This is a genomic window from Sulfurospirillum multivorans DSM 12446, assembly GCF_000568815.1.
Lineage (GTDB): Bacteria > Campylobacterota > Campylobacteria > Campylobacterales > Sulfurospirillaceae > Sulfurospirillum > Sulfurospirillum multivorans.
Genome location: NZ_CP007201.1, coordinates 2,804,297 through 3,175,729 on the forward strand (window position 1 = coordinate 2,804,297; position 371,433 = coordinate 3,175,729).

Consider the following 371,433-nt stretch of genomic DNA (forward strand, 5'->3'; position numbering starts at 1 on the left):
ACGCCTTACCACCAACAATCTTAAGTTGATTTTCACACCGGTTCACGAGCGCAGTTCCCTTGAAAAATCTGTGATTATTTACAACGAAACATCCAAAGTCAAAACCGATGCAGATAAGATCAAAATCTTGAAAAAATACTACGATGAAAACGTCAAATATGAGCAAAAAATCAGCGATGCAGATGTCGCGCATATTGATGCACTTAAACTAAAATACTTTGGTGCTGGCATCAAAGGAGTACCGTTTATCGTGAAAGAGAAAGAGCTTTTAAAATAACGCTCCCTGCCTTTGTATCCCGCTTTTCATAAGGCGGGATAAACTCCATTTCAAAGAGGTTGGTATGTCCCAGATCGTCCTTTTTGCCATCATTGCTTTTTTAGGGGTTATCGCCTTAACCCTCTACTTTCGCCTTCAAAAACTCCAATCAAGCGCTCAAACACCCAAGCAACATCCCATGCAAGAAGCGGAGACGTTTCAAGCCATGCCTCTGCCCATTCTTTACAAAAAAAATGCGCAATGGTTCACCAATAAAGCCTTTACACATGCTTTTGGCACGATGAGCAAAGAGAATGCCGAGCTTTTAAGCACCCTTCCAAAAAACGGCGAACACGCGATGGAGCTTCAATTTGACAATGGCATCACCAAGCAAACGCTGATCTACACAGCACCTCTCTTAGGCGCAACGGGTGATTTTGTTGCGATGATCGTTGACATTGCGCATTTGCATAAAAGCAAAGCCTTGTTGATGCAGCAAAAAGAGCGTTTAGAACTCGCCCTTGAGGGAAGTGATGAGGCATTGTGGGACTGGGATATGAAAAATGAGACCATCTTCTACTCTTCAAAATGGAAACAGTTGATGGGCTATGAAACCAAAGATCACCCCTCTACCCTCTCCTCGTGGCTCAATTTAGTCCATTCCAAAGATATGGCATTGGTAAATGAACGCTTAAAAGCGCATCTGGATGGCAAGAGCGATCTGTTTGTGGTCGATCATCGCGTACGCGGGAGTGAGCCTTTGCGCTGGGTCAATGTGCGAGGCAAGGTCATTGTGGGTAAAAACGAACAGCCTATTCGTATGGTTGGCACCATTCGCGATATCAGCAACCGTAAAGGTGAAGAGGTTCGAGAACACGCGGAACACGAACGTTTTATCGCTTTTGTGGAGCATATCCCAGCGCTTTGTTTTATTAAAAATGCGCAGGGGCATTATCTGTATATGAATCAAGCTTATCAAAAATTCTTGGGCTTCAAAACATGGAAAGACAAAACAGCGATGAGCCTTTTCAATGAAAGAACAGCGGCAGAGATTGCTGAGACGGATCGTTTGAGCCTTTATGAAGGGATACAGGAGCACAATATTACACTCCCCACAGCAGAAGGGTTTAACACCTATTTTCATCTGTATAAATTTGTCATTGATGAAGAAAATGAAAAATTACTCTGTGGATTTTGCATTAACAAACCGTTCAAAGAGTAGGTGTATGATTGTTTAAGACCAATTTTCAGGATAAAACAATGCAACCGAACCTCATAATGATCGAGGATGATGTCGAACTTGCCGAAATCTTATGCAATTTTTTAAAACGCTATAACATCACCGTCACCAACTACGACGACCCCTATCTTGGCATCAGTGCACTAAGCCTTATCAAATATGACCTGCTCATTTTAGACCTCTCTTTGCCTGGTATGGACGGGCTAGAGATCTGCAAAGAGGTACGCGCCAAAAGCGATATTCCCATCATCATCTCCTCCGCACGAAGCGACTTGGAAGATAAAATCGTAGGCTTGGAACTTGGAGCAGACGACTACTTACCCAAACCCTATGAGCCCAAAGAGCTTTACGCGCGCATCATCAGTGTGCTCAGACGCTACAAAAAAAGTAACTCAGTCAGTGAAGAGAGCAGTAGTTCCACGTTGATTCTCAAAGAAGAGAGTCACACCATCTTTTTTCAAGGTACACCACTCACACTCACCCCTGCGGAATACGACGTGCTCACCCATCTCATCAAAAAAAACAACTGCGTGGTCTCACGAACAGAGCTGCTTAACAGCGCACTGAGTCTCAATGAAGAGAATGAGAGCAGAAGCCTTGACGTGCTCATCAGCCGTATTCGTACCAAACTAGGCGAGAGCTCCAAAGAGCCTAAGCTGATTCATTCCGTCAGAGGTATCGGGTATAGGCTTCAAGCATGAGGTGGTACCACTCCATCATCACGCGTATTTCGCTCATTTTTGCCCTCTCGTTGTTTGGCATCACAGCGATCTTTGTCTCCATCGCACAGTATGAAACGGATAGAGAACTGCAAACAATGTTTGACTACTCGCGCGTTGCCTTACGCTCTTCGTTTGATCGCACCACGAAAGCTATCGACTTTGACAAGATGGAAGAGATCGGGTTTAAACTCGTTACCGATGAAGCGCTCAAACAAAAAATTCTCGAACGCCCTCGTCCTCCCAAACCGTTTCCGATGAAACGCATGGAAGAGCGGTTTCATTTTCTAATTGATTCGGTGCCGTATCGTATGCACATTTACACCATTTTGTTGGCACGCGACGCACCGCCTATCGTCTTTGAAACGCCTTTAAAAAAAGAGATGATGCCCCGCCTCATTTTGCCACTGTTGAGCCTTGCATTTGTCATTTTTTTATACATTGGCATTATTCGAAGCATTCTGCCGCTTAAAACACTCAGAGAGAAGATCAAACACTTTGCCAACGGGGATTATGACATTACATGTAAAAGCAGTAAAAAAGATGAAATCGCCGCCCTTGCCAATGAATTTGACAGTGCCGTTTTCAAAATCAAATCACTTCGAGACTCCAGACAGCTCTTTTTGCGCAACATCATGCACGAGCTCAAAACGCCCATTACCAAGGGAAAACTCGCCGCTGAAATGATTGAAGATGCCGCATATGCAAGGATCTTGCAAAACGTTTTCAACCGCCAAGAAGCACTTTTGGAAGAGTTCTCGCGCATTGAAAAACTGAGTGCTGATGAGCTAAAATTGGAGATCAATCGTTATCATATTGAAGACGTGGTGGATTTTGCCCTTGACATTTTAGATGACAAACGAGAAAGCATTACATGTAAACTGGTACCGATGGAACTAGAGGTAGACTTTGAGCTGTTTGGCGTGGCGCTGAAAAACCTTTTGGACAATGGCATCAACTACTCCGACGACCACCACGTCAGCCTTCGCAATGATCTTAAAACCATCACCATTTCCAACCACGCCCCCGCGTTGGAGTTCACCATTGAACGCTACGCTGAGCCTTATTTTCTAGAGGGCAAAAAACAAAAAAGCTCACGCGGTCTTGGCTTTGGACTGTTTATCACATGGCACGTGATTCGCCTACACGGGATGCGACTTGACTACAAACACGAAGCAGGCATGAACTGTTTTACGATTTACATGTAAAGGAAAATTTATGGCATATTCGGTGGGTATTTATATTTTTGACAAGGTGGAAGTGCTTGATTTTGCAGGTCCGTATGAAGTCTTTACAACCGCGTCACGCGTCTTTAACAAAACGGCTTCATCCCTCGCCCATCCTCCTTTTGAGGTCTTTACCATCGGCAAAACGAAACAATCCATTTACGCCAGAGCGGGGCTCAAACTGCATCCTGATTATTCGATGACGACACATCCCACACCCGATCTTTTGCTCATTCCTGGTGGCGTGGTCACCAAAGAGATGGAAGATGACGATGTGATCGCGTGGATCAAAAGCACCGCATCTTCCACTCCCATCACCGCTTCCATCTGCACGGGTGCTTTTTTGCTCGCAAAAGCAGGACTATTGGAAGGCAAATCTTCGACAACCCATTGGGAAGATATTGACGATCTTCGCACTATGTTTCCAACCTTACATGTAAAAGAAAACATGCGCTGGGTCGATGAAGGTTCCATCGTCACTTCCGCAGGCATTTCGGCTGGCATTGACATGAGTCTGCACCTTGTGGAACGCCTGATGGGGAAAGAGTTAGCCCTTAACACCGCTAAACAAATGGAGTTTGACTGGACGCAAAACGGTTAGGCTTTTTGATCTTAAGTAAGGTTATTTTATATTTTTTGTGTCTAAAATTCTTTACATGTAAAGATAAACGATGAAATGAGAATAAATAAAAAAACCCGTTCCCCATTTTTATGTCATAAGTAGGCTAATATGGATCAAGCAATAATGGTAAGAGAAAAATCTGTTTACATATTCATGTATGATGATGGCAAACGTGTTCTTAGTGCACTCGCATTTCTAACAATGATCATATTAGGGTTAGGATGTATGTGTTTAAATCAATGGGTTACTTTAATCTTTGGTGGATTAGTAGTTGTTGCAGGGATATGTAAATTCGTAGATGCTTGCTTTTTCAAACGTATAATAATAAGTAAAACTCATATTACAAAAGAATGGTTTTACCTTGGCAAACGAAGTATCAAGCTTTCCAATCTGCAAGCTGGCGTTGTAAAAGGATTGTGGAGTGGCACAATTTTTTTTCAGCAAAAAGACCACATTGGGTTGAATCGAATTCCTATGCAACTTGAAATATTTCCAATTGGAAACACAGGGTTTAATCTCATTAGAAAGATACTCATTCAAAAAAGAATAATTAACGGCGATGAGCTCTCATGGAACAATTCATAGGAAATAAAGCGGGCAAGCTACTTTTATCGCTCTTTTGGCTCCATATTTTGTTCGTTATCACCCTCTTTTGATCTGAATAATACTCTGACAAACCCCTAAATGATCACTTATTGCTTCGACTTTTAGCCCCGCCATTTCGACTAACTTGATAAAATCTTTGGAATGGTACATTTTACTGCATCCGTTTGCCATTGCGGTGAAATAAGGCGAGGTGTTGATGATGCAAAACGCCGATGTTTCAAAGCGTTGCCTGTCCCAAAAGGGCTCCATAATGCACAGCCTGCTTGTATCGCTCATCGCTTCTTTGGCTTTGCTCAAAATGGAGACGATGTCGTCTTCGCTAAAGCAGTCTAAAAATTGACTCATCCAGATGATGTCAAACCCTTTTGGAAACGTATGCGAAGCCTCCAAAACATTGGCAGGCAAAAGAGAAATCTGCTCACTCAATCCCTCCTTTTCGATGTTTTCGCGCGCCAATGCAAGCTGTTCTGGCAAATCCATAATGCTTACATGTAAAGCAGTATCGCGCTTTGCGATGAGCATTGAAAACTTGCCCGTATTGCCTCCTACATCGAGAATTTTAGTAGGTTTGAGGCTCAAAAGGTGTTCAACTGCCTCAGGAAAGGCGCTGTCGGAATAGAAATGATCAAAGGTAAACCAACTCTGTTTCGCCTTTTCAGGCAAGATGGAGAGTGCGGGGTAGATGGTCTCCCACTCGCCAAAAACTTTCAGCCCTGTTGGCTTGCCACTTTTGATCGCCTCGTCGAGCGAAAAAAGCCCTTGGTAATTGACATGATGATTGTAGTCCATATTGGCAATGCTCATCGGGTCGTTGAGTAAAAAGTAGCCCGTTTTCGTGATGAAATAAAGTTCTCCCTTTTGCTTGACAATGTCTGCACTCAGGCTCGTTTCGATGAGTGTCGTTATGCCATACTCGCTTAAATTCGTCTCTTTTGCCAGCGCTTCGATGCTCATGCCCTCTTTATGTTCATAGAGTGCTTTTAAAACACCAAGATCGCGCATAGAGCGTGCGACTTGAAACACAATCGGCGCAAAAGCGATGCGTTGGGCATTGTACTGCGCCTCTAAGGCAGAGACACTGTCGTTATCTTCAAAAAACGGATTCATTCAAATGTTCCTTATTTTCTAAAAAAGTAAACGAAACCTTAACAGAAAAAGCAATTTTAAGCTCTTATTTTAGCTAGATTTATATAATACACCTGTTTATTTAAGAATTTTTGTAAGGATTGTATGATTTTAAATGATTTTTATACGCTTATATATAAAGAGGAAACGCGCTTTTGTGTTAGGCTAAGTGACGCAACCCATCCTATTTTTCAAGCGCATTTTCCGACAAATCCTATTGTTGCTGGGTTTGTTTTACTGGATATGAGTGCTGAGATTTTAGGTATCGAGATAGTAAAGATCACAAAAGCAAAATTCTTGAAACATATCGCCCCTTTGAGTGTACTGTGGTTTGATCTCCAAACGACGGGCAACACACTCAAAATCCGTGTCAGTCAAAATGAGCAGAAAGTAGCAGAACTCACCTATGAAAAAAGATGAAATGATCGTTGTCGTTCCGACCTATAACAATCCACTTACGATTCATGCAGTTGCCAATGATGTCTTGAGTCATGGGTACAGGCTGATTATCGTCGATGATGGCTCTGACACGCCTGTAGCGGATATTATCCCAGCACAAAGTGAAAACCTTACCATTCTAAGGCACACGGTCAATCAAGGCAAAGGCGAAGCGATCATCACGGGTGCTAAAGAAGTGCAAAGACTGGGCTTTTCCTATTTTATCAGCCTTGATGGTGATGGACAGCATCTGGCTTCTCAAATTGAAACAATCACTAACGCCTGTGATGGAGCCGATCAAATCATTATCGGTGCGCGCAATTTTGACATTAACAACGTTCCCAATGGTTCCAAATTTGGACGCTGGTTTAGCAACTTTTGGGCCTGTTGGGACACAGAGCAAACCATCACCGATTCACTCTCTGGCTTTAGACTGTATCCTACTTCCATACTCGACCTTATCATCAAAACCAAACGCTTTGACTGGGAGATGGAAGTGCTTGTTAAACACGCGTGGAAAGGTCGACTCATTAAAGAAGTGAGTATCGAATGCTACTACCCAACCCCCGAAGAGCGCGTCAGTCACTTTAAAAAATTTTGGGATACCGCCGCCATCGTTATGGTACATGTCAAGCTCCTACCGTGGAAATTTTTTCTCAAAAAAAGGTACCAATGAGCACGAAACAGCGGGGCAGCGGTTGGAGCATCAAACTCGTTTACACCTTTTACACGCTCTTTGGCTATACCTTTATCTACTACCTGATGTATCCCGTGACCTTTTTCTATTTTTTAGTCGCAGGCAATGTCAAAGAAGCCCTACGTGATTACTACGCCCATATCAACAAACCGTTTAACAACTGGGTCTATTATGAGCATTTGCGACACTTCGCAATCACGATGTGCGACCGTTTTGTCTCCAAAGTCAGCCCTAAAGATTATACGTTTGAGATCAAAAACGAAGCAGAACTTATGCGTTATCTTCACAGTGGTGGCATCTTGCTTTTATCACATTTTGGGGGCTGGGCGAGTGCTGGAAACTGTTTTAGCGATCTTAAAATCAACATTGTGATGCAAGAATCTCTCATCGCGCCCATTAAATGTATCGAAGAGAACATTGAAACAAAAAATCAGCATTTATCCATCATCGATCTTTCCAAAGGCGGTGTTGATGTCACAATGAAAATCGCCTCAGCACTTCTTAACAACGAGATTGTAGCGATGATGGCAGACCGCGCTACTGAAGCTAAACACAAAGAAATTGTAACCTTTTTTGGCAAAGAGGTAGAGTTTAATAAGAACCCTTTTAGCATTGCGTATAAAACCGAAAAACCACTTATGGGAATTGCTTTTATCTATCAAAAGCCCCAGCATTACCGCATTGAATTTACCGAAATTACGATGGATAAAAACAACCACGCTCGTGAAGAGATCCACAAAGCGATGCAAAATTACGCTGATTTTTTTGCAACGCATGTCGCTTCGCATCCTGAACAATGGTTCAATTTATACCCTTTTTGGAAAGAAAAAGCATGAAATTAACGATAGATGACCGCTACATCCGCCTAGAAGAGATATGCAACGCCAGCACTGTTCAGGTCTCAAACGATGCTCACTTTGAAGCGAATTTTTTGCTTGGTCACACCTTTTTGATGAATGAAATCAAAAAAGGCAAACCCATTTACGGCGTCACCACCGGTTATGGCGCAAGTGGCAAGAATTACCTCACGTACGAGCAAAGTGCCATTTTGCAACAAAATCTTTACCGATTTCATGGCTGTGGAGTAGGCGAACCACTCAGTTCTAAAACATCGCGTTACGCGCTGATTTGCAGACTGATTTCACTTTCCAAAGGCAAATCGGGCATCTCGTATGCACTTTTGCAACGACTTGAACTCTTGCTTGAAAAAGAGATCATTCCTGTTATTCCCTCCTTAGGTTCTGTAGGAGCCAGTGGCGATTTGACACCGCTTTCATACATTGCCGCGGTCATCGCGGGAGAGAGAGAAGTGTGGTATGAAGGCGCTATTGTGCCAACCAGCGAAGTGTATGCCAAACTGGGTATTGCGCCGTATGTGTTTAAGCCTAAAGAGGCGCTTGCCATCATGAATGGTACGACCATTATGAGTGCGATTGCTCTTTCTTCTTTGGAAAGCTTTGAAGTCATACTCTCAAGCATGGAATCCTTTGTAGCTGGCATGTTTGAAGTGCTTTTGGGTGACACCACACCTTTAGATTCGTTTGTGCATGAGGCGAAACCTTTTACAGGACAAATTCAAAGTGCTTTCAACATCAAAGCTAAAATCGAAGGCTCCAAACTCACCCATGGACGCGATGACCGCTATGATAAGTTCTTTGCAGACAATGATCTGAACATTCAAGACACCTACTCAATGCGTTGCGCGCCCCAAGTTTTAGGCGTGATTCGCGATAATTTAGAAATTTCTAAAAAATGGGTCGAACAAGAGATCAATTCGGTCAATGACAATCCGCTCATTGATGGCAAAAACCAAAAAATCTACACCTCAGGCAATTTTTACGGTGGTTACGTCGCTCACGCAATGGACACACTGAAAATCTGTGCGGCAAACCTTGCTGACTTGCTCGATAAAGAGTTTGCCCTTCTGGTCGATCACAAATTTAACCGAGGGCTTGGCGAAAACCTCAAGCTCAGCCGCGAGCACTATTTCCACGGCTTTAAAGCGATGCAAATCACACTCAGTTCCCTGAGTGCTGATGTCATTAAAAACACCACCGCCGCGTCCATTCACTCTCGCCCCACCGAATCGCTCAATCAAGACAAAGTGAGCATGGGAACGACCGCGGCACTGGACTTTAAAAAGATGATGGAACCCCTTGAACTGATGCTGAGCATCGCATTTATGGGCATGGCTCAAGCCGTGGACATCAGGGGCAAAGAGAGCGTTTCTCCAACACTTCTTAACTATTATGAGGCTATCAGAGAACACGCCAAACCACTGTTGGAAGACAGACGCATGGACATCGACATTAAAGAAATACATAAAATTATACGCAAAGGAGCTCTTGCATGAAAAAAGTGCTGGTCACGGGAGCGACGGGGAGCATTGGAGAGGCGATTGTGCGCTACTTTGCCAAAGAGGGCTACTTTGTGTATATCCACTACAAAAGACAAAAAGACAAAGCGTTAGCACTTTTGGAAGAGATTCAACAAGGCGAGATGATTCAGTGTGATTTGACCCAAAAAGAAGAGGTGAAAAAAGCATTTGAATCTTTACATGTAAACGTTTTAGTCAACAATGCGGGCATCACCAAAGACAAACTTTTTTTCTTTATGGAAGAGGAAGAGTGGAGTGATGTGATGGACGCTAACCTTAACAGCCTTTTTTATGTCACCAAGCAAATCCTTCCAAATATGATCAAAGAAAAAGCAGGCTCCATCGTGAATGTCTCCTCCATCTCAGGACTTGTGGGCAATGGTGGGCAAGTCAACTACTCAACGACCAAAGGCGGTATCATCGCTTTTACAAAAGCACTTTGTGTGGAAGTAGCACGCTATAATATCAGAGTCAATGCGGTAGCCCCCGGTGTCATTGAGTCAGAGATGATCCATAATGTGGATAAAAATATCACCAACATGATTCCATGTAAACGTCTTGGCCGTCCCGAAGAGGTCGCTGAAGTTGTCTTCTTTTTAGGCGACAAAGCAACCTACGTGAACGGTGAAGTGATCAATATTAGTGGTGGAATGGTAAGATAATGCACATACTTTTTTCGTTTTTATACGCACCCGTTGTTGTGGTGTTACTCAGCTATTTTGACATTAAAACCGTCTCAATGGGGCTTTTTATCTTTGGACTACTGTGGAGTTTGAGTTTGAAAAAAAGAGAGATAAAAACCACACTCTTCCCTCTTTTTTACATCGTAGTCGCTATCAGCGCTTTTGTTTTAGATGACTTTTTAGTGCTCAAATTTTTACCACTTTTGATCTCTTTGGCATTTATCTTTTTCTTGATGGCGAGCTATTTTGACAACGACTCCATCATTGTGCACTTTGCACGTAAAATCCATAAACGACCTCTCTTAGAAAAAGAAGAGATGTACATCAACCGTTCCACCCTCTTTTGGATAGCACTTGCGTGCGTCAACATTCTTTTACATGTAACCGTTTTACTGCTCAAAAATGACCACTATTGGATTATTTACTCTTCGTTTGGCTGGTATTTGGTCTTTATCTTCGGTGGAGTGATGCAGTTTTTGCACCGTCGCTTTATCTTCTTAAAACGGATGTAACATATGAAAGTTATCGTTTTGTGTTTGGTTTTTATGCTCTCTCTTTTTGCCAACGATGCTTCCACCTTTAAAGAGACGCGCTACCTCTACGCGCTTGATAAAAACATCACATTAGAGGGATTCATCACGTTTGGAGAGCAAAACATCGTCATCGAATATGTCAAACCCGAATCCAAAGTTTTGACCTATTTTGAAGAAAAACTCACCATTCAAGACCAAAATGGCTATAAAGTCATCGATGCGCAAAGTATGCCTTCCATGAACTATTTTTTTCTGATTATCAAAGCGGTGCATGATGAAAACAGTGTCTTGTTGGACTCTTTTTTTGAGACAACCACCAAGGGCGATGAGACACTGCTAAGCCCCAAAGGTGTGGCGGCGGAAGTGCTTGAGGAAGTGCGTATCTCACGGCAAGGAAAGAAGCTAAAATCTTTACATGTAAAGATTAAAAACGGCGATAGGATCACCATTGAAATTTTGGACTAAATCCCTCAATATCGTTCTTTTTTCCCTTGTCGGCACCCTCTTTTTCGTCTACCAAAACTCCGTGCATGTCTCCACCAACCTGCTCTCTTTTTTGCCTGAGGGAAAGAGCAAAGAGGCGTTTGAGATCTATTCACAGTTCAAAAATTCCAAAGAAGTGCTTATCGCTACCGAAGGGTTTGATAAAGCCTCTCTTGCTAAAATCAAAACCATCGAAAACAAACTGCTTTCTTCCGATCTTTTAACGTTGGAAAGTAACATAACACCCAATGCAAAGCTGATCGAATACACCAAAAACAACGCTTTTTATCTGAAAAACCTCAATAAAAATGACTCAGTTGGCATCCCTGAAAAGTTAAAATCGCTTTATGAAACAATGACACAGAATCCCTACTATACGACCATAGACGCCTCTGATCCGCTGGGTTACTTTAGCCCTAAAGAGCAAAAAATTCCTATTAACATTCGAGATGGTCACTTAGCACTAGGCGATTTTGGTTACCTCTCTGTTTTGAGCATCAAAGGCACTTCTAATACCATTGAGAGTTATGAAACCATCTATAATCTGGTGCATCAAGAGCTTCAGGACATGCAAAATGTCCGCGTCTTTAGCCCGACATTTTACTTTGTGGAAAACGCGCAAAAGATTCAAGATGATGTCACCTTTTTGATTGTCCTCTCGACCATTTTGTTACTTGTGCTTTATATTTTTATTATCAAAAATATCTACCTTCTTATCAACACCATTGCCACACTTGCCACCTCTGCTCTGCTTTCATTTTTGCTGATTGGCATGATTTGGAGTGAAGTCTCCGTCTTTGTATTGGCTTTTGGAAATGCCATAGGAACGTTGGCGATTGACTACATGTTTCATTACTACTTTTACGGGCATTATGAGAATAAAAAGAAGTTTAATACCTCTGTATTTTACGGCTTTCTCACCACCTTTGGCGGCTTTTTGATCTTCGCTTGGGTTGATTTCCCCCTCATCCAACAAGTGTGTGTCTTTGCGATGATCTCGCTCGTGCTCTCGTACCTCCAATTCGTTTTCCTCTTCCCGCTCATCGGGTTCAAAAAAGCACAACCTTATACCAAATTTTACATCTGCATCCCGTTACCCTACCGTGCCATCGCCCTCCTTTCGTTGTTAGCCATTGTTCTAAGTGTGCCTTTTTTAAAGCTTGATACCAATATCAAAAACCTTGACTACCAGAATGTCTCCTTAATGAAAGAGGAAAAATTCTTCAAAGATGCGATTAAAAAAGAGGGTTATATGCCTCTTTTACTCGAAGCAGACTCCATTGATGGGCTTATAGGACACAGCAATACCATCCAAAAGAACTTTAAAAATGCCACGGCTCCGCTCTCCTACTTTTTTGACAAAGCATTTTACGAGCAAAGAAAACAAGAGATTGAGTCTTTACATGTAAACGAGAAAAAAGCACTCATCGAAGAAGAAGCAACCAAGCTGGGCTTTCGTGAAGGGTTCTTTAAAAACGCCTACAACGAAGCACTTTTACACCCAAGCTATCAAGAACTCTCTTTAGACACGCTGCGCGAGATGGGCTTTGATGTTGTCTTGCATGAGGGGAAATATTACACCTACGCTTTGGTGAAAAACAGTGACCGAAACTTAGTGTCAAATTTTACATTTGCCTCTTGCATCGATGCTAAAGAGATGTTCTTTACTGCGTTAGAAAAAATTGCACATCAACTTCTCCTTGGCGGCATTGTAGCGATGGCGTTTATCTTTTTTATGCTTTGGATGGTGTGTCGCAAAACCATCGCACTCAGTTCTAGTTTTGTCCTGTTGCCAACCGCGCTTATTTTACTCTTTGCACTGATGGGGACATTTACCATTGCGCATATTTTTATGCTGTTTATCATGATGCTTTTTGGCATCGACTATGGCATCTATATGAGCAGTGAGGAGAGCTTCAAGGATGGAACCAGAAGTGCGATTTTCTTCTCCATCATTGACACGTTTGCGGGCTTTGGGGTGCTCATTTTCAGCGACATTGGTGCCCTTCATGCGATGGGTCTGGTTTCATGCGTTGCCACGGCGGCTATTTTAGTTTTATTGATGGGAAGGAAGCCACAATGAGAGTTATGATACAAAACGATGATGGCAGTGAAAACGTTTACGAAAGTAAGAGCCTCGTCGATACAACACTCAAAAACCGCGTCATTCTTATTCCCTCAAAAACCAAAGAAGAGAATGCCATTGAGATTTTACGAGCCTATCTTTCAAGCGCAAAACCCATTTTATACGATCAAGAGAACCTCTCTTTAAAAGCAAAAATTGAATCACTGGGCGCCGAAACCTTTAACGACATTGACTTTGCTGCCATGTTTTTTACCTCGGGAAGTACAGGCTTTCCAACGGGTGCCTTTAAAAGCAGAGAAAACATCGAAACCGATATGGAAGCCCTGCTGTTAGAATTTGGCAATTTTCAGATCGAGAAAGTCGTTGCAACTGTTCCATTCATCCATATCTACGGCTTTTTAGCCGCACTTTTACTACCACTCAAATTGGATGTTGATTTACTCTTTAAAGAGCATTTTTTACCCCACGATCTGCTGGAATCTGCGAAGCCTCATCACCTTGTCGTCACCACGCCGCTTTACATCAAGTCACTTTTGAGGTTGGATGAAGTAAAAGACCTGAGTCAAACGATTTTTATCAGCTCCACAGGTCCTTTGCCTGTCGAAACTGCCAAAGAATTTACCGACACATTTAACACGACACTCATTCAACTCTTTGGCTCGACCGAGTGTGGAAGTATCGCCTTTAAAAAACAAGATGATACTTTTTTGACACCGTTTCATAGCGTGGAAGCCTCACTGAATACCGAAGGACTTTTACATGTAAAGTCACCCTTTATCTCGCAAACCTTGTGGCAAGAGGGTTTGGTGCAAACAAATGGAGCAATTCAGAGTTTTGATTATGCTTTGATAGAAAATGGGAAATTTCAACTTATAGGACGAAGCAGTAATATCGTGAAAATCGCAGGTAAACGCTACGCTACGGCGCAAATCGAAGAGATACTTGAAGCGATGGAGGGCATCGAAAAAGCGCTCGTGCATGTCAAACACAACAATGCCGAGCTAAAAGACGAAGTCTTGCAAATTTTTCTCGAAGCCACGCGCCCCATCACCGTAAAAGAGATCAAAAGTGCCATCAAACACACATTGGGGAAAATCAATCTACCGATTGAGCTCAAAGTGGTCGATAAAATCTCCACCACTTTGATGGGTAAAAAGTGTATGCCTATAAATTAACAGTATTTAGTTGAACTTGAATAGCTCTATTTAAATTTTGAATCCACCCATTGTAATTACTATGAATCGTATCTGGACCAGGTTTATAGTTAAGATTATTGCTATTAACAAAAAAATATTATGATATTGCTATATCGCTTCAAGCACGATCATCACCGTTCCACTCGCATACATCACGCCACCTTCTTTTTCAAACACTTCAAAGTAAAACTCTGAGGAGTTTCCAAGCGATAAACGCGCTTCAATCACAACGTTACATGTAAGACTTTTTGGCTTTACATGTAAAGAGACATCTTTGATCAAAACCAAAAAACCATTTCGATGTGTGTCGGACTTTGCAAAGGCTGACGAGGCTTGAGCCGCCGCTTCTGTGAGCATCGGAAGGGTTGGTAAACTTGGAAATTCACACAGCACGGAAGAGCGTTTATCGTTACATGTAAGCATTTCTTTGGCAAAACGAATCGGTGGAAGATGCGGTAAATTCATAGGTTCACTTCGACAATCGCATGCTCTAACGTGGGTGCATTCTGCGCTACATGTAACATCTCGCTGATCGAGTTTGGAACACCTGCAAGCTCACTTTTTTGAAGACTTAACGTCGCTTCTTCTTCGGTAACTCTTACCACCAACGCCACACCACTTTCAAGATAATCAATGCAGTGATTGACCTGCTCAATGTTTGGGATATCCAATGTTTCAAAACACAAAAGAAGCAGTATATCGCCATCCAACGCTTTAAGTGCTCCTGCTTTAAGAACACTTCGCGCCGTTTTGTCGCCACACGAGAGCGTTAAAATCTCATTGTGATTGTGGTACAAAATAGAGAGGTACGAAACAGCGGTGTTGTAAACCGAATTTTGAAAATCGGTGGGGCTTAAAGGTTGTTCATCGTGAATCGCATTCAAGATATTCGCCGTCGTTTCAAGCTCACCAAAAGCGCTCCCACAAAGGATGCGTCCACCTTTAAAATGCTCGACACGGCTCAGAAGCTCTACGCAAATTTTAGCCGCTTTGGTCAGCCTTCGACGCACCATCATTTGAGGCACGAGTTCTTTGATACGAGGCAACTCCAAACTTTTCTCGCCCAATAAATAAGCACTGCTTAAAATCTCTAAATTGACCTTCATTGGGGCAGTCCAAAAAGAAGTGCGGTGTTATTTCCACCAAACGCGAGTGAATTGCTCAGCGCGTAACGAAAAGATTGCGCCTTAGCTTCATTGACGAAACGCAGTGTTTTATTTTCGGGTTCAACGAGATTCGTATTAGGCGGAATGATCTGCTTTTGAAGCGCCATAACACAGATGATCGCTTCAAGCGCTCCTGCGACGCCCAACATATGTCCCGTAATCGATTTGGTCGAACTAACAAGCACAGCGTCTCCAAAAAGTGCCTCAATCGCACTGGCTTCACTTGCATCATTGGCGGTTGTTCCCGTACCGTGTGCGTTGACGTACCCTACTTCTGAGGGCTGAACATTGGCACATTTCAGTGCTTTTTGCATCGCGCAAAGCGCACCTGCTCCATCGGGACTTGGATGCGCCATCTGATATGCGTCGGAACTGTAACCAACGCCTAAAAGTTCAATGCTCTTTTCATGAGGCTTGTGTTGAAGCAACAAAACGGCGATGCCCTCTGCGACATTCATACCATCGCGATTCACGTCAAACGGCTGGCACGGACGCGAACTCAGCACACCAAGCGCATCAAAACCTCGTATAGTCGTCAGCGACAAGGTATCAAATCCGACTACCAAAACGTTTTCATACACGCCTTTAGCGATCATCTCATACGCATAGCCTAGAGCATTCGCACTGGACGTACAGGCGGTTGAAAAGGAGATGTCATCTTTAAATGTAAAATGGTGAGAAAGTGTGTGTGCGATGGCGTCAATCGCATGCAGTTTAGGGTCAATATTGGCGTAGTGATGGTCTCTTAAAAAAATTGCTTCGGTTGTTTGCATTCCACCCACGGAAGAGCCGACTACAAGGAGCGTGTTGTCGAAATTTTCAAGAGAGCTTTTGGCTAAAACCTTTTTACATGTAAGCTCTAAAATCTCATCAATGGAAAAAGATGGTGCGATTTTTCCTAAAGCGATCTGCTTGTTAGGAATGAATTCACTGAACGTTTTAATGCCACTTTGATGCGCACAAATTGCGTCAAATAGCACTTCGCTCGTATCGCCCGCACAACACACCGACTCAAAAGCGTTGATAAAAACACTATTTTTGGGCATTGATAAAGTCTAATAAACTTTGAACCGTAGCAAATATTTTTTCGTACTCTTTAGAATCTGTTATCTTCACGCCAAACTCTTTATCGACTGTCAATACAAGCTCGATCGAATCGACCGAATCAAGCCCCAAGCCATTCTCGCCAAAAAGAGGCATGGTGTCGTCTATATCTTCAGGGGTCATATCTTCTAGCTTCAAATTTTTAATCAAGATCTCTTTTAATGTTTGCATCTGCACCATAACACTCTAGCCTTTGCCCGTATGATTTTATTTTATGTTTTAGTGTACTTTAACCTATCTTGGACTTTTATAAAAAAGGGTGAAATAGCCCGTTTTTAGGTAGATTTTCACGCAAATACTTTACATGTAAACACCAAACCACTTTCAAACCTTAATATTGTTTTAAACTAATTACACTATAATGACCACAATTTCAGAGCTTCATTAAAAAAGAACTTCACCTAAAACCTACCAGATTTGAGAAATCCTCAGTGAGTATGTAGGTTTTTGCATACGATATTGACGGGTTTATTCCCCATTAAAATTTTTATGTACATGAGTTTTGTGCCATTGCCGCACGTTAGTATTGTTTTGGAAAAATCAAAAACATGGAAAATACATGGAAAACAACACACCCGCAACACCCTCTACCGTCACATTTGAGTCATTTGGCTTACACGCAGACATCCTTAAAGCCGTCGTAGATGCTGGCTTTACAGAGCCAAGTCCCGTCCAAGCAGAATCAATCCCGTTAGTCTTAGCAGGTAACGACATCGTTGCACAAGCACAAACAGGTACAGGTAAAACAGCTGCATTTGGTCTTTCTACTATGAGTATGCTTGACCCACATCTTAATAAAGTTCAACTTTTAGTCATCACACCAACACGTGAGCTTGCAACACAAGTCAGCGATGAGCTTTACTCACTCGGACGTTTTCGTGGTGTTAAAACCGTAACGATTTACGGTGGTAGCTCTTACTCACGTCAAATTGGTTTGATCGAAAAAGGTGCAAGCGTTATCGTAGCAACTCCAGGTCGTATGTTAGACCTTCTCAAAAACGGTAGACTCCCAGGCTTTTCACCTAAAATGGTTGTTTTGGATGAAGCGGATGAGATGCTTGATATGGGCTTCTTAGAGGACATCGAAGAGATCTTTACCTACCTTCCAAAAGAGCGTCAAACACTACTTTTTTCTGCAACAATGCCTGATCCTATCAAACGTCTTGCGAGCAAAATTTTAAATGACCCAAAATTTGTCAGTGTCACACCAAAAGATCACACAACCAACGAAGATATCGAACAACTTTACTACGTCATTAACGAGTACGAGAGAGACGATGCGATGATTCGTCTTTTAGATGCTCTTGAGCCTGAGAAATCCATCGTCTTCTGCCGTACTAAAAAAGAGGTTGATAGACTTTCTACTCAATTGATGGCAGTCGGACACGCGGCAAAAGGTTTGCATGGCGATATGGAGCAAAATCAACGTGAGAGCGTTATTAAAGCATTCCGTAGTTCACAAATCGAAATCCTTGTAGCAACCGATGTTGCGGCGCGTGGTCTTAACGTTGCTGACATCAGCCACGTATTTAACTACCATATGCCATTTGATCCAGAGAGTTATGTTCACCGTATCGGTAGAACCGGACGTGCAGGTAAAAAAGGTACAGCGATTACATTGGTAACGCCTATTGAGTTTCACTCAATGCAGAGAATTGGTAAAAAAGTAGGCTCTAAAATCGAGCACAGAATTGTTCCAAGTTTACGAGACGTCAAAGAGAACAAACTGATCAAAATTGCAGAAGATATTAAAAATGCAGAACTCAATGAAAATGCTGTCAAACTTCTTGCTATTTTGGAAGAAGAGATGGATATGTCGCAAATCGCGCTTAAACTTCTCTCAAACCTTCTCAAAGAGAACACACCAATAGGTCCAGATAAAATCGGTCTAGATAAAAAGACCTTAGAGTCTGTGGTTAAAAACATCGAAGAGCGTGATGGTGGTCGTGGCGGCAGAAGTGGCGGTTACAGAGGAAACTCTGGCGGTGGCTACAGAGGCAATTCAGGCGGATCACGTGATGGTGGCGGCTATAGAGGAAACTCTGGCGGATCACGCGAAGGTGGCGGTTACAGAGGCACATCATCCACAGGTTCACGTGATGGTGGTGGATACAAAGGTTCAAACCCACGTAGTGATAGCGGAAGCAGAGATGCAGCTCGTCCTCCAAGAGGCGATGGCGTTCCTAGAAGTGATAGCAGAGGCGAGAGCCGTAACCCATTTGCAAAAGAGGGAAGCAGTTCAGCTCCACGCGAAGGCGGCGGATACAAAGGCACACGTGATAGCAGCGATAGCAGACCACCACGCGCGCCAAGAGCCGATAGACCAGCCGCACCACGCAGTGACGCAGGTCGCGCTCCAAAAGCCGCTCCTCGTAACGCTTACAAAAAAGACTAATTTTCAATAAGATGGCGTGAAGTAATCACGCCATCTTTTACCTCTCTATAATTGCCTTCAGCGCTTCAACACTTTCCACATACTCCACTTTTTCCACGCGTTTATTTGCCAATGTCACCACCGTAATGCCATCGACTTTTGCCCCTTTTTTCAAAGACGTAGCGATTGCTTCATCCAAAATGAGATTGACACTGTAGGGTTGTGTTTTAAGATCAGGAAGAGCAAACGTATTGCGTATTACCACTGGCATAGGACTGATGTCCGCTACAAATGCCACATGATGAACACTCAGATAATCCGCACTTTGCGTTCCCAAATACGCCTTAACCGTATGACCCGTATCTTTCGCAAAAACCAAAATGAGCGTATGAATCGAATCATCCAGCGTGTGCAATTTTCCAAATTGATCCGGAAGCGTATAGGTGATCATTGAACCAACATTAAGCCCATCGCTCAGCGACGCAGAGGAGATATTGCTCTCATACGTATCTTTACCTTTCAAAAAAAACAGCACTCCCGCCGCAGCAACCAGAATAACCAGTAAGCCCAGTAATATCTTCTTCATATAAAGCCTTGTATGGTAAATTTACGGAGTATTGTACCGTAACCTACCTACGCCCTATCCAACGCTAACTTAAGACCTAAAGCGCCTAGTACACTTCCTGCAATTCTGTCGATGTACTTTTTAGAACGCAAATAAACCTTTTGTGCTTTTTGCATTGATAAAAGTCCTACAACGCACGAGTACCATGAAACATCGATGATAAACGCGATGAGACAGACAAAAAGCGTTCCAAAAGGAGGTATCTCTTGGGGAAGCAAAGCGGCAAAAATACTTCCGATGATGATGGCGGTTTTGGGGTTGCTCATCTGTGTTGCAAACCCAAATAAAATGGCTTTGAAAAAACTCTTTGGTTTTTGCTCCAAACTGAGCTTGGTCTCTAAAGGTGTATCGGCATATTTCCACATTTTATAGGCTAAATAGACAAGGTACATGCCTCCTACGATTTTTAAAGCGCCATACAAAAAAGGTACCGTTTTCAAAATAGCATAGAGCCCAAAGATGGCTAAAAGCGAAAAGACAACAGCCCCCATTCCTAAACCAATCGCCACACCAAACCCCTCTTTGCGAGACTTTGAAACAGCCGTTTTGGCGATTAAGATAAAACTAGGTCCCGGACTCATCGTCCCCAATATAAACACCGTTGCGATCGCTAAAAGAAAAGAGTATTCACCCATGATTTGCCTTTACATGTAAAGATTTTTACCAGTACACTTGATTACTTTTGGATAATGTAAGTTTAGCATGCAAACGTGAACAGTCACCTAAGAGAGGTTGTTTAAATGGTTTTTTTGATAGGATTTCTTTGGAAAATATTTACATGTAAAAAAAGGGAAAAGCCCCTTAACTACTTTACAATAGATTCTTTAGCTTTCTAAACAATATGAGGGTTGTACTTCTGATTAACTTCGTTACAACCATCTTCATGAAATAAATCTGTTGTCATAATTATTGAATAAGGATCAAAATTGTAGACAAATTTTTCTGCATTAATCAAAATATCATCTTCAGGTGAAAAAAATTTCTTATCTTCTTGTCCAGCAATAAATCCAAGATCTGTTCTTGTAATGGTTTGATCAACTAGATAGCCAGCTACTGCTTTTTCTTGTGTAATTTCAAGCCAAACCCGTTCTTTAGGCTGCACTATACGAATAGCAACAATATCAGATTTAAGCCAATTTAAGTACTTAGCCCTCAATTTTTCCGTTATATCAATAGCTGAATATAAATCTTCTTTTGATACTTCGCTATTTTTCTGTAGTAAAGATATAGCTTTATCAATAGGAAATTTGAAAAACTCTCGATTATTATTTACTCTAAAATCAGCCAGTTTTTCATGAATTTTTTTCTCAACCAATTCATAATCATCACAAAAAATCTCAAATGCAACTTGAAAAGGTGTTGGTATTCCAGTACTATACAGTTCACGAGCACGACTTCTACTATCCCGTTTTGTTTTACCAACTTTAATTAACCCTGGCATAGATTGATTAATAAGAATATAGACATATCCTGAGTCCAATTATTGTTTCCTTTATACTTAACTATTTAGTGAAAAATTATATATTGAAAACTCTTAAATAAAAAAGTATAGCAAGGGACAAGCTATTTTTAATTTACTCTTTCAAATACTTACGAGACACAACCACACCCTCATACCCCGTCGTTTTTACCGCTTCTAAAAACGTCTTATCTTCAACGCCATCTTTGGCAATGACTACTGCCAATTTTGTCTCTAACGTCACTTTAGAGGACTCAACTCCCTCGACACTTTTGAGTGCTTTTTTAACTGCGGTTGTGCACAAAGGACAGTGCATTTCAGCCACTTTTATGACCACTTCTTCTTTGGCAGAGAGCATCAACGGTAAAAGGAGTATCAACCACTTTTTCATTCTGCATCCTCAATAAAAAGATTTGCCCATTCGGGATAGAGCAATATCACGACAATCAACCCTAAAACAATCATATAAAACCACACATAACGCTTTCTCTTTTGAGGATTACATGTAAAGGTATGATGCGCGTAAGAGCGCCATGAAAGCCACAAAACAAAGAGCGATAAAAGGGAGAGTGGTATGCGAAACGGGGTGAGGACTTCTAAGAAGCTTAAAAATCCAAAAGAGATTCCAAAGAGTAAAAACAGCAGTGGAGGCAGACAGCATGCCGTTGCGGCAAAGGCTGAAAGCAGTGCTGTAAGTAAACTTAGAATCTCTTTTTTCATACGTTAGAGTTTTTCTTGTGAGTTAAAGCTATACGCAAACGCCGCTGGAGCGTAGTAGTCTAAGACTTCATCTTCGACTTCGCCGTATGGGTAACCGAACATATTAAGTGGTTTTTGCGCTGGCATTGGCGTTAAGACAAAATCACGCGCTGTGTTGTAGCCCATCCAGTTCATCTCCCAGTTTCCAAAGAAATACTCACGTACTTCTTTCACAAGTGGATCGTTCAACGTCATTTTTTCGGTCAAGATAACTTTAGCCACATCGGCAGGATCGCAAGGAATCCAACCTGCGCCATCTAGGTAAAATTCCGCTCTACAATGCTCGCCTCCCGTGATTTTTGCCAACCCTTTTTCATCACTGCTTCCACACGCTTTGGAGTAACGAGAACTACCTAAACGAATACCAAAGATCTCACGTGCAGGCACGCCAACACTTCTAAGAAGCGCTACAAAAACAGAACTAATGTCGGTGCATTTTCCACCCATGATGTTTTGCTCAATCGCCTTGCCTGCATCACCCAATCCACAACCGACGACGGCATTGTCGCGGTACATATTTTCAGTGACCCACGCGTAAATTGCTTTGGCTTTATCAAGCGGTGTTGTGCTGTTCGCTGTGATTTTAAGCGCCAACTCTTTGACTTTTCCACTGGTGGGGATGTGTGCCGTTGGTTTGAGATAGTGTGCAACATCTTTGGGATATTTGGTTGAAGCGGTTGCTTTGCTAAGATCAGAATTTCGCTCATACGTCGTAATCGTATAGGTCACTTCGAGGAGTTTTTCGCCACCATTTTTCCACTCAGCATAGAGTGTTCTGGCTTTGTAACTGTTTTTGTCGGTCACATACGCGTTGGTTGCATTGGAGCTAAATTTAAAATCGCTCACCTTTTGGAAGAGAGTTTCTTGTGGAAGAGGAACCCACAGTTTGGTCAAGCCATTTTTGTTTTCATGTTTGAGGTTGTAACTGTTTGTGACGAAAAAAATACGTGTTTTACTCTTTGGCTCACTCGCCTCCAAAATCGAAACCTGAGGAAGAATAACCGAACTTGCACCAAGGGCTAAACACCCTTTCATAAACGCTCTTCTTTGCATAAAAATCCTTACATGTAAAGTGGCACGAAGAGGAGAAAAAACATAAAAGCAGTCAAAAAAGGAGGTTACAATTATGTTTGTCTAAGCCTTAGACGTCGTGCATTAGGGAGATTGTACCGTGAGTTTGCTTAAGAAAGTCTCTAAAAACCCTTATAATATAGGGGCTTTTAGAGCTTTTAATCTCGCTAGGCGATGGTCGTACTTTTAGTGCTTTTTTTACCTTTTTTCTTTGCCGCTTCTGCCGCTGCTTTTGAAGGTTTTGCGGCTATTTTTTGGGTAGCTGATGCCTTTTTAGAGGCTACTTTTGTAGATGTAGTCGCTGCATTTTTGACGTTTTTTTGTGCCGTTGTATTGGCTTTTGCTTTAAACGCTTGATCCGTATGTTTTTTCTTTGTTTGAACCGTATCACTCGTGACACTACTGCTTGCAAACACACTTGAATTCAGCAGTATAAGACCTGCTGAAACCATTAAGAAACGTTTGAACATCTCTTCTCCTTGAAAAATAAAACGCATTGTAGCTTGATTTGATAAATGAAGTTTCTAAAACTTTTCAAGAATATAAAGATATTCGCTTAACGCTTTTTTATTTTCCTGATTGCGATACCCTTTAAAGCGTTGATGGGGCATCTGAAACGACGCGCACGTGCCATAGCGTTCCAACATGCTGGATAACACTGCAAGGTCGATAATTCCCTCATCATTATAGCTAAGAACGATCCATGGAAAATTGGCCTTTTGGATAATATCTTCCAGTGCCAAAAGCGCTGTGCCACTTTTGCAGTACGCCGAACTTTCATATGCCCTCACTCCCGTTTTGCCCTTTGGCGTAAACGCATCGTACCGCGCTATCGTGTTTAAGATGTGGTAATTCGCCCCGTATTGACGACGATTGTACGGAGGATCGAGGTAGAGAATATCGCCTTTAAGCGTGGAGATAAGCACATTGGCATCTTCACAAAAAACCTGATGGTGCGCAGACGTTGACAGCGAGGGAAAAGCATGCAGATGCAGTTTTTCGCACGCCAAAGGCTTGAGATGTTTGAGATACGCACTGTAAATGGAAGCCGTGTTGGCAACCTTGTCAGCGCTGTGCAGCAGTGAGGCTAGGAGGTAAATATAAAGCGGCTCATCACGCTTATACGCTTCAATGCCTTGGCGCACCGCATCGATTTTTTGCGCATTTTCATCGCTAAAATAGTTCCGCCCACTGCCACTTTCCAAGCAGTAGTGCTCATACATCAGCCCTTTGCGTAAAGGGAGTGCATTTAAGGAGGTGATGATGGCATCCATGGCGGATAATGTAGGGGTTTTTAGCATGGCGCGGTTGAGCACATAGCTGTAAAATTCAAGGTCATTGCTGAGGAGGATGCACCCTTTTTGGGCAAAATAGCTCCCGACCGAACCACTTCCAGCAAAAAGATCGCAAAAAATTTTCGGCGGAACGTTTTCTTTCAAAAGAGACGACGTGTGTGCATCGATAAAAGAGAGAAGTTTTACTTTCGAGCCGATGTAGTTCACCTGCATTCCCCAAAATTTTCAATATAATATCAAAACAAGAACACTTTTTGCTTAAGCATTAGATACGAATTTTAAAAGGACGAGACATGCATTTTTTAGTTGTTGACGATAGCTCAACAATGCGCAGAATTCTGTGCAACACCATCAACAGTATAGGCTACACAACCACGGCAGCCGAAGACGGGTTAGATGCACTTGAAAAGATCAAAGAACAAAAGTTTGACGTGATTATGACGGACTGGAATATGCCACGAATGGACGGACTGCATTTGGTAAGAGCGCTTCGCGCGATGGAAGCGTATAAAAAAACACCCATTATTATGGTCACAACCGAGGGTGGCAAACAAGAGGTGATTACGGCGATTAAAGAGGGGGTCACCAACTACATCGTCAAGCCTTTTACCGCGTTTCTTTTACGAGAAAAACTCAAAGAGATCGTTAGCTAACATTCGTTCTCTTTTGCCCCTAAAAGCAAAAGAGAACTCTCACTATCAATCTTTACATGTAAGATAGTTTCGCCATCCACCAAGCTCACTGATCTCCTTCGCACCTTTCAGCGCATCACCTTCACACAAAAAGCCATACACCAAACTTCCATCTTCTAACACAACCGTTCCAATGCACAGAGGTGAAGCAATCTGCACCATAAACGCTCCAAAATTCTCCAACGGCATCTGCCACACTTCAAGCTCCAACGCATAAGGACTCGAAGCGTCTTTGAGCATCCCTGGGCGTGGAGGATTTTTTTCAGGAACATTAAACAGACGATACCCCACAGCAGTTTTGCACGCTTTGAGAAACGTCGCCTCTAAGTTGACGAGCTGATGATTCAGCGGTAAGCCTTGCATGTGCGCTCCGCAGACGCCAATTTCGATCATTTTTGACATGCTAACTCCTTTATGTAAATTTCTCCCATCGCAAGGAGTTTTTCATCTTCAAACGCATCGGCAAAGATCGTTATGCCAAAGGGAAGCCCATTGTTGCGCGTCCCTGCTGGCAGTGCAAGGGCGGAAAGATCAAGTAGGTTCATAAAATTGGTGTAGTAGCCAAGATTGGTATTGAGTTCAATCGGATTGGCTTCCACTTCGGCAATCGTATAAATTGTCCCCGTAGTCGGTGTCAGCATAAAATCTACCCATTTTAAACACTGTTCGGCTTCTCGCCTGTACGCTTTTAAGGCATACTCCGCTTCAAAGTAGTCACTCGCACTTTTATGTTTACCTTGCGCGATGATGGTGCGTGTCACATCTAAGAAACTCTCAGGTGATTTTTGAAGAAGCGCCTTCGTTGCCACGTAACGCTCTGCCACCCAAGGGCCACTGTAAAGAAGATTGGCAGCGTTTAAAAAAGGGGTAAAATCAATCTCTTCAACAACCGCACCCAAGGCAACAAACCGTGCTACCGCCGCTTCAAAAAGCGTTTGCGCCTCAGCATCGCCAAAAAATTGAAGATCGCTTTTTCGTGGAATCCCAATTCTAAGAGGCTTTTCTAACGTTTTGGTCTGTGTCGGCATCGTTCTTGCATACACATCTTCACTATCGTAAGACGCCATAATGGCAAAGAGCGTTTGCGCATCCGCACACGTTTGGGTAAAGAGCGACACACAGTCCAAACTACGGCACGCAGGCACAACACCAGAGGTGCTAAAAACCCCTTTGGTGGGTTTGACACCGATGAGATTATTAAACGCCGCCGGAACTCTGCCAGAACCTGCTGTATCCGTTCCGAGGGAAAACGTAACAAGCTCCAAAGCAACACTCACCGCACTTCCTGCACTCGAACCTCCCGAAATGTACTCAGGATGGATGCTATTTTGGCAGATGCCATAAGGGGAACGCGTTCCCACAAGACCTGTAGCAAATTGATCGAGATTGGTCTTGCCCATGGGAATTGCTCCTGCTTCGATTAAGCGCTCCACCACATACGCTGAACGCTCTGGCAGATAGCGAAAATCAGGGCACGCCGCCGTGGTGGGAACGCCTGCAAGATCGATGTTATCTTTAATCGCAAAAGGAATGCCATAAAGCGGTAACTCCTCGATTTTAGCCCCTTCAAGCCGTTTCAAATAAGGCTCTAGCTCCGCATCATTGAGTGTGTAAATCCAAATGGGATTGTTTACATGTAAAGCCATTTTAGCTTTAAGCTCTGCCACAAGAGCACGAGGGGTGAGTGTTCCCTTTTGGTACGCTTGGCGTAAGGTTTGAATGTTCATCGTTACTCCTTTATCGTAATGGCAAATAGCAGTTTGCCTGCATAAATATTCTCACCTTCATGGCAGAGCACTTTTGAAATCACACCACTTTCAGGTGCTTCGATGCAGACTTCCATCTTCATCGACTCCGCGATGGCAAGCACATCGCCCTCTTTCACGGTATCGCCCTCGTTGACCAGCACTTTCCAAAGATTGCCCTGAACGGGCGCATCGACTGCTTCGGCACCTTCAATATCCACGCGCTCCTCTTCATCGCTCTCTTCACTGTTGGAGCTAGAGTTAAAATTCGCCAACCCCGTGCGCTCCCACATCAAACGCTCCTCTTCAAAAGCGCTTCGTTGCGTGGTGGTGAAACGATCAATACTCTCTTGATTTTCGGCTAAAAACTCCTTGTAGGCTTTGAGACTAAACGTCGTCTCTTCAACCTTGAGTTTGAGTTTGCCTTTGGGGAAATCTTCGCGCATCTGCGTGAGTTCTTCATGGCTCACTTCGTAAAAGCGAATCTGGTCGAAAAAGCGCAACAACCACGGTTTTCCCTCACAAAAATCCTCGCTTTGGCGGTATTTATTCCACATCTGTACCGTTCGCCCCACGAATTGATAGCCCCCCGGCCCTTCCATGCCATACACACACATATACGCCCCACCGATGCCGACGGCATTTTCAGGCGTCCATGTCCGCGCCGGGTTGTATTTGGTCGTAACTAAGCGGTGCCTTGGATCAAGCGGTGTCGCTACAGGAGCGCCCAAATAAACGTCACCCAGTCCCATCACAAGGTAGCTTGCATCAAAGACGATTTTTTTCACCGCTTCGATGGACTCAAGACCATTGATACGACGGATAAACTCGATATTGCTCGGACACCACGGCGCGTCGGGTCGGACGATTTTCATGTATTTTTCGATTGCCACCCGAGTCTGTTCATCGTCCCACGAAAGCGGTAAATGCACGATGCGCGCAGGCACCTCAATGTCATCAATCAAAGGCAATGTCAGCTCAATCCTTTTGATCTGCTCCATCAACACCTCACGCTTACAGACGCGAGGATCAAAATGCAGCTGCAACGAACGAATCCCCGGTGTTACATCGATCATCCCTGCAATCGCCGCCTTTTTAATCGCTTCCATAAGCACATGTACCCGAAAACGAAGCGCGATGTCCAGTTGCATGATGCCGTATTCGATGAGAAGATAGCTATCGCCTGATTGGCGAAACGTGATGCTTGGAAGATCATTTTTGCCCTCATCGTGGTACAAAATCGCTTCACCTAACACCTCTTTGGTTTCTAAATAATGACGCTCATCAAAAGGCTCTAATGAAGCGATAGCGCTCTCTTGTGCTTCAAGCATTTGCATCGCACGTTCATGACTCAGTGGCACAAAACGAACCCGATCACCCGCTTTAAGTTGCCCTACTTTCCACAACTCACTGCTCACAATCGTAACAGGGCAGACAAACCCGCCAAGACTCGGGCCATCGGGGCCTAGGATGACGGGCATATCGCCCGTAAAGTCAATCGCACCGATGGCATACGCGTTGTCGTGAATGTTGGAAGGATGCAATCCTGCCTCACCGCCATCCGTGCGCGCCCACTCAGGCTTAGGGCCAATGAGTCGCACGCCCGTTCGATTGGAGTTGTAGTGCACTTCCCACGACGCTTCCATAAACGTCTTGATGTCCTCTGGCGTAAAAAATTCAGGCGCACCATGAGGGCCATAGAGTACACCAATGTGCCACTCATGGCTTGGAAATGCTTTAGGAGTAAATGCTTTGGAAGGCACGGTGTTGTCGCACATTTGGCTTACATGTAAAACATCGCCACTGATCAGCATACGCCCTGCATGTCCTCCAAACTTCCCCAATGTAAAGGTTGAACGACTCCCCAAATACTCTGGCACATCAAGCCCTCCACGCACCGCCAAGTAGGTGCGAAAACCCTCGTGATGCACTTTTTTGAGTTTTAAGATGCTGCCTGCTGGAATCGTAACAGCTTCATTCATCGCAACTTTTTTACCATCTAAAAATGCTTCGATGCTCGCACCACACAGCGCAATCACACTCTCTTGATTAAATTTCAGCGTTGGCCCTGTAATGGCGATTTCCAACCCTGAAGCACGGCTATCATTTCCGACCAACGCATTGGCGTAGCGAAAACTGAGGCTATCAAACGGCCCACTCGGAGGCACGCCCACATCCCAATACCCAACACGTCCAGGGTAATCTTGAATGCTCGTCTGCGTTCCAGGTCGAAGCACATCGATACTTTGGGGCACAAAGGAGAAACGGGAGAGTGATTTGGTCGTATGCGTCGCATTTTTGAAAAAATCGCTTTTGACAATCGCGCCCAAATAGCGCAGATTGGTCTCGATGCCATCAATGCGTGTCTTCTCAATCGCCTCGTCCATCTTGATGAGCGCTTCTTCTCTTGAGTCTGCTTTGACAATCAATTTAGCGATCATCGGATCATAAAACGAAGAGACATGAAGCCCGGTTTCGATAAAACTATCCACACGAATGTTGGGTGCAAAACGGACATGATGCAACACGCCAGAGCTGGGTTGAAAGTTTTTAAGCGGATCTTCGGCATACACACGCACTTGCATCGCATGCCCTTTTGGAGAATGTTTGTAGTCGTAAAGTGCTTCATGACTCCCATACGCTTGGCGAATCATCCACTCCACCAAATCCACGCCACTGACCTCTTCGGTCACGCCATGCTCTACTTGCAAACGGGTATTCACCTCTAAGAAATAAAACGCATCGCTCATCGTGTCATAGACAAACTCCACCGTTCCTGCGGAGAGATAGTTCACACATGAAGCGAGTTTTTTGGAAGCCTCAAACAGTGCTTCTCGTGTGCTGTCACTCAAATGCGCTGCGGGCGTCTCTTCGATCACTTTTTGGTTACGGCGCTGAATGGAGCAGTCACGCTCGCCAAGTGTCGCCACATACCCTTTACCATCGCCAAAAATCTGCACTTCAATGTGACGCGCATGTTCAACGTATTTTTCTAAAAAGAGTCCACTGTTGGAGAAGTTGTTTTCGCTCAAACGTTTCACCGAAGCGTACGCTCCCTCAAGAGAGTGCGCATCATAGCAGAGTTGCATCCCGATGCCGCCACCTCCTGCCGTACTTTTCAGCATCACAGGATACCCGATGCTCTGCACTTTTTCCAACGCCTCTTCCAAACTTGCCAATAATCCCGAGCCGGGAAGCAGAGGCACGTGGTTAACTTCTGCCAAAGCGCGCGCCGTGTGTTTGAGACCAAAAGCCTCGATATGCTCAGCCCTAGGCCCTATAAACACAATGCCTTTGGTCTCACACGCCCTCGCGAACGCGGCATTTTCGCTTAAAAATCCATATCCTGGATGGATCGCTTCGGCTTTACATGTAAACGCGATTTCCAAAATTTTCGCTGCATCCAAATAGCTCTCACTCGCCACACCTTCGCCTATCCAATACGCCTCATCGGCAAGGCTTACATGTAAAGAATCTCTATCTGCTGTTGTGTAAAGTGCCACAGAGCGGATGCCCATTTTTGTGAGGGTTTTGATGATGCGACATGCGATTTCGCCACGATTGGCGATCAAAATTTTCATAAACATAAGGCTTCCTTCATCCGAATAATCTGTGGGCCGTCCCACATGCGATACTCTTTAAAGTCGTCTCTAAAGAGGCAAAATACGCTAATTATCCCAGATAAGAATCTGAATCGGTGTGGGGTTAAACCCATTGCACGGATTGTTGAGTTGCGGACAGTTTGAGATGAGTACCAGTGTGTCCATATGCGCTTTCATCTGCACAAAATCGCCCTCATGCGAGATGCCATCCACGATCGCCAAATGCCCATCTTCTTCCACCGGAACGTTCATAAAAAAGTTGATGTTGTTGGTCAAATCCCTTGGGCTCATTTCCAACTCACCGACCGCGTAGAGATAGTTGTCACGGCAACTGTGCATGTACTTTTTATCGTGCCCAAAACGAACGGTGTTACTCTCAGCGCTGCAGTGACCGCCAAGGGTGTCGTGATTGCCGCAGGTATCGTGTGTCACTTCAAGCATGACGTTATCATCACTCGAAAGTAGTTTCGTTCCCGTTGTAATGAATATACTGCCTTGTTCGCGAATCGTATCGCTCGCACTGTAACGCTCTTCGTGGTTGTCGGCGTTGTAAAAAAGGGTATCGACCGCTTGGCATCCTTTTAAATCCACGATGCGAATACTTTGCCCTTTTTTGACCACATGGTACCACGGTACACCCGCACTGACACGCTCATTGTAAATTGCTGTTGTCTCTTCCATCTTCTTCTCCTTAGGCAAAATAACGCGCGTTGTTTTCAAAACCGCGCTTGGCTTCTTCGCTAAACGCGACATCCTCATTCGCTGAACGCTCAAAAATTGTGACCTCAACATCGCTTGGGTTATACTCCCCTTTTTCCATCACATGCGGTGTATTGGAAAGTATGAGAAGAATGTTCATCTCCGCTCGAAGCTCGATAAAATCGCCTTTTTTGGGTCGTTTCTCACTCAAAAGCAGTTTGCTTCCTTCCGCCACATCGACTTTACGAAAAAGATTGAGGCACTGCACGATGTCACGTTTTCCCATGCCGTATTTGCCAAGTTCCACCAAAAAGTTTTCACGATCACTTTTAAAGTAACGGTTGCGAATCTGCTCGTAACTGCCACTACCAAAGTTTTGCTCGACGATGCGAGGATTGCTCATACCTGCAAGCGTATCGATGAGCCCATCTGTGGTATCTTCCGTAATGGAAAACAGAATATGCCCCAGCTCGGAGAAGAGCACTTTACCTTTGCCTAAAAAGGCGTTCCATTGAATTTTGACCGTATCGGCGGAGTTGTAACGCTCTGCGGTGTTGTCGGCATTGTAAAACAGAGCGCTTAGGCTTGCTTTACTGTCCAGTGCGCTCAGGCGAATGGTTTGCCCTCGTTTGATGAGCTTTGAGTATTTACCGCCACCTGTTATCACTTCATTCAGTACCATCGTTTCGTGTATCATTCTTCATCCTTTACTTTCTCACGTATTAACGGAATATCATACGTGATCTTTGCCCCAAACGCATTGGGCGCTTGTGGGTCATTGCGAACTTTATCAAACACCAATAATCTGGTGCCGAGGTAAAATCCCTCGTGCAAATCATGTGTCACCATCACAACGGTGAGGTTGTTTTTCTTCCACAAATCTAAAATAAGCGCGTGCATATCGGCACGAATGCCTGGATCGAGCGCGCCAAAAGGCTCATCTAAAAGCAGTAGTTTTGGTTTTTTCACCAACGACTGCGCGATGGAGAGACGTTGTTGCATCCCTCCCGATAACGCTGAGGGGTAATGGTGCAACACATCGCCCAAGCCCACAGCTTCAAGCATAGCAATGGCTTCTTCCTTGGCTCGTTTTTGAGCGCTTCCAAACAATTTGCCTAAAAAGCGCGATTCGCCGAGTTCTATGCCCAGCATCACATTGTCCAACACCGTGAGGTGTGAAAAAAGCGAATAGCGTTGAAACACGATGCCTCTCTCAACGCTTGGCTCTTTGGGAAAGGGTTTGCCTTCAAATAAAAAGACCCCTTTGCTTGGGCTCTCTTCGCCCAGTAACATGCGCAAAAAGGTACTTTTGCCACAACCAGAAGGTCCTACCAACGTGCAAAATTCACCCGCTTCGATGCTGAGGGAAAGGTTTTCAAGCACCACATTAGCACCGTAAGTTTTCCAGAGGTGTTTAATCTCAATCAAACTCATGCTCTCTCCTTTGTTTCATACCACGGAAAGAGTTTACATGTAAACTTTTTGAGCAAGAAATCTGCCAAAAAAGCAAGCAAGGTTATCCAAACCACATAAGGCAAAATAAGATCCATCGCCAAATAACGGCGTACCAAAAAGATGCGATACCCCAACCCTTCGGTTGCGGCAATCGCTTCGGCGGAGATGAGAAAAATCCACGCAGTTCCCAGTGTCAATCGCACAGAGTCAAGAAGCCTTGGTAACATCTGAGGCAATATGATGCGAATCACCAACGTCCACGTACTCGCTCCCAATGTTTGGGCTTTGATGAGCTGTTCGCGTGAAAACTCCTCAACTCTCTGTTGCAAATCACGCACGATCAAGGGCGTAACACCAATGACAATGAGCGCCACTTTTGCCACTTCGCCCATACCAAAGACGATAAAGAGTATGGGCAAAATAGCGATGGGTGGCACCATCGAAAAGGCGGCAACAAACGGTGAAAGCCCTGAGCGAACCAAGGGAATCAAGCCAAGCGGTATGCCAAGCGCAAGCCCTAAAAGCGCACTGATAAGCACACCAAGCCCCAAACGACTCAGCGAGGCGAGCGTATCTTGGATAAAGAGTATCTCTCCTGAGCGTTTACTAGGAGTGAGTGCCGATTTTTCCATCGTTTGAACGATCTGCGTAAACGATGGTAAAAGTTTATCATCAGGATTTTCCGCTAGCCTCGCATGAGAGGCAAACAGGTACACAATCCCGATCAGTATAAAAGGAAGCACTCCCATCCAAAGCGCATTCGCTCGTGAGGGTCGGTGGTTTATCAATCGCTTCATAGTATCCTCTTTGTTTTACAATGTACCGTCACTTGCCATTTTCATGTACGTATCGATAAAGCGTAATTTGACATTGCTTTGATTGCCGTAGGTTTTGCCGTTTGGAAACTGCATACCTACATAGGCTGCATTTTTAGCGCTATCGCCTAAGATGCCATGATCAAATGAAAATTGACTCACTTTTTGCATTGTTTTTGGAAGTGCGTCACTGGTGGTAAATTTCACCGCTTCGCTTGCATCGTGGAAAAGCATCGTTGTTTTGAGTTGTGCGTTAAACCCTGCGAGGTCTGTTCCAGAAGCTGTTGCCATTGCTTTAAGTGCGCTTTCGTCGCCTTTTTTCATCAATGCCATTACTTCATACCACGCCCCTGTGAGCGCTTTTGCTAGTTTAGGGTTCTCTTCAATCGTTTTGGTGTTCATGACCAACATATCGATGATTTCACCGGGGATTTTGCTAGAGTCAAAGACCAACGAGGCATTTTTCATCCCTGCAATTTCGCTGAGTTGTGGGTTCCATGTGACAAGAGACGTCACGTCTTTAGAACTAAAAGCAGCGACAATGTCTGCATCAGACGTGTTAATGACTTTGATGTCTTTTTCTTTAAGCCCTACACTTTCAAGTCCACGCGCCAAAAGGTAGTGAGAGACGGAGAGTTCGACAAGGTTGACACTTTGTCCTTTGATGTCGGAGAGTTTTTTCTTATTTTTGAGGATGATGCCATCATTTCCGTTGGAAAAGTCACCCACGATGAGTGCGGTTGAGTCCACACCACCTGCTGCGGGAATGGTAAGCGCGTCCATGTTGGTCATCACACAGCCATCAAATTTACCTGCGGTGTATTGGTTGATGGACTCAACATAGTCATTGACTTGAACCATCTCGATTTGGATGCCGTATTTTTTGGCCCATTTGTCGATGATACCTGTTTGCTGCGCATAATCCCAAGGCATCCAGCCGACATAAATCGTCCATGCCACTTGAAACTTCTCTTTGGTATCCGCCAATAAAGAGGTCGCCATGACAGTAGAAGCCAGCGTAGTGGCAACAAAAAGCTTGAGGGTTGAGTGTAAAAAAGACTTCATGGAAGACTCCTGAGTAGATGGGATAAACATGCCAGGAGGTGAAAACCTCCCGGGCTTTTATCCCTCCGTGAACCTCTACTCAAGAGGCGATAGCTCTCGGACCAGTCACAGAATCAATCTGTCGGAACCCTAGCTATCTTTGTTGTTTTTTGCGTCGAGGCTTTCGCCCCATGACATGTTTTCTAGCATAAGTATAACCAAGCCAGCATAAAAGAGAAGAGAAGAAATGATTAAAAAATAAGCAATATGCTGAGTCTATTTTAGTTTACATGTAAAGCATGGGAAGAGAAATGAATCGTAAAGTAGTTTTGTTCTTCTACATGTAAATAACTCAAACGAAAGCCGTGCTTCTCGACAATGGCATTAGCGATGTAAAGTCCGAGCCCTAAACCACTGCTTGAACCCTCTACCGTTCGGTTAAAGGCACGTGAAAAGTCGAGTCGTTCTTGGGGGATTTTATCGCCAAAACTACTAATGCTGATGCTGTCACTGCACATATCGACTTCAACCCCATCGGCGGAGTGTTTCAGCGCATTGTCTAGCACGTTTTTAAGGGCGGTGGCAAACAGTTCAAAATCGACAATCACCAGTGGCGCCATCTCTTGAGGAGCGATGTGAATGCGTTTGGTATCGCCTAAAAGGAGCAGATCCATCGCATGATCTAGTACATCGACGAGGCGGTACTCTTTGGCTTCGAGTATCCACTCGTTGGAGCTCAGTTTTTCGACTTTGACCATCTCGCCGAGTAAGGTTTCAAGGCGCTCAAAAATGCGCTCTAATTGAGGTTGTTGTTTGGCATTTTCAAGAGAATTGGAGAGGATTTTTCCTTTCATAATTGGCGTTTTAAGCTCATGCAAAATGTTGCGCAAAAAGAGCGTTCGAGCCTCTTTAAGCAGGTGAATCTTCTGCATCGCCACGTTAAACTCTGAAGCGATTTCTCCCAGTTCATCTTCGCTATCTACCTCGATCACTTGAAATTTTTTGGTCTCGCCGAAGGTTCGAATCGCGCTTTTGAGGCTACGAAGCCGCAACAGTTTACGAAGGACTATGCCAAAAAAAAGCAGTAAAAGCACGTTAATGACGCCACCTAAAATCCAAAGGCGATACAGAGAAGTCTCTTCACTGTTTTCTAAAACCGTAGGTAACTCTCCCATTGCACCATTATAAAAAGGTGGTGGAAAACGCTCCTCGCCACCCATCATCATCGGCGGTATCAGCATAGATGGAGGTGGAGGGGATTCTCTATGAACAAAATAGAGTTTATCGTGATAGAGAATCATATCAGAGAAAGGATCTTCAAGAAGTTTTTCACCCTCTTTGAGCAGTGTCTCTTTGTCTTGATTGCTGATGCGAATACCCAGTTTTAAAAATGTTGCTTCTTGGTCGGCGTCGTTATGCAGCATCATTTTTGTCGCCATGATAAAACGCTGAAACGTAAAAAAGTGTAGATCACTAACTTGTCTTTTATATTCAAAGGCAAACGCAATATTAATCACCACCAACGTGAAGGCAAAAAAGATGGAAACCAGTGTAACGATCGATGTTTTACGCATTAACAAATTTATACCCAACCCCTCGCACTGAGAGAATAAACCGAGGCTTTTTAGGATCATCACTGATTTTTTGGCGAATGCGTCCCATAATCACATCGATACTTTTAAGACTGCTTTCGTACTTGATAGAGCCGATATTCATCAAAAGCTCTTCGCGTGAGATCACAAAACCCTCTTTTTTCAGCATATACGAGACGATGTCATACTCTGCCATCGTAAGTCTCAGTTCATTTTTACCACGCTTGATGATGTGTCGCTCTTCATCAATGCTAAACGTAAAAGCAGTGGGTTCATTGATTGTATTGCCACGTCTTAAAATCGCCCGAAGCCTGTAAGCAAGTTCTCTTGGATCATAAGGTTTGGGTAAAAAATCATCCGCACCACGCTCAAATCCCATCACTTTATCGCCCATGTCAGAACGTGCGGAGGAGATAATAATCGGAAGGGTTGGAATGGAAGCATGCACAATGCGGCAAATCTCTAAGCCGTCAATTTGAGGCAAGGAGAGATCTAAAACAAGGGCATCAAAGGTGTCATGTTGGAGTGCTGTTAAGCCGTCCAAAGGGGTAAACGCCAATGTGGTTTCAATGTTCTCGTTTAAAAGAGATTCTTGAAGCAGTTGCGCGAGTTCAACGTCATCTTCGATCATTAAAATTTTAATCATGGTTTGATTATAACGAAGATAAAGTAAACGGAAAGTAACATAAAACCACGCCTTGCTTAGAGCGTGGTTTGAGGCTTAGGCACTAAAGCTGACAGAGGTTCCAGCAAGAGTATTTTGAGAAGCATAGTTTGCGATGATTTGCGCTAAAAGCGTTTGCATCAACTCTTCACTACTGGTTGTACTCTCTTCTGTTGTATCCGTTGTTGTACCAGAACTTTCTGCTTGCGCAGAGTCCTGGTAGGCTCGTGCTTCAGTGGCGCTTACTGTACCATCTTCGTTGGTATCAGCGGCATCAAAATTCTCAGCCAATGCTTCATAGAGCGATGAAAGGGCACTATCCGTTGATGAAGTCTCACTCGCCATAGCGGTAAGCTCATCCACAGTGTAACCCGTATCGTCCTCATCCTCATCTGTTGAAGAAGAAGATGATGGCGGTGGTGGCGGGGGCGTGCCTCCAGCCGCAGATACTGTACTCATCTCTGTTGCATCGGTTGTCTCTAATGATGATTGTTGATAAGCCATTGCTTCAGCTGAAGTCACTTTACCATCACCATCGGTATCAGCTGCCTCGAAATTCTCCGAAATAGCTGAAAGTAAAGTCGAAAGGTTCGTATCGGTTGAAGCACTCTCTTCCGCCATAGCGGTAAGTTCTTCAGCGGTATAACCCGTATCTTCTTCACTGGATGATGATGTAGGTGGCGGAGGTGGGGGCATACCTGACGCTACCGTCTCAGATTCTTCAGTCGTAAACAATGAACTTAGTTCATCCTCACTGATCGTTCCATCTCCATCACTGTCTAACGATGAAAAAGCACTACTAATAGTACTTTCGTCACTGTTTGACAATGCTAAAGCTGCACTGCTAAACTCAGCACTGTCAATAGCACCACTCGAATCAGAATCCATAGATGTAAGCAACGCATCTACGAAATCTGAAGTACTCGAACTGGTACTACTGCTGGTACTGCTGCCATACGAACCGTACAAAGACGTTTCGTAGAGAGAATTTGAACTTATCGTCATCATCTCCTCCTTTGTTGGCTTGGGAATTTCCCAGTAGCAATCCTATCACCCATGTGGTAAACAGTGGGTAACAATGAAAAAAGTTTTACATGTAAAGAGGCAACCTATTCGTAATCGTCTGGAAACTCTTTCGTTATAAGATTTTCCAAAACAAAAAAGGGTTCTCATGAAAACAGGAATTCAAGGTGTTATTTGCGATTGGGCAGGGACAATGGTCGATTTTGGTTCGCTCTCTCCGGTCACTGCATTTAGTGAAGCGTTTGAACGTTTTGGGTTTAGCGTGAGTTTTGATGAAATTCGAACGTTTATGGGAATGCTCAAATATGACCATGCCAAAGCCATTTTAAATCTAACCAAAGAGCGCTTTTTGGAGCAATTTGGGCGCTACCCAACCGAAGAGGACGTGCAGACAATTTACTGCTCTTTTGAACCTGCTCTTTTTGATGTATTGGCACACCATAGCATTCCTATCGAAGGGGCAGTTGCTTTTGCTGAAGCACTCAAAGCGCGTTCCATAAAACTGGGCTCCACGACGGGTTATACCGCTTCCATGATGGAAGTTGTTACGCGTGAAGCGGCAAAACAGGGCTACAAACCTGAGTGCTACATCACACCCTCAGCATTTTTACCCGGGCGACCGCACCCTTTTATGATCTACAAAAATGCCATCGAATTGGAAATCTATCCGCTCAGTGCTATCGTTAAAATTGGCGATACGATCAGCGATATTCATGAAGGGCTAAATGCAGGATGTTGGAGTATTGGCGTCGCCCTTAGCGGTAATGAGCTAGGTCTCTCTTACGATTCTTATAAAGAACTCCCCGCCTCTCTTTTAGAAGAAAAACGCCTTCATGCCCATCAAAAACTAGGAGCCGCAGGAGCACATTGCGTGATTGATGGCATTTGGGACGCTTTACCTCTTCTTGACATTATTCATGAAAAAATAAAAAATGGGGAAAAACCATGCCACATTCATCTCTAAACACCCTAGATCTAACCCATATTCCACAAAATGCCTACCTCCTGTTAACACCAGGTCCGCTAAGTACCAGTAAGCGCGTTCGTGCTGGGTTATTAAAAGATTGGTGTACGTGGGATAAAGAGTATAACGACATGGTACAAGAGATTCGCTCTCGCCTGGTTGCCTTAGCGTCTAAAAGCGATGCGTATACCGCTGTACTGATGCAAGGAAGTGGTACCTTTTGTGTCGAATCGGCGATCACCACACTCTTGCCCAAAGAAGGAGCCAAACTGCTCGTTTTAACCAACGGCGCTTATGGCGAACGTATCGCGGAGATTGCTGCGTACGCTTCCATTCCTTGCGTTACATGTAACGTCGAAGAGACAACAACATTTTCTTTAGAAGCCGTCGAATACCTTTTGCAAAATGATCCGTCTATTACCGCTATTGCTGTGGTGCATTGTGAAACGACGACGGGTATTTTAAACCCTATCTTTGAAGTGGCTAAGCTTTCAAAAGCGTATCATAAACTCTTGATCGTTGATGCTATGAGCAGTTTTGGAGGTATTCCAATCGACCTTGACGCACTGGATGCTGACGTGCTGATCTCCAGTGCCAATAAGTGTATTCAAGGTGTTCCAGGCTTTGGCTTTATGCTCTTTAAAAAAAAGATTTTAAAGCGTTGTTTCGGCAATGCGCGTTCCTTAAGCCTTGATGCGTATGCCCAATATAAAACCATGGAAGAAGGTGGTGGTAAATGGCGTTTTACCTCACCAACGCATGTTGTGCACGCCTTTATCGAAGCCTTGTATGAACTGGAAGAAGAAGGTGGCGTAGAGGCACGTTATACGCGTTATTGTACCAATCAGCGTTTGTTAATTGAAGGCATGGAAGCTTTGAATTTTGAATGCGTCATCGACCAAACCTTGCAAAGTCCTATCATCACGAGTTTTTATAGTCCAAACCATACTTCGTACGATTTTAAAGAATTTTATTTACGCCTCAAACACAAAGGGTTTGTCATCTACCCTGGTAAAGTTTCCAATATCGAGAGCTTTCGCATCGGTACGATCGGGCATGTTTTTCCTGAGGATATTGCCCGCTTACTCAAAGCCGTGCAAGAGGCAATTTTTTGGTAATACCTTACGCTTTAGAGATCGGCTTTTCGTTAGTCTCTCTGGCTTATGTTGCACAACTGTATAAAATCTTTCGCACCAAACGAAGCGATGGGATAGCCTTAAACGGTTATCTTGTCACGTTTATCACACTTTTGAGCTATATCTTTTGGAGTAAAGGCACGATCGGCACAGCAAAAATTTTAGAGCTCATTTTGCATACGTTGACCTTTGCGTACATTTATAAACACGCTACCAAAGCCACCTTTTCCAAAAAAGATTTGGGTATTTTTATCGTAGCGTTAATAGGCTCGTTCAATCTCATCGGCGGTATTGCCCAAGCGTATAAAAGTTACCGAGACGTAGCCCCTGAGGATGTGAGTTTTTTACACTATACCCTCATTTTTATCGCCAATCTTTTTTTCTTACATGTAGCGTTTCTAGAGCATGAACGTCTTTTGGTTTTTAGTGGATTGATCGTTACAAACATCGTTTACAGCTACATTCTTTTTAAAACGGGCATGCGAATTACAAAATGGTTACCGTAACCAAATTGTGGTGATCTCGCGTTAGCATATCGTTTATCTAATTCATCATTAAGGAGCAATTATGGTACTAAAAAAAAGCATCTGTGCACTTGCAGGTTTACTACTTGCAAGCCATGTCTTAGCGGCTAAAGAGAGCATCACGGTTTACACCGCGCTGGAGTCTGATCAAGTGAAGCCTTATTTGGAGTCTTTCAAAAAAGCACAACCTGACATTGAAGTCAAAATCGTGCGTGATTCTACAGGCATCATTACCGCAAAATTACTTGCTGAAAAAGAGAATCCTCAAGCAGATGTCGTGTGGGGAACGGCTGCAACCAGTTTGGTACTTTTAGAGCAAAATGGTATGTTAGAACCTTACGCACCTGCTTCCATCAAACACATCGAAGCCAAATTCAAAGATACCAAAAATCCTCCAACATGGGTTGGAAACGATGTGTGGGGCAGTGCCATCTGTTTTAATGAAATCGAAGCTAAAAAACAAAATATTCCTTTGCCAACCAGTTGGGAAGATTTGACTAAACCGATCTACAAAGGCAAAATCGTTATGCCAAACCCTGCAAGTTCAGGTACGGGCTTTTTGGACGTGACCGCATGGCTTAAAATCTTCGGCGAACAAAAAGGGTGGGAGTACATGGATAAGCTTCATGAAAACATCGGACAATACACCCATTCTGGCTCCAAACCATGCAAAATGGCAGCTGCGGGTGAATTTCCAATCGGTATCAGCTTTGAGTACCGTGCCGCTAAGTCTAAAAAAGAGGGTGCACCCATCGCTATCGTTTTTCCTAAAGAGGGCTTAGGTTGGGATTTAGAAGCAACTGCGATCATGAAAGGAACTAAAAACCTTAAAACTGCTAAAACCTTTGTCGACTGGGCAACGGGAGAAGAAGCCAACAAACTCTACGCTGAAAATTTTGCCGTCGTTGCGTACAAAGGACTCTCTAAACCTATTGAACATATTCCTTCAAACTACGCTTCTATGCTCATTGAAAACGACTTTGCATGGTCAGCAAAAAACAGAGAAAGAATCCTAAAAGAGTGGTCTAAACGCTACGAATCCAAGTCTGAAGCTAAAAAATAACTCACTGACGAGGAGATCTTCTCCTCGCCTCCAAGGAAAAATGTGTCCGATACAACGGCGATTGCCATTTGCAATGTTTCAAAACGCTTTGAGGATTTTACAGCACTAAAGTCCATTAATCTTGAGGTCAAAAAAGGGGAATTGGTCTGTTTCTTAGGGCCTTCAGGATGCGGTAAAACCACGCTTCTTCGCATTATCGCTGGGCTTGAAAGCTGTGATGAAGGCGAGATCGTACAATATGGCAAAACCATTACCCACCTTCCTCCTTCCAAGCGTGATTACGGCATTGTGTTTCAAAGCTACGCCCTCTTCCCCAATCTGACGGTCGCTAAAAATATCGGTTACGGGTTAAAAGAGAAAGGCTTTGAAAAAAAAGAGGCAAAAAAGCGTGTCAAAGAGCTTTTGGCATTGGTTGGACTCAGTGGGAGTGAAGGAAAATACCCAAGTGAACTGAGCGGTGGACAACAACAACGCGTCGCATTTGCCAGAGCCATCGCCACCAAACCCTCTTTACTACTGCTTGATGAGCCACTTTCTGCTTTAGATGCAAGGGTGCGCGAGCACTTACGCCAAGAGATTCGCGAGCTTCAAAAGAGCCTTGGTATCACGACAATTATGGTCACACATGACCAAGAAGAAGCGTTAAGCATCGCCGATAAAATTGTCGTTATGAACCACGGGGTCATCGAACAGGTCGGAACGCCTTTGGAGATTTACCGCCATCCTAAAAGCCTTTTTGTCGCTGATTTTATTGGGAAAATCAATCTACTAGAAGCACTCTATCAAGGCAAAAATCTTTTTAGTGTCGGTATGCTTTCGCTGAATGTTTGGATTGAAGAAGCGGACATGCCCAGTGAATACCAAAGCGCAAAACTGCTGATTCGTCCTGAGGATATTAAACTCTACGATGCTGAAGCTGAAAATATCATCGAAGGCACTGTTTTAAAAATGACGTTTCTAGGAAGCTTCTGTCGACTTTTGGTTGCGATCAACGGCTTGTTAGACGATACGTTATTGCTTGATTTACCGCATAAACTCCTGATGCGTGACACCATTGATGAGGGAAGTTTGATTAAATTAGCGATTGCACCTAAAGATATTCGTTATTTTTTAGGCGAAACGCATGCCTAGCTTCTGGCAAGACTCCAATCGCCTCGTTTTAGGCACGATCACCCTTTTATTAGTCCTCTTGCTGAGTACGATCATTTTAGTGCCACTGTTTCAAATCTTACGCCAAAGTTTTTTCGATACGGCGCATCACTTTATCTTTCTTCATAATTTCATTGATTACCTAAGCCAAACAAAATCGTTACGCTTGATTCAAAATTCTCTTTTTGTCTCGATTGTCAGCACGCTGATCGTCGTACCGATAGCATTTTGGTTTGCTTACGCGCTGATGCGTTCATGTATGCCCCTAAAACCGCTCTTTCGTTATGCCTCGTTTATGCCCTTACTTGCCCCTTCCCTGCTTCCAGCCATCTCGTTTGTCTATCTTTTTGGGCATCAAGGTTTTTTAAAACCGTGGATGGGAGGCAGTACGATTTATGGAGCATGGGGCATTATTTTTGGCGAATGCTTTTACGTTTTCCCGCATATTTTGATGATTTTTTTAAGTGCGCTGTCGCTCTCCGATGCAAGGCTTTACGAAGCGGCACAAAGCATGGGCGCCAACAGTGTGCGAAAATTTTTTACGATCACGCTTCCTACCCTCAAATACGCGCTCGTTTCGGCGATTTTAGTCAGTTTTACTCTCGTCATTACCGACTTTGGCGTCCCTAAAGTCATCGGTGGCGATTTTCCCGTTTTAGCAACGGAGATTTACAAACATGTCATTGGTCAGCAAAATTTCTCTCTTGGCGCGACAGTAGGTGTTTTACTCTTGATCCCTTCGGTGATCACGTTTCTTGTCGACAGTCTTGTACAACGAAAACAAAAAGCGGTTTTAGGCTCGAAATTTGTCCTCTATACCTCCAAAAAAGCTCCGATTTTCGATGCCATGATGTTTGCGTTTGCCCTCTTCGTTGCAACCCTTTTACTGATCATTTTAGGCGTCTCTTTTTTTGCCTCATTTGTCAAATTTTGGCCCTACGATTTAAGCCTTGTGCTCAAACATTATGATTTTGATAGCATGGACGGCGGAGGCTGGAACTCTTACTTCAATAGCCTGACCTTAGCCTTTTGGAGTGCTTTGTTGGGAACGATCTTGGTGTTTATAACCGCCTATGTCGTGGAACGTGGGAAAATCTTTTCATTCTTACGCTCTTTTCTCAAACTCTTAGCCCTGCTTCCGATGGCGGTTCCGGGTCTTGTTTTAGGGCTTGGATACATCTTCTTTTTCAACCATCCTAGCAACCCTCTTAATGGGATCTATCAAACAATGGGTATTTTGGTCGTCTGTACGGTCGCGCACTTTTTTACGACCAGTTACATTACGGCAACCACCACGATCAAACAGATTGACGACGAGTTTGAAGATGTCGCCGAGTCTATGGGCGTTGCGTGCTATGCGACCTTTTTCAAAGTCATCGTACCCATTGCAACCCCTTCTATTTTACAAATCGCGCGTTACTTTTTTGTGAATGCCATGACCACCGTCTCCGCTGTTGTCTTTCTCTACTCGCCTTCCACAACACTCGCATCCGTAGCCGTTTTAAATATGGACGATGCAGGAGACATCAGCGCTGCAGCCGCGATGGCAACGCTCATTGTCGTAACTTCCCTTAGTGTGACACTTCTGTTTAACGCACTCTCTCACTTCATCTTCAAACAAAGCCAACAGTGGCGAAAATCGCGCTAGCGTTATTATCCAAATCGATACCCAACACCCGAAATAGTAATGAGCAATGTGGGTCGATTGGGGTCGATTTCGATCTTTTTACGCAGTTGATTGACAAACACACGCAGTATTTTGGTATCGTTTTGGTAGCCAACACCCCAGACATTTTTGAGGATTTGCGCATGGGTTAGAGCCTTCCCACTGTTTTGCATGAAAAATTTTAAAAGGCTAAACTCTAACGGGGTGAGATGCAATGCAACATCATCTTGTTTAAATTCTCGTTTTTCAAGGTCAAGTTCTAATGTACCAACTTTAAATACGGGAGTGCTCTCTTTTTTGAGCGCATGCCTAAGTGCGGAGTTGATGCGAGCAACGAGCTCTCCTGTAAAAAAGGGTTTCACCACATAATCATCCGCTCCAAGATTGAGTGAATCCACGATCTCTTGTTCGCTATTTCGTGCCGAAACAATAATAATGGGAATGTTGCTAAACTCACGAATTTTCCCTACAAAAAGCTTTCCATCACCATCGGGAAGCCCTAAATCTAACAAAATCAGATCAGGATTAAACGCAATCATATGCGACATGCCCTCTTTTTGACTGCCACACACTTTGAGTAAAAAAGCGTGCTCTTCAAGACTCACTTCAAGAAGCTTTTGGATCTGTTTATCATCTTCAATGATTAAAATTTTATATTTAGGCTGAGACAACTTTACTCCTCTATGGGAATGTTAAACTCAAAAATGACACTGTTTTCCACATTTCTCGCCCAAATCGTTCCCTCATGCGCTTCAACGATTTTTTTGCAGATAAAAAGCCCTAAACCACTGCCATTGATGTCATCGCTAATGCCTTTGATTCGGAAAAACTTTTCAAATACCATTTTGAGGTCTTCTTCACTGATGTGACTGTCTTCATTTAAAACAAAGATGTTACACCTTGCACCCTCTTTTTGAAACCCTAAGGTGATGGCACTTCCGTGTTGCGAATATTTAATCGCATTTTCCAGAAGATTGACGACCACGCGTTCTATCAAAACACAATCGGCTTTAAAAATACCCGACTCTTCTTCAATTTTGATACTGAAATTGCGCTCTTTTAAAATATCTTCAAACTCCCTCGCCGCTTGCGAGAAGATGTCTGCAATATCGCACCAATCTTTTTTAAGAACCACTTGATGGCTTTCAAACCGTGCAGAATCGAGCAGATTATTCATCAGACGTTCCATCTTTTTCGCGCTAAAAATAACTTGGGAGATGATAACGCGTTTTTTCTCATCCAGCCACGTCTCATCCGTCTTAAGCATCGAAACCATCCCCAAGATGGAAGCAAGCGGTGTTCGTAAATCATGCGAGATGGAACCATACAGCGCATTTTTAAGCTCTTCACGTGCTAGAGTAATCGCATTTTTACTGTTTTTCTCAGAAAGTGAAATACGCTCAAAAGAGACCGCCATGACACTGGTGACAGAGTCTAAAAACATCTTAAACTCTGTGCTCATCTCATCTTGTTTGATTTTAAGCCCAAGTGCCCCATAAACGACCTCGCGGCTTTTAATCGGAATGTAGAGCATATCCGAAGCCAAAAAGGTGTCCGTGCCAGCCCCTGCTATTTTGCCATTGTCCAAACACCAATCAAGGACGGCTTTTTCACTTGAAGAGATAAAAATAGCCTCTAATTTTTCAAACATCGCATCGTATTTTTTACTCGAAAGTGGACTTTTAGGATCATAATGCGCATAGAGTTTTGGCATCTCATCCACATGCTTACGTAGGAAAAAGAAGGTCTCTTTGCCGAGCGATTCAGCGATTAAGGGCATGGCTATTTTAATCACCTGCTTTATCTCAGAAACAGCCGTCACCCGACGGCTTAGTTTATACAGTCGTCTCACCCTCTTCTCTCGTTCGCGTATCGCTTCGCCAATGAGTTTGAGCTTTTTCGCTTGCGATGAGATCAGATAAGCAACGATGAAAAAGATGAAAAAGCTCCACAGATGCGAGATGTCACTCACGACAAAGGTATAAACAGGAGGCACAAAAAAGTAGTTAAAAAGTCCGACACCAACAAAGGTAATCACCATCGAGGTTTTCATATCACCTCTGGAAGCAACGATCAGCACAGGAATGAGAATAAGCAGTGCGACATTCAAAAGTTCTAAATGATTTCTAAAAACGATACACCCAAAGGTAATCACACCCAGCAAGCCCAGTCCAAAGAGAGAGTGCCACAAAGGAGCTTCCTCTTTTGTCTCTTCATCAAGGGTGTACGCTTCTAATTTTTGCTCTTGGGTTTTGTTAATGTACGAAATAATGCAAAATTCATTGCCCGCATTAAGGAGCTCATCGGCAATATCCATACGCCAAAACTTGCCTATAAAATTCTTTTTGCGTTTCGCCACAACGATGTGCGTTACAAACCGCGCCCTCGCATGTTTTAAAATCTCTTCGCCTACATCTTGCCCTGAGACGGTGTTGACCTCAGCGCCTAATTCCTCCGCTAAGCGGATATTTTTAGCCAGTTTTTCACGATTATTCGTTGAAAAATCATCAACATAAAGCGCGATCCACTCTGCATTCATCTGCGAAGAGAGCCGTTTGGCATAGCGGATCAAATTGGCGGAAAATTCACTGCCATCGATGCACACCATCACCTTTTCAACCGCTTCCCAACGCTCCAGTCTGTTCTCTTTATACAGATCGTAAACGTCTTTGCTCACGCGCCCTGCGGCTTGTTTTAGCGCAATTTCTCTCAGAGCATTGATGTTGCCAAGCTTGAAAAAGTTCATGAGTGCTTTTTCAACGCTTTGGAGTTTGTAGATTTTCCCTTCTTTAAGCCGCTCAACCAATTTTTCAGGAGGGATGTCGATGATTTGGATTTTATCGACGCGTTCTAAAATGCTATCAGGAACGGTTTCAGTGACCTTCACACCCGTAATTTGCAATACCAAATCGTTAAGGCTCTCAAGGTGTTGGACATTCATCGTGCTGTAAACATCAATGCCATTGTCTAAGATCTCTAAAACATCTTGATACCGTTTTTGATGCCTTGAAGTAGGAGCATTACTGTGGGCTAACTCATCAATGAGCACGACATCGGGTTTAGCTTCCAAAATGGCATCGATATCGAGTTCATAAAGCATACTTCCACGGTACACGATCTTTTTAGGTGCAATGGAAGGGATACCTTGGGTTAAACGCTCTGTTTCAGCCCTGCCGTGCATCTCAACATAACCGATGCAAACGTGTGTACCACTTTTAAGCAATTCTTTGGCGTTGCGAAGCATGGTGTAGGTTTTACCCACACCTGCAAGGGCTCCAAAGAAGAGCGTTAGCTCACCCGTTTCGCGTTTGTTTTTGATCTCTTGAAGAACCAGATCACTCGTTTCTAAGACATCTTCATTCATGTTAAGGATTTAAAACTCCAAAGTTTTTATCTAACGCACGATTTAAAAGAAGGACATTGACCCTCTCCTCGCCTATAAAACCCAAAAATTTTCGCTCAATATACTGATTCACAAGTTCTAGCATCTGAACTTCATCCACTTGGCGCTCTTTGGCGATAGCCTGAACTTGATAGAGTGCTGCTAATTTAGAGATATGCGGATCAAGTCCACTACCCGATGTCATGACCAAATCGCTTGGAATGACACCATCGCCAAATCTTACATGTAAAGCTTCTTTACTGGCATCTATTCTATCCAACAAAAGCTTGTTTGTCGGTGCTAAATTGCTCCCGCTTGAGGAGAGTGCATCGTAGCCATCTTCCCCTGCACTCGAGGGTCGAGCGATAAAATAGCCCGCTTTTGAAAAATTTTGCCCGATGTTTTGAGCGCCTATAACCGTTCCGTTAACTTCCAGTAAAAGTCCTGAACTCTGGGAGGGAAAAACCCACGCGCCGAGATTGGTAATCACAAGAGGATAGACACCTCCGAGTAAAAATGTCATGACTAAAAGTAATTTAATCGATTGAAGTAGTGTTTTCATACGCTTCCTTTTACAAAAGATGCAATGTTGCAAGCAACATATCAAGCAGTTTTATACCCGCAAACGGCACGATAATACCGCCAAGTCCATAGATGACCAAGTTTTTTCCTAGCACCACATCTGCACTCAAAGCTTTATACCCAACGCCAGAAATGGCCAGAGGAATCAGTGCGATGATGATCAATGCGTTAAAAATAACCGCCGATAAAATGGCACTCTCGGGCGATGAAAGGTGCATGATGTTGAGCACTTCCATCTGAGGAAACGCCACAACAAAGAGTGCAGGAATGATCGCAAAGTATTTGGCAATGTCATTGGCTAAACTAAAGGTTGTCAGCGCACCTCTCGTCATCAAAAGCTCTTTACCCGTCTCAACCACTTCAATGAGTTTGGTAGGAGAACTGTCCATATCCACCATATTAGCGGCTTCTTTCGCCGCTTGGGTTCCGCTATTCATTGCAAGACCCACATCGGCTTGTGCAAGGGCAGGGGCATCGTTGGTGCCATCCCCCGTCATCGCAACAGTAAAGCCCTCTTTTTGGTAGTTGCGAATAAGCGCTATTTTGGTATCAGGTGTTGCTTCGGCGACAAAATCATCCACGCCTGCTTCTGCGGCAATAGCAGCAGCCGTGATAGGATTGTCACCCGTAATCATCACCGTTTTAATACCCATACCTCTAAACTCAGCAAATTTCTCTTTGATGGAAGGCTTGATGATGTCTTTGAGATGAATCACGCCCAACACTTTACTGCCCTCGCATACAACCAAAGGCGTGCCACCTTTTTTACCGATTTGCATACAAATATCGTGTGCCTCTTTGGGGAATTTTCCACCCGACGCGGTGACAAATTTTTCAATGGCATCCACCGCCCCTTTGCGATACTCCTTACCATCAAGATCAAGCCCACTCATTCTTGTATAGGCACTAAAAGGGATAAACTGGGCACTTTGCAGATTGGCTGGCTCTTTTACGCCATAGGTATTTTGCGCAAACGTAACGGTACTTTTCCCCTCAGGTGTGTCATCGGAAAGTGATGTTAACAATGCAGCATACGCCAAGTTATCAAGTTCTTTGATGTCAAGAGGCGTAAAAACACTTGCCATACGGTTACCAAAGGTGATCGTGCCTGTTTTATCGAGCAATAACACATTAACATCACCCGCAGCTTCTATCGCTTTACCGCTCATTGCAAGCACATTCTTTTTGAGCAGTCTGTCCATCCCCGCAATACCGATGGCACTTAAAAGCCCGCCAATCGTCGTAGGAATCAAACACACCAGAAGCGCAATCAGCGAGACAACGGAGATATCTGCATTTACATGTAAAGCCATCGGTTTGAGTGTCAACGTCACGACAAGAAAAATTGCAGTCAAGCCCATCAGCAAAATAGAGAGCGCAATTTCATTCGGACTTTTTTGCCTTTTAGCCCCTTCAATGAGGCTAATCATACGATCCAAAAAGGTCTCGCCCGGATTTTTCGTGATCTTAATCGTAATTTCATCACTTAAGACAAGCGTACCTCCCGTAACGGAGTTGCGATCTCCTCCTGATTCACGAATGACGGGAGCTGACTCGCCTGTAATGGCACTCTCATCGATGCTTGCAATGCCTTTGATGACCTCACCGTCGCTTGGAATCACCTCACCTGCAACCACTACGACGACATCGCCTACTCTAAGGCTCTCTGAGCTGACCTTTCTTAGGCTGCCATCTTCACTTAACTTATTGGCACTACTGCTTTTTTTACCGGAACGTAACGCACTCGCTTGGGCTTTTCCTCTGCCTTCGGCTAATGCTTCTGCAAAATTGGCAAAAAGGACTGTAAAAAAGAGCCAGACAAAGACCCAAAATTCAAATCCAAAAAGAGGAATAGTGCCACGACTGCTCTCATAAAGCCATATAAAGCCGGTAATAAAGGTACCCAAATAGACCACAAAAATGATCGGATTTTTAAGCTGCTCTCTCGGGGTTAATTTGCCAATACACCCTTTGAGTGCATCTTGGATAATCGCTTGGTTATAGCTAGAATTATTTTGTTTTTTCATACTCATTCCTTAAAAAGAGATGCGTTCAAGCATCATCAAATGCTCAATCACAGGGCTAAGTGCCAGCGAAGGGAAAAACGTAAGCGCCCCTGTTAACACAATGGTTGCTACCAAAAGGGTGATAAAAAGCGCGCTTTGGGTATTGAGGGTACCTTTGCCAAAAGGAACGACTTTCTTTCGTGCCAAGCTTCCCGCAATGGCAAGCATGGGAATAATCACACCAAAACGTCCCACAAACATACAGATAGCCAGCGCATAGTTGTAATAAAGCGTATTGCCACTGAGTCCCGCAAAAGCACTGCCATTGTTCGCACTGGCTGAGCTAAAAGCATAAAGAACTTGAGAAAGACCATGCGGTCCAGGGTTGGAGATGGAGCTAGTGGCATCTGGGATTAAAAGTGATAAACCCGTAAAAAGAAGGATGCACAGACCCGGAAGCAACACGGCTATGACAGTATAGGTCATCTCCTTGGCTTCAATCTTTTTGCCCATATATTCAGGTGTACGACCTATCATCAAACCTGCGATAAAAACACTCAAAATGACATACGCCATCATGCCGTAAAACCCTGCTCCCACACCGCCAATGACAATCTCACCGAGCATCATCTGCACCAAGTTGACCATACCTGCAAGCGGCGTAAGACTGTCGTGCATACCATTGACCGCACCACACGATGCCGCCGTTGTGGCTACCGAAAAAAGAGAGGTTGAAGCGATGCCAAAGCGCACCTCTTTGCCTTCCATCGCACTCTCACCTACAATACCCGAAATTTCAGGATTGCCAAATTTTTCTGAGACATAATGCGAGCCTAACATCAGCACAAAAAGAACGACCATCGCGATTAAGATGGAACGACCCTCACCGCTTTTTTGGCTCATTTTTCCATAGACGAAAAGCAGTGAAATGGGCAAGAAGAGGATGGAAAAGACCTGCACAAAGTTAGAAAGTGGGGTCGGATTTTCAAAAGGATGCGCGGAGTTGGCATTGAAAAAACCTCCACCATTGGTTCCTAACATCTTAATCGCCTCTTGCGAAGCCACAGGACCCATCGGAATGCTCTGATTTGCCCCTTCGAGGCTCACGGCACTGATATAAGGAGCAAAGTTTTGAATGACACCTTGAGAAATCAAAAAGAGCGCATACACCAAAGAAAGCGGAAGCAAAACATACAGCGTTATACGAACCATATCTGCCCAGAAATTGCCGATGGACTCGCTCTCTTTATAAACGATACCTCGCATAAAAGCCACTGCTACGGCAATGCCTGTTGAAGCAGAGAGAAAGTTTTGCACACTGAGCACAAACATCTGAGAAAAATAACTCATCGTACTCTCACCACTGTAATTTTGCCAATTGGTATTGGTCACAAAACTCACCGCCGTATTGAACGCTAGCTCAAAGGGAAGTGCGGGTAAACCTTGCGGATTGAGAGGCAAAAGATGTTGGCTCAAAAGTACGGCTAACACCAGCACAATTCCCGCACCGTTAAAGAGCATCAGTGCTAAAGCGTATTTTTTCCAATTCATTTCCAGTTGTGGGTTAATGCCACACAAACGATAAAGACTCTTTTCTACCGGTGAAAGAAGTGGTGTTAAAACGTTTTTCTCACCCACCAATACTTTGGTAAAAAACCCACTGTATGCTTTTGCTGCTCCTATGAGCAAGATCAAAAAGCTGATAAAAAGGGTTATATCTGCAACCATTGTTTTCCTTTTTCGTAATTTAGGAAAATTATAGGACAGATAGAAGTGGGAAAATATCTTAATTTGGGGTTAAAAGATAAGGATTTTGTTAGGATCAAGCTACCAAAGAGCTTGCATCCTTGCACGTAGCCTTATTTTAGTACGGTGAAGAGAGGTAGCATTTATCCAAATCTTTTCCAATATAAACCAAAAATGTTTCATGTCTTTGTTCACGTTGCTGTTCAACAAACTCATAGTGTCCACGCACATACTGTACAACATATTGAGAAAGTTCGTTTTCAAAACCAACGATGCCTTTAAGGCGATAAATATTCTGAGGGAGAGTATCCAAATAAATTTCAAACTGCTCTTTGTTAAGCGCTTTTGGAAGTGCAACTTTTATACTTGAGAGATGATCATGTGTATGCGTATACTTTACCTCATCCTCTTCGGCAATCAAAGAAGCAATTTGAGCCGTACTCGCATTTAAAGAGAGCCTTAACGCATTAGGATGTATATCACATTGCACCGTTTGGATTACTTTAGCGCAACGGTTGTTTTCATACAAAAATTGCTCTACTTTTTCTATTTCTGTTGCACTCATAAGATCTGTTTTATTGAGCAAGATAATATCAGCAGAACGGATTTGATCAATAAAAATACGATATTCCTTCGCTAAAAAAAGTGCATTTGTCCCATCGACAACGGTGACAATCGCTTCTAAATCTACCAAATCCTCTAATTCATGCAATTCACTTAGAAGATTAAAAGGATTTGCAACCCCTGTAGTTTCAAGTAAAATTGTATCGGGAGTGGTTTTTTTCATAAGCGTATTAACGCCCATACGTAATTGCCCCGAAAGCGAGCAACAAACACACCCCTCATCAATTTCGACCAATGAATAATCATAATCTACGAGCTTCCCATCTAAACCTGTTTTGCCTATCTCGTTTTGAATAATGCCGATAAAATGATTTTTTTCAGTCTCGTATTCGATATAATTTTGTAAAAAATTGGTTTTCCCAGAACCTAAAAACCCAGTGACAACGACTAAGGTTGGTTTTATCTTGCGTTGCGATATGGAGGGCTTAAGAAATGCCATGCTTTCATTTTGATCATACCATGGTGCTTTTTGTAAAAAACTATTTAAACTCATATGCGCAAGAATAACCTGTGCTTCTGCCTTCTCTACAATAGGCTTTATCAACGCATCACTCACACCATCTCCATACCCTAAAGCTATGAAAAGCTTTGTTGCAGGAGAATCTAACATCTTTTCACATCTGCCTTGCGCATTATATGCCACAGTGTAATCACGTGCTTTAAAAAGTTGAAAATAAGAAGGTGCGTTACATGTAAGCCTTGTAATAGCGGTATTGAAGAAATTCATAAAAGGCAATACCAAACGAAATGAAGGCAAATCTTTATCCAATCCACCCGCCTCGATAATACATTCATCCTTCTTCCAAGGAGAAAAAACACCCTCTTTAGCGTAAACTCTTTGGCGTAAACACGTCTCATAACAAAGGAACATTGTTTGTGATTCAATGTTTACATGTAAACGCAAACTTCCAATATAAAACTGCGTCGAAAGCTCCGAGTCTGATGCAAATGAACGCACTTTGTCAATAAAATTTTCCTCTTGAGCTAAGAGTCCTTCCAAAACCGAAAACCGCTCTATTAGATTCTCATTAGGAGAGGGAAAATAATAAAGCGCAAAAGTGCCAAATCCATCATAAATTTCTGAAAACACAACACCAAATATACCTTCAAATTGATCAAATTTAAGCGTCCAACACTCTTTTGGATGCTGGCATACATACATTCCTTTATAGCCTGTCATCTTTTTTAACACGCTGTCATAAGAACCTTTAATCAAAATAGAACGCATAAAAGCTGTGTAATTCTCAGCCGTACCATCAAATGTTGCAGGATAAAGTGCTTGAATATTCATCATGAACCCTTTTTTAAAAGCCGAAGGTTTCCCATCGGCTTTAGATAGACATACTAACCAAACACCATTGTGTCGCCATTACCCAGATACACCTTACTTTTAGAGCGATGCTGCGCTGTTCCTTGAACGACGGGATAACCTGCCGCTACAAATTTTCGAGCCGTCAACAACCCCGTACAATGGTTACAGCCAATGGCTTTAAAATCCCATTTTGCAAGCCCAATAACCAAGTCATCATACTTTGGATCCCAATCATCAAAAGGCGAAATGTGCAAACCTCCGTATATACCGTACATTTGGTCATTATCGTACTTTAACTCTTTTTTAGCCATTGAGATAAACTGGATAATCCCTTGATGACAACACCCAGAAATGCTCACCAACCCTTTACCTTGAACATTGGCAAAGATAGATTGCTCACCAAAAACTCTATTGATAATAGGCACATCAAACACAATCGCACATAATCCTGGTTCAATATCATTGATACCTGTTTTATGCACCATTAATTCACCTTTGTGTCCAGAGTCTTTGATATACTGAAATCCTTCTGGGTAAAATCCCTCAGGAACGATAATCTTAATATTAGGCGCATACTTCATCGTAACAGGCAATCCCCAAAAATGGTCCCAATGCTCATGCGAAATAATCAACGCCTCAATTTCTCCATTGGCGAGCATCTTATCAATGCCCTCTCTCTTAAACGATTCATCCATCCACGCATACGACCATCCCGTATCAAGAAGGTATTTCTTTTTGACGCCATCAAGTCGCTCTATCTCAATCAAGGCAGCAAAGCCTCCTGCATTTTGAGGATTAACACTGTTTTCTTCAGCAATTTTCCATGCTTCTTCCAGCTTATTGGGCAAAAGATGTTTAATTTTAGCTATCCCTTTTTCGTAACTCCCTTTGGCAAGGCCTGTACCATCGCCAAAAGGTGGCCAGTTAAAAAGGTATTGATTGACAAGCAATCCACCCGCTCCTTTAATATCGCCCATCAAGGTGGCATTGTCAAACCAACTTGTCTCCGAAATATTGGTAATTTTGATACTTTTACACGCACCAAAATCTTTCATTTTTCGCACCATTTGAGGCAAGAAAAATTCACGCATTGGCGAATAGGAAAAAATGCCCATTGTTGCAAATGTCCCTAATCCAAGCCCTGTTAAAGCGCCTTTGAGAAAATCTCGCCTTTTTGTATCTTCATTTTGTACTGACATCGTTTCCTCCTCTGGTTAAAAAATTGTTAATGCTTTGCCCATATAAGGCAAAAGATAAATGATGGCAAAGTAAACGGCTACACCACCAACGATTCCACCGACAGCTCCTTTGTAAAAAGAGGCAGTTAGGACACCATTTTCTTCCACTGAACGCACTTTGATCACTTCACCCACCTTTGCCAAACGCCATCCTGGCCAGCCATCCATAAACCAATAATTGATCAGCATGACATTAATAAACCAGATGAGAGGTATCATGGGGAATTGTTGAGGATGTGAAAATCCTTTTTGTGTTCCTAAAAAAAGATGCGCTGTTTTATAATAAACATAGTAAAGCGCAATTGCGGCTAAAACTGTTGCAATCGTACGTAGAAAAATATTAACAACTTTGCTATAACCATTGAATCCATTTTTAAGATAAAAATGCATATATAAAGTAGGAAGTAGCCAAAAGATTGCCATCTCGCCTACATGTAACCATCTCCAATCAGGTGCGGCATCTCTTCTTGTTCCCCTAATCGCCTCACCCCAAATCAGCTCTTGTGCATAATACAGAAAGAAACTAAGCGCCACGGCGATGGCGATAATGCCAAAAAATGAGGCTGTACGGCGAATCCAAGGTGTTTGAATCATTGAAAAAGGATAACGCTCCCAAATCGTTTCATGCATCCAAACAATGACGGTACAGCACATAACCCAAGCGATATTAAAGTTACCATGAACCGTTCCTGCAAAATCCTCCCACCACGGTGGCGTAACCGCCGCAAATTTTTGCCAAGGATCAAACAAAATACCCATATTTGAATGATAAACCACAAAATAAACGATAAAACTAAGCAGAAAAGTGACTATAAAGATAGAAAAACCTTTGATAGGTTGTTTAAGATTTCCCCACGGTGCGCCCTCAGCCGCAACAACCCAAGCAGGACTTAACCATGAAGCGATGGCAGCAAACATCAAAATAGCTTGTGCTGAATACTCCAAAGCATAAAATTCGACAAGCCCCTCTTTTGTCAATCGTTCAGGACTAAAATAGGTAATCGCATACTCGCCTAAAAGAGTCTCAAAAAACAGTTTAAGCATAACCGCAAAGATAACCGCAGTCAGTGTCGTTAAAATAACACCTTTTAAGACAGGATGTGTGTTATTGAGCCATGACCTACTAAAAGGCCAAAAGTCGAAAATATAGGCGATCCAAATCATAACAACCAATAACCATCGACACCACATGTACCCGACAAATGGCGTATACATACGCATAATACCCCTTGGGTCTTGAAATATCCACCAACTTACATAAAACAACACCATAATAAAAAGGGTGTTGAGTAAAATGGATAAAGGACTACTAAATCGTTTCACCAAACTTCTCTCTTCGAGATAAAGGGGTGTTTCCATCATAAACCTCCTTGCACTAAATTTTAAAATGCTAGTGTCATTATAGGAGGAGAGTGTCTGGGGATTGTCTCAGAAAAAAAAAGAGGGAAAGAAGAGTGTCTCGCAAATGTCTCATTTGGGTAAAGCAATGGTAAAAACGGCACCTCCTGCTTCATTGTGAACGCTTAATGTGCCTTTACAGTGCTCTTCAACGATGGTTTTAGACATACACAAACCTACACCCGTACCATCTTTATTAAATTTGGTCGAAAAATACGGCTCAAAAATCTTCTCAAACAAAGCCTCATCTATGCCACCAGCATTATCTTTGATCTCCAAATAAAGCATACGGACATCATCATATGTTCGAATCCAAATCGTCGGCTCACGAACCGCATTGTCTAAAAGGGCATCTTCGGCATTTTTGATAATATTTAAAATCACTTGCGCTAGTTCATTGCTGTAGGTTTCAATTTTTTGCTTACATGTAAAGTCTGTGATGACCGTAATATTTTTAGTCACCAAAAGCGGTTTGACGATGTTAAGTGTTTTTTCCACGACCACATCAAGGCTCACCCGTTCTTGTTGTTTGACCGCTTTAAAAAAGCTTCTAAAGTCATCTATCGTTTTGGAAAGATGCGAAACATAGGTTTCAATACGCCCAATTTCTTCTTCAAATTCTTCTTTATTGACCTCTTCAAGCATCAATTTTGCCGATAAAAAACTAGTCGTTGCCGCAATCGCCGCCAAAGGTTGACGCCACTGATGGGCTATCATGCTGAGCATCTCGCCCATTTGAATCAGGCGGGATTGGTATTGAAGCTGTTTATCTTTTTCACGCAATTTTTCCAGTTGTAACTGCACTTCCAAATGGAGCGTCTCGTTGAGTTGTTGAATTTTGCGTTCATTTTCCTTTTGATTAGTAACATCCAGCGATGTCCCTACCAATCGAAGCGGAAAACCATTATCATCATAAATGGCTTTGCGATGGGTATTGATAAACGCTTTTCGCCTATCTTTACGGTAAATCACATAATCAAGCTCCTCATTCATCCCACTCATTAACGCTTTTTGGTTGACCTCTTTGACTCTTTGCGCATCCACTGCACTCAAATACCGATTGAATCGCTCTATTGTGGGGGTAAATTCGTGGGGCTCTTCTCCATAAATGAGGTACATCTCTTTCGACCACTTCATGCTTCGCTGCTCATCCATCACAATTTCCCAACTACCAAAATGGGCTATCTCCTCAGCATTTTGCAGTAACGCTTCACTCTCTTTGAGCTTCTCTTGTGCCTCTATACGACTGGTAATATCCGTAATCGTCCACAACACCTCTTCATTGGAGGGAATCGAATCCCCCGCAATCCTAAGCCAAAGGGTTGTTCCATCTTTGTGCTTAAAGGGATACTCAAGATTGAGGGCCTCATCTAACCTTACTTTGTTAAACGCAATCTCCGCAAAATTGACATACGTGGCATACGAAAGATGCATCACAAAAGCGGATTGCCCCACTAATTGGTCATAACTAAATCCAAAAATTTTGCAACACGCCTCATTGGCTTCAATGATAAGGCGGTCTTTATCCACAATAAAAATCCCCACGCCACTGTTGTTGAACAGTTGTTCAAAACGCTCTGCTTTTTGTTTGAGCGTTGAAGTTTGCTTTAGTGGTATTGCCATTTTAATTTATATCCTTGTGCGTAAACGCTTTGAACAAGATCACACCCTACTTTATGGCGCAAACGCGAAAGTAAATTACGCACACGTTTGTTATTGCTAATATCATCATCAAATACAGTATTTTCAATCTCTTCACTGCAAAAAATACGCTGTTTTGATGACGTCAAAAGCTCAAACAACGCTATCTCATGTTTGCTGAGCTTGACAACGGATTGATGATGGCACAATGTTTGCGTTTTTGTATCCCAATAAAATCCATCGATTAAAGCGTTTTTATGAACAGCGTGTGCACTAAAGTGTGTTTGCATAATCTTTTGAAGAATTTCAATAATATCATTAAAAACAAATGGCTTTAAAATATACCCAGAGACACCTTGTTGAATTGTTTTGAGAAAATACTCCGTATTATCATAAGCAGAAAAAATAACAATAGGAATTGTTGGATTAATTTTACGTATCTTTTGAATCATGATAAGCCCATCCATCTTTGGCATATTAATGTCCGTAAAAATCAAATCAAAAGGCTCATGCTCAAAACGAAAAAAACCATCTAACCCATTCTCAACAACGACGATTTCTTTAAAATAGAGTTCAAGCATTTTACAGGTTTGCATACGTACATCCATGTCATCTTCAGCATAGAGTATTTTTTTATTTTGACAAATCTCAATCAAGGATGAAAGTGCTTGTGCATCCATCTTTTACCTTTTACATGTAAAGATTTAGTGTGACTTTTAGTAGTTTATAACTTAAATTCTTAAAGTATTATCCTAAAGTTATACATTAAGTATTCATGATAACTATTTGAAAAGAGATGTTGGCACGAAAGAAGAGTCTCTAGCGCTTGCGAAATGCAACCGCTAGAGAGATGTTTTGAAGGTTGATTTCTTAAACGAAAAAGCGCATAGCCACCATAGCGATACAGCTATTGATAATACTGATAAGCATCAACAACGGCCAGTATTTTTTAGGAACATCCGCAACGCCAAGGAGTCGTCCCATGTATTGTAACTGCGACGCCATCAAAAAGAGTGCTGGCATCAGAATTGTGATATGGGTGGTATCGAGCATGCCTTTGGCAAACAGACTAATCGCAATACCCACACCCGCAGAACACGATAACCACGTGGTAAGAAGCACCGTGATCGCTTCACCAGGTAGTCCAAACAGTCCCATTGCAGGAGCAAAAAACGCGCCAATGGCTTGCATAGCACCCGTGATATTTAAAATTTCAGCCATAACATACGCCATCAAAACATTGGGCATCAAGTTATTAATAGCGATATGAAACCCTTTACGCGCACCAATGACAAAAATATCAAACGGGTTATTGCTTGTTGGAGTTGTGTTATTGTTCATTGGCAAAATCCTTCCTATAGAGCGTATTTAACGTAAAGCGTGCGATCATTGCACCCACAAATTTCAAGACAAACATCAAAACCAATGGCACTAAAACGGGTGCCGTTAACGAAGCAAAAAGGGCTGAGCCGATCGCAAAATAGTTGTTGATCAGACCCGCACCTGAGTACTGCCATGCCACCATAATGACAAGCTCTTTTTTGGTAATTTGTTTCTCATCGTACAATTCTTTCGTCAGTGCCGCACCCGCATCGGTACTTTGCAAATCCGTAATCATCGCCAAACCTGTACGCCCTGGAATGTCAAGTAACGGTCTTAAAAGCGGTGTCAATAATTTGTGCGCTGCGCGAATGGCTCCATAATGCGTAAAAATTTCAAGCACACCCAGTGCTAACATAACCGTAGGAACTAACGATAAAGCAAATAAAAATCCACCCTTCGCACTCGTACCTCCCGATCCTACAAACGTACTTTTGGCATCTTGCAGTGTGCCAAATTTCCCTGCCAATGTCGTAAAATCAAGCGCACCGAGCCATGCCATTCCTTCTACTTTCATAAAAAGACCTGAAAAAAACAGTACCGCAAAAATGAGTGCGATGTACGCCCCAATTCCTACTTTCCATTCCTGTGTTGGTTCATTGTTTTCTAATGCCACCACTTCCTCCCTAAACTAAAATTGATCGAAATTGTATAATTTTCGTCAGCATAATAACCAAGTTTCATAAAAGTACGCGTAAAATGGTGCTTAAAATATAGTCGTGCCCTGCTTTAATCTTATATCTAAAAACAGAAACGTGCGTATCAAATAAGTCAATAATAAGCAAAACTTAGACATTCTTTGCACGAAACTTACCCGTTTCATTTGGAATTAGCCTACAAGGAATAAACATGTCAAGAGTCATTGAGTTATACGATTATCTGCACACCATCCCAGAATTGGGTTACCAAGAACATAAAACCGCTGCCTTTTTGGCAGATGAACTTAAAAAAGCAGGCTTTAGTGTCACAACGAACATCGGAGGAACCACGGGCGTTGTTGGCGTTTATGACAGTGGCGTCAAAGGGCCTGTTATAGCACTCAGGGGCGATATTGACGCGCTTGGACACATCGTTGAGGGCAAACTCTGCGCGATGCACACGTGTGGTCATGACGCGCACTCCTCGATGGTACTTGCGGCGGCAGAAGAGCTCGTGAAAACAGGCGCCATTACCAAAGGGAAATTAAAAATTATTTTCCAACCCGCTGAAGAGATCGGAACGGGCGCACTTGCTATGGTTAAAGGCGGAGCGATTGAGGATGTCGATATGATCTTTGGTCTGCATTTGCGCCCCATTGAAGAGACCACGATGGGCAAAGCAACGCCTGCGTTATACCACGCTGCTTCCGAGAGACTCAAAGCGGTTTTTCACGGTGTTGCGGCACACGGAGCACGTCCACATTTAGGCGTCAATGCGATTGATGCCGCGGTTGCGGCAATCACAGCTGTCAATGCTATTCACCTCAACCCAACCGAATCGTACAGCATTAAAGCCACGCAAATCATCGCAGACGCGGGCGTCACCAATGCCATTCCCAACGAAGCAACCGTCATCTGGGATGTTCGATCCGAATTTAACCCTACGATGGAAAAATTGCTTGAAAAAGCAAAATCTGCAATCATCGCAGGTGCGGCAACAGTAGGAGCAACAGTCGATGTGAGCAATTATTTCGCCATTCCTGCGGCAGAATACGCTGATGAAGCGATTGATATTTTAACCAAAGCCATCATCGAAGTTTATGGAAATGAAGGATTATGCCCACCAATTAAAACCGCAGGTGGCGAAGATTTTCATTACTACATCAAAGAAAAACCCTCCATCAAAGCGGGCTATTTCGGTCTAGGTTGCGACTTAACCCCAGGGCTTCACAACCCAGCAATGAAGTTCAATAAAGAGGCGTTAGAGCAAGGTAAAAATGTTTTAATCGCGGCAACGAAGATCGCAATGGATCGTTAATATTTGCGCATCAAAGAAGCTGCGAGTATCAATCAGCTTCTTTTACAAGTAAAGCTCTTTTAATTCCGCCTTTTATATTCATCATACCCAAACTGGCTCGTCACTTCGTAGCGTCCATCTTTGTGAAGTACCGCTAAATCAGGCAATTTTACACCGTTAAACGTTGTATTTTTAACAATCGTATAGTGGATCATATCTTCAAAAATCAGCTTATCGCCGATCTTTAGTGGTGCATCAAAACTATAGTCACCCATGATGTCGCCTGCTAAACAGGTTGGGCCTCCAAGGCGGTACAGGTAAGGTTTTTCGCCCACCTCTCCCGCTCCACGAATCGCGGCGCGGTAGGGCATTGCAAGGGTGTCAGGCATATGCGCTTCTGCGGAGATGTCGAGAATGGCGATGTCCATGCCATTGTGAACGATGTCAAGCACACTTGCTACCAATGGCCCCGTTTGCCAACCTACCGCTTCGCCCGGTTCCAAATAAACGTTGATACCGTTATATTTCGCACGAAAATCTTTAATGAGCTGAATGAGTTTTTCCACATCATACCCCTCGCGCGTGATGTGATGCCCTCCTCCAAAATTAACCCATTTCATTTGGGGTATCAAATCACCAAAGCGCTCTTCAAACCCTTGCAAAACCGCTTCAAGCGCACTCGCATCTTGTTCGCAAAGAGCATGGAAATGAAGCCCTTCAATGCCTTCTAACTGATCGTACTGCATATTTTCTTTCGTGATGCCAAGGCGGCTGTAAAGCCCGCATGGATTGTAAAGATCAACGGGACTGGAAGAGACTTCAGGGTTGAGACGCAGTCCACAACTGGTTTTGCCGACTGCTTTGGCTTTGTATTTTTCCCATTGGTTAAACGAGTTAAAAATAAGATGATCGCTTAGCGCAATGACTTCATCAATATCCTCTTCTTTGTACGCAGGCGAATAGGTGTGAATCGTGCCTTTAAAATACTCTTTCGCAAATTTCGCTTCATGCAAACCACTGCACGTACAACCACTCAGATAAGTGTCTACAAGTGGAGCGAGCGCTTTAAACGCAAAGCCTTTGAGTGCCAACAGAACGGTTGCGCCTGAGCGCTCACTGACTTCTTTAAGAAGCTTCAAATTTGCCTCTAAAAGTGCCTCTTCGCAGACATACGCAGGGGTTTGAATCTGTTCGATGATTGTCTCTATTTTACTGACTTTGACCATGTTTTTCTCCCAAAATGACAGATGAAATGTAGCATTTTTCCTCTTAATAATCTCAATACCACCCGACCATGAATCAATTAGCCAAAAGTTACGATAATATTAGGAATTAGCGCAAAAAACAAGGAGAATCTATGCGGGCTTTGAGTATTAAAATTAAGGCTTTGATTGTCTTTATGGTGTCCATTGTCTTCGTGGCATCCATCTCTTTGGGGGTGGTGGTTTACAAATCACAGCAACTCGGGCAAATCCAAACCAAAGATGAGGGCGAACTCATTTTAGAGATCAATAAAAATGAGCTCAAAGCCTTTACAACGATGGCGGAAAAGGCGATTGGTTCCTTTTATGAAGCCTCTTCTTCAGAAACAAATATCGCGCAAAAGATCAAAGCCGATGCGATGATTCTCAAAAAAACATTGGACGACATCTACACGAACAACAAAGATAAGCTCTCCAAAGATGAACTGCAAACGATGCTTTTAGCGCTGATTAATGGCTACCGCTACAACAACGATGTGGGGTATTTTTATGCATATAATATGGAAGGTATCAACGTCGTTCATCCCATCAACAAAGCGCTTGTCGGCAAAAATTTGACTGAGATGAAAGACAAAGAGGGAAACTTCGTTATTAAAGATCTCCTCAAAGCAGCCAAAGAGGGAACAGGGGTTACCAAGTTCATTTGGCCCCACCCCATTACCAAACAAGATGAACCCAAACTCTCGTATAATTTCTACTATGAACCTTTAAACATCGTTATCGGCACGGGCGATTATGCTTCGAGCATCAAAGAACATTTTCAAAATGAGGCGATTAAAATTCTCAATACCCTGCGCTACACGGATGACAACGAGGGCTACTTCTTTGGTTTCAAAAAAGGAACTGCGAACAACTATGTTTACGCGTTTCATGCCACAAAGCAAGATCGCCAAGGAAGCGAGATCAAACTTGACAGTACCGATTCACAAGGGAAACCATTTCGCAAAGAGCTGATTGAGGGGGCAGCGAAAAACCCTAAAGAGGGTGTCTTTGTCATTTATAATTCGGAGCACCCGATCACGAAAAAAGATGCTCCAAAACTCGCCTACGCCAAATACTTCAAAGAGTGGGATTGGACGATTGTCTCAGGCGTTTACATCGACAATATTGAAGAACACACTGCCAAACAAGGTGAAAAAATTTCTGCTAATATCAACGCCATGCTGATCGAAACCGTTACCACAGGATCGATTGTCGCGCTTATTGCGATTATCGCGATCTATTTTCTCATCACCAATCTGATTGCAATGCCTCTTTTAAACCTGCAAGCAACCGCGCACAATCTAGCCGTTGGTGATGGCGATCTGACCAAACAGCTCGAAATCAAAAACCAAGATGAAATCGGTGGAGCTTCCAAAGAGATCAATAATTTCATCGAAAAAGTGCGTGCAACGATCATTCTTGCGAAAGAGACGAGCAGTGAAAATGCCTCCATTGCGCATGAACTTTCAACAACGACTTTGCAAGTGGGAAAACGTGTGGAGGATTCGACCACGATCATCCATCAAACGACAACCATGTCCAACGCGATCCAACAAGAGATTAACGCGTCAGTGGTTAAAGCCAAAGAGAGTAAAGAAGAGGTGATCAAAGCCAATCAAGAACTCAAATCCGCCCGTAAATTTGTCCAACAACTTGGAGAGCGCGTTCAAAACAGTGCACACACCGAGCTTGAGCTAGCGCATAAAATCCAACAGCTTAGTTCAGATGCCGACCAAGTGAAAAATGTTCTCACGGTCATCAGCGATATCGCCGATCAGACCAATCTTCTAGCGCTCAACGCCGCTATAGAAGCAGCACGCGCAGGTGAACACGGAAGGGGATTTGCCGTAGTTGCCGATGAAGTACGCACCTTGGCGGAGCGCACCCAAAAAAGTTTAGTGGAGATCAATGCCACCATCAATGTGATCGTTCAAGCGATTGTGGACAGCAGTGAGCAGATGAATCATAACTCCAAAGAGGTTCAAGAACTCTCCCTCATCGCGGAAGATGTGGGCAAAAAAATCAATACCACCGTTGATATTATGGATATTGCGACCATGTTAAACGACAAAACGGTTACGGATTATATTAACACGGGCTCAAAGATCGAAGCCATTGTCGCAAAAATCGAAGAGATCAACACGCTTTCAACACAAAATACGAGAAGTGTCGAAGAGATAGCAGGAGCAAGCGAGCATCTCAATGCGCTCACTGAAAAACTCAACGCGATTTTGAATAAGTTTAGAACCTAAGAGAAAGCCCTATTTTAGGGCTTTCTAATCTCCCGCTTTGCGCGCTATCGTATCCATCCAGCAGGTGGGGAAAAACCGTTTTAGCCAGACAAAAAGCTTGGTTGGGAAGGTCACAGGGTAGCGAAATTTTGGCTTTTTGGCTTCAATCGCGTGAATCAAAACCTCTAAAACCGCCTCAGCACCCAAGGTAAAAGCGCTGTCGCCACTCTTTTGAAGGCGTTCTAATGTTTTGGTATAAACATCTTTGTGTGCGGAGCGCTCTTGGTCGATATTGGCGCGAAACTTTGCAAGGGCATTTTTGCGAAATTTGCTTCGAATGGGGCCAGGCTCTATCAAAACAACCTCAATGCCACTGCCATGAAGCTCCAACCTCAGCGTATCGGCAAGTCCTTCAATGGCAAATTTGGACGCATTGTATGCCCCTCGATACCCCATCGCCACCAAACCCAAAATAGAGCTGTTGTAGATGATGCGCCCGTGCCCTTGTTTTCGCATGTAGGGAAGCACAAGGTTTGTCAGCTCTAAGGTGCCAAAAACATTGGTTTCAAACTGTTCACGAAGCACGTCACGCTTTAGATCTTCCACGGCTCCTGGTTGTCCGTACGCGGCGTTGTTAAAGAGCACATCAATGCGACCACCCGTTTGGGAAATCATCCACGCAAGCGCTACATGTAAACTGCTAGAGTCGCACAGATCGAGTTTATATGCATTGAGCCCTTCGGCTTGCAAGCGCTTGACATCTTCGTCCTTGCGACACGTTGCAAAAACGGTGTAACCCAGTTTTGAGAGCCCATGCGCGCAGGTATAGCCAATGCCTGAAGAACAGCCTGTGATAAGAATTGTTTGAGCCATCAGACACTCACAATGGTTTCGCCAGAGTTGATCCACGAGCTCAAAAGTTCTCCCGTGTAAAAAACATCGATACCGCAGCTTTGTAACGGCGCGGTGATCTCCATCGTGTCGGCGCATTTGAGACACGCTACCACTTTGACACCATCCTTTACCATCGCTTCCACTTTGGCTCGCACTTCCGCATCTTCGCTGATCAAACGTTGTGAAGCACCCCAAACGAGCACTTCGACTTCATCCATCCAACCCTTTAAAATGGCGTTGTGTGCATAGAGGCAGACCATCAGCAAGGCGGTTTCTTTGTTACCCGTTGTCCATAAGATTTTTGCTTTTTTTGACATGGTGATCCTTTACATGTAAAGTGTCAAAGAGGCGGCTCAAAACTTTACATGTAAAGCTTTGAGCGAGAGAGATTATTTGATTTCGAACGTTTCGTCAGGTTTCATTTCGATGGTTTTCCAAGGAAGCCCTTGAACATTGAGCTCATCCATAAAGGGTTTTGCATCGAATTGTTCCATGTTGAAAACACCTTTCCCTGCCCATTTTCCCTCTAACATCATCTTCGCCCCGATCATCGCAGGCACGCCCGTGGTGTAACTGACCGCTTGAGCGCCCGTCTCACGGTAACACTCTTGGTGATCGCACACGTTGTAGATGTACACTTTGCGTTTTTGACCATCTTTAAGTCCTTCAAAAACACACCCAATGTTCGTAAAACCAACGGTTCTAGGTCCCAAACTTGCAGGATCTGGAAGGAGCGCTTTTAGCAGTTGAATCGGCACAATTTTCACGCCATCAACATCGACCTCATCGATGCGAAGCATGCCGACATTTTCCAAACATTTCATGTGCGTCAGATAGCTTTGACCAAAGGTCATAAAGAAACGAATACGCTTCAATCCTTTGATGTTTTGAACGAGTGACTCTAACTCTTCATGGTAAAGCAAGTAACTGTCTTTTGGCCCAACTTCGGGGTAATCCCACACCATTTTAACCGAAACGGGCTCTGTCTCGATCCACTCTCCATTTTCCCAGTAACGCCCTTTGGAGCTTACTTCGCGAAGGTTGATTTCTGGGTTAAAATTCGTTGCAAACGCATAACCGTGATCGCCTGCGTTACAGTCTAAAATATCGATAGAGTTGATCTCATCAAAGAGGTATTGTTGTGCGTAGGCACAAAAAACATTCGTCACACCTGGGTCAAATCCACTGCCCAAAAGCGCCATAATGCCGGCATCTTTAAACGCTTTATCTCTAGCCCATTGCTCTTTGTACTCAAATTTTGCGAGGTCTGGATGCTCATAGTTAGCGGTATCGAGGTAAGGAACATTGGTTTTAATGCACGCATCCATGATGGTAAGGTCTTGGTACGGAAGAGCGATGTTCATCACCAAAGCTGGGTTTACTTTTTTGATTAAAGCAACGAGTGCTTCAACATCATCCGCATCAATCGCAGCGGTTTCAATGGTTACATGTAAAGATTCTTTGATTTCATTGGCGATTTGGTCGCACTTTGATTTGGTTCTACTTGCCAAGACGATGTGTGAAAACACCGCGCTGTTCATCGCACATTTTTTGGTGACCACACGACTAACACCACCCGCACCAATAATTAATACTGTTGCCATTTCTATCCTTTGAGGTTTCATTATGAGGCTTCTTTAATAAGCGCTATGATTTAGAGCCATTATCAAAAAAGCCTAGTCTATTTTACGATTTTTTGGTTACGTTTTTATTTCAAACTTTTAAGTACGATGTACGCGAGTTCAAGCGCACGTGCTCGGTGGGAAAAGGCTTTTTTCACGCTCTCATCCAGTTCACCCAGTGTTTGAGTGTAACCGCAGGGAATGAACATTGGGTCGTATCCAAAGCCGTTGTTTCCACGAGCCTCAGCAATGGCATCTCCATGCATCCAGCCATGCACACAAAATTCGCCTTTGGCACAGACAAGCGCAATCGCCGCGGTGTAAAATGCAGGTGTTTTTGCAATACCTTTGTCTTTAAGCGTCTGAATGAGTTTATTTAAATTATCTTTAGCGTTTGCATGCACACCTGCATAACGCGCACTGTAAATGCCCGGCTCTCCACCTAAAACTGGCACGCTGATGCCGCTATCATCGCTTAAAACGATGTCGTTTTTATCTTCCAATTTTTCATACACGGCGCGCGCTTTAATCAGCGCATTGTCTTTAAACGTTGTACCTGTTTCGTCGATCTCAAAAGAAGGCATAATGTCGCTGTACGCGACGACTTCATATTCGCTGATCCATGATTGAAACTCTTTGACTTTACCGTGATTGGATGTGGCTAAAATAATTCTCAAACGCTTCTCCATTACCTTACATGTAAAAGGTTTTAGAAATAGCCCGCACGCAACACTTTGAGCCGATGGGACGAAAAAGCGTAAGCGTTTCGGGGTTCCCATCGTGCCTCAACTGTGTGGAAAAAGGGTTATTTCTATACCTTGATTTTATCCATTCTTTGTTTAAAACTTGGGTTGCATGATCCACAGTTCAAGCGGCGCTTTGAGCTCGCCTGCTATCCACTGTGCCCGCTCTCCATAGCCCATAAACATATCGGCTCGATTTGGCCCTTTGATCGCACCTCCTGTGTCTTGGGCAAAGACAAACTTCTCGACGTTATAGTTAGGCGATTCACTCTTCACGACCAAAAGTGATCCTAAAGGAATATGAGCACGATCGACCGCAACGGAGCGCTCAGGGGTTAGCACCAGTCCCAAACTCCCCGTAGCACGCTGATCCATTCTACGAAAGAAGACATAGCTGGGGTTGGTGTTGAGCAATGTGTCGATCTGGCTTGGGTGCGCAATAAGCCACGCTCGGATACTCTGCAAAGAGACCTCTTCCACGGAGTTAAAAATCCCACGGTTGATCATCTCACGCCCCAAGGATTTGTACGCATGCCCGTTTGAATCGGCATAACCTATAAAAATGACGTTGCCATTTTCCAGCTCAACCCTTCCAGAGCCTTGCACTTCCATAAAGAAAAGATCGATCTTATCGTCCACATAACAAAGTACTTCGGCGTTGAGTTTACGCTTTCCGATCTCTTCGCGCGTAAAATAAGGCATCATTTTGCCTTTTACGGAACGTCCTCGCATCTTTTTGTCATTCTCACCCACGATCATCACAAGGTCTTTGGGTTTGCCGTAAACGGGGTATTTGAACCGTTCTGTTTTTTTCAAACTGCCGTGCAATAAAGGCTCATAATAGCCTGTCAGCATCGAGCGTTGTTCGTTGGGTTGGATTTTTTTAAGCTCAAAAGAGTTTTTAAAAAAGGCTTTCGCATCGTTTACATGTAAAGCTTGTTCGCAGACATTGGCATACACTTTTTGGGTTAAAGGTGCCGCACAATTCTGGAGAAACAAGACAAGGAGTTCATCAAAATTCTCAGTGTGACTCAGCATTTCAAAGCGTTCATTTTGCTCTTGAAGCGAGAGTACTAAAGCTTCATCTTGAAGCGTTGGAGCAGTTGTTTTAAAGCTACAACCGCTCACCAAAACCATTAAACAACCACAAAAATAGAGACTCTTTCGCATTACCATCCATTAAGAAGAGACACAGAAGTGTCTCGCATTTACTTTTTAAGCGTCGCTAACTCCGCTTTTATCGCATCAAACTCAGCATAGATTTTATTGTGTTCCATGACAATCCAGTGGTTCAATCCCACATAATACAGCGAAACAAAATACGCAACCACACACCCTACAAAACCTAAAATATGTGTAATTTCCATGGCCTATCCTTTTCATTTGATTTAAGTTCTTACAGAACTCTTTGACACGCTTTTCAAGCAAAGCTTTAAAAGCTACGTTAACACTAGGTAAACTTGGGCAGAGTGCCCGCGCACCGTTGGTGCTTTTCTGTGTGCAAAGTAAGTTTTGGACGAACTTTAATGCAAAAAGTATAACATAAATATACCTTGCACGATGTGATGCTTACAAAACCCATAGAATTTTCAAAGTTTAACAAGGGTAGAATTTGTCCTGATTAAATTTCGAGGAATTCCTATTTATGTTTAAAACTATTTTTCCCCTTAGCCTTATTATTTCCCTCCGTTTTTTAGGTCTCTTTATCGTCCTACCCGTCCTCTCCGTTTATGCGCTTCATCTGGAAGGCTCTAACGAATTTTTAGTGGGCATCACCATCGGTGGATACGCGCTGACGCAGATGCTCCTCCAAATCCCTTTTGGCATTATATCCGACAAGATTGGACGCAAAATTACCATTTTTATTGGACTGGTGATTTTTCTTGTAGGCTCACTGGTGTGTGCGTACAGTGAAACCATTTACGGTCTGATGATCGGACGCTTTTTACAAGGTGCCGCTGCCATTGGCGCTGTGGGAACCGCGATGATCAGTGATATGGTCAAAGAAGAGGTTCGTGGTCATGCGATGGCGATTATGGGTGGCTTTATTGCCGCGAGTTTTGCCATTTCGATGATGCTAGGCTCTGTCATTGGTGGGTATTATGGAGTTGACAAACTCTTTTTTATCACCGCAGGACTCTCGCTTTTTGCGATCCTTGTGCTTTACACCAAAGTGCCCAATCCTCCTAAAATCGTTCACCATTACGGTGCCGATGAGACGGAACTTAAGCACATTTTAAAAGACCGCAACCTTATGAACATGAACATCACCAACATGCTGCAAAAAGGGATGATGACACTCGCTTTTATGGTCATTCCTATCATTATGGTTCAAGAGTTTGGGTTTGCCAAAAAAGAGCTCTGGATGGTTTACTTACCTGCCATGCTCTTTGGTGTCCTTGCGATGGGGCCGTCTGCGATTTTAGGTGAGAAAAAACACCGCTCTAAAGAGATGCTGATGATAGGCGTTGCGCTCTTTGCGATCAGCTACGTTATGATGGGCTACGCAAAAAGTGCACCATGGTTTATCGTGGGTGTGGTGATCTTTTTCATCGGCTTTAACATGCACGAACCACTTATGCAATCCATGGCAAGCAAATATGCCAAAGTTCACCAAAAAGGTGCGGCTCTTGGTGTCTTTAACACCTTTGGTTACGCAGGAACCTTTGTGGGTGGCGTTTTTGGTGGGTATTTCTTGCAACATTTTGGCATTATGGAGATCGCTTGGGTTGTTTTTATCGCCTGTATCGGCTGGCTATTTTTAATAGCCGCCCTCAAAAATCCAAGCCTCAATAAAAATCTCTATTTACCATTTTCCACCATCGACATGACACGCACCTTGCATCTCAGCCACGTCAAAGGCGTCGTCGAATGGTACAAAAATGAAAGTGAAGCGCTTCTTGTTATCAAGTACGACTCACAAGCCACCGACAAAGAGACCATCTTAGCGGTTTTAGAATAGGTGAACTACCTCGGCCTTTTTCTCGCAAGCTTCGCCTCCGCCACGCTATTGCCCGGTGGAAGCGAAGCGCTTTTTGTCTATCTTCTAAGCGAACAATTAAACCCTTTTGTACTCCTACTCATCGCCACACTGGGCAACACCTTAGGCTCGTTTGTGAACTATGTGCTTGGAAAATACGCCACCACCTTCGCCCTCTCCAAAGGCTACATGAGCGAAAAACAGCTCCAAAAAGCCTCCACCCTTTTTGAAAAATACGGCGCAATAAGCCTACTCTTCTCATGGCTCCCGATCATCGGCGACCCGCTCACCTTTGTCGCTGGTATCGTGCGCTATTCATGGTGGAAGTTTCTCATCATCGTAGGTCTTGCCAAGTTGGCGCGGTATAGTTTTGTCTATCTTGGATTTTTGGCGGTAACACAATGAACACACCCATCTCCTGCGAATTTTACGACCAACTCATGGTCGTCATTCAGCGCAAAATTCCTTCCACGATTGTCTATCTGGAAAATGAGCAAACTGCCACCGTTAAAGGCGTTGTTACGGAATTAATGATGATCGAGTATGAAGAGTTTTTGGTTTTAGAAGGTGGGAAAAAGATCAATCTTCAGACGATTTTTTTGTTTAATGGGAAGAGGCATAAAGAGATTTGAGCACGTTACATGTAAAGAAAAATCTTTACATGTAAGCCATTTTTTCACTAAAAATTAATGTTTTTAAACGCTGGATCTACCAAATTTTTAGCAACCATTGGTGGTTTAGCAACACTCACACCTTCAAGTAATGCTGTAGCATCTTTACCTGCTGTAGGGAGGAAAAGAGGACACACTTGTACGATTGCACCTGCTTTGATTAAACCTTGTAGTGCACTTTTAGGATTGACATTTTGTCCATCCGCACGTTTGACAGAACCAGATTCAAACTCTTTAAGTGCTAAGTTTCCTGCAGGGCCGCATAAAGTGATGTTCACAATCTTATTGTGGTCTTTGATTACGCTGGTTGAGAGCACCATACCCATCATTTGAGTTTGCGTATCTGCTGAAACCATCAACACATTGAGACCTTTTACCTCTTGCGCACTTAAAGGCAACACTAAAGCACCTGCTACAACCATCGATAAAAAAACTTTTTTCATACATACTCCTCATTATGATTTAAGATGAATACTATTATAACAAAATCTTAAATAGTTATGGAAATGTAATAGGAAAAAGTGAAACCCTTTCTATTAAACCTCATTGCCTTCAATAGAGTTGATGCGAATCTCCACGCTCTCATCACTCTTTGCTGCAATGTAAATTTCAATAGGTCGACAGCAGACATAGCAGTCTTCCACATAGCACTCTCCCACTTCGCTGCTTGGTTCAATGAAAATAGAAAAATTTTCCCAACAATAAGGACAGCTTATGGTCTTCTCAAACAGTTCGTTATTCATAAAAACCTTTCTAAAAGTAGCGGGTATGTGTTTACATGTAAAGGCAAAAAAGTATTGCCAGACCTTTACAAGTCTAGCAATACCACGTCAACCATCTCACCTTTTTCAATTTTTTGCACCTCTTTTTCAACGCGTAGAAGCACGGGATTGCCTAAGAGATTATTGAGTATGGCGCTACTGCCCTCTTTTTTGCCTTGCAAGTCAACGACAAGCTGACCTTCGACAAAGCGAAGATTGCAAGCAGTAAATTCCACAAATTTGGAGCGTTTTTTATAGAGTTCTCCCATGAACGCTTTAATCGTTGGTAAGGCAAAGGTTTGAGCGCGCAGTTTGCGAAGCAGTGGAGCGATGAATAAAAAGGTACAGACCGAAGCACTGTAGGGAAAGCCTGGAAGCGCATAAATGTATTTGTGTCCTGTTTTGACGACACGAATGTGGCGCCCTGGTTTCATGTAGGAGCCGTCGATGATATTTTCGATCTTCATATCGGTCAGAATGCTTTGCAAATAGTCAAAATCCCCGACACTGCCGCCACCCGTGGTGATGACGATGTCGCTCCACATGAGCGCTTGTCTGAGTTGCTGTTCGATCACATCACGATCATCTCGGATGAGTTTAAAACGCATTGTTTCACAACTGAGTTGGCGTAAAATCGCTTCAACGGTGACGTGGTTTGAACTGCGAATTTGTGCAAAAGAGGTTTTTGGCTCACCAAAATCTAAGATTTCATTGCCGGTTGAAAGAATGGCGATGCGCGGTTTCATAAAGACTTCGACTTGCACCATACTCACTTCCGCCATCACACCGATCTCAGCAAAACCGATCTTTGTACCTTTTTTGATGAGCACTTCACCCGCCTTGTAGTTTTCGCCAATCGGTCGAACCGCAAAACCTTTGGAGACTGCGGAAGTGATGTGAATCTTGCCCTCTTTTACTTCGACATTTTCGATGGGAATCAGCGTGTCGCTACCTTCGCTCATCAGTGTGCCCGTAAAGGTTTTCACACATTCGCCTTTATTTACGACACCGTGTGTTTCAGTTCCAGCAGGGATAAAATCGCTGATGGTGAGTGAGCCTAGTTGTTGATCTTCAAAACGAATGGCATACCCATCCATCGAAGAGGTTGCGTGTGTTGGGTTATTTTCAAGGGCTACGATGTCAACGGCAAGAAAGCGACCAAGGGCATCGCCGATGAAAATATTTTCAATGCCAATTTCTGTTTTTATGGAGTTTTCAAGTGCTCTGAGGGTTTCATCAAAGGGTAGGAAATTCTTGCTCATGCATCCGCCTTTAACAGTCCAGAACCACTAAGAAGATGAGAACGCTCTTTGGCGTAGACGCGTTTTCCATCCACCAGGTCATACTTCCAAATCGGTGCATTGGCTTTAAAATCTTCAACAAAATCGTTGATCATTGAAAGTGCCACTTTGCGTTTGGGAGAAACCACAGCGGCGATGTAACTTGAAGTGTGATTGAGCACGTCACCACGAGAGTGCGCCATGAGAAGGTAAGCGTTTTGCGCTTTGGCTTTTTCTTGCCATGCGTTAAACCAGTTATTTAAGATAGGCTCATAAATATCAAAACTAAGACCCTCTATGCCATCTTCATCTCGAACGATGCCGACAAAAGGGATAAATGCGCCGTAATTTTGCTCGCTGATTTGATCGTACCAAGCAGCCAAAATACTCTTTACATGTAAAGATCCATCGTGAAGTTCTAACATAAGATCAACCTCCACAAACGGGAGGGAGAAGTGAGATTTTATCTTCTTTTTTAAGGGGAATATTGAGGTCGCAAACGAGGGTATCGTTTATGGCAACCGCGCAGATGGCAAGCCAATCTTGAAGTTCTTTATCGTCTTTGAAAAAGGTTTTAAGTTCGTTTAAATTCGCAATATCCACTTCAATACTAGGACGCCCAAGGGGGCCTAAAAATTCGACTTTTGCCACATCTTTTCCTTATTACATGTAAGAAATTTCAAGGAAGTGCGGGGGTGCAACTTCCTTGAAGTCTTTTCAGACAGGTAATATTCGTATATTTTTACTTAATTTCTCTTGTAGGACAGCTTCGATCGCAAAAAGTGTGCCTGTTGAGCTACTCGCACAACCACTGCACGCGCCAAGATAACGGATGTAAACATCGCTCATACCATCACCACCCTCTTTAATGTCAAGGATTTCGAGGTTACCGCCATCCATGACCAGCATCGGACGAATGTTTTCGTCGATCACCGCTTCAATTTGTTGGAATTTTTTAACCACGGTCAGATCATCAAAGTTCACGGTATTGCTACCTTCGATTTTTGAATCAGAGATCGCAAGCAGATGATCATGGTCCATCTCAGCTCTCGTGTCTCTTAGAATGTCAACAAGGTAATGCTCACGTGCCTCATGTCCACCAGGCTTGATACAGGATTTACAAAACGCACCTGCTTTGGTGTAGTTGGTGATCTCTTCAATGGTTTTGAGGTTGTTGATCTTGATGACCTCTTTGATCGTTCCAAGACTCACACGCGCACATTCACACACGATAACGTCGTCTTCAAAGGAAGCGGCATCCACGCCTTTATACGAAGCTGCTGCTGCTTTAATAACATCGTATGCCATAACAGAACAGTGCATTTTTTGAGGCGGAACCGCTGGAACATCGGGTGTATCGCGCATCGCTTTTTCAACGTCAATATTGGTAATTTTGACCGCTTCAGAAACCGTTTTGCCTTTACAAAGCTCTGCCATGGTATCGGAACTTGCGATCGCTGTACCGCAGCCAAAACTTTTAAATTTAGCTTGTTTAATCACTTCTGTTGCTTCATCAACGATCCAGTAAAGTCTGACGGCGTCGCCACAGCTCTCTGCGCCAAAGTCCGCAATAATGAGCTTTCCGCCCTCATTTTTTGCATCATCTTCCGTCAACTCACCCATATTTTGGGGATGGTTCATCAAATCTTGTACTTTTTGGCTGTATTCTTCCCAGATGGAACCGCCAATTAAACTATTTTTTGCCATTTTTTTATCCTTTATAATTCTTTACATGTAAACGTAAAAGCACCAAAGGTGCGCGGGCGCTCTGCCAAAGAGAACCCAGTGTTAACGTAGCTTTTAAAGCTTTGCTTTAAAAGCGTGTCTAGATCGCTTATAACTTACTAACGTGCCACTCTGGCGCGTACGCATACGTGCTTGAAATGGCACGAAGTCTGATCACCGCTTTTTGAATCACATCAATCGCAAAATCAATCTCTTCTTCTGTGGTGAACCGTGAAAGCGAAAGACGAAGTGCCGTGTGGGCTAAATCAGCTTCGGCGCCAATCGCTTCCATAACAGGGTTTGACTCTAACGCTTCACTTGCGCAGGCACTTCCGGTACTCGCACCGATGCCACTTTGGTTGAGATCCCACAGCATCGCTTCGCCTTCAATGCCTTTTACACTGACCAAAATGGTATTAGGAACTCTCTGTTCTTTCGTTCCAATAACCATCATTTCAGGGATTTCCAAAAGAGCATCTTCTAGTTTGTCACGAAGACGTCTTACATTGCTTTTTTCAAAATCAAGCGCTTCCACAGCCAGTTCCATTGCTCTACCCATACCTACGATGCTTGCAACATTAAGGGTTCCACTGCGACGTCCACCCATATGCTCACCACCATGAAAAAACGGTGACAAGGGTTGTCCATTGCGGATGTAAAGCGCACCAATCCCTTTAGGACCGTGGAATTTATGTGCTGAGAAACTGAGAAAATCCACATAGACTTTTTTGACATCGACAGGAACTTTACCAATGGCTTGAACGGCATCGGTATGAAAAAGGACACCTCTTTCTTTGCAAATTGCACCGATTTCTTCAATAGGGAAAAGCATACCGGTTTCGTTATTCGCCCACATGATGGAAACAAGCGCTGTTGTATCCGTAATAGCATTTTTAAGATCTTCTACATCAATGACACCATCGCTATTGACAGGAAGATACGTCACTTTAACACCTAAGCTTTCTAAAAATTTACACGAAGCCCCAACCGCAGGATGCTCAACTTCACTGGTAATAATGTGATCTTTGTCGCCATTTAAAATGTAGTCATTATAGATACTTTTAATCACCCAGTTATTACTCTCAGTCGCACAGGACGTAATGACAATGTCATCCTCATCGCTAGCGTTAATGCCCGCATAAAGTTGATCCATCGCTTTGCGAAGTGCGGGGTGGCTCTCACTGCCAAATTCATGCAAAGAATTTGGATTGCCATACATTTGGCAAAAATAAGGAACCATCTCTGCAAACACTTTAGGGTCAACGATGGTTGTCGCGTTATTATCTAAATAGACTCTCATTGGCTTCACTCTCCGTTTCTATATAGGATAAAGTTTATCCTAATTAATTTTTGAATACTAGTATTTTCTATATTAAAAAATACTAAAGAAATTTAGGCAATAATCTGTTTTAACTCAGCAACGGTTGCTTCAAACTCAAAAACCTCTTCGGGCGCTTGCTGTAAAAAGCCATTCATCTTCTCTTTTTTATTGATCGCCATATCGAGTTCTTTATCGTTGCCCTTTTCGTATGCACCGATGCGGACGAGAACTTCGTTCTCTTTCAAAATGGAATTGAGCCGTTTAAAACGCATCGCCGCTTTTTTATGCTCGGCATCGATGACATCCCCCATAACCCTTGAAGCACTGTTTTGAATGCTAATGGGAGGATAAATACCATAATCGGTAAGCTCACGACTCAGCACGATGTGACCATCCAAAATACTCCGAGACTGATCGGCAATCGGATCGCTTAGATCATCACCTTCAACAAGTACCGTAAAGAACGCTGTAATCGAGCCTTTGCCCTCTTCTTTTCCCGCTCGCTCCATGAGTTGAGGCAAAAGAGCCAAAACAGAAGGCGGGTAGCCTTTAGAGGTGGGTGGCTCACCCAAAGACAGACCAATTTCACGTTGTGCCATTGCAAAACGTGTCACAGAATCCATCATAAACAGAACATCGCGTCCTTGGTCTTTAAAATACTCGGCAATGCTCATCGCTGAAAAGGCACCGTATTTGCGCATCAAAGGCGAATCATCGCTGGTTGCAACCACAATTACAGTATTTTCAAGGTTACCGCCTAAGTTTTTTTCAATAAACTCAGGCACCTCACGTCCACGTTCCCCTATGAGCGCTACGACTTTAATGGAAGCTTCAGCCCCTTTAACGATCATGCCCATCAGCGTGGACTTACCCACACCACTTCCTGCGAAAATGCCCATTTTCTGACCTTTGCCACAGGTTAAAAGTCCATCAATGGTCTTGACACCGACACGAAATGGCTCGTTAATAAGCCCTCGTTTCATCGGATCAAGTGGCGCTTTCATGATCGGTGCTTGTGAACTTGCACCTATCGTTCCTTTGCCATCTTTGGGGCGAATAAACGGATCAACCACGCGTCCAAGAAGCTCTTCGCCCACAGGAATCATCATGCCCTGCTCGCTGATAAACACTTTATCGCCTGTTTTGAAGCCTTCAATAAAACCAAAAGGAGAGATAAAAAAGGAGTTGCGATCCACTTCCGTGATCATGCCAAGCTCACTTTTATGACCATCCAAAGAGACGATTTTGACAATATCGCCAATACTGGGTCTTAGTCCACACGCCTCAATGGTCGTGGAGCTGATTTTGGTGATCGTGCCAAACATGGGAGAGAGGCTTTTACCGTTAAGTTGTTTTTTGAGGCGTTCGAGTGGCATTAGTAGCGATTAGCCTGTGGTGCATTAATGATGTCAAAAAACTCTTTTCGCGTATCTGCTTTGAGAAAAAGTCCTCGAAGGGCTGATGTAGTGGTGTTGGAGTGTGTTTTTTCAACGCCTCGCATTTCCATGCACATATGGCGCGCTTGAATGACAACACCCACGCCTTTAGGAGCAATGACATCATCAATCGCTTTAGCGATCTGTTCAGTGAGTTGTTCTTGAATTTGAAGACGACGGGCAAAAATGTCAACCATACGAGGAATTTTAGAAAGTCCAACGACTTTTCCATTCGGAATGTAGGCAACATGCGCGCGTCCAATAATCGGTAAAAGGTGATGTTCACACATCGAATAAAATTCTATATCTTTAATCAGTACCATTTGGTTATTATCGCTCTCAAAAAGTGCCTCACCTAAAACTTCATTGGGACTTTGATGATAGCCTTGTGTCATATGTTCATACGCTTTAAACACACGTGTTGGTGTCTTTAAAAGCCCCTCACGCTCGGTATTTTCACCGATGATTTCTAACATCGTTTTAACGGCTTGTTCGAACTCTTCTCTTCGTTGCATTGTGATTCACTTCTGTTAAAATTAAGACGAGATATTTTATCTGCTTTTTGCTTTTTAATGGATAAAAAGCGACTTAAAAGCAAATTTTTGCTATATTTGAGCAAAATTTTATATCGAAAAGGGATTTTATGCAAATTAAAGTTAACCGTACTAATAGTGCTAATGCTGCAGTTGAAGCGACTATTTCACCTGCACTTTTACAAAAGAAAGAAGAGAAGATGATTGCATCGGCTGCTTCAAATATGAAAGTGGATGGGTTTAGAAAAGGAAAGGTTCCTGCACACATCGTTAAAGCACGTTACGGCAAACAACTTAAAGAAGACGCACAAACCGAAGTTCTCAGAGAACTTTACACGAAAGCTTTGGCTGAACTTGATGTTAAAGCAGACCTTGTTGTTGGAGAGCCAAGTTTCTCAAAATTTGAAGAGAAAGAGGGCGGGTTAGAACTTGTGATGAAACTTTCATTTAAACCAACCGTAGTTGTTGAAGGCTACAAAGAGTGCGTACCTGAATACAAAGCGCCAAAAGTAACGAAAAAAGAGATCAGTGAGCGACTTGAGAAAACGTTAGCACTGGTTGCTGAGCTTAAAACCGTTGAAGAAAAACGTGCTGTTAAATCAGGCGACTTTGTTGTGATCGATTTTGAAGGTTTTGTCGATGGTGTCGCGTTTGAAGGTGGAAAAGCGGAGAGCTATACCCTTGAAATCGGAAGTGGATCATTTATCCCAGGTTTTGAAGATGGCATTATCGGACTCAAAGTCAGTAGCAAAAGCAAAGATATTGCAGTAACGTTCCCAGAGACTTACGGAAACAAAGACCTTGCAGGTAAACCAACGGTGTTTAAAGTCACCATTAAAGAGATCAAAGTCAAAGATGTTCCTGAAACACCAAGTGAAGAGATGATCAAAAAATTACTTCCAGGGGTTGAAACTCCAACGTTAGCCGTACTTGAAGAGCAAATTGAGACCGAAATCCGCAATGAAAAACTTGCAAAACTTTTCAACGATGAAGTCAAACCTAAATTTGTTGAAAATATTTTAGAAAAACTCGCTCTTGACTTACCAGAAAACATCGTTGACCAAGAGATTGATCTTCAAATGCGTGGCGTGTTTGGAAAGCTCAGTGAAGACGAAATCAAAGAATATGCAGGCAATCCTGAGAAAATCAAAGAAAAACGAGAAGAGTTTAGAACAGAGTCAGAAAAAAGTGTTAAACTTACCTTTATTGTTGACGAACTAGCCAAACAAGAAGGGATTAATGTCAGTGACCAAGAAGTCCTTCAAATGATCTACTTTGAAGCGATGCAACAAGGTGCAAATCCAAAAGAGTACCTAGAGTATTATGAGAAACAAGGTGTTCTTCCAGCGATTAAAATGTCCATCATTGAAGAGAGACTCTTCACAAAGCTTTTTACTAAAGGTAAATAATGAGCTATTATGTTCCAGTCGTTATCGAAAAAACGGGTCGAGGGGAAAGAAGTTATGACATCTATTCTCGCCTTTTAAAAGATCGTATCATCATGCTTAGCGGTGAGATTAATGATGTTGTTGCTTCTTCCATTGTTGCACAGCTACTTTTCCTTGAAGCGGAAGATCCTGAAAAAGACATCTATCTTTACATCAACTCTCCGGGTGGTGTTATTACCAGTGGTTTTAGCATCTATGACACGATGAATTATGTCAGACCCGATATCAGCACTATTTGTATCGGTCAAGCGGCATCCATGGGAGCATTTTTACTTAGCTCTGGCGCCAAAGGTAAACGTTACGCGCTTCCAAATGCACGCATTATGATTCACCAACCCTTAGGTGGTGCTCAAGGACAAGCAACCGACATTGAGATTCAAGCGAAAGAAATTTTGAGAATGAAACAAGTGCTCAATGAAATTTTGGCAAAAAACTGTTCACAAAAACTCCCTAAAATCATCAAAGATACAGAGAGAGACTTTTTCATGAGTGCGGAAGAGTCAAGTGCATACGGTTTAATTGATAAAGTATTAGATAAAAGTTTTAAATAACATAAAGAAGGCAAACAATGGTTCGTTTTAACAAAGAAAAAGGGAAGACGGGTGTTTATAATATCGATGTCAAGGATGATTCGATTGAGCAAGCTCCACCCCCCGCCCATTCCTAAAGAGCCTATTGTTCCTCAAGCTTCTAATGTGGAGCTTGAAAAATTTGCCGCGTTGGTACTCAAGGTGTTGGGAGATGAAAATATCCCTCCCACCCCTACCAATTTTCAGATCTATTTTGACAAACTTTTAGAGAGTAAACCCGTTGCGTTTAGAAAACGCATTAATGACTTTTTGGATCTAGAAAATACAAACAATGATGAAAATCATGCACGCATTGAGCGCGAAGTGAAAGAGGGTTTTGCGCAGATTAAAAACATTATGCAAGTGGTTTCTACGGTCTATCGCAACCTTAATGTCATGCAAGAGATTATCAAAAAACGCTCAACCCAGCTAGAGATAAACTCTAACCCACTTTCGATTCAAAATATTATCTCAACGCTGAGTGAAGATCTTAATAAAATGTTTGCGTTGACCACCAAGCAAATTGATCTTTTAAAAGATTATTACCAAAAAACAACAACGATCCTGCAAGAGGTCGATAACCAATCTATTTTTGATGTCAAATACGGTGTTTACAATCGCAGATACCTGCTTAAATCGCTCCAAGATGAGATCAAATTGATTAAAAATTATGCGCATTCAAGCTCTTTGGTGTTAGCGCGCGTTAAAGAAGATACGTTGGAGAAGATTGTCAATAAAAAAGACAAAGACACCGTTGTGCGCAACATTGCTAAATTGCTTCTGAAAACGTCTCGCAGAAGCGATATTGTAGCGCATTTTGGCGATGGCATTTTTGCGATGATTCTCAAACATACTGATATTACGAGTGCGAAAAAAGCGTGCGATCGTATCAGTGAACTGGTCTATCAAACCAGCTTTTTTGTGGGAACAGGCGAAGTTGAAACAGACATCGAGCTTTCCATCGTTGCCCTCGATACCGAGCATAATTCCGAGGAGTTTATTTCTGCAACGCTTGAAGAACTCCCGCACACAGGTAAAAAATTTGTTCCTTACATTGTGTGCACGCCTTCCCTCCCAAGCGAGGAGCTATGATTAGAGAGATTCTTGTTTATCCCAATAAGCTTTTAAGAGAGACCTCCAAAGAGGTGACGCATTTTGATGTGCATTTGCACACGCTTTTACACGATATGTACGAAACAATGGTTGCCAAAGAGGGTATTGGGCTTGCGGCGATTCAAGTGGGTGTGCCTTTGAACGTACTCATCATCAATCTTGTCGATGAAGAAGGGTACCAAACAGCTGAAACTCTCTATGAAATGATCAATCCCGTCATTCTTGAAAAAGATGGTATTACGATTTATCAAGAGGGATGTTTAAGTGTCCCTGGATATTACGATGAAATCGAGCGTGCTGCGCATATTAAAGTTGTTTATTGTGATCGAGATGGCAACCGATGCGAAGAAGAGTTTACCGATCTGATGGCAATTGCCGTACAACACGAGATGGACCACCTCAAAGGTCGTCTTTTTATCGAAAAACTCTCTTATTTAAAACGTAAAAAATTTGACAAAGAGTGGAAAAAAAAGCAAAAAGCGGGTAAATAATCGTGGAAGAAGCTGTTGCACTCTCCAAGGTCAAACATGCAAAGTGCGCCACGCTATTTGGGAACAAAGCTTATGAGGTTGATGTAGAATCAACCCTTGTTCGAGCCCTTCCTGGATTTAATATTGTCGGCCTTACCGATGTTTCCATCCAAGAGTCACGCGAGCGCGTAAAATCAGCCCTTTCGAGCATCGATTTCCAATTTCCTTCCCAAAAGATTACGATTAATCTCTCCCCTTCTGATCTTAAAAAAGAGGGAAGCCACTTTGATTTGGTCACGGCCCTGCTTATTGCCATTCAAAAAGAACGCTTTACATGTAAAGATTTTTTCATCTTCGGAGAGCTAGGACTTGATGGCAAAATCAAGAAAACAAACTCCATGTTTCCGATTATCCTTTCCTTAGCTTCGCACACACCTAACCTTCGCGTCTTGGTTCCCAATGAACTCCTCGCCAAAGTGCACCAAATCCCTAATATTGAGGCATTTGGTGTTGAAACCCTGCGTGATGCCCTGCTTTTTTTCAAAGAAAAACGCTTTGAGACTGAAGTGCCTACTCCACACCAAAATTTTTGCGAGAATGCTTTGGACATTGAAAATAAACGCTACTTTTACAGCACGCAGTTTCCACTCGATTTTAGCGATGTTTTAGGACAACACCGTGCCAAACGCGCCATGCTCATCGCCGCAGCGGGCATGCACAACCTTCTCATGGAAGGAAGCCCGGGATGCGGCAAAAGTATGAGCATCAAACGCCTTCGCTACATTTTACCCCCTCAAAGCATCGAAGAAATTTTAGAGTCAAACGCCTATCAATCACTCCAAGAAGAGGACGTGGAGCTAAGCCCCTTGCGCCCTTTTAGGTCGCCACATCACACCTCTTCGCGTCCTTCCATCTTTGGTGGTGGAAGCACCCAAAGCCGCGCAGGTGAAATCGCGCTCGCTCACAATGGCATTTTGTTTTTTGACGAATTTCCCAACTTTTCCAAAACCGTTTTGGAGAGCCTTCGAGAACCTTTAGAAGATCATCGCGTCCTCATCTCTCGGGTCAATACCAAAGTAAGTTACGCGACCAAATTTCTGTTTGCCGCGGCTCAAAATCCTTGCCCATGTGGCAATCTTTTTAGCCAAACACACGAGTGTCGTTGTTCTGAAGTCGAGATCAATCGCTATAAAAACCGCATCTCTGAACCCATTATGGATAGAATCGATCTGTACATTCAGATGAGCGAAGAGAGTTCTAAAGAGCAAGGTCTCAGCTCAAAAGAGATGTTTGAACAGGTGCTAAAAGCCTTTGTCATGCAAAAAAGTCGTGGGCAAAATGAGCTCAATGGCAAACTAGATGAGCACAACACGATGCGTTTTTGCACCCTCGAAGCAAAAGCAAATGAGAGTTTAGAAATGGCACAAAGTCGCTTAGGGCTGAGTCAGCGAAGTATCCACAAAGTGCTTCGCATTGCGCGCTCCATCGCCGATTTGGCACAGAGTGAATTGATCTTACAAGAGCATCTTTTAGAAGCTTTGAGCTTCCGTAAGCGTTAGGAGAAACCGATGCAGTACGTCTATGAAGAAACAAACCGTTTAGATGAGCGTTGTTATAAAAATTTTGATTTAACTCCTGAAATTTTGATGGAACATGCAGGGCTTGCGCTCGCTCGCGCTGTGAAAAAAAAGCTTACATGTAAAAAGAGTGCGCTCTTTGTCTGTGGCATGGGGAACAATGGAGCGGATGGCATTGTTGCGGCACGGTTGCTTCATGGCATGTATCATGTGAGCCTTTATCTCCCCTATGAGCTTAAATCTGAGCTTGCCAAACGCCAACTAGAACGTGCCAAAAAAGTGGGTGTTGTCGTGGTCAATGAACTCGTCGATGCTGATATCTACATCGATGCACTCTTTGGCGCGGGGCTCAATCGTCCTTTAGATGATCTTACATGTAAACTGCTCGAAACACTCAACGCGAAGCAAGGCTACAAAATTGCCTGCGACATTCCCAGTGGCATTTTGAATGATTTAACGCTGAGTCCTGTCATTTTCAAAGCCAATGAAACCGTGACGATGGGCGCTTTGAAGCTAGCTCTTTTGAATGACACGGTTAAAGACGCCATAGGTGATATCAAAGTCGCCAATCTGGGCATCGCGCGAAATCAGTATGAAACACCTAGCTCCAACTTTCTGCTTCGTAAAAGCGATCTCAAACTCCCACTTCGCATCAAAAAAAACAGCAACAAAGGCACTTTTGGACACGTTGCCATTGTGCAAGGCGCCAAAGAGGGCGCGGCACGACTTGCAGGAATGGGCGCATTTCATTTTGGCGCTGGGCTTGTGACACTTCTTGGCGAAAAGCCAAAAAAATTGCCTATTTATCTGATGCACAGCGATACACTGCCCAAAAATGCCAATGTGATTGTCGCAGGCATGGGGCTTGAAATGCCATTTGATGATGCAGCGCTTAAAACGCTTTTGCTCTCCAACACACTACCCCTAGTTATCGATGCTTCATTATCACATCATCCGCTGATAAACGACATCATCGCATCCAAAAAACCCGTCGTTTTAACCCCACACCCCAAAGAATTTAGCGCGATTTTAGAGCTTACATGTAAAGAAAAAATCAGTGTCGAAATGATCCAAGCTAACCGCTTTAAACACGCCAAACATTTCAGCCTTGCCTTTCCCCATGTCGTACTCGTTCTCAAAGGTGCAAACACCATCATCGCGCACAAGGGCGAGCTTTTCATCAACACCTATGGCACGCCTTCCCTTGCCAAAGGCGGCAGTGGCGATGTCATGTCTGGCATGATAGGAGCACTTTTAGCCCAAGGCTACACCCCAAAAGATGCGGCAATCAGTGCCTCTTTGGCGCATGCACTCGTCTCACGTAAGTTTACATGTAATAATTTTGCGCTCACCCCGATGGATATTTGTAAAGGTCTTAAATGGTTATAAAGAAAATTGCTATTTTATTCAGTGGAGAAGGAAGTAATTTGGAAAAATTGCTCGCGTGCCTTCACAATCAAGTATTTGAACACTGTAAAATCAAAGTTGCAATCGCCATTTGCAACCGCCCCAACGCCGCAGGAATCGAAAAGTCACGCAGTTACGGCATAGAACCTCTCATCATCGATCATGCGCGCTATGAGAGCCGTGAAGCCTTTGATGAAGCCCTTGTCGAGGCTATCCATCACAGTGGTGCCGAACTGACCGTGCTGGCTGGCTTTATGCGTTTTCTCACCCCGTATTTCACACAACAGGTTAAAGCGATCAATTTACATCCCTCACTCCTTCCACTTTTTAAGGGAGGCAATGCTATAAAAGAGAGCTTTGATTCACCGATGAAGGTCGCTGGCATCAGCGTTCACTACGTCAGTGAAGAGCTCGATGGTGGTGAAATCATCGCGCAACGCTGTTTTGAGAAAAGTGAAGGCATGAGCTTAGAAGATTTTGAAGCTAAAATCCACACACTTGAACACGAACTCCTTCCCGAAACCGTGAAAAATTTACTCAATAGGAACTAAAATGAACGACATTCTTAAAGTTGGAAATATCGAATTTGCAAGCCGTTTGATCGTCGGAAGCGGTAAATACCCTGACTTTCAAACCACCAAAGATGCAACACTTGCCAGTGGCTCAAAACTCATCACCGTCGCAGTACGTCGTGTCAACATTACCAATCCGAACGAAGAAAATCTCATGGACTACTTCAAAGGGACTGACATTAAACTGCTCCCAAACTCCGCAGGCTGCACCACGGCAGAAGATGCCATTACGCTTTTCAGAATGGTGAGAGAAGCAACAGGGCTTGATCTGATCAAACTCGAAGTTATCGGCGATACCGCAAAAACCCTCTACCCCGATGTCATGGAAACCCTTAAAGCGTGTGAAGTTTTGGCACGAGATGGTTTTACCATCATGACCTACACCAATGATGACCCGATTATGGCAAAGCGTCTTGAGAACGCTGGAAGTGCCGCAGTGATGCCTTTGGCTTCTCCGATTGGCAGTGGGCTAGGCATTCAAAATCGTTACAACGTTCTGTTTATTAAAGAAGCGGTCAATATTCCTGTTATCGTTGATGCAGGTATCGGCTGTGCGAGTGACGCGGCGATTGCGATGGAAATAGGTGCCGATGGCGTACTAACCAACACGGCGATTGCGCAAGCGAAGAACCCTATTGTGATGGCTGAAGCGATGAAATATGCTGTCCTTGCGGGACGTGCGAGTTACCTTGCGGGAAGAATCGCCAAAAAGCCTTTTGCCACCGCAAGTTCACCCACAGAAGGACTGATCGAATTCCAGCCAAAAGCTTAAAAAACTTTTCCTTGACAAAAGGCTGGATTTTGGCTAGAATTTCAGCCTTAAAAAGACCATCTTAGGTTTTTTTAAATGTCGGGGCGTAGCGCAGTCTGGTCAGCGCACCTGGTTTGGGACCAGGGGGTCGAAGGTTCGAATCCTTTCGCCCCGACCATGTCATAATTTTAAAATGATGGTGGGTGTAGCTCAGTCGGTTAGAGCATCAGGTTGTGGTTCTGAGGGTCGTGGGTTCGATCCCCATCACTCACCCCATTGTTTAGAGCGGTTTATGCGCTCGTAGCTCAATTGGATAGAGCAACGGACTTCGGATCCGTAGGTTGTAGGTTCGACTCCTTTCGAGCGCACCACCTAAACCGAGAAGATGCGCTCTTAGCTCAGCTGGATAGAGCAACGCCCTTCTAAGGCGTAGGTCACACGTTCGAATCGTGTAGGGCGTACCACCCTTAAGACGAAGCTTCAGCTTCGCAAAATTTACTACTGTTGTGTGCGGATATGGTGAAATTGGTAGACACGCCAGACTTAGGATCTGGTGCCGCAAGGCATGGGAGTTCGAGTCTCTTTATCCGCACCATCCCTATTTTAGGGACTTTCAAACAAATTATAATCCTCAAACTTTTTACTAGGTGACGAAATAGGTGACGGTAGATTACTAAGATAATTAAATATTTTAGGCATTCTAACATTCAATATCTCTATTTTTTGAGAGGAAGAAGATCTTTACGAAACAAAATAACAGGTTTCCCTTCTTTGGCGAATGGAATTTTACCATCTCGAATTAACATACGAATATACGATTCTTTTCGCCCTGTAAACTCTGCCGCCTCTTTTGGCGCAAATTTTTGACGATTAGCGTACTTATCAAGCTTTTGCTCTAAAAAAACTTGTTTGACTGCATTTTTAATTAGATTTGCAAGATCTGATTTAGTGATTACAACTAGTTCTTCGATCATGCGATCTCCTTTTGCGCTTTAGCGAGTTCGAAGAATTTATCTTTTTCTTGGAAAAGATAGTTCCACATTTCAAAGCTCTCTTCTTTTTGCATAAACTTTTGAGTATGAAAATCATAAATCAAGTCATTTTTGAAACAAAAACCTTGATGCTCTTTAATATAATTAAATTTATTTGGATATGGTAATTTAAACTCAAAATTCGGGAATAATCTAAGAAGCTCTTTTTTAAAAGTTTTAAAATCAACTTTCTCAAGAGAGAGGTTAAATGAAGATTCATAATGATGGTTAATTGATGGTTCATATACTTGTCTACACGGTAGACTAGCCTTGTCTACGTCATGGACTACCCCTAGTGTCAAACGAAGTGCTAAACTGGTCAGTAGAAAATGTAATTAAAGAGTTGCATTTTGATTTAAAACCTTAAGAAACCAAGTTAAATTGGTTAAACTCCATTTTCAAATTTTTGGAAAGGAGTTTGGTGTTAAAAAAAGGTGAAATTAAAATGATAAAGAAGTTTTTAGCTGAGGGTTTTAGTAAAAGTGCCATTGCACGAAAGTTAGGTATTTCAAGAGAAACTGTAAGGCGCTATGCCAATCTTCCTGATGATTATGTTCCCCATATTAATCGACCTCCCGTCATCAATAGTGTTGATCCCTACCTTCCCCATATTGCAAAGATGCTAGAGATGGCAGAGCAACAGAAAAGTGAAATACCCTTAACCGTCATTTATGAAGAGATCAAGAAGCTTGGATACGATGGAAGTTTACGTTGGCTACAGCAAGTCATTGGGCGTTATGAGCTTAGAGCTCGGGCAAAGAGTGATGAACCTATTATACGCTTTGAAACCAAACCCGCCCAGCAAATGCAGGTCGATTGGGTAGAGTTTCCCAAAGATAATTTATCCGCCTTTGTGGCGACGATGGGTTACTCTAGGGCATCTTATGTGGAATATGTTAATAATGAGAAGATTGAGACCTTGATAGGGTGCCATATGAACGCTTTTGCCTACTTTGGTGGTGTTCCTAGGGACTGTCTCTATGACAATATGAAAACGGTTATATTGTCGCGCAATGACTATGGTAAAGGTGATCATAGATTCAATCCCTTGTTTGCTGACTTTGCTAAACATTGTGGATTTAGTATCAAAGTATGTAAACCATATCGTGCTAAGACCAAAGGAAAAGTAGAGAGATTTAACCATTATCTGCGGTATAACTTTCATAATGGATTGAGAGTGAGACTAGCGATGAAACATTACACATTAACGCTTGATAATGCAAATGCGGAAGTTCTAAAATGGTTGGACAATACCGCCAATAAACGCATCCACCAAACGACATTACAGATGCCATTTGAGTTGTTAGCACAGGAGCAGTTACAGCTACTTCCTGTGCCTAAAGCCTATCAAGGAATCCACCCTAAAGCTTTGATTGAAAGTGTAGCTAAAAAATATTCTCCAATCAATTCTCACAAAGACTTGGAAAAATTGTATATCCCCAATAGAGACATTCAATGTTACGATGAGTTTATACCCATGGTTGCAAATATCATCCTTCCTGTTGGATTTTATGGTGGTGCATTATGGAGTTAGATACGTCTATCGATGAGTTATGTAAAGAGCTCAAGCTCTCTATCATAGGCGAAAAATATCATGATATTGCCAGTATGGCAGCTAAAGAGAATTGGCAATATACACAGTTCTTAGAGGAGGTATTACGAGTGGAAGTAGATAATAGACTAGGAAGGTCTAAAAATATGCTGACCAAACTTGCAGGATTCCCCGTTATTAAGACATTAGAGCAGTTTGATTACACTTTCTCCGTTGGTGTGAACCGTAAACAGATTGAAGAACTCTCAAGCCTAATATTTGTTAAAAAGCATGAGAACATCATCCTCTTAGGAGAAAGTGGTGTGGGTAAAACACATCTTGCTATTGCGCTAGCATTAAAAGCGGTGCAACATCGCTATAAGGTAAGATTTACCACCATTAGTGAGCTTTTAAGTAGTGCCAATAGAGCTAAAAAAGAGAAAAAATATGGATAGCTTCTTAAAATCTATCGCCTCTCCATCGGGTTCTTGTTGTTGACGAAATTGGATATTTAACATGAGCAAAGAAGAAGCCAATCACTTCTTTCAAATTATTTCTAAACGCTATGAAAAAAGCTCCACCATCTTTACATCCAATTTAGTATTCAGTAAATGGGTTCAAGTGTTTGCAGGGGATAAAATAGTCACTACTGCCATATTAGATCGGGTATTACATCACTCACATATCATCAATATTCAAGGAGATAGCTACCGACTTAAAGAGAAGAAACAAACAGGAGTTTTACACTCAGAAATCTATAAGTTTGAAGCTAAATCTTCAAACATAGAAGGTCAAAATAAAGAGGTGGTTTAAGTTTCAATTCGCAACTTTTTTACATTAAAAACTGACCAGTTCTGCGCTTCGCTTGACAGTGATAGCACTTATGGTTGCAGTGGCTATAGAAATTTAATAGATATCTTTAAAAGGGGAAGCGACATATTCATATTGATCTGTCAACACAAAATGATCTGGCTACACTTATTAGGACACAGAAATGATAAGTATAGCCAGATCACTATACATCAAAAGAATTTTCTTTTCGATCTTATCTGAGATGGTAGTTTAGATGTTGTTTATCTATTTGAAGTTCGACGTTTCGATCTCTTGTGGTTTCAAGTTCACAAAAACTCTCTAAGCCATTTTTACAGTTTACTTCTCCTCCAAGCATATAATAGAGTCTCTCTGCTTCAAGAGCTTCTTCAGTGAGTTATTTGATAAGTGGAGTGGAGTTAAAAGACCATCCTTATTTATACGTCTTTTCAGCTTTAAATTCTTTTGAAACTTCATAAAATTAAATTCTATTTGATCTTCTATTGTTGACATTTTTGATTAGCCTTGAAACAAAATTTTAAATACTATCACTTTTATTACTTTAAGATTTAGGAGCTTTTCTTTGACATTGGCAATTATATGTGTCATTACATCATGGATTGTAATTTTTGTATCTTTTATCTCTCTTAATCCAACTATACGTATATTTCTTTATATTCAACAATATAAGTTCTAATATTTTGTATCTTAAAGTTTTATTTATTATAGTAAAAGATTAATTATTTCAATTTATTTAAGTTTAATTTAATGCAATTGCTATTAGAATTACTCCATAAATGACTTATTGGTCATTAATAAAACACCCTGGGCATGAAGTAATTAAGACGAGAGTTGTTACAACAAAATAAGTAACTTGATAACTGCCATTTAATTGATGGTGTAAATTTCAAAAGAGGAGACGTATATGACTAAAATTGCAAAGTTAAGCTTGGTGGTTTCTATGGTGCTTGTAACTTCGACGTGTGCAGATACTTTAGAAGAAGCATTTAAAGCTTCCAAAGTAACAGGTGAAATCAAAGCTGAATACGCGGATTCAAATTTTCTTGGCAAAGCAAGTTCTGATAACGTGAGCGCAGTTGGTGGAAGCTTAGGTATAGTGACAGGGCAATATTATGGCTTGAAAGCGGGTGTAACATTTCAGACATCCCATTTACTCGATATTGACAATGAGGGTAGTGTCTTTAAAGATGATTTGGATGCTCAAGGTTCTGTTTTATCTGAGGCGTATCTTGATTATAAAATTTCAAATACAAGTTTAAAAGTTGGTAGACAATATATCTATACACCACTTGTTAGTACTTCTGTGGATGGACAGCCTTCTGAATCTCTTTTAAAAGACTCCTTTGAAGCCTATATGGTAACTAATTCTGACCTCCCAAATGACCTCCCAAATACAACATTAATGGCAGGATATATCTCTAAATATCAAAATCAAACAGATGGTGATGGGAATACTGGAGAATTTGTAAAAGATCAAGTTCAAGATGGTGCTTATACCGTACATGTTAAAAATAAATCTATTGAGAATTTGACACTTCAAGCTCAATATCTTGGAATCAATGGATATACATCAGGTTCTGATAAAGATGTACTCTATTTTCAAGCTGATTATGTGCTAGCAAAGCATACTCTCTCTGCTCAATATATTTCTTCAACAGATAAATCACTAGGTTCTACTCTCAAAGATGGACAAGCATGGGGTGTAAAAGCAACAGGACCTCTTGGACTTGGTCAGTTGGGTTATGTAACGGCTTTTACATCTAGTATGGATGATGGAGAGGTTTATGCAGGCCTTGGGAAAGGGACAAGTGACTTACTCTTTACAGCGATGCCGGTTAATGGTGCTGGAGTAGCGCAACGAGGCAATGCTGATACTATCGTTGGTGGAATTATGGTTCCAATCGCTGGTGTGACATTTGTACCGTATGCTGGAAAATCTTTTTGTAATCCAAATTCTATCAATAGCAGTAGCCTAATGGGCGATGTGACAGGAACGGGTTTAATCGTTATATACCCATACAATAAAAATTTCTTTATCAAAGCAAATTATGAGCATGTAACGACAGAAAACACTTATCCAGGAGTGCTTCCTAACGGATATCTTAATGATAAAGCTACTGATGTGGCAAAAGTATATTTATCGTATAAATTCTAAAAGCATTTTGCTACTTCATATGATGGGGTAGCAAGTTGTTTTTTACATTATCATGGCTGCTCCCGGGCACTAGCGCATCTAACTTTAACTAGTAGCTTGGGTTCTCTCAAAAAAATAAAGGAGTGGATATCCCGTGAAAACACAATTTAGTTCACACATTTTAGATGAATTCAAAGAGGCAGCAACTTCTTTGCATAATCCTGCTATGGACGAATGGATAAAGAATGGCGGTAAGATACTCGGCTGTATGTATCACTACATTCCAGAAGAGCTTATTACTGCTGCAGGTTTGATGCCTTATCGTATGAGAGCGACAGGAAGTGAAGGTACAGAATATTCTGAATCTGATTTTTCAGAGATAAACTGTAGTTTTGTACGTTGTCAAGCGAAGCGCAGAACTGGTCAGTTTATAGTGTAAAAAAGTTGCGAATTGAAACTTAAACCACCTCTTGATTTCGACCTTCCATGTTTGAGGATTTATCTTCAAACTTATAGATTTCTGAGTGTAAAACTCCTGTTTGTTTCTTCTCTTTAAGTCGGTAGCTATCTCCTTGAATATTGATGATATGTGAGTGATGTAATACCCGATCTAATATGGCAGTAGTGACTATTTTATCCCCTGCAAACACTTGAACCCATTTACTGAATACTAAATTGGATGTAAAGATGGTGGAGCTTTTTTCATAGCGTTTAGAAATAATTTGAAAGAAGTGATTGGCTTCTTCTTTGCTCATGTTAAAATATCCAATTTCGTCAACAACAAGAACCGATGGAGAGGCGATAGATTTAAGAAGCTATTTTTTCTCTTTTTTAGCTCTATTGGCACTACTTAAAAGCTCACTAATGGTGGTAAATCTTACCTTATAGCGATGTTGCACCGCTTTTAATGCTAGCGCAATAGCAAGATGTGTTTTACCCACACCACTTTCTCCTAAGAGGATGATGTTCTCATGCTTTTTAACAAATATTAGGCTTGAGAGTTCTTCAATCTGTTTACGGTTCACACCAACGGAGAAAGTGTAATCAAACTGCTCTAATGTCTTAATAACGGGGAATCCTGCAAGTTTGGTCAGCATATTTTTAGACCTTCCTAGTCTATTATCTACTTCCACTCGTAATACCTCCTCTAAGAACTGTGTATATTGCCAATTCTCTTTAGCTGCCATACTGGCAATATCATGATATTTTTCGCCTATGATAGAGAGCTTGAGCTCTTTACATAACTCATCGATAGACGTATCTAACTCCATAATGCACCACCATAAAATCCAACAGGAAGGATGATATTTGCAACCATGGGTATAAACTCATCGTAACATTGAATGTCTCTATTGGGGATATACAATTTTTCCAAGTCTTTGTGAGAATTGATTGGAGAATATTTTTTAGCTACACTTTCAATCAAAGCTTTAGGGTGGATTCCTTGATAGGCTTTAGGCACAGGAAGTAGCTGTAACTGCTCCTGTGCTAACAACTCAAATGGCATCTGTAATGTCGTTTGGTGGATGCGTTTATTGGCGGTATTGTCCAACCATTTTAGAACTTCCGCATTTGCATTATCAAGCGTTAATGTGTAATGTTTCATCGCTAGTCTCACTCTCAATCCATTATGAAAGTTATACCGCAGATAATGGTTAAATCTCTCTACTTTTCCTTTGGTCTTAGCACGATATGGTTTACATACTTTGATACTAAATCCACAATGTTTAGCAAAGTCAGCAAACAAGGGATTGAATCTATGATCACCTTTACCATAGTCATTGCGCGACAATATAACCGTTTTCATATTGTCATAGAGACAGTCCCTAGGAACACCACCAAAGTAGGCAAAAGCGTTCATATGGCACCCTATCAAGGTCTCAATCTTCTCATTATTAACATATTCCACATAAGATGCCCTAGAGTAACCCATCGTCGCCACAAAGGCGGATAAATTATCTTTGGGAAACTCTACCCAGTCAACTTGCATCTGCTGGGCTGGTTTGGTTTCAAAGCGTATAATAGGCTCATCTAATTTGGCTCGAGCTCTAAGCTCATATCTTAGTATGACTTGTTGAAGCCACCTTAGACTTCCATCATATCCAAGCTTCTTAATCTCTTCATAAATGACGGTTAAGGGTATTTCACTTTTCTGCTGCTCTGCCGTCTCTAACATCTTGGCGATATGTGGCAAATAAGGATCAACACTGTTAATCACAGGAGGTCTATTGATATGGGGAATATAATCATCTGGAAGATTGGCATAGCGCCTTACAGTTTCTCTTGAAATACCTAACTTTCGTGCAATGGCACTTTTACTAAAACCCTCAGCTAAAAACTTCTTTATCATTTTAATTTCACCTTTTTTTAACACCAAACTCCTTTCCAAAAATTTGAAAATGGAGTTTAACCAATTTAACTTGGTTTCTTAAGGTTTTAAATCAAAATGCAACTCTTTAATTACATTTTCTACTGACCAGTTTAGCACTTCGTTTGACATAAATGGGCTAGAGACCCAGAAGCAGCGACAGTACGCTTAGATGGTTCTATTGATTGGAGAGGTGCAAAAATGGTTGCTGGAGAAGATGACCCAGCAGCTCTTGATGCTGCGAAAACTATGGCAGAAGGTTCAGAAACTGAAATTGTTGGTATAACTATTGGTGATGGAGATGCAAGTTGGATCCTTGCGCGTGGTGTTCAAGAAACTTTTAGCGTAGCAGATGTTCCTAATTTAACAGACCAAGCTACTATTGGTAAAATTTTGGCATCCGTAGTTAAAAGAACTAAAGATATTGATGTAATTGTTATAGGGGATCCTAAGTCTTATTCTGGTGTTCCAGTATCATTAGCTGGTTCACTTGGTTGGCCATCAATTATGGAGCTTACGAGTGCAAAAATAGAAGGGGATAAGATTATTGCTACTAGACATGTAGGAAGTGAAGAGCAAACTATCACTATCAGTACGCCAGTAGTTTTAGGATTTGTTGCTAAATCAGAAGAAAAGAGAACGCCAGGGATGAAAGAAATGTTGATGGCGCGGAAACGACCCATAAATAAAATTTTACTTTCTGATTTAAATATAATAGTTGATGATAGGATTGATTCTCGTGGTAGTCGTGCACCTGAAGTAAAATATGCACATTTATTCGAAGGTAATCCATCTGATTCTGCTGCTCAATTAATTGATGCATTACGGAAAGAAGGAGTATTGTAATGAGTACTTGTATTATTATTACAGATGAAGCACCTTTTAATGGTCTTATTAATATTGCTAAACCTTTAGGCGAAATGAATGCTATTGTTGTTGGCTCTAAAGATCTAGCAAAAAAAGTAGCAATAAGTGGCGTTAGTTCAGTTTTGTTTCTAGAAGCATGTTTGCCTGAGGCAAAAGCTAATATTGTAGCAAAAGCTGTTCGAGAGCTTTCTCCTAAAATAGTCTTAACAAGTCCAACTTCTGGTGCAAGGGCAATCGCTGGTGCTATTGCAATTGCATTGGATGCCGTCATCATACAAGGGATTATAAATATATCTACAGAGAACGATACAGTAGTTGTTGAACAAATGGCTTTAAATGGACGTGTTTTAGACACTTTAACTAGTAAAAACCATATTGTAGGATTTTTTGCTGGTGAAGATATTGAACTTTCAGAGAATTCTCCTGTAGCAATAAATGCACTTGACGGTGATGGATATGCAATGGATATTAATATTTCAAGTGCAGGTTCTGAAACGTCTGGGTTAGCAGAAGCATCTCGTGTTGTATCCTTTGGACGAGGTATAAAAGCCAAAGAAGATATTGCTTTAATTAACTCTTTTGCTTCAGCAATAGGTGCTGAAGTTGGGTGTTCTATGCCAATCGCAGATGATTTAAGTTGGCTGCCCAAAGAGTGCTATATTGGTCGTTCTGGTCAAACAACTTCACCAAGAGTTTATTTTGCTATAGGTATTTCAGGTGCCCCACAACACTTAGAAGGTGTTCGTAGAGCTAAAGTTATTGTAGCGATTAATAATGATCCAGAAGCAAGGATTTTTCGTTCTGCTGACTATGGAATCGTTGGAGATCTATATGAAATCATTCCAGCACTTAAAAAAGTGCTCAATTCATAAAAGGAATAAAAAATGAGTATTAAATTTGATGCAGAATATGATGTAGTAGTGATTGGTGGTGGCGGTTCAGGGCTTTCTGCTGCTGTCCAAGTTGCTAGAAATGGTAACACTTGTGCCGTTTTAGAAAAAGGGTCAACTACTGGAGGTAGTTCATCTTTTGCTGAAGGCCATGCCGCGTTTGAGTCTGATGAGCAAGAGAAAAGAGGTATTCATGTGAGTAAAACAGAAGCTTTTAATACTTATATGGATTATTCTCATTGGAGAGCAGATCCTGCTTTAATTTCTCGTTTTGTAGAAAATGCTGCAACGACCATTGTAAAAATGCGTGATGAGATTGGTGCACATTATGAAAATGTTGAAATTACTGCACCTGATCAACCAGGTGAACTCGTTACGTGGCACTTACCAGAAGGTGAAGTGGCACGAGTTATTGAACTCTTAGAAGCAGATGCTATAAGACGCGGCGTTGATTTATTTATGTCAACATCAGCAACAGAGGTTTTAAGAGAGAATGGAAAAATTATTGGTGTTAAAGCGATCGATGCCGATGGTCAAGAAGTCATATTAGGTGCAAAAGCTGTTATTGTTGGAACTGGAGGTTATGCAAATAACCCAGAGATGATGGATAAATACGCTAAATACAATATTGGTAAAGATCTAATCAATGTTGGAGCTGAAGGAAATACTGGTGATGGTATCAAAATGGTACTTGAAGCGGGTGGAATAGAAAACCCTAATATTGGTACACGTCTATTATTTCCTTTAATGCGAGACAAAACTATTACGAGCCATACTAATGCTGCAGGTTTCCAACCTTATTTTTGGGTTGATCAAACAGGTAAGCGTTTTGTAAATGAAATAGTTGGCCTTAATTTTGGTCACGCAGGAGATGTAGTTGCATCTTTACCAGGAGCAATGTATTGGTCAATTCTTAGTAAAGAATCAATTGACCATTTAGTAAATATTGGGAATGATGTAGGCCTTGGTATCTATGTAAGAAATTATGAGAAATTAGTCAATTTATCAAATGAAATTGCAGCAGACGCTACTGATAAAGATAGAACAAATGTATTATCTGCAGGTACTATTGAAGAACTTGCAACAAAAATGAAGATTGCCCCATCTATTTTAAGAGCAGAAGTTGATGAGTATAACAATTATTGCGATGCTGGTGAAGATAAAAAATTCCACAAACGCGCTAAATATCTCCATACCATAAAAGAAGGCCCATTTTATGCCATTAAAATGGAAACTGGAATTATGATTACAATGGGGGCTCTTCAAATCAATGAATATATGGAAGCTCTTAATTCAGATCATGAACCAATCTCTGGATTATATGTTGTTGGTTGTGATGCAGGTGGATTATATGGTGAATCTTATACATTGCCAATTCCTGGTTCAGCTAATGGATTTGCATTGACATCTGGGTGGTTAGCCGCAGATGATATTAGCGAAAAAATTAAATCTGGAAAGCTCAAGTAAGTTTCTTTATGAGTAAGGATAAAAGATATTCTTACTCATGTTAATTTCATAAAAGGTTAATAATATGGATGAAGAAATATTCGATGTCATTGTTGTTGGGGGCGGTATCGCTGGATTAGTAAGCGCATATCAACTTGCAAAATCAGGGCATGAAGTTGTATTGATTGAACGAGGAGTAGAAGCTGGCTCTAAAAATTTATCTGGAGGTGTTTTTTATTCTAGGATTATGGAAGAAATTTTTCCAGACTTTTTAAAAGAAGCACCCGTTGAACGTCATATCACACGTAATATAATCAGTTTTTTAAATCAAACATCAGCAGTAAATATAGATTATTGGGACCAACGCCTTGCAGACCCTATTAATGCAGTTTCAGTTTTACGAGTAAAATTAGATGCATGGCTATCAGGAAAATGCGAAGAAGCTGGAGTAATGATTATGCCAGGCGTTCGTGTTGACTCACTCCTAAAAGAAGGAGATCAATATGTTGGTGTTAAAGCTGGGGAAGATGAGTTACGGGCTAAAGTCATAATTTTAGCAGATGGAGTGAACTCATTTTTAGCACAAGATGAAGGTATCCGTCCAAAACAACTACCAAAATATTTAGCAGTTGGCGTCAAATCAGTTATTGGATTACCGCGCAAAGTGATAGAAGATCGTTTCCGTGTTCGTGGAAATGAGGGTGTCGCATATGCTATCGTTGGTGATTGTACCAAATCTGTAGCGGGTGGTGGATTTTTATACACAAATTCAGAATCCATTTCCATTGGAGTTGTTCTACAACTTGAGAGTATAGAAAAGAAAGGGCTAACTTCTACAGTTATCTTTGATCAATTTTTAGAACATCCCGCTATTGCACCTCTAATTGCTGATGGTGAGCTGTTAGAATATGGTTGCCATTTAACAATGGAAGATGGCCCTGCTATGGTTGCTCAAGAGGTCTCACGACCTGGACTACTTATTGTTGGTGATGCTGCTGGATTTACAGTGAATACTGGATTAACCATCAGAGGAATGGACTTTGCTGCTGGTTCAGCGCTAGCTGTTGCTAAAACAATTGATAATGCTCTTAAAAATAAAGATTTTTCTCAAAGTGCCATGAATATGTATCGAATGGAACTTGATAGTCATTGGGTCGGGCAAGATATGAAAACATATAAAAATGCTCCAGCTTTTTTTGAAACATCAAGATTATATGGTGATTACGGGCAATTATTAGCCGATATTTTCTATAGAATTTTTCATCATGATCTAACACCAAGAAAACGTTTAACATCAGTAGTATTAGGTGCTTTTAAAGCCTCTAGCCTTAAAGTAACAAATCTTATACGAGATGCTTTCTTTGGCTTAAAATCTTTATAAAGGAGATTAACTATGGCAAATTTTGGATCTATTGTTGAACGATTAAATGGTAACATTTATCACTTAGATGAAGAAGAATCACACATTGAAGTGAATCAAGAAATTGCAAAAAAAATGGGTGTAGGTAAACTTTTTGTACGTATTTGCCCAGCTCATGTATACAGTGAAGAAACAGATGGATCTATTGGTGTCTCTTACGCAGCATGTCTTGAATGCGGTACATGCCTGGCTGTCGCTACTCCTGGTTCATTGAAATGGCATTATCCTAAAGGTGGATGTGGCATCGCTTTTAGAGAAGGTTAAATATATAGAGTCAAATGAAATGCAGTTTTAGTCACTTTCCCATTCAATTAAAGACTAGAATGCAAATTTTAATTTAAAAATCTATACAGAATTTTGCACTTCGTCTGACAAGAGGCTTAAAGCCATGAGCTTCATTATCCTAAAGAGGTGATTAGCAAGATTGCATTTGAGGCGTATAAGATCTTTGAAAAGAAAAAGGGTTAATCATGATGGTACAATGAATCACTTTGCAATGAAACAATCCCCATATGGAGGGATAAATCCATACGGGGGACACTGTATTGGTGTAAGATTTAGAGAATATAGGTTTTAAGTACTTTGAAGCGATTCTAGGGCGTGTAAGATTTGTCCTCACAGGTGTTATACTATCTATAAACTACCTCTATCAGTATCAACACTCGAGGGTTTAAAAAAGAGTGGCTTTATCATCCTAGAGCACTATCTATTAGACAGAATGCAAAATTCTGTATAGATTTTTAAATTAAAATTTGCATTCTAGTCTTTAATTGAATGGGAAAGTGACTAAAACTGCATTTCATTTTACAACATCCTATGAGGATAAACTTTTTAGTATCGTCAAATATTGGTTGCCACATATAAAAATTTCACATCCTATAGAGTTGCAAACTAAGTTCGAGAATATTTACAAGCCTACTTGTTGAGCAATAAGATATAAATATACTTATAGAACAATTTTATAGCTAATATTCCGCCCAGCCGTACCCTCAATCTGCTCTATACACCCGAACTCTAGCAATTCTGAAATATCTCGTGATGCTGTTGTTGAAGCAGTATCGGCAATACTCATGTATTTCTTCTTACTCAAATTCCCTTTGAAATTCTCTATGCCAATATCTAAAATAAAGTTCAACACTTTGATCTGTCTAGCATTGAGTGGTTGATCTCTATGTTTATCCCAAAACTTCGTTTTAAAGACAATGTGATTAAGCTTTCCTTTGGCATCGAGGAGTGCTTGATAGAGGGTATTTAAAAACCATTCACACCATAGTGTAATATCCAATGGGTTTTCTTCTTTGTGAATATAAACCGTTGTATTTTCAAGTGCAGAATAGTAAGCTTTTTTATTCTCATTAATTGTACTTGACATCGAGTAAAGCCGTGAGATTTTAGAGTTTTCAATGCTGGAAAGCACTAAATCTGTAATGGCTCGTGTGATCTTTCCATTGCCATCATCAAAGGGGTGAACAATAACAAACCAAAGATGAGCAATACATGCTTTTATAAGGCTTAGTTTTTCAGTATTGAACCAATCTAAAAAGTGTTGCATCTCTTTTTCTAAATCTTTTCGTGGTGGTGCTTCATAATAGACAACTTCTTTTCCGATATGTCCACCTACAATTTGCATGGTATCTTCACCCCTAAAGGTTGCTATATTTATCTTACGTAACCCACTATACCCTTTAGGAAACAATGCATTATGCCAACCAAAGAGCCTCTCTAGTGTTAAATCTTTATCATAGTTGGTATTGGCATCAATGAGGATTGAAACTAAATTATCTGTTGAATCAATAATCTTCTTATCATCAATATTTTGAAATCCAAATTTCTTAGCAATAGAGGCTTTAACACTATCACGATTGAGTATTTCTCCCTCAATAGCAGAAGTGCTCAATGTTTCATTGAGCAACGCATCGCATTGTCTTTGATGAATGGTATCTTGGCTTAATGTTTGTGAAAGTGCTAGGAGATAGCCTTGTTCCATTGATATTTTTTGAAGTAAATGCTCTAGCTTTTCAAATTGATAGGTAAAATGTGGATAATTTTCATATTGCCAGATCCATCGTTTCATAGTTGTGTTCCAAAGCGGTTTGATTAGATAGCATAATCATACCATAAATGGTGCGATAAATTTTATGAATAGTTTCAAATGATAAAGTTACTTCCACCCTATCCCTTTCATTTTTTTTCTTTGAACAAATTTATAATCTCATACAACTCCTCATTAATCTTATACTAGACGAATAGCAATTCTAGCCATACCCGATATTCCAAAAGCCTAAATATAGAGTGGACTTAAAATATATATATCTGCGCTTCATTTGGTATCTAGGTATTATACAAGGTGAATTTTCCAATTTTTAAGCCTTCTAAACCTCAAGAAATATAGAATTTTCCTATATTCATATGCTACTTCTTGTCTGAATTAGAAGTATTTTTGACAACACTTAATAAATTGGCAACCATATCAGTGTCAACATTGGCATATCTCATTGTAGTTTGAATAGACCTATGTCCTAACGTTTTAGAAATTATGTGCAGTGGTAATTGTGCTTTTGAGGCACGATATCCTATAAGATGTCGCATATCATGCAAACGCATTTTCTCTGCACCCACAGTTTTTTTAATTTTTTCCCAAATTGTTCGAATATCTTTGCGATGTTCACCTTGCTCACTTGGGAAAATATATCCACTTGTTTGGGGACCTAATTCTTGAAGCGCAATAGCAATATCTTCAGTTAAAGGATAACTAAAACTTTTGTCTGCTTTTGTAATAGTGTCAGGTGTAGCATAAATTTTATTTTCAAAATCAATATACTCCCAACACATTTTTAATGTTTCGCCTCGTCTTCGGCCATTAATTAAAAATGCAAAAATTGCTTTATTTACAGGTGAAAGGTTTTGAATAACATCATAAAGCTTTAAAGCTTTTTCATCCGACAAAGCAAAATAAACTTGATTATCATATTTTTGAATTTCAATATCTTTTGCTGGGTTTTCTTTAATATATTTACGTTTGATTGCATAATTAAAAACCGCGCTAAGAATTTGTTTTGCCGTATGCGCTGTACGAGGTTTATCTACACTTCTAAGAATGTCATTATAAAGAGTTTGAAGATAACCAACTTCAATTTCGTCGATTGATTTATCAAATAATACTACTAAATGTTTATTAACATATGTCTTTCTAACATACTTCCATTTTGAGGAAACAATAGTTTCCTTGTCAACTTCATCAAATAACTCTTTAAAGGTCATTTTTAGCGGTCTGATGGATTTAAAACTTTTTTCTATTTGAACAGTATCTCTTTTAGCTTGTAACTCATCACAAACTCGTTTCATTGTATGTCTAGCATCTGCAATATGTATTTGTTCTAACTTGAGTTTTTTACCCTCATAAAATTTTAAAACTATTGTATACGGTGGTTTGACTTTTTTTTGAAGTTCACTTGTCGTTACAATCGAGCAATCAAATAACGTTTTATCATTTTTAAAATATATTCCTGTATAGTTTTCAATCTTGATTAGTTTATCTTTTAATGACATTAATCTCCATTGGGTGACGGTATAGGTGACGGCTATTATATCATAATGATATAAAATAATATTAATACAAAAGTATTTAAATGCCTATTTTTAGGCGTTAATCGCCACTACAATGGATAGTATTAGTGCCATAAATAAGACTTAGGATCTGGTACCGCAAGGTATGGAAGTTCGAGTCTTCTTATCCGCACCATCCATATTTTAGGGACTTTCAAATAAACTTTTCAACTTCTTTTTACTACTGTTAAAAAACTCAGGGTGCGGCTTAAGAATTTATTTCGATAAAAAATTCTTAATGCAGTCATACTATGATCACTGCATTAAGAGAGAAATCGTTACGATTTAGAATTTATAATTCGCTTTGAACCAAAAATCGTGTCCATCAGCATCTTTTCCCCAATCTTGATACATAATATCTGTCGATAATCCTTTAAGGGCGCCTACAAAGGTATATGTCGTATAAATATCGGTATAGGCATACTCTTTATCATTTGCATTATCCTCAACTCCGGTGTATCTTGCCCCCAATTTGAAATTAATGTTTTTAAATAAATAGTTTGCATCAACAGAATAGGCATCCGTATCTTTGGTAAAGGTGCCTGGTTTATTTTGTAATCCCTTGGCAAACACCGTTTGGGTGCCACCACCAAGACCACCGCCCATTGAATTACCTTTGATATCACCATCTTTGGTAATGGTAGTATACGCAACGTAGGTATTAAAATCACCATACCCTAAACTGGCTTTTGCACCGTACATTTTGCCGTCTTCTTCATTCAACTTTTCAGTTACTTTATACTCATGGTTCAAAGCAAGACCATATCGATATTCACCCAATGTATTGGCATAAGCAGCTTCTAGATAATAAAAATCACCTACGCCTGTAGCTGTATTATTACCATTAATGCCTAACCACTGCGCTGTCAATGTTGTATTGGAAAGCGATTTATTGATAGCAAGGAGTGTATAGGCATAGGAACCAAGAGCGGAATCAAGATTTTGAAAATCCGCAATATTTCCCGCAAAATCTGTTCTATCTTGATATTTTGTAATAACACCTGCAACGATAGTTGTTTGAGGAAGATCGGTATTGGTAAGCATAGCCCCTTCAAAGGATTGCAAAATAATACGTGAAGGGCTACCTGCAACTAAAGGAGTGTTAATAAATTGGCGACCCACTTTAACAGATGTCTTATCAAGTGTATACTCTATATAGGCTTCTGATAATACTGTGCCAGAACCATACATCTCATTTTTAAAATCATCTTTTGCCGTACCCGCAGTGCCAATAGCACCATCAGCAAAAGGCGAACTGCTTGATTGCATCGTCGCACCCAATTTAAAGCCGTAGAAGGCATCCGTATTATAATGAAGCATAATACCTGTTGTGAAAATGTCAGAATTAATTTTTTCGGTTGCGGCAGTACTTAAATTTGGCGAACCTTCTCTGTCAAAATAGTACGCCTTAATCTCTCCATTAATCTTTCCATTTTTAAAAGCATCCGCCAGTGTATCTGCTGCAAATGAGCTAGTGGTTAAACCAGCAACAACGATCGTTACCAAACTAAGTTTAGCTAATTTCATATTATCTCCTTAAAAAACCTTTTAGAAGAACAAGGTAAACATATTAAGATCCTTATTCATCACCGTTGTTAAAATTACCCGCTTAAGATACAAAATGGAATAGCAACACACTAAATATTGCCAAACTAAAACTATACGCTACTTACATCTCAACCGTTTGTAACGAGATTTTTTCAGTCATATCCATTTTTGAATCCTTCCTCTGTGAAATCCAAATTCACGCTTTTCCTATCGTTACCCAAGAATCCCATGACCATAAGATTCTTTTACAAACAGATATAATAATGATTTATTTCTGTTTAGATTTATCGATTCATCTGTATCATTATAAGATTCATTGCCACCTTTTATCAAGACTATTATATATATTTTTATATTCTTTTTAATTTTAATATATTTCAGTATATAGCTACTTTTTTAAGAATAAATAACTTATCTATTAAAACTATTCTCAAAAAATATAAATGTATAAAATTAATTAATTATTTTTAATATTTTTATATTTTTTAGTGTTAAAATGAGTGAAATAGTTAATCTTATTCAATGACGTGATTTTTGTTGTTCTTTGATGCTTCTATTTTGGGCTATGCGAAGTATGTAACATGATTGAAAGTTTGGTATGATTATTCTATCAATCTTATTTTACATGTAAGGTTTGAGGTTCACGTTTTATAAGGGAAGTGATTATGCGCAAAAAACGTTCATCTTTTACAACTGAGTTTAAAACGCTGGTTGTTCTTGAAGCACTTAAAGGGGAACTAACCATTTCACAATTAGCCGCTAAGTATACGATTACATCTAAAAACATTCTCAATTGGAAACAACTCTTTTTAGACAATGCCGCGCTTGCTTTTGAAGCTAATAATTCAACCAAATCTTCCAAAGCCGAACTTGCCAAGCTCAAAAAAGAGAATGAAAAACTTGCCTCCAAATTATCCTCTTTAGCGTCTGAAAGGGATTATGCGATTGAAAAACTCAAAGATTTAGATTTATAATACTTCTTTTCCACGCTCTAAGATTTTCTTGACAAATGCACTAGGTACTGTAAATTTTCGCCCCCAAAAGTTTACTCATTTTTTCAGCAACAAAGGGCAAAACATCTTCACTCTTTTGACGTTCATACAAAAGAGAATGTTCCGCTGTGAAAATCGAATGAAGATCAGTGTAAGCATCAAGCGTGATAGCCTTTTTAAAGCAAACATCCACGCATAAATGGCATGCAACGCAGCGTGAACGTTTACATGTAATCCTCAAATTCTCCTCGCTGGTATCTGTTTCAAGGGCTCCCGTTGGGCAGACATTGGCGCAGATAGTGCATCCGATGCACTGCGTCATATCGATGGTTGGAGATAGAAATAAAGTATCATCGCTGCGAGTCAAAGGTATTTTCCCCGCCAATAGTTGTAAAGACTGAATAACCCGTTGATGCTTTTTGGGTACGGGTAATTTTGTAGTGTTATGTGTGATCTTTGCCGTTTCTACCAATGGTTCCACACGTTTTTGACGAAACAGTTTTAAAAAAAATGTTCTACGCGAATGATCTTTACATGTAAGATTATTATCTGACATATTCTGTACGCATTCCCATGTAATTGGGGTATGAACCGTGCACAGATCAGCATATTTTTGTGTCATTTCAATCGTTTTGTGAATGGAAGGCAACGTATGGTTAAGAGCGCATTTGTGGCACTCTCCTGAGATCAGTTTAATTTCCGATGCACCTTTTGCAAAGGCAAGAAGAAGCAAAGAAGGCTCAAGCCGTGCAAGGCAGTTGAGAGAAATTGCACCTTCAGACTTCGTTTCAGATTCTTTACATGTAAAGATAATTTTCGCATTCAAACCAGCCCTAGCGATCATTTCTTCTTCAAGTTGTGCATCACTTGGCGTTAGAACTTCGATAACACCCATTGGACAAACACTCGCACACGCTCCACATTGAAGACAAAGCGCAGCATCGTAAATAGGATGATTTAGGGTGAGCGTTATAGCACCTGTTGGACACGCTTCACTGCAACATTGGCACGTTGAGGCTTTATGCAAATAGCGTGTACACTGCTCTTGCGCAATGCTCACCCCTGTATTTTCTAACCTCTTGTCTTTTACCATTGCATTTTGCCTTAAAGGGGCTTATCTTTTTTTTGACTAAAAAAAGGAAATTTGATCGCACTCATTGGACACACATCCGCACAGTCACGACACTTTGTACACCTCGAAAGGGTTGAAGCCTTGGCTGGTTCATGCAGATCAATCGCCTCATTGCAGACACTTTTGCACAGCTTACACTCAATTCCTTTACTGGTTTGCAGACATTTCGTTGGATCAATTTTGGGACGTGTAAAAATATTTAAACGGCTTACCAAAGAGATCAGTGCACCTAAAGGGCAAAATTTGCTGCAAGAGTACCGATAAAATACCAACTCTAACACCAAGATCACAGGAAAGATAAGCAGCGACCATGTTGGTTCATTAAACTGTATCAATCGCCAAGCACCAATCAATACCGCAAAGGTTAACCCCACAGGACAAATCAAACAAAAGACAGGAAACCCAAAGATAAAGCTTGATGTCAAAGCGCCACCTAATACAAAATAACTGGTATCTACCGTCTTTGAAATTTTTGCAGAGGAAGTGTGTAGCTCTTTTTCCGCAGGGTCTATTTTTGGATTATTTTTAGGAAACCATTTGCGAAACAGAGGAACAGGGCATGCCCAAGCGCAAAAAATACGACCAAAAAGGATGGTAATCAACACAAATACCGCCAAAGAAATCACTACCTGAGGTATGAATGTTCTGCTGGCTAATTGCGCTTCAAGAGAGCCCAAAGGACAAATGGCGGAGATCGTTTGATACCCAAACGCAGAAATAGTTCCCGTGCCTGTGTGGAAAGCCAAACCGATGATCACCAACAGTACAAACGCTAAAATCGTCAGGGTACGAAGGGTTGATGCTTTAATTTTTTTCATATGATTGCCTCTTTTACTATGGGTCTCACTTCGATACCACGCACTGTTCCGCCGATATACGATCTTAAAACAAGGGCTGGGCATATTTTTTCACAAACGCCACATCCATTGCATTTATCAGCATCAATGATAGGTCGTTTTTGATCATCTAACGAAATCGCTTTATATTCGCATGCTTCAAAACAGAGTGTACAGCCGCCATAGTTGAGGGCAATACAGGTGTCGGTGAGGGTTGCTAGTCCAATTTTAACCGTTTGTTTATCAAAAGGCTCTAGGGCTTGTGTGGGACAGACCTCAACACATTGGTTACAAAAATCACAAAACCCGAGGTGAAACTTCATCACAGGCGTTCGCGCAGTAATAAATCCCTCTTCAATGGGAGCAACACCAATGACAGACGTGTGGCACACGCTTCTACAACGATCACATTTGATACATTTTGCCCTAAACGCATCTTCATTTTGCCCGCCTGGAGGACGAAGCAACTTTTGCGTTTTACTCTGTGCTCCAACAAACCCAAGACCAAGCATGACGACAATACCTGCGCTTGCTGAGAGGAATGAGCGACGCTGAAAGCTTTTTGAAGCTTTGGTGGTATTTTTTTCCGTATACAATTCATTCTGTTTCATTCTGGTTTCACTCTTTTCTTAGAATAGATCACGCTTCATTCTAAAAGATCGATTACGATGCATCTTTTGTGCTATTTTCGATACCCATTTCATTATTGCTTGACACCATCGTTTCGCTCAAATACTGGATCATGAGCGTATCCAAGTTTAAATATCCATGGGTTATTTTGCCAATCGCTTTGTAGAAATCAACGTGTGCACATTTTTGAATGTCGGCACAAAATTCGCTCATCCAATTAAGCAGGTGCTGTTCTAAAAACTCTTTTTGTATCTGAAGTGACACAGCAACCGAAGACCAATCCTTTAAAATGAAAGCCTCTTTGGCTTCATGGCATAAATATGCCATAAATTCCAGCTCAAGACCGACATGATCCTCAGGAATATCCAAAGCTTCATCTTTATCCAAACCTTTCTCACGGTAAAGGGCAAGCACCTTATCTCTGGCATCTTGCATAATGAGTCGCTCAGGACTGGTGTACACAGACTCATACGGATACGCAACCGTACCATCGGCAATGCCAGCACCTAAAAAAACAGCCGCATAGTCAACTGCAAGTTCGGTTAATACGTCTATTTTTGGTTGTTTAAAATAGTCCTCAAACAGTTGGTATCCCTCAGCCAGTTCACTTTCACTGCCGCTACACTCTTTTGAAAAGTGCATGTGTGACATGTGATCTAACAATGTTTTGTCTACTTCGAGCTTGTATATTCGACCCAAAAATTGGTACATATTTTCGCGATTTTCCATTAAGGTTATAATTTCAGTTAATTGATTCATCTGTTTTCCAATGCTAGTAAGATTATGAAGCGATGTTAAACGAATGAGAGAGGCTAAAACCTCTCTCATCATCCCTCATTTAGAAAAACTGCCAAACCGTAGAGCCCAAATTAAACATCAGCACTCTAAAGGCGGCGGCTCCTATAAAAACACACACCAATCCAAGCGCTGCTGACATTGCTGAAGCGACACTCTCTTTCTTAAGCGTGGTTAAGCCAAAAGGGATCAAAAGCCCAATAATGACGATTCCACCCCAAAATAGAGCAGAAAATCCTCCCATCAAAACCTGCGTGGCGGATCTACTGACATCACTGTAAGGGGCATTGGATAAGGCAACTAAATAAGCAACCATTAAAACCGCTTGTATAACCAATAAGCCTTGCATAAGCAATTTCAACTGAGTCACCAAGTGCTCACTAGGGTTTACAACCAATATCCTATACGCAAAGCAACCTAAAACAGCCGCTGAACCTAAATAAGCAAAAGGTAACACCAGCGTATCCCACGCTGGACGCGAAGCCATAACATACGAGTCACCTACGGCAAACGCAAGGATCACCGCAGGAACGGCACCGATCAATGTGATCAGTTTAAGATTTTGATGCGATGCATTGCGTTTGAGCGCAAAAAGGTATGCCAACACACAAATGCCCGTAATTGCTATCATAGAAGACTCAATGAAAATACCAGAGGTTGGATGACTAAACGCTCCAAAAATTCTCTCTGGATGGCCTAAGTGTAATACACTGGATACGCCACCAAGCGCTAATGTAACAAGCACTGCGATAGCCCCACGCCATCGTACTTGTGGATTGATACTGAACCATTCATTAATGGCTAATGCAACAAACAATCCACACCCCAAGTCAACAAACGATGTAAAAAAGACTAATGACCATTCGCTACCCATGTTGTTTATCTCCCTTTCGTCCAGATTGATTACTATTTCTCCACGTCTCTTTGGGTGGAGTTGCTTGCCATGCAGCTGTCTTGCGGTGTAAGATATATTTCACAGAAGGGTGGTTACCACTATCGGGTAAAGTATGAATATTATCACTTCCCGCTTCTCTTAATACTTTTGAAATATGACTGTTTGGATCTTCGATGTCTCCAAATGTTCGCGCTTTCGAGCAACAGACTTTCACACAAGCAGGTTCTTCGCCAATGGCTTGAAGGTGTCCGCACAGTGTGCATTTTTCAACAACTTTTTGAGCTTCATTGAAAGAACGCGCACCGTAAGGACATGCCATCATGCAGTATTTACAGCCAATGCACAGCTCTTTATTGACAAGCACCGTACCATCAGCCGCTTTATACGCGGCACCCGTTGGACAGACGCCCACACACGGGGCGTCATAGCATTGTTGACAAATGGTTGGCAGAAAATACTGTTCAAGATCAGGAAATGTTCCTGTTGGTCCAATTGTCAACACTTTATTGTAATAAACACCTAGCGCAACGTCATTCTCCATCTTACATGCAATTTCGCACGAGTAACAGCCGATGCAGCGGTCTAGGTCAATAACCATTGTATTTTTCATATGTAAATTCCTTTGTTAAAGTTACAGAACCACAGTTTTGGTTGCATCCGTTGGCTCAGGAAGCCACGGTTTGAAATCTTCCGGCTTTTGCCAAATACCTTTTGGTGCGCTATTGGCTTTAGAAATCTTAACTTGATAGCCACGCAACGTATACGTTCCAAACATATCATTGTAAGGACCTGTATATTTGGAGAGAACATTCACATTCATCTCTTTCCAGCCTTTTGTAGGACTATCAAGGGTTTCAGGATTCCAAAAACGTTCCATGTAAACCGTATTCGGTGGGATTCCCTCCGTGACACGTGCTTTTGCTTGGATCTTTCCACGAAGTGATTCAACCCAAACCCAATCACCTTGTGCTACACCGTATTTTTGAGCCGCAATTGGGTTAACCCAAATCTCAGCTACAGGAAAAATCTCACGAAGAAATGGGCTATTGCGCAATGTTCCGTGATGGTAGATTGGTAAACGTCCATTGGTCATGACCAGTGGGTACTCTTTTCCCGTTTCAGATTTTGGATTTTCAGGTGGCTCCATATAGTAAGGAAGCGGATCGTAATCTTTGGAAGATGGTGGAAGATCATACGTTGTCCAAGGACGACCTGTACGACCCAGTGTTATAAAGCTCTCACCATACACTTCACATTTTTTAGAAGGTGTTCCAAACCCTTTTGGTTTTCCTGTTTTTGGATCAATCTCTTTATAAATGTAATAGCGTCTCCACTCATTATAAGGAACATAATCAAAAGGAACTTTAGCTTTATACTCTGCCCATGTCATGCCAAAGTATTGACTCCACCCATCTAACTGCTCTTCATAGGTGTTATAGTAAGGAAGCTCAGGTGCAGTTTCTTTAGGATCAAAGGCTCGCTTGCATGCTTCATGTCCAAGCTCACCACATTTTTTCGCCAACCTTGCCCAAAAGAAACTCTCATTACAGGTCTCCCAAAGATGTGTAACGGCTTGCCTAGCAAACATACGGTTGTGAGAACTGACAATAAAATCAGACTCTAACCATTCATTCATAGGAAGAAGATAATCCGCATAAGCTGAAAATGACGTAGGATAGACAAAGGCATGGACGACTAAATCCAATTGATTTAACCCTTCAATCCATTTAGCAGCGTCCGCGACCACAGCAAGTTTATTGCCAGAGCGCTCAATCCACGCATGAATGCCATAAGGTTTACGTGTTGTCATCGCTTCTAATAAGGCACCCGGTTGCGCAACCCACCACCTTAGCATTCCCTTATGCTCAATACTTCCTAAACGTTTACGTAGCTGCTCTTCAGGAAGGAATTCTTTCAACATCGTGGTACGAAGATTGCCGATTCCACCCCCGGCGTAACGTTGTAAAGCCGTACCTGGTTTTTCAACGTTCCCCATGAGCATATCAAGCGCTGCTGTACACATAGGCGCTTGCGCCGAATTGACATTGTGATCGGTTGCGACCCCTAGCGCAATACTTGAAGGCGTGTTTTTGGCATACAGATTGATTGCTTTTTCAATTTTATGGGCTTCTAATCCACACTCTTCGGCGACGCTTGCAATGGTAAAAGGCTCTACGCGCTCTTTAAGAAGGCTAAAACCTGTTTTACATGTAACGCCATTAACGCTAAAAGCACCTTCTAATGCAGGATCTAAATTATCATCCCATGGATAGGCAATTGGCTTAGCTGCATTGGTTTTTTTATCCCAAACAACAAAGGTATCCGCACGGCCACCGACGATCAGATCACTTTCGCGAAGGAGCATTTTTGTTTTGGTATTGACAAGATAAGGAAGATTGGTCCACTTCATGACAAAATCAAGGTCATACATGTTTTTTTCAATAATATATTTAATCCATCCCATCATCAATGCAACATCAGTGCCTGGACGAATCGGTAACCAGATATCTGCCTTAGCAGCGTCAGGTGTAAAACGTGGATCAATCACGATCGTTTGAACACCACGTGCACGAAGTTCCACTAAAGCACGTCCTGCTTGAGAAGGTCCACTGTACGATGGATCTGTTCCCCACAGTACAAACGTTTTCATCTTGATGTCATCGTAAAAATACGCTTCGATACAGTTAGAATCGCCTAAGCTTGTATTGCCAGAAGGTCCACCACCGTACATCATTTGATAGACCATTTGACGTGGCATATAACATTGTGAAGCACCAGGTTCAAACCAATTTGGGGTACCAAAAACATCACAAAAACGACAACAGCTGAGGAAGTTTGGATTTCCGCCACCGCCAGTGCTTCCCATGACCGCTTCGGCACCATATTTTTCACGGATTTCCATCAATTTTTTAGCAATGTCATCCAGTGCTTCATCCCAAGTGACACGCATCCATTTATTTTCACCACGCGCACCCATACGCTTCATTGGGTATTTATTGCGTTGAGGATGGTACAGTGCTGTAATTCCAGATAAGCCTTTAACGCATAAAGCACCTTCACTTCTCTCAAAGTCAGGATCGCCTTCAAGCTTAATCACACGACCATCTCGCACATGCGCTAAAACGCCACAATCGGCAGTACAGCTACGACAGTTCGTCTTCATAATTTTTGTTCCGGTACGTTCTTTGGTCATTGCAGTTTCGCTGGCTGCATTCGCCCGTGGGACAAGCCCACTTGACCACGAACTGCTTAGCGCACCAAAGGCGCCTATAACAGCAGTCGTCTTGAGAAAATCTCTTCTCCCGAGCGCTGGTTGTTCTATTTTTTCCATAAAGTTCTCCTTATAGGGTCAATCATTAGGAATGAAGATTGGCTGTATGTATAGACGATGATCCATTTTCATTCATCGCGTTCATGCCCATACGTGTCGTTTGCCATTTGTCTCTCCACTCCAAACCGCCGGCATTTTCAAGTGTCTCAATGAAATAGTTTGCATAAATTTTCGGACTTTCAAGAATCGGATTGCCTCGTAACATTACCTCAATTTCTGCTCTGGTTTGAGGAGCAACGCATGTGCTTAAAATTTGCCAATAGACGCTCACATAGGCAGGTTCTTGCATGAATAATGCGGCTATCTTATCGCCACTGTTTTCTTTATCCAGCACCGCCTTTCCTGCTATCGTCGTACGGAACATAAGCGCTTTTTCTTCTCTATCCGCTAAAACCACTTCTTCTATTCCATCGCACTCAATCAACCATGAGAGCAATAGTGAAACAGGCTGCAAAGAACTTTTCATCTCAGGATATGAGCATACTTCTTTAGCTATATCAACTGACGAGTGTGTTTCTTGGCAGAATGCAAGCATTTTAAAAAGAACGGTTTTATAGGCAGGTTCATAGACTATTCTTTGATGAATTTTTGCCATAGCTTCTTCTAAGCTTTGTAACGAGACCTTTTGAGTCCTATCCATTTTCAATCCTTTACCTATCAAATCTACATTCACTCTATTAACACAGTTACCCAAGAATCCTCTGGTCATAAGATTCTCTTACAAACAGATACAATAATGATATGATCTGTTTAGATTAATCGATTCATCTGTGTCATTATATGCTTCATTGCCACCTTTTGTCAAGACATATTTTATTAATTATTTATTCTTTTAATATCTCTTATAGTTTGCTATATCAATTTTTATATAAAAATAGATTACTTATTTTGTGAAATACTTCTCTAAAGTATTTAATATTTATAATTAATAATTTATTTTTAGTAATTTTCAACAATTTAGTGCTAGAATTATCGCAATATATAATTTTATATAAAGATTTTTTCGTTTTTATTTTTCTTATTTACGTTGATTGAGTGTTAATGAGGTATTTAAAATTATTGAAAGTTTGGTAAGATTGTTCAAGTGATCTTGTTTTTAACGTGTTTTACATGTAATGGTTTATCATTACGTTGTTGACACTTTAAAAGGGAATGTATAGGGGAGTTATGATGAGTAGAAAACGTTCAACTTTTACGACTGAGTTTAAAACGCACGTTGTTCTTGAAGCGCTTCAAGGGGAACTAACCATTTCACAATTAGCCACTAAATATGCTATTACATCTAAAAACATTCTCAATTGGAAACAACTTTTTTTAGACAATGCCGCGCTTGCTTTTGAAGCTACTGACTCAACCAAATCTTCCAAAGCCGAACTTGCCAAGCTCAAAAAGGAGAATGAAAAACTAAACGCTAAACTCAATAACGTAGCTTCGCAAAGGGATGCGGCGATCACGAAACTTCAAGGACTCGATGTCGCTGTCAAAAAGAAGCTCATCGATACACACTACAGCAAGCTCTCTATTGCTAGGCAATGTGAAATTATCAATCTGAATCGCACTTCTCTTTATTATGCACCCAAACCAACCGATGACAAAGACGCAAAAATCATCAATCGAATTCAGGAAATTCACACATCCATCTCCTCCGCTTACGGTTACCGTATGATGCATCAGCAACTGATTAAAGAGGGGTATCGTATTGGCGTCAATAAAGTACACAAGCTTATGAAAATGATGGAGCTACAAGCGAAACAGAAACAGGATGATCAAAACAAGATTCATCCCTATCTCTTACACGATCTTTCCCTTGCAAAACCAACTAAATTATAGTTTACATGTAAACATAATATTTAGGACTGAAGGCTTAGTTAATCAATAAATAATCTAAGGCAATGATCTCACGCTGTTTTTTCTCTAACGTATGGCTTCGCGCATTCATCAACCTTCTGTTGTGCGCGATAGATAAGCTTTGCAACGCACACCATACCACATCTCGCTCCGTTGTAACTTTTTCCACCATGAATGTTAATTTTTGATTCTCTTTAACATACTGTTCAACCCTTCTTTTTAATGCTTTTTTGGATCTTTGCGTCTCAAATATCTGTGAAGCATTGGCTAAGAATTGTTGTTTCCACATCGAAAGATTTTCAACGGTTGTTCCATATTGGGTGGCAATCTCTATGAGGTTAGGTTTTCCGTGTAACAATTCAAGAACAATTTTTGTCTTTAGTTCAGTGCTAAAGGTTATGGGTGATTGATTCATAAATTCCTCCTTTATCCATTTGGAAATTATTCAATTACCCCAATCTTAACACTAAAGCATCCAATAAGCAGTAAATGGTTGGTAACAATTCAAAATAGTTGTATATTTGTATATTTTACGTTTATTTATGCTCTAGTAGTTTACGACATACCCGTTATAATCGGATAAAAATGCTCAAAATACCTCTGAAATACTTTCATGTGCCATTTGAAAAATCGTCTTATATTTCTGAGATGAATGATATATTTTAAAAATAATTGAATTTATTTTTTTAGTTTTATAACTTTAGAGGTATAATGAGTCCATGATAAAAATTTTACTGATTGAAGATGATGTCGAATTAGCACGTCTCCTTCAACGCATACTTTTAACAGAAGAAGTCGAAACAGTCATGGCTTTTAATCCTGTTGAGGGGTTGAAAATCCTTGAGCATGAGACATTTGATGCCCTCGTGTTGGATCTTTCCCTACCCCAAATTGATGGCTTAGATGTCTGTCGCACCGTGAGGGCATCGTTTCCAGATCTTCCCATTATTATCTCATCTGCAAGGTCAGATACCGTCGATAAGATCATTGGTTTTGAACTCGGGGCAGATGATTATCTTCCAAAGCCTTATGAACCAATAGAATTAGCCTTTAGATTACGCGCTATTTTACGAAGAGGCATTCACGTAAAAACATCTTCGGAAGTTTTTAGTATTGATGAAAAACAACATGTTATCAAACGCAATAATCGTGAATTGAACCTCACAAAAGCTGAATATGATATTATGGCTTTTCTGCTTGACAAAGAAGGTTTTGTTATCTCACGCGAAGAGCTTTTGCTCAATATCAATTCGATTAAATTTCAAAGTGGACTCAAAAGTATTGATGTTATTATTGGACGAATTCGTCAAAAAATAGGCGATGATCCCAAAAATCCTCATTCTATCCTCTCTGTCAGAGGGGTAGGGTATAAATTTATCAATGCGTAATATTTCAATTATTAAACTTATCTCCTTTTTTTTTATTTTGGCGCTTGTCGTTATTAATATCTCTTTTACCATTGAATACAACAGGCAAATTAAGGACTTAAACTACTTTACCTTTCAACGTTTTATGATGGGAATGCGCACGATTGGAGAAGAGCCTCACAATAAGGATGCTCTGCTTGCAGAGCTTGGTATTAAACTAAGCGATACTCCAAAAAATGAGATACGCACCAACGGCAAAAAACTTCTTGAAGATTCGTATTGTGATATGATTTTGTATCACAATACACTCTATTTTGTCCCACGCGATCCCCCTCCTCCTAAAAAAGCTATGGTTAAAATCATGCTATTAGCAGGCATTGCTCCAAAGTCTGATGAAGAAGTCATTTCAATGGATGATCGACCCGCACTTGAAAACTTAGAAAATTTTTCACTCAATCGTTTATGGATTTTATGGGGAACCATGAATGTCGTAACCGTGATCTTTTTTATTATTGTCTTACGCAAGCTATTACGACTCCGTAATTTAAAAAGTGCTATTCGCGCGTTTGGTGATCAAACAATCTTTCAAGAAATCCCCGTAGATAGTAAAGATGAATTGGGAGAAATTGCGGCTGAATTTAATCTCGCTATGAAAAAAATTCACCTCTTGAAAGAATCTCGAACGCTCTTTTTGCGCAATATTTTACATGAGCTTAGAACACCTGTCATGAAAGGAAAAATCCTCGCAAGCATTATTAAAGATGACGAGTTTAAAGGACAGCTCAGGCAGATATTTATTCGGCAAGAGGTGCTTTTAGGCGAAATGGTCAAAGTTGAAAAATTGGCTTCTAACGAATGGATATTATCCACCAAAGAGTACCGCTTGGTGGACATTTTAGACCATGCAATTGACCTTCTTTTGATGCACGATACAAAGCGCATCTGTATTAATGCCGAAGATACGACGCCTATTCTTATGGCTGATTTTGAGCTTTTAGCCACGGCTGTTAAAAACTTACTGGATAATGCCCTCAAATATTCTAAAAATGACGTTATCGTTGATATATGTCCCGATCATATTAGTATCTGCAGTGATGGTGAAAAAATTCCTGAACAACGACTAGATTTTACACGCGCCTTTAACCGTGATATAGAAAGTACCAGTATTGGTTTGGGGCTTGGACTTTATATCGCCAACAGTATTATTTTGAAACACTCATTTGATCTTCTTTACCATCATGAAAATGGGAAAAACTATTTTCGCATCTTTTTTCAACCCATCTTACATAAGCCATACGAAGAAACTTCTGCCTAAAATACCTTCAGATGAAGATTAATGCAATCTAAAATAAATAGTTAGTTTAGCCATTGTCTTTGTTGTTAAAGCTTACTGGAATAGAGTGTACGTAGAGATAATTATTATCTTTTAACTCTATCAAGAAAGGTGCAAAAATGGCATATTCTAGACCTACATACAAACCGCGTTATGAAAACTTTATTGGTGGCGAATGGGTTCCACCTCTTAATGGTGAATATTTTGACAACCTCTCACCCGTTGATGGTGAACTTTTAACAAAAATTCCACGCTCTTCGGAAGCGGATGTCGATGCAGCGGTCGCTGCAGGTGTTAAAGCGTTTGAAACGTACAGACACACTTCGGTCATCGAGCGAAGTACCCTTCTAAATAAAATTGCCGACAAAATCGAAGCTAACCTCGAAGCGCTCGCTATTGCTGAGACGCTTGACAATGGTAAAGCCGTTCGCGAAACGTTAAATGCGGATGTTCCTTTGGTCATTGATCATTTCAGATACTTTGCTTCTGTCATTCGTGGCGAAGCTGGAACCGTTGCAGACCTTGATGAAAATACCATTTCTCAAGAGATTCACGAACCTTTAGGCGTTGTCGCGCAAATCATTCCATGGAACTTCCCACTCTTAATGGCCGCATGGAAGATTGCTCCAGCAATCGCCGCTGGAAACTGCGTTGTTTTAAAACCAGCGAGTGCAACCCCAATGTCAATCCTCCTTTTAATGGAAACCATCCAAGATGTGTTACCAAAAGGCGTGGTCAATATCATTAACGGTGCAGGCGGGAAAATCGGCAAGCATCTTGCCACGCACCCAGACATCAAAAAAGTAGGCTTTACGGGTGAGACGACGACTGGTCAGCTCATCATGCAGTACGCTACTGAAAATATTATTCCTTCTACACTTGAACTCGGTGGTAAATCGCCTAATGTTTTCTTTGAATCCATTATGGCGAAAGACGATGAATTTTTTGACAAAGCGATCGAAGGCTTGGTACTCTTTGCCTTTAACAGTGGCGAAGTCTGCACATGCCCTTCACGCGCACTCATTCAAGAGTCCATCTATGAGCCGTTTATGAAACGTGTTCTAGAGCGCGTTAAAGCGATCACCCAAGAAAATCCTCTTGATCCGACGACCAAAATGGGAGCGCAAGCTTCAGTCAATCAAAAAGAGAAAATCTTGGATTATATTCGCATCGGTAAAGAAGAAGGGGCTGAATGCCTTATCGGTGGAGCTGAGTATAAAAACAAAACCTTCCCAAAAGGCAATTACATTCAACCAACCATCTTCAAAGGTCACAATAAAATGCGTATCTTCCAAGAAGAGATTTTTGGACCTGTGCTATGTGTGACTACCTTTAAAGATGAAGCCGAAGCGCTTGCCATTGCCAATGACACGATTTACGGTCTAGGCTCAGGCGTGTGGTCAAGAGACGCGCATCAACTCCACAGCATGTCACGTGGCATTGAAGCGGGACGTGTGTGGGTCAACTGCTACCATCTCTACCCATCACATGCCTCTTTTGGTGGGTATAAAAAATCAGGTATCGGTCGTGAGACGCACATGATGATGCTTAATGCCTATCGCCATACCAAAAACATCTTGACGTCCTACAATAAAAATAAATTAGGCTTCTTTTAGCCTACCCAAACGCATGGGCATCAAAGCCCATGCACCTCTTTTTGAAAGGAGCTCAAATGAGCATCCATCGTCTGAGTGCGACAGCTGAAGCGCTTAAAGTCATCGAAATGCTCAAACGTGAGTACGGAGAACTTGTTTTCAATCAAAGTGGGGGCTGTTGCGATGGCACGGCACCGATGTGTTATGAAAAAAAAGATTTTCACGTTCCTTCCCGCAATGTCAAAATGGGTGAAGTCGGTGGCTGTGAGTTTTTCATCGACAAAGACCAATTTGAATATTTTCGTTACTCTCAAATCGTCTTAGATGTGAAAGAAGAAAAAGCCGCGTTTGGCAACTCTTTTTCATTGGAAATTGATGAAGGGTATCAGTTTATTACACGTTCGCGTATTTTTAGCGATGAAGAAAACAGGCTTTTGAGAGAACAGGAGAAGTGAAATTCACTTCTCCACTTTGTTAGAGTTTCTCTTTATAATCAATAGCGGTGACACTTAGATTATCAAGCGTAATCACTGTCATTAGATCCTCTTTTTTAGGAAAATACGCCACATCCTTTTCATTCTCCAAAAGCCCTATCGCATAAGGATATTTCTTAAACTTTGGCATCATAAACATACTCATGACGATACTTGGAACAGCGGTTGCGTCCATAAGATAAAGCGCACTGTTTTCGCTTAAGTAATTGGGATTGGCTTCAAAAAAAGCTTTCATCACATCGCCTTGAGATTTGGTGTAGGCAATGATAATCTGCTTGGTTTGCGGTGTAATGCTCATTGTTTTTTCAAACTGATCTTTAATCGCAGGCGCTTGAATCGGCGAGCCCTCTTTCAATGTGTCAGCAAAGAGTCCAAAAGGCAAAATGAGCGCGATGAGGAGTAGAAGTTTTTTCATAGAATTCCTTTAATTGATAATTATTCTCTGATTGTATCTTTTCAAAGTAAATAGCAGATTAACAAAAATTGATCAATCTTCTCAGTAAAGTTTGAAAAAAGCATGCTATACTTTATTCACATTAGACGCTTTACATGTAAAAGGAAATTCCCATGAAAATTGCTGTGATTACCCCTCTTTTCTCGCGCTCACGTGAGCTGATGAACGAGCTTACCTTTCATTTTCCAGATGTCAAACACAATGCGGACAACACGCTTAAAACCAAAGAAGATATGATCGCTTTTTTGCACGATGTCGATGGGGCGATTGTCGGGCGTGAAATGATCGACGATGAGATCTTAAGCGCGTGTCCTAGGCTTAAAATCCTCTCACGTTACGGTGTCGGACTGGACAATCTTGACCTTGACGCGATGCAAAAAAGAGGCGTGAAGCTTGGTTGGAGTGGTGGAACGAACAGCAATTCGGTCGCCGAAATCACGCTTTCGTTGATGCTTTCACTCATCCGCAACCTGCACATTGCAACGACCCTTTTAAAACAGCACACATGGAAAGTCAATGGAGGAAGTGAACTTAGCGGCAAAACCATCGGTCTGTTTGGTTTTGGAAACATCGCCAAGCGTCTGATTGAGCTTTTAAGCCCTTTTCACTGCACCATTCTTGTCTGCAACCGTACCCACGATGAAGCCGAAGCGCAAAAGTATGGCATCACCTTTGCAACCAAAGAGCGCATTTTAGAAGAAGCGGACATCATCTCTATTCATCTGCCACTCACCCCTACGAGTCAAAACCTCTTCTCAACCGATGCATTTAAAGCGATGAAAAAAAGCGCATTTATTATTAACACAGCACGCGGTGGCATCATCGATGAAGAAGCGCTCAAAGTGGCGCTTAAAAATGGTGAAATCGCAGGAGCGGGACTGGAAGCGTTTGAGGTAGAGCCTACGCAAAATTGGGAGCTGATCGACCTTCCAAACCTTGTCTGCACGCCGCATCTTGGGGGAAATTCTAAAGAAAGCATTTTAGCGATGGGCTACGCCTGTATCGATCATCTCAAGAATTTTTTTATTATGAAATAAGTTATCAGAATTTTATTCTTTTTAGGTACAATAAGACCGATTTTGTGTTAGCAGGGAAGAAATGGAAGATTCATTCAGTCACGCCGAAAAAATAATTGATCAGTTTTTAACAGAGTTCGATCCAAATCGTTACCTCTTTCTGGATGTGCTTTACCGTTTTGAAGAAGAGGATCTTGAGCCGATTATCTCTGCCATTTCTCATTGTAAACTCCCCAAGCGTTATGCTTCGTATGTCGATGTTTTACACGAAAAATTTGCCAATAAAGTCGATCTGAATGCCTCGGATCTTTTTATCTGCACGGATGATGAAATCTACATCAAACGTTATTTTCAAGTTGAAATACCTGAAAACAGTGCAGATCGCAGAGCGTGCGGCATTCCAAATGAAACGCTTGCTGGCTATAAAAAACAGTATTTCCCGAACAATGAATACAAAGAGCGTTTATTGACCCTGCTCCCTTTTGCCATCAACAGTACCCTCAACGTCAAGAAAATCAATCCGATGGAGTTTAAAACACTCTTCATTCCAACCTTCGTCAACCTTGCAGACATCGTGATCATCGAATCAACAGAGATAGAAGACTTGCGAAGCATTCGTGGGCTGAGTTTTTTTATTTTGCGCGAAATATTTGAAGATTTGATGCTGCTTGTCGCTGAGGATATTTTGCTGCACTTTTCCAACCAAGAGAAAAAGGCGATTGATTTTCTAAGTCACTTTGGTATTCACGAAACCATCGATGCGAAGGGAAACCGTTACAAACCAAATCCTATCTTAGATGAGAGCAAACGGGCTTGGAATATGACGACAATTCGCTCCACCATGATTCAATTTAAAAAGTCCAAACAGACACTTTACGATAGACGCAACGATATTGCCATTATCAAGAAAAAACTCGACCAACTCCGCAATGAATCCAAAGAGATCAGCCAGCAGATCAAAAAAGAGCACCTTGGTCTCAAAGATGTCGAAGAAAAAGCCGATCAAACGCGCACAACGCTTGAAAGACTTGAAACAAACGATGCAAAAGAGGTGAAGTTTTTAGAAGATGGTGAGGAGAAAAATTTTGATCGCAGAAGTTTAATGGCACAACTCTACCGAAAAGAAGACTCGATTTTAAACCAAAGAACACGTCACCAAAAAGCACTCAAAGAGCTCGACCTAGCCCTTGCCAATAAGCAAAAAGAGATCTACGTCTGGGAGCGGCGTTTTGGCGAAACCGAAAAATCGCTTGTCATCCTCGAATCCCAAGGACACCCTATTGATGGGCAATACGAGCGAATTCGAAGAGCGCTTGCTAAAACGCTCTCGCAAAGGTAATACGTTAAGCCGATAATTTTTGTTTGATCTTCTCAAAAGCCTCTTCGTCGATCTCACCACGCGCAAAACGCTTACGGGCTATCTCCAATGCTTCGTCTTCTTTTTCGCGATGATGGCAAGACGATTTGCCTCCTCGCATCATCATAAAGAGCACTAAAATCACCATCGGAAATATAATCATCCACGGCATAAAAAACCCATGCCCCATCCATTCATATCCATACATTTTGGCTCCTTGAAATAACGTTGTACCATTGTAGTCCTTTTGTGTGAACAACGTGTTAATTAAACTGCTCAAACCTCTTTAAGACTCAAGCTCACTTTGCCTTTTTCTTTGTCCACTTCGATGACACGAATGCGCGTTAACTGTTGGTTGATGCTGAGCACTTCCAACGGATGCGCGATGCGCTTGTCACTCATCTGCGAGATGTGAATCAGCCCATCGTTTTTAAGTCCAATGTCCACGAACGCCCCAAAATCGGCAATATTTCGTACCACACCCGAAACGATAGAGCCTTCACTGAGTTCACTAATATCCGTCAGATCAGAACGAAACGCAATCGGTGGCAAGCTCTCTCGTGGGTCAAATCCAGGTTTTAAAAGCTCGGCGATAATGTCTTGAAGCGTTGCTTCGCCAATGCCCTGCTCTTTTGCTAATGCGATAATCTGCTCTTTGGAAAGCGTTGCCAAATCAGCACGTTTTAAAAGCTTCTGCGCCGTCGCATAACTCTCAGGGTGAACGCCCGTATTGTCGAGCACACTTTTGCCCTCACGAATGCGAAAAAACCCTGCACATTGCTCGTACGCTTTGGCACCTAACCCCTTTACATGTAAGAGTTCGCTTTTACATGTAAACGCCCCTTTGCTTTCACGGTGCTCGACGATGGCTTTGGCAAGTTTTGCGCCAACACCTGCCACATAGGAAAGTAGAGAGATCGAAGCGCTGTTGGGGTCAACCCCGATGCGATTCACCAAATCTTCAATGACTTCATTCAGTTTCTTCTCCAACTGTTTTTGATCGACATCGTGTTGGTATTGACCAATTCCTAGCGACTTTGGATCAATCTTAACGAGTGCTGCCATCGGGTCACGCAGACGTTGCGCGATGGAAATGGCACCCCGTATCGTCACGTCAAGATTCGGGTACTCTTCGGTGGCGATTTTCGACGCAGAGTAGATGGAAGCGCCCGCCTCTGAAACCACGGTATAGGCAAGATTCAGCCCCTCTTCGCGGTTAAGTCGTGCAAAAAACTCTTGGCTTTCGCGCGAACCCGTGCCATTGCCAATCGCCACGGCGGTGATGTGGTACTTCTGCGTAAACTCTTTAATGACTTTAGCAGACTTTTCATAGTCACTTTGCGGTGGTGTCGGGTAGATAACCGCGTGGGTTAGGTACGTGCCATGTTCATCGACAACCGCGAGTTTACACCCTGTGCGATACGCTGGGTCAACACCTAAAATCACGCGCTTGGTAACGGGCGGTGTGTTGAGAAGTTGTGAAAGGTTTTTACCAAAGGTCGCAATCGCTTGCGTGTCAGCTTTTTCTTTGATAAGTGCGTGAATTTCGCGCTCTAATGAAGGAAACAAAAGTCGTTTAAACCCATCCAAATAGGCTTCAAGTAAGAGTGTTTTCGAGCTTTTAGCATTGCGCGGAATGCGGTAACGCTCTATCGCACTTTCCACCCTCTCCATGTCGTGCAGTATCTTTACATGTAACTCTTTTTCGCTCACACCTCGCATCATCGCGAGGTAACGATGGGAGGGAATAGACGCGATTTTTTCGGCTTTACCCGCAAGTTTGGCGTAAAGTCCATCAGCTTTGAGCATTTTAGTCGCTTTGATCTCAAACGAAGCGTAATCATGCAGTTGCGCCCTCCAATACTCACGCTCTTTCGCATCGTCACTGTAACGCTCCGCGATAATGTCTTGCGCACCTGCAATCGCCTCTTTGACACTTCCAATTTTCTCATTCACAAAACCCTGCGCCTTTTTCTCAAACGCTTCTAGCTCTAACTCTGCACGCTCTAAAACATCGGCTAATGGACTGAGCCCCGCCGCAATCGCTACTGCCGCGCGCGTATTTTTCTTCTCTTTGTAGGGTCTGTAAATATCTTCCAACTCTTGCAGTGTCTCCGCCTTTTCAACCGCTTTTTTCACCTCATCGTTCACTTCGATTTTTTCAGCAATCAGTCGTAAAATCTCCTCTTTGCGATCATGCAATTTTTTCGCATACGCATAAATGCTATCAAATTCACGAAGCTGTTCATCGCTCGCTCCACCCGTCATCTCTTTGCGATACCGCGCGATAAAAGGGATGGTAGAGCCCTCTTCAAGGAGTTTTAAAATGTTGATAATGTTCTCTTTGGCAATGCCTGTTTTTTGAACTAAAATGGGAATAAGTGGGTTCATAAAATTAAATTCCTTAGGCTTTACATGTAAAGGTTTTTTGAGGGAGTATTTTAGCGGAAATGAGCCAATAAATTGCTCACAGGGTAATGTATTGGCTTTAATGTTTAGTTATAACTTAGTGCTAATAGCTCAAGTGATGAATACCCTGTTCCAAAATCATCCATTGAAAACGTCACTCCCAATTTTTTGAGCTTCTTTTTGCGAGGAGATGTCACCTAGCGTGAGATGCAATGTTACGACGCCATGCACATCGTGTTGAATAGATACATTCAAATGTGCCCAAAAGAGTGTGTCATCTCCTTTGGTCATCTGCAACTCACATGGCTCTGTTTTGTGCGTTTTAAGAAGTTTTTGGAAGTATAAATACCACGTGTCTTGATTTTCACGAGCGATAAAGGTCGTGATAGACCGACCCAACAGTTTGCCCTTAGGCAAAACAAGCAATGTTGCCATCGTGAGGTTTGCTTGAAGAATTTTTCCCTCTTCGCTAAGCGTGCAATACCCAACGGGAGCGTGTTCATACAGATCAAAATAGCGTTCTTTGACGATGTAAAGCTCTTCTTTACTCTGCAGTAATTCCTCATTTTGTATTTCAAGTTCGATTTGATGAATACATAATTCTTGAAGAACTTTTTGAATCATTTCAAGAGAGTTTTCTTTTTTTTGTAACTGGACTTTCTTAAAAAAAAGATATTCTGCCTTTTCGCGTAATGTGGGTTGTAACGCTTCTGGATTGCTTATTGCTTTCATTGGGATACACCTAAAGTAGAATCATCCAAGCGCTCGGTGGTCGCTACTGCATACATTTTACCCGTCTCATCCATCAGTGCCGTTGCAGTAATCCAAACATCTCTTATCGACCCATCTTTGGCGAGGCGCTGTGTCAGATAGGGCGCTAAAATCTCATGACGACTGAGCTGAATGATTTTTTTCAGTGCTTCTTTGCGTGTGGACTCAGGTACATGGTCGTTCATCGTTAGCTTTAACGCCTCTGTTTCGCTCCAACCGTACATCTGCGTGGCACTTTTATTCCAAGCAAGGATATTGCCTTTTAAATCATGCATAATGATCGCATCATTGGCATCATTTACAATCACCGCCAAACGGCGCAAGGCTTTAATTTCTGTAATATCCACAAAACTCACCACCACACCTTCAACAACATTTTCAAGGGTTCGATAGGGAATGATATGCATCATATACCACTTATCGGTCGTTGAACATACTTTTATTTCCGTGGGGATGAGCGTATCAAGTACAGCTTGCGCATCTGCTTGTAAGGAGGTGTAATTAAGCAGATTGGGGACGATATGCCCTATGGGTCGTCCGATATCCCCCGTAATAAGATTGATGATGAGCGCACACGAGGGGGTAAAGCGCATCACATGAAGCTTTTTGTCCAAAAAGAGTGTCGCAACGCCTGTGCCTGAGAGTAAATTGTTCATGTCATTGTTGGCTTGGGAAAGTGCGATAATTTTTGTTTGAAGTTCAGAATTGACCGTGGAAAGCTCTTCATTGAGGGATTGCATCTCTTCTTTGGAGGTTTCGAGCTCTTCGTTGGTTGATTGAAGTTCTTCGTTCATAGATTGTAACTCTTCGTTGAGCGATTGTAACTCTTCTACGCCTGTCTCTTCATTTTTCAAAGGAGAACTTTTTGGCACTAAACCAGCCTCGCTGTAGAGATAAAGCTTATCCCCTCCAGCGTTAACAAACACATTGGCTAAAGGTTGCTTGTTTTGTTCACGTACCAATGGAATGTTAGAGGAAGAAAAGCGTCTGCTTTCCAACGTAGGAAGAGGAAGAACATGCTCCATCAGCTTTCGTCTTGAATCATCTGGATTGACAACACAGCGATAGAGTTTTGCTTTTTGGTCAATGACGGAGAAAAGATGTTCAAATTCTCCAACACCCTCAGAACTACCTAAAAAAAGAACGCCATTAGGATTGAGGGCATACTGAAATAAAGGGATGATTTTTTTCTGCAAAGTGGGGTTCATGTAAATCAAAAGATTGCGACAGCAGATCAGGTCAAGTTTGGAAAAAGGAGGATCTCGGGTGATATTTTGTTCAGAGAAAATGACCATATCGCGAACATTTTTATTGATGCGGTAGGTCTTACCATCAGACCCTAACGTGAAATAAGATGCTAGTCGTTTGGGCGAAACATCCTCTACGATATCCGAAGTATAAAGACCTGCACGCGCGTTTGCAATGGCTCGTTCATCAATGTCGGTTGCAAAGATTTGAATCGCAAAAGAGAGTTTAGATACCTCTTTGTATTCTGCTAAAAGTATCGCCAAAGAATACGCCTCTTCACCACTCGAACAGCCACAAGACCACGCTCGAAAGGGATTGCTCATCGACTTGCCCGTTAAAAGTTCAGGAATGATTTTTTTCAATGCTTCAAAGGCACTTTTATCACGAAAAAAGTGCGTGACGCCTATTAAGACATCTTGAAACAGTGCCTCAATTTCATCGGGTGTTGTTTTCAAATAGGTCGCATACTTTTCCAACGACTCAATGCCTACAACATCCATCCTTCTCGCAATGCGACGATGAATGGTATTGGGTTTGTACTGTGAAAAATCATGACCTGTTTGTTCACGAAGAAGGATAAAAATCTTTTTAAGAACATTTTCATGTTTGAGTGCAAAATCAAAAGGAGGCTCAGTTAAAAGCGTGTCTCGTGTAGACTTGATGTAATTCATGAGTGCAACGCCCATCTCTTCAGGTGGCAGGGTATGATCAACCAAACCCGTCCCTATAGCACTACTTGGCATACCGTCATATTGGGCAGAAGCGATACTTTGCGCCATCACCATACCGCCATTTTCCTTGATATCTACAATCCCTTTTGTGCCATCACTTCCTGTGCCTGAGAGCACGATACCAATGGCATTGTGGTGTTGGTCTTTGGCTAAAGCGTTAAAAAAGAAGTTAATAGGGAGGTGTAGACCTTTTTTTTTGGTGCGATTTGACAGTTTAAATGCCCCATCCATCAGTGAGATATCGTGCGCTGGAGGGATGATATAAACACAATTGGGCTCAACCATCATGCCATCCGTTATCTCAAAAACGCTCATAGGTGTATATTTTCCGATAATCTCGACAAGGCTACTTTTAAAATCAGGAGAGAGATGCTGAATTAACACAAAAGCACACGGAACGGGATCCTGAGGCATACGAGAAAAAAAAGCTTCAAATGCCGCCAATCCACCAGCAGAAGCCCCAATACTAACAATGGGAAACGTTTTTGTGTCTGTCTCTTTGGGCGGAGTCTGATTTTTCTTTTTTAGCATCACGGTATCTCCCATGTAAAAATATAAGCATTTCCTTAGAGTATACTATGATATACCCTCTAAAGAGGGTGGTGTTAGGAAATAGCGCGAAATTTCAAAAAAACAAGCTAACGTACGATGTCACAATATCAGCTTGATGAGAGTCCTATCTATGGGGATAAGTGGATTTATGAAATTAAATTCCTTGCTTTACATGTAAAGATTTTTTGGAGGGGTATTTTAGCGGAAACTTAGGATAGAGTTTAACGTTTAGTTCCTTTCCACCAACTCTTCTTTCATCATTTCTATTTGAGTTTTAAGCATTGGAAACTGTTCGGTAATCACTTTCCAAACAATCTCTTCATCGATTTCAAAGTACCAATGAATGAGTTTATCGCGCATTTTTGCCATGAGAGACCAAGGGATTTGAAGGTATTTTGAGGCTATTTCATCGGGAATTTGTTTAGTGGCTTCGCCGATGACTTCTATTTCGCGTACACACGCACTGACTGTTTTATCATCCGCCTTGAAGCGTTCAAAGTCATAGCCAGAGGTGAAAGATTCTATCTTCTGAATACTTTTAAGAATGTCATCCAGATACAAAAGATAATTGCGTTTCATACCGCAATCGCTTCTTTGAGAATGCTTTGGGAGAGTTCGGCGCGGAGTTTTCGTTTGGGGACTAAGTCGACATTTTTACCCAATGCGATTTTAAGTTTTTCTTCGAGTTCGATAAAGGTTAACAAATCAGGTGTTTGTGAAAAATCAACGAGCACATCCACATCACTATTTTGGGTTGCTTCATCTCGTGCCATTGAGCCAAAAAGAGCCAATGATGTGATGTGATAATTTGATGCAAGCTGAGCTTTTAAAGCAGATAATTTTTGCAAAATCAACTCTTTTTCACTCATCTTTTCTTCCCCTAAATTTTTAATTTTATTGTACCAAAAAAGTCTATTACTTCGATAATGTTAGCTTTACATGTAAAGCTAAAAATCATTTCTGAATTGTATGAGCATCTACAGCCAAAGGAACTCTTCGTATCACAAAGCCTGTTGGGGTTTTGTAGATTTCAAAGCGTTGGTTGAGCGTGATTTCTTGGTAGACGGAGCTTCCGTATTCGATATCGACAAAGGGGTTCCAGCCAAGCAGCGTGAAGCGGTCTAGCAATGTGTTTTCGCCAAGATCGTGTGAGAGTTTTTGCTGAGTGTTTTGATCTTCGCTTTTTTTATAGCGCCCTTCAAAGCGCTCTAAAACGTAGCGTGAGTCCAGTTTTAGAAGTGTTGACCAGTATTTCATTTTCATAAATTTAGCATCGATGCGCCACTGTTCACCATAGATCTTAAAATCTCCAACCACTTTGCCATTTTCGCCATTCAAATGCGCGATATGAAAACCACTGCTATCGTAGGGTTTGGTAAAGTAAACTGTTGCAACGAGTGTCTCTTGCGTGAGGGCGGTATAGGTCCAGGAAAACAGCACTACCAAAACAGCATTTAACACAAGACTTGCAAGGATCAGCCCAAAAGAGATTCGCATTAAAAATCGTCTCATTTTTTCTCCAATAGCTCGTTTATCTTCCCTCTATCATAACTCAATTATTCCATACAATGCTAAAAATCATGCTCGCTCTAAACCTTACGATAAACTTTTCTACTCGATTCCCAACGAAAAAAGTTTATTGATAACTCTCTTTATTATTTTAATTTACGTCATAAAATTACTCATAAAGTATAAGATGATGTAATATTTTGGTAATTTCCACTCAGTATTATTGTGTAAAAAATTGTACGATTGCGTCAATTAAAGGAACAATATGCATCTTGGATTTAAGCAAAAAATCATCGTATCCGCAGGCCTATTTTTAGGAGCATCTCTCTTCATTTTTGGAATGTTAAGTTTTATCAATCTCAAACAAGACCTACGGCAAGAGATAGAACAGACACAATTAGCCAAAGCACATGCGTTAAAACTGGAGATTGATTCGTGGTTTGATGCTCAAAAAATCGTCCTAGAGACAACCGCGGAAGACATTGCCCACTTGCCTGAATTTACAAATGTTACGATAAAACCTTACCTTCAAACAGCGTTTAAAAAGACTAAAGCTACCGTAGCATACATGGGTGTGGAAGAGAATGGTTTGATGGTGTACAGTGACCAAACGAAACAGGAAGAGGGGTATGATCCTAGGAAACGACCGTGGTACATCAAGGCAAAAGCGGAAGGAAAATCTGTCCTCACCGATGTTTATACCGATGCCACCACAGGACAACCTACTATTTCCATCGCCACACCTGTATTTGTAAATGGCGTGTTCACAGGTGTTGTTTCCAATGATGTCTACTTGACCCAAGTGATGGAGAAGATTAACGCGACAAAATTTGAAGGTGGTTATGCCTTTGCAACCGATGCTATGGGAAAAAGAAATGTTCACCCTGATCCAAAATTAATTGGGAAAGTGCTGTATGACGCCAATGAGTCGCTTAAGAATCTTGAGCTTCTTGTCAAAAATAGCCCTGAAGGCATTTATAACTATCAAGCAAGCAACGGAAAAGATAAAGTATTAGTTTTCAATAAGCTAGAAAATAGCTGGATTATTTTTGTGACCATAGACAAAGACGTTGCTTTCAAAGCTATCGATCAGATGTTCATCACGTTAACTATCTCTGGAAATATTCTGCTTGGGCTTTCGCTTATTCTGTTGTGGTTTATTCTCAATGCGCAGTTTAAGCCTCTGGAGAGACTCAATGATGTCATCAAAAACCTTTCTAGCAATGATGGTGATTTGACACAACGCCTTATGATACATTCAAGAGATGAGTTAGGCAAGATGAGTCAAAACATCAATCTCTTCATCGATAAAATTCATACCATCATTACAACGGCAAAAATAAACAGTGCGGAAAATGCTTCCGTGGCACATGAGCTCTCTATCTCTGCGATTGATGTGGGTAAACGTGCTGAAGAAGAAACGCTTATCGTGACTAAAACCACCACGGAAACTACTTCATTAAAAGCCTATTTGAGAGAATCTAGACATAGTGCAGAAAGCTCTAAAAATGAATTACATGAGGTCACACAAAGCCTTAATAAAGTCGAAGAAAATGTCTCCAACCTCTCAAGTCTTCTTCAAAATACCGCCCACAACGAAATCGAACTTGCGAATAAACTCACTCTTGTGAGTGATAATACCAATGAAGTGAAAAACGTCCTTAATGTCATCAATGACATCGCCGATCAAACCAATCTTCTTGCACTCAATGCCGCCATTGAAGCAGCAAGAGCGGGAGAACATGGAAGAGGATTTGCAGTGGTTGCGGATGAAGTACGCAAACTAGCTGAGCGTACGCAAAAGTCCTTGGTCGAGATCAATGCGACCATCAATGTTGTCACACAATCCATCAATGATGTCAGTGTTGAGATGAATACTAACTCTGAAAATATCACTAAAATCTCTGGCATTTCCATCAATGTCCAGTCCAATGTTTCAGAAGTGGCAACCGTTCTTGCACGTACCATCACCAACACGCAAAAAACCATTCAAGACTACATCGATACATCCAATCAGATTGATGCCATTACCAAAGATATCGAAGCAATTAGTACATTGACCCATACCAATACACGTAGTGTCGAAGAGATCGCAGGAGCGAGTGAGCACCTTCATGAACTCACGGAAACACTCAATCATGAATTATCGAAGTTTAAATCATAATTTACACTCTGGACAAGCAAATGGCTTGTCCACTCTCTTTTACATGTAACGATCGAAGGCTACTCGTCCTTAAACACAAACCCCTGAGCCATCAAAACTTTGCCTGTTTTTCGGTAGTAAATGCTCGAATACGCCTTTGAGGTAATCTCCGCGTAAGTAGGCATTGAGCCGCTTCCGGTTGCGTCTCTGAAGGCTTTAAAGGTTTTATCATACTCCAACACGCCTTTTTTCACTTTTTCGCTATCGTAGCTATCTTCCATCGCAAAACTCTCGAGTGCAACGCGTGGTTTAAGCGGTGCATTTTTAGCATCTTGTGTTGGAACGCCGATGGTACATCCTACGGCTAAGAACGTTTTTGGGGGAAGATTGAAGAGGTTTACCATCGTGTCGGAACTTTCACGCACCGCGCCGATACAGGTTGTGCCGTATCCCAACGCTTCGGCGGCGACTTGAAGGTGAATGAGCATGATGCCCGCATCGACAGCCCCGACCATAATTCCCTCGGCACTCTGCTCGATGACGTGTTTTTTGCCCATGCTCTCGGTAATGATATTTGTGCGATTAAAGTCGATGACAATGCCGACAAAAACATCGGCTGTGGCAATGTGCGCTTGATGGTTGCACAACTCGGAAATCTGTTTGAGTTTGGCTTTATCGCGTGTGTAAACGAGGCTTATTTGTTGCGCGTTGATGGACGTTGGAGCACGTTGAGCCGTTTTAAAGATAAGCTCTAAGTGCTCATCGCTGATCACTTCACCCGTAAATTGGCGGATGGATTTTCGATTTTGCAGTTGTTTGATCGTTGGATTTTCCATTGTTTCTCCTATAAGATTTTTTCTAATTTTTGAAGCGACATGCGCTCTATTTTATCACCCATAAATGCTTTATACACTTTAAAGTGCTCTTTTTCCATATGCGCCGCCAAAAGTGCTTCACTCTCCCACGTCTCAATGAAAACATAGGTGTTTTCTTGTTCGATATCTTGATGCACATCGTACTGCAAACAGCCTTTATCGTCTTGATGGGTTGCTTTATGCAACGTGGTTAGCGCCTCCAAAACACCTTCACTTTTGGACTCTTTCAAAACGACGGTTGCGATTAAAACGATTTTTTTCATCTGCTCTCTTTTTTAAGTTATCTGCAAAGTATAGAAGTTATGCACTTAAAATACTCTTACGATACTTTTGGAATGTAAGAGAAAAATAGCATTTCTTCTTTACATGTAAACTTCATCTACTTTGTTATAATGTTCTATTCGTGTCGTATCGACGCAAAGGAGACGATGGAAGTGTTGATAGAATGGTATATATTTGCGGTCTTTATCCTTTCAAGCTTTTTACAAACCACGACTGGATTTGGTTATGCGATCATAACAGCACCGCTTTTAGCCCTTGTGTTAGACCCCAAAGATACGGTGATGATCACCATGCTGACCGGTCTTATCATACGACTGATGATGCTGAAAACAACGCATCATGATGGTAGTTTTAAAGCGATCTCGCCTTTTTTGATCACGAGTATTTTAGGGGCGATGCTTGGGGCGTATTGTCTGCGTGTCATCAATGTCGATCTGCTGAAACTCTTTATGGGCGGAATCTTACTTATTTTTACGTTCCTTTTGTGGAAAAACTATCACGTCACGATTCGTCATCATACGTTTGCAAAAGCCATCGCGGGCGGATTGAGTGGTTTTTTGGCGACGACCACGAGTCTCAATGGGCCACCGATTATTTTATATTATCTCAACGCCAAAGCAGAAGAACATGCACGTGTTTTAAGAGGCAATTTGACGCGGTATTTTTTACTGATCAATCTCGTCTCGATCATTTTGTCGTACATAGCAGGCACCCTCAAATTACAAGAACTCTGGGTCATCTTGCTTTTTTCTATTCCGGCATTGGCTATAGGATTTTATCTGGGGGGAAAGTTGTTTCACCGTATTAATGCGGAAATTTTCAAAAAAATAGCATTGGGGATGGTTGTGGTGAGCAGTGTCGTGCTGATCTTTAAAGCAGTCAGCTAAAGAAGCCCTAGATAACTAGGACTTCTTCGCTTTTTTTTCTTCGCGTTTCTCTTTGAGCGACTTCTCGGGTTTCTTCTTGACTTCTTTTTTCATATCTTTACTTTTTGCCATGGTCTCTCCTTTTTGAAGTTGGTTACTACGCATTTATTGTACAAAGGTTATGCTTAATTTGGATCAATATTGATATTCGTCAAGGACATAATTTTCTATTTATTATATATTTTTAAAAGTTCATCCAAAAAGGGAAACGTTATGAAAAAAGTTCTTTTAGGTTTACTCCTCGCTTCTGTTTCAACTCTATTTGCGGCAGACGGTGCTGAAATTTATAAAGCAAAGTGTCTCTCCTGTCACGGGGATAAAGCATCTAAAGCAGCACTCAACAAATCTCAAATTATTGCGGGATGGGATGCAGAAAAAATCATCGCTTCTGTCAATGGTTATAAAAATGGCGAAGGTGGCGCAATGAAAGGCGTTATGAAACCTATCGCTTCAGGTCTCAGTGATGATGATTTAAAAGCAGTTGCAGCGACCATCGCTTCTTACAAATAGTCACCTGTACCGATAAGAAGAAGTAGAGTTTGCTTCTTCTTATCTGCGTAGATTCACTGATTGTTTCTCGGAAAACTAGACAATGATTCGTATTGAAAATCTTCCTTATTTCTCACATCTCAATCGCACTGAACTTGAAAAAATAAAAAAATATTGTACGCTGAAAAAATACACATCGGGTGATATACTTTTTTACGAAGGCGAAACACCACAGTATCTTTACATTCTTCTAAAAGGTACGCTTAAAGTGTATCAAACAACCGCCAAAGCAAACCACGTTTTCATTCTTTTTTTGACACAGTCTGGGGAAATTATTGGAGATTACGCTTTGTATGCCAAGAGTCCTTATCCTAACACCGCGCAATTTGTCACCGAAGGAGAAGTGCTTAAAATCAATTTTTTTCCTATTCAAAAAGAGATGCTCAACAATGCTATCTTAAACCTTTATATCATCCAATCTCTCATAAAAAAACAAAGAGTTTTTTTAAATGTCATTCATAATGAAATTAGTACCAATACCGAAGCGAAAGTTGCAAAATTTTTACTCGAACATGAAACCATTGTTCAAACACTTAAACAAATCGAAATAGCTTCCATCCTCAATACAACACCCGAAACACTCTCACGCATGCTTTCAAAATTTAAATCTTTAGGATTTATACATATTGACACAAAGCACATCATCACTTTACAAAAAAAAGAAGCTCTTCAAACCTATTATCGTACCATTGTGCAAAATTGATTCATATCAAGTCAAGGACAAATGGCATAATGTATAATGCCTTAGAGTAAAAGATAGGAGAGCTTATAATGACATTATTGCGAACCGTTATTTTAATCTTTTTGACACTGCAAACGCTGTTTGGAAAAACACTTTCACTGCAAGAAGCGATTGATGCTACGCTTTTAACGCATCCCGATGCTAAACTCGCGCTGTATCAATTAAACATGGCATATGAAACGCTTGGCATCACAAAAGCGGCCACCTATCCTGAGCTTAGCGTGAATGCGGAATATTACCCCACCAAAACACTCGTTTTACAAAACAATGGCAATTTTGTAACACGGGATCATTTTTCAACGCATTTAGATGTGACGATGACCTATACGTTGTGGGATTTTGGTCGTACACAAAAACGCATAAATGCGGCACAACAAGATGCAGAGTCTGCTTTAGCACTGAATGAAAATGCCAAAGCATTGCTGGGTGAAAAAGTCTGGCAAGCGTACTATTCGTTGGCATACCTTCAACGCGTCAACACGGCCAATGCCCTCTCTCTTGCCTTTTACCAAGCACTCTACGATCAATCGCGTCAAATGAAAACTGTGGGACTCAAAACCGAAGCCGATAGCGAACGTTTTTATGCTTCGTTGCTGGACGCCAAAGATTTACTGGAAACCAGTCGCAATGAAGAGCGTAAATATACCCATTTACTGAGCATGCTCACTGGCTTTTTAGAACAGGACATTCGTATTGAAGATGATTTTACAGCACTTTCGCACACCACGTTACCCTCTTTCCCCGATACCAAGTGGCGACAGATGCTCAAAGAGTATAACGCTGAACTTGAAGCCTTAGGCGCTAAAATCAAGCAAAGTCAATCACTCTATGAATCATCCAAAGCAGAAAATTATGGCACCATTCTTTTCGCGGGTTCTTTGGGTAGTGATACCTCCATCTCCTCTTATTCAAGCAATCAAATTGGCATTAAAGCCTCCATTCCTCTTTTAACCGGCGGGAGGATTTCCCATCAAATCGAAAAAGATAGAGTCGGTATTTTAGTGGCAGAAGAAGCATTGCGAGCGCGTGAATTAACGCTTTGGCAAGAGTTGTATGAAGCCATTTTAGATACAAAACGATTAGATACAACCATTGAGGCTAAGCAAATGGCAGCACAGGCGCTTTCCAAAACCGTTGCCATTACCCAAGGGCGTTACAAAGAGGGGTTAGCCACGTACATTGAAGTGCTTGAAGCCCAACATGCTTACGACAATGCCACCATTGCTCAAAGTGCCGCTATGTTGCAAAAAATAGCCTCTTTAGCCCATATTAAAAGACTTATTCCCAAAGGAGCTTCCCTATGAACAGGGCATCTGTTATGAAAAATACATTGATTTTAGTGGCGATTATGGCGATTGGAAGCTTTTTTTATTTTAAAGTGTATCTACCCAAAATTACATTTGCTTCGATCTCACCCATTGTTCAAGATGTGAATGAAACAGCGTTTGGGGTTGGAACGATAGAAGCGAAAGAGATGATTGTTTTAGCACCTAAAACAACAGCCAAAGTGCTCTCTCTTTTTGCCGATCAAGGCGAAATCGTTGTGAAAGGGAAGGCGCTTGCGGTGATGGATCCTTCGGATCTGCTCGCATCCAAAGAAGAAGCTTTGATGGCGATGAAAAAAAGCCAGATGTCACTGCTTTCCCAACAAAGTCTCCTTAAAGATTTGGAAGCCAAATATACGCTAGCGCATACAACACTGATTCGCTATCAACATCTCATTTCAGAAGGTTTCGTGGCACAAGCGGAGTTAGATACGGCGTTTTCAGCCGAACAAAGCGCCAAAGCTCAAATGGAAAATGCAACGTGGCAAGTGAGTCTTATGCAAGCAGATATCGCGCGCAATGAGGCTCTGGTAAAAAACAGCAACGCTAAAATTGAAGATCTTACGCTCAAAGCCCCTGAGACCATGGTGGTTCTTTCTCGTGATGCCGAAGTGGGAAGTACGGTTCTTTCGGGCTCACCCGTCTTTCGGCTGATCAATCCCAACGCCATTTGGGTCAAAATCTACATCAATGAACGACAAAGCGGAACGTTACATGTAGGCCAATCTGCTTCTATTACCCTACGTTCACACTCTTCAACGCCTTATCGTGGGCACATCGCGCGCATTGGGCTCGAGAGTGATCGCATCACAGAAGAGCGAGAGGTTGACATTGCGTTTGATCAGCCACAACACCCTCTTTACGTGGGAGAACGGGCGGAAGCGACGATTGAGCTGGCACAGCATACCCGTGTCTTAACCCTTCCGCTTTTAGCGCTTACAACACATCAAGGTGTCAAAGGTGTTTGGCTTGCCAACGAGGGACATGCACATTTTAAACCGCTAAGTTTTCAGACAATCAGTGCCAATGGTCTCATCATAGTCACCGAAGGCGTAACGGAGAAAGACACCATTCTTGTACCTGCGGGACGCGATATAACGGAAGGTATGCGGATTAAATTATGATTAGTTTAGCACAAAGAGACATCGCTCATTCTCTGGGTAAATTTCTCACAACATCTGCAGGCATTGGAATGCTTTTGGGCGTTGTTTTAATTATGATTGGGGTTTATCGAGGGTTGGTGGATGATGCCAATGTTTTACTCAAAGACACCCAAGCCCAATTATGGATTGCGCAACAAGACACATTAGGTCCTTTTGCTGAAAATTCGCGCTTGCATGAAGATGTCAAATACCAAATCAAAGCCTTTGAAGGCATCAAAGATGTCTCAGCCCTTACCTTTCAAAACCTTCAGCTTTACCGCAACAATCAGCCCATACGCGTTTTTGCGATGGGGTATGATATTCATTCTTTTTACACACCGCATCTTCTTGTAGAAGGCAGACCGATTCTTGCAAATCATTTTGAAATGATCGTTGATAAAAAAACGGGATTTAAATTGCATGATGAAATTGTCATTGGTAGAGATGTTTTTAATGTCGTCGGCATCACAAAAGATGCAGTCTCGTCTAGCGGCGATTTGATGGTCTATTTTTCACTGCCTGATGCACAAAAACTTCAATTTTTATCGAGCAATGAACAAATTCGCAATGATCGTGCCAGAGGTACTAAAGCAACCGACACAACAACCATCAACGCAGTCATTGCAACCGTGGAAGAAGGTGCGGATCTCAAAGCAATCGGGCAAGAAATCGAACGATGGAAACATGTCAAGGTCTTTACCCAAGAGGAACAATCCTCGCTCTTAACCAAAAATCTCATCGAACGTTCCGCCAAACAGATCGGCATGTTTACCGTGATTTTATTGCTCGTCGCTTCCGTGATTATCTCACTCATTATTTACACCATGACTATGGGCAAAATCAAGGAAATCGCCATTTTAAAACTCATCGGTGCTTCCAATGGAGAGATTGTCAAAATGATTGTGCAACAATCCGTTCTTTTAGGGATCTTATCGTTTATCGCCGGCATGATTTTCTCACACAATTTAATGGATTTATTTCCCAAACGAACTATTTTAATGAGTGCTGATGCGTTCAGCCTTTTGGTGATTGTCATCATCGTGAGTATCCTAGGTTCACTTTTTGGCGTGCGTTCAGCGCTCAAAATTGATCCTGCTAGCGCCATTGGAGGGTAATATGCCATCATCACATCCAAGTGTCATTAAAGTAGAACAGCTTTCAAAAACCTATGGAAAAGGTGAAAATGCTGTTATGGCCATTAAAGAATGCTCATTTGAAATTTTCAAGGGAGAAACCGTTGCGCTTTTAGGCCCCAGTGGTTCGGGAAAAACAACGCTTATCACCATGATAGGCTGCATCACGGAACCAACGCAGGGGAAATTATATCTGGATGGTGAACTCATATATGATCAACACTGGTGCATCAGCGATACACGGAAATTACGCCGTCAAAAGATCGGCTTTATCTTCCAATCGCACAATCTCATCCCCTTTTTAAACGTCGAAGAGAACATAACGCTCGTTCCGCTGATGAATAAAACCAACCCCAAAGAAGCGACGCTCAAAGCGAAAGAGCTGTTGGAGTATTTGGGTGTGGGGAACAAACTCACCGCGATGCCCTCACAACTTTCAGGCGGGCAGAGTCAACGCGTGGCCATCGCTAGATCGCTCGCCAATAATCCAAAAATCATTTTAGCCGATGAGCCAACCGCCGCCTTGGACGGCGAACGTGCCCTTTCGGTGATGCATTTACTTAAAAAACTTGCCACCGAACAAGACGTTGCTATCTTGGTCGTCACGCATGATGAACGGATGATTCCGTTATTTGATCGAATTATTCGTGTGAATGATGGGTTTGTGAGCGAAGAGCTAAAATAAATATTTTGCCTTAAAAAGGTACCAAACTATGCACATGATCTTAAGCTCCTATACTATAAAATAATTTTATCGATCATAGGCAAGGAGTCCTTTTGGAAAACAACAAACATCATCTCATCGCCGAGTTTGAAAAAGAGCTCAAGCAGTATGAAAGCTTTAGCGACAAAATGGACATCTTACTCAAAGAACTCCTAGACCAAGAGAACATCTCGTACCACTCCATCGAAAACCGTGTCAAAGAAAAAAGCAGTTTGTCGAAAAAAATTGACGGTAAAAACAAGTACCAAAACCTGGACGAGATCACCGATATTGTGGGGTGTCGCATCATCAGCTACTTTGAAATCGATGTTGAAAAAATTGTCAATCTGATCTTTAAAGAGTTCAAAATAGACGAAGTCAATTCCATCGACAAAAAGAAAATCTTAGACCCTGACCGTTTTGGCTACCTCTCCTACCACATCATCTGCTCCATCAACGATGAAAGGGCACAGCTTAGAGAGTATAAAAACTACAAAAATCTCAAATTTGAAATCCAAGTGCGAACCATTCTCCAACACGCATGGGCGGAGATAGAACACGACATAGGCTACAAGTCGAACATCGCCGTTCCTAGGGAGTTCCGTCGAAAATTCTCACGCATAGCGAGCATTCTTGAAATTGCCGATGATGAATTTAGCAGACTCAAACTTGACATCCATAATTACGTTGAAACCATCTCTAAACAGGGGTTTGAAAACATCGACATTAACGCCGAAAGCCTCAAACTTTTCATCGAACAATCAAACGATCTTGAAGAGATAGAAGCCTACATTATCGAAAAACTAGAGCTCACATCCATTGCTTTTTCAGAGCAGATGCAAGCGGCAAACATCAGCCTTTTTTTAAATATTATCAACACGTTTACAACCTATAAAGAGATATTGGAAGTTCAAAACTCCATTCAAAAAAACAAAAAGCTCATCAAACAATTCATCGTCAAATGGGCACATGCGAGAGGTAAATTGCTGGAGCGATTTCGTGAAAATTTCGAGCAAAAAGATGGTTTCATCATCGGTTACGCTTTGATGATCGAGTTTTTAGAAACCAACCACAAAGAGGGACTCGGAGCATTTTTCCCAAGTCTTTCTGCTCACGAAAAAGAAGAAGCAGTGGCTTTGGCTTTGAAAATCTATAAGGAAATTACGCGTAATAAGTGAAGGTGAAAATCTTTACATGTAAAGATTTTGTATAGAATTTAGCCTATTTTATTTTTTAGAAACATCAAAATCATACAAACGAATTTAAGTTTCTTCTTCTAACTCTTTTTTCATCACCTCTATTTGAGTTTTAAGTAGAGGGAACTGCTCAGTAATCACTTTCCAAACGATCTCTTCGTCGATTTCAAAGTACCAGTGAATGAGTTTGTCGCGCATTTTTGCCATGAGTGACCATGGAATTTAAAGGTATTTTGAGGCTATTTCATCAGGAATTTGTTTGGTGGCTTCACCGATGACTTCGAGTTCACGCACACAAGCACTCACCGTTTTATCATCAGCCTTGAAGTGTTCAAAGTCGTAGCCCGAAGTAAAAGCTTCTATCTTGTGAATGCTTTTAAGGATGTCATCCAGATACAAAAGATAATTGCGTTTCATACCGCAATCGCCTCTTTGAGGATGTTTTGGCAGAGCTCCGCTCGAAGTTTTCGCTTAGGCACTAAATCAACATTTTTACCCAATGCGCTTTTGAGTTTTTCTTCGAGTTCGATAAAGGTCAACAAATCAGGTGTTTGCGAGAAATCAACGAGAAGATCAATATCGCTTTTTTCAGTCGCTTCACCTCGTGCCGTTGAGCCAAAAAGGGCGAGTGATGTGATGTGATAATGCCCAGCAAATTGTGCTTTTAAAGCAGATAATTTTTGCAAAATCAGCTCTTTTTCACTCATGGAAGCCCTCCTTCAATTTTGACTTTATTGTACCAAAAAAGCCTATAAGTTGGTATAATCCGCGTTATGCAAACAATTTACGGTGATAGAGCAAAATGTTATCAATGTCATAGACCCAAAAGCTCGTGTATGTGCGGCCATATTTGCCCCATAGAAACGCACACTAAATTCATCGTTTTGATGCACCCCAAAGAGTTTAAAAAAACCAAAAATGGTACGGGGCATTTGACGCATTTATCGCTTCCAAACTCTGAGCTTTTTATGGGTATCGACTTTAGTGACAATGCGCGCATTAACGAAATTATCGAGGCGTATGAGAGTTTCATTCTCTACCCATCCTCTCATGCTATCAACCTCAGCCATCAAAATCCGCTCGCTGAAACATCTTTACATGTAAAAAAGCCCATGGCGATTTTTCTCATTGATTCGACGTGGGCGTGTTCGCTTAAAATGATGCGTGAAAGTAAGAATTTGCACGCTCTGGCGCACATCAGTTTTGATTCTACCAAGCGTTCAGAGTTTAAGATCAAAGAGCAGCCGCTGGAGTACTGTCTCTCAACCATTGAGTCCACACTCACGGTTTTAGAGCTTCTGAGTCAGTGGCAGATCGAGACGATAAAACACGAGCAGTTAGAAGCGTTTCTCACTCCGTTTCACGCGATGATTCATTATCAATTAGTGTGCATCCAAAACCCATTGCATCAAGCGGTGAGGTTTAAGCCCAAAAAATCAAAGGCTGTTGATGCGTAACATTATCTCCTTTATCCTATTTTTGACACTCTATTCCCTTCCCCTTCAGGCGATGCCAGAGGATGCTGTTTTAAAAAAGATGATCGGACGCATGCTCGTCATTGGTTTTGATGATGCGACGATTGATGCGCAAAGTGCTATCGTTCAAGAGCTTCAAACCTATGAACTGGGTGGGGTTATTTTATTTGATCGATTTTATAAAGAGAGAGAACGGATAAAAAATATTAGCTCTCCTGCACAGCTGCAAGAGCTGACCAAACAACTCAAACACTATGCGCAAAAGCCGCTGCTGATTTCGATTGATCAAGAGGGTGGAAAGGTTGCGAGGCTCAAAAAACGTGATGGATTTAGCGAATTTCCTTCCGCTTTTTCATTCTCCAAAAGCTCCTTCGAACATGCCAAAGAACGCTACACGCAGATGGCGCAGATGCTAAAAGAATACGGCATCAACTGCGACTTTGGTCCCGTAGTCGACTTGGCGATCAACGCTGAAAACAGAGTGATCGTTGGGCTAGAGCGCTCCTATGGAAAAGAGAGTGAGGCGGTGACACAGTACGCTCAAATTTTTAGTGATGCGCTTAAAAGCAAAGGCGTTATCAGCGTACTCAAGCACTTTCCTGGGCATGGATCTTCTCTGGGCGATTCGCATCAAGGCTTTGTCGATGTCACACAAACGTGGAGCGAAAAAGAGCTAGAGCCTTACCAAAATCTCATCAATACCAATACTGTTTCGATGATCATGTCTGCGCATGTTTATAACGCAAAACTCGATGACACCTACCCCGCAACGCTCTCATATGCCATCAATTCCACACTTTTGAGAGGCAAAATGCACTACCATGGCGTGCTCATAAGTGATGATTTGCAAATGGAAGCGATTGCAAACTATTACACCCTCAAAGAGACAGTCACCTTGGCGATCAATTCAGGCATCGATATGCTTCTTTTTGGCAACCAGCTCTCAAAAACACAAACTAATGCCATCGTTGAGACCATTTTTTCACAAATTAAAAGCGGTAAAATTCCGCTTGCACGCATCCTTGAAGCCAATGAACGCATTGCAAGATTACCACTTTAATAGACTTCTTGTAAAACTCAATTTACAAGAAGTAAAAGCACTAAAAGTGCGTGGGCATTCTGCCGAGGAAAACCTCGTATTAACATCGTCTTTAGAGCTTTGCTTTAAAGACGTATCAAGAGTTCTGCAAGAACTTTAATGTTTACATGTAAGGATTTTTCTTTACATGTAAACCATTTAACCCCTCTTTTAGACCACTTTCGTTATAACTTCACGATTTGTTTTTTAAAAAATACTTAAAAATCTCAACGTAACTAAGGGTTAAGCTCGGTGCTTTTGTAACGTTTCTTTACACTAAACTGTATCAAAAAGAAACTGTGTCACGTTTCGCTACATTTAAGTGTGTCAAAAAGGTACGTTTGTCTCTCAAAAACGTCGTATTTCTCAAAAATGTCGCTTTGAAGTCGCTTTGTATTTTTAGAATGCACGCATCTTATCACAAGGAATAAAAATGATCTCATGGTGGAAACACATGGCTCTGTGGAAAAAGATCTTCATAGGACTCTGTTTGGGTCTCATCGTCGGACTTCTGTTCAAAGACGTAGCACTCATGCTTAAGCCTCTAGGAACGCTCTTTATTAACCTCATCAAAATGTTGATTGTTCCTCTCATCTTTGCCACATTGGTAACGGGCATCACGTCGATGGAAGATTTGAGCAAAATGCGTCGCATTGGTCTCAAAACATTTTCAATCTACTTAGTGACCACCGCGATTGCCGTAGCAATTGGTCTTGCCTTTGGTATTTTCTTTGAGCCAGGCGCTGGGGTCGCACTGAATAACACAGCGGCTGTTGTAGCGAAAAAAGCACCACCGCTTATCGATACACTCTTAGCACTTATTACCACAAATCCTGTCGAAAGCCTCGCGAAAGGCGACATTTTACAAATTATCTTTTTTGCTATTTTCTTAGGCATTTCCATCAGCCTAGCAGGCGAAAAAGGCAAACCCGTCGCGGCCTTTTTTGACTCTTTTTCCGAAGTGATGTTCAAAATGACAGAAATCGTCATCTCATTTGCACCTATCGGTGTTTTTGGTTTGATGGCATGGGTTTCTGCGTCGTATGGAATTGATGTGCTCATTAGCCTTGCCAAAGTCATCGCATGTGTCTACATTGCATCGATCATTCACATGGCACTGACGATGGGCGGAGGAATTGCTTTGCTCGCAAGGCTCAACCCTATCACGTTTTTCAAAGGTGTTGCTTCGGCGCAAACGGTTGCATTTACCACTACCAGTAGCTCAGGAACTCTTCCCATAACAACCAGTAATGCTATCCATAATCTGGGTGTTTCCAAGCCGATCGCAAGCTTTGTTCTGCCACTCACTGGGTGCGACCATCAATATGGATGGAACCGCGATTTACCAAGGTATTTGTGCGATGTTCGTGGCGCAAGCCTTTGGCGTTGATCTTACTTTTGCAAACTACATGACCATCATCCTCACCGCAACGCTTGCCTCTATCGGTACAGCAGGTGTTCCCGGTGCTGGACTTATCATGCTTTCATTGGTTTTAACTTCGGTAAATTTACCATTAGAAGGGATTGCCATTATCGCAGGAATTGATCGTATTTTAGATATGGCACGCACCACGGTGAACGTTACAGGAGATGCGATGACAGCGGTTCTCGTGGCTCAAAGCGAAGGCGAGCTTGATGAGAAAATCTACAACCAAGACAACGTCGAATAGACCACTTTAATAGTTTACATGTAAGGATTTTTCCTTACATGTAAACGTTAGATTAAGTACACTCCATTGTAAAATAACGCTTCAATATAAACGGTGGAATCACGGTTGTCATTACAATCACAAAAATAAGCATGGCATAGATGTCATTTGGAAGAACGCCATTAACACGCCCCATCTCTGCAAAAATAAGTCCAACTTCACCACGTGGTATCATTGAAACACCGATAATAGCGTTATTTTTAATGCACTTTTGAAAGATAAAAAACGCTCCTGCAAACTTACTCAAAAAAGCAATCGCACTAAAACTAATGCTCAGAAGCCAAAACGTCCACGATGAAAAATCAATCACACGTAAATCCATCGACAGACCCACCATCACAAAAAAAATGGGCGTGAAAATTTGGATAATAGGCGTCATATTGGTTTTTACATCGTTTAAAAGCTGCTCATTCGAGCCTAAAGCGGTACCAAAAGGGAGAAAAAAACGTCTTGAAAGCGCCACTCCTGCGGCAAAAGAACCTAAAATAGCAGGGGCGCCAACCAGATGCGATAAATACGAAAAGAGGAGAATTAACGCGATAATAATCGTAGGAAGATACCCCGGAACCATCATGCGCGCATGGTATTTATGAATCATAAACGAAAGCAATTTGGCAAGAATGGGGGCTAAAATCAAAAATGAAACCACCATCGCACTGACAGAGAACGTGTGGTAAAAACTTACTTCATGCGTCATTGAAAAATCGTAAATAAAAACCAATAAAATAATCCCTATAATATCATCAATCACTGCGGCGCCAATGACGATTTGAGCAATATTGGTCTGCTCCATATGAATGTCTTTAAGCACCCTGAGTGTAATGCCAATACTCGTAGCCGTCAATGTTCCACCAATAAAAAGGGCGATATTGAACGATAGATCAAACAGATAGTATGCGGTGACAAATCCACTGATCAAGGGAAGGAACACCCCTAAAATCGCCACAATAAACGACTTAAGTCCCGCATCTTTCAGTCTTTTAAAGTCGGTTTCCAACCCCACTTCAAACAGAAGCAAGATAATGCCAATCTCCGCTAAAATTTTCAATACTTCATTCGGCGTAATCACACCAAAAACCGATGAGCCTAAGAGTACACCTGCAAGTAATTCGCCCAAAACAGAGGGAATGCCAAATTTTGCAAATAATTCACTTAGAAACCGAGCGACAATAAGAATGAGAAAAAGCGCTAAAAAAAATTCATGAATTTGCATCACTCATTGTAGCAAAAGTTTGATACCAACTATGACAAAAGCAATCCTCTAAACTCTTTACATGTAAAGATTACCCAAACGCTAACCACACCCCAACGCCCAGCATCAATGTCCCTGCGATGCGGTTCATCAGCCTCACATTGTCGCCTTTTTGCAAAAAGATCCGCAAGGTATTGCCACCACTCGCGTAGATAATCATACAGACAAATTCAAGCGTTAAAATAATGGCTAAAAGCACGGATATCTGAGGTATAAGTGGCTTAGTTTGGTTGATAAAAGGCGGAAGAAGAGCGATGAAAAACGCCCACCCTTTTGGGTTAGCAATCGCCGTGATAAAGCCTTGAAGTGCCAAAGAAGTCGCGGAGATAGTAGATGAACACTCCGTTTTTGAAAGCGCCATCTTGCCACGGTTCAGCCAGAGTTGCACACCCAAATAGCCCAAATAAAGCCCGCCTGCGTATTTAAAAATCGTAAAAATATCAGGATGATTGATCATAATCGCCGCGACCCCAATGACCGAAGAGAGCGCTACAATCGCCACTCCGACTAGCTCGCCTGCCATCATGTAAAACGTGCGCTTAAGCCCGATGCTCATGCCCAAACTCATCGCGAGTGTCATGCACATACCCGGAGTCACCGAGACAAAAAAGAAGGTGGGAAGAAAAATCGCCATAATCGAAAAATCAACTGCAGAAGCCACGTCACATCCTTTAAACAAAATGGCATTATAGCTCATCTCTTCTTTCTAAAAAAGAGAAGTTAGTTTTAAACGGTTTCATTTAATTTCAAGAAAGTTTCGTACAATGAAACATTAATTTACGCAAAGGTTAAGTCATGACTGTCTCTGAAGCATTCAAAGCACGAAAATCCTCACGCGCTTTTTTACCCCAAGAGGTTTCACCAACACTCATCGAAGCGATTTTAAACGATGCCAAACACGCACCCTCAGGTGTCAATATGCAACCATGGCACGTGTACGTCGTCAGTGGAGAAAAAAAACACACACTTGAAACCAAAGTCATCGAAGCTTTTGAGCAAGGTCGCAAAGAGGTCATGGACTATGCGTACTACCCGTCCACGTGGGGAGAGCCCTATAAAAGTCGCCGAAAAGAGACAGGGCTTTTGATGTACAGCACACTGGGCATTTCAAAAGAGGACAAATTAAGGCAAATCGAGCAATGGAAGCTCAACTACCGCGCATTTGACGCACCCGTGGTACTCTACTTTTTTATCGACGCTAACCTTGAAAAAGGCTCGTATCTCGACTATGGCATGTTCTTGCAGTCCGTTATGTTGAGCGCTACGGAGAAAGGGTTAGCAACCTGCCCTCAAGCCGCTTTGGCTGAGTTTCCAAGCATCGTTAAAGAGGAACTTGGCACCCCAGAGAACATGCTTCTGCTTTGCGGTATGGCGCTCGGATATGAAGATAAAGAGGCGCTTATCAACAGCTACCGAACGCCTCGCATTAGCCTTGATTCGTTTGTAACATTCTACCGTTGAGCGCATTCTTGCATCTAACCCATTTTCAAGTACAATACCGTAAAACAAAAGGATAACGTATGCGTCTACTTGGCAATGTTCTGTGGTTTCTTTTAGGTGGCGTTTTTATGGGGCTTTCGTGGTGGTTTTTTGGCGTCATTGCCTTGCTCACGATTGTCGGGATTCCTTGGGCAAAAGCCTGCTTTGTCATCGGTCAATTTACGTTCTTCCCCTTTGGCAAAGAGTCCATCAGCCGCAAATCACTGCATCAAAAAGAGGACATCGGCACGGGAACATTGGGGCTTATCGGTAACGTTTTTTGGTTTGTTTTTGCTGGTATTTGGCTTGCCATTGGGCACATTATGTCTGCCATTGCGTGCTTTGTAACGATCATCGGCATTCCGTTTGCGATCCAACACCTTAAATTGGCTGTCATTTCACTCGCACCCATTGGACAAACCATCGTCGATAAAGAGGTCGCCGCGGTGATTCGTCAAAAAGAGGCGGAAGATTTTGTGGAGCAATCACGCTAAACAATGCCCATAACGATCCATCCTTTTGAGACCTTGTTTACCACTGAAATTGTCAACCTCCATCACGCCTGCGTACATGCGATTGACCCCTCCATCTATTCGCTCGAACAGCAAGAAGCGTGGGCGCACACGCCGCCTAATTATCCGTATTGGGAGAAAAGGCTTTCTCTTAAAAAACCGTTTGTGGCGATGGTGGAAGCAAAAATTGTCGGATTTATAGAGCTCGAAGAGAACGGACATATCGACTGCGCCTACACTCATCCAGCGTATCAAAAGTGTGGCGTGATGAGCGAACTTTATACGTATGCCCAAAATGTGGCGCAGCAAAAAGGCATCAAACGCTTATTCCTCGAAGCCTCCATCGTCGCAAAACCCTTTTTTGAAAAGCGCGGATTTGTCACACTCACGCGCAATGAAATCAAGAGAAATGCTCAAATGATCGTCAATTTTTCGATGGAAAAAATACTCAGCTGAATCTTTACATGTAAAACCATTTTAACCTCATTTCTTCTTGACCCTGTAATATGTTCGTACTATAATCACCCTAACGCTATCGTAATAAGGATCGTTTATGTATCTACTATTGGTCGCAAGTTTAAATGAAAACATGAAGTTGGCACGAAGGATCGAAAAAAGCCTAGAAACACTGGGCGTTAAAAGCAAAATCATCAATTTAGTCGATTTGAACATCACCCTATACGACTCAACAAAAGAGGAAAATGACGGCATTCCAAGCAAAATCACAGAGCTCTCAAGCACCATGAAAAACGCTTCAGGCTACATCGTCGTATCGCCCGAGTACAACTACTCCATTCCGCCAACACTCACCAACGTCATCGCATGGCTCTCCCGAAACGGTGAGGATTTCAGAGAACTCTTCACCCTAAAATACGTCCAACTCGCAACGCACTCAGGTGTAGGCGGAAATGACGTCTGCAACGCGATGCGTTTACAGTTTTCAAAACTCGGAGCCATTGTCGCACCCAGAGAGATTGTAACAACGCCCAAAAAAGAGGTTGAAGAAGCTAGTTTGCAGAGGATTTTGAGCCAGTTTGTGGGGATTTCGCAGAAGTAACAGCGCGTTATTTTGAATTTGCATCCACAAAAATCAAAAATTCCTGTGGTGACATCACTTTGATAGTGGCGTTTTTAAACCCTGTGGCATCGCGCGTGACGATGGCGTCCACGTCAGTGTATTTGGCGCTAGTGTAAATGACACTGTCTTCAAAATCACTCCCAACGCTGCGCACACTCTCCACTAAAACAGGTTTGGTGAGGTTGGTGATTTCAAACAGGGTGAGCAAGTTTTCCATCGTCTGATTGCATCGTTTTTTATCGAGATGTTTGCCCAAAAGGTAGTAGAGTGTGGTGAGTGTTGTGGGGCATAAAAAGCCTTGGATCTGCTTTGATTCTATCTTTAAAAAGATCGCTTGCGCCAATTCACTAAAAGGTTCGAGGTCCAAAAGAAGGTCTAAAACAACGTTCGTATCGAGTAATACTCTCATAAATATTTCTTTTCAAGATACGCTTGATACGCCTCTTCCCCAGCTCCTTTTAAAATGCCCCGAAGTTGTGAAGTTTTAGACGATGGCGCTGTTTTTTCCTCTTTTTTCAAGATAGACTCAAAAAACTGCGTGACCATTTTTGAAACGGAAGTGTTGTGTTTTTTTGCATACAGTTTCATATTTTCGATCAACTGCACATCCGTATAAAGCGTTATTTTTGAACTCATTTCCCGCTCCTTTTAGTCGTATATATTTTTTATTATTATACGGTATTTTTTGTTTTGTGTCAAAAGGGAATTTAGAGATAATCTTGTATAATTGAAAGATATAAGAGATTATTGAGTGTGGGTTAACGAAAATTTGAAAGGGGATTTTTTATGTTCGATATAGCAACTATATCCACTGCGGTTGGTAGTGTTAAAACTGCAATCGAAATTGCAAAACTTATAAAAGAGAGTTCAGGGTCTCTGCAAAAAGCAGAGCTTGATTTAAAACTAGCTGAACTTATTACCTCTCTTGCTGATGTCAAACTGCAAATGGCAGATATTAAAGATGCTCTTCTGGAAAGTGAAAACGAGAAAAAAGAACTCAAAGCAAAATTGGCATTACAAGCCAAACTTGAATTTGAAATGCCTTACTATTGGACGATAGAAGAAGATGGTGAAAAAGATGGACCATTTTGCCAACTCTGTTACGATAAAGAAAAAAAGCTTATTCGATTACAAGATCTACAAGATGGTGAATGGTTGTGCCATTCCTGTGGAAAACTTTTTAAGGACAAAACTTATACTTCAAGAAATTATTATTGAGAGGCTTATATCTAAACCTCTCACTCCTCAATTTTCTGCATCCGATAATACAACACAGGAATCACCAAAAGCGTCAATATCGCGGAACTCACCACACCGCCGATCATCGGAGCGGCGATGCGTTGCATGACTTCGCTTCCGACACCATCCAACCACATAATCGGTAAAAGTCCTCCAAGGATGGCGAAAACGGTCATCAGTTTGGGGCGAACTCTCAGCACTGCACCTTCAAAGATGGCTTCTTGAATATTTTTTGCCGTTCGCTCTTTTACATGTAAAATGGCTTCTTCAAGATAGATGATCATAACAATCGCCGTTTCCACCGCGATGCCGATGAGTGCCAAAAAGCCCACGATGACAGCGATGGAAAGGTTAAAGTTCAAGACATCCACATACAAAAACCCACCCACAGCGGCAAGTGGCAAAGTCAAAAAGACCAAAAGTGCATTTTTAAACGAACCAAGCCCTAAGTAAATGAGCACAAACGTCACCAAAAGTGTTAGCGGAAGAATGAATTGAAGGCGCTCCATCGCACTTTCCAAGTATTCGCTCTCCCCTGCCCAACCGATGTAAAAACCTGTTGGAAACTCCACACTCTCTTTTAAAATCTTGCTCGCTTCTTCTTTATAGGTTTTAGACGAAAAGCCCTCTTTGAGCGTGATGTAGATGTAGTTGACTTTCTTGCCCATCTCAGACTTTAATTCACTCGCGCCCACGTCGTAACCCAGTTCTACAAAGTGCCCCAGACGTTGAAACCCGTACGGCGTTTTGATGGTCAACTCACTGATGGCATTCAGGTCTTTACGACTCTCTTCTTCCAGTCTTAACGTGATCGCATAACGCTCGATGCCTTGGTAAAAGGTGCTCACTTTCGAGCCACCGATGGCGTTGTCCACGAAGTTAAGTATCTCTTCTTTCGTGAGACCATACGCGGCGATGTTTTCAGGCTTGAGCGTCATATTTAGGTAATAACCGCTATTTGCCTTGTCTGCAAAGATGCTTTTCGTTCCCTCGTAATTAGCGAGTACACTGGCGATTTTATTGGCGCTATCTTCTAGCGCTTGGTCATTGTCGCCATACAGTTTGATGCCAAGTGGTGTTCGTATGCCAGTGATGAGCATGTCGATGCGCCCGCGAATCGGGTATGTCCATGAGTTCGTAAGCCCTAACATTTGGAGTTGTTCGTTCATCTCATCTCTGAGTTTCTCGTAGCTCATACCTGAACGCCACTGCTCTTTGGGTTTGAGCTGTATGATGGTCTCGATCATCGAAAGCGGTGCTGGGTCTGTCGCACTCTCCGCTCGCCCTGCTTTGGCAAACGTACTTTCCACTTCAGGAAAGCTCTTGATAACTTCATTGCTCTTTTGCGCGTACTCTTTTGCCATCTCTATACTGATGCCAAACGGTGTGACGGGCATATACATAAACGTCTGCTCATTCAGAGGTGGCATAAACTCCCAGCGCTGTTTCGTAAACGTGTAATAACCGAGTACCAAAAAGCCGATGAACGCAACCATAGCGATGTACCAAAAACGCATATGCAGTCGTAAAAGTGGCGCATAAAGCCAGATGAAAAAGTTATTAAGTGGATTTTTATGTTCTTCAAGGATTTTGCCTTTGACAAAAAAGAGCATCAAAAGCGGAACCAGCGTGATGGAAAGCACTGCGCCGATGAGCATCGCGAAGGTTTTGGTGTACGCCAACGGTTTAAAGAGCGCGCCCTCTTGACCGCTGAGTGCGAAGATAGGCAAGAAGCTGACCACGATGAGTAAAAGGGCAAAAAAGATGGGGCGACCCACTTGTTTGGACGAAGCGATGATGATGGCTTTGCGCTCTTCTTCGCTTTTTGGCTCGCCATGCGAGAGCTTTTTATGGACGTTTTCGATCATCACGATACACGCATCAACCATCGCACCAATAGCTATGGCAATGCCACCCAAACTCATGATGTTCGACTCCAACCCAAAAAGCTTCATGCACAAAAAGGTCAAAGCAATGGTAAGTGGTAAAACGATAATGACGACCAAGGCACTTCTAAAATGAAGTAAAAAGAGCATCACCACTGCCAAAACGACGATGCTCTCTTCCAAAAGGGCACGTTTGAGGTTATTGATCGCTTTGGTAATGAGGTCGCTTCTATCGTACGTCGTCACCACTTCCACATCGTTTACATGTAAAGATTCTAGCTTCTCTTTGACCGCTTGGATGACCTTGTAAGCGTTCTCTTTGTGGCGCACAACCACAACGCCTCCGACCACTTCGCCTTCACCGTTCAGCTCTGCCAAACCACTTCGGTAGGTAGGAACCACACGCACATCGGCGATGTCAGAGAGTTTGAGAGGAATGCCATTCACCGTTTTGATGGTAATGTTTGAAAGGTCTTCTAATGAAGCGGCAAAACCTCTGGCTTGGATGATCTGCTCAAAGCCATTTTCAAGCACGACACGCCCACCCAAATCACTGTTGTTTTTGGAAAGTGCGCTCATAAGATCGTCGATGCTGAGATCATACTTGTAGAGTGCGTCCGGACGAAGTGTGACTTCATAGTCTTTGACAAAACCGCCCACACTCGCCACTTCACTCACCCCTTCAACACCCAAAAGTGCGTAGCGGTAGAGGTAATCTTGAATGCTTCGAAGCTCATCTAAGCCTCTGTTTTTAGACGTAAGTGCATACTCAAACGCCCAACCGATGCCCGTTGCATCAGGGCCTAGTTTGATGGTCGCATTTTTGGGTGCATTTTTAGAGACGTTTTGGATGACTTCATTCACCCTGTCACGCGCCCAGTAAAGGTCGGTGCCATCTTCAAAGATGATGTAAACGATGGCATTTTCATACGAGGTAAACGCGCGCACGGTTTTGGTTTTTGCGACCGAGAGTAACGCATTGGTCAGTTCATAAACGAGCTGATCTTGGATGATTTTAGGTGACTGTCCCAAATACTTCACATTCACGATGACTTGCGGTGGTGTCAGGTCTGGCAAAGCATCCAGTGGTGTCTGCCGAATCGCCCAGAACGAGAGAAATGCGGCGATGAGCAAGGTGAGCAGAAGAAGCGCCTTGTTTTTGACGCTTTTTTCAATGATACTCTCGATCATTTCATTGCCCCTGCGTTATTTTGGGCATCGGCATCAAACATAAAGAGCGCATTGGCGACTACAACATCGCCCTCTTTTAGGCCTTTGATGATTTCAAAGGTGTCGTTATTCAGGCGTTTCGCTTCGATCTCGCGTGGTTCGTATTCGCCTTCAAATTCACCTTTGACAAAGACACTCGTCTTTGCGCCTTTGGTCATCACCGCACTTTTTGGAAGGGCTAAATACTCACGTTTGGCTGTTCCAAAACGTGCTTTGGCAAAGGCATTTTCGTAGATTTCAAGCTCTTTATTTTCAATGACTAAACGCACATCCACACTTTTCGTTTGCGGATCAACTTTTGGGTAGATAAAATCAATTTTTGCTTTGTAGGGTTTTGAACTCATATCAAAAAAGATGTCAGCCGTTTGGGCAGTTTTGACAAAGTCGAGGTCTTTTTCATACACTTTGACAATGAGCCATAAGTTGGCGTAGTCACTGATCTCATAGAGTTTTGTTCCTTTAGGAACGAACGCACCTTGGTTGACGGCTTTTTGGGTAACGATGCCACTGTATGGCGAAACGATGGTGATGTTTTCAGGCACATTTTTATCCGCGATAATCTTCGCAATGGTCTTCTCATCAACGCCTAAAAGTTTAAGCTTCTGAGTAATGCTCTGAACCATGCTGTCACTTTTAATGCGAAGCGCGTTGATGAGTTCTAGCTCTGCGGTGTAAATCTCTTGCGAATAGAGCTTTGCAAGCGGCTCACCTTTTTTTACATGTAAAAAGTTTTTGTTCACATACAGTTGCTCGATAAACGCGTCATAACGCAAGCTTACCTCTTTGACACCCTCTTCGTTGGCCTTGGTGTAGCCGTAAAACTCTTTGGCGGAACCTTCCAATACCTTTTTCACTTCGATGGTTTTGACATTGAAAATCTGCTTGGCATCAAGCGTGGAGCCTAACAGTAAAAGTGCTGTTAAAATAAGATGGGTGACTTTCATAGCTCGACTCCTAAAAGGGTGTAGATTTTGATGATAGACTCGTTATACGCGAACGTGTTAGCGTTGATCTGTTTTTGCGCTTCAATGATTTGACTGAGTACATTGAGAAGACTCAAAAGGGCATCATTTTGAGAAAGTGCGGTACTTTGAAGCACTTCGTACATCTTCTCATTTTCATACAAAACTTCTTTGGCAAGCGAGATTTTGTCGTACTGAAGCTCTTTATTTAAAAGCTCGTCTTTGAGCTCAAACAGTAAGCTTTTATGCACCGACTGTACACTTTGTTCGGACGCGGCATGAGTCAGTGTGGCTTTTTGGATGGAGGCGTTTTCTTTGCCGTAAATTGGAAGCGGTACGGAAATGCCTACAAAAGCGTAGTCATCTCTGCCTTGTCTTCGGTTATAGCCTAGTGTTACCGTGACATCGGGCGTTTTATTCGCTTTTTCATAACGCAAGTTCAACAACTCTTTATTGCTTTGGATGATTTGTGCTTGAAGCTTGGGTGATTTTTCCAAAAGCTTCTCTTCATCACTGAGAAGGTAGGGTAACAAGCCCTCATGTGCTCTTATCTCAGGCATTTTCGTAACGATGATGCTCTCTAGCTTTCGCTCTATAGAAGCTTTGTCACGAAGCAGTGTCTTTTTCTCAATGGCAAGATTTTTTTGCAAAATTGTATTGTTCAGCGTATCGACATAATGCGCGCTCGTGGTGTTATATGAGAGGTGTGCATTTTTCAGGTCTTCCAACACTTTTTCATACTTGGTTACTAAAGTAAGGTCTTGATTGATGCGGATATAGCTTTGCTCCAACACACCAATTTCTCGTTGCATTTCAAGTTTTTTGGCTCTAAGCTCTAGCTTTTTAATCGCCAAATCTTGCAATGCAATCGACTCTTTGATGTCCAGTTTTCCACCCGTTGGGATTGTTTGGGAAAGAGAAATCGCCTCATTTTGCATCTCTTTATTTCGCGTGAGAGGTTCATTTAAAAAGATGTCGTTGACCCCAACAGAAAGCATAGGGTTTTCCCAAATCTTGCTTATATCAACCTCTTTTTCAAGCGCTTTAACCTCAGCTTCGAGTGCCTTTAACTCATAGTTATGACTGTAGGCTAAAGAGGTTAACTCACTTTGCGCCCATGCGTAGCCCGCTAGGGCTACGACTAAAAGAGCTCGTTTCATTAGAGGTTCACGCTTGATTTTAAGCGTTGTTTTTTGCCATCAGTGGTTTCGACCACGATGCTAATCTGCCATGTACCATTCATTGAAAAAACAACATTCGCTTCATAAGCGCCATTGGTGTATTTCGCATCGACTTTTTCTTCCATCGCATGCATTCCAGGCATTGCTGGCATAGAAGCAATGATGCTTACTTTGGCATCTTTAACCTCTTTTGCACCCTCCATGACTTTAACTTTGATGAGATTCATCCCCTGAGAGACAGGCTTTAGCGTGCTGTATTCGACCTCTAATGGTCCCGCCATCCCTTTTTTAGACAACGCCTCTGCCGCATATAAACCACCGAGGCTTAACGCCACCGCTAAAAACATCCCTAAAATCTTCTTCATCATGTACTCCTTGTAAAGTTTATAAGGGAAGTATAGAGGTCGTGTGTGCAATATTTGTGGAGTGGCGAGAGAAAAAAGCTTTACATGTAAAAAGAAAATGTGCCTTGAAAATTCAATGATTTATTGATATTTTATATATAATGAATGACCAATAAATAGAGATATATAAAGGAGTTATCATTTTATGAAAATCGATCTATTAACAATATTATTATCATCTGGAGTTTTGGCTGCAATTATTACATCAATCATTAACTTGATTTCAATTAGAACTACAAATAAAAGACTACTCTTAATTGAGGAGTTAAAAAATGATAATACTATTAACACATTTCGATATACCAAGCTATTTGACTTAAACGCTGAATTAAATAATCTGCCTGATGTTGATTATACCATGCTAGACAATCATGAGGGGAAGCTTGTTTGGAGTAAAGATAAGGTAATTAAAGTCGTTGGTGAAAGCACTAATAGATTCTCGATGTTTATTAAAATTTATAATAAATCAAAACCATTATTTGACGAAAATATCATTTCAGAATTACAAAACCTCATTAATAGTGAACGGGCAATAAGTAATGAACTGGTGGAAATTTTATATGCAGGAAGAGAGGGGAATTCTGATATTTCAAACCTTATGGCAATTAGAGTTGAACTTGAGAAAAAGTTACAAGAATCTATTGTAATTCAGCTTAAAGCATTGATAAAAGCATAATGCCTCTATGAAAATCCTACTCCTAGAAGATGACCCTATTTTAAGCGAGATAATTGAAGAGTTTTTAGTCGAACATGGTTTACATGTAAAGCTCTTTTACGATGGCAAAGAAGCGCTTGATGCCATTTTTGAGGGCAAGTTTGACATCTTGGTTTTGGACATCAACGTCCCAAGCCTGAGCGGTTTTGAGCTTTTAAAAACGCTTAAAGAGGCGAATATCGCCACGCCTACTATCTTCATCACGTCACTCGATCAAATCAGCGATGTGAAAAAAGGCTTTGCGTTGGGAGCGGAAGATTACCTCAAAAAACCGTTTGAGCTTGAAGAGCTTTTGGTTCGCATACAGCGCACGAAAAAGTTGCATCACATCGAAGAAAATGCGCTTTTAAAACTCGCTTCAAACATCAGTTACGATCCGCAGAACTATCAGATCGTAACACCTGAGACGTTGTACAAACTTCGCAAAAAAGAGGCGCAGCTTTTGGAGTATTTTATTTCCCATCAAAACCGCATGCTCAGTTTTGAAGAGATCATCGAAGAGGTGTGGCGCTTTGATGAAGTGCCGACCTATGCGACGGTGCGCACCTACATCAAAAACTTGCGCAGTTACGGACTTGAAGGTCTTATAGAGAATATCAAAGGAGTTGGTTATCGCTTTAAGTGCCTATGAAAAACGCTCGCTTGCGAGGTTTTTACTCATCTACCTTGGTTCTATTTACGCGTTCATCTGCCTGCTCGCGTGGATGTTTTACACCATCGAGATCAAAAATCTACACGAAAACTATGCCCTAAAAATGCGCGCAACGGCGTCTAACATCGCGCACAAAATCGTCACCGCGCACATGATGGAAGATGACACGCTTCAAAAATGCCTCGCAGGAAAGCCTGCTGAACAGTGCTTTGGCTTAGAAAAAGAGTACCAACTCGGACTTTTTGGAGAAAACAACACACCTTTACATGTAAGCTTTTCGGAACCTGTGGATTTTACCAAAACGTTTTACTTTGCCAATGACAGTTTTTACGCGCGCGATGAGAGCAGTCAAGAACATCTGGGCATTCACACCATCGTGCTCAAATACGCGCATATCTCCAGTGCGATCAACGCGCTTCGTTGGCACGTTTTGCTCTATTTGTCACTTAGCCTCGCGTTTGCAACGGTTTTAGGCTACGTGCTTGCTAAGCAATTTCTTAAACCCATTCAAGAAGAGATCCACCATCTGGACACCTTCATCAAAGACTCGACACATGAGCTGAACACGCCCATTACGGCAATTTTGATGAGCATCGGAACGCTTAAAAATGTGGATGAGAAGAAGCTCAAGCGCATTGAACTGAGCGCCAAACGCATCGCAACACTCTATGGCAACCTCAGCTACATGCTTTTGCATGACAAACAAAATGAAGACAAAAGCGATGTCGATGTGAAAAAGCTTATCGCCCAGAGGCTCGAATATTTTGCGGATTTAATGGCAAGTAAACAGATCGACTTAAGTCTAAAGCTGGAAGAAAAATCTTTACATGTAAACGAAGAGAGCCTTATCAAACTCATCGACAACCTGCTTTCTAACGCGATCAAATACAACCGTTTGGGCGGAACCATCGAAGTTTCATTGAACGCTGAAAAGCTGAGTGTTAAAGACAATGGCATCGGCATAGCAAGCTCTAAACTAGGCGACATCACCAAACGCTATAAACGCGCCAATAGCGATAAAGGCGGCTTTGGCATCGGTTTGGACATCGCGAATAGCATTTGTAAAACGAATGATTTCAGGCTTGAAATTAGCTCCATCGAAGGCGAAGGCTCTACGTTTAGCGTCTTTTTCTAAGCAAATGTAATGAGCTTACTTTCATCAACCTCAAAACCTATCACATCACCCTCTCTTAAGGTGACATCAAAACTGTATGCACTCAGCATCACCCCTTCAAAATCCAAAATAATTTCATAAAAATTTCCGTAAAAAACAATCTCTTTTATGCGTGCCTTACGCGTAAAATCTGGGCTTAAACGCAACGCATCTAAACGACAATACGCCTCACCAAAACCTAAACTTTGGGGCAATGCGTTGATTTTGCCTAAAAAATTGGCGCAGTAGAGAGAACTCGGGTGATTGTAAACCTCTTTGGGTGTGCCGATTTGCAAGATGTCACCACCATCCATAATGGCAATGCGATCGGACAGGTAAAACGCATCTTCTTTGTCGTGCGTGATGAAAAGGGCTGTGATGCCAAAGAGTTTGATCATCTCTTTAAGCTCTGCCCTTAAAATGGCTCTCAGTTCCGTGTCGATGTTGCTCAGGGGTTCATCAAGCAGCAAAATCTTAGGCTTATCCAAGATAGCACGCGCCAATGCAACACGCTGCTGCTGACCACCGCTGATCTCATGAGGGTACTTGGAAGCAAGTGCTTCTATCTTGGTTTTTTCCATTACATGTAAAAGCTCTTCTTGGCTCGCTTTGCTTCCAAAAGCGATGTTTTGAGCGATGCTCAGATGGGGTAAAAGCGCGTAGTTTTGGAAGACAATGGCGATCTCTCGCTGATTGGGAGGAAGATTGGTTTTGGCATCATAGACGACCTTATCGCCAATCCAAATTGTTCCACTGTCAGGATTTTCAAGACCGGAGAGCATACGTAAAAGCGTTGTTTTTCCACTGCCGCTTCTGCCTAAAATGGTAAAAATTTCACCTTCGTTGATGGAAAAGCTAATGTCATTGGCAACACAAACGCTTCCTTTGCAAAAACGTTTGTGTAAATTTTCGATGCTAACGATAGGTTTCATCTTCTACCTCGTACAAATTTTGAATTGAGTAATAAGACCGCAATGGCAGTTGTCACCACCAATAAGAGCGATGGAAAGGCACTTTTATAGAGTATTTCGTTGCTGGCTAACTCGTAAATGCGAATGGCAATGGTGTCATAATTAAACGGTCTTAAAAGCAAGGTCGCTGGAAGCTCTTTGGCAAGGTCGATGTAAAGAATCAAAAAACCACTGAGCAAATAAGGTCGCATCAGTGGTAAATAGACTTTAAAAATACGCCCCCATTCGCTCGTTCCAAAGACAATGGTTGCATCATCAATGCTTTTGTCTATCTTGCTAAAACCATTTTCAACCGAGCCAATACTTGCGGCAAAATAACGGCTCAAATACGCAAATATCAACGCAAAAAATGAGCCTCCCAGTACGACTTTACCAAAACTTTGGTCGATAAAATTGGTAAAAAGTAAAATACCTATACCGATGATAGCACCAGGAATTGAGTAACCCAGAATGGAGAGTTTATGACTCATCACTCCTAACTTGCTTGGGTAAAAACGCGAAGCATAGACCATTCCAAACGCTAAAGCGATGATGATGAAGGAGGAGAGAACATTGAGACTCAGTGTGCAGTAAAGATAGGTTAAAGAACTCCAATCCAGTGTGCCAAAATCGAGATAAAACCAGTACAGAAGCACGCCCGTTGGGATGAAAAGTGTCAAAGTGCTTATGAGCATCGAGAGTCCAAAAGCGATGCCATTTTGAAAGCCTCTTAGTTTTACTTTAGGCGCTTTTTGACTGCTGTGGGTGACGCTGATAAAACGAAATTTGGCTCTTAATCGAGATTCTGCAAGCATCATGCTAAAAACCATAAGGAGCATAATAATCGCAAGGTTAATCGCCTCATTTAGATTGCCATAGCCAAACCAACTCTTAAAAATACCCACACTAAAGGTATCGACACCAAAGTACGCCACTGTTCCGTAGTCACTCAAAACTTCCATCATGGCAAGCACAAGCCCCGCAAAAATGGCAGGGTATGCCAAAGGCAGATAGACCGTGAAAAAGGCTTTGCAAAAGGAGAGCTGTTTGAGTGAAACCAGTTCAACCACCGTTGAAGAGATGGAGGCAAATGAGACACGTGCCAAAATGAAGACATACGGAAACATCGCAAAAGAGAGAATAGCCGTAACGCCGTAAATATTTAAGATGTCAAGTTTAACTTTGGGCTGGGAGAGAAGCGTTGCTAAGATGCCATGAAACTCAAAAAATCCCACATAACTGTAGCCTAAGATGTAGGCGGGAAAGGCTAAAGGGAGTACAAAAATGAGGCTAAAAAAACGACTTCCAACATACTCAAAACGCGCACTCATAAACGCTGTACTGATGCCTAAAAGAAGCACTAAAAATGCTGTTCCGAAGAGAACAAAAGCCGTATTTTTTGTGTAAAGTAGAAGCTCTGATAGGTTGATCGAAGTCACCCTAAAATCATTTTGTGCGATAAAGTAGATGACAAGCGAAACAATGGGAAGAGAGATTACCAGCCCCAAAAGAGGGGCTAGTAAATATTTAAACTTTTGCATTATCTCCAGTTTGCCTTTGTTGCGATTTCAACCGCTTTTTTGGTGTATTTCCCTACTTCTGCTAGAGGTAATGTATCTTCTTTAAAGGTACCAAACGTTGCAACCGTTCCAGAAGCTTTTACAGCAGGGTTCGCTGGATACTCGTGGTTAGCTTCGGCAAAGAGGGTTTGTGCCTCAACGCTACTTAAAAACTCGATCAATTTAATCGCATTCTCTTTGTTCTTAGCATACTTTGTTACACCTGCACCACTGATGTTGATGTGCGTTCCCTCCGCTTTTTGTGCAGGGAAAAAGAGCTTGACACTTCTAGCGATTTCAACGTCTTTGGGATCTTTGCTGTTAAGCATTATGCCTAAATAATAGGTATTGACAATCGCTAAGTCACCCTCCCCACTTGCCACTGCTTTGATTTGGTCTCTATCATTTCCTTTTGGATCTCTCGCAAAATTTGCCACTAATCCTTTAGCAAATTCCAACGCTTTGGCTTCACCGTGATTCGCGATGATAGACGCTAAAAGCGATTTATTGTACGCTGCAGATGAGCTACGGGTAAGAATCTTACCTTTAAACTTTGGATCGCTTAGATCAAGGTAACTTCCCAGCTCTTTTTCAGAGATTTTCTCTGGATTGTAAACAAATATACGCGCACGTTTTGTCAAACCAAACCATTCATTGTCACTATCTCTTAAGTGCGCAGGAATATTTGCGCTTAACGTTTTAGAGTCAATTTTTTGAAGCAATCCTTCCACTTTTGCTTCGTATAAATTGCCAATATCCGAGGTAATTAACATATCAGCAGGTGAATTAGCACCCTCAATTTTGAGCTTTGAAACAAGCTCTTCTGCTTTGGCAGTAATAACATTAACTTTAATGCCACTCTTTTTTTCAAACGCGGCAAAGAGCAGTTTATCACTGTCGTAATGTCTGTGTGAATAGACATTGATTTCACTTGCCAGTGCAAAGCTCGATGCAATGCTAAGCCCTAAAAATGCTTTTAAGATGTTGGAGGAAATACTCATTATAGCTATCCTTATACTAATTTTGTGATGGAAGCATAATATAAAACTCTTTAATAAGTTGTAATAACCATTATCAATTAAAAAGCTAAAGCCTATTTTATTTTTTGATACGGTTCATTCTAGTGCGCTTATTACCTTTTAAAAGAGAAGTGATTTTGTATACAAACCAAGAGTAGCCTTATCCAAAACAACTACTCTTAAACTATTAAATAAACCTTAAATACCTTGGAGTAGAATGAATTCTATCTTAATCTTTAGGAGGCATTTATGGTCAAAAAATTTGCAGTAGCCCTCATGGTAGCAGCTCTGCCTTTCGCTCTTTTTGCAGCTGAGACCAAAGTATCACTTAATCTTGCAACGACTGATGGCGTTGGTGAGAAAATCGGTGACATTACCATTAGTGAAACAAAATATGGACTCCTTTTTACACCTTCTTTAAAAGGCGTTCCAGCAGGTATTCATGGTTTCCATGTCCATGCGAACCCTAGTTGTGAACCCTCAAAAGCAGCCGATGGTAAAGTAACTCCTGCAGGAGCGGCAGGTGGACACTTCGACCCAAAAGCGACCAATGCACACAAAGGTCCTTACAGTGATGATGGTCACTTAGGCGATCTTCCTGCACTTTATGCCGATGCAAATGGTGAAATCACGACGCCTGTTCTTGCTCCAAGACTGACGTCATTGGATCAAATTAAAAAACACGCCTTGATGCTTCACGCAGGTGGAGACAACCACTCTGACCATCCAGCAATGCTTGGCGGTGGCGGTGCTCGCGTTGCATGCGGCATTATCAAATAGTCTTACCTTTAAAAGGGAGGGGTTCCCCCTCTCTTTACTCATTTTATTCCCATTCTTCACCATTTTTTTCGTCTTTATAGAGACGTTTTAAAAAACTTCCCCCTTAAAATCAATTCCAAATTTTATACTTGAGTATTTTAATAAGTTTACTTGACAATACCTTACTAAAATGCTATTATTCTCCAAATTAAAAAAGAGGCAACATGGTAGAGCACAAAAAACGCAGTATCGCTAAAGCAATCTCTTGGAGAACACTCGGAACGGTTGACACCATGTTGATCAGTTTTATCGTCACGGGAAGCCCACTTGCCGCCGTCTCTATTGGGGCATTTGAGTTGATTACTAAAACAGCTTTGTATTATTTTCATGAAAGAGCATGGAATAAAATCGATTTTGGTCGAGCGAAAAAAGAGCCAGAGTATCAAATATGAGCCAAGCATACGACATTAAGATCGCAGAAGCGATCAACACTTTAAAAGAACTTATCGGAGATAAAGCGCTTAATGTTACGTTGGCATTTAGCCATCAAAGTGAAGATGCCATCAATATCTCTCTAGCGCAAAAAGCGGGCATTGATTTTGATGTTTTTACGCTTGAAACCCACAAACTTTTTGATGAATCCTTAGCGTATGAAAAAGAGATCGAAGCTTTTTTTGGCGTAGAGATCAAACGCTTTAGCGCAAATGATGAACAGATCAAGGATTTGGAAGCAAAGGTCGGAGAATTTGGCATCTTTGATGACATTGATCTCCGCAAAGAGTGTTGTCATGTACGCAAACTCATTCCTTTGGCGCGTGCGCTTAAGGGTTACCACGGCTGGATCAGCGGTATTCGCATCGCGCAGTCAATTACGAGAAGCGACACAAAACTGGTAGAATTTGATGGTAAGTTTGAACTCTTAAAGTTCAACCCCCTCACCCATTTTAGTGATGAGGACGTCGAGCGTTATATGACTGAATTTGCCATTCCTCAAAACAGTTTATACGCTAAAGGCTTTAAAAGCATCGGCTGTAAGCCCTGTACACGCGCCATTTCTGAGGGTGAAGATATACGAGCGGGTCGATGGTGGTGGGAGAATCCCGAACATAAAGAGTGCGGATTGCATCTGCATAAGGAGAAGTAAGTAATGGATCATTTAGACAGACTCGAAGCCCAGAGTATCTATATTTTGCGAGAAGCATACAGAAGCTTCCCAAACCTTGCCATGCTTTGGAGCATCGGTAAAGATAGCACCGTACTCTTGTGGCTCACACGAAAAGCATTTTTTGGGCATGTTCCTTACCCGTTGGTACACATCGACACGGCGTTTAAAATTCCTGAGATGATCAAATACCGCGATGAAATCGCGATTCAATGGGACTTAAACTTAGTCGTTGGACAAAACAAAGAAGCGCTTGCAAAGGGTGAAACGTTTGTCAATGGACTTGATCGCCTCAGCTGCTGTAAAAAGCTCAAAAGCGACGCGCTCAAAAATACGCTTGATGGAACATGGGCACGCCGTAAATGGAATCCTTACAAAAAAGTATGGGAAGATGAATTGAACGGAGCGCCTTATACGGGTGTGATCGTCGGCGTTAGGGCGGATGAAGAAGGCAGTCGTTCCAAAGAACGCGTTTTCTCAGCACGTGATGAAAAGAGCGAATGGGATGCCAGTACCCAACCACCAGAACTGTGGAATCAGTACAAAACCGATTTTGCACCCGGAACGCATGTGCGCATTCACCCACTTTTGGAGTGGACGGAGCTGAACATTTGGGAGTATATCGAGAGGGAAAATATTCCTATTATCAACCTCTATTTTGATCAAGGTAATGGCAAACGATACCGTTCTTTAGGATGTTTTCCATGTACGGCACCTGTCGATTCACAGGCTCGTAATCCAAAAGAGATCATCGAAGAGCTAACCTCTGGTAAGTTTAAAGACATCGCGGAACGTTCAGGCCGAGCGCAAGATAAAGACGGTGGTGGCACACTCGAGCGACTTAGAAAAGAAGGATATATGTAATGCAAAGACTCAATATTGTCATCACAGGACACGTCGACCACGGTAAAAGTACGCTCATTGGGCGTCTGCTTGCCGACACTGACTCATTGCCACAAGGAAAACTAGAGAGCGTGAAAAAGATGTGTGAAAACAACGCACGTCCGTTTGAGTACGCTTTCTTGCTTGACGCTTTAGCCGATGAGCAAAAACAAGGCATTACGATAGACAGTGCGCGCGTCTTTTTTCAGAGTAAAAAACGTGAATACATCATCATCGATGCCCCTGGTCACATCGAATTTTTGAAAAACATGATCAGTGGAGCGTCTCGTGCGGAGGCGGCTTTACTTCTCATTGACGCCAAAGAGGGTGTGGCTGAAAACTCTAAACGTCATGGAATGCTTCTTTCCCTTTTGGGCATCAAACAAGTGGCGATTGTGGTCAATAAAATGGACTTGGTCAACTTTAGTGAAATCGCGTTTACAAAACTGAAAGTCGAGTACAGCGAATACCTTGCAACGCTGGGCATTAAAAGCGACATTTTTATCCCAATCAGCGCAAGAGAAGGTGTAAACCTCATCGAGCATTCTGCTTCGACTCCTTGGTATAAAGGACCAACCGTTTTAGAAATTTTAGATAGTTTCAAAAGCGTGGAAGAAAAAGAGAATGATGACTTTAGAATGCCATTACAAGATGTTTATAAATTTACACGTGACAATGATGACCGTCGAATTTATGCGGGAACCGTAACCAGTGGCGAGCTCAATGTGGGTGATGAAGTGGTTTTTTACCCTTCTTTGAAACGCTCTAAAGTTGCAAGCATCGAGAGCTTTAACACCGAAGTCAAAACGAGTGTCAAAGAGAGTGAAGCGATTGGTTTTACGCTTCAAACACAAATTTACGTACGAAACGGTGACGTGGTAGCCAGAGCTGATCAAAGTGCGCCAAAAGTGAGTAACCGTTTTGAAGCCAACCTCTTTTGGTTAGGCGCAAAGCCGTTGGAACTCGATAAACCGTACAAAATTAAGATTGGTTCGGCGCAAAGTACGATCTATCTTGAAGAGATCAAACGCGTCATTGATGGCGATACGTTAGACCGCGCTGATGAACCAAGTGTAGGACGTCATGAAGCGGCGTGTGTTATCTTTAGAGTACACGATCTTGTAGCGATGGAGCAATTTGGCGAGAACCAGAAGTTAGGTCGTTTTGTGATCGTTGATGAATATGACATCGCAGGCGGTGGCATCATCACTGAGGTGCTAGAGCAGTACACCACACGTCGTACAAAAGCTTTACATGTAAATGATGTTTTGGTCGACAAAGCAGGCGAAAGTGCAGAGTTTGAAGAGGAGCTTTTTGCACTTCTTCGCAAACATTTTCCCCATCAATTTAATTAAGGAATGAACTATGAAATTAACCATTAACGGCGACGTAAAAGAGATTAAGGACGGAATCGTTCTTTCAGAATTATTGGTCATCGAAGATGTTGAACAACCTGATATGGTCTCCGTCCAACTCAATGACGAATTTTTAATCAAAGATACCTATGCAACAACAACGCTTAAAGAGGGCGATGAGATCAACTTTTTATACTTCATGGGAGGTGGTGCGTGAGAGATTTTAGCGATGAAGAATTAGAGCGTTATTCACGTCACATCATCCTCCAAGATGTGGGTATTGAAGGGCAAGAGAAAATTGCTAACTCTAAAGTTTTAGTCATTGGTGCGGGTGGGCTTGGCTCTCCTGTAGCACTTTACTTAGCCGCAGCAGGTGTGGGCGAAATCGGCATCGTGGATGGCGATGTCGTCGATCTTTCAAACCTTCAACGTCAAGTCATTCATGCCACAGCAGATATTGGGGTTCCTAAAGTACTTTCGGCTAAAGCGAAAATGGAAGCGATTAACCCGAATGTTAAAGTCACCGTGTACCAAAAGTTTTTAGATGCTTCCAACATTTTGGACATCGTCAAAGGCTATGACTTTGTCATCGATGGAACCGACAATTTCTCGGCAAAATTTTTGATTAACGATGCGTGTATCTTGGCAAATGTACCTTATTCTCACGGTGGTATTTTGCGTTTTGGCGGACAAACGATGACGATTAAGCCACACGAGAGTGCGTGTTATGCGTGTGTGTTTGACAGCCCTCCTCCAGCCAATGCGATTCCTACATGTTCAAGTGCCGGTATATTGGGCGCGGTTGCTGGCATGCTTGGAACCATCCAAGCCGCAGAAGCTTTAAAATACATCGTCGGTGTGGGTGAACCACTCTACAACAGACTCTTAACCTTTGATGCCAAAACGATGAACTTTAGAAATGTGAATTTCAAGAAAAACCCTAAATGTCGCGTCTGTGGTGGAGAGGGAATCAAAGAGATACGAGATTACGAAGCCGTTGTCTGTGAGGCAAAGCTATGATAAAAATCCCACAAAGCGTGTACGATGAAATCGTCGCACATGCGCTAAAAGATGCCCCGATTGAAGCGTGTGGTTATCTTGCTGGGATCAATGGCGAAGTGAAATACGCCATCCCTATGAAAAATACGGATGCAAGCAATGAACACTTCAGCTTTGATCCACAAGAGCAGTTTGACGCGTTTAAAAAGACGCAAAAAGAGGGTCTTAGACTCATTTCTGTCTACCACTCTCACCCAGAAACACCTGCTCGTCCGAGCGAGGAAGACATTCGTTTAGCGTTTGATCCTAATGTCAGTTATATTATCGTCTCACTTGCAGGCGAAGTTCCTGATATGAAGTCATTTATTATTAAAAATAAAACGGTTGAAAAAGAAGAAATTAACATTATTTAAAGTCATGAAGAAGCCAGCTTCGAAATAAATCCTCTTGCAACACGGTTGAGACACGATGGGAGCCCCGAAACGCTCCGCTTATTCGTCCCATCGGCTCAAAGTGTTTTATTCGGATTTTTTCTACGCGACTTCTTCATCAAAACGTTTACATGTAACGATAAGGAGTTACGATTATGAGCAGATATACTATCCCTGAAATGGTCTATGAAGACCTTGAAATTTTCAAAAAAAACCATGCCGAATTTTTGGCAGGCACACTTGATGAGCTTACCTTTAAAACAATGCGCGTTCCCTTTGGCGTCTATGAACAACGTGAAGCCAATACCTTTATGGTGCGCATCAAACTTGCTGGCGGTATCTTAACCCCCAAACAACTTTTAACGCTCTCTGACTTAGCTGAAAAGTACGCACACGAGGCGATTCATATCACCACACGTGGTGGTGCTCAGCTTCACTATGTCAAGATCGAAGATATCATTGACATTATCACAAAACTGCACAGCATTGATCTCAGTGGTCGTGGCGGTGGAGGAAACACTGTTCGTAACGTTATGGCAGACCCACTTGCGGGTACGGCAAAAGATGAGATTTTTGATGTCTCTCCGTATGCCCTTGCGATTACGACAAAAATGCTCGAGCAAAAAGATTCGTTTGCATTGCCACGAAAATTCAAAATTACGTTTAGCGGCTCCGAAGCCGATCGTGGGTATGCGACGATTCACGATGTAGGCTTTATCGCGAAAATTGAAAACGGTGTCAAAGGCTTTAAACTCTTTGTCGCTGGTGGTATGGGTGCGAAGTCTCGTGTAGGAAGCAAATTTCTTGATTTTGTGCCTGACACCGAAGTCTTTTTGTACTCTCAAGCGATTAAACAAGTGTTTGATCAAAATGGTAACCGCAAAAACAAACATGCCGCGCGCCTTCGCTTCTTGATTGAAGAGTTGGGCATGGATGAGTTTAGAAGACTGGTCAATGTTGAAATTGAAGCACTCAAAGCCAAAGGTGGCTGGGAAATGCCAGTTGCCGAGATTGAGCGCACGCAGGGCGACACCACGCATGAACCTTTTAGCGTGCCAGAATCCATTTCAAAATGGTGGAACCGTTACGTTTACGCCCAAAAACAAGAGGGGCTTTATGGATGTAAAGTGCCTGTGCATTTAGGGGATATTCACTTTAATAATGCTCGTGCCCTTGCAAATGCCCTGCTTCCGTTTGGTGAAGATGTTCTTCGTTTTACAGGCGATCAAAACCTCTACATTAGAAACCTTACAGCGCCTCAAATGGCAAGTTTACACGACATCTTGCAAAAATTTTCTGTTGAAGTCTCTAAACCAACGCTCTTTGGTGATATGGTCGCATGTACAGGTGCGACAACGTGTCAACTCGGCATCGCTCGTCCTCGTGGTGCAGTCGATGCGATTCAAAAACGTCTCAATAAACTCATCGATGAGCGTGACTATGATGCCCTTCAAGGATTTAAAATCCATTTATCGGGTTGTCCGAACAGTTGTGGAAAACACCTTATCGGCGATCTTGGATTTTTTGGAAAAGTCCAACGTAATGAGGGCTACTCCTACCCAGCGTACAACGTCGTAGCAGGTTCACGCACATCAGGAGAAGGCAGTGTATACGCCCAAAAAGCAGGTGATGTTGCAGCCTTTCATGTTCCTGCCTTTGTCGAAGAAGTTTTGGATACGTGGCTTTTACATGTAAAGGCTTATAAGAGTTTTGCAGACTGGATTGACGATGGGGGACTTTCTATCATCACAGAGATCAGTAAAAAATACGTGGATATTCCTTCGTTCAAAGAGGACAAAAACCCTTACTTTGACTATGATGCCGTTGAACTTTTCTCTTTAAAAGGTCGAGGTACGGGTGAGTGTAGTGCAGGTATGTACGACCTCATCGAAGCCGATAAGAAGGCGCTTAAAGAAGCACTTGAGAAAGAGGAAAAAGACTATGAGTTGATTCGTCTTTTGGCGGCTCGTATGCTACTCGTCACACGTGGAGAGGACGCTAGGGATAAAGCGGGTGTTCTAAAAGCCTTTAAAACACTTTTTGTCGATACAACCCTGCTCAATGCTTACTTTGGCACGATGCTAGAGGGTGATGCGGATGAAAAATCGATCGAGCTGGCAGAAGAAGTTATCAAGCTTTACGAAACAATGGACAATACACTTAAATTTGCCAAAGAGAAAGAGTTGGCAGCAGCGGTGGCTACGCAGACTGAAGCAAAATCAGCCCATTTTAAAGACCTCAGCGGTGTGGCGTGCCCGATGAACTTTGTCAAAACAAAGATGGAACTCTCCAAAATCGGAAGCGGTGAAGTCTTGGAAATTTTACTCGATGATGGCGCACCGATTGACAACGTACCAAAATCAGTCGCAAGTGAAGGACATACCGTCGAAGCGACTACCAAAGAGGGTAATGGCTGGCGTGTAAGGATCGTGAAAAAATGAGTACCTTAGGCATCGCACTCACACCAAAACGCATGCTTTTGATTGGAGCGGGCAAAGTCGCCGCACAGAAAGCGCGCGTACTGGACAGTCTTGATTTTGCGTACGAAATCGTCGCAGAATCAAGGCTCGATGCCTATTTTGATTCCAAAATATTTACATGTAAAGCGTTTGAGGATGCTGATGCAGAGGGCTTTGAAGTCATTATTGATGCGACAGGCAATGAGCAGGTGACCCAGCGTTTGGTTGCGCTCAAACCTCATCTTCATTTTTGGCTCAATGTCGTAGACGTGCCCGAACTGTGTGATTTTTACTTTAGCGCGCTGACGCGTCGTGGCGACATTCAAGTCGCCGTCAGCAGTGGAGGCAGTTCGCCAACCTTGGCGCAAGTCATTCGCGACAAAATTGAGAAGATTTTGCCACGTGATTTGACTTCACTCATCGACAGACTGAAAAACGAGCGTAAAAAACCAGACCGTGACTTAGAAAAACTCAAAGAGATCGCCAAAGCAGGTGTGGGAAAAGTCTTTTTGATCGGCTGTGGAACAGGGTATGTGGGTAACCTCACGCTCGACGCCTTAAATGCCTTTGAACTGCTCGATGTTGCGTTGGTGGATGCATTGGTCTCCGAGGAAATTCGCGCCCTGATTCCGCTTACATGTAAAGTCGTCGATGTGAGCAAAAAGAAAGGTTTTCACTCCAAAAGCCAAGATGAGATCAACGCGCTTTTGGTCGACTACGCCAAACAAGGGTTGGTTGTCGGACGGCTCAAAGGTGGTGACCCACTTCTGTTTGGTCGCTTGGGTGAAGAGAAGCAGGTTTTGAGTGCGCATGGTATCTCCTTTGAGGTGATTAATGGCATTACTTCAGCACTTAGGTCATGCACCGTTTCAGGCATTGTGCCAACGATTCGCGACATTTCCAAAGGGGTGACCATCGTTTCAGCGCACCTGCGAGAAACGCTTTTTAACGATGACTGGGTGAGCATTTTAAAACAGCCACTGCACACAGTAATCGTTTTGATGGCGCACAGTTTTGCGAAAAAGATTGAAGATTCGATTGCAAAACAGGGCATCGACCCAAATCTTCCCGCCGCGTTTGTCTCGAAGATTGACCTGCCCGATCAAATCACCATAGTGGGAACTGTGGGAAAATTGGATAAAATGGCAACATTGTGCGCCACACCAGCGGTATTAATCATCGGTGAGTGTGTCGCAAAAGAGAACATTCTACCCGCTGAAAATAGTGGCAAAATCATTTACATGTAAAGGCTAATCAGCTGTCTAAAAAAAGCACCAACGGTGCGCGGGCTCGCTGCCGAAGCGAACTCAGCGTTAGCGAAGAGTTCAAAGCTTTGCTTTGAGCGCGTGTCAAAACGTAGGGTTTTTTCGATAGCTGATTTACATTCAAAAGAAGGATATTTTATGGGATTTACGACCAAAGCATTGCATGCCAAACCTGCACACAAAGATCAACACGGCGCAATGCGCTTCCCTATCTACCAATGTTCAGCGTTTGAGTTTGAAAAATCAGAAGACCTTGAAGCTGTTTTCAAAGGTCAAAAGATGGGGCATGTCTACACACGCTCTTCCAACCCGTCCATCGAAGAGTTTGAACTCAAAATCAAAGCGATCAGTGGTGCGTTTGGGGTCATTGCAACTGCAACGGGAATGGCAGCGATTGCGAACGCGCTTTTTGCACTGGTTAAAAGTGGCGACAACATCATCACCACCAAGTACCTTTTTGGCAATACGCTCTCGTTGTTTCAAACACTTTTCAGTGATTTTGGCGTGGAAGTACGTTATGTGGATTTAAGCGATATTGAAGCGATTCGTGCGAATATCGATGCTAAAACACGTCTGCTTTTCTGTGAAAGTATCAGCAATCCTCAATTGATTGTGCCTGATTTTAGCGCGATTAAAGCGGTCTTAAAAGAGCATCATGTGCCTCTCATCGTCGATACAACGGCAACCCCTTGGAATATCTTTGACGCCAAAAAACACGGTGTCGACATTGAAATTATCTCCGCAACCAAATACATTTCGGGTGGCGGACATGTTTTGGGCGGTTTGATCGTCGATAACGGTACCTTTAACTGGAAAAATCATGTAACGCTAGAGCCTTTTTTCAAAAAATTTGGTCCTTTTGCCTTTATGGCGCGTCTTCGTAAAGAGACCTTCCGAAATTTAGGCTCTTCGTTGACGGCGCAAAGTGCCTACTTGCTCTCTTTAGGGCTTGAAACGCTGGACTTAAGAGTGCAGAGAAGCTGTCAAAATGCCCTAGCTGTGGCAAAACATCTGCAAAGTAAGGCTGAGATTATCAGCGTTGAGTATCCGCTTTTGGAAAACTCGAACTATTTTGCGAACGCGTCTAAACAGTTTAGTGGCGGTGGCGGCATTGTCAGCTTTAGCTTTAGCGATAAAGAGACAACCTATGCGTTTTTAAACCGCCTGAACATCATCAAACGAGGCACGAACGTCCAAGACAATAAATCGTTGGCGATTGCGACGTATCATACGATTTACGCCGAATATTCCGATGAGCAAAAAGCCGCTTATGGGCTTACGGAAGGGATGATTCGCCTCTCTGTGGGTATTGAAGATTTGGAAGACTTGCTCGAAGATATTGACCAAGCATTAGCCTAATAGAACGTTGTGAGTGGATGAAACCCTTTACATGTAAAGATTAAATTCACTCAAAAGCGGTCGTTTTAAAGTAACGAAAGTAAACATGGGGTAAAATTCCATCGCGCTGGTGTAGCTCAGTTGGTAGAGCAGTTGATCCGTAATCAACAGGTCGGGGGTTCGAGCCCCTTCACCAGCTCCAGCCTCTCACGAAATTCCCCATGTTTCTAACCTAATTCTTAACTTTTCATCCTTACATGTAACGAAAAGTTAAAAGTTTAGCCCTGACCCCTTTTAATGGTGCCCTATTTTGGGCTAACACGAAACGTAAAGACTTTTACTCTTTAGACGTCGAATCCTGAATAAAAGAGAACACATCTATGAAAATTGCACTATTAATGAGCGGTGGCATTGACTCTAGTTACTCCGCTTATTTGCTCAAAAACCAAGGCCATGAGGTCATTGGCATCTATCTCAAACTCCATGAGGATGAGAAAAAACATGCGATCAACATCGCCAACATTGAAAAAGTCAGCCATCATTTGGGCATAGAAACCCATATTTTAGATGCCAAAGCCCTCTTTAAAGAGCATGTCTATGACTATTTTGTACGCTCCTACGAGCAAGGACGCACCCCCAATCCGTGTGCGTTTTGTAACCCTCGAATGAAATTTGGGTTTGCCTTTGAAAAAGCGATGGAGATGGGATGCGAAAGAATTGCCACAGGGCATTATGCGCGCGTTGAAAACGGACATATCCAAGAGGCGTTTGACATGTCAAAAGACCAAAGTTATTTCCTTTTTGGACTGAAAAAAGAGGTGGTCGAGAAGATTATTTTCCCACTGGGTGGCATGCTTAAAAATGACATCAAACCCATTGCACTCAAAGAATTACCGTGGTTGGGTACGCTTGAAAGCTACAAAGAGTCTCAAGAGATCTGCTTTGTGACCGATACCTACATTGAAATTCTTAAAAAACATCTGGATGTCGATCAAAAAGGCGTTGTCAAAGATGTTGCGGGAAACGTGATAGGCGAGCACAAAGGCTATATGCACTACACGATTGGTAAACGAAAAGGTTTAACGATTAATGGAGCGCATGACCCACACTTTGTCGTGAACATCGACGCGAAGACCAATACGGTGATTGCAGGAACCAAAGAAGACCTGATTCAAACCAAAGTCATCGCCGAGAATTTCTCGCTAGGCGAAGATTTTCAAGAGGGCGAATATGGCGTCAAAGTACGCTATAGAAGTGCTAAAACCAAAGCGCATGTGAGCGTTGTGGATGGCAAGATCATTGCAGAACTGCACGAAGGCGTTTACGGACTGGCAAGCGGTCAAGCGCTGGTTGTTTACCAAGATGACCTTGTCATCGGCGGCGGCTGGATCGAAGCGTAAAAATTTTCAGGGGCAGTTTGAACGCTGCCCTATCTTTACATGTAACGCTACAAAACCCCCACAATCAATAAAAAAGCCACGATGCCAAGCATCCACGCTATGATGAAACGAATAAACTCAATACTCACTTTTTTCAAGAAAAACTTCCCAATTAACGTTCCTAAAAATGCACTAAGGGTTGCGATAGCGATCAATTCCCATTGCGCCAGTGCACTTTCCCAATGCTTCGCATAAAGGCTTAAACGCGAGAGATCAACGATAACGGCAATGCTCACGCCTGTGGCTAAGAAAACCTCTTTTGAAAGCGCATTTTGCGTTAAAAAGAGACTTCTAAATGCCCCTTGATGACCACTAAGCCCTCCAAAAAAACCACTGAGTGCGCCTCCGAGCCAAAGCTTTTTAAAGGCATTCGGAACGTGAAGGGTTGTGCTCGATTCAATGACTAAAAAAAGTGCTATCACCAAACCAATAATGAGTTTAAGCGGTGTGATCGTAAACGTGAAGTCAAAAAAAGTATAGGTCAAACCCCATTTCCACTCGCTTAAACCCTCCAAACACCAAGCACCCAAAAGGGCAAAAAGAACCGCAGGCAAACCAAAACGTACCAAAATAGCATAATTGCTGTAACGCGCAAGGAGGGAAAATTTAAGAAGGTTATTGGAAAAATGCACCAACGCGGTAATCGCGATTGCAATGGGTAGCGGAAAAAAGAGCGCAATGATAGGCATCAAAAGCGTGCTTAGTCCAAAACCTGAAAAAAAAGTCAAAAGTGACGCGCTAAAAGCAACGCCAGCGACAAGAACAAACTCCATCAAAAGGCCTTTACATGTAAGAGGGAGTTACCCCTCTTTTTTCCAAATATTCGCTAAGACCAGTACACTCATCAAAAGAATAGACGAAACCATAAGCCCGCCCATCGCAAAGATGAGATAGACAAGTTCTGGGATAAATTTTGAAAACCACCATGAAAAAATATCTAAAAAGGCTGCACCAAATGAGCCGATAATCAGAACATTTTTGACACTCTCTTTGTAGGTCGTATAGGCAAAAAGCAAAGTGATAATCACCAAGAAAGTTGAAATCCCAAACATATGAATATGCGCCTGCTTAGACATCTTTGACCATGAATAGCCAGCATCCGTATGCGATACGATTTGCTCATAGGTATCAAACGGCATCGAAGGAATGGCTTTACTCATCTTAGAGGTTTTACTATGACAGTTCGCACAATCTTGCTTGATAATTTGTGCCGCTTCTTCATAGAGTTTACCCTCTTTTTTAGCACCCTCTTTGATCCAGTTATGCACCGTGTCAATGTCTTCATCCGCTGTGACATGCTCATACATACTGCCTCGCATTGCAGCGACTAAGGTTGGTGTCGTGTATTTGCTTTGTATCTGTGCAATCGTCGGGATATTCAGCCCTTTTTTTTGCCCAGAAAGCTCAAGCCCTAGTAAAATGACCGATGAAATGGTAGCCGTTATAACAAAGAGCAAAAACAGCGATACCGCTGCCTTTGCTTGGAAATTAAACTGTTGAATGCTCACTGTCCCACCTTTTATTTAAAAAGAAGCTCAATGCTTCCGTCATGATACATATGGTTAATCGCCGAATTATCAAAGACAGAGACGCCAAAGAAGTATGGTTTTTTCAAATCACTAAATTGAACATCTTGCTCTGCTGATTTTGGATGGGTTGTTACTAAAGCTCTTTTCATCACAAGTGTCCATTTACCATTTGCCCAAGACGCATTGGTTTCGATGTCACCACGAGAACCACTCAGTTTACCAACCACAATACCGGGAACCATATCACCCGCTTTAAAGGTATCGACAAAAGGAACTTTATCTTCTTCGAGTATCCATGTTTTGGTTTTATCTGGATTTTTGCTCATAAATTCTGGCGCTGTTTTGTCTGCATTGACGTTTGCTTTATCGCCACCACCCAGTTTTTCATCGCCAGAACGTCCCCAGTCTTTGCTCACTTTTGGATCGGTATTGCTGTTGACGTATTGATCATCGGTCATCCCTGTGGAGAGTCCTGTTCGAACACTTTTCCAATGCCACATATCAATGGTCTCACCAGCCGCACGGGTGTATTTTCGACCAGGAGAGGTATCGCTGATGCCATTGTTCATACCATCTTTTGCCATATGACAGGCAATGGCACACCCTTTTTTCTCAAAACCTTTGGTGTTAATGTTCCAAAAAAATGCTGCTTTGTCTTCATAATAGGTATTTTCATGCTTTGTTTCATCAACATCTTTCATTTTTTTCCACGTACCATCGGCTTGTTTAATCCATGGTTCACGGTTCGTGCTCATCGTTGGATCATCGTATTGAAGTTTGATATAGATATTTTTATCATCATGCACCGACTTTAAAACAGCCGTTGTTTTGGTGATGCCCTTGTAGTTATTTGGCTTATAAGGTGTTTCGCTTAGAGGAACGCTTACCTCTTTCGCTTTTGCCCAGATAGCATCATTAGCATCCAATGTTGCAGGTGAGCCTTTAGCACTCTCTAACGTATACTCCGCCGCAAACATACTCGATGCCAATAACATCGTACTTGCCATAACAACCGATAGCCCCGCAGTTGAAATTTTGTGTAAAAATCCCTTCATAAAAACTCCTTTTTGATAAATGTGAACTGAAGTATCACATTGTTTTATTTCGTCAACATTAACGCTTTATTAATTTTTTTTAATATTTCTTTAGCTACGATGAAAAGATGAAACTCTTAATCATTGAAGATGACCCAAAAATTATTGCTTTTGTTCAAAAAGGGCTCCAAGAAGAGGGCTTTATCGTCGATACGGCCAGTGACGGTGAAGAAGGGCTTTACCTTGCAGAACAGCATGCGTATGACCTTCTCATTATTGATTGGATGTTGCCCAAACTGGATGGTTTAAAGATGTGTGAAAAGCTTCGTGAGAAAAAAAACCATACTCCCATTTTGATGCTCACCGCTAAAACCAGTGTGGAAGAGCGCATCACAGGGCTTGGTTGTGGAGCCGATGACTACTTGATAAAACCTTTTGTCTTTGCCGAGTTAGTGGCACGCATACGCTCCTTACTTCGTCGCTCATCCTATAATTTCAACGAATGCTTGAGCCTTGATACCCTTGAAGTCAATGTCTTAAAAAGAGTCGTCACCCGTTCGCAAAAGCCGATTTCGCTGACGTCTAAAGAGTTTGATATTTTGGTGTACCTGCTGCTCAATCAAAACAATATCATCACCCACACCCAACTCCAAGAGAAAATTTGGGGCATCAATGAAGCAACATCAAGCAATATTATTAACGTTTTTATTCACCATCTGCGCCATAAAATAGACAGCGAAGGCGAGAAGCCTCTTATAAAAACCATTCGTGGTTCTGGCTATAAAATAGAGTCGTGCTAGCATGGAGATTATCCTCTTTGTGTATGGTCTCTCTTTTTTTATCTTAGGCGTTTTGGTTTTATTTGTCAGAACAACCGATAGCGCAATCTTTTTTGCACGAAAGATCTGGCTTTTAGGCATCTTTGCCATTTTGCATGCTTTTGTTGAGTGGATTTTTCTTTACATGTACCTTTATCCCGAGTATGAACCTCTTTTAAGCCCACTAAAGTTTGTTCTTCTGCTCTTCTCGTATCTCTTTTTATTTGAATTTTCGCGTTTTATCGTACGTGAAAGCTTTCAAAAACAGAGCTCCAAACTTCATTTTTTACACACACTTTATGCCGCGCCGGTTATTTACATCATCAGTCTCTCAAGCCTTTTGACCCTGATTTTGATTCACCCCTCCTTGGAGGATGCCATTGCCGCTATTCGGTACACCTACGGTTTTTTTGGATCTTTGTTTTTGGGAGTTGGGCTTTATTATTATGGGGAATCCCTGAAGAAAAGTGAATACGTCGAGCGCCTCAAAATTTACTTTAAAATCCCAGGTGTTGCGTTTATCTGCTACGCGCTTTTAGCAGGAATTGCTGTCTCGCCGACCCACTATTTCCCAGGGAACATCATCAACACCGTGTGGTTTTTAGACACTTTTGGTGTCCCTGTGCAGTTTTTTCGAGCCCTGTGTGCTTTGGTCATTACGATCTGCTCCATTAAGGCGTTACAAATTTTTAGCGATGAAACGCATCTTAAAATGCTCCAATCGCTTCGGCAGATCAAACGCTTCTCGTCCGATGTCTCCCATGAACTCAAAACACCCTTAACGGCGATGAAAGGAGAACTCGAAGTCGCCCTCAAAGAGCCTCGCACAAACGAGGAGTACCAAACTGTTTTGTACTCCAATCTGGAAGAGGTCGATACCTTGCAAAGTATCGTCAAAAACCTTCTTATGCTCACTTATCTTGAAAAAGAGTCGCTTAAAAGCAAATTTACACAGCAAAATTTGGATGATGTGCTTCTTAAAGCCATCGAAGATCTCATCGTTATTGGATCTCAGAAAAATATCATCTTTGAGATAAGAGAACTGGAGAACCTCATCGTCATTGGGGATGAAATTTTATTGAAAACGGTTTTTTCCAACCTCATTGAAAATGCGATCAAGTACAGCCCGTACCATACCACGATCTTTATTTCACTCACAGCTGCAAATCACATGGCGCATTTTTGTATTGAAGATGAAGGCAATGGCATTGATGAAGAGAAGCTTCACCTCATCTTTGAGCGCTTTTACCGTGCGGATGATTCGCGCTCCAAGCAGATCAAAGGGTTTGGACTGGGATTATCGATTGTTCAGCAGATCGTTGATGTGCATGATGGCACCATCACGGTCAAAAACCGACACCCGCAAGGGCTTGAAATAAACGTAATGCTCCCGTTAGCTTTCTAAAAGCAGTTCAACCTCTTTAACCGCGTAAACCACATAAAGATCGCACTTACAGGCTTTGCAATTTCCCTCTTGAAATTTCTCACCCGCATCAGGAGAACCGAGCGAAAAGCCCAAAAGCGAAGCGCATTCACAGCTTCCAAACGCTTTCTCAAAATGCGTTTTAAATAACTGCACATTGTGATACAGTGGATCTTTGGGAGCACTTGCAGTGGTGCGTCCTTGCAAGAGTGAAAGTGCCATAACACCGCCACTAAACGCACCGCACAGCCCTCCTTCACTTCGCGCCATTCCACTGCCAAATCCTGAGGCGATGGCGGGAATCAGTGGCGAATCAATGCCATGTTTTTCAGCAACCGCCTTCAAAACCGCTTCACTGCACACATACCCATTGGAAAAATACTCCAATGCTTTTTGCTCAACTGTTTCACTCATTTTAACTCCTTAGGCAACGATCACTTGATCTTTGCCGGCTTTTTTGGCTTCGTACAGTGCTAGATCGACTTTATGCACCAACCCATCTTGGCTCTCCAAACTGGTGAGCTCACCAAGCCCGATGCTGACGGTCAGTTTTTGTTGCAACATATCTTGCAACAGTGCGTCTTCCCTGATAGCATGACAGATTTTTTGCGCGATCTCCATCGCTTTTTGAGGGAGAACATCAACCAGTAAAAGAGCAAACTCTTCGCCACCCCAACGTGCGATGATATCTGAGACTCTCAGTTCCGTGCGTAAAATCTCAGCCACTCGCATCAGAGTATCATCGCCCACAAGATGTCCAAACGTGTCATTGACCTCTTTAAAATCATCAATATCAATGAGTAAAAGGGTGAGCCTATTGACCCCTTTTTTGTAAAGCTTGTAGCGTTTTTCAAACTGTTCGTTAAACTTTCTGCGATTGGCAAGCCCTGTGAGTGCATCCTCATTGGCGAGTTGCACCAGCTGATTTTGGTAAATATTGATCGTGTAGATGATGATGAGCGTAACCAAAAGAGTGACCAAAAGCGAGATGGAAAGATTGACGTAAAAGGTCTTTTTGATCTCATTAATGTACTCTTTTTTGTTGATCTCAACAAAGAGATGCAGTTTGAGTTTGTCGATGTATTTGGTGTTGAGCAGGTACTCGCCCTCTTTTCCTTTGTACTCGAATTGACTCTTTTCACCTTTAAAAACGCTCTCTTTGATCTCTTTGAGCCCTTCAATAGTGCTAATGTTTCCTCGTTTGTTAAGCCCCTTAGCAAAAAGCGTTATTTCACCACTTTCGGAGACAAAATAGACATCGTATTTGTACTTGGTTTTAAAAGAGTTGAGCATCGCTTCGATGTTCATGATCTTCACACCCACACCTGTCGCACCGATTATCTCATTTTTATAATTCATCACTTTATAGTTGATAAACATGATCAAAGATTCGCTGAGATTGGCATTGTAGTCTAGATTGATCTCGTATGGCTCAGGCTGCGCCATAAAACGAAAATACCACGCATCGGCACTGTTCTCTTTGTTGACCACATCGATGAGACCACGTGCGTGGTAGTAGTTTTTGGTTTTATCTGAGACCAAAAAAGTGGTAAAAATATCGTATTTTTGCTGAATCTCAGTGAGATAGCGCACGATCCCGTTCATATCGGTTTCGCCCTCCATGAGCCAATCGCGCAAGAAGGTGTCATGCGACATCAACGACGAAACCAAAAGCGGCTCGATCATGCGTTGCTGAATCTCGGTGTAGATATTGTCCACCGAAAGTGGCAACGAGGTATTTTGTAACTGCGCTTGCGTGTCACGCACATTTTTCAGGTAATTGATGATGGAGCCTGTAATCGAGACGCCTAAAAGCAACCCTGCTATGATGAGTACAACTTTGGTTTTTAATCGCATGTAGCCTCCTAAGATGTGCGATTATAACACAAACTAGTCGAATGCTGTGTCAAAAGAAGCACTCCATAAACGCCATTTTAGGTGAAAATATTTTTTACTTATTTAAATAAATTTATACAAATTAATTAAAAGTAAAATAAAAGTTACAAATAAGTTATATACAACTGTTAGAATTCTCCGTCTTTCAAATCTTATTCAAGGATAGAAAAAATGAAATTAGCTAAATGTAGCTTGGCGGTTATCATGACAGTTGGTGCATTAACTTCGCTTAATGCTGCAGATACACTTGCCGATGCTTTTAAAAATGGAAAAGTCAGCGGAGCACTTGAGGCTTGGTACTGGGATAGAGGATATGCTGGTAACAAAAGTGAAGGTCTCTTCAATACCGGTATCAAACTTTCGTATGAGACGGATACACTCTATGGTTTTTCTTTGGGAGCAACATTCCAGTCTTCGCACTCTCCGTTTGCATCTGAAGAGGCTAAGATCGCTTATAAAGGGGATCAATACGGACCTGGTGAGGTTTTATCTGAAGCATATTTAGCGTACACCGCTGGGAAAACAACAGCAAAAATTGGTCGTCAATATATTGCAACGCCTCTTATTGCTTCAAGTCCATCACGAATGATCAAACAATCCTTTGAGGGTGCAACCCTTGTTAATAAAGATCTTCCACAAACAATGCTCTTTGCAGCCTACGTCGATAAATACCAAAATAGAACAGATACCGCAGGCAGTGTTGCAGACTTTACCAATAACTTCTGGATCGCCTCGCCTCTTCCTGGCGCCACATCCGCCGTTGCTGGCAATACAAAAGCGTGGAATACCCTTGATGGAGATGCTTACAGTTTAATGGCGGTTAACCAATCTATCCCTTATCTTAAACTTACAGGTCAATGGGTAGGTATTACCGATCTTGCAGACATCTATTACGGTGAAATTGCGTTTAGTGGCAAAACGGATAGCTTTAGGTATGGTCTTGCTGGTCAATACGAAGTAACGGACTTTGACAATACGATGAATACAAACGACTCAGGCTATTACGGTCTAAAAATGAATCTTGGCGTTGGTGCATTTAATACCTATGTTGCTTACTCCGAAATTGACGAAGACACTACGGCGATCCCTGGTGTTGGTGGTGGACCTTATGGAACAATTTATACAAGCCAAGTCTGATATACCCCAGGTACCTTTAATGCAGGGGCTAAAGCTTATGCTATCGATGCAAACTATAATTTTAAAGAGTTCGGTCTTCTCGCAGGTATCCGCTATTCTAATGTTGATATTCCTACAGGAAATGGCACTACTGCCGCTTACGAAATAGACTACACAACTCTTTATCTCAACTACAAATTTGCAGGTGCCCTCAAAGGTCTTGCCATAGATGTAGGCTATGAGGATGGTGATTTTAGTAAAGCAAATTCAGATACCAGCGAATTTAGATTTAACGTTAATTATAACTTTTAATGAAAGGACCTACCATGTATAAAAAAATTAGTTTAGCGCTTATTACAGCAACGTTTTTGATGACAGGTTGCGCAACTGCAACACAAACATCAACCAAAATTGATTCTTCCATCAAAGCGGAAGATATGCCTTATGATGCAAGCAAAGTTGATATTGCAAGTCTTAAAGAACCTTTGCCTCGTGTCGTTAAATATCTTGAAGAAAAGAGTATTCCTTCTAGTATGCTTGTTGATTATAAGTATGTTAGAGATGCTATTGGAAACGGTACTCAAAAAGGAGCCAAGGCTCTTTTACTGGATGCACGTCCTACGAAGAGCTACCTTGTTATGCCAGGAATCCCAGCAAGCCTCAATGTTCCAGGAACTGCGCAAGATGCATTTGACTCAGCGTACCCTCAGATTGAAAAACTTCCTAAAAATCACCCTATATTAGTTCATGGCGGTGGTTACCAATGTCTTTATGGACCTCGTTTGGTCACCTTTCTTCAAGCGAAAGGATTTACAAATATTAAACTCTATCTAGGCTCAACGCCAGAGTATATTCAACAACCTGATGGCTATAAAGATATTACCGTCTATATGGCTAAAGGCATGTTTACGAAAAATGAAGCCGTTTTCCTTGATGCAAGACCTCTTGCGATGTTCCAAAAAGAGACAATTGTTGGTGCTCATTATATGAATGATACAGAATTTGAAAAGCTCAAAGGTCGTTTACCCGCTGATCTTAAAACACCTATTGTCACGTTTTGTGCAGGACTAGAATGTGAAAAGTCACACAACCTTGCGAAAGAACTCAAAAAAATGGGCTACAAAAATGTCAGCACTTTTTCAGGTGGACTTCCTGCATGGAAAGAGTTAAAACTTCCAACCACCGGTGGAGCTAAAGTAGAAGTGCCTAAAGTTGCCGTTGCTGATAAATTCTTAGATGGTGTTAAACTGGGCTTAGATGAAGGAACGGTTGATGGAGAGTGGTACAAAGCAGCCATTCTGAGTGGTAAACTTGCTTCAAATATTGCAGTCATTGATGTACGAACACCTTCTGAGTACAAAAGTGGACATCTTCCGGGCGCGCTTAATGTAGAGGCAGGGGATTTAAAAGCTGAAGCATTCTTGGCAAAACTTCCAGCGGGCAAAGTCATCGTATTTAGCTGTGCAACGGGAGGTCGTGCTATGGAAGCATGGATGAAACTTAATAAAGCAAAACTTGCGGGAAAAGCACTGTTTTTTGATGCAAATATCAAATGCAGTGCCGATGGAAAATGTGATATTAAAGTGAATGAGCCATTAGGTTAACGTATACGTAAGCCTCTTTTCAAGAGGCTTACCCTTTTTATTCTGGCTTATCCCTACAAATATGATAGCCTAAGCCTTTCTTACTTTCAATGAGATTACTCCCACACTTATCGCGAATACGTTTAATGTGCATTCTCACCGTTGTGCTATTCACAAATTTTTCATCGGAGAGAATCTCAGCAATCTCTTCAACGGCACAGGATCGACAAATATTTTTCACAAGATATTGGATAATCTGATTCTCTTTTGAGGTGAGCGAAATGACCAAATTATTTTTTGAAAGCCGATATTTATTCAGATCATACACAAATTTATTTTTAAGATAAATAATGTTTTCATCGGTATCAAAATGACAATGTCTTGCCGATTGAAGAATACGATACCGAAGCTCTTCTAGCTCAAAAGGTTCTTTGAGATAATCGCTACAACCAGATTCATACCCAACCTTGAGATACTCAAAGTCCAAAAATTTGCTAATCAAAATAATAGGCACCCTAATCTTATTTTCTCGAATCTGTTTGGTGAGCTCCAATGCTTCAAAATCAGGTGCTTCAATCGATAAAATGACAACATCATAGCTCTTTTTATAAATAGCATCAAAGACCGTCGATGCGTCTTTAAAAAGCTCAAATACACACGCAAAAGGGCTAAAATGATGCAAAATCTTTGAGGTTAAAACCGTATCGTTGAGCAGGAGCAAGATACGCATTTTTATCCTAAAAGGGTAACGATTTCATCCACACTTAAAAGCTTCCCGCTGCTGAGCACCTTGCCATCGACCACCAATGCAGGCGTTGATGTGACACCGTAATTCATAATTTGCATAATGTCTTCGACTTTTTCAACCTGCGCAAAAATTCCTTTTTTCGCCACTGCTTCTTTTACATGTAAGGTTAACGCTTGGCATTTTGAACAGCCTGTTCCCAAAATTTCGATTTTCATTTTTTCTCCTTCATTTTTTTGTACTCGTCTAAAAATTCTTTGGCATTCTCGCCGCGTAAAAAATCTGCCGTTTTCAAAAGCCCATCATTGAGGTATTTTGCGTTATAGCCGTTTTGCACCAAAAAGAGGCGCGCGATGTTTGACCTGTCATTATGCGGGCAGGCTGTGATGATGAGCTTATCTTTTGGAAGCTCTCCTAAGCGTTTTGGCAATTCGTTTAGCGGAATATTGATAGCAAAATTCATATGCCATACCTCAAACTCTTCACGAAAACGAATATCCACTAAAATAGCTTTTCCCTCTTCAACAAGCACGAGCATATCGGGCGTTTTGATCTTCATCGTTTCGCGTTCTTTATAATCAAATTTTGAAAGGTACTCCTCAAAACTCACTTTTTTCAGCTCTGCTGCTTGAAGGAGTCCTACAAGTGCCAACAGTATACACATCACTTTTTTCATTTTTTCTCCTTTTATAAAATTGCGTTAAACAGATACCCAATTCCCATAATACCCACCGCGACGATGCCAAAAAAGGTCGCAATGAGCTTTACATGTAAAATGCGTTTGAGGATCATCGCTTCAGGTAAACTCAAAGCCGTGATCGCCATCATAAAGCTGAGCGCCGTACCAAGGAGCATGCCTTTAGAGGTCAAAACCTCAATCAGCGGCATGACGCCCGCAGCATTAGAGTACATCGGAACGCCCAAAATTACGGCTAAAGGCACGCTGTACCACGCATCGCTTCCTGCGTATTTCACGATGAATTCTGTGGGAATGTAGCCGTGAATAAACGCTCCAATGCCCACACCAATCATCACATACAGATAGATTTTTTGCAAAATATCCATCGTGTACGCCCATGACTCTTTCACCCTTTTTTGCATCGTCATCTTAATCTCGACATCTTCCAAATCGCCACTCATCGGCACAACAGGAATCAGCACGTATTTTTCCATCCCAAGCTTACCTACGATAAAACCGCCAATGATGGCGACCAAAAGCCCAAAGCCGATGTAAAGAGCGGTGATTTTCCATCCAAAAAGCCCAAACAAAAGCGCAATGGCAATCTCGTTGTTCATCGGACTCGAGATCAAAAAACTAAAGGTAATGCCAAGAGGAATACGTGCTTGCATAAACCCTAAAAACAGAGGAATCGCAGAACAGCTGCAAAACGGCGTGATAACGCCAAAAAGAGCCGCCAAGATATTGCCTGTAAATTCACTTTTACCTTGCAGATAAACCCTAACTTTCTCCGTGTTAAAATACGTTCGTAAAAAACTTACCGCAAAAATGATCAGTACCAACAACATATAAATTTTAAGGGTATCATAGATAAAGAAATGAATAGCACCTCCTGCTTGAGAGGCTTTATCCATTCCAAAAACATCCGCTACCAAAATATCAACGATTCTTTCCCACCAATCAAACATGTGAGCATCCTTTAGTGTAAATTAATTCTTTATGATCGGCACTCTCAAATTCCGCTTGCAACGTAACATGCGAAATCCCAAAATGCTCTTCTAATTCCTCTTCGATACGAGCAATAACAGCTGTCACCTCTGACAAAGGCAAATTCTCTTTAAAATCCACATGGGCTTCAAGATGAACTTCTTTGTCGTTGAGTTGCCAAAGATGAACATGGTGGAGATTTTCAACCTCCTCGAACGCTAAAACAGACTTCTCAATATCCTTTACATGTAAACCTTTTGGACTAAATTGCATCAAAATCGCCGTCGTCTCTTTAATCAGTGAAAACGAGGTAAAAATAAGATAAAGCGCAATCGCAATGGTAATAAGCGGATCTATCCAATACGCCCCAAAATATTTCATACCCAAACCGCCAATAAGGACAGCGACTGAGGTCATCGTATCACTTAAAAGATGCAAGTAAGCGGCTTTCATATTAAGATTCTCTTTGGCATCTTTTTGGATAAGAAGCACACTAACAAAGTTAAAGACAATCCCCAAAAGCGCTAAATAAATCACAATATCTGAATCAATCACATGAGGATGCATCAACTTTGCCACACCCTCAACGATTAAATAAACACCAATGCCCGCCAACACTGCAGCATTAAACAATGCCGCGACAATCTCCACTCGTTTATACCCAAATGTCTTCTCTTCACTGCTCTCTTTGGCAGAGACTTTATTGGCCCACCACGCGATAAACAGTGCCATAACATCTGAAAAGTTATGAAGTGCGTCACTTAAAAGTGCCAAAGAACCCGATACAACGCCTCCAATAACCTGAGCCGTCGTGATAAAGACATTGAGGACAATCGTTATGAAAAGATTTTTCCCTGTGACAGTGTGATGATGGTGACCACTATGGTCTTCTTCTTTGTGTTCATGACCTTGGTCATGGTTGTGATTAGCGTGTTCGTGTTTCATGAGATAAGACTCCAAATCATTTTAATGCCAATCGCATACAACGATAGAGCAATAAACTTTCGTGTCTGTTCCACACTGAGTTTAAAAATCATAATGTGATTGCCAATCACACCACCAAGGGCTGCCGCAACTGCTACAACTCCTAAAAGAATCCAATCAATTTCGATAAGATAAACGTAGGTCAAAAAAGCGGAAAGGGTTGAAAAAGGGATCATAAAACTAACCGTTATCGCCGTCTGTTTCGCATCGTATCCCAAATAAATAAGCAAAGGGATAATAATCGCTCCTCCGCCAATGCCTAAAAGCCCCGCTAAAAATCCAACAATAGCACCCATGACTAGCATCACCCATGCTTTCGTATACGTAACAGCGCCTTTTTCTTTTGCCTTAGCATCATCGTAGCACTAAAAATAAAAAAAGTGCAAAAGCACATTTGACATAATAGGTATCCATCTGTGTTGCGCTATAAGCACCCAAAGGCGCACAGGCAACGGACATAAAGACAAACGGTAAGACCTGCTTGACATCAATGCTTTTACGCAGTACATTCATAATTGATGCACCCAGCGTTGAAGCAGTGTTGGCAAACAGACCGACCGCTTTAGCTAAATCAAATCCCACACCTAGAAAACTAAGGATAGGAATAAGTGCCACTGAAGAGCCTGTTCCTCCGATGGAAAAAAGGGTTGAGATCACCAATGTGATCCCAAAATAAATTAGATATTCCACGATTATGCTTCCAAATGAAGGTCTTTGGCTTTGCCACCTTTAAGACGCTCCATTAACTTTATCATTCCGCAGGTAAGGATTTTCGCGTTGAAACCTTTGAGGGAGAGATACTGTTTGGCGATATTCGAACGACACGATTCAGGACATGCACACACAATGATTTTATCGTTTGGTAGTTCGCTTAAACGATCAGGAAGTTCATTGAGAGGAATGTTACATGTAAAAGGAAGTCCCCACACTTTATGCTCAAAACCATAACGCACATCCAACAAGATTGCCTCACCTTTGTTGTACATCGTTATAAAATCATCTGCTTCCACTTTTGCACTCACAATAGCCTTCATATCGAGGCTACGAATATAACTGTCCATCTTTTCTCCTTAGAAAATAACGTTTTGCTCTTTAAGCTTTGCGATCAGTTGTTCATAATTCACGGCACCGATATGTCGATCAGACTCAGCGCCCTTAGCATCGAGATAAATTTGTGTCGGAATCATCTGTATTCTATAATCACGCGTCGCTAGTTGGTCATTGTAAACCTCTACAAAATAGATCGCACTTTGAGGATACTCTTGTTTCGCGCGGTACAGCAATTTTCCCATCTCCACACACGAAGCACAACTGGTCGAGCCAAACTCAACAAGCATTGGTGTTTTACCTATCTGGGAAGCTATCTGCGCGTACGGCGTTGCTTCTAACATCGCTGTTGAAGCCTCTTGCGTCTTTTTCAAAGGCGACGCGATAGGCTTTTTATCTTCTACTTTTGCCTCACCACACCCGACTAAAAGAAACGTTAACACCACTAAAATAATCTTTTTTTTCATCTTTTTTCCTAAAATACAAGATACGTTTGGTAGAGAAAATAACAACCAATTCCCACCAAAACCACGATAAAAAAGCCATTGATAAAGCGACTCACCCTGCCTATTTTTTGACTCGAAACCACGCTTTGCGTAAATCCAAGCGAAGTTCCTGCCACCAAAAGCAACATGCCATGTCCTAGCGCAAATGCCAACACAAGCGCGTACGAATAAACCCAACCGCTTTGACTTGCGATGGTGATGATAGCAACCAACGGCGCCGACGCACACGGCGTGCTCACCAGTCCAAAAATAAGCCCGATGATCACCGCACCCAAAAGTTTAAATCTCAAAAATTTTCGTGCCACTTTGTCTTTATCGAACCCTTGAATCCATCCAAGGGCGTAGGCAACGACACTAAATGTCGCAAGAGCTGCAAGAAGATACGCCCAAAAGGGAGCAAGGGAGAGCATCATGCCCATCTTGGAAACCAAAAGCATCAACAGTGAAAAACTGATGACCAAACCTAACACAAAAAGCAGGGAATATTGGTAAATAAAGACTTTTTTCTGCTTGGCGTTTAGATCTTTTGAAAGCCCCAAAGCGCTACCTGCAAGCAGTGGCAAGGTGATGATGGAACACGGAGCCAAAGAGGTTAAAAGACCAATGCCAAACGAAGCAACAATAGCCCATATTCCAAACTGTGAGGTCATTTCAATGAGCATCTGCTCCCAAGTCATAAGAGTTCGGCTTTGATAATCGGCAAGAGTTCGGCTTCAATCGCTTTACATGTAAGAATAAACGCACCGTAATCTTTGCCATCAGGATCGGAAAATCCTACGTGGATTTTAGGGATGGGACGAGGAAACATCGGGCAGGTTTCATTGGCATGATCGCACACCGTGACGACCAAATCGAAGTTTACATGTAAAACCTCATCCAGCGTTTTAGAGTGATACGAATCGTTCCAAATGCCCTCTTCTTCTAAAACTCTTTTCGCATAGGCGTTCACTTTACCACTTGCACGCACCCCCGCACTGTAAGCTTCAATGCCTTCTAATTTGGCATTCACAAGTGCTTCAGCGATGATGCTTCGACAACTGTTTCCCGTACATAAAATCAGAACTTTTTTCATTTTTCACCTTTACATGTAACCCATTGAAAGTATAGTAGCATAAATTATCTTTATATCAAGATATATTGATATAAAGATAATTTCTTACTCTTTGGCACTTCTTGAGTCGTATATCCAAGAAGTGCGCTAACCTTGTTTTAAAGCGTTAATAAAACCAATAACAGCACCGGTGGCGTGATGATAAGACCGAACTTTGAGTACTGCCAAAAGCTTATTTTCACCCCTTTTTGAGCCAAAACATGCAACCATAAAAGCGTCGCCAAAGAGCCAAACGGCGTCATTTTAGGGCCTAAGTTACATCCGATGATGTTAGCGTAGGCTAACGCGGTATTGGGGATGTCGTGTAAGGCGATGTCCATGATCATGACAGTGGGCATATTGTTCATCACAGCACTTAAGAAAGCTGAAATAAACCCTGTTCCGATAATGGCGATCGTGTCGCCTCTGGTATTTAAATCTTTGAGGATGATGGTCAAATGCTCGGTCAATCCTGCATTTTTAAGCCCGTACACCACGATGTAAAGCCCGATGCTAAACCAGACCACTTGCCACGGCGCCGAGGTGATGATACGCCTAGGATGCACCACTTTAAACGCATTGGCAATGAGTAAAAAGAGCAGTGCTCCACCCAAAGCAAAGACCGAAATAGGCAGATGGTACGCATCGCCCACAAAATAGCTTCCCAAAAGCAGTGCTAAAAAGAGCCATGAGAGATAAAACAGTGGTTTGCTTTTAAGAACCTCATCGGGATGTTTCAGCAAGGAGAGATCCACACGTGCGACAATATCTTTGCGCAAAAAGAGCCATAAAAACACGATAGAGATGAGCGTGCTCGCCACATAAGGCACAAACATCACGCTTAAATACTCTGCAAAACCGATGTGAAAGTAGTTGGCGGTGACGATGTTCGTGAGGTTTGAAAAGACAAACGGAAGTGAAGCCGAATCGCTGATAAACCCACCCGCGAGCAAAAAGGCGATAATCGCTTTCGCTCCCAGCTTTAAAATGCGCATCTGTGCGAGCAAAATAGGTGTTAAGATCAGCGCGGCGCCGTCATTTGCGAAGAGTGCTGAGATAAACGAGCCTAAGAGAATAGAATAGACAAACATCAGATGACCATTGCCACCCGAGAGTTTTGCCATCTGTATCGCACACCACTCAAAAAAGCCGATCTCATCAAGTACCATGGAGAGGATAATAATCCCAATAAACGCCAAAGTAGCATCCCAAACGATGCTGGTGACCACAAGCACATCCGCAAAACTCACAACACCCACCACCAAGGCAATCACAGCGCCTAAAACAGCGGTCGTGCCGATTTGCAAACCTTTGGGTTGCCAGATGACAAACACCAAGGTCGTTAAAAATAAAAGCGAGGCTAAAATCATGAAATACCTTCGTCATTAAATCATTGCGACGAGTGTAACACAATGTCTCTTTAATATCAAGATATATTGATGTTAAAGAGATGAATCATTCCAGAGCAAAAACGCATTTTAAATGATGCGTTTAGTAGTGCGTTTCAGCCATCTCAATAAACGCTAAAACCGCTGCTTTAATCTCTTCTTTGACCACTCTGGTTTGCGCTAAATTCTCTTCATACGTTCCCATAAACTGACTAGGGTCTTTAAAACTCCAATGAATACGACTTGTTTGACCTGGGAAAATAGGACATCGTTCGCTATTGCCCTCATCGCACACGGTGACGACATAATGAAATAATTTTCCATTTTTAAACAAATCAAACACCGATTGCGTTTGCTTGTTTGCGATATCAATCCCCTCTTCTTTAAGTATTTCAACCGCGAGAGGGTTTACAATGCCAGGCTCCAACCCTGCACTTTGAGCGTTAAATTTCTCTCCGCCGTATTTTCTAAGAAGCTCCTCCGCCATTTGACTGCGCGCACTGTTGTGAATACATACAAATAAAACCTTGATCATCATCTCTCCTTTTCCTTTTGCAAGTGCGCAAAGCTTACATAAGAAAATATACAAAATGGTTACAACGCTTTGCCTGTGTAAAAATGTGACCTAAAAATGACGAAAAAAAGTTAAAACTCATTTTACATGTAAACAAAAGTAATACAGCCTACACATAATTACGCACTCTTTGCTTACATGTAAACATAAAAAGCGTTTTAACATAACAAATATTTATAGTTTAACTTTTGATTTTTAGATTTTATTTATCTAAAACGCTCTAATCTAAGAAGGACAACATCCCGTAAGGAGAAACATATGGAGATCGTAGAAGTACAACAAACGAGACGAGAATTTTTTAAATTCTCAGCTTTGGGACTTGGCGCAGTTGTGGCTACCCCAGCACTCATTGCAGGTGATGCACACCCTTCAATGTCTGTGTATGGTGGTTACACAAAAAATAGAGTTGGCTCCTTAGCGCAACTCAAAAAAGCGGGAGAACTTGATTTTTCCTACCCTGATGAGAGTGCATTGTGTAAAGCTGTGTATGTCAATAATGAGGTCAAAGCCTACAGCATTATCTGCACCCATAAAGGCTGTCCAACGATCTACAACAAACAAAAAGCGATGTTTGAGTGCCCCTGTCATTTCACCAAATATGACGCAAAAAATAACGGACAAATGGTTATTGGTCAGGCAACAGGAGCCCTTCCGCGTGTCCTTTTAGAGATCAGTGGCGATGACATCTTTGCTATTGGCGTCGATGGCCTTATTTTTGGCCGTATTAACAACACTGTAGGTTAAGGAGAACACCATGGCACTTACGTTAAACGATAGATTACCTATTCCTCATAAAAATGCGGAAGTCAAAAATGTTACCTGTGAATTTTGCATCGTAGGATGTGGCTACAAATCTTATAAATGGCCTCTTGGAACCGAAGGAACATACAAAGACAATGCCCTTGGCATCGATCTTTCACAACAGCAACCCACCTATGGTGACTGGTGCAGTGAACGAATGTTCAATACGATTACAGATCGTGATGGTAAAAAATACAACCTGATGGTCATCCCCGATAAAACGTGCGTCGTCAACGTCGGTCAAAACTCTGTGCGTGGCGGTATGATGGGGGTTTCAACCTTCAATGTAGCCAGCGCAACCAGAGACAGACTCAAAGAGCCTCAAGTTTTTCGAGGTGGTATGCTGATGGAAAGCTCGTGGGAAGAAGCAACAACCATCATCGCAAAAGTGTATAAAAAAATCATCGATAACGATGGCGCGGATGAAATCTCGCATAAAACCTTTGACCACGGTGGCGGTGGCGGTGGCTTTGAAAACACATGGGGTACTGGCAAGCTCTTTCACTCCGCCATTGGCACCACATCGGCTTCGATTCACAACCGTCCTGCGTACAACTCTGAAGTGCATTCAAGCCGTGAAATGGGCGTGGGTGAGCTTAACAGCAGTTATTATGATACGAGTATCTCCGATACGATGCTTGTCATTGGGTGTAATCCTTACGAGTGTCAAACGAACCTTTTCAACATTCACATGCAAGCCAATCTTGATGGCAGTACGCTTGAGGATAAAAAGAGAGAGTATGACAAAGGGGAGAGTCTGAGCAAGGGTAAGATTATTTTTATTGACCCTAGACGCACGGCATCCATTACCAACTCCATTGCGATTGCAGGCAAAGAGAATGTTCTTCATCTTCAGATCAAACCCGCTCAAGACATTACCCTTATGAACGCACTGGTGAGCTACATCATTGAGCAAGGTTGGGAAGCTAAAGAGTTTATCAAAAACCATACGGAGAACTTTGATGCGATGGTCAAGGTCAATAAAGTCTCCCTAGAGTATGCCTCTTCTATCACAAATATCAGCGTCGCTGACATCAAAAAAGCGGCAGAATGGATCGCCAAACCCAAACCAAGCGGTCACCGTCCTCGCAATGCGATTTACTATGAAAAAGGCATCATCTGGGGCATTAAAAACTATGAAAATGTCGCTTCCATCGTCAATCTTGGACTGGTAACGCACAGCGTGGGTCGTGTGGGAACAGGCATATGTCGCGCAGGCGGTCACCAAGAGGGTTACACAAGACCTGAGTACCATGGCCCAAGCCGTCAAAATTTGGCGGTCATCGACACCGACATTATCCAAGGTAAATACCTTGTCTATTCGATCTGGGGAACCAACCCTTTTGGTCAGTCCATCGCGACACAACGCCTCCGAAATGCGGTCAATAAGCGCAGTCAAATCGTTAAAGATGCGATCAACGGGTATCATGGAAACAACCTTGATGAACTCTGCGATATTATCTACAACGCGTGCAAATCAGGCGGTCTTTTTGTCGTCGATATAGACATCTACCCAACGCAATCCAGCGAGCGAGCGCACATTGTATTACCAGCGGCAACAACGATGGAGATGAACCTCACATCCATGAGCGGAGAGCGAAGACTGCGTCTGTCTGAAAAAATCATGGATGCCCCAGGAAGTGCCAAGCCAGATTGTTTAATTGCTGCGGACATCGCCAATGCGCTTAAAGCTGAGTATCTTAAAGCTGGCAATAAAACCATGGCAAAACGCTTTGAAGGCTTTGAGTGGAAAAATGAAGAAGATTCATTTAAAGATGGTTTCGCAGGTCAAGGCTCTAAAATGGCAAGTCAAGGCGGACCAACAGGAACGCTTGCTACCTATAAACTCTTACGTGATGCGGGCAATAACGGCGTTCAACTTCCTATCGTTAAAGTCGAAAATGGCAAGCTTATTGGCACGCGTCTCAATTACGCTGATGGTAAGTTTGGTACGAAATCGGGTCGTGCGACGTTCTTACCAACACCACAACCCGCCATGCCAAAACAGGTCGCAAAACAGGTCAAACGCTACAAATACTGGGTCAATTCAGGACGTATCAATGAAGTATGGCAGTCAAACTACCACACAGGTCGCCTTGAATTTACCGCAAAACGATGGCCGATGGCTCCACTTGAAATTCATCCCAATGATGCTAAAGAGCTTGGCGTTACGAGTGGCGATATTGTTCAGCTCAGTAACGATTATGGCTCCACACGAGCGATTGCGATTGTGACGGATGCGGTGCGCAAAGGCGAAGTTTTTGGTGCTTTTGGTTTCCAAAATTCCATCATCAACGACCTCTGCACCGATTATGTCGATCCAGATACCAAAATTCCTTTCTACAAAGGAACGGCGGCAAACATCGTTAAAGTTGGCCGAAGCGAAGGGCTTATCAAAGATATGACCTTCTTGGAACGTGCGTAAAAATAGGAGGTAGCTTACGCTACCTCTTTACTAGGCTTATGTATTATTTTTCAATTTTTATTGTAAGAATTTTTCTAAAAAAAAATAAAATTACTGCCAATGAAATTGCCCCTATCGCAACACCTTGGAAGAGAACTTGGGCATCGTAATGATCCCAAATATAACCTGCCATTGCCAAAGAAATAAATGTTGCAATACCTACACAACCATAATAGATACCATACGCTGAAGCCTTGAGTGCTTTTGGCGTTGTATCGGAGATAATCGCTTTTGCCAAAGCATTAAACCCAGCGGCAAACACACCATAGGATCCAAAAGCTATCCAAGCACTCATTGGAGTCTGCCATGTCATTATCCACGCAGATAAACCAAAGATAGTGTATATAAGACTTAGCATCAAAGGTTTTCCCACACGATCAGCTATTTTCCCAATAGGAATAGCAAAAAATGATTGCGTTGCATTGTAAAGTGTATAAGCTAAGGGGATCATCATTAAAGCAAGTCCATTGTCACCAGACTTTAAAACCATAAACGAATAATTCATTGCAACTAAACTAAATGCCACTTGGAAGGCAACAAGCATATAAAATTCTTTAGATAGTGCAAAAGGTCTAAAAGAGCGAAAAGGAATAGGTTCAGCTCTAACGTCTGAAACAAATACGATTAGTATCAATACGGCTAAGACGCCAGGAACAAAACTCAGCGCAAAAACAAATCGAAATGTGGTTTCACTTTCTCCATAAAATTGTAAACATAAAAATGCAGTTAAAGAACCAGCAATGGCTCCTGCACTGTCCATCATTTTATGAAAACCAAACACAAAACCACTTCTGTGTGATGGAGTAAATGCAGAAATCAAGGCATCTCTTGGTGCAGTTCTTACACCTTTACCAAAACGATCTCCCACCCGTACCATACCAACCATCAGTGCACTACTTGCAAAATATGCCAAAGGCTTAATTAGATTTGAAAACCCATAGCCTATAATCGTTAGCATTTTTCGATGCCCCAATTTGTCGGACAAAAATCCTGAAAAAGCAATGAGCATCGCTACCCCAAGTTCCGCGAACCCTTCAATCATTCCAATATCAGATTTTGTGGCATGTAAGAATCGTTCTAAAAAAAGCGGTAAGAGAGGGAGAATCATTTCTGTTGCAAAATCAGTGAAGAAGCTATTTGCACCTAAGGCTACAATATTTTTATTAATATCTTCCATTAGATTACACCATATTCAATCGCACATTTGGTGTAAAAAATCTGCTGGTTTTGCTCTTTTAAAAATGTAAAGAGTGCTTCGCATTCTGCTTCTGTAACATTCATAATCAACTCAATGGGTTGTTCTGCTAACTCAAAAAAAGAGGCAGAGTGCCATTTACCATCTCGTCCAATTCCTTTACTGGCATTCACAACCGTAATTCCTTGAATGCCCAAAGATTGAGCACTTTTTTCAAACCATTCAATCAGATTCTCCCCACTGTGGTGTTGTCGATTTTGGAGGGTGGAAAAGACAAGTTGATACCCTTTCATGCAATTCTTTTGTGTGTGAGTAATGAAAATGTTGCCAAGCCTAAAAGCGTCATGATAAGTGAACCGCCTACATGTAAAGCTAAGCCTATAAAAAGTGTTGTGAGTTTTTGTTCCTGGATAAGCACAACCATCTCTGCACTAAAGGTGCTAAACGTTGTTAAGCCTCCTAAAAAGCCTGTAATGATTAAAAGTCTCCATTCAGGAGAAAGTGATGTATTGTTACTAAAAAAAGCAATGGCTAATCCTATCATGTAGCCACCTAATAAATTAGCCCCTAATGTTCCTAATGGAAGTGAAGGATAGAAACTATTGAGTTTCATGCCTAAAAACCAACGAAGTAGTGCTCCAAAACCAGCACCTGTAAAAATTGCTATAAGTGAGTACATCATTTAAAACCTATCACAACGAGGAATAAAAAATTATAACTCTTTTAGGATGATTTTTTACTGTGAGAGAATACTTTAATTGCAGATAGCATTAAAATGATGCCCAAAATCCATACAAGCCACTCTGAATGAATAAACTGAAGAGCATATGCGCCTATGAGTGAGCCTGCAAAAGAACCTATGACCATAAATAGAATAAATTTCTTGTGCTCTTTCAACTGAGAAAAAACCTGATTTCGAGAATAACGAATAAATGCAACTATCATAGTGGGCAAAGAGATACAAAGCGATAAAGTGCCTGCTATTTTCATATCAAACCCATACAGTAACATCAGGGTAGGAATTAAAAACTCACCTCCTGCAACACCTAAAATAGCTGCTATAACTCCAATACCTTGTAAGCTCAGTCCTGTCAATACCATTGTTGGATAGAGTTCAATAACATACAGATGCGAGCTTATCATACTAAGGGATAAAATGACTAAAATAAAAGCAATGAGCTTATTTAAAAAGCGTTCGTGAAGTAAACAGGCATAATGTGCACCAACCCATGCTCCTATCATTGAACCTATTAATAGAACAATGACGGTGCTAATATTGGCGTAAAGATCCATAGCTCCTGTATAATAAACGCGAAATATTAATGAGAAAAGAACCGTTGCAAGGGAAGTTAGCTTATTCATCATAATGGCTAACAAGGTACTAAATCCAAAGTACCCTACTAAAAGAGGTAACCGAAATTCTGCACCACCAAGACCTATTAAACCACCTAAGGTTGAAACAGAGAGCCCACCTAAGAAAGATTTAAAAGGTACGTGTGTGTGCAAGGATTCTTTTTTCATTAGATGATTTTTACAATAGGTGCAAATGCTTTTGTGCTTACACTCACACTTGTTCCAACGGTTAGGTTAATAGCCTCACTTTCATCTAAAACAACTTCGACGATTGTGTTACCAATGCCGATGGTTGCAACATAAATGCTATCACGCTTTTCACAATCTAAAACCTCTCCCTCAAAGGCAAATTTACTGGTACTGTGTTGAGAAAGAAATACTTTTCTAGGTGAGCCTTGATTGAAAATCTTTCCCTCTTTCAGCCATAAAACTTGATCAGAGAGCTTAAACACTTCACTGCGGTCATGGGAAACCATCAGCGTAGCTAGTTTAAAAATATCGTGTGTTTTTTTAAGTTCATCTTGCAAGCGTGAACGCGTCAAGGCATCCAGTGCTGAAAGAGGCTCATCTAAAAGCAATACCTTAGGCTCTTGTGCAATGGCACGCGCAAGGGCAATACGTTGTCTTTGTCCACCTGAAAGCGTTGAAGGTAAGCGATTTTTTAAAACATCCAATCCCATTACATGTAAGATTTTTTCGGCTTTTTTAGCATCCTTGTGGGTTTGTGCAAAAAGAAGATTTTCCAAAACACTCATGTGTTCAAACAAAGCATAGTTTTGAAAAACAAACCCCACACGGCGTTTTTGAGGAGTAAGATTAATCCCTTTAGTGCTATCAAACCACACTTCACCGTCCATCTCAATGGTTCCACTATCAGGCGTTTCAAGCCCTGCTATCATGCGAAGTAAGGTCGTTTTTCCAATACCAGACTCTCCAAAAATTGTCCAAAAGACCCCTTTTTCAAAATCGCACTTCACTTCAAAATCAATGACTCCCGTTGCGCCTTGGAGCTTTTTAAAAAGATGTACTTTAAGCATGGAAACTCGCTTTTACTTCATTACCTAATTTCGTATACACCAACCACAAAATGGCAAACGAAAAGGCAAACAAAATTAAAGAATAGCTATGCGCCATTGTATAATTAAGAGCTTCGACTTCATTGTAAATGGCAATAGAAGCTACTTTCGTTTGTCCATTAATATTGCCCCCAATCATCAATACCACACCAAATTCACCCACTGTATGTGCAAAGGAAATGACGCCACCTGTGGCAAGAGAAGATTTCATTGCAGGTAAAACAACCCTAAAAAGTGTTTGTATTTGGCTTTTACCCATTGTATGGGCTGCTTCAATACTAAAACGATCCACTGATTTGAACCCACTTAAGAGTGGATGAACCATAAAAGGAAGACTAAAAATAATAGAACCTACAACCAATCCATCAAAATGAAATGCTAATTGATGCCCAAAAAGCTCTTTCCAAATAGCACCTAAGAATCCATTTTGGCTAAACATAAGAAGGAAATAAAAACCGAGCACCGAAGGAGGTAAAACCAAAGGCATCGCAATGACAGCTTCCAGTATGGCTTTGAAACGTATTTTAGAAAAAGCTAAATAATAAGCAAGTGGAATACCTACAAGATATAAAAAAATCGTTGTAATCAATGCCAATTCTAGGGTTAGCCCAAAAGGTTCCCAAAATGCAGGACTCAAGATTTCATTCATACCATCTCCTCAAGCGATAATTCAGTTGCTTTAACGAAAAAGTTTATTAGATCATTTACCTGTAAATTCAAACGTTCTATAGCTGCGGTTGTAATGATTGAGCCTAATGTATGAGAATGATGTGTTGCTCTAATGGTAGAGAGTATCACTCCTTTGTTTAATACTTCAATGTGGCACTCAAAGATATTTGAGAAACTGATATTGTTGCAAGTTCCTTTAGCAACACCTACTTCTGTCTCCTTAAAACAGATATACACTTCACTTCCCTCTTTTGCAAAAGAGGGAAGTTCTAAGGTAATTGCTGTGAGCGTTTGTTCATGATAGTTTAAAAGGATGCGTGATATCCCTTCATAGGTTTGGATATGACTGATTCGTGCACGCAAACGATTCATAGTTCACCTGGAAGGACAAAGCCATATCTTTTAAAGATTGTACGTGCCTGTGGTGTTCCTACAAAAGCTTCAAATTTCTGTGCCGTAGGATTGTTCTCACCATTTTTAAGAAGTGCATAGCCTTGTATGATTTCGTTGTGCCACTCTGATGGTAAAAGGAAAAAATCACCTTGTGCTTTTAGCGTATCAGAAATACCCAATGATAAAGGGATAATGCCAACTTCTGCCGCTCCTGTTTGAATAAACTGAGCAGCTTGTGAGACATTTTCACCCAAGACTAAACGATCTTGAATTTTGTCATAATAGTTTTGACTTTTTAGTGCATTAACTGCGGCTACACCATAAGGTGCATGAGAGGGATCAGCAATAGCAATCTTTTTTACTTTTGGATCCAATAAAAGCTCCAAACCTCTTTTAACATCCATATTATTTGTTTTAGGAGCCCAAAGGCCAATACGTCCATAGGCATATGGTTTAGGTTCATGACTAATGAGTCCAGCATCTTTTAGCTTTTGGACATATCCCATATCTGCTGCAAAATACATGTCATAAGGGGCACCATTGAGAATTTGTGTATATGCTTTCCCCGTTGAACCAAAAGCGATATGTGCTTTTTCCCCAGGATAAGCTTTTTCAAATTCAACTTGCATCTCTTTAAACGCATAGACCAAATCTGCTGCCGCGGTTATTTGAACTTCTCCTGCCCATAATGATAGGGAAAGACACGCCATTCCTAGTATTTTCTTTAACATAAATGCTCCTTGTATCAAATGTTATTTTCCGATTAGAATACTGCTTGATTTAATAATGGCACACACAGATGAACCGATTTCTAAACCTAAACTTTTTGCAGATTCAGATGTAATGGTTGCCACAATCATTTCATTTTCACCTATGTCAATACTGACTTGGGCATTCACTTCACCAAGAATAATGCCACTTATTTTGCCTAGAATTTTGTTGCGAGCACTGGTTGCGATATGAGTGTCATTGGATATAAGAACAGAGGATGCTTTGATAATCCCAATGACTTCATCCCCAATATGTAACCCCATTTCTTCAACAGCGCTGTTTGTAATAGTTGAAACAAGAATAACCCCACTTTTTAAGACCATGCTTACTTCGGCATTGACTTTTGCTTGTTTAATGTCACCAATTTTTCCCATAAACTGATTACGTGCACTAATTTGCATAGCTATCCTTTGTAAGTTTTTAATGTGATCCATATTAAATTCAGCCATAGAAGAGAGTGTTTTTAAAAAACGTTCATACTCATGTTTCAGTACATCATAGTTCTTGACAATTTCTTCTCCATAAGGAGTTAATGAGGTTCCTCCTCCACCATTTCCACCAGTAACTCTTACAACTAAAGGCATAGTGGAGAGGTTATTCATCGTATCAATGGCTCCCCATGCTGTCTTATAACTAATACCAACTTGTTTAGCTGCTGTTGTAATTGAACCACTCTCTTTGATAGCTTGAAGTAAATGAATACGTTTTTCCAATAGGACTGGTTTATCAAAACATATTAGTCCACTTGATAAATCTTTACTCATATATTTCCTTATGTAATATATTTATACAACGATTATTTGGAAGTATAGCAATATAACCTTAAGACATATAACGCTCTTATGCTTAATTTTTAAACATGTAATTTTTGCATATTATAATTAATAATATTTGTATCAGAATAACGTATTTATGGGTTTAATATGCAAATAATACATATATATTATTCAAGTATTTTTCCAATAAAATATAAATTAAATTATAAGTTTTAAATATATTAAATCAAACATTTCTTTAAACAATATGTATAATTAGCATATTTAAAAAATAATTAAATAAAATGACTACTTATATTGTGCGTAGCATTTATCTGTTATGTAAAAAAATGATTTGGAGTTAATGGAAGTAGTAATTACTCTATCATCAACGACCTCTGCACAGACTATGTCGATCCCGATACCAAAATTCCTTTCTACAAAGGAACGGCGGCAAACATCGTTAAAGTTGGGCGAAGTGAGGGACTTATCAAAGATATGACTTTCTTGGAACGCGCTTAAGCTACTCCGTAATTTAAAAATACCAATACAGCTTTGTCCATAACGTATCTTGAACCAGTTTAGAGCCGTATTCGGAGCCTATTTGACCATCGTTCATATTGTATGAAATATCTAAAAGCATATTGTTTTTAAAGCTGTACGTTGCGCCAAAAGAGTTTTGCATCGACTTATCTTCGAGGTTGTAGATATTTTTATAGTAAAGAGCTCCATACAGCCAATTAAAGGGTTCTTTTTGTGAAAATTTGTTCATGAAATATTGATGATCAAAAAAAGGCTCTGATCTACTGCTCTGATTTTTTTGATAAAAATACTCGCTGGTGATACTGAGTTCAAACTCGGTTAAATACTTCAACCCCACCAAATACGCATAATCATCTTCGCCTAATGTTTTAGCAAACTCTCCATGTACTTCAATGTTGGTTTGAATATTTTTAGAAAAATCCAGCCCTATTTTATCGCTCTGCTCACTTCGATGATAATAGATAAGATCAATATCCGTATCATACGCCAGAAAATAGGCTTTAAACCCTACATTATTTTCATCTTTTTGGCTAAAATCACTGTTTATATGGTCATTGTTTTGCATCACAATGAGATCCAACGAGACATTTCGCACATCCCCATCGTAGCTTTTGTTATACCGATAATTCGCCATCACATATCCCTCACGTGAAGCATCAGGGTCATTTGGATCTTTCTTTCGATCAAAAAAAGCGATGGGATTGACGAAGTAGCCTTTACCCCATTTAGGCGCTTTTTTACCGACCTCAATAAGATTATTTTGATCAAACTTGTACTGCACGAAGAGTTGTGCAATAGTGTAAGCATCACTGTACTCTCTATCGACATCGTTGTAATTCACCATCACTTCAGAGTCAAGTTTAATGGCATCTTGAAAGTAAGCAAATTTTAAATCACCTTCACTGCCATAGCTCTTCATGCTCTCTTTGTTTTTGGTATGAAACAGAGGTGAGTCTTCATTTAAGCCTTGCAGTTTATTTTCACCTTTAAGGTAACCACTCAAAGTATAGGGTTTGACCTCGATGGCATCAAGGTCAAAATCGTAATCTCCAGCATTGCCTAAAACTGCTGCAAAAAGAATTACATGTAAAGGTTTCATCTATTTTCGAAACTCTTGAACTTTGCCAATGTTTTCGATGGTAAACATCTCATCGGCAAACTCACGCGCTGTTATTTTTCCATACACCATGATGGATTTATAGCCTTTATAAAGTGGCGAATCCGTCTCAATCACCGCAGGTCTTACAATGCCCCCACCAAAGTCTTTCATCTCTTTATAGTAGAGCGTTTTTATAAGCATCCCCGTAGACGTATAACAGGAGATTTTTGTTGGTGTCACGGTTTTTTTATCCACTTCCATCAACAATTTATCGTAGGCTACCGTCTCATTTTTAGCTTTCAAATCTAAAACAATCGTAGCCCCCTCATCTGTTTGGCTTTTGATGTCATATTCAGCTGAAAAATCGAGTTGCATAATATCGCTGTTGTTAAACACACCACCCACCACACTTTGCATGGACGTAATGCGAATGGGCTTGCCCACATCGGGTAAATAAAGCCACATATTTTCATCCAATCTCAGTGTACTCCTGCCTTTTTCACTGTCAGGCTGTAAGAACAACGAAACAATTTTATCTTTGCCTTTTTTGATCTGATAAAGCAAAAACTCTTTTTTGCTCCCATCAGGCTCGATGTTAATGAGTTTTTTATAGCTATCCGCAGAACTAGGACTGAGCTTTTTATCCACTTGTTCTAAAATGCTCTCTGCACCAAAGAGTGCTAGCGTTGTAAGTAAAAAAAGTATGATCTTCTTCATGGTGTGCTCCTAATAGGTACGTAAAGCTTCAACAGGATCAAGTCTTGAAGCTTTGATGGCGGGAGATATGGACGCGACTAACGAGATAAAAATAACGATGATACTCACACTAAGTATCTCATTTAACCCTAAGCTCGGTGTTAAAATAAGACCGCTTTGTTGCCCAATACTATAGGTAATCTTGACCATATTGAGAAGATAAACAATCCCCAAAGACAAAATACTTCCCACAACCGCCCCAAACACGCCTAGCATCAAGCCTTCACATAAAAAAAGTTTGACGATGGTCAAAGGCGGTGTGCCCATAGCCGCAATGGTTCCTATTTCTCGGACACGCTCAAACACACTCATGATCATCACATTGAGGATGGAGATAAGGACAATAGAGATAAGGATGATTTGAATCGAAATATTCATAACATCAATCATCTTAATGATGTTGTAAAAAGGAGAGAGTTGCTGCCATGTATGAATTTCCAAAACAGGCTTTCCCTCTTTATTGAGTTTTTCCAAGAGTGGCTGAAGTGATTTTTCTGCAACTCTCAGTTTTTCTACGTCTCTTAGGCGAAGGACGATTTCACTGATCTCAAGTTCATTGTTCATTCGCAGTGCCTTTTTGGCATCTTCGATGTGAATGTACCCATCACGTCCTCCAGGTCCCATGACTTGCCCCACGATACCTGCAACTTTAAGGTTAATGCCATTGACGGAGCCATTTTTGTTATTGGCAACCAAGACGATGGTATCGCCTATTTTGACATCCATCCCTTTGATAAGCAGTTCAGGAACAATGATTTCGCCTGATTTAAAAGTACCATTCATATCAGAAATTCGACTTTCAAGGAGTGGCAACGTTGGAAATTCATCTTTAGGATTAATCGCGTTAAGTCTGATGTTGGTCGTACTGGTAAAGTTAGAAAACATTGCACCAAACTTGATGCGATAGCTGTAACTCTCTATAAAAGGATTGGACTCTAGCTTCGATTCGACAAATTCTAACATTTTGGCATTGAGGTTTTTATCGATATTATGTAGCAAGCGCACAAAGATTTCCTAGCTATTTTTGATAAAATTTTCTTAAATAAACTCCATATTTAAGGGATTTCATTATGGCAGAATCACATGTTATTTCGGCACTCGTATTAAAGAGAAGTGAATTTTTAGGTGAGATACAACATTATGAAGCACTTATAAAAGAGTATAAAGAGAATCTTGTCAGCATAGACAAAACCATCCATATTTTTGATGCTTCATATGACCTTAGAACTATAAAATCAAAAAGAGTTATGAAAGAGAGATATTTTCAAATTGGAGAAGCGGTTGTTTTAATTCTTGATACACTTAGAACAAGCAATAAACCAATGAAAACAGATGAAATATGTGCTGCGATTGCTTCAAAAAAAGGTTTATCTTTAGAAAGCGATTATGAAAAAGCTACCTTTCAAAAAACTATAGTTGCCTCTTTAAGCAGAACAGTGAATAATAATCTTGTTGAGAGAGCTGGGAGGGACGGGTTAACTATGATTTGGCAGATAAAAGCGGTTATTTAAGCTCCCAGTCTCTCACTCACCCTCTTATTACCCTGCCAGTATCCACAGAACTCATTGCTTACGGGTGTTGCTAAGCATTTTGAGAAGATGTCATTGAAAATAGCACCATTACTCATTCTTCGTGTATCTTCACGATAAGCGATTTCATTGGCATAGTTACTCAAATAGAGGTTTGAAATTTTATGACATTGTCCATACTGCATACGGCGAAATCTTGCATTGTATGATTCAGATTGATTATTACAAGCACCATCCATACTTTTATATTCAATACTGTGATTTACTCTTTTCATATCATAATGAGCGTGAAAATGGTCATAGCCAGTATGCTCATCTGCATGGATTATTGCTCCAAGCTCAATGCTATTATAGATTATCTCTTTGATGTCAGAAGTGTTCTCACCCTTTGTGATAAAAGTCTTTGTTCTTACGGAACCAACGCATTTAGAATTAATTTCAGCTCTTTGTCTAATTGAGATGACCGTTCTTTTATTGGGCTTATAGGCTTGTCTTCTATCAATTCTATCTTCAATATTATTCGCTGGTCTGATATAGTTTCCTACATAGACACCATCCACTTCACACACTCCGCTTAGTTTTTCATTATTTTGATTTAGCAGAAGTGATTCTCTAATCTTATGTGATAAAACCCAAGCCGTTTTATACTGAACATCAAGGTCACGACTAAACTGCAAAGCTGAGATTGATTTTACTGCATTGGTGAAGAGCGCTATGGCTATCAAATAGACTTTTAGTGGAAGCTTGTGACTTGCAAACAGAGTTCCACTTGTAACTGAAAAAGTATGATTGCACTCTTTACATCTAAAGTGTCTGCGTGTTGTTAAGAAGTAATGTTCACCACAATTTCCACATGATGGACAAACAGGCTTACCCTTATTATCACTCCATCTTACTGCTTTAAAATTCTCAAAGGCTTCATCGTCACTCATAGTAAAAAGTTTCATTAGTGATAAATCTCTGGCTTGTGCTGTAAGTAAAAAATGTTGTGACATAAAAGGCCTCCTTAAAAATACATGATAATTATATCGAATTTGATTATATTTTGTCAATTAGTTTAACTATTTAAAGTATATTTTGTTAATTTTATTGGTTATAAATATAATTTTAGATATAATCACTTGTAAATATGAAGTTGAGGCGAAAGATGTTAGAGTTTGATAAAAATATACCAAAGAATTTAATCAAGGCAGAACTACATCGCCAAGGTCTACAAGTAAAAGATTTAGTGAGACTCTTAGAACCCTATAACGTAAAAATGACTGATTTATCATTCAATAACAAAATGAGTCGAAAAGGATTTAGTGCAGATTTTTTTCTTAAGTGCATGGATGCATTGGGTGTAAAAACACTGAAAATTCGTGACTAAAGAGAAACGATTTGGCTTTACTATTACAGAATGAAATATTTTTGACTGTTTTAAAAAAAAATAAATAGACTTACAAAAAAAGAAGGCAAAAAATGAGTAAAAGTATTATAAATGACATGTGCATTTCAGATACATTTGAAGCTAGACCAATATTGAAATGGGCAGGGGGTAAAACTCAACTCTTAGCAGAATTACTTAAACGAATGCCATTAGAATATAATAACTATATAGAACCTTTCTTTGGTGGTGGTGCGTTATTTTTTAAAGTTCACCCTAAAAAAGCTATTTTATCTGATATTAATCCTGAATTGGTTCATTTATATAATACAATTGCTACAAATCCACATGAAGTCATTAACAATTTAAAGAATAACTTTTACAATGAAGAAGAATTTTTTTATCAAATGCGTGCTATAGATACTGAGCCACTGACAGATACTATGAAAGCTGCAAGAACAATTTATCTTAACAAAACATGTTTTAATGGCTTATATAGAGTGAATAAAAAAGGTCAATTTAATACGCCATATGGAAAATATAAAAATCCAAATTTTTGTGATGAAGTCACAATACTCGCAGCCTCTAAAGCCCTTCAAGGAACCATTTTTGAGCATATGAATTATAAGGATACTTTGACTAAATATGCAAAAGCTGGCGATTTCATTTTTTTAGACCCGCCTTATTTACCAATTAGTGAATATTCTGATTTTAAACGTTATACCAAGGAAGGTTTTTATGAAGAAGACCAACAAGAATTAGCAACACTAGTAAAACAGTTATCAGAGGAAGGATGTCATGTACTTTTGACAAATTCTAATGCGCCTCTTGTATATGATTTATACAGTGACTTTGATATAAGCGTTATTCAAACAAAGCGCCATATAAATAGTAAAAGTAATAGCAGAACAGGACAAGATGTTATTGTATCTGCTCCACCAAAGCGCAGAAAACTTGTAAACTTGGGAAGTTTTGATCTTCCCCTCCAAAATAAAAAATATCCAACTACAAGATATATGGGTAGCAAACAATCTTTATTAAATCAAATTGCTGCAGCAACCAGCTCTTTTCAATTTGAGACTTTTTTAGATTTGTTTGGGGGTAGTGGTGTTGTGAGTTATATGTTTAAAACATTAGGGAAACAGGTAATATCTAACGATTATATGGCAATGAATTTTAAGCTTTCTGATGCGTTGATTTCCAATAAAGAAATTAAATTGTCTGAATCTGATATAGAACTTCTCCTCCATGGTAATTTAGATGACAATGGATTTATTTCAACAACTTTCAAAGGTATTTATTATACCGATGAAGAAAATGCTTTTATCGATTTAGTTAGAAATAATATTCAAAAATTAAAAGACAAAACAAAACAAAATATTGCGATGAGTGCGCTCATCCGAGCATGTACTAAAAAGCGTCCTCGTGGTATTTTTACATACACGGGATTCCGTTACAATGATGGCCGAAAAGATTTACTTCTTAGTTTTGAGGAACAATTTAGAGCCGCTGTTAAAGTAATCAATAATGCAGTATTTGATAATGGCAAGGCAAATAAATCTCTCAATAAAGATGCAATGGATGTTAATGTCAAGGCTGATTTAGTCTACATAGACCCACCATATTTCAACCCAACTTCGGACAATGAATATGTAAGACGTTATCATTTTATTGAAGGTTTAGCAAAAAATTGGCTTGGTGTTGAAATGCAGTGGGAGACAAAAACTAAAAAATTTAAAAATTATCCAACACCATTTAGTACCAGAATCGGTGCTTATGATGCTTTTGACAAGTTATTTAAAAAACATTCTAATAGTATTTTGGTTGTATCATATTCATCAAACTCATTCCCAACGAAAGATGAGATGGTTGGGTTATTAGCAAAATATAAAAAAGATGTTGAAGTCTTAGCCATAGATTACAAATATTCATTTGGTAATCAAGGGCATAAAATTAACGATAATAAAAATAATGTACAAGAGTATATCTTTATAGGATATTAGTATGACACTATGGTTTTTTGGGAATACTACAGTCAGATCGCCTTTTCGATTACGAGACGGTTTGATTGCTATTTATAAAGCACAGTTACAAGGTCATCTTCGCGGCAAAAATGAAGAAATGAGGTTTAATGAAATTCTTGCTGAATTTGGAATTGTTGATACCAAAAGTGATGTTACTTATAGTATTGGTAGGAAGTGGAGAGCCGCATTAACACAACATGGATTTTTGTATCCAAAGCTAAACAAAAAAGATCAAGATAATTTTTTATCAGAACTTGGAGCTACAGATACTATAACACCAAATGGTTTTAGATTAATGCGAGCAGAAACAGTATCTGGGTGGCAAGAGTGTTTTTTGCGTTCCATGGCAGCATATATTGTTCCTTCTGATATTGAACCTAAAAAAGAAATTTCTAAATATTTTTCACCTCTTCGATTGGTTTTAGAGATTATGCTAGAGTTAGAAAAAAAAGTTGGTGATAGCAAAGTAAATTTTATTGAGATAGCATCAATAATTCAATGTCGAGTACCAACTGATGGTATTCAAAACATTGTTGGTGAAATAATTTCGCTTAGAACAGCCAGAAACGATTCAATTAGAAAAAAACATTTTGATCGTTTAATTTATGATAATTTAGCGGAGAAATACAACAAAAAACCAGACACATTTAGTGCCTATGCTGATGCAAATCTAAGATATTTAAAAGCAACAGGGCTTTTTTATAGTAAAGGACGAGGGATAGCCTTATCTGATGAAAAACATGTACTCATTATCAAACTTGTTGCAGATAATTTTAAATATACTTATGATTTAGCTTATTTAAAAAATCTTACCAACGGTGCAAAACTCCCATTAGACAATCATGATGATGCTATGGATGTTCTAAATGATCTTATTGGAAAATTACGCCAACGGGGTGAATTTATCGATGTATCACAAGAAAAACTCGATACTCCTTCTGATATAGCCATCATTAGACATACCATTGAAGATAAATTATTTAAATTTCATGAAATTGATTATGCTAAATCACAAGCATCACAGATAGATGAAATATTAATATACCTTGATCTTTTCTCTAAAAATAAAGTAAAACATGAACGAGAGGATGGCAGTAGTATCGAAATTCCTAGCTCTGAAAAACCAGCATATTTGGAATGGATAATATGGCGCTCATTTTTAGCTATCAACTCTCTTACAAATATGCCTTGGGAGGCAAGAGGGTTTAAAGTAGACCAAGATTTTTTACCTATTGGGACAGCTTCTGGCGGTGCTCCTGATATGGTTTTTGAATTTGAAGATATGGTAATTGTGGTTGAAGTAACGCTAACTACATCTTCAAGACAAGAAGCAGCAGAAGGTGAACCTGTTAGAAGACATGTTGCAAAATATGCTGAATCATTTGATGGGACAGACAAAAAAGTATTTGGATTATTCATTGCGATTAATATAGACACTAACACTGCTAATACATTTCGTCTCGGTGAGTGGTATTTAAAAGATGACAAAAAAATAGGCTTACTTATTGTTCCAGTTGAACTAAATGATTTCAAACTTCTTTTAACTGCTTATCGATCAAATATTGCCCAAGTAAAAGATATTTTAAGACCATTGATGATGGAATGCAGGGTAGAAATAAATAATGATGCACCTAAATGGAAGAAAGCAATTTCAACTATTATTAATAATCAAATAAAATTTTATAATCATGCAAACCCTAGAATATAATAAAGAAACAGGTCAAATCACTAGTTGCGAGTACAATGAAGGCTTTTTAGTAAGTTCAAACGATATTACTACTGCTGTAATGACTTTAGCGCTTGAGAAGCTTTATGATGATTATGGCTTGGATATTGGTGATGAAGTTGTCATTACGAAGAAAAATGGTTTGGATAAAGTTACTAAATTTGAGGTGTAAAAGTGGCTCGTATTGATATATTAAGCGACTTACATTTGGACGCCTATTTTCCTCACACTCCAAAAGTTAAAAAAGAAGCTGTTAAAGATATTTTTGACCCTATATTTCTGGTAAATAGAACAAGCGTAGGTGATGTTCTTATTATTGCGGGAGATATAGGGCACTACAATGAACAAAACATTGAGATATTGCGGATATTCAGGCAAGAGTATTATCAAAATATCGTATGCGTATTAGGAAATCACGACTACTATTTAAATTCAAAAGATGAGCAAGAGAAGTACCAAAAATCCTCATTTGCTCGTGTAGAAGAGATGAGAGCGTTAATCAATGCAGAAGAAGGTATGTATTGCCTCAATGGTGCCGTAGTTGAAATTGATGGTATTAGATTTGGTGGTGTTGATAGTTCTTACAATAACGCTTATCTAAAAGTATATTTCCCCATTTCTGATAATCCAAGATCGAATAATGAGTATTGGAAAATGAATATGCCAGATCATAAAATGATGTTTGGCATTAAGAAATACAATCAACTGTACAAGTTATCACTGCCGTTGCTAGAAGCAGTGTATAAAGATTGTGATGTGATGATAACTCACGTCAATCCCTCTTTTTTACATCAGCATTTGTCTCCTAGTTGGCAAAATAATCGTAGCAGTATGTTTTACTCTTTTGATGGTCATAGGTTCTTAGAGGGCGGCAGTATGAAATATTGGCTATTCGGGCATACCCACAATAGGCTAGAATACGAACATTATGGTGTTACGTGTATCTGTAATCCTTTGGGCTATCCACCAGAAGAGGACTACAATAAGATGGCCGTGACCTTGAGGAGTATTGAGTTATGAAGTATATCACTGCTGTTTCAGCTTTAAATATCCCTTTTGGACTCATTCAATGCGATTGGCATCAAACTGAAATGCTGAAAAATAATTTTTATCAAATTCACCCGTCTAATTTCATGGGCGCAGTCGATATTTTTGGAAACTATGGAATTTATGACAATACTGATTTTTTTACCAAAAAGGGTTTTGAAGTCTCTGGTGTTTTGGTTGCTTCTCCGATTCGTGCACTTTTGGATATCTTGTTTAATTCCATTGTTGAGAGAGGTGTTTATCCGAAACATTTTATGATGAGAGATTATCTGTTTGATGAGATTGATCGTGTAGAGTTAAGTGAAAAATTGAATACTTTTGGTGAAGCCTTGAGTAGCGGGAAGCTAGATATGCTCTTGAGATGGAGAGCAGAAAATGAAATATAGTGAAGATTTCAAATTAACAACGGCTATAGATTTACATAATATCATTATTGTTTGTGAGCGTCTTGATGAATTAGACGAGAAGACGCTCTTAGATTTTCAAAGGTTAAGTCGTGATACGGAGTTGCTTTTTAGTTTTAAAGATGGCTATGACTCAGATCCATTGCTTGCTGGACGATTTTACGAGGATATGTCAATGCTTGAGAAGATTTTTTCTTGCACTGGGGTTGATCTTGAAAAAGAGTTTCCTAAATCTTAATATTTTATAAATGGCGTAAGTTTTTTGGAGAGATTGGTGTGTTTTAAGAACGGGTACTTAATCTAACAATGAAAGAAGTACGCTAGTTCACGCTTAAGCGTGTATGCTTAGATAGTGTCTCCACTACTAAGGGAACGCATACTTATTTCAACAATAAAAGTATATCATATTTAGTGAAAATTTGGCAAAACATCAGGTTACAAAATCTTGTGCACTTGCTACATAATATCGGTTTTTATCGAGAGGGAGGTTATCGACAGAAGCCACATACCCTTTTTTGTGTATCTGAATATGCCCCATTAAAGAATCGGTAATCTGCCCAACCGTGTAACTTTTAAAGCTCCCTGACATCGCCGTGTAGATAAGCACAAAAATGACCCCTATTGTAATCAATGAAGCCGTTAAAAGCGTTCTTCGATAGTTTCGTTTGAGATTGCGATAGGATATTTTAAGGATATTGTTCATTTGTTCATCCTTTGATCTGCTACAATTTCACCATCAACAAGGGTGATAAGTCTGTCCACATTGGAGACTATTTTTTCATCATGGGTTGCAAACACAAACGTCGTTTGATGCTCTCTTTGAATTTTTTTCATCAGCTCAATAATCATATGTGCTGTTTTGGTATCAAGATTCGCCGTAGGTTCGTCCGCAAAGACAATTTTTGGATTGGTCACGAGTGCTCTTGCTATGGCGACACGTTGCATCTGACCGCCTGAGATTTTATCAGGGGTTTTATCTTTATGATCCAACATCCCAACCTCCTCAAGTAACGTAAGTACCCGTGATTTGCGCTCCTCTTCGGGAAGGTTTTGGATCATAAGGAGAGGATATTCAATATTTTCATACACACTCAGCACAGGAATAAGATTGAAACTTTGAAAGATAAAACCGATGTTTTCGCCCCTAAAATTCGCCATCTTTGTTCTGCTCATCCCCGTAATAGGTGAGCCATTAATGGTAATTTCACCGTTGGTTGGGGTATCAAGGCACCCGAGCATATTTAAAACCGTACTTTTCCCACTTCCACTAGGTCCAACTAAAGAGATAAATTCCCCCTCGCTAATCTCTAAAGACAAATCTTTGATAACTTCTTGACGTATCTCGCCTGTCTGATACACTTTTTTGAGATGATTCGCGCTAATCATATTCTTTCCCCTTTTATGTCATTTGTAAAAGTATAAGCCGGCTATGTTAATACGATGTTAATTACTATCGTCTTGGTAAAGATTAAACTCTTTGAGTTGTTTTTTGAGTGTATTTCGAGAAATATCGAGTATGGTGGAAAGCTGTGTGATGTTTGGACAGAGAGAAAAGCTTACATGTAAAAGAGATTTTTGCATCATCTGCTCTAATTCATGGGCTTTTTCAACCCCTTCTTTCTCTAAAAAATCACGACAAAATTGCTCTAAGTTCTGTTTTTCACACGGCGATGCGTCTTCAAACTCTTTGATGTCTTCCGCTTTGATCATCGCGTCGCTGGCATTGAGACAGGCACTGTAAATCGTATTGCGCAGCTCTCTAATGTTGCCTCGCCAATGATGGCGTGCAAGCTTCACCAACGCTTCTTCAGAAATGGATGTTATGGTTGTTTTAAGATCGCGGTTGGCTTTCGCGATAAAGTGTTCACACAAAATAGGAATATCTTGAATCCGCTCTTTAAGCGTTGGCATCGTGATGGTGAGCATGGAGAGTCGAAAGTAAAGGTCTTCACGAAAACTCTTTTGCTGGCTTTGCTCTTTAAGATTGGCATTGGTCGCACTGATGACGCGTCCTTCAAACGTGATCTCCTTTGCACCACCCACACGCCTGAACTTTTTTGTCTCTAAAAAACGAAGTAACTTGCTTTGAAGCTCAATGTCAAGCTCTCCTATCTCGTCTAAAAAGAGCGTTCCTTCGCCTGTTTGCTCGGCGTACCCGATGTGCTGTTTATCGGCACTCGTGAACGAGCCTTTTTCATGCCCAAACAGTTGACTCTCAAAAAGCTCTTTTGGAATGGACGCGCAATTCACGGCAATAAAAGGGTGTTCCCCATGCGTAGAGTTAGTATGAATGAGATTGGCGATCAGCTCTTTACCCGTTCCTGTTTCTCCGTAAATAAGCACAGAAAGGTCGTTATTGGCGGCAATGCCAATCTTTTTATAGATCTCTTTCATTGTTTCATACGAACCTACAAATGCCTCTTCCCCTTGCTTGATCGGCTTTTTAGCACTTTTTTCTTTACTGGAAGTGTCTGCATATTTTCCAACCAACGCTAAAAGCTGCACCTCATCAAAAGGCTTTTGTAAAATGTCTTTAATGCCGATTTTGGACGCTTCGATCATATTGGTCGGTGTCGTGTACGCTGTCATCAAGATGATAGGAAGATGAATGCCTGCTTTTTTAAACTGTTTAATCAGATCAATGCCTGTAAGATTTTCTCCTAGCATCACATCGACGATTAAAAGCTCGACGCCTTGCTCTTCGATGATTAAAGCGAGTTCAAACTCTTCGCCATTAAACTGCAACGGTGTGTGTTGATTGCGCTGTAAAATTTTAGCAACCGAGTAGCGAATCTCTTGTTGGTCATCAATAATGGCAATTTTCATAAAACCTCTTCACATGGGATATACAAACAAAACTTTGTCTGCTCTTCTTGACTTTCAAACTCGATGTAACCGTTGGAGAGATAGACAATTTTATAGATGCTAAAAAGCCCCAAACCAGAGCCCTCTTTTTTTGTGGTAAAAAAGGGTTTAAACAGATTGGCTTTGGTTTTTTCATCCATCGTTTCACCTCTGTTTTTGACACACAAGATGGAAAATCCTGCTTGCTCTGCCCTCTTCCATGTGATCTCAATCGTACTCAGTTGAAACGCTGCATCAATAGCGTTATTGAGTAAATTTATCAAAATAATTTCAATGGCATTCGCCCCCATTTTGACGCTCAAATCTTCTTCAATAACGCTCTGAATTCCTAAATGTTTTTTACTCAAAGAAGCGCGTAATAATGCAATAGATTCTTCAACAAATTGCTTTACATGTAAAGGTTTTTCGTACTTAAAATCCGCTGGTTTGGCAAGGGCTAAAAAGTCCACCACCTGATGATCGATGCGCGCTAATGCTCCATGAATAATGGGCATATCTTCTTTATCGGGCAGTTGTGATGGAGAGAGCAACAACTTTAAAGGCTGCAGCAAATTTTTAACTTCATGCGCAAACGAAGAGCCAATTTCCCCCAAGATAATGAGTGAGTGTGAAATGCGAGCATTTTTTTCCTCTTTTTCAATGGAGTCTCGCAGCTCATGCATCAATTGCGTTGTTTTTTCGATGATGCGGGTAATCTCATCGTTCTCTTTGCCTTGATAAATCGTAATGTCATCCCAGCGTTTTTCAATCATCGCCGTTGCATTGTTCGAGAGCAGATCAAGCCTACCAAGCAATCTTCCCATAAAAATATTGGCAATAACAAGGGAAAGTAGAGCCACCATCGTTAGAAGCACAAACTGCGCTAGAAAAGCTTCTTGTATCATGCTCAAAAATGTCTGATTTTTAACCTTCAGCACAAAAGAGCCAAAAATTACGCCATCTTCTTCAAAAGGAACAACGTTATAGCTATCAAACTCTTTAAATATATCGCCAAGGCGATAATGCTCCGTATCGGTATGGGCTACAATCACATTATGATTATCTACAAATCCCGAGCTTTCGATCATACTGCTGGAACTCAGCGTTTTGAGAAATTTGTACAGCTCCCACTGATTATGCGTAAGAATAAACTCACTCACAAAAGCTTTGTTAGAGTTGATATTGGTCTTAATCAACTCATCAATGATCTGATTGGTATGGTTTTTATGAATGTCGATATTGATCAAAATCGACACCGAAGAGATCGAAAAAACGACCCAAAAAATAAGCGTGGCAAGTTTGACTTGAACAGAAAGCGCTAAAAGATAGTCAAAAAACTTTTTCATTGTCTCTGTTCAATGACCTCAAGCATTTTTGCCACATTGGAAAAATCTTGACCAGAGGGGAGATCAAAACGATCCAAAGAGAGTTTTTCTAAAATGCTTTGACCGTACGCATCTTGGTGCATCGTAATGAAAGCATTTTGAAGTTCTTCAAACTTTTTTTGAGGCAATGAACTTCGCGTAACAATCGGAGAATTGGTATAAGGTCCTAGAATTTGTACGACTTTTAACTGCCCAATTTGATCAGGATGCTTTTGCGCAAAACGGGTATAAACGATGCTGTCCACACTTGCCCCATCCACAAATCCATCAATAACCGCTTTGATGGACTCTCCGTGTTCATACGTATAAATGTAGGATTTAAAAAACGTTTTAGGGTCCATCCCATGACTTAACATATAGTAACTTGGAGCCGTAGCCCCTGAATTACTTTCAGGATCGGTAAAGGCAAAAATTTTTCCTTTAAAGTCTGCAAGGGAATCAACCGAAGTGCTTTTTTTTGCAATGATATAGGAGTAATATTGATCGCTTCCATCAAAGATGGGAATCGCTAAGATTTTACCCGTTCCTTCTTTATCCAACTTGGTATAACTGGAGTTACAGACATACGCCACATCCACTTTATGCTCTTTAATGAGCTGATTCATCTCTGCATAGGTTTTTGAAAAACGTATTTGTACATCAAAATCACTGATTTTATGTTCTAAATACTTCTCCCAATCCATAAAATTTTTAAGATCATCTTTCAATACTGTTCCCGTTAATCCAAGAACAATTTTTTCTTTTGCACAGAGTGAAAAAGGGAGCATGATCAGCAAAAAAAGCATGGTAAATTTTTGAAAGGCACTGGTCAAAATTTGAACGTTTTTCATCTTTATAAAGCTCCTTTTTTCTCTTGAAGCCCCTATTCTAGGGCTTTAGAAAGTTGGCACGTTAATTGCAGTAAGCACATTGTACTTGAAGAAAAGTTCAAAAAACTTTAAAGGAGTCCATGATGCAATTATTGTGGGATATACGGGTCTCGCTCGATCTGTTTTTGGGTGGTTTAGGTGTAGGAGCCTTCCTCGTGGGGGTTATACTTTACTATGTCGATGCAAAAGTTTACGATGGTTTTGTCAAAAAATCATTTGTGATTGCACCGCTTTTGGTGATAGCAGGATTGTTGCTGCTTCTTACAGAACTTGGTCGCCCCTTGAACGTTATTAAAACGATCTATGCGATTAATCCAACATCGTTTATGTCAATCGGTATCTTTTTACAAAGCGCGTTTGTAGCCGTTGCGCTTCTTATCGCCTTTAAAGTACTGACCAGTGGTGTTGAATCGCTTAGCTCAAAAATCGTTTACGCAGGTGCCATTCTTGCGGGACTCGTTGGTTTGTATCATGGATTTTTACTCTCCGGCATCGCAAAAGAGCCTTGGAACAACGCTATTCCTGTTATTTTCTTTGTCTCGTCTATTCTTTCAGGTGCATCCTTGATGGTTCTACTGAACTTAGGAAGCCTAGAAAGTCTTGTAACACGCTTTAAACTTCCCCTGATCATCAACATGGTTTTAACCATTGAGTTAGCCGCTGTTTTTGCATGGGTTTACAATCTTGCCCTGACAACAGCATCTTCTAAACATGCCTATGATGTTCTCATCAGCAACTTTAGTATGGAGTTTTGGGTACTGAGTATTTTAATGGGGTTAATTGCACCTTTAGCCATTTTCACATTGGTCATTTTAAACAAATTATCCCTCAAAGCAGTCGCCATTCCAACCTTCGCAATCATCGTTTTAGGAAGTTTTTTCCTCAAAAACTTAGTTGTTTATCTTGGTCAAGCAGTATAAGGAGTCAATGATGAGTATTAACAGAAGAGATTTTCTCAAAACAACAGCAGGAAGTGCTGCGGTAGCTTCAACCCTTTCTATTTTTCCAGAAGTTGTCGAAGCCAAAATTGGAGAGCTCGCCTACGAGGGCGAAGCAGGTAAATGGATGAGCTCAACCTGTCAAGGATGCACAAGTTGGTGTGCTATTCAAGGACTTGTTGTCGATGGTAAAGTCGTAAAAATCAGAGGCAATCCAAACTCTCCAAGTGGTGGTCGTATCTGCCCACGTCCACACTTAGCATTGCAACAAGTGTACGATCCAGATCGTGTTAAAACACCCCTTAAACGTACCAATCCTAAAAAAGGAAAAGGCGTTGATCCTAAATTTGTGCCTATTTCTTGGGATGAAGCCATTAACACCATCGCTGATAAAATTATGGAGCTCATTAACGCTGGTGAAACACACAAATACCTTCTTATGCGTGGTCGTTACACCTATATGAATGAGATTATGTACAACACCTTTCCAAAACTCATTGGTAGCCCGAACAATATCTCTCACTCTGCGATTTGTGCCGAAGCTGAGAAGTTTGGTCGCTACTACACAGAAGGCTATTGGGACTATGCCGATGCCGACTTGGATAACTGTAAATACCTTCTTGCATGGGGATGGGATGGAATTGCGTCCAACCGTCAAACACCCTGGTTTATGAATCAATTAGGCTATATGAAAGATAAAGCACGCATTACGGTCATTGACCCAAGACTTTCCGCTACCGCCTCAAAAGCAGATCGTTGGTTGCCAATTATCCCGGGGATGGATGGCGCACTTCAGATGGCAATTGCGCATGTGATTTTAAGTGAAGGGAGATGGAATAAAACCTTTGTAGGTAATTTTACCGATAAAATCAATTATTTTATTCCTGAAAAAGAGGTGCCAAGCGAGCTCGAAGTCGAAGGCAAAGTCATTCCTGTCGTTTTTGAAGAAAACCATACGCATGGAGTAGTTGCATGGTGGAATTTAGAGCTAAAAGACCGTACCCCAGAGTGGGCTGAAAAACTCACCGGTATCAGTGCTAAAGAGATCAAAGAAGTGGCACGTGAATTTGCAGCAGCAGGAAGTCGCGCAATATCATGGGTGAGCCCAGGGGCATCGATGCAAGTACGAGGTGCGTACTCTTCGTTTGGCGGACACGCTCTCAATGGTCTTGTAGGCTCGGTCGATGCTGAAGGCGGTATCTTACAAGGTAGTTCTGCCCCTTCTGCTAAAATGCCTGATTACAAACCATACTTGAATGAACAGCTTGAAAAAGCACTCAAACAGAAAAAAATTGACCAACGTGGCACCAAAGGGTTCCCTGCACTCAATAAAAAAAGTGGCGGCGGTGTCGTAACCAGTCGTGTCGCACAAGCGATGATGGATAAAGATCCTTACGACATTAAAGTCGCTATTGGGTATTGGAATAACTTTGTTTTTTCTATCAATGGCTCTAATGTTTGGGAAAAAGCGATGGAACAGTTACCATTCTTTGCACACGTTACAACCAATATCGCTGAGATGAGCATGTATGCGGACATTGTTTTACCCGCTAAAATGCACCTTTTTGAACGCTATGGTTTTGTTAAAAACAAACAAAATATGTACGGGTATATGTCCATTCATCAACCATTGATTAAGCCGTATGGTGAAGCCAAAACCGATGAGACGGAGGTTCCCTTCTTACTCGCTCAAGCTTTAGCTAAAAAAGGGTTTGATGGTCCACTTCGCTATTTCCAAGACAATTTCAAAGATATAGAAACAGGAAAAACACCTGAAACTTCCGAAGAGTTCGATCTTAATGTTGTCAAGTTTCTCAGTAAACCTGTATGGGATGGCTCAAGTAATGACAAAGGCGATACCATCAACAGCTGGAATGAACTCCTCGAAAAAGGTGTTTGGAAAACCAAAAAATACAAACCCGGCAAAAAAATCGACAACTTTAAAACCGAAACGAAAAAATTCGAGTTTTACAGTGAAACACTCAAAAAAGTGATGATTGAGCATGCCGAGAAAAATAAAATCACGGTGGATGAAGCGTTTGAAGCAGCAAACTATACCTGTAGAGGTGAGTTAGGCTTTGTTCCTCACTATGAAGAAGTGGTACGTCATGGTGACGAAGCGACCTATCCGTTTATCTTCTCCGAACATCGATCTCGCCTCAACCGCGAAGGTCGTAGCCAAAACTGCTCATGGTACTATGAGATCAAAGACGTTGATCCAGGTGATGTTGCGAACAAAGATGTGACCAAAATCAATCCACTTGATGGCAAAAAATTGGGGTTAAAAGATGGCGATAAAATCAAAATTTCTTCACCACAAGGTAGCCTTGAGAGTGAAGTGAAACTCTGGGAAGGAACGCGCCCTGGTGTTGTGATCAAATGTTACGGACAAGGGCATTGGGCGTATGGTCGGGTAGGCTCTGAAGTTTTTGGTGCAAAACCAAGAGGCGGAAACAATAACGCCATCTTGTTCCACGATTATGAACGTCTCAGTGGTGCAAACCCACGTCACGGCGGACTTTCACGCGTCAAAATTGAAAAGATATAGGGAAAGGATAGATTATGACAAAAAAATATGGAATGGTCATTGACCTTCACCGCTGTGTAGGATGTGGTGCGTGTGATTTGGCATGTAAAAGTGAAAATAATACCCCTGTAGGAATTAACTGGGCTAGCCACACAACAGAGACTTATGGGGTTTTCCCAAAAGTAAGCTACAAACACACGCCTACTTTGTGTAACCATTGTGAAGATGCTCCTTGTGTCAGAGTGTGCCCGACTCATGCGATGCACAAAACAGATGAAGGTTTTGTCGTACATGATCCGAGCATTTGCATCGGCTGTAAAAGCTGTATGTTGGCTGATCCTTATGGCGTTATCTTTTTCAACAAAGAACATGCGTTTTTAGATTTTGCAACCGATACAAGCAGTGCCGTTAAAGATGGAACGTTCTCGAAAAAAGAGCTTTCCGATAAAGCCAAAGCACCTTTTCCTAACTTTAATGCGGCGCGTGGTGCGGATGGATACGAAGCAGTACGTCGTAAAGGTGCCGTTGAGAAGTGTTCATTTTGTAACCACCGCGTTGCAAAAGGGCTCTCTCCTGCATGTGTGGTAGCGTGTCCTGCAGATGCGCGTATTTTTGGTGATCTCAATGATGAGAAAAGCAAAATCGCAACCACACTTAGAGCACACAAACCAACGGTGTTGCTTCCTGAAAAAGGCACAAACCCTAAAGTGTTCTATATCAGAGAGTACAACTAACCAAAGACCCTCTTTTGAGGGTCTTCTTAATTTAATAGAGTTCTAAACACGTCATTAAAGCAAAGCTTCAAAGACTACGTTAACACTGGGTTTTCCTCGGCGAAATGCCCGCGCACCTTTGGTGCTTTTACTTCTTGCAAAATGGATTCTGCGAGAAGTCTAATACAGGAGTTGCACTTATGCGTCTAATCTTTTTATGTCTTAGCTTTTTTTTATCCCTTCATAGCGCGGAACTCTCTTATGTAGGTTCATCAACCATTGGGAAAACTGTTTTGCCAGAATTTGCAAAAGAGTTTTCAAAAAATTATGGGCATACCTTTTCGCGTATTGAAAACCCTGGTTCTGGGCAAGGTGTTGATGCACTTTTGAAAGAGGAAACGGAACTGGCAGGTATTTCACGCGCCATTGAAACCAAAGAGAGAGCCTTAGGGCTTCGCTTTTTTATCATAGGGTACGACGCGATTGGCGTGGTTGTGCATAAAAATAACCCTGTCAAAAATCTCAGTATGGAACAACTCAAAGATATTTTCTCAGGCAAAATCAAAAACTGGAGTGAAGTCGGAGGAGATAATGCACCCATCGTTGTGGTCATAGAAACGCTTGCCGACAAACGCGCCACGCAAATTGTTTTTACAGAGATTGTTTTTGATACAAAAGTTTTAGTGGGAACCTACAGTAAGGATGCCATCGAAGTCGACGCTCCCATCGATGAAGTCAATTATGTCAAAAACCACCCCAATGCCATTACCGCAGCGAGTATGGTTTTTGTGAAAAACACACCTGAAGTTCAGGCGTTAAGTATCAACGATGTCGAAGCGATTGATAAAAATATTGCCGATGGCTCTTACCCAATTTCAAGGCCGTTAGTGCTTGTAACCAAAGAGAACCTCTCAACGGCTTTAGTGCAATTTCTAAACTATGTTTACACCAAAGAGGCACAAGCGATTGTTGCTAAAACCTTTGTCGCCGTTCGATAGGAGTTCAGATGAATCACTTTAAATTAACCCTACATGCTAAAATTTTTACGTTAATGTTTCTCTTTTTTCTTCTGTTTGTAGGCTATGGTTCCTACCTCTCTTTTCCTTTTTTAGTATGGAAAATCAAATGGAGAGCCGACTGGATTCTGTTTCATCCAAGACAGCGCATCAAAGCGATGAACTCTCAAACCTTGATACCTTGCAAAAAGAGATCGCCCTTCTTTTGGAAGCAAAAACACTCTTTGAGTCTATGGAAAAAGCGCAAAAAAACTATGCCTCTTTACACGATGGTGCGTATTGGCTTGATTTTAACGCACTCTATTCCACGCTTGAAAAAGCCCTCAATCATCCTTTATTGATAGCGCTTTCACCCACTCTGAAAGCTGGATTTGAAAGCCTTAAGGAAGATTTTGAGAGTATGGATAAGCTCATCGTCTCCTTTAATGACGAACGTGCCAAACAAATTTCACTGATCTCACTTTCTCCAAAAATTGACCGCTTTAAAGCGCTGATTGATACAGCAATGAACCAAAGAGAAGCAATACGCCAAAATGTCATTGCCTCAGCCATTGAAACACAAACCCTTACCCTAGAAGGGGTAAAAGAGCTCAAAATTGCCAATGATACGATGCACCGCAAAATGGTCATCATCAATAGTGTTGGAGGCGTTATCGCTCTAGTGATGCTCTGCTTAGCGACCTATTTGCCGACGATACTCTCCAAGCAACTCAAACAGTTTAGAGAAGCGTTTCGAGTGCTCTCCGATGGGGATTTCAGGCATAAACTCACCTTTACTGGTACCGATGAAGTCGCAGAACTAGGCCCTTTATACAATAGCATTGTGGAGAACTTGAGCCAAAAAATTCATTTCATTGTGGCAAAAGCGAAGGAGCTTGATCATATCGCTACGGTGGTTAGTCAAATTGTAATAACGCTTGAAAAAACAGCAGAACACGTCTCAACGCATACCCAAAAAATTAATGAAACCAATCAGAATTTTAGTGCCATTTCCCAACAAATTAGGCTCATTACCAGTGCCACCATCGAAGATGCCCAAACGCTTCTAAACAATAATACACACGTCAGCAGTACCGTGCAAGTCTCCATTGACGATCTTAAAATGGCGGCGCATGCCACAAGCGAAATTCAACAAACGACAGAATCCCTCGCCATTGCAACCGAACAAATCAGTCAAATTCTTTTAGCGATTGAAGATATTTCAGATCAGACCAATCTTTTAGCCCTAAATGCTGCCATTGAAGCGGCGCGTGCGGGAGAACATGGGCGTGGGTTTGCGGTTGTCGCTGATGAAGTGCGTCATCTAGCAGAAATGTCGCATCAAGCGACAGGGAACATTGAGCACATTGTTGCCAATGTCCATGGTAAAGCATTGGAAGTCAAAGGGCAAATTGAACAAAGTGCACAAAGCTTGCAAGAGGTTATTTCACAAACCCAAATTGCGCTTGGCTCTTTTGATGGCATTAGCCATGCGATTATGGCGCTCAATCAAGAACTCAATACCGTAGAGCATGAGACCAATACACAGCAAAAAGAGAGCTTGCAAATCCATAAAGTCACCACAGAACTCACCGTCCAGACGCATTCAATGGCTGAAATCTCTAATGAACTTTTATCGTTTTCCAAACAGCTAAAAATAACGGCCGACGCACTTCAAGCCAACATGCAAGAGTTCAAACTGCAAGCTTTTTAGGAGGGTGAAATATCTTTACATGTAAAGCCTAAACAAAAAAGCCTTACGTGCCTAAAAGGGAGCTGTAACGCGTCTCTTCCATGGCACGTCCTGCGCCTAGGATGATGTTGTGCAGAGGATTTTCCACAAGATTGACCTGTATCTCTAATTTCTCACTGAGGTAGCGATCGAGCCCTTGAAGCATCGACGAGCCGCCTGTAAGCAAGATGCCTTGATCGTAAATATCTTGCGCAAAGGAAGGCGGGAGCTCTGAGAGTAGCGAATGGGTGAGTGCTACCATTTTATCGGCAAGAGGCATGATGGCACGGTGTACATCGGTGGAGCTGACCACAAAACTTTCAGGAAGTCTTGAGACGAGATTTTTTATATTGATCTTCATCGTTTTTTCTTCGTTTTCAAACAAATTTCCCAGCTCTTTTTTCAAACGCTCCGCATCGTTATGTGAGACGAGAATACGCTTATGCGCTTTAAAATACTCGATAATCGCCTCATCAAGATCATTCCCCGCAAGACGAAGCGACTTACTCATCACAATGCCATTGCATGAAAGCAGTGAAATATCGCTCACGCCTGCACCAATGTCAAGCACTAAAACACCTTTGGGTAGCTCAATGGACTGCATGGAACCAAGGGCTGCAGAAAAAGGGTCTTTGATGAGCATCACATCACGCGCACCCCCATCTTTGCACGCTTCTATCACCGCACTTCGCTCCATGGACGTCAAATCACTCGGAACACTCACCACGATGGTTGGCTTGAAAAAACGACGTTGTGCAATGCGGGAAATCACCTCTTTGATGTAGGCTTTCGCCACGGTCAAATTAGCGATTGCTCCTCTGGAGAGCGGATGCATCACTTCAATGTATTTTGGGTTTTTACCCCACATGCGCCTTGAAGAAGCACCGCCATCAAAAAATGAGTTTCGGTTATTATCAAAGGCAATGGACGTTGGCTCATCTAAAATGATCCCACGACTGGGTTGATACACCAGTGTATTATTGGTGCCAAGATCAATAGCAAAGGCGTTGGTAGATCGGAGAATTGCAAACATTATGACTCTTTAGGTACGACTGATTTTTTAATTTTTTTCTTACGACTGTAGATGTTAATCGACTCAACTGCAAGGGAGAATGCCATCGCAAAGTAAACATATCCTTTTGAGATATGAAGCCCCAACCCTTCAGCGATCAGTGTCACACCAACTAAGATCAAAAAGGAGAGTGCTAAGATTTTAATGGTAGGGTTCGTATCGATAAAATTAGAGATACCTTTACTCGCAAACATCATCACCCCAACAGCAATCACAACGGCTAAAATCATAACGATGATGTCATTGGCCATACCCACCGCCGTAATGACCGAATCAAGGGAAAAGACAATGTCTAAGATTGCGATCTGAATGAGTGTATTGAAAAAACCGCGTGAGCCTTTTTTGAGCTCTTTTGCCTCTTCGCCTGCCTCTTCAATATCTTGGTGAATCTCCGTCGTTGACTTTGCAAGCAGAAAAAGTCCTCCGATGATTAAGATCAAATCGCGCCCTGAAATAGCTTGCCCAAGAATAGTAAAAAGCGGTGTTGTAAGCTTCATAATCCAAAAGAGTGATAGCAAGAGCATGATGCGGGTGATCATCGCAAGAGCAAGTCCAAAAATACGACCTTTATCTCTTTGATGCGCCGGCAAACGCCCTACTAAAATCGCAATAAAGATAATATTGTCGATGCCAAGCACGATTTCTAAAGCCGTCAAGGTCAATAACGCCATAAGCGCTTCGAGGGTAAACAACGATTCTAACATTTCATTCTTTCCTGATTTTTGTTTGTTTCATTGTACCGACTTTTGGGTATAACTCTTCTTAGTAAATCCTCTTGTTAAGCTATGTAAGTTATAATACACTTCCTAAAATAAGGAGTCTGTATGGTTTTTGGTAAGATAGATTATATCAATCTTCTTCCCTTTCATGTTTTCTTGAAACGCTCTTCCCTCCCCAACGCTTTTAAGCGCTCATGTGAGCATCAAAAAGCCGTTCCCTCCGTCATCAATCGCAAATTTAGAAATCGTACTGTGGATGCTGCTTTTATCTCAAGTATTGAGAGTAAACGCCTCACAATTAAACGCCTCAACATTGGTATTGTGGCGCAAAAAAATGTCAAAAGTGTCCTCATTAAAAAAGGTGAGCCCAAAAGTGATCCCGCTTCTGCAACATCGAACAAGCTTGCCCGTGTCCTTGGGTTAAAAGGTGAAGTATTCATAGGCGATCGCGCGCTAAAGCTCTATCTAGAATCGCCCGAAACCTATATCGATCTTGCGCAAACATGGCATGAGAAGTATCATCTTCCGTTTGTATTTGCTCGTTTTTGCGTCAATACTCGTCAAAGTTTTTACAAACGACTCTCGACTCAATTTGTACGACACCCCATCAAAATTCCTAACTACATTCTCTCTAAATACGCGAAAGAGCGTGGTATAACAGAGAAAAATATTAAAGAATATCTCAAACTGATTAGCTATACTATTGGAAGAAAAGAGCAAAAAGCACTCTTTATGTTTTTAAAAAAAGCCAAACGCCTTTAAGCCTTCATCGTAAAATCCCCAAAGGAGTTGCCTGATGTCTGTGAAAAGTGATATTGAGAAAGTTTTAAAATCCACGATCCAAAGTACCCCTGGACAAACCGAGTTCTACCAAGCCGTTGAGGAGGTTTTAATCTCCCTTGAACCCCTCTTGCGTGCTGAGCCCAAATACGATCAGTACAACATTTTAGAGCGCATTGTCATCCCCGAGCGTCAAATTCTCTTTCGCGTTGTCTGGATGGACGACCAAGGCAAAATCCAAACCAACATCGGCTACCGTGTGCAGTTTAACTCCGCCATTGGACCCTACAAAGGCGGTCTTCGCTTTCATCCAAGCGTCAATCTTGGTATCATCAAGTTTTTAGGCTTTGAGCAGATTTTTAAAAACTCCCTCACAGGTCTTGCCATCGGTGGAGCCAAAGGTGGAAGCAATTTTGATCCTAAAGGGAAAAGTGAAGGCGAAATCATGCGTTTTTGCCAATCGTTTATGGTCGAACTCTCCAAACACATCGGTGAAACCAAAGACATTCCTGCGGGTGATATTGGCGTGGGTGGGCGTGAAATTGGCTATATGTTTGGTGAATACAAGCGCCTTACGAGTCGTTTTGAAGGTGTACTAACGGGTAAAGGGCTCAACTGGGGTGGCTCCCTCGCGCGCACCGAAGCAACAGGGTATGGCTCGGTCTATTTTGCAGAAAACATTCTCAACAAAGCAGGCGACTCACTCAAAGATAAAATCTGCACCGTCTCAGGTGCTGGCAACGTTGCACTTTACACGATCCAAAAGCTCTATGAGATGGGCGCACTTCCCGTTACATGTAGCGATTCAAAAGGGATGATTTACGATAAAAATGGCATCGACTTTACAGCACTGAAAGCGATCAAAGAGGTGGCACGTAAAGACCTGAGCGAGTACATCAAAATTCGTCCCAATGCCGTCTACATTCCTCTATCCGACTACCCACAAGGCACCAATGCTGTGTGGAGTATCCCTTGTTTTGCCGCCTTTCCCAGTGCAACGCAAAATGAACTCAACCTTACCGACATCCAAATTCTCTACAAAAATGGCTGTCGCTTGGTCAATGAGGGTGCGAACATGCCCAGCACACCCGGTGCGATCGACTTTATGATCTCCCACAAGATGTTTTACGGCCCTGCCAAAGCCGCCAATGCGGGAGGCGTTGCAACCAGTCAACTTGAAATGAGCCAAAATGCCAGCATGCAAAAATGGACGTTCCCTGAGGTCGATAGCAAACTTCATTCGATTATGAAGTCTATTTTTGATCTTGCCTACGCTACCTCCAAAGAGTTTGGAAATGAGGGAAATTTGATGCTAGGAGCCAACATTGCAGGCTTTAGGAAAGTAGCTGATTCCATGATCGACCAAGGCGCAGTCTAGTTTACATGTAAGGATTTATGAGGCATGTTTTGAAGCGCTCTTTTCGTGATGAGCGCTTCAAAACGTGCCTCACGCCACCTCGTTATCTTCGCGTATCACCCTATCGTGATTGATTAAAATCTATACACTTCCTTTGATCAAAAAATATCGTTATCGTGTTAGGATTCCATTATCAAAAAAGGAAATCTGGACATGAGTAGCGAATATAAATTCGTTTATGGAAGTAAAACGTATCAGTTTAAAGACTTAAAAGCGTTGATGGCAAAGGCGACACCCAAACGCTCAGGCGATATTTTAGCAGGAGTTGCGGCGAGTTGTGAAGAAGAGAGAGTCATCGCGCAAATGCGCCTGAGTGAAGTACCGCTTCAAACGTTTTTACAAACCGCGCTTGTCCCTTACGAGAGCGATGAAGTGACACGACTCATTGTTGATGAACACGACGCTTTGGCGTTTTCTCCCATTGCCAATTTAAGCGTGGGTGAGTTTAGAAACTGGCTTTTAAGCGACGCCACAACACCCGAAGTTTTAAGCGCTCTTCAAAAAGGACTCACGCCTGAAATGGTTGCGGCGGTGAGTAAAATCATGCGCAATCAAGAACTCATCATGGTCGCCAAAAAATGCGAAGTCATCACCGCGTTTCGCAACACCATTGGGCTTCGTGGACGGCTTTCCACGAGACTCCAACCCAACCACCCCACCGATGATATGATGGGCATTGCGGCAAGTATTTTAGATGGTCTTTTATACGGCAATGGCGACGCTGTCATCGGCATTAACCCCGCGACGGACAATGTCACGCAAGCGATTAAACTCCTGAAACTCCTCGATGAGATTATCGCGAAGTATGAAATCCCTACCCAATCGTGCATCTTAACCCATGTGACCAACACGATTGAAGCCATTGAAAAAGGCGCCCCTGTTGACTTGGTCTTTCAATCCATCGGTGGAACAGAAGCGACCAATGAAAGCTTTGGCTTTAGCCTCGCCACCTTAAAAGAAGCGCAAGAAGCAGCACTCTCTTTGCACCGTGGCACGGTGGGAAATAACGTCATGTACTTTGAAACAGGACAAGGAAGCTCACTCTCCGCCAACGCTAACTTTGGGGTCGATCAGCAAACTTGTGAAGCCAGAGCGTACGCGGTGGCTCGAAAATTTAACCCATTGCTTGTCAACACTGTTGTAGGATTCATAGGACCCGAGTACTTGTATGATGGCAAAGAAATTACCAGGGCTGGGCTTGAAGACCACTTTTGTGGCAAGCTTTTAGGCATACCAATGGGATGTGACATCTGCTACACCAATCACGCCGAAGCCGATCAAAACGATATGGACAACCTGCTCACACTCCTGGGTGTGGCGGGGGTCAATTTCATCATGGGCATTCCAGGCTCAGATGACATCATGCTCAACTACCAAACCACCTCGTTTCACGATGCCTTGTACGCAAGACGGGTGTTGGGGCTTAAACCCTCCCCCGAATTTGGAGCGTGGCTTGAAAAAATGCAGATCTTCAAAAACATGGACGGCTATATACTTAATGATGCGATACCGCCACTGTTTGAAAAATCCCTCTCGAGTGTTTTAGGACCTACATCATGAATGATCCCGTTGTCAAAAACCCTTGGTCGGCATTAAGAGCGTACACCGACGCACGTATAGGTCTTGGACGTGCGGGCATTAGTGTGCCCACACATGAACTTTTGAACTTTCAACTCTCCCACGCCAAAGCCCGTGATGCCGTGCATTTGCCTTTACATGTAAACGCACTTTTGGAAGGTTTTGCGCGTCTGCCTCTGGACATACGTCTTTTAGGTGAAGGCAAGGCGGAGGGGCTTTTGCAAGAAGGGGTAAGTCCTATTTTGCTTCACTCACAAGCCCAAAGCAGGGACAGTTACCTCCAACGCCCCGACCTTGGACGAAGACTGGATGATCGTTCAAGGCAGAGCTTAGAAGCGTTACAACAAGGAGCGTCGTATGACCTTGCTATCGTGGTGGTCGATGGACTCTCTTCCCTTGCCATTCACGAAAATGCTTTAACGTTTATCCAAACACTGACCAAAGAGCTTGCTAAAGATACGCAGGAGTGGAAACTTGCCCCTTTTTGCATTGTTGAGCAAGGCAGAGTCGCCATTGGCGATGAAGTGGGAGAGCTTTTACATGTAAAGAGTGTCGTGGTGCTTATTGGGGAGCGACCTGGGCTTAGTTCGCCCGATAGTTTGGGATTGTACATGACCTATGCGCCGAAAGTTGGGCTCACGGATGCTTATAGAAATTGCATCTCAAACATTCGCAAAGAGGGATTAAGTTACGAGGAGGCCGCTAAAAAAACGCTCTATTTATTAAAAGAATCACGAAAATTACAGCTCTCAGGGGTCGCCATTAAAGAAAGAGCGTACGAAGATGAGACGTTAAAAATGACGCAAGAAAAAAACTTTCTACTTAACTAAAAGGATTTAATGATGGAAAAAGGAAAAAGCATGGCACACAATGAAGCGTATTTAGCCAAAAGACAGCTCAAAAAAGGAACAGCAGGCTGGTTACTTTTAGCAGGGCTAGGAGTTTCGTATGTTATCTCAGGTGATTTTGCGGGATGGAACTTTGGTATAGCCCAAGCGGGTTGGGGTGGATTTTTAATCGCCTCTATTTTGATGGGGGTGATGTATATGTTTCTCGTGCTCTCTCTTGCGGAAATGTCCGCAGCCATTCCAGCAGCGGGTGGCGGTTACAGTTTTGCCAGACACGTCATGGGACCAACGGGAGGCTACTTAACAGGTTTAGCAATTTTAATCGAATACGCTCTCGCACCCGCAGCGATTGTTATTTTTATCGGTGCGGCAACGGAACAACTTTTGGGAATTGATGGGCCTATCGTTTACGCTGCTTTTTATGCGGTGTTTATTGGTATCCATGTTTTGGGTGCGGGTGAAGCACTGAAAACCATGATGGTCATTAGTGCCCTCGCCGTTTTCGCCATTATTGCAACAGCCGTTGCGTTGATCGGTGATTTTAATGTTGCCAATTTGTTTGACATAGTGCCCGCGCAAGACGTTGTGGGAGCTACATCATTTTTGCCTTTAGGATGGCATGGTGTTTGGGCGGCATTGCCGTTTGCTATGTGGCTTTTTTTAGCGGTTGAGGGCGTTCCACTCGCTGCTGAGGAGGCAAAAAATCCTGCTAAAGATGTTCCAAAAGGCATCATCGGCGCAATGGTGTTTCTGCTTTTTACCGCCGCCTTGGTACTTTTTTTACTCGCAGGAGCCAGTGGTGCTCAGATGATGGGTGAGAGCAAAGTGCCTTTAGTCGATGCTCTCAATGCCGTAGGTAGCACTAAACTTGCCACCCTTGTCAATGTCTTAGCGCTTGCGGGTCTTATCGCCTCTTTCTTTTCCATTATCTATGGGTACAGCAGGCTGGTATTTGCACTCTCACGTGCGGGGTATTTACCACAATTTTTATCGCTCACGGGCACACGAAAAACACCCCTATGGGCTTTAATTATTCCTGGTGTGTTAGGATTTTTTGCTTCATTGAGCGGAGAAGGTGATTTGATGCTTGCAATGGCAGTTGTAGGTGCGACGATTTCGTATGCCTTGATGTCACTCAGCCATATCCTTTTAAGAGTGAAACACCCTAACATGAGACGACCCTATAAAACCCCTGGAGGGATTGTAACCTCAGGCATTGCACTGGTTTTATCGCTTATCGCCCTAACCGGTGTCTATGCGTTTGATCCAAGAGCCTTCAACTATACCTTGGTACTTTATGCGATCGGTGCACTTTACTTCTTTGCATACAGTAAAAATCATTTGGTTGCCAAAACAGCGGAAGAAGAGTTTGCGATGATAGCGCAAGCAGAACAAGAGTTAGAACACGAACTGTAAATTGAGTGGATGTGAGGATAACTCCTCACATCTTTTAAGCACCTAAAGTATTAAAAACACGATCTCCTGCATCTCCAAGACCTGGGACGATGTAACCATTTTCATTGAGTCCTTCATCAACACACGCGGTAAAGACAGGAACGTCTGGGTGAATTTCACCAAAACGTTTTAAGCCCTCGGGTGCTGAGACCAAGGCGAGGAAGCGAATATCTTTCACCCCTTTACCTTTGAGAAAATTCACTGCATCAATCGCAGTTCCACCCGTTGCAAACATTGGATCGATGATGATCGCAGTGCGCTCTGTGTGGTCAGCAGGAAGTTTGGCATAGTAAAACTCGGCTTCAAGCGTTTTTTCGTTGCGTTGAAAACCCAAAAAGCCCACACTTGCATCAGGAATCAATTTAAAAACACTGTCCAACATACCAAGAGCTGCACGAAGAATGGGGCAGATCATGATCTTTACATCTAATTTATGCGTATTTGCCACCGCAACGGGAGTCTGAACCTTCACGTCTCTTAGAGGCAAATCTCTCGTTGCTTCAAAGAGCATCAAATACGAGATTTCGTCCACCAAAAGTCGAAAATGAAAGGGCTCTGTTTTTTCATCTCTTAAGATCGAGAGTTTATGCGCAATAAGAGGATGTTTGATGACGTGGACATTTTTCACTTATTTTTGCTCCGCGTCGATCATCGCTTGAAGGTCTCGTTTGTACAGACCAATATCAAAATCCTCAACACGTGCAACACCGTCTTTAATCGCCGCTTCTGCAACCGCAGCAGATACCCAGACAAGCACGCGTCTATCAAACGGTTTAGGAATAATGTAATGAATACCAAATTTCAAATCTTCACCATTGTACGCTGATTTAACGTACGCGGGAACTTCCTCTTTAGCCAATTTTGCGAGAGCCACAGCCGCTGCCATTTTCATGCCTTCGGTTACTTTGGTTGCTTTGACATCCAAAGCACCTCTAAAGATGAACGGGAAGCCTAACACGTTATTGACTTGGTTAGGATAGTCACTTCTTCCTGTTCCCATCATCACGTCATCTCGTACCGCATGAACCTCTTCTGGCAAGATTTCCGGTGTTGGGTTTGCAAGGGCGAAAATGATTGGGTATGGATTCATCGATTTGACCATCTCTCCTGTCACGACACCAGGCGCTGAGAGCCCAAGGAACATATCTGCACCATTCATCGCATCTTCTAACGTTCGATCGCTTGTCTCAAGGGCAAACTCTGCTTTGTAACTGTTAAGGTCTGTTCGTCCAGAGTGAATCACACCTTTGGTATCGATCATAACGATCTTTTTAGCCCCTAAAAGTTTGTACATTTTCGCACATGCAATCCCTGCTGCTCCAGCTCCTGAGACAACAATTTTCATATCTTCGATTTTTTTACCGCTGATTTCAAGGGCATTGATAAGTCCAGCAGAAGTAATCATTGCCGTTCCATGTTGGTCATCGTGCATAACAGGGATATTCACGCATGCTTGAAGTTTTGTCTCGATCTCAAAACATTTAGGTGCTTTAATATCTTCAAGGTTAATACCCCCAAATGTTGGAGCGAGTGCTTTACAGATCGCTACGATTTTATCGGCATCATGTTCATCCAGTTCAATATCAAAAGCATCAACGCCTGCAAATTTTTTAAACAGAACGGATTTGCCTTCCATAACAGGTTTACCCGCAACAGCGCCAATATCGCCAAGTCCAAGAACAGCGGTTCCATCGGTAATAACCGCAACAAGATTTCCCTTGTTAGTGTAGGTATAGGCTAATTCGTTATCTTTTTCAATCTCTAAACATGGATGCGCAACACCTGGAGTATAGGCCATAGAAAGGTCTCTGGCTGTATCACAACGTGTTTTGACATTGATCTCGATCTTTCCACCGACATGGTATGCTAAAGATTCCTCTTTTGTTACTTTTCCTTTATGACTCACCAGAACTCCTTTGAAATAAAATTAATGTTTCGATTCTTTTGACCACGTCTTCATATCCAATAATTTCCAAAACGTCGAAAATGGAAGGACTGACCGAACTTCCTACCATCGCAATACGAATCGCTTGCGCCAAATCTTTAAGTTTTAAACCACGCTCTTCTAAGAATGCTTTGGTAAATGTTTCAAATTCACTCGCTAGTAAAAGCGATTTTTCACCTTTTAATGCTACCAAATACTGCTCTAAAACGCCTAATCCATCGGCTGTTAAGAACTTTTCAACGGCTTTTTCATCGTAACACGTTGGTGCCTCTAAAATCTGCTTTACAAGGCTTGCAAACTCAACCAAGGTCTTTGCACGATCACGAAGTGCGTCAATCAGTAACGCTTTCTTTACATGTAAGGAAATATCGACATCAAAAAAGCGCAATTCTTCAATTAAACGCTCATAACTCGCCTGCTTAATATAGTGCGCATTCAGCCAAACCAACTTCTCTTGGTTATACGCCGAAGCTGATTTATTGATATGGGAAGGATCAAAGAGTGCTTGCATTTGCTCAAAGGAGAAAATCTCCTGATCGCCATGACTCCAGCCCAAACGAATCAGAAAATTAAGCAGCGCTTCTGGCAAGTAACCTTCGCGTTTATAATCCATCACATCCACTGCACCATCGCGCTTGGAGAGCTTTTTACCTTGAGGATTTAAGATCATCGGGACATGGTAAAATTTGGGAATGTCAAAACTAAGTGCCTCGTATAAAATGATCTGTTTTGGTGTATTGGAGAGATGATCATCGCCACGAATGACTTCATTCACACCCATCAGCGCGTCATCAATGACAACAACAAAGTTATACGTTGGCGTACCATCACTGCGTGCAATGATAAAATCATCCAACATATCGCTCGCATTAAAAGTCACTTCACCTTTGACCCCATCGACAAAGGAAACCACACCACTCGTAGGCGCTTTGATGCGAATGACAGGCTCGACTCCCTCGGGAGGAGTACCTGTAAAATCACGGTATCTGCCATCGTAATGGGGGCGCTCTTTGCGTGCGGATTGCGCTTCACGAAGGGCATCAAGATCCTCTTTGCTCATATAACATTTGTACGCTTTTCCCGCATCTAAAAGCTTTTGAACATAGCTTTTATACAGATCAAAACGCTCAGACTGATACACAATCTCACCTTCATGCGCCAATCCAACCCATTTAAACGCTTCTACAATGGCGTCTGCGGCTTCTTTAGAGTTTCGCGCGAGGTCTGTATCTTCAATGCGAAATAAAAATTTTCCACTGTTTCTTTTTGCCCAAAGATAGCTGTAAAGAGCTGTACGAAGCCCTCCAATATGCAAATATCCCGTAGGGCTAGGGGCAAAACGTGTCACTATCATGACTCTACCTTCATTATAATTTGATGAATTATGTATAAATTATGTATCATTTTGTTACGCGGTAACTAAAAATTCTACGAGAGCGGACGCAAAAACACTTTTTTAATTTCTTTTGTCTAAAAACATGTTATCATTCGTAGCTCTTATTTTTAATACAAACACGATTATATAGCTATTTTTCTTAAAACAAAGGACTATTGATGAAGATAAAACTAAAGGTGTTAACTTTTGTAACGTTGAGTGCTACCCTTCTTTTTTCACCTGCAAATGCGGGAACCATTGATGGCGTTTCAGTCATTATTAACAAAGAACCCATCACCCTTTATGATGTTTTCAAATACTCACAACGCTTTAACATCTCTAAAAAAGAGTCTTTGGATATTTTGGTACGACAAAAACTTGAAGAGTCTGAGATCAAAAAACAAAATATCGTCGTTGATAGTTTTGAAGTCGACCAGTACATCGAAAATTTGGCAATCAGCAACAACATGAGTCAATACGACTTTCTCAACATGATTCGCTCAAAAAACATTGATGTCTCTGAGTACAAAGAAGATCTTAAAAAGAAATTGCAACGCGATAAACTGTATAAAAAAATCGTCAATACCAAAATGCAACAGATGGGTGATGGTGAGCTTCAAGCCTATTACAACGAAAACCTCAATGAATTTTCACAAGCCAGTGCGTTTGATGTAACGATCTATACCAGCGCAAATCAACAAAGCCTTGCTGCGATTCAAAACAACCCTATGAGTGCCGTCAATGATGTTGAACTTAAAGAGGGAAAACTTGAAGCGAGTAAAACCGATCCAAAATTAGCAGCCCTGCTTAACAAAACCGCCATTGGTAAATTTTCGCCTGTTGTCAAATCCGATGCAAATAACTACGCGATGTTTTTTGTGAAAGAGAAACACAATGTTCAAAGTGTCTCATTTGAGAATGCTAAAAATTATATCTATTCAAAGTTGAGTGAAGGTAAAGAGCAAAAAGCGATTGAAGAATTTTTTGAAAAACTCAAATCTTCTGCCAATATTCAAGTTGTTAGAGCACCTTAAAACGGTTCTAAACGTTTACATGTAAAAAAGGGGGGGTGAGCCATTTTAAAGCTCACCCCCCCCTTTTTTTATAGATTCTTATTCTAAATACGTCTTTAAAGCAAAGCTCTAAAGACTACGTTAACACTGGGTTTACTTCGGCAGTAAGCCCGCGCACCTTTGGTGTTTTTCTGCTTGCAAAATGAATTTTGCAAGCAGTCTAATAACGTGAAAGGTAGTTTGTATCGAAATTATTCTCGATAAAATCTTCATTGTCCATCATATTTAAGTGAAAATCACGAACCGTTTTAATGCCTTCAATTTGCAACTCACTCAACGCTTGTTTCATCTTCGCAATAGCGCGTGTGCGGCTCTCGCCCCAGACAATAAGTTTTCCAATCATGGAGTCATAATTGGGTGGCACGATGTAGCCTTGATACGCATGCGAATCCATACGCACATTGCGCCCTCCTGGGATGATGTACTTTGTAATCTTACCGGGGCTTGGAATGAATTTGACAGGATCTTCCGCCGTAATGCGACATTCAATCGAATGACCTTTAAAGCTAAGTGCACTTTGATCAAAGAGTTTTTCACCCTCCGCCACGCGAATCATCCATTCGATGATGTCAATGCCACTGACCATTTCACTCACACAATGCTCCACTTGAAGTCTCGTGTTCATTTCCATAAAGTAGAAGTTTTTATCGGCATCTAAAAGAAACTCAAACGTACCCGCATTTTCATAGCCGATGTATTTGGTCGCTTTAACCGCGACTTCATGAAGTCGTGCTCTGGTCTTGGCGTCGAGTGCAATAGCAGGAGATTCTTCGATCAATTTTTGGTGACGTCGTTGCAATGAACAGTCGCGCTCACCAATGTGTACGACATTGCCAAACGAGTCGCCAATGACTTGCACTTCGATGTGACGAGGATTTTTGATGTATTTTTCCATATAAAGCGCGCCATCACCAAAGGCACTGAGCGCTTCACTCTCCGCAGCAAGAAACGATTTTTCCAAATCTTCCATCTTCTCAACCACACGCATACCACGTCCGCCACCGCCAGCACTGGCTTTCACAATAACAGGAAGCCCGATCTGCTCAGCCAATTTTTTAGCGTCTTCAACACTCTCAAGAATGCCTTCGCTCCCAAGAATTACAGGTACACCTGCTTTTTTCATCACATCTTTGGCTTTGGATTTATCGCTCATCAAAACCATAGAGTCAACCGAAGGACCGATAAATTTGATGTTGTGATGTTGGCACACTTCGACAAACGTTTGATTTTCACTTAAGAAACCATACCCTGGAAAGATCGCGTCACACCCACTGATCTCAGCCGCGCTGATGATCGAAGGAATACTAAGATAACTCTCCGATGATTTTGGCCCACCAATGCAAATACTCGCATCGGCATGTTGAAGATAGAGCGCATCTTTGTCCGCAGTAGAATAAACCGCAATCGCTTGCTTGCCCATCTCTTTGATGGTCCTTATTGCGCGAAGGGCGATCTCGCCGCGATTAGCAACAAGAATTTTCTCAATCTTCATTACACTTTCTCCACCGCAAAGATTGGCATATCGTATTCTACTGGCTGACCATCTTCAACAAGGATTTCTAAAATTTTACAGTCAAACTCTGCTTCGATTTCATTCATAATTTTCATCGCTTCGATAATTCCGATAGGCTGACCTTTACGGATAATATCGCCTACTTTTGCAAACGGAGCCGCACCCGGAGCTGGAGATTTGTAGAATGTTCCTACCATCGGTGATTTCATACTAAGTCCAGTCGGTGCCGCATTAATGCTTGCTTCGCCACCAACGTGCGCGGCAGGTGCTACAGTAGTAGACGCAGGCACAACGCTTGGAGCTTGCATAACAGGCGCTGCTGCATACGCAACAGGACCATCAAAACCTTTTTGAAGTTCAATGCTAAAATCACCCTCTTTGATTTTCAGTTTTGTAATATCGCTTTTATCAAAAATACGTATTAACTCTCTAATCTCACTTTTGTCCATTCGGTTTCTCCTAAATATTTGCCATTTTTTGGCATGACATAAAATGTGTTATAATACCACACTAAATATATACGATCACTTAAGGGAAGTTATGGGTTTAAAAGCAGACAGTTGGATACGAGAAAAATCGCTCAAAGAGCGTATGATAGAGCCTTTTTGCGAAGAGCAAGTGGGCAAAGATGTCGTCAGTTATGGTGTGAGCAGTTACGGGTATGACATCCGCGTAGGACGTGAATTTAAGATCTTTACCAATGTCAATTCCACCGTGGTTGACCCCAAAGAATTTGACGATAAAAATGTCATCGATTTTGAAGGTGACATCTGTATTGTCCCCCCAAACTCGTTTGCCTTAGCACGTACGGTTGAGTACTTTAGAATCCCAAAAAACGTCCTAGCCATTTGTCTAGGAAAAAGCACCTATGCACGTTGTGGCATCATTGTGAATGTAACACCTTTTGAGCCAGAATTTGAAGGTCACATCACCATCGAAATTTCAAACACGACACCACTCCCCGCCAAAATTTATGCCAACGAAGGCATCGCGCAAGTCCTCTTTTTAGAGGGTGATACCGCGTGTGAAACCACCTATAAAGATAAGCACGGTAAGTACCAAGGGCAAACAGGCATTACCTTACCACGCATTTTAAAATAACCGCTGATGGCTTTACATGTAAAGGCTTTAGAACACACCAATGCAGAAGAGTTTGATGGTTTTTATGCCATCTACTCTACTGCATTTCCCCTTTGTGAACAAAAATCTCGCGATGCACTTTTAGCGATGCAACACGCCTCTTTTTACACGATTTATCTTGCTTACAATGACGAAAAAATTGTTGGATTTTGCATTATGTACCATCCGCACGATGACAATTTTTGCTTGCTTGAATACATGGCGGTTGATGAGAGTCTTCGTGGTATTGGACTTGGCTCCACGCTTTTACAAAGTAGCATTGATCATCTTTTTAAAACGCATGGTACACGCGCACTTTTGATCGAAATCGACTCACCTGAAAAAAGCTCGAAAGAGCAAGAAATTCGTGAAAAACGGGAAGAATTTTACCGTCGTTTGGGTGCGTTAAAAATAGATCCATTTGATTATATCCTTCCCTCTCAAACCAGTGAACTTGCTCCTCCAATGGAGCTTTTGGTATACCATCCAACTCTGCGCGAAGTTTCGAAAGAGAGCTTGCAAACATGGCTTGAAAAACTTTATGAAAATGTGTATGGATGCTCCAAAACAGACCCACGCATTGCGCACATGTTAGCGCATGTACCACAGATTTTAACCCTTATGTAAAAGGATTTTTGATGGAGATTTTTTTAAGCGACCAATACGAAACCCTCTGGACAGCGATTAGTTCCATTATGGGCATTATCGCAACGACTTTGGCTATTTTTGCACTTATTTATTCGATGCGAACCTACCGTAAAACCATGCAAATCGTCCACTACGGCGAAATCGATAAAATGTACTTCGAAATTCTCAAAGAAGCCCTTGCCAAACCGCACTTGGTCCAAAAAAACAGTGAACGAAGTGCCGAACAAGAGGTGGAGTATGACATCTACGCATTTATTATCTGGAACTTTTTAGAGTCGATTTATGATCGCTGTATGCTCGATCATGATCTACAAAAAACATGGTTTCCCATCATCCAAGCCGAACGAAAAATCCACCTACCGTGGATTCAAGAGAGTGAGAACAGAGCAAAATTCAAAATTGAGTTTTTGAGCTTTATTGATGAGGGGAAGTTTGAAGTAGCGTAAGGCTACTTCTGGATCTTTAGCCAAAAAGTTCACTATGCGTTGCAAGTCTTGCCAAGATGATTTCATCATTTATTTTTTGATACACTAATAAAACATCGCCACCTAGATGACACTCCCTAAAATCTTTCCAGTTACCTTTTAACGTATGGTCTTTTGATTCTGGAGGGAGTTCTTTACCCTCTTTTAAGAGCGCTAAAAAAGAAACGAGCTTTTCAAATTGAGTGTCTGTTAATTTCGCATGGGCATAATCTTTTAAAAATGATTTATGCCGTTTAAGCGTTGGCACGTTTCAACTCATCAAGTGAAAAAGTGTCAACATTTTTACCTTCTCGAATCTCTTGCAATATTTTTTGTGTTTTTGCATTAGGTATTTCGATGTCAAAAGGGATGCCTTTTCTAAGGCGGACTTGATTTAAAAAGAGATTGACAGCCTCGCCTAGGGTTAAACCAAGTGTTGCAAAAATCTCTTGCGCTTCTTGTTTGACAGTGGGGTCCAGTTTGATGCTTGTGGTTTGCCTCATGATTTTCTCCTTTCAAATTTATACTACGATAGTATTATAGAGCAATCACAAAACCTTGTCAATTACTTCTCCACCCTCAACAACAACCCATTCAAATAAAACGATGCAGAGGCATTGATAAGGCACGGATGGTCGCTGTCTTGTTGCATTTGCTCAAGCAGTATGTATTGCACTTTAAGATCGTGGGAGACTTCCATTGCGATCTCCAAAAGCTCTTTTTTGCCGACGTGAAAGGAGCAAGAAAAGAGTGCGATTAAACCGCCATCTTTGACCGCTTTGGTACTTTCCATCAGGAGGTGTTTGAAACCTCGTTTGGCACCACTGGCTTGCTCTTTGGTTTTGGCGAAGGATGGTGGGTCAAGGACGATTAGATCAAAACTATTTTTATATTTTTTCTCTTTCATAAACGTAAACGCGTCGGCTGCATAGGTTTCATACGTCTCCATTGCATTGGCGTGCAAGTTTACTTTGGTTTGCTCTATCGCTGATTCAGAGATGTCCACAAAGACCGCATTTTTTGCACCTTTGGAGAGTGCGTAGATGCCAAAACCACCCGCATTACAGCAGATGTCAAGCACCGTGTCGTTTTCTTTGATATAACTGGCACAGATGGCTCTGTTTTTGCGCTGATCGAGGTAAAAGCCTGTTTTTTGGGCATCTTCGATGTCGACTAAAAAATTGAGCCCATTTTCACTCAGTGTAAATTCTTTGGTGGGAGTTCCAAAAAGTGTGCCATTTTTACTCTCCAAACCTTCGATTTCGCGGGAGTGAACGTCTGATTTTTCGACGATCCATGAAGGATTTACGAGCTGTTTGAGGGTGCTGAGGATGAGTTCGCGAAAGACTTCCATGCCTGCGGTGTTGATCTGAAGGGAGAGTGTGTCGCCGTATTTGTCGACGATCAGTCCTGGTAAAAAATCGGCTTCGGAGTGGATGAGTCGCACGGCATTGGTTTGCGCTAGAAGTGCTTCACGCTTATTGATCGCTTTTTTGATGCGGTTATGGAAAAACTTTTTGCCGATCTCTTCTTTGCCAAAACTCAAGATTCGTGCGAAAATGGCACATTTGGGATTGACATACGCGGTTCCTAAAAAACCGTCTTTTTTGGAGAAGAGTGCGACTATCTCACCACTTTGAAACTCCTCAGCGCTTGAGTCGATTTCGTTGGCGTACACCCATGGGGTAAAGCGTCTGATTTTGGGAACAACGGAGTGTTTTACGTATACTTTATTCAATGATTTTTCCTAATATAGTTTGTAACTCTTTGGTAAATGCAGGATATTCGAGCACGCTCTCGTGCGTTGTGTTAAATAACGTTACATGTAAAGGTTTGGTTGGCATCGCTTCTAAGAGTTTTTCAAGATGATATCGTGGGATGAGCAGATCATTTTCAACTTCGATGACAGCAATTTTTGCTTTGACTAAAGGGAGGTAATTCACACTTTCAAATTTGTTTTTGAGCAAAAGATCAATCGGGAAGAAAGGGTACTTGAGCTTGGCTAAAGAGAGGATCGAATCATACGGTGTGATTAAAACCAAGCCGTCCACAACGCGTTTGCTGGCAAGATACGTCGCAACGCCTGTGCCTAAACTTCGCCCTATCACAACCACTTTGCGACCCTTGGCATAGGTGTCATAAATTTTCAAAGCATCTTCAAAAAAAGCTTGCTCGCTAGGCTCGCCTGTGCTTTCAACATACCCTCGGTAGTTAAAGGCAACTATATCATACCCTTGTAACGCTTTTACGTCTAAAACAAAGCGTGTTGCATCATCAGCATTTCCACCAAAGTAGAGAATCAACCCTGCATCGCTTTGTGCATCGGAGCGAAGCACGCCATCTAACACGGCTTCACCCTTTACATGTAAAGAGAGTGGCGCAATGTTTTCACCACTGACTTTGGGGTGCTTTTCAATCAATTTAGCGGGGAAAAGCTGATCGTTCTGTGTAAAATAGAGATACCCCATCGCTACCAAATAAAATCCGATCACCCCAAATAAGAGTTTTTTCATCGTTCTTCCTTCTTCAAAAACACCGTAAAATCGCCATCCATATAGCCCTCGTAAATTTCCACATCGTACACAAAATCACTCACGTGCGCTTCGATTTCTTCAGGTAAAAAGTAGTTAAAATGCCCCTGCGTTTCTTCACCTCTAAGGAGGTTAAAGACAAACCCTTTTTTGGAAACTTCGTAACAACGGCGGATAAACAAAAAGGTCTCAAAGCGGTTCAAGATATTCATCGAACCACTGGCGATGTAAAAGTCCGCGCATTCTAGTTCATCGTTTAAAATATCTTTATGCACACACGTCTGCTTTGTGCGTTTATGCGCCACAAAAAGAGCTTCTTCAAGCATATCGTAGCCTGTGTATTTTCGAGGCAATGCGCCTTTTTGCTGCAAAAAAAGATACAAATCGCCAAAGCCACACCCTGCATCAATAACGCTACTGGAGGGCAAATGCTCTCCCAAAAGCTCATGAATCACTTCAAAACGGGTGTGTTGAGACTGTTTGGAGTTCCAATTAAGACCTCGTGCCGTACAGCCATAACGCTTTATGGCATTTTCATAAAACGTTTTATTGTTAATTCGTGGCATAAAAGGAGGCTAAAAAAGAAGGGGACACTTTTAGCTTAAAAGTGTCGAAACGCTTTGTTGCATCATGCTATTTTGATGTACTTGTGCGAGAACTGAGCTGGTTAGTTTGATCTCATCACTTTTTAATGAGGCAATTTTTTGATCGAGTGGAGTTTCAGAGATCTGTGAATTTGCACTGCTTAAATTGGTAATGGCCGTGAGTGAATTGGTAATGGAACTGCTGGCAGAATTAATCTGTGTGCTTGTCGTTTGGCTTAAAGTGCTGAGATTTTCTCTAAAATTAGCGATGCCTTCTTGATCATCGACTGAGAGTTCACTCAGCCCACTTACATCCAGCCCATAGTTACTGGAAAGTAAATTTTGTCCATTGTAAGTGCTCTGTGTCGCAATGTCTTGCATAGAGCTGCTAATCGCATTAAACTCCTCTTGAATCATCGCTTTTTGATCGCTATTTAAAGAAGCATTATTGTAACTCACAGAGAGTTCATTGAGCTTATCCGTTCCTGCACTAATCGCTTGCAATGAAGAGTCTGCGATCTGGTACATGCTGATCGTCTCATTGGCATTTTGAACATTTTGAGTCAATGAAGAAATTTGAGAACTCAGCGCATCAGAGATGATAAGACTGGCACTGTCTTTGCCACTGAGTTCTCGTGTTGCCCCAATTTTCTCTAACGTTGTATCTGTATTGTTTTTATTTTGGGAAATCAAGTTTAAAATTTGATTATTGGAACTGCTTGAAATGGTCATCACAGGCTCCTTGTTTAAAGTTGTCTTTATTATACTACTCCTATGATACACTTGTCAAATAAGAAGCGGAATTAAAATTGCTTTAAAAGATAAAAAACTGACACAAAGGGCTAGTGTGTTTAACGGTAAAAATATACTCATTACGGGCGGTACGGGCAGTTTTGGCAAAAAATATACGGAAATTCTTTTAAAAAATTACACACCCAACAAGATCATCATTTTCTCGCGCGACGAACTCAAACAGTACGAAATGGCACAACAATTTACCAATTCGTGCATGCGCTTTTTTATCGGCGATGTGCGAGACGCAAACCGTCTTAAAAGTGCGATGTATGGCGCGGATTTTGTAATTCACGCTGCCGCGCTCAAACATGTTCCCATCGCTGAATACAACCCAATGGAGTGCATTAAAACCAATATTTACGGTGCCCAAAATGTCATCGACGCGGCGCTTGCATGCGAAGTGCAAAAAGTGATCGCGCTCTCCACCGATAAAGCCGCCAATCCTATCAATCTTTATGGTGCTACCAAACTTGCAAGTGACAAACTTTTTGTCGCCGCCAATAACATCCGAGGAGCACGCCAAACACGTTTTTCCGTCGTACGTTATGGCAATGTTTTAGGCAGTCGTGGCTCCGTGGTGCCCCTGTTTAAACGGCTGATTGAAGAAGGAGCAAATGAGCTTCCCATCACCGATGAGCATATGACGCGTTTTTGGATTACGTTGGAGCAAGGGGTCAATTTCGTTCTGAAAAATTTTGAGCGCATGAAGGGTGGTGAGATTTTCATCCCTAAAATTCCTTCCATGAAGATGTCCGATCTTGCGCATGCTATGGCGCCGCATCTGGGTATTAAAATTATCGGAATTCGACCAGGCGAGAAGATGCACGAAGTGATGGTGCCTAAAGATGACAGTCACTTAACACTCGAATTTCACGACCATTTTGTCATTCAACCCACCATCCAATTTTCCCAAAAAGCCGACTTTACATGTAACGCACTCAAGGAGAAGGGAACGCCCGTAGAATTGAGCTTTGAGTACAGTTCAGACACCAACACACAGTGGCTGGATGCCAACAGTTTGAAGGAGATGATCGAGGCATGATTCCCTACAGCAGACAGAGCATTGATCAAAGCGATATCGACGCGGTTGTTGAGACATTAAAAGGCGATTTTCTCACGGGTGGCAAAATCGTCAGCGACTTTGAAGAGGCTTTGGCGCATTATCTTGGAGTGAAACATGTCTGCGTCATGAACTCCGCGACTTCGGCGTTACATGTCGCCTATCAGATCATCGGGCTTCACGAAGGTGATGAGATCATCACGACACCGCTAAGCTTTGCTGCGACTTCCAATACCGCGATTCAATGCGGTGCAAAACCTATTTTTTGCGACATCAAATGGGATGGAAACATCGATGAGCGCAAAATCGAAGCTCTGATCACACCTCAAACCAAAGCGGTCAGTGCGGTCGATTTTGGAGGCAATCCTGTTGAGATTCAAACACTTAAAAACCTCTGCAACACACACAAACTCTTTTTGATCGACGATGCGAGCCATGCGCTTGGAAGTGAGATCGATGGGCAAAAAGTGGGCAATGTGGCGGATATGACCATCTTTAGTTTTCACGCGATTAAGCCCATTACCACGTTTGAAGGTGGTGCCATTGCGACCAATAACACGGAATTTTACGAAAAAGCCAAACTCTTACGCAGTCATGGCGTCGTAAAAAAAACACACTGGAATTCCGATATGATCGTGCTTGGTGAGAACTACCGTTTGAGCGATGTTGCGTGTGCGTTGGGGCTTTCTCAGCTGAAGCGACTCGATAGCTTTATCGCCAAACGCGCAGACATTGCACGCTATTACGATGAACGCTTTCAAAACAATCCTTACTTTACGACGATTGCAATTGCGCCAACGAAAAAAAGCAGTTACCACCTCTACCCTATTTTGCTCTCTTCCTCCTTGTGGTGCGCAAAAGAAGAACTTTTTGAATCTTTACATGTAAAAGGCATTGGAGTGCAAGTCCACTACAAACCGATCTACCAATTTAGCTACTACAAAGAACGTTTTGGCGAACACCGTCTCGCAAATGCCGAAGATTTTTACCGTGCCGAACTCTCCATTCCGTGTCATCAAGGCATGCGCATGGAAGATGCCACATTGGTTGCCGATACGCTTATTGAGGAGATTGAAAAAATCAAAGGATGCAACAGGTGAATATCGCCATCATCCCCGCACGTGGCGGAAGCAAGCGCATTCCTCGCAAGAACATTAAAGATTTTTGCGGTAAACCGCTGATCGCCTACAGTATTGAAGTGGCGCTTCAAAGTGGACTTTTTGAAAAAATTATCGTTAGTACCGATGATGAAGAGATCGCAACGGTTGCCAAACAGTATGGCGCCGAGGTTCCTTTTCTGCGACCTCATGAACTGAGTGATGACTTTACAGGCACGGGTGCGGTGGTGGAACACGCCCTTCAAACCTTGCACGAAAGAGGTGAAACGTATGATTTTGCTTGCGCGATTTACGCGACTGCCCCTCTTTTAGAGCCACGCTACCTCATCGAAGGCTTTGAAAAACTACGTGAGAGTAACGCAGTGTACGCCTTTTCCGTCACATCGATGCCTTTTCCGATTTGGCGCACGTTTAAAATTACCGAAGCAAAACGGTGCGAAATGTTCTGGAAAGACAAATTTTCTGCTCGTAGCCAAGACTTAGAGGAAGCGTACCAAGATGCAGGACAATTTTATTGGCATGCTCTTCATAAAACCACGCACGATGTGATGTTTGGAAGTGAAAGTATTCCCATCGTTCTTCCACGCCATCTCGTCCAAGACATCGACACGCCCGAAGATTGGACACGCGCCGAACTCATGTACAAAGTGCTTCATGAAAACACTGATAAGAGCTGATAGTTCGAGCACCATCGGGCTTGGGCACATTATGCGCGATCTTGTGTTGGCACAAAGCGTGGAAGGCGAAATTTTGTTTGCGTGCCAAGCGCTTCAAGGCAGTATCATTGAGCAGATTCCCTATGAAGTTAACATCCTTCAAACCAACGATGCAGACGAACTTATAGCGCTCATAAAATCTTTACATGTAAACCTTTTGGTGATCGACCATTATGGCATTGACGCGCGTTTTGAGCAAACCGTGAAAGAGGCGACAAATGTCACCATCCTCAGCTTTGATGACACGTATCAACCGCATCACTGCGATATACTGCTCAATCACACCATCTGCGCCGATGCCGCGCGTTACGCAAACCTTGTGCCCAAGGGGTGTGAATTGCGTTGTGGCAGTGCGTATACGCTGATTCGCGAGGAGTTTAAAGATGAGAAAAAAATCGCGCGTGAAAAGATCTACGATGTGCTGATTGCGATGGGTGGAAGTGACGCGGGGAATTTGACGTTAGAGATTTTAAAAACCCTTCCAAAATCGTTACATGTAAGCATACTTTCAACCACAGCCAATGCCCATCTGCACGAGCTTCAACGCTACGTCGAGGTGTTTCCAAACATCGCTTTACATGTAAACTCAAAGGAGGTTGCCAAAATCATGAATCAAAGCAAATTCGCGATTGTCACGCCTAGCGGAATACTCCATGAGGTGCTTTTTATGGAAATGCCCTTTATTGCGATTAAAGTAGCCATCAATCAAGACGATATGTATCAATATTTAGAGGAGCATGATTATCCAGTTATGCACGATTTTGAGCCTCAAACACTCAAAACCCTCATTCACGCATGGATGCAAGGAGAAACCCTTTGAAGATCGCTGATTTTGATTTTAAAAGCACCAAAACGTTCATCATCGCTGAGCTCTCCGCCAACCACAATGGCTCGTTGCAAACAGCAATTGAGACGATTAAGGCGGCCAAAAAAGCGGGGGCGGACGCGATTAAACTGCAAACCTATCGCGCCGATACGATCACGCTTGATTGCGACAGAGACGAGTTTATCATCCAAGGTGGTACACTCTGGGACAGTGCAAAACTGTACGATCTTTACCAAAAAGCCTACACGCCATGGGAGTGGCACGCAACGCTTTTTCGCACGGCAAAGGAAGAGGGGCTTATCTGTTTTTCGTCTCCATTTGATGAAACTGCGGTCGATTTTTTACGACAATTTGATCCACCTGCGTATAAAATCGCCTCGTTTGAGATCACCGATCATGCGCTGATTCGCACGTGTGCTAAAGAGCATAAACCGATGATTATCTCAACAGGAACTGCCTATGTTGAAGAGATTGAAGAGGCCGTTGCCATTTGCAAACAAGAGAACAATGAAGAGATTATTCTCCTTCAATGCACCAGTTCTTACCCCGCACCCCTTGAGCATGCGCATCTTAAAACGATTCCTGATTTGGCAAACCGTTTTGGCGTTATCGCAGGACTTTCTGACCACACGTTGGGCATGAGTGCTCCCATTGCCGCCGTGGCATTAGGGGCGCGCGTCATTGAGAAACATTTCATCCTGGATCGCTCCATCGGTGGGGCTGACGCAGCATTTTCGCTTGATATGGAGGCGTTTTCTGCCATGAGTAACGCCGTGCGCGAAACAGAGCTTCTTTTAGGCGATGTGCATTACGAGATGGACGCGTTTAAGCTCAAAAATCGCCGTTTCAATCGAAGCCTTTATGTGAGTGCGCCGATTCGCAAAGGAGAGATGTTAACACGGGACAACATCAAAAGTGTGCGCCCTTGCAATGGCTTGCATCCACGTCATTTACACGAAATCCTTGGCAAAAAAGCTGCCTGCGACTTAGCATTCGGGACACCTTTACGCCTTGAAGATGTTATAGTGTCATGAGAAAAGAAGACCTTAGATGCTCTATTTGACCCCCTATTTTAGGCTCACGCAAGAAGAACACAAAGCCCTTTTGGCACTGCGCAACCAAGAAGCGATTCTTCGCTATACGCCAACCCAAAAAGAAATTGCGTTTAGCGACCATCTTGCATGGGTGGAAACACTGAAAAGCAATGATGACGCACTTTATTTAGCCCTCAAAGATGAACAGATCATTCAAGGGGCAATCCATGCGAATGCGCTTAAAAGTTGCTCACCCTCATGGGGACTTTTTTTTGATCCAACAACCTCACCGCTTGTGACATCAGCCGTTGCACTCTTTTTTTTAGATACACTTTTTAATCATTATCGTGCACACAGTGTTAAGTCTTTCGTGCATGTTGAAAACAACCCTGCTTTAAAATTCAATGAACGTTTAGGATTTAAAATGAGAGATACACAACCATCTTCCTTTTGCACGATGGCATTAAGTCATGAAGAATGGCAGATGAAAAAAAGTTCCAAGCTCTTTCAACCCATTTTAAAAACAGCTTCGCAACTCACGATAAGGAACTAAATATGGATAAGATTACAGACATCATCATAGCGGCACTTCAAGAGTTTAATGAAGAGCTCCAAGAGCCTTCCCTTGAGCATCCAAGCCTTGCTACCAAACTTTTTGGAGGCAATGGCGTACTAGATAGCCTTGCCCTTGTCTCCTTTATCGCGGACATTGAGGAAAAGGTATCGGAACACTATGGCAAAAACATTGTTTTAGCAGATGAAAAAGCCATGAGCCAAAAAGTCTCTCCGTTTCGAACCGTAGAAACGCTCTCTGCCTATATTGAAAAGCTCCTCAATGCCTAAAATCATCATCATCACAGGAAGCCGTAAAGGTATTGGGTATGCGTTGTGTGAAGCCTATCTCAGCGAAGGGCATACCGTGATTGGGTGCAGTCGTGAAGCCACAACCCTTGCAGATCCACACTACCGACATTTTATCTTGGATGTTGCGGATGAAACGGCTGTGGTGGCAATGGTTCGAAGTGTCAAAAAAGAGTTTGGTCGTATCGATGTGCTACTCAATAATGCAGGGATTGCGAGTATGAACCATACGCTTACAACCTCGCTATCCACGCTCAATGCGATTCTTCAAACCAATATCGTCGGAACATTTCTCTTTCTTCGAGAAGTTTCCAAAGCAATGATGAAACAAAAAAAAGGGCGCATTGTCAATTATTCAACCATTGCGACAGCATTAAGGCTTGAAGGCGAAGCGATCTATGCAGCGAGTAAAGCAGCCATCGAAAACCTAACAGAGACAACGGCTAAAGAGCTTGCTCCTTTTGGCATTACCGTCAATGCGATAGCCCCAACACCGATCGAAACCGATCTGATTAAAGCGGTACCAAAAGAGAAGATGGCATCCCTTCTTGCCCAACAAGCGATTGCACGATTTGGCACTTTTGACGATATTAAGCATGTCATCGATTTTTTGATAGACGATAAAAGTGATTTTATCACTGCGCAGATTATTCATCTTGGAGGAGTACATCGCTGATGCTTAGTAAATTAGCTCTTTTTGATCAAAAAATTGCCATTATAGATCATGATGACCACTCCTATACGTACGATGATCTTATCAAACGTGCTTTGGTATATCAAAAGACACTGCTTGACAACATTCCTGAAGGCTCAAGCGTTGCTATTCTTTCAGATTATAGCTTTGAGGCTATTGCACTTTTTAGTGCACTTTATGAAAAAAAAGCAATCATCACCCCCATAACAAGCACCACACCCGCAGAGATAAATGAGCGAATTGCGATTGCACAATGTTCGTATAGTATCGCCTATCATGGCGAATCTTTCGTTGTGACCGCTCATACCAACAATGCAACACCTCATCCGATGCTTGCAAACCTTCAAAAAATGGGCGATGCAGGATTGATTCTTTTTAGCAGTGGCAGTACCGGAAAACCAAAAGCCATGGTGCACAATCTTTCCCATCTTGTAGCCCATTATGAGCTGAAAAAAAGTAAAACTTTAGTGATGCTTCTTTTCTTGATGTTTGACCATATCGGTGGACTCAATACCATGCTCAACATTCTCTCTATGGGCGCAACCATGGTGATACCTCATAATCGCAATCCTGAACATATTTGTTCGCTTATCGAACGTTATCATGTTGCCGTATTGCCCTCTTCGCCCACGTTTTTAAACCTGATTTTGATGAGTGGAGCACATGAGCGTTACGATGTGTCTTCTCTCAGAATGATCACATATGGCACAGAGACCATGCCAGAATCTCTGTTGAGTAAACTCAAAATTGTTTTTCCAAAAATAAAGTTTTTACAAACATTTGGCACCAGTGAAACAGGCATCGCGACAACATCTTCCAAAGCTTCTGATTCTACGCTGATGCGTATTGAAGATGCGTCGTGTGAATACAAAATCGTCAATCACACCTTGTGGCTCAAAAGCGATACGCAAATTTTAGGCTATCTCAATGCGTCTATGGAGAGTTTTCACGAGGGATGGTTTGACACGGGCGATCTTGTCGAAGAGAGCGAAGATGGATTTCTTCGCATCATTGGACGTGCAAAAGAGGTCATCAATGTCGGCGGACAAAAAGTGTTACCCAACGAGGTCGAATCGGTCATTTTGATGATGCCCGAAGTGCAAGACTGCATGGTAAGTGCGATCTCTAATGCCATTACAGGGCAAAGTGTCGCCGTTGAAGTGGTTTTAAAAGACCCAAAAGAGGCAACGTCCATTAAAAAAATGATCCGCGCTTTTTGCAAATCACGATTGGATGGTTATAAAATCCCAACGCATGTGACTGTTGTAGAACAGACGCACTTTAGTGAACGCTTTAAGAAAATGAGACTCGGTTAATGACATCGATGCATCCTAAAATTTGTACCATTGTGGTAACCTATAATCGTTATGCTCTTTTAAAGGAGTGTATAGATAGCTTATTGCATCAAACCTATCCAACAGATATCTTAGTGATAGACAATGCTTCTACAGATGGAACGGAGGCTAATCTTATCAAAGAAGGATACACCTCTTTTGAGAATCTTTGCTATCAGAAGCTTGACACGAATTTAGGTGGAGCAGGAGGATTTCATGCAGGATGCGCGTATGCATCTGCGTATGAATATGATTTTATGTGGTTAATGGATGATGATGCTGAGCCAGAATACACTGCTTTGGAAAAACTTATAGAAGCCATCTCTCTTAATGCTTCCTATCCTGCATATGCGCCTTCTGTGTTTATTGGAACAAAAGAGAAACATACGCTTTCAACCTTCGGGCATAGGGGGCAATTTAACTATAAACAGACATTACCCTCTTTTCAACGTCCTCTTTCAGTAGAAACCTTTTTAAAAAAAACTGTTGAGATTGATATGGCCTCTTTCGTAGGTATTTTGATTTCTAGCAATGCGATGAAAAAAATTGGACTTCCTAAAAAAGAGTTTTTTATTCACCATGACGATACAGAATATAGCTTACGCTTAGCAACTTTAGGAAAAATCCTTTTAGTCAATGAGAGTAAGATTTACCATAAAGAGAAACGCCAAAATGAGAAAATTGAGCGCCGATTTTTTGGGTTTCATAAAAATCGCATTCGTTTTGAGGTATTGTGGCTGAAATATTTTGGATTAAGAAATTCTATTTATATTGCTATCCAATACAGTAAAACTCCTTTCGTATGGCTCGATATTCTTAAACTCTATGGTACGTTATGCAAAGATATTCTGCTATACGATGATCACAAATGGCTACGTTTACGCTTCGCGACACATTCTATTTTAGATGGACTTCGAGGCCATTTTGACAATACCAAAGCCAAAAGACTTTTACATGTATGATTATGTCATTATAGGAGCCGGTTTTGCAGGCGCAGTCAGTGCCAATCTTTTAGCAACACAGCATAACAAAAAAGTTCTCGTGATTGAAAAAAGAGCACATGTCGGCGGTAACTGCTACGATGAAGTCGATGAAAACGGCATCGTCGTGCATCGCTACGGACCGCATCTGTTTCATACCTCTTCAAAAGAGGTGTGGGAGTATCTCTCACGCTTTACAGAGTGGACACCTTATGAACATAACGTTTTGGCTCATATCAAAGGGAAAAATGTTCCTATTCCTTTTAATTTCAACACCATTGAAGCACTTTTTGCTCCGTTGGATGCAACGAGGTTTCAACAAAAACTTTTACACTATTATGCCCCCAATACCAAAGTGCCTATTTTAGATCTTAAAAAACATTTTGATGACGACTTACGGATGTTGGCAGATTTTATTTATGAAAACCTTTTCCTACACTATACGGCAAAACAGTGGGGATTGTCACCTCAAGAGATCGATAGTACGGTCACCGCACGCGTGCCCATTTTTATCGGACGTGATAATCGCTACTTTAACGATACATTCCAAGCCATACCCAAAAATGGCTATACAAAACTTTTTGAAGCTTTATTGGATCACCCTAATATTACGGTTGAACTCCAAAAAGATTTTTTAAATGAAGTGTGTTGGCGTGAAAATCGTATTGGCTTTAGAAATGATTTTACATGTAAGGTTCTTTATACAGGAGCTGTTGATGCACTCTTTGATTATTGTTTCGATGCATTGCCATACCGCACAACAGAGATGGTATTTGAAACGATTGATCAAGCCTATTTTCAAGAGGCTGCAACGATAAATTACCCCAATGATCATGACTATACTCGCATCACAGAATTCAAGCATATTCATCCTACCCTAAGCCCAAAAACGACCATTTTAAAAGAGTATCCCAAAGAGCATCGTAAAGAGATAACCGTTCCGTATTATCCTATTTTTAACGATAAAAATCAGGCACAATATACACAATACATGCAAAAAGCACAGCACTTCTCCAACCTTACACTCATAGGAAGGCTTGCGGAGTATCGCTATTACGATATGGACGACATCGTTCTTCATGCATTAAATACCGTAGGCAACGTATGAAGTATTTTGAGCATGCGTTGATCGAGCAAACGTTTCATCGTTATCTTGAAAATCCAGCAATTCAGATTGTCTCTTTCGACATCTTTGACACTCTCTTTTTTCGAACATGCGGTACGCCCTCAATGGTTTTTGAAATTATGGGAATGCATGAAGAAGTACGCGCATGGTTTGATACGCCCTCTTCTTTTGCGCATTATCGACGTACTACGGAGCGCACGCTCAAAGCAGGCGGCAAAGAGGCCAGCCTTGCGGAAATTTACGACGCTCTTCCAATTCCTTTACAGCAAAAAAATCGTTTTTTAGAGATAGAACTCCAAACAGAACGTGATGTTTTGGTGCTCAATCCTCAACTCGAACGATGGATTGACATGGCACATTCAGCAGGCAAGCAAATTATTTTAATTTCCGATATGTACCTGAGTACACAAGAAATCACATCCATTGCCCTGTCTCAACTTAAAAACCTCAACAAAATCTCTCACATCTACGTTTCGTGCGAACAGCAAAAAAGCAAAGCAACGGGAGAGCTTTTTTTACATGTAATGGATGATTTAAACATAAAAGCATCCCAGCTTTTACACATTGGGGACAACCCAAATGCCGATATTTCCATAGCGAAAAGCTTTGGCATAGCAACACTTTACTATGGGTTAGAGAGCAATGAAAAAGAGGCGATGCACCATGAAGCGCTCTATCTCAAAGAAGTTTTACCCCACGGCAATCATGTACGCACACTGAGTCTTCTGTGCAATCCCTATGACACTGCCCTAGAGCGATTTTACTTCAGACTAGGCGCTTCTCTTTTTGCTCCGATTATAGGAGAATTGAGTCATTGGCTTTTGGCGTGTTCACACCAGTTTGGACTGGACAAGCTCTTATTTCTTATGCGAGAAGGTGCCATCTTTCAACACTATTTTCAAAAGCTCTATCCGCATATCGCAACAGATCGTGTGTATGCTTCTCGAAGATCCACTCAATTTCTCACGCTCATGCCAGACGATATTGGCAGTCTAAAGCCAGATACATTTAAAGGACTCACGCTTAAAGATCTTTACGAAAACTTTTTTATCCCATTTGAGACGAGCGCTCTGCACGCTTATGGCGATCTTTCCTATGAGATGCTTCCAACCCTATACATAGAGGGAAAACCTCTTTTAGAGCATGTTCAAGAAGAGCTAAATGCAAACAAAAAGAGGATCAGTGATGCGTTTGGGGCGCAAAAAAAGCTCTTGTGTGCTTACCTTGACACGTTACATGTAAACACTTCATCCGCCTTGATTGATTTTGGTGGAGGCGGAAGTGTTTTAAAAAACTTACACCCTTTATTTTCCCCTAAAACAAAACCGCATACTTCGATTCTTTTTTATCAAAGTGTACGCGGTTACCAAAATTTAAATCACCAGCATACACTCTCCTTTTTACCACACAACGCCAAAACAGCTCATGCCTTAGAGTGCATTGCGCGAACACCCGATTTTATTGAAATACTGCTCAACGGTGAGCACCCAACGACCGTAGGATATACAAAGAGTTCTGCTCAAACGGAGTACTTAGCGTGCAACGATCTCTCTATGAAAACCATCCAAAATGCTTTACATGCAGGCATTGAGAGCTTTTTTAGCCTTGCTCGCGACTATTCTCTTCCTTCCAAAACCTTTTCAAGAGAGCATTTAGCACTGATGCTTTCACGCCTCATTGAGCTTCCAACACACGAAGAGGTTAAATTTTTGGGAGCTTTGGAGTACGATGAAGGCAGAGGAAGTAGTCACCGCTATACGATTATTCAACCTGAGCAGATTGCACAGGTTAAACGCCAAGGAGAAGAGGTCTTTTACAAACACTTTTTAGCCAATCCCTCACACATGAAACAGCACTGTATTTGGCCACAAGGTGTTCTTACCACCATCAATCAAAACTTTCTTCTACCCTTTTATGGCACGAACACACATCCCAATCAAAAAGTCATCGACACCCTTTTAGAAAAATTGGGTGCTTTAAAACCAAAAAAAATCATGATTTACGGAGCAGGCGATCTGTTTAAAGAGCTTCTTCCTTTTTTACATGTAAGAGATATTCACATTGAAGCGGTGATAGACTCACGTGCAGAAATTCAACCGTTTATCTCCGAAGATTTTCGCGTATTCTCCTTGGAAGAGGCATTGCGCGACAAAAAAGAAGCTGTCATTGTAATTGCCAGTGGCGTTTATGGGCAAAGCATCCAAAAGAAAATTGAAGATTTTAGCAAGACAACCGCCAAGCAGATTGTAGTTGTGACATCATAAATCAAAGCTGTAAATCTGACGCTCTTCTATACCGATCTGTTCTATTAAATAGGTTCGCACTTCACTCTCTCTTCCCAAAAGACTAATAAGGATCGTATCATAGTCGATTTCACGGTAAGAGAGCGGGTGAAAAACATGCGTTTTATTAATCGCCTTAGCATCAAGGTCAAAAATGCACGCTACGCTAGGTCCTAAAAAAGAGGCTATAAGCTTTCCCGTACCACCGTATCCGTAAACTGCAATTTTTGAGTATTTGCTTTTGAGTGTTTCAAGTTGTGAGACAATTTTCCCCAGAGCGATAGAAACGCACATGTACGAGGAAGAGTCTGTTTGCGCATCTCGCAAACATTGATACGCTTCGTGCTCATAAATAGCATTGCATGTCTTCATATACTGCGATGTCACATACAGTTCATCCAAATAACCTCTTGGAACATCTTGCGTATGGATACCGCCCAATAAAAAATTAATAACCGGTATCTCTAATTTTACATAAGAATGCCCCGCGTGATACAACTTCAAAATCAAATCAAGATCAGCGTTAATTTTAAATAAGGTATTAAATCGATAATGCTTTACTAACGCTGTTTTAAAAAAGATAGCTTGATGGCAACACGGCATACGTTTGAAGTACAACGCTAAATCCAATGGAGGTTGATAGACAAAACCGTGGCATTTTTCATTGCCAACATTAATCCCGCCATACACCATAGCTATATCGTTTTGAAATGCCTTTGCACATGTTTGAATCGTCTCTTGCGTCGTAAATGTATCTCCAGCATTGATAAAATTGATCCACGCTCCCGTTGCTTTCATAACGCCTTTGTTCATCGCATCGTAGATTCCGTTATCGGGTTCACTGACCCAATAGGCTAAATATTTTTCATATTTTTTAATAATCGCTACCGTGTCATCCGTTGAACCGCCGTCAATGATGATGTATTCTACCAACGGATAATCTTGCGCTATAACGCTTTGAATCGTTTGCTCAAGAAGTTTCTCAGCATTGTATGTGACCGTTACTACCGTAATTTTTGGCAATGTGCTCATACAGAAAGTCTTATAATCTTTTCTTGGTTTACATGTAACGTTTGGGTAAGATAGTGTTCTATCTCCTCTTCTCTGCCCAAAACGGAAATAATGATTTTATCAAACGGTATATTTGAAAGATTGGAAGGGTTGTATACGCCTCCTTTTTTAATCTCTTTTGCAAGCTCATTACTTTTTTGATCAATAAAGGCAACGATTTTATCGGGAATCAACGCTTGGATAGTTCTACCTACAGCACCATGCCCATAAATCAAATAAGAAGCATTTAAAGCTCCAAGTTCTTGAATATGATGTATAAGAGCATTAAAATTCTGTTGAAAAGCTATTTTAGAATAATTGGATGCAAACTGGTGATGATTGTTTTTTGACGAACACATTACTTGATTTAGCAACCCTCTTTGATCAGAAGTTGCAAATTGAGAAAACTGTCTAAATTGTCCATTCTGCTTTACAAAAGCCACATCAACTTGCGCTAAAGCACCATCAAGGGGTCGATGTAAAAATCCAAAAATTCCATGAACCACATAACCTTTTGTATGCATATACGCTATGACCTCATGGAGCTGAGGACCATGTTTAAAAAACGGATGTAAAGAAACTTCTAAGACAATAACCTCTGTATTTTTTAACAGCTTTTCATATCCTGCCAATACATCCAGTTCAGCACCTTGAACATCAATTTTTAAAAAAACTTTTCGACTACCTGTGACATGTTCCGCACACAGCACATCCAATCTTTCTGCATCAACTTCTCGACACTCTCCATCTGTTACATCCCCTTCACTCTCTTGGTATAAAGAAGATCCAACCAAATCAGGATGAACAAAAAAGGAGAGTTTTTGAGATTTTTTAGCAGCAGCAACTTTATAAATATGCACATCTTCATAGCGATTTGCAATAGCATCAAGATAATGCGAACACTCTTCTAAAGGCTCAACAAGCACGATAGTCGATTCTGGAAACACCTCATAGATCTCCCCTGTTCCAAAGGCCACTCCTACATCTACCACAACTTCAGGATAAAAAAGATGGTCATTTTTAAGATAGTGAAGGTATTCACCAAGATTTTTATGGTTTGTTTTCATTCTGTGTTGAAGCTCATCTATCTGTGACATTATCTCTCCTTGTAATACGAACTCTTTTTTTTGAAAATCAAAAATAATTTTAAAAGGATATTGAGCGATTTCTCTTATGCTAATTTCTTTCTTTTCAATGGAATCTTTGGTTAACCCTTGGTTCTGAATCTCTAATTTTATTTTTTGCATCGTCTTTAAATGACACTGATCAAAAAAAGAGAGTTTCTCTCGTTCTCTTTGAAGTGCATATTCACATTCATCCCCATACTCTTGCTGATGCAACCGTGAAAGTTGACCCTCTCGTACGCGAAAACCTCCTATCAATGTATCTACTTCAAACAATCGAGTATGTTTAAAAAAACGCAACCATAGCTCAAAATCTCCAGCATATTTTAATGAAGTATCAACTTTACCACCTGCTTTTTCCCATAATTCTCTTCGCCAAAATGTTGACTCTTGCTGAATATGCAGTTGAGGCGTTAGAAACATATCGTACCAAGAACGTTGATGGGGCCTTCGAACAAGAACGGTTCGTCCTTGTTCATCAAATAGTGTATTCATTCCTGTTAACCACTGAACGGTTGGTAATGCAGTAAAGATATTAGCGATGTTAAACAATGCTTTAGCATGATACATGTCATCAGCATTCAACCACGCCATTATGTCTCCCGTTGCTTTCTCAAATCCTTTTTGAAGAGCATGATACATACCCCCATCAGGCTCACTAATCCAATACATAAGGTTTGCTTCGTAGTGTTTAATAATATCCACAGTCCTATCCGTACTTCCACCATCAATAATAATATATTCAAGATTTGGATAGTCTTGGCTTAGTAGGCTTTGAATTGTTTGCTCTAAATACTGTTCAGCATTGTATGTGACGGTAACAATCGTAATTTTTGGGAAATTTACTCCTAGCATCATGGTTCCGATTTCACAAAATATTTTTCAAAAAAAAGTTCTGATTTAAAGTCTTTCGCATGCGATTTAATCCATGCTATGTCTTTATCCCACCAGCGGAAATTTTCGAGAAACTCAATTTGTTCAGGACTAAACCGATAAGAAATAATTTTTGCAGGAACGCCACCAACAATAGCATATGCAGGAACATCCTTTGTTACGATAGCTCCCGCTGCGATAATAGCACCATTCCCTATTGTAACCCCATTAAGCAAAATCGCCCGTAATCCAATCCACACATCATTGCCAACAATTACAGGTGTGTGTTCCTCATAGAGCTGTTCTTCTACAAAACTCACCCCGCATCCAATATTGTTTTCAGAGAAAAAGGCAGGATATGTTGATATAAATTCTGTTGTTGGATGCTTACCAATGCCACTGCTTACTGCTGGGGCAATAGAACAAAATTTTCCTATCCGTGTGTTACTTAAACTGCATCCATTGCAAATATAGGTATATGGGCCTACCTCAACATTATTTGGAAATATGCGTACATCCTCGGATGATTCAATCATTTTTACTTTTCTCCTCTTCCATTAATCGTTTAGAATATCAAGAGACACCATACGTTCCATAGGAACATTGTACATTACATGTAATGTTGACATAATCTCTTTTGCCCTACCAAATGGACTAATCAAAATCTGATATTCAGGATTTTTATGCAACGAATCTAAATAATAGATAGGAATATTTTCTATAAAATCGCCCTGCTTAGAAATGTCTTGATCAATCATATAAACAATGGATGTAGGCATAAAGTTAATAATCAATTTTGCTCCGAAGCCTGCACCATAAACAATATAGTACTTATCATCGCGTTTTAGTGTAGATAAATAATTGTATACAATTCCCAAGCTTTTTGAAAATGCAATCGTGTCATTTTTTATTTGGATATTCTCTCTGTAAAAAAGTTTTATGCGATTGAGCGCAATTTCATTTTCTTCTATTTGGTGGGTGTAGGTTACCGTTTGTTTTGTATTTAATACTCCCGTATAAATATCATTCGTATCACAGTGAATACCAGAACCATCAAACCCTATGTTATAAACATATGTCTGTGAAGGGCTAAGACAGAGCCCTTTATGTCTAAAAAAAGTTGCGTACCAAAAAACTGCCCACGTATTGATCTGATTTTTTGCATTTTTTATTACTTGTTGCCAGAAAAAATTTATCCCTTCGAGATCAAAAGCATAGATATCCTCTTGTGTAAAATTCTCTATTAAGTGTTGAGGATTCTTTTCAAAATGTTTCCATCTATCTTGCCAAGTTGCCCATCCCCAACATTGTATTGCCCGCCATAAAAAAGTGTCTTCCAAATGTGCTGTTTCAATAGGATAATTCCAACCACTTATATGCCATACTCGTTTCTCATTTTCATAAAAGATGAGAGCATTGTTCATAAAATTTAAAAATTGAGGACTAGTAACAATATCGTCTTCTAACACTATAACTTTGCCATATTTGGTGATAATGGCGCTCACTCCATCAATAATATTGTCAGCTAATCCCCAATTTATATCTCTTTCAATAATAGTGATTTTATTAAACCCTTTTATGGTTTTTAGATACGCTCTCACATTTTCAACTTCTCGCAATGAATCTTCATCTTTTGCACCATCACTAAAGATGAATAATTGACTATCACCCGCTGTTTCATTTTTTTGGAGTGCTTCTACTGTTTGACGAGTGTGCCATAAGCGATTGTAGACAAATAGTACAATAGGCGCTAGTATCATAGTTTGCTTTACTTTCATTATTTTTTCAGTTGATGTATCATAATAACAATCTCATGATATGATTTTTAACATTTTAGCCCTTTGTGCAGAAATAAATCTCTCCAGAGGCTTTCGTAATACCCATTAACGTAATCTGTTGAGCATCTAAAAAATCTTTTGCACAAATCACTTCTACACTCCAACCACACTCTTCTAATCTATTTTTATAGTCGATCCCATAATTTCTTACATGATCAGGGTCTCCATAATGTTTCATTCGTTCCTCTTTTGTAACAACAGAAAAATCTTCTTCCGTCTTCCCTTTTGAGACAATAGGAACAAGCAAAATAGCCCAACCATCATTTTTCAAAACTCTATGCAACTCCTTCATTGCTTTTCTATCATCAACAATATGTTCTAGGACATGAGAACAAAAGATACAATCAAATGATTCATGTGGGTATGCAATGTTTGTGATATCCATTTTAACTTTAACACGTTTATCCGTGAGATCGGCTGTTATATAATTTTCTTCTCCAAAGATTGTCCCAAACTTATTTTTCAAAACATTTTCAGGCGCAATATGTAACATTTTTTTATTTTTATATTCTTGAGGAGTTATTTTTTTTTCTAGAAATAACCAACTGAGACGATGTCTTTCAACTGCGCCACAGATAGGGCACATAGCATCATCACGCGCGATATGACCGAACGGTTTAAAACTCTCGGAATTTTGTTGACAGATAGGGCAATATCTATTCATGTATCTCCTTTTCTAGCTATTACAAAAAATCCAACACTTTCAAGAGACCATCCTCGATGGAGTTTATCGAATATCGGTGCTAATTTTTGGCTTGTATACCAAAGGGGTATCAGTAAACATTGTGTTAAAAATCGTCGCAGGAGAGAGCCTTTAATCCATCGTAAACTAAAATAATTCATTTTTAAAGACAGCATTGTAAAAAATCCACTCATAGGTTGTACATGGATATCCCTAAAACCTGCTTTTTCAAAGATGTATTTTAATCCATACGGAGAATATCGGAAATAATCATAAGGCGATTCATGAACCCACCACATCCAAGGAACTTGGAGAATCATATATCCACCATTTTTCAAGATTCGATAACTTTCATCTAAGAAAATTTGAGGCTCACAGAGATGCTCCATCACAGAAAACGAGATGACAGTATCTGCAAAATGATTTTCTAACTGGATTTTACCGTTTAAATCAGAGATGACATTGGCTTTTGAATTGTGCAATGTATGCGTCCAATCAACTCCGATATACTGATCAACGTATGATAAAAAATATTCTTTATAAGGTGCTTCACCGCATCCCAAATCAACTAAAACCCCTTTGTAATAACGCGCATACGCATTGAGCCATCTATCAAAATTATCATAAATTAACCAATTATAAGATTTTCTATTTGTATGTTTTTGACTTGGGTTTAAAATAATTTTTTTCATGGATTTTTTTTTAAATTTATTGAGATGAAAATTTTATCTCCATTCTCATCAATAAAATAGCTATTTTCATACGGAGGGTGCGTCATTGCTCTTAAGTAATCTATCGCTTCTTTCATTGTAACTTTTTTAGCAAGATCAATCTTACAAATATTATGATAGTCTTGAATAGAATTATAATTTCCTTCCTGCGAAGGTTTAATTGTCGTATAACGGTTAGAGACAATAACATCAATATATTTTTCTAATAATTGAATTTCTTTATTTAAAATTCGCTTGTACACCTCAAATGATCTATCATCTGGCAATGTCTCCATCTCTTCTTGGACGATAATATCACCATGATCTATCTCTTCATCCATAACATGAATTGTTACACCAATAGGCAATTTGTTTATGATGGAAAATACTTGTGGAAACCACCCGCGATTATAAGGATTAAATCCTGGATGAATATTTATACATCGAATACTCGTGACAAGTTCTCGCGGGAAGACTTGCTTTGAATGACAAGACATACCCAAAACATATCCACTATCTATTAAGTGATTGTAATTATTTTTTAAAATTATTGGTACAATTTTACTGCTTTCGATCTCTTCTCGAAAGATTGCATCACTTTTTGGACTGCAATAATAATCTACCAAAAATCCTCTTTTTTGAAAAATTTTTGTAAATTGCTCATAAATAAATTTATTATCAATCACTACAAAGAATCTTTTCATACCACAGCTCTCTTAATGCTATCTATAATGTTTTTTTGAATATCTTCAGATAACTCGCCATACATTGGTAAACACAAAATCTTGCTTGCAATATTTCTTGATATTGACATGTACTGTTTTGGCTCTATGTAATGTAACGTATCAAGAGAAGGGTAAAAATATCTTCGAGTAAAAATATTTTGTTTTCTAAGGACTGTTTCCACTTTCTTAAGTTGCGTTTCATTTTTAAAAACTACAGGAAAATAACCATAATTTTGGGTAGCATTATGATTTTGTGTTTGCATTTGTACAACATTGTGTAATTCACATCGATACCTTTCATAAACGATTTTTCGCTTCTGATGTATTGCTTCTATATCATCTAAGATGCAAAGACCCATTGCCGCTTCAAACTCATTCATTTTTGCGTTGGTTCCAAGCTCTGGTATCTCCTCAGCATTCTTAATGCCAAAATTTATAAGATATCTCGCCTTTTTTACCAAGGCATCATCGTTAATGATCAATGCCCCACCTTCAATGGTATGAAAAATTTTTGTGGCATGAAAACTAAGGGTTGATATCTCTCCATAATTCAAGATACTTTGATCTTTATATCTTACACCAAAAGCATGTGCCGCATCATAAATCACTTTCAAATGATACTTTTTAGATATCTTATCTATTGCTTCCACATCACAAGCATTACCAAAGACATGAACAGGAAGAATAGCAGAAGTATTAGGCGTAATGAGTTTCTCTATATTTTTGGGATTTAGATTAAAGGTTTGCTTATCAATATCTGCAAAAATAGGCAAAAGCCCATTGGTCACAAGAGAGCTTGTTGTTGCAACAAAGCTAAAAGGAGTTGTTATAACAAAGCCCTTTAATCCCAGTGTTCTATAGGCTATTTCAAGGGCAACTGTACCATTTGACACAAGAACAATGTTTTTTACGCCTAAGTATTCAGCCAATTTTTTTTCAAGTCTTTGTACTAATGAACCATTATTGGTCACCCACCCATTAGCATATATTTCATCAATATAACTTTTGTATTTTTCTTTGTTTGGCAAATATGTTTTGGTAACATTAATCACTCCCATAGCTAAAAACCTTTCCCCATGCATAAGCTGCTTTTCTCTCAGAAAAAGTATCATTAATCGTCGAAATATTAAAACGAGCCTCAGCTGTTGAAATTTCATCCAGCGCTGTAAATATATCAATATCTTTAATAAACATTCCTAAATGTGCAAACATCTCCCATGTTGTTGGAATTTTTGACATATAAACTGTTTTACCCATACCAAGCAATGACATCATCGTACTAACGGCTTGTTGTCGGTTATGTTTGAAGATTGCAACATCCATGGTTTCTAAAAATAATTGATAAGAAGACGAGTCCATTGAATGAACAAGTGGATAAAAATATTGAAAACATTTTCTACCATAGGCAATAACTTCTTTTGCATAATCTTTATCGCCATACGATAAAGGGACATAAACTTCAATATTATTCGTGCCACGTAATTTGTCAAAAATTTCAAAATGAAAATTTGTTTGAGTTGCCGAATTCCCAACTAAAACTTTTTTCACGTTATCCTTGTTTCTCTCGACACTAAAGTCTTTATTTTGAATTAAAATAGATCTTGGATAATTTAAACACTCATGATAGATCGCGCTAGAAGTATAATGTTCTTTAATATACAGATAATCGCCATAATTGACAGGTATGCAATGCCCCATCTTTTTGATCACTTCTTTTCTCATCACGCTTTTCGTCTCAGGAAAATAAAAATCCCCACCCCACATAACCCAATAGCATTTTTTGAGCAATGTTTGATTCGAATACAATAAAAGATCAATTTTATCTCGCCAAAGGCCGTGGAGTATAATTTTTTTTGCCTGTATCATACACTCCAAAAGCGTTATAAAAATATCATCATCTGTATGTAAAAATTCAACATTATGCTCTTTTGTGAGTCCATATTCATATTTTTCACTTGTAATAAATACATAGTGGTGATTCTCTCTTCCAAAATGTTCATCTATAAAGTCAATAAAAGAGGGAAGAAACTTGTCAAGTATCATTACATGTAAGATTGTAGCCTCATTCATGAATCATAAACTTTAACATCTGTCTCACAAACTTAATGTTGTTTTTGAAAAATTGATGATTTTTCAAACCAAGCTTTAGATTCCAATAAACATACGCTCTTGATACAGTCTCATTTAAGTTGAAATCAATATCTACATCATAATATTCACTGGCTTTTTTATAGTAAATTTCATGGAAGGTATGTCCATATTTTTCACTATCCTCGTTACTAAATCCTAATGCCTCTAGATGATCAAAAAAATTGCCAAAATACTGAGGGTTCTTATTTTCATGCTCTCGTAGAGAGGTCTTTTGCTGATTTAGCCCCAGTCCTATGCACATAACATCCGTTGAATTTGTCCTTAAATACTGCACGATTGTATTTTCTATATCATTAAAATATGAACGCTCATAATTGGACATATACACTTCTACGTGCTTAAAAATATCCCATATATCAAATAACAAGACCATTTCAAGGGAATCTGTTTCAAATTTTGCGCTTACAAGAGAAGGTGTCTTGGAGTTAAGGTACAGTGCTTTAAACGTACATTTGGGGAAATCTACCATCAATGCTTTAATGTATCTTACGAACTCTTTATCATTCAAGTTCTCTTCCGTTGCTAAAAATCCTATCGCATTTGGGCAATACAGATCTGTGATCTTCGCTGTATCGATCGGCGCTTCAAGGCTTGCCCTAAAACGTAGTTTGTTATACTGCTCATCCGTTCGGTCAATGACACGCACAAAAGCTTCAGGGAGTATTTCGCCCGTTTTTGCATCTTTAAAAAGCATGTTTTGCCCTAAATATTCATCAGGAACATCGTATAAAATCCCTCGCATATCAGCATCAAAAACACGTCCATTTTGAGCTTGCATATTTTTACATGTAATCGTATCTATTTGTGTATTGTCATGCCAAACATCAATCTCATGAACCGTGTGAATCAAGGCTCTGTTGTTGCCATAATCCATTGTTTTGACAATAGCATCGATGCATCCAGCCAATGAAAAAAGCCATCCTTTATACGTATGCAAAAGATCCACCATTTTTTGACGGCGTGACGCTTCATCAGGGGCATACCGCACTTCGATTGGTGCAATAGTGATCTCTTGAACAAGCATCATTGACTGAGCGATATGCCAGATCACTTTATCAAAAATTTCCTCTTTACTCTTCGCTCTTATCCCTTCAATAGCTTCCAATAAAACGTGTATCGCCTCATTGGACACTTCGTGCTTAGCAGCTAGGGCATCACACGTTTGCGCTACTTTTAAAAAAAGCGTTTCCACTTCGTGTTGTGTTGTTCGAAGATACTCCTCGATAGATGCAACGGTGTGCATGACATTTTGGGTAATCGTCGTGATCTCTTTTGGAGAAACGTGAGAAAGTTTGAGAGGCGTTTTAGCGCTTTTTTTCTTTACATGTAAAGAGAGTGCTTTTTCAAAAGGAAGCTCGATAGCCCCAAAAATACGAGCCCCGCCTTCTGTAGCATTAATCGTCTCCATACGCGCTTTGGCTTCGGCGATATCTTTTTCAAAAAATCCTCGAAACATATTCCAAATAGCCGTTGTCTTGACCTTGCCTTCACCACCATATGCCACAGTCCAGCCATCAACCGCACTCTGTTTGACATCATTTTCACCAAAGACATGCCCACTCGCATGACTTTTACCATCTTTCCCATACGCCAAATCTTGTCCGATGAGAATACACGTTTTAAAATGACTGTGGTAAATAAGTTCATACGCCATATTCGCCGCACTCATACCGATACCAATGTATCCCCATTCTTTAGGACCTGTGACGCGCATATACCCCAAAGGTCGTAAACTGATGATCACATCATGACCTTGTACACTGTCAATCACTTCAGCATGTTGCAAGGAGCTAAGAACTGTTATGATACCTTTCATCGCTTCTTTGGGTGTCTCTTCAAAAAAACGACTGGTAATCGCCACACGTTCTATCGAGGTTACGACATCAGGTTTAATCCCCTGTTGAATTAAGATCGGCAAACTCGCATCGACTGCAAATATCCTCACATACGGAGCTATTTTTTTAAGCAAAGGAAGTTGTTTCGCAAGCGAAGGTCCTGTGGAAACAAGCACCGCAACATCCGTCGTACCCACTTTTTTAATCAGGTCAAAAAGAGGTGGCGTATGTGGGATGCAGGGCAGATTGGTCATGTGATGTTTAAGCCCTATCAGAGCATCTGTCGTATCGTTCCCTGCTAAAGCAATCGTATGATGGATGGTTTCAATAAAAAGATGATTGCTTTTATGAATCAGTTCTTGAAATGCTTCATAAAAAGGTGTCATGACATGCAAATAGTACAATTTAACATAACGTTGCACTTCAAGTTCTTTAAACAAGGGTGCGATAGAAGGAAAATCCAGCTGTTCTTGACCTAAAATCACCAAACGTCCATCGCGTATCTCTTGTGAAAAATCAATCATATGCAATACAATATAAGCGATCTGCGGATCTGGCTCAATCACCACAATGCGCTTTAAATGAGAATTTGAGAGTAAATATTTCAACAACACGCCATTTCCCAAACCAAAAAAGTAGAAATAGGGGTATTCTTGAAATACTTCAAAAGAAGCTGTTTGCTCAGCAAACGCTAGGCTAGGAGCCGTGTCGTAAAGTGGTTTAAACAGCGTTGTATGCACAAGATTGAGACTCTCTATGCTATTTTCATCCATAAAAACTTCGTAATGAAGGGGCGTGTCTTCCAACGGTAATGTCGAAGCAAACGCTGGATTGACCTGATGCAGGGCAGAAAAATTAATTTCGTAAAAAGACATTCAAAACCTTTGCTGTAAAGATGAAACACCTATTTTGTACCTATGAAGCAAAAACCATGCCTATAAAGCATAAAAAAAGGGGTTAGTGAGTTACCTCACCAACCCCTGAACAATAGCTAAGGTCGCTACGCAACCTTAAATTATTGTAATAATTTAAGAACGTTTTGTTGTACTGAGTTTGCTTGACTCAACGCATAACTTCCTGATTGCGCAAGAATGTTATATTTTGAGTAGTTTGCTGACTCAGTTGCAAAGTCAACGTCACGGATTTGAGATTCCGCTGATGTAACGTTTACTTGAGTTACAGAGATGTTACTGATCGTTGATTCCAATTGATTTTGAACAGAACCGATACTTGCACGAATACCATCAAGTGACTCTTGTGCAGTTTGAGCAATTTTGATCATCGCTTGTGCACCTGCATACGTTGTAACACCCGCACCGATATCTTCGTTTGCACCAACAGCATAATCATTGGTAAAGGCACCCATGGCTTCTGCAACAGAAGAGCTGATCGTACCCATCATATCTTTAAGTCCAACACTTGTTTGATTAGCAGACGTATCAACACTTACGGAACCACTTGTTACGGTAGCAGTATAATTAATATCCGCTGCACCTGCTTTTGTCAATGTTAAACGACCCGCATAGGTACCATCAGCAATTCCAGCATCACCAGTAGTGTTAGCTAAGCCAGCAACTTCAATAGCACGACCATCGCTTGAGGTAAGCTCTAGTGCACCCTCAGAGTTAACACTTGCGCTAACACCTGTTGTTGCAGAGTATTGATTGATCGCATCAACTAACGTACCGCTACTATCGTTTGCTTTAACATCAAGAGAAGAGGCAATCGTAACACCGTTAATCGTGATTACTCCTGTAGTACCTGAGACAACTGCTGAATCACCTGTTTGTGTCAAACTCCAGCTTGCACTCACACCTGTTGCATCCGTACTTTTATTGATCTCATTTGCCAATGCACCAACACCCGTACCTGCACTAGTACTGATAATAACAGAAGCAATCGTAATGTCTGCACCCGATGCTGATGAAAACACCATTGACACTTTACCCGTACCCGACATCATATCAGTCGTTTCAAAACGCGTTTGACCGATTTTATCAGAACTGGTTGCACCAATACTCATGCTAATGGTTTGGTTAGCATACGCACCGATTTGGAACTCAGAGTTGGTAAAGTTACCAGAGAGCAAACTTTTACCGTTGTACGAAGTTGTAGAAGCGATATTATCAAGTTCCGTCAACAAAGAAGCGATGTCAGATTGAAGCGCTTTACGAGAGCTTGTGCTTTGACCATCTTGTGCTGCTTGCGTTGCTTTGGTTTTGATAGTATCAAGAATACTAATTTGCTCATCCATCGCACCATCCGCAATTTGAGCGATAGATACACCATCGTTCGCATTAGAGATCGCTTGGCTAAGAGAATTAGCTTGTGAACGAAGAGAGTCAGCAATTGACATACCTGATGCATCATCAGCTGCAGAGTTGATTCTCAAACCTGAAGACAATTTGGAGAGCGAGTCGTTCAAACTGTTACTTGTTTTGTTAAGGCTGGTTTGCGCAGTAAGAGCCGCAATGTTTGTATTAATACGGAAACTCATGATAAATCCTTTTATCTTTGGTATTTCGCAGGCATCCTTGCCTTTGATGAAAACAAGATCGTCGCCTCAAAAAAAAACTTTAATCTAAGACGCTATTTTTAAAAAGATTTTTTTTAGATAGAATACACAAAAATGTTTACATGTAAAATGGAAAAGAATTGAAAAATCTCATTATTGTCGAATCCCCGACTAAAGCAAAAACGATTAAGAATTTTTTAGGTAAAGACTATACAGTTGTCGCTTCCAAAGGACATATCCGCGATCTTCCCAAAAGCAGTTTTGGTATCAAGATCGATAACCAAACGTTCATACCAGAGTATCGCATCCCAAAAGATCATGCCGCTGTGGTCAAAGAGATCAAAGATCTTGCCAAAACCGCTGATCAAGTCTATATCGCGACCGATGAGGACCGCGAGGGTGAAGCCATTGGTTTTCATATCGCTACTGCCATTGGTAAAGACCCACAGTCGCTTCCACGTATCGTCTTTCACGAAATTACCAAAAATGCCATCACCCATGCGCTTGAAAATCCTAGGGTTTTAGATGCAAGCAGCATTAACGCGCAACAAGCGAGGCGCTTGTTGGACCGAATCGTTGGGTATAAGCTCTCTCCACTCCTCTCTTCCAAAATCCAAAAAGGGTTAAGTGCAGGACGCGTTCAATCTTCCAGTCTTAAAATCATTGTGGATCGTGAAAAAGAGATAAAGGCGTTTAAAGAAGAAGAGTTCTGGAACATCGATGCACTGTTTAACAAAACCATTGAGTCCTCTTTGGTCGAGTTTGAAGGTGAAAAAATCGAAAAGATGACGATCACCAACACAGAACGTGCCCATGCGATCAAAGAAAAACTCCTTCAAGAAACGTTTAAAGTAGCCCTTTTAGAGAAAAAAGAGCGTGAGAGTTCACCAAGTCCTGCGTTTATGACGTCAACCCTTCAACAAAGTGCGTCTAGTAGCCTAGGCTATTCGCCTAAGAAAAGTATGATGATCGCGCAAACTTTGTACGAAGGTGTTAAAACGCACCAAGGTGTCATGGGTGTCATCACCTATATGAGAACGGACTCCCTCAATATTTCCAAGGAAGCAATCGAAGCGGCACGTGATCAAATCAAAAAAAACTATGGTGATGCGTATCTGCCTAAAAAACCACGTTTTTATGCTAACAAATCTAAAAGTGCCCAAGAGGCGCACGAAGCGATTCGCCCTACTATCTTAGAATTTACTCCAAATATTGCCAAAGAGTTTCTCAAACCTGATGAACTCAAGCTCTATACACTCATCTACAACCGTTTTTTAGCGTCTCAAATGAACAATGCACGTTTTGAATCCCAAACGTTGATGTTTGAAAGCAACAGTGGAAAGTTCAAAGCCAGCGGTCGCAAGCTTCTTTTTGATGGTTTCTATAAAGTCTATGGAGACAATGACAAAGATAAACTTTTGCCAGACCTAACACTTGGACAAGAGGTCAAACTGACCAAAATTGATGCCAACCAACACTTTACAGAGCCACCATCACGTTATTCCGAAGCGAGCCTTATTAAAAAACTTGAAGGTCTTGGCATTGGTCGTCCATCAACCTATGCACCAACCATCTCGGTTTTAACGGCGCGTGATTACATTACGATTGAGAAAAAACAGATCATCCCCACCGAAATTGCCTTTCAAGTAACCGAGCTTTTAGAAAAGCATTTCCCCCAAATTGTTGACTCCTCGTTTACCTCTACGATGGAAGAAAGACTTGACTTAATCGCTGAAGACAAAGAGGATTGGCAGGCGATTTTATGGGAATTTTATGAGCCTTTTGAAGCACAGGTTGCCAAAGGTAAAACGGACATCGAAAGCCAAAAAGTGGTTGTTTTCACCGGCGAAATATGCCCAGAGTGTGGTAAAGAGCTTGTCAGACGCAAAGGGCGTTTTGGCGAGTTTATTGCATGCAGTACGTATCCTACATGTAAATACACCCAAAACCTTAAAAAAATAAGTGAAACAGCTCCTAAGGAAAAAATAACCCTTGCGGTGCCTTGTCCTGAATGTGGAGGACCTATCTTAGAGCGCAGTTCACGCAGAGGTAAATTCTTTGGTTGTGGGAACTACCCAAAATGCAAATTTATCTCTAACCACGAACCGACTGAGAAAAAATGCCCAGAATGTGACTACATCATGGCAAAACGCGAACTGCGTAAAAAAGAAATTTTTGAATGTATCAAATGCAAACATAAAGAGGACGCTTAAGTCGTTTTCACAGATAAAACCCTGCGCACCCTTGGTGCTTGACTGTTTGTGCATCTTCATGTGCAAGCAGTCTCAACTTTACATGTAAGGAATCTTCATTGATGAAAAAATCAATTTTTTTATGTTCTATTTGTAATATCTCCAGTGGAAGCTGTGCCGAGGATTGTGGATTTTGCACCCAAAGTGCACACCATCATGCAGACATTGAACGTTACAAATATAAACCTATCGATCAAATTGTTTTTGAAGCAAAAAGTGCCGCGAGTAATGGTGCTTTAGGATTTTGCCTCGTCACCTCAGGTCTGGGATTGGATGAGAAAAAGCTTGCCTTTGTTACTGAAGCGGCGCGTGCCGTGCGCTCAGCTCTTCCTGAGATTCACCTCATAGCCTGTAATGGCATGGCAAACATTGAGCAACTTCGCGCGCTTAAAGAGGCTGGTGTAAACTCATACAACCACAATCTTGAGAGCTCTAAAGAGTTTTATAAAACAATCTGCACCACGCACACATGGGAAAGTCGTTACGAAACCTGTTTACATGTAAAAGAGTCAGGGCTTTTCTTGTGCAGTGGTGGCATTTTTGGTTTAGGCGAAAGTAAAGAAGATCGCGCTTCGTTTATCGAAAGTGTCAAATCACTAAGCCCTGAGACAATGCCACTGAATTTTTACATTCAAAACCCCGCACTACCACTCAAAGCAAACCCGTTAAGTGAAACAGAAGCGTTAGAAATTATTACGCAAGTAAGAGCGGCACTGCCTAATACACGGTTGATGGTTGCTGGAGGACGCGAGATCACATTTGTTAGCCCCAATTGCGATATATTTGCAGCCGGAGCCGATGCCATCGTTATTGGCGACTATCTGACCACCAAAGGTGAACTGCCTAAAAAAGATCGCGAGATGATTGAACGTTTAGGATACGATATTGCGATAAGCTGTCACGCGTAGCAGATACACTGCTACGCTCTAGCTAAAACTTTCAAACTAACTTTTATACTATTCTTCTCTCTAATATAATAACGCTTACAATTTATGAAGCATGCAAAACAAAATTTGATATACTATTTTATTACTAATAAAGGATGCCTATGAGTAAAGAGACCGTTACCCTTATCGACAATCGTACGGGCACAGAGTATGAATTTCCGATCCTTAAGTCAACACTAGGACCTGATGTTGTAGATATTTCTACATTTTATGGTAACACAGGGATGTTTACGCTTGATCGCGGCTTTACCTCTACGGCAAGCTGTAGGTCACGGATTACCTACATTGATGGGGATCTGGGCAAGTTGATGTATCGTGGTTACGACATCGCCTATTTGGCAACCAAAAAGTCGTTTTTAGATACTGCTTTTTTATTGCTTCATAAAGAGCTTCCCAATAAAGATGAGTATAAAAACTTTTTACTAGAGCTTAAAAAGCGCTCTTTCATCCATGAAAGTATGCGTAAACTCTTTGATGCGTTTCCTGATAATGCCCATCCAATGGCGATTCTCTCCGCAGCAGTTTCAGCACTTTCGACCTTCTATTTCGATCACCTCGATATGGACTCACCCGATCAAGCCAAAGAGATGGCACACCGCATCATTGCAAAAATACCAACGATTGCCGCCTTTTCATACCGTTACTCTCAGGGCTTACCGATCATCTATCCTGATTTAGACAAAGGGTTTACGGAGAACTTTTTATACATGATCAGAGGCTATCCTCATCACCATATTGACCTCAAACCGATCGAAGTCAAAGCACTCGACACCATCTTTACACTGCATGCAGACCACGAACAAAATGCCTCTACAACAGCGGTTCGTGTCGTTGCCTCCACTCATGCACATCCGTATGCGGCTATTTCAGCGGGTATTGGAGCACTTTGGGGAAGGGCTCATGGAGGAGCAAACGAGTCGGTGATTCGTCAGCTTGAATTGATTGGCAGTGTTGAGAATGTGGATAAATTTATTGCCAAAGCAAAAGATCCGAATGATCCGTTTAGACTGATGGGCTTTGGCCACAGGGTCTATAAAAACTTTGACCCACGTGCAACGATTTTGAAAAATCTTCAAAAACAGTTGGTCAATGATCTTTCGATTGATAGCGAATTGATGGAAGTGGCACACCGAATTGAAGAGATTGCGCTCAATGATGAGTATTTCATCAAACGTAAACTTTACCCCAATATCGACTTCTATTCAGGGCTTATCCTACAAGCACTCAAAATCCCTAAAGAGATGTTTGCCGTTATCTTTGTGATTGGTCGAACACCTGGCTGGATTGCGCAATGGCTTGAGCTGAAAGAACAACCCGATATGAAGATTGCACGCCCGCGCCAACACTACCTTGGACCGCTTGAGCGTACCCCTAAATACGATATATAACACCGTTTACATGTAAGGATTTTCCTTACATGTAAAACCTTTCCCCTACTTCAATTTAACAATATACCCACCATTAAACGCTTGCAAATCATAACGATAATGCCCATCGAGCAAGAGCGCAATACGGTAAAATCCATCATGACTGCCTAGCGTTGCAGAGACAAAAGGTGCTTTGTTAAACTCTAAGCTTTTCGTTCCGTACGCATTCACTTTTTTAAAATCGATCACAACCTTGTAAGGATCAGCAATGAGAAAATCGCGAATTTTACTCTCTTTGGTAAAAATAGTAATCTCGTTTTGATTGATAAAAAAGGAGAGGTCTTCATTTAACTTAAAGGCGTTACTTGCGTTTACATTAGCCGTTGATGAGGGTTTTTCCTCTTTGAGAAGCGGTGCGGGGGGGAGATCTTTTTTCTCAATTGACGGTGGTGTTACAACAGGGGCACTCGGTTTAGGCGCAGTGGTTTCTGTTTTTTGACTTAACATAAGCGGTAAATGCCAATCAACATTCTGATCAATTGCAACAATCTCTTCGCTGATAGATCCGTCTAAATTTTGAAACGTTACAGAAGCACTTTTTAAAATACGTGCACTGCTTGGAAGGGTTAGCGTGGTGCTTTTAAAGTCGGTTAATTCGTCTTTAATTTGTGTGGTTTTTCCCACCGTTTGCGGAGACATACTTGTCTCAAAAGGATTTTCTCTCGCCTCTAATATCACTGCAAGAGATAGAAAAAGCCAAAGAATCTTCTGCATCTGCTCTCCTTAATTATCGATCGGGGTCCAATTGTCGCAATTCAAAATACTCTTTTTGTAACACAGCATTCTCATCTTTAAGACTTTTGATTTTTGAAGTTAACGTGTCTTTGTCGGCTTGGAGATTTAAAAGCACATCCAGTGAGCTTTTTCCAAATAAAACATCTCCGATATAGAGTCCAAAGCCAACGACCAAAACAACTAACGATAAAATTTTGAGATAAAAGAGAGCAGATCTTCCGCTCTCTTCGGCTTCATCGTCAAATTCGTCTAAAACATCACTCATTTAGTAAAGAGTTGTTTTCCTATGTACTCGCCAAGCTCAAGCTCTTTGTCGATCTCTAGCAAACGGTTGTATTTAGCCGTTCGCTCACCGCGAGCTGTTGCGCCTGTTTTGATCTCACCGGTGTTCAACGCTACGGCAAAATCGGCAATAAACGCATCTTCGCTCTCACCACTTCGGTGACTCATCACACATTTGTAGTTGTTGCGTTGTGCAAGGCGAACCGTTCGCATGGTTTCTGTGACAGAGCCAATTTGATTGGGTTTAATCAAAATCGCATTACCAATGCCTTTGGCAATTCCTTCTGCTAAGATTTTTTCATTGGTCACAAAGAGATCATCACCCACAAGTTGAATTTTTGAACCCAATTTCTCAGTCAAAAGTTTCCAGCCATCCCAGTCATCTTCGCTCAAACCATCTTCGATCGAAACAATCGGATATTTTGCACAAAGGTTCTCATAGTAAGCCACAAGCTCCGCACTGCTGAGTGTTCTTTTTTCAGAGTCAAGTTTATAACCACCCTCACATACAAGCTCACTGCTAGCAACATCCAGTGCAATCGCAATATCAATGCCTGGTTTATACCCCGCTTTTTCAATCGCTTGCATAATCACTTTAATCGGTTCTTCATTGTCTTTCAAATTGGGCGCAAAACCACCCTCGTCACCAAGGGCTGTGCTCTCACCCATACCCGCGATGATTTTTTTCAACTGATGATAGACTTCCACACATGATCTGAGTGCGTCAGAAAAATTCTCAAAATTAAGTGGCATGATCATGTATTCTTGAAAATCAACGCTGTTATTGGCATGACTTCCGCCATTGATGATATTAAACATAGGCGTTGGAAGCGTCATCGCATTGCTTCCACCAAGGTAACGGTAGAGTGGAATGCCTAGACTCATAGCAGAAGCGCGCGCAACCGCCATAGAAACACCAAGCACTGCGTTTGCACCTAAGCGTCCATAGTTCTCTGTTCCATCAAGGTTTTTCATCGTTTCATCAATCATTGCTTGATTAAATGGGTTAAGTCCAATCAGTTCATCTGAAATTTCAGTATTCACATTTTCACACGCTTTGAGCACACCTTTGCCCATATAGCGACCATCCGCATCTCTGAGTTCTAACGCTTCTCGTTTGCCCGTACTTGCACCACTGGGTACGATCGCACTGGCAACGGTTCCATCGCTAAGGGTTACTTTGGCACGAACCGTTGGATTGCCACGACTATCGAGTACTTCGTCTGCTGCAATATCTTCGATATAGATCATTCATCTTCCTTTATCTCATCGGCGCCACATGTCATAACCATCGCATTGCCACCGATTGCTTGTTTGATTTTCTCTTCAATTTCTAACGCTAACGCTGTGTTTTCTTTTAAAAATGCTTTTACATTCTCGCGACCTTGCCCCAATTTTGTCTCATTGTAACTAAACCAAGCGCCACTTTTATCGATGATGTCAAGTTTGACACCATAATCGACCATTTCGCCCTCTTTTGAAATACCTTCGCCGAACATAATATCAAACTCCGCTTGACGAAACGGAGGTGCCACTTTATTTTTAATGACTTTGGCTTTCACCCTGTTACCAATCTGCTCTTCACCTTGTTTCAAAGTTGCGATTTTACGCACATCAATACGCACAGAAGCGTAAAATTTCAAGGCATTGCCACCCGTTGTAGTTTCAGGGGAACCATAACCCATCGTACCGATTTTCATACGAATTTGGTTAATAAAAATAACTGTCGTATTCATTTTATGTACCACTGCGGTGAGTTTACGAAGCGCTTGACTCATCAGTCTTGCTTGAACGCCCATGTGCGAATCGCCCATATCGCCTTCAATCTCACTTTTAGGTGTGAGTGCTGCGACCGAGTCAATAACAATCACATCTACCGCGCCACTGCGTGCCAATGTTTCAACAATATCAAGTGCTTGTTCACCAAAGTCAGGTTGGGAAACCAAAAGGTTTTCGATGTCCACGCCCAAATTTCCTGCGTATTTGACATCAAGGGCATGTTCCGCATCGACAAAGGCACAAACACCGCCTTGGGATTGAGACTCCGCAATGATTTGAAGCGACAATGTCGTTTTTCCCGAACTCTCAGGTCCGTAAATTTCAATCACACGACCTTGAGGAATACCGCCAATTCCAAGGGCAAGATCGAGTCCAATGGAACCCGTACTAATGGATGCAATGGGTTCAACCACTTTATCGCCTAGTCTGACCAGTGCCCCTTTTCCAAACGCTTTGTCGATCTGTTTGATCGCAAGGTCAAGTGCTTTTCTTTTATTTTCGTCGATTTGCATTGTACTACCTCTTTTATAGTGTTATTATTTTATCATTTTGAGCTTGAAAAAGCCCTTTGAAGCAATTCTATACGATTTTTACAAAAGCAGTTCAAAATATTTCAATATGTAATATGTTAGAATAATCCTAACACTTTTGTAAGGATACTTTTGAAAACCTTAACCGTAGCGCATTCACCCGATGCTGATGATATTTTTATGTATTATGCCATTAAATTTGGCTGGGTGAGCACCCCTGAACTTCGCTTTGAAAACCTTGCGCTTGACATCGAAACTTTGAATGTTGAAGCCCTGAAAAACAGTTATGACATTACCGCCATTAGCTTTGCCCTTTACCCTAAAATTCGCAGTGAATACGCACTTTTGCGTACTGCGGTGAGTTTTGGAGAGGGGTATGGCCCTAAGCTTGTGAAGAAACAAGCGTCCAAACTCAAACGCAATTTTAAAGTAGCCCTCAGTGGAACCCACACGACCAATGCCCTTTTATTTAAAATCGCTTATCCTGAAGCGCGTATCATCTACAAAAACTTCTTAGAGATCGAGCAAGCGGTACTGGATGGCGAAGTGGATGCGGGAGTTTTGATTCATGAGAGTATCCTCAATTTTAGCGATGAGCTCGTGGTTGAACGAGAGCTCTGGGACATCTGGAAAGAGTTGTGCAAAGAAGAGCTTCCACTTCCTTTAGGCGGCATGGCGCTTCGTCGCTCGATGCCCATTTCGCGAGCGATTGTTTGCGAAGATGCACTCATTCAAGCCGTCAATGTCGCACATACGCACCAAGGAGTTCTTTCAAAAATGCTGCTTGAGCGAAATCTGGTTCGAGTCGATCAAGCAACGCTGAAAAAATACCTTGGACTTTATGCCAATGAACACTCCATTGAGATGAGCGATCTTCAGTACCAAGCGATTGACACACTCTTTGAAATCGGCTTTAAACATGGCTTTTACGACCAATCTATCAAGGCACGTGAGCATCTTATTCCTAAAGAATACGACGCACTGCGCAACAGCTAAAAGGAGCGATTGAATGGAAGCAAAGCTTATCGGTCTTGGCGTTGAAACGTTTAAAATAGCCCTTCTTCTCTCCATGCCGATGCTTCTTGCGGGTTTGGTGGCAGGTCTAGCGATTAGTATTTTTCAAGCCGTAACGCAAATCAACGAATCAACCCTGAGCTTTGTGCCCAAAATTCTTATCACCATTGTGGTCGCCATTTTGACAATGCCGTGGATGATGAACATGATGATCGAGTTTACCACTCGCATTATTGATATGATCCCTTCGTTTATCTTTTAATGACAAAAACCGTTAATTTTTCGACCTTCTCCAGCATCAAAATTGGCCCGATCGTCGATGTTTTACTGCTAGATTCTCTGTCACCTCTGCCCTCAAACTACCGTCTGATTGGAGGCGCAAACAACCTTCTTGTAAGCCCAACACCACCGCTTCTTGCGATGCTGGATAAGTGTTTTGACTTCATTCGTTTGGACAAAAATGTTTTACATGTAGGCGGTGCAACACCGAGTGGAAAGATGCTCTCTTTTGCTAAAAAGCACGATCTTACAGGCTTCGAGCTGATGCAAAAACTCCCAGGAACGCTTGGAGGCATGATCGCGATGAACGCAGGACTCAAAGAGTGGGAAATTTTTAACACCCTTATTGCGATTCGAACCGAACAGGGATGGATCCCAAAATCACAGATAGACTATGGTTACCGCTTTGCTAAAATAGAGGGCATTGTGTATGAAGCAACCTTTACATGTAAAGAAGGTTTTGATGAAAATCTACTCGCGATGTTCAAACAAATGCGCGACAATCAACCCAAAGAGGCAAGTGCAGGAAGCTGTTTTAAAAACCCTGTGGGCAATTTCGCAGGTAAACTCATTGAAGAGGCTGGCTTTAAAGGCAAACGCGTAGGCGCTATGATGTTTAGCCCTGTACACGCCAACTTTTTGGTCAATTGTGGAGGCGGAACCTACGAGCAAGCGATAGAACTAATCGCATCGGTGAAAAAAGAGGTTTTCAAGCGCTTTGGCGTGAAACTGGAAGAAGAGATTATCATCCTCTAGCTTTACATGTAAAGCTGTTAATAGACGTCTTGCAAAACTAAGTTTGCAAGACGTAAAAAGCACCAAAGGTGCGTGGGCATTCCGCCGAGGAAAACGCAGTGTTAACGTAGTCTTTTCACAGAAACTTCGTTTTGAGCTTTGCTTTAAAGACGTGTAAAGAGTTCTGCAAAGAACTCTAATAAAAAATATCTTTCGATGAACTGCGTACTTTTAAATCAGCGACAGCGACAAAAGCGCCTTTTTGGTACGCTTCTACCGCGCAGCGTCCGATCATGGCGGCATTGTCGGAGCAAAACTCCATTTTAGCCGTGTGCAATTTGGCTTTTTTGGAGGCGCAAAAAGCTTCGAGTTCACCTCGCAAGTACAGATTGGCACTTGCTCCACCTACGACTCCAAAATGTTCCACAGAGCGCTCTTTGTACGCTTTTTTGATCTTTTGCATGAGGTGTGCAACCGCTACTCGTTGAAACGAAGCGCAAATGTCGCAGATGGTTTGCTCATCAAGATTCCCTTGTGCTTCAATGCAGAGCCTCACTTGGTTTTTAAGCCCCGAATAGCTAAACGCCAGCAGTGAGGAAGAGGTACCTTGCAGCGGAATCGTAAAATCAAACCGCTTTGCATCGCCTTTTTTAGCATAGCTTTCGATAATCGCTCCCGCAGGATAAGGCAGTCCGAGCATTTTTCCCACTTTGTCAAAACTTTCACCAAAGCTATCATCCATCGTTGTGGCAAGGAGCTTTATCTCGTCCAAATTCGTTACATGTAAAAGCTGTGTGTGTCCGCCCGAAACCAGTAAAACATCGAGAGGGAAAAGCGTTTCAGCCTCAATAAACAAAGAGCAGATATGCCCTTTGAGATGATTGATACCCAAAAGCGGAAGATTCAGCGCCACACTGAGCGCTTTTGCCATACTCACACCCTCAACCAGTGTCACCGAAAGCCCTGGCTCATTCGTTACCGCAATCGCTTTAAGCTGTGAAAAATAGGATTTTGCCTCTTCCAGTATCTTGGGCAATGTCACCGCGTGTAGACGGGCAGCCAGTTCAGGAACCACGCCACCATACTGAGCATGTTCCGCATCTTGGGAGATTTTTTTATGAAAAAGAAGTTTTTTGTCTTTAAGGCGCGTGATCGCAATCGAGCTATCATCGCAGCTGCTTTCAATGCTTAAAATCATCTACACAATCTTCACGTGCCACGGCTCAAACCTGACGCCATCGCCATTGCCAATGGTGTAGCGTGTTGAGACATAGGAGAGTTTTTGCAGATTCCAAAACTCCTCGGTACGTGCGAAATTTGCTGTAAAATTTTGATGTCCCCAACCACGTTTACCCACATCAAAATCACCCACAGAGTGGTATGAAAATCCTGGAGGCACGAGCGAGCGCGATGCCATAGTGATGTTGCCATTTTCATTTTTTATTTTTTCGAGATGGAGGCTCAGCTGTTTGACCACACTGCGCACACCCGAGGTTAAAACAAGGGTCGGTCCAATATCTTTCATCAAACGAAGTAAAAGCTCTTGGGAGATGTCACGGTAAACATAATGCCCTGTACCATCTATCTTGATCACATCTTTTTCTTGGATCGTATCGCTTAAATGCTCAATCGTCCGCTTCCCGTAAAAGCCATAGATCACAGGGTCGGTGTAAAAAATCTCTTCCATATAGGCAATTTCAGTAGGCGTGAAGGCACCAATTTTAGGGAAATTTTTAGCGATTTTTAGGGTTTCATCAAAGGAGATTAGATTGAAGTTTGCATATCCAACGGTATGTTCTACCTTATCCAGTTTTTGAATGACAGATTCAAAGACGGCTTTGTGTTCATTTTTAATCCAAATATCAGGATGTTTCAGCTCATCGGCTTGTGCTAAACTCCCGATAAGCGTTGCGCCCATCACTCCTAAAAAGTCTCTTCGTATCATTTTCGCCCTATGTGTTGGTCATTATTCTATGTGATTATAACATGTGCGCTTGATTTTTCAATAAGAGCTCCACATCGTGCGCAGGTATGGGTTTGCTAAAGAGATACCCTTGCATCAATTCACACCCACTGCTGTAAATAAACTCTTTTTGCCCTTTCGTCTCCACACCTTCTGCAAGCACCTTAAGCCCAAGCCCACGGCCAAGTTCAATGATGGTGCGTGCAATCGCGCGATCTGCCCCACTCTCTTCGAGATTTTGCACAAAACTTTGGTCAATTTTAAGCTTTGTGATCGGAAGTTGCTTCAGGTACGCCAAAGAGGAGTGCCCTGTTCCAAAATCGTCGATGGAAATGTCTACGCCCAGTTCTCGAAAACGCTTTAAAAGGGCGATGGATTTGGAGGTATCTTTCATAATAAACCGCTCCACAATCTCCATCTCAATCCATTCAGGCTTACAGCCGCTCTCCCGTAAACTTTGAATCATAAACGCGACTAACCCCGCAGATTCGAGCTGTTTTCCTGCGATATTGATCGCCGTTTTACCAGGATCAAGGCCCATGTCATACCATGCTTTAATTTGGCGCATGACCTCTTTGATGACCCAATTACCAATCTCAACGATCAGTTCGCTCTCTTCAGCAATGTGAATAAAATACCCTGGTGCGGTAAGGCCTCTGGTCGGATGATTCCACCGTATCAACGCTTCAAATCCCACAATTTTATCGGTCTGAAGGTTAATCTGCGGTTGATAAAAAATAACAAATTCATCATTGGCAAGTGCTTTATTTAAACTTTTTTCCACTTCCAGATGTTCATTGGTCTCTTCGTTCATCTCTTGGTCAAAAAAGACGTAGCGATTGCGCCCTTTTGATTTGGCTTTATACATGGCAATATCGGCATTTTTAAGCAGTTTGCTCGCCGTTTCACCGTCATTTGGGTACACACTCACCCCAATACTCATCGTGATTTTAAAGCTCTCATTCCCTAGAAAAAAGGGCTCTTGAAAGGCACCAACCAGTTTTTTAATCGCAATAAAAATATCGCTCACATCTTTACAGCCATCGAGCAAGACGATAAACTCATCCCCACTCAGACGCGCTACCGTATCGGTCTCACGCACACTGCTCTGCATCCGTCCTGCAATCGTTTTTAAAAGCATATCGCCCGCGTCATGTCCCAAGGAGTCATTGACACTTTTAAATTTATCGACATCCACAAACATCACGCCTAACACTTTGTTATCACGACTCGCTTTTTTGATCGACTGGGTGAGTCTGTCTTGCAGAAGATTGCGGTTGGGAAGCCCAGTGAGCGTATCGTGTTCTACTTGATGAATTAAGAGTTTTTTCTGCTTTTTATTCTCTTCCTCAAGCTCTTTACGCATCGTAATATCTCGTACCGAACAGTGCTAGATGATGCCTTTATCCATGCGAATCGTTGTCATCATCACACTGATCCAAAACAGCGCTCCATCACACGCCCTTGCTTGCCACTCAAACTTATGCACCCCTTGTTGCGATGCTAACGCATTCATCCAGAGCGCTTTTTCATACGAACTTTGATCATCGGGTTGAAATTCAGGAGAGAGGTCGGAGAGGGTTACATTGATGAGCTCTTTTTTATCGCTGGCTTTAAACATGCGTATGATGGCTTCGTTACAATCAACAAAAATACCTTCTTTGAGTAACCAAATACCATCGGCAGACTTTTGATACAGCGTTTCAAACACCAATTTTTGCTCACGAATCTGTTTATTGCTCAGCAAAAGATGATTTTCGTAGCGAGATAAAACCGATCGAAGCTTCGTTGAGATAAAAAACATAATGCCCATCACTAAAAGCATAATGATAAGGGAAACGGCTAGCATATTGATGATGGTGGATTGCATTTTAGCGCGCAGCAATTGTTCTTGCTCTAAAAGGGCATTGTTCTCCTCAAAAAGATAGGCACCGGTTCCAATTACCCATCTAAAACTTGGAATGGGGCGAATAAAAGAGATCTTGCTGCGATCCTCTGCCGTGGGATGATACGAAGCGACATAGGTCATGAAAAAGCCCTCAAGATTTCGCTTACCCCCTTCGACAATATCTTTGATCACAGAATGCCCATTGATCACGACATCGAGTCTATTTTTCCCCACCAACGAGTGATCACCATGGGAGATCGTGTACCCATCGTAATCGTAGGCAAAGATGTAACCGTATTCGCCATACTTGGTATTTAACAGCAGTTTTTGGGTCTCTTTTTTAATGCGCTCTCGCACTTCATCTTCATACCGACCACTGGCGACATAGATGTTTAAAGGAGAAAACTTTCGTACATAGCCTATTTTATTGCGTACGTTTGTATCTCGAGGGTTTTTCCAAGGGTAAACTAAAGAGAAAGCCTCTTCTGCTTTAAGCCGCTCAATCCCCTCTTTGATAAAAAATCGACCGTTCTCATCTTGCTCATCAAGAAAATTTTTACCCTCTAACTCTTTATTGGCACCGTGCATGACACACGTTCCATCCAACCCAAAAACCACATAATACCCACTTAGATCGCTAAAAAAGCGTGTATCTCGAAGTTTATTTTTGATTTTTTGCAAGATCTGTTCACGGGGGAGATTAGGGTTTTCGGTATAAATATCATTGATAATTTGATACGAAAGATTAACAATATTTTTGATCTCGTCTCTGGCTTCACGCATGATAAATTTCTCATTTTCATTGATATATTCTATGAGTTTATCAATACGCTCTTGCGCTTGCGCTTTGGAACGTTTCACATAAGCAATGCGTGTGTTATCAAGGGATTTTTGGTACTCCGCGCGCTCTGCGGTGATCACAATAACCAACGTAATCGAGAAAGTCAGCAAAATGGCAAACGCTGGCAAAAAAACAATCCATTTGGTAATATTTTGTTTCTTTAAGCTCAGCAATGCGCACTCCAGCCTGATAAGGATTATTTTATGGTTATTACTTTATCAAAATTTTCTAAAATTTTGGCTACCCTTTTCTGCCATAGCTCCCTAAACAGCACTTTTTCTGATTCATCCAAGGTTTTCGTGAGTAATTTTTGCATCAAAGGCTGTAGGCTCGGGTCTGACTCAATCTTCTGAGGGTCATACGCCACATCCACAAAGGCTTGTGTATCCATGCGAAGCATCCTTACATGTAAAGGAATATCTGCGTTAAAAACCATCAAATCGTTACGCTTATACGCACCTCCAAGCCCTTTAAATCCCCATGAATCCGTAGCACCCGTGATGAGGGAAAACGCATTGGCGATCACGCCCGTTGTTCCTTCATTTTGGCGCTCTTTAAACCATACTTTTACCGAGCCTCGCTCTGGTAGGCTGTGAGGATAAAGCGCTTTAAGCCCTTCTCTCATCATCAGATACGCTCCTGCCATCGTAGGGCAGCTGTGCCCTGCACTTTTGACCACATCGCCGTAGCTAAACGTTATTTTCCCCTCTTCAAAGGCACCTAAAGCTTCAGAAAGTGGGTCATAGAGCGTTATAGAGTCTGTTGTATCAAAAAAAGTAGGGTATTTCATAGGTTGCTCCTTGTTATTTAGTAACGATTTTAATACAATTTAAAAACAAAGTCATTGATCTAAATTGTGTGACACGAATGTTCTTGCAAAATTCATTTTGCAAGAAGGTAGAGCACCAAAGGTGCGTGGGCATTCTGCCGAAGAAAACCCAGTGTTAACGTAGTCTTTAGAGCTTTGCTTTAAAGACGTATTAAGAATTCTATATAAAAAGCAAAAGGTGCAGGATGCAAGCATTTTGGAATGCCAAGTTTCAAACAAAAAATCTCATTTATGGGGAAGCACCCAACAACTTTATCAAAGAAAATGCAGACCTTTTTTTAAATCTCAAAACCGTGATGTGTCTGGGCGAAGGGGAAGGACGCAATGCCATCTTTCTTGCCGACAAGGGACTTGAAGTCGAAGCCCTTGATATTTCCGATATAGCCTTGCTTAAACTGCGCAGACGGGCGAAAGAGAGTTATATTTTTGTTAAAACGCGCCACACGCTGTTGGAGTATTGGGAGCCAGATCAACTCTATGATGCCGTGGTGTGTACCTACCTTCATCTGCCCAAAGAGAACCAAAACATGCTGTTTGAAAAATCACTCGAAGCGCTGGCTCCGCATGGCTATTTTGTTGCGGAACTGTTCAGTGAGAGTCAGATTCATTTTGAAAGTGGCGGGCCTAAAAATATCGCACTCCTGTATGATCTCAACGATATTTTAGATATCGCAAAAACGCTTCCGTGCAAAATTCTCAAACTCTCCCAAGAGGTCATCGTCTTAAACGAAGGTGACAAACATGTCGGACGGGCGAGTGTGATTCGCATTATTTTGCAAAAGCTCGATCACTCTCCAATCGTTCCATAATAACGACTTCGCTCTAAATTTTCAACCCATTTGTACTCAGGATCATCGCCCAATTTTGCCCAGTAAAGCACGCCTGAATTGCGCCATGGATCGATCAAGATGCCTGTGGAAAAAGACGCGCCTTTCGCAACCACGACGACGGAGTTGTGTTCATTAAATTCACCCTTATTCGCGACACCCCAGCGCAGATCAAAACTTTGGTATTTGAGGTTTTTCAGATGGGTGATCATATCTTCGCTCCACTCGTAGCAGAGTCCTCGTTCTTTGAGCCCTGTGTTGATCAAAAAATTGTGAAAGGTTGGCGGATAAACAAGCCCGTAACGTTCCGCCAAAATCTGCGGATAAAGCAGTGCTTCGTACGCAAACATGCGCGCCTCTTGATAGTCCACTGTGTCGCTTAAATGTGTCAGTTCACTGGTCAGTGCGGAGACACTATTGGGCGTTACATGTAAAGCGTCTTGCTTGGCACTACAGCCTGCAAAAAGAAGCGAAAAGACGAGAAGAAAAAGGAACTGTTTCATGCTTTTTTGACTTTGAGAGTAAGTTTGATGATTTCACTCGGAGCTAAAATACGCACCGCTGGTCCCCAATAACCCGCCCCATTGCTGACAAAAATTTGGGTCTGTTTGGAATGCTGATACAGCCCACTGAGGTAAGGCTGATCTAAAAGCACTAACAGTCCAAACGGGAAAATCTGCCCACCATGCGTATGCCCGCTTAGGATGAGATCGATCTTTTCATCGTTGATCTCGTTAACAAATTTTGGTTGATGGGCAAGCAAAATCGTCGGCAATTCTGGCTTTACATGTAAAAGCGCTTTGGCAAGATCGGGTGGCTCAAAATCGAAACGTTTGCCCATCATATCCATGACACCGGCAAGGTTGATCGTGTGGTTAATGACGATGGAGCGGTTGGAGAGCACGTGCACGCCCAAAGAGCGAACATGATCCATAATCGCGTTGACCCCGTAAAAATATTCATGATTCCCCGGCACATAGTACACGCCTAAACGACTTTCGATGGAACTTAGGGAGTCGAGTTTATCGCCAATTTGACCCACGGGCATGTCGACTAAATCGCCTGTAATCACGACAATATCAGCATCCAGTGTATTGATCTGCTTCACCACGTCATCCATAAACGCTTTGCCAAGGGTTTTGCCAATGTGCAAATCGGTGATCTGCACAATACTCAACTCCGATGCTAACCCGTTAATAAAAACATCGACCTCTTTAATGCGAGGCGCTTTCATGCCATTAATAAACCCTTTGGCGATATACGAAAACGCCAAAATAAGCATCGTAACATCAAAAACCATCTTGATAAACAGCCGCCTGGAGTAGTCATGAGGGATTTTCGCATAAGGAATATGAAATAGATCGTACACAATCGCCACACAAAAGAGCATAAACGAAACACCGATCATCGCGGAAAAGAGCAGGTACAAAATCGGATCAAGATTGTCCAAACGCAAGACGGCAAAGTAAAAAATTTCGCACAGCGTCATAAGAACCATCAGCCATTTGATCACGCCTTGAATCTTGCAAAAAATGTCCAAGCGCTTTAAAAAGCGCTTGTAACTGTAAAAATTAATGAGGGAAAGCACCGCGATGGCGGCAAATGCGAACGAGAGGCGAAACATGCTTTTACGTTTTCCTTACTTGAGGCTCTCAAAATAGCGCTTACTCTCAGCCGAAATGACTTTGGAGAGCAGCAGAAGCGCTATGAGGTTAGGAATCGCCATCAAACCATTGGTGAGGTCTGAAAAATTCCATACAAATTCGAGTTTCAGCATCGAGCCGACCATGACGCCTGCGATAAATAAAACACGATATAAGCGGATGAAACGCTCACCAAAAATATATTCAAATGCTTTTTCACCGTAATAACTCCAACCCAAAATCGTTGAATAGGCAAACAGTACGGTTGAGAGAATCACCACAGCCCCACCAAAAGAGCCAAGATAGAGCTGAAAACTCTGCATGGTAAGGGCACTCGGACTTACCCCTTGTTGCCAAAAGGGAGAGATCAAGATAATCAGTGCTGTCATCGTACAAACAACCAACGTATCAATAAACGTTTGAGTCATGCTGACCAATGCTTGACGCACAGGATCGTTCGTTTTAGCCGCCGCTGCTGCAATAGGAGCAGATCCAAGTCCTGATTCGTTGGAGAAGACACCACGCGCCACACCATAGCGAATCGCTGCTGCCATCGTAGCACCTACAAATCCACCACCTGCGGCAATAGGATTGAACGCATGGTAAAAGATAAGGCTAAAGGCATCCCCTAATTTATCAAAATTCATCGCTAAAATTACCAAAGAGACAGAGACATACACTAAGATCATAAACGGTACCAGAAAAGAGGTAAAGTTACCAATCGACTTAATGCCACCTAAAATAACCACTGCGGTTAACGTAAGCAGAACCACACCCGTAATCCATGTTGGAATAGCCATTTCCGTGTATAAAATTTGCGCAACCGCATTGGCTTGGGTCATATTGCCAATACCAAATGCCGCAATGGCGGTAAAAATAGCAAATGCCATACCCAATTTTGGCATATTAAGACCATAGGTAAGGTAGTACATCGGTCCACCCTTAAAGCCGTGATGATGACCCTTTTGACGGTATTTTACCGCTAAAACCGCCTCAGAGTATTTCGTTGCCATACCCACAAGCCCTGTCATCCACATCCAAAAAACAGCCCCAGGGCCGCCAAGCGTAATCGCGGTTGCAACACCCACAATGTTACCAATGCCAACCGTTGCCGCAAGAGCAGTCATGAGTGCAGCAAAGTGACTGATTTCACCCTCGCCATCATGCTCTTTGTGAAAAATAAGCTTTAACGCATGCGGCAATGCCCAAAACTGCATCCCTTTTAAAATAATCGTCAAGTAAATTCCCGTACCAACCAACAAAACCAACATAGGAGCACCCCAAACAATGCCTGAAAGGGTTGCTACCCATTTTTCAATCATCTCCATCTAACTTCCTTACCTATTATTCACTGATATGATGCCCTTTTGGCAACACTAAATTAAGCACGATGCCCACAATCGCACCTAAACCAATACCACTAAATGCAACACCACCCAGATCGACGACCATACCACCAATGGCTAAAACCAAAATCATTGAGACGATGATCATATTGCGAGGATCGTTCATATCGACTTTTTCTCGCACCATCGTGCCTAAACCAATGGAAGCGATAATGCCAAAAAGAAGCAATAAAATGCCTCCCATTACGGGTACGGGAATCGTCGCCAAAAGACCACCTAGTTTTCCCACAAACGCTAACACAATGGCAAAAAGTGCTGCCCATGTCATAATGGCAGGATTGAATGCTTTGGTAATGGTCACCGCACCCGTCACTTCGGAGTAGGTCGTATTTGGAGGTCCACCCAGCATAGAAGCCGCCGTGGTTGCAATCGCATCGCCCAAAAGGGTCGTTTTCAAACCGGGCTTTTTCAAATAATCGGTTTTTGTCACATTGCTGATCGTTAAAATACCACCAACATGTTCCACCGCTGGGGCAATCGCAATCGGTAAAATATAGATAATCGCTTCAAGATTCCATTCCGGTGTTACAAAATTTGGTATTGCAAACCATGCCGCTTTGGCTACTGAGTCAAAACTGACAATGCCCAAGATTAATGAAACCGAGTACCCTGCAATGATGCCACACAAAATAGGCAATAATTTAAGCACGCCTTTACCTAAAAGTGCCACCAAAAGCGTTACAATAAGTGCTGACATCGAAACCATCATCGCTTGATGCAGAGGCACTAAAACAATCGCGCCATCGCCTGTTTTCCCCATCGCCATATTGACCGCCACGGGAGAGAGGATCAAACCAATCGTCATAATGACAGGGCCTACGACAACGGCTGGGAAAATTTTATGTAAAAAGTCTGAGCCTTTAATACGTACAAGAACACTGAGGAAAAAGTAGAACAAACCCGCCGCCGCAAGACCACACATCGTGCCTGCAAGTCCCCATGTTTTAAGCCCGTAAATAATCGGCGCGATAAACGAAAACGAAGACGCCAAGAAAATTGGAGGAATCTGCTCGCGCGTAGTAAGTTGAAACAGAAGCGTTCCAAACCCTGCGGTAAAAAGCGCAACGTTAGGATCAAGCCCTGTCAAAATGGGAACTAAAACCAACGCCCCAAAAGCAACAAATAAGAACTGCAAACCAATAATGCTGTCCCTGAGTCTAAAATTATAGTCTGTCTTGTGTAACATTGACACCTCACTATGGAAATTTTGTGTGTTTGAAAATCTTTACATGTAAAACTAAAACGATAAGCAGTAACGACGAACTTCACGGTCAATCTCAAAAACCTCATCCAAACTCTTAGGAATCGCATCTTCAAAGTGTCGATACGCTTTAATCGTTCGCTCTGCCAGTTCTAAAATGGTAATTTCTTGGTTGAAAAACTTGGTAATGCCCACTTCATTGGCAGCATTGATCACAACACCGCGCGTTGGATGTGCTAATACGTCGTCTTTAATCTCCCAAATCGGATAGCGTGCTGGCTCAATTTTTTGAAACGAGAATGAGCCAATGGAAGCTAAATCAATGGAAGGTAAGATCGGCTCTTCAACTTCACCTAAAAGGGCAAAAGCGATAGGAAGTTTCATATCGGCTGCGGCTAAATGTGCGGTGGTACTGCCATCTTGAAAATCAACAAAGGCGTGAATCAACGACTTAGGCTCAATGATGGCATCCAGCTTGTCAACGCCAAACAGCCATTTGGCCTCCAAAAGTTCAAAAAGTTTATTGGTCATCGTTGCACTATCGATGGTAATTTTTGCGCCCATACTCCAGTTGGGATGTTTGAGGGCATCTTGAAAGGATTTTTGAGCAAGTTCATTGAGTGGTGTGTCACGAAACGCTCCACCGCTTGCCGTAATCGTCATGCCACGAACGGGACGTTTACCTAAAAGATACCACAGTCCAAAATGCTCACTGTCAATCGGCGTAATATGAGACGTGTCGAGCAGATGCCCTGCGACAACAAGGGATTCTTTATTGGCAAGGGCAAGGCGTTTTCCAAGGCGCAAAGCTTCGATGCTAGGAGCGAGCCCTACAAAACCGACCAAAGCATTCACCACTAAAAAACTTTCTGTTTTTTGAAGCAGTTCTAAAATGCCCGCTTGCCCAACAAGGACATTGGGATGATTCACCAAAGCGCGATCGTTTGCATCATGGATTGCGACATATTTGGGTTGGTGCTCTTTTATCTGCTCGTTGAGAAGTGCTATGTTTTTGCCTGCAACCAGTGCTTCCACCGTAATGCCAAAGCGTTTGGCGATCAGGAGCGCGTTAACGCCAATGGAGCCTGTTGAGCCTAGAAGTACCACTTACGCGAGCCCTCGAAGCAGAATGACCATAACGACACCGCCAAAAAGATAGCCATCAAGTCTGTCTAACATGCCGCCGTGTCCTGGGAAAAGATTGCCACTGTCTTTTAAGCCTGCTTCGCGTTTGAGATAACTCTCGAAAAGATCGCCAAAAACCGAAGCAATGGATGTCACAAGGGCGATAATGGCAGAGAGCCACAAAGAAATAAAGAATGTGCCATACAGTGCGCCCACTACCGTACCGATGAGCACGCCGCCGATGACGCCTTCGAGTGTTTTATTGGGAGAAGTCGGCGAAAACGATGTTTTACCGATGCTTTTGCCTACAAAATAAGCGCCTGTATCGGTGAGTGCGACAACGATAACCAACCATACCAAAACAGACATACCAAAGTCGTGGTAGAGTGCGTAGAGAAACAGCATTGAAACGGAAGGGTATAAAAATGGGGCGAGAAGCCTATAATCAACCTTTTTCGTGTACGCCATAACCGCTAAAAAGCCAATGATAGCGAGGTAAATAAGATCATCAGGATTGGGGTAGATAAACGCCGCGAGCCATAGAAGCACGGCATACACATACAGTTTGTTGTCTTTGACGTCAAAGAGGTTCATCGCCTCGTAAAAGGCAAACAGATACATGACGCCTAAAATAAGCCATGTTAAAAGTGCGTTGTTTAAAAATGCAACCAATGAGGCAAATGCCGCCATCACTAAGCCCGTGAAAACGCGCTGTTTATTGGATTCGTAGAGTGTTTTCAAGTTCATAAAGACTCTTTTAATGGTGGTGTGTTAAGCAGCAATCATAGCAAAGTCAAGGTGAGGCTAAGCTTTAATGTCCAAATGACCGTTCTGTACCGCAGGCACTTCCTCTTCTTTGGTCTCTTGATGCTCAGCAAGCTCCTCTTTTTGCTTCATTTGCTCTTCCGTTGCGCCATTTTCTTCATCACGTCTTTGGTGTTCATGTTCATGTTCAGGGTCAATTTTATAGGTCTCTTCCGCAGGTCTAACCTCTTCAACGACCTCTTCTTTTTCGTTTTGCAAGGCAGAAGCTATGGCACTTTGCATTTGAACACTGTTTTGGTAGTCCATCTGTTTTCCCGCTTGCACGGTTATCATTTGGTTGGCATAAATCACATTTCCAATTGGTCCTACAGGCATAATACACTCCTCCTTTTTGGGCAAGTTGGGAAGGCTAAAAAAAGAGCTTTAGCTCTACTCCTTATCTATTTTGATACGCTTCTTAGGCAAAGCCTAAGAACCTACGCTGCGTTATGCACTGAAGCTTGGCTCTACGAGCCAGAAAACTTCTTAACGAAAAAGTTAAGCGTTTATTCCTTGTAAATTTTCAGCGTTTGATACTCTTCATAAGCAACATTCGCTCCATCAAAAGGTTTGACGTTTTTGCGTTTGGTATAATCGACCAAATAGCCACCTTTTTGAGTGAGGCTAAACTCAACGCACAGTTTTGCGGCAAATATCAAAACCGATTCTGGAACATTCTGTTTTTCGGTACAGATAATCACATGGGATGATGGCATATCTTTTACATGTAACCATATATCGTTCTTTTTCGCCTCTTGCAAGAGTGCAATGTTCCCTTTTTCATTTTTACCGAGCAAAATGCGATACCCCTCTAACAAAAAGGTCTCATAGAGATTGCTTTCATCGCCTTTTTGCTTTGATTTGCGCTGTTTTGGCACTAAAATCTGTATCTCTTCAGGATCACTCGCCGCGTTAATGACACCGACCATGCGCTCTAAAAAGAGTCGTTTCTCGTCTAAGTTCTCTTTTTGACGATGCACCGAGAGTGCTTTTTGACGCAATTTCTTTGACTTTTTAAACAGCAGATTCGCCGCCATTTGAGGCGTTTGCGCTTGGGGTAACACAATGGTAACAGCGTTGCCTTCAAAATCCTGTAATGTCACGCTCTCTTGATAACCTTTGATCATATTGGTATGCAAATGCGCCAAAACCAATGATGCCTCTTTTTGCGCTTCATCACTTTTAAGCATCAACTCGGCTTCGTTTTCAAGCGCATCGATCGCTTGGGTGAGCTTCGTTATCTTTTTCTCCACCTGCGCGATTTTCTGTTTCTTGATCTCTTCGATCTTTACATGTAACCGTTTTTCGTAGGATAATTGAAGATACTCCTCAAGGGTTACGTTCAGGTCAAAAGGCTTCTCTTTAAGCTCTTTAGGCGGTAATTTTTCCAGTATTTCATTGACCTTGACACTGCGAAATGAAACACTCGCGTCAATATGCCGCATCGCCTCTAACACCACTTCGTTTTCATCTAAAATGATCGCATTGGTATTGCGCCCCGTAAACTCTAACTGCAAGGTTGTGCGCATCGCCTTGTAACTCGAACTTGCCAACACGCCAATACGCCAAATACGATTCCCCTCTTCCACGTCCATCGACTCGATCTTCGCATTAGAAAATCGCTTAGCAAGCAAAACATCAAACGGTGCGGTATAACGCTTCGCTTGTTTGAAATCTTCTTTAAAAAACATATACGAATCCCCACGCCCAAGGTCAACAAACAACGGCTCACCCGCTTCAAAAATAATGCGCAAAACACTGTCATCCACACGGTAAATCGATGAAATTTTATGGTATTGCTTTAAATAGTCATTAATACAAACAAGTTCTGCGTGTTTCATACATCTCTTTTTCATTTTTAATACGCTTTATAGGCAAAGCCTAAAAAGCTACGTTAGCCACTATGGCGCTAAAGCTTGCCTCTTACGAGGCAGAATTTTTTATTAATTTTATAAGTCTAAATATCTCTTTCACACTCTGCTTGACAAGTTTTTCAGCTCTTGGTTTTTCCATCGCCTCTTCCAAACTCATCGGATAGCGCATAATGGAAAAAAGTGCGTCCACGCCTTCGTGCTCTTCCAATTCATCGGCAATGCCACCGCCTAAGGCGATGAGGGGCACGCCTGCTTTTTGAGCGCGTTTGGAGACGCCACTGAGCACTTTGCCCATTAAGGATTGCTGATCGATGCGCCCTTCTCCCGTGATAACGAGCGTTGCCTCTTTGAGGTGCGCAGCAAACCCGATTTGATCTAAAATAATCTCAATGCCCGAACGAAGGGTCGCATCTAAAAAAGCTTGCATTCCGCCGCCCATTCCACCCGCCGCACCTGAGCCTGCGTTCATTGCCACATCTTTGCCCAGCGTGCTTTTAAGGACGTGCGTAAAATGCTTCATCCCCGCATCGAGGCGCTCGATCATGGCCGCGTCCGCGCCTTTTTGAGCCGCATAAATGTGCGCTGAACCACTGGGTCCAAACATGACGTTATCTACATCGCACGCGACGGTAAATTCACATGTTTTAAGCTCTAGTAACACACGGCTTTCATCCACATGATGCACGCTCTCCAAAATCGCTCCACCAAGACCTAATTCATTGCCCGCTTCATCCAAAAAACGATACCCAAGCGCTTGAAGCATGCCAAGTGCCGCGTCATTGGTCGCACTGCCACCGATGCCGACGATAAATTTCCGACACCCTTTTGCAATGGCATCTTTCACCATCTCTCCCACACCAAAGGTTGTGGTCAAAAGCGGATTGCGTTTTTCTTTGGGAACGAGCGGAAGCCCCCCTGCTTGCGCCATTTCAATGACGGCGGTTATGCCATCCTCTAAAATACCATACTGCGCGCTGATCGGATTCATCAACGGGTCATGGACTTTACATGTAACGATTTCTCCACGTACATTTTGCATGATCGCCGCTAACATTCCCTCTCCACCATCGGCGATATAACACGCAGTGACGCTTGCCTCTTGGTAAACCTCTTTAATGCCCTCTTCTATCCACGATGAGAGTTCCTGCGAACTCGCACACCCTTTAAATGAATCAATTGCTAAAACGACGTTCATCGATATTTCTGCTCCAATGCTAATAAATACTCTTTACGCCACAATCCTCCGCTGTACCCGCCGATCCCGCCATTTTTGGCAATGACGCGGTGGCATGGGATGATAATAGCGATCTTATTTTTACCATTCGCATTCGCAACGGCGCGCGTGGCTTTGGGGTGTTTTAGAAGCTCTGCTTCTTGGCTGTACGAGATGGTTTCGCCGTAGGGAATGCTTTGAAGCACATTCCACACACCTTGCTGAAAAAAGGTGCCCTTGGGGTGTAAGGTCACGCTAAAGGTTTTGAGTTTTCCCGAAAAATAGGCTTCTAGCTCTTTTTTGAGTAGTTCAATATGTTGATTTGAATCTTTAAGAATTTCGCCATTATCATCAAAATCCAAAGCGCAAATGCCACGCTCATCCGCTGAGATCAGTAACGTTCCTACAGGAGAAGAAAAGGTGCAGTGTACCATGCTAATTCCTTAGTTTTTTAGACATACAAACGCTGTTTTCCATCCCCACATAAGGTCCATAATTGGGAATGACCGCATACCCCATTTTGGCATAAAGCGCAATCGCTTCGGGTTGAGCTTTACCTGTCTCCAAGCGCGCTTCGCTAAAGCCAAGCTCCGCTGCCCACGCCTCTAATATTCCTAAAATCTGTGACGAAAACCCACGTCTTCGATACGTTGGACTTACAAACATGCGTTTGATCTCCACTGTTTTGGCATCGATCTTTTTAAAACATCCGCACGCCACAGGTAGGTCATCTTCATACCCGACCAATGCGGTTTCGATAGGATCGATCACATTGTGTTGATCGTACAGTGCTTGCACTTTGCCATAGCGCGCACCCAGTTCGGTGTCCAAAGCGTGCGTTAGGGCACAAAAATCTTCATGTGTGTTGGATAGTTTACATGTAACCATTAAAAACCTCGGATGATTTCTTATTATTATACCTTCATTTGCACAGATTTTGATCACCCAAATGGGTGCAAAGCGTGGTAAGATTTTCATCAAGGAGCAGGCACATGACACACCTCTTTACGTATGGATCATTGATGTTTGAAGACGTCTGGAACAGGCTGGTTAAAGGCAATTATCTCTCGCAAAAAGCGACCTTAAGCGGTTATGCCAGACGTTCTGTCAAAGATGATGTTTACCCTGTCATCTTCCAAGCCGATGAGCTTGTCGAAGGGGTCGTTTATTATGATATAAGCGAGGAAGATAGGATCATTCTTGATATTTTTGAAGGCGAATATTACGAGCGTAAAGAGGTGGAGCTTCTGGTTAAAAATGAGCTGATTCGTGCGTGCGTGTATGTTCTAAAAGAGGAACACTTTGATATTATCGACCCCAAACCGTGGGGTGAAGCCCTCTTCGCGACCGAGGGCATCAAACGTTTTTTAGCCAACTACAAAGGGTTTGCTTAGTCTTTAGGTCTCAGTTAGGCGCTACGCGCGCTGAGAATATGTCTAGGTTTTCCCGTAAAAAGCATCTTTAGAGACAACACGACACGGGCAACAAGACGCAGTGAAATCCCTAAAATCGTTTCATCGCGCCCTTTTTCCCCAACACTTTGCAGATACTCCACAACCGCAACACGCCCAAAGAGTGCTGCAAACATGATGGGCGTTCGTCCGCCACCATTGTCGGCATGCACCTTCGCACCTGCTTCCACCAAGACTTTGCAAATCTCCAGATAGCCCTTAAATGAAGCTCCCCCTAGAGGTGTTTGGTCTCGATCGTTGCGCTGATCGACACACGCACCATACGCAATAAGCGCTCTTACTGTCTCAAGTTCGCCATTATACGAAGCAAGCATCAAGAGCGTATTACCTTTGGCATCCGATAAGTTTACATGTAAACCACTTTCTAGCATGGAAGCTAAAATATCACTCTGCCCTTTGCGTGCAAAATCAAGCGCCATTTCCTGAAGCTCGACGTAGCGAGCCTCCTCTTCTTGGGAAATTGGTTGCATTTTAGATGCCTAAAGCGTGACGCACACCTGCGCCATACGCGGGATCAGCTTGGTCAAACAAGGCAATCTGACGATCCACAATCTCTCGTGGCACGCCATCCATGGCTCTTGCGATGTTGCCAAAAAGTTGTGCTTTTTGATCTTCATTCATCAGTCTAAACAGCGCTCCTGGCTGTGAAAAATCATCGTTTCCAATGCGGTGATCGTACCTATCGCCATCCCCATTGACAGGAAATGCGGGTTCCAAATAAGCTTTATCTTCTTTGGGGCCTCCAAAGCTGTTTGGTTCATAAAAAGCATCACCAAAATCTGGCACATCAAAACGCATGGACCCATCGGCATTGTAAGTATTGACCTCTGCTTTTGGTCGGTTGATCGGAAGCATCTCATAGTGCGTTCCCACACGATAACGGTGTGCGTCGGCATACGAAAAGACTCTGGCTGCGAGCATTTTATCAGGCGAAAAGCCGATGCCTGGTACCACATTGGATGGGCTGAATGAGGATTGTTCTACCTCAGCAAAGTAATTTTGTGGATTGCGATTCAGCTCCATCACACCCACATCAATCAATGGATAATCCCCATGTGGCCATACTTTAGTGAGATCAAAGGGATTGAAAGCACACACTTCTGCTTGCTCTTTGGTCATGATCTGAATTTTAAATTTCCACCGTGGAAACTCTTGGCGCTCAATGGCTTCATACAGATCTTCTTGAGAACTTTCACGTGATTTTGCCACAACGGCTTCTGCTTCTGCGTCGGTGTAGTTCTCAATTTCTTGCTCGGTTTTGAAATGAAACTTCACCCAAAAACGCTCATTTTGGGCATTGATAAGGCTAAACGTATGCGAACCAAATCCATCAATGTTCCGATACCCTTTTGGAAGCCCTCGATCGGACATCAAAATCGTCACTTGGTGCAGACTCTCAGGCGAAAGTGACCAAAAATCCCATTTAGCGGTATTGCTTCTAAGATTGGTCTTTGGGTGACGTTTTTGGGTGTGAATAAAATCGGGAAACTTTTGAGGATCACGAACGAAAAAGACTGGCGTGTTATTGCCCACCAAGTCCCAATTTCCCTCTTCAGTGTAAAACTTCATCGCAAAGCCTCGCACATCACGCTCGGCATCTGCCCCACCTCGCTCTGCAGCGACGATCGAAAAACGTAAAAAAAGATCGGTCACTGTTCCTTTTTGAAGCACTTTTGCTTTTGTGTAGCGCGAAATATCCTCCGTAATCGTGAGCGTTCCAAACGCGGCAGAGCCTTTCGCATGCACCGTTCGTTCAGGAATGCGCTCACGATTTTGATGCGCAAGTTTTTCAATCAGTTGATAATCATGAAGTAAGAGCGGTCCACGCGAACCTGCGCTTAAAGAATTTTGGTTATCCGCGATTGGATTTCCACCTGTGGTTGTCATTGTTTTTGAGTGTTGTGTCATTATTTTTTCCTTTTTTTGATAGCCATAACGTTCAATTTTAAGGCTAATATAACCATATCACTTTGATAATTATTTGTCAATAGGAATTTTTATTATTTAAGAACTAGTTTGCATTACTGTCATTATTTAGATTATGAATGATTTTATTTTGATAATTGTATTTAATGAAGGACTTAAAAAAGAGGAAAGGCAAAGACCCTCAATTAAAGGGTCTTTAGCGTTTACATGTAACGTCGTTTAAGAAAGAATCTCTTCGATGGTAATATAATCACCCACGCGACCTGTCATCTTCTCAACGTCAGTATTAACAGGCAATGTTTTTTTGCCTGGTCTCCAACCTGCAGGGCATACTTCGCCTGTTTTGCTGGCATGTTGCCATGCTCTGACTTGGCGTAAAAATTCGTTCACGTTTCGTCCAACCATCGGCGCTTGAACCTCTTGTGCGACACACACACCTTCGGGATTGATCAGAAAACGTCCACGAAGGGCAATGCCTTCATCTTCGATCATCACGCCAAAAGCACGACTTACGGTACCCGTTGGATCGGCACCGATAGTTAGTTTTAAACCTGCTAAAATAGGCTCAGTCTCAACGAAACGTTTGTGTGAAAATTTTGTATCAGTTGAAACCGCTAAGATCTCAACACCTAGCTCTTGAAACTCATCGTATTTTGCATTCATTGCCGCAATTTCTGTTGGGCAGACAAAGGTAAAATCGGCTGGATAAAAGCAGACCACATGCCATTTTCCTTCGTAATCTTCACTTTTAACCGTGGTATAGTGACCTGTTTTGGCGTCGTATGCATCCATTTTAAATATTGGGGCTTTTTGTAGAACTAAAGATGAACTCATTGTTTTTTTCTCCTGTATTTTCATTTCTGAATTGTTTTCTTCGACGGTATTAGAAGCTTTCGCTTCAACATTAGTGGTATCACATGCCATTTGTTTTCCTTATGATTTAGATTTTGTTTTGTGATGAAATTCTAACATATCAATAATTATTTGTCAATAGTAATTTTTATCATTTAATGAATAGATTCTTATTTATTGCTCTTTTTTTTGTACAATAATCTATTTACATGTAAAGGTTCGGGATGCTTGATTTACACGATTTTGAATTTGCCAAAGTGCTTAACGGCGAGGAGTTTGACTATCTTTTACGCCATGCTAAACGCGTATCGATTCCTAAACATACGATCCTTTTTTACCAAGAAGCGATTTGCAAAGATATTTTGCTCTTAGGCAAAGGCGAAATTGAGCTTTACATGTACGCAAAAAACGATCAAAAAATCCCTCTGTATGCGCTCAAAGAAGGCGAACAGTGCGTCATCAACACCTCAAGCACCATCTCTCAAACGCCTGCGATTGGAACGGCGCAAAGTCTTAGCGATGTTGAAGGCTGGATGGTCAGCGAAGAGGTGGTCAAATACCTCATGCATCGCTCGCCCTCGTACCTCAACTATGTTTTTCCCTTTTTACGTATCAAACTTGACGCTCTTGCGACACTGATTCAAGACATCAAATTTAAAAAACTCGACAGTCGCATCTTGGAGTGGCTTCGCGCTCACCCTTCAAAGATCGTTCAAGCAACACATGAAGAGATCGCCGAAGCACTGGGTACATCGCGCGTTGTGATCAGTCGGGTGCTTAAAGACCTTGAAAAGCAGAACTTCGTGAAGTTGCACCGCAAAGCGATTGAGATTTTGTAACACTTTTGTAACGTATGTTACTGACAGAACAAGGTTAATTGTCTTATAATGATTCAAATTAGATAAGGAGTTAAAATGAAATGTAATATAGGAAAAACAGACCGAATGCTTCGTGCGATTGTGGGTGTTGCTGTGATTATTTTAGGGGTTATTTTTAACAGCTGGTTTGGGCTGATTGGTATCGTGTTGCTGGCAACGGCACTGTTTCGTTTCTGCCCAGCGTACTTTCCTTTTTCCATCGACACGTCTAAAAATGATGATGGAACTTCATGCGGTGGTGGCGGTTGCGGCTGCGGTAAATAATCTTTCTTAAGAGTCGCCCTTTTTAGGGGACTCCTCTGCTCTTTTTTTTTCTTAAACCTTTTTTCGCTAAAATACCCCTAATTCTTACATGTAAACAAAAGGCATACCATGGGACAAACCATCACTGAAAAGATTTTTAGCGACCACGTGGGTCACGCTGTCAAAGCGGGCGAGATTATCAAAAGTAAAATCGACATGGTCATCGGCAACGACATTACCACGCCCATTTCCATTAGGGCGTTTGAAGAGAGTGGCGCGACCAAGCTTGCCAACCCTGATGGCTTTAGCATCGTCATGGATCACTACATTCCTGCCAAAGACATTGCCAGTGCCAATCAAGCCAAAATTAGCCGTGAATTTGCGTACAAACACGACCTTAAACACTATTTTGATGAAAAAGATATGGGCATTGAGCATGCGCTTTTACCTGAAAAAGGTCTTATCGTTCCAGGCGATGTCATCATCGGTGCCGATTCACACACCTGTACGCACGGCGCTCTTGGTGCTTTTGCTACGGGCATGGGTTCCACTGACCTTGCATTTGCGATGATCACCGGTGAGAACTGGTTTAAAGTACCCGAATCCATCAAAGTCGTCTTTAGTGGCAAACCTAAAAAATACGTTTACGGAAAAGATCTCATCCTTGAAGTGATTCGTATTTTAGGAGTTGACGGCGCGTTGTACCGAACGCTCGAATTTACAGGCGATACTATTGGCTATCTCAGTATGGATGATCGTTTCTCCTTGTGCAACATGGCGATTGAAGCGGGTGCCAAAAGCGGTATCGTCGCGGTGGATGACATTACCAAAGCCTTTTTAAACGACAAAAATCTTGCACGCGAGCCAAAATTCTTCTACTCAGACGAAGACGCTACCTATGTCCACGTCCTTCACATCGATGTCGCGAACCTTGAGCCCGTGATTGCGTATCCATTTTTACCATCAAATGGCAAATCGATCAATGAAGCGGTCAAAGATGATTTGAGCATCGATCAAGTCTTTATCGGCAGTTGCACCAACGGTCGTTTGGAAGATTTGCGTATCGCGGCAACCATCTTAAAAGGTCGCAAAGTCGCACGTAAAACACGCCTTATCATCACCCCAGCAACACAAAAAATCTCCTTGCAAGCGCAAAAAGAGGGCTTGGTGGACATTTTTATAGAAGCAGGAGCCGTCTTTAGTAACCCAACCTGTGGTGCCTGTTTAGGCGGTTATATGGGCATTTTGGGCGAAGGGGAACGTTGTGTCTCCACGACCAATCGTAATTTTGTGGGACGCATGGGTGCGCGCACCAGTGAGATTTATCTTGCCAACTCAGCCGTAGCAGCTGCCAGTGCCGTTATGGGCAAAATCACCGATCCAAGATCACTGTAATGCCTTTGATCCCACTGCCTTTGGTGATTATTGCTGGTGGGAAAAGTTCGCGCATGGGAAGCGATAAAGCCTTGCTTCCCTTTGGCGGATTTAAAACACTCACCGAGTTTCAACTGCACAGGCTCAAACCTTACTTTTCTCGTTTACATGTAAGCGCTAAAAACAGCGAAAAATTTGCGTTTGAAGCCTCCTTTATCGACGATAATCCAAACTTTGCCGACCACTCACCGCTCGTTGCACTGCTCTCCATTTTGGAGCAGTTACAAACGCCCGTGTGTGTGCTCAGCGTCGATACCCCGTTTGTCACGCCTGAGATTTTTGAAACACTGTATAAAAATTTTGAAGAGGGCGATGATGCGATTGTTGCCACCTCACCGTGCGCTTCGCATCAACTCTGCGCGATTTATGCTCCGTCCATTGTGAAAACCATTCGTGCGCAACTTGCCAAGAATGAGCACAAAATCCGCTCCGTTTTCAGCCAAAGCCGTACCAAATTTATCGCTTTTGAATCAGACGAGCCTTTTTTTAACCTTAACCATCCTGATGAATACCAAAAAGCACAGGAGCTTTTATGATCGATTCACTGACTAACGTCTCTTCCCTCAATGCGTTTGAAGCCAAACTGCTTACATGTAAAAGCCCAAAACTCTTTTTGGTCGACATCAAACAGTTCAAAAATATCAATCTGGAGTTTGGCGACGAAGGGGGGAAATTTCGTATTGTGCGCGTTTTCGATGACGCTACAAAGCTTTGCAAGAGCCAAAGAGATGGAGCTTTTTCGCATACACGATGATAAATTTGCTCTTTTGCTCGACACTCCTTTTGAACTCTCCAAGATGGAGAACCTCATCTTTGCGCTGTCTGAAGAGATGGAGCGTCTAAGCTTTGCCTATCAAAATAAAAATATCGAGGTCGAAGTTCACATCGGCATCAGTTTTGACCATTTTGAACCTTTGGAAAAAGCACAAAAAGCCCTTTTAGTCGCCAAAGCAGAAAATCAACCCTTTGTCACCTACTCCGAATTTGCCAATGTGTTGATGAGTGAAAACGAAGAAGCGATGGAAGCGATGATGAAAAGTGCGATTGAAAATGGGCAAATCGTGCTCCATTTTCAAGCGATTGTTGATCAAAATGAAGAGCCTTTTTACTACGAAGCACTCCTTCGCTTAGCCTATCATCAAACCCTCCAATCGCCCAAACTCTTTTTAAAAATTGCCAAAGAACGCAATCTCTACAATGCACTTTTTGAAAGCATCGCACACAAAGTAGCACAACTGTGCGACCAAACAGGGCTGCGCCTTGCACTCAACCTCTCCTCTGAAGATCTGATCAACACCAACCATGTAAGCTTTTTGAAAACGTGTTTTGCAGAAAAATCAATCGTCCTAGAGATTCAATACGATCCAAAAACGCCTCTTGGAAATTTAAAAAAAGCGATGCGAGAACTCAAAGATGCGGGGCTGATGCTTGCGCTGGATAATGTCGAGCTGATCAACGAGTTTGAAGCAGGGCTCATTGATGTAATCAAAGTGCATGGTGATCTCATTCGAAATCTCGCACTGGGCGCATCTGCACAGCTTACATGTAAAAGCCTTGTCGTGCTAGCGCAGAGTAAACATATTCAAAGTGTGGCAACACACCTTAACGCAAAAGCCGTTGTTGAGGCTGCTCGTGAACTTGAATTTGATCTTTTTCAAGGCTATATCTTCGAGCAACCTCATTCATTGGTCTAACTTACTTGTCCTGCGCGTAAACCAGCGCTTCATCGATCTTAGAAAACTCTACCACCTGTAGTCCTTTATGATCTTTCATAAACGTTTGCGCACTGGTGAGGGTTTTAAAAGGAATAAACTCTTTTCCCATCGGTCCTACAACATCGCTTCCCACAACATAAAATGCTTTCATTCCATCGATCGCATCCCCCGTGTAGTAATCACTGACCAAAATGGTAAGCTCAGCATCTTTATGTTTCGTGTAATTGCCCCATTTTGAAGGCGCATGATAAAATTTCAACAGATCTTTCACACCATCAAACGCATGGCTAACAGGTTTGCCATTTTCACTGTAATTCATGCGCGCAGCCCATTTGGGATACTTGTAAACGAACATCCCGCATACAGGGCATTTTTCATCTTTTTCGACATGAATCGTTGTTTTATGCTCATGCGCTTCTAAACGTACAATTTCCCAAAGATACAGCGAAACCGCTTGGAGTTCTTGTTCATTTAGCTCTCCACACACTTGCGTTTTTTTCAAACCAACTTTGAGCTCCGCAATGGTGTTAAACGCTTCGAGATGAATCTTCTCTTTTTCACATTTGCCATTGTAGATTTTCTCACCCATCGGGTACATACCCTTTTGCTTTTTCTTGATAAACTCATCAACATCATTGGCTAAAGAGGCTTTTGCTTTGGCAAAGGCTGCATCGAAATTCATCACTTCACCACCATTTTCTGTCGCAAATGCTTTGGCATCGGCTTCATTAGCAAAGGCAAGTTTACTGACCATGCTCATCGTTCCAGGCACTTTGGAACCGACCACATAAAATGCACTCTTCACGTCGATGAGTTTTTCACTTTTGACATCGGTGACCACAATTTTAGAGATGTGTGATTCAATGGCTGGATAGTCCGCTGCAAGACATCTGATAGAGCAGTACTGTTTTGCGGTACCATCTTTTAAGATCACCCCATGTGACGTTTTGTAGAACATTTTCAGACTCATGCCACATATAGGACAATACGCTTTTTCATCCCCTTTTTGAATCAATTCTGGCTCACCCGTCGCCATTTTATTGAACTCATTTGCGTGTAATCCCAATGCTAAAACGATTGCGAAAACGATCACCCATAGACTTTTTTGCATCCTTTGCTCCTTTTTGGAAAATTGTGTTGAGTCTATCGCCAAAGTGTTAAATTAGTGTTAAATGTCACACGTCATTGCATCATTTCTTTCTCCTTTATATTTGCTATAATGTCCAAAAATGAAGGAGAAATGATGGTTAAGCATATTGTATTTTTTAAACTGCCTGATAATTCTGAGGCGTCTAAACAAGCGGTGAAAGATCGCATTATGAGTATGCAAGGCAAGCTTGATTTTGTGAAGCATCTGGAAGTTGGCATCAATTTTTGCACAGAAGAGCGAGCCTTTGATGTCGCCCTCATCAGTGATTTTGAGACCAAAGAGGATTTGCAAACCTACGCAACGCATCCGATTCATGTCGAAGTGGTGAATTTCATCAAATCACTGAATGCCGTCTCTAAAGTGGTCGATTACGAGTATTAATCTTTGAAAGCAACCCTTTAAAAAAAGGGAGGGAAGAGAGTATCGAACCAAGGACGATCAGGGCACACGCGATCCAAATTGCGCTGTTGGGAGCTGATCGTCCAAAAAGCACTAACATGAGTGTTGAAAGAAGCGGTGTCGCATACGAGAGCGAGCCAATTAACTTAATGTCACCTTGTTTCATCCCATAATCCCAGACAAAAAAAGCCACCCCAACGGGACCGAGTCCCAACCCAATTGCCGCGATACACTCTTCAAAAGTAGGCGTATACGTCTGCTCAAACACCAAATGTGCACATAAGGCAAGCAGTGCACTCGCACCACAAAATCCGCCAACGCTGAGGGTGGGAACTGCACCAAAATAGCGTGAAAGCACCGAATAACTGCTCCAAATAAACGCACACAAAAGCGCGTACATGTAACCGTGCGTATACTGAGAAGAAAAAGCGATCTCTTTGCCAAATCCTAAAAGTACTAAAGCTCCCAAAAACCCTAAAAGGGCTCCTGCGATATGAAACCATCGTAGTTTTTCATTGGGAAGAAAGCTGCTCAAAAGCACAATCAGCAAAGGCCAGAGGTAATTAATCAGATTGGCTTCCAAAGCAGGAGCACTTTTAAGCGCTAAAAAGTAAAAAAAGTGGTAACCAAAAAGACCGTAAATGCCCACTATCCAGACTTTCCATGGCAATCTCAGATGAATCATAATGCCTTTACCCTCTTTGATCCACAATCCAAGCCCAATCATAAATGCCACACTAAATGCCATAAACGTCAGCTGAAACGGGGGAATCTTTTGGGTAAAAACGGTAAAAAGTGCCAACGTTGCCCACAGCAAAATGGCACTAAGCCCTGCAATATTTCCTTGTTGTATACGATTCATTTTATATCCACCATTATTGCGTTATAATTTTATCTTTTGAAAGGTAACGCGTGAAAAAATTAGTTTTGTGTGCTATTCTAGCACAAATTCCTTGGGGGCTACTGGCAGATGAGCTCAGCGTTCTTGAGGATCAAGCCAAACGTGGCGATGCGAAGGCTGCGTATGAGTTAGCCAAACAATACGAGGCACAGCACAATAATGAACGTTCATTATACTGGTACAAACAAGCGGCGATTTTAAGTTTTGAAGCCAAAACTTCCCAAAATAAAGAGTTAGAAAACAGCATTGCGCAACAGCACCAAAAAGCGGAACGCACGGAAGCCATCTACAGCTCTTTCTTAACACCGTATGACGATGACGAAGAGACACAAAGTTCGGTGCGCCAAATGGTCACCAAAACATTTGACATAGCGCCTTATAAGATGAACTATCTTCTGCCCATCACGTACGACACCGTCGATCACGCAAACAGAGATAATCAAGAGACCAAATTTCAAGTCAGTTTTCAAAAAGGCTTGACCGATAATCTTTTGGGGCTCAACGAGAGCTTTGTGGTTGCGTATACCCAAACCTCGTGGTGGCAAACGGCGTCTGATTCATCTCCGTTTCGCGAGAGCAATTATGAGCCAGAGCTTTTTATGATTATGCCTCACTTTGATACCGATAGTTTCATCAAAGCCTATCAATTGGGTATCGTGCATCAATCCAATGGCCAAGGTGGTGATAAATCGCGTTCATGGAACAGAGTCTACGCCAAAGCCTTTTTCCAAGCAGGCGGACTTGTTATTTCACCTCGTGTCTGGTACCGTTTACCCGAGGATGAAGCAACCGATGATAATCCCGACATTGATGACTATTTAGGGTATGGGGATTTGGAACTGATCTATCCGTGGAAAAAACAGACCTTTAAAGTATTGGTGCGCAACAATATGCGATCCAGTGAGAACAAAGGTGCGGTGCAATTTGACTGGACATTCCCAATGTGGGCAGAGAATTTATTTGGATACATTCAACTCTATAGCGGCTATTCAGAAAGTTTGATTGATTATAATAAACGAACCGATCGTATCGGCATAGGTTTTGCGCTTTCACGCTAAGTAGGATAAAAGGGGTAAAGAAACCCATGCCAAGAGCGTGGGGCTTCTTTACATGTAACGCCTAGTTAAAATCTCTTGGAGATCTTCTTGGGCGCTCTTCGCGAGGTCTGGCTTCATTCACTTTTAAAGTTCTTCCACCGATCTCTTTCTCGTTTGTCGCTTCGATAGCAGCTAACGCTTCTGAATCATTTGGCATTTCAACAAAACCGAAACCTTTGGATCGTCCAGTCTCTCTATCACTGATGATTCTTGCACTTGATACTTCACCATACGCTGAGAACATCTCTTTAAGTTGATCTCCCGTCATCTCATACTTTACATTGCCCACGTAAATATTCATCTTGACCATACTCCTCATTTTTCAACCACCCGCGTTACCTTTTGCCCGTAACTACGTTAATTTCAAGGTAACTTGAATGACTTTTCATAATCATTGTAGCATAAAATCAAGATTTCTAGTCTGCAAGTGGGCTGTTTTTCTGAATAATGAGAAAAAATGACACACTCTTATCACACGTATGACTTAAGAGAAATGGTGTTATAATAGATTTGACTTCTTTTCCAAGCAGCAGGGCAGATTCAATCACCTAAGTGCCGAAGAGAAGAAACCAAGTAAAACCAAAGAGGGGCGGATGAAACTCACCCATTTAGATGAAAAAGATAGACCAAAGATGGTCGATGTTAGCGATAAAGTTGAGAGTTTTAGGGTTGCGATTGCCAGTGGCATGATCACGATGAGTCACGTTGCGTTTGATATGATTATCTCTCAGCAAACCAAAAAAGGACCCGTCCTTCAAACAGCGGTTATTGCAGCGATTTTGGGAACAAAACGTACCAGCGATCTCATCCCTATGTGTCACCCTTTGATGCTTACTTCCGTGAATTGTGACGTGGAAGAGCTTCCAGAACTTCCTGGATTTAAACTCACTGTTACCGCAAAACTCAAAGGGCAAACGGGCGTGGAGATGGAAGCGCTTACAGGGGTGAGCATTGGGCTTTTAACCATTTACGATATGTCCAAAGCTATCGATAAATCGATGGTCATCAGCGACATTCAACTCGAATCTAAAAGTGGAGGCAAAAGTGGAAACTACACCCGAACTTCAGCTTGATTACCCCTGTCATTGGGAGTACAAGCTCGTCCTTAGCGTCGAGCACAACGTCACCACCTTAGTTCAGGAGATCTTAGAAGAGCGCATTCATGAGGTTCGCAAATCGCAAAACAGCACGAAAGGCAACTACGCAAGTTATACCCTGCGCGTGCTTGTTCACAATGCGGACGATCGTAAAATGCTTTTTCACCTGCTGAAAAGTCACCAACACATAAAATTTGTACTGTAAAAGAGGTCACACCATGGAATCTACCTATACTATTTTTCTAGCCACACTCAAAGAGAATAAAGGCAATGCGGATCTGCTAAAACTGATCAGTGAGCTTAGCTTTGAACTCTCACGTAAAAAAGTGCAACGTCTCAAAGATGAAGCCAACATTCACAACCGCATCGGCGAGCTTTTTGAGCTTTTCTGCAAAGCACTGCACGATGAAGGGCTTAAATCTCCTCGTGCCATTAGTGCCGTGATTGATGGTCTTTTAAAAGCGATCAGCCATGAAAAAGAGGCATTTTTATACAAATCCATCTACGAAAAAGAGCAGTTAGAGAAGAGCATTTTTGCTCAAAAACAGCAAATTAGATTCACCGTTGCGGAAGCATTTTGTGTTCTTGAAGCGCATATTTCTCATATGCAACCCGAAACGCAGGAGAGTGCGTTAACCGCCCTGCACGATGCAAAACTGCGCGGAATTGAGATGCTAGGTATTCTCAAAGAGACTACCCAAGAAGCACTGCTTACCACACTTGAAAATGGCACAGACATCGCTGATACGATTCATGAGATCACCAAAAACCTCAGCTTTCAAACCATCGCCGAGGGCGATCTGACCAAACAGCGCATTATTGATATTTCCAATACGATTATTACAGCAAGTGTCGACATCGCCGATGAAGATCAAGGACATGCGAAAGATATTTTAGATGGCGCGATCAACGGTGTGCGTGAAGGCATTACCAAGGCGATCGATAAATTTAAAAATGATCTCAAATATGCGCCAACTGAGTCCATGGAAGGGCTTTTAGAGACCGATCTTTCGGAGCTTCGCAAAGAGCTTTTGCGTATGGACGAGCAGTTTATAACCCTCTTGGAAGTCACCGCTTCGCACAGTGAGGGCATTTCTGCAAGTCTCATCAAAGAGATGATCAAAGAGATGAACAGCTCAACCGCTAAAATAAAACGTGCTGCCAATGATGCCAAAGAGGTCATTAGCGAGCGCATTGAACAGCTTAAAGCAGAGGCGTCTGTTTTTGAAAAAACCTTTAAAGACAAGGCTGAGAAAAAACTTGAATCGCTTAAAAAAGATGTAAATAACTTTGAGAAAAAGGCATCGGAAAAAGTCGAATCGTTCAAACAATTTGAGTTTGAAAATGAGACCGCCAAACAGATGGCACAGGATGCGAAAAAGCTAGGATTTCGTGCATGGGAAGTGGCAAAAAACATGATGGATGGCGCAGTGAAAGGGGCAAAAGAGGCTCTTAGAAAAGACGAAAAATAACGCTTTAAACCTTTTACATGTAAGGATTTTTCCTTACATGTAAAGCCTCACACTAGGTAGTGTTCAAGATTCTGTGTCAACATCGGATAATTCCTAAAATTGTATCATAAGTTTAAAGCGTCATCAAGCCGTCCCTCAAAGTGAATGGCTAATTGAGAGATTGTTAAGCTCCAGTTTCTAATTGGCATAGTCCATTTTTGCTGGGCATTTTGAATCCCCATATAAAGTAGTTTTAGCAGGCTATCATCATTGGGAAAAGCACCTTTGGTTTTCGTTAGAGTTCTAAACTGGCGGTGGACTGATTCGATGATATTAGTTGTGTAAATAACTCTACGTATATCTTCTGGATATTGGAAGTAGACAGATAAATTATCCCATTTATTTCTCCAAGATTGAAAGACGATAGGGTATTTTTTACCCCATTTTTCTTCCAACTTATCAAGCTCAAATTCTGCTTCTTCTTTGGTAAAAGCTTGATAGACGGCTTTGAGTTCTTTAGCAAATTGTTTTTGATAAGCAGAGCCCACATATTTGAGACTGTTGCGTATTTGGTGAACTACACAGAGTTGCACCTCCGTATCTGGAAAGACTGAGTTTATCGCTTCTGGAAAGCCTTTAAGCCCATCTACCGAAGCAATGAGGATATCTTTAACGCCACGGTTTTGCAAATCGGTAAGCACCTGTAGCCAGAATTTGGCGCCTTCACTTTCATTGAGGTAAAGTCCCAAGACTTCTTTCTTGCCATCCACTCGAACACCAAGCACTGTATAAAATGCTTTTGAGATGTAGCGACCATCCTCTTTTACTTTGTAGTGAATGGCATCTAAGAATATAAATGGATACACAGCTTCTAAGGGTCTTGTTTTCCACTCTTGAAGCATTGGTATTATCTTGTCGGTTACGGCGCTTATAGTGGCTTTAGAGAAGCCTACGCAGTAAAAATCCTCTATGTGTTTGGCTATTTGGGAATAGCTATTGCCAAGTGCGAAGAGAGAAAGAATCCTTCTCTTCGATTTCACTCGTCATGCTGGTCTGGTTTTTCTTTACGATTTCAGGTTCAAAGCTACCGTTACGGTCTCTTGGAACATCAAGTTCAAAGGCACCATGATCGCTTTTCATAGTCTTTGAACTATAGCCATTTTTTCGATTTCTATTGAGGTCTTGGGAGAGGTGCGAATCTATCTCAGCTGCTAGCGCGGCTTCGGTTAGCTGTTTGATGAGTGATCCTAAGGCTCCATTTGAGCCACCAATACTCTTGCCGGCTTTAATATCTTGAGCAAATTGCTCTACGTCTATTTCTATCTTCATATCTGTGTCCTTGGGTATTTGTTATTTTACCCGATTGACACAGAATTCTGAACGGTCCCTAAAGTAATAATTTCATCATAATGTTTATCAAGTGCACTTAATCTTTTTCTAGCCTTTTTAATTTCAGTAATGTTTTCCATATTTAACTCCTAATTTTTTTATATCTACTATTCGTTTTATTTCATGCCGTATTTGGATTTTTTTAAAGTAACTCGCATTGCATATGCTTTTACATCGTTAATATCCTGTATATCAATGATCTCTTTATCCTTTGCTGTATCTTGTAGCAAAGTATTCTCAACGCCATTTACCTCACATATCACAATAAAGTCAGCTAAGGCTATATCTGCCTTAATATAGTCCCAAAACTGCTCATGTGTATTTTCAATAATGGCCTGTGGTGCAATCACATTGATGCCCAAGTCAATAAGCTTTTTTGCTTGTTCAACTAAAACAATAGGGCTCATGTCGAACCCTATCAAAAGAAGCGCTGTGGCATCGATTTTTTGAACTTTAATCTTCGCCAATACAACATTAGACGCATTTATGAAATCTTGAGTTGATTTCTGATTTCTAAAAGTAAAAAGACCTAAATTTCGCTTTAAGACATCGATAGAACGTCCATAATGAGGGGCTAATGCTTTGGCGATACCTCGATCATTTTCAAAATATTGTAAAAGTTCAAAATACTTTTTCTCAGCAATGTTTTTTAAAGCATCCCTATCGCTGTGCATTGCTACTCCCTCTCTTTTTTGAATTCAGCTTCTAGCTTCTCAAACATTTGAACAATCTCCTCTTTAGAAACAGATTGGAAATCCTCATCACTCATATTGGCAAAAAAGCTTTTGTAAAAAGCCACCTGACTGATTGTTGTTGAATTGTCCATATGAAACTCCTTGTTTTTTGTTATATATAGACTATTCGTTTTATTTTTGGGGCAAAATCAAAAAAACTCTTGAATTAAATTCAAATACGTGTAAAAATACTGCATACGAAAATAATAGGATTCGATATGGACACACAAAGAATTTTAATCGACACATCAATCGCAGTAGAGGGTGGTGAGGCAATCATCGCTAAACTTGAAAAGATTGCACCAGTATTTGTGACTGATATTGTTCTTCAAGAACTTGACGGACATAAAAACAACGCAAACAGAGCAGTTGCTTTTCAAGCAAGAGAGTTTTTTAGACAACTTGGAAATAGTAATGGCATTGCGCTAGATGTTTTACCTCTTGATGGTATGAAGTTAGAAAAAACAGATACATTGCGTAAAATGTTTTTAGGTGCTACTCCATTACATGTAATTGTAAGAAAGCCATATAAATCAAGAGATATTAACGATTCTAAGATTATTGAAATCGCAAAAGATTATAATATGACATTAGTAACGCTAGATATGGCGCAAAGGGTTAGAGCGATGAGCGAAGGAGTTAACGTGAAAGTGTTGAAAGTTAAAGAGGGGAAAAAAGCAAATTTTTTGAGCCACTTGCAAATTCAAATCCAAGCAAGTAGCTAGTTTTTTACTATAGCTGTTTCTAACTTTTAAAAAATCATTTTACTCGTGTATTGAACGAAATTGTAACTTTTTATCTCAAATTCATCTAAAAATCATATTTTTACCTCGTGCTTTATGGTTTTATTGTTAAATTTACATAGTTTTTGTATTTTTTCTCATAGAATCAAGTTAGAAGTTTTAAACTTTGATGGATACAGACACATAGAATTCCAAATGCTAAAACTGAAGCCACTTTAGTAGCTTCTTGATAATAAATTGTATTACATCCGAAATCTTCTTTAAGGTATTTATTGACTCTCTCAACCATACTTCTTTGGTTGTAGTGATGGGTATCTGAACTTTGAGTAAGGTTTAGCATTTCAATTTTTTTTGTTCTTCAAGTTTTAGTTCTATTTTTTCTTTTAACTCCGTAGAGTTTTTAGGATTGATATCAATGAGCGGTCTATGATTTAGCTTTTTGGAAAAATCTCTGATGTTATTGCTGTCGTATCCTGCATCTTGAAGATCGTAAAGATATGATACTCTTTGGCTTGTCTCATTCATAAGTGGCAGCGCCACGGAACTATCATGTATATTAGCCCCTGAATAAAAAGCAGTTATCGGAATATCTCCATCAACTGCAGATATATGAAGTTTGCCACCTATCCATACTTCACGATTACCTTTGGAGTTCTGTTTTACCCCTACGCCACACTTGGTTGATACCAAAGAAAGCATCTCCTTTGTTGTCGTCATAGTTCGTTGCTGTTGTAGGATTGTGGGCTTTTTTGAAAAAGGAGTTTCTCCTTTTTTAGGTCGTCCTCTTTTGTTCTTAGGTATTGGCTCTTTTTTGGCTTTTACAGGTTTAACTCTCAGTGGTATTTTTGTCGCATCGGTTGCATTATAAAAAAATATTGTATGCTCAAGATACTCTTTAACAAACCGCTCATGAGTCTTTGCGGCAATTTGAAGAACACTAAGTTCTTTAAAGACTCTACTAAATTTTGACTCACTTGGAATATTACTTTTGTATCTCCATCCACATAATATTCTAAGGGTTCTATCGTTCTTTAGCCTATCAATCAAATCTCTTGTTGTTTGAATATTGTAAACACTCTTTGCAATAAATGCTCGTGCAATCTCTTCCCTATCCTTTGGAGTGTTTGTAATAGATACAACAGTTAAATTTTTCTCAATCTCTGCAAAGTCTAATATCTTGATAAGCTTTTGCTCTTTATGTGATAACGCCTTTAATTGAAGATCCTCTTTGAGTATAGGAAATAAAGAGTTCTCTTGGTTTACAATTCTCAGCAACATTTTTGATAATCCAGAGGAAGCATTTTTAAAAGAAAAATTTGGTAATATACTCATTATAAAGCCTATTTGATTGGTGTTTTGGATCGTTTTTGTGGTAAAAAATTATACCATTTATACCATTTCAAAAGGCTTTTTAAAATTTAAATTAGCTTAAATTATGAGTTGTTTGTGGGAATCTGCAAGTGGCTCTTTTTAAGTAATAAATTTGGATTTCTAGCTGGTATTATAATGATCGTATTAAGTGCAATAGGCTTTATTGCTCTTTTTTCTGCATATTACTTCAACTTGTTAAATAGTAAAAATCCAATTCCTTTTATTGTAATAGGATTAATAATGGTCTCGGCTATAACGCTTTCAAATTTCTTTTATAAAGCAAAAAAAGAAGTGTTATCAGCCAATGAAAATCATAATGATTCTTTTTTACCAATCACTGGATTTGATACAGTCAATGATACTGTATACAGCTCAATAGATGGAAATATTTATCATTCTGGCAATTAATGAAAGTAAATATGGAGACTTTAAAAATTGAGGGAATATGCCTAGAAAAAAATTAGCTATTATTATTTTTGGTATAGGTACATTTTGTTTTATTGGTAGTATTTTATTTGCAGTTATTTCTAACTTATTTGGTGCTAAAGAAAATAATGTTTATAGTCTACTATTGGGATTCCCTGCATTAGTATCTATTTTGGTAGCAATTTTTATTGATCCTAAAGTAAATAGCCAAGAAAATTATGAGTACCCGCAAAATAATGAATTTATGAATACCCAAAACAGTAATATCTTATCAGATTCGGCATATTGTTCAGTTTCTGGGAATACGTATCACAGCGATGAATAATCAAAGAGGCAAGATAAATGCGGTAGTGTTCAAGATTCTGTGTCAACATCGGATAATTCCTAAAATTGTATCATAAGTTTAAAGCGTCATCAAGCCGTCCCTCAAAGTGAATGGCTAATTGAGAGATTGTTAAGCTCCAGTTTCTAATTGGCATAGTCCATTTTTGCTGGGCATTTTGAATCCCCATATAAAGTAGTTTTAGCAGGCTATCATCATTGGGAAAAGCACCTTTGGTTTTCGTTAGAGTTCTAAACTGGCGGTGGACTGATTCGATGATATTAGTTGTGTAAATAACTCTACGTATATCTTCTGGATATTGGAAGTAGACAGATAAATTATCCCATTTATTTCTCCAAGATTGAAAGACGATAGGGTATTTTTTACCCCATTTTTCTTCCAACTTATCAAGCTCAAATTCTGCTTCTTCTTTGGTAAAAGCTTGATAGACGGCTTTGAGTTCTTTAGCAAATTGTTTTTGATAAGCAGAGCCCACATATTTGAGACTGTTGCGTATTTGGTGAACTACACAGAGTTGCACCTCCGTATCTGGAAAGACTGAGTTTATCGCTTCTGGAAAGCCTTTAAGCCCATCTACCGAAGCAATGAGGATATCTTTAACGCCACGGTTTTGCAAATCGGTAAGCACCTGTAGCCAGAATTTGGCGCCTTCACTTTCATTGAGGTAAAGTCCCAAGACTTCTTTCTTGCCATCCACTCGAACACCAAGCACTGTATAAAATGCTTTTGAGATGTAGCGACCATCCTCTTTTACTTTGTAGTGAATGGCATCTAAGAATATAAATGGATACACAGCTTCTAAGGGTCTTGTTTTCCACTCTTGAAGCATTGGTATTATCTTGTCGGTTACGGCGCTTATAGTGGCTTTAGAGAAGCCTACGCAGTAAAAATCCTCTATGTGTTTGGCTATTTGGGAATAGCTATTGCCAAGTGCGAAGAGAGAAAGAATCTTCTCTTCGATTTCACTCGTCATGCTGGTCTGGTTTTTCTTTACGATTTCAGGTTCAAAGCTACCGTTACGGTCTCTTGGAACATCAAGTTCAAAGGCACCATGATCGCTTTTCATAGTCTTTGAACTATAGCCATTTTTTCGATTTCTATTGAGGTCTTGGGAGAGGTGCGAATCTATCTCAGCTGCTAGCGCGGCTTCGGTTAGCTGTTTGATGAGTGATCCTAAGGCTCCATTTGAGCCACCAATACTCTTGCCGGCTTTAATATCTTGAGCAAATTGCTCTACGTCTATTTCTATCTTCATATCTGTGTCCTTGGGTATTTGTTATTTTACCCGATTGACACAGAATTCTGAACGGTCCCTCACACTACGGCGCTTTTGGCGCTGAAAATACAATATTTAAAACCTCATCATTACTTTTTTCATTCGCTTTGGCAATTTCTGAAACAGACTGTTTGTGTGATGCTAAGATCTGATTGTCGGCTAATTTTTTAACCACCATATCTTCATCCAAATCCACAAATGCCGCTACTTTTGAAATCGGCGCATTGAGCATCGCACTAAAAAGTTGATTTTTAGGGGAGATGCTTTTGGCTTGCGGATTGATCAATGGTAGAATGATAAATGCTGCGGTGACGAGAAGCGCAAAAGCAGCTGACACAAAGGTGGAGCGTTTTTTGAAGTAGGAGAGAAACCCGCTCCAATTTTTGAACAAATGCAAACATCCAACAAGTGCAAAAGCAAACCCCAACCAAATATGCAACGACTGGATGGAAAACATACGAATTTTAAAATACATCAAAACACCGGTAATGGAAACAACCACAAATACGACGGTTAATAATGCACTCAACACATTTCGAGGGATTACCTTCATCTTTAACTCCTTGGAGTGGAATTATAGATGATTTATATTAATCCTTTGTTAATTCATTCAATGCCAACCGAGTGCATAAACATCACTTTATCGGCGACTAATTTGACTTTGATGTAGTGCTTTTCATCGCCCCACGTACAATCACTCACGCCTGCCATCGCATCGCAATTGGTCGCTTTGTCCAAAAGATCGGTTACTTGCGTGTAGCTCATGCCCACTTGAATCTTGTCATAATTCTCTTTGCTTACCTTGGTACATCCTGTAAAGATAAGCAACGCTAAGGCTATCATGATATATCGCATGCGCACTCCTTGATTCGATCTTACGTTAGACTATCATATTTTTTCTTTTTAGTGGCTTTGCGATGCCAAAACAAACATTTGCGCATGTTCATTTTCAAATGTATAACACCGCTCACACACCTTTTCACCGCCTTTGTAGGAAAAAGCACATTTACATGTAAGGCAGACCTGTAGATCGTGGTGCATTAAAACAACCGCTAGATCATAGGCAAAATCCACCAAATCCACCGCTTTGCGCACCTGTCGTATCGCCTCTTTTTTACAAATCGCTTCACAAATACCACACCCGATACACGTGCCCATTTGAAAAAGAAGTTGGGTCTGATCACCATTGTAGCTCAGTGCATTGCTCGGGCAAAACTGCACACACTCTTTGCAGTTATCACAATTTTGAGCAATCTCTTTCGTATGTAAAAAAGAAAAAGGCTCTACCCTCAAACTCGCAGAAAGTGTTTTTTTAAGCACTTTTTTTAACTCTGCTCGTGGTGCTTCTGGTAAACTTGGAACGAATTTAGCAGGTGCGATGAAACGCTCAAAAAAGGCTCTGCGCGTGCTCTCTTTAGGCTTTTGGGAAGCGAAGCTAATGCATTCATTTTTGTGCAATTTGCCCATAAAATCATTGGCTTCATCAATGCGCACACGAATCCTTTGCTCAACAGCACCCCCACGGTTATGCTCACACGTTGCACACTCCAAAAGATTACATGTAACGTTTTTCCCTTCTAGTAAAAGCGCACACCATTCATCAACGCTAAATGCACCTAAACAGGGCATTTCACCTTTACATGTAAAGAGTGGTGAGCTCTCTTTTTTCACAAAATCTAACGCTTTTTGCAAAGAGTGTCCATACAAAGAGAGCGCTTTGGTGGGACACGCTCCCATGCACGCTCCACACTGTGTGCATAAAGGGCTAAGGCGCAGTTTGCCTTGCTTAAAAACAAACGCTTCGTGCGCACAAGCATCTTGGCACAACGTACACGCATTGTTCGCATACTCATTACGCAAACACGCCAAGCGATCCAGTGCAAAAGCCCCAACACGGTCAATGTAAAGTGTTCGCTCTAACATAGTCCCTCATAATCCGCGATGATAAACTCCGCGCCCAACGTGCAAAGTCCCCTATAAAAAGGTGTTTGCGCCATTTCAGCCATGCTCAAAAGATACATTGGTGCCCAATTTAAAAGATGCTTTTGCATAAATGCCCTTTGTGCCTCAACCTCATTTTTCAAAATCAAATTTTGCATAAAAGCACACTCAAGACTGAGATGATCAGGGGCTTGAAGCTCTGATTTTGTGAGATTGAGCTCATAGCCATGTTCAAAGTAAAACTGCATCACAGGGTTTTGAAGCCCCACTAAAACCTCATCCTTGTCATCCAAAATGGCTGATTCAATGGGGAGTGAGTGCATCAAAAAAAGCGAGCTAAAATCGACATTGAGTACCTCTTCTAGTTCAGGCAGTGGAGTGGTGACAAACCACTCCACCTCCTCATCTAGCACCATCTCCAAAATGGCTCTGTCGTTTTTAAGCTCACCTATAAGCTTCTCATCCAAAACCGTTGCAAACATTTTGGATAAGAAAGCGTACATCTGCGCTCTGTTTTTAGCATTCACTATAAACATCCCTTAAAGAAGCTTTTTTGAGGTGGTGGAGGTGCTTTAAAGCCACTAGCGACAATCGTATCATCTCTAAGTTCCCCCGTAATCGTCACCTCATTCATGTTCATCGGCTCATCAAGTTTGTAGCGAGGAATGGCACTGTAATCAATCGCATAGCTTTTTTGCTCATTGTGAACAAACAACACGAGTTCATCGGTTACGTTATCGCCAAACTCCCAGCTTTTGAAACACTCACCACTGCCACACACAAAGCTTTCCAAACGACAGTCTGAAAAGTAACCATTCTGCGCGCACCATTTACTGGTTAAAAACCCTTTTTTCTCGATACTCTCGGCACATACACTGACCGCCAAAAGCACCAATAACAGTGTCATTTTTTTCATTTTTCGACCTCCACTTTGAGGGTTTTCATAAAGGCAACCAGATCATTCACGCTTTTCTCATCCAAATGCGCAAACGGTGGCATCGTTGATGTACGCACGCCTTTTTCATCGCTTGTGTACCATAAAAAGTTTTTGTGCGCATTCAGGTTGTAGCCAGGAACCACGACCGCACTTGGCTCCATGATGGACTCTTTTAGGTAACTTGCATTGGCGTATCCTCCGATATTGGAGAGATTTGGCGCCATGTAGTTAGGGGCATTTTTCACCGTTTTGTACTGATGACACGCCGAACAGTTCTCCATCATCAGCGTTTCACCATTGCTCGCATCACCTTTGACTTCATCCAAAAGGGCTAACGCTTTGGCTTTAGCATCCAGACTCACACCCACCCAAGCACTTAGGAGTTTTGAGCCATCACGGTTTTTCTTCTCGCCATCCCAGATCGCAAAAGCAACAGGAAAACTGTCCTGAAGGCTTAGGTGCTCACTTTTAAGCGGTCGCACCAAAAGCGCACTCCACATACCTTTGTCGTACTTCATCTCCATCAAAGAGGGCTCAGCGTTATCTCGAATCTGTGTCATAGAACGAAATCCCTCCGCAATAAATGCACGTTGATAATCACCACTCCCCTGCTTTGCAACCTCATTTTTGTACGAAGTAAGCTCTTTTGCAAAGGTGTTTTGGTTGGATGTGTTCACTTGATGGTAAACATCGCCACTGTTATTGGGCTCAAAAATCGTGCCCGTTGCTTTTTGCAAATGCACGATGACCGCTCGGTTCTCACTTCCCATTCCAATATAGGGTAGTTTGTCATTCGCAGTTGAAAATTGCACCGCAAAACCATCGCTGTAGTCGGTAGTGCTTTGCACTGTTTGAAGGCTTTTGGTTTTATCTTTCCATTGAAGTAAAAATGCGACTGATTTTCCATCGCTCAAAGTCTTTACATGTAAGATTTTGGCGAGGTTCGCTTCATTGGCTCTCACCAGTTCCGCATCATTCATCTCTATGGTCGTTTGAGGGTAGACCTCAACGCTCTGAGCTTTTGCTTTCTGCCAAAGAGGAGACGTTAAGCTCACTTTAGAAAGATCCTCTTTTACATGTAAAGCGTTCAAACTCTGCGCCATTAAACTATTTAGCCCTAAAAGGCTGACTAACATCATGATCGTTTTGAATGTTTTCATGCGTGTGCCCCCTTCGTGAAAAACGTCATCTTAGCGGTGAATTTGCCACTAAGATAGCGCTCATCCACAGGCTTGATAACGGGCATTCCTTTAGACTTAGCATACTCAGCGTAATAGTTGCCATCAAGCCTAAACATATCTTCATGCTTGTACGCAATGAGCAAGTCCATCAGTTCACTTTCTCCTGTCTCTTTACGCTTTTTCATCTCAGCCCGAAGCGTCCTAGCTGCTTCATGCACCTCTTTGCCAAAAAGTTTTTCTAGTACTTCTGGAGGAATGCGCTCACTTCCCTCAATAATTTTTCCACTAGCATCAAATTTTGGTGGTGCTTCGGTCGGTGGCACGTAGTAAACATTTGATTCAGTACCATAATCAGGACGCAAAGGCAGTGCCACTTTAAACTTTTTCACCAGTTTATAGACTTGCCCCTCTTCATCATCCAAAAAGCCAACAAAGCGAATGCGCCCAACACACTGTTGCGCACAGGCTGGCGGTAACCCTTTCTCAATGCGTGGGAAACAGAGAATGCACTTCTCACTTTTAGAGATGCGTGGATTAAAGTAGATTTTTTTGTACGGACACCCTGCGATACAATAGCGATACCCTTGGCAACGATCCAAATCCACTAAAACCACGCCGTCTTGATCGCGTTTAAAGATGGCGTCTCTTGGACAGGCACTGAGACACCCTGGATTGGTACAGTGATTACAGATACGTGGAATGTAAAAGAAGTAGTTATCGTTCGGGAAATCCCCCGCTCCTTCATCTTCATCCCAATTGGGTCCCCATTTTGGATCCACATGCGGTTTAAACGCTGCCCCACTGGCAAGCTCATCATGGTTATAATCCCAAGGCACGCCATACTCACCTTGCAAGCTTGGCACAACGCCAGCTTTCAAGTCGCCCGCTTCATCAAACCCACCGCCGAGTTCTTGCCACTTTTTAGGGTAACCCTCACCTGGGTAGGTCTCTACATTGTTCCAGTACATGTATTCACGCCCATTGCGGTTCGTCCACTGGGTTTTGCAAGAGACAGTACAAGTCTGACAGCCGATACATTTATTAAGATCCATTACCATGGCTAATTGACGTTGTGACATGACCTACCCCCTTGCCTTTTCAAAATTGACCGCGCCATCGTAGGCGTATTGATTTCCATCCCAAAGTCCCCCAAACTTCAAGTGCCCCCAGCCATCCGCCATCTCCAAAAGATTGAGCGCTGTTGGTACGACTTCATTATGTCCTCGTTTATTTTTGTACATATACGGTTCCCATCCATCTTCTAAAACAATACCATCGGGTGGACACGAAGAGCTCAATTTTGCCATCGCATAAAACTCGCCAATAGCGTTAAAAATGCGAATCGAATCGCCGTCTTTAATCCCCTTCATTTTAGCCACTTCACGATTCACTTGAATCGCAGGAACACCTCTTTGTAAACGAAGCAGGGTACGGCTTGTTTTGTAATTGGAGTGAATACTCCATCTTGCATGCGGTGTTAACATGGCAAACGGATGGGCTTTAGTATCGGGACGAATGCCTTGCATACCGGTGTTGGTTTGTGCTCCCATCTTAATGTACATATCATGATCCACGTAAAAGGTTTGACGACCGCTGAGTGTCTCTAGGCGTTGAAATTTAAAGAGATGATCTTCGTTAGAGTTAAACGGACGATCGGCATAGAGTGGTGAACTTTTCGCCGCTTTTTCGTTAAGCTGTAAAAAACCACCCGTTTTGTACATCTTCTCAATCGTCCACGGCTCATACTGCACACAGTTCGCCAATGCTGCTTCCACCGCTTGCTTGTCAGTGCCTAAGAGTGGCTCCATCTCAGAGCGACTCTCTTCATCGCTGTTCGTAAACTCTTGATGCACGATGCTTAGGTCATGAAAACCCTCTTTGGCATAGCGTTTGTCATCTTTGACTTTGGCTTTCTCTTTGTTCTCAGGCTTATTGGCAATCGCTTCAAGCTTTTTGGTAATGAGCGAGAACATACTCCACTCATCCATCGCTTCCCCCACAGGTTTGAGGTTTTTAGCCGGTTGTGCTAGGTTGGTAAAGCGATGATACCCAGGGCTTGAGCGTATATCCCACACCTCGTAGTGGCTTTTGGCTGGCAGTAAGATGTCGGCATAGACAGCCGCTTCACTCATACGTGTATCAACATACGCAAAATATTTGGTCTTTTTCAAGAAGGCTTCTTTGTAGTCACTGCCTTTGTTACGCCTAAACTTCGCATCGGCAACGATAAGCGCAATTTCAGGCGTCCAGTGTGGCTTGACCCCTTTTTCTTTGCCGTCTTTGCCTTTTTCAAGAAGCAATGAAACAACCTTCATATACTCCTCTTTACTCATACCATTTTGCGCACGTCTGACATCGGCATCACTAAAATACTTCTCAAACGTCTTCATACCATCGCCCAAAATAAACTCACCCACAAAACCTGAGCCAAAGCGTGCAGTGTATTTGCCACTAAAACCGCTGAGTGCTTCCAGACCGCTGAGTTGGAACTCGTTTTCCGTATTCAAACCGCCATACGGTCCCATGCGTCCTGTTAAACCGCAGATAGAAGCGATGTTCCATATAGACATCATTCCATTAAAGTATTTGTTCAAACTAAAACCTGTGGTAATCTCAACAACTTTTGGAAGTGCTATGTCACGGGCTAGTTGACGTACCGTGTCTGGATGCACACCCGTCTCTTTTTGAGTAGCTTCAGGGCTGAAGCGTACAGTGCTTCGCTTTAACATCTCAAAAACAGTGGTCACTTTCACTTTTTCACCATTTAGGAGTGTGACTTCAAATTCACCCTCTAACAGTGGCTCGATACCAAAGTCGCTTAGGCGCAGGGTTTTATGCTCACTTCCTTCACTTCCAGGCATGATGGCTGGCGCATTGGTTTTGGCATTCCATGCGTAAAATTGCTCATCAAAACTGTGATGTTCTTTCTCGTCTTTTGCTTTTTCTACCTCTGAGCGTCGCAATAGTTTCTTGTTGTCAACTCTTACTAAAAAAGGAAGATCGGTATAGGTTTTTGCAAAAGCGGGTTTATACATCTTTGCATTTAAAATCTCATAGATAACACTCATAGCAAGGATATTGTCGCTCCCTGCTTTAATCGGTATCCAAAGATCCGCGGCTCTGGCACTGGCATTAAACTCAGGGGTAATGACGATGATCTTCGCGCCATTGTATTTACCTTCCCACACAAAGTGCGCATCAGGAATACGTGAGACCGAAGGATTACCACCCCAAAAAACTGCGGTGTTAACCGTGTACATAAAGTCATACGTACACCCGAGGTTTCCCTCGCCATAGGCAATCGCCGCACCACTGAACATATCGCCAAGGTAAGACGCTGGATAAATTCTTACAGCACCCAACTGTGTTGAAAGTCTTAATGGTCCACCGCGTCTGCCTTCGGTTAAAAGACCCGTTCCTGCATGTACCATTAACTTCTCAGGGCCTTTTTTAGGGTCTGTCATAACATCCCAAATCTTTTGTGCGACTTCACTAGAGGCTTCATCCCAACTGATGCGCTTCCATTTTCCCTCGCCCCGCTTGCCCATACGTTTCATCGGGTAGAGCAATCGGTCTTTTTCATACATAATCTGGGAGTGCTGCACACCCTTATTACAGCCTCTTGGGTTAAAGTCTGGCACTTTTGCATTGATGAATGGATAACGTGAAGATTGATTTTCACGGGTGACTACGCCGTTATTCGACCAAATTTCCCACGAACAGTTGCCTTGGCAGTTGACACAGTGACACAGTGGTACGCAAAGCCATGCTCCTCTTTTTTACCGTACGTAAAGCCAAACTCATTGCGGTACATCTCTTCGCTATAGCTGGTATTTGGGTAGTTCTCTTTTGCATTTTCGATTTTACTTACACCCGTCTTGGCAAACGCATACCCTTCCCCTGCGATCATCGCCGCAGTGGCACTGGAGATTTTTAAAAAGTCTCTTCGCTTTAGTATATTCTTCTCCTCTATCTTCGTATCGGTAGGTTCATATCATTCGCCCATTCATCCCAACTGCCCGTATACACTTTCACATTAGGATAGCCTAAAAGTTCAAGCGCCGTAATGATGTGTGAGCTTCTTCCTGCACCCACATGACAGTAAGCGTAGATTGTTTTGTCTTTGGTGATGCCATTTTGAGCAAAAAGTGCTTGCATTTTTTCTAACTCTTTGAAGGAGAGTTTTTTATCCATATCGGTGACATTTTTCCACTCAATAAACGTAGCACCTGGTATATGGCCACCACGAGCGACATTGTCCATTTTTCGCTCACCCATTATCTCTTCAAAACCTCGTGCATCAATGATCGCATACGAAGATTTCTGCCCCTTTTGCACCAAATCTTCTACAGCTTTAAGCAGCTCCTCTTTACCTGCAATGTAGGTGTAATTGACTTTGGAAAGATCAATGCTGTACTGTTTTGGCACCCCTTTAACTTCAACACCTTTTTGCACGATGAGTTTTTTTTCTTGCTCTTTGAGCTGTAATGTGAGCGTTTCGACTAGAGTTTTATCCTCTTTTGCCGCTTTGATCTGCGCTTTAAGCGCATCATAGATTTTCTGCTCAGGATCAGCCGCCATCATTGCTGCTCGTCCACCATTGAGGATTTTCACCTTCTCATGCCCGTAGCTTTTAAAGTACGCATACACACCCGTAGCATTAGGCCCTTTAAAGTCATCATAGGCAATCACCAATGTGTCGTTTGCGATCCCTTTGCTTCCGATGTAATGCTCCGCCTCCTCTTTGCACATAAAAAGTGGTGCGCACTCCATTTGGCCCGTAGTGCTTGAATGATGCAAATGATGCGCATACATCTCGACTGAGCCTTTGATGTGCCCCGTAGCATAAATGTCTTCGTCATCGCCCATGACAAACACCACTTTCTCTTGCCCGATCAACTTCATCGCATCTTCCGCTGAAATCAAGATGTCACTTGATGTAGCAGACAGCGTTGATACGATAAGTGAACCCAAGAGAATACCTCGTAACCATCCCATATAAACTCCTTTTTGTAGCGTTTTTACACATAAAGAAAGGCGCAAATAACGGACTAACACACAATTTTTCACCATCAGATGCTTTAAAAGCCCATAAACAGCTGAAGTGTTACTTTATATCCTAGTTATTTACTCGATTTTAGTCTGCCTTTACTTAACGTGATGTAAAATAAAAGAAGTATGATTAATTTGTTACATAATTGTAACTTAACTAAAGGAAACCGATGCAATACCCTCAAGAGCCCTTCTACACACCCAAACATCTCCTTTCACTCTGGCAGTGTGGATGTTACATTCATACTCAAAATCTCATTACGCTGGGTTCGGCGCTGGGCATGGAACTTCCCTTTAAAAAACGCTCTTCCCTCTTGCAAACATTGCTTTTACATGTAAAAGAGACCCACCAAGAACCAGTATTTCTCTCTTTGATGAACGACCTTTTAGACCATAAAGCACAAACGCTGCATGAGAACATCGCGCACTATCCCAAAACAGCACGTTTGATGCAGCCGTGGCTTCAAAAAATAGAAAAAACCAAGCATCTTTTAAACCGAGAATTTGCTTTACATGTAAAGGAAAAACATGAATAAGATCAAACGCCCCTATGGCTCTACCCAAACGCCCAATAACCGAGCGCCGTCTGCCAAAAAAGTGATCGCCATCAGCAGTGGCAAAGGGGGTGTGGGCAAAAGCACCCTTGCCGCCAATCTCGCCGTTGGGCTCGCGCAAAGTGGTTTACATGTAGGAGTGTTGGATGCCGATATTTACGGGCCTAGCATTCCACGGCTTTTAGGCGTTGAAACTGAAAAACTACGATGGAATGCTGACAATCAAATGATCCCCAGTGAAAATTTTGGCATTAAGGTGATGAGTGTGGGGCTTACAACGCCCAAAAGCGATACCCCGCTCGTTTGGCGAAGCTCCGTGGCAGTAAGTGCCTTAATACAGTTTTTAGAAGATGTTGCGTGGGGAGAGTTGGATGTTTTGGTGATCGATATGCCTCCAGGAACGGGCGATGTGCAACTCACCATGGCACAAGAACTTCCACTCAGCGGCGCAGTACTTGTCACAACGCCTCAAATGCTCGCAACCGATGATGTCAGTCGCGCCATCGTGATGTTTCAAGACATTCACGTCCCAATTCTTGGAGTTGTGGAAAATATGAGCTATTTTATCGCCCCAGATACGGGGAAACGTTACGATATTTTTGGAAGTGGCGGAGCAGTTAAACTGTGCAATACCTATCAAATCCCTCTTTTAGGACAAATCCCGCTTACAAGCGATATTTTAAACCTAAGCGACCAAGGTAAAATTCCCATGGCGTTGGGTGAAGCAGCAACAAAAGAGATCTATGGAAGTATTGTAAAAAAAGTGAGAGAGGCCATGTGACCTCTCTTCTAAAGCGTTAGATTAGTATCTGTATCGTAAAGAAGCACGAACATTTTGAGCTGTTTTAACCGCACCTGTTGTCGTGTCAACATCTTGTGGTGTACCGGTCCATCCAAAGAATGTATCGCTACCTGTATAGTCATAATCAATGTAGATATAACTCAACTGCGCTGTCAAGTTTTTACCAACAATGGGTAAGATATAGTAAAGCTCATACGCATCACCACGTGCTGCAAGTTTGGAACCAACTAAAGTATCTTCACCATAGGTAAAGCTTCTCCAGTATTTGCTACCATGGTTATACTCAACGCCAAGTCTTTGACCTTTCATAATACCTGGAACTTGTACACCTGTGTAAATGGATGAACCTGTTTCGCTATCGCTACGTCCTAACATACCAGTAGCTGGACCTGCCGATGAGCCTATTACATTGTCATTTGGATCTGTTTTGCTATAAGCGTAGGAAAGGAAAAAGATACTATCATCCAAGAAGTCACTAATACCATCACCGATACCATTAACTTGAAGCGCTAATGAACCCCCGGTTAAATCGCCAACATCTGCGAAATTAAATAAAGGATTATATTGAGTACCACCTGACGCCAATGGTATCGCTTGCATATCATAAATATTCATGTCCATCATATTCCAAGCTTGGAAGTAATTTGCCATGACTTTATATTGACCGTTATCATAAATTTGCCAAATCACTCCTGCAAGATCCATATCTGGAGTCTCGCCATCTTCACTATAACTTGCGTTAAAACCACCACTACTACTCATAGAATAAGAACCTGTTGTTTCAGAAAAACCTCTACCTAAGCAGAGTTTTAAGTACATTCCTGAAATACCGGTAACTTTATCCATATCAAATTTAAAGCTTGCACCATCAAACTCCATATTGATATTATGGCTAGTAGGTGAAGCTGGGCTTTCATTATCATTTCTTAGATTTGCCAAAAATCCATCAACCGATGGACGACGACCAAAAGAAGCTGCATAAGGAATATCACCCATATCGCCTGTATAGATAAAATAAGCTTCTCTTAATTTGATGGTACTATCACTTGGCTTCTGCGTTCCATACCAATCAAAACTTTGGAACATTGTTCCATTTGATGACATATTGGTTTGACCAAATGCTTTATAAGCTCCTAAAGATCCTCTAAAGACTAAATTATCTGCAGGTTGAGAGGCCATACCGAGAATTAACTTATTAGTCCAAATTCCATTATCTTGGTCTGGCGCATTATGCAGTTTATAATCAACAACATCATAGGCTGTTCTAAAATCAACTGTCCACTTGATGTTATCCCCAGCATCATGCGCTTTGATCTCAGATACTTGAGCTTTTAGGGCATCAATATTGATTTTTGATTGAGCATTTTTGAGCTCGGCCATTTGCACTTTGAGTGCTTCAATCTCCTGCTTTAGTGAATCATCAGCGCCAAACGCTGAAGAGAGTGCTGCTCCGATGAGTAGCGGTGCGATGAGTTTTTTCATCTTTTTTTTACCTTTTCTAAGTAAGAATTATTTAACACAACTAGCAAGACGGAACGTTGCCGCTATCGCTCGCAAACTCGATACAGAAATCTCTAATATCTGGCATAAATTTTTGGAATTTTTCGCCTTTTAGAAACGCATCTAATCCCGGAAACTTTTTGGAGTATTCAGCAATAAATTTCTCGCCTTTTCCATCAAAAAGTGCTTTCCACTCTGCTTGCGTATGTTGTGTTGCAAATTTTGCTCCATTCATACCTGAACCATCTTTCATATATTTAAGATAGTACTTTTGTCCTTTTGCCGCATCTGCAAAAGCAGAAGTGCTCATCATGCCCAATACCAAGAAAGCTGAAACAAGTAAACCGAAGACTTTTTTCATCATTTCTCCTTTTCAAATTTTAGATATGGAGTCATCATAACAAAAGTAAAATAAATTTTAATTTAAAAAGACGATTATGAAGACAAATAAGTAAATATTATGTTTACTTTTTTTACTTTTCTGAACTATACAGGCTTAAAGCTGAAAGGTAAGGCATTTTGTAGTAAATTTTATTTAACTTTTATAAATGCTTTTCAGATCATTTAAATCTGATCTGAAAAGCGTGGAGTCACTTTAGAAGAAAATTAACACGAAGGAACATTACCACTATCACTTGCAAACTCAATACAAAAATCTCTAATATCTGGCATAAATTTTTGGAATTTTTCGCCTTTTAGAAACGCATCAAGTGTAGGAAACTTTGCAGAATACTCTGCAATAAACTTTTCACCCTTTCCATCAAAGAGAGCTTTCCACTCCCCTTGCGTGTGTTGCGCAGCAAATTTAGCCCCATTCATACCTGAGTCATTCTTCATGTACTTCAAGTAGTATTTTTGCCCTTTAGCGGCATCCGCAAGTGCATTTGTACTCAAAAGCCCTACAATAAAGAAGGCTGAGACGAGTAAACCAATCAATTTTTTCATTCTTGATCCTTTTAGTTAAGTTTAGGTAAATATAGTAACGCAAAGAGACTAAAATGTAATTGAAAAAATCAAACTTATAATATTAATAATAATTATAATAAGGCTAAATGATACGTCTAATAACAATGAAAAAATATGGTGTAAGCGCGGATGTAGGATAGAAGATTATTAAAAAGTGAAGGGTATATTAACAGATAAGAATAAAAGGGAAGGCGATGAAACTAGATAGACGTTGTGTTATATGTTAAGTAAATGTGATTGTTATCATTGTAAATAAAAGGAGGGATAAAATCACGAGAACTGGCAGCGACCTACGTTTCCATCCCAGTAAGGGAGAGTATTATCGGCGATGAAGAGCTTAGCTTCCTGGTTCGAAATGGGACAGGGCGTTTCCTCTTCTCTATAGCCACCAGAATCGTGAATTAAATCTATTTAGCATTTTAGCGAAATAGGCTTAATTCACCATTCTTTTGGTGAGTTTAGTATTGTCTAGTCAACAAAGCGCTTTACACTTAATAAGGAAGTGAAATAGCATTATCATACGTAATAATATGTAAGCCAAACGACCTATTAGTACTGGTCAGCTAAAGGGCTCTCACCCATTACACACCCAGCCTATCAAACATGTAGTCTTCATGAGGTCTTCAGGGAAAGTTAATCTTGGAGTTGGCTTCCCGCTTAGATGCTTTCAGCGGTTATCACATCCGAACATAGCTACCGGGCGATGCTCTTGGCAGAACAACCCGTACACCAGTGGTTCGTTCAACCCGGTCCTCTCGTACTAGGGTTAACTCTCCTCAACTTTCCTACGCCCACGGCAGATAGGGACCGAACTGTCTCACGACGTTCTGAACCCAGCTCGCGTACCGCTTTAAATGGCGAACAGCCATACCCTTGGGACCTGCTCCAGCCCCAGGATGCGATGAGCCGACATCGAGGTGCCAAACCTCCCCGTCGATGTGAGCTCTTGGGGGAGATCAGCCTGTTATCCCCGGGGTACCTTTTATCCTTTGAGCGATGGCCCTTCCACACAGAACCACCGGATCACTATGACCGACTTTCGTCTCTGCTCGACGTGTATGTCTCACAGTCAAGCTGGCTTGTGCCATTATACTCTACGAACGATTTCCAACCGTTCTGAGCCAACCTTTGTAAGCCTCCGTTACTTTTTAGGAGGCGACCGCCCCAGTCAAACTACCCACCAGACATTGTCCTGAACATAGATAATATGTCCCAGTTAGCTATCAGAATAAAGAAGAGTGGTATCTCAACAATGGCTCAAGTACAACTGGCGTCATACTCTCAAAGCCTCCCACCTATCCTGCACATCTTTATCCCAACAGCAGTGTCAAGCTATAGTAAAGGTCCACGGGGTCTTTCCGTCTTGCCGCGGGTAGGAGGAATTTTCACCTCCACTACAATTTCACTGGATTTCTGGTCGAGACAGCTCCCATCTCGTTACGCCATTCATGCAGGTCGATATTTAATCGACAAGGAATTTCGCTACCTTAGGACCGTTATAGTTACGGCCGCCGTTTACTGGGGCTTCGATCAAGAGCTTCGCTTGCGCTAACACCATCAATTAACCTTCCAGCACCGGGCAGGCGTCACACCCTATACATCCTCTTACGAGTTAGCAGAGTGCTGTGTTTTTGGTAAACAGTCGGGAGGGACTCTTTGTTGCAACCTTTTCCGCTTTCGAGAGCAAGTCTCTATACAGAAGGAGGCACACCTTATACCGAAGATACGGTGCTATTTTGCAGAGTTCCTTAACCAGAATTCTTCCACGCGCCTTAGAATACTCATCTCACCCACCTGTGTCGGTTTACGGTACGAGCAATTACAGATATACTTAGAAACTTTTCTTGGCTCGACGGCATCAACGATTCACCATCCACTCCGAAGAGCATCAAGTGCCTGTCAGGTCTCGAATAAAAGATTACGGATTTGCCTGTAATCTAATCTACACCCTTCGAACAACTATTCCATCAGTTGCCTCGTTTAGCCCTAAGCGTCCTTCCATCGCGCTCTATAATTGGTGTTGGAATATTAACCAACTTTCCATCGTCTACCCCTTTCGGACTCGACTTAGGTCCCGACTAACCCTACGATGACGAACATCGCGTAGGAAACCTTGGGTTTTCGGCGAACGGGATTCTCACCCGTTTTATCGCTACTCATGCCTGCATACTCACTTCTAGCCGCTCCAGCGCTCCTTACCGGTACACCTTCAATGCTGACTAGAACGCTCTCCTACCACTCTATTAAAAATAGAATCTACAGCTTCGGTGGATAACTTTAGCCCCGTTATATTTTCCGCGCAGAATCGCTAGACCAGTGAGCTGTTACGCTTTCTTTAAAGGATGGCTGCTTCTAAGCCAACCTCCTGGTTGTTTGAGCAACTCCACATCGTTTTCCACTGAGTTATCACTTTGGGACCTTAGCTGGTAGTCTGGGTTGTTCCCCTCTTGACGACGCATTTTATCACCCGCCGCCTGACTGCCATGATTACACTATGGGTATTCGGAGTTTGACAGGGTTTGGTACCTTGGTATAGGCCCTAGCCCAATCAGTGCTCTACCCCCCATAATTACAACATGACGCTATACCTAAATATATTTCGGAGAGAACCAGCTATCACGAAGTTTGATTGGCCTTTCACCCCTATCCACAAGTCATCCCAGGACTTTTCAACGTCAACGAGTTCGGTCCTCCACTAGCTCTTACACCAGCTTCAACCTGCTCATGGATAGATCACTTCGCTTCGGGTCTGCAGCATCTGACTAATTCGCCCTATTAAGACTCGCTTTCGCTACGGCTCCGAGTTTTCTTAACCTCGCCAGATACCACAACTCGCAGGCTCATTATGCAAAAGGCAGTCCATCACCCTGATAAATCATAGGGCTCTGAATGATTGTAAGCAAATGGTTTCAGGTTCTATTTCACTCCCCTCACTGGGGTTCTTTTCACCTTTCCCTCACGGTACTGGTTCACTATCGGTCTGTAAGTAGTATTTAGGGTTGGGAGGTGGTCCTCCCGGCTTCAGACAGAATACCACGTGTTCCGCCCTACTCAGGATACTGCTAAGATGAATCTAGATTTCGTATATGGGACTATCACCCGCTATGGTTAACCTTTCCAGGTTACTCTACTACCTATCATCATTCTACAACGCAGTCCTACAACCCCTGTTGCAAGCAACAGGTTTGCCCTCTTCCAAGTTCGCTCGCCGCTACTATCGGAATCTCTATTTGATTTCTCTTCCTCTGGCTACTGAGATGTTTCACTTCACCAGGTTCGCTCCCCGCAGGGTAACTGACATTACTGTCAGCTGGGTTGCCCCATTCGGAAATTTACGGATCAAAGCTTCTTGACAGCTCCCCGTAACTTATCGCAGTCTAGTACGTCCTTCATCGCCTCTTACAGCCTAGGCATCCACCATTCGCTCTTAATAGCTTACCTATTTGTATTCTAATGCACATTTCACTCCCTTATTAAATGTAAAACATCTAACAAGTTGTAAATTGTTTTTTTTGCGTTTTGTTGACTTTGACAATAATAAATTAAATAACATCTTTATGTTCTTTCACCAGATAGCAAAGCTATCTTAAAGAACCAAACCTACAGCACAACACAAAGCGTCGTATTCTAAATTGTAGAACATAAACTTAGACTAAAAAGTCTAATATAAAAACAACCTAAATTGTTCTTATATTAGACATTGTGTCTTCATTCTCACTAACAATGTCTCTTGGCAATTTTTCACCATTTCTCTAAAAAATGGTGGAGAATAGCGGGATCGAACCGCTGACCTCCTGCGTGCAAAGCAGGCGCTCTCCCAGCTGAGCTAATTCCCCATGGTGGGCTTAAGAGGACTCGAACCTCTGACCTTACCCTTATCAGGGGTACGCTCTAACCACCTGAGCTATAAGCCCCTTTTTCATTCAATCTCTCAAAACTAAATAAGCTTCCCTAGCTATGCTCGCCGGAGCACCATTGTGAGATAGTGCCCCTATACTCTAGAAAGGAGGTGATCCAACCGCAGGTTCTCCTACGGTTACCTTGTTACGACTTCACCCCAGTCGCTGAACCCACCGTGGTCGGTAACTAGTTTAGTATTCCGGCTTCGGGTGAATTCAACTCCCATGGTGTGACGGGCGGTGAGTACAAGACCCGGGAACGTATTCACCGTAGCATATCTGATCTACGATTACTAGCGATTCCAGCTTCATGAAGTCGAGTTGCAGACTTCAATCCGAACTGAGACTAGGTTTTAAGATTTGCTCCACTTCGCAGTATCGCGTCTCTTTGTCCTAGCCATTGTAGCACGTGTGTAGCCCTGGCCATAAGGGCCATGATGACTTGACGTCGTCCTCACCTTCCTCCTCCTTACGAAGGCAGTCTGATTAGAGTGCTCAGCCGAACTGTTAGCAACTAATCACGAGGGTTGCGCTCGTTGCGGGACTTAACCCAACATCTCACGACACGAGCTGACGACAGCCGTGCAGCACCTGTCTCTAAGTTCTAGTAAACTAGCACTCCCGTATCTCTACAGGATTCTTAGGATATCAAGGCCAGGTAAGGTTCTTCGTGTATCTTCGAATTAAACCACATGCTCCACCGCTTGTGCGGGTCCCCGTCTATTCCTTTGAGTTTTAATCTTGCGACCGTACTCCCCAGGCGGCACACTTAATCTGTTAAGTGCATTACTGCAATGACTAGCATCGCAACAACTAGTGTGCATCGTTTAGGGCGTGGACTACCAGGGTATCTAATCCTGTTTGCTCCCCACGCTTTCATGCCTCAGCGTCAATAATGTTCCAGTAGATCGCCTTCGCAATCGGTATTCCTAGTGATATCTACGGATTTTACCCCTACACCACTAATTCCATCTACCTCTCCCATATTCTAGGTAACCAGTTTCGAGAGCAGTTCAACGGTTGAGCCGTTGGATTTCACTCTCGACTTGATTTCCAGCCTACGCATCCTTTACGCCCAGTGATTCCGAGTAACGCTTGCACCCTCCGTATTACCGCGGCTGCTGGCACGGAGTTAGCCGGTGCTTATTCATAGGGTACCGTCATTATCTTCCCCTATAAAAGGAGTTTACACACCGAAATGCGTCATCCTCCACGCGGCGTTGCTGCATCAGAGTTTCCTCCATTGTGCAATATTCCCCACTGCTGCCTCCCGTAGGAGTCTGGACCGTGTCTCAGTTCCAGTGTGCCTGATCATCCTCTCAGACCAGGTATGCGTCATAGCCTTGGTAGGCCATTACCCCACCAACTAGCTGATACAATAAAGCCCCATCCTTTAGCGATAAATCTTTCCCAACTTATCTTAAGACAAGAAGGAGTATGGGGTATTAGCAGTCGTTTCCAACTGTTGTCCCCCACTAAAGGGCAGGTTAGCTATATATTACTCACCCGTGCGCCACTAACAAAATAAGCAAGCTTATTTTATCCGTTCGACTTGCATGTGTTAAGCACGCCGCCAGCGTTCACTCTGAGCCAGGATCAAACTCTCCATAAAATTTATGAAGTGTCTTCATTTGACTTAAAGTATCTCTTTTTTATTAAAGAGTTGATAATCTCTTTTTTCGCGTCACTGACTAAGGTCGCTTATTTAGATTTCAAAGATTGAATTTGACATTGTTAAAATGGTAATGAACTTGAAGCAAATCCCCTACTTTGGGTGCTTCTCTTTAACCCCGTTCTCTCAAACGAGGACGAAATTATATATCCATACACCTTAAAATAAGGTTAAAACGAATGCATGGTTAAGTAGTTTTTTTCTTCCTCTTAATACGATTAATTTTTTGTTTACTCTGTTTCCATATAATAGAGAACTCAAAAATTGCATTCCATCTTTTGAATTAGATAGAATGCGTTTTGATTTAACATGTTTAGTAAACAGTAAAAGGAGAATTAATATGGGACTGTATGACCGAAATTACATACAACAAGGTACCCATGAGAGTACCCATGAGCATACGAGGCTTAATGAAAGTTCATTAGGACTTTTTATTAAACAAACCTATCAGCTCTTTGCAGCTTCATTGCTTGCTGCGAGTGCAGGTGCTTATGTCGGAATTGGAATGGCAAGTGCCATTGCTTCTTGGTATTGGGGTCTTGTTATTTTAGAGTTTGTCTTCTTGTTTGGACTTTTTGCGGCTAAAAAGAAAGCTGGCCTGAATATGGTACTTCTTTTTGGTTTCACGTTTTTAACAGGTTTAACACTCACACCGCTTCTTTCGAGCATTCTTGGAATGAAAGGCGGCGCAAGTATTGTGGCAAATGCTTTCATTTTGACAACGGTTGCGTTTGGTGGACTTTCTGTGTTTGCGATGAATACCAAAAGAGATTTTTCAGCAATGGGTAAAATGTTGTTCATCACATTGATTGTGGTTGTGGTTGCAGGCGTCATTAATATCTTTTTCCATAGCCCAATCTTACAATTAGCCATTGCAAGTGTTAGCTCTATTTTGTTTAGTGCGTTTATTCTTTACGATACACAAAACATTATCAGAGGCGCTTATGAAACACCGATTGAAGGTGCTATTGCTCTGTATTTAGACTTTTTAAATCTCTTTATCTCATTGCTTCAAATTCTTGGAATTTTTGGCTCACGCGACGAATAAGTTCTAGATTAGCTATAAAAAAAGGGGCGAGAGGATTGAATCCTCCGCCCCTTTTTACGTTTACATGTAAAGCTATTAACCTAAAGGTTCATTGACCTTAATCTCACATTTACTGCTCGTATCACATTTGATATTCGCATCAAAGTAGAAGATCTTACTCACATCAACTTTGGCATCTTTGAGTTTCAAGAAGGCTTCCATAGCTCTTCCTCCTGTCGCACAATTGATAATCACCATTTTACCTTTGGGTAATTTTGCTGCCAATTCTGTTGCTTTTAGTTTCCCTGCTTCAATATTGATAGCCCCGTTTATATGTCCATTCGCATATTCTGCTGCACTTCGTACATCGATAACAGCCACATTTGCGGGTATCTTATCACTGATGATCAGTGCTTTATACCATTCACCGTCTACCGTTCCTTCATCTTCTCCTAGTTTAATTCCTTCTACGAAGGTATCTTTTTTAGGAGCTGTAGCGACTTCTACTTTTTTAGCGCCTGCGGTAGTTTGCAGTTTTGCTTCTTTCCATGCGGGGAGTCCACCTGCGTAGACACTCACTTTTGTGTATCCAAGCTCTAGGAGTTTATTCGCAACCACATGGGATTTATGGCATTCATAGCCTGCACAGAAGGTAATGATCGGTGTTTTTTTATCGGTAGGAAAACGTCCCATTAGGGCTGGCATCTCTTCATCATTCATGTAAAGAGCTCCTGGGATACTCTCTGCCATTGTTTTAGCGTAAGGTCTTGCATCAATCAAGAGGGCACTATTTTTCTTAAAGGCACTCTCAACGACGGGTGTTCCTACTTCAAGGTAATTTTTACTGGCCCATTCTGGTTCACCTGCTTGGTAAAGTTTTACGTTGGTAAAGCCTTTACTTTTTAGGTGACCTGCAACGATTGGACTTTTTTCACAATCCCATCCACCACAGAAGACGATAATCTCTTTATCTTTTGCGACTTTATCCAGTTGTCCTATGTATTTATCAATTTGGGTATCAGGAATATTCAAACTGGAAGGAATCGTTCCTCCTAAGTATTTTGGGTTAGGACGTGCGTCAATCAAGAGGGCTTTAGCGCCACTTCTGGTTCCATTACCAATCGCTGTTTTTACGTAGTAGCTATTACTAATGTCATGACTATCTCACATTACTGCTCGTATCACATTGATATTCGCATCAAAGTAGAGATCTACTCACATCAACTTTGCATCTTTGAGTTCAAGAAGGCTTCCATAGCTCTCCTCCTGTCGCACAATGATATCACCATTTTACCTTTGGGTATTTGCTGCCAATTCTGTTGCTTTTAGTTTCCCTGCTTCAATATTGATAGCCCCGTTTATATGTCCATTCGCATATCTGCTGCACTTCGTACATCGATAACAGCCACATTTGCGGGTATCTTATCACTGATGATCAGTGCTTTATACCATTCACCGTCTACCGTTCCTTCATCTTCTCCTAGTTTAATTCCTTCTACGAAGGTATCTTTTTTAGGAGCTGTAGCGACTTCTACTTTTTTAGCGCCTGCGGTAGTTTGCAGTTTTGCTTCTTTCCATGCGGGGAGTCCACCTGCGTAGACACTCACTTTTGTGTATCCAAGCTCTAGGAGTTTATTCGCAACCACATGGGATTTATGGCATTCATAGCCTGCACAGAAGGTAATGATCGGTGTTTTTTTATCGGTAGGAAAACGTCCCATTAGGGCTGGCATCTCTTCATCATTCATGTAAAGAGCTCCTGGGATACTCTCTGCCATTGTTTTAGCGTAAGGTCTTGCATCAATCAAGAGGGCACTATTTTTCTTAAAGGCACTCTCAACGACGGGTGTTCCTACTTCAAGGTAATTTTTACTGGCCCATTCTGGTTCACCTGCTTGGTAAAGTTTTACGTTGGTAAAGCCTTTACTTTTTAGGTGACCTGCAACGATTGGACTTTTTTCACAATCCCATCCACCACAGAAGACGATAATCTCTTTATCTTTTGCGACTTTATCCAGTTGTCCTATGTATTTATCAATTTGGGTATCAGGAATATTCAAACTGGAAGGAATCGTTCCTCCTAAGTATTTTGGGTTAGGACGTGCGTCAATCAAGAGGGCTTTAGCGCCACTTCTGGTTCCATTACCAATCGCTGTTTTTACGTAAGCGTAATCTACATTTTCAAGTTTAAATTTCTCCATCAAACCTTTTACATGTAACGTGGGTTCATTCAACACTTTTGCACTCGGTGTTGCGCCTGTTGTCTCGGGTTGATTCGTACATCCTCCTAGTAGCAATCCTGCTACGATCAGGCTACTCGCTATTACTCTTAGTCTCATTCTCTCTCTCCTTTTTCGGGTTATTGGTTTAATGGTGTTCTCTTAATTCATTCACAGAAAAAAGCGTATCAAAAAGCTTATAAATAACCATCACCACGCCCACAGAGCCAACGACGATAAAAATCTCTCCTAAGTGCGGTGCGACATAATTAAATGATTTAGACAATGCGTAAAAATCGTATTTCTCATACCCGAGGCCAAAACGGTTTGACATGGGATTGGCATTGCCTCCATAGACAAAAAGGTACCTTCCCACAAAGCCACCAACAACCACGGAAATGGAAGCGACTAATGTAAATATAGGCTGTCGTGCCTTAACAATACATAAAAAGGGGAGTGCCAATGTCAAAAAGATGTACCCTGTGAAATAGAGATAACGAAAAGGTCCAAAGAGAATCAAAAATGCCCAATCTTTATCGACCGTCATATAACCAAAGATCTCATAAATACCTAAAAGAGAGACGAAAAATAGCATCGCTCTACGAATAAGATCCATCAAGGCCTTATATTCTGCTTTACTGCGATGAGCAAAGAAACTGATGATTCCCATAATACCCAAAGATGAGACAAAAGCAGAGATAATAAAATAAAATGTCAAGAAGGGAAATTCTGTCCAAAGATGACGTGCCGTATTCATGGAAAAAAGTTTCGCTTGAATATAATACTCAATCAAGTCAACCCCAATGCTCAGCACTAAAATAGGCAATGCCAAACGTTTAGCCCACTCTCGTTTGTGCGTTAGAACCAGATAGATTTCAAATAAAACAAAAGGAATATACGTGCAATAAAGTGGCAACATCAACCACATGCCCGCATTAAGATTCGGGGTGAGTACCATCCAAACCATATTGAGCATATTAAGATCGGTTGCAATCGTAAAGAGTCCTGCAAACACCATCGAAATTCCGATGACCATAAAACCTGCGGCTGCTTTAGCTATAAGATTAAAATTCATCAACTCTGCCAATGCGACCAAAAAGATCACCCCGCTACCGGTATAAATCATGTACATGTAATTCACAATGAAAAGCGTCCAAGGGATATTGCGATTGACCTCGCCAACATCTCCAAAAACGGCTAAACGCATCGCCTCTTTAAGGGCAGGATCGGTTGGATTGAGCCCTGAAGCATGCGCATTAGCGGCTGCACTAAAATAGCGTACATCAAAAATTTCATAAATGCCAATACATGCAAAGACTAAAAGAACATAGCCTAAAAGCATCGTTTTATTGAGCAACAGTTGAACGATACTGATCTTGTTAATATCAAGACCTGCAAACCTTATTTTCTCCATTCTGTACTCCTTCGATTGCGAGCTTGGTCATACATGGGTTTAATCTCGTCCCATGTGTGAATAATCGTATTATGCGAAACACTCTGTTTGGCATAGGTTTCATCATTGGGTAAAATATAAAAAAGTTTTGGAAGTGTTCCTGTGTACTCTTTTTGAAAGAAAAAACGTTTTGTTTTTAAAAGCTTCACAATGTCGCTATTCTCATCATCCAAATCACCAAAGGTTCTTACTTTGGTCGGACATGTCGCTTGACACGCGGTAGTACCGCCTTCCACCAATGAGCGATGGTCGCAAAACGTGCATTTATCCACAGCAACCATTGTGTCATCCACAAACCGTGCATCATACGGACACGCTTCCATACAGCCTTTGCATAAAATGCACTTCTGTGCATCCACTTTGACAATGCCACCCTGCGCAAAATGGCTTGCATTGGTCGGGCAAACACTCACGCATGGCGCATCAATACAGTGGTTACATTGCGACGGATAGAGATTGGCGAAGGGTTTACCAAAAATGGTTCCCTCCACCACACCGATCCAAATACGTTGCTTATCGGCACCCAATTGAACACCGTTTTCCTCTTTACATGCAACCTCACACGCTTTGCAGTTGATACAATTTTGATAATCTAATGCCATTGCATAATTCATCTTCACACCCTCCTAATCGATACGAGTGTTTCATGCATATTGGCACATCCATGTACTGGCTCAATCGTATCTTCAATAATTTCATTATCACTCGCACCATTACGATGCGCAAACGTTAGTCCTTCTGATTTTGCACCAAATCCGTGAATGTAAAAGACGCTCTGTGGCACAATTTTGGCTGTCGGATAGGCTTTAATTTGCACCTGCCCTACGCGACTTGTCACTTCAACCGTATCTCCAAACTGGATGTTTAGCGCTTCGGCTTCTTTGTCATTGATCCACAAATAATTCTCACGCATCAACTCTAAGAGCATGATGTTATTTTGCGTTGCATTTTGGGTGAACTGTGCATGGCGCCCTGTAATAAATTTAAATTTCCCCACGGGAACGTTGACATACTCTTCATCCCTCCACACAGGCATAGGATCAACGCCTTTAGCAGCCATACTGCCCAAAAAGCATTCAACTTTTTTATTCGGGGTATTAAACGAGCGTTTAAGATCAGCAATATCCACAGGATTGACACAAATATCGTGTAAAAAGGCAACAGGATCGTACTCCTCTTCCAACTTCAGCACAGAGTAAAACTTTTTATCTTTAGGGTAGTATTCGTACGTATTGTTATCAATCTTTTTAAAGTAGGTGAGCATATTGGGATAAAAAACACCCTTCGCTCGCAAAACTCCCCACGCCTCTTCACCGTATTTTTCAACAAACATATGTTTGTTCGTCTCTTCTTGATCGTGCATAAAAGGCTCTGCTAAATCAAAACCATTTTCTTCATAAAACTCATTTTCATCAGTATCTTCAAGCTCTTCTTGCACATCTTCATCATACTTTTTGGTAATTTCCCACAACGGTTTTGAAAGTTTTTGGGCTAAGCCTCGCATAATTTCATTCACCGGTTTACTCTCATACATAGGCTCAATCACTTTTTCACGTATCGCGATGGAAGGCTCGATCCCCGCAAAAGACTGCACGGGATCTTCTCGCTCCAAGTAAGTACACTCAGGCAAAATGACATCGGCTAACATGGCAGTATCGCTTGGCATCGTGTCGATGACAACGACCAAATCCATTTTTTCAAACATCGTGCGTGTTTTAGCAGAGTTGGGAACGGAGAGCATTGGGTTTTGTTTGTAGACAAACATCCCACGAATCGGATAGGGTGACTTTCCCTCTTCGACCATATTGCGCCAACCTACCCATGTACCTGTTGCGCCGACAACTGCAGCTAAATTTTTATCGATTCTAGGTTTGGCGTTGGCGTACATTGGAGCGGTGGTTGTGTGTTCACCCAACGGAAGTTTTTTACCAAAGACAATGCCACCTTTGACATCGATGCCACCGCCAAGCGCTGTAAAAAGTGCCATGGCGCGACGCAGTTGAAAATCATTTTTAGACCATGTCGTTCGTCTTCCTTGGTAATAAACCGCTTGAGGCGCATTTGCCATAAAATCATGCGCAATTTTACATATCGTTGCAGCAGGAACACCTGTAATTTTTTCTGCCCATTCTGGGGTATATTCACTCTCAATGATATGTTTTTTGTATTTATCAAAATCAACAAAGTTTTTGGCAACATAACTTCGGTTGTAAACTTGGTCAATGATCGCAACATAGGTCAGTGCCAATACAAATGCCAAGTCGGTTCCTGGGCGAATTTGAACATAGGTATCAGCGTGCATTGCGGTATTGGTAAAGCGTGGATCGACCACAACCAGTTTCATACCGCGTCCACGGGTGCGTTTAAACATATCCATCGTGTCAGGCGTTAAAATCGCTTCGGCGCGATTGGCACCTGCCATAATGACGTACTTTGCATTTTCCAAATCCGCTTGCCCATAACCACCAATGGTGAGCGTATAGCCTGAAACAGCGGTTTGCAGACAGATGGTTGAGTGATTAAGGAAATTGGACGATCCAAATTTATCGGACATAAAAGTTTTAAAAGTGTGCTCTGCCAACCCTTCACCTGCACAGTAACCAATACAGGAACGGTTGTCTTTCTCTTCTTCTAAAATTTTGACCAATTTGTCTTTAATATACTCATTCGCCTCTTCCCATGTCGCACGTCTGTATTTGCCTTCCCCTCTCTCTCCTGTTCGAATTAAAGGGTATTTGAGTCGATCAGGATCATACAGGGCATGAATGCCTGCCGCTCCTCTAGCACAGAGCATATTGCGAGATTTGGGGAAATAAGGATTGGGATCTAATTTTGTCACAATGCCATTACGTACATGCGCGATAGCCGCACATTTATTAACACACATTTCACAGATAGTTGGAACTTCCTTCATCAGTGCCACTTGAGGTTTCTCTTTTGAGCTTGCTAGAATGGTTGACGAACTAAACGCCGTTCCACTTGCAATACTCAAGGCGACACTGCCTTGAAGAAATCTCCTTCGTGAGATCTCTACTTTCATTCGTTTTCTCCACTTCAATTTTTAAACATTAGGTTTCAGAAAACCTACTGAAATAACCATTTCATGGATACATTGTAAGAAGAGTTTCTTTATATTATTATTAAACTAAATCATATTTATAAGTTAAACAAATTAATACAAAGACGAAACTCCGATGCAATCGCTTATAAAAAAAATAAAAGAATTTTATAATTTTATTTAACTTAGTAAAAAAAAATGTTGTTTTTTTGATTTTAGTAAAAAAATAATGACATTTGTGAAATTTTTATACCTATTTTTAAATATTCTAAGATACCGTTAAGAGAGGAAAGGTTGCAGAAAGAGGCTAAAGACGTTAGCCTCTGATGGTGAAGTATCTATTTTTCACCTGGTTCTTTAGTACAGTTCGCACCATCACCTTTAATGACAACTCGCACACGCTTCTCTTTACCTTTTTGCTGTTCGTTTTCATACAGAAGCTCTCGTATTTCATTTTGAAACGACTCAATACAGTCTTGGCTATTTTTAGTCGTATCCAAAATAAGCACTTTTTCTTCTTTGGGATTTGAAGATGCACTCTTCTCTTGGGCTGCAGCCTTTTGGATCGAAGCATTCAGATCGCACTCCTCTTCTAAAAGCGTATTGATTTTTTGCGTCAGCGCTTCGATGGAGTTATTTTTATCATCGGGGTTGGCATAAAGAATTTTAGTAATCTCATTTTGAAACACTTCCGTACAATCGGCCCGACTCTGGGGATTAGCGCTTATCAATAATGAAGCTAGCAATGGTAAACTAAATATAACTTTTTTCATTTTATCTCCTTTATTTTTAACTATTATATACTATAATTATAAAAATATTTACTTTATTTTATGTTAAATCGTTACATGTAAAGCTTTGTGGTTCAAAAAGAGACGTACGAAGAGGTTTGGAGTCCAAGGAGCGTTTGCAATGCTCCTTGGGTAATGTTAAATTGAGGGTTTAATATCTTGTTTTCGGGTGATAAAATCAAGTGCGCTCGTAATTAGTGCATCTTGAATGCGGTCTTTAAGGTAGCAAATATAAAATTTTCGCATCAAATGGATACCTTTGATCGTGGCGACATGTAATCTTCCGGCCTTTACATCATCTTCGACCATATATTTGGAAAGAATGGAAACCGTTGGAGCCTCGTTGATGTCGGCTTTTAGAAGCGTTTGTTTGATGGTTATTGCGCTGTTAGCGATATTTTTAATCGTAAAATTTTTACAATCCACATCTATTTTGTGAAATGTCTCATAAATGATTTTACGCGTATTAGACTCCTCTTCGCGGCAAATCCACTGCAACCCAAAGAGCTCTTCCTTTTTTAAAGTGCTAGGAAGCGGCGATCTGCTGACAACGACCAGCTCATCTTCCATCCATTCACGGTAGAAAATATTGGGATGAAAGGTAGGAGATTCGATGAGCGCTAGATCAACTTTTCGGTTCACCACAAGCTCAGTTAGTTCAACGGAGCTGTTGACTTTGACCATCACTTGGTTGGAGATCACCTCTTGAATATCGTTGAGAAACTCAGGCAAAATATAATTTCCAATCACAGGAGAAGCACCCAAAATAAAGAGCATCTCTTTATTAACCAGACGCAGTACCTCTTTTTCCGTGATCAAGATTTGCTTTTCAAGGCTGAGCAACACTTGAAAAAGTTCTTCGCCCTCTTTGGTAAGGCTAATGCCACTTTTTTTGCGATCCACGATGGGAATGTTTAAATAATCTTCAAGGAATTTGATCTGTTGGGTAACGGCAGGTTGGCTAATTCCAAGCTTTCTGGAAGCTTTTGAAAAACTTTTTTCTCGCACAACGGTTAAAAACGTCTCTATCTTCGCAAAATCTTTAAACATTCACATCCCTATTTAAACAGTTCTAAATCTATCTCGTATCCATCAATAACATAAAGCCGTATTGCCACTATCGTTCGCAAAATGATAGAGAAAATCGTACAGATGTTTTAGGGAAGCATCGGTTAATGGCTTTGCATCAGGGCACAAAAGAAGCATCTCAGCTTTGAATGTTCCTGCTTCATAAAAGTGTTGCCACTCTTTTTGCGTATGCTTTTTAGCCATCACATTTCCACTAAAACCACAGACCGTGAGCATCTCTTTTTTAAAAATATCTGCACCCATTGTTGCATCCGCAAAACTAGGTGGTGCAAACCAACCAAACGCAACACAAGCGCCTAGAAATACATTTGTAAATTTTACCATGTTTTACTTCTTTTAGTGTAAGCGATCAGAGTGTTTCATCTCTGATCGCAGCTTTACATGTAAAGCTATTAACCTAAAGGTTCATTGACCTTAATCTCACATTTACTGCTCGTATCACATTTGATATTCGCATCAAAGTAGAAGATCTTACTCACATCAACTTTGGCATCTTTGAGTTTCAAGAAGGCTTCCATAGCTCTTCCTCCTGTCGCACAATTGATAATCACCATTTTACCTTTGGGTAATTTTGCTGCCAATTCTGTTGCTTTTAGTTTCCCTGCTTCAATATTGATAGCCCCGTTTATATGTCCATTCGCATATTCTGCTGCACTTCGTACATCGATAACAGCCACATTTGCGGGTATCTTATCACTGATGATCAGTGCTTTATACCATTCACCGTCTACCGTTCCTTCATCTTCTCCTAGTTTAATTCCTTCTACGAAGGTATCTTTTTTAGGAGCTGTAGCGACTTCTACTTTTTTAGCGCCTGCGGTAGTTTGCAGTTTTGCTTCTTTCCATGCGGGGAGTCCACCTGCGTAGACACTCACTTTTGTGTATCCAAGCTCTAGGAGTTTATTCGCAACCACATGGGATTTATGGCATTCATAGCCTGCACAGAAGGTAATGATCGGTGTTTTTTTATCGGTAGGAAAACGTCCCATTAGGGCTGGCATCTCTTCATCATTCATGTAAAGAGCTCCTGGGATACTCTCTGCCATTGTTTTAGCGTAAGGTCTTGCATCAATCAAGAGGGCACTATTTTTCTTAAAGGCACTCTCAACGACGGGTGTTCCTACTTCAAGGTAATTTTTACTGGCCCATTCTGGTTCACCTGCTTGGTAAAGTTTTACGTTGGTAAAGCCTTTACTTTTTAGGTGACCTGCAACGATTGGACTTTTTTCACAATCCCATCCACCACAGAAGACGATAATCTCTTTATCTTTTGCGACTTTATCCAGTTGTCCTATGTATTTATCAATTTGGGTATCAGGAATATTCAAACTGGAAGGAATCGTTCCTCCTAAGTATTTTGGGTTAGGACGTGCGTCAATCAAGAGGGCTTTAGCGCCACTTCTGGTTCCATTACCAATCGCTGTTTTTACGTAAGCGTAATCTACATTTTCAAGTTTAAATTTCTCCATCAAACCTTTTACATGTAACGTGGGTTCATTCAACACTTTTGCACTCGGTGTTGCGCCTGTTGTCTCGGGTTGATTCGTACATCCTCCTAGTAGCAATCCTGCTACGATCAGGCTACTCGCTATTACTCTTAGTCTCATTCTCTCTCTCCTTTTTCGGGTTTAATACATTAATGCTGAGTGGTTTCATCCAAATTAAATACCTTATCGGCAACATAATATAAAAACAGCGCTAAACCAATACCGCCAAACCCTATGGCAAACTCTGCCGCTGAGGGAAAATATTCCACAAAGGTGGGAGCGACTTGGTATTCGGCTCGTTTGAGCGTTGTCATAGGATAGAGCAATGTGTCATGCACCAAATCATAGCGCATAAAAAAGATGCCCACCATACCTGTTATAGAGGCATAAACGGTGGCTTTAATCGCCTTTGCATTGCTCACTAAAATAACGGTAAACGGTATCAACATACCTAAAATCAACTCACCAAACCAGAAATTGGGGTGTTTAATCGCATGAAAAATAGTTGCAGCACGTTCAGGCATATCACCATACAATGCGGTTAAAATTTTCCATGCTTCAAAAAAGATCAATACGGCTAAAAGCATGCCTAAAATTTTTGAAAGTTTCACAAGCATCACGCTTACTTTTTCAGGAAAATTCATTTTATAACGAAACCCATACATTAAAAAGATCAAATAACACCCTGTGATCATCGCTGAGAGAATAAAATAGACAGGGTAAAAAACACCGTTGGCAGAAGGACGTGAAACCAAAAAGCCAAAAACAGCGCCAAGATTAGAGTGTGCGGCAAGACCCACTAAAAGTCCACAAATACCAAAGATTTTAGAAAAGGTGTGATTCACCTTAATCGCTAAAAAGAAAAACTCTAAACAGATAAAGGTCAGATAAAGTCCATAAAGTGTGCCCATCCACCAAATAGCCGAAGTCAAACCTGGGGTTAGGACGTTGTAAATCAGCATCGTCATCGGGTGACCGATTTCTAGACCAATAACTGCGAAACCTGAACTGATCGTGATAATAGCACCTGCGATCGCTCGTTTACCGATTTGTTGAAACTCAGGAATACCAAAAACGTGTCCGATAGAGGAGATAATACACAAACCTGTGCTAGAGACTACAAAGAAAACGTACATCGCGATCAGTAATCCCCACGGATGTTGTCTCGTGACATTGTAAACATGATGTCCGTGTAAGATATAGGCAACCGCACCTGCCATAAAAGCGGCAAGAAGCGCTACGGTTGTCACTGCCATCACCACATTTAGGGGTGTTTTTTCAAAATTAAAGAGTTTTTTCAAAGAGAGTGTTTGCATCATAAACTCCTACAAGATATAAAATAATTTTGGTTTCGTACCCAAGTGCTCTTTCACTTGACGGTACTCTTTGTTAGCAAGCAATACAGAAATCTCGCTGTTTGGATCGTCCAAATCACCAAATACCCGAACTTTTGTTGGGCAGGTTGCTTGACAGGCGGTGGTTGTTTCGCCTGCAGCTAAACGGGTGTCGGAACAGAAGGTACATTTATCAACCGTGTTGGTTCGATTATCCACATAACGCGCATCATACGGACATGCGTTGATACAATAGGTACACAAAATACATTTCGTCGGATCCACCATCACCATACCACCTTCGCCATAATAGGTTGCATTAGTAGGACAGACTTGCTGACACGGTGCATTTTCACAATGTTGGCATTGACTCGGATGATAGGTTTGTGAAGCGATAGAGATGTTCGGGAACTCACCCTCCGCCTCTTTAAAGCCGACCCAAATACGGTAATGATCGGGTAAAAGTAAAACGCCATTCTCTTCTTTACATGCACTTTCACATGCTCTACAATTAATACAATTTTTGTAGTTGAGTGCCATTCCATAACGTGCCATGATTAAACCTTTCTAATTTCTACGATGGTGTCGTGAAGACAGGTTGATCCGTGCATCGGTTCAATGCCATCTTCTATAATAGCCGCGTCATTACCGCCATTGTTGTACCCAAGACTCAGCGCTTTTGAGTACACACCAAAGCCGTGTACAAAAAAGAGGGTATCGGGTCCAATTTTCTCTGTCGGATACGCTTTAATAGTTGTTTTACCGACTTTACTCGCAACTTCAAGTTTATCGCCAAATTTAATGCCCAGTTTTTCAGCGACGCGTTTATTGATCCACGCGTAGTTTTGAGGCACAAGATTGAGAAGCAGGCGGTTATTGGAGGTGCCTGATTGGGTAAATTGTGCATGACGACCGGTGATAAAGCGAAATTTTCCTGCGGGAATTGCCATCTCGTATTCACTTTTCCAAACAGGCATCGCATCGATTCCTTTTTTAGCAAGAGCAGGAACAGAACACTCAATTTTGCCTGATGGGGTATTGAATTTCATGTTGCGTACCGAGTAGGCGCGTTTATGCTCAGGATAATACTCATAGTCATTCACACCCACTTTTTTGAAATACTCATTCATATTGGGATAGAAAACGCCTTTTTCTTTAAGTATATCAGCAGCACCTTCGTACTTGGCAACGGCATTGACATTGAGCTCTGCTTGATCGTGCGCAAACGGTTTTGTCAGATCAAACTCTGCGTAGACGGTCTCTTCATCATCATCTTCAATCGCTGATTGCACATCTTCGTCGTATTTTTTCGTAATTTCAAACAGCGGTTTGGTAAGCTTTGCACTCAGCCCTCGCATGATTTCCATCACAGGTTTACTCTCAAACATCGGATCAATCGCTTTGTTGCGTTGCGCGATGGAAGGCTCAATGCCACCGTACGAAACGACAGGATCGGTGCGCTCTAAATAAGTACACTCAGGTAAGATAACATCACTGAGTATCACCGTATCGCTTGGCATCGTATCGATCGTGACGACAAGGTCTAGTTTTTTCAGAAACTCTGCTGTTTTAGCATTGTTGGGCATATTTTGCATTGGGTTATGTTTGTAGTTAAAAAGTGCTCGAATCGGGTAAGGACTTCGATTTTCCAAAACCATATTGCGAAACGCAACCCATGAACCAGAACCGCCCACAACGGCTGCTTCATCTTTTTCAATGCGTGGTTTGGCTTGGGCGTACATTGGGGCAACGACATCGTGCTCCATAAGTGGCAAGGTTTTACCAAAACAGATACCCCCTTTGACATCGACACCGCCACCAAGGGCTGAAAAGATCGCTTGAGCGCGACGAAGTTGGAAGTCATTTTTAGACCATGTGGTACGGCGACCTTGATAGTAAATGGATTGTGGTGCATGCGCCATAAAATCGCGCGCTACCTCATAAATATCTTTGGCTTTAATACCTGTGATTTTCTCCGCCCATTCAGGCGTGTAGTTATTGTTTAAAATGTGGTTTTTATACTCTTCAAAGCCATTGAAATAATTTTCCACAAACGCCTTGTTGTAACGCTCTTCTTTGATGACAACATAGGTGAGTGCCAAGACAAAGGCTAAGTCGGTTCCCACATTGATGGCAAGCCATTTATCACTTTTTGCAGCAGTGTTGGTAAAACGAGGATCAACCGTAATGAGTTTAGCCCCTCTTCCGTTGGTGCGTTTAAACATGTCCATCGTGTCAGGTGTTACAATCGCTTCCGCACGATTGGCTCCTGCCATAATGACATACTTGGCGTTGTCCAAATCGGCAATGCCATACCCTCCAATGGTCAGTGAATACCCAGAAACCGTTGTGGCTAAACAGAGACTTGCGTGGTTGAGAAAATGCGAAGAGCCAAACATCGTAAAGAAGCTTTTAAAGGTGTGTTCAGCCATACCTTCGCCGGCACAAAAGGCGACTGTGGAGCGGTTATCTTGCTCTTCATCCAAGATTTTGGTGAGTTTTTCATTGATGTAAGCATAGGCTTCGTCCCAACTGACGCGCTTAAACTTACCACTTCCTTTTTCACCATCGCGAATCAACGGGTATTTGAGTCGATCAGGATCGTACAGAGCTTGAATGCCCGAATTTCCACGTGCGCAAAGCATATTGCGCGATTTGGGGAACAGTGGGTTTGGATCGAGTTTTTCAACGACACCATTGCGAACATGCGCAATGGCAGCACATTTATTGACACACATTTCACACAGCGTTGCTATCTTTTTATCTTCATTGCCAACTTTTTTGGCGGGGGTTGCAGCGCTTGCCATCATGGAAGAGGAACTGATGCTCACTCCACCTGCGATAGACATCGCCACACTCCCTTGAAGAAATCTCCTTCGTGAGATCTCTACTTTCATCGCGTCTCCTTGTTCTCTTTTGCCTTTAAGTTTCGTACTTTCAAACGGTGTCAAAAAGTACGTCTTTATAACTCCATTGTAAAGGTTAAATCTTATAAATAACTTACATTTTCGAAGACAGATTGCCCTAAGAATAGGATATGAGGTGCAAATGCCCTATTTGTCGAAAGATAAAGATTGAAAAAAAATAAAATTTTTTTCTCAAAAGAGGGTAAAAAGTTAATTTTAATTGACATTTAGTAAATTATTTTTTCACTTTTTATGAAAAAACAGGCAAATAAGTAGTCTATTTTGTTTAAGTTTATTTAACTAAATATCTATTTTATCGGGGTTTTTGTTAATTTTACTAATAATTATAATTAGTAAAACGAATTATAATTACGTCAGAATAATAGTTAAATATTTTTTACAATTATAACTATAATAACTAATTTATATAATTAAGCTTTTGAGGGAGTGCCCCAAATGAAAAGAACCTCAAACTCAAGGTAGGCGTGCGGGTAATTTTGAATGAGCGCCTTGGTTTGTGCTACATTCAAACGTCTTTTTCCGCCACTCACACCACTTTTTTTGATGTAACGAAAGGCGGAGAGATTGTCATCAAAAAAGAGGCGATAGGTTTTGATTTCATGTTTACATGTAAAGAAGTTTTCAAACAGATGTATCAATGCTTTGGCGTTAGGTAAGAACGAGGGAAGCCCGCTTACATGGTAGATACTTTCAAAGGTTTTATCGGTAAAAATAGCAAACGCGCCCTCTTTACATGTAAGACTCATTTTGGCGATTAACGCCTCAATATCGCTTGCCCATTGCAATGCAGACGAGGAGATCAAAAGATCAAACGGTGGGTTGAGGCGAGAGAAAAGTGCAGACGATTCAAAGTCTTCACAGAAAATCTCAACCTCTTTACCTGTAGGATGCAGGTCACACATGCCTTGCGCACTATCCACACCTGTAAAATGCGTTATCTCCCAAGGAATATTTTTAAAAATAGCCCCACTGCCACACCCCAAATCTAAAATGGTTTGAGGCTTTGAAGTAATCTGCGCAATCAAATAACGCGCGATCTCTTGTTGCAACGCGGTATGGTCATCATAACAATGGGCATTTTTGGAAAATTCTTTGGTATGTTGTGCGATCATTGCGGTTGGGATATCCACTCTTTTTTGGAAAAGTATACCCTCCTATGGCTAAAAAATGACTGTTTGATCTTTACATGTAAAGCGAAGAAGAAGTGCCAATAGTAGTTTAAGAAATCTTTTCATAGAATTAGGGAGCACACTCAAACGAGCGCGGAAAGATGGCTAAATGACGTGCGATACACTCTAGGCACTTACAAACATTATAGGAACATTTTAGACCATGCAAAAAAGCCTCATACAACTTCTTTTTACATTTGTCGTGATGGCTGGCTGCATTGGAGGCTATCTCTCGTTGAACCATTTTTGGCAACCGTTTGAACATAAGATCAAAGATTTGATGCTTGAAAGCCGTGGAGAACTACGAGGCGATGCGAACATTGTGATCATCGACATTGATGAAAAGAGTCTCAAAGCGCTCGGGCAATGGCCGTGGAGCAGGGATAAAATGGCAAAACTGCTGCAAAACCTTTCCGACCTTGGTGTTGCGATTATTGGGCTCGATGTTGTGTTTGCTGAGGCGGATAGCAGCTCACCCCAAAAGGTTTTAGCCAAGCTTGGATTGCCGCACAAAGATGTACCCGATTACGATGCTATTTTTGCTCAAACCATTGCGGAAACACCCACCGTGGTGGGCTATGTTTTTGCGCTTATGCCTGATTCCATCGCGCCAGAAGGTCACCCAAAATCTGCGGCAATTATCATCGAGCAAAACCGCCCAGCCCACTCATCGCTTATCAAACCCTACCGCGCCATTTTGAATATTCCAGAAGTTCAAAAACAGGCGTATTCGAGTGGTTATTTCAACACGATTCCCGATAGCGACGGGATTGTGCGTAGTATTCCTTTGGTGATGGAGTACGATGGAGTGCTCTACCCTTCACTCAGCCTTGAAATGGCGCGTATTGCGCTGGGAGAAAAAAAGATTCGCATTGTTTACGACGAAAGTGGGCTTCGCCACATTGAGATGGGAGAGCATCTTATTCCCACCGATTTTTTTGGACGCTTGATGGTGAATTACCGTGGCAGTCAACACAGCTACGAATACATCTCGGCGATTGATATTTACAACAACACCGTTGATGCTTTACATGTAAAAGATAAAATCGCACTTGTAGGCACCTCGGCAGCAGGACTTTTGGATCTGCGAAGTACCCCGTTTGATAGCGTTTATGCGGGTGTGGAGGTGCATGCCAACGCAATTGATAACATTTTGCATCAAGACTACATTGCCAAACCAATCTGGACGCGTGGGGTTGATCTTTTGAGCATCGTCCTGTTCTGTTTCATCACCTTTTCCATTTTGCTTCTTCCGAGTGCTTTTTTCAGCTTTCTGGCGCTCATCGCACTCAATCTGATCATCGTTCTAACCCACTACTACAGCATGGTGTATCAAGGAATTTTATTCAATACCCTTTTGCCACTGAGTGCGATCAACACTCTTTTTATCATCGGACAAGCGATCAACTATTTTCTAGAGATCAAGCAAAAAGAGCTGATCAAACATAAATTTGCCAGTAAAGTCAGCCCTGCGGTTATGAATAACATTCTTGCAAGCGAGGATGACATCTTACAAGGCGTGGAAAAAGAGATCACGATCTTTTTCTCTGACGTACGAGGGTTTACCGCGATTTCCGAAGCAGCGGGCAATGCAAAGTCGCTGTTTCACCTGATGAATGCCTATATGGACCCGATGAGTCAGATTATTATTCGCAGTGGTGGCACGGTCGATAAATTTATTGGCGATGCGATTATGGCGTATTGGAATGCACCCATTAGCATGGAAGATCACGCCGATAAAGCCGTCCATGCCGCACTCGAACAGCTCCATCATCTCACATCGCTTAATGCCAAGCTCAAGGCAAATCCTGAGTTTGCACCCATCGCGTTGATGGCTGAGGCACACAAAATGCCTATCATCGACATTGGCATTGGGATTAACACGGGTGTTGCCATTGTAGGCGAGATGGGAACAAGCAGTCGCAGCGACTATACCGTCATTGGTGATGCGATCAATCTGGGCTCGCGCCTTGAGTCGCTGTGCAAATACTACCATTCGCACCTTACCATTTCGCACCTTACCATTTCGCATTTCACCAAAGCTAAACTCAAAGGTGCTTACCTCTTTCGCTTTTTAGATTTGGTGACCGTCAAAGGCAAACATGAGCCGATCGAAGTGTGGCAGGTTCACGACTTTGATGCGCCACAAACAGAGCCACTTTACGAAGTCAGTTATGAAGCACTCCAAGAAGAGCTCAGACTTCACCACGAAGCGATTGCCCTTTACAAAGAGGCGCATTTTGCTGAAGCGCTCACCTGTTTTGAAGCACTAAATCAAAGAGAGAATAAAACCAATGAAGCCATTTATGGCATCTACGCTGAGCGTTGTGCGCATTACATCGCCTTCCCACCTCTTGCATTTAACGGTGTCTTTGTACACACGACTAAAGGATAAGTATGAGTTTTATTCGCATTTTAGGCGCTCAAGGAAGCAGGTCCAAAAACGCCTTTACCACCTGCATTCAGGTCAATAACCATACGTTAATAGATGCAGGTAATATTATGTACGCACTAGGCGAAGAGGCTTTACATGTAAACCGTATTTTTTTCTCCCACGCCCATTTAGATCACGTCATCGACACGGCATTTTTGATCGACCATTTTTTTACCAAACGCACTGAAACGCTCTATCTCTACGGACTTGCTCACACCATTGAAGCCTTACAAAAGCATCTTTTTAATGACGTTCTTTGGCCCGATTTTAGTCAAATCCATCTGCCAAATTCCACCACGCCTGCACTCACCTATGTTGAAATAGAGCCCAATCAACCCTACACCATTGAAGAGGGCATCACGCTCACCCCATTTTTAGCCAACCATACCGTGCCGTGTTGCGGTTACATCATCGAACAAAACGGAAGTAGTGTGCTTTTTTCAGGCGACACGTTCCACAACGAAGCGCTTTGGCAAAAGCTCAATGAAACGCCCTCCATCAAAGCGCTCATCATCGATGTTTCGTTCCCCAACCACTTTGTCAAAATTGCGACCGAGAGCAAACACCTCACGCCCCAGTTTCTTGAACATGCGTTAAAACAGCTTACCCGCACTGATTTGAAACTCTACATCAACCATCTCAAACCACTTCATGCGGCGTTGATTATTCAAGAACTTGGTGAGATTGGTATTAAAGAAGAGATGGTCTTGCGTGATGGCGAGAGGATTGAGCTCTCTTCTGGTACACTGCATCGTCCTTTAAACACTCCAAAAAATGACGAGCGCGTTCAAAAACTCACCGAAATTGGCACAGCCCTCTCGGCAAGTGAAAGCCTTGATGTTCTCTTAGAGATGATCGTCACCGAAGCTAAAAATCTCACGCACGCCGATGGAGGAACGCTCTATCTGCTAGAAAAAGAGCACCTCCATTTCAAAGTGGTGCAAACCGACTCACTGGAGATCAAAATGGGAGGAACGGGTGAGAAAATCACATGGCCACCACTGCCGTTGCATCTTGAAAATGGCGCACCCAATAAAGCGATGGTTGCCGTCACCTGCGCACTTGAAAACCGTTTGATTAGCATCGCTGATGTGTATGAAGCCATTGGATTTTCCTTTGATGGCACGAAAACGTTTGATCAAGGAACAGGGTATCGCTCCAAATCCATGTTGGTCATTCCCATGAGAAACCACGAACAAGAGATCATCGGCGTGTTACAGCTGCTCAATAAAATGGATGTGCAAAACCATAACGTCATCTCATTTGATGATGAAGATGAAAAAATCACCCTCTCACTGGCATCTCAAGCCGCCATTGCCATCACCAACACTTCCCTAATTCAAGGGCTTGAAACGCTTTTGGAATCTTTTTTGAAAAGCATCATTTTTGCCATCGGCAAGAAATCGCCCTACACCGCAGGACACGTCAAACGTATGGTCAAGCTGAGTGTTATGCTCGCTGAAGCGATTAACCACGACACGAACGTCTACGCACACAAACACTTCAGCAGTGATGAGATCAAACAGATCAATTTTGCCGCCCTCATGCACGATATAGGCAAACTTGCAACGCCTGAACATGTGATGGATAAAGCAACGAAACTCCAAACCTTGTTTGACCGCGTTGAGCTTGTCGAAAGCCGCATTCAGATGATCGAAAAAGCGTTACATGTAAAGTTTTTGGAAGATAAATTTGCCCTTTTAGAAGGCAACCAACAGGAAAATGTGAGCTCGCTTGAAACACAGTATCAAGAAAAAATTGCAACCTTGCATGCTGCGTCCAAACTCATCCAAACAAGCAATAAAGGCGATACGCCCCTTAGCGAGGAAGCCGTAACGCAGATTCAAACCCTTTCAACGCAAACGTGGCAGATTGGCGATGAGACCTACACGATTTTAAGCAAGGATGAAGCGCATCATTTGAGCACACAAAATGGTACGCTCACGTTTGAAGAGCGCGAAATTATCAATGCCCACGCCAAACTCAGCGTCGATATTTTAAACCGTCTCCCTTTTCCTAAAAAATACCGCCAAATTCCTCAAATTTCAGGCAACCACCATGAAAAGCTCAACGGTAGAGGTTATCCCCAAGGGCTCAAAGGCGATGAAATCAGCTTTGAAGCGCGTATCTTAGCTATTGCCGATATTTTTGAAGCCCTCACGGCGAGTGATCGACCTTATAAAGCAGGCATGCCCCTCTCCGTGGCGATGAAAATTCTCTATGCCATGGCAAAAGAGGGTGAACTTGATGTCGATCTTGTGAAATTTTTCTACACATCAGGCACCTATTTAGAATACGCCAAAGCGTTTTTACCACAGCGTAGCATCGATGAGATCGTCCTTGATTTTGAGAAGCCTTAAGGACGCAAAAGTCACTTTAACGATTTTTTAACCCGTTTTGGGTATAATCCTTAGTTCTACATTATTTAAAAAACAAAGGACTTCCCTTATGACCTCCGTTTTATTGGTTTTACAATTTGTATTAACCGCTATTTTAACTGTTTCTGTACTGCTTCAAAAAAGCTCCTCTATCGGTCTTGGCGCTTACAGTGGAAGCAATGAATCTCTTTTTGGTGCAAAAGGACCAGCAGGTTTCATGGCAAAATTCACCTTTATTGTAGGAATCTTGTTTATTGCAAATACGCTCACATTAGGTTATTTTTACAACCAAGATAAAAAAGTATCGATTGCTGAAGATATTAAAATCGAAAAAAGCGTTGTACCAAGTGTTCCAGCTCCTGCGACAACAGCACCAGCAGCCCCTGAAGCTCCAACGTCTAAATAATCAGCATGAAATCTTTTTGGCTTGTGGTGTGTCTCAGTGTGATGGTATGGGCCGATGCCCATATCTTCATCTACCATCGTTTTAACGATGCCAGATACCCCACGACCAATACAACGCTCGAAGAGCTTCGCAAAGAGTTTGACTTCTTCAAAAAAAATGGCTACGAAGTGATACCCCTTGAAAAACTGGTTAACGCCCTTCACGCTAAAGAGCCCATCCCCGATAACTGGGTCGTTCTTACCATTGATGATAACTACAAAAGTTTTTATGAGCATGGTTTAGCCCTTTTTAAAGAGTACAACTACCCCTTTTCGATGTTCGTTTATGTGGGAGCTACGGAGCAAAAGTATGGCGATTATATGAGCTGGGAACAGCTTCGTGAAATCTCTAAGTACGGCGCTTTAGAGTTTCATTCACTGAACCATCCGCACATGACCGAACTGAGCAACGAAGCGCTTAAAAAAGATTTTGATGAAGGCTTAAACCTCTTTGAAAAACGCCTTAGCATAAAACCGCGCTACTTCTCCTATCCGTTTGGTGAGTTTAGTCCGCGTGTGAAAGCCATCGCGCAAAGCTATGGGTTTGAAGCGATTGTGAACCAAAATATGGGCGCGGTTGCGAGCTTTAGCGATCCGCTTGATTTAGACCGCTCCGCGTTGGTTGGCAAGAGTAATTTAGAGGGATTTTTAAAGTACAAAGCCCTTGAAACCACATGGTTTAAGCCTAGTGTATTGCTCGAAGATGGCAAACTTACCTCTTTACATGTAAAGGCACACACCACCGCACAAAAAGGCGGCATCTACATCAGTGAACAGGGCTATTTTGAGGTCAGTTTAAGCGATGGCGTTTTTGAAGCTCAGATCAATAAAATACTCACCAAAGAGCGCACACGGATCATTGTCTCCGTGGGCAACACAATTTCAACGAAACTACTTGTAAAGGATAAATATGGAACTCAGTAAAATCTATGCTGAACAAAAAGAGCATATGGAAAAATGTATCGCGGCACTCAAACGCGACTTTATGACGATTCGCAGTGGTAAGGTCTCTACGACCATTTTAGACAACATTCATGTTGATTACTACGGAACACCAACAGGTCTTAGCCAAGTAGCGACTGTTTTAACCACCGATGCAACGACGATTACGATTTCTCCGTGGGAGAAAAAGATGCTCAGAGAGATCGAAAAAGCGATCATGCAGGCCAACATCGGGGTCAATCCGAATAACGATGGCGAAACCATTAAACTTTTCTTCCCTCCAATGACAACAGACCAGCGTAAAGAGGGTGCTAAACAAGCCAAAGCAATGGGCGATAAAGCCAAAATTGCGATTCGCAATGTCCGTAAAGACTCAAATGACCAAGTGAAAAAACTCGAAAAAGACAAGATTATCACGGAAGACGGTTCTAAAAAAGGACAAGACGAAGTGCAAAAAATCACCGATGCAACGGTTTCAAAAGTCGATGAGCTCGTAAGAGAAAAAGAATCTGAACTCCTAAAAATTTAAGGGCAAATATGCAAGTTGAAAAAATTTATAAAGATGCCAATGCCCTGTTAGAGGGACACTTTTTACTCAGCAGTGGCAAACACTCACGCTATTACCTTCAAAGTGCGAAAGTCTTGGAAGATCCTAGAGTTGCAGAGCAGTTAGCCGTTGAATTGGCGAAAATGATCAACGCTTCCAACGTAGAGATCGACACCATCTGCTCCCCAGCGCTGGGTGGCGTTTTAGCAGGCTACGAGCTTGCACGTGCCCTTGGTAAACGCTTCATTTTCGCGGAGCGTGTGAACGGTGAGATGACGATTCGCAGAGGTTTTGAAGTCAAAAAAGGTGAGAAAATTTTGGTCTGTGAAGACATCATCACAACCGGTGGTTCTGCTTTAGAAGCGGCAAACATTGCTGAAAGTATGGGTGGTGTGATCGTTGGATTTGCAGCCCTTGCGAACCGTGGTTTTTGTAAACGTGTGGGAAGCGATCTTGTGGGCAAGTCTACATGTAAACTTCCAAACGACGCACCCTTTTTCGCATTGGCTGATTTTGAATTTGACATTTACGAGCCAAGTGAATGCCCTTTGTGTAAAGAGGGAAGCGTAGCGATCAAACCCGGTAGCAGAGGAAACTAAGCTTTAATGCGGTGGAGAGAGACTAAAAAAGGGGGCAAAAAAGAGCATAAAAGCGCTTTGCCTCTTTTTACCATCGCACCCTTTCAAAGACGCCTCAAAGCTTTTGTCGTCGACTCTTTTATGCTTTTGATGCCGATTTTGTACATTGTTTTTTACCTGATTTACGGTTCGCGCGAAGGCTTTGCGGCACACATGCTGCAAGGCTGGCTTCTTATTTTGATTCCTTATGGTTTTCTCACGACCCTCTTTCTCAAACGAAACGCTCAAACCCCTGGCTACAAAGCGTACGATCTTTTACTGATCGATCTTAAGACAGGACAACGTCCCACATTAACGCAACTCATGCTGCGGTATGTCCTGCTTCTGCTCACGGCTATGAGTATCCTTGGACTTTTTGTACCCCTCTTGCGCAAAGACAAACTCGCGCTGTATGATATTTTGAGTCAAACGGCTCCCATTCCTAAATGATCTTTTTTAAAATCTCTGGTTTTTTCTTTGCCTACTTTTCTGTTACCAGTGTGTATGTCATCTTTATGCCTAAAATCTTACAAACACTTGATTACAGCGCGCCTCAAATCGGAGCCATCTTTGCGTTAGCGCCTTTGATGCGTTTTTTTGTCCCCTTTTTCTTTCTCAAACATTTTGAGCTTACCCAAAAGGTCTTTTATACAGCGCTTTGTGGGGCTCTGCTTGCCATTTTGCTGTTCTACCCGACCATTCATCACTTTTACCTCTTTATGCTCCCCAATATGCTTCTGGGTGCGTGTCTTGGCATGATTTTGCCGTACATTGAAACCTATGCGATGGAGCATTTGCAAAAAGAACGCTTTGGACGATCACGCCTGTTTGGTTCCATCGGTTTTATGCTGATTGGCATCATCTTAGCGCGCCACTTTGAAAACTATATGAATGGCTTGCATTATCTGCTTTTAGCCATCAGTCTGACCGCTTTTTTTGCCTATTGGCTGACGCAAAACAATGTTCACTTTACAGCCGAAACTGTCACGAGCGAAGCGCCTTTTAACTTCTTACATGTAAAGTATTTGTGGATCAGTCTTTTTTTGATGCAAGTCAGTTTTGGGGGATTTTATAACTTCTTTACCATTTACGAAACGGCGCACGGCATCAGCCTTGAAACGACAAGCTATTTGTGGGCATTTGGTGTTATTTGTGAGATTGTGCTGTTCTATTTTCAATCCCCTTTACTTAAGCGTTTTAGCCTTCTATCGCTTGTCAAACTGGGTGTTTTAGCAACAGCCCTTCGTTGGTTTTTGCTCTTTTTATTTCCCTCATCACTGTGGATTTCGTATGCTTCACAATCCTTGCATGCCTTTAGCTTTGCCCTGCATCACACCGCAGCGCTCAGCCTTTTGTACTCACTTTACGCGCATAAAAAACTTGCGGGACAATTTTACTATGGCTTTTCATTTGGACTGGGAGGTTTTGTGGGAGCGTTGCTGGCGGGCTATTTTTATGGGGAGTATCTTTATTTGTATGCCAGTTTTGTGGCACTGCTCGCTTTTGGAAGCTTGATGCTTTTCAAGGAGAGAGAATAAAGTTTTTAATGTAAATCGTCTCGATCTCATACCCAAATGTCTCTTCTAACATCTCGATCAACTCTTCTTTAAGGCGATCTTTACCATTCAGCGTTTCAAGACCATTGGCATCCATGGTGCTAAGATACTGTAAAACAGCATTGCGCACATTGTCCATATTGGCTTGAAGCTCTTTTTTGGTCGCATTGTTTTTCAAAACCAACGCAATATCGGCTTTTAAAATCTTATACTTTTGCGCTTTAATGTTAATAAAAATCGTATCAAGGCTCAGCTCTTTTGTATTCTTACTGAGATTGTTAGCCTGCGTTGAGGGAGTTTTTTCGTATGAAGATTGATTGCTATCGTCTTTAAGCATATAATTAATTGTAACAAATCCAAGAAGAATCAACAAAAAAATAAAACCTAAAGAGAGTTTGAGTAGTCTTTCATTAAACATTTAACGTTTACTCCATAATTTTTCATTGAGTTTAAATTCAGTGACAATGTTCGTAATCATCATTAAAAGTTCAAAATAGTCTTTGATCGATTTAAATTCTAACAATGATCGTGTTAATATCGGCTCAAAGAGCGGTTTGGTGTAGTGCAGGGCTAAAAATAGCTTCGAATCCACAAACGAGAGGTACAGAGGTTTGTCGATTTTTTGATGAAATGCGACAATGCGCTCCATCAAAGCATGCGATAAAATATAGCGGCTCTCGATCTGATCATCGCCATACACCACAAAAAGCTTTTCAAATGCCACATGATCAAGCTTGATAAGCTCGCCTCTGCTTGGATTCACGCCTTGCAACCATGTGCCTAAAATTCCCAAACTTCGCTCAGCCACATCGGGAAGCACGACCACTTTGGCATGAAAGGTTTTGTTAAAATCTGCCACAAAAAAAAGCCCTGAGAAGATGTCACTCCACTCCTCTTTACCGTTTTTGGTACGCACTTTTTTCTCTACATGTAAATCGCAAAAACGAACCTTCACCCCTTCGATCTCGCCACGCACCAAATCTTTACCCGAAAAACGATCATAGGCTTCGTTAAAAAGCTCACTACGCTCATATTCATGCGCATCAATGGAATCCATTTTCGCGTAGATCAGCGAAGGGTCTAAAAAATGGATCATCTTCTCGATCACCAGATCTTTAAACAACGAGTCATACCCTGCGCGTTCATGGCGATAGATAAACATAAAGATGAGGAAACCACTCATGGCGCTGAGCAAAAAAGCATGCAGGGGAGTGAAAACATTCGTGCGACTTAAAACAAAAAAGAGCACTGTGCCCAAACATGCAAGCATCAACGCGGCTTTTTTAAGCGAAGAGAGTATGGCTAAGCGCTTTTCTTCCAATGCTTGAAGCGTTGGGGACATTGACTCGTAGTAATAATCCAGCAAAGAGGCAAGACGTGGTTTCAAAGCTTACCTATTTTTGAAAAAGGTTTTTCACATCAACGGAGGAGCGTTCACGTTCAGGAATGCTAAAAACCTCTTTGCGCTCCAAGTGCATAAACCCTGCCATAAAATTGGTCGGGAACATCTCAATCGCATTGTTATAATCATTCACACTTTGATTGTACGCGCGTCTGGCAGCAGAGATTTGCTCTTCAACTTCACTCAGAGTTGCTTGAAGGTGTAAGAAATTTTCATTGGCTTTGAGCGTGGGGTAGTTTTCTACCGCAACCATAAGATTGCCAAGCATGGAAGAGAGCTGTTTTTCTAAAGCAATGGTTTCGCGGCTATCAAGGGAGTGTGTCATGGCTTTTGTGCGAAGTTCGGTGATTTTCTCAAGCGTGATGCTCTCATGCACCATATACTCTTGAACACTTGCGACAAGGTTGGGAAGAAGGTCATGTCGTTTTTTAAGAACGGCGTCAAGCCCTGCGTAAATAGTATCGACTTGGTTTTTTTTGGAGATAAGCGTGTTGTACATAAACACGACAAGAAGAAAAATGAGACCTGCAACAACCAAAAACGTTTCCATCGTAAACCTCCTGTATTGTTCAGAAATGATACGATTTTGCCGCCATTATGGCGACAAAATCTTTACATGTAAAAACTTCTTAGCGACTCATACGTTTACGTTGGTTTGGATCAAGGTATTTTTTACGAATACGAATGTTGATAGGAGTTACTTCCACCAATTCATCGTTTTCAATCCACTCAAGTGCTAATTCTAGGTTCATTTTGCGTGGTGGAACGAGTTTAATCGCTTCATCAGCACCACTACTTCTTACGTTACTTTGTGGCTTACCTTTGATTGGGTTAACATCCAAATCATTCGGTCGTGAATGCTCACCAATAATCATACCCGCATAAACTTTAATTTGTACATCAATGAAAAGCATTCCTCTCTCTTGTAAACTAAAGAGTGAGTAACCCATTGCTGTACCACTTTCCATAGAGATAAGTGCACCATTTTTACGGTGTTCAACTTCTCCACTTAGAGGTCTAAAATCTAAAAATGAGTGGTTCATAACACCCTCACCTTTGGTATCGGTCAAAAATTGTCCACGAAAACCAATCAAACCACGAGCAGGAATCTCAAACTCAATACGTGTTTGACCATCACCTGTTGGGTTCATCGCTTTCATTTCCGCTTTTTTACGACCTAATTTTTCAATAACCGTTCCCGTAAATTCATCAGGAACATCGACAACAAGGTGCTCATATGGCTCCAATTTGACGCCATTTTCTTCTTTGATAATAACTTCAGGACGCGCAAGTGAAAACTCAAAACCTTCACGACGCATATTTTCAGCCAAGATCGTGATTTGAAGCTCTCCACGTCCACTGACTTTAAATTTACCTTCGCCTGCGTTTTCATATCGCATTGCGATGTTTGTTTTCATCTCAGATTCTAAACGTTCATTGATTTTGTTTGATGTGACGTATTTGCCATCAAGTCCCGCAAACGGAGAGTCATTAACGCCAAAAACAACGGAAAGTGTTGGCTCTTCGATGTGTAAGGGATCAAGAGGCATCGGATTGTTTGGATCAACCAAACTGTCCCCAACATCAAGGGTTTCAAAACCAGCAACCGCTACAATGTCGCCGCTTTCTGCTTCGTTAATATCAATTCTTTCCAAACCGTGAAAACCGATCAGTTTTGAAACACGTCCACGTACTTGTTCGCCATCGGCTTTAGCCAGTAGCACCGTCTCATTTTTCTTAATCGTTCCGTTAAAAATACGGGCAATACCGATTTTTCCAACGTAGTTGTCGTAATCAAGGGTAAAGACTTGAAGTTGAAGTGGATTTTCAGGTTTTCCTGAAGGGGCAGGAACATGTTTGAGGATGGTTTCAAAAAGAGGCTCAAGATTTTTGCTCTCGTCGCTCATATTGTATTTGGCATAACCATCACGCGCTGCTGCATAAATGATAGGAAATTCGAGTTGATCTTCATTCGCTCCAAGGGCGACTAAAAGGTCAAACACTTCATCAACAACACGCTCTGCATCTGCCGCTGGCTTGTCGATCTTGTTAACAACAACAATCGGGCAAAGACCAAGGCTAAGCGCTTTTTTAACCACGAATTTGGTTTGAGGCATAACGCCTTCTTGTGCATCAACCAGCAATAAAACACCATCAACCATTTTTAAAACACGCTCAACCTCACCACCAAAGTCGGCGTGGCCTGGAGTGTCGATAATGTTAATTTTAGTCTCTTTATAACGAATAGCTGTATTTTTAGAAAGAATGGTAATTCCGCGCTCTTTTTCAAGATCGTTGCTGTCCATTGCTCTTTCTTCTACTTTTTGGTGCGCTGTGTAGGTACCTGATTGTTTCAACAGCTCATCGACTAAGGTCGTTTTTCCGTGGTCAACGTGCGCTATCACGGCAATATTTCTAAACTCTTGCAAAAAATTCTCCTCGTAAACTTTGACTTTTACATCTTATAAAACGTACGTGATTGGTGTAGTTTGATGAAGTAAATATGCTTCATTATACCACGTTCTTGACTAAATTCAAAATTCCATTACATGTAAAGCATTTTTAGTGTTCACTTTTAAAAACTGGAATGAGTATTGCTTGTTAAAAGTGTGAAATTATCTCTAAAATAAATTGTAAGGCAATGATGATGCAAAATCTTCTCTCTTTTGTGCAGGCTTCAAGCGCGCTACCCGTAGCTTCAGTATCGACAGAAGCGATGAAAAGCGAGAGCGGTGATGGCTCGTTTTCTGAGAGTTTTTTCTCAATGATTCTTGGACAATACGCAAGTGAAGAAGAGCAAACACCACTGAGCGAAACAGCACTTCCTGTGACAACACAAGAAAATGATACGCTTGAACTTCTCAGCAGTGAAGGCGAAGCAAAAAGCATTGATGAACATTTATTGGAAGACCTTTTAAGTGTGGTAAGCACACTCCAAGACGATCCAACAGCAACGGTTTTCCCAACACTTAATGCCTCTTCAAGTTTAGAAAAATTAGTGGCGAGTGAAACAACGCGCCAAGAATTTGCCAGTGTTAAAAACGTAAGCGATCTATTGGCATTATCGCAAAAATACAACCTTGGATTGGAAAAACTTACCATCTCAACCGAAAGTGCTCAAAGCCTTCAAGCCAAGTTTCCAACACTGGCTGAAAATAACTTTTTTGATGATTTGCAAACAGCCCTTACGACCGCACAAAGCACGACTCAAAGTGATGTAAGCCTCTCTACAACGGCTTCGAGTGTTATGAGTTTGCTCGATAAACAATCCACTCAAACACAAACATCCTCTAAATCTTCGATGTTAAGCGAGCTTATCTCCAAAGAGAATTTAAGCACCCAAACCGATGGTGAGGTAGAATCACTCGAAGTAAACGAAAAACAACAAACCGTGCAAGCAATTCAAGAAGAGACAACCGAAACGTCTACCAAACCTTTAGATACGCTTCTTCAAAAAGTAACCAATGCTAACGAAACTAAAAAAACACTCACGGCAGAAAATGCAAGCCTCAGTAGCGATGATACCTCCGTGGAAACATCCACAACACGTGTCAATGAAGTACCTGTTGAACGTGTGCAAACGGAAGACGAGAGTATTGATAGTGTGTTAACCACCCTTAAAACCGATAAAACTTCTGATGAAGCGGCGGAAGAGGAGATTGCACTCAGCCAAAAAATCGTAAGCAGTGAAGAGAGTGAAACCACATCAACCTCATCAGAGGATTCACAATCCACATTGGAGATTAAAAATGATCTTAAAACAACGCTCAGACAAGAGATAACATCCAAAACAGCTACGGTTAAAGAGAGCCTCAATCAATTTGCAAGTGATCTTCAAGAGAAGATTGATGCGTACAAACCGCCTATTATGAAGGTTGAACTCTCCTTAAGTCCTCAAAGTTTAGGCGATGTTGATGTCACGCTTTTAACCAGAGGCAACAATTTACATGTAACGATTTCGTCCAACACCAGCACGATGTCACTCTTTACGCAAAACCAAAATGATGTTAAAAGTGCCCTGATCAATATGGGCTTTACCAATTTAGAGATGAACTTTAGCGATCAAAACAACAAAGAACAAGCACAGCAAAATCAAAAAAACAGTAGTGGAAGTTCAGATGAATTTACCACAGAATCAAGTGAAGAAGAGACAACCCTTTTAGAGATTGTCATTCCTCAATACGTCTAACATATAAAAAGGATCTATTATGGCAACAACCGGATATGAAAATCTTATTTCAGGCTCAAGCTCAAGCACAACAACCGCAAGTACGACAACGTCAACGTCATCCTCATCGCTGAGTAACGATGACTTTTTAACCTTACTTGTCACCGAATTACAGTACCAAGATCCAACTGATCCTATGGATACAGAGACCATTTTAACGCAAACTTCACAGCTAGCATCGATTGAAGCCGCTCAAAATACAGCCGATTCTTTGGATGAGCTCTCCGAACAATTGCAATCCTCAACCACCTTTAATGCGGTTTCGTCCATTGGTAAAATGGCAAGTTTGGGATCTAACTATATCACCTACACAGGAAGCGATGATATCTCCTTTGAGGTCTACTTCCCCAATGAAATTTCAGATGGAACACTCACCATTGCCGACTCTGATGGTAATGTGGTAAGAACGATCGACTTAGGCGATGAAGCCAAAGGAGAAAGTGGCATTGTCACCATCACCTGGGATGGACTCGATGATGAGGGTAATCAAGTGGATGAAGGCTATTACAGTGTGGGTGCAACGTATATTGACCCTGAAGGCGCTTCGGATACAACAGTGTTAGGTGTTTATCCAATCGAATCTGTTTACTACGACGATGGCGTGATCAAGCTAAAACTTGGTTCAAACTACTACAATATTGATGAAGTCGTTGAAATTTATGCAAAAAGTGAATCGTAAAAAGGATAGACCATGAATACCTCTTTTTACAATAGCATCTCTGGTGTAGTCAGTAGCCAATTCTATATCGATGTTGTTGGCAATAATATTGCAAATGTGAATACCAATGGCTTTAAAAGCAGCACAGCTGAGATCACATCACTTTTTTCGAGCATTCTCTCAAGTTCCACCGCCTCCACCAATGATATTGGTATGGGCGCATCCAGTCAAACCACGGCACTTAATATGACCCAAGGCTCACTTCAAGGAACCGATAACACGTTTGACTTAGCACTTGAAGGTGAGGGATGGTTTGGTGTTTTGGGTGCAGATGGAACAACGTATTACACCCGTGCGGGTAGTTTTTCACTGGATGGCAATGGTAATCTTGTGGATGGTGATGGAAACTATCTTATGGTCACGCGTGGCGATAATATGACAGAAACAACCTTAGATGCAGAGACCCTTAAAGGATTTGGTTCCACAGATACAACACTACAGGCCTACGCCATTACGGAAATGGATGATATAGCACTTGGAAATGTAGGAGACCAAACTAAAGTGGCGCTTCCTTTAATACTCTACTATGCTCCCGTTGCAACCACAGAAGCCTCTTATGGCGCCAATCTTGATCCAACCGTAACGGTGGATAGCGTTAACGTTGATTTGGATGCGGCGGATTATCCCTCAACCGTAACGCCTAGCACAACAGGAACCATTAACCTCAGTGGTACGGTTTCAAATACAACAGCAGCGCTTGACCCTCAAGAGGGCGATGTTGTTATTATCACCTTAACCGATGCAGATGGCTTAACACAAACGATCAATGCCAAACTCGATGAAAACTTAGCATGGTCTCTTTCCGATTACGATGTAAGTGGGCTAAATACCTCATCGGATCTAACCGTTACGTCGGCTGTACTTCAAACATCCCAAGAAGTTGCCAATGAAGAGCACTTTACGATGACCGTTATTGGGCCTGATGGAGACAAAGATATTTTAGATATGACCTTTACCAAAGTGGTTCCACAAGGCGAAGAGGGAACCACATGGAATGCTGTTGCCAATATTTACAGCTATTACGAAGAGTATGACAGTACAAAAACGTACGATACCTCTTTATATTATGTCAACGAATCGACTAAAAAAGTGTATGAAATTGTGGATTCGCAAACGGGTGCACTCACCTTTAACAGTGATGGTTCACTTGCAAGTAACACAGTTCCAACGCTCAACAATGGTGGCACTGCTTTAACGCTAGATCTGGGAACCGTTGGTAGTTTCGATGGTATGATCTCAAGCACCAGCATTGAAAAATCCAATATCGCAGATTACAATGGTTCCGTAGAAGGGTACTTAACCGCCTATGATGTCGATGAAAATGGTAATGTCGTTGCAACCTTTAGCAATGGAAAAAGTTCAGCTGTTGCTAAAATTGCGGTCTATCACTTTCAAAATGACCAAGGCTTAACCCAAGTTTCCTCAACTCTTTTTGCAGAGTCTGCTAACAGTGGTGATCCTATTTTTTATACGGATGCTGATGGAAATACAGTTTTAGGATCCTCCATTGCCAATCAAACGCTTGAAACCAGTAATACGGATCTTGCAACTGCCCTCACCGAGCTTATTATTATTCAAAAATCGTTTGGTGCGAGTGCTAAAGGCATTACGACCAGCGATGAGATGCTTCAAAATGCAATCAACATGAAGCAGTAAGTATCGTTAAAGTAACAAAAAATAAAATGGAATAAAAATTGCTTTTAAAAAGTACAAATACCCCTAAGAAGATAAGACTAAAGGATACGCTATGATGAGAGGACTCTGGGCCGGCGTTACCGGATTACAAGCACATCAAGTTGCAATGGATACTGAAGCTAACAACATTGCAAACGTTAATACAACAGGTTATAAATATTCTCGTGCAAATTTTGCAACGCTTTTAAGCCAAACAACCTCCATTGCTACATCACCAACCGGTACACTGGGCGGGCAGAACGCAACTCAAATTGGTCTTGGAACCACTATTGCCACGGTCACAAAGATTTTTTCGCAAGGGTCTATCGAAACCACCGATAAAACAACCGATCTAGCCATTAGCGGCTCTGGCTTTTTCGTTGTTTCTCCTGATGCTGGAACCACGTACAAATATACCCGTAATGGCGATTTTGAATTTGATGCCGATGGTAACTTTGTAGATGGCAATGGCTATATCGTTCAAGGTTGGCTTAAAGATGAAGATACAGGGCTTATAGATACAACGTCACCTATTACGAATATTACCATTGCTCCAGGACTGACCACACCCGCAAGTGCTACCACTAAAGTAACCGTTAAAGCAACCCTTGATTCGGGAACGAGTGTGGGAACCAATAAAACATCGATCTATTCACTTGACTCCAACAGTGGTTGGGTTGATACCAATGGGGATGGTGTTAGACAAACAACAGAAATACACAATGAAGACGATACGGGCGATAATATTTTCGACACTGATTCGGATCTGATTGAGCGTGGTGTAGACTTTAGCGTTCTTTTTGATTCTGATGGTGAAGCACTTGGCGTGACCGAAGGTCAAGGTATGTGGGTCAGTTACGCCACGGCTAAAACCAGTTTTAACATTACCGCAGATACGTCCGGTACCACCACCATTAATATGACGATCAATGGTACAACGATTAGTGGTTCTATCTCTTCTTCAGATGATGATGATGTTGCTGCTTACATTGCAAGCTTGATTAATGCACAAAAAGCTTCTACGGGGGTTGAAGCAACTGTAAGCAGTGGCAATAAAATTACCTTAAGTAATGATAACTCAACCGGAACAACAGACGCAACCAAAAATATTAAATTAGTTCAAGGAAGTACCAACAGTGCCGTAGGAATCACTGACACTGAAGTTAATACCGCTTACCAATATACTTATACTAGCTCCGCTTCATCATCCAATCCTAGTTATGATGATAGTATTGCAAGAACCTTTACCACCACGGAAGATTTAAGAGACGCCATGCAAACCGATGCTAGACTCTATGTCGATTACACAGGAGATGGCACTGCGGATCTTAATGATGGTGCCTCTGTATCCGTCAATACTTCAGGACAATTTGTCATCTCCAATCCAACGGGAGATGCGTTTAATACGGATGATGGTGATTATATTGAAACTGAAATTGTGACAGAAGTTAAATTTAATGAACTTCTAGAAAGTTCTTCACTCACCTTACCAGAAGATTCTGTCTTACCTGCAGGAGATTACATCTTTACAACCGATGTTACTATCAATGGTACAACTTACGCCGCTGGCGCAACACATACATTTGCAACAGCTATCACTTTAGACAGTGCTGTAACAATTCCACAAGGCACAACGGCTGATTTTATTCCAGCTGTAACCACCATAGCACTTCTTGCTGGAACCAATACGGCGCAAGCGACGTTTACAGAGACCTCTTTAAATTATGCCTTAACCAATAAAGATATTACCCTTTCCAGTGGTTCAATACTGCCTGCAGGCGACTACACCTTTAGTAGTGCTGTTACCATTAATGGCGTAACCTATGCAGCAGGCACCCACACACTCTCTGCCACAACATTGAGCAGTGATCTTACCATCCCTATAGGCTCATCTGCAGCATTTGCCTCTACTTCAAGTACCGTGACACCGGGTGGTGATTTTGGGCTTTATTTAACCGTTACAAACTTGACCAATGCCACCAATAGCGTTTCTGCCAATAGCGATCTAACCGCCATCTTTAGTGCTCTTCAAGGAACACTCTCTTCTGGATCAACCACGCGAACATCGGGTGATCTTTATATGGCATCGTTGTCATCTACAACCGATATTTATGACTCTTTGGGTTCAAAACACACTTTGACAATCAATTATGTTAAAACAGGAACGACCAGTTCAGGTGGTACTGAATGGTCAATGACGATCTCTGTCCCCGAACCAGGTGAGCTTAACTCAGGCGTTTCGCCTGAAAATATTGTCACAGGTACCATTAGTTTTAACTCCGATGGCTCTTTGGCAACCTACTCTCCAAGAACACTCAACTACACCGCCAATAACGGCTCAACCGCCAACCAAGCGATTAGCCTCAATATGGGAACACTGGGACAATTTGATGGACTTAAAAGTCTTGATAATGACTCTAGTACTTCAAGTATTACACAAGACGGTTATGCGGGTGGCGATTTATCGGGCATTAGTGTTGATGAAACGGGTACTATCATCGGTAGCTTTAGCAATGGTTACAGTTTTGCACTTGCACAAGTGGCTATGGCAACCTTTACCAATGAGAGTGGTTTGGAAAGTGATGGCGGTAACTGCTATATTGCGTCAACTAACTCTGGTACAGCAACCGTTGGTCAAGCAAGCACAGGAACAAAAGGCTCCATCCAATCCAGTGCTTTGGAGATGAGTAACGTCGATCTTTCACGCTCACTTACACAGTTGATCGTTATCCAAAGAGGTTACCAAGCAAACTCAAAAACGATTACCACCGCCGATGAAATGCTCAATACGCTTCTTCAACTCAAATAACAATTTTTTAGCTTACATGTAATACAATGAGTCCCAAAAAACTTGGGACTCAACCACATGAAAATCACACTCAACCATTACACTCCCCTCCTCATTTGTGCCGATGCGATTCGTACGTGCTGGCAAAGTTTTGACAAAAGCGATGAAGGTGGTGAAAAAGATAAAGAGCTTATCGATCGCGTTGGCAATAAATTTAAACACGCTTCTACGCTTGAACATTTGGTCTATAACTTCTACATCGAAGGTGTATCGCGTGCGCTTCTTCAAGAGCTTGCAAGGCACCGTATGGCGTCACTTTCGGTTAAATCCACACGCTACACCCTTAAAGAGTTAAAGAACGAAGAGAGCTTTACATGTAAAGATGTGGAGCGAGCTTCAAAGTACTTAGTTTTAACCGGTGTGGAGATGGTCGATGCCATGAGCATCAAGGCACTTGAAAACCTTCGTTTGGTACTCGTGGAGGGCATTAGCAACGATAAGGCAAAATACTGCCTTCCAGAGAGCTACAAGACCGAACTCACATGGACAGTCAATGCCAGAAGCCTTCAAAACTTTTTAACACTGCGCAGTGATAAAAGTGCACTCTGGGAAATTCAAAATCTAGCCCACGCGCTTTACGATGCCCTTCCTGAAGAGCATAAGTATCTTTTTACGATCAATGAACGCTCTTAACTCACTTTTACCCTTTGGGCATGCGTTATGGCAATAGCTATTGCATCCGTAATGTCCAAAGGTTTAATCTCTTGCTTAATCCCTAAAATCTTCTTCACCATAAACGCAACCTGCTCTTTAGCAGCTTTTCCATTGCCTGTTACGGCTTTTTTAACTTGGAGCGCTGTGTATTCACTAAAGTTACCAATCGTTTGTAAAATTTTCAGACTCAGCGCTCCACGAAATTGTGCCAATTTAATCACCGTTTGAGGGTTATACGCATAAAAAATATCTTCAATTGCGACTTCATCAATAGTATGCTGTTTAAAGATCGTATCAAGTCCTTCAACCAACTCCATAATCTGATGTTGAAGAATTTTTTCTTTAATTTTGATAAGCCCTGCTTCAATTAATACAAGACTATTTCTCTCTTTTTTGAGGATTGCATAACCGCAATTTCGTGTGCCTGGATCGATTCCTAAAATAACCAC

General features: G+C 41.7%; 375 protein-coding genes, 8 tRNA genes, 3 rRNA genes, 3 pseudogenes and 1 riboswitch (1 of these 390 running past the window's edge). Of the genes and pseudogenes, 171 read left to right on the forward strand and 218 right to left on the reverse strand.

Going from position 1 to position 371,433, the window contains the following annotated elements:
* From SMUL_RS14530 to SMUL_RS14555, 6 genes are all read left to right on the forward strand, one after another.
* On the forward strand, positions 1 to 277 hold the 3' end of the coding sequence (locus tag SMUL_RS14530; protein WP_025345983.1) for a thioredoxin domain-containing protein. 443 nt of this gene lie to the left of the window's left edge; only the last 277 of its 720 coding nucleotides appear in the window; its start codon lies off the left edge, out of view; the stop codon is at positions 275 to 277.
* A gap of 64 nt (positions 278 to 341) precedes the next feature.
* Complete coding sequence (locus tag SMUL_RS14535; RefSeq protein WP_025345984.1) at positions 342 to 1,478, forward strand: PAS domain-containing protein; 1,137 nt, start codon at positions 342 to 344, stop codon at positions 1,476 to 1,478.
* Between the two features lie 38 nt (positions 1,479 to 1,516).
* The gene (locus SMUL_RS14540) at positions 1,517 to 2,197 is read left to right on the forward strand and encodes a response regulator transcription factor (protein ID WP_025345985.1); all 681 of its coding nucleotides are present in this window, start codon (positions 1,517 to 1,519) and stop codon (positions 2,195 to 2,197) included.
* On the forward strand, positions 2,194 to 3,423 hold the full coding sequence (locus SMUL_RS14545; protein ID WP_025345986.1) for an ArsS family sensor histidine kinase: 1,230 nt from the start codon (positions 2,194 to 2,196) through the stop codon (positions 3,421 to 3,423). Before SMUL_RS14540 ends, SMUL_RS14545 begins: the two co-directional genes overlap by 4 nt.
* Positions 3,424 to 3,433: 10 nt before the next feature.
* A complete protein-coding gene (locus SMUL_RS14550) occupies positions 3,434 to 4,042 on the forward strand; it encodes a DJ-1/PfpI family protein (protein ID WP_025345987.1) in 609 nt (202 codons plus the stop codon).
* A gap of 129 nt (positions 4,043 to 4,171) precedes the next feature.
* A complete protein-coding gene (locus SMUL_RS14555) occupies positions 4,172 to 4,648 on the forward strand; it encodes a hypothetical protein (protein WP_025345988.1) in 477 nt (158 codons plus the stop codon).
* A gap of 57 nt (positions 4,649 to 4,705) precedes the next feature.
* On the opposite strand, the gene SMUL_RS14560 is transcribed toward SMUL_RS14555, so the two are convergent.
* Positions 4,706 to 5,776, reverse strand: a complete 1,071-nt coding sequence (locus SMUL_RS14560) for a class I SAM-dependent methyltransferase (RefSeq protein WP_025345989.1) — start codon at positions 5,774 to 5,776, stop codon at positions 4,706 to 4,708.
* A 123-nt stretch (positions 5,777 to 5,899) separates the two neighbouring features.
* On the opposite strand from SMUL_RS14560, the gene SMUL_RS14565 reads away from it, so the two are divergent.
* From SMUL_RS14565 to SMUL_RS14605, 9 genes are read left to right on the forward strand one after another with little or no spacing between them, the layout of a single operon-like run.
* Entirely contained in the window at positions 5,900 to 6,214 is a 315-nt protein-coding gene (locus SMUL_RS14565; protein WP_025345990.1) for a hypothetical protein, read from the forward strand.
* Positions 6,201 to 6,908: a glycosyltransferase family 2 protein gene (locus SMUL_RS14570; protein WP_025345991.1), complete on the forward strand. Its 708-nt coding sequence runs from the start codon at positions 6,201 to 6,203 to the stop codon at positions 6,906 to 6,908. The genes SMUL_RS14565 and SMUL_RS14570 overlap by 14 nt, the downstream gene beginning before the upstream one ends.
* The gene (locus tag SMUL_RS14575) at positions 6,905 to 7,765 is read left to right on the forward strand and encodes a lysophospholipid acyltransferase family protein (protein ID WP_025345992.1); all 861 of its coding nucleotides are present in this window, start codon (positions 6,905 to 6,907) and stop codon (positions 7,763 to 7,765) included. Before SMUL_RS14570 ends, SMUL_RS14575 begins: the two co-directional genes overlap by 4 nt.
* Positions 7,762 to 9,282, forward strand: coding sequence for an HAL/PAL/TAL family ammonia-lyase (locus tag SMUL_RS14580; RefSeq protein WP_025345993.1), 1,521 nt, complete (start codon positions 7,762 to 7,764; stop codon positions 9,280 to 9,282). The genes SMUL_RS14575 and SMUL_RS14580 overlap by 4 nt, the downstream gene beginning before the upstream one ends.
* Positions 9,279 to 9,968 (forward strand): 3-oxoacyl-ACP reductase FabG, encoded by a 690-nt coding sequence (fabG, locus tag SMUL_RS14585; RefSeq protein WP_025345994.1) that lies wholly within the window; start codon positions 9,279 to 9,281, stop codon positions 9,966 to 9,968. Before SMUL_RS14580 ends, fabG begins: the two co-directional genes overlap by 4 nt.
* Positions 9,968 to 10,501, forward strand: coding sequence for a hypothetical protein (locus SMUL_RS14590; RefSeq protein ID WP_025345995.1), 534 nt, complete (start codon positions 9,968 to 9,970; stop codon positions 10,499 to 10,501). The genes fabG and SMUL_RS14590 overlap by 1 nt, the downstream gene beginning before the upstream one ends.
* Positions 10,502 to 10,504: 3 nt before the next feature.
* Complete coding sequence (locus SMUL_RS14595; protein ID WP_025345996.1) at positions 10,505 to 10,987, forward strand: LolA-like protein; 483 nt, start codon at positions 10,505 to 10,507, stop codon at positions 10,985 to 10,987.
* The gene (locus tag SMUL_RS14600; RefSeq protein WP_025345997.1) at positions 10,971 to 13,088 is read left to right on the forward strand and encodes an MMPL family transporter; all 2,118 of its coding nucleotides are present in this window, start codon (positions 10,971 to 10,973) and stop codon (positions 13,086 to 13,088) included. The genes SMUL_RS14595 and SMUL_RS14600 overlap by 17 nt, the downstream gene beginning before the upstream one ends.
* Entirely contained in the window at positions 13,085 to 14,266 is a 1,182-nt protein-coding gene (locus SMUL_RS14605) for an AMP-binding protein (RefSeq protein WP_025345998.1), read from the forward strand. Before SMUL_RS14600 ends, SMUL_RS14605 begins: the two co-directional genes overlap by 4 nt.
* A 129-nt stretch (positions 14,267 to 14,395) precedes the next feature.
* Here SMUL_RS14605 and SMUL_RS14610 read toward each other — a convergent pair whose 3' ends face one another.
* The 4 genes from SMUL_RS14610 to SMUL_RS14625 are packed head-to-tail and all read right to left on the reverse strand — an operon-like array spanning position 14,396 to position 16,737.
* Complete coding sequence (locus SMUL_RS14610; protein WP_025345999.1) at positions 14,396 to 14,752, reverse strand: hypothetical protein; 357 nt, start codon at positions 14,750 to 14,752, stop codon at positions 14,396 to 14,398.
* Positions 14,749 to 15,393 carry a beta-ketoacyl synthase chain length factor gene (locus tag SMUL_RS14615; protein ID WP_025346000.1) on the reverse strand — a complete coding sequence of 215 codons (645 nt, stop codon included), beginning with the start codon at positions 15,391 to 15,393 and terminating at the stop codon, positions 14,749 to 14,751. Before SMUL_RS14615 ends, SMUL_RS14610 begins: the two co-directional genes overlap by 4 nt.
* Positions 15,390 to 16,499: a beta-ketoacyl-[acyl-carrier-protein] synthase family protein gene (locus SMUL_RS14620; protein WP_025346001.1), complete on the reverse strand. Its 1,110-nt coding sequence runs from the start codon at positions 16,497 to 16,499 to the stop codon at positions 15,390 to 15,392. The genes SMUL_RS14615 and SMUL_RS14620 overlap by 4 nt, the downstream gene beginning before the upstream one ends.
* The gene (locus tag SMUL_RS14625; protein ID WP_025346002.1) at positions 16,486 to 16,737 is read right to left on the reverse strand and encodes a phosphopantetheine-binding protein; all 252 of its coding nucleotides are present in this window, start codon (positions 16,735 to 16,737) and stop codon (positions 16,486 to 16,488) included. Before SMUL_RS14625 ends, SMUL_RS14620 begins: the two co-directional genes overlap by 14 nt.
* Before the next feature lie 379 nt (positions 16,738 to 17,116).
* On the opposite strand from SMUL_RS14625, the gene SMUL_RS14630 reads away from it, so the two are divergent.
* A complete protein-coding gene (locus tag SMUL_RS14630; protein WP_025346003.1) occupies positions 17,117 to 18,952 on the forward strand; it encodes a DEAD/DEAH box helicase in 1,836 nt (611 codons plus the stop codon).
* Between the two features lie 37 nt (positions 18,953 to 18,989).
* On the opposite strand, the gene SMUL_RS16840 is transcribed toward SMUL_RS14630, so the two are convergent.
* From SMUL_RS16840 to SMUL_RS14670, 8 genes are all read right to left on the reverse strand, one after another.
* A complete protein-coding gene (locus SMUL_RS16840) occupies positions 18,990 to 19,517 on the reverse strand; it encodes a hypothetical protein (protein WP_025346004.1) in 528 nt (175 codons plus the stop codon).
* Positions 19,518 to 19,564: 47 nt separating this feature from the next.
* On the reverse strand, positions 19,565 to 20,191 hold the full coding sequence (locus SMUL_RS14640) for a LysE family translocator (RefSeq protein WP_038533510.1): 627 nt from the start codon (positions 20,189 to 20,191) through the stop codon (positions 19,565 to 19,567).
* Positions 20,192 to 20,388: 197 nt separating this feature from the next.
* Complete coding sequence (locus tag SMUL_RS14645) at positions 20,389 to 21,036, reverse strand: GIY-YIG nuclease family protein (protein WP_038533513.1); 648 nt, start codon at positions 21,034 to 21,036, stop codon at positions 20,389 to 20,391.
* A gap of 94 nt (positions 21,037 to 21,130) precedes the next feature.
* On the reverse strand, positions 21,131 to 21,406 hold the full coding sequence (locus SMUL_RS14650) for a heavy-metal-associated domain-containing protein (protein WP_025346006.1): 276 nt from the start codon (positions 21,404 to 21,406) through the stop codon (positions 21,131 to 21,133).
* Positions 21,403 to 21,735 carry a mercuric transporter MerT family protein gene (locus tag SMUL_RS14655; RefSeq protein WP_025346007.1) on the reverse strand — a complete coding sequence of 111 codons (333 nt, stop codon included), beginning with the start codon at positions 21,733 to 21,735 and terminating at the stop codon, positions 21,403 to 21,405. Before SMUL_RS14655 ends, SMUL_RS14650 begins: the two co-directional genes overlap by 4 nt.
* A gap of 3 nt (positions 21,736 to 21,738) precedes the next feature.
* Positions 21,739 to 22,827, reverse strand: coding sequence for a transglutaminase-like domain-containing protein (locus tag SMUL_RS14660; RefSeq protein WP_025346008.1), 1,089 nt, complete (start codon positions 22,825 to 22,827; stop codon positions 21,739 to 21,741).
* A gap of 185 nt (positions 22,828 to 23,012) precedes the next feature.
* Positions 23,013 to 23,315, reverse strand: coding sequence for a hypothetical protein (locus SMUL_RS14665; RefSeq protein ID WP_025346009.1), 303 nt, complete (start codon positions 23,313 to 23,315; stop codon positions 23,013 to 23,015).
* A gap of 54 nt (positions 23,316 to 23,369) precedes the next feature.
* A complete protein-coding gene (locus tag SMUL_RS14670; protein ID WP_025346010.1) occupies positions 23,370 to 24,347 on the reverse strand; it encodes a DNA adenine methylase in 978 nt (325 codons plus the stop codon).
* A gap of 86 nt (positions 24,348 to 24,433) precedes the next feature.
* On the opposite strand from SMUL_RS14670, the gene SMUL_RS14675 reads away from it, so the two are divergent.
* Positions 24,434 to 24,793, forward strand: coding sequence for a response regulator (locus tag SMUL_RS14675; RefSeq protein ID WP_025346011.1), 360 nt, complete (start codon positions 24,434 to 24,436; stop codon positions 24,791 to 24,793).
* Between the two features lie 45 nt (positions 24,794 to 24,838).
* On the opposite strand, the gene SMUL_RS17540 is transcribed toward SMUL_RS14675, so the two are convergent.
* The 11 genes from SMUL_RS17540 to SMUL_RS14730 all read right to left on the reverse strand — a co-directional run bounded on the left by SMUL_RS17540 (position 24,839) and on the right by SMUL_RS14730 (position 37,453).
* Positions 24,839 to 25,234, reverse strand: a complete 396-nt coding sequence (locus tag SMUL_RS17540) for an allophanate hydrolase-related protein (protein ID WP_038533517.1) — start codon at positions 25,232 to 25,234, stop codon at positions 24,839 to 24,841.
* Positions 25,222 to 26,559, reverse strand: coding sequence for an allophanate hydrolase (gene atzF / locus SMUL_RS14685; RefSeq protein WP_038533519.1), 1,338 nt, complete (start codon positions 26,557 to 26,559; stop codon positions 25,222 to 25,224). Before atzF ends, SMUL_RS17540 begins: the two co-directional genes overlap by 13 nt.
* A 2-nt stretch (positions 26,560 to 26,561) precedes the next feature.
* Positions 26,562 to 30,164 carry an urea carboxylase gene (uca, locus tag SMUL_RS14690; protein WP_025346012.1) on the reverse strand — a complete coding sequence of 1,201 codons (3,603 nt, stop codon included), beginning with the start codon at positions 30,162 to 30,164 and terminating at the stop codon, positions 26,562 to 26,564.
* Positions 30,165 to 30,245: 81 nt separating this feature from the next.
* Positions 30,246 to 30,860 (reverse strand): urea amidolyase associated protein UAAP2, encoded by a 615-nt coding sequence (locus SMUL_RS14695; protein ID WP_148295311.1) that lies wholly within the window; start codon positions 30,858 to 30,860, stop codon positions 30,246 to 30,248.
* Between the two features lie 10 nt (positions 30,861 to 30,870).
* The gene (locus SMUL_RS14700; protein ID WP_025346014.1) at positions 30,871 to 31,575 is read right to left on the reverse strand and encodes an urea amidolyase associated protein UAAP1; all 705 of its coding nucleotides are present in this window, start codon (positions 31,573 to 31,575) and stop codon (positions 30,871 to 30,873) included.
* Complete coding sequence (locus tag SMUL_RS14705; protein WP_025346015.1) at positions 31,572 to 32,312, reverse strand: ATP-binding cassette domain-containing protein; 741 nt, start codon at positions 32,310 to 32,312, stop codon at positions 31,572 to 31,574. The genes SMUL_RS14700 and SMUL_RS14705 overlap by 4 nt, the downstream gene beginning before the upstream one ends.
* Positions 32,309 to 33,130 carry an ABC transporter permease gene (locus tag SMUL_RS14710; protein WP_025346016.1) on the reverse strand — a complete coding sequence of 274 codons (822 nt, stop codon included), beginning with the start codon at positions 33,128 to 33,130 and terminating at the stop codon, positions 32,309 to 32,311. Before SMUL_RS14710 ends, SMUL_RS14705 begins: the two co-directional genes overlap by 4 nt.
* 15 nt (positions 33,131 to 33,145) lie before the next feature.
* Complete coding sequence (locus tag SMUL_RS14715; protein WP_025346017.1) at positions 33,146 to 34,213, reverse strand: putative urea ABC transporter substrate-binding protein; 1,068 nt, start codon at positions 34,211 to 34,213, stop codon at positions 33,146 to 33,148.
* 44 nt (positions 34,214 to 34,257) lie between these two features.
* Positions 34,258 to 34,357: riboswitch (guanidine-I (ykkC/yxkD leader) on the reverse strand.
* A 116-nt stretch (positions 34,358 to 34,473) separates the two neighbouring features.
* Complete coding sequence (locus SMUL_RS14720) at positions 34,474 to 35,766, reverse strand: ArsS family sensor histidine kinase (RefSeq protein ID WP_025346018.1); 1,293 nt, start codon at positions 35,764 to 35,766, stop codon at positions 34,474 to 34,476.
* Entirely contained in the window at positions 35,759 to 36,430 is a 672-nt protein-coding gene (locus SMUL_RS14725) for a response regulator transcription factor (protein WP_025346019.1), read from the reverse strand. The genes SMUL_RS14720 and SMUL_RS14725 overlap by 8 nt, the downstream gene beginning before the upstream one ends.
* 75 nt (positions 36,431 to 36,505) lie before the next feature.
* Positions 36,506 to 37,453, reverse strand: coding sequence for an EF-hand domain-containing protein (locus SMUL_RS14730; protein WP_025346020.1), 948 nt, complete (start codon positions 37,451 to 37,453; stop codon positions 36,506 to 36,508).
* Positions 37,454 to 37,619: 166 nt separating this feature from the next.
* Between SMUL_RS14730 and phnX the strand changes: the two genes are divergently transcribed.
* From phnX to SMUL_RS14760, 6 genes are all read left to right on the forward strand, one after another.
* Complete coding sequence (phnX, locus tag SMUL_RS14735; RefSeq protein ID WP_025346021.1) at positions 37,620 to 38,435, forward strand: phosphonoacetaldehyde hydrolase; 816 nt, start codon at positions 37,620 to 37,622, stop codon at positions 38,433 to 38,435.
* A complete protein-coding gene (phnW, locus tag SMUL_RS14740; RefSeq protein WP_051492710.1) occupies positions 38,417 to 39,553 on the forward strand; it encodes a 2-aminoethylphosphonate--pyruvate transaminase in 1,137 nt (378 codons plus the stop codon). Before phnX ends, phnW begins: the two co-directional genes overlap by 19 nt.
* Positions 39,547 to 40,077 carry a hypothetical protein gene (locus SMUL_RS14745; RefSeq protein ID WP_025346023.1) on the forward strand — a complete coding sequence of 177 codons (531 nt, stop codon included), beginning with the start codon at positions 39,547 to 39,549 and terminating at the stop codon, positions 40,075 to 40,077. Before phnW ends, SMUL_RS14745 begins: the two co-directional genes overlap by 7 nt.
* 61 nt (positions 40,078 to 40,138) lie before the next feature.
* Complete coding sequence (locus SMUL_RS14750) at positions 40,139 to 41,158, forward strand: putative 2-aminoethylphosphonate ABC transporter substrate-binding protein (RefSeq protein WP_025346024.1); 1,020 nt, start codon at positions 40,139 to 40,141, stop codon at positions 41,156 to 41,158.
* Between the two features lie 42 nt (positions 41,159 to 41,200).
* Positions 41,201 to 42,289, forward strand: a complete 1,089-nt coding sequence (locus tag SMUL_RS14755; protein WP_025346025.1) for a putative 2-aminoethylphosphonate ABC transporter ATP-binding protein — start codon at positions 41,201 to 41,203, stop codon at positions 42,287 to 42,289.
* On the forward strand, positions 42,282 to 43,955 hold the full coding sequence (locus tag SMUL_RS14760; RefSeq protein WP_025346026.1) for a putative 2-aminoethylphosphonate ABC transporter permease subunit: 1,674 nt from the start codon (positions 42,282 to 42,284) through the stop codon (positions 43,953 to 43,955). Before SMUL_RS14755 ends, SMUL_RS14760 begins: the two co-directional genes overlap by 8 nt.
* A gap of 5 nt (positions 43,956 to 43,960) precedes the next feature.
* Here SMUL_RS14760 and SMUL_RS14765 read toward each other — a convergent pair whose 3' ends face one another.
* The 12 genes from SMUL_RS14765 to SMUL_RS14820 all read right to left on the reverse strand — a co-directional run bounded on the left by SMUL_RS14765 (position 43,961) and on the right by SMUL_RS14820 (position 59,898).
* Entirely contained in the window at positions 43,961 to 44,644 is a 684-nt protein-coding gene (locus tag SMUL_RS14765) for a response regulator (protein ID WP_025346027.1), read from the reverse strand.
* Positions 44,645 to 44,646: 2 nt separating this feature from the next.
* Positions 44,647 to 47,337 carry a sensor histidine kinase gene (locus SMUL_RS14770; RefSeq protein WP_025346028.1) on the reverse strand — a complete coding sequence of 897 codons (2,691 nt, stop codon included), beginning with the start codon at positions 47,335 to 47,337 and terminating at the stop codon, positions 44,647 to 44,649.
* Position 47,338: 1 nt separating this feature from the next.
* Positions 47,339 to 47,917 carry a potassium-transporting ATPase subunit KdpC gene (kdpC, locus tag SMUL_RS14775; RefSeq protein WP_025346029.1) on the reverse strand — a complete coding sequence of 193 codons (579 nt, stop codon included), beginning with the start codon at positions 47,915 to 47,917 and terminating at the stop codon, positions 47,339 to 47,341.
* Between the two features lie 10 nt (positions 47,918 to 47,927).
* On the reverse strand, positions 47,928 to 49,964 hold the full coding sequence (kdpB, locus tag SMUL_RS17120) for a potassium-transporting ATPase subunit KdpB (RefSeq protein WP_025346030.1): 2,037 nt from the start codon (positions 49,962 to 49,964) through the stop codon (positions 47,928 to 47,930).
* A 9-nt stretch (positions 49,965 to 49,973) separates the two neighbouring features.
* Positions 49,974 to 51,671 carry a potassium-transporting ATPase subunit KdpA gene (kdpA, locus tag SMUL_RS17125; protein WP_025346031.1) on the reverse strand — a complete coding sequence of 566 codons (1,698 nt, stop codon included), beginning with the start codon at positions 51,669 to 51,671 and terminating at the stop codon, positions 49,974 to 49,976.
* A gap of 136 nt (positions 51,672 to 51,807) precedes the next feature.
* Complete coding sequence (locus SMUL_RS14790) at positions 51,808 to 53,607, reverse strand: CobW family GTP-binding protein (RefSeq protein WP_190278594.1); 1,800 nt, start codon at positions 53,605 to 53,607, stop codon at positions 51,808 to 51,810.
* Between the two features lie 50 nt (positions 53,608 to 53,657).
* The gene (locus SMUL_RS14795; protein ID WP_025346033.1) at positions 53,658 to 54,824 is read right to left on the reverse strand and encodes an MBL fold metallo-hydrolase; all 1,167 of its coding nucleotides are present in this window, start codon (positions 54,822 to 54,824) and stop codon (positions 53,658 to 53,660) included.
* Between the two features lie 15 nt (positions 54,825 to 54,839).
* On the reverse strand, positions 54,840 to 56,225 hold the full coding sequence (locus SMUL_RS14800) for a hypothetical protein (protein ID WP_223809727.1): 1,386 nt from the start codon (positions 56,223 to 56,225) through the stop codon (positions 54,840 to 54,842).
* Between the two features lie 108 nt (positions 56,226 to 56,333).
* The gene (locus SMUL_RS14805; RefSeq protein WP_025346035.1) at positions 56,334 to 57,884 is read right to left on the reverse strand and encodes a PAS domain-containing sensor histidine kinase; all 1,551 of its coding nucleotides are present in this window, start codon (positions 57,882 to 57,884) and stop codon (positions 56,334 to 56,336) included.
* Entirely contained in the window at positions 57,869 to 58,582 is a 714-nt protein-coding gene (locus tag SMUL_RS14810) for a response regulator transcription factor (RefSeq protein ID WP_025346036.1), read from the reverse strand. The genes SMUL_RS14805 and SMUL_RS14810 overlap by 16 nt, the downstream gene beginning before the upstream one ends.
* A 190-nt stretch (positions 58,583 to 58,772) precedes the next feature.
* Positions 58,773 to 59,243: a YjiG family protein gene (locus SMUL_RS14815; protein ID WP_025346037.1), complete on the reverse strand. Its 471-nt coding sequence runs from the start codon at positions 59,241 to 59,243 to the stop codon at positions 58,773 to 58,775.
* Positions 59,233 to 59,898: a nucleoside recognition domain-containing protein gene (locus SMUL_RS14820; protein ID WP_025346038.1), complete on the reverse strand. Its 666-nt coding sequence runs from the start codon at positions 59,896 to 59,898 to the stop codon at positions 59,233 to 59,235. The genes SMUL_RS14815 and SMUL_RS14820 overlap by 11 nt, the downstream gene beginning before the upstream one ends.
* 233 nt (positions 59,899 to 60,131) lie before the next feature.
* Between SMUL_RS14820 and SMUL_RS14825 the strand changes: the two genes are divergently transcribed.
* A complete protein-coding gene (locus tag SMUL_RS14825) occupies positions 60,132 to 61,238 on the forward strand; it encodes an amidohydrolase (protein ID WP_025346039.1) in 1,107 nt (368 codons plus the stop codon).
* A 59-nt stretch (positions 61,239 to 61,297) separates the two neighbouring features.
* On the opposite strand, the gene nspC is transcribed toward SMUL_RS14825, so the two are convergent.
* Positions 61,298 to 62,443 carry a carboxynorspermidine decarboxylase gene (nspC, locus tag SMUL_RS14830; RefSeq protein ID WP_025346040.1) on the reverse strand — a complete coding sequence of 382 codons (1,146 nt, stop codon included), beginning with the start codon at positions 62,441 to 62,443 and terminating at the stop codon, positions 61,298 to 61,300.
* Positions 62,444 to 62,574: 131 nt separating this feature from the next.
* On the opposite strand from nspC, the gene SMUL_RS14835 reads away from it, so the two are divergent.
* Positions 62,575 to 64,713, forward strand: coding sequence for a methyl-accepting chemotaxis protein (locus SMUL_RS14835; RefSeq protein ID WP_025346041.1), 2,139 nt, complete (start codon positions 62,575 to 62,577; stop codon positions 64,711 to 64,713).
* Between the two features lie 24 nt (positions 64,714 to 64,737).
* Here SMUL_RS14835 and SMUL_RS14840 read toward each other — a convergent pair whose 3' ends face one another.
* The 6 genes from SMUL_RS14840 to SMUL_RS17280 form a co-directional block, all read right to left on the reverse strand.
* Positions 64,738 to 65,565 (reverse strand): SDR family oxidoreductase, encoded by an 828-nt coding sequence (locus tag SMUL_RS14840; RefSeq protein WP_025346042.1) that lies wholly within the window; start codon positions 65,563 to 65,565, stop codon positions 64,738 to 64,740.
* Complete coding sequence (locus SMUL_RS14845) at positions 65,565 to 65,903, reverse strand: hypothetical protein (RefSeq protein ID WP_025346043.1); 339 nt, start codon at positions 65,901 to 65,903, stop codon at positions 65,565 to 65,567. Before SMUL_RS14845 ends, SMUL_RS14840 begins: the two co-directional genes overlap by 1 nt.
* Positions 65,904 to 65,975: 72 nt before the next feature.
* Positions 65,976 to 67,190: a saccharopine dehydrogenase family protein gene (locus SMUL_RS14850; protein WP_025346044.1), complete on the reverse strand. Its 1,215-nt coding sequence runs from the start codon at positions 67,188 to 67,190 to the stop codon at positions 65,976 to 65,978.
* 104 nt (positions 67,191 to 67,294) lie between these two features.
* Positions 67,295 to 67,885: an RdgB/HAM1 family non-canonical purine NTP pyrophosphatase gene (gene rdgB, locus SMUL_RS14855; protein WP_025346045.1), complete on the reverse strand. Its 591-nt coding sequence runs from the start codon at positions 67,883 to 67,885 to the stop codon at positions 67,295 to 67,297.
* Between the two features lie 162 nt (positions 67,886 to 68,047).
* Complete coding sequence (gene mltA, locus SMUL_RS14860) at positions 68,048 to 69,121, reverse strand: murein transglycosylase A (RefSeq protein ID WP_025346046.1); 1,074 nt, start codon at positions 69,119 to 69,121, stop codon at positions 68,048 to 68,050.
* A gap of 38 nt (positions 69,122 to 69,159) precedes the next feature.
* Entirely contained in the window at positions 69,160 to 69,318 is a 159-nt protein-coding gene (locus tag SMUL_RS17280; RefSeq protein ID WP_169730531.1) for a hypothetical protein, read from the reverse strand.
* Positions 69,319 to 69,596: 278 nt separating this feature from the next.
* Here SMUL_RS17280 and SMUL_RS14865 point away from each other — a divergent pair, with 278 nt between their 5' ends.
* The 3 genes from SMUL_RS14865 to SMUL_RS14875 are packed head-to-tail and all read left to right on the forward strand — an operon-like array spanning position 69,597 to position 71,563.
* Entirely contained in the window at positions 69,597 to 70,913 is a 1,317-nt protein-coding gene (locus SMUL_RS14865; protein WP_025346047.1) for an MFS transporter, read from the forward strand.
* The gene (locus SMUL_RS14870) at positions 70,914 to 71,336 is read left to right on the forward strand and encodes a YqaA family protein (RefSeq protein ID WP_025346048.1); all 423 of its coding nucleotides are present in this window, start codon (positions 70,914 to 70,916) and stop codon (positions 71,334 to 71,336) included.
* Positions 71,333 to 71,563, forward strand: a complete 231-nt coding sequence (locus SMUL_RS14875) for a hypothetical protein (RefSeq protein ID WP_025346049.1) — start codon at positions 71,333 to 71,335, stop codon at positions 71,561 to 71,563. The genes SMUL_RS14870 and SMUL_RS14875 overlap by 4 nt, the downstream gene beginning before the upstream one ends.
* Positions 71,564 to 71,610: 47 nt before the next feature.
* Here the strand turns inward: SMUL_RS14875 and SMUL_RS14880 are convergent, their stop codons facing one another.
* From SMUL_RS14880 to folE, 9 genes are all read right to left on the reverse strand, one after another.
* Positions 71,611 to 72,045 (reverse strand): hypothetical protein, encoded by a 435-nt coding sequence (locus SMUL_RS14880; protein WP_025346050.1) that lies wholly within the window; start codon positions 72,043 to 72,045, stop codon positions 71,611 to 71,613.
* A gap of 93 nt (positions 72,046 to 72,138) precedes the next feature.
* Positions 72,139 to 72,345, reverse strand: a complete 207-nt coding sequence (locus SMUL_RS14885; RefSeq protein WP_051492711.1) for a CPXCG motif-containing cysteine-rich protein — start codon at positions 72,343 to 72,345, stop codon at positions 72,139 to 72,141.
* Between the two features lie 65 nt (positions 72,346 to 72,410).
* Positions 72,411 to 73,625 (reverse strand): molybdopterin molybdotransferase MoeA, encoded by a 1,215-nt coding sequence (locus SMUL_RS14890; protein WP_025346052.1) that lies wholly within the window; start codon positions 73,623 to 73,625, stop codon positions 72,411 to 72,413.
* Positions 73,622 to 74,068, reverse strand: a complete 447-nt coding sequence (locus SMUL_RS14895) for a molybdopterin synthase catalytic subunit (RefSeq protein ID WP_025346053.1) — start codon at positions 74,066 to 74,068, stop codon at positions 73,622 to 73,624. Before SMUL_RS14895 ends, SMUL_RS14890 begins: the two co-directional genes overlap by 4 nt.
* A 4-nt stretch (positions 74,069 to 74,072) precedes the next feature.
* Positions 74,073 to 74,294, reverse strand: coding sequence for a MoaD/ThiS family protein (locus tag SMUL_RS14900; RefSeq protein ID WP_025346054.1), 222 nt, complete (start codon positions 74,292 to 74,294; stop codon positions 74,073 to 74,075).
* Between the two features lie 66 nt (positions 74,295 to 74,360).
* Complete coding sequence (locus tag SMUL_RS14905; protein WP_025346055.1) at positions 74,361 to 75,350, reverse strand: iron-sulfur cluster assembly scaffold protein NifU; 990 nt, start codon at positions 75,348 to 75,350, stop codon at positions 74,361 to 74,363.
* Positions 75,351 to 75,477: 127 nt separating this feature from the next.
* Positions 75,478 to 76,668 carry a NifS family cysteine desulfurase gene (locus tag SMUL_RS14910; protein ID WP_025346056.1) on the reverse strand — a complete coding sequence of 397 codons (1,191 nt, stop codon included), beginning with the start codon at positions 76,666 to 76,668 and terminating at the stop codon, positions 75,478 to 75,480.
* A gap of 92 nt (positions 76,669 to 76,760) precedes the next feature.
* Complete coding sequence (gene fliI, locus SMUL_RS14915) at positions 76,761 to 78,065, reverse strand: flagellar protein export ATPase FliI (protein ID WP_025346057.1); 1,305 nt, start codon at positions 78,063 to 78,065, stop codon at positions 76,761 to 76,763.
* Positions 78,065 to 78,640 (reverse strand): GTP cyclohydrolase I FolE, encoded by a 576-nt coding sequence (folE, locus tag SMUL_RS14920; protein ID WP_025346058.1) that lies wholly within the window; start codon positions 78,638 to 78,640, stop codon positions 78,065 to 78,067. The genes fliI and folE overlap by 1 nt, the downstream gene beginning before the upstream one ends.
* Before the next feature lie 128 nt (positions 78,641 to 78,768).
* Between folE and tig the strand changes: the two genes are divergently transcribed.
* The 13 genes from tig to SMUL_RS14985 all read left to right on the forward strand — a co-directional run bounded on the left by tig (position 78,769) and on the right by SMUL_RS14985 (position 87,160).
* On the forward strand, positions 78,769 to 80,067 hold the full coding sequence (gene tig, locus SMUL_RS14925; RefSeq protein ID WP_025346059.1) for a trigger factor: 1,299 nt from the start codon (positions 78,769 to 78,771) through the stop codon (positions 80,065 to 80,067).
* On the forward strand, positions 80,067 to 80,657 hold the full coding sequence (gene clpP / locus SMUL_RS14930) for an ATP-dependent Clp endopeptidase proteolytic subunit ClpP (protein WP_025346060.1): 591 nt from the start codon (positions 80,067 to 80,069) through the stop codon (positions 80,655 to 80,657). Before tig ends, clpP begins: the two co-directional genes overlap by 1 nt.
* An 84-nt stretch (positions 80,658 to 80,741) precedes the next feature.
* On the forward strand, positions 80,742 to 81,767 hold the full coding sequence (locus SMUL_RS14935; protein ID WP_025346061.1) for a GGDEF domain-containing protein: 1,026 nt from the start codon (positions 80,742 to 80,744) through the stop codon (positions 81,765 to 81,767).
* Positions 81,764 to 82,279, forward strand: coding sequence for a peptide deformylase (def, locus tag SMUL_RS14940; protein WP_025346062.1), 516 nt, complete (start codon positions 81,764 to 81,766; stop codon positions 82,277 to 82,279). Before SMUL_RS14935 ends, def begins: the two co-directional genes overlap by 4 nt.
* Positions 82,280 to 82,281: 2 nt before the next feature.
* Positions 82,282 to 83,817, forward strand: a complete 1,536-nt coding sequence (locus SMUL_RS14945; RefSeq protein ID WP_025346063.1) for a YifB family Mg chelatase-like AAA ATPase — start codon at positions 82,282 to 82,284, stop codon at positions 83,815 to 83,817.
* A 9-nt stretch (positions 83,818 to 83,826) separates the two neighbouring features.
* Positions 83,827 to 85,224: a bifunctional ADP-dependent NAD(P)H-hydrate dehydratase/NAD(P)H-hydrate epimerase gene (locus SMUL_RS14950; protein ID WP_025346064.1), complete on the forward strand. Its 1,398-nt coding sequence runs from the start codon at positions 83,827 to 83,829 to the stop codon at positions 85,222 to 85,224.
* The gene (purN, locus tag SMUL_RS14955; RefSeq protein ID WP_025346065.1) at positions 85,215 to 85,793 is read left to right on the forward strand and encodes a phosphoribosylglycinamide formyltransferase; all 579 of its coding nucleotides are present in this window, start codon (positions 85,215 to 85,217) and stop codon (positions 85,791 to 85,793) included. Before SMUL_RS14950 ends, purN begins: the two co-directional genes overlap by 10 nt.
* 1 nt (position 85,794) lies before the next feature.
* Positions 85,795 to 86,586 carry a thiazole synthase gene (locus SMUL_RS14960; RefSeq protein WP_025346066.1) on the forward strand — a complete coding sequence of 264 codons (792 nt, stop codon included), beginning with the start codon at positions 85,795 to 85,797 and terminating at the stop codon, positions 86,584 to 86,586.
* A 79-nt stretch (positions 86,587 to 86,665) separates the two neighbouring features.
* Positions 86,666 to 86,743 (forward strand) — tRNA-Pro (locus SMUL_RS14965).
* 21 nt (positions 86,744 to 86,764) lie between these two features.
* Positions 86,765 to 86,841 (forward strand) — tRNA-His (locus SMUL_RS14970).
* 18 nt (positions 86,842 to 86,859) lie between these two features.
* A tRNA-Arg gene (locus SMUL_RS14975) sits at positions 86,860 to 86,936 on the forward strand.
* A 16-nt stretch (positions 86,937 to 86,952) separates the two neighbouring features.
* A tRNA-Arg gene (locus SMUL_RS14980) sits at positions 86,953 to 87,029 on the forward strand.
* Between the two features lie 46 nt (positions 87,030 to 87,075).
* Positions 87,076 to 87,160, forward strand: a tRNA-Leu gene (locus SMUL_RS14985).
* A gap of 121 nt (positions 87,161 to 87,281) precedes the next feature.
* On the opposite strand, the gene SMUL_RS14990 is transcribed toward SMUL_RS14985, so the two are convergent.
* Together SMUL_RS14990 and SMUL_RS14995 are read right to left on the reverse strand one after the other, a co-directional pair.
* Positions 87,282 to 87,539: a helix-turn-helix domain-containing protein gene (locus SMUL_RS14990; RefSeq protein WP_025346067.1), complete on the reverse strand. Its 258-nt coding sequence runs from the start codon at positions 87,537 to 87,539 to the stop codon at positions 87,282 to 87,284.
* On the reverse strand, positions 87,536 to 87,898 hold the full coding sequence (locus tag SMUL_RS14995) for a hypothetical protein (RefSeq protein WP_025346068.1): 363 nt from the start codon (positions 87,896 to 87,898) through the stop codon (positions 87,536 to 87,538). The genes SMUL_RS14990 and SMUL_RS14995 overlap by 4 nt, the downstream gene beginning before the upstream one ends.
* 143 nt (positions 87,899 to 88,041) lie before the next feature.
* On the opposite strand from SMUL_RS14995, the gene istA (SMUL_RS15000) reads away from it, so the two are divergent.
* The 5 genes from istA (SMUL_RS15000) (at position 88,042) to SMUL_RS15015 (ending at position 92,531) form a co-directional block, all read left to right on the forward strand.
* Entirely contained in the window at positions 88,042 to 89,130 is a 1,089-nt protein-coding gene (gene istA, locus SMUL_RS15000) for an IS21 family transposase (protein WP_169730532.1), read from the forward strand.
* Entirely contained in the window at positions 89,121 to 89,582 is a 462-nt protein-coding gene (locus tag SMUL_RS17720) for an ATP-binding protein (RefSeq protein ID WP_235674104.1), read from the forward strand. Before istA (SMUL_RS15000) ends, SMUL_RS17720 begins: the two co-directional genes overlap by 10 nt.
* Positions 89,583 to 89,643: 61 nt before the next feature.
* Entirely contained in the window at positions 89,644 to 89,940 is a 297-nt protein-coding gene (locus SMUL_RS17725; protein ID WP_280938041.1) for an ATP-binding protein, read from the forward strand.
* 922 nt (positions 89,941 to 90,862) lie between these two features.
* A complete protein-coding gene (locus SMUL_RS16845) occupies positions 90,863 to 92,113 on the forward strand; it encodes an OprD family porin (protein WP_025346070.1) in 1,251 nt (416 codons plus the stop codon).
* A gap of 133 nt (positions 92,114 to 92,246) precedes the next feature.
* On the forward strand, positions 92,247 to 92,531 hold the full coding sequence (locus SMUL_RS15015) for a 2-hydroxyacyl-CoA dehydratase family protein (protein ID WP_025346071.1): 285 nt from the start codon (positions 92,247 to 92,249) through the stop codon (positions 92,529 to 92,531).
* A gap of 19 nt (positions 92,532 to 92,550) precedes the next feature.
* Here the strand turns inward: SMUL_RS15015 and istB are convergent.
* Both istB and istA (SMUL_RS15025) read right to left on the reverse strand, forming a co-directional pair.
* A pseudogene (gene istB, locus SMUL_RS15020) lies at positions 92,551 to 93,363 on the reverse strand (IS21-like element helper ATPase IstB).
* On the reverse strand, positions 93,354 to 94,442 hold the full coding sequence (gene istA / locus SMUL_RS15025; RefSeq protein WP_169730533.1) for an IS21 family transposase: 1,089 nt from the start codon (positions 94,440 to 94,442) through the stop codon (positions 93,354 to 93,356). The pseudogene istB and the gene istA (SMUL_RS15025) overlap by 10 nt, the downstream one beginning before the upstream one ends.
* A 219-nt stretch (positions 94,443 to 94,661) precedes the next feature.
* On the opposite strand from istA (SMUL_RS15025), the gene SMUL_RS15030 reads away from it, so the two are divergent.
* The 5 genes from SMUL_RS15030 (at position 94,662) to SMUL_RS15050 (ending at position 99,347) form a co-directional block, all read left to right on the forward strand.
* Entirely contained in the window at positions 94,662 to 95,306 is a 645-nt protein-coding gene (locus SMUL_RS15030; protein WP_025346073.1) for an electron transfer flavoprotein subunit beta/FixA family protein, read from the forward strand.
* Positions 95,306 to 96,199: an electron transfer flavoprotein subunit alpha/FixB family protein gene (locus tag SMUL_RS15035; RefSeq protein WP_025346074.1), complete on the forward strand. Its 894-nt coding sequence runs from the start codon at positions 95,306 to 95,308 to the stop codon at positions 96,197 to 96,199. The genes SMUL_RS15030 and SMUL_RS15035 overlap by 1 nt, the downstream gene beginning before the upstream one ends.
* Before the next feature lie 12 nt (positions 96,200 to 96,211).
* Complete coding sequence (locus SMUL_RS15040; protein WP_025346075.1) at positions 96,212 to 97,684, forward strand: FAD-dependent oxidoreductase; 1,473 nt, start codon at positions 96,212 to 96,214, stop codon at positions 97,682 to 97,684.
* 64 nt (positions 97,685 to 97,748) lie between these two features.
* Positions 97,749 to 99,044, forward strand: coding sequence for an FAD-dependent oxidoreductase (locus SMUL_RS15045; protein WP_025346076.1), 1,296 nt, complete (start codon positions 97,749 to 97,751; stop codon positions 99,042 to 99,044).
* A 12-nt stretch (positions 99,045 to 99,056) separates the two neighbouring features.
* Positions 99,057 to 99,347, forward strand: coding sequence for a ferredoxin family protein (locus tag SMUL_RS15050; RefSeq protein WP_025346077.1), 291 nt, complete (start codon positions 99,057 to 99,059; stop codon positions 99,345 to 99,347).
* Between the two features lie 682 nt (positions 99,348 to 100,029).
* Here SMUL_RS15050 and SMUL_RS15055 read toward each other — a convergent pair.
* The 3 genes from SMUL_RS15055 to SMUL_RS15065 all read right to left on the reverse strand — a co-directional run bounded on the left by SMUL_RS15055 (position 100,030) and on the right by SMUL_RS15065 (position 104,216).
* Positions 100,030 to 101,157: a Fic family protein gene (locus SMUL_RS15055; protein WP_025346078.1), complete on the reverse strand. Its 1,128-nt coding sequence runs from the start codon at positions 101,155 to 101,157 to the stop codon at positions 100,030 to 100,032.
* A 338-nt stretch (positions 101,158 to 101,495) separates the two neighbouring features.
* Complete coding sequence (locus SMUL_RS15060) at positions 101,496 to 102,632, reverse strand: tyrosine-type recombinase/integrase (RefSeq protein ID WP_025346079.1); 1,137 nt, start codon at positions 102,630 to 102,632, stop codon at positions 101,496 to 101,498.
* A gap of 342 nt (positions 102,633 to 102,974) precedes the next feature.
* Complete coding sequence (locus tag SMUL_RS15065; RefSeq protein ID WP_025346080.1) at positions 102,975 to 104,216, reverse strand: OprD family outer membrane porin; 1,242 nt, start codon at positions 104,214 to 104,216, stop codon at positions 102,975 to 102,977.
* Between the two features lie 686 nt (positions 104,217 to 104,902).
* On the opposite strand from SMUL_RS15065, the gene SMUL_RS15070 reads away from it, so the two are divergent.
* Entirely contained in the window at positions 104,903 to 105,211 is a 309-nt protein-coding gene (locus tag SMUL_RS15070; RefSeq protein WP_025346081.1) for an IS3 family transposase, read from the forward strand.
* Positions 105,212 to 105,251: 40 nt separating this feature from the next.
* Here SMUL_RS15070 and SMUL_RS15075 read toward each other — a convergent pair whose 3' ends face one another.
* The 8 genes from SMUL_RS15075 to SMUL_RS15110 are packed head-to-tail and all read right to left on the reverse strand — an operon-like array spanning position 105,252 to position 113,488.
* Positions 105,252 to 106,322, reverse strand: a complete 1,071-nt coding sequence (locus SMUL_RS15075) for a 4Fe-4S binding protein (RefSeq protein ID WP_025346082.1) — start codon at positions 106,320 to 106,322, stop codon at positions 105,252 to 105,254.
* A gap of 11 nt (positions 106,323 to 106,333) precedes the next feature.
* Positions 106,334 to 107,179 (reverse strand): 4Fe-4S binding protein, encoded by an 846-nt coding sequence (locus tag SMUL_RS15080; protein ID WP_025346083.1) that lies wholly within the window; start codon positions 107,177 to 107,179, stop codon positions 106,334 to 106,336.
* Positions 107,176 to 107,808 (reverse strand): 4Fe-4S dicluster domain-containing protein, encoded by a 633-nt coding sequence (locus SMUL_RS15085; protein WP_025346084.1) that lies wholly within the window; start codon positions 107,806 to 107,808, stop codon positions 107,176 to 107,178. Before SMUL_RS15085 ends, SMUL_RS15080 begins: the two co-directional genes overlap by 4 nt.
* Positions 107,809 to 107,860: 52 nt before the next feature.
* Entirely contained in the window at positions 107,861 to 108,655 is a 795-nt protein-coding gene (locus SMUL_RS15090; RefSeq protein ID WP_084613146.1) for a TorD/DmsD family molecular chaperone, read from the reverse strand.
* A gap of 10 nt (positions 108,656 to 108,665) precedes the next feature.
* Entirely contained in the window at positions 108,666 to 109,496 is an 831-nt protein-coding gene (locus SMUL_RS15095) for a dimethyl sulfoxide reductase anchor subunit family protein (RefSeq protein ID WP_025346086.1), read from the reverse strand.
* On the reverse strand, positions 109,489 to 110,127 hold the full coding sequence (locus tag SMUL_RS15100; RefSeq protein ID WP_025346087.1) for a 4Fe-4S dicluster domain-containing protein: 639 nt from the start codon (positions 110,125 to 110,127) through the stop codon (positions 109,489 to 109,491). Before SMUL_RS15100 ends, SMUL_RS15095 begins: the two co-directional genes overlap by 8 nt.
* A gap of 21 nt (positions 110,128 to 110,148) precedes the next feature.
* Entirely contained in the window at positions 110,149 to 112,848 is a 2,700-nt protein-coding gene (locus SMUL_RS15105; protein WP_190278595.1) for a molybdopterin-containing oxidoreductase family protein, read from the reverse strand.
* 25 nt (positions 112,849 to 112,873) lie between these two features.
* Complete coding sequence (locus SMUL_RS15110) at positions 112,874 to 113,488, reverse strand: hypothetical protein (RefSeq protein WP_025346089.1); 615 nt, start codon at positions 113,486 to 113,488, stop codon at positions 112,874 to 112,876.
* Between the two features lie 527 nt (positions 113,489 to 114,015).
* Here SMUL_RS15110 and SMUL_RS15115 point away from each other — a divergent pair.
* The gene (locus tag SMUL_RS15115; RefSeq protein ID WP_025346090.1) at positions 114,016 to 114,678 is read left to right on the forward strand and encodes an IS3 family transposase; all 663 of its coding nucleotides are present in this window, start codon (positions 114,016 to 114,018) and stop codon (positions 114,676 to 114,678) included.
* 34 nt (positions 114,679 to 114,712) lie between these two features.
* On the opposite strand, the gene SMUL_RS15120 is transcribed toward SMUL_RS15115, so the two are convergent.
* Positions 114,713 to 115,111: a transposase gene (locus tag SMUL_RS15120; protein ID WP_025346091.1), complete on the reverse strand. Its 399-nt coding sequence runs from the start codon at positions 115,109 to 115,111 to the stop codon at positions 114,713 to 114,715.
* 304 nt (positions 115,112 to 115,415) lie between these two features.
* On the opposite strand from SMUL_RS15120, the gene SMUL_RS15125 reads away from it, so the two are divergent.
* The 4 genes from SMUL_RS15125 to SMUL_RS15140 all read left to right on the forward strand — a co-directional run bounded on the left by SMUL_RS15125 (position 115,416) and on the right by SMUL_RS15140 (position 119,446).
* Positions 115,416 to 116,084, forward strand: a complete 669-nt coding sequence (locus tag SMUL_RS15125; protein ID WP_025346092.1) for a response regulator transcription factor — start codon at positions 115,416 to 115,418, stop codon at positions 116,082 to 116,084.
* Positions 116,077 to 117,378 carry an ArsS family sensor histidine kinase gene (locus tag SMUL_RS15130; RefSeq protein WP_025346093.1) on the forward strand — a complete coding sequence of 434 codons (1,302 nt, stop codon included), beginning with the start codon at positions 116,077 to 116,079 and terminating at the stop codon, positions 117,376 to 117,378. The genes SMUL_RS15125 and SMUL_RS15130 overlap by 8 nt, the downstream gene beginning before the upstream one ends.
* A gap of 137 nt (positions 117,379 to 117,515) precedes the next feature.
* Positions 117,516 to 119,012, forward strand: a complete 1,497-nt coding sequence (locus SMUL_RS15135) for an aldehyde dehydrogenase family protein (RefSeq protein WP_025346094.1) — start codon at positions 117,516 to 117,518, stop codon at positions 119,010 to 119,012.
* 56 nt (positions 119,013 to 119,068) lie between these two features.
* Complete coding sequence (locus tag SMUL_RS15140; protein WP_025346095.1) at positions 119,069 to 119,446, forward strand: DUF779 domain-containing protein; 378 nt, start codon at positions 119,069 to 119,071, stop codon at positions 119,444 to 119,446.
* A gap of 19 nt (positions 119,447 to 119,465) precedes the next feature.
* On the opposite strand, the gene SMUL_RS15145 is transcribed toward SMUL_RS15140, so the two are convergent.
* Entirely contained in the window at positions 119,466 to 119,900 is a 435-nt protein-coding gene (locus SMUL_RS15145) for a hypothetical protein (protein ID WP_025346096.1), read from the reverse strand.
* Positions 119,901 to 120,052: 152 nt separating this feature from the next.
* On the opposite strand from SMUL_RS15145, the gene SMUL_RS15150 reads away from it, so the two are divergent.
* Both SMUL_RS15150 and SMUL_RS15155 read left to right on the forward strand, forming a co-directional pair.
* Positions 120,053 to 120,976: a phosphoglycerate dehydrogenase gene (locus SMUL_RS15150; RefSeq protein WP_025346097.1), complete on the forward strand. Its 924-nt coding sequence runs from the start codon at positions 120,053 to 120,055 to the stop codon at positions 120,974 to 120,976.
* Between the two features lie 61 nt (positions 120,977 to 121,037).
* A complete protein-coding gene (locus tag SMUL_RS15155; RefSeq protein ID WP_025346098.1) occupies positions 121,038 to 122,294 on the forward strand; it encodes a hypothetical protein in 1,257 nt (418 codons plus the stop codon).
* Between the two features lie 4 nt (positions 122,295 to 122,298).
* Here the strand turns inward: SMUL_RS15155 and SMUL_RS15160 are convergent, their stop codons facing one another.
* The 7 genes from SMUL_RS15160 to SMUL_RS15190 form a co-directional block, all read right to left on the reverse strand.
* Positions 122,299 to 122,520: an SHOCT domain-containing protein gene (locus SMUL_RS15160; protein ID WP_025346099.1), complete on the reverse strand. Its 222-nt coding sequence runs from the start codon at positions 122,518 to 122,520 to the stop codon at positions 122,299 to 122,301.
* Between the two features lie 68 nt (positions 122,521 to 122,588).
* Positions 122,589 to 124,703, reverse strand: a complete 2,115-nt coding sequence (locus SMUL_RS15165) for a helix-hairpin-helix domain-containing protein (RefSeq protein ID WP_025346100.1) — start codon at positions 124,701 to 124,703, stop codon at positions 122,589 to 122,591.
* Between the two features lie 156 nt (positions 124,704 to 124,859).
* Positions 124,860 to 125,453 carry a PAS domain-containing protein gene (locus SMUL_RS15170; protein WP_025346101.1) on the reverse strand — a complete coding sequence of 198 codons (594 nt, stop codon included), beginning with the start codon at positions 125,451 to 125,453 and terminating at the stop codon, positions 124,860 to 124,862.
* Positions 125,450 to 128,002, reverse strand: coding sequence for a CheR family methyltransferase (locus SMUL_RS15175; RefSeq protein ID WP_038534082.1), 2,553 nt, complete (start codon positions 128,000 to 128,002; stop codon positions 125,450 to 125,452). The genes SMUL_RS15170 and SMUL_RS15175 overlap by 4 nt, the downstream gene beginning before the upstream one ends.
* Positions 128,003 to 128,251: 249 nt before the next feature.
* On the reverse strand, positions 128,252 to 128,602 hold the full coding sequence (locus tag SMUL_RS15180) for a HepT-like ribonuclease domain-containing protein (RefSeq protein WP_025346103.1): 351 nt from the start codon (positions 128,600 to 128,602) through the stop codon (positions 128,252 to 128,254).
* A complete protein-coding gene (locus tag SMUL_RS15185; RefSeq protein WP_025346104.1) occupies positions 128,599 to 128,892 on the reverse strand; it encodes a nucleotidyltransferase family protein in 294 nt (97 codons plus the stop codon). Before SMUL_RS15185 ends, SMUL_RS15180 begins: the two co-directional genes overlap by 4 nt.
* An 85-nt stretch (positions 128,893 to 128,977) precedes the next feature.
* Positions 128,978 to 129,535, reverse strand: a complete 558-nt coding sequence (locus tag SMUL_RS15190; RefSeq protein WP_025346105.1) for a hypothetical protein — start codon at positions 129,533 to 129,535, stop codon at positions 128,978 to 128,980.
* A gap of 262 nt (positions 129,536 to 129,797) precedes the next feature.
* On the opposite strand from SMUL_RS15190, the gene SMUL_RS15195 reads away from it, so the two are divergent.
* On the forward strand, positions 129,798 to 131,696 hold the full coding sequence (locus SMUL_RS15195; RefSeq protein WP_025346106.1) for a methyl-accepting chemotaxis protein: 1,899 nt from the start codon (positions 129,798 to 129,800) through the stop codon (positions 131,694 to 131,696).
* A gap of 59 nt (positions 131,697 to 131,755) precedes the next feature.
* On the opposite strand, the gene SMUL_RS15200 is transcribed toward SMUL_RS15195, so the two are convergent.
* Both SMUL_RS15200 and SMUL_RS15205 read right to left on the reverse strand, forming a co-directional pair.
* Complete coding sequence (locus SMUL_RS15200; RefSeq protein ID WP_025346107.1) at positions 131,756 to 132,511, reverse strand: nitroreductase family protein; 756 nt, start codon at positions 132,509 to 132,511, stop codon at positions 131,756 to 131,758.
* A gap of 8 nt (positions 132,512 to 132,519) precedes the next feature.
* Positions 132,520 to 132,813: a putative quinol monooxygenase gene (locus SMUL_RS15205; RefSeq protein ID WP_025346108.1), complete on the reverse strand. Its 294-nt coding sequence runs from the start codon at positions 132,811 to 132,813 to the stop codon at positions 132,520 to 132,522.
* 165 nt (positions 132,814 to 132,978) lie between these two features.
* Here SMUL_RS15205 and SMUL_RS15210 point away from each other — a divergent pair, with 165 nt between their 5' ends.
* The 8 genes from SMUL_RS15210 to SMUL_RS15245 all read left to right on the forward strand — a co-directional run bounded on the left by SMUL_RS15210 (position 132,979) and on the right by SMUL_RS15245 (position 140,530).
* Positions 132,979 to 133,719, forward strand: a complete 741-nt coding sequence (locus SMUL_RS15210) for a sulfite exporter TauE/SafE family protein (protein ID WP_025346109.1) — start codon at positions 132,979 to 132,981, stop codon at positions 133,717 to 133,719.
* Positions 133,720 to 133,971: 252 nt separating this feature from the next.
* A complete protein-coding gene (locus SMUL_RS15215) occupies positions 133,972 to 134,268 on the forward strand; it encodes a c-type cytochrome (RefSeq protein ID WP_025346110.1) in 297 nt (98 codons plus the stop codon).
* 82 nt (positions 134,269 to 134,350) lie between these two features.
* Positions 134,351 to 135,010, forward strand: a complete 660-nt coding sequence (locus SMUL_RS15220) for a Crp/Fnr family transcriptional regulator (protein WP_038533546.1) — start codon at positions 134,351 to 134,353, stop codon at positions 135,008 to 135,010.
* 68 nt (positions 135,011 to 135,078) lie between these two features.
* Positions 135,079 to 136,353, forward strand: coding sequence for a TolC family protein (locus SMUL_RS15225; RefSeq protein ID WP_025346112.1), 1,275 nt, complete (start codon positions 135,079 to 135,081; stop codon positions 136,351 to 136,353).
* Positions 136,350 to 137,498 carry an efflux RND transporter periplasmic adaptor subunit gene (locus SMUL_RS15230; RefSeq protein WP_025346113.1) on the forward strand — a complete coding sequence of 383 codons (1,149 nt, stop codon included), beginning with the start codon at positions 136,350 to 136,352 and terminating at the stop codon, positions 137,496 to 137,498. The genes SMUL_RS15225 and SMUL_RS15230 overlap by 4 nt, the downstream gene beginning before the upstream one ends.
* On the forward strand, positions 137,495 to 138,631 hold the full coding sequence (locus tag SMUL_RS15235) for an ABC transporter permease (RefSeq protein WP_025346114.1): 1,137 nt from the start codon (positions 137,495 to 137,497) through the stop codon (positions 138,629 to 138,631). The genes SMUL_RS15230 and SMUL_RS15235 overlap by 4 nt, the downstream gene beginning before the upstream one ends.
* Before the next feature lies 1 nt (position 138,632).
* Positions 138,633 to 139,334: an ABC transporter ATP-binding protein gene (locus SMUL_RS15240; RefSeq protein ID WP_025346115.1), complete on the forward strand. Its 702-nt coding sequence runs from the start codon at positions 138,633 to 138,635 to the stop codon at positions 139,332 to 139,334.
* Positions 139,335 to 139,426: 92 nt separating this feature from the next.
* Positions 139,427 to 140,530 carry a GTP pyrophosphokinase gene (locus SMUL_RS15245; RefSeq protein WP_025346116.1) on the forward strand — a complete coding sequence of 368 codons (1,104 nt, stop codon included), beginning with the start codon at positions 139,427 to 139,429 and terminating at the stop codon, positions 140,528 to 140,530.
* A gap of 84 nt (positions 140,531 to 140,614) precedes the next feature.
* Here SMUL_RS15245 and SMUL_RS17835 read toward each other — a convergent pair.
* A pseudogene (locus tag SMUL_RS17835) lies at positions 140,615 to 140,965 on the reverse strand (HepT-like ribonuclease domain-containing protein).
* Complete coding sequence (locus SMUL_RS15255) at positions 140,962 to 141,255, reverse strand: nucleotidyltransferase family protein (protein ID WP_025346117.1); 294 nt, start codon at positions 141,253 to 141,255, stop codon at positions 140,962 to 140,964. Before SMUL_RS15255 ends, SMUL_RS17835 begins: the two are co-directional and overlap by 4 nt.
* Before the next feature lie 129 nt (positions 141,256 to 141,384).
* Between SMUL_RS15255 and SMUL_RS15260 the strand changes: the two genes are divergently transcribed.
* The 4 genes from SMUL_RS15260 to SMUL_RS17730 all read left to right on the forward strand — a co-directional run bounded on the left by SMUL_RS15260 (position 141,385) and on the right by SMUL_RS17730 (position 144,771).
* Positions 141,385 to 142,005: a tRNA-uridine aminocarboxypropyltransferase gene (locus SMUL_RS15260; protein WP_235674107.1), complete on the forward strand. Its 621-nt coding sequence runs from the start codon at positions 141,385 to 141,387 to the stop codon at positions 142,003 to 142,005.
* Positions 141,998 to 143,083, forward strand: coding sequence for a glycoside hydrolase family 3 N-terminal domain-containing protein (locus tag SMUL_RS15265; protein WP_038533549.1), 1,086 nt, complete (start codon positions 141,998 to 142,000; stop codon positions 143,081 to 143,083). The genes SMUL_RS15260 and SMUL_RS15265 overlap by 8 nt, the downstream gene beginning before the upstream one ends.
* 451 nt (positions 143,084 to 143,534) lie before the next feature.
* Positions 143,535 to 144,491 carry a dicarboxylate/amino acid:cation symporter gene (locus SMUL_RS15270; protein WP_280938042.1) on the forward strand — a complete coding sequence of 319 codons (957 nt, stop codon included), beginning with the start codon at positions 143,535 to 143,537 and terminating at the stop codon, positions 144,489 to 144,491.
* Positions 144,427 to 144,771, forward strand: coding sequence for a dicarboxylate/amino acid:cation symporter (locus SMUL_RS17730; protein WP_280938043.1), 345 nt, complete (start codon positions 144,427 to 144,429; stop codon positions 144,769 to 144,771). The genes SMUL_RS15270 and SMUL_RS17730 overlap by 65 nt, the downstream gene beginning before the upstream one ends.
* Positions 144,772 to 144,823: 52 nt before the next feature.
* On the opposite strand, the gene SMUL_RS15275 is transcribed toward SMUL_RS17730, so the two are convergent.
* A complete protein-coding gene (locus SMUL_RS15275) occupies positions 144,824 to 146,023 on the reverse strand; it encodes a cation:proton antiporter (protein WP_025346120.1) in 1,200 nt (399 codons plus the stop codon).
* Positions 146,024 to 146,093: 70 nt separating this feature from the next.
* On the reverse strand, positions 146,094 to 146,723 hold the full coding sequence (locus SMUL_RS15280) for a LysE family translocator (protein ID WP_025346121.1): 630 nt from the start codon (positions 146,721 to 146,723) through the stop codon (positions 146,094 to 146,096).
* A gap of 134 nt (positions 146,724 to 146,857) precedes the next feature.
* Between SMUL_RS15280 and SMUL_RS15285 the strand changes: the two genes are divergently transcribed.
* The 4 genes from SMUL_RS15285 to SMUL_RS15300 all read left to right on the forward strand — a co-directional run bounded on the left by SMUL_RS15285 (position 146,858) and on the right by SMUL_RS15300 (position 149,110).
* Complete coding sequence (locus SMUL_RS15285; RefSeq protein WP_025346122.1) at positions 146,858 to 147,523, forward strand: nitroreductase; 666 nt, start codon at positions 146,858 to 146,860, stop codon at positions 147,521 to 147,523.
* Positions 147,524 to 147,582: 59 nt separating this feature from the next.
* Positions 147,583 to 148,035 (forward strand): YccF domain-containing protein, encoded by a 453-nt coding sequence (locus SMUL_RS15290; protein WP_025346123.1) that lies wholly within the window; start codon positions 147,583 to 147,585, stop codon positions 148,033 to 148,035.
* A 3-nt stretch (positions 148,036 to 148,038) separates the two neighbouring features.
* Positions 148,039 to 148,509: a GNAT family N-acetyltransferase gene (locus SMUL_RS15295; protein ID WP_051492712.1), complete on the forward strand. Its 471-nt coding sequence runs from the start codon at positions 148,039 to 148,041 to the stop codon at positions 148,507 to 148,509.
* A 97-nt stretch (positions 148,510 to 148,606) separates the two neighbouring features.
* The gene (locus SMUL_RS15300) at positions 148,607 to 149,110 is read left to right on the forward strand and encodes an NAD(P)H-dependent oxidoreductase (RefSeq protein WP_025346125.1); all 504 of its coding nucleotides are present in this window, start codon (positions 148,607 to 148,609) and stop codon (positions 149,108 to 149,110) included.
* 7 nt (positions 149,111 to 149,117) lie between these two features.
* Here the strand turns inward: SMUL_RS15300 and SMUL_RS15305 are convergent, their stop codons facing one another.
* Together SMUL_RS15305 and SMUL_RS15310 are read right to left on the reverse strand one after the other, a co-directional pair.
* Complete coding sequence (locus SMUL_RS15305; protein WP_025346126.1) at positions 149,118 to 149,540, reverse strand: PIN domain-containing protein; 423 nt, start codon at positions 149,538 to 149,540, stop codon at positions 149,118 to 149,120.
* Positions 149,537 to 149,767: a DUF6364 family protein gene (locus SMUL_RS15310; protein WP_025346127.1), complete on the reverse strand. Its 231-nt coding sequence runs from the start codon at positions 149,765 to 149,767 to the stop codon at positions 149,537 to 149,539. Before SMUL_RS15310 ends, SMUL_RS15305 begins: the two co-directional genes overlap by 4 nt.
* Positions 149,768 to 149,917: 150 nt before the next feature.
* Between SMUL_RS15310 and SMUL_RS15315 the strand changes: the two genes are divergently transcribed.
* Positions 149,918 to 150,349, forward strand: coding sequence for a hypothetical protein (locus SMUL_RS15315; protein WP_025346128.1), 432 nt, complete (start codon positions 149,918 to 149,920; stop codon positions 150,347 to 150,349).
* A gap of 20 nt (positions 150,350 to 150,369) precedes the next feature.
* Here the strand turns inward: SMUL_RS15315 and SMUL_RS15320 are convergent, their stop codons facing one another.
* The 4 genes from SMUL_RS15320 to SMUL_RS16850 are packed head-to-tail and all read right to left on the reverse strand — an operon-like array spanning position 150,370 to position 155,997.
* Positions 150,370 to 153,447, reverse strand: coding sequence for an efflux RND transporter permease subunit (locus SMUL_RS15320; protein ID WP_038533553.1), 3,078 nt, complete (start codon positions 153,445 to 153,447; stop codon positions 150,370 to 150,372).
* Positions 153,444 to 154,430 carry an efflux RND transporter periplasmic adaptor subunit gene (locus tag SMUL_RS15325; protein WP_025346129.1) on the reverse strand — a complete coding sequence of 329 codons (987 nt, stop codon included), beginning with the start codon at positions 154,428 to 154,430 and terminating at the stop codon, positions 153,444 to 153,446. Before SMUL_RS15325 ends, SMUL_RS15320 begins: the two co-directional genes overlap by 4 nt.
* The gene (locus SMUL_RS15330; protein WP_025346130.1) at positions 154,427 to 155,608 is read right to left on the reverse strand and encodes a TolC family protein; all 1,182 of its coding nucleotides are present in this window, start codon (positions 155,606 to 155,608) and stop codon (positions 154,427 to 154,429) included. The genes SMUL_RS15325 and SMUL_RS15330 overlap by 4 nt, the downstream gene beginning before the upstream one ends.
* Complete coding sequence (locus tag SMUL_RS16850; RefSeq protein WP_084613150.1) at positions 155,608 to 155,997, reverse strand: FixH family protein; 390 nt, start codon at positions 155,995 to 155,997, stop codon at positions 155,608 to 155,610. Before SMUL_RS16850 ends, SMUL_RS15330 begins: the two co-directional genes overlap by 1 nt.
* Before the next feature lie 181 nt (positions 155,998 to 156,178).
* On the opposite strand from SMUL_RS16850, the gene SMUL_RS15340 reads away from it, so the two are divergent.
* The 3 genes from SMUL_RS15340 to SMUL_RS15350 are packed head-to-tail and all read left to right on the forward strand — an operon-like array spanning position 156,179 to position 158,535.
* On the forward strand, positions 156,179 to 156,709 hold the full coding sequence (locus SMUL_RS15340) for a hypothetical protein (protein WP_025346132.1): 531 nt from the start codon (positions 156,179 to 156,181) through the stop codon (positions 156,707 to 156,709).
* A gap of 7 nt (positions 156,710 to 156,716) precedes the next feature.
* Positions 156,717 to 157,379, forward strand: a complete 663-nt coding sequence (locus SMUL_RS15345) for a response regulator transcription factor (protein ID WP_025346133.1) — start codon at positions 156,717 to 156,719, stop codon at positions 157,377 to 157,379.
* Positions 157,354 to 158,535, forward strand: coding sequence for a sensor histidine kinase (locus tag SMUL_RS15350; RefSeq protein WP_025346134.1), 1,182 nt, complete (start codon positions 157,354 to 157,356; stop codon positions 158,533 to 158,535). The genes SMUL_RS15345 and SMUL_RS15350 overlap by 26 nt, the downstream gene beginning before the upstream one ends.
* Here SMUL_RS15350 and SMUL_RS15355 read toward each other — a convergent pair.
* Genes SMUL_RS15355 through SMUL_RS15365 form a run of 3 tightly spaced genes read right to left on the reverse strand, consistent with a single transcriptional unit; the run spans position 158,532 to position 162,063 of the window.
* Positions 158,532 to 159,485: an ABC transporter ATP-binding protein gene (locus SMUL_RS15355; RefSeq protein WP_025346135.1), complete on the reverse strand. Its 954-nt coding sequence runs from the start codon at positions 159,483 to 159,485 to the stop codon at positions 158,532 to 158,534. The genes SMUL_RS15350 and SMUL_RS15355 overlap by 4 nt on opposite strands.
* Positions 159,482 to 161,044, reverse strand: coding sequence for an ABC transporter permease (locus tag SMUL_RS15360; protein ID WP_190278596.1), 1,563 nt, complete (start codon positions 161,042 to 161,044; stop codon positions 159,482 to 159,484). The genes SMUL_RS15355 and SMUL_RS15360 overlap by 4 nt, the downstream gene beginning before the upstream one ends.
* Positions 161,044 to 162,063, reverse strand: coding sequence for a Fe(3+) ABC transporter substrate-binding protein (locus SMUL_RS15365; protein WP_025346137.1), 1,020 nt, complete (start codon positions 162,061 to 162,063; stop codon positions 161,044 to 161,046). Before SMUL_RS15365 ends, SMUL_RS15360 begins: the two co-directional genes overlap by 1 nt.
* Before the next feature lie 267 nt (positions 162,064 to 162,330).
* Between SMUL_RS15365 and sodC the strand changes: the two genes are divergently transcribed.
* The 13 genes from sodC to mnmA all read left to right on the forward strand — a co-directional run bounded on the left by sodC (position 162,331) and on the right by mnmA (position 174,131).
* Positions 162,331 to 162,861 carry a superoxide dismutase family protein gene (sodC, locus tag SMUL_RS15370; protein ID WP_025346138.1) on the forward strand — a complete coding sequence of 177 codons (531 nt, stop codon included), beginning with the start codon at positions 162,331 to 162,333 and terminating at the stop codon, positions 162,859 to 162,861.
* Positions 162,862 to 163,064: 203 nt separating this feature from the next.
* Positions 163,065 to 163,292: a DUF2061 domain-containing protein gene (locus SMUL_RS15375; RefSeq protein WP_025346139.1), complete on the forward strand. Its 228-nt coding sequence runs from the start codon at positions 163,065 to 163,067 to the stop codon at positions 163,290 to 163,292.
* Entirely contained in the window at positions 163,289 to 163,984 is a 696-nt protein-coding gene (locus SMUL_RS15380; protein ID WP_025346140.1) for a phosphoadenylyl-sulfate reductase, read from the forward strand. Before SMUL_RS15375 ends, SMUL_RS15380 begins: the two co-directional genes overlap by 4 nt.
* 3 nt (positions 163,985 to 163,987) lie before the next feature.
* Positions 163,988 to 164,866, forward strand: a complete 879-nt coding sequence (cysD, locus tag SMUL_RS15385) for a sulfate adenylyltransferase subunit CysD (RefSeq protein ID WP_025346141.1) — start codon at positions 163,988 to 163,990, stop codon at positions 164,864 to 164,866.
* A complete protein-coding gene (locus SMUL_RS15390; RefSeq protein ID WP_025346142.1) occupies positions 164,866 to 166,239 on the forward strand; it encodes a sulfate adenylyltransferase subunit 1 in 1,374 nt (457 codons plus the stop codon). Before cysD ends, SMUL_RS15390 begins: the two co-directional genes overlap by 1 nt.
* Before the next feature lie 10 nt (positions 166,240 to 166,249).
* Positions 166,250 to 166,456, forward strand: a complete 207-nt coding sequence (thiS, locus tag SMUL_RS15395; protein ID WP_025346143.1) for a sulfur carrier protein ThiS — start codon at positions 166,250 to 166,252, stop codon at positions 166,454 to 166,456.
* Positions 166,453 to 167,259 carry a HesA/MoeB/ThiF family protein gene (locus SMUL_RS15400; RefSeq protein ID WP_025346144.1) on the forward strand — a complete coding sequence of 269 codons (807 nt, stop codon included), beginning with the start codon at positions 166,453 to 166,455 and terminating at the stop codon, positions 167,257 to 167,259. Before thiS ends, SMUL_RS15400 begins: the two co-directional genes overlap by 4 nt.
* Positions 167,256 to 167,651 (forward strand): M67 family metallopeptidase, encoded by a 396-nt coding sequence (locus SMUL_RS15405; RefSeq protein ID WP_025346145.1) that lies wholly within the window; start codon positions 167,256 to 167,258, stop codon positions 167,649 to 167,651. Before SMUL_RS15400 ends, SMUL_RS15405 begins: the two co-directional genes overlap by 4 nt.
* Positions 167,652 to 167,824: 173 nt before the next feature.
* Positions 167,825 to 170,110: a sulfurtransferase TusA family protein gene (locus tag SMUL_RS15410; protein WP_025346146.1), complete on the forward strand. Its 2,286-nt coding sequence runs from the start codon at positions 167,825 to 167,827 to the stop codon at positions 170,108 to 170,110.
* Positions 170,107 to 171,375 carry a uroporphyrinogen-III C-methyltransferase gene (cobA, locus tag SMUL_RS15415; protein ID WP_025346147.1) on the forward strand — a complete coding sequence of 423 codons (1,269 nt, stop codon included), beginning with the start codon at positions 170,107 to 170,109 and terminating at the stop codon, positions 171,373 to 171,375. The genes SMUL_RS15410 and cobA overlap by 4 nt, the downstream gene beginning before the upstream one ends.
* Before the next feature lie 156 nt (positions 171,376 to 171,531).
* The gene (locus SMUL_RS15420) at positions 171,532 to 172,752 is read left to right on the forward strand and encodes an aminotransferase class V-fold PLP-dependent enzyme (protein ID WP_025346148.1); all 1,221 of its coding nucleotides are present in this window, start codon (positions 171,532 to 171,534) and stop codon (positions 172,750 to 172,752) included.
* 105 nt (positions 172,753 to 172,857) lie between these two features.
* Positions 172,858 to 172,933 (forward strand) — tRNA-Thr (locus tag SMUL_RS15425).
* A 178-nt stretch (positions 172,934 to 173,111) separates the two neighbouring features.
* On the forward strand, positions 173,112 to 174,131 hold the full coding sequence (mnmA, locus tag SMUL_RS15430; RefSeq protein ID WP_025346149.1) for a tRNA 2-thiouridine(34) synthase MnmA: 1,020 nt from the start codon (positions 173,112 to 173,114) through the stop codon (positions 174,129 to 174,131).
* Positions 174,132 to 174,178: 47 nt separating this feature from the next.
* Here mnmA and SMUL_RS15435 read toward each other — a convergent pair whose 3' ends face one another.
* Genes SMUL_RS15435 through SMUL_RS15445 form a run of 3 tightly spaced genes read right to left on the reverse strand, consistent with a single transcriptional unit; the run spans position 174,179 to position 176,754 of the window.
* A complete protein-coding gene (locus SMUL_RS15435; protein WP_025346150.1) occupies positions 174,179 to 174,943 on the reverse strand; it encodes a sulfite exporter TauE/SafE family protein in 765 nt (254 codons plus the stop codon).
* A 27-nt stretch (positions 174,944 to 174,970) separates the two neighbouring features.
* On the reverse strand, positions 174,971 to 175,678 hold the full coding sequence (locus tag SMUL_RS15440; protein WP_025346151.1) for a hypothetical protein: 708 nt from the start codon (positions 175,676 to 175,678) through the stop codon (positions 174,971 to 174,973).
* Positions 175,679 to 175,689: 11 nt separating this feature from the next.
* Positions 175,690 to 176,754, reverse strand: coding sequence for an ethylbenzene dehydrogenase-related protein (locus SMUL_RS15445; RefSeq protein WP_025346152.1), 1,065 nt, complete (start codon positions 176,752 to 176,754; stop codon positions 175,690 to 175,692).
* A 107-nt stretch (positions 176,755 to 176,861) separates the two neighbouring features.
* On the opposite strand from SMUL_RS15445, the gene SMUL_RS15450 reads away from it, so the two are divergent.
* Together SMUL_RS15450 and SMUL_RS15455 are read left to right on the forward strand one after the other, a co-directional pair.
* Positions 176,862 to 177,533, forward strand: coding sequence for a response regulator transcription factor (locus SMUL_RS15450; protein ID WP_025346153.1), 672 nt, complete (start codon positions 176,862 to 176,864; stop codon positions 177,531 to 177,533).
* A gap of 1 nt (position 177,534) precedes the next feature.
* The gene (locus SMUL_RS15455) at positions 177,535 to 178,956 is read left to right on the forward strand and encodes a sensor histidine kinase (RefSeq protein WP_025346154.1); all 1,422 of its coding nucleotides are present in this window, start codon (positions 177,535 to 177,537) and stop codon (positions 178,954 to 178,956) included.
* Here SMUL_RS15455 and SMUL_RS15460 read toward each other — a convergent pair.
* Positions 178,945 to 179,388, reverse strand: coding sequence for a C-GCAxxG-C-C family protein (locus tag SMUL_RS15460; protein WP_025346155.1), 444 nt, complete (start codon positions 179,386 to 179,388; stop codon positions 178,945 to 178,947). The genes SMUL_RS15455 and SMUL_RS15460 overlap by 12 nt on opposite strands.
* 9 nt (positions 179,389 to 179,397) lie before the next feature.
* Positions 179,398 to 180,831: a sensor domain-containing diguanylate cyclase gene (locus SMUL_RS15465; RefSeq protein WP_025346156.1), complete on the reverse strand. Its 1,434-nt coding sequence runs from the start codon at positions 180,829 to 180,831 to the stop codon at positions 179,398 to 179,400.
* 210 nt (positions 180,832 to 181,041) lie between these two features.
* Between SMUL_RS15465 and SMUL_RS15470 the strand changes: the two genes are divergently transcribed.
* The gene (locus SMUL_RS15470; RefSeq protein ID WP_025346157.1) at positions 181,042 to 182,007 is read left to right on the forward strand and encodes an OprD family outer membrane porin; all 966 of its coding nucleotides are present in this window, start codon (positions 181,042 to 181,044) and stop codon (positions 182,005 to 182,007) included.
* A 305-nt stretch (positions 182,008 to 182,312) separates the two neighbouring features.
* The gene (locus SMUL_RS15475) at positions 182,313 to 183,590 is read left to right on the forward strand and encodes a rhodanese-like domain-containing protein (protein ID WP_025346158.1); all 1,278 of its coding nucleotides are present in this window, start codon (positions 182,313 to 182,315) and stop codon (positions 183,588 to 183,590) included.
* 37 nt (positions 183,591 to 183,627) lie between these two features.
* Here the strand turns inward: SMUL_RS15475 and SMUL_RS15480 are convergent, their stop codons facing one another.
* From SMUL_RS15480 to SMUL_RS15535, 13 genes are all read right to left on the reverse strand, one after another.
* Positions 183,628 to 184,299: a response regulator transcription factor gene (locus tag SMUL_RS15480; RefSeq protein WP_025346159.1), complete on the reverse strand. Its 672-nt coding sequence runs from the start codon at positions 184,297 to 184,299 to the stop codon at positions 183,628 to 183,630.
* A 2-nt stretch (positions 184,300 to 184,301) separates the two neighbouring features.
* On the reverse strand, positions 184,302 to 184,532 hold the full coding sequence (locus SMUL_RS15485) for a thioredoxin family protein (RefSeq protein ID WP_025346160.1): 231 nt from the start codon (positions 184,530 to 184,532) through the stop codon (positions 184,302 to 184,304).
* Positions 184,529 to 184,990 (reverse strand): rhodanese-like domain-containing protein, encoded by a 462-nt coding sequence (locus tag SMUL_RS15490; protein ID WP_025346161.1) that lies wholly within the window; start codon positions 184,988 to 184,990, stop codon positions 184,529 to 184,531. Before SMUL_RS15490 ends, SMUL_RS15485 begins: the two co-directional genes overlap by 4 nt.
* 11 nt (positions 184,991 to 185,001) lie before the next feature.
* Positions 185,002 to 185,961 carry a permease gene (locus SMUL_RS15495; RefSeq protein ID WP_025346162.1) on the reverse strand — a complete coding sequence of 320 codons (960 nt, stop codon included), beginning with the start codon at positions 185,959 to 185,961 and terminating at the stop codon, positions 185,002 to 185,004.
* Positions 185,954 to 186,925, reverse strand: coding sequence for a cation diffusion facilitator family transporter (locus SMUL_RS15500; protein WP_025346163.1), 972 nt, complete (start codon positions 186,923 to 186,925; stop codon positions 185,954 to 185,956). Before SMUL_RS15500 ends, SMUL_RS15495 begins: the two co-directional genes overlap by 8 nt.
* Entirely contained in the window at positions 186,922 to 187,269 is a 348-nt protein-coding gene (locus SMUL_RS17735) for a TSUP family transporter (protein ID WP_051492713.1), read from the reverse strand. Before SMUL_RS17735 ends, SMUL_RS15500 begins: the two co-directional genes overlap by 4 nt.
* A 49-nt stretch (positions 187,270 to 187,318) precedes the next feature.
* Positions 187,319 to 187,654, reverse strand: coding sequence for a sulfite exporter TauE/SafE family protein (locus SMUL_RS17740; RefSeq protein ID WP_051492714.1), 336 nt, complete (start codon positions 187,652 to 187,654; stop codon positions 187,319 to 187,321).
* Between the two features lie 2 nt (positions 187,655 to 187,656).
* On the reverse strand, positions 187,657 to 188,025 hold the full coding sequence (locus SMUL_RS15510) for a rhodanese-like domain-containing protein (protein ID WP_025346164.1): 369 nt from the start codon (positions 188,023 to 188,025) through the stop codon (positions 187,657 to 187,659).
* Positions 188,026 to 188,034: 9 nt separating this feature from the next.
* Positions 188,035 to 188,478 (reverse strand): thioredoxin family protein, encoded by a 444-nt coding sequence (locus SMUL_RS16865; RefSeq protein ID WP_025346165.1) that lies wholly within the window; start codon positions 188,476 to 188,478, stop codon positions 188,035 to 188,037.
* Positions 188,479 to 188,486: 8 nt separating this feature from the next.
* Positions 188,487 to 189,179: a cytochrome c biogenesis CcdA family protein gene (locus tag SMUL_RS15520; RefSeq protein WP_223809729.1), complete on the reverse strand. Its 693-nt coding sequence runs from the start codon at positions 189,177 to 189,179 to the stop codon at positions 188,487 to 188,489.
* A gap of 11 nt (positions 189,180 to 189,190) precedes the next feature.
* A complete protein-coding gene (locus SMUL_RS15525; protein ID WP_025346167.1) occupies positions 189,191 to 189,589 on the reverse strand; it encodes an arsenate reductase ArsC in 399 nt (132 codons plus the stop codon).
* 137 nt (positions 189,590 to 189,726) lie between these two features.
* On the reverse strand, positions 189,727 to 190,977 hold the full coding sequence (locus SMUL_RS15530; protein ID WP_025346168.1) for an arsenic transporter: 1,251 nt from the start codon (positions 190,975 to 190,977) through the stop codon (positions 189,727 to 189,729).
* 121 nt (positions 190,978 to 191,098) lie between these two features.
* Positions 191,099 to 191,530 carry an arsenate reductase ArsC gene (locus SMUL_RS15535; RefSeq protein WP_025346169.1) on the reverse strand — a complete coding sequence of 144 codons (432 nt, stop codon included), beginning with the start codon at positions 191,528 to 191,530 and terminating at the stop codon, positions 191,099 to 191,101.
* A gap of 297 nt (positions 191,531 to 191,827) precedes the next feature.
* On the opposite strand from SMUL_RS15535, the gene SMUL_RS15540 reads away from it, so the two are divergent.
* Complete coding sequence (locus tag SMUL_RS15540; RefSeq protein ID WP_025346170.1) at positions 191,828 to 192,313, forward strand: arsenate reductase (azurin) small subunit; 486 nt, start codon at positions 191,828 to 191,830, stop codon at positions 192,311 to 192,313.
* A 10-nt stretch (positions 192,314 to 192,323) separates the two neighbouring features.
* Positions 192,324 to 194,795, forward strand: a complete 2,472-nt coding sequence (locus tag SMUL_RS15545; protein ID WP_025346171.1) for an arsenate reductase (azurin) large subunit — start codon at positions 192,324 to 192,326, stop codon at positions 194,793 to 194,795.
* A gap of 43 nt (positions 194,796 to 194,838) precedes the next feature.
* Here SMUL_RS15545 and SMUL_RS15550 read toward each other — a convergent pair whose 3' ends face one another.
* The 12 genes from SMUL_RS15550 to SMUL_RS15605 form a co-directional block, all read right to left on the reverse strand.
* Positions 194,839 to 196,011: an MFS transporter gene (locus SMUL_RS15550; protein WP_025346172.1), complete on the reverse strand. Its 1,173-nt coding sequence runs from the start codon at positions 196,009 to 196,011 to the stop codon at positions 194,839 to 194,841.
* Positions 196,011 to 196,322 (reverse strand): DUF190 domain-containing protein, encoded by a 312-nt coding sequence (locus SMUL_RS15555; protein WP_025346173.1) that lies wholly within the window; start codon positions 196,320 to 196,322, stop codon positions 196,011 to 196,013. The genes SMUL_RS15550 and SMUL_RS15555 overlap by 1 nt, the downstream gene beginning before the upstream one ends.
* Positions 196,319 to 196,711, reverse strand: a complete 393-nt coding sequence (crcB, locus tag SMUL_RS15560; RefSeq protein WP_025346174.1) for a fluoride efflux transporter CrcB — start codon at positions 196,709 to 196,711, stop codon at positions 196,319 to 196,321. Before crcB ends, SMUL_RS15555 begins: the two co-directional genes overlap by 4 nt.
* Positions 196,712 to 196,752: 41 nt before the next feature.
* Positions 196,753 to 197,550: a sulfite exporter TauE/SafE family protein gene (locus SMUL_RS15565; protein WP_025346175.1), complete on the reverse strand. Its 798-nt coding sequence runs from the start codon at positions 197,548 to 197,550 to the stop codon at positions 196,753 to 196,755.
* On the reverse strand, positions 197,550 to 198,419 hold the full coding sequence (locus tag SMUL_RS15570) for a sulfate/molybdate ABC transporter ATP-binding protein (protein ID WP_025346176.1): 870 nt from the start codon (positions 198,417 to 198,419) through the stop codon (positions 197,550 to 197,552). Before SMUL_RS15570 ends, SMUL_RS15565 begins: the two co-directional genes overlap by 1 nt.
* A complete protein-coding gene (gene modB / locus SMUL_RS15575) occupies positions 198,412 to 199,095 on the reverse strand; it encodes a molybdate ABC transporter permease subunit (protein ID WP_038534094.1) in 684 nt (227 codons plus the stop codon). The genes SMUL_RS15570 and modB overlap by 8 nt, the downstream gene beginning before the upstream one ends.
* Positions 199,096 to 199,103: 8 nt before the next feature.
* A complete protein-coding gene (locus tag SMUL_RS15580; protein ID WP_025346178.1) occupies positions 199,104 to 199,499 on the reverse strand; it encodes a TOBE domain-containing protein in 396 nt (131 codons plus the stop codon).
* Positions 199,496 to 200,251 carry a molybdate ABC transporter substrate-binding protein gene (gene modA / locus SMUL_RS15585; RefSeq protein ID WP_038533579.1) on the reverse strand — a complete coding sequence of 252 codons (756 nt, stop codon included), beginning with the start codon at positions 200,249 to 200,251 and terminating at the stop codon, positions 199,496 to 199,498. Before modA ends, SMUL_RS15580 begins: the two co-directional genes overlap by 4 nt.
* A gap of 21 nt (positions 200,252 to 200,272) precedes the next feature.
* Positions 200,273 to 201,055, reverse strand: a complete 783-nt coding sequence (locus SMUL_RS15590; RefSeq protein WP_025346180.1) for a TOBE domain-containing protein — start codon at positions 201,053 to 201,055, stop codon at positions 200,273 to 200,275.
* 526 nt (positions 201,056 to 201,581) lie between these two features.
* A complete protein-coding gene (locus SMUL_RS15595) occupies positions 201,582 to 202,688 on the reverse strand; it encodes a hypothetical protein (RefSeq protein ID WP_025346181.1) in 1,107 nt (368 codons plus the stop codon).
* Positions 202,689 to 203,405 (reverse strand): outer membrane lipoprotein-sorting protein, encoded by a 717-nt coding sequence (locus SMUL_RS15600; protein ID WP_025346182.1) that lies wholly within the window; start codon positions 203,403 to 203,405, stop codon positions 202,689 to 202,691.
* Positions 203,406 to 203,414: 9 nt separating this feature from the next.
* Complete coding sequence (locus SMUL_RS15605) at positions 203,415 to 204,449, reverse strand: ABC transporter permease (RefSeq protein ID WP_025346183.1); 1,035 nt, start codon at positions 204,447 to 204,449, stop codon at positions 203,415 to 203,417.
* A 65-nt stretch (positions 204,450 to 204,514) separates the two neighbouring features.
* Between SMUL_RS15605 and SMUL_RS15610 the strand changes: the two genes are divergently transcribed.
* Entirely contained in the window at positions 204,515 to 204,955 is a 441-nt protein-coding gene (locus SMUL_RS15610; protein ID WP_025346184.1) for a hypothetical protein, read from the forward strand.
* On the opposite strand, the gene SMUL_RS15615 is transcribed toward SMUL_RS15610, so the two are convergent.
* Positions 204,952 to 205,968, reverse strand: a complete 1,017-nt coding sequence (locus SMUL_RS15615) for an IS1595 family transposase (RefSeq protein WP_025346185.1) — start codon at positions 205,966 to 205,968, stop codon at positions 204,952 to 204,954. The two genes, SMUL_RS15610 and SMUL_RS15615, sit on opposite strands and share 4 nt — an antisense overlap.
* 152 nt (positions 205,969 to 206,120) lie before the next feature.
* Between SMUL_RS15615 and SMUL_RS15620 the strand changes: the two genes are divergently transcribed.
* From SMUL_RS15620 to SMUL_RS15650, 7 genes are all read left to right on the forward strand, one after another.
* Positions 206,121 to 206,342: a DUF6471 domain-containing protein gene (locus SMUL_RS15620; protein ID WP_025346186.1), complete on the forward strand. Its 222-nt coding sequence runs from the start codon at positions 206,121 to 206,123 to the stop codon at positions 206,340 to 206,342.
* A gap of 92 nt (positions 206,343 to 206,434) precedes the next feature.
* Positions 206,435 to 208,342, forward strand: a complete 1,908-nt coding sequence (locus SMUL_RS15625) for a Dam family site-specific DNA-(adenine-N6)-methyltransferase (protein ID WP_025346187.1) — start codon at positions 206,435 to 206,437, stop codon at positions 208,340 to 208,342.
* A gap of 1 nt (position 208,343) precedes the next feature.
* Positions 208,344 to 210,071, forward strand: a complete 1,728-nt coding sequence (locus SMUL_RS15630; RefSeq protein ID WP_025346188.1) for an AlwI family type II restriction endonuclease — start codon at positions 208,344 to 208,346, stop codon at positions 210,069 to 210,071.
* Positions 210,052 to 210,261 carry a hypothetical protein gene (locus tag SMUL_RS15635; RefSeq protein WP_025346189.1) on the forward strand — a complete coding sequence of 70 codons (210 nt, stop codon included), beginning with the start codon at positions 210,052 to 210,054 and terminating at the stop codon, positions 210,259 to 210,261. Before SMUL_RS15630 ends, SMUL_RS15635 begins: the two co-directional genes overlap by 20 nt.
* A gap of 2 nt (positions 210,262 to 210,263) precedes the next feature.
* Positions 210,264 to 211,109, forward strand: coding sequence for a metallophosphoesterase family protein (locus SMUL_RS15640; RefSeq protein ID WP_025346190.1), 846 nt, complete (start codon positions 210,264 to 210,266; stop codon positions 211,107 to 211,109).
* Positions 211,106 to 211,522, forward strand: coding sequence for a hypothetical protein (locus tag SMUL_RS15645; protein WP_025346191.1), 417 nt, complete (start codon positions 211,106 to 211,108; stop codon positions 211,520 to 211,522). The genes SMUL_RS15640 and SMUL_RS15645 overlap by 4 nt, the downstream gene beginning before the upstream one ends.
* Positions 211,512 to 211,778 (forward strand): hypothetical protein, encoded by a 267-nt coding sequence (locus SMUL_RS15650; protein WP_025346192.1) that lies wholly within the window; start codon positions 211,512 to 211,514, stop codon positions 211,776 to 211,778. Before SMUL_RS15645 ends, SMUL_RS15650 begins: the two co-directional genes overlap by 11 nt.
* 192 nt (positions 211,779 to 211,970) lie before the next feature.
* Here SMUL_RS15650 and SMUL_RS15655 read toward each other — a convergent pair whose 3' ends face one another.
* Genes SMUL_RS15655 through phnD form a run of 5 tightly spaced genes read right to left on the reverse strand, consistent with a single transcriptional unit; the run spans position 211,971 to position 216,599 of the window.
* Positions 211,971 to 212,243, reverse strand: a complete 273-nt coding sequence (locus SMUL_RS15655) for a hypothetical protein (RefSeq protein WP_025346193.1) — start codon at positions 212,241 to 212,243, stop codon at positions 211,971 to 211,973.
* Positions 212,240 to 212,926, reverse strand: a complete 687-nt coding sequence (locus SMUL_RS15660; RefSeq protein WP_025346194.1) for an ABC transporter ATP-binding protein — start codon at positions 212,924 to 212,926, stop codon at positions 212,240 to 212,242. Before SMUL_RS15660 ends, SMUL_RS15655 begins: the two co-directional genes overlap by 4 nt.
* Positions 212,927 to 212,983: 57 nt before the next feature.
* Entirely contained in the window at positions 212,984 to 214,366 is a 1,383-nt protein-coding gene (locus tag SMUL_RS15665; protein WP_025346195.1) for a sigma-54-dependent transcriptional regulator, read from the reverse strand.
* Positions 214,363 to 215,730: a sensor histidine kinase gene (locus tag SMUL_RS15670; RefSeq protein ID WP_025346196.1), complete on the reverse strand. Its 1,368-nt coding sequence runs from the start codon at positions 215,728 to 215,730 to the stop codon at positions 214,363 to 214,365. Before SMUL_RS15670 ends, SMUL_RS15665 begins: the two co-directional genes overlap by 4 nt.
* A complete protein-coding gene (gene phnD / locus SMUL_RS15675; RefSeq protein ID WP_025346197.1) occupies positions 215,727 to 216,599 on the reverse strand; it encodes a phosphate/phosphite/phosphonate ABC transporter substrate-binding protein in 873 nt (290 codons plus the stop codon). Before phnD ends, SMUL_RS15670 begins: the two co-directional genes overlap by 4 nt.
* Positions 216,600 to 216,718: 119 nt before the next feature.
* Between phnD and nrfD (SMUL_RS16870) the strand changes: the two genes are divergently transcribed.
* From nrfD (SMUL_RS16870) to SMUL_RS15700, 5 genes are all read left to right on the forward strand, one after another.
* Positions 216,719 to 217,558, forward strand: coding sequence for an NrfD/PsrC family molybdoenzyme membrane anchor subunit (nrfD, locus tag SMUL_RS16870; protein WP_084613151.1), 840 nt, complete (start codon positions 216,719 to 216,721; stop codon positions 217,556 to 217,558).
* A 10-nt stretch (positions 217,559 to 217,568) separates the two neighbouring features.
* Positions 217,569 to 220,124, forward strand: coding sequence for a molybdopterin-dependent oxidoreductase (locus SMUL_RS15685; RefSeq protein ID WP_025346199.1), 2,556 nt, complete (start codon positions 217,569 to 217,571; stop codon positions 220,122 to 220,124).
* Positions 220,125 to 220,138: 14 nt separating this feature from the next.
* Entirely contained in the window at positions 220,139 to 220,837 is a 699-nt protein-coding gene (locus SMUL_RS15690; protein ID WP_038533586.1) for a 4Fe-4S dicluster domain-containing protein, read from the forward strand.
* A gap of 179 nt (positions 220,838 to 221,016) precedes the next feature.
* A complete protein-coding gene (locus SMUL_RS15695; protein ID WP_025346200.1) occupies positions 221,017 to 221,814 on the forward strand; it encodes a phosphate ABC transporter substrate-binding protein in 798 nt (265 codons plus the stop codon).
* A gap of 127 nt (positions 221,815 to 221,941) precedes the next feature.
* Positions 221,942 to 223,525, forward strand: coding sequence for a methyl-accepting chemotaxis protein (locus tag SMUL_RS15700; RefSeq protein WP_025346201.1), 1,584 nt, complete (start codon positions 221,942 to 221,944; stop codon positions 223,523 to 223,525).
* Between the two features lie 43 nt (positions 223,526 to 223,568).
* On the opposite strand, the gene SMUL_RS15705 is transcribed toward SMUL_RS15700, so the two are convergent.
* Together SMUL_RS15705 and SMUL_RS15710 are read right to left on the reverse strand one after the other, a co-directional pair.
* The gene (locus SMUL_RS15705; RefSeq protein WP_025346202.1) at positions 223,569 to 224,576 is read right to left on the reverse strand and encodes a rod shape-determining protein; all 1,008 of its coding nucleotides are present in this window, start codon (positions 224,574 to 224,576) and stop codon (positions 223,569 to 223,571) included.
* Complete coding sequence (locus tag SMUL_RS15710; RefSeq protein ID WP_025346203.1) at positions 224,576 to 225,319, reverse strand: TerC family protein; 744 nt, start codon at positions 225,317 to 225,319, stop codon at positions 224,576 to 224,578. Before SMUL_RS15710 ends, SMUL_RS15705 begins: the two co-directional genes overlap by 1 nt.
* Before the next feature lie 120 nt (positions 225,320 to 225,439).
* Between SMUL_RS15710 and SMUL_RS15715 the strand changes: the two genes are divergently transcribed.
* The 5 genes from SMUL_RS15715 to eat all read left to right on the forward strand — a co-directional run bounded on the left by SMUL_RS15715 (position 225,440) and on the right by eat (position 231,373).
* Positions 225,440 to 226,096 carry an MqnA/MqnD/SBP family protein gene (locus SMUL_RS15715; RefSeq protein ID WP_025346204.1) on the forward strand — a complete coding sequence of 219 codons (657 nt, stop codon included), beginning with the start codon at positions 225,440 to 225,442 and terminating at the stop codon, positions 226,094 to 226,096.
* A 34-nt stretch (positions 226,097 to 226,130) separates the two neighbouring features.
* Positions 226,131 to 227,492: an NADP-specific glutamate dehydrogenase gene (gdhA, locus tag SMUL_RS15720; RefSeq protein ID WP_025346205.1), complete on the forward strand. Its 1,362-nt coding sequence runs from the start codon at positions 226,131 to 226,133 to the stop codon at positions 227,490 to 227,492.
* Between the two features lie 192 nt (positions 227,493 to 227,684).
* Positions 227,685 to 229,091 (forward strand): ethanolamine ammonia-lyase subunit EutB, encoded by a 1,407-nt coding sequence (locus tag SMUL_RS15725; RefSeq protein ID WP_025346206.1) that lies wholly within the window; start codon positions 227,685 to 227,687, stop codon positions 229,089 to 229,091.
* Positions 229,088 to 229,939, forward strand: coding sequence for an ethanolamine ammonia-lyase subunit EutC (eutC, locus tag SMUL_RS15730; protein ID WP_025346207.1), 852 nt, complete (start codon positions 229,088 to 229,090; stop codon positions 229,937 to 229,939). The genes SMUL_RS15725 and eutC overlap by 4 nt, the downstream gene beginning before the upstream one ends.
* A 30-nt stretch (positions 229,940 to 229,969) precedes the next feature.
* Complete coding sequence (eat, locus tag SMUL_RS15735) at positions 229,970 to 231,373, forward strand: ethanolamine permease (protein ID WP_025346208.1); 1,404 nt, start codon at positions 229,970 to 229,972, stop codon at positions 231,371 to 231,373.
* A 34-nt stretch (positions 231,374 to 231,407) separates the two neighbouring features.
* On the opposite strand, the gene upp is transcribed toward eat, so the two are convergent.
* From upp to gltX, 3 genes are read right to left on the reverse strand one after another with little or no spacing between them, the layout of a single operon-like run.
* Positions 231,408 to 232,040, reverse strand: coding sequence for a uracil phosphoribosyltransferase (upp, locus tag SMUL_RS15740; protein WP_025346209.1), 633 nt, complete (start codon positions 232,038 to 232,040; stop codon positions 231,408 to 231,410).
* Positions 232,041 to 233,318 carry a malic enzyme-like NAD(P)-binding protein gene (locus tag SMUL_RS15745; protein ID WP_025346210.1) on the reverse strand — a complete coding sequence of 426 codons (1,278 nt, stop codon included), beginning with the start codon at positions 233,316 to 233,318 and terminating at the stop codon, positions 232,041 to 232,043.
* Positions 233,308 to 234,711 (reverse strand): glutamate--tRNA ligase, encoded by a 1,404-nt coding sequence (gene gltX / locus SMUL_RS15750; RefSeq protein WP_025346211.1) that lies wholly within the window; start codon positions 234,709 to 234,711, stop codon positions 233,308 to 233,310. The genes SMUL_RS15745 and gltX overlap by 11 nt, the downstream gene beginning before the upstream one ends.
* Before the next feature lie 200 nt (positions 234,712 to 234,911).
* On the opposite strand from gltX, the gene SMUL_RS15755 reads away from it, so the two are divergent.
* Entirely contained in the window at positions 234,912 to 235,766 is an 855-nt protein-coding gene (locus SMUL_RS15755; protein WP_025346212.1) for a peptidylprolyl isomerase, read from the forward strand.
* A gap of 199 nt (positions 235,767 to 235,965) precedes the next feature.
* On the opposite strand, the gene SMUL_RS15760 is transcribed toward SMUL_RS15755, so the two are convergent.
* Complete coding sequence (locus tag SMUL_RS15760) at positions 235,966 to 237,297, reverse strand: acetyl-CoA carboxylase biotin carboxylase subunit (RefSeq protein WP_025346213.1); 1,332 nt, start codon at positions 237,295 to 237,297, stop codon at positions 235,966 to 235,968.
* Positions 237,297 to 237,767, reverse strand: coding sequence for an acetyl-CoA carboxylase biotin carboxyl carrier protein (gene accB, locus SMUL_RS15765; protein WP_025346214.1), 471 nt, complete (start codon positions 237,765 to 237,767; stop codon positions 237,297 to 237,299). Before accB ends, SMUL_RS15760 begins: the two co-directional genes overlap by 1 nt.
* 91 nt (positions 237,768 to 237,858) lie before the next feature.
* Between accB and dcd the strand changes: the two genes are divergently transcribed.
* The 3 genes from dcd to SMUL_RS15780 are packed head-to-tail and all read left to right on the forward strand — an operon-like array spanning position 237,859 to position 239,531.
* Positions 237,859 to 238,419 carry a dCTP deaminase gene (gene dcd, locus SMUL_RS15770; RefSeq protein WP_025346215.1) on the forward strand — a complete coding sequence of 187 codons (561 nt, stop codon included), beginning with the start codon at positions 237,859 to 237,861 and terminating at the stop codon, positions 238,417 to 238,419.
* A gap of 6 nt (positions 238,420 to 238,425) precedes the next feature.
* Positions 238,426 to 239,064 (forward strand): GNAT family N-acetyltransferase, encoded by a 639-nt coding sequence (locus SMUL_RS15775; protein WP_025346216.1) that lies wholly within the window; start codon positions 238,426 to 238,428, stop codon positions 239,062 to 239,064.
* A gap of 11 nt (positions 239,065 to 239,075) precedes the next feature.
* Positions 239,076 to 239,531, forward strand: coding sequence for a hypothetical protein (locus SMUL_RS15780; RefSeq protein ID WP_025346217.1), 456 nt, complete (start codon positions 239,076 to 239,078; stop codon positions 239,529 to 239,531).
* Positions 239,532 to 239,547: 16 nt separating this feature from the next.
* Here SMUL_RS15780 and SMUL_RS15785 read toward each other — a convergent pair whose 3' ends face one another.
* The 6 genes from SMUL_RS15785 to SMUL_RS15810 form a co-directional block, all read right to left on the reverse strand.
* Positions 239,548 to 239,817, reverse strand: coding sequence for a type II toxin-antitoxin system YafQ family toxin (locus SMUL_RS15785; protein WP_025346218.1), 270 nt, complete (start codon positions 239,815 to 239,817; stop codon positions 239,548 to 239,550).
* A complete protein-coding gene (locus SMUL_RS15790; protein WP_025346219.1) occupies positions 239,804 to 240,052 on the reverse strand; it encodes a type II toxin-antitoxin system RelB/DinJ family antitoxin in 249 nt (82 codons plus the stop codon). Before SMUL_RS15790 ends, SMUL_RS15785 begins: the two co-directional genes overlap by 14 nt.
* A gap of 62 nt (positions 240,053 to 240,114) precedes the next feature.
* Complete coding sequence (locus SMUL_RS15795; RefSeq protein WP_025346220.1) at positions 240,115 to 241,287, reverse strand: class I SAM-dependent rRNA methyltransferase; 1,173 nt, start codon at positions 241,285 to 241,287, stop codon at positions 240,115 to 240,117.
* Positions 241,280 to 242,062, reverse strand: a complete 783-nt coding sequence (locus SMUL_RS15800; protein ID WP_025346221.1) for an alpha/beta hydrolase — start codon at positions 242,060 to 242,062, stop codon at positions 241,280 to 241,282. Before SMUL_RS15800 ends, SMUL_RS15795 begins: the two co-directional genes overlap by 8 nt.
* On the reverse strand, positions 242,059 to 242,646 hold the full coding sequence (locus SMUL_RS15805; protein ID WP_025346222.1) for a class I SAM-dependent methyltransferase: 588 nt from the start codon (positions 242,644 to 242,646) through the stop codon (positions 242,059 to 242,061). Before SMUL_RS15805 ends, SMUL_RS15800 begins: the two co-directional genes overlap by 4 nt.
* Positions 242,647 to 242,676: 30 nt before the next feature.
* Positions 242,677 to 243,396 (reverse strand): flagellin, encoded by a 720-nt coding sequence (locus SMUL_RS15810; protein ID WP_025346223.1) that lies wholly within the window; start codon positions 243,394 to 243,396, stop codon positions 242,677 to 242,679.
* Between the two features lie 115 nt (positions 243,397 to 243,511).
* Here SMUL_RS15810 and pseB point away from each other — a divergent pair, with 115 nt between their 5' ends.
* Genes pseB through SMUL_RS15870 form a run of 12 tightly spaced genes read left to right on the forward strand, consistent with a single transcriptional unit; the run spans position 243,512 to position 255,472 of the window.
* The gene (gene pseB, locus SMUL_RS15815) at positions 243,512 to 244,501 is read left to right on the forward strand and encodes a UDP-N-acetylglucosamine 4,6-dehydratase (inverting) (RefSeq protein WP_025346224.1); all 990 of its coding nucleotides are present in this window, start codon (positions 243,512 to 243,514) and stop codon (positions 244,499 to 244,501) included.
* Complete coding sequence (gene pseC, locus SMUL_RS15820; protein ID WP_025346225.1) at positions 244,498 to 245,619, forward strand: UDP-4-amino-4,6-dideoxy-N-acetyl-beta-L-altrosamine transaminase; 1,122 nt, start codon at positions 244,498 to 244,500, stop codon at positions 245,617 to 245,619. The genes pseB and pseC overlap by 4 nt, the downstream gene beginning before the upstream one ends.
* Positions 245,607 to 246,314: a pseudaminic acid cytidylyltransferase gene (gene pseF / locus SMUL_RS15825; protein WP_038533592.1), complete on the forward strand. Its 708-nt coding sequence runs from the start codon at positions 245,607 to 245,609 to the stop codon at positions 246,312 to 246,314. Before pseC ends, pseF begins: the two co-directional genes overlap by 13 nt.
* Positions 246,292 to 247,173: a UDP-2,4-diacetamido-2,4,6-trideoxy-beta-L-altropyranose hydrolase gene (pseG, locus tag SMUL_RS15830; protein WP_025346227.1), complete on the forward strand. Its 882-nt coding sequence runs from the start codon at positions 246,292 to 246,294 to the stop codon at positions 247,171 to 247,173. Before pseF ends, pseG begins: the two co-directional genes overlap by 23 nt.
* Positions 247,170 to 248,213, forward strand: a complete 1,044-nt coding sequence (gene pseI, locus SMUL_RS15835; RefSeq protein WP_025346228.1) for a pseudaminic acid synthase — start codon at positions 247,170 to 247,172, stop codon at positions 248,211 to 248,213. The genes pseG and pseI overlap by 4 nt, the downstream gene beginning before the upstream one ends.
* Positions 248,214 to 248,229: 16 nt before the next feature.
* Positions 248,230 to 248,766, forward strand: a complete 537-nt coding sequence (locus tag SMUL_RS15840) for a GNAT family N-acetyltransferase (RefSeq protein ID WP_025346229.1) — start codon at positions 248,230 to 248,232, stop codon at positions 248,764 to 248,766.
* Between the two features lie 2 nt (positions 248,767 to 248,768).
* Positions 248,769 to 249,056: an acyl carrier protein gene (locus tag SMUL_RS15845; RefSeq protein ID WP_025346230.1), complete on the forward strand. Its 288-nt coding sequence runs from the start codon at positions 248,769 to 248,771 to the stop codon at positions 249,054 to 249,056.
* Positions 249,049 to 249,750, forward strand: coding sequence for an SDR family NAD(P)-dependent oxidoreductase (locus SMUL_RS15850; protein ID WP_025346231.1), 702 nt, complete (start codon positions 249,049 to 249,051; stop codon positions 249,748 to 249,750). Before SMUL_RS15845 ends, SMUL_RS15850 begins: the two co-directional genes overlap by 8 nt.
* A complete protein-coding gene (locus SMUL_RS15855; protein WP_025346232.1) occupies positions 249,750 to 251,084 on the forward strand; it encodes an ANL family adenylate-forming protein in 1,335 nt (444 codons plus the stop codon). The genes SMUL_RS15850 and SMUL_RS15855 overlap by 1 nt, the downstream gene beginning before the upstream one ends.
* The gene (locus SMUL_RS15860) at positions 251,084 to 252,064 is read left to right on the forward strand and encodes a glycosyltransferase family 2 protein (protein WP_025346233.1); all 981 of its coding nucleotides are present in this window, start codon (positions 251,084 to 251,086) and stop codon (positions 252,062 to 252,064) included. The genes SMUL_RS15855 and SMUL_RS15860 overlap by 1 nt, the downstream gene beginning before the upstream one ends.
* Entirely contained in the window at positions 252,057 to 253,190 is a 1,134-nt protein-coding gene (gene glf, locus SMUL_RS15865) for a UDP-galactopyranose mutase (RefSeq protein WP_025346234.1), read from the forward strand. The genes SMUL_RS15860 and glf overlap by 8 nt, the downstream gene beginning before the upstream one ends.
* Positions 253,187 to 255,472: an HAD-IA family hydrolase gene (locus SMUL_RS15870; protein WP_025346235.1), complete on the forward strand. Its 2,286-nt coding sequence runs from the start codon at positions 253,187 to 253,189 to the stop codon at positions 255,470 to 255,472. Before glf ends, SMUL_RS15870 begins: the two co-directional genes overlap by 4 nt.
* On the opposite strand, the gene SMUL_RS16875 is transcribed toward SMUL_RS15870, so the two are convergent.
* From SMUL_RS16875 to SMUL_RS15925, 11 genes are all read right to left on the reverse strand, one after another.
* Positions 255,467 to 256,522 carry a glycosyltransferase family 2 protein gene (locus tag SMUL_RS16875; RefSeq protein ID WP_025346236.1) on the reverse strand — a complete coding sequence of 352 codons (1,056 nt, stop codon included), beginning with the start codon at positions 256,520 to 256,522 and terminating at the stop codon, positions 255,467 to 255,469. The two genes, SMUL_RS15870 and SMUL_RS16875, sit on opposite strands and share 6 nt — an antisense overlap.
* Positions 256,519 to 258,522, reverse strand: coding sequence for an FkbM family methyltransferase (locus SMUL_RS16880; protein ID WP_148295313.1), 2,004 nt, complete (start codon positions 258,520 to 258,522; stop codon positions 256,519 to 256,521). Before SMUL_RS16880 ends, SMUL_RS16875 begins: the two co-directional genes overlap by 4 nt.
* Positions 258,519 to 259,073, reverse strand: coding sequence for a CatB-related O-acetyltransferase (locus SMUL_RS15885; protein WP_025346238.1), 555 nt, complete (start codon positions 259,071 to 259,073; stop codon positions 258,519 to 258,521). The genes SMUL_RS16880 and SMUL_RS15885 overlap by 4 nt, the downstream gene beginning before the upstream one ends.
* A gap of 21 nt (positions 259,074 to 259,094) precedes the next feature.
* Entirely contained in the window at positions 259,095 to 260,297 is a 1,203-nt protein-coding gene (locus SMUL_RS15890) for a glycosyltransferase family protein (protein WP_025346239.1), read from the reverse strand.
* A 73-nt stretch (positions 260,298 to 260,370) separates the two neighbouring features.
* A complete protein-coding gene (locus tag SMUL_RS15895) occupies positions 260,371 to 261,039 on the reverse strand; it encodes a class I SAM-dependent methyltransferase (protein WP_025346240.1) in 669 nt (222 codons plus the stop codon).
* Complete coding sequence (locus SMUL_RS15900; RefSeq protein WP_025346241.1) at positions 261,036 to 261,749, reverse strand: class I SAM-dependent methyltransferase; 714 nt, start codon at positions 261,747 to 261,749, stop codon at positions 261,036 to 261,038. Before SMUL_RS15900 ends, SMUL_RS15895 begins: the two co-directional genes overlap by 4 nt.
* Complete coding sequence (locus tag SMUL_RS15905; RefSeq protein ID WP_235674108.1) at positions 261,746 to 262,453, reverse strand: dTDP-4-amino-4,6-dideoxyglucose formyltransferase; 708 nt, start codon at positions 262,451 to 262,453, stop codon at positions 261,746 to 261,748. The genes SMUL_RS15900 and SMUL_RS15905 overlap by 4 nt, the downstream gene beginning before the upstream one ends.
* A 14-nt stretch (positions 262,454 to 262,467) precedes the next feature.
* The gene (locus SMUL_RS15910) at positions 262,468 to 263,550 is read right to left on the reverse strand and encodes a DegT/DnrJ/EryC1/StrS family aminotransferase (RefSeq protein ID WP_025346243.1); all 1,083 of its coding nucleotides are present in this window, start codon (positions 263,548 to 263,550) and stop codon (positions 262,468 to 262,470) included.
* Complete coding sequence (locus SMUL_RS15915; protein WP_025346244.1) at positions 263,537 to 264,562, reverse strand: TDP-N-acetylfucosamine:lipid II N-acetylfucosaminyltransferase; 1,026 nt, start codon at positions 264,560 to 264,562, stop codon at positions 263,537 to 263,539. Before SMUL_RS15915 ends, SMUL_RS15910 begins: the two co-directional genes overlap by 14 nt.
* Positions 264,555 to 267,353 carry a motility associated factor glycosyltransferase family protein gene (locus SMUL_RS15920; RefSeq protein ID WP_025346245.1) on the reverse strand — a complete coding sequence of 933 codons (2,799 nt, stop codon included), beginning with the start codon at positions 267,351 to 267,353 and terminating at the stop codon, positions 264,555 to 264,557. The genes SMUL_RS15915 and SMUL_RS15920 overlap by 8 nt, the downstream gene beginning before the upstream one ends.
* A gap of 140 nt (positions 267,354 to 267,493) precedes the next feature.
* On the reverse strand, positions 267,494 to 268,975 hold the full coding sequence (locus SMUL_RS15925) for a flagellin B (protein WP_025346246.1): 1,482 nt from the start codon (positions 268,973 to 268,975) through the stop codon (positions 267,494 to 267,496).
* Between the two features lie 158 nt (positions 268,976 to 269,133).
* Here SMUL_RS15925 and topA point away from each other — a divergent pair, with 158 nt between their 5' ends.
* From topA to SMUL_RS15940, 3 genes are all read left to right on the forward strand, one after another.
* Positions 269,134 to 271,206, forward strand: a complete 2,073-nt coding sequence (topA, locus tag SMUL_RS15930) for a type I DNA topoisomerase (RefSeq protein ID WP_025346247.1) — start codon at positions 269,134 to 269,136, stop codon at positions 271,204 to 271,206.
* A 101-nt stretch (positions 271,207 to 271,307) separates the two neighbouring features.
* Positions 271,308 to 272,153 carry a biotin synthase gene (locus SMUL_RS15935; protein ID WP_025346248.1) on the forward strand — a complete coding sequence of 282 codons (846 nt, stop codon included), beginning with the start codon at positions 271,308 to 271,310 and terminating at the stop codon, positions 272,151 to 272,153.
* A 140-nt stretch (positions 272,154 to 272,293) separates the two neighbouring features.
* Positions 272,294 to 273,580 carry a citrate synthase gene (locus SMUL_RS15940; RefSeq protein ID WP_025346249.1) on the forward strand — a complete coding sequence of 429 codons (1,287 nt, stop codon included), beginning with the start codon at positions 272,294 to 272,296 and terminating at the stop codon, positions 273,578 to 273,580.
* A 45-nt stretch (positions 273,581 to 273,625) separates the two neighbouring features.
* Here the strand turns inward: SMUL_RS15940 and SMUL_RS16885 are convergent, their stop codons facing one another.
* From SMUL_RS16885 to recA, 4 genes are read right to left on the reverse strand one after another with little or no spacing between them, the layout of a single operon-like run.
* Positions 273,626 to 274,333 carry an AMIN domain-containing protein gene (locus SMUL_RS16885; protein WP_025346250.1) on the reverse strand — a complete coding sequence of 236 codons (708 nt, stop codon included), beginning with the start codon at positions 274,331 to 274,333 and terminating at the stop codon, positions 273,626 to 273,628.
* A 13-nt stretch (positions 274,334 to 274,346) separates the two neighbouring features.
* A complete protein-coding gene (locus SMUL_RS15950; RefSeq protein WP_025346251.1) occupies positions 274,347 to 274,619 on the reverse strand; it encodes a septum formation initiator in 273 nt (90 codons plus the stop codon).
* Positions 274,616 to 275,887, reverse strand: a complete 1,272-nt coding sequence (gene eno / locus SMUL_RS15955) for a phosphopyruvate hydratase (RefSeq protein ID WP_025346252.1) — start codon at positions 275,885 to 275,887, stop codon at positions 274,616 to 274,618. Before eno ends, SMUL_RS15950 begins: the two co-directional genes overlap by 4 nt.
* Entirely contained in the window at positions 275,884 to 276,921 is a 1,038-nt protein-coding gene (recA, locus tag SMUL_RS15960) for a recombinase RecA (RefSeq protein ID WP_025346253.1), read from the reverse strand. The genes eno and recA overlap by 4 nt, the downstream gene beginning before the upstream one ends.
* A gap of 156 nt (positions 276,922 to 277,077) precedes the next feature.
* Between recA and SMUL_RS15965 the strand changes: the two genes are divergently transcribed.
* From SMUL_RS15965 to SMUL_RS15975, 3 genes are read left to right on the forward strand one after another with little or no spacing between them, the layout of a single operon-like run.
* Positions 277,078 to 277,941 (forward strand): menaquinone biosynthesis family protein, encoded by an 864-nt coding sequence (locus SMUL_RS15965; RefSeq protein WP_025346254.1) that lies wholly within the window; start codon positions 277,078 to 277,080, stop codon positions 277,939 to 277,941.
* 13 nt (positions 277,942 to 277,954) lie between these two features.
* A complete protein-coding gene (gene fliQ, locus SMUL_RS15970; RefSeq protein WP_025346255.1) occupies positions 277,955 to 278,221 on the forward strand; it encodes a flagellar biosynthesis protein FliQ in 267 nt (88 codons plus the stop codon).
* Positions 278,221 to 278,994, forward strand: a complete 774-nt coding sequence (locus tag SMUL_RS15975) for a UDP-N-acetylmuramate dehydrogenase (protein WP_025346256.1) — start codon at positions 278,221 to 278,223, stop codon at positions 278,992 to 278,994. The genes fliQ and SMUL_RS15975 overlap by 1 nt, the downstream gene beginning before the upstream one ends.
* Before the next feature lie 175 nt (positions 278,995 to 279,169).
* On the opposite strand, the gene tsaD is transcribed toward SMUL_RS15975, so the two are convergent.
* From tsaD to SMUL_RS15995, 5 genes are read right to left on the reverse strand one after another with little or no spacing between them, the layout of a single operon-like run.
* Entirely contained in the window at positions 279,170 to 280,171 is a 1,002-nt protein-coding gene (gene tsaD / locus SMUL_RS15980) for a tRNA (adenosine(37)-N6)-threonylcarbamoyltransferase complex transferase subunit TsaD (RefSeq protein ID WP_025346257.1), read from the reverse strand.
* Entirely contained in the window at positions 280,172 to 280,918 is a 747-nt protein-coding gene (locus SMUL_RS15985) for a M15 family metallopeptidase (protein WP_025346258.1), read from the reverse strand.
* Positions 280,919 to 280,952: 34 nt separating this feature from the next.
* Complete coding sequence (locus SMUL_RS17545) at positions 280,953 to 282,302, reverse strand: putative bifunctional diguanylate cyclase/phosphodiesterase (RefSeq protein WP_223809730.1); 1,350 nt, start codon at positions 282,300 to 282,302, stop codon at positions 280,953 to 280,955.
* A gap of 24 nt (positions 282,303 to 282,326) precedes the next feature.
* On the reverse strand, positions 282,327 to 283,838 hold the full coding sequence (locus tag SMUL_RS17550) for a cache domain-containing protein (RefSeq protein ID WP_223809731.1): 1,512 nt from the start codon (positions 283,836 to 283,838) through the stop codon (positions 282,327 to 282,329).
* A 23-nt stretch (positions 283,839 to 283,861) separates the two neighbouring features.
* Complete coding sequence (locus SMUL_RS15995; RefSeq protein ID WP_025346259.1) at positions 283,862 to 284,455, reverse strand: hypothetical protein; 594 nt, start codon at positions 284,453 to 284,455, stop codon at positions 283,862 to 283,864.
* Between the two features lie 224 nt (positions 284,456 to 284,679).
* Between SMUL_RS15995 and SMUL_RS16000 the strand changes: the two genes are divergently transcribed.
* Positions 284,680 to 285,303, forward strand: a complete 624-nt coding sequence (locus tag SMUL_RS16000; RefSeq protein ID WP_025346260.1) for an SAM-dependent methyltransferase — start codon at positions 284,680 to 284,682, stop codon at positions 285,301 to 285,303.
* Here the strand turns inward: SMUL_RS16000 and SMUL_RS16005 are convergent.
* From SMUL_RS16005 to SMUL_RS16055, 11 genes are all read right to left on the reverse strand, one after another.
* The gene (locus SMUL_RS16005; RefSeq protein ID WP_025346261.1) at positions 285,282 to 285,824 is read right to left on the reverse strand and encodes a hypothetical protein; all 543 of its coding nucleotides are present in this window, start codon (positions 285,822 to 285,824) and stop codon (positions 285,282 to 285,284) included. The genes SMUL_RS16000 and SMUL_RS16005 overlap by 22 nt on opposite strands.
* Positions 285,821 to 286,945, reverse strand: coding sequence for a metallophosphoesterase (locus tag SMUL_RS16010; RefSeq protein ID WP_025346262.1), 1,125 nt, complete (start codon positions 286,943 to 286,945; stop codon positions 285,821 to 285,823). Before SMUL_RS16010 ends, SMUL_RS16005 begins: the two co-directional genes overlap by 4 nt.
* 15 nt (positions 286,946 to 286,960) lie before the next feature.
* Entirely contained in the window at positions 286,961 to 288,292 is a 1,332-nt protein-coding gene (locus SMUL_RS16015) for an alanine/glycine:cation symporter family protein (protein ID WP_025346263.1), read from the reverse strand.
* A gap of 16 nt (positions 288,293 to 288,308) precedes the next feature.
* The gene (locus SMUL_RS16020; RefSeq protein ID WP_025346264.1) at positions 288,309 to 289,556 is read right to left on the reverse strand and encodes a uracil-xanthine permease family protein; all 1,248 of its coding nucleotides are present in this window, start codon (positions 289,554 to 289,556) and stop codon (positions 288,309 to 288,311) included.
* Between the two features lie 51 nt (positions 289,557 to 289,607).
* Complete coding sequence (gene dxr / locus SMUL_RS16025; protein ID WP_025346265.1) at positions 289,608 to 290,678, reverse strand: 1-deoxy-D-xylulose-5-phosphate reductoisomerase; 1,071 nt, start codon at positions 290,676 to 290,678, stop codon at positions 289,608 to 289,610.
* Positions 290,679 to 291,443, reverse strand: coding sequence for a phosphatidate cytidylyltransferase (locus SMUL_RS16030; protein ID WP_038533603.1), 765 nt, complete (start codon positions 291,441 to 291,443; stop codon positions 290,679 to 290,681).
* 57 nt (positions 291,444 to 291,500) lie between these two features.
* Complete coding sequence (locus SMUL_RS16035; RefSeq protein WP_025346267.1) at positions 291,501 to 291,836, reverse strand: hypothetical protein; 336 nt, start codon at positions 291,834 to 291,836, stop codon at positions 291,501 to 291,503.
* A gap of 170 nt (positions 291,837 to 292,006) precedes the next feature.
* Positions 292,007 to 293,341, reverse strand: coding sequence for an NFACT RNA binding domain-containing protein (locus SMUL_RS16040; RefSeq protein WP_025346268.1), 1,335 nt, complete (start codon positions 293,339 to 293,341; stop codon positions 292,007 to 292,009).
* A gap of 82 nt (positions 293,342 to 293,423) precedes the next feature.
* Positions 293,424 to 294,569, reverse strand: coding sequence for a glycerate kinase family protein (locus SMUL_RS16045; protein ID WP_025346269.1), 1,146 nt, complete (start codon positions 294,567 to 294,569; stop codon positions 293,424 to 293,426).
* A complete protein-coding gene (locus SMUL_RS16050; RefSeq protein ID WP_025346270.1) occupies positions 294,566 to 295,021 on the reverse strand; it encodes a methylated-DNA--[protein]-cysteine S-methyltransferase in 456 nt (151 codons plus the stop codon). The genes SMUL_RS16045 and SMUL_RS16050 overlap by 4 nt, the downstream gene beginning before the upstream one ends.
* A 1-nt stretch (position 295,022) precedes the next feature.
* On the reverse strand, positions 295,023 to 295,475 hold the full coding sequence (locus SMUL_RS16055; RefSeq protein WP_025346271.1) for a GNAT family N-acetyltransferase: 453 nt from the start codon (positions 295,473 to 295,475) through the stop codon (positions 295,023 to 295,025).
* A 104-nt stretch (positions 295,476 to 295,579) separates the two neighbouring features.
* Between SMUL_RS16055 and SMUL_RS16060 the strand changes: the two genes are divergently transcribed.
* Positions 295,580 to 295,981 carry a gamma-glutamylcyclotransferase family protein gene (locus tag SMUL_RS16060; protein ID WP_025346272.1) on the forward strand — a complete coding sequence of 134 codons (402 nt, stop codon included), beginning with the start codon at positions 295,580 to 295,582 and terminating at the stop codon, positions 295,979 to 295,981.
* A gap of 14 nt (positions 295,982 to 295,995) precedes the next feature.
* On the opposite strand, the gene SMUL_RS16065 is transcribed toward SMUL_RS16060, so the two are convergent.
* The 3 genes from SMUL_RS16065 to SMUL_RS16075 all read right to left on the reverse strand — a co-directional run bounded on the left by SMUL_RS16065 (position 295,996) and on the right by SMUL_RS16075 (position 298,909).
* The gene (locus SMUL_RS16065; protein WP_025346273.1) at positions 295,996 to 296,529 is read right to left on the reverse strand and encodes an ankyrin repeat domain-containing protein; all 534 of its coding nucleotides are present in this window, start codon (positions 296,527 to 296,529) and stop codon (positions 295,996 to 295,998) included.
* A 1-nt stretch (position 296,530) separates the two neighbouring features.
* On the reverse strand, positions 296,531 to 297,967 hold the full coding sequence (locus tag SMUL_RS16070) for a catalase (RefSeq protein WP_025346274.1): 1,437 nt from the start codon (positions 297,965 to 297,967) through the stop codon (positions 296,531 to 296,533).
* 237 nt (positions 297,968 to 298,204) lie between these two features.
* Entirely contained in the window at positions 298,205 to 298,909 is a 705-nt protein-coding gene (locus SMUL_RS16075) for a peroxiredoxin (protein WP_025346275.1), read from the reverse strand.
* 152 nt (positions 298,910 to 299,061) lie between these two features.
* On the opposite strand from SMUL_RS16075, the gene SMUL_RS16080 reads away from it, so the two are divergent.
* The 6 genes from SMUL_RS16080 (at position 299,062) to SMUL_RS16105 (ending at position 303,086) form a co-directional block, all read left to right on the forward strand.
* On the forward strand, positions 299,062 to 299,676 hold the full coding sequence (locus SMUL_RS16080; RefSeq protein ID WP_025346276.1) for a Crp/Fnr family transcriptional regulator: 615 nt from the start codon (positions 299,062 to 299,064) through the stop codon (positions 299,674 to 299,676).
* Positions 299,677 to 299,751: 75 nt separating this feature from the next.
* Positions 299,752 to 299,979, forward strand: coding sequence for a YgaP family membrane protein (locus SMUL_RS16085; RefSeq protein WP_025346277.1), 228 nt, complete (start codon positions 299,752 to 299,754; stop codon positions 299,977 to 299,979).
* Between the two features lie 108 nt (positions 299,980 to 300,087).
* Positions 300,088 to 301,353 (forward strand): 3-isopropylmalate dehydratase large subunit, encoded by a 1,266-nt coding sequence (gene leuC / locus SMUL_RS16090; RefSeq protein ID WP_025346278.1) that lies wholly within the window; start codon positions 300,088 to 300,090, stop codon positions 301,351 to 301,353.
* Positions 301,353 to 301,928 (forward strand): molybdenum cofactor guanylyltransferase, encoded by a 576-nt coding sequence (gene mobA, locus SMUL_RS16095; RefSeq protein ID WP_025346279.1) that lies wholly within the window; start codon positions 301,353 to 301,355, stop codon positions 301,926 to 301,928. The genes leuC and mobA overlap by 1 nt, the downstream gene beginning before the upstream one ends.
* A complete protein-coding gene (locus SMUL_RS17205) occupies positions 301,925 to 302,146 on the forward strand; it encodes a hypothetical protein (protein ID WP_025346280.1) in 222 nt (73 codons plus the stop codon). Before mobA ends, SMUL_RS17205 begins: the two co-directional genes overlap by 4 nt.
* On the forward strand, positions 302,121 to 303,086 hold the full coding sequence (locus tag SMUL_RS16105) for an EAL domain-containing protein (RefSeq protein WP_025346281.1): 966 nt from the start codon (positions 302,121 to 302,123) through the stop codon (positions 303,084 to 303,086). Before SMUL_RS17205 ends, SMUL_RS16105 begins: the two co-directional genes overlap by 26 nt.
* Before the next feature lies 1 nt (position 303,087).
* Here the strand turns inward: SMUL_RS16105 and SMUL_RS16110 are convergent, their stop codons facing one another.
* On the reverse strand, positions 303,088 to 304,218 hold the full coding sequence (locus tag SMUL_RS16110; protein ID WP_025346282.1) for a nitrous oxide reductase accessory protein NosL: 1,131 nt from the start codon (positions 304,216 to 304,218) through the stop codon (positions 303,088 to 303,090).
* A gap of 129 nt (positions 304,219 to 304,347) precedes the next feature.
* On the opposite strand from SMUL_RS16110, the gene SMUL_RS16115 reads away from it, so the two are divergent.
* On the forward strand, positions 304,348 to 304,638 hold the full coding sequence (locus SMUL_RS16115) for a Dabb family protein (protein ID WP_223809734.1): 291 nt from the start codon (positions 304,348 to 304,350) through the stop codon (positions 304,636 to 304,638).
* On the opposite strand, the gene yddG is transcribed toward SMUL_RS16115, so the two are convergent.
* Positions 304,613 to 305,518, reverse strand: a complete 906-nt coding sequence (gene yddG / locus SMUL_RS16120) for an aromatic amino acid exporter YddG (protein WP_025346284.1) — start codon at positions 305,516 to 305,518, stop codon at positions 304,613 to 304,615. The genes SMUL_RS16115 and yddG overlap by 26 nt on opposite strands.
* A gap of 50 nt (positions 305,519 to 305,568) precedes the next feature.
* On the opposite strand from yddG, the gene SMUL_RS16125 reads away from it, so the two are divergent.
* Positions 305,569 to 306,615, forward strand: a complete 1,047-nt coding sequence (locus SMUL_RS16125) for a phospholipase A (RefSeq protein WP_025346285.1) — start codon at positions 305,569 to 305,571, stop codon at positions 306,613 to 306,615.
* A 61-nt stretch (positions 306,616 to 306,676) separates the two neighbouring features.
* On the opposite strand, the gene SMUL_RS16130 is transcribed toward SMUL_RS16125, so the two are convergent.
* Positions 306,677 to 306,955 carry an RNA recognition motif domain-containing protein gene (locus tag SMUL_RS16130; RefSeq protein WP_025346286.1) on the reverse strand — a complete coding sequence of 93 codons (279 nt, stop codon included), beginning with the start codon at positions 306,953 to 306,955 and terminating at the stop codon, positions 306,677 to 306,679.
* 292 nt (positions 306,956 to 307,247) lie between these two features.
* Here SMUL_RS16130 and moaC point away from each other — a divergent pair, with 292 nt between their 5' ends.
* From moaC to SMUL_RS16145, 3 genes are read left to right on the forward strand one after another with little or no spacing between them, the layout of a single operon-like run.
* Positions 307,248 to 307,727, forward strand: a complete 480-nt coding sequence (moaC, locus tag SMUL_RS16135; RefSeq protein ID WP_025346287.1) for a cyclic pyranopterin monophosphate synthase MoaC — start codon at positions 307,248 to 307,250, stop codon at positions 307,725 to 307,727.
* Positions 307,699 to 307,956: an HP0495 family protein gene (locus SMUL_RS16140; RefSeq protein ID WP_025346288.1), complete on the forward strand. Its 258-nt coding sequence runs from the start codon at positions 307,699 to 307,701 to the stop codon at positions 307,954 to 307,956. The genes moaC and SMUL_RS16140 overlap by 29 nt, the downstream gene beginning before the upstream one ends.
* A 13-nt stretch (positions 307,957 to 307,969) precedes the next feature.
* The gene (locus SMUL_RS16145) at positions 307,970 to 309,223 is read left to right on the forward strand and encodes a DUF6781 family protein (RefSeq protein WP_025346289.1); all 1,254 of its coding nucleotides are present in this window, start codon (positions 307,970 to 307,972) and stop codon (positions 309,221 to 309,223) included.
* Between the two features lie 104 nt (positions 309,224 to 309,327).
* On the opposite strand, the pseudogene SMUL_RS16150 reads toward SMUL_RS16145, so the two are convergent.
* The 3 genes and pseudogenes from SMUL_RS16150 to SMUL_RS17210 form a co-directional block, all read right to left on the reverse strand.
* A pseudogene (locus tag SMUL_RS16150) lies at positions 309,328 to 310,531 on the reverse strand (IS256 family transposase).
* 176 nt (positions 310,532 to 310,707) lie between these two features.
* Positions 310,708 to 311,265: a hypothetical protein gene (locus SMUL_RS16155; protein WP_025346290.1), complete on the reverse strand. Its 558-nt coding sequence runs from the start codon at positions 311,263 to 311,265 to the stop codon at positions 310,708 to 310,710.
* Positions 311,266 to 311,267: 2 nt separating this feature from the next.
* Entirely contained in the window at positions 311,268 to 311,417 is a 150-nt protein-coding gene (locus tag SMUL_RS17210) for a hypothetical protein (protein ID WP_158506034.1), read from the reverse strand.
* Between the two features lie 126 nt (positions 311,418 to 311,543).
* Between SMUL_RS17210 and SMUL_RS16160 the strand changes: the two genes are divergently transcribed.
* A complete protein-coding gene (locus SMUL_RS16160; RefSeq protein ID WP_025346291.1) occupies positions 311,544 to 312,050 on the forward strand; it encodes a type II toxin-antitoxin system VapC family toxin in 507 nt (168 codons plus the stop codon).
* A 351-nt stretch (positions 312,051 to 312,401) separates the two neighbouring features.
* On the opposite strand, the gene SMUL_RS16165 is transcribed toward SMUL_RS16160, so the two are convergent.
* Entirely contained in the window at positions 312,402 to 313,400 is a 999-nt protein-coding gene (locus SMUL_RS16165; protein WP_025346292.1) for a transposase, read from the reverse strand.
* A gap of 174 nt (positions 313,401 to 313,574) precedes the next feature.
* Between SMUL_RS16165 and SMUL_RS17140 the strand changes: the two genes are divergently transcribed.
* Both SMUL_RS17140 and SMUL_RS16170 read left to right on the forward strand, forming a co-directional pair.
* Complete coding sequence (locus tag SMUL_RS17140; RefSeq protein ID WP_148295315.1) at positions 313,575 to 313,847, forward strand: hypothetical protein; 273 nt, start codon at positions 313,575 to 313,577, stop codon at positions 313,845 to 313,847.
* A 37-nt stretch (positions 313,848 to 313,884) separates the two neighbouring features.
* Positions 313,885 to 314,190: a hypothetical protein gene (locus SMUL_RS16170; protein ID WP_025346293.1), complete on the forward strand. Its 306-nt coding sequence runs from the start codon at positions 313,885 to 313,887 to the stop codon at positions 314,188 to 314,190.
* Positions 314,191 to 314,260: 70 nt separating this feature from the next.
* On the opposite strand, the gene SMUL_RS16175 is transcribed toward SMUL_RS16170, so the two are convergent.
* The 11 genes from SMUL_RS16175 to SMUL_RS16220 form a co-directional block, all read right to left on the reverse strand.
* Positions 314,261 to 315,463, reverse strand: a complete 1,203-nt coding sequence (locus tag SMUL_RS16175) for an IS256 family transposase (protein ID WP_025343245.1) — start codon at positions 315,461 to 315,463, stop codon at positions 314,261 to 314,263.
* Between the two features lie 64 nt (positions 315,464 to 315,527).
* A complete protein-coding gene (locus SMUL_RS16180) occupies positions 315,528 to 316,037 on the reverse strand; it encodes a DUF4405 domain-containing protein (RefSeq protein ID WP_025346294.1) in 510 nt (169 codons plus the stop codon).
* 53 nt (positions 316,038 to 316,090) lie between these two features.
* Positions 316,091 to 316,339 carry a lipoprotein gene (locus SMUL_RS16185; protein WP_025346295.1) on the reverse strand — a complete coding sequence of 83 codons (249 nt, stop codon included), beginning with the start codon at positions 316,337 to 316,339 and terminating at the stop codon, positions 316,091 to 316,093.
* A gap of 48 nt (positions 316,340 to 316,387) precedes the next feature.
* Positions 316,388 to 317,407 (reverse strand): 4Fe-4S binding protein, encoded by a 1,020-nt coding sequence (locus tag SMUL_RS16190; RefSeq protein WP_025346296.1) that lies wholly within the window; start codon positions 317,405 to 317,407, stop codon positions 316,388 to 316,390.
* A complete protein-coding gene (locus tag SMUL_RS16195; protein WP_025346297.1) occupies positions 317,401 to 317,952 on the reverse strand; it encodes a TorD/DmsD family molecular chaperone in 552 nt (183 codons plus the stop codon). The genes SMUL_RS16190 and SMUL_RS16195 overlap by 7 nt, the downstream gene beginning before the upstream one ends.
* Positions 317,952 to 318,341: a hypothetical protein gene (locus SMUL_RS16200; RefSeq protein WP_025346298.1), complete on the reverse strand. Its 390-nt coding sequence runs from the start codon at positions 318,339 to 318,341 to the stop codon at positions 317,952 to 317,954. The genes SMUL_RS16195 and SMUL_RS16200 overlap by 1 nt, the downstream gene beginning before the upstream one ends.
* Complete coding sequence (locus SMUL_RS16890) at positions 318,338 to 319,522, reverse strand: ethylbenzene dehydrogenase-related protein (RefSeq protein WP_025346299.1); 1,185 nt, start codon at positions 319,520 to 319,522, stop codon at positions 318,338 to 318,340. Before SMUL_RS16890 ends, SMUL_RS16200 begins: the two co-directional genes overlap by 4 nt.
* A complete protein-coding gene (locus tag SMUL_RS16210) occupies positions 319,519 to 320,622 on the reverse strand; it encodes a DMSO reductase family iron-sulfur subunit (RefSeq protein WP_025346300.1) in 1,104 nt (367 codons plus the stop codon). Before SMUL_RS16210 ends, SMUL_RS16890 begins: the two co-directional genes overlap by 4 nt.
* Positions 320,623 to 320,625: 3 nt before the next feature.
* Positions 320,626 to 323,148 (reverse strand): molybdopterin-dependent oxidoreductase, encoded by a 2,523-nt coding sequence (locus SMUL_RS16215; RefSeq protein ID WP_223809735.1) that lies wholly within the window; start codon positions 323,146 to 323,148, stop codon positions 320,626 to 320,628.
* 83 nt (positions 323,149 to 323,231) lie between these two features.
* Positions 323,232 to 323,453 (reverse strand): hypothetical protein, encoded by a 222-nt coding sequence (locus tag SMUL_RS17555; protein WP_223809736.1) that lies wholly within the window; start codon positions 323,451 to 323,453, stop codon positions 323,232 to 323,234.
* A 59-nt stretch (positions 323,454 to 323,512) separates the two neighbouring features.
* Entirely contained in the window at positions 323,513 to 324,541 is a 1,029-nt protein-coding gene (locus SMUL_RS16220) for a sulfurtransferase (protein WP_025346301.1), read from the reverse strand.
* A 224-nt stretch (positions 324,542 to 324,765) separates the two neighbouring features.
* Between SMUL_RS16220 and SMUL_RS16225 the strand changes: the two genes are divergently transcribed.
* Together SMUL_RS16225 and SMUL_RS16230 are read left to right on the forward strand one after the other, a co-directional pair.
* Positions 324,766 to 325,131, forward strand: coding sequence for a hypothetical protein (locus tag SMUL_RS16225; protein WP_038533615.1), 366 nt, complete (start codon positions 324,766 to 324,768; stop codon positions 325,129 to 325,131).
* Positions 325,124 to 325,930 (forward strand): Mrp/NBP35 family ATP-binding protein, encoded by an 807-nt coding sequence (locus SMUL_RS16230; protein ID WP_051492716.1) that lies wholly within the window; start codon positions 325,124 to 325,126, stop codon positions 325,928 to 325,930. The genes SMUL_RS16225 and SMUL_RS16230 overlap by 8 nt, the downstream gene beginning before the upstream one ends.
* 21 nt (positions 325,931 to 325,951) lie before the next feature.
* Here SMUL_RS16230 and SMUL_RS16235 read toward each other — a convergent pair whose 3' ends face one another.
* From SMUL_RS16235 to SMUL_RS16270, 8 genes are all read right to left on the reverse strand, one after another.
* Positions 325,952 to 327,433 carry a DUF3373 family protein gene (locus tag SMUL_RS16235; RefSeq protein ID WP_025346302.1) on the reverse strand — a complete coding sequence of 494 codons (1,482 nt, stop codon included), beginning with the start codon at positions 327,431 to 327,433 and terminating at the stop codon, positions 325,952 to 325,954.
* A 40-nt stretch (positions 327,434 to 327,473) separates the two neighbouring features.
* Positions 327,474 to 327,812 carry a hypothetical protein gene (locus SMUL_RS16240; protein WP_025346303.1) on the reverse strand — a complete coding sequence of 113 codons (339 nt, stop codon included), beginning with the start codon at positions 327,810 to 327,812 and terminating at the stop codon, positions 327,474 to 327,476.
* A 245-nt stretch (positions 327,813 to 328,057) separates the two neighbouring features.
* On the reverse strand, positions 328,058 to 328,396 hold the full coding sequence (locus tag SMUL_RS16245) for a hypothetical protein (protein WP_025346304.1): 339 nt from the start codon (positions 328,394 to 328,396) through the stop codon (positions 328,058 to 328,060).
* A 298-nt stretch (positions 328,397 to 328,694) separates the two neighbouring features.
* A 5S ribosomal RNA gene (rrf, locus tag SMUL_RS16250) occupies positions 328,695 to 328,810 on the reverse strand.
* A gap of 135 nt (positions 328,811 to 328,945) precedes the next feature.
* Positions 328,946 to 331,858, reverse strand: a 23S ribosomal RNA gene (locus SMUL_RS16255).
* A 319-nt stretch (positions 331,859 to 332,177) separates the two neighbouring features.
* Positions 332,178 to 332,253, reverse strand: a tRNA-Ala gene (locus SMUL_RS16260).
* Between the two features lies 1 nt (position 332,254).
* Positions 332,255 to 332,331: transfer RNA gene (locus SMUL_RS16265), tRNA-Ile, on the reverse strand.
* Positions 332,332 to 332,419: 88 nt separating this feature from the next.
* Positions 332,420 to 333,928, reverse strand: a 16S ribosomal RNA gene (locus SMUL_RS16270).
* Together the 16S, 23S and 5S rRNA genes with 2 tRNA genes alongside form the textbook arrangement of a ribosomal RNA operon.
* Before the next feature lie 400 nt (positions 333,929 to 334,328).
* On the opposite strand from SMUL_RS16270, the gene SMUL_RS16275 reads away from it, so the two are divergent.
* Positions 334,329 to 335,036: a Bax inhibitor-1/YccA family protein gene (locus SMUL_RS16275; protein ID WP_025346305.1), complete on the forward strand. Its 708-nt coding sequence runs from the start codon at positions 334,329 to 334,331 to the stop codon at positions 335,034 to 335,036.
* Positions 335,037 to 335,111: 75 nt separating this feature from the next.
* On the opposite strand, the gene SMUL_RS16280 is transcribed toward SMUL_RS16275, so the two are convergent.
* The 13 genes from SMUL_RS16280 to SMUL_RS16340 all read right to left on the reverse strand — a co-directional run bounded on the left by SMUL_RS16280 (position 335,112) and on the right by SMUL_RS16340 (position 350,485).
* A complete protein-coding gene (locus SMUL_RS16280; protein ID WP_025346306.1) occupies positions 335,112 to 336,101 on the reverse strand; it encodes a rhodanese-like domain-containing protein in 990 nt (329 codons plus the stop codon).
* A gap of 272 nt (positions 336,102 to 336,373) precedes the next feature.
* Complete coding sequence (locus SMUL_RS16285; RefSeq protein ID WP_226980671.1) at positions 336,374 to 337,354, reverse strand: rhodanese-like domain-containing protein; 981 nt, start codon at positions 337,352 to 337,354, stop codon at positions 336,374 to 336,376.
* A gap of 28 nt (positions 337,355 to 337,382) precedes the next feature.
* Positions 337,383 to 338,648, reverse strand: coding sequence for an NrfD/PsrC family molybdoenzyme membrane anchor subunit (nrfD, locus tag SMUL_RS16290; protein WP_025346307.1), 1,266 nt, complete (start codon positions 338,646 to 338,648; stop codon positions 337,383 to 337,385).
* Complete coding sequence (locus tag SMUL_RS16295; protein ID WP_025346308.1) at positions 338,636 to 339,301, reverse strand: 4Fe-4S dicluster domain-containing protein; 666 nt, start codon at positions 339,299 to 339,301, stop codon at positions 338,636 to 338,638. The genes nrfD (SMUL_RS16290) and SMUL_RS16295 overlap by 13 nt, the downstream gene beginning before the upstream one ends.
* Positions 339,302 to 339,303: 2 nt before the next feature.
* Positions 339,304 to 341,727: a molybdopterin-containing oxidoreductase family protein gene (locus SMUL_RS16300; RefSeq protein WP_025346309.1), complete on the reverse strand. Its 2,424-nt coding sequence runs from the start codon at positions 341,725 to 341,727 to the stop codon at positions 339,304 to 339,306.
* A 356-nt stretch (positions 341,728 to 342,083) separates the two neighbouring features.
* Positions 342,084 to 342,518 carry a hypothetical protein gene (locus tag SMUL_RS16305; protein WP_025346310.1) on the reverse strand — a complete coding sequence of 145 codons (435 nt, stop codon included), beginning with the start codon at positions 342,516 to 342,518 and terminating at the stop codon, positions 342,084 to 342,086.
* 156 nt (positions 342,519 to 342,674) lie between these two features.
* The gene (locus tag SMUL_RS16310) at positions 342,675 to 343,586 is read right to left on the reverse strand and encodes a LysR family transcriptional regulator (protein WP_025346311.1); all 912 of its coding nucleotides are present in this window, start codon (positions 343,584 to 343,586) and stop codon (positions 342,675 to 342,677) included.
* A 42-nt stretch (positions 343,587 to 343,628) separates the two neighbouring features.
* Positions 343,629 to 343,949, reverse strand: coding sequence for a hypothetical protein (locus SMUL_RS16315; RefSeq protein ID WP_025346312.1), 321 nt, complete (start codon positions 343,947 to 343,949; stop codon positions 343,629 to 343,631).
* A gap of 68 nt (positions 343,950 to 344,017) precedes the next feature.
* The gene (locus tag SMUL_RS16320) at positions 344,018 to 345,232 is read right to left on the reverse strand and encodes a rhodanese-like domain-containing protein (RefSeq protein ID WP_025346313.1); all 1,215 of its coding nucleotides are present in this window, start codon (positions 345,230 to 345,232) and stop codon (positions 344,018 to 344,020) included.
* Positions 345,233 to 345,261: 29 nt separating this feature from the next.
* Positions 345,262 to 346,431: an NrfD/PsrC family molybdoenzyme membrane anchor subunit gene (gene nrfD / locus SMUL_RS16325; protein WP_051492717.1), complete on the reverse strand. Its 1,170-nt coding sequence runs from the start codon at positions 346,429 to 346,431 to the stop codon at positions 345,262 to 345,264.
* Positions 346,432 to 346,437: 6 nt separating this feature from the next.
* Positions 346,438 to 347,001, reverse strand: coding sequence for a 4Fe-4S dicluster domain-containing protein (locus SMUL_RS16330; protein ID WP_025346315.1), 564 nt, complete (start codon positions 346,999 to 347,001; stop codon positions 346,438 to 346,440).
* A 2-nt stretch (positions 347,002 to 347,003) separates the two neighbouring features.
* Positions 347,004 to 349,343 carry a molybdopterin-dependent oxidoreductase gene (locus SMUL_RS16335; RefSeq protein WP_025346316.1) on the reverse strand — a complete coding sequence of 780 codons (2,340 nt, stop codon included), beginning with the start codon at positions 349,341 to 349,343 and terminating at the stop codon, positions 347,004 to 347,006.
* A 440-nt stretch (positions 349,344 to 349,783) separates the two neighbouring features.
* Positions 349,784 to 350,485 (reverse strand): methyltransferase domain-containing protein, encoded by a 702-nt coding sequence (locus SMUL_RS16340; protein WP_025346317.1) that lies wholly within the window; start codon positions 350,483 to 350,485, stop codon positions 349,784 to 349,786.
* 220 nt (positions 350,486 to 350,705) lie between these two features.
* On the opposite strand from SMUL_RS16340, the gene SMUL_RS16345 reads away from it, so the two are divergent.
* The 8 genes from SMUL_RS16345 to SMUL_RS16380 all read left to right on the forward strand — a co-directional run bounded on the left by SMUL_RS16345 (position 350,706) and on the right by SMUL_RS16380 (position 359,442).
* A complete protein-coding gene (locus SMUL_RS16345) occupies positions 350,706 to 352,937 on the forward strand; it encodes a CHASE2 domain-containing protein (RefSeq protein WP_025346318.1) in 2,232 nt (743 codons plus the stop codon).
* Positions 352,938 to 352,939: 2 nt separating this feature from the next.
* The gene (locus SMUL_RS16350; RefSeq protein ID WP_025346319.1) at positions 352,940 to 355,336 is read left to right on the forward strand and encodes an HD domain-containing phosphohydrolase; all 2,397 of its coding nucleotides are present in this window, start codon (positions 352,940 to 352,942) and stop codon (positions 355,334 to 355,336) included.
* Positions 355,337 to 355,424: 88 nt separating this feature from the next.
* Positions 355,425 to 355,760, forward strand: coding sequence for a preprotein translocase subunit SecG (secG, locus tag SMUL_RS16355; protein ID WP_025346320.1), 336 nt, complete (start codon positions 355,425 to 355,427; stop codon positions 355,758 to 355,760).
* A 5-nt stretch (positions 355,761 to 355,765) separates the two neighbouring features.
* A complete protein-coding gene (locus tag SMUL_RS16360) occupies positions 355,766 to 356,722 on the forward strand; it encodes a polysaccharide deacetylase family protein (RefSeq protein WP_025346321.1) in 957 nt (318 codons plus the stop codon).
* On the forward strand, positions 356,709 to 357,269 hold the full coding sequence (frr, locus tag SMUL_RS16365) for a ribosome recycling factor (RefSeq protein WP_025346322.1): 561 nt from the start codon (positions 356,709 to 356,711) through the stop codon (positions 357,267 to 357,269). Before SMUL_RS16360 ends, frr begins: the two co-directional genes overlap by 14 nt.
* Positions 357,270 to 357,277: 8 nt before the next feature.
* Positions 357,278 to 357,886, forward strand: coding sequence for an orotate phosphoribosyltransferase (gene pyrE / locus SMUL_RS16370; protein WP_025346323.1), 609 nt, complete (start codon positions 357,278 to 357,280; stop codon positions 357,884 to 357,886).
* A gap of 6 nt (positions 357,887 to 357,892) precedes the next feature.
* Entirely contained in the window at positions 357,893 to 358,354 is a 462-nt protein-coding gene (locus SMUL_RS16375) for an RDD family protein (RefSeq protein WP_025346324.1), read from the forward strand.
* Positions 358,351 to 359,442 carry an MFS transporter gene (locus tag SMUL_RS16380; RefSeq protein ID WP_025346325.1) on the forward strand — a complete coding sequence of 364 codons (1,092 nt, stop codon included), beginning with the start codon at positions 358,351 to 358,353 and terminating at the stop codon, positions 359,440 to 359,442. Before SMUL_RS16375 ends, SMUL_RS16380 begins: the two co-directional genes overlap by 4 nt.
* On the opposite strand, the gene SMUL_RS16385 is transcribed toward SMUL_RS16380, so the two are convergent.
* From SMUL_RS16385 to typA, 4 genes are all read right to left on the reverse strand, one after another.
* On the reverse strand, positions 359,426 to 359,878 hold the full coding sequence (locus SMUL_RS16385) for a flagellar basal body-associated FliL family protein (RefSeq protein ID WP_025346326.1): 453 nt from the start codon (positions 359,876 to 359,878) through the stop codon (positions 359,426 to 359,428). The two genes, SMUL_RS16380 and SMUL_RS16385, sit on opposite strands and share 17 nt — an antisense overlap.
* Entirely contained in the window at positions 359,879 to 360,847 is a 969-nt protein-coding gene (locus SMUL_RS16390; RefSeq protein ID WP_038533625.1) for a DUF3137 domain-containing protein, read from the reverse strand.
* 7 nt (positions 360,848 to 360,854) lie between these two features.
* Positions 360,855 to 361,412 (reverse strand): LemA family protein, encoded by a 558-nt coding sequence (locus SMUL_RS16395; protein ID WP_025346328.1) that lies wholly within the window; start codon positions 361,410 to 361,412, stop codon positions 360,855 to 360,857.
* A gap of 79 nt (positions 361,413 to 361,491) precedes the next feature.
* The gene (typA, locus tag SMUL_RS16400; RefSeq protein ID WP_025346329.1) at positions 361,492 to 363,291 is read right to left on the reverse strand and encodes a translational GTPase TypA; all 1,800 of its coding nucleotides are present in this window, start codon (positions 363,289 to 363,291) and stop codon (positions 361,492 to 361,494) included.
* A gap of 218 nt (positions 363,292 to 363,509) precedes the next feature.
* Between typA and fliK the strand changes: the two genes are divergently transcribed.
* The 5 genes from fliK (at position 363,510) to thyX (ending at position 370,963) form a co-directional block, all read left to right on the forward strand.
* Positions 363,510 to 365,051, forward strand: coding sequence for a flagellar hook-length control protein FliK (gene fliK / locus SMUL_RS16405; RefSeq protein ID WP_025346330.1), 1,542 nt, complete (start codon positions 363,510 to 363,512; stop codon positions 365,049 to 365,051).
* Positions 365,052 to 365,070: 19 nt separating this feature from the next.
* On the forward strand, positions 365,071 to 365,769 hold the full coding sequence (locus SMUL_RS16410; protein WP_025346331.1) for a flagellar hook capping FlgD N-terminal domain-containing protein: 699 nt from the start codon (positions 365,071 to 365,073) through the stop codon (positions 365,767 to 365,769).
* A 12-nt stretch (positions 365,770 to 365,781) separates the two neighbouring features.
* The gene (locus tag SMUL_RS16415; RefSeq protein WP_025346332.1) at positions 365,782 to 367,464 is read left to right on the forward strand and encodes a flagellar hook-basal body complex protein; all 1,683 of its coding nucleotides are present in this window, start codon (positions 365,782 to 365,784) and stop codon (positions 367,462 to 367,464) included.
* Positions 367,465 to 367,555: 91 nt separating this feature from the next.
* Positions 367,556 to 370,291, forward strand: a complete 2,736-nt coding sequence (gene flgE, locus SMUL_RS16420) for a flagellar hook protein FlgE (RefSeq protein ID WP_025346333.1) — start codon at positions 367,556 to 367,558, stop codon at positions 370,289 to 370,291.
* Positions 370,292 to 370,348: 57 nt separating this feature from the next.
* Positions 370,349 to 370,963, forward strand: a complete 615-nt coding sequence (gene thyX, locus SMUL_RS16425; protein WP_025346334.1) for an FAD-dependent thymidylate synthase — start codon at positions 370,349 to 370,351, stop codon at positions 370,961 to 370,963.
* Here the strand turns inward: thyX and ruvC are convergent.
* The gene (gene ruvC, locus SMUL_RS16430) at positions 370,960 to 371,433 is read right to left on the reverse strand and encodes a crossover junction endodeoxyribonuclease RuvC (RefSeq protein WP_025346335.1); all 474 of its coding nucleotides are present in this window, start codon (positions 371,431 to 371,433) and stop codon (positions 370,960 to 370,962) included. The two genes, thyX and ruvC, sit on opposite strands and share 4 nt — an antisense overlap.

Excerpts from the sequence above, each read along its gene's own strand:
- SMUL_RS14535 (WP_025345984.1), top strand. The coding sequence starts at position 342 with ATGTCCCAGATCGTCCTTTTTGCCATCATTGCTTTTTTAGGGGTTATC.
- SMUL_RS14540 (WP_025345985.1), top strand. The coding sequence starts at position 1,517 with ATGCAACCGAACCTCATAATGATCGAGGATGATGTCGAACTTGCCGAA.
- SMUL_RS14545 (WP_025345986.1), top strand. The coding sequence starts at position 2,194 with ATGAGGTGGTACCACTCCATCATCACGCGTATTTCGCTCATTTTTGCC.
- SMUL_RS14550 (WP_025345987.1), top strand. The coding sequence starts at position 3,434 with ATGGCATATTCGGTGGGTATTTATATTTTTGACAAGGTGGAAGTGCTT.
- SMUL_RS14555 (WP_025345988.1), top strand. The coding sequence starts at position 4,172 with ATGGATCAAGCAATAATGGTAAGAGAAAAATCTGTTTACATATTCATG.
- SMUL_RS14560 (WP_025345989.1), bottom strand. The coding sequence starts at position 5,776 with ATGAATCCGTTTTTTGAAGATAACGACAGTGTCTCTGCCTTAGAGGCG.
- SMUL_RS14565 (WP_025345990.1), top strand. The coding sequence starts at position 5,900 with ATGATTTTAAATGATTTTTATACGCTTATATATAAAGAGGAAACGCGC.
- SMUL_RS14570 (WP_025345991.1), top strand. The coding sequence starts at position 6,201 with ATGAAAAAAGATGAAATGATCGTTGTCGTTCCGACCTATAACAATCCA.
- SMUL_RS14575 (WP_025345992.1), top strand. The coding sequence starts at position 6,905 with ATGAGCACGAAACAGCGGGGCAGCGGTTGGAGCATCAAACTCGTTTAC.
- SMUL_RS14580 (WP_025345993.1), top strand. The coding sequence starts at position 7,762 with ATGAAATTAACGATAGATGACCGCTACATCCGCCTAGAAGAGATATGC.
- fabG (WP_025345994.1), top strand. The coding sequence starts at position 9,279 with ATGAAAAAAGTGCTGGTCACGGGAGCGACGGGGAGCATTGGAGAGGCG.
- SMUL_RS14590 (WP_025345995.1), top strand. The coding sequence starts at position 9,968 with ATGCACATACTTTTTTCGTTTTTATACGCACCCGTTGTTGTGGTGTTA.
- SMUL_RS14595 (WP_025345996.1), top strand. The coding sequence starts at position 10,505 with ATGAAAGTTATCGTTTTGTGTTTGGTTTTTATGCTCTCTCTTTTTGCC.
- SMUL_RS14605 (WP_025345998.1), top strand. The coding sequence starts at position 13,085 with ATGAGAGTTATGATACAAAACGATGATGGCAGTGAAAACGTTTACGAA.
- SMUL_RS14610 (WP_025345999.1), bottom strand. The coding sequence starts at position 14,752 with ATGAATTTACCGCATCTTCCACCGATTCGTTTTGCCAAAGAAATGCTT.
- SMUL_RS14615 (WP_025346000.1), bottom strand. The coding sequence starts at position 15,393 with ATGAAGGTCAATTTAGAGATTTTAAGCAGTGCTTATTTATTGGGCGAG.
- SMUL_RS14620 (WP_025346001.1), bottom strand. The coding sequence starts at position 16,499 with ATGCCCAAAAATAGTGTTTTTATCAACGCTTTTGAGTCGGTGTGTTGT.
- SMUL_RS14625 (WP_025346002.1), bottom strand. The coding sequence starts at position 16,737 with ATGGTGCAGATGCAAACATTAAAAGAGATCTTGATTAAAAATTTGAAG.
- SMUL_RS14630 (WP_025346003.1), top strand. The coding sequence starts at position 17,117 with ATGGAAAACAACACACCCGCAACACCCTCTACCGTCACATTTGAGTCA.
- SMUL_RS16840 (WP_025346004.1), bottom strand. The coding sequence starts at position 19,517 with ATGAAGAAGATATTACTGGGCTTACTGGTTATTCTGGTTGCTGCGGCG.
- SMUL_RS14640 (WP_038533510.1), bottom strand. The coding sequence starts at position 20,191 with ATGGGTGAATACTCTTTTCTTTTAGCGATCGCAACGGTGTTTATATTG.
- SMUL_RS14650 (WP_025346006.1), bottom strand. The coding sequence starts at position 21,406 with ATGAAAAAGTGGTTGATACTCCTTTTACCGTTGATGCTCTCTGCCAAA.
- SMUL_RS14655 (WP_025346007.1), bottom strand. The coding sequence starts at position 21,735 with ATGAAAAAAGAGATTCTAAGTTTACTTACAGCACTGCTTTCAGCCTTT.
- SMUL_RS14660 (WP_025346008.1), bottom strand. The coding sequence starts at position 22,827 with ATGCAAAGAAGAGCGTTTATGAAAGGGTGTTTAGCCCTTGGTGCAAGT.
- SMUL_RS14665 (WP_025346009.1), bottom strand. The coding sequence starts at position 23,315 with ATGTTCAAACGTTTCTTAATGGTTTCAGCAGGTCTTATACTGCTGAAT.
- SMUL_RS14675 (WP_025346011.1), top strand. The coding sequence starts at position 24,434 with ATGCATTTTTTAGTTGTTGACGATAGCTCAACAATGCGCAGAATTCTG.
- SMUL_RS17540 (WP_038533517.1), bottom strand. The coding sequence starts at position 25,234 with ATGTCAAAAATGATCGAAATTGGCGTCTGCGGAGCGCACATGCAAGGC.
- atzF (WP_038533519.1), bottom strand. The coding sequence starts at position 26,559 with ATGAACATTCAAACCTTACGCCAAGCGTACCAAAAGGGAACACTCACC.
- uca (WP_025346012.1), bottom strand. The coding sequence starts at position 30,164 with ATGTTTATGAAAATTTTGATCGCCAATCGTGGCGAAATCGCATGTCGC.
- SMUL_RS14695 (WP_148295311.1), bottom strand. The coding sequence starts at position 30,860 with ATGGAAGAGACAACAGCAATTTACAATGAGCGTGTCAGTGCGGGTGTA.
- SMUL_RS14700 (WP_025346014.1), bottom strand. The coding sequence starts at position 31,575 with ATGATACACGAAACGATGGTACTGAATGAAGTGATAACAGGTGGCGGT.
- SMUL_RS14705 (WP_025346015.1), bottom strand. The coding sequence starts at position 32,312 with ATGAGTTTGATTGAGATTAAACACCTCTGGAAAACTTACGGTGCTAAT.
- SMUL_RS14710 (WP_025346016.1), bottom strand. The coding sequence starts at position 33,130 with ATGAAGCGATTGATAAACCACCGACCCTCACGAGCGAATGCGCTTTGG.
- SMUL_RS14715 (WP_025346017.1), bottom strand. The coding sequence starts at position 34,213 with ATGAAGTCTTTTTTACACTCAACCCTCAAGCTTTTTGTTGCCACTACG.
- SMUL_RS14720 (WP_025346018.1), bottom strand. The coding sequence starts at position 35,766 with ATGCGTAAAACATCGATCGTTACACTGGTTTCCATCTTTTTTGCCTTC.
- SMUL_RS14725 (WP_025346019.1), bottom strand. The coding sequence starts at position 36,430 with ATGATTAAAATTTTAATGATCGAAGATGACGTTGAACTCGCGCAACTG.
- SMUL_RS14730 (WP_025346020.1), bottom strand. The coding sequence starts at position 37,453 with ATGACGATAAGTTCAAATTCTCTCTACGAAACGTCTTTGTACGGTTCG.
- phnX (WP_025346021.1), top strand. The coding sequence starts at position 37,620 with ATGAAAACAGGAATTCAAGGTGTTATTTGCGATTGGGCAGGGACAATG.
- phnW (WP_051492710.1), top strand. The coding sequence starts at position 38,417 with ATGCCACATTCATCTCTAAACACCCTAGATCTAACCCATATTCCACAA.
- SMUL_RS14750 (WP_025346024.1), top strand. The coding sequence starts at position 40,139 with ATGGTACTAAAAAAAAGCATCTGTGCACTTGCAGGTTTACTACTTGCA.
- SMUL_RS14760 (WP_025346026.1), top strand. The coding sequence starts at position 42,282 with ATGCCTAGCTTCTGGCAAGACTCCAATCGCCTCGTTTTAGGCACGATC.
- SMUL_RS14770 (WP_025346028.1), bottom strand. The coding sequence starts at position 47,337 with ATGAATGAAGATGTCTTAGAAACGAGTGATCTGGTTCTTCAAGAGATC.
- kdpC (WP_025346029.1), bottom strand. The coding sequence starts at position 47,917 with ATGAAAACACTACTTCAATCGATTAAATTACTTTTAGTCATGACATTT.
- kdpB (WP_025346030.1), bottom strand. The coding sequence starts at position 49,964 with ATGAAAAAACAAAATAATTCTAGCTATAACCAAGCGATTATCCAAGAT.
- kdpA (WP_025346031.1), bottom strand. The coding sequence starts at position 51,671 with ATGGTTGCAGATATAACCCTTTTTATCAGCTTTTTGATCTTGCTCATA.
- SMUL_RS14790 (WP_190278594.1), bottom strand. The coding sequence starts at position 53,607 with ATGATGAATATTCAAGCACTTTATCCTGCAACATTTGATGGTACGGCT.
- SMUL_RS14795 (WP_025346033.1), bottom strand. The coding sequence starts at position 54,824 with ATGTCAGTACAAAATGAAGATACAAAAAGGCGAGATTTTCTCAAAGGC.
- SMUL_RS14800 (WP_223809727.1), bottom strand. The coding sequence starts at position 56,225 with ATGATGGAAACACCCCTTTATCTCGAAGAGAGAAGTTTGGTGAAACGA.
- SMUL_RS14805 (WP_025346035.1), bottom strand. The coding sequence starts at position 57,884 with ATGGCAATACCACTAAAGCAAACTTCAACGCTCAAACAAAAAGCAGAG.
- SMUL_RS14810 (WP_025346036.1), bottom strand. The coding sequence starts at position 58,582 with ATGGATGCACAAGCACTTTCATCCTTGATTGAGATTTGTCAAAATAAA.
- SMUL_RS14815 (WP_025346037.1), bottom strand. The coding sequence starts at position 59,243 with ATGAACAATAACACAACTCCAACAAGCAATAACCCGTTTGATATTTTT.
- SMUL_RS14825 (WP_025346039.1), top strand. The coding sequence starts at position 60,132 with ATGTCAAGAGTCATTGAGTTATACGATTATCTGCACACCATCCCAGAA.
- nspC (WP_025346040.1), bottom strand. The coding sequence starts at position 62,443 with ATGGTCAAAGTCAGTAAAATAGAGACAATCATCGAACAGATTCAAACC.
- SMUL_RS14835 (WP_025346041.1), top strand. The coding sequence starts at position 62,575 with ATGCGGGCTTTGAGTATTAAAATTAAGGCTTTGATTGTCTTTATGGTG.
- SMUL_RS14840 (WP_025346042.1), bottom strand. The coding sequence starts at position 65,565 with ATGGCTCAAACAATTCTTATCACAGGCTGTTCTTCAGGCATTGGCTAT.
- SMUL_RS14845 (WP_025346043.1), bottom strand. The coding sequence starts at position 65,903 with ATGTCAAAAAAAGCAAAAATCTTATGGACAACGGGTAACAAAGAAACC.
- SMUL_RS14850 (WP_025346044.1), bottom strand. The coding sequence starts at position 67,190 with ATGGCAACAGTATTAATTATTGGTGCGGGTGGTGTTAGTCGTGTGGTC.
- mltA (WP_025346046.1), bottom strand. The coding sequence starts at position 69,121 with ATGCGAAAGAGTCTCTATTTTTGTGGTTGTTTAATGGTTTTGGTGAGC.
- SMUL_RS17280 (WP_169730531.1), bottom strand. The coding sequence starts at position 69,318 with ATGGAAATTACACATATTTTAGGTTTTGTAGGGTGTGTGGTTGCGTAT.
- SMUL_RS14865 (WP_025346047.1), top strand. The coding sequence starts at position 69,597 with ATGTTTAAAACTATTTTTCCCCTTAGCCTTATTATTTCCCTCCGTTTT.
- SMUL_RS14875 (WP_025346049.1), top strand. The coding sequence starts at position 71,333 with ATGAACACACCCATCTCCTGCGAATTTTACGACCAACTCATGGTCGTC.
- SMUL_RS14880 (WP_025346050.1), bottom strand. The coding sequence starts at position 72,045 with ATGAAAAAAGTTTTTTTATCGATGGTTGTAGCAGGTGCTTTAGTGTTG.
- SMUL_RS14885 (WP_051492711.1), bottom strand. The coding sequence starts at position 72,345 with ATGAATAACGAACTGTTTGAGAAGACCATAAGCTGTCCTTATTGTTGG.
- SMUL_RS14890 (WP_025346052.1), bottom strand. The coding sequence starts at position 73,625 with ATGAGCAAGAATTTCCTACCCTTTGATGAAACCCTCAGAGCACTTGAA.
- SMUL_RS14895 (WP_025346053.1), bottom strand. The coding sequence starts at position 74,068 with ATGTTAGAACTTCACGATGGATCTTTACATGTAAAGAGTATTTTGGCT.
- SMUL_RS14905 (WP_025346055.1), bottom strand. The coding sequence starts at position 75,350 with ATGGCAAAAAATAGTTTAATTGGCGGTTCCATCTGGGAAGAATACAGC.
- SMUL_RS14910 (WP_025346056.1), bottom strand. The coding sequence starts at position 76,668 with ATGAGAGTCTATTTAGATAATAACGCGACAACCATCGTTGACCCTAAA.
- fliI (WP_025346057.1), bottom strand. The coding sequence starts at position 78,065 with ATGCCACTCGAACGCCTCAAAAAACAACTTAACGGTAAAAGCCTCTCT.
- folE (WP_025346058.1), bottom strand. The coding sequence starts at position 78,640 with ATGCAACGAAGAGAAGAGTTCGAACAAGCCGTTAAAACGATGTTAGAA.
- tig (WP_025346059.1), top strand. The coding sequence starts at position 78,769 with ATGCAAATTAAAGTTAACCGTACTAATAGTGCTAATGCTGCAGTTGAA.
- clpP (WP_025346060.1), top strand. The coding sequence starts at position 80,067 with ATGAGCTATTATGTTCCAGTCGTTATCGAAAAAACGGGTCGAGGGGAA.
- def (WP_025346062.1), top strand. The coding sequence starts at position 81,764 with ATGATTAGAGAGATTCTTGTTTATCCCAATAAGCTTTTAAGAGAGACC.
- SMUL_RS14950 (WP_025346064.1), top strand. The coding sequence starts at position 83,827 with ATGCAGTACGTCTATGAAGAAACAAACCGTTTAGATGAGCGTTGTTAT.
- purN (WP_025346065.1), top strand. The coding sequence starts at position 85,215 with ATGGTTATAAAGAAAATTGCTATTTTATTCAGTGGAGAAGGAAGTAAT.
- SMUL_RS14960 (WP_025346066.1), top strand. The coding sequence starts at position 85,795 with ATGAACGACATTCTTAAAGTTGGAAATATCGAATTTGCAAGCCGTTTG.
- SMUL_RS14990 (WP_025346067.1), bottom strand. The coding sequence starts at position 87,539 with ATGATCGAAGAACTAGTTGTAATCACTAAATCAGATCTTGCAAATCTA.
- istA (WP_169730532.1), top strand. The coding sequence starts at position 88,042 with ATGATAAAGAAGTTTTTAGCTGAGGGTTTTAGTAAAAGTGCCATTGCA.
- SMUL_RS17720 (WP_235674104.1), top strand. The coding sequence starts at position 89,121 with ATGGAGTTAGATACGTCTATCGATGAGTTATGTAAAGAGCTCAAGCTC.
- SMUL_RS17725 (WP_280938041.1), top strand. The coding sequence starts at position 89,644 with ATGAGCAAAGAAGAAGCCAATCACTTCTTTCAAATTATTTCTAAACGC.
- SMUL_RS16845 (WP_025346070.1), top strand. The coding sequence starts at position 90,863 with ATGACTAAAATTGCAAAGTTAAGCTTGGTGGTTTCTATGGTGCTTGTA.
- istA (WP_169730533.1), bottom strand. The coding sequence starts at position 94,442 with ATGATAAAGAAGTTTTTAGCTGAGGGTTTTAGTAAAAGTGCCATTGCA.
- SMUL_RS15030 (WP_025346073.1), top strand. The coding sequence starts at position 94,662 with ATGGTTGCTGGAGAAGATGACCCAGCAGCTCTTGATGCTGCGAAAACT.
- SMUL_RS15035 (WP_025346074.1), top strand. The coding sequence starts at position 95,306 with ATGAGTACTTGTATTATTATTACAGATGAAGCACCTTTTAATGGTCTT.
- SMUL_RS15040 (WP_025346075.1), top strand. The coding sequence starts at position 96,212 with ATGAGTATTAAATTTGATGCAGAATATGATGTAGTAGTGATTGGTGGT.
- SMUL_RS15045 (WP_025346076.1), top strand. The coding sequence starts at position 97,749 with ATGGATGAAGAAATATTCGATGTCATTGTTGTTGGGGGCGGTATCGCT.
- SMUL_RS15050 (WP_025346077.1), top strand. The coding sequence starts at position 99,057 with ATGGCAAATTTTGGATCTATTGTTGAACGATTAAATGGTAACATTTAT.
- SMUL_RS15055 (WP_025346078.1), bottom strand. The coding sequence starts at position 101,157 with ATGAAACGATGGATCTGGCAATATGAAAATTATCCACATTTTACCTAT.
- SMUL_RS15060 (WP_025346079.1), bottom strand. The coding sequence starts at position 102,632 with ATGTCATTAAAAGATAAACTAATCAAGATTGAAAACTATACAGGAATA.
- SMUL_RS15065 (WP_025346080.1), bottom strand. The coding sequence starts at position 104,216 with ATGAAATTAGCTAAACTTAGTTTGGTAACGATCGTTGTTGCTGGTTTA.
- SMUL_RS15070 (WP_025346081.1), top strand. The coding sequence starts at position 104,903 with ATGCGCAAAAAACGTTCATCTTTTACAACTGAGTTTAAAACGCTGGTT.
- SMUL_RS15075 (WP_025346082.1), bottom strand. The coding sequence starts at position 106,322 with ATGGTAAAAGACAAGAGGTTAGAAAATACAGGGGTGAGCATTGCGCAA.
- SMUL_RS15080 (WP_025346083.1), bottom strand. The coding sequence starts at position 107,179 with ATGAAAAAAATTAAAGCATCAACCCTTCGTACCCTGACGATTTTAGCG.
- SMUL_RS15085 (WP_025346084.1), bottom strand. The coding sequence starts at position 107,808 with ATGAAACAGAATGAATTGTATACGGAAAAAAATACCACCAAAGCTTCA.
- SMUL_RS15090 (WP_084613146.1), bottom strand. The coding sequence starts at position 108,655 with ATGAGAGAGGTTTTAGCCTCTCTCATTCGTTTAACATCGCTTCATAAT.
- SMUL_RS15095 (WP_025346086.1), bottom strand. The coding sequence starts at position 109,496 with ATGGGTAGCGAATGGTCATTAGTCTTTTTTACATCGTTTGTTGACTTG.
- SMUL_RS15100 (WP_025346087.1), bottom strand. The coding sequence starts at position 110,127 with ATGAAAAATACAATGGTTATTGACCTAGACCGCTGCATCGGCTGTTAC.
- SMUL_RS15105 (WP_190278595.1), bottom strand. The coding sequence starts at position 112,848 with ATGGAAAAAATAGAACAACCAGCGCTCGGGAGAAGAGATTTTCTCAAG.
- SMUL_RS15110 (WP_025346089.1), bottom strand. The coding sequence starts at position 113,488 with ATGGATAGGACTCAAAAGGTCTCGTTACAAAGCTTAGAAGAAGCTATG.
- SMUL_RS15115 (WP_025346090.1), top strand. The coding sequence starts at position 114,016 with ATGATGAGTAGAAAACGTTCAACTTTTACGACTGAGTTTAAAACGCAC.
- SMUL_RS15120 (WP_025346091.1), bottom strand. The coding sequence starts at position 115,111 with ATGAATCAATCACCCATAACCTTTAGCACTGAACTAAAGACAAAAATT.
- SMUL_RS15125 (WP_025346092.1), top strand. The coding sequence starts at position 115,416 with ATGATAAAAATTTTACTGATTGAAGATGATGTCGAATTAGCACGTCTC.
- SMUL_RS15130 (WP_025346093.1), top strand. The coding sequence starts at position 116,077 with ATGCGTAATATTTCAATTATTAAACTTATCTCCTTTTTTTTTATTTTG.
- SMUL_RS15135 (WP_025346094.1), top strand. The coding sequence starts at position 117,516 with ATGGCATATTCTAGACCTACATACAAACCGCGTTATGAAAACTTTATT.
- SMUL_RS15140 (WP_025346095.1), top strand. The coding sequence starts at position 119,069 with ATGAGCATCCATCGTCTGAGTGCGACAGCTGAAGCGCTTAAAGTCATC.
- SMUL_RS15145 (WP_025346096.1), bottom strand. The coding sequence starts at position 119,900 with ATGAAAAAACTTCTACTCCTCATCGCGCTCATTTTGCCTTTTGGACTC.
- SMUL_RS15150 (WP_025346097.1), top strand. The coding sequence starts at position 120,053 with ATGAAAATTGCTGTGATTACCCCTCTTTTCTCGCGCTCACGTGAGCTG.
- SMUL_RS15155 (WP_025346098.1), top strand. The coding sequence starts at position 121,038 with ATGGAAGATTCATTCAGTCACGCCGAAAAAATAATTGATCAGTTTTTA.
- SMUL_RS15160 (WP_025346099.1), bottom strand. The coding sequence starts at position 122,520 with ATGTATGGATATGAATGGATGGGGCATGGGTTTTTTATGCCGTGGATG.
- SMUL_RS15165 (WP_025346100.1), bottom strand. The coding sequence starts at position 124,703 with ATGAACCCACTTATTCCCATTTTAGTTCAAAAAACAGGCATTGCCAAA.
- SMUL_RS15170 (WP_025346101.1), bottom strand. The coding sequence starts at position 125,453 with ATGAAAGCAATAAGCAATCCAGAAGCGTTACAACCCACATTACGCGAA.
- SMUL_RS15175 (WP_038534082.1), bottom strand. The coding sequence starts at position 128,002 with ATGCTAAAAAAGAAAAATCAGACTCCGCCCAAAGAGACAGACACAAAA.
- SMUL_RS15180 (WP_025346103.1), bottom strand. The coding sequence starts at position 128,602 with ATGAAACGCAATTATCTTTTGTATCTGGATGACATTCTTAAAAGTATT.
- SMUL_RS15185 (WP_025346104.1), bottom strand. The coding sequence starts at position 128,892 with ATGAGTGAAAAAGAGTTGATTTTGCAAAAATTATCTGCTTTAAAAGCT.
- SMUL_RS15190 (WP_025346105.1), bottom strand. The coding sequence starts at position 129,535 with ATGAGACGATTTTTAATGCGAATCTCTTTTGGGCTGATCCTTGCAAGT.
- SMUL_RS15195 (WP_025346106.1), top strand. The coding sequence starts at position 129,798 with ATGCATCTTGGATTTAAGCAAAAAATCATCGTATCCGCAGGCCTATTT.
- SMUL_RS15200 (WP_025346107.1), bottom strand. The coding sequence starts at position 132,511 with ATGGAAAATCCAACGATCAAACAACTGCAAAATCGAAAATCCATCCGC.
- SMUL_RS15205 (WP_025346108.1), bottom strand. The coding sequence starts at position 132,813 with ATGAAAAAAATCGTTTTAATCGCAACCGTCGTTTTGAAAGAGTCCAAA.
- SMUL_RS15210 (WP_025346109.1), top strand. The coding sequence starts at position 132,979 with ATGGAAGTGTTGATAGAATGGTATATATTTGCGGTCTTTATCCTTTCA.
- SMUL_RS15215 (WP_025346110.1), top strand. The coding sequence starts at position 133,972 with ATGAAAAAAGTTCTTTTAGGTTTACTCCTCGCTTCTGTTTCAACTCTA.
- SMUL_RS15220 (WP_038533546.1), top strand. The coding sequence starts at position 134,351 with ATGATTCGTATTGAAAATCTTCCTTATTTCTCACATCTCAATCGCACT.
- SMUL_RS15225 (WP_025346112.1), top strand. The coding sequence starts at position 135,079 with ATGACATTATTGCGAACCGTTATTTTAATCTTTTTGACACTGCAAACG.
- SMUL_RS15230 (WP_025346113.1), top strand. The coding sequence starts at position 136,350 with ATGAACAGGGCATCTGTTATGAAAAATACATTGATTTTAGTGGCGATT.
- SMUL_RS15235 (WP_025346114.1), top strand. The coding sequence starts at position 137,495 with ATGATTAGTTTAGCACAAAGAGACATCGCTCATTCTCTGGGTAAATTT.
- SMUL_RS15240 (WP_025346115.1), top strand. The coding sequence starts at position 138,633 with ATGCCATCATCACATCCAAGTGTCATTAAAGTAGAACAGCTTTCAAAA.
- SMUL_RS15255 (WP_025346117.1), bottom strand. The coding sequence starts at position 141,255 with ATGAGTGAAAAAGAGCTGATTTTGCAAAAATTATCTGCTTTAAAAGCA.
- SMUL_RS15260 (WP_235674107.1), top strand. The coding sequence starts at position 141,385 with ATGTGCGGCCATATTTGCCCCATAGAAACGCACACTAAATTCATCGTT.
- SMUL_RS15265 (WP_038533549.1), top strand. The coding sequence starts at position 141,998 with ATGCGTAACATTATCTCCTTTATCCTATTTTTGACACTCTATTCCCTT.
- SMUL_RS15270 (WP_280938042.1), top strand. The coding sequence starts at position 143,535 with ATGATCTCATGGTGGAAACACATGGCTCTGTGGAAAAAGATCTTCATA.
- SMUL_RS17730 (WP_280938043.1), top strand. The coding sequence starts at position 144,427 with ATGGATGGAACCGCGATTTACCAAGGTATTTGTGCGATGTTCGTGGCG.
- SMUL_RS15275 (WP_025346120.1), bottom strand. The coding sequence starts at position 146,023 with ATGCAAATTCATGAATTTTTTTTAGCGCTTTTTCTCATTCTTATTGTC.
- SMUL_RS15285 (WP_025346122.1), top strand. The coding sequence starts at position 146,858 with ATGACTGTCTCTGAAGCATTCAAAGCACGAAAATCCTCACGCGCTTTT.
- SMUL_RS15290 (WP_025346123.1), top strand. The coding sequence starts at position 147,583 with ATGCGTCTACTTGGCAATGTTCTGTGGTTTCTTTTAGGTGGCGTTTTT.
- SMUL_RS15295 (WP_051492712.1), top strand. The coding sequence starts at position 148,039 with ATGCCCATAACGATCCATCCTTTTGAGACCTTGTTTACCACTGAAATT.
- SMUL_RS15300 (WP_025346125.1), top strand. The coding sequence starts at position 148,607 with ATGTATCTACTATTGGTCGCAAGTTTAAATGAAAACATGAAGTTGGCA.
- SMUL_RS15305 (WP_025346126.1), bottom strand. The coding sequence starts at position 149,540 with ATGAGAGTATTACTCGATACGAACGTTGTTTTAGACCTTCTTTTGGAC.
- SMUL_RS15310 (WP_025346127.1), bottom strand. The coding sequence starts at position 149,767 with ATGAGTTCAAAAATAACGCTTTATACGGATGTGCAGTTGATCGAAAAT.
- SMUL_RS15315 (WP_025346128.1), top strand. The coding sequence starts at position 149,918 with ATGTTCGATATAGCAACTATATCCACTGCGGTTGGTAGTGTTAAAACT.
- SMUL_RS15320 (WP_038533553.1), bottom strand. The coding sequence starts at position 153,447 with ATGATCGAGAGTATCATTGAAAAAAGCGTCAAAAACAAGGCGCTTCTT.
- SMUL_RS15325 (WP_025346129.1), bottom strand. The coding sequence starts at position 154,430 with ATGAAAGTCACCCATCTTATTTTAACAGCACTTTTACTGTTAGGCTCC.
- SMUL_RS15330 (WP_025346130.1), bottom strand. The coding sequence starts at position 155,608 with ATGAAACGAGCTCTTTTAGTCGTAGCCCTAGCGGGCTACGCATGGGCG.
- SMUL_RS16850 (WP_084613150.1), bottom strand. The coding sequence starts at position 155,997 with ATGATGAAGAAGATTTTAGGGATGTTTTTAGCGGTGGCGTTAAGCCTC.
- SMUL_RS15340 (WP_025346132.1), top strand. The coding sequence starts at position 156,179 with ATGAAAATCGATCTATTAACAATATTATTATCATCTGGAGTTTTGGCT.
- SMUL_RS15345 (WP_025346133.1), top strand. The coding sequence starts at position 156,717 with ATGAAAATCCTACTCCTAGAAGATGACCCTATTTTAAGCGAGATAATT.
- SMUL_RS15355 (WP_025346135.1), bottom strand. The coding sequence starts at position 159,485 with ATGAAACCTATCGTTAGCATCGAAAATTTACACAAACGTTTTTGCAAA.
- SMUL_RS15360 (WP_190278596.1), bottom strand. The coding sequence starts at position 161,044 with ATGCAAAAGTTTAAATATTTACTAGCCCCTCTTTTGGGGCTGGTAATC.
- SMUL_RS15365 (WP_025346137.1), bottom strand. The coding sequence starts at position 162,063 with ATGAGTATTTCCTCCAACATCTTAAAAGCATTTTTAGGGCTTAGCATT.
- sodC (WP_025346138.1), top strand. The coding sequence starts at position 162,331 with ATGGTCAAAAAATTTGCAGTAGCCCTCATGGTAGCAGCTCTGCCTTTC.
- SMUL_RS15375 (WP_025346139.1), top strand. The coding sequence starts at position 163,065 with ATGGTAGAGCACAAAAAACGCAGTATCGCTAAAGCAATCTCTTGGAGA.
- SMUL_RS15380 (WP_025346140.1), top strand. The coding sequence starts at position 163,289 with ATGAGCCAAGCATACGACATTAAGATCGCAGAAGCGATCAACACTTTA.
- cysD (WP_025346141.1), top strand. The coding sequence starts at position 163,988 with ATGGATCATTTAGACAGACTCGAAGCCCAGAGTATCTATATTTTGCGA.
- SMUL_RS15390 (WP_025346142.1), top strand. The coding sequence starts at position 164,866 with ATGCAAAGACTCAATATTGTCATCACAGGACACGTCGACCACGGTAAA.
- thiS (WP_025346143.1), top strand. The coding sequence starts at position 166,250 with ATGAAATTAACCATTAACGGCGACGTAAAAGAGATTAAGGACGGAATC.
- SMUL_RS15405 (WP_025346145.1), top strand. The coding sequence starts at position 167,256 with ATGATAAAAATCCCACAAAGCGTGTACGATGAAATCGTCGCACATGCG.
- SMUL_RS15410 (WP_025346146.1), top strand. The coding sequence starts at position 167,825 with ATGAGCAGATATACTATCCCTGAAATGGTCTATGAAGACCTTGAAATT.
- cobA (WP_025346147.1), top strand. The coding sequence starts at position 170,107 with ATGAGTACCTTAGGCATCGCACTCACACCAAAACGCATGCTTTTGATT.
- SMUL_RS15420 (WP_025346148.1), top strand. The coding sequence starts at position 171,532 with ATGGGATTTACGACCAAAGCATTGCATGCCAAACCTGCACACAAAGAT.
- mnmA (WP_025346149.1), top strand. The coding sequence starts at position 173,112 with ATGAAAATTGCACTATTAATGAGCGGTGGCATTGACTCTAGTTACTCC.
- SMUL_RS15435 (WP_025346150.1), bottom strand. The coding sequence starts at position 174,943 with ATGGAGTTTGTTCTTGTCGCTGGCGTTGCTTTTAGCGCGTCACTTTTG.
- SMUL_RS15445 (WP_025346152.1), bottom strand. The coding sequence starts at position 176,754 with ATGAAGGGATTTTTACACAAAATTTCAACTGCGGGGCTATCGGTTGTT.
- SMUL_RS15450 (WP_025346153.1), top strand. The coding sequence starts at position 176,862 with ATGAAACTCTTAATCATTGAAGATGACCCAAAAATTATTGCTTTTGTT.
- SMUL_RS15455 (WP_025346154.1), top strand. The coding sequence starts at position 177,535 with ATGGAGATTATCCTCTTTGTGTATGGTCTCTCTTTTTTTATCTTAGGC.
- SMUL_RS15460 (WP_025346155.1), bottom strand. The coding sequence starts at position 179,388 with ATGAGTGAAACAGTTGAGCAAAAAGCATTGGAGTATTTTTCCAATGGG.
- SMUL_RS15465 (WP_025346156.1), bottom strand. The coding sequence starts at position 180,831 with ATGCGATTAAAAACCAAAGTTGTACTCATCATAGCAGGGTTGCTTTTA.
- SMUL_RS15470 (WP_025346157.1), top strand. The coding sequence starts at position 181,042 with ATGAAATTAGCTAAATGTAGCTTGGCGGTTATCATGACAGTTGGTGCA.
- SMUL_RS15475 (WP_025346158.1), top strand. The coding sequence starts at position 182,313 with ATGTATAAAAAAATTAGTTTAGCGCTTATTACAGCAACGTTTTTGATG.
- SMUL_RS15480 (WP_025346159.1), bottom strand. The coding sequence starts at position 184,299 with ATGCGTATCTTGCTCCTGCTCAACGATACGGTTTTAACCTCAAAGATT.
- SMUL_RS15485 (WP_025346160.1), bottom strand. The coding sequence starts at position 184,532 with ATGAAAATCGAAATTTTGGGAACAGGCTGTTCAAAATGCCAAGCGTTA.
- SMUL_RS15490 (WP_025346161.1), bottom strand. The coding sequence starts at position 184,990 with ATGAAAAAAGTGATGTGTATACTGTTGGCACTTGTAGGACTCCTTCAA.
- SMUL_RS15495 (WP_025346162.1), bottom strand. The coding sequence starts at position 185,961 with ATGTTTGATTGGTGGGAAAGAATCGTTGATATTTTGGTAGCGGATGTT.
- SMUL_RS15500 (WP_025346163.1), bottom strand. The coding sequence starts at position 186,925 with ATGAAACACGAACACGCTAATCACAACCATGACCAAGGTCATGAACAC.
- SMUL_RS17735 (WP_051492713.1), bottom strand. The coding sequence starts at position 187,269 with ATGCTAGTCATGGGTGCTATTGTTGGATTTTTAGCGGGGCTTTTAGGC.
- SMUL_RS15510 (WP_025346164.1), bottom strand. The coding sequence starts at position 188,025 with ATGGACAGTTATATTCGTAGCCTCGATATGAAGGCTATTGTGAGTGCA.
- SMUL_RS16865 (WP_025346165.1), bottom strand. The coding sequence starts at position 188,478 with ATGAAAAAAAAGATTATTTTAGTGGTGTTAACGTTTCTTTTAGTCGGG.
- SMUL_RS15520 (WP_223809729.1), bottom strand. The coding sequence starts at position 189,179 with ATGCTCATTGAAATGACCTCACAGTTTGGAATATGGGCTATTGTTGCT.
- SMUL_RS15525 (WP_025346167.1), bottom strand. The coding sequence starts at position 189,589 with ATGAAAAAAGTTCTGATTTTATGTACGGGAAACAGTTGTCGAAGCATC.
- SMUL_RS15530 (WP_025346168.1), bottom strand. The coding sequence starts at position 190,977 with ATGATTTTAGCCTCGCTTTTATTTTTAACGACCTTGGTGTTTGTCATC.
- SMUL_RS15535 (WP_025346169.1), bottom strand. The coding sequence starts at position 191,530 with ATGATCAAGGTTTTATTTGTATGTATTCACAACAGTGCGCGCAGTCAA.
- SMUL_RS15540 (WP_025346170.1), top strand. The coding sequence starts at position 191,828 with ATGGAGATCGTAGAAGTACAACAAACGAGACGAGAATTTTTTAAATTC.
- SMUL_RS15545 (WP_025346171.1), top strand. The coding sequence starts at position 192,324 with ATGGCACTTACGTTAAACGATAGATTACCTATTCCTCATAAAAATGCG.
- SMUL_RS15550 (WP_025346172.1), bottom strand. The coding sequence starts at position 196,011 with ATGGAAGATATTAATAAAAATATTGTAGCCTTAGGTGCAAATAGCTTC.
- SMUL_RS15555 (WP_025346173.1), bottom strand. The coding sequence starts at position 196,322 with ATGAAAGGGTATCAACTTGTCTTTTCCACCCTCCAAAATCGACAACAC.
- crcB (WP_025346174.1), bottom strand. The coding sequence starts at position 196,711 with ATGATGTACTCACTTATAGCAATTTTTACAGGTGCTGGTTTTGGAGCA.
- SMUL_RS15565 (WP_025346175.1), bottom strand. The coding sequence starts at position 197,550 with ATGAAAAAAGAATCCTTGCACACACACGTACCTTTTAAATCTTTCTTA.
- SMUL_RS15570 (WP_025346176.1), bottom strand. The coding sequence starts at position 198,419 with ATGCTTAAAGTACATCTTTTTAAAAAGCTCCAAGGCGCAACGGGAGTC.
- SMUL_RS15580 (WP_025346178.1), bottom strand. The coding sequence starts at position 199,499 with ATGAATCGTTTGCGTGCACGAATCAGTCATATCCAAACCTATGAAGGG.
- modA (WP_038533579.1), bottom strand. The coding sequence starts at position 200,251 with ATGTTAAAGAAAATACTAGGAATGGCGTGTCTTTCCCTATCATTATGG.
- SMUL_RS15590 (WP_025346180.1), bottom strand. The coding sequence starts at position 201,055 with ATGAGTAAAGATTTATCAAGTGGACTAATATGTTTTGATAAACCAGTC.
- SMUL_RS15595 (WP_025346181.1), bottom strand. The coding sequence starts at position 202,688 with ATGAAACCTTTACATGTAATTCTTTTTGCAGCAGTTTTAGGCAATGCT.
- SMUL_RS15600 (WP_025346182.1), bottom strand. The coding sequence starts at position 203,405 with ATGAAGAAGATCATACTTTTTTTACTTACAACGCTAGCACTCTTTGGT.
- SMUL_RS15610 (WP_025346184.1), top strand. The coding sequence starts at position 204,515 with ATGGCAGAATCACATGTTATTTCGGCACTCGTATTAAAGAGAAGTGAA.
- SMUL_RS15615 (WP_025346185.1), bottom strand. The coding sequence starts at position 205,968 with ATGTCACAACATTTTTTACTTACAGCACAAGCCAGAGATTTATCACTA.
- SMUL_RS15620 (WP_025346186.1), top strand. The coding sequence starts at position 206,121 with ATGTTAGAGTTTGATAAAAATATACCAAAGAATTTAATCAAGGCAGAA.
- SMUL_RS15625 (WP_025346187.1), top strand. The coding sequence starts at position 206,435 with ATGAGTAAAAGTATTATAAATGACATGTGCATTTCAGATACATTTGAA.
- SMUL_RS15630 (WP_025346188.1), top strand. The coding sequence starts at position 208,344 with ATGACACTATGGTTTTTTGGGAATACTACAGTCAGATCGCCTTTTCGA.
- SMUL_RS15635 (WP_025346189.1), top strand. The coding sequence starts at position 210,052 with ATGCAAACCCTAGAATATAATAAAGAAACAGGTCAAATCACTAGTTGC.
- SMUL_RS15645 (WP_025346191.1), top strand. The coding sequence starts at position 211,106 with ATGAAGTATATCACTGCTGTTTCAGCTTTAAATATCCCTTTTGGACTC.
- SMUL_RS15650 (WP_025346192.1), top strand. The coding sequence starts at position 211,512 with ATGAAATATAGTGAAGATTTCAAATTAACAACGGCTATAGATTTACAT.
- SMUL_RS15655 (WP_025346193.1), bottom strand. The coding sequence starts at position 212,243 with ATGAACAATATCCTTAAAATATCCTATCGCAATCTCAAACGAAACTAT.
- SMUL_RS15660 (WP_025346194.1), bottom strand. The coding sequence starts at position 212,926 with ATGATTAGCGCGAATCATCTCAAAAAAGTGTATCAGACAGGCGAGATA.
- SMUL_RS15665 (WP_025346195.1), bottom strand. The coding sequence starts at position 214,366 with ATGAAAATTGCCATTATTGATGACCAACAAGAGATTCGCTACTCGGTT.
- SMUL_RS15670 (WP_025346196.1), bottom strand. The coding sequence starts at position 215,730 with ATGAAAAAGTTTTTTGACTATCTTTTAGCGCTTTCTGTTCAAGTCAAA.
- phnD (WP_025346197.1), bottom strand. The coding sequence starts at position 216,599 with ATGAAAAACGTTCAAATTTTGACCAGTGCCTTTCAAAAATTTACCATG.
- nrfD (WP_084613151.1), top strand. The coding sequence starts at position 216,719 with ATGATGCAATTATTGTGGGATATACGGGTCTCGCTCGATCTGTTTTTG.
- SMUL_RS15685 (WP_025346199.1), top strand. The coding sequence starts at position 217,569 with ATGAGTATTAACAGAAGAGATTTTCTCAAAACAACAGCAGGAAGTGCT.
- SMUL_RS15690 (WP_038533586.1), top strand. The coding sequence starts at position 220,139 with ATGACAAAAAAATATGGAATGGTCATTGACCTTCACCGCTGTGTAGGA.
- SMUL_RS15695 (WP_025346200.1), top strand. The coding sequence starts at position 221,017 with ATGCGTCTAATCTTTTTATGTCTTAGCTTTTTTTTATCCCTTCATAGC.
- SMUL_RS15700 (WP_025346201.1), top strand. The coding sequence starts at position 221,942 with ATGGAGAGCCGACTGGATTCTGTTTCATCCAAGACAGCGCATCAAAGC.
- SMUL_RS15705 (WP_025346202.1), bottom strand. The coding sequence starts at position 224,576 with ATGTTTGCAATTCTCCGATCTACCAACGCCTTTGCTATTGATCTTGGC.
- SMUL_RS15710 (WP_025346203.1), bottom strand. The coding sequence starts at position 225,319 with ATGTTAGAATCGTTGTTTACCCTCGAAGCGCTTATGGCGTTATTGACC.
- SMUL_RS15715 (WP_025346204.1), top strand. The coding sequence starts at position 225,440 with ATGGTTTTTGGTAAGATAGATTATATCAATCTTCTTCCCTTTCATGTT.
- gdhA (WP_025346205.1), top strand. The coding sequence starts at position 226,131 with ATGTCTGTGAAAAGTGATATTGAGAAAGTTTTAAAATCCACGATCCAA.
- SMUL_RS15725 (WP_025346206.1), top strand. The coding sequence starts at position 227,685 with ATGAGTAGCGAATATAAATTCGTTTATGGAAGTAAAACGTATCAGTTT.
- eutC (WP_025346207.1), top strand. The coding sequence starts at position 229,088 with ATGAATGATCCCGTTGTCAAAAACCCTTGGTCGGCATTAAGAGCGTAC.
- eat (WP_025346208.1), top strand. The coding sequence starts at position 229,970 with ATGGCACACAATGAAGCGTATTTAGCCAAAAGACAGCTCAAAAAAGGA.
- gltX (WP_025346211.1), bottom strand. The coding sequence starts at position 234,711 with ATGATAGTGACACGTTTTGCCCCTAGCCCTACGGGATATTTGCATATT.
- SMUL_RS15755 (WP_025346212.1), top strand. The coding sequence starts at position 234,912 with ATGAAGATAAAACTAAAGGTGTTAACTTTTGTAACGTTGAGTGCTACC.
- SMUL_RS15760 (WP_025346213.1), bottom strand. The coding sequence starts at position 237,297 with ATGAAGATTGAGAAAATTCTTGTTGCTAATCGCGGCGAGATCGCCCTT.
- accB (WP_025346214.1), bottom strand. The coding sequence starts at position 237,767 with ATGGACAAAAGTGAGATTAGAGAGTTAATACGTATTTTTGATAAAAGC.
- dcd (WP_025346215.1), top strand. The coding sequence starts at position 237,859 with ATGGGTTTAAAAGCAGACAGTTGGATACGAGAAAAATCGCTCAAAGAG.
- SMUL_RS15775 (WP_025346216.1), top strand. The coding sequence starts at position 238,426 with ATGGCTTTACATGTAAAGGCTTTAGAACACACCAATGCAGAAGAGTTT.
- SMUL_RS15780 (WP_025346217.1), top strand. The coding sequence starts at position 239,076 with ATGGAGATTTTTTTAAGCGACCAATACGAAACCCTCTGGACAGCGATT.
- SMUL_RS15790 (WP_025346219.1), bottom strand. The coding sequence starts at position 240,052 with ATGAGGCAAACCACAAGCATCAAACTGGACCCCACTGTCAAACAAGAA.
- SMUL_RS15800 (WP_025346221.1), bottom strand. The coding sequence starts at position 242,062 with ATGAAAAAACTCTTATTTGGGGTGATCGGATTTTATTTGGTAGCGATG.
- SMUL_RS15805 (WP_025346222.1), bottom strand. The coding sequence starts at position 242,646 with ATGCCACGAATTAACAATAAAACGTTTTATGAAAATGCCATAAAGCGT.
- SMUL_RS15810 (WP_025346223.1), bottom strand. The coding sequence starts at position 243,396 with ATGACCATTTCAAGCAGTTCCAATAATCAAATTTTAAACTTGATTTCC.
- pseC (WP_025346225.1), top strand. The coding sequence starts at position 244,498 with ATGATTCCCTACAGCAGACAGAGCATTGATCAAAGCGATATCGACGCG.
- pseF (WP_038533592.1), top strand. The coding sequence starts at position 245,607 with ATGCAACAGGTGAATATCGCCATCATCCCCGCACGTGGCGGAAGCAAG.
- pseG (WP_025346227.1), top strand. The coding sequence starts at position 246,292 with ATGAAAACACTGATAAGAGCTGATAGTTCGAGCACCATCGGGCTTGGG.
- SMUL_RS15840 (WP_025346229.1), top strand. The coding sequence starts at position 248,230 with ATGCTCTATTTGACCCCCTATTTTAGGCTCACGCAAGAAGAACACAAA.
- SMUL_RS15845 (WP_025346230.1), top strand. The coding sequence starts at position 248,769 with ATGGATAAGATTACAGACATCATCATAGCGGCACTTCAAGAGTTTAAT.
- SMUL_RS15850 (WP_025346231.1), top strand. The coding sequence starts at position 249,049 with ATGCCTAAAATCATCATCATCACAGGAAGCCGTAAAGGTATTGGGTAT.
- SMUL_RS15855 (WP_025346232.1), top strand. The coding sequence starts at position 249,750 with ATGCTTAGTAAATTAGCTCTTTTTGATCAAAAAATTGCCATTATAGAT.
- SMUL_RS15860 (WP_025346233.1), top strand. The coding sequence starts at position 251,084 with ATGACATCGATGCATCCTAAAATTTGTACCATTGTGGTAACCTATAAT.
- glf (WP_025346234.1), top strand. The coding sequence starts at position 252,057 with ATGTATGATTATGTCATTATAGGAGCCGGTTTTGCAGGCGCAGTCAGT.
- SMUL_RS15870 (WP_025346235.1), top strand. The coding sequence starts at position 253,187 with ATGAAGTATTTTGAGCATGCGTTGATCGAGCAAACGTTTCATCGTTAT.
- SMUL_RS16875 (WP_025346236.1), bottom strand. The coding sequence starts at position 256,522 with ATGAGCACATTGCCAAAAATTACGGTAGTAACGGTCACATACAATGCT.
- SMUL_RS16880 (WP_148295313.1), bottom strand. The coding sequence starts at position 258,522 with ATGATGCTAGGAGTAAATTTCCCAAAAATTACGATTGTTACCGTCACA.
- SMUL_RS15885 (WP_025346238.1), bottom strand. The coding sequence starts at position 259,073 with ATGATTGAATCATCCGAGGATGTACGCATATTTCCAAATAATGTTGAG.
- SMUL_RS15890 (WP_025346239.1), bottom strand. The coding sequence starts at position 260,297 with ATGATACTAGCGCCTATTGTACTATTTGTCTACAATCGCTTATGGCAC.
- SMUL_RS15895 (WP_025346240.1), bottom strand. The coding sequence starts at position 261,039 with ATGAATAGATATTGCCCTATCTGTCAACAAAATTCCGAGAGTTTTAAA.
- SMUL_RS15900 (WP_025346241.1), bottom strand. The coding sequence starts at position 261,749 with ATGAAAAAAATTATTTTAAACCCAAGTCAAAAACATACAAATAGAAAA.
- SMUL_RS15910 (WP_025346243.1), bottom strand. The coding sequence starts at position 263,550 with ATGGGAGTGATTAATGTTACCAAAACATATTTGCCAAACAAAGAAAAA.
- SMUL_RS15915 (WP_025346244.1), bottom strand. The coding sequence starts at position 264,562 with ATGAATGAGGCTACAATCTTACATGTAATGATACTTGACAAGTTTCTT.
- SMUL_RS15920 (WP_025346245.1), bottom strand. The coding sequence starts at position 267,353 with ATGTCTTTTTACGAAATTAATTTTTCTGCCCTGCATCAGGTCAATCCA.
- SMUL_RS15925 (WP_025346246.1), bottom strand. The coding sequence starts at position 268,975 with ATGAGTTTCCGTATTAATACAAACATTGCGGCTCTTACTGCGCAAACC.
- SMUL_RS15935 (WP_025346248.1), top strand. The coding sequence starts at position 271,308 with ATGAAAAAATCAATTTTTTTATGTTCTATTTGTAATATCTCCAGTGGA.
- SMUL_RS15940 (WP_025346249.1), top strand. The coding sequence starts at position 272,294 with ATGAGTAAAGAGACCGTTACCCTTATCGACAATCGTACGGGCACAGAG.
- SMUL_RS16885 (WP_025346250.1), bottom strand. The coding sequence starts at position 274,333 with ATGCAGAAGATTCTTTGGCTTTTTCTATCTCTTGCAGTGATATTAGAG.
- SMUL_RS15950 (WP_025346251.1), bottom strand. The coding sequence starts at position 274,619 with ATGAGTGATGTTTTAGACGAATTTGACGATGAAGCCGAAGAGAGCGGA.
- eno (WP_025346252.1), bottom strand. The coding sequence starts at position 275,887 with ATGATCTATATCGAAGATATTGCAGCAGACGAAGTACTCGATAGTCGT.
- fliQ (WP_025346255.1), top strand. The coding sequence starts at position 277,955 with ATGGAAGCAAAGCTTATCGGTCTTGGCGTTGAAACGTTTAAAATAGCC.
- SMUL_RS15975 (WP_025346256.1), top strand. The coding sequence starts at position 278,221 with ATGACAAAAACCGTTAATTTTTCGACCTTCTCCAGCATCAAAATTGGC.
- tsaD (WP_025346257.1), bottom strand. The coding sequence starts at position 280,171 with ATGATTTTAAGCATTGAAAGCAGCTGCGATGATAGCTCGATTGCGATC.
- SMUL_RS15985 (WP_025346258.1), bottom strand. The coding sequence starts at position 280,918 with ATGATACGAAGAGACTTTTTAGGAGTGATGGGCGCAACGCTTATCGGG.
- SMUL_RS17545 (WP_223809730.1), bottom strand. The coding sequence starts at position 282,302 with ATGCGTAAAGAGCTTGAGGAAGAGAATAAAAAGCAGAAAAAACTCTTA.
- SMUL_RS15995 (WP_025346259.1), bottom strand. The coding sequence starts at position 284,455 with ATGAAATACCCTACTTTTTTTGATACAACAGACTCTATAACGCTCTAT.
- SMUL_RS16000 (WP_025346260.1), top strand. The coding sequence starts at position 284,680 with ATGCAAGCATTTTGGAATGCCAAGTTTCAAACAAAAAATCTCATTTAT.
- SMUL_RS16005 (WP_025346261.1), bottom strand. The coding sequence starts at position 285,824 with ATGAAACAGTTCCTTTTTCTTCTCGTCTTTTCGCTTCTTTTTGCAGGC.
- SMUL_RS16010 (WP_025346262.1), bottom strand. The coding sequence starts at position 286,945 with ATGTTTCGCCTCTCGTTCGCATTTGCCGCCATCGCGGTGCTTTCCCTC.
- SMUL_RS16015 (WP_025346263.1), bottom strand. The coding sequence starts at position 288,292 with ATGGAGATGATTGAAAAATGGGTAGCAACCCTTTCAGGCATTGTTTGG.
- SMUL_RS16020 (WP_025346264.1), bottom strand. The coding sequence starts at position 289,556 with ATGTTACACAAGACAGACTATAATTTTAGACTCAGGGACAGCATTATT.
- SMUL_RS16030 (WP_038533603.1), bottom strand. The coding sequence starts at position 291,443 with ATGAACTTGAAAACACTCTACGAATCCAATAAACAGCGCGTTTTCACG.
- SMUL_RS16035 (WP_025346267.1), bottom strand. The coding sequence starts at position 291,836 with ATGCCTGTAGGACCAATTGGAAATGTGATTTATGCCAACCAAATGATA.
- SMUL_RS16040 (WP_025346268.1), bottom strand. The coding sequence starts at position 293,341 with ATGAAACACGCAGAACTTGTTTGTATTAATGACTATTTAAAGCAATAC.
- SMUL_RS16045 (WP_025346269.1), bottom strand. The coding sequence starts at position 294,569 with ATGAACGTCGTTTTAGCAATTGATTCATTTAAAGGGTGTGCGAGTTCG.
- SMUL_RS16050 (WP_025346270.1), bottom strand. The coding sequence starts at position 295,021 with ATGGTACACTGCACCTTTTCTTCTCCTGTAGGAACGTTACTGATCTCA.
- SMUL_RS16055 (WP_025346271.1), bottom strand. The coding sequence starts at position 295,475 with ATGGTTACATGTAAACTATCCAACACACATGAAGATTTTTGTGCCCTA.
- SMUL_RS16060 (WP_025346272.1), top strand. The coding sequence starts at position 295,580 with ATGACACACCTCTTTACGTATGGATCATTGATGTTTGAAGACGTCTGG.
- SMUL_RS16065 (WP_025346273.1), bottom strand. The coding sequence starts at position 296,529 with ATGCAACCAATTTCCCAAGAAGAGGAGGCTCGCTACGTCGAGCTTCAG.
- SMUL_RS16070 (WP_025346274.1), bottom strand. The coding sequence starts at position 297,967 with ATGACACAACACTCAAAAACAATGACAACCACAGGTGGAAATCCAATC.
- SMUL_RS16075 (WP_025346275.1), bottom strand. The coding sequence starts at position 298,909 with ATGGCATGTGATACCACTAATGTTGAAGCGAAAGCTTCTAATACCGTC.
- SMUL_RS16080 (WP_025346276.1), top strand. The coding sequence starts at position 299,062 with ATGCTTGATTTACACGATTTTGAATTTGCCAAAGTGCTTAACGGCGAG.
- SMUL_RS16085 (WP_025346277.1), top strand. The coding sequence starts at position 299,752 with ATGAAATGTAATATAGGAAAAACAGACCGAATGCTTCGTGCGATTGTG.
- leuC (WP_025346278.1), top strand. The coding sequence starts at position 300,088 with ATGGGACAAACCATCACTGAAAAGATTTTTAGCGACCACGTGGGTCAC.
- mobA (WP_025346279.1), top strand. The coding sequence starts at position 301,353 with ATGCCTTTGATCCCACTGCCTTTGGTGATTATTGCTGGTGGGAAAAGT.
- SMUL_RS17205 (WP_025346280.1), top strand. The coding sequence starts at position 301,925 with ATGATCGATTCACTGACTAACGTCTCTTCCCTCAATGCGTTTGAAGCC.
- SMUL_RS16105 (WP_025346281.1), top strand. The coding sequence starts at position 302,121 with ATGGAGCTTTTTCGCATACACGATGATAAATTTGCTCTTTTGCTCGAC.
- SMUL_RS16110 (WP_025346282.1), bottom strand. The coding sequence starts at position 304,218 with ATGCAAAAAAGTCTATGGGTGATCGTTTTCGCAATCGTTTTAGCATTG.
- SMUL_RS16115 (WP_223809734.1), top strand. The coding sequence starts at position 304,348 with ATGATGGTTAAGCATATTGTATTTTTTAAACTGCCTGATAATTCTGAG.
- yddG (WP_025346284.1), bottom strand. The coding sequence starts at position 305,518 with ATGAATCGTATACAACAAGGAAATATTGCAGGGCTTAGTGCCATTTTG.
- SMUL_RS16130 (WP_025346286.1), bottom strand. The coding sequence starts at position 306,955 with ATGAATATTTACGTGGGCAATGTAAAGTATGAGATGACGGGAGATCAA.
- moaC (WP_025346287.1), top strand. The coding sequence starts at position 307,248 with ATGAAACTCACCCATTTAGATGAAAAAGATAGACCAAAGATGGTCGAT.
- SMUL_RS16145 (WP_025346289.1), top strand. The coding sequence starts at position 307,970 with ATGGAATCTACCTATACTATTTTTCTAGCCACACTCAAAGAGAATAAA.
- SMUL_RS16155 (WP_025346290.1), bottom strand. The coding sequence starts at position 311,265 with ATGCACAGCGATAGGGATGCTTTAAAAAACATTGCTGAGAAAAAGTAT.
- SMUL_RS17210 (WP_158506034.1), bottom strand. The coding sequence starts at position 311,417 with ATGGACAATTCAACAACAATCAGTCAGGTGGCTTTTTACAAAAGCTTT.
- SMUL_RS16160 (WP_025346291.1), top strand. The coding sequence starts at position 311,544 with ATGGACACACAAAGAATTTTAATCGACACATCAATCGCAGTAGAGGGT.
- SMUL_RS16165 (WP_025346292.1), bottom strand. The coding sequence starts at position 313,400 with ATGAGTATATTACCAAATTTTTCTTTTAAAAATGCTTCCTCTGGATTA.
- SMUL_RS17140 (WP_148295315.1), top strand. The coding sequence starts at position 313,575 with ATGATCGTATTAAGTGCAATAGGCTTTATTGCTCTTTTTTCTGCATAT.
- SMUL_RS16170 (WP_025346293.1), top strand. The coding sequence starts at position 313,885 with ATGCCTAGAAAAAAATTAGCTATTATTATTTTTGGTATAGGTACATTT.
- SMUL_RS16175 (WP_025343245.1), bottom strand. The coding sequence starts at position 315,463 with ATGAAGATAGAAATAGACGTAGAGCAATTTGCTCAAGATATTAAAGCC.
- SMUL_RS16180 (WP_025346294.1), bottom strand. The coding sequence starts at position 316,037 with ATGAAGGTAATCCCTCGAAATGTGTTGAGTGCATTATTAACCGTCGTA.
- SMUL_RS16185 (WP_025346295.1), bottom strand. The coding sequence starts at position 316,339 with ATGCGATATATCATGATAGCCTTAGCGTTGCTTATCTTTACAGGATGT.
- SMUL_RS16190 (WP_025346296.1), bottom strand. The coding sequence starts at position 317,407 with ATGTTAGAGCGAACACTTTACATTGACCGTGTTGGGGCTTTTGCACTG.
- SMUL_RS16200 (WP_025346298.1), bottom strand. The coding sequence starts at position 318,341 with ATGAAAAAAATGACACTGTTATTGGTGCTTTTGGCGGTCAGTGTATGT.
- SMUL_RS16890 (WP_025346299.1), bottom strand. The coding sequence starts at position 319,522 with ATGAAAACATTCAAAACGATCATGATGTTAGTCAGCCTTTTAGGGCTA.
- SMUL_RS16210 (WP_025346300.1), bottom strand. The coding sequence starts at position 320,622 with ATGTCACAACGTCAATTAGCCATGGTAATGGATCTTAATAAATGTATC.
- SMUL_RS17555 (WP_223809736.1), bottom strand. The coding sequence starts at position 323,453 with ATGATCGCAGGGGAAGGGTATGCGTTTGCCAAGACGGGTGTAAGTAAA.
- SMUL_RS16220 (WP_025346301.1), bottom strand. The coding sequence starts at position 324,541 with ATGGGATGGTTACGAGGTATTCTCTTGGGTTCACTTATCGTATCAACG.
- SMUL_RS16225 (WP_038533615.1), top strand. The coding sequence starts at position 324,766 with ATGCAATACCCTCAAGAGCCCTTCTACACACCCAAACATCTCCTTTCA.
- SMUL_RS16230 (WP_051492716.1), top strand. The coding sequence starts at position 325,124 with ATGAATAAGATCAAACGCCCCTATGGCTCTACCCAAACGCCCAATAAC.
- SMUL_RS16235 (WP_025346302.1), bottom strand. The coding sequence starts at position 327,433 with ATGAAAAAACTCATCGCACCGCTACTCATCGGAGCAGCACTCTCTTCA.
- SMUL_RS16240 (WP_025346303.1), bottom strand. The coding sequence starts at position 327,812 with ATGAAAAAAGTCTTCGGTTTACTTGTTTCAGCTTTCTTGGTATTGGGC.
- SMUL_RS16245 (WP_025346304.1), bottom strand. The coding sequence starts at position 328,396 with ATGAAAAAATTGATTGGTTTACTCGTCTCAGCCTTCTTTATTGTAGGG.
- SMUL_RS16275 (WP_025346305.1), top strand. The coding sequence starts at position 334,329 with ATGGGACTGTATGACCGAAATTACATACAACAAGGTACCCATGAGAGT.
- SMUL_RS16285 (WP_226980671.1), bottom strand. The coding sequence starts at position 337,354 with ATGAGACTAAGAGTAATAGCGAGTAGCCTGATCGTAGCAGGATTGCTA.
- nrfD (WP_025346307.1), bottom strand. The coding sequence starts at position 338,648 with ATGGAGAAAATAAGGTTTGCAGGTCTTGATATTAACAAGATCAGTATC.
- SMUL_RS16295 (WP_025346308.1), bottom strand. The coding sequence starts at position 339,301 with ATGAATTATGCAATGGCATTAGATTATCAAAATTGTATCAACTGCAAA.
- SMUL_RS16300 (WP_025346309.1), bottom strand. The coding sequence starts at position 341,727 with ATGAAAGTAGAGATCTCACGAAGGAGATTTCTTCAAGGCAGTGTCGCC.
- SMUL_RS16305 (WP_025346310.1), bottom strand. The coding sequence starts at position 342,518 with ATGAAAAAAGTTATATTTAGTTTACCATTGCTAGCTTCATTATTGATA.
- SMUL_RS16310 (WP_025346311.1), bottom strand. The coding sequence starts at position 343,586 with ATGTTTAAAGATTTTGCGAAGATAGAGACGTTTTTAACCGTTGTGCGA.
- SMUL_RS16315 (WP_025346312.1), bottom strand. The coding sequence starts at position 343,949 with ATGGTAAAATTTACAAATGTATTTCTAGGCGCTTGTGTTGCGTTTGGT.
- SMUL_RS16320 (WP_025346313.1), bottom strand. The coding sequence starts at position 345,232 with ATGAGACTAAGAGTAATAGCGAGTAGCCTGATCGTAGCAGGATTGCTA.
- nrfD (WP_051492717.1), bottom strand. The coding sequence starts at position 346,431 with ATGATGCAAACACTCTCTTTGAAAAAACTCTTTAATTTTGAAAAAACA.
- SMUL_RS16330 (WP_025346315.1), bottom strand. The coding sequence starts at position 347,001 with ATGGCACGTTATGGAATGGCACTCAACTACAAAAATTGTATTAATTGT.
- SMUL_RS16335 (WP_025346316.1), bottom strand. The coding sequence starts at position 349,343 with ATGAAAGTAGAGATCTCACGAAGGAGATTTCTTCAAGGGAGTGTGGCG.
- SMUL_RS16340 (WP_025346317.1), bottom strand. The coding sequence starts at position 350,485 with ATGATCGCACAACATACCAAAGAATTTTCCAAAAATGCCCATTGTTAT.
- SMUL_RS16345 (WP_025346318.1), top strand. The coding sequence starts at position 350,706 with ATGCAAAAAAGCCTCATACAACTTCTTTTTACATTTGTCGTGATGGCT.
- SMUL_RS16350 (WP_025346319.1), top strand. The coding sequence starts at position 352,940 with ATGAGTTTTATTCGCATTTTAGGCGCTCAAGGAAGCAGGTCCAAAAAC.
- secG (WP_025346320.1), top strand. The coding sequence starts at position 355,425 with ATGACCTCCGTTTTATTGGTTTTACAATTTGTATTAACCGCTATTTTA.
- SMUL_RS16360 (WP_025346321.1), top strand. The coding sequence starts at position 355,766 with ATGAAATCTTTTTGGCTTGTGGTGTGTCTCAGTGTGATGGTATGGGCC.
- frr (WP_025346322.1), top strand. The coding sequence starts at position 356,709 with ATGGAACTCAGTAAAATCTATGCTGAACAAAAAGAGCATATGGAAAAA.
- pyrE (WP_025346323.1), top strand. The coding sequence starts at position 357,278 with ATGCAAGTTGAAAAAATTTATAAAGATGCCAATGCCCTGTTAGAGGGA.
- SMUL_RS16375 (WP_025346324.1), top strand. The coding sequence starts at position 357,893 with ATGCGGTGGAGAGAGACTAAAAAAGGGGGCAAAAAAGAGCATAAAAGC.
- SMUL_RS16380 (WP_025346325.1), top strand. The coding sequence starts at position 358,351 with ATGATCTTTTTTAAAATCTCTGGTTTTTTCTTTGCCTACTTTTCTGTT.
- SMUL_RS16385 (WP_025346326.1), bottom strand. The coding sequence starts at position 359,878 with ATGTTTAATGAAAGACTACTCAAACTCTCTTTAGGTTTTATTTTTTTG.
- SMUL_RS16395 (WP_025346328.1), bottom strand. The coding sequence starts at position 361,412 with ATGGAAACGTTTTTGGTTGTTGCAGGTCTCATTTTTCTTCTTGTCGTG.
- fliK (WP_025346330.1), top strand. The coding sequence starts at position 363,510 with ATGCAAAATCTTCTCTCTTTTGTGCAGGCTTCAAGCGCGCTACCCGTA.
- SMUL_RS16410 (WP_025346331.1), top strand. The coding sequence starts at position 365,071 with ATGGCAACAACCGGATATGAAAATCTTATTTCAGGCTCAAGCTCAAGC.
- SMUL_RS16415 (WP_025346332.1), top strand. The coding sequence starts at position 365,782 with ATGAATACCTCTTTTTACAATAGCATCTCTGGTGTAGTCAGTAGCCAA.
- flgE (WP_025346333.1), top strand. The coding sequence starts at position 367,556 with ATGATGAGAGGACTCTGGGCCGGCGTTACCGGATTACAAGCACATCAA.
- thyX (WP_025346334.1), top strand. The coding sequence starts at position 370,349 with ATGAAAATCACACTCAACCATTACACTCCCCTCCTCATTTGTGCCGAT.